This window comes from Tengunoibacter tsumagoiensis (assembly GCF_003967535.1).
GTDB lineage: Bacteria > Chloroflexota > Ktedonobacteria > Ktedonobacterales > Ktedonobacteraceae > Tengunoibacter > Tengunoibacter tsumagoiensis.
Genome location: NZ_BIFR01000001.1, coordinates 1,038,090 through 1,420,000, shown reverse-complemented (window position 1 = coordinate 1,420,000; position 381,911 = coordinate 1,038,090). Strand labels below are relative to the sequence as shown.

General features: G+C 49.2%; 309 protein-coding genes, 5 tRNA genes and 2 pseudogenes (2 of these 316 cut by a window edge). 148 read left to right on the top strand and 168 right to left on the bottom strand.

The genetic code is table 11. The annotated features are described in order from the left end of the window. From EL628_RS05625 to aroC, 6 genes are all read right to left on the bottom strand, one after another. Positions 1-327 carry the start of a hypothetical protein gene (locus EL628_RS05625; RefSeq protein WP_161975294.1) on the bottom strand. Its footprint begins 915 nt before the window's first position, so only the first 327 of its 1,242 coding nucleotides appear in the window; its start codon is at positions 325-327; the stop codon falls past the left edge of the window. A gap of 251 nt (positions 328-578) precedes the next feature. Beyond that, on the bottom strand, positions 579-1,988 hold the full coding sequence (gene mnmE / locus EL628_RS05620) for a tRNA uridine-5-carboxymethylaminomethyl(34) synthesis GTPase MnmE (RefSeq protein WP_126578997.1): 1,410 nt from the start codon (positions 1,986-1,988) through the stop codon (positions 579-581). 46 nt (positions 1,989-2,034) lie between these two features. Then, complete coding sequence (fdhD, locus tag EL628_RS05615; RefSeq protein WP_218028875.1) at positions 2,035-2,880, bottom strand: formate dehydrogenase accessory sulfurtransferase FdhD; 846 nt, start codon at positions 2,878-2,880, stop codon at positions 2,035-2,037. A gap of 162 nt (positions 2,881-3,042) precedes the next feature. Then, positions 3,043-4,635, bottom strand: a complete 1,593-nt coding sequence (locus EL628_RS05610; RefSeq protein WP_245993995.1) for a penicillin-binding transpeptidase domain-containing protein — start codon at positions 4,633-4,635, stop codon at positions 3,043-3,045. A 271-nt stretch (positions 4,636-4,906) separates the two neighbouring features. Further along, on the bottom strand, positions 4,907-6,589 hold the full coding sequence (locus EL628_RS05605; RefSeq protein WP_126578995.1) for a penicillin-binding transpeptidase domain-containing protein: 1,683 nt from the start codon (positions 6,587-6,589) through the stop codon (positions 4,907-4,909). Between the two features lie 169 nt (positions 6,590-6,758). Further along, entirely contained in the window at positions 6,759-7,919 is a 1,161-nt protein-coding gene (gene aroC, locus EL628_RS05600; protein ID WP_126578994.1) for a chorismate synthase, read from the bottom strand. Between the two features lie 810 nt (positions 7,920-8,729). Between aroC and EL628_RS05595 the strand changes: the two genes are divergently transcribed. Beyond that, complete coding sequence (locus EL628_RS05595) at positions 8,730-10,079, top strand: helix-turn-helix domain-containing protein (protein ID WP_126578993.1); 1,350 nt, start codon at positions 8,730-8,732, stop codon at positions 10,077-10,079. A 756-nt stretch (positions 10,080-10,835) separates the two neighbouring features. Then, positions 10,836-11,369: a cyclic pyranopterin monophosphate synthase MoaC gene (moaC, locus tag EL628_RS05590; RefSeq protein WP_126578992.1), complete on the top strand. Its 534-nt coding sequence runs from the start codon at positions 10,836-10,838 to the stop codon at positions 11,367-11,369. Here the strand turns inward: moaC and EL628_RS05585 are convergent. The 3 genes from EL628_RS05585 to EL628_RS05575 form a co-directional block, all read right to left on the bottom strand. Then, positions 11,366-12,403, bottom strand: a complete 1,038-nt coding sequence (locus EL628_RS05585) for a hypothetical protein (protein WP_126578991.1) — start codon at positions 12,401-12,403, stop codon at positions 11,366-11,368. The two genes, moaC and EL628_RS05585, sit on opposite strands and share 4 nt — an antisense overlap. Before the next feature lie 26 nt (positions 12,404-12,429). Further along, positions 12,430-13,329: an RNA polymerase sigma factor gene (locus tag EL628_RS05580; RefSeq protein WP_126578990.1), complete on the bottom strand. Its 900-nt coding sequence runs from the start codon at positions 13,327-13,329 to the stop codon at positions 12,430-12,432. A gap of 457 nt (positions 13,330-13,786) precedes the next feature. Continuing rightward, on the bottom strand, positions 13,787-15,169 hold the full coding sequence (locus tag EL628_RS05575; RefSeq protein ID WP_126578989.1) for a helix-turn-helix domain-containing protein: 1,383 nt from the start codon (positions 15,167-15,169) through the stop codon (positions 13,787-13,789). Between the two features lie 755 nt (positions 15,170-15,924). Between EL628_RS05575 and EL628_RS05570 the strand changes: the two genes are divergently transcribed. Then, positions 15,925-17,487, top strand: a complete 1,563-nt coding sequence (locus tag EL628_RS05570; protein WP_126578988.1) for an AMP-dependent synthetase/ligase — start codon at positions 15,925-15,927, stop codon at positions 17,485-17,487. A 24-nt stretch (positions 17,488-17,511) separates the two neighbouring features. Then, a complete protein-coding gene (rsmI, locus tag EL628_RS05565; protein WP_126578987.1) occupies positions 17,512-18,252 on the top strand; it encodes a 16S rRNA (cytidine(1402)-2'-O)-methyltransferase in 741 nt (246 codons plus the stop codon). Between the two features lie 57 nt (positions 18,253-18,309). On the opposite strand, the gene mdh is transcribed toward rsmI, so the two are convergent. Next, complete coding sequence (gene mdh, locus EL628_RS05560; RefSeq protein WP_126578986.1) at positions 18,310-19,242, bottom strand: malate dehydrogenase; 933 nt, start codon at positions 19,240-19,242, stop codon at positions 18,310-18,312. A gap of 367 nt (positions 19,243-19,609) precedes the next feature. On the opposite strand from mdh, the gene EL628_RS05555 reads away from it, so the two are divergent. The 11 genes from EL628_RS05555 (at position 19,610) to EL628_RS05505 (ending at position 33,247) form a co-directional block, all read left to right on the top strand. Continuing rightward, positions 19,610-19,680: transfer RNA gene (locus tag EL628_RS05555), tRNA-Gln, on the top strand. Between the two features lie 85 nt (positions 19,681-19,765). After that, positions 19,766-19,839, top strand: a tRNA-Gln gene (locus tag EL628_RS05550). A gap of 169 nt (positions 19,840-20,008) precedes the next feature. Beyond that, entirely contained in the window at positions 20,009-20,779 is a 771-nt protein-coding gene (locus EL628_RS05545) for a hypothetical protein (protein WP_126578985.1), read from the top strand. A gap of 299 nt (positions 20,780-21,078) precedes the next feature. Continuing rightward, positions 21,079-21,798 (top strand): RNA polymerase sigma factor, encoded by a 720-nt coding sequence (locus EL628_RS05540; protein WP_126578984.1) that lies wholly within the window; start codon positions 21,079-21,081, stop codon positions 21,796-21,798. A gap of 620 nt (positions 21,799-22,418) precedes the next feature. Next, the gene (locus EL628_RS05535) at positions 22,419-23,744 is read left to right on the top strand and encodes a lipopolysaccharide biosynthesis protein (protein ID WP_126578983.1); all 1,326 of its coding nucleotides are present in this window, start codon (positions 22,419-22,421) and stop codon (positions 23,742-23,744) included. Continuing rightward, on the top strand, positions 23,741-25,882 hold the full coding sequence (locus EL628_RS05530; RefSeq protein ID WP_161975293.1) for a glycosyltransferase: 2,142 nt from the start codon (positions 23,741-23,743) through the stop codon (positions 25,880-25,882). Before EL628_RS05535 ends, EL628_RS05530 begins: the two co-directional genes overlap by 4 nt. 162 nt (positions 25,883-26,044) lie before the next feature. Beyond that, a complete protein-coding gene (lepB, locus tag EL628_RS05525; protein ID WP_126578981.1) occupies positions 26,045-26,596 on the top strand; it encodes a signal peptidase I in 552 nt (183 codons plus the stop codon). A gap of 20 nt (positions 26,597-26,616) precedes the next feature. Continuing rightward, positions 26,617-27,225: a hypothetical protein gene (locus EL628_RS05520; RefSeq protein WP_126578980.1), complete on the top strand. Its 609-nt coding sequence runs from the start codon at positions 26,617-26,619 to the stop codon at positions 27,223-27,225. A 350-nt stretch (positions 27,226-27,575) separates the two neighbouring features. Further along, the gene (locus EL628_RS05515) at positions 27,576-28,172 is read left to right on the top strand and encodes an RNA polymerase sigma factor (protein ID WP_126578978.1); all 597 of its coding nucleotides are present in this window, start codon (positions 27,576-27,578) and stop codon (positions 28,170-28,172) included. Positions 28,173-28,178: 6 nt separating this feature from the next. After that, entirely contained in the window at positions 28,179-30,239 is a 2,061-nt protein-coding gene (locus EL628_RS05510; protein ID WP_126578976.1) for a HEAT repeat domain-containing protein, read from the top strand. Positions 30,240-30,247: 8 nt separating this feature from the next. Continuing rightward, positions 30,248-33,247, top strand: a complete 3,000-nt coding sequence (locus EL628_RS05505) for an ABC transporter permease family protein (protein WP_126578974.1) — start codon at positions 30,248-30,250, stop codon at positions 33,245-33,247. 140 nt (positions 33,248-33,387) lie between these two features. Here the strand turns inward: EL628_RS05505 and EL628_RS05500 are convergent, their stop codons facing one another. The 7 genes from EL628_RS05500 to EL628_RS05470 all read right to left on the bottom strand — a co-directional run bounded on the left by EL628_RS05500 (position 33,388) and on the right by EL628_RS05470 (position 42,596). Then, complete coding sequence (locus EL628_RS05500) at positions 33,388-33,843, bottom strand: ester cyclase (protein ID WP_126578972.1); 456 nt, start codon at positions 33,841-33,843, stop codon at positions 33,388-33,390. Positions 33,844-33,966: 123 nt separating this feature from the next. After that, positions 33,967-34,665 (bottom strand): ABC transporter ATP-binding protein, encoded by a 699-nt coding sequence (locus EL628_RS05495; protein WP_126578970.1) that lies wholly within the window; start codon positions 34,663-34,665, stop codon positions 33,967-33,969. Then, positions 34,658-35,803, bottom strand: a complete 1,146-nt coding sequence (locus EL628_RS05490; protein ID WP_126578968.1) for an ABC transporter ATP-binding protein — start codon at positions 35,801-35,803, stop codon at positions 34,658-34,660. Before EL628_RS05490 ends, EL628_RS05495 begins: the two co-directional genes overlap by 8 nt. A gap of 20 nt (positions 35,804-35,823) precedes the next feature. Beyond that, entirely contained in the window at positions 35,824-38,892 is a 3,069-nt protein-coding gene (locus EL628_RS05485; protein WP_126578966.1) for an ABC transporter permease, read from the bottom strand. Between the two features lie 167 nt (positions 38,893-39,059). Continuing rightward, on the bottom strand, positions 39,060-40,178 hold the full coding sequence (locus EL628_RS05480; protein WP_126578964.1) for a YCF48-related protein: 1,119 nt from the start codon (positions 40,176-40,178) through the stop codon (positions 39,060-39,062). A gap of 23 nt (positions 40,179-40,201) precedes the next feature. Then, on the bottom strand, positions 40,202-40,858 hold the full coding sequence (locus tag EL628_RS05475) for a response regulator (RefSeq protein ID WP_126578962.1): 657 nt from the start codon (positions 40,856-40,858) through the stop codon (positions 40,202-40,204). After that, on the bottom strand, positions 40,851-42,596 hold the full coding sequence (locus EL628_RS05470) for a sensor histidine kinase (protein WP_126578960.1): 1,746 nt from the start codon (positions 42,594-42,596) through the stop codon (positions 40,851-40,853). The genes EL628_RS05475 and EL628_RS05470 overlap by 8 nt, the downstream gene beginning before the upstream one ends. Positions 42,597-42,884: 288 nt before the next feature. On the opposite strand from EL628_RS05470, the gene EL628_RS05465 reads away from it, so the two are divergent. Beyond that, a complete protein-coding gene (locus EL628_RS05465; RefSeq protein ID WP_126578958.1) occupies positions 42,885-43,850 on the top strand; it encodes an RpnC/YadD family protein in 966 nt (321 codons plus the stop codon). Between the two features lie 126 nt (positions 43,851-43,976). Here the strand turns inward: EL628_RS05465 and EL628_RS05460 are convergent, their stop codons facing one another. The 3 genes from EL628_RS05460 to EL628_RS30485 all read right to left on the bottom strand — a co-directional run bounded on the left by EL628_RS05460 (position 43,977) and on the right by EL628_RS30485 (position 46,686). Continuing rightward, on the bottom strand, positions 43,977-44,831 hold the full coding sequence (locus EL628_RS05460; RefSeq protein ID WP_126578956.1) for a hypothetical protein: 855 nt from the start codon (positions 44,829-44,831) through the stop codon (positions 43,977-43,979). A 221-nt stretch (positions 44,832-45,052) separates the two neighbouring features. Next, entirely contained in the window at positions 45,053-45,565 is a 513-nt protein-coding gene (locus EL628_RS05455) for a peptidylprolyl isomerase (protein ID WP_126578954.1), read from the bottom strand. Positions 45,566-45,750: 185 nt separating this feature from the next. Beyond that, the gene (locus tag EL628_RS30485) at positions 45,751-46,686 is read right to left on the bottom strand and encodes a peptidylprolyl isomerase (RefSeq protein WP_126578953.1); all 936 of its coding nucleotides are present in this window, start codon (positions 46,684-46,686) and stop codon (positions 45,751-45,753) included. 891 nt (positions 46,687-47,577) lie between these two features. Here EL628_RS30485 and dnaB point away from each other — a divergent pair. The 9 genes from dnaB (at position 47,578) to ftsH (ending at position 59,443) form a co-directional block, all read left to right on the top strand. Then, positions 47,578-48,918, top strand: a complete 1,341-nt coding sequence (gene dnaB, locus EL628_RS05445; RefSeq protein ID WP_126578951.1) for a replicative DNA helicase — start codon at positions 47,578-47,580, stop codon at positions 48,916-48,918. Positions 48,919-48,930: 12 nt separating this feature from the next. Continuing rightward, on the top strand, positions 48,931-49,680 hold the full coding sequence (locus tag EL628_RS05440) for a DnaD domain-containing protein (protein WP_126578949.1): 750 nt from the start codon (positions 48,931-48,933) through the stop codon (positions 49,678-49,680). Next, positions 49,668-51,416, top strand: a complete 1,749-nt coding sequence (locus EL628_RS30300; RefSeq protein ID WP_218028874.1) for an ATP-binding protein — start codon at positions 49,668-49,670, stop codon at positions 51,414-51,416. Before EL628_RS05440 ends, EL628_RS30300 begins: the two co-directional genes overlap by 13 nt. Positions 51,417-51,692: 276 nt before the next feature. After that, the gene (locus EL628_RS05430) at positions 51,693-52,346 is read left to right on the top strand and encodes an ATP-dependent Clp protease proteolytic subunit (protein ID WP_126578947.1); all 654 of its coding nucleotides are present in this window, start codon (positions 51,693-51,695) and stop codon (positions 52,344-52,346) included. A 223-nt stretch (positions 52,347-52,569) separates the two neighbouring features. Next, positions 52,570-53,463, top strand: a complete 894-nt coding sequence (locus tag EL628_RS05425; protein WP_126578945.1) for an HAD family hydrolase — start codon at positions 52,570-52,572, stop codon at positions 53,461-53,463. Then, complete coding sequence (locus tag EL628_RS05420; protein ID WP_126578943.1) at positions 53,460-54,230, top strand: class I SAM-dependent methyltransferase; 771 nt, start codon at positions 53,460-53,462, stop codon at positions 54,228-54,230. Before EL628_RS05425 ends, EL628_RS05420 begins: the two co-directional genes overlap by 4 nt. Before the next feature lie 61 nt (positions 54,231-54,291). Then, positions 54,292-56,010 carry a hypothetical protein gene (locus tag EL628_RS05415; RefSeq protein ID WP_126578940.1) on the top strand — a complete coding sequence of 573 codons (1,719 nt, stop codon included), beginning with the start codon at positions 54,292-54,294 and terminating at the stop codon, positions 56,008-56,010. A 162-nt stretch (positions 56,011-56,172) separates the two neighbouring features. Then, complete coding sequence (locus EL628_RS05410) at positions 56,173-57,030, top strand: SDR family oxidoreductase (RefSeq protein ID WP_126578938.1); 858 nt, start codon at positions 56,173-56,175, stop codon at positions 57,028-57,030. 388 nt (positions 57,031-57,418) lie between these two features. Further along, the gene (gene ftsH, locus EL628_RS05405) at positions 57,419-59,443 is read left to right on the top strand and encodes an ATP-dependent zinc metalloprotease FtsH (RefSeq protein WP_126578936.1); all 2,025 of its coding nucleotides are present in this window, start codon (positions 57,419-57,421) and stop codon (positions 59,441-59,443) included. Between the two features lie 90 nt (positions 59,444-59,533). On the opposite strand, the gene EL628_RS05400 is transcribed toward ftsH, so the two are convergent. Next, positions 59,534-60,658: a GntR family transcriptional regulator gene (locus EL628_RS05400; RefSeq protein ID WP_218028873.1), complete on the bottom strand. Its 1,125-nt coding sequence runs from the start codon at positions 60,656-60,658 to the stop codon at positions 59,534-59,536. A gap of 658 nt (positions 60,659-61,316) precedes the next feature. Between EL628_RS05400 and EL628_RS05395 the strand changes: the two genes are divergently transcribed. The 3 genes from EL628_RS05395 (at position 61,317) to EL628_RS05385 (ending at position 66,837) form a co-directional block, all read left to right on the top strand. Beyond that, positions 61,317-64,493 (top strand): CBM96 family carbohydrate-binding protein, encoded by a 3,177-nt coding sequence (locus EL628_RS05395; RefSeq protein WP_126578934.1) that lies wholly within the window; start codon positions 61,317-61,319, stop codon positions 64,491-64,493. A gap of 309 nt (positions 64,494-64,802) precedes the next feature. Beyond that, positions 64,803-65,684, top strand: coding sequence for a DUF3592 domain-containing protein (locus tag EL628_RS05390; RefSeq protein ID WP_126578932.1), 882 nt, complete (start codon positions 64,803-64,805; stop codon positions 65,682-65,684). A gap of 271 nt (positions 65,685-65,955) precedes the next feature. Continuing rightward, positions 65,956-66,837, top strand: a complete 882-nt coding sequence (locus EL628_RS05385; protein ID WP_161975292.1) for a DUF3592 domain-containing protein — start codon at positions 65,956-65,958, stop codon at positions 66,835-66,837. Positions 66,838-67,024: 187 nt separating this feature from the next. Here the strand turns inward: EL628_RS05385 and EL628_RS05380 are convergent, their stop codons facing one another. Next, complete coding sequence (locus EL628_RS05380; RefSeq protein WP_161975291.1) at positions 67,025-67,498, bottom strand: PaaI family thioesterase; 474 nt, start codon at positions 67,496-67,498, stop codon at positions 67,025-67,027. A gap of 352 nt (positions 67,499-67,850) precedes the next feature. Here EL628_RS05380 and EL628_RS05375 point away from each other — a divergent pair, with 352 nt between their 5' ends. Then, on the top strand, positions 67,851-68,648 hold the full coding sequence (locus tag EL628_RS05375) for a hypothetical protein (protein WP_126578926.1): 798 nt from the start codon (positions 67,851-67,853) through the stop codon (positions 68,646-68,648). Positions 68,649-68,736: 88 nt separating this feature from the next. Here the strand turns inward: EL628_RS05375 and EL628_RS05370 are convergent, their stop codons facing one another. Beyond that, on the bottom strand, positions 68,737-69,570 hold the full coding sequence (locus EL628_RS05370; RefSeq protein WP_161975290.1) for a phosphatase PAP2 family protein: 834 nt from the start codon (positions 69,568-69,570) through the stop codon (positions 68,737-68,739). A gap of 194 nt (positions 69,571-69,764) precedes the next feature. On the opposite strand from EL628_RS05370, the gene EL628_RS05365 reads away from it, so the two are divergent. Then, positions 69,765-70,649 carry a GNAT family N-acetyltransferase gene (locus tag EL628_RS05365; RefSeq protein WP_126578922.1) on the top strand — a complete coding sequence of 295 codons (885 nt, stop codon included), beginning with the start codon at positions 69,765-69,767 and terminating at the stop codon, positions 70,647-70,649. 115 nt (positions 70,650-70,764) lie between these two features. Here EL628_RS05365 and EL628_RS05360 read toward each other — a convergent pair whose 3' ends face one another. Then, positions 70,765-72,012, bottom strand: coding sequence for a 3-oxoacyl-ACP synthase III family protein (locus EL628_RS05360; RefSeq protein ID WP_126578920.1), 1,248 nt, complete (start codon positions 72,010-72,012; stop codon positions 70,765-70,767). 375 nt (positions 72,013-72,387) lie between these two features. Next, positions 72,388-72,675, bottom strand: a pseudogene (locus EL628_RS05355) (zinc-ribbon domain containing protein); the annotation flags it as partial. A 234-nt stretch (positions 72,676-72,909) separates the two neighbouring features. On the opposite strand from EL628_RS05355, the gene EL628_RS05350 reads away from it, so the two are divergent. Next, positions 72,910-73,674 carry an MBL fold metallo-hydrolase gene (locus EL628_RS05350; protein WP_161975289.1) on the top strand — a complete coding sequence of 255 codons (765 nt, stop codon included), beginning with the start codon at positions 72,910-72,912 and terminating at the stop codon, positions 73,672-73,674. Positions 73,675-73,752: 78 nt separating this feature from the next. Here EL628_RS05350 and EL628_RS05345 read toward each other — a convergent pair whose 3' ends face one another. After that, positions 73,753-74,982 (bottom strand): FHA domain-containing protein, encoded by a 1,230-nt coding sequence (locus EL628_RS05345; protein ID WP_126578917.1) that lies wholly within the window; start codon positions 74,980-74,982, stop codon positions 73,753-73,755. 442 nt (positions 74,983-75,424) lie between these two features. Here EL628_RS05345 and EL628_RS05340 point away from each other — a divergent pair, with 442 nt between their 5' ends. The 3 genes from EL628_RS05340 (at position 75,425) to EL628_RS05330 (ending at position 77,284) form a co-directional block, all read left to right on the top strand. Continuing rightward, the gene (locus tag EL628_RS05340; protein ID WP_126578916.1) at positions 75,425-75,667 is read left to right on the top strand and encodes a PLDc N-terminal domain-containing protein; all 243 of its coding nucleotides are present in this window, start codon (positions 75,425-75,427) and stop codon (positions 75,665-75,667) included. A 69-nt stretch (positions 75,668-75,736) separates the two neighbouring features. Next, complete coding sequence (locus EL628_RS05335) at positions 75,737-76,498, top strand: hypothetical protein (protein ID WP_126578915.1); 762 nt, start codon at positions 75,737-75,739, stop codon at positions 76,496-76,498. A 144-nt stretch (positions 76,499-76,642) separates the two neighbouring features. Further along, positions 76,643-77,284, top strand: a complete 642-nt coding sequence (locus tag EL628_RS05330; protein WP_126578914.1) for a PadR family transcriptional regulator — start codon at positions 76,643-76,645, stop codon at positions 77,282-77,284. 14 nt (positions 77,285-77,298) lie between these two features. Here EL628_RS05330 and EL628_RS05325 read toward each other — a convergent pair whose 3' ends face one another. Further along, complete coding sequence (locus EL628_RS05325) at positions 77,299-78,096, bottom strand: MmyB family transcriptional regulator (protein ID WP_126578913.1); 798 nt, start codon at positions 78,094-78,096, stop codon at positions 77,299-77,301. A gap of 192 nt (positions 78,097-78,288) precedes the next feature. Here EL628_RS05325 and EL628_RS05320 point away from each other — a divergent pair, with 192 nt between their 5' ends. The 5 genes from EL628_RS05320 to EL628_RS29725 all read left to right on the top strand — a co-directional run bounded on the left by EL628_RS05320 (position 78,289) and on the right by EL628_RS29725 (position 86,845). Beyond that, positions 78,289-80,064, top strand: a complete 1,776-nt coding sequence (locus EL628_RS05320; protein ID WP_126578912.1) for a long-chain-fatty-acid--CoA ligase — start codon at positions 78,289-78,291, stop codon at positions 80,062-80,064. 137 nt (positions 80,065-80,201) lie between these two features. Continuing rightward, positions 80,202-81,989, top strand: coding sequence for an acyl-CoA dehydrogenase FadE (locus tag EL628_RS05315; RefSeq protein WP_126578910.1), 1,788 nt, complete (start codon positions 80,202-80,204; stop codon positions 81,987-81,989). Positions 81,990-82,066: 77 nt separating this feature from the next. Then, positions 82,067-83,254, top strand: a complete 1,188-nt coding sequence (locus EL628_RS05310) for a thiolase family protein (protein ID WP_126578908.1) — start codon at positions 82,067-82,069, stop codon at positions 83,252-83,254. A 2-nt stretch (positions 83,255-83,256) separates the two neighbouring features. Continuing rightward, entirely contained in the window at positions 83,257-85,644 is a 2,388-nt protein-coding gene (locus tag EL628_RS05305) for a 3-hydroxyacyl-CoA dehydrogenase/enoyl-CoA hydratase family protein (protein WP_126578906.1), read from the top strand. Between the two features lie 145 nt (positions 85,645-85,789). After that, positions 85,790-86,845, top strand: a complete 1,056-nt coding sequence (locus EL628_RS29725; RefSeq protein ID WP_161975288.1) for a hypothetical protein — start codon at positions 85,790-85,792, stop codon at positions 86,843-86,845. A gap of 150 nt (positions 86,846-86,995) precedes the next feature. On the opposite strand, the gene EL628_RS05300 is transcribed toward EL628_RS29725, so the two are convergent. After that, a complete protein-coding gene (locus EL628_RS05300; protein WP_126578904.1) occupies positions 86,996-88,105 on the bottom strand; it encodes an ABC transporter ATP-binding protein in 1,110 nt (369 codons plus the stop codon). 585 nt (positions 88,106-88,690) lie between these two features. On the opposite strand from EL628_RS05300, the gene EL628_RS05295 reads away from it, so the two are divergent. Next, complete coding sequence (locus EL628_RS05295) at positions 88,691-88,918, top strand: hypothetical protein (RefSeq protein WP_245993993.1); 228 nt, start codon at positions 88,691-88,693, stop codon at positions 88,916-88,918. A gap of 416 nt (positions 88,919-89,334) precedes the next feature. On the opposite strand, the gene EL628_RS05290 is transcribed toward EL628_RS05295, so the two are convergent. Beyond that, positions 89,335-90,255: a methyltransferase domain-containing protein gene (locus EL628_RS05290; protein ID WP_126578901.1), complete on the bottom strand. Its 921-nt coding sequence runs from the start codon at positions 90,253-90,255 to the stop codon at positions 89,335-89,337. A 462-nt stretch (positions 90,256-90,717) separates the two neighbouring features. Between EL628_RS05290 and EL628_RS05285 the strand changes: the two genes are divergently transcribed. Then, on the top strand, positions 90,718-91,902 hold the full coding sequence (locus EL628_RS05285) for a hypothetical protein (RefSeq protein ID WP_126578899.1): 1,185 nt from the start codon (positions 90,718-90,720) through the stop codon (positions 91,900-91,902). A gap of 119 nt (positions 91,903-92,021) precedes the next feature. Next, entirely contained in the window at positions 92,022-92,894 is an 873-nt protein-coding gene (locus EL628_RS05280; RefSeq protein WP_126578897.1) for a hypothetical protein, read from the top strand. A 165-nt stretch (positions 92,895-93,059) separates the two neighbouring features. On the opposite strand, the gene EL628_RS05275 is transcribed toward EL628_RS05280, so the two are convergent. From EL628_RS05275 to EL628_RS05265, 3 genes are all read right to left on the bottom strand, one after another. Then, positions 93,060-93,275 (bottom strand): helix-turn-helix domain-containing protein, encoded by a 216-nt coding sequence (locus tag EL628_RS05275; RefSeq protein WP_218028871.1) that lies wholly within the window; start codon positions 93,273-93,275, stop codon positions 93,060-93,062. A gap of 337 nt (positions 93,276-93,612) precedes the next feature. Next, positions 93,613-94,551: a GspE/PulE/PilB domain-containing protein gene (locus EL628_RS05270; protein ID WP_126578895.1), complete on the bottom strand. Its 939-nt coding sequence runs from the start codon at positions 94,549-94,551 to the stop codon at positions 93,613-93,615. 364 nt (positions 94,552-94,915) lie between these two features. Further along, a complete protein-coding gene (locus tag EL628_RS05265) occupies positions 94,916-95,605 on the bottom strand; it encodes a response regulator transcription factor (protein WP_245994207.1) in 690 nt (229 codons plus the stop codon). A gap of 321 nt (positions 95,606-95,926) precedes the next feature. On the opposite strand from EL628_RS05265, the gene EL628_RS05260 reads away from it, so the two are divergent. The 5 genes from EL628_RS05260 (at position 95,927) to EL628_RS05245 (ending at position 99,261) form a co-directional block, all read left to right on the top strand. Continuing rightward, positions 95,927-96,325 (top strand): cytidine deaminase, encoded by a 399-nt coding sequence (locus EL628_RS05260; protein ID WP_126578891.1) that lies wholly within the window; start codon positions 95,927-95,929, stop codon positions 96,323-96,325. Between the two features lie 125 nt (positions 96,326-96,450). Continuing rightward, positions 96,451-96,618, top strand: a complete 168-nt coding sequence (locus EL628_RS29720) for a hypothetical protein (RefSeq protein ID WP_161975287.1) — start codon at positions 96,451-96,453, stop codon at positions 96,616-96,618. 17 nt (positions 96,619-96,635) lie between these two features. Beyond that, positions 96,636-97,760: a carboxylate-amine ligase gene (locus EL628_RS05255; protein ID WP_126578889.1), complete on the top strand. Its 1,125-nt coding sequence runs from the start codon at positions 96,636-96,638 to the stop codon at positions 97,758-97,760. A gap of 160 nt (positions 97,761-97,920) precedes the next feature. Beyond that, entirely contained in the window at positions 97,921-98,328 is a 408-nt protein-coding gene (locus EL628_RS05250) for a sigma factor-like helix-turn-helix DNA-binding protein (protein WP_126578887.1), read from the top strand. A 276-nt stretch (positions 98,329-98,604) separates the two neighbouring features. Next, on the top strand, positions 98,605-99,261 hold the full coding sequence (locus tag EL628_RS05245) for a VC0807 family protein (RefSeq protein WP_126578885.1): 657 nt from the start codon (positions 98,605-98,607) through the stop codon (positions 99,259-99,261). Between the two features lie 3 nt (positions 99,262-99,264). Here the strand turns inward: EL628_RS05245 and EL628_RS05240 are convergent, their stop codons facing one another. Further along, on the bottom strand, positions 99,265-100,857 hold the full coding sequence (locus EL628_RS05240; RefSeq protein WP_161975286.1) for a serine/threonine-protein kinase: 1,593 nt from the start codon (positions 100,855-100,857) through the stop codon (positions 99,265-99,267). A gap of 229 nt (positions 100,858-101,086) precedes the next feature. Here EL628_RS05240 and EL628_RS05235 point away from each other — a divergent pair, with 229 nt between their 5' ends. Together EL628_RS05235 and EL628_RS05230 are read left to right on the top strand one after the other, a co-directional pair. Continuing rightward, positions 101,087-101,377 carry an antibiotic biosynthesis monooxygenase family protein gene (locus EL628_RS05235; RefSeq protein ID WP_126578881.1) on the top strand — a complete coding sequence of 97 codons (291 nt, stop codon included), beginning with the start codon at positions 101,087-101,089 and terminating at the stop codon, positions 101,375-101,377. A gap of 268 nt (positions 101,378-101,645) precedes the next feature. Then, the gene (locus EL628_RS05230) at positions 101,646-102,080 is read left to right on the top strand and encodes an NUDIX domain-containing protein (RefSeq protein WP_126578879.1); all 435 of its coding nucleotides are present in this window, start codon (positions 101,646-101,648) and stop codon (positions 102,078-102,080) included. Between the two features lie 107 nt (positions 102,081-102,187). Here EL628_RS05230 and EL628_RS05225 read toward each other — a convergent pair whose 3' ends face one another. Next, positions 102,188-102,622 (bottom strand): zinc ribbon domain-containing protein, encoded by a 435-nt coding sequence (locus EL628_RS05225; protein WP_126578877.1) that lies wholly within the window; start codon positions 102,620-102,622, stop codon positions 102,188-102,190. Between the two features lie 1,121 nt (positions 102,623-103,743). On the opposite strand from EL628_RS05225, the gene EL628_RS05220 reads away from it, so the two are divergent. The 7 genes from EL628_RS05220 to EL628_RS05190 all read left to right on the top strand — a co-directional run bounded on the left by EL628_RS05220 (position 103,744) and on the right by EL628_RS05190 (position 110,900). Next, positions 103,744-105,369: a DHA2 family efflux MFS transporter permease subunit gene (locus tag EL628_RS05220; protein ID WP_126578875.1), complete on the top strand. Its 1,626-nt coding sequence runs from the start codon at positions 103,744-103,746 to the stop codon at positions 105,367-105,369. A gap of 65 nt (positions 105,370-105,434) precedes the next feature. Then, positions 105,435-106,079, top strand: a complete 645-nt coding sequence (locus EL628_RS05215; RefSeq protein WP_126578873.1) for an HlyD family secretion protein — start codon at positions 105,435-105,437, stop codon at positions 106,077-106,079. Between the two features lie 155 nt (positions 106,080-106,234). Then, entirely contained in the window at positions 106,235-106,783 is a 549-nt protein-coding gene (locus EL628_RS05210; RefSeq protein ID WP_126578871.1) for a hypothetical protein, read from the top strand. Between the two features lie 344 nt (positions 106,784-107,127). Continuing rightward, positions 107,128-107,787, top strand: coding sequence for a TetR/AcrR family transcriptional regulator (locus EL628_RS05205; protein WP_126578869.1), 660 nt, complete (start codon positions 107,128-107,130; stop codon positions 107,785-107,787). 171 nt (positions 107,788-107,958) lie between these two features. Then, positions 107,959-109,587, top strand: coding sequence for a DHA2 family efflux MFS transporter permease subunit (locus EL628_RS05200; protein ID WP_126578867.1), 1,629 nt, complete (start codon positions 107,959-107,961; stop codon positions 109,585-109,587). Positions 109,588-109,741: 154 nt separating this feature from the next. Continuing rightward, on the top strand, positions 109,742-110,395 hold the full coding sequence (locus EL628_RS05195) for an HlyD family secretion protein (RefSeq protein ID WP_126578865.1): 654 nt from the start codon (positions 109,742-109,744) through the stop codon (positions 110,393-110,395). A gap of 115 nt (positions 110,396-110,510) precedes the next feature. Continuing rightward, a complete protein-coding gene (locus EL628_RS05190; protein WP_126578863.1) occupies positions 110,511-110,900 on the top strand; it encodes a hypothetical protein in 390 nt (129 codons plus the stop codon). Positions 110,901-111,016: 116 nt separating this feature from the next. Here the strand turns inward: EL628_RS05190 and rfbB are convergent, their stop codons facing one another. From rfbB to EL628_RS05175, 3 genes are all read right to left on the bottom strand, one after another. Then, positions 111,017-112,039, bottom strand: a complete 1,023-nt coding sequence (rfbB, locus tag EL628_RS05185) for a dTDP-glucose 4,6-dehydratase (protein WP_126578861.1) — start codon at positions 112,037-112,039, stop codon at positions 111,017-111,019. Positions 112,040-112,271: 232 nt separating this feature from the next. Next, complete coding sequence (locus tag EL628_RS05180; RefSeq protein ID WP_126578859.1) at positions 112,272-112,820, bottom strand: GNAT family N-acetyltransferase; 549 nt, start codon at positions 112,818-112,820, stop codon at positions 112,272-112,274. 357 nt (positions 112,821-113,177) lie between these two features. Further along, entirely contained in the window at positions 113,178-113,687 is a 510-nt protein-coding gene (locus EL628_RS05175) for an NUDIX hydrolase (protein ID WP_126578857.1), read from the bottom strand. A gap of 745 nt (positions 113,688-114,432) precedes the next feature. Here EL628_RS05175 and EL628_RS05170 point away from each other — a divergent pair. Both EL628_RS05170 and EL628_RS05165 read left to right on the top strand, forming a co-directional pair. After that, positions 114,433-117,579, top strand: coding sequence for a winged helix-turn-helix domain-containing protein (locus tag EL628_RS05170; RefSeq protein WP_126578855.1), 3,147 nt, complete (start codon positions 114,433-114,435; stop codon positions 117,577-117,579). 196 nt (positions 117,580-117,775) lie between these two features. Then, on the top strand, positions 117,776-118,672 hold the full coding sequence (locus EL628_RS05165) for a haloalkane dehalogenase (RefSeq protein ID WP_126578853.1): 897 nt from the start codon (positions 117,776-117,778) through the stop codon (positions 118,670-118,672). Between the two features lie 74 nt (positions 118,673-118,746). On the opposite strand, the gene EL628_RS05160 is transcribed toward EL628_RS05165, so the two are convergent. Then, the gene (locus EL628_RS05160) at positions 118,747-121,482 is read right to left on the bottom strand and encodes a valine--tRNA ligase (RefSeq protein ID WP_126578852.1); all 2,736 of its coding nucleotides are present in this window, start codon (positions 121,480-121,482) and stop codon (positions 118,747-118,749) included. 1,140 nt (positions 121,483-122,622) lie between these two features. Between EL628_RS05160 and EL628_RS30740 the strand changes: the two are divergent. The 3 genes and pseudogenes from EL628_RS30740 to EL628_RS05150 all read left to right on the top strand — a co-directional run. After that, positions 122,623-122,778 (top strand): annotated as a pseudogene (locus EL628_RS30740) (IS66 family transposase); the annotation flags it as partial. Positions 122,779-122,793: 15 nt separating this feature from the next. Continuing rightward, a complete protein-coding gene (locus EL628_RS30475; RefSeq protein WP_371859665.1) occupies positions 122,794-123,111 on the top strand; it encodes an IS66 family transposase in 318 nt (105 codons plus the stop codon). 226 nt (positions 123,112-123,337) lie between these two features. Further along, a complete protein-coding gene (locus EL628_RS05150; RefSeq protein ID WP_126578848.1) occupies positions 123,338-123,724 on the top strand; it encodes a VOC family protein in 387 nt (128 codons plus the stop codon). Between the two features lie 629 nt (positions 123,725-124,353). Here the strand turns inward: EL628_RS05150 and EL628_RS05145 are convergent. The 3 genes from EL628_RS05145 to EL628_RS05135 all read right to left on the bottom strand — a co-directional run bounded on the left by EL628_RS05145 (position 124,354) and on the right by EL628_RS05135 (position 128,134). Then, on the bottom strand, positions 124,354-125,982 hold the full coding sequence (locus EL628_RS05145) for a double zinc ribbon and FHA domain-containing protein (RefSeq protein ID WP_126578846.1): 1,629 nt from the start codon (positions 125,980-125,982) through the stop codon (positions 124,354-124,356). A 349-nt stretch (positions 125,983-126,331) separates the two neighbouring features. Beyond that, positions 126,332-126,766, bottom strand: a complete 435-nt coding sequence (locus EL628_RS05140) for a hypothetical protein (RefSeq protein ID WP_126578844.1) — start codon at positions 126,764-126,766, stop codon at positions 126,332-126,334. A 189-nt stretch (positions 126,767-126,955) separates the two neighbouring features. Next, positions 126,956-128,134 carry a GntR family transcriptional regulator gene (locus EL628_RS05135; protein ID WP_126578842.1) on the bottom strand — a complete coding sequence of 393 codons (1,179 nt, stop codon included), beginning with the start codon at positions 128,132-128,134 and terminating at the stop codon, positions 126,956-126,958. Between the two features lie 595 nt (positions 128,135-128,729). On the opposite strand from EL628_RS05135, the gene EL628_RS05130 reads away from it, so the two are divergent. Then, positions 128,730-131,306, top strand: a complete 2,577-nt coding sequence (locus EL628_RS05130) for an Ig-like domain-containing protein (RefSeq protein WP_126578840.1) — start codon at positions 128,730-128,732, stop codon at positions 131,304-131,306. Positions 131,307-131,377: 71 nt separating this feature from the next. Here the strand turns inward: EL628_RS05130 and EL628_RS05125 are convergent, their stop codons facing one another. The 4 genes from EL628_RS05125 to EL628_RS30735 all read right to left on the bottom strand — a co-directional run bounded on the left by EL628_RS05125 (position 131,378) and on the right by EL628_RS30735 (position 136,663). Then, on the bottom strand, positions 131,378-132,571 hold the full coding sequence (locus EL628_RS05125; RefSeq protein WP_126578838.1) for a WD40/YVTN/BNR-like repeat-containing protein: 1,194 nt from the start codon (positions 132,569-132,571) through the stop codon (positions 131,378-131,380). Positions 132,572-132,796: 225 nt separating this feature from the next. Beyond that, complete coding sequence (locus tag EL628_RS05120; RefSeq protein WP_126578836.1) at positions 132,797-133,900, bottom strand: hypothetical protein; 1,104 nt, start codon at positions 133,898-133,900, stop codon at positions 132,797-132,799. A 3-nt stretch (positions 133,901-133,903) separates the two neighbouring features. Continuing rightward, positions 133,904-134,467, bottom strand: a complete 564-nt coding sequence (locus EL628_RS05115) for an RNA polymerase sigma factor (protein ID WP_126578834.1) — start codon at positions 134,465-134,467, stop codon at positions 133,904-133,906. A gap of 201 nt (positions 134,468-134,668) precedes the next feature. Further along, positions 134,669-136,663 (bottom strand): ABC transporter ATP-binding protein, encoded by a 1,995-nt coding sequence (locus tag EL628_RS30735; protein WP_126578832.1) that lies wholly within the window; start codon positions 136,661-136,663, stop codon positions 134,669-134,671. 400 nt (positions 136,664-137,063) lie between these two features. Between EL628_RS30735 and EL628_RS29715 the strand changes: the two genes are divergently transcribed. After that, complete coding sequence (locus EL628_RS29715) at positions 137,064-137,204, top strand: hypothetical protein (RefSeq protein ID WP_161975285.1); 141 nt, start codon at positions 137,064-137,066, stop codon at positions 137,202-137,204. Positions 137,205-137,364: 160 nt separating this feature from the next. Further along, entirely contained in the window at positions 137,365-139,233 is a 1,869-nt protein-coding gene (glmS, locus tag EL628_RS05105) for a glutamine--fructose-6-phosphate transaminase (isomerizing) (RefSeq protein ID WP_126578830.1), read from the top strand. A 374-nt stretch (positions 139,234-139,607) separates the two neighbouring features. Here glmS and EL628_RS05100 read toward each other — a convergent pair whose 3' ends face one another. After that, complete coding sequence (locus EL628_RS05100) at positions 139,608-140,624, bottom strand: restriction endonuclease (protein WP_126578828.1); 1,017 nt, start codon at positions 140,622-140,624, stop codon at positions 139,608-139,610. Between the two features lie 302 nt (positions 140,625-140,926). Here EL628_RS05100 and EL628_RS05095 point away from each other — a divergent pair, with 302 nt between their 5' ends. Continuing rightward, positions 140,927-144,304 (top strand): toll/interleukin-1 receptor domain-containing protein, encoded by a 3,378-nt coding sequence (locus tag EL628_RS05095; protein ID WP_161975284.1) that lies wholly within the window; start codon positions 140,927-140,929, stop codon positions 144,302-144,304. A gap of 66 nt (positions 144,305-144,370) precedes the next feature. On the opposite strand, the gene EL628_RS05090 is transcribed toward EL628_RS05095, so the two are convergent. The 3 genes from EL628_RS05090 to EL628_RS05080 form a co-directional block, all read right to left on the bottom strand. After that, positions 144,371-144,604 carry a hypothetical protein gene (locus tag EL628_RS05090; protein WP_126578825.1) on the bottom strand — a complete coding sequence of 78 codons (234 nt, stop codon included), beginning with the start codon at positions 144,602-144,604 and terminating at the stop codon, positions 144,371-144,373. A gap of 73 nt (positions 144,605-144,677) precedes the next feature. Beyond that, a complete protein-coding gene (locus tag EL628_RS05085; protein ID WP_126578823.1) occupies positions 144,678-145,712 on the bottom strand; it encodes a cytochrome d ubiquinol oxidase subunit II in 1,035 nt (344 codons plus the stop codon). A gap of 12 nt (positions 145,713-145,724) precedes the next feature. Next, complete coding sequence (locus tag EL628_RS05080; RefSeq protein ID WP_126578821.1) at positions 145,725-147,101, bottom strand: cytochrome ubiquinol oxidase subunit I; 1,377 nt, start codon at positions 147,099-147,101, stop codon at positions 145,725-145,727. Between the two features lie 303 nt (positions 147,102-147,404). On the opposite strand from EL628_RS05080, the gene EL628_RS05075 reads away from it, so the two are divergent. Further along, a complete protein-coding gene (locus tag EL628_RS05075; RefSeq protein ID WP_126578819.1) occupies positions 147,405-148,439 on the top strand; it encodes an SIS domain-containing protein in 1,035 nt (344 codons plus the stop codon). A 43-nt stretch (positions 148,440-148,482) separates the two neighbouring features. Here the strand turns inward: EL628_RS05075 and EL628_RS05070 are convergent, their stop codons facing one another. The 4 genes from EL628_RS05070 to EL628_RS05055 form a co-directional block, all read right to left on the bottom strand. After that, positions 148,483-149,133 carry a hypothetical protein gene (locus EL628_RS05070; protein ID WP_126578817.1) on the bottom strand — a complete coding sequence of 217 codons (651 nt, stop codon included), beginning with the start codon at positions 149,131-149,133 and terminating at the stop codon, positions 148,483-148,485. 21 nt (positions 149,134-149,154) lie between these two features. After that, entirely contained in the window at positions 149,155-149,520 is a 366-nt protein-coding gene (locus EL628_RS05065) for a hypothetical protein (RefSeq protein ID WP_126578815.1), read from the bottom strand. An 809-nt stretch (positions 149,521-150,329) separates the two neighbouring features. Continuing rightward, positions 150,330-151,316 carry an NAD-dependent epimerase/dehydratase family protein gene (locus EL628_RS05060; RefSeq protein ID WP_126578813.1) on the bottom strand — a complete coding sequence of 329 codons (987 nt, stop codon included), beginning with the start codon at positions 151,314-151,316 and terminating at the stop codon, positions 150,330-150,332. A 1-nt stretch (position 151,317) separates the two neighbouring features. Then, complete coding sequence (locus EL628_RS05055; RefSeq protein ID WP_126578811.1) at positions 151,318-151,989, bottom strand: TetR/AcrR family transcriptional regulator; 672 nt, start codon at positions 151,987-151,989, stop codon at positions 151,318-151,320. Positions 151,990-152,213: 224 nt separating this feature from the next. On the opposite strand from EL628_RS05055, the gene EL628_RS05050 reads away from it, so the two are divergent. Beyond that, complete coding sequence (locus EL628_RS05050; RefSeq protein WP_126578809.1) at positions 152,214-153,200, top strand: NAD-dependent epimerase/dehydratase family protein; 987 nt, start codon at positions 152,214-152,216, stop codon at positions 153,198-153,200. 104 nt (positions 153,201-153,304) lie between these two features. Here the strand turns inward: EL628_RS05050 and EL628_RS05045 are convergent, their stop codons facing one another. From EL628_RS05045 to EL628_RS05030, 4 genes are all read right to left on the bottom strand, one after another. After that, complete coding sequence (locus EL628_RS05045; RefSeq protein ID WP_126578807.1) at positions 153,305-154,336, bottom strand: alpha/beta hydrolase; 1,032 nt, start codon at positions 154,334-154,336, stop codon at positions 153,305-153,307. Positions 154,337-154,488: 152 nt separating this feature from the next. Next, on the bottom strand, positions 154,489-155,763 hold the full coding sequence (larA, locus tag EL628_RS05040; protein WP_126578805.1) for a nickel-dependent lactate racemase: 1,275 nt from the start codon (positions 155,761-155,763) through the stop codon (positions 154,489-154,491). Positions 155,764-155,898: 135 nt separating this feature from the next. Next, complete coding sequence (locus EL628_RS05035; RefSeq protein ID WP_161975283.1) at positions 155,899-156,792, bottom strand: SMP-30/gluconolactonase/LRE family protein; 894 nt, start codon at positions 156,790-156,792, stop codon at positions 155,899-155,901. A gap of 124 nt (positions 156,793-156,916) precedes the next feature. Continuing rightward, positions 156,917-156,988 (bottom strand) — tRNA-Asn (locus tag EL628_RS05030). Between the two features lie 226 nt (positions 156,989-157,214). Here EL628_RS05030 and EL628_RS05025 point away from each other — a divergent pair. Both EL628_RS05025 and EL628_RS05020 read left to right on the top strand, forming a co-directional pair. Next, the gene (locus EL628_RS05025; RefSeq protein ID WP_126578801.1) at positions 157,215-158,003 is read left to right on the top strand and encodes a hypothetical protein; all 789 of its coding nucleotides are present in this window, start codon (positions 157,215-157,217) and stop codon (positions 158,001-158,003) included. 24 nt (positions 158,004-158,027) lie between these two features. Beyond that, positions 158,028-158,279 carry a hypothetical protein gene (locus tag EL628_RS05020; RefSeq protein WP_126578799.1) on the top strand — a complete coding sequence of 84 codons (252 nt, stop codon included), beginning with the start codon at positions 158,028-158,030 and terminating at the stop codon, positions 158,277-158,279. Positions 158,280-158,347: 68 nt separating this feature from the next. On the opposite strand, the gene EL628_RS05015 is transcribed toward EL628_RS05020, so the two are convergent. The 7 genes from EL628_RS05015 to EL628_RS04985 form a co-directional block, all read right to left on the bottom strand. Then, complete coding sequence (locus EL628_RS05015; protein WP_126578797.1) at positions 158,348-159,970, bottom strand: DUF4129 domain-containing protein; 1,623 nt, start codon at positions 159,968-159,970, stop codon at positions 158,348-158,350. Beyond that, complete coding sequence (locus EL628_RS05010; protein ID WP_126578795.1) at positions 159,894-161,309, bottom strand: DUF58 domain-containing protein; 1,416 nt, start codon at positions 161,307-161,309, stop codon at positions 159,894-159,896. The genes EL628_RS05015 and EL628_RS05010 overlap by 77 nt, the downstream gene beginning before the upstream one ends. A gap of 7 nt (positions 161,310-161,316) precedes the next feature. Continuing rightward, on the bottom strand, positions 161,317-162,309 hold the full coding sequence (locus EL628_RS05005; RefSeq protein WP_126578793.1) for an AAA family ATPase: 993 nt from the start codon (positions 162,307-162,309) through the stop codon (positions 161,317-161,319). Positions 162,310-162,626: 317 nt separating this feature from the next. Then, positions 162,627-163,505, bottom strand: a complete 879-nt coding sequence (locus tag EL628_RS05000) for an alpha/beta fold hydrolase (RefSeq protein ID WP_126578792.1) — start codon at positions 163,503-163,505, stop codon at positions 162,627-162,629. 457 nt (positions 163,506-163,962) lie between these two features. Further along, a complete protein-coding gene (gene eno, locus EL628_RS04995) occupies positions 163,963-165,273 on the bottom strand; it encodes a phosphopyruvate hydratase (RefSeq protein ID WP_126581875.1) in 1,311 nt (436 codons plus the stop codon). 418 nt (positions 165,274-165,691) lie between these two features. Further along, positions 165,692-166,807: a histidinol-phosphate transaminase gene (gene hisC, locus EL628_RS04990; protein ID WP_126578790.1), complete on the bottom strand. Its 1,116-nt coding sequence runs from the start codon at positions 166,805-166,807 to the stop codon at positions 165,692-165,694. A gap of 8 nt (positions 166,808-166,815) precedes the next feature. Next, a complete protein-coding gene (locus EL628_RS04985; RefSeq protein ID WP_126578788.1) occupies positions 166,816-167,946 on the bottom strand; it encodes a hypothetical protein in 1,131 nt (376 codons plus the stop codon). A 653-nt stretch (positions 167,947-168,599) separates the two neighbouring features. On the opposite strand from EL628_RS04985, the gene EL628_RS04980 reads away from it, so the two are divergent. Then, entirely contained in the window at positions 168,600-170,222 is a 1,623-nt protein-coding gene (locus EL628_RS04980) for an alpha,alpha-trehalose-phosphate synthase (UDP-forming) (protein WP_161975282.1), read from the top strand. A gap of 125 nt (positions 170,223-170,347) precedes the next feature. Here EL628_RS04980 and otsB read toward each other — a convergent pair whose 3' ends face one another. From otsB to EL628_RS04965, 3 genes are all read right to left on the bottom strand, one after another. Continuing rightward, positions 170,348-171,157, bottom strand: coding sequence for a trehalose-phosphatase (otsB, locus tag EL628_RS04975; RefSeq protein ID WP_126578784.1), 810 nt, complete (start codon positions 171,155-171,157; stop codon positions 170,348-170,350). Positions 171,158-171,492: 335 nt separating this feature from the next. Continuing rightward, a complete protein-coding gene (locus tag EL628_RS04970; RefSeq protein WP_126578782.1) occupies positions 171,493-173,658 on the bottom strand; it encodes an amylo-alpha-1,6-glucosidase in 2,166 nt (721 codons plus the stop codon). 992 nt (positions 173,659-174,650) lie between these two features. Continuing rightward, the gene (locus tag EL628_RS04965) at positions 174,651-175,640 is read right to left on the bottom strand and encodes an aldo/keto reductase (RefSeq protein ID WP_126578780.1); all 990 of its coding nucleotides are present in this window, start codon (positions 175,638-175,640) and stop codon (positions 174,651-174,653) included. A 399-nt stretch (positions 175,641-176,039) separates the two neighbouring features. On the opposite strand from EL628_RS04965, the gene EL628_RS04960 reads away from it, so the two are divergent. The 4 genes from EL628_RS04960 (at position 176,040) to EL628_RS04945 (ending at position 180,091) form a co-directional block, all read left to right on the top strand. Further along, on the top strand, positions 176,040-177,029 hold the full coding sequence (locus tag EL628_RS04960) for a lytic transglycosylase domain-containing protein (protein ID WP_218028870.1): 990 nt from the start codon (positions 176,040-176,042) through the stop codon (positions 177,027-177,029). Positions 177,030-177,138: 109 nt separating this feature from the next. Next, positions 177,139-177,915 (top strand): HipA family kinase, encoded by a 777-nt coding sequence (locus EL628_RS04955; RefSeq protein ID WP_126578778.1) that lies wholly within the window; start codon positions 177,139-177,141, stop codon positions 177,913-177,915. Then, positions 177,896-178,300, top strand: a complete 405-nt coding sequence (locus tag EL628_RS04950) for a DUF3037 domain-containing protein (protein ID WP_126578776.1) — start codon at positions 177,896-177,898, stop codon at positions 178,298-178,300. Before EL628_RS04955 ends, EL628_RS04950 begins: the two co-directional genes overlap by 20 nt. A 975-nt stretch (positions 178,301-179,275) precedes the next feature. Continuing rightward, positions 179,276-180,091 carry an XdhC family protein gene (locus EL628_RS04945; protein WP_161975281.1) on the top strand — a complete coding sequence of 272 codons (816 nt, stop codon included), beginning with the start codon at positions 179,276-179,278 and terminating at the stop codon, positions 180,089-180,091. Between the two features lie 12 nt (positions 180,092-180,103). Here EL628_RS04945 and EL628_RS04940 read toward each other — a convergent pair whose 3' ends face one another. After that, a complete protein-coding gene (locus EL628_RS04940) occupies positions 180,104-181,603 on the bottom strand; it encodes an MFS transporter (RefSeq protein WP_126578772.1) in 1,500 nt (499 codons plus the stop codon). 448 nt (positions 181,604-182,051) lie between these two features. Here EL628_RS04940 and lgt point away from each other — a divergent pair, with 448 nt between their 5' ends. After that, positions 182,052-183,050 carry a prolipoprotein diacylglyceryl transferase gene (lgt, locus tag EL628_RS04935; protein WP_245993990.1) on the top strand — a complete coding sequence of 333 codons (999 nt, stop codon included), beginning with the start codon at positions 182,052-182,054 and terminating at the stop codon, positions 183,048-183,050. 84 nt (positions 183,051-183,134) lie between these two features. Here the strand turns inward: lgt and EL628_RS04930 are convergent, their stop codons facing one another. From EL628_RS04930 to EL628_RS04925, 3 genes are all read right to left on the bottom strand, one after another. Further along, positions 183,135-185,045: a baseplate J/gp47 family protein gene (locus tag EL628_RS04930; RefSeq protein WP_126578770.1), complete on the bottom strand. Its 1,911-nt coding sequence runs from the start codon at positions 185,043-185,045 to the stop codon at positions 183,135-183,137. A gap of 53 nt (positions 185,046-185,098) precedes the next feature. Beyond that, complete coding sequence (locus EL628_RS29710) at positions 185,099-185,248, bottom strand: hypothetical protein (protein ID WP_161975280.1); 150 nt, start codon at positions 185,246-185,248, stop codon at positions 185,099-185,101. A gap of 237 nt (positions 185,249-185,485) precedes the next feature. Next, entirely contained in the window at positions 185,486-186,748 is a 1,263-nt protein-coding gene (locus EL628_RS04925) for a hypothetical protein (protein WP_126578768.1), read from the bottom strand. Between the two features lie 503 nt (positions 186,749-187,251). Here EL628_RS04925 and EL628_RS04920 point away from each other — a divergent pair. Genes EL628_RS04920 through dtd form a run of 4 tightly spaced genes read left to right on the top strand, consistent with a single transcriptional unit; the run spans position 187,252 to position 190,314 of the window. Further along, positions 187,252-187,917 carry an MBL fold metallo-hydrolase gene (locus EL628_RS04920; RefSeq protein ID WP_218028869.1) on the top strand — a complete coding sequence of 222 codons (666 nt, stop codon included), beginning with the start codon at positions 187,252-187,254 and terminating at the stop codon, positions 187,915-187,917. Positions 187,918-187,921: 4 nt separating this feature from the next. After that, entirely contained in the window at positions 187,922-189,325 is a 1,404-nt protein-coding gene (locus EL628_RS04915; protein WP_126578766.1) for a UDP-glucose dehydrogenase family protein, read from the top strand. Further along, positions 189,325-189,864 carry a holo-ACP synthase gene (acpS, locus tag EL628_RS04910; RefSeq protein WP_126578764.1) on the top strand — a complete coding sequence of 180 codons (540 nt, stop codon included), beginning with the start codon at positions 189,325-189,327 and terminating at the stop codon, positions 189,862-189,864. The genes EL628_RS04915 and acpS overlap by 1 nt, the downstream gene beginning before the upstream one ends. Beyond that, on the top strand, positions 189,865-190,314 hold the full coding sequence (gene dtd, locus EL628_RS04905) for a D-aminoacyl-tRNA deacylase (RefSeq protein ID WP_126578762.1): 450 nt from the start codon (positions 189,865-189,867) through the stop codon (positions 190,312-190,314). Between the two features lie 72 nt (positions 190,315-190,386). Here dtd and EL628_RS04900 read toward each other — a convergent pair whose 3' ends face one another. Further along, a complete protein-coding gene (locus EL628_RS04900) occupies positions 190,387-191,304 on the bottom strand; it encodes a heme-dependent oxidative N-demethylase family protein (RefSeq protein ID WP_126578760.1) in 918 nt (305 codons plus the stop codon). A 196-nt stretch (positions 191,305-191,500) separates the two neighbouring features. On the opposite strand from EL628_RS04900, the gene EL628_RS04895 reads away from it, so the two are divergent. Beyond that, a complete protein-coding gene (locus EL628_RS04895) occupies positions 191,501-192,214 on the top strand; it encodes a YIP1 family protein (RefSeq protein WP_126578758.1) in 714 nt (237 codons plus the stop codon). 234 nt (positions 192,215-192,448) lie between these two features. On the opposite strand, the gene EL628_RS30100 is transcribed toward EL628_RS04895, so the two are convergent. Next, positions 192,449-192,820, bottom strand: a complete 372-nt coding sequence (locus EL628_RS30100) for a hypothetical protein (RefSeq protein WP_126578756.1) — start codon at positions 192,818-192,820, stop codon at positions 192,449-192,451. A 183-nt stretch (positions 192,821-193,003) separates the two neighbouring features. Continuing rightward, positions 193,004-193,303, bottom strand: coding sequence for a GlsB/YeaQ/YmgE family stress response membrane protein (locus EL628_RS04885; protein WP_126578754.1), 300 nt, complete (start codon positions 193,301-193,303; stop codon positions 193,004-193,006). A 310-nt stretch (positions 193,304-193,613) separates the two neighbouring features. Here EL628_RS04885 and EL628_RS04880 point away from each other — a divergent pair, with 310 nt between their 5' ends. From EL628_RS04880 to EL628_RS04855, 6 genes are all read left to right on the top strand, one after another. After that, complete coding sequence (locus tag EL628_RS04880) at positions 193,614-194,621, top strand: ROK family protein (protein ID WP_161975279.1); 1,008 nt, start codon at positions 193,614-193,616, stop codon at positions 194,619-194,621. 33 nt (positions 194,622-194,654) lie between these two features. Further along, on the top strand, positions 194,655-195,482 hold the full coding sequence (locus tag EL628_RS04875) for a TlyA family RNA methyltransferase (RefSeq protein ID WP_126578751.1): 828 nt from the start codon (positions 194,655-194,657) through the stop codon (positions 195,480-195,482). A gap of 6 nt (positions 195,483-195,488) precedes the next feature. Then, complete coding sequence (locus EL628_RS04870) at positions 195,489-196,064, top strand: NUDIX hydrolase (protein ID WP_126578749.1); 576 nt, start codon at positions 195,489-195,491, stop codon at positions 196,062-196,064. 120 nt (positions 196,065-196,184) lie between these two features. Beyond that, on the top strand, positions 196,185-196,931 hold the full coding sequence (locus tag EL628_RS04865; RefSeq protein ID WP_174719952.1) for a response regulator: 747 nt from the start codon (positions 196,185-196,187) through the stop codon (positions 196,929-196,931). A 25-nt stretch (positions 196,932-196,956) separates the two neighbouring features. Next, positions 196,957-198,456, top strand: coding sequence for a sensor histidine kinase (locus tag EL628_RS04860; protein ID WP_161975278.1), 1,500 nt, complete (start codon positions 196,957-196,959; stop codon positions 198,454-198,456). Positions 198,457-198,556: 100 nt separating this feature from the next. After that, positions 198,557-198,628: transfer RNA gene (locus EL628_RS04855), tRNA-Lys, on the top strand. A 91-nt stretch (positions 198,629-198,719) separates the two neighbouring features. Here the strand turns inward: EL628_RS04855 and EL628_RS04850 are convergent. After that, a complete protein-coding gene (locus EL628_RS04850; protein ID WP_126578744.1) occupies positions 198,720-199,685 on the bottom strand; it encodes a helix-turn-helix transcriptional regulator in 966 nt (321 codons plus the stop codon). Positions 199,686-199,886: 201 nt separating this feature from the next. Between EL628_RS04850 and EL628_RS04845 the strand changes: the two genes are divergently transcribed. The 4 genes from EL628_RS04845 to EL628_RS04830 all read left to right on the top strand — a co-directional run bounded on the left by EL628_RS04845 (position 199,887) and on the right by EL628_RS04830 (position 206,992). After that, positions 199,887-200,504: a GyrI-like domain-containing protein gene (locus tag EL628_RS04845; protein WP_126578742.1), complete on the top strand. Its 618-nt coding sequence runs from the start codon at positions 199,887-199,889 to the stop codon at positions 200,502-200,504. A gap of 1,759 nt (positions 200,505-202,263) precedes the next feature. Then, positions 202,264-203,073: a PHP-associated domain-containing protein gene (locus tag EL628_RS04840; protein WP_126578740.1), complete on the top strand. Its 810-nt coding sequence runs from the start codon at positions 202,264-202,266 to the stop codon at positions 203,071-203,073. Between the two features lie 251 nt (positions 203,074-203,324). After that, positions 203,325-204,092, top strand: a complete 768-nt coding sequence (locus EL628_RS04835) for a CDP-alcohol phosphatidyltransferase family protein (RefSeq protein WP_126578738.1) — start codon at positions 203,325-203,327, stop codon at positions 204,090-204,092. Between the two features lie 281 nt (positions 204,093-204,373). Next, entirely contained in the window at positions 204,374-206,992 is a 2,619-nt protein-coding gene (locus EL628_RS04830; protein WP_126578736.1) for an NYN domain-containing protein, read from the top strand. A gap of 72 nt (positions 206,993-207,064) precedes the next feature. On the opposite strand, the gene EL628_RS04825 is transcribed toward EL628_RS04830, so the two are convergent. The 3 genes from EL628_RS04825 to EL628_RS04815 all read right to left on the bottom strand — a co-directional run bounded on the left by EL628_RS04825 (position 207,065) and on the right by EL628_RS04815 (position 211,083). Continuing rightward, positions 207,065-208,288, bottom strand: coding sequence for a M20 family metallopeptidase (locus EL628_RS04825; protein WP_126578734.1), 1,224 nt, complete (start codon positions 208,286-208,288; stop codon positions 207,065-207,067). A gap of 861 nt (positions 208,289-209,149) precedes the next feature. Beyond that, positions 209,150-209,629, bottom strand: a complete 480-nt coding sequence (locus tag EL628_RS04820) for an FtsB family cell division protein (protein ID WP_126578732.1) — start codon at positions 209,627-209,629, stop codon at positions 209,150-209,152. Between the two features lie 1,034 nt (positions 209,630-210,663). Next, positions 210,664-211,083 (bottom strand): hypothetical protein, encoded by a 420-nt coding sequence (locus tag EL628_RS04815; RefSeq protein WP_126578730.1) that lies wholly within the window; start codon positions 211,081-211,083, stop codon positions 210,664-210,666. Between the two features lie 531 nt (positions 211,084-211,614). On the opposite strand from EL628_RS04815, the gene EL628_RS04810 reads away from it, so the two are divergent. From EL628_RS04810 to EL628_RS04800, 3 genes are all read left to right on the top strand, one after another. After that, positions 211,615-212,130, top strand: a complete 516-nt coding sequence (locus EL628_RS04810; protein WP_126578728.1) for a hypothetical protein — start codon at positions 211,615-211,617, stop codon at positions 212,128-212,130. Positions 212,131-212,436: 306 nt separating this feature from the next. After that, positions 212,437-213,708 carry a transcription termination factor Rho gene (rho, locus tag EL628_RS04805; protein WP_218028868.1) on the top strand — a complete coding sequence of 424 codons (1,272 nt, stop codon included), beginning with the start codon at positions 212,437-212,439 and terminating at the stop codon, positions 213,706-213,708. A gap of 262 nt (positions 213,709-213,970) precedes the next feature. After that, a complete protein-coding gene (locus EL628_RS04800) occupies positions 213,971-214,465 on the top strand; it encodes a hypothetical protein (RefSeq protein ID WP_126578725.1) in 495 nt (164 codons plus the stop codon). Positions 214,466-214,641: 176 nt separating this feature from the next. On the opposite strand, the gene EL628_RS04795 is transcribed toward EL628_RS04800, so the two are convergent. Further along, a complete protein-coding gene (locus tag EL628_RS04795; protein ID WP_161975277.1) occupies positions 214,642-215,772 on the bottom strand; it encodes an ABC transporter ATP-binding protein in 1,131 nt (376 codons plus the stop codon). Between the two features lie 205 nt (positions 215,773-215,977). Here EL628_RS04795 and EL628_RS04790 point away from each other — a divergent pair, with 205 nt between their 5' ends. Both EL628_RS04790 and EL628_RS04785 read left to right on the top strand, forming a co-directional pair. Further along, positions 215,978-216,352, top strand: a complete 375-nt coding sequence (locus EL628_RS04790; RefSeq protein ID WP_126578721.1) for a winged helix-turn-helix transcriptional regulator — start codon at positions 215,978-215,980, stop codon at positions 216,350-216,352. 33 nt (positions 216,353-216,385) lie between these two features. Continuing rightward, positions 216,386-216,892: an HIT family protein gene (locus tag EL628_RS04785; RefSeq protein WP_126578719.1), complete on the top strand. Its 507-nt coding sequence runs from the start codon at positions 216,386-216,388 to the stop codon at positions 216,890-216,892. Positions 216,893-216,899: 7 nt separating this feature from the next. Here EL628_RS04785 and EL628_RS04780 read toward each other — a convergent pair whose 3' ends face one another. The 10 genes from EL628_RS04780 to EL628_RS04735 form a co-directional block, all read right to left on the bottom strand. After that, positions 216,900-217,637, bottom strand: coding sequence for a response regulator (locus EL628_RS04780; protein ID WP_126578717.1), 738 nt, complete (start codon positions 217,635-217,637; stop codon positions 216,900-216,902). Between the two features lie 24 nt (positions 217,638-217,661). Beyond that, positions 217,662-218,453 (bottom strand): phosphate ABC transporter ATP-binding protein PstB, encoded by a 792-nt coding sequence (gene pstB / locus EL628_RS04775; protein ID WP_126581871.1) that lies wholly within the window; start codon positions 218,451-218,453, stop codon positions 217,662-217,664. A 154-nt stretch (positions 218,454-218,607) separates the two neighbouring features. Next, complete coding sequence (locus tag EL628_RS04770; RefSeq protein ID WP_126578715.1) at positions 218,608-218,829, bottom strand: hypothetical protein; 222 nt, start codon at positions 218,827-218,829, stop codon at positions 218,608-218,610. Positions 218,830-218,901: 72 nt separating this feature from the next. Then, a complete protein-coding gene (gene pstA, locus EL628_RS04765; RefSeq protein ID WP_126578713.1) occupies positions 218,902-219,837 on the bottom strand; it encodes a phosphate ABC transporter permease PstA in 936 nt (311 codons plus the stop codon). Continuing rightward, complete coding sequence (pstC, locus tag EL628_RS04760; protein WP_126578711.1) at positions 219,834-220,829, bottom strand: phosphate ABC transporter permease subunit PstC; 996 nt, start codon at positions 220,827-220,829, stop codon at positions 219,834-219,836. The genes pstA and pstC overlap by 4 nt, the downstream gene beginning before the upstream one ends. A 153-nt stretch (positions 220,830-220,982) precedes the next feature. Next, on the bottom strand, positions 220,983-221,903 hold the full coding sequence (locus EL628_RS04755; protein WP_126578709.1) for a phosphate ABC transporter substrate-binding protein: 921 nt from the start codon (positions 221,901-221,903) through the stop codon (positions 220,983-220,985). Positions 221,904-222,327: 424 nt separating this feature from the next. Continuing rightward, entirely contained in the window at positions 222,328-222,756 is a 429-nt protein-coding gene (locus EL628_RS04750) for a hypothetical protein (protein WP_126578707.1), read from the bottom strand. A 232-nt stretch (positions 222,757-222,988) separates the two neighbouring features. Next, positions 222,989-223,873, bottom strand: a complete 885-nt coding sequence (locus EL628_RS04745) for a WD40 repeat domain-containing protein (protein ID WP_126578705.1) — start codon at positions 223,871-223,873, stop codon at positions 222,989-222,991. A gap of 20 nt (positions 223,874-223,893) precedes the next feature. Then, on the bottom strand, positions 223,894-224,379 hold the full coding sequence (locus EL628_RS04740) for a MogA/MoaB family molybdenum cofactor biosynthesis protein (protein ID WP_126578703.1): 486 nt from the start codon (positions 224,377-224,379) through the stop codon (positions 223,894-223,896). A gap of 4 nt (positions 224,380-224,383) precedes the next feature. Continuing rightward, complete coding sequence (locus EL628_RS04735; protein WP_161975276.1) at positions 224,384-225,040, bottom strand: CpXC domain-containing protein; 657 nt, start codon at positions 225,038-225,040, stop codon at positions 224,384-224,386. 473 nt (positions 225,041-225,513) lie between these two features. On the opposite strand from EL628_RS04735, the gene EL628_RS04730 reads away from it, so the two are divergent. Continuing rightward, positions 225,514-225,969 (top strand): GNAT family N-acetyltransferase, encoded by a 456-nt coding sequence (locus tag EL628_RS04730; RefSeq protein WP_218028867.1) that lies wholly within the window; start codon positions 225,514-225,516, stop codon positions 225,967-225,969. A gap of 49 nt (positions 225,970-226,018) precedes the next feature. Here EL628_RS04730 and EL628_RS04725 read toward each other — a convergent pair whose 3' ends face one another. Continuing rightward, the gene (locus tag EL628_RS04725; protein ID WP_126578700.1) at positions 226,019-226,891 is read right to left on the bottom strand and encodes a MurR/RpiR family transcriptional regulator; all 873 of its coding nucleotides are present in this window, start codon (positions 226,889-226,891) and stop codon (positions 226,019-226,021) included. A gap of 79 nt (positions 226,892-226,970) precedes the next feature. Beyond that, entirely contained in the window at positions 226,971-227,777 is an 807-nt protein-coding gene (locus tag EL628_RS04720; RefSeq protein WP_126578698.1) for a metallophosphoesterase family protein, read from the bottom strand. Between the two features lie 270 nt (positions 227,778-228,047). Here EL628_RS04720 and EL628_RS04715 point away from each other — a divergent pair, with 270 nt between their 5' ends. Beyond that, entirely contained in the window at positions 228,048-228,908 is an 861-nt protein-coding gene (locus EL628_RS04715) for an EamA family transporter (protein ID WP_161975275.1), read from the top strand. 228 nt (positions 228,909-229,136) lie between these two features. On the opposite strand, the gene EL628_RS04710 is transcribed toward EL628_RS04715, so the two are convergent. Continuing rightward, positions 229,137-230,036, bottom strand: a complete 900-nt coding sequence (locus EL628_RS04710) for a helix-turn-helix transcriptional regulator (RefSeq protein ID WP_126578694.1) — start codon at positions 230,034-230,036, stop codon at positions 229,137-229,139. 186 nt (positions 230,037-230,222) lie between these two features. Between EL628_RS04710 and EL628_RS04705 the strand changes: the two genes are divergently transcribed. Then, on the top strand, positions 230,223-231,164 hold the full coding sequence (locus tag EL628_RS04705; RefSeq protein WP_126578692.1) for an LLM class F420-dependent oxidoreductase: 942 nt from the start codon (positions 230,223-230,225) through the stop codon (positions 231,162-231,164). Positions 231,165-231,507: 343 nt separating this feature from the next. On the opposite strand, the gene EL628_RS04700 is transcribed toward EL628_RS04705, so the two are convergent. Next, on the bottom strand, positions 231,508-232,776 hold the full coding sequence (locus tag EL628_RS04700; protein ID WP_126578690.1) for a DNA double-strand break repair nuclease NurA: 1,269 nt from the start codon (positions 232,774-232,776) through the stop codon (positions 231,508-231,510). 13 nt (positions 232,777-232,789) lie between these two features. Further along, positions 232,790-235,936 carry an AAA family ATPase gene (locus EL628_RS04695; RefSeq protein WP_161975274.1) on the bottom strand — a complete coding sequence of 1,049 codons (3,147 nt, stop codon included), beginning with the start codon at positions 235,934-235,936 and terminating at the stop codon, positions 232,790-232,792. A 247-nt stretch (positions 235,937-236,183) separates the two neighbouring features. Between EL628_RS04695 and EL628_RS04690 the strand changes: the two genes are divergently transcribed. Further along, positions 236,184-237,599 carry a hypothetical protein gene (locus EL628_RS04690; RefSeq protein WP_126578686.1) on the top strand — a complete coding sequence of 472 codons (1,416 nt, stop codon included), beginning with the start codon at positions 236,184-236,186 and terminating at the stop codon, positions 237,597-237,599. A 17-nt stretch (positions 237,600-237,616) separates the two neighbouring features. Here the strand turns inward: EL628_RS04690 and EL628_RS04685 are convergent, their stop codons facing one another. Next, positions 237,617-238,240 carry an NADPH-dependent F420 reductase gene (locus EL628_RS04685; RefSeq protein ID WP_126578684.1) on the bottom strand — a complete coding sequence of 208 codons (624 nt, stop codon included), beginning with the start codon at positions 238,238-238,240 and terminating at the stop codon, positions 237,617-237,619. Between the two features lie 472 nt (positions 238,241-238,712). Between EL628_RS04685 and EL628_RS04680 the strand changes: the two genes are divergently transcribed. After that, positions 238,713-239,078, top strand: a complete 366-nt coding sequence (locus EL628_RS04680) for a hypothetical protein (protein ID WP_126578682.1) — start codon at positions 238,713-238,715, stop codon at positions 239,076-239,078. 18 nt (positions 239,079-239,096) lie between these two features. Here the strand turns inward: EL628_RS04680 and EL628_RS04675 are convergent, their stop codons facing one another. Next, complete coding sequence (locus EL628_RS04675) at positions 239,097-239,984, bottom strand: serine/threonine protein kinase (RefSeq protein ID WP_126578680.1); 888 nt, start codon at positions 239,982-239,984, stop codon at positions 239,097-239,099. Positions 239,985-240,418: 434 nt separating this feature from the next. Here EL628_RS04675 and EL628_RS04670 point away from each other — a divergent pair, with 434 nt between their 5' ends. The 5 genes from EL628_RS04670 (at position 240,419) to EL628_RS04650 (ending at position 246,270) form a co-directional block, all read left to right on the top strand. Continuing rightward, on the top strand, positions 240,419-243,139 hold the full coding sequence (locus EL628_RS04670; protein WP_126578679.1) for a winged helix-turn-helix domain-containing protein: 2,721 nt from the start codon (positions 240,419-240,421) through the stop codon (positions 243,137-243,139). A 188-nt stretch (positions 243,140-243,327) separates the two neighbouring features. Beyond that, complete coding sequence (locus EL628_RS04665) at positions 243,328-243,942, top strand: RNA polymerase sigma factor (RefSeq protein ID WP_170211132.1); 615 nt, start codon at positions 243,328-243,330, stop codon at positions 243,940-243,942. A gap of 130 nt (positions 243,943-244,072) precedes the next feature. After that, a complete protein-coding gene (locus EL628_RS04660; RefSeq protein WP_126578677.1) occupies positions 244,073-244,300 on the top strand; it encodes a hypothetical protein in 228 nt (75 codons plus the stop codon). A gap of 158 nt (positions 244,301-244,458) precedes the next feature. Further along, entirely contained in the window at positions 244,459-245,145 is a 687-nt protein-coding gene (locus EL628_RS04655) for a pentapeptide repeat-containing protein (RefSeq protein ID WP_126578675.1), read from the top strand. 879 nt (positions 245,146-246,024) lie between these two features. Continuing rightward, positions 246,025-246,270 carry a helix-turn-helix domain-containing protein gene (locus EL628_RS04650; protein ID WP_126578673.1) on the top strand — a complete coding sequence of 82 codons (246 nt, stop codon included), beginning with the start codon at positions 246,025-246,027 and terminating at the stop codon, positions 246,268-246,270. 369 nt (positions 246,271-246,639) lie between these two features. Here the strand turns inward: EL628_RS04650 and EL628_RS04645 are convergent, their stop codons facing one another. Then, the gene (locus EL628_RS04645; RefSeq protein WP_126578671.1) at positions 246,640-247,248 is read right to left on the bottom strand and encodes an RNA polymerase sigma factor; all 609 of its coding nucleotides are present in this window, start codon (positions 247,246-247,248) and stop codon (positions 246,640-246,642) included. A gap of 697 nt (positions 247,249-247,945) precedes the next feature. Here EL628_RS04645 and EL628_RS04640 point away from each other — a divergent pair. Then, positions 247,946-248,137 carry a helix-turn-helix domain-containing protein gene (locus EL628_RS04640; protein ID WP_126578669.1) on the top strand — a complete coding sequence of 64 codons (192 nt, stop codon included), beginning with the start codon at positions 247,946-247,948 and terminating at the stop codon, positions 248,135-248,137. Positions 248,138-248,667: 530 nt separating this feature from the next. Beyond that, positions 248,668-249,036 (top strand): hypothetical protein, encoded by a 369-nt coding sequence (locus tag EL628_RS04635; RefSeq protein WP_126578667.1) that lies wholly within the window; start codon positions 248,668-248,670, stop codon positions 249,034-249,036. Positions 249,037-249,172: 136 nt separating this feature from the next. Here the strand turns inward: EL628_RS04635 and def are convergent, their stop codons facing one another. Next, a complete protein-coding gene (gene def, locus EL628_RS04630; protein ID WP_126578665.1) occupies positions 249,173-249,718 on the bottom strand; it encodes a peptide deformylase in 546 nt (181 codons plus the stop codon). Positions 249,719-249,941: 223 nt separating this feature from the next. On the opposite strand from def, the gene tilS reads away from it, so the two are divergent. Then, positions 249,942-251,444: a tRNA lysidine(34) synthetase TilS gene (tilS, locus tag EL628_RS04625; protein WP_126578663.1), complete on the top strand. Its 1,503-nt coding sequence runs from the start codon at positions 249,942-249,944 to the stop codon at positions 251,442-251,444. 12 nt (positions 251,445-251,456) lie between these two features. Next, complete coding sequence (gene hpt / locus EL628_RS04620; protein ID WP_126578661.1) at positions 251,457-252,032, top strand: hypoxanthine phosphoribosyltransferase; 576 nt, start codon at positions 251,457-251,459, stop codon at positions 252,030-252,032. A gap of 242 nt (positions 252,033-252,274) precedes the next feature. Here the strand turns inward: hpt and EL628_RS04615 are convergent, their stop codons facing one another. Together EL628_RS04615 and EL628_RS04610 are read right to left on the bottom strand one after the other, a co-directional pair. Beyond that, complete coding sequence (locus tag EL628_RS04615; RefSeq protein ID WP_126578659.1) at positions 252,275-253,102, bottom strand: hypothetical protein; 828 nt, start codon at positions 253,100-253,102, stop codon at positions 252,275-252,277. 396 nt (positions 253,103-253,498) lie between these two features. Further along, positions 253,499-254,494, bottom strand: a complete 996-nt coding sequence (locus tag EL628_RS04610) for a quinone oxidoreductase family protein (protein ID WP_126578657.1) — start codon at positions 254,492-254,494, stop codon at positions 253,499-253,501. A gap of 166 nt (positions 254,495-254,660) precedes the next feature. On the opposite strand from EL628_RS04610, the gene EL628_RS04605 reads away from it, so the two are divergent. Beyond that, on the top strand, positions 254,661-255,092 hold the full coding sequence (locus EL628_RS04605; protein ID WP_126578656.1) for a winged helix-turn-helix transcriptional regulator: 432 nt from the start codon (positions 254,661-254,663) through the stop codon (positions 255,090-255,092). A gap of 28 nt (positions 255,093-255,120) precedes the next feature. Here EL628_RS04605 and EL628_RS29705 read toward each other — a convergent pair whose 3' ends face one another. The 4 genes from EL628_RS29705 to EL628_RS04590 form a co-directional block, all read right to left on the bottom strand. Beyond that, the gene (locus EL628_RS29705; RefSeq protein ID WP_161975273.1) at positions 255,121-255,297 is read right to left on the bottom strand and encodes a hypothetical protein; all 177 of its coding nucleotides are present in this window, start codon (positions 255,295-255,297) and stop codon (positions 255,121-255,123) included. A gap of 22 nt (positions 255,298-255,319) precedes the next feature. Then, on the bottom strand, positions 255,320-256,072 hold the full coding sequence (locus EL628_RS04600; RefSeq protein ID WP_161975272.1) for an SDR family NAD(P)-dependent oxidoreductase: 753 nt from the start codon (positions 256,070-256,072) through the stop codon (positions 255,320-255,322). A 129-nt stretch (positions 256,073-256,201) separates the two neighbouring features. Continuing rightward, the gene (locus EL628_RS04595; protein WP_126578652.1) at positions 256,202-256,741 is read right to left on the bottom strand and encodes a COG4315 family predicted lipoprotein; all 540 of its coding nucleotides are present in this window, start codon (positions 256,739-256,741) and stop codon (positions 256,202-256,204) included. 101 nt (positions 256,742-256,842) lie between these two features. After that, the gene (locus tag EL628_RS04590) at positions 256,843-259,011 is read right to left on the bottom strand and encodes a hypothetical protein (protein ID WP_126578650.1); all 2,169 of its coding nucleotides are present in this window, start codon (positions 259,009-259,011) and stop codon (positions 256,843-256,845) included. A gap of 468 nt (positions 259,012-259,479) precedes the next feature. On the opposite strand from EL628_RS04590, the gene EL628_RS04585 reads away from it, so the two are divergent. Next, positions 259,480-260,517 carry an NAD(P)H-dependent glycerol-3-phosphate dehydrogenase gene (locus EL628_RS04585; protein ID WP_161975271.1) on the top strand — a complete coding sequence of 346 codons (1,038 nt, stop codon included), beginning with the start codon at positions 259,480-259,482 and terminating at the stop codon, positions 260,515-260,517. Positions 260,518-260,865: 348 nt separating this feature from the next. After that, entirely contained in the window at positions 260,866-261,171 is a 306-nt protein-coding gene (locus EL628_RS04580) for a hypothetical protein (RefSeq protein WP_126578646.1), read from the top strand. Positions 261,172-261,453: 282 nt separating this feature from the next. Here the strand turns inward: EL628_RS04580 and EL628_RS04575 are convergent, their stop codons facing one another. From EL628_RS04575 to EL628_RS04555, 5 genes are all read right to left on the bottom strand, one after another. Continuing rightward, positions 261,454-262,629 carry a cytochrome P450 gene (locus tag EL628_RS04575; protein WP_126578644.1) on the bottom strand — a complete coding sequence of 392 codons (1,176 nt, stop codon included), beginning with the start codon at positions 262,627-262,629 and terminating at the stop codon, positions 261,454-261,456. Between the two features lie 259 nt (positions 262,630-262,888). Next, a complete protein-coding gene (locus EL628_RS04570; protein ID WP_126578642.1) occupies positions 262,889-263,656 on the bottom strand; it encodes an ABC transporter permease in 768 nt (255 codons plus the stop codon). Position 263,657: 1 nt separating this feature from the next. Then, positions 263,658-264,419 carry an ABC transporter ATP-binding protein gene (locus EL628_RS04565; RefSeq protein WP_126578640.1) on the bottom strand — a complete coding sequence of 254 codons (762 nt, stop codon included), beginning with the start codon at positions 264,417-264,419 and terminating at the stop codon, positions 263,658-263,660. 10 nt (positions 264,420-264,429) lie between these two features. Further along, complete coding sequence (locus tag EL628_RS04560) at positions 264,430-265,293, bottom strand: pentapeptide repeat-containing protein (RefSeq protein ID WP_126578638.1); 864 nt, start codon at positions 265,291-265,293, stop codon at positions 264,430-264,432. Between the two features lie 28 nt (positions 265,294-265,321). Then, a complete protein-coding gene (locus EL628_RS04555; RefSeq protein ID WP_126578636.1) occupies positions 265,322-265,651 on the bottom strand; it encodes a PadR family transcriptional regulator in 330 nt (109 codons plus the stop codon). A 1,003-nt stretch (positions 265,652-266,654) separates the two neighbouring features. Between EL628_RS04555 and EL628_RS04550 the strand changes: the two genes are divergently transcribed. Next, positions 266,655-267,626, top strand: a complete 972-nt coding sequence (locus tag EL628_RS04550; RefSeq protein ID WP_126578634.1) for a GNAT family N-acetyltransferase — start codon at positions 266,655-266,657, stop codon at positions 267,624-267,626. Between the two features lie 181 nt (positions 267,627-267,807). On the opposite strand, the gene gcvPB is transcribed toward EL628_RS04550, so the two are convergent. The 10 genes from gcvPB to EL628_RS30730 all read right to left on the bottom strand — a co-directional run bounded on the left by gcvPB (position 267,808) and on the right by EL628_RS30730 (position 277,279). After that, positions 267,808-269,295 carry an aminomethyl-transferring glycine dehydrogenase subunit GcvPB gene (gcvPB, locus tag EL628_RS04545; RefSeq protein WP_126578632.1) on the bottom strand — a complete coding sequence of 496 codons (1,488 nt, stop codon included), beginning with the start codon at positions 269,293-269,295 and terminating at the stop codon, positions 267,808-267,810. Further along, positions 269,292-270,644, bottom strand: a complete 1,353-nt coding sequence (gene gcvPA, locus EL628_RS04540) for an aminomethyl-transferring glycine dehydrogenase subunit GcvPA (protein WP_126578630.1) — start codon at positions 270,642-270,644, stop codon at positions 269,292-269,294. The genes gcvPB and gcvPA overlap by 4 nt, the downstream gene beginning before the upstream one ends. Before the next feature lie 535 nt (positions 270,645-271,179). Next, positions 271,180-271,575: a glycine cleavage system protein GcvH gene (gene gcvH, locus EL628_RS04535; protein ID WP_126578628.1), complete on the bottom strand. Its 396-nt coding sequence runs from the start codon at positions 271,573-271,575 to the stop codon at positions 271,180-271,182. A gap of 18 nt (positions 271,576-271,593) precedes the next feature. Next, positions 271,594-272,703 (bottom strand): glycine cleavage system aminomethyltransferase GcvT, encoded by a 1,110-nt coding sequence (gene gcvT, locus EL628_RS04530; protein WP_126578626.1) that lies wholly within the window; start codon positions 272,701-272,703, stop codon positions 271,594-271,596. A gap of 181 nt (positions 272,704-272,884) precedes the next feature. Continuing rightward, positions 272,885-273,925, bottom strand: coding sequence for a leucine-rich repeat domain-containing protein (locus EL628_RS04525; protein WP_126578624.1), 1,041 nt, complete (start codon positions 273,923-273,925; stop codon positions 272,885-272,887). 80 nt (positions 273,926-274,005) lie between these two features. Continuing rightward, entirely contained in the window at positions 274,006-274,821 is an 816-nt protein-coding gene (locus EL628_RS04520; protein WP_126578623.1) for a YwqG family protein, read from the bottom strand. Positions 274,822-274,945: 124 nt separating this feature from the next. Further along, entirely contained in the window at positions 274,946-275,647 is a 702-nt protein-coding gene (gene imm40, locus EL628_RS04515; protein WP_126578621.1) for an Imm40 family immunity protein, read from the bottom strand. Positions 275,648-275,741: 94 nt separating this feature from the next. Further along, the gene (locus EL628_RS04510; protein ID WP_126578619.1) at positions 275,742-276,224 is read right to left on the bottom strand and encodes a hypothetical protein; all 483 of its coding nucleotides are present in this window, start codon (positions 276,222-276,224) and stop codon (positions 275,742-275,744) included. Positions 276,225-276,264: 40 nt separating this feature from the next. Beyond that, positions 276,265-277,173 (bottom strand): ATP-grasp domain-containing protein, encoded by a 909-nt coding sequence (locus EL628_RS04505; protein WP_245993988.1) that lies wholly within the window; start codon positions 277,171-277,173, stop codon positions 276,265-276,267. Next, on the bottom strand, positions 277,148-277,279 hold the full coding sequence (locus EL628_RS30730; protein ID WP_281276522.1) for a hypothetical protein: 132 nt from the start codon (positions 277,277-277,279) through the stop codon (positions 277,148-277,150). The genes EL628_RS04505 and EL628_RS30730 overlap by 26 nt, the downstream gene beginning before the upstream one ends. A 207-nt stretch (positions 277,280-277,486) precedes the next feature. Between EL628_RS30730 and EL628_RS04500 the strand changes: the two genes are divergently transcribed. Both EL628_RS04500 and EL628_RS04495 read left to right on the top strand, forming a co-directional pair. After that, on the top strand, positions 277,487-277,948 hold the full coding sequence (locus EL628_RS04500) for a VOC family protein (protein WP_126578617.1): 462 nt from the start codon (positions 277,487-277,489) through the stop codon (positions 277,946-277,948). Between the two features lie 25 nt (positions 277,949-277,973). Continuing rightward, positions 277,974-278,744, top strand: coding sequence for an SDR family oxidoreductase (locus tag EL628_RS04495; protein ID WP_126578615.1), 771 nt, complete (start codon positions 277,974-277,976; stop codon positions 278,742-278,744). 201 nt (positions 278,745-278,945) lie between these two features. Here EL628_RS04495 and EL628_RS04490 read toward each other — a convergent pair whose 3' ends face one another. The 17 genes from EL628_RS04490 to EL628_RS04405 all read right to left on the bottom strand — a co-directional run bounded on the left by EL628_RS04490 (position 278,946) and on the right by EL628_RS04405 (position 299,732). After that, complete coding sequence (locus EL628_RS04490) at positions 278,946-280,850, bottom strand: hypothetical protein (protein WP_126578613.1); 1,905 nt, start codon at positions 280,848-280,850, stop codon at positions 278,946-278,948. Between the two features lie 328 nt (positions 280,851-281,178). Then, complete coding sequence (locus EL628_RS04485; RefSeq protein ID WP_126578611.1) at positions 281,179-282,051, bottom strand: PfkB family carbohydrate kinase; 873 nt, start codon at positions 282,049-282,051, stop codon at positions 281,179-281,181. Between the two features lie 79 nt (positions 282,052-282,130). Continuing rightward, entirely contained in the window at positions 282,131-283,081 is a 951-nt protein-coding gene (jag, locus tag EL628_RS29700; protein ID WP_161975270.1) for an RNA-binding cell elongation regulator Jag/EloR, read from the bottom strand. A 92-nt stretch (positions 283,082-283,173) separates the two neighbouring features. Further along, positions 283,174-284,220, bottom strand: coding sequence for a YidC/Oxa1 family membrane protein insertase (locus EL628_RS04470; RefSeq protein ID WP_126578607.1), 1,047 nt, complete (start codon positions 284,218-284,220; stop codon positions 283,174-283,176). Positions 284,221-284,244: 24 nt separating this feature from the next. Next, positions 284,245-284,472: a membrane protein insertion efficiency factor YidD gene (gene yidD / locus EL628_RS04465; protein WP_126578605.1), complete on the bottom strand. Its 228-nt coding sequence runs from the start codon at positions 284,470-284,472 to the stop codon at positions 284,245-284,247. A gap of 30 nt (positions 284,473-284,502) precedes the next feature. After that, entirely contained in the window at positions 284,503-284,880 is a 378-nt protein-coding gene (gene rnpA / locus EL628_RS04460; protein ID WP_126578603.1) for a ribonuclease P protein component, read from the bottom strand. A 25-nt stretch (positions 284,881-284,905) separates the two neighbouring features. Next, the gene (gene rpmH, locus EL628_RS04455; protein WP_126578601.1) at positions 284,906-285,040 is read right to left on the bottom strand and encodes a 50S ribosomal protein L34; all 135 of its coding nucleotides are present in this window, start codon (positions 285,038-285,040) and stop codon (positions 284,906-284,908) included. 318 nt (positions 285,041-285,358) lie between these two features. After that, a complete protein-coding gene (locus EL628_RS04450; RefSeq protein WP_126578599.1) occupies positions 285,359-285,985 on the bottom strand; it encodes a double zinc ribbon and FHA domain-containing protein in 627 nt (208 codons plus the stop codon). A 179-nt stretch (positions 285,986-286,164) separates the two neighbouring features. After that, positions 286,165-287,403, bottom strand: a complete 1,239-nt coding sequence (locus EL628_RS04445) for a vWA domain-containing protein (RefSeq protein ID WP_161975269.1) — start codon at positions 287,401-287,403, stop codon at positions 286,165-286,167. Between the two features lie 44 nt (positions 287,404-287,447). After that, positions 287,448-289,208, bottom strand: coding sequence for a PP2C family protein-serine/threonine phosphatase (locus EL628_RS04440; RefSeq protein ID WP_126578596.1), 1,761 nt, complete (start codon positions 289,206-289,208; stop codon positions 287,448-287,450). Between the two features lie 12 nt (positions 289,209-289,220). Continuing rightward, positions 289,221-291,320 carry a serine/threonine-protein kinase gene (locus EL628_RS04435; protein WP_126578594.1) on the bottom strand — a complete coding sequence of 700 codons (2,100 nt, stop codon included), beginning with the start codon at positions 291,318-291,320 and terminating at the stop codon, positions 289,221-289,223. Positions 291,321-291,410: 90 nt separating this feature from the next. Continuing rightward, a complete protein-coding gene (locus EL628_RS04430; RefSeq protein ID WP_126578592.1) occupies positions 291,411-292,307 on the bottom strand; it encodes a PP2C family protein-serine/threonine phosphatase in 897 nt (298 codons plus the stop codon). Positions 292,308-293,238: 931 nt separating this feature from the next. Beyond that, positions 293,239-294,666 (bottom strand): ribosome biogenesis GTPase Der, encoded by a 1,428-nt coding sequence (gene der / locus EL628_RS04425; RefSeq protein ID WP_126578590.1) that lies wholly within the window; start codon positions 294,664-294,666, stop codon positions 293,239-293,241. A gap of 395 nt (positions 294,667-295,061) precedes the next feature. Then, positions 295,062-296,000, bottom strand: coding sequence for a ribose-phosphate diphosphokinase (locus EL628_RS04420; protein ID WP_126578588.1), 939 nt, complete (start codon positions 295,998-296,000; stop codon positions 295,062-295,064). A 681-nt stretch (positions 296,001-296,681) separates the two neighbouring features. After that, positions 296,682-297,182: a YggT family protein gene (locus EL628_RS04415; protein WP_126578586.1), complete on the bottom strand. Its 501-nt coding sequence runs from the start codon at positions 297,180-297,182 to the stop codon at positions 296,682-296,684. A gap of 146 nt (positions 297,183-297,328) precedes the next feature. Next, the gene (locus EL628_RS04410) at positions 297,329-299,056 is read right to left on the bottom strand and encodes a DUF2079 domain-containing protein (RefSeq protein WP_126578584.1); all 1,728 of its coding nucleotides are present in this window, start codon (positions 299,054-299,056) and stop codon (positions 297,329-297,331) included. Positions 299,057-299,132: 76 nt separating this feature from the next. Then, positions 299,133-299,732 (bottom strand): metal-dependent hydrolase, encoded by a 600-nt coding sequence (locus EL628_RS04405; RefSeq protein ID WP_126578582.1) that lies wholly within the window; start codon positions 299,730-299,732, stop codon positions 299,133-299,135. A 691-nt stretch (positions 299,733-300,423) separates the two neighbouring features. On the opposite strand from EL628_RS04405, the gene EL628_RS04400 reads away from it, so the two are divergent. Both EL628_RS04400 and EL628_RS04395 read left to right on the top strand, forming a co-directional pair. Further along, positions 300,424-300,885: an RNHCP domain-containing protein gene (locus tag EL628_RS04400; RefSeq protein ID WP_126578581.1), complete on the top strand. Its 462-nt coding sequence runs from the start codon at positions 300,424-300,426 to the stop codon at positions 300,883-300,885. A 307-nt stretch (positions 300,886-301,192) separates the two neighbouring features. Next, positions 301,193-301,645 carry a YiiD C-terminal domain-containing protein gene (locus EL628_RS04395; protein WP_161975268.1) on the top strand — a complete coding sequence of 151 codons (453 nt, stop codon included), beginning with the start codon at positions 301,193-301,195 and terminating at the stop codon, positions 301,643-301,645. 297 nt (positions 301,646-301,942) lie between these two features. Here the strand turns inward: EL628_RS04395 and EL628_RS04390 are convergent, their stop codons facing one another. The 9 genes from EL628_RS04390 to EL628_RS04350 form a co-directional block, all read right to left on the bottom strand. Further along, positions 301,943-302,446 carry a GNAT family N-acetyltransferase gene (locus EL628_RS04390; RefSeq protein WP_126578577.1) on the bottom strand — a complete coding sequence of 168 codons (504 nt, stop codon included), beginning with the start codon at positions 302,444-302,446 and terminating at the stop codon, positions 301,943-301,945. Positions 302,447-302,611: 165 nt separating this feature from the next. Further along, positions 302,612-302,932 (bottom strand): Rieske (2Fe-2S) protein, encoded by a 321-nt coding sequence (locus EL628_RS04385; protein ID WP_126578575.1) that lies wholly within the window; start codon positions 302,930-302,932, stop codon positions 302,612-302,614. A 27-nt stretch (positions 302,933-302,959) separates the two neighbouring features. Next, positions 302,960-304,258 (bottom strand): RNA-guided endonuclease IscB, encoded by a 1,299-nt coding sequence (gene iscB / locus EL628_RS04380; protein ID WP_126578573.1) that lies wholly within the window; start codon positions 304,256-304,258, stop codon positions 302,960-302,962. Positions 304,259-304,521: 263 nt separating this feature from the next. Then, positions 304,522-304,926 (bottom strand): iron-sulfur cluster assembly scaffold protein, encoded by a 405-nt coding sequence (locus EL628_RS04375; RefSeq protein ID WP_126578571.1) that lies wholly within the window; start codon positions 304,924-304,926, stop codon positions 304,522-304,524. Between the two features lie 78 nt (positions 304,927-305,004). Further along, positions 305,005-306,282 carry a cysteine desulfurase gene (locus EL628_RS04370; RefSeq protein WP_126578569.1) on the bottom strand — a complete coding sequence of 426 codons (1,278 nt, stop codon included), beginning with the start codon at positions 306,280-306,282 and terminating at the stop codon, positions 305,005-305,007. Between the two features lie 96 nt (positions 306,283-306,378). Continuing rightward, complete coding sequence (gene sufD / locus EL628_RS04365; protein WP_126578567.1) at positions 306,379-307,833, bottom strand: Fe-S cluster assembly protein SufD; 1,455 nt, start codon at positions 307,831-307,833, stop codon at positions 306,379-306,381. After that, positions 307,826-308,650 (bottom strand): Fe-S cluster assembly ATPase SufC, encoded by an 825-nt coding sequence (gene sufC, locus EL628_RS04360; RefSeq protein WP_126578566.1) that lies wholly within the window; start codon positions 308,648-308,650, stop codon positions 307,826-307,828. Before sufC ends, sufD begins: the two co-directional genes overlap by 8 nt. Before the next feature lie 59 nt (positions 308,651-308,709). Then, a complete protein-coding gene (locus EL628_RS04355; protein ID WP_126578564.1) occupies positions 308,710-309,225 on the bottom strand; it encodes an RrF2 family transcriptional regulator in 516 nt (171 codons plus the stop codon). 142 nt (positions 309,226-309,367) lie between these two features. Further along, positions 309,368-310,171: a class I SAM-dependent methyltransferase gene (locus tag EL628_RS04350; RefSeq protein WP_126578562.1), complete on the bottom strand. Its 804-nt coding sequence runs from the start codon at positions 310,169-310,171 to the stop codon at positions 309,368-309,370. A 494-nt stretch (positions 310,172-310,665) separates the two neighbouring features. Here EL628_RS04350 and EL628_RS04345 point away from each other — a divergent pair, with 494 nt between their 5' ends. After that, entirely contained in the window at positions 310,666-311,079 is a 414-nt protein-coding gene (locus tag EL628_RS04345) for a Rossmann-fold NAD(P)-binding domain-containing protein (RefSeq protein ID WP_126578560.1), read from the top strand. A 192-nt stretch (positions 311,080-311,271) separates the two neighbouring features. Here EL628_RS04345 and EL628_RS04340 read toward each other — a convergent pair whose 3' ends face one another. Beyond that, positions 311,272-312,609 carry an IS4 family transposase gene (locus tag EL628_RS04340; RefSeq protein WP_126578558.1) on the bottom strand — a complete coding sequence of 446 codons (1,338 nt, stop codon included), beginning with the start codon at positions 312,607-312,609 and terminating at the stop codon, positions 311,272-311,274. A 931-nt stretch (positions 312,610-313,540) separates the two neighbouring features. Between EL628_RS04340 and EL628_RS04335 the strand changes: the two genes are divergently transcribed. Both EL628_RS04335 and EL628_RS04330 read left to right on the top strand, forming a co-directional pair. Next, entirely contained in the window at positions 313,541-314,425 is an 885-nt protein-coding gene (locus tag EL628_RS04335) for a 4-hydroxy-3-methylbut-2-enyl diphosphate reductase (RefSeq protein WP_126581868.1), read from the top strand. Positions 314,426-314,437: 12 nt separating this feature from the next. Continuing rightward, on the top strand, positions 314,438-315,814 hold the full coding sequence (locus tag EL628_RS04330) for a helicase-associated domain-containing protein (protein ID WP_126578555.1): 1,377 nt from the start codon (positions 314,438-314,440) through the stop codon (positions 315,812-315,814). On the opposite strand, the gene EL628_RS04325 is transcribed toward EL628_RS04330, so the two are convergent. Continuing rightward, positions 315,811-316,083 (bottom strand): hypothetical protein, encoded by a 273-nt coding sequence (locus EL628_RS04325; protein WP_126578553.1) that lies wholly within the window; start codon positions 316,081-316,083, stop codon positions 315,811-315,813. The two genes, EL628_RS04330 and EL628_RS04325, sit on opposite strands and share 4 nt — an antisense overlap. Before the next feature lie 420 nt (positions 316,084-316,503). Here EL628_RS04325 and EL628_RS04320 point away from each other — a divergent pair, with 420 nt between their 5' ends. From EL628_RS04320 to EL628_RS04305, 4 genes are all read left to right on the top strand, one after another. Continuing rightward, entirely contained in the window at positions 316,504-316,998 is a 495-nt protein-coding gene (locus EL628_RS04320; RefSeq protein WP_126578551.1) for a YajQ family cyclic di-GMP-binding protein, read from the top strand. 267 nt (positions 316,999-317,265) lie between these two features. Further along, positions 317,266-321,225 carry a tetratricopeptide repeat protein gene (locus EL628_RS04315; protein WP_126578549.1) on the top strand — a complete coding sequence of 1,320 codons (3,960 nt, stop codon included), beginning with the start codon at positions 317,266-317,268 and terminating at the stop codon, positions 321,223-321,225. Between the two features lie 586 nt (positions 321,226-321,811). Then, the gene (locus EL628_RS04310; RefSeq protein WP_126578547.1) at positions 321,812-323,368 is read left to right on the top strand and encodes an alpha-glucosidase/alpha-galactosidase; all 1,557 of its coding nucleotides are present in this window, start codon (positions 321,812-321,814) and stop codon (positions 323,366-323,368) included. A gap of 87 nt (positions 323,369-323,455) precedes the next feature. Further along, the gene (locus EL628_RS04305; RefSeq protein ID WP_161975267.1) at positions 323,456-323,917 is read left to right on the top strand and encodes an SRPBCC family protein; all 462 of its coding nucleotides are present in this window, start codon (positions 323,456-323,458) and stop codon (positions 323,915-323,917) included. Positions 323,918-324,043: 126 nt separating this feature from the next. Here EL628_RS04305 and EL628_RS04300 read toward each other — a convergent pair whose 3' ends face one another. From EL628_RS04300 to EL628_RS04285, 4 genes are all read right to left on the bottom strand, one after another. Next, the gene (locus EL628_RS04300) at positions 324,044-325,120 is read right to left on the bottom strand and encodes a lipid II:glycine glycyltransferase FemX (protein ID WP_126578545.1); all 1,077 of its coding nucleotides are present in this window, start codon (positions 325,118-325,120) and stop codon (positions 324,044-324,046) included. 18 nt (positions 325,121-325,138) lie between these two features. Next, a complete protein-coding gene (locus EL628_RS04295; RefSeq protein ID WP_126578544.1) occupies positions 325,139-326,278 on the bottom strand; it encodes a lipid II:glycine glycyltransferase FemX in 1,140 nt (379 codons plus the stop codon). Positions 326,279-326,281: 3 nt separating this feature from the next. Beyond that, the gene (locus EL628_RS04290; RefSeq protein WP_126578543.1) at positions 326,282-326,875 is read right to left on the bottom strand and encodes a GNAT family N-acetyltransferase; all 594 of its coding nucleotides are present in this window, start codon (positions 326,873-326,875) and stop codon (positions 326,282-326,284) included. A gap of 171 nt (positions 326,876-327,046) precedes the next feature. Continuing rightward, positions 327,047-327,502, bottom strand: coding sequence for a hypothetical protein (locus EL628_RS04285; RefSeq protein WP_126578542.1), 456 nt, complete (start codon positions 327,500-327,502; stop codon positions 327,047-327,049). Between the two features lie 523 nt (positions 327,503-328,025). Between EL628_RS04285 and EL628_RS04280 the strand changes: the two genes are divergently transcribed. Next, a complete protein-coding gene (locus EL628_RS04280; RefSeq protein WP_126578541.1) occupies positions 328,026-328,814 on the top strand; it encodes a phosphate/phosphite/phosphonate ABC transporter substrate-binding protein in 789 nt (262 codons plus the stop codon). 142 nt (positions 328,815-328,956) lie between these two features. Here EL628_RS04280 and EL628_RS04275 read toward each other — a convergent pair whose 3' ends face one another. Together EL628_RS04275 and EL628_RS04270 are read right to left on the bottom strand one after the other, a co-directional pair. Continuing rightward, entirely contained in the window at positions 328,957-329,928 is a 972-nt protein-coding gene (locus EL628_RS04275) for an LLM class flavin-dependent oxidoreductase (protein WP_218028866.1), read from the bottom strand. A 393-nt stretch (positions 329,929-330,321) separates the two neighbouring features. After that, positions 330,322-331,470, bottom strand: coding sequence for a hypothetical protein (locus EL628_RS04270; RefSeq protein ID WP_126578540.1), 1,149 nt, complete (start codon positions 331,468-331,470; stop codon positions 330,322-330,324). A gap of 482 nt (positions 331,471-331,952) precedes the next feature. Between EL628_RS04270 and EL628_RS04265 the strand changes: the two genes are divergently transcribed. Beyond that, the gene (locus EL628_RS04265) at positions 331,953-332,918 is read left to right on the top strand and encodes a DUF4388 domain-containing protein (protein WP_126578539.1); all 966 of its coding nucleotides are present in this window, start codon (positions 331,953-331,955) and stop codon (positions 332,916-332,918) included. A gap of 108 nt (positions 332,919-333,026) precedes the next feature. Continuing rightward, a complete protein-coding gene (locus tag EL628_RS04260) occupies positions 333,027-334,499 on the top strand; it encodes a vanadium-dependent haloperoxidase (protein ID WP_126578538.1) in 1,473 nt (490 codons plus the stop codon). A 98-nt stretch (positions 334,500-334,597) separates the two neighbouring features. Here the strand turns inward: EL628_RS04260 and EL628_RS04255 are convergent, their stop codons facing one another. Then, the gene (locus tag EL628_RS04255) at positions 334,598-335,599 is read right to left on the bottom strand and encodes a glycosyltransferase family 2 protein (protein ID WP_126578537.1); all 1,002 of its coding nucleotides are present in this window, start codon (positions 335,597-335,599) and stop codon (positions 334,598-334,600) included. Positions 335,600-335,883: 284 nt separating this feature from the next. Continuing rightward, positions 335,884-338,184, bottom strand: a complete 2,301-nt coding sequence (locus EL628_RS04250) for an ArnT family glycosyltransferase (RefSeq protein ID WP_126578536.1) — start codon at positions 338,182-338,184, stop codon at positions 335,884-335,886. A gap of 265 nt (positions 338,185-338,449) precedes the next feature. Between EL628_RS04250 and EL628_RS04245 the strand changes: the two genes are divergently transcribed. The 10 genes from EL628_RS04245 to EL628_RS04200 all read left to right on the top strand — a co-directional run bounded on the left by EL628_RS04245 (position 338,450) and on the right by EL628_RS04200 (position 353,811). After that, positions 338,450-340,957, top strand: a complete 2,508-nt coding sequence (locus EL628_RS04245) for a sensor histidine kinase (protein ID WP_126578535.1) — start codon at positions 338,450-338,452, stop codon at positions 340,955-340,957. A gap of 30 nt (positions 340,958-340,987) precedes the next feature. Beyond that, positions 340,988-341,635 (top strand): response regulator, encoded by a 648-nt coding sequence (locus EL628_RS04240; protein ID WP_126578534.1) that lies wholly within the window; start codon positions 340,988-340,990, stop codon positions 341,633-341,635. 147 nt (positions 341,636-341,782) lie between these two features. Continuing rightward, entirely contained in the window at positions 341,783-342,073 is a 291-nt protein-coding gene (locus EL628_RS04235; protein ID WP_126578533.1) for a hypothetical protein, read from the top strand. A gap of 15 nt (positions 342,074-342,088) precedes the next feature. After that, on the top strand, positions 342,089-342,577 hold the full coding sequence (locus tag EL628_RS04230) for an aminoacyl-tRNA deacylase (RefSeq protein WP_126578532.1): 489 nt from the start codon (positions 342,089-342,091) through the stop codon (positions 342,575-342,577). A gap of 581 nt (positions 342,578-343,158) precedes the next feature. Next, the gene (locus EL628_RS04225; RefSeq protein ID WP_126578531.1) at positions 343,159-344,544 is read left to right on the top strand and encodes a cytochrome ubiquinol oxidase subunit I; all 1,386 of its coding nucleotides are present in this window, start codon (positions 343,159-343,161) and stop codon (positions 344,542-344,544) included. Positions 344,545-344,563: 19 nt separating this feature from the next. Next, positions 344,564-345,592: a cytochrome d ubiquinol oxidase subunit II gene (gene cydB, locus EL628_RS04220; protein ID WP_126578530.1), complete on the top strand. Its 1,029-nt coding sequence runs from the start codon at positions 344,564-344,566 to the stop codon at positions 345,590-345,592. Positions 345,593-345,880: 288 nt separating this feature from the next. Next, positions 345,881-347,632: a thiol reductant ABC exporter subunit CydD gene (cydD, locus tag EL628_RS04215; protein ID WP_126578529.1), complete on the top strand. Its 1,752-nt coding sequence runs from the start codon at positions 345,881-345,883 to the stop codon at positions 347,630-347,632. A gap of 51 nt (positions 347,633-347,683) precedes the next feature. After that, on the top strand, positions 347,684-349,522 hold the full coding sequence (cydC, locus tag EL628_RS04210; protein ID WP_245993986.1) for a thiol reductant ABC exporter subunit CydC: 1,839 nt from the start codon (positions 347,684-347,686) through the stop codon (positions 349,520-349,522). A 225-nt stretch (positions 349,523-349,747) separates the two neighbouring features. Further along, positions 349,748-351,472 (top strand): ArnT family glycosyltransferase, encoded by a 1,725-nt coding sequence (locus EL628_RS04205; RefSeq protein WP_126578528.1) that lies wholly within the window; start codon positions 349,748-349,750, stop codon positions 351,470-351,472. 203 nt (positions 351,473-351,675) lie between these two features. Next, positions 351,676-353,811: an ADP-ribosylglycohydrolase family protein gene (locus EL628_RS04200; RefSeq protein WP_245993984.1), complete on the top strand. Its 2,136-nt coding sequence runs from the start codon at positions 351,676-351,678 to the stop codon at positions 353,809-353,811. Between the two features lie 144 nt (positions 353,812-353,955). On the opposite strand, the gene EL628_RS04195 is transcribed toward EL628_RS04200, so the two are convergent. From EL628_RS04195 to EL628_RS04185, 3 genes are all read right to left on the bottom strand, one after another. Then, positions 353,956-354,231 (bottom strand): hypothetical protein, encoded by a 276-nt coding sequence (locus tag EL628_RS04195; RefSeq protein WP_126578526.1) that lies wholly within the window; start codon positions 354,229-354,231, stop codon positions 353,956-353,958. Positions 354,232-354,407: 176 nt separating this feature from the next. Next, positions 354,408-355,631, bottom strand: coding sequence for a TolB-like translocation protein (locus EL628_RS04190; RefSeq protein ID WP_126578525.1), 1,224 nt, complete (start codon positions 355,629-355,631; stop codon positions 354,408-354,410). A gap of 61 nt (positions 355,632-355,692) precedes the next feature. Then, positions 355,693-356,403, bottom strand: a complete 711-nt coding sequence (locus EL628_RS04185; protein WP_161975266.1) for an RNA polymerase sigma factor — start codon at positions 356,401-356,403, stop codon at positions 355,693-355,695. Between the two features lie 382 nt (positions 356,404-356,785). Between EL628_RS04185 and EL628_RS04180 the strand changes: the two genes are divergently transcribed. From EL628_RS04180 to kynU, 3 genes are all read left to right on the top strand, one after another. After that, complete coding sequence (locus tag EL628_RS04180) at positions 356,786-357,442, top strand: class F sortase (RefSeq protein ID WP_126578523.1); 657 nt, start codon at positions 356,786-356,788, stop codon at positions 357,440-357,442. A 377-nt stretch (positions 357,443-357,819) separates the two neighbouring features. Then, positions 357,820-358,659 carry a DUF4397 domain-containing protein gene (locus tag EL628_RS04175; protein WP_161975265.1) on the top strand — a complete coding sequence of 280 codons (840 nt, stop codon included), beginning with the start codon at positions 357,820-357,822 and terminating at the stop codon, positions 358,657-358,659. 1,042 nt (positions 358,660-359,701) lie between these two features. Continuing rightward, positions 359,702-360,970 (top strand): kynureninase, encoded by a 1,269-nt coding sequence (gene kynU / locus EL628_RS04170; protein ID WP_126578521.1) that lies wholly within the window; start codon positions 359,702-359,704, stop codon positions 360,968-360,970. Positions 360,971-360,998: 28 nt separating this feature from the next. On the opposite strand, the gene EL628_RS04165 is transcribed toward kynU, so the two are convergent. Next, positions 360,999-361,070 (bottom strand) — tRNA-Thr (locus EL628_RS04165). A gap of 254 nt (positions 361,071-361,324) precedes the next feature. Here EL628_RS04165 and EL628_RS04160 point away from each other — a divergent pair. Both EL628_RS04160 and EL628_RS04155 read left to right on the top strand, forming a co-directional pair. Continuing rightward, the gene (locus EL628_RS04160) at positions 361,325-361,735 is read left to right on the top strand and encodes a response regulator (protein WP_126578520.1); all 411 of its coding nucleotides are present in this window, start codon (positions 361,325-361,327) and stop codon (positions 361,733-361,735) included. 231 nt (positions 361,736-361,966) lie between these two features. Next, positions 361,967-363,148, top strand: a complete 1,182-nt coding sequence (locus EL628_RS04155; protein WP_126578519.1) for a potassium channel family protein — start codon at positions 361,967-361,969, stop codon at positions 363,146-363,148. A gap of 9 nt (positions 363,149-363,157) precedes the next feature. On the opposite strand, the gene EL628_RS04150 is transcribed toward EL628_RS04155, so the two are convergent. The 7 genes from EL628_RS04150 to EL628_RS04120 all read right to left on the bottom strand — a co-directional run bounded on the left by EL628_RS04150 (position 363,158) and on the right by EL628_RS04120 (position 370,837). Next, a complete protein-coding gene (locus tag EL628_RS04150) occupies positions 363,158-364,021 on the bottom strand; it encodes a DUF2785 domain-containing protein (RefSeq protein ID WP_161975264.1) in 864 nt (287 codons plus the stop codon). Between the two features lie 75 nt (positions 364,022-364,096). Next, positions 364,097-365,530, bottom strand: a complete 1,434-nt coding sequence (locus EL628_RS04145) for an amidase (protein ID WP_126578517.1) — start codon at positions 365,528-365,530, stop codon at positions 364,097-364,099. Between the two features lie 238 nt (positions 365,531-365,768). Further along, positions 365,769-366,056 (bottom strand): helix-turn-helix transcriptional regulator, encoded by a 288-nt coding sequence (locus EL628_RS04140; protein ID WP_218028865.1) that lies wholly within the window; start codon positions 366,054-366,056, stop codon positions 365,769-365,771. 19 nt (positions 366,057-366,075) lie between these two features. Next, the gene (locus tag EL628_RS04135; protein WP_218028864.1) at positions 366,076-366,804 is read right to left on the bottom strand and encodes a pentapeptide repeat-containing protein; all 729 of its coding nucleotides are present in this window, start codon (positions 366,802-366,804) and stop codon (positions 366,076-366,078) included. Positions 366,805-367,057: 253 nt separating this feature from the next. Continuing rightward, the gene (locus tag EL628_RS04130) at positions 367,058-368,347 is read right to left on the bottom strand and encodes an MFS transporter (protein ID WP_126578516.1); all 1,290 of its coding nucleotides are present in this window, start codon (positions 368,345-368,347) and stop codon (positions 367,058-367,060) included. A gap of 362 nt (positions 368,348-368,709) precedes the next feature. Further along, on the bottom strand, positions 368,710-370,299 hold the full coding sequence (locus EL628_RS04125) for an outer membrane protein assembly factor BamB family protein (RefSeq protein ID WP_126578515.1): 1,590 nt from the start codon (positions 370,297-370,299) through the stop codon (positions 368,710-368,712). 13 nt (positions 370,300-370,312) lie between these two features. After that, the gene (locus EL628_RS04120; RefSeq protein ID WP_126578514.1) at positions 370,313-370,837 is read right to left on the bottom strand and encodes an RNA polymerase sigma factor; all 525 of its coding nucleotides are present in this window, start codon (positions 370,835-370,837) and stop codon (positions 370,313-370,315) included. Positions 370,838-371,061: 224 nt separating this feature from the next. On the opposite strand from EL628_RS04120, the gene EL628_RS04115 reads away from it, so the two are divergent. After that, entirely contained in the window at positions 371,062-371,739 is a 678-nt protein-coding gene (locus tag EL628_RS04115; protein WP_126578513.1) for an SOS response-associated peptidase, read from the top strand. A gap of 183 nt (positions 371,740-371,922) precedes the next feature. Further along, positions 371,923-372,528: a biotin transporter BioY gene (locus EL628_RS04110; protein WP_126578512.1), complete on the top strand. Its 606-nt coding sequence runs from the start codon at positions 371,923-371,925 to the stop codon at positions 372,526-372,528. 70 nt (positions 372,529-372,598) lie between these two features. Here EL628_RS04110 and EL628_RS04105 read toward each other — a convergent pair whose 3' ends face one another. Both EL628_RS04105 and EL628_RS04100 read right to left on the bottom strand, forming a co-directional pair. Next, entirely contained in the window at positions 372,599-374,017 is a 1,419-nt protein-coding gene (locus EL628_RS04105) for a DUF512 domain-containing protein (RefSeq protein ID WP_126578511.1), read from the bottom strand. Positions 374,018-374,199: 182 nt separating this feature from the next. Beyond that, a complete protein-coding gene (locus tag EL628_RS04100) occupies positions 374,200-374,559 on the bottom strand; it encodes a hypothetical protein (RefSeq protein WP_126578510.1) in 360 nt (119 codons plus the stop codon). A gap of 999 nt (positions 374,560-375,558) precedes the next feature. Between EL628_RS04100 and EL628_RS04095 the strand changes: the two genes are divergently transcribed. The 4 genes from EL628_RS04095 to EL628_RS04080 all read left to right on the top strand — a co-directional run. Continuing rightward, a complete protein-coding gene (locus EL628_RS04095; protein ID WP_126578509.1) occupies positions 375,559-377,346 on the top strand; it encodes an ABC transporter ATP-binding protein in 1,788 nt (595 codons plus the stop codon). A 12-nt stretch (positions 377,347-377,358) separates the two neighbouring features. Then, complete coding sequence (locus EL628_RS04090) at positions 377,359-379,179, top strand: ABC transporter ATP-binding protein (RefSeq protein ID WP_126578508.1); 1,821 nt, start codon at positions 377,359-377,361, stop codon at positions 379,177-379,179. Between the two features lie 273 nt (positions 379,180-379,452). Continuing rightward, entirely contained in the window at positions 379,453-381,096 is a 1,644-nt protein-coding gene (locus EL628_RS04085; RefSeq protein WP_126578507.1) for a molybdopterin-dependent oxidoreductase, read from the top strand. Positions 381,097-381,375: 279 nt separating this feature from the next. Beyond that, positions 381,376-381,911: the 5' portion of an RNA polymerase sigma factor gene (locus EL628_RS04080; RefSeq protein ID WP_126578506.1), read on the top strand. Its footprint extends 91 nt past the window's final position; 536 of the gene's 627 nt are visible here — the first part of the coding sequence; it begins with the start codon at positions 381,376-381,378; the stop codon falls past the right edge of the window.

Genomic DNA, 381,911 nt, shown 5'->3' with positions numbered 1-381,911 from the left:
GCCGCATGTTGGATAGCCCATACGCAACCAGGAGATACCGTTATAGACCATCGTTCCATCGACACCCTGAATCTGAGCTGGGTCCTGGGTTGGTAAGATGATTGGAGTTGGCGTAGGAACCTGCGTTGCCGTGGGCACCAGTGTGGGAGTCGGCGTAGGAGTTGGTTTTCTAACCACCTTTGGCGTTGGTGCAGGGGCATGTCCTGATGATTGAATAACAAATTTATACGATAGGCTCGTAGCTACCAGCACTACTATGATTACTACAGCAGTGATAATCCCAGCTGGCCGCTTTAAAAAATTTAACGCATTCTGTAGTGTATTCACTTCTTCGATTACCTCTAATAGCTTCCTCAGCTTTTCTGTTGAGAAAGATTTCAATCAACGTACATTCTACCACGAACGAGAAATGCATAAAAAATGTTTTTCTCATAGATCTCTCTTGAGAAGGTCTCCCTACACTAATACGATGAGAAGAAAAAAATGAGAGACAACTGCGGAAATGAAGGGGAGTGTCTTATGCAGGCCCTTCTCATACGGCGACATTTGTGCATACATAGACCTGCATAAAACGGAAACTATTTTCCAATACAAAATTCGTGAAATATTTTATCTAGCAGATCATCACTTGCTGTCTCGCCGGTGACTTCACCCAACACGTCGTATCCAGCCCTTAAGTCGATGGACACAAAATCAAGCGGAAGGTTCTTCTGCAATGAAGCGATGGCGGCATCTATATGCTCTGCTGCTCGTCTCAGTGCATCTTGATGACGAGCGCTGGTCACCAGAACGTTCTCATTACTCTGTAACTTTCCTGACAGTGCCAGTTCGACAATAGCTTCTTCTAGATCTGCTAGTCCTTGCCCCGAGAGTGTTGAAGTAGCAACTAGCGGTGCATCAGGCCAGATTTCTTGCAGTTCACCAGTCTCGACTCTCTGCTGACAATCGGCTTTGTTAAGCACAAGCACGACCGAACGCGACGAGGACTTTTCACGGGCGCCAAATCCTAACGCTTGTAGCTCGTCCATAATCTGACGATCCTGAACAGTCAGGGGAGTAGCGCCATCAAAGACCAGCAGAATGACATCCGCGCTTTCAGCTGCCGCACGACTTCTTTGAATCCCAATCTGTTCGACAGGATCATCGGTTGGTGTGATTCCTGCGGTGTCAATAAGATGAAGGGGGATGCCACGCAGGTTGGCAACTTCTTCAACTGTATCGCGCGTGGTACCTGCTACTGAGGTGACGATGGCACGTTCGGTACGAAGCAACGCATTGAGCAGGCTAGATTTGCCAACATTGGGACGGCCAATAATCGCTGTACGTAGCCCCTGGCGATAGAGCCGGCCCTGTTCCGATCCCGCTAATAGCTGAGCAATCTGTCTCTGGGCCAGAGAAACGATGGGCACCAGTTCGGCAACTGTTGGAGTAGGAACATCATCTTCAGGGAAATCAATACTCGCTTCAATGCGGGCAACCACGCCCAAAATGGTGTGTCGCGCCTCTTGCAATTGCGATGACAGTTGACCCTGCAACTGTTGCACTGCCAGGCGCCGCCCTACCTCTGTCTGCGATTCGATGAGGTCCATGACTGACTCAGCCTGGGCTAAATCAAGACGCCCGTTTAAAAAAGCACGTAAGGTAAACTCTCCTGGATTAGCCATCCGGGCTCCCTGAGCCAATACTGCTCGAAGGAGGCGCTTTAAGACAAGAGGTCCTCCATGCCCCTGAATCTCAACGACATCTTCTCGGGTGTATGTATGAGGCGCACGCATAAAGGCAACCAGGACTTCATCCAGCAATTCCTGGCTCTGTGGATCTATGATATGCCCATATGTGAGTTGGTGAGAAGGTGGAATCTGGTCATTGGCCCTGCGGCGAAAGAGTGGGCTGACCAACGCAAAAGCGTCAGACCCACTGACACGGATGACTCCAATCCCTCCAACACCTTGAGGCGTGGCAATGGCGGCAATAGTATCGTTTTGCATGGCTAAATTATAGCGTATCCCTCTATAAGTCACAAGAATAGCTCAATTAAATCAGGCGTTCAGGATGGGTATAAACGTTGAGTGAGCGCTCACGTAAAAAGCCAAGCAGGGTAATACCGCTCTTCTCTGCCAGCTCGATTGCGAGGCTAGAGGGGGCAGAGATCGCTACCACACAGGGGATGCGAGCCAGCAAGGCTTTCTGGAGAATCTCAAAAGAGGTGCGTCCACTAACCAGCAGAATGTGCTCTCGATAAGGTTGAATGTGCTGCAATAGGCCATAGCCTACCAGCTTATCGACTGCATTATGACGGCCAATATCCTCACGCACAAGCTGCAGCTCTCCATTCAATCCAAAGAGACCAGCTGCATGAAGCCCGCCTGTTGCTGTAAAGACCGTCTGTTGCTCTCGTAAGCGATCTGCAAGAGTATAAAAAAGGGCAATTGGAAGCTGCAATGCATCTGGCTCTAAAGGCGAGGTAGCAAGGAGAAGATCGCTAATACTCTGCTTCCCACAAAGTCCACAACTTGAAGAGACTGCAAAATGGCGCTCAAAGCCTGGATGACCATTAGATGATAGCTGTGACAATTGTATGTTCAGTACATTTACCAGTGGTAACCCATCTTCATCCAGAGCATTCTCAATGCGTAAAACTTGAGCAGCATCGTGAATGACACCTTCTGAGAAGAGAAAACCCATCGCCAATTCTGCATCATGCCCGGGAGTGCGCATCACAATAGCCAGACTCTGACCATTGATCCTGATCTCTAAAGGCTCTTCTACGGTTACCAGCTCTGTCCGATGGTGCTGGTCATTGCCTTGCCAATGGCTGATATCGATCTGCATGACCCGTTCAGGGTCCTGTGCTGCACGCCAGAAGTGAGAGAGAGTCATCCTCTTCCTTTCTCTTTGGTAGAACCAATTTACTCTGCATAAGCAATGATCTGCCAATCTCACTATATCATACATCTTAAAGGGCAGTGCCTGGCCGATCTTCCTTACAGCCAGGCACTGCCCTCTTAATTACCTCTCGCTAGAGAATGCCGTGTCTATTAACTAGCAACCAATCTGTAGAAGCTTTGCACTACAACAATAGGTTGGAGCCGCTGGCCCTGGAGCTTTCAGGCCTTTATAGGTATCGATCTTTGTAAAGATATCGTTATACATTGCCGTTAGCATTGGGCCATTCTGAGCACCACCCTCACCACCATTCTCTTTCATGGCGACAATCGTTAAAGCAGGCAACTGTGAGGGATTATTCACCGAATAGGGAGCCTGCGTAATTAACCAGCTTTGAGCCGGAATACTCTCATTATCACTTACCTGAGCGGTTCCTGTTTTGCTGATGATGCCCCAGGGTGAGCCATTAATTCTGACACGCTCAATCGAGCCAGAGCCACAGTAGGTTACTCCATACATAGCTTTCCGTGTATCGGTGGCAGCCTTCTCACTCAATGGGGCACTTAATTGCTCGGGGGTAAAGGTCTGGAGTGCGCTTCCATCATGATTGGTGATCTTTGCAACCAGCATCGGGTGCATGAGCTTTCCATTGGCCGCCGCTGCATTATCAAAAAGAGACATCTGAAAAGGCGTGATGCTATTGTATCCCTGACCAAAGGCATTCGCAGCCAGCTGATTATCTGCCAACGTCTGAGTTCCTGCTGGCAAAACCGTACTGGGTGTCACTGGTAGGTCAAAGGGAATCTGCTCGCCAATATAAAACTTCTTATTGAACGCCAGCCACTTATCACTGCCAGTATTCACACCAATCTGTGCAAAAATGACGTTATCTGAATGAGTAAAACCATATTCGGTAGTAACGGGGAATTTGGATGTATAGCCACCGATGTTATTACCAACAGGCCCGATCTGCTGCCCATTGTAGAAAATTGGCCCCAGTGCATGCTGCTGATCAAACGACTGATCTAATGTTGTCTTTCCTTCGTTTAAGCCAGCCATCAACGTGACGGTTTTATACACAGAACCAGGAGCATACGTCTCTTGCGTAGGCCTCCAGCGCAATGGCTTCCCAATTGGATCATTCGCCAGTTGATTATAGTAAGACAGGTTGCCTTTAACTAGCGTCTGAACCATTCGATTAGGATCATAGCCGGGTCGGCTCAGCATCGCCAGGATCTCGCCGGTCTGAGGATTTGTGACAATTACGGAGCCTCGATCAGTCTTAAATGTTGAATTGTCCACAATCTGCACAGGATCATCAAAATGCTGATTCACAATTCGTTGAATACGCACGTCAATCGTTAAGTAGAGATCATTGCCAACTGGAGATTGATGAAGGAGATGGTTCATCTGATTCTCTAACTCTGTGGCTCCGACCTGACCCGTCAGATAGGCATCGAACTGGTGCTCAAGCCCGGTACTGGGATAGTTTGGACCAGCATAATAGCCAATCAGACCAGCCAACGAAGGCTCATAATAGTGACGCATATACCCACAGCGCGCATCTTGATTGGGCTGCGAATCCGCTAACAGGACTCCATTTCGATCAAATATGCGTCCCCGCAAAGGCGCGTTCTCATATAAACAGGCGCGATTATTATGTGGATTACTGGCTACCTGCTTTGAAACAATAACTTGCCAGTAGACCAGCCCTCCACTCAAAGCCAGAAACAACACAATGAAGAGCAAAGTGAGCTTCCTTATATTTGCACCAATATTCATAATACACCTTTTATTACATTAAAATAGAATATCTTCTGTATATAATACTCTATAAAGTGTACCATTGAGATATAATCATTGCAAGAGTGAGTAGATCAGGTGGCAAGATCTACCCCAAAGAGGAGCCCGAGCACCTGAGAGGAAAGCTTCTTTGCTCAAGAGAGCCCATAAGCAAAAAAAGAGGTCCAGCCACCTTTCGGTAGCGCCAGACCTCTTGAAAGAATTGAAACGGAGAGAGTTAGCAGCCAGGACCTCTTTGGAGAAGCTGGGCCTTACAGCAGTACGTAGGTGCCGCCACACCTGGTGCCTTCAAATTTTTATAGGTATCCACGTTCGTGAAGATATCGTTATACATCGCGGTAATCATTGGGCCATCCTGGCTACCACCTTCACCACCATTCTCTTTCATGGCGACAATCGTCAGAGCTGGCAATGCAGATGGATTATTCACTGAATAGGGAGCCTGGGTAAAGAGCCATGAATGAGCCGGTGTTTTCAGGTCATTGCTCACCTGAGCGGTTCCTGTTTTTGCAATAATGCCCCAGGGCGAAGCGCCAAATTGAGCGCCCTCAACCAGACCCGAACCACAAAATGTAACCCCATACATAGCCTGTCGTACATCAGTCGCTGTTTGTGCGCTGACTGGCGAGCTTAGAGATGTAGGAGAATTGGTCTGTAAGGCATTCTTATCATGATCTGTGATTGCCATCACCAGAGTGGGGCGCATCAGGTTACCATTATTGGCTACAGCATTATCAAACAACGTCATCTGAAACGGCGTTACAAGGTCTAATCCCTGACCAAAGGCATCATTCGCCAGATCATAATCGCTCAATGGCTGATCGCCAGTCTGTACCTTACTCTTCTCTACTGGTAGATCAAAAGGAATCGTCTGATCGACATAAAACTGCTTATTTAAGTCCAACCACTTCTGTGCTCCTGTTTTTACTCCGATCGTGCCATAAATGACATTGTCCGAGTGAGCAAATCCATACGCAGTTGAGACAGGAAGATGTAACGTATACGCATTTTGTGTAAAGTCTCGATTTTGATCACCAACCCACTGAAGGTTATTACCCGAGGGGCCGACATTACTGGGGACGCCATCACTCTTTTTAAAAGCCACTGGCCCAATCGCATGCGTCTGATCAAATTGCTCATTCAGGGTAGTGCTCCCAGAGTTCAAACCTGCCAACAATGTTACCGTTTTATAGATCGAACCAGGAGGGTAGACAGACTGTAATGGACGCTCAAGGAGGTTCTGATTTACAGGATCAGACATCTGATTATAATAATCCAGATGATCTGCCTTTCCTGAGGAGAGGGTCTGCACCATCTTATTTGGATCATAGCCAGGACGGCTCACCATCGCCAGAACTTCTCCTGTATGAGGATCTGAGACAATCACTGAACCGCGATCAGTCTTATACACAGCATGATTATCAACATTAACGGGATCATCAAAGTGCTGATCTACAATCTTCTGAATACGATCATCGATCGTAAGATAGAGATCATTGCCCACAGGCGATTGATGGAGCACTTTATTCACGGTATTAGAGAGGACGGTCGAACCTACACGGCCACTGAGATAATCATCATATTGTTTCTCAATACCACGTACCTCATAGCCAGGTACATAATAACCAATCAAACCAGCTAGTGAGGGATCATAGTAATGGCGTGTATAGCCACAACCAGAGGTGCTATCAGGCTTGGAATCAGCCAGTAAGATGCCGTTCCGATCAAAAATGCGGCCACGAATAGCGGCGTTCTGAAAGAGACATTTTCGGTTGTTATGAGGGTTGGAGCTTACTGAATCAGCTACAACAACTTGCCAGTAGACTAATCCTCCACTGAGCGCAAGGAAAAGCACAATAAAGAGTTGAGTCAGCTTGCGTATGCTTACACTAATATCCATCAAAAAGCATCCTTTGCTTTAAACCTGCTACTTGACCTGGACGACACCGTTAGGAAGAGTCCCTGGGAGGGAGTGTATCATTAAAGCTCAATAATGGCAACTTCTCCCCCTTGCTCTACCCAGGTTGTCTCATCTTGTCTGGCATACAGAAGAGATCTACTTAAGAGATCTATTTACGACCACTATGATAGTTACGCATAGTCTCTGTCAGACTATCGCCTGCGTATTTATCCAGGAGCGCCTCTGTTAGCACAATCGCCATCATGGCCTCACCAACAACGCCAGCAGCAGGAACGACGCAGACATCACTACGCTCATAGCGGCTCTGATCAATGTTTTCGCCCGTAGAAAGATCAACAGAAGGCAGAGGATGGGCTAATGATGGGATTGGCTTCACACCAACACGCGCAACAATTGGCTCTCCATTTGTGATTCCGCCTTCAATACCACCCGCATTATTGCTAAGATGGTACCAGCTCCCATCTTCGGCATGGCGCAGAACATCATGAACATGCGAGCCAGTCACACGCGTTGCGCCAAATCCAGCCCCAATCTCCATTGCCTTCACGGAGGGAATACTCATTAAGGCCTGACCCAGGCGAGCACTCAAACGACGATCCCATTGACTGAAGCTTCCCAATCCAATTGGAACGCCAAAGGCAACCACTTCAAACACGCCACCACAGGTATCGCCATTGCGTTTGGCCTCCAGGATGCGAGCAATCATCTTTTCGGTTAGCTCAGCATCTGCACACCGCATAGGCGATTCCTCAACCGCATTCCACAAGGAATCGTTATACGCATCCTGTGTCATACCTCGCTCGGTTGTATATCCAATATCAGCAACCGAAAGCACATGACTACGAACAGTAATCCCAAATTGTGACAGGAATTGACGACAGAGGCCACCCACCGCCACACGAGATGCCGTCTCACGTGAGCTTGAACGCTCAATAACGTTGCGCACATCATCATGCCCATATTTAATTGATCCGGTAAAGTCTGCATGTCCAGGCCGAACACGTGTTACCTCCTCAACCTCTGCCTCAATCGGGGCCGCACTCATGCGCTCTTCCCAGTTAGGCCAGTCAAGATTCTCAATCTGCATGGTAATGGGTGAACCCAACGTTTTTCCGTGACGAACCCCAGCCAGAAAACGGATTGCGTCCTTCTCAATCTTCATGCGCCCGCCACGTCCATAGCCACCCTGTCTCCTGCGTAGATCAACATCAACAATTGTCTTCTCCACTGGTAGACCAGCTGGCAAACCCTCTACGATCATTGTGAGGCAAGGGCCATGCGATTCCCCTGCAGTCAGAAAACGAAACATACTATGAGCTCCTCAAAATATTTCAAACTCTAAGCTATGCAAAGAGAGGTCTCTGGCCATGAAACAACGTTTGTCTCACCTTATTTACACATTCGCTCTATCTCACAAAGTATACTAAGGATAGAGCCTGAACAGAATAGACAGAGTATACAGAGTCTCAATTATAGTCTTTCATAATCCTCTAAATTATACAACAGATTGTCTCCCCTTTATGGCTCCCACCGGCTTCACACCACAAATTCACTCCTCCTCTTCGTTTAAAAGAGAAAAGGAGCGGTGCAAGCAGAAATAGTCCTTATACAAGGTGGGTTATCAAGTGGATTATAAGGTGGATGAAAACCCCTCTCTTCCAGGGTCTATCCTTTCTCCAGCAGGTGAGCTTCTATACAATCGATCGAAAGTCAAACAAGATCGTTAACGAGAGCGCAACAAACATAGAAGGGATGAACTATTTATTATACAAGCCACCTATATGAGAGAAGTACCATAACTCAAACGTATAGTTACACAACAGTAGACCTTTCCATCTGAACAATACTTGCCTGGCTGATAGCTTTAATTGAGAGAACTCTCTTTTTTCTGTTGCTATCAATTTCCGGATCAATCGAGCATACTCTATTTTTTGGTATTTGGAGTTAGTACTTCTACGACTGAATTTCTACACAAGAAAGATTTATCAAGCACCAATTCAATAGATTATTGAATTGTCTATTGACATTGAACAGAAGCGTACTTTACAATACATTTGACCAATATATTGTGTATTTATCAACTTCCTAACGTAAAATAGATGACAAACAGGAGGTACAAATGTCCCCCGAACAACCATCTAGCAAGATTGGAAAATCAGTTGGGGAAAAATTACGGGCAGCACGTGTAGCACAACATTATACGCAGAGCCAACTTGCTGCCCCTGACTTCTCCGTAAGCTATATCTCTGCCATTGAACGCGGTCAGATCCATCCTTCTTTACGTGCTCTTGAAATCCTTGCCGGGCGTTTAGGGCTCACGTCAACGCAGCTCTTACCTGCACGCACGCAAGCAGACGAACGGTTTGGTACAACGACCAATCTTGCAGAGCGCGATGATGATGAGATTCAACTGGCACTTCTAGAGCTCTCTCTCCTCATTCAACAAGGAGAGCCTCAACAGGCCATTCATCAATTAGAAGGGATCTCTGTCAAACGCCTGAAGCATCCTTACCTCTTACAGCATCATTATCTTCTAGGATGCGCTTACTATAAGGTCCAACGCCATCAAGAAAGCGAAAACTTGCTCACAGCCGGACTCCAGCAGATCAAAGAAGGCGAAGATGTCTATCTATCCAGGCGCTTTCTTTATCAGCTCGCTCTCACTTATACAGCTATGCGTAACTATGCTCAAGCGTTACAAGCCTATCAGCGCACATTAGATCTGCTTGAAAAGAGCGAGCCCCATGATCCTTTTTTTATTATTCAGCTCTACATTCAACTTGGTCAACATTACACTCGCACTGAAAACTTTGATCAGGCCATTGCCATGTTTCATCAAGCCCTATCGCTAACTGAAGGCCTGGGGAGCACGCACGATATCCAGGCCATTTATGCACAGATCAGCTCTTATTATGCTGAAAGCAAACAATCAGTTCTGGCAACGCTGTATGCATATAAATGTGAACAGATTCACCATCAGCAGACCATTAAAAATTTGCGCAGTGAATTGCATCATTTTCTTGGTCATGCCATCCTCCAAGGTGATCCAGCCAGAGCGCGCGAATACCTGGATGAGGCTTTACAGTCGCCTACTGTCCTGCAAGATGCTTTGACGCTGGCCAGCATTTATACGCGCAATGCCGAATGGTATTTTGATCAGAAGGATTGGGCAGTGAGCAAACAAAACGCTCAACATGCCAATGCACTGGCACAAACCTTTGGAGACTGTGTCATTGGGGCGGAAGCATTGATTATGCTAGGGCGAATCAATTATGCACAACAATTGCCAGAGGCAGGCTCTCAATACTTTGTTGAGGGGCTCGATATGCTGGAACGCATAGGAGCACATCAGGAACTGGCCGATGAGTCAGTACGCTATGCAGAACTACTAGAAAGCCTCGGTCAGGAGCGCGAAGCCTTTACCCATTTTCGCCGCGCTTTCCAGAGCAAACAGAAGCTCGGCCAATAAGGTTCTATCATGTATCTCATCAAACTCTTTGCATTCTTTATAAGAGAGACAGAATAAGAGAGGCTGACTAAAAGAGAGACGGAAACAGACAGCCCGATGAGAAGAGAGGCTGAACATTGACAACCAGGCAGGCACCCGAAGGTGGTAAGATGAGGAAACGCCGACGAGCGCCGTGTACAGAGACAAAAGATGCATATCGATCTCGACACAGTTTTGAGAAGAGCTATTTGATGTTTACCTGGTTGTCAGTGTTTAACCCAGTGTACCCCCTATATACATGTGCTATCTATTTAATATAAAGCCATGCCAGAGGAACATACCATTTTTTGCTTGATAGGCGGCAATAGAATGCCAGGTCGCGTCCACATTTTGAGCCCGCGTAATCCAGAAAGTTCTTCCTGTCACATTGCAGGCTGAGGGCTGATGAAGATCAGGCTATTACCCTTCTCAGCCGCAAATCTTTGTCATTCTACAAATTAGAAACATCTCTCGATCATCCTCACTACCATTAACGATTAAGAACAAAAAGGCAGAACTTTCCTTCTTCATTTTGAATACATAGTACTATAGTGATATAGTGATCTAGAAATACATGAAAAATGAGTTGATATCCAGGGTCGCGTAACAGTCGTACGCTGATTCAAAAACAGCCATCAAAAAGGATGCAAAATAATTACTATCTCTATTAGATCATTCTGATAATTGAAGCCAACGATTAATGATCTACTGAGGACAGGAAAGGCAGGAACATAGGCAATGACGAACCAGAACGAGGAAGCTCTCCCAGGAGAAAACAATCTACAATTAACCCATCTTGATGAGAGTGGCTCTATCCATATGGTTGATGTTACGGAGCGCCCTGAAACTTCACGTGGAGCTATTGCTAAAGCTCGCGTGCGCATGGCCCCCTCGACACTTCATCTCATTGAAACAAATCAGGTTGCTAAAGGGAGCGTGCTGGAGGTGGCCAAGATTGCCGGGATTATGGCGGCTAAACAGACCCCCCAACTTATACCACTCTGCCACCCTCTGCCTATGACCCATATCGATCTGCGCTTTACACTAGAAAGTGAGCAGGGTCTCCTCTGGATTGAAGGACAGACCCGCACCCATTACAAGACTGGTGTAGATGTCGAGGCTCTTACTGCTGTGACGGTGGCTGCACTTACTATCTATGATATGTGCAAAGGAATTGATACCACGATTACAATCGAACAGGCCTATATTGCACAGAAAAGTGGCGGCAAAAGTGGTACCGTTACGTTTGAACCGGCTGAACGCTCGCATTAGGCGATAGCTCTTACCTCTACTTGGGAGAAAAGTCCTTCCAGGAGATTACGCTCTTCAGGCCTGGATAATTGTAGCGTGGTCGTCCCCAATGGCATAACAAGCGCACCAGTTGCATCAACTGAGCTTGCGCTCCGAATCGCTCGGGGATCTCCCCCCTGCCAATGCACAAGCTCGGTTATTCCACCCAGAGGCAGGCTAATCTCCAGCCTCTGCCCATGTACCTCTTCAGCCAGACCCTGGATATGGAGCTCTAATTGCTCACCCTGCTGTTGAATGGTCGCTTCTAACTGGCGGGCCTGTAAATGAATCACAGGTTGCTCATTTTGGGAAGATCGGGAAAGTGTCTCATTCAAACGCGTTCCTGTTCCGCGCCGTACACCAGTTCCAACCAGGCCAGGTGTATACGTTTGAATAGCTGGAGGTATGCTACCTGGCGCATCCGGACCCTTAAAGAGGTTGGCCACGGGGACAAGATTCTGTAAGGCCTGCCGACGTACTGTGCTTTGTGTAATATGAGCGCTTACTTGCAAGGCAAGCTGTAATAACGAACGTGCAGCTTCATCTTGATCCCGATGCTCATGACGCGCCTGCTTCAGAAGTGCTTCGGCCTGGGTAATGAGAGATTGACAGAGATGGGCCAGCATCCGAGAAGGGGTAGCGGCTAATGTACGAGTACCCTGACCAAGCTGTTGACGGGCCGGAACAGAACCCAATGCATACCGAAGTGCATCATACAGCTCTACATAGGCAGTATGGCACGAACGACAACCAGCCAGATGATAAAGAAGAGGGGCATACAGAACGGTCGCTTCCGTTCCACGAGTCAGCAGTTCTTTAATAAAGTCTGGAAGCTGCTGATAAAAATGGGGATGGTACTCGTTAGAAAGCAACAAAGCGACTTCATGCTCTGTCTCTTGTAGCTCGTCGGTGCTCGCTACCTGGGAAGTGGGTGATTGCATAACGTGGGAGATCCATTGAGCAAGCCTGCCAGAGGAATCCTGGCTCTGGCCCTGTAAAAATGAGGAACGATCCATACTTAACTCCTTCAGAATAACAAACCTTATTCATCTTTATAGAAGCGCAGTAAGCGCTTTAACTGTGCTGAAGTGAGCCGTACGATAGACTCGCCTTGCCAGTCCAACAGCCCTTCCGCAACCAGGCCCCTCAATCCTTGCCTGACATTCTCCTCGCTCAAATCCTGCTGAGCAAGGGTCTGTAACTCCACTACATACTCAGAAGGTGTAGCAGAAACCTTCGTATACATAGTCAAACGTAAGGCAATAAGAACCGTCAAATTGGAGCTCTGTTGTTGGAGGCAGTTGCGGAGCTTTTTATGGGCATGATCTTTATGCTGGCTCACGTGAGGGTTGGTCTCAGTTGGCAGGTTGAGCTTTAGTTCCTCAAGTACATTTTGGAAGAGATCGTCAGCGCCAAATTCTTGTAACTCTTGAAGAACAGCCTGAAGCTGATTAGGGGCTGCACTAAGATGGAGGATACAATGTTTAAGGAGTGAACGTAGCTGATACTGCGAGGCCAGTTGTAATGTTAATTCTTCGGGTGTCGCAAATGGTGCAGTTCCCCAGAGCGAAAGGGTGGCCTCATTGAGCGGATTGTTCTCACCATCATCTTCATTGAAGAGATCATGATCTGAGATAATAGTTGTCTGTGCACTACGCTTTCGCAACCGATCAATGGCCTTATTGCGAACGCTTCGACTTAAAAAAGCATAAAACTGAGCATCATTAAGAGAATCAAGCGCCGTCAGTGGTGTGCGATCGCCTCCACCAAGAAGGCCCAGACGCACGAGCTGCTCTACAACATGTCCAATCACTGTATCGACTTCAAAAGCATCGTATTTTAATGCTCCTAAAAAACGTTGGGCAGTACGATGTAAATAAGCATATAGCAAAGGATAGCTCTGTTCAGTTTTATACCGTAAGTCTTGAGCAGTGAATGGCATGCAGGAAAGCCCTCCAAAGTTCCCCTACCATTCGCACTGCACATCTCTCATTGCTCTGTTAACCAGGATAAGCGTCATAGCGATGCCCACAGTAGGGTAAAGTCATCATATTCAACTACATTGTATATTGAAGCAGCTTTGGGCGCAATAAAAAAAGCTTCGGACCTGGTTTTCTCTTCACAATAACCACCCTCTAAAATCCTATGACGCTTTCCTGTGACTCTTTATAAAGCGAATAGATAGAGCGACGCATTGAGGGATCCCCTCTGGTCAGAGAAGTGGAACAGGACGGAGAGGGCTCCAGTGGCCCGCGTTTCTCGACCGCCACCGGAGCCCTCTCCGTCCTGTTGCTCCCACACGACCACTATGGGACATTTGAACGCTTTCAGAGATGTAAGAGGCGCTTCCTTATATACTGGAATTGACACTGGAATTGACGACACACTATCCGTTCGGTCTATTCGATGTCGCCGCGCTTTCCAAGGCGCTGATGCTCATATGCTTTTTTAATAGTTGTGAGGCTACGCTGAACCTCTCCCCTCTCTTCAAGCAGGTTGGCGAAACGGAAGTAGGCACTTGCAGCAATCTCATGGGAGTTGGCTTCCTCCAGAAGCTCAAGAGCTTGAGTAAAGTAGCTATCAGCTGAGGTGAAATCACCTGCCTGATGACGAATCTGTGCCAGAGCCATCAAAGCCTGTCCCTGCGTCTGTGCATCATTTCCTGCGCGGGCGTACTTTAACGCCTCCTCCGCTTCTCTCTCCGCTTCTTCGGTCTGACCTCGCTTCAACAGCAGCTCTGCCAGACCTGTATGGCAGATAGAGGCTGAAACTTCATCATTGAGATCACGCTCGATAATAATCGCCTGACGATACTCTTGTTCGGCACCATCGAGATTGTTCTGCTTCTCCAGCGCTTTCCCCAGACGCTGATGGGTAAGCCCTACCAGGCGCTGCTCATCGCGCATCTCATATACGGCAAGGCTTTGAGCCGCATATTCACGGGCCATGTTTAATTTACCAACTGATTTATAATGCTGGCTGATCTCCATATACTTCTGGGCAAAGCTCTTGCTATCACGATTCATCTCGTTCAGCATTGAAAGCGCTTTATGATAAAAAGAGATGGATTTCTCTAAATCCCCCAGCCGGAAATAATCATTCGCGAGATTACTAAAGACTTCCAACGCAAACACAGGATCGGTAATCTGGCCACTTTCAATGGCAACATGACAACGTTGATGGTGTTCTACTGCCAGAGTATAGTTATAAAGGAGGAAATATGCCCTGCCCAACAAGTTGCGTGCACGCTCGATAAACTCACTATCGTTTAATGCCTCACCCTGCGAGACCGCCGAACGCAGGTCCACCACCGCCTCTTGATACTCGTTCGACCCTAAATGGATCTGGCCATGTAACAGATATAATCGATAAACTTGATCAGTAGTAATACGATCTGGGAGAATTGGCTCTAGCAAAACTTCCGCTTCAAGATATGCTCCCTGCTGCACGAGCACGCTAGCCTGCAAGAGGTCGATATCAACTCGCTGATCTGGACCAGAGTCTGCAGGTGAATAACCAACTGCACGAGCTTCTGCGGCCCCAGAGGGAGAACCTTCCAGCAAAAAGGTCAGAGGAACATCCAGACGACGAGCTAAAATGGAGAGGGCCTTTAATGAGGGGCGAATCTTGCCTCGCTCAATGGCTGAGATATAGGAGATAGAAAATTCAGGGGCCGCCAGTTGCGCTTGAGTCATGCCTAACTTTGTACGGACTTCACGAATATTCGTACCAACTCTCGCTGCAACCGCCTTCCCAACATTGGCAGTCTCAAGGGATGGCATAATAACAATTTCCTTTCAGAAAATATATAATCAACGTCCTGTTCTGCAGCTTCAGGATACTCAATGGAAACTAGCGAACTTTTTTTTACAGAACCCGCATTCATCCTAGCTAGCGTCCTACTTACATATCTACAGAGCAGCTCAGAGTATCATCGATAGTACAAAGAAGAAGAATAGCAAGATATTACTTGATATTTCGTAGTCTAGCATAGACTACGATTCTAGTCAACCCATATTGTACTTTTCTCCTCGTCTCTTTGTGTAATCTCGCTCATCAATGTATTCGGTAGGAATACAATATTGTTTGAATACAAAACATCGAAGTTTTACATTCATATTCTTTTTTCTCTCCGGTTGGCTGTAAGTTCTCTAGCACTACATGAAAAAATTTCGATCTAGATTGCAATTGTATAAGCGAAATCATTCAGTACAATGCTTTATATATAAGCGTATATATATATACTATTACCACTGGTCTCTGTTGCACCGGGGTCGAATTGGTTTACACCGTAACGGATTTAACGGGATTCTTCGGATAAAAGGCAAGATCTCCTGCTTTTTATCTGGGAAAATGGTGAGCTCACCAGGCAGGGCTCTAGCAAATTCTCTCTCTCTCTACTATAATGCAAGCATTATTGGGTCTTTTTTTTGAAGTTCTGCAACAATCTATTGCTTGACGCGAAAGGCCGCACGCCCTCTTTCTCAGTAGAACTTCTCTTCCTTCAGTCTCTTTTAACGCAGAAAGGGCCAGGACCATGAGTAGCATACCAGGGATGTTTGCACAGGTTTCACAGCGGTTTGGCACACGTCCAGCAGTCATCGAACCAGTCGCCAATCAACAGCTTTCGACTCTTACTTATTCCGGGTTACAGACACGGATCGAACAGTTCGCTGGCTATCTCCAACAGCTCTCTGTGCCCAAAGGCGAGCGGATTATGATCTGGTCCCCCAGTTCTAGCGATTGGTTAGTGGCTTATTTTGGGGCCTTACTTGTTGGATTAGTAGTCGTACCACTAGATGTGAATACGAAGGAGGATTTCCTTGCCCGCTTAGTTGATTCAACTGAGGCTCACTATCTCATTGCAACCCAGAAACTTTTTCATTCGCTCAAGCATTCTTCTTTAACATGGATCGATATTGAATCGCTTCCAGGTGGAAATCTTAATCGATTAACGCTTCCAGTCATCCATGAGGATGATCTGGCTGAGCTTGTTTTTACCTCGGGTACGACTGGACAACCCAAGGGGGTTATGCTCAGCCATAAAAATATTTTGTCTAATGCTCATGCTTCGGTTGAGGCTGTACAGATTAATGAGCATGATCGCGCGCTCTCGATTCTTCCTCTATCGCATATGTTTGAGATGACTATCGATATGGCTCTGCTGAGTACGGGCGCCAGTATTGTCTATGCACGCTCTCTCAATCCTGATGTTCTTTTCAATCTCCTTGAAACTCAACACATCACCTGTATGGTTCTGGTTCCACAGGCTCTCCAATTATTTATGAATGGGATTGAGCGCGAGATCCGTCGCAAAAATATGCAGAAACAGTGGGAGCTCCTACATCGCGTTGCTCGCTATACGCCTTTCTCTCTCCGCCGCTATATCTTTCGCGCCATTCATAAACGCTTTGGCGGCCATTTCCGTCTCTTTGTCAGTGGGGGCGCATATCTTCCTCCAAAATTAGGGCTCTGGTGGGAAAATATGGGGTTCCGCGTCCTCCAGGGCTATGGGGCAACTGAATGCTCGCCCGTTATTTCTGTCAATCCTCCCCATGACCATAATCTGGCTTCGGTTGGGAAACCGATCCCTGGGGTTGAGATCCGCCTGGATGCAGATCAAGAAGTCCTGGTAAAGGGGCCCAATGTCGCTCTTGGCTACTGGCAGAATCCAGAGGCCACTGCTGCGGCTTTTCAAAATGGCTGGTATCGTACTGGCGATCTTGGCTATCTTGACGAGCAGCATACGCTATACCTCAAGGGACGTAAGAAAAATCTGATTGTGCTGGGCAATGGCATGAATGTCTATCCCGAAGATCTGGAGAATATCTTACAGATACAGGAAGGGGTGAAAGATGCGATCGTGCTGGGCAAATTGGATGAAGAGAAAGGGCCTGAGGTTCATGCTGTCCTCTTGATGGAGGATACAGCTAAAGCTAAGCAGGCTATTCAAAGTACGAATAAACTGGTCGCTTCCCATCAACAGATCCGTGGCTTCACAATCTGGCCCAATGAAGATTTTCCACGCACAAATACGCTCAAGGTGAAACGCCAGGATGTCTATGCAGTCCTACAAACGATGCCTCAGGGCATTAACTAAGCGGAACAAAAAAGAAAGGTCTCCATGCTCTATTTAGTTGCTACTCCCATCGGCAATCTGGGAGATATGACGCTGCGCGCTCTGGAAATTCTTCGCTCGGTAGATCTTATCGCCAGCGAAGATACACGCAAAACTGGCTTGATGCTCAAACACTTTGAGATTCAGAAGCCATTGATGGCTTTCCATGAACACAATGAGCAGCGAGCAGGACAGCGCATTGAGGAGCTGTTACGACAGGGTCAGTCGGTGGCTGTGGTAACCGATGCAGGCACACCCGGGATCTCTGATCCTGGCTTTACGCTTGTCAGACGCGCTATCAATGCGGATCTTCCTGTGACGATGATTCCTGGTGCTACGGCTTTTGTGATGGCTCTGGTTCTCTCGGGCCTGCCTGTCCATAGCTTTACCTTCCGCGGTTTCCCTCCTCGCAAGACGGTTGGACGCCAGAAATTCATTGCTCAAGATAAAGAGGCTCCTCACACTTTGATCTTTTATGAAAGTCCCTATCGCCTCGTAGATTTCTTACGCGATGCACGCGAGGTGCTCGGAGATCGACAGGCAGCGGTTGCGAATGATCTGACAAAGATGTTCGAAAAGATTGAACGTGGCAGTCTCTCTCAGTTGATTGCAACCTTTGAACCAATAAGCAAACTCAAAGGCGAGTATATTGTGGTCATTGCAGGGGCCAGCAAAGATGAGAAAGAGCACCGCACTTTCTCTCTTGAAGATATGGATGAGGAAGTAGATACCGACGAACAGGAATAAGAGAGGAGAAGATCCCACAGTGGCTGTTGGGATCTTCTCTTCTTTCAGATGTCTGTTCTAGTTATGAATTCCAAGTACGTCTACCAGTTCCTGAACTGCGGACGCCGATTTTTGGAGAGCTGCACGCTCACTGTCGGTGAGCTCAATCTCAATAATCTTTTCAATGCCCTTTGAACCTAATTGCGCTGGCACTCCAACAAACAGATGATTGAGGCCATATTCGCCCTCAAGGTGCACTGCACAGGGTACGATCTGTTTCTTATCAAGCAGGATAGAGTCAATCATTTGGAGAACTGAAGCGGAAGGAGCAAAATAAGCGCTACCATTCCCCAGAAGTTTCACAATCTCTGCTCCACCATCTCTCGTTCTCTGCACAATCTCTTCAATACGTTCGGCTGCTATCAATTGTGAGATTGGAAGGCCTGCCACGGTACAGAGGCGAGACAATGGCACCATGGTATCTCCATGCCCACCCAGCACATACGCCTGAACATCACGGACGGAGGCTCCCACTTCTTGCGCAATAAAGGTGCGGAAACGAGCTGTGTCCAGCACACCGGCCATTCCAATCACACGCTCACGTGGAAAACCACTGACATGCAATGCCACATGGGCCATCGCATCAAGTGGATTGGTGACGACGATAATGATGGTGTTGGGCGAATAGCGTACAATCTGCTCGGTAACTTGAGAGACAATCTCTTGATTCTTTTTGAGCAGGTCGTCTCGGCTCATCCCGGGTTTGCGTGGAAAACCTGAGGTGATGACGACGATATCAGAGTCAGCAGTATCGGCATAATCGTTCGTACCTGTAACCAGGCTATCATAGCCTAGCACAGGACCAGCCTGTAACAGATCTAATGCTTTTCCCTGAGGCATATTCGGCACAATATCATACATGACGATATCAGCATAATCGCGTTCCGCCAGGCGCTGCACAAGGGTACTGCCGACAAAACCAGCTCCGACTACGGTGATCTTACTCCGCATTACGGTATCCCTTTCATAAAAAGCCTGCGGACATCCCTTCTTAACAATAAAAAAAGATGTGAGCAGGAGATGATCGACCAGTGTTCTACAGCTATTGTATGACCTGCAAAGCGATATTGGCAATTCAAGATCATCGAAGCTTTGTTCTAATCCTTCCGTTATATGGATCTCGCCCATCCTGACTTCTATTCTGAACATGGAGGTTTCAAGGCTGGATGGTGGATCCTCAGGGCCGTCTGGACCACAAGCAGATCTCTCCCATAATTTTTGACCAACCGAAAATTTGTCGTAAGAAGTGCTTGACAATCCGTCGAAGCTGATGTAATATACACACACGAACAAGACAGTTCGGACGGTTACATGCTATTGGGGTATCGTTCAACGGTAGGACGGCTGACTCTGGATCAGTTAATTGGGGTTCGAATCCCTGTACCCCAGCCGCTCAAGAGAGGTAGCAATACCTCTCTTTTTGCTGAGAACGGGCATGTTTAACTCTGCACATTGCTCCTGGTTTCTTTCATATTGGGGTATCGTTCAACGGTAGGACGGCTGATTCTGGATCAGTTAATTGGGGTTCGAATCCCTGTACCCCAGCCACTTACAACGATCTCATTCGTTGATACGCTCTCACAAAGAGCTACAAGGCAGCTGCCTCACAATCACTCTCTGGTGGTCAAAAGGTACGCTGCCTTTTATTCTGTCACTTTGTAGCTGCCCACTGCACTATGTGCATCATCTATGGATGCAAGATAGGATGCTACGGATCATGACATCTTCTTCAATCGAAAGAGACCCTTGCGCCAACTGCGGCAAAGTACCTCCAGAGGGTGAACAATACTATTGGGTCGTGGCTCCATTTCCCAGGCTAGATTATTATTTTGTCTGTAAGGAATGTTCACCACATTTCGAAAAAATTACATTCATCGATGAAATATTAGGCGGTCCCACATCTATACGCGAATCCCAACCTATCGGTACATACATCCGGTGGAATCATGACCAACCAGTCATATACTACTCTAAGTTCCCCATTACCTTTGGTGAACGTACCTTTATCCAGAAGCCAGAGAATAGTGAGCGCGCTAGCCTGGATTTTGTCCAACAACGAATTGCTGATAGCGTTATCGATCTCCAACAGCTCCCCCCTTTAGCAGACTTCCCTTTCATTGAAGATTTTGAGATTATCCTCATACGAAGCAAAGTAAGCAACTTACCTGATAGCCAATTTGGTCAGTACAAGCTGAGATTTCGTAGCCGTTCGCATGGCACACTTGCTTGCTTGCTATACTCGCCGATCAAATCAAGTTATAGTAGCCATTTTGAAGGAGCATATGGGACATTAGAGCTCCCTTACTTTGATTTTGATCAAGGCTATAAGTTCTTGCTCTTTGAAGATGATACGTTTGTCTATGTGCTACAAGGTGGCGATTATAATAATGATGAATTTGATATATGGTTTAAAGTGGACAGGCAACATTATTATGCATGCTGGAAACACATTTTAGCCCTGGCAAAAGATGTACCAATCGACTATTGATCATCTCGCCAGACCAATCAGATTACGTCGATAAGGGGGAGTGCCTGTCCTGCCGCTGTGACCCACTCCACCCCACCCTCCTCTGACCATCATAGAGCCCCTACATGGCTGAGGTCTCTCCACCGATCAAAATAGCTGAGGTCTCGTTTTGCCTCTTTTCTTTGTCCCCCGGAGAACAAACTATAAACAAACTATGCACATGATAAAATTCATGTGCAGACTCACCTTGCCCCTTTGCATATCCTATGTTATATTTCTGTATAGAGTTTGCATAACAAACAGAGGCAGGAGGATATCTCATGGTCACATGTTCAGCCCAGGAGACCATTGCTATTTCCCATCCGGAAGGTGAGATGCCTATTAATGAGCTTTCACAGGAACAACCGGAACTTGAAGATAATCAGGATCGACCTGAACAGATAGAACAAGAGCTCCTTGTAATGAGAGCATTACAAGGCGACCAGAAAGCGTTTAGCGAGATTGTTGATCTCTACAGTACGCTGATGCTACGTACCGCTTCGATGATTGTTGGTGATCGCGATATCGCCGAAGATGTGGTGCAGGATGCATTAATTCAGGCCTGGCACCATCTTGGCGATCTGCGGAAAGCCGGGGCTCTCCGCCCATGGCTGATGAGAATTGTGGTCAATCAATGCATTAGCTTTAAACGTCGGCTCGCCCGCACCACAGCATTTATGCGCCAGGCACTTTCAGAACAGGAGACTGACCTGATCGCTCAGGCTGCCGATGACCACAAAGGTCGCATGGAGCGCGATTGGGATCTGGCACGAGCTATTGAAAGCCTGCCAATTAAACAGAGGGTTGTCATTGTTCTTCACTATTACAACAGTATGACGCTTCCAGAGATGGCTCAGGCACTCAATACATCTGAGAATACCCTCAAGAAACGTATCCAGGCTGCCCTGACCAATCTGCGAAGGATGCTCCGCACATCTTCAGAAGAGGAAGGGATGATGAATACAAGCTTTGCAACACTCCTCCCCTCAGTTGCATATTAGCTCTCTGTTCAACATAGCCTCCAGTACGCCCCACAGATTTTCACAAGAATTCTGTGGGGCTCTTCTGTCACCACTGAATCGTATACATCTTCATCGATGCCATAACTTCTTTTCTTATTTTAGATCCCTTTTCGTGCTTGGTGCCGCTTGAAATATTTCTTTAGCAGGAGCATACTATACAACAGTCAAGAGAAATTTGTTCTTTTAATGTCTATGTGGAAGTGGAACGAAGGGTGGAATAGACAATGCCATATACAGCACAAGATACCAGCCAGTATGCCATGCAATGGGCTCCATATCTCGCTTCTGATCCTCTCATGGTGCCTGATGCCGAGATATTTCTGCACATAACATTCTCTTCTCCTCTCTACTCTTTGCTGGCAAACCTCACGACAACACAGGGCCTCCTCTTACAGTATCCAGACTCAAACTTCGAACGGCTAATGATACCCCCTCAGATAACTGGCTCTTCCCAATCATTGAATAGAGTCGGCTCTCACCTGCGATCATGTCACGCCAAAAAACGAAGCATTCGACGAAGCAAAGTTGCGCGTCGGGACTAAGGTTAAGTATCAGGACACAATAATCCTCAGGTAAAGTGGTAGGGGTGGAAGGGATACATGTATATACGACAATCCTGGCAAGGACTCAAAAAACTTTCTTTCTCCAGGCTCAATCTGCCTGGCTTCTGGTCGAAAGGTCTGAACGGTTGCGCGTTGCTGGTCAATCTAGCAACGTTTCTCTTTCTCGCTCACGTGTTGGGCAGCGTCTCATTTGCCATGTACCTTTTTCTACAATGGTTGGCCGGCGTAAGTATTCCCATTCTTGGCCTGGGAATGTCTGCACTCAATAGTCGAGCAGTTGCAGAGATGCAGAGCCGTGAATCGCCTCCAATGATTGCAGGGATCTTTTATTTTCTCTGGTCGCGTCAACATCGCCACATTCTGCTCTATAGTCTGATCTATCTTATAGGTGCCTTTCCGTTAAGCTGGCTCTGGCAGGCTTTCTCTTCTGAACAGATCCTCTTAGCAAGCCTGGGCACGCTGCCATTACTTTTAAGCAATGTCGCGGGCACTACACTTCGCAGCCTGCGACGGGCCGATCTACTCGCTCTCTTACAACTCTTTGGAGCGCTGGTGACGTTGCTATTGATGATCTTTGCCTCACAGATCAATGGTCAGCCATTAGAAGGTTTTTTACTGGCGTTCGCACTTGCTCAGACGCTCACTCTCATGCTGGCCGTCTTCTGCGTGATCCGTCTCTTGCCCTTAAAACAGGCTCTTCAACCTGGCCTTTTCTTAAAAGAGCGTCTGATGCTCACGCTTAAACAAAAGTGGTCTCCTTTTATGTTAGATGCCATTATCTGGCAACGTGGCGAACTATTACTCCTTGCTAGCTTCTGCCCACCTGTTGAGGTGGGCCTCTATGCGCTTAGTGCACAGTGCTGTACGCTTTTGATTACCTGGATTCCGGCGCTCTTTGTGCACTGGCTACAACCTCTGCTCTTCCGCTATGAGGTCTATCGCTATCGCAGCCACTATGATGCTTTTGTCAAAATCTCTTGCATGATTATTTTTATGTCTGTCTTTCTCTGTGTTCTCTTGAGCCTGTTCTGTCCTGCTCTGATCGCTTATTGCCTGGGAGCAGACTACCTCCCGATGGTTAAGATGCTTCGTATTCTCTTGCTGGCTAGCGTCTTTGGAAGCCTGGGCACTGTAAGCCTGACGTACCTGGCCCAACGCCAACCGCTCCCTTTGCTTCATCAAGCTACTCTGGTCATTGCTATCGGGAAGGTCGTGTTAACGCTCCCACTTATTCTGCTCTGGGGCGCAACCGGAGCCGCTTTCGCCAGTATGCTGGCCCAATGCATCTCAGCACTTTTTGCCACAATACTCTGTCATCAGGTTCTGCGACAGAGCGAGCAGACAAAGGGGGTGCTACGATGATACGAACTCGCTCTCAGCCGCTCTCTTCCCATACCGCCGCGCTTCCCCCTGCTTCTCCCTATTTTAGTGTGATTCTCTGCACTTATAATCGCAGAGCCCTTGTTTTAGCCACTCTCGCCTGCCTGCGCAGACAGACGCTTCCTTATGAGCTCTTCGAAGTTGTAGTGGTTGATAATGCGTCATCTGATGGAACTTTTCATGCACTTCAAGCCTATCTGGCTGCTGATGCATTCCCACGTCGACAGCCTGGGACCTTCTGGCGGGTACGATGTCTACAAGAAACCAGAAATGGATTAAGCTATGCACGCCGGGCAGGGCTTCAGGCTGCGACAGGTCAGATTGCGGTCTTTCTTGATGACGATACCTTTGTTGACCCCACATTTTTAGAGAAGCTTATGGAGACCTATCAAAGAACTGGGGCGGATGCGGTAAGTGGTCGCGTCGATCTCCGCTGGGAAGCACCTCGCCCCTACTGGCTTAGCGACGATATGCTTGATCTACTTGGATTCTTTCGTCCATTTGCAACGGCCTGTCTATTACCTGAGGAGATAAGTCTTAGTAGTAGTAGTTTCTCTGTGAGCATTGCAGCCTTACAACATGCGGGTGGCTTCACACCTTTTTTAGGAAAACGCTCAAAGGCACCTATGAATATGGAGGTCAGTGATCTCAGTCAACGTCTGAGGCGTGCGGGCTATACGCTCTGGTATAATCCTGCGGTCGTTACGATCCACCGCGTTTCTGCTCCCAGGCTGACACAGGCCTTTCTTCTGGGCCGAGCCTATTGGCGGGGGCGATCTGAAATACTCGCCAGCTATACTGATCTTGAGGCGTATCCTCAGAGCGCTCAACGCTCCCCGGCGACAATGCTCTCGACTCTCTGGCCCGAATTAACGACGTTTCTTAAGCTCGCATTGCTTCATCGCACGCTCATCTGGCTGGCACGCCGCTCTCGCAACGAACATGTTCAGGTTGCCTTAGCCCTGGCTTATAGCTGGGGGCGCTTTCAACAACAGTTTCAACTTCTTCAGCATGTTCCTGCTCTACCAGATATTCCAACCATTCTCCTGGTTCATGGGCGCGATAAGGAGGCTTTATTTCTCTACAAGGCGCTCTTAAGGCAGGGGTTACACTGCTCCAGCGCTGGCACTACGATCCCCCTCCACTGGCTCTGGCGGCACCGTTCGTCTCATGGTCAACCAATTGGGATCATCCATTGTTATCAACCAGGGGCTTTTCAGTTAACAGCCAGTCAGCGCCGCGATCTCCGTTTTAAACTCTGGCTGGCGCATCGATTGGGGCTCTGTATTGTCTCTACTGATGGGGGCGGCTGGTGGCATAACGTGCGTAACCATCGCTTTACGCCGCAACGCGTCTTTGAGCGAAAGGTGCTACTCAATAGTCATCTAGTGCTGGCCTATGCTCAACAACCCGAGCAACTTTATCAAGAGGGAAAGCTGCGCAGTCGAGTGCATCCTCTCCCCCACCCTGCCCTGCGAGGGGCGCTGGCCCAGCCCATCGAACGAGCCGAAGCCTATCAACAACTGGGGCTTTCTTCTACACAGGGCTTTATTTATCTCTGTCTTGCTTACTTGCATTCTGAACAAGAACTGCTCCATCTTATCGAAGCGTTTACCGAGATGCAGTCCAGCCTATGGGAAGAAACGCAACAGACACAGTTATTGTTAATTGGCCGTCCACGCGACAAGCATGAGAGCCTGGCTATTCTCAAACGGGCAGCACTTAATCCTTCGCTGCATCTCTGCATGGATCTGGCAGAAGACGATCTTCCATTGGCACTTGAGGCCTCTCATGCTCTGGTCATGCCTCACTTTGATCTCCAGAATGCAGGAATCTCTGTCATTGCCATGCTCTTCTACTCGTACGAACGGCTCGTCATCGCGCCCAGGCTGCCACGTCTGGTTGGCTTACTACCTGACCATGCCAGTATTCTCTATGCTCCTGGCAATAAAACTGCTCTGGCACGAGCCTTGCATAGTGCTCAACATCAATGCTATCACCATAGCGATCAGGAACATCTCTCTTTAGATGTAGATCAGAGCTGGCAAGAGTCAGTCCAGCGGCTCCTTCAACTGTATCGGGCCGTCCTGAAGCAGTGGCAAAAACAGCCAGCACGCTAGCCCTATCGCCTATAGGTAATCAAAAGATGAAAAGCGCAGGCTTGATCAGTTATAATGTGGCAGGACGCCACCGTCCTGCTCTCGAATCTAGATGCTTGATCAACACATATTCATACATAGACGCTACAAAGCATCAAGACACTGAAATAAGCGAGGTTTGAATTGAAACGTTCCCATTTGATACGTGATATCATTGAGATAGTGGCAATCACTGTACTTGTCTTCATCGTGCTTCACTTTACTATTCAAAGCTATAATGGCGATGGCATCACGATGCAACCCGGGCTTGCAAAAAATGAATATGTAATGGTAAACAAAGTTGCGTATAAGTTTAAGGCCCCCGAGCGTGGCGATGTGATTGTTTTTAATAATCCACATGACACGACAAAGGTCTTTATTAAGCGCATCATTGGACTCCCTGGCGATACGGTCACGTTGGATAATACACATGTCTCGGTCAATGGTACGCAGTTAACCGAATCATATGTGAAGACTCCGTTCAATCCCGAAGGCAAGTCGGTTAAGGTTCCTGCTAATCAGTATTTTGTGGTGGACGATAATCGGCAGACCACTGATGATTCGCGCATTTATAATTGGGGCTATGTGCCGAAGGACTTTATTATTGGGAAAGCAGTCCTCTCGTTCTGGCCTCTCAATCATGTGCATTTCATCAATACATACCCGGACGTCTACGCACATATTAAAACAAAGTAGTTGCAAAGGGAATAAACTTTATGCAAGATTCGGAGCAACGCTATCCACGCCGCGATTCCGCGCACAACAGTGACCAACAGAACCTCAATGATGGTACTTTCGTCGAGACTGACATTCCTGCCTCTGGCTGGCCCATGACTCTTATTATCGCCATCGGTGGAGGTTTATTGGCCGTTGTTATCTCTATCATTTTGACCTATGCTAATGCCTCTACGTATCAAGAGGCTGCACGCCTGGGCGGAAACATGCCATATAACACAGCAGTGGTGCTGCTATGGCTGGCTGTAATCGGCTATGTGCTGGAGCTGCTGTTCAGTTTCTTTGCAGGTTTCTTTGTTGGCAAGATGGTGGTTCGCCGCCGCTTTGGCTTCTATGCTGGTCTTATTGTGGGAGCAATCTCTTATCTTGGCTATATCCTGGCCCATCAGATTCCTGGCTATCCAGATTCTCTAGGTTTTACAGCACCCGCAGGCAGTAGCAGTGCGATTACGGGCGCATTACTGTATCTTCTCGTGGTCTTTCTGATTCGAGCCCTTATTGCGGGCCTCGTTGGCCTCTGGGGCTCCTGGTCCGCCACACGAAAACATCCCTATTATCGCCGCCGCACGATTATTGAGGAAGAAGTCTAATTCTTTTCTCGTATCATTAGAAAGGCCAGCACTGCATATGTCAGCGCTGGCCTTTTTTGATCGAATGCTGCTCTATTCAAGCGGTCATTATACAGCAGAAGAATGCTTATAATGACCGTGTGATCCAGATTCCTGGACAACGAAACGAGCAGATCATTCCACCATCGTTTGTATCCGGATCTTACCTATTTCTAGGAATTATCTTCTTCAAACTATATACTACACAAGAGAAACAATCCATGGTATACTAGTCCAGAGAACTCATCATTTTACCGTATTTATACAACCATCTTCTCCGTTCTTGTGTTCTATTTACGAAGAAGTTAACAGAAACATCCGAAAGGGCAGTCATGGAGCCGGGTGACAAAAACCTTCCGCTTCTCCTGGCAACCGATCTGGACGAGAACTTCTCATTACTCGTTGCAGAGTATGGACCGCAGTTGTATGCATTTGCGTTACGTATGACTATGTGTGTTTCCGACGCCGAAGACATTGTGCAGATTGCCCTGGAAAGGGCATATTTAGCCTTGCAGGATTACCCAGAACAACGCATTCATACCTTAAAACTCCGGCCCTGGTTGTACAAAATCACTTTAAATGTCGCACGAAACTATATCAGTAGATCGAAATTACAAGCTTTATCGCTTGATCTCTCGCTAGAAGAGGGCGTTCTCGATATAGAAGATGAAAGTGCCAGTCCCTATAAACAGCCAGAAATTGCTGTTGAATATGCTGAACGCCGCCGCGAATTAGAGATTCTGGTGGGTGCCCTCGCTCCCTGCTATCGTGAGGCCATTAATCTCTGTTTTTTTGGCGAGCTCAGTTATCAGGAGACGGCGCTAAAACTAAATAAATCTGTTGGCACGGTCAAGTTCTATGTTCATCGTGGGATCGCACTTTTACGTTCTAAAGTTGAACATCAGGAACATCAACTCCACGAGGTTTGATAACACATGCAAGCGCCAGGCAACGCAGAGGATAATCTTCCACAGGGAGATGCTCAGCAGCCGTTACCACCGCCCAGACATGAGCGTGTGGAGATTGAGCTACTTCCAATCATCGAGACACCAGATCTCCTCTATGTGCCACCCGATACCGGTACAATGCCTCCTGGCTTGCTAAAACGCCTTCAGAGCAGACGTTTTACCCAACCGCAAGAGCTCACCGAAGAAGCGCTGGTTGCTTCTCTGGCTAGCTCCGATTGGCAAGAACGCTCTGCCGCTATCCAACAATTGGGCAAATTGGGCGAACAAGCACCCATCAGTGTTCTTGTTCGCGCACTTCAGGATGACCATGAGTCTGTTCGCGCTATGGCTGCTCGTACACTTGGTAAGCTGCCAGATCAGGCTCCTCTGGGACAATTATTACAAACCCTTCACGATGAACATTGGAAGGTTCGAGCAGCCACCGCGCAGGTTCTAGGTAAGCTCGGGAAACGCGTCCCCCTGGCTCCGTTGATTGAGGCTTTACAAGATCCCGATGAGTCGGTCAGGGCTGCGGTTGTTGGGGCGCTCGGCCGTCTTCACAATACTTTGGCGATTGATCCACTCCTGGGTATGCTCAAAGATCCAGACTGGCATGTGCGTGAGATGGCGGTCTTCTCACTCGTCTCTTTTGATGATGCTCGTATCGTCACACCACTTGCACATGCGCTTCATGATTCAGATCCACATGTTCGCGAGGCTGTAGAAAGTTTACAGGAACATAATACTGCCCTGTTTTCGGCTGTCATTGCTGCCCGCAATGAGTTTGCCAGCATTGAAGATGATGTTGGTCGCCTGTTAGCACCAGCGGTCCAGAATGAGACGTTCTGGTCGCCAGAACGGATCGAGCAGCAGAAAGGTCGCTGGATTACGCCAGTCGCTCGGAAAATACGATCATCTTCTCTTCCTCTCCAGCCTGATAAGCCATTTCGTCGTCCTAATCCTAAGCTTACGCGCCGCGTAGCGCTGGGGGGTCTGGCAGCGGCAGTCATTGTCGGCAATGGTCTAATCTGGGCCAATCTTCTTAAACAACAGGGCAAACATCCAGAGAGTGCAGCCTCCAATACGCTGGATATTCTTCCTTTGGGGACGACTCTACGCAGCTATCATGCTCATAATGGCGGAGCCCTGACAATTGGTTGGTCTCCTGATAGTAGCCAGCTGGTCTCTGGTGGAACGGACACGACCGTACAGATTCATGATGTGTCATCGGGCCAATTACTACGTACTTATACGGGGCATTCTAAAGTGGTCTTCTGCGTCGCCTGGTCACCTGATGGTCGCACTATTGCCTCTGCTGGTAGTGATGCCAGTGTCCATATCTGGCAGGCCGATACCGGCAAAACAATCATGGTCTATCATGGGCATACCTTGAGCGTCCTTGACCTCTCATGGTCGCCAGATAGCAAGTATATCGTTTCAAGTAGCGAAGATGGGACAGTAGACACATGGGAGACGGCAACAGGAAGACTGATCCAGCGCTATACAGGACGACTTAAGGATGTTGCAAGCGTTGCCTGGTCCCCCGATGGGCAGAAGATTCTGGCCGTTGGTCAGAATAATCAGCTCTGGATACGCGATGCCTTCAGCGGGATGTTGGAACATCAAGAGAGCGCTGCCCTTAATTCTAATATGCTTTACAATATTCTAGGCAATAGCGTCTGCTGGTCTCCCAATGGACAGCAATATGCCTTTAGCAATCGTGCAGGAAAAGTAAAGGTCTTTAATACGGCCACGGGCTATCCTGGCGCAACCTATGATTACATCTATAATGAGAATCCTAATGCAGCGATTCCAGGTGCACTCTATGCCGCAGCAGGTAGTGTTGTCTATTCTCCCGATGGAAAATATCTGGCAACTACGAATGAGAATAAAACTGTTCAGGTATGGGATTCTACTTCTGGACGCCAGCTCTTTACTTGCCATGGTACGTCTTACTATATTTTTAGTATCGCCTGGTCACCGGATGGAAAATATCTTGCCTCCGCCTGCTGGGATGATCCCGCTCTGGTCCTCTGGAAGGCAGGCTAAACGAAGGCATGACGACAACGAAATCTATCATCCGCTTCTTACGCTCTCTTATTCCTGACTTTACGCTGATATACTGGCAATTGCGGCAGAGTTGGCAACTTCTGATACTCACTGGCCTGGGGACGTTGGCCGCTCTCATTGTTGTCTGCACAATTCCTCTCTATTCTCGTATCACTCTAACGGCAGGACTTCATTCGATTCTTGAAGCTACGCCCAATAATACGGTGCTCGCGATCCATGGCCCCAATCTACAATTTCAACCAGATCATCCAACCTCACAATTTATTATTTCAACAACACGCAGTTATAATCAAACGTTGCAGCGGGAAGTTCCGGGATATCTTCATTATCCTCTACAGCCAGATGTTATCTTACAAACACCACCTTACGTTATTATGCAACAGGATCAATATTATGATCCTCCTCCTGTCAGCAATCAATTGTCGCTCCAGGGCTACGATTTACAGCAGGTGAAGCAACATATTCATCTTGTGGCAGGCTCTTGGCCGGAAGAGGAACAGGGCCAGGTGTTGGAGATTCTGGTTCCACGTGAAACAGCCGATGGACTTGGCTTGCATCCAGGTTCTCACATGAAGATCGAGCTAGCCGCCAATCCCAGTGGAGTACAAGAGCCTACTGATAATCTTTCAATGGTGGTTGCTGGCGTTTTTGCCTCTAATTCCAGCACTGATCTGTTCTGGCATGACAATGATTTCCGGCCCTCTCAACTCAATGGCCCCAATACTGCTCAGCGTTATGCATTTCAAGCACTTGCAGCGCGCGATACAATGCTGCGTATCGTTTCTACACACTCGTCACAGACCTCCAGTACGACCCTGGCGGCCCTCTCACTCTGGACGTTTAACTGGTATTATCAGTTGGATACTCGGCAAATGAATGCTCAGCAGATTGATTCGTTGATGCAGGGTCTGAGCAGGGTGGATGATCAGATCCAGCTCACATACAGTCCCTTTGATCTTCTAAAGACATATAAAAATCGAACTCTGGTTGTACAGCTACCAACTGAGGTGCTACTGGCCTTAATCACAGGTATGGTACTGCTGTTTGTGGGACTGACAAGTAGTCTTCTCGTCTATAGTCAACTGCCGCATATTGCTCTGTTAACAAGCCGTGGAGCGGAACGGCGTCAGATTATGAGTATCTTTCTTCTTCAACAAGCAGGCATGATTCTAGCAACAGCTTGCCTGGGGCCAGTCTTAGCAGTGCAGACAACCCGGATTCTGGCCCATTTCCTTCTCTCTGCCAGCGATCAGGGCATTGCTACCCAGTTTCTGAGCGAGCCACTTCAGCTCCTACCAGAGATACTGGGGTTTGTACTCATTACGGCTGCGACCGCCATCGCGACGACGGTTCTTGCCATTTATCAAGCGACGAGAATCGATGTGTTGCTGCTCCGTCGTCGTCAGGCACGTCAACTCTGGCAACCATTCTGGCAGCGCTACTATCTTGATCTCTTTGCTGCTCTAGGCGCGCTTAGCAGTTATAGTCTGGCTCTCTATGAGATGAATACAGGTGCCTTGAGTGAGGAAAATCAGGCACAGCTGCTTGCGCCACTAATACTGGTGGCAGCAATTCTGACTATTTTTGCGTTGCTTCTCTTACTTTTAAGAACATTCCCATTTCTGCTGACACGACTGTCAATCTTAGCTGCTCGTAGCCGTAGCGCCACTCCAACATTGGCAATTACTCAGTTGGCACGTGCACCACAACAGGCGTTGAGCACGACTATTCTGCTCTCCCTTACGACGGCTTTTGCTCTGTTTACCCTCGTCTTTATGGCTACGCAGACGCAGCGGGCAGCTGATATCGCGACCTATATTGTAGGGGCAGACTTCAGTGGGACGATTATTAATACTCAGGATACACCTGCTCAACAGACTACTGCTTATCGCAATCTGCATGGGGTTATCTCTGCAACGGTTGGTTATTCGAATATCATTTATTCTGCACAAAATACGGTTGTCGGCCTGAAGGCTGTGGATACGACAACATTTGCGAGATCAGTCATCTGGTCCCCACAAAACTCTACACAATCTCTCGATACGCTGATGGATGAATTATCATCTCACAGAACGGTGGGGATTGCTAATCTAGCAGTTCCTGCCATTATTGATGCTCAGACCTGGAATATGTTGGGGCTCCATACGGGAGACTCTTTTACGCTCTTCCAACCAACTGGTCAGGGCAGGCTTCCCATTACCTATATTGCACTGGTAAAGATTCAACATATTCCTACTTTTAGCTATGGGCTGGACAATGGGGCTGCTGGCAGCGAAGGTTTGATGGTGGATTATCAGACGTATAGCCAGGTAACTGCTATTGCGGCAACTCAGGCTCAAGCATTTCTACGAGATCCCATCTTACCAAATTATTTCTGGCTCCATACCCGCAGTGATCCGACTTCATTGAAAGCTATTCGAGGGGCCCTGAATAAACAACAGAAACTCACGGGCGCAATCTTTTATGATCGCTATCTATTGCTGAATAATCTTTATCATGATCCACTCTATCTGAATCTGATGGGAATTCTGCTGCTCGGGGCCTGTGTGCCATTGGCCCTGAGTCTCCCTTGCTGTCTGATTGCGACCTGGAGTCTTCTGCGGATCCGGCTCGCCCAATTAGTTGTGCTGCGGGCAATGGGGGCACCCCCCTTACAGATCCTGGCTGTCCTGGGGTGGGAGCAGATCCCTCTCTATCTTGTCTTGATTATCATGGGGGTGGTTGCTGGCTGGATGCTATCGGCGATGACGCTTCCTGCTCTGGTTGTCTCCAGTCTGACGACGAAAACTCTCTTTATGCTCAGTAATGTCAGTACGACGAATTTTACATCTGAGGTTCAGCTTCCTTCTGTTCAGATGGCGATTCCAAATTACGTTGGCTTGCTGCTGGGGGCTCTGATTCTCATCTGCCTTCTGGCTCTGGGCCTGCTTATGCGAATGGTCCTACGAATCTCTTTCCATAAATCCCTACGCCTCGACAATGATTAGTCTGGTGCCAATCTTCATGTCCACTATGGCATGCTCCTGTTCAGTCAATGATGGACATATTCTTCCTTCTCCTCATTGCGACCGCAGGGAGATCAAGGCAACTTTTTCAATGACGTAATGATGGCGCTTCAACTGTAGCGTTATGGTTCATGACCTATACGAGGAAGCTCAGAACCGATCTGTTGCAGCAGACCCGAGATACCTCCGCCTGCAATGGCATCAACAACCATCTCGACAACTTGTTCGTCATGGACACGATAAGAGACAGAGGTCTGCGGCAAGGTAACGACTATATCCGTGGCACGAATGGTTGGTAGACCAAACATTGGCAATGAGAGCTCACCAGTATGGGTTCCTGTAATGCCTACAAAGGCGCCAACACCTTCTCCATCTGCCCGAATCTCACGAATATTATACGCAAAATCTGGCATTGCCCGCAAAAGTTCACTCTGCAAGGCCAGCGCTTCGCCTCTGTTTAATGGGCGGGGCGCAAAACCACTCAATGTAAATGTATCACTCAAATGTTTAGCCGCTAGCTCAAGGTCTCCAGATTGTAAGGAGACCATGAGCGTCTTAACGGTCTCTATCGCTCTCATTCGCATCTTCTCCTTCTGTAGAGCACACATATCATCTCGGGGCTGATTGATATTCTCTACCCTTTTACACGTTTGGCAGTGCTGGAAGGATATAGATGGATTCCAATGAAAGCGACTTCTGATCTAGCTATACAACAGATGGCCATCTTGAATGGTAATGACACGATCAGCCTGATTGTAGACTGCTGCGTCATGGGTTGCGATCAATAGAGCTATGTTGGTCTGCTGGACGACCATTCGAAAGAGTTGCATGATCTTCAGGGAGGTCTGGGAGTCAAGATTGCCTGTTGGCTCATCAGCTAATAAGATGCGAGGACGATGAACCAGGGCACGAGCCAGCGCCACACGCTGCTGCTCTCCACCTGATAGCTCTAAGCTTCGATGCTCGGCTCGCTCTGACAGACCAACAAGGTGCAACACTTCCTTGCTTCTTTCTTCGCGCTCTTTACTATTCAGGTGCTGCAGACGCAACGGAATCTCAATATTCTCACGTGCCGTGAGACTGGGAAAGAGATGCGCATTCTGAAAGAGCAGGCCGATCTGCTCACGCCGCAGAGCAGCTCTGGCCCGATCGCCCAGGCTCTCCAATGGCTGGCCCACAACACTCACCCGTCCCTCAGTAGGATCATCCAATCCTCCTAATATATTTAAGAGCGTCGTTTTCCCTGAACCCGATCGACCACGCAAGGCGACAAATTCACCGGGACGGAGGCTCAGGTTCACTTGATGTAGAATCGGAAGCGGTCCTCGAGGTGTCCGAAAGATTCGACTCACATTGAGAGCCTCTAAGATGGCGGTTGCGGTTGCGAGTTGATTACTCATGAAGTGGCTCCTTTCTCTCCAGACTGACCCCAGCATTGGCAATCGAAAGGGGCCAGAGATCAACGTGATAATTTGAAACGCGCACCTCCGCACGTCCAGCAAAGGGGATCCGTTCAATAGCTTCTTTAGGCAGTTGGAGCCGTCCAACGCGATCAATCAAGATAGTCTCGCGATGAGTACGTGCCGAGAGTCCAATCACAGCGCTTGATCCCTGCGCTACTGAGCCCATGAGATCGCTCAGCAGCCCCGCCGGCCAGAGCTCCAGATGATCATCCATAATGCAGACCTCGGTCCGGCCTCGCAAAGGAACCTGCTCCATCGCATAAGCTGGAAGCTGTAACAGGCCAACCCGATCAATATAAATGGTCTCCTGGTGCGTCTCCGCTGGCAGACCTATGATTGCACTGCCTGGATTATTCGGCTGATTCTGCGGCAGCTGGCGACGGATGGTCTCAGTACTGGTGCGGCCATCGCGAATAGCTATTGTCCGATCAACGACGGAAGCTACGGCGACGTCGTGGGTAACGAGAATAATGGTGGTACCAAACGCGCGATTGATCTGACGCAGGAAGGCGATGATCTCCTGTGAAGTGACCGAATCCAGTTCGCCCGTCGGTTCATCGGCCAATAAGAGCGTTGGCTGGTTCGCCAGCGCAACCGCAATGGCGACGCGCTGCTGCTCGCCACCTGAAAGTTGCTCAGGCCGCTTCTGTGCCATAGAGGAGAGCCCAACGATCTCTAATAACTCACGGGTTCTCTTCCGATATCTGGCCCGGCTGACACTATTAAACATCTGTGGCAGGTTGATATTATCGGCTGCTGTCAGATCTGGCAACAGGTTGCGCCCACTCTGCTGCCAGATATGTCCAATCATGAGATTGCGATAACGCGTCCGCTTCTCGTCGTTGAGGCGAGCCAGATCATAGCCCGCAACCAGAGATTTTCCTGCACTGGGCTCATCCAGTCCGCCGAGAATGTTCAGGAGGGTTGATTTTCCTGAACCAGAGGCTCCCACAATGGCGATCATCTCTCCACGAGCAACCTCAAGGTCCAGTCCCTGTAAAGCTACAACTTCGAGATCAGCCTGCTTGTAGATCTTGATGAGATTATGACAATTCACCAGAAGTTCTTGTTGCATATCCTTCTCCTTTCTCCAGACTAATCTTCGTTTAGACGCAGGGCCTGCGCTAATTTAGGATGTGAGACAATTCGCGCCATCAAGAGTAAGGCGACGATTGAGAGGAGGATCACGATCCCTAACAGCATTCCGAGCTGCTGCCATGGCATCACAGGTAACACTGCCAGGCTTCTCGCTGGCCAGCCTGAGTCTATGAAGAGGAATCTATTCATCAGTCCAACAATCGGTGAGGCAAAGATGGTCATAAGGTAGCCTAGCCCTGTACCGGCGATAAGAGCAAAGCAGTAGATCAAGCTCTGCTCACAGAAGAGCACCATGCTCACCTGCCGCTTATCCATGCCCAATGCTCGCATAATTGAAAAACTGGCCAGACGATTGCGTGCACTTAACCAGGACGAGAAGATGGTTCCCAGGAGCGCCAGCAAGACCGAAAGAACTATCCCTACGAAGAAGACTACCTGTATATCCGCTTGCAGAGGTCCATTCTGATGGAGACGGACCTGATCTTGTCGATCAAGCAGATCTGGAAATTGTGTGTGAAGCCGTTCACGAGTGGTCTCAGAACCGTCTGTGCGCAACCAGAGATGATCGGGCTGGATTGTCTGACCCCTGTTAACAAGCCAGGAGGCATAGCTCTGATAATCCACCAGCACTTGCTGACAGAATTCATCCGTTCCTCCATCCAGGGTGCTACACCCCGGGAGATGATCTGCAATGGCCAGCACTGATACAGTGATATCTTCATTCATTCCAGGTAAACCAACTTTAAATGTAGAGCCTGGCGACACTCCCCAGCTATCTGCAATGCTCCTGTTCACCACTCCATAAAGCCTATCTTTATTCGAGCGATGCACGACCATCTGTTGAGTGAGATCAGCCAGCGACTGCTTCGAGTATTGGGGTAGCCAGTAGGCTGTCTGTGCATAGGTATCAGCATCGACGGCATTAATCTGGAAACTTGTGGTAGGACCACCAATTGGATTGGCCTTCGTTTCTATATATCCCAGTGTTGCAGAAGTGACTCCTGGTATATGACTATAGGTCTTCTGAAGGCTACTCAAGGTCTGATCGTGGTCTGGTGTAATCGATCCACCAAAATCTCCTATGGCCAGAAAGGTACCAGTATCTTTCGCATTCTGCTGCTCAGTGGCTATCATGGTCAAAAAGAAGCTGGATAACGAGATGGACAATGTTAATAACAGAATCATGCGCGATGCCACCCTGGGAGCTCGCTCCATCTGAGCCAGTGAGAGCAGACCCGTAGCGCCTCGGCGACGTGCCACCAATTTTGTACTCAGACGTAATAGCCACGGGAAGATCCGCAAGAAGAGCAGTAAGACAGCAAAGACAAGCACGAAGAGCGTTATCATGGCAAATGCTTCAGCAGATGTGCCCGGAGGCTCATTCAGATTGGCATAGATGTGCAGGACATAAAGATAGGCACCGAAGATCAAGAGGAGGAGCAATGCCAGAATCAGATCCAGGTAGAACTTTTTCCAGAAGGGAACGTGCTGCGAACGGGCCGACTCCCGACGCATGGTCAATATATTCAGATTGGTAGCTCGATAAACTGCGATAAGCATGACAAACAGCGTAACAAAGACCATGACCAGGGCAAACCAGCCCACGTTCTGAATCGCATACACTGGACGATCAGTAATCACGTTCAGAGCATTTCGATATTCAGGGGCAAGCAGAAACTGTGCGAACCAGGTCACCAGGCCAATCGTCAAGAAAGCCCCCACAATCAGCGCCAACAACCAGCTTCCTATAAGCTGCGGCACAAAGATTCCAAAGACATGGCGGCGCGTTGCACCCCTGCTTCTCATGACTGCGATTGAAGCAGCCTGTTGCTCAACTAAAAGGTGCGAGAACATATTCACCAGGAAGAGGGCCAGTCCAAAGAGCAAGAAGAGCAGAAAATGCTGTGTAATCTCTAACGCAATAACAGTACTATCAGTGAAGCTTTCAATCGCCAAAAAACCGCCATAAACGCTTGCATATTGAATATCGCTGATCTCCTGTGGAAGATCAGTATAAATGCCACTGGAAAACTTTTGAATATTTTTCTCTAAAGCACCTACTGTATCAACATCAATCTGTGAATAGTTAACAGCATAATGATACTGTATCTGAAAGGCTTCTATTCCACCTGAATATTTTTGTACTGGAATACGCTGACTTAAGGCACTTTGAGTTCGAGTGGTTGCTACTGTAGAGTGTAGAGGAGCGACAGTCGTCCCCCTGACGCTGGCATGCGCTAAAGAGGCAGTTGTTTCTTGATGGGGACTATCTGCAAGAGACAGTACCTGCTGAGTGGGAGAGATCGCTCCCACCTGCTTCTGCACGGAGGTAAAGGTCATTGTGTTTGCTTTGGCAATGAGGGCTGGCAAGGAGACTAGCCCTATATTATTACCTGAACCTGACAAGATGGAGGAAGATCCCTGGACAGTCTGAGGCTTTGGATCAGCAATACCAACGACCGAGAGCCGCCAATTTTTAAAACTTGCATTCTCTGGCAGACTCACTTCAAACACCGAACCGGGCCTGAGATTGAATGCTCTGGCCGCACTAGAGGTAAAAGCTACCTCTAGCTCTGTTGCACTCGCAGAGGGAAAACGTCCCTGTACAACATGCCACTGGCTGGCAGCAGTTGTAGAATCTAACGCCTGTAGGTTCACAACCTGCCTGTTTATTGCTGGATCATCTGAGACAGGCTGCAGTCCTGGTGAACTTATCTGTACCGTTGGCCCGGGCTTGATATATGAAGAGAGCGTTGTACCCATATGCTGGGCAATAAACTGCTCGGCATTCTGAATCTGGCGATCCGAGATATGCGTACTACCCAATGATATTTGTAGATCGCTATCCTGTCGCACTGTCTGAGCATATGAACGTATACTTGCGGTAATCGCAACGCGGGAGAATAATGGAATGGCACAGACCAGCATGACACTGACCAGAAGGCTGAGCCAGACCATCACTAAGAGAAACCAGGTTCGCTTGAAGCGCCAGCCTGTCAATCTCACAATCGAAGGGATCATACGCCAGAGTCCCTGACGACGTAACCGGGGAATGCCAGCAGACATAAGGTAACTCCATTCTATTCAACTGTCATCTTATACATACATATGGAAGCGACAAGCCTGGCTCTATTTCGTGCGCTTCTGCCTGTCTTATCAGAAGTATAGAAGGAGAATGGTAGAGAATAAACACCCGAGCAGGCGATTAGAGCTCCCCCAGATGGGGGAGCTTACTACTGCACCATATCCCACTTTCCATGATGATAATGGCCCACAAACGCCCCTCCATAGGAAACACCAACGGCCCAGCCCTCATCTCCCGATGATAAACTCATACTATAAAAGCGCGCTAGCGAGATCCAGGGGAGTTTACTGGCAAAGTCTGTCCAGACCTCGTTTTGATAGGTAAGAAGCGTCTGTTCCTCACCGATGATCCATCCCTGGCGAATGTCTGGCATAGCAATCGTTAATAGGTTGACATAGGATGAGTGAAACGTTATCTCACTTTTCACCAATTGCCAGCTCCCATCACGATAGTGGAGAATCGTCCCTTGCTCGCCTACTGCCCAACCTTCGTTCGCTGATGAGAGGGTGACTGCATTCAAGGTTGCGGATGAAGAATTCACTACTTCTTGCCAGCTCCCTGACTGATAGTGCAAGATCATTCCCTCTTCTCCAACCGCCCAACCTTCGTCATCTGACCACATCGCAATACTATGGAGCACCTTTGTCGTCCCACTCGCTACTTGCTGCCAGTTCTGCCCATCATAATGCAGCAAGACTCCATCTGTACCAGCCGCCCAACCTGATCCATCTGGCAACATCGCAACGCTATAGAGGGTCGCAGTGGTTGGACTCTGTATGCTCTGCCACTTCTGATTGCTATAGTGCATCAACGTACCATGACAGCCGACGGCCCAACCATCCTGTGGTGAAGAGAACGAGAGAGCAAAGAGAGGCAGGGGGGCGCTATCGCTATCGTGCCAACTATTATTGCTGTATTGAAGAATATTTCCACTCTCTGGATCAAGATGGACGAGATCCTTATCACCAGGATCATCCCTTCGCGCAAAGATCCCGCCGACCGCCCACCCATTATCAGCCGAAAACATCTTTACGCCATAGAGGCTGGAGAGTGGCGGAGAGACATTGCCATATGGGGGATTAGAAAGAAGCGATGACGGCAAGAGGACACATTGACTGGGGCTGTAATGCTTGTTAGATTGCTGATTAAAGACATACCCTGAATGAACATTTACGGTTACTAAAAAGAAGCGCGTCCAGAGAATAGTACAGGCCAGCAGAGCAAAGCAGAGATATTTAAACAACCCTGAAGTAAAGAAAGTTTTCATCAACTTCTATCCTTGCTCAGTAGCTATAATTCAATCTCATCCATAGAGATGATGCCATGTTTAAGCGCATAGACAACTGCCTGAGTGCGATGAGAGAGGTGCAGTTTGGCCAGAATATTACCCACGTGGGTTTTGATGGTCTCAGGGCTCACGACCATCTTTTCAGCAATCTGCTTGTTCGTATGGCCCAGCGCTAGCTCACGCAGGACTGCCTGCTCACGTACGGACAGGCTGGCTTCATGCTTCTCTCCTCGGCCAAGCTCCTGCATGACGGCTCCAGCAATCGCAGGATCAAGCAGTGACTGACCACGAGCAGCGGCTCGCACTGCCGCCAGCAGCACATCAGGAGCTGCATCTTTTCGCACATACCCGATCGCGCCCGCCCTCAGGACTGCAATCACACGGGCATCATCCGTATAGCTGGTGAGGGCAATGATCTGCGTGTGAGGGGTAAGCTGTCGGACGCGTCGAATAGCCTCAACACCATCGATTCCACCTGGCATTAACAGATCCATGACCACGACATCTGGTAGCCAGAGCTCAATACGACGCAGCACCTCTTCCCCACTGGAAGCTTCACCCACAATCTTGAGATCTGGATAGGATTCCAGATAGGTGCGCAGTCCCTGTCGAACTACGCGATGATCATCCACCAGCACTACACGTGTTGGCTCACTCATATTCCAGATCCTCCTTTTGTTCTAGAATGCGCTCTCCCCGAACCAGATGCACACCTCGATTAATCAAGCCAATCAGCCAGAGACAGACAAGGCCCAGGCTTAACCAGCGCCCTCCTTCTTCACCAGGCAAAAAGAACAGCTCACTCCTCACCCAGAACACAATCGTAAGGCCTGCCATACAGAGCCAGGCCAATCCATCTATGCTCAGTCGATGACGAACTCCCTGCAATCGCTCTTCCAGAACCTCTATCTTCAAACCTCTATAGTACAGCTCTTGTTGTCGATAGGCACGCCAATAGAGCCAGAGCAGCAGCCCAATAAGAAAGATAGTGACTACGACCCAACCAGTCATCAACCACTGCAAATTGTAACCGAGCTTCGAATAATTATGATCTGCTATCCAGGCTTCAATCCAGAGCAATGTGAGCAGCACGCAGCCAGCCCACAGCCGCGTCTCGGTAAAACGTGGGATTAATCGATATAACTGTCTGGCTCGATACTGTAAATCGAGCGGCAGGCGTAAAGCATGAGCTCTTAAGGCCACGAGCAATGCCAGGATCAGCGCTCCGACCAGAAAGATAACCGTCACATTGGGAGTCAAACACAAGAGAATCAGGGCCGACCCAGCCTCAACTATCCATTGTCCAACGCTTAGCCAGCGCTCCCTCGCCTTAACAAGGCGCTGCATCTTATCATCTGCCACTATATCTTCCAGATCAGAGACCTCGACAGACTTACTCAAAGGGAGGGAGAGATGTACCGTTGTTCCTTGCTGTGGCTGACTCCAGAATGAGACGCTGCCACCCAGAAAGAGCGTTCGATCTCTTATATTTGAGAGACCCATACCCCCATGCTTCTCACCCTCTTGCTGTTCAGCCAGGGAGAAGCCCTGCCCATCGTCCCCGATCTCAAGAAGAAGGTGCTGATCCTGTTGCAACAAGCTCAGCCAGACATGTTCAGCGCGGGCATGGCGTGCAATATTCGCAAAGCACTCTTGCACAATACGAAAAATCATCTCTTGAGCTCCCAGGGGCAAAAGATCACCTGCTGGTAATATGCCCAGTTCATAGCTGACCTCAGCACCTGTTCGATAACCAAGCGCCTGACACTGGATCCGGAGCGATTCGATCAGGCCAACATTCTCCAATGCAGCCGGGCGGAGCTGCTGTAAGAGCGCCTGCATCTCCACCTGAGCTTCAAGAGCGGTCCGTTCAATATCCTCTACCGTCCGACGAGCCCCTACTGGATCATGTTCCCAGCGAGCTCTGATCGCCGCTGCACTCACAACAATGCTAAAGATCTGTTGCTTGATTGTATCGTGGAGATCACGAGCGAGCCGGTTCCGCTCTTCCTGTGCCGCCGTCTTGCCTACCTGTTCGATAAGTTGATCTCGATATTGCGTCGTCTGACGCGCAACAGGAGTTGGGAGATTACTCTGCTGAACCAGACTATTCAGCAGCACAAATAATCGGTGTAGCGGCCAGCGATAGCGCGTTGATAACGGCTCCAGTGGAAGATTCTGGCTTAAGCGCTCAAGACCCAGTTCGAGAATCGAAACCTGATACGGGAGCGTAAAAGTAATAAGAAGACCAGCAGCATAGGCGAGTGCCACCCCGGTATAAAAATGACTACGACCAATAAAGATCGCAATTAGATAGATGACTCCAAAACTCAGCAGAAGTTGAAGCAGAATCTGTACCTGAGTCGTAATCCCTCTCAATCTGCGTCTCTGCACCATACTGGCTTCCTTTACTTATCTCATCAAAATGGCAATGACGCCTGCCTATCACAGAGCGCCCATTAAGGATAAGTATAAAGGTTCAGCAAGCCCTGACAACACCCATTGAGACGAATGGATATCCCCCAGATGGGGGATATTGTAAACACACGCCCATTTGATGATAACTTAAGAAGCCGAGGTTTTGCTGATTTAGTACATTTTTGCTAATACATTGCCATAATAACAGGCAATTATGTATTATTGTTGTGGGTGGTTACATTGATGAAGAGGAGAGGAACAGAACGCATGTCCAAACAGAACCAGCATACAGACCCATCGAAGAACCCATTACCTTATGATAGCTCGCTTAAAGCCTTATTCAAAGAAGACGCAGCCGAGATTATCCCTCACCTTCTGCCAGGTGCAGAACTTGTTGCAGTTCTCGATACAGAAGTCCTCCGCCCTCCTATGCGAGGAGATCGCGCCTACCAGATTCTCCGCCACGGCGAAGCACAGATTCTCCATCTCGAGTTTCAAAGCATTGAAGATCCTGAGATTGCCTATCGAACCCTCATCTATCACGTTAGCCTTTTTGTGGAGTATAAACTTCCAGTCCACTCGATGATTCTCTACCTATTCACCGCAAACGTTGTTGAAACCCCTCTCATCGAACGTAATCGAGATCAGACCTTCTTATTGTTTGATTTTGAAGTCTTACCACTTCCCAGATTGGATGCACAGGCCTATGTCCAGCATCATATAATAAGCATGTACCCATTGTTACCAGCAATGCAAAATGCCACCGCAGAGGTGCTCTTACAAGCAATCGATGAGCTGGCAATACATTACCAGGGACGAGACAACGATCTTTCTCAGCGTCTCCTCTGGCTCAAAATTATACTGAACCGCACGACCACTGTAGAGATTAGCATTAAAAGAAAAGTAGGTGCCAGAATGGACGTTTTTGAACAACTACTTGAAGAAGACGAATATATTCAACAATTACGTTCACAGGCCATCTCCAAAGGCATGGCTGAAGGTATGGCTCAGGGTATGGCTCAGGGCATGGCTCAAGGGGAACTGGAAGAAGCCAGGAAAGGGATCATTCTCGTCGTCAAAATGCGCTTTCCTGAGCTTGTTACGCTGGCCCAATACAGAGTTGCTCAACTGACAGAGATCGAAACAATCCATCATTTAATGGAACAGATTGTTTCAGTTCCCGATCAGCAAGAAGCTCGACGTTGTTTAACAGAGTCTGAACCCGCCTCTTAGAGCCTGGAAGTCCCAAAAAGCGTCCGAGAGGCATCAACCCTGGAGGGCTCAAGCTTCATCCCAGGCCAACAAAGCAAACAGAAGGGGTTTCACTGGAGAGCAGAAGACCCCAACTGGGGGCCTTCCCTAAGAGGAGCTGTCTTCTCGGCGTTTTATTCTATCGCTCACCTTCTTAGGAGAATTTACCTGATTGCGCAGATCATACAATGGAAGGTGTGTTCTGGCCGCTATAATCTGTAAGAGCTGCTGCATATTCTCGTTATATTCCAGGTGCGAACCTTTGATACGAGCGAAAAAAAAGCTTTTCTTGTTTGGTTGCCAATCCCAATGAACAATCTTATGAGAAGATGACAATTCATAGATCACATGAGGCACCGTGAATAGAGGCCCATAAGGCTTAGCATAGCCACTATGAACGGCAAATAAATGAGCTTCGTTCCAGAGCACCGTCCTCTCGCCATACCATGTACGGAGCGTCAGCCCCTGTTCATCTGCTTCAATCCATTGCGTTGACGCATAATATCTGACTATTAACCAGATAACAACACCAAGAAAACATAAGAAGAAAGCAATCAGCACGAAATCTACCCCAAAGTCTTTTCTCTGCCATAAGACCAGCCCCAATAGTAAGAAAATAAAACATATTATGCCATCCAGAATAAGAAGAGGAGCAAGGATCACCAGCGAGCCATGCAACAGTGCTCGATACCGAAACTTGAGCGGAAGCATAGCCTCAGCATCGACAGGTAAAAGTTCTATCACTGGAGGCTGTAGCTCTTTTCGCACAATTGCCTCACGCTGCTGATCAAGCCCAAAACGATAAAATGTCTCAAAAACACCAATTCCTAATACTACAATCATCTCACCTAACCGCAACAGAAAATTATGCCAATCCCTGGCTACACTAGTGGAGATACATGAATAGAGTAATACCATAGACCAGACATACCACCAGCTCCATTTAGACTCCTTCTTTATCATGGCTTCCTTTCCTTTTTCAATTGTTCTTTCGAGAGCAGCAGCTCTCTCAATGAACACATATAAAAAATGGTCAATAGATATCTATTTTTTGTATGTATAAACAGAATAAAAAGATTCAGAGGGCAGACATGCAAAGGATACATAGCAGAACAGCATAAAGAAAGAAGGCGCCCCTTCCATGTATTGGAGGGAACACCTTCTCGCTTGTAAGAGACAGAGAGTTAGCTCTCGACAATCTCGATGAAGTGAATGGTATCGCCAGGATTGCGATCGCGACCGGGATCGCGCTCGCGGATGCTCTTCAAGACATCTAATCCCTGAGAGACTTTCCCAAACACGCCATGTTTGCCATTCAAGTGAGGGGTAGGACCATACGTAATGAAGAACTGGCTTCCATTCGTATTGGGGCCAGCATTCGCCATCGACAAGATACCTGCACCATCATGCTTCAGATTCAACGCACCGCGCTCGTCGTTGAATTTATACCCTGGACCACCCATACCTGTCCCGGTAGGATCGCCACCCTGAGCCATAAAGCCACCAATGACACGATGGAATGTCGTGTTATTGTAGAAACCTTCGCGAGCCAGGAAGACAAAGTTATTGACCGTGATTGGTGCCTCAGCGGCAAACAGGTCAACCGTGATATCACCCTTATCGGTGTGGAAGATCGCCTTGTACTTCTTCGCTGGATCAAGCTGCAATGCAGGTGCTGAGCTATATTGTTTTGCCATAAAAGGTTCTCCTTCTCAATATGAGAGGGCGACCAGTAACGGTCGCCCCTGTTGATTAAGAGCGTCTAGATGTCTTACGACCTTCAGATATGACGCGCTTCAATAATTGCATGCATTCTCTGTTCGCGCCTCCGCTGAAGATGCTGACACTCTATTGTAGCATATCAACAGAACCTGAGGGCCTATTAAGAGGCAGGAACGACCACAACATGTCCAATAGTTGTGTTGGCCTTCGTGTTTTTATCGTTTTCGTTCGGCCCTTCAACCTTCTTTACCACATCCATTCCCTGCACAACACGACCAAAGAGATTGTAGCTCTTCGGCAATGTCTTGTTGTCTGTGACGTTGATAAAGAACTGGCTCCCGTTGGTATTCGCCCCAGAGTTCGCCATTGCTAGCGAGCCTGCAACATACTCGCCCTTCACTGGCTCATCGTTAAACTTGTAGCCTGGACCCCCCTGACCAAGTTTGTCTGGCTGATTCACATACTGAGCATCACCCCCCTGGATGATGTGCAGTTGTCCAGCATTTGCAGGAGTATCCTGGATCACACGATGGAAGATGGTACCATCATAATACTGATGATTTGCCAGGAAGACAAAATTATTGACTGTCTCAGGAGCGATCTTTGGATCAAGCTCCACCACAATGAGTCCCTGGTTGGTATTCAGACCCGCACAGTACAGCTTGTTTTTATCAATGCTCATCGCTGGTGCCTGAGGATAAGAATGGGTCGTCTTATTGAACTCATCTGTCGTAGGTGCATTCCCACTGGCTGTGATCTTGCTTAAAATAGCTGAGTCCGTACAGGGCGAAGCACCAGTGCGCAGCGTAGCACTGTTTGTGGTCGCAGGCTTCGTGCTTGTCACCGTCGAATGGTTAAGATAGGTAAAAGGCCAGAGGTGATTGAGGAACAAGAGCAGTACCCCCAATGCAATCAGAGCCACGATAATCCCGGTGGCCCAGGGGTAGCGTGCTATCCCACGAGCAGGGGGCTTGTAGCCCGGTGAGCGCCGACGTGCAGTAGGATCTTTGACCTCCGGTCTTTGATAATCGCTGGCATGCGCTCTGGCAACGCGTGCTGCACGCTTCGTTGCTGCGCGTTTTGTTGTCTTTGGCATTATCTTTTAATCGATGCTCCTTTTTCTTACACGATTGACTCAAGCTCGTGTAGTTATTGGTTTATAATAAACCTCTTACCTCTTATGGTCAAGTCCTAAATCTAACAGCCAGGCAACTCAGCCATAAGAGCCTGTCTTCCCGCCAAAAGACCCTGAATAGCCCATGATTCCCCCCCTCTTTTCCTGATTATGAGCAATTTTTGGCTTGATACATTTAAGTACAGTGGATAAGTCTGGGGATAACTTTGTGGATAAATGGGGATAACTCAGCATATACGGTGGATAAGTCTCCCATATTTGGGGATAAGTCGCTTTTTTCCTCCCTTCTCCCCCCCTGATAGCTCTCTCTATCCACAAAGCAAGCGGCGAAAAGGATTTGCGTTCGAGCCCCCTCTTCGTGTACACTTTGTAAACACGAGATCGTACCAGACCATCTTTAATCATCCCAAGAGACGCATGCCCTGACCATCTGGCCCAGACAGGTGCCTCCAATTTCTATTTTACAGGAACCTGTTGCGCATTTTTGGGACTGAGTAGGATATCATCAGGAGTATTGGCGCAGAAAAAAAGTAGTTCACGATGCTTCTATGCAGGCTTGCGAAGGGCTAGATTATCGAACGTATGTGCAAGTTTATGCTATAATGCTTCTTGTTAGCATACAAATCCAGAGCCGGTGGAACAGTTCGCTCTGTTCTCCCTTGCTTTCTTATTTTCTTCTACCGGCTGCCTTTGACAAGCTCTTTACTGATTTGTGATGCTCTCTTTTTTTGCTTGACCAGAAGTCATTTTTTCTTGATTGCGCTCGGAAACCAGGAAGACTAGCAAGGCCTTTTAGAGGCATGAGGCACGAGGCACACAGCTACCAAGCGTGTAGGTGCTGGAGTAGAAGACGTGGAAAAACTATTACCGCAAAATATAGAGGCCGAATGTGGGGTGTTGGGTAGCATCATTATTGATCCAGAAGCAATTATGCAGGTGGCTGACTTTTTGGTGCCCGAGGACTTCTATCGTGATGCCCATCGCAGTATCTATGAAACGATCCTCTTGCTCTATGAACAGCATGAGCCTGCTGACTTTATTACGATCTGCGATGAATTAGAGCAGAAAAACAAGCTGGAAGAGGTGGGGGGCGCTAGCTATATCACGTCTCTGATCAATCAGGTACCGACCAGTGGCAACGTGGAATATTATGGGCGTATCGTTGAACGGACAGCGATTCTACGCCGTTTGATTCACGCAGCCGGTCAGATTGCAGCAGTGGCCTATGAAGAGGGGGATGCTGAGGTGGCTCTGGATAAGGCAGAGAAGCTCATCTTCAATATCACGCAGCGCCATGCTCGAGCCGATTTCTCGAACCTTGGTGAGCTTCTGGGTGACTATATGGCCAAGCTGGACCAGCTTCATGAGAAACGCGGGGCCATCGTTGGCGTTCCAACCGGCTTCACTGATCTCGATCGCATGACAGGTGGCCTCCAGCGCTCCGATCTTATTATTCTGGCCGCCAGACCCGCCGTTGGTAAAACGTCGTTTGCTCTGAGCCTGGCCCATAATTCAGCTATCAAGCATAAACAGTCAATCGCGGTCTTTAGTCTGGAAATGAGTAAAGAGCAGCTGGTTCAACGTTTACTCTCTATGGATGCAGGGATAGATCAGCAGCGGCTCCGTACAGGCTGGATTGAGGATGAGGAGTGGGAACGTATTGTCTATGCTATGGGCACGCTCTCCGAAGCCAATATCTGGATCGATGATACGGCTGGCATCTCAACGATGGAGATGCGCAGTAAAGCCCGTCGTCTGCAAACCGAACACGGAGTCGATCTTATTATCGTTGACTACCTTCAGCTTATGCAGTCGTCAGCCGGCGGCAAACGCAATGAGAACCGCGTCCAGGAGATCTCAGAGATCAGCCGTAACCTGAAAGGGCTGGCCCGTGAGCTCAATGTCCCGGTCATTGCTCTGGCACAGCTTTCTCGCGCTGTAGAGAGCCGTACATCTAAAGTTCCACAGCTCTCAGATCTTCGTGAAAGCGGTTCTATCGAGCAGGATGCCGATATCGTCATGTTTATTTATCGCGACGAAGTCTATAATCCCGATACTGAGCGCAAAGGTATCGCCGATATCATTGTTGCTAAGCACCGCAATGGTCCCGTTGGCGAGGTCAGTCTCTTTTTCCAGGCCAGTCAGACACGCTTCTGCGATCTGGAGGTCTCGCCACCTGCAGAAGAAGAATAGAGGTGTACCTGTATGACAGCCTTTACCGGATTTCCAACCGGCAAAAATCCATTTGTCCCGATTCCTGAGGTCTTTTTTACGCAAGTTTTACCTGATATTGAAGATTATGCCGAACTAAAAGTCACTCTTCATATCTTCTGGGCCCTGGCGAATAAACAGGGGAACCCCCGCTGCATCAGTGATCGAGAGCTGATCAGTGACCAGATTCTCTTGCGAAGCCTCAAACGTCGCGGCGATCCTAGCCCAATTGCTGAACGCTTGCGCCAGGGATTGGAACAGGCCGTGGTGCGGGGGACGCTCCTTCGCATCCATCTCAAACATTTTCAAGAACCAGATAGCGATCCTTCAGTGGTCTATTGGTACTTCTTTAATACCGCTCGCAGTCGCAAAGTCGTTACAGAACTAGAAGGCGGAGAGATGATTCCAGTTCGCTTACTGACACCCGAGCCCGCAACAGTAGCTGTAGAGAGCGAGCAGGCCGTTGTAGCAGGGGTGTATGCTAAATCTATACCTTATGAGCCTGCACCAACTGTCCAGGTTGAACGAGAACGACCCAATATCTTTGTGCTATACGAACAGAATATCGGTTTATTATCACCACTTATTGCAGATGATCTTCGCGATGCCGCTGATCATTATCCAGCGGATTGGATTGAGGCGGCCTTTCGAGAGGCCATCCAGCAGAATAAACGCAAATGGAGTTATATTAGCGCTATTTTACGGCGCTGGGAAACGGAAGGTCGGCAATCATGGAACGCCTGAATGATATTATGGGGAGGCAGCCCCAACGTCGCCCACCTGAGCAGCGACCATCCCAGAGCACGTCGAATCTGGGTCCACGGGCTCCTCAATCCCAACAACCTATTACCCGCAGAATGCTGAATGAGCAGCGAGCACATCTGGATCAGCCCGGCTATACCCCTATGCGCAAATATCCAACTCAGCCTCTCTCTCCTGCACAGAATCAGCCTGGACGCCAGACAGATCCACGTCCAACCTATGGCCCAACCGCTCGCACTACTGAGAGTGGAGCCAATCACACAACGTATAGACCAACCGCTCGCACTACTGAGAGTGGAGCCAATCACACAACGTATAGACCAACCGCTCGCACTACTGAGAGTGGAGCCAATCACCCTACCTACCCACGTCACCAGCAGGCCTATCGCTCGCCTTCTGCCGATCCCTACCAGCATTCACGTTTACCACAGGATGCTATAGTACCACTTCAACCTCGCACAGCTCCTGAGCGTCAGAATGATTATCCTACGCCTGATTATCAGACAAATTATGCGAATACTTCATACTATACAACGAATAATTCCACTCATACTTCTGCCGACGATTATACTATTGCAATTTCGAGTGCCAACAGGGCCTCTCATGCGCCTCATGCTGATGCGATTGAAGAATGGGATGAGGAGGAGGATGACAATATTGGCATGGGCTATGGCGACTGGGAGCAAGAAGATAAAGATGTGATTGTCTATAAGCGTGCCGAGGTTCGTTTGGATATGAATGTCGTTGCCGAGGCTCGTTCATCTTATCAAGTTCCTGCTGAAGTGGAACGTCCAATGATCCGTCCCACTCATAATCCGCGCGATCTGAGTGCCTATCGGGTGACGACGACTTCACCTCATATGACACCACCATCGCTACTCCCACCAGTGCAACCACAAACGCCGGATCTCCAGCGCTATTCCCAGCGCGTAACCCAACCGCTGAATCCACGAGCCCTGACTGAGGCAGCTCGCGAGCGCCATATGGATCAGCCTGTGCTGGAGCCTCCGCTGGCCGCTCCAGCCGCACGCCCGGGCTGCCCCCAATGTCGGGGAGCTGGCTATCTGCGCGTCAATGTTGCATATGGTCATCCCAACTTTGGCAAACCCATCCCTTGCGTCTGTAAAGAGACGGAGCGCAAAGAGAAGCGCCGCCAACAGTTGCGCGATATGTCGAATCTGGATGCCTTCCATCATCAGAGCTTTGAGACGTTCAATGCCTCTATCCCAGGGGTGCGGGAAGCATTTCATGCAGCCATCGATTTTGCAGAAAATCCCGATGGCTGGCTCATGCTGGTCGGACCCAATGGCTGTGGCAAGACGCATCTTGCAGCTGCAATCGCTAATCAAAGCCTGGACGATGGGGCCGTCGTGCTCTTTGAAGCCGTCCCCGATCTCCTGGATCACTTACGAGCCGCTTTTGCTCCCACTGCCAATGAGGTCTATGATCAGCTCTTCGCTAAGATGCGTGAGGCCGAGCTTCTGGTGCTTGATGATCTCGGCGCACAACAGAGCTCTCCCTGGGCCAACGAGAAGCTCTTCCAGCTCCTCAACTATCGCTATAATATGAGTATGCCAACTGTCATTACTGCTAATCCACGCGGTATACAAGGAGTGGACGAACGGATTCGCTCCCGCTTAAGCGATACCAGCCTGGTTGTAAGCATTGCAATGAATCAGGCTCATGATTTTCGCCCAAGGCAGCCGCGCCGCCGGTAATCTCAGGCCACAGGCGCACAACTATCTACTATATCCGTTACAAAACAATACATGAAAACCGATCATTCCAGATGGGTATCAGCGCATCTGAAATGATCGGTCTCATCTTCAACAACGCAATAACTGGCGCTTTCTTGCACTCGCATCTTCCAAGTGCTATCATGTCTATAAACGTCCCCCATTTGTGGGTTTCTTCTGCACATTCATTTTTTGCTGACGGTTTATCTCCTTAGACAAGGATTAGGAGTAGATCACGATAGATAAGAAGGAGCAAACATGAGCATTTACAATCCGCGCGATCCAAAATGGATTAAGGAATCCCGCGAGTTTCTGGAGCCACGCGGAATTATTCCGAATGTCGTCGAGACCACACCTCGCGGTACCGTCGGTTGGGACCTCTTCTCGCGCCTGTTAAAAGATCGCATCATTTTCATTGGGACTCCCATTGATGATATGGTTGCGAATAGTGTTGTTGGTCAGTTGCTTTATCTGCAAAGTGAAGACGCAACCAAAGATATCAGCATGTACATTAATAGCCCCGGCGGTGTTATCTACTCTGGTCTGGCTATCTACGACACAATGCAGTATCTCCGTCCAGATGTTTCAACCGTTTGTATGGGTATGGCGATGAGTATGGGGGCTGTCATTCTGGCCGCTGGTCAGGCTGGCAAACGCTATGCACTTCCCAATGCGACTGTTCTGATTCACCAGCCTCTGGGTGGCGCTGAGGGCCAGGCCGCCGATATCGAGATTACCGCTCGTGAGATTCTGCGCTTGCGCCGTAGCCTCTATGAGATTCTCTCGAAACATACCGGTCAGACGACTGAGCGCATCCTCCAGGATTCGGACCGCAATTACTACTTGACCGCCCAACAGGCCGTTGAGTATGGTCTGGTCGATGAGGTCTTGACCTCAGGCGATGAGAAATAACTACGGGCATGTCGCCTGGATGACAGGGAGTATCTCGCGCGCTACAGCCAGCCTTGCTCGTTCTACGTCGTTCAGCCGTTCAGGTCTGGCTGTCAGATTTTCTTGTTACACCAGGGAGAAGGTCGTGTTCATTCTTTGTGAAGAAAGATGAACGCGGCCCTCTCCCTGGTCTCTTTGTCTCTCTCTTACGAGAGTACGAGATCAGTAAAAGGAGAAAATTCCTTTGCCAGCACATATTCTCCGGGCCCCTACGGGCCGCAAGCTTCGTTGTCTCCTGTTCGACTGCGGCGAAACGCTCTGGAGCTCGACAACGCAGGAGATGCTGTTACCCTTAGAGCAGATAGCCCACCAGCGCGCCCTGGCTCTGTTGCGCGAACGGGTTCCGCCTGCACAGCTTGAGCAAGTGGATCAGGTCAAGCTAAGTCTTCATCTACGCACGATGATTTTGAAACATGTTCGTATTCTGGCACAGACTGCTCAGGAACGTGAGCCTGATCTTGCCTATGGCACAAATCTCGCCTTACAAGAACTGGGCCTTCCTGAACAGCCCCGCCCGCTGGCAGAGGAGCTGTTTGAGGCTTTTCGCATTCCTATCGCTGCCTCTCGTGTCCTCTTTGAGGATGTTCACTCTACGCTTACAGTTCTACAGGAGCGCAACTTTCTCCTTGGAATCGTGACAAATCGCCACTGGGGAGGGCAACCCTTTATCGATGGAATGAAACAGATGGGGCTCCTCACCTATTTTGCGCCAGAGAAGATGGCTATCTCCGCCGATCTCTGTCTACGCAAACCACATCCTGGGATCTTTGAGTATGCCCTACAAGCGCTTGAGGTCGCCCCCGAAGAGGCTGTCATGATTGGAGATTCGCTAAGAGCCGATATTGCTGGTGCACAACGCCTGAATATCTATAGTGTCTGGAAGCCATCTCCCAGACTTTATGCAGAGCTACGCGCTGACTCTGGTCAACAAGCCATTCCACCTGAACAACTACTTGCAAGCAACAAACAGGTGGAAGAGCACAAATATGGCCTGCCCCATCCTCATCCACTTCAGCCTGATGTGATTATTGAGCATTTGAGCGAGCTGCTTGAGCTCTTTCCAAAGGTAGAGATATGATGACTCCCCATCTTCGCAAGCTCTTATTTGAGACACTCTACAGAAATCGTTACCTCTATCGCTTTGCCAGCACTGTCCCTTTCGCCGGACAATGGCGCGTCTGGCAACGATTAGTGCTCAGCCGACTCGCTGGACAGGATATTCTGGAGTTGGGATGTGGTCTGGGCGATCTGCTGGCCGATATGCTTGCAGCGGGCTATCATTGTCAGGCCGTAGAACGCTCGCCACAGATGGTTGAGGCAGCCCGTTTAACGCTAAAAAAACGCCATCTGATCGGACCCGAATGCATTATTCAGGGGTCAGCCCAGCAGCTTCCTTTCTCCGACCAAACATTCGATACCGTTGTCAGCACATTTCCCTCTGAATACATCTATGATCCAGCAACAATTGCTGAGATCGAACGAGTGCTTCGGCCCGGTGGGCGCGTAATTATTATTGAGGGTGCAAATCTTTTACCTGTTGGCTATCTCCAACCTTTTCTGGTCCTGATTCAGCTTGTTGTTTATGGCTCACGCGCACTTTATGGTCCTCGCAAAGAACAATCTCTCCGTGAAGAGGTTCAACGCAGCCGTCAGGGGCCCGCCGCAGAAGAACAGATCTTAACCAGCAGGCAGGAAGAGAAAGAAGGAATTATCGTGGAAGAGTTACCCGCTGCATGGTTTGGACGCCTCATACCAATAGAGCAGAATGGTCTGGTCCGCCGCTCGGAACGGGTGCGCAGCCGGCGCTGGGAGGTCTATCTCACTATTGGCGAAAAATCTCGCTGATAACCATATCTGTATCTCAATCATGATACTATTTGTCAAAGAATTGAAAGATTTATCGCATATGCAGACAGATATTGAGCAGGTTGCCGAACAGTATCCTCACCTGGCCCATGCCTTTGACCTCATTCCTCAAGGTGAGCTTCATCTTCAACGTTTGCAAGATCTCAACCGCAGTTGGCAGAATATGCCAGGGGCACAGCGCCAGTATGCAGAGGTGGTTGTCAATGAGGAGCGACCGGCTGTGGATACCTCCAGAACCTTTGATATTATTTATGCTGGTGGAGGCCTTAATCTCCTCAATGCTGCTGTAATGACGCTTCGTTATGGTCTCCGCGTGCTGGTCTTTGATCGCTTTACCGTTGGAGCCGTTCATCGAGAGTGGAATATCTCACGCGAAGAGCTACAAGAATTGCTCGATGTTGGACTGTTAACAGAACAAGAGTTGGAAAGCATTATTCAGCGCGAATATAGTTCTGGATTAGTGCGCTTTGCTCCTCAAAATATTCGCGTTCCTGCTGCTGAACTCTATCTTACCGATGTACTGAATATCGCCGTCGATGCAGAGAAGCTTACTGCACTCTGCCTCCAAAAAATCCAGTCTCATGCTCCAGAGAATGGACAGCCTAATCTGATCCTGCATCAAACAACGTTTATGCGCTGTGCCGTGGAACCCAGAATGAGGGTAACGGTTGATGTTCAGGACAATGGTGGCGAAGTTCAAAGCTATCAAGCTCGCCTCCTCATCGATGGGATGGGCGCGACTTCCCCCATTGCCTGCCAGCTTAATTGTGGACGCCCATTTTCTCTTGTCTGCCCAACGGTTGGAACAGTTGCCCGCGGTTATCGTCAAGGAACTGGATCATTAGAGATTGATCCAACGCTGGGTGAGGTGCTGGTCTCCACTGAGGATGCCAATAAAGGTCGCCAATTAATCTGGGAGGCCTTTCCAGGGCGTGAAGATCAGGTCGCAATCTATCTCTTTTATTATGCTGAAGCAGGTCAACGTGTAGATCTTCTTGAGCTTTTTGATGATTTCTTTGCCCTGCTCCCAACATATAAAGATACCAGCGACGTTGAGGTTCTTAAACCAGTCTATGGCTTCATTCCTGCGGGCTACAACATAAAGCTTCCCTGGGAGCCTGAACAAAAGGTGCTGGCGTATGATCGCGTTCTCTCACTGGGAGATGCTGCGGCCTTCCAATCTCCGCTTACCTTCTGCGGCTTTGGCTCATATGTGCGCAACCTTCGGCGCATTACGACGCTGCTTCAGATTGCCCTTCAGAGCAACTGCCTCAGCGCTCAGGAGCTTAATCGTATTCGCGCCTCCGAGGCCGTTCCTGCTGTTGCTCGCGCTTTCAGCAAATTCATGATCGCGAAACCAGCCTCACAAGAACCAGCCTGGCAGGTAAACGAGACACTCAATGTTTTTTGTCGCGTCTTGAACGATCTTGGAGAGCCTATCACCAATGCGTTCTTTAAAGATCGTGTTGGCTGGTTGAATTATAGTCGGATTGTCCTGGCAACTCCTGGCTATTACCGCAAAATCTATACGCTGGCCCTTCAGACGCTCTCATTTGCTGAGATTCTGGGCTGGATCACTGCCTGGCTCCAATTGGGCAGACAATCCTTCATGTATCACTTTTATCTGTTTGCACGCCCCGGCCTGCGCTCCTCGGTAGGGAAAAGAATCATGAGATCGCTCAAACCCTCTTTGGGTCTGCACCTCGTTGGCTGGATAGAGGGTATGGAACAGATTAGACGAGGCTCCAGCAAGCAGTGATGGTGTTTGCTTCTTGAAGAAGACTGACGGAGAGATGAAGATAAGAGAAGATCACAATACTATCACAGTGATGGCGATTGCCAGGACTTTGCAAGTAAATCATGCTACTATAAAACTAGCATACACTGAATTTGTAGTTTTCACTCTCAAGAGGTACATAATATGTCATCAATACTACTTACTGGAGCAAGCGGCAATGTTGGACGCGAAGTTGCTGCTTATTTACAAGAACACAATGTCGCATTTCGTGTCACAACTCATCGGCCTGCCGACGCAGGAGCACACAAGGTCTACTTCGATTTTGAAAAACCGGAAACCTTTCTTCCAGCCTTTACAGGCATCACCAAACTCTTTCTGATTCGTCCACCGCAGATAGCCGATGCAAAAAAGGTTTTCCTGCCATTGCTCGAGGCAGCCAAAGAGGCTGGCATTCAACATATTGTCTTTCTATCATTGATGGGAGTCGAGAAGAATAAAGTCGTTCCACATGCCAAAATTGAAGAATATATCATCGCCTCGGGCATCCCTTATACAATGCTGCGTCCCAGTTTCTTTATGCAAAATCTTTTTACTCAACATGCAAAAGAGCTCTATCAAGAACATTGCATTTACGTACCTGCTGGCAAAGGCAAGACAAGCTTCATTGATGTCCGCGATATTGGAGCCGTTGGTGCCATCAGCCTTATGGATGATCGTCATCAGAATAAAGCCTATACACTGACCGGTAGCGAGGCCCTCGATTACTATCAAGTTGCCAGAATCTTTACCGAAGAGCTTGGCTACCCCATAGCCTATGCCCATCCCTCAACCATCCAGTTCTTTCTCCATGAGCGAAAGAAAGGGACACCATTGCCCTTTATTCTTGTCATGTCAGGCATCTACTTAACCGCCATGTTGGGTCTGGCCGCTGGCATCACGCCAACTGTCGCAGAACTCCTGGGCCGACCTCCCCTGACAGTCAAAGATTTTGCCCATCATTATCGCGCTCAACTTATGGGAACAACCGGCGCTACACTATAAGTACATTCTTACAAAGACATTCTTGACAACTATGAGCTGTGAGGGGCCTGGATATTTGTCTGAGAAAGAAACCCAACCCTACCATTTAACGTATAGTGAACAAAGCGGTTCCACATTCATTGAAATTGAATCCAGATCCAGGACCATCACATGATCGGAAAACAACATGCAGCGGCAATTCACACGGCTAGAGCCCGCCAGCAGAGAGTGATGAAGTGCGTCTCATTCCCCCTGCAAAAAAAGGGCAAAAGCTATACCTGTGTGGTGCATTTCAGCCATCTGTGATATATAATATGGGATGTTACCATAAGATGGCCCATGTACTCCCCTTTGCATTCGTGTTTGACTGCTGATGCATGTTGGAGGCCGAGAAAGCAGGTAGTTAACAATGGACAGACAGCCGGGTAATCAGTACTGGCTACAAAATAACAACGATAGGCAGCCAACGCGCCCAGGACCTACAGGTCGGCCCAATGGGCAAGCGCCTCAACAACGGCCATCGAATAATCTCAATAAGATCTTACTACTGATCGTTGGGATTATGGTCGTCGTCTACATCTATCAATACGTCAATTCGAGCATCACCAATAACACAGCGTCACCAAAGAAAGAGCTTTACTATAACCAGCTCTACGATCAGATCAACGCCAAAAACATTCAGTCTGCAACAATCATTGGGACCACTGATATTGAAGGCCAGTTGGTGAACCCGATCGATGGAAAAAAACAATTCCATACCTACCAACTACCGGCTGGGGATGATAAATTAGCCTCTGCATTGGTGAGTGGTGGCGCCAAGGTCAATTATCAGACACCGCCAGATAACACCATCTGGTGGACGCTCCTCATCAACATTGTGCCCATCCTCCTTCTGGTTGGTCTCTTTATCTTCTTTAGCCGTCGGGCAACCCAGGGACAACAGGGCATCTTTAGCTTTGGTAAAAGTCGTGCCAAGCTGATTCTTGAGGATCGCCCAAGCACAACTTTTGCCGATGTTGCCGGTGTGGATGAGTCCAAATACGAGCTTCAGGAGGTTGTTGAATTCCTGAAGACTCCACAGAAGTTCCAGCGCCTGGGCGGCAAAATCCCTCGCGGTGTGCTGCTGGTGGGCCCTCCAGGAACTGGTAAGACGCTGCTGGCACGCGCGGTTGCTGGTGAGGCAGGAGTCCCGTTCTTCTCAATGTCTGGTTCAGAGTTTGTTGAAGTTCTGGTGGGCGTCGGCGCGAGCCGTGTGCGTGACCTCTTCGAACAGGCAAAAAAGGCTTCCCCTAGCATCATCTTTATCGATGAGATTGATGCTGTAGGCCGCCAGCGTGGCTCAAGTATCAATACGAATGATGAGCGAGAGCAGACCCTCAATCAGTTGCTGGTTGAGATGGATGGCTTCGATGCTCGTCAGGCAGTGGTTGTGATCGCTGCGACAAACCGTCCAGATGGATTAGATCAGGCTCTCTTACGACCAGGCCGCTTCGACCGTCGTGTGACTGTTGATCGCCCTGACTGGAATGGTCGCCTGGCGATTCTGAAGATCCATTCAGCCAAAGTCCCTCTTGATCCCGATGTCAATATGACCGCTGTTGCTCGTGCAACCACTGGTATGGTTGGCGCAGATCTTGCTAATCTAGTCAATGAAGCAGCCCTTCTGGCGGCACGACGCAATCTAGATGCAGTTAATCAGCGCTGCTTTGAAGAGGCCCTGGATAAGATTATTCTCGGTGCTGAGCGGCCTCTGGTCTTGAGCGATGAAGATCTTGATGTAACTGCTTATCATGAAGGCGGCCATGCACTCACAGGTCTGCTCCTGGAGGATAGTGATCCCGTCACTAAGGTGACGATCGTTCCTCGTGGACAGGCACTGGGCGTCACTATGTACACGCCCATCGATGATCGCTATAACTACTCGAAAGAGTATCTGTTGACCCGTCTGGTTACAGCGCTTGGTGGTCGCGCGGCAGAAAAAGTGGTCTTTAATCAGATCACGACGGGGGCAGAGAACGATCTCCAACGCGTCACTCAGATCGCACGTCAGATGGTGATGCGCTGGGGCATGAGCGAGCGCCTGGGCACAATCTCCTTCAGCAATCGTGAAAATCCTTTTGCTGGCGGCGGTGATACAGGAACTCCAACCGATTATAGTGAAGAGACTGCTCAGCTCATTGATGAAGAGGTAGATCGCATCGTCCGCTCTTGCTATGATAATGCAGTCAATCTGCTCACGACCTATCGCCCAACGCTAGATCGTATTGCGCAAGAACTCCGTCGTCATGAGACGATCGATATCCGCCAGCTCCATGCTATCATGGAATCGACTGGTGCTCCTCTGGCCGAGTCACAACAGGCGGTTGCTCAGGTAGGCGTGGCTATTGCACCACCACCACCATCCGAGCCACCAGTTCCACCTACCATACAATAGTTAGCTCCAACGAGCACTGGAGAGCCCAGAGAAGAGCCGCAGCGTTTATATATGTATAGATTGCTGCGGCTCTTCTCTGGGCTCAACGTATTATTGTGCGTAGCGTGGCAGGAGATTTATCACGCGTGTTGTTGGCTTCTGTCCACTCATCAACATATCTAAGAGCGAGAACATTGTCTGTACCAACTCTAATGGGTCAAACTCAAAGACCAGCATCCTGGCCGTATGCCCAAATAGAATAGGAGAGTACATATTAGCATGGGTCGCAATCTTTATATCTCTCTCTGGCTCAATCCCCATCTGCTGCATTGCAACAAGCGCCCCATCCGTCAACATTTCATCACAAATGATCAAGCCATCCGGTCGCTCTTCTGGAGGACGACTAAAAACGTCCTTAGCAAGCTGGTATCCCTGCTCCTGAAAGGTCATCGCTTTATGAGGATTATTGGTTGCAAGAGGAAGCTGGAGAATACGTGCAAATTGCGGATAAAGATGCATATTTTTCTCTTCTAATACCTCTTTCATTCCTTGAAATGTCTCATAGGTAGTAATATCTTCATAAATTATTCGCTGGAGATTTTGTTGCCAGATGCCGATACGACGACAACCTTGCTCTACGAGAGCTTGTGTGGCCTGCCTTGTCAACGCGGCCATGTCCAACTTTACAATCCAATGTCCGCCTGCGGCAAAGGAGATACACGGCAGGGCTTGCTTCAATAACCACTCACTCGATGGGGTTCCCAGACCAACAGCAAGAACTCCATGCACACGCTGCTCTAAAAACATTTGAATGATTGGCTCAGGCAAAGAATGAAAAAAGTCAGCCGTAGGCATGATATGATGAAAACTACAGGTCTCTTCCTTAAATTGCTGACGACGCAATGCCTCTTGTGTAAATAAAACCCACAAACTACTCCAGAAAGGCGAAAGACCTCGCATTGTAAAAATAGAGGCATCGAATAAAACCGCAATTGATTTATGACGAATGCGTGGTGAGACGAAGATACCTTCACGCGCCTTACTATATAGAATCTGTTCAGTGAAGAGGAGCGCTAATGCCTCACGCAATGTCACACGCGAAGTGGAAAAAAGCTCACACATCTCACGTACAGGGGGTAAACGTGCCTCCGGCCCCAACTCCTGTGCCATCTGGCGGAGACTTCTCCGCAACTCTTCAATCTTTGTCGAAGGGGGTTTTTGATTTCTATCTATCACATCAGTCCTTCTGTTCTGAAAAATACTATCTGGGATATCCCAGTCATTTAGGAACACAATGGATTCATCAAGTATAAAAAGGCTTTTCTATTTTGTCAAATCGACCATTTCCACTATCCTCTCGCTCTATTATAGCGCATGTGAAACGAAATCCGGAGCCAGCCAGATCTTAATTGGAGCACATTGGGAACTATGCAAGTAAAAATATTCTGAACCTCCACTATATCCTGGTCGTTTTTAGCTCCCCAATCAAAATATCTCGTTTATACAAGGCAGCGAAAACTTTTTCACACCATTTGGCATAGGTAGAACAGGTGTGATTGACAAAAGCAATCCAATGATTCTATACTTTCATTGGGATATCCCAGAAGATACTCCTCTAGCCGACCATACAGTGTTGTATAGAAAAGGTCAGTCAAGGCTTCTCCTCTCCTATACTACACCAACAGTCTCTAGCTTTTCTGTCTTCATCTGACCGTTGTAAGCAGTGGGAGACCCTTTTACCTGTTAGCAGGACAACATTATGAACATACAAGGAGGTTAATGCCCACGCACGTTAACAGTGAAGTTATAGAGTGGTACCAGACTTTTCATCCTAACAGAATAAGCACAAGAGTGATTTAGCAACAATGATGTTTATCTAGAAAAGGAGTTCACAATGCATGCTGGTTGTATGCCCTGGAAACGCTATGGTGCGTTTTCGCTTAGCATTATTAGCCTTCTTGTCTTAGGTACTCTAGCCTTTGTTAGCCCGGCACAAAAGGCAAAGGCAGATGATCTATCAAGTACTTATACATGGAAACAGCTCAAGACCGGTGGTGGTGGCTTTATTACAGGTCTGGTCGAGCATCCTACAACCGCCAATCTGATCTATGCTCGAGCTGATGTCGGTGGTGCCTATCGTTGGAACGCTTCAACCCAACAATGGACCCAACTCCTGATCGCCAATAATGTTCCTGATCCCAGCCCGAGCGATTACAATGTAGAAAGTATTGCAGTTAGCAAGACCAATGATCAGGTTGTCTACATTGCCGTTGGTTCGGACTACAGTGGAAGCACCGCTGAGACTGGACGCATTCTCAAGAGCACCAACCAGGGAGCAACCTGGAGTGATCTCAGCGGACAGCGCTGGTTCATCTCTGGCAATGAGAATGACCGTACTGGCACCGAGCGGCTGGAAGTCGATCCTAACAACGATAATATTGTCTACTTCGGTTCACGCAGAGATGGACTCTGGGTGAGCACCAACGGAGGAAGCAACTGGAGTCAGGTCTCAACCAGTCAGGTTCCCACTGGTAGCAATAGTGGCGATCCAATTGGTGTAAAATTTGTGGCCTTTGATCCAAATAGTGGCACGACGAATGGCAAGACCAGCCGCATCTATGCTGGTGTCACTGGCAGTGGCATCTATTCCTCCAGTGATGGTGGTCAGAGTTGGAGCAATATCCTTTCAACTGGTGGTACACCCTATAGTGGGAGTGTTGCCAGCGATAATACCTTCTATACGGTCATCGCTGGCGGTAACAATACCCTTCAGAAGTATAATCCCGGCTCAAATAGCTGGGCTAATGTCACGCCTAATGGAGGAGCGCTCTATGTCGCGACCGATCCCTTTAATTCTCAGCGGCTCTTTGTAACTCCAGGCGGGGTTGGCAATGGCAACATCTGGCGTTCAACGGATGGTGGATCACACTGGGATAGCCTTAACATCTCTATCTCCTCTGCGGATATCCCCTGGATTACGAATACAGATGAAACCAACTATATGAGCAGTGGTCAGATCTCGTTCGATCCCCAAAACCAGAATAAGCTCTGGTTCCCCGAAGGGACGGGCGTCTGGAACGCCACAAACCTGAGCGATGCAACTATTAACTGGAACTTTGTCAGCGACGGCATTGAAGAGTTTGTCGCAACCAACGTTATTGCGCCTGCGGGTGGGAAACCAGTCACAGGTGTTGAGGACCGCAATGGTTTCTACCACAACAATGTCGATGCCTATCCTACTCAGACGATCCTCACCAATAAGTTTTCGGCAGGTATGAGTCTGGATTATAGTGGTGGACATCCTAACTTTATTGTGGCCGAGTCGACCGATACCCGTGGCATTAATCCAGATCAGAGTGGTTACTCAAACGATGGTGGACAGAACTGGACGCAATTTAGTGGGAGCCACAACTATAGCGATCTCTACGGCGGCAATATTGCGGTCTCAGCCACTGATACTAACAATATCGTCTGGCTACCCACAAATAATAAGAAACCATACTATACCAATGATCAAGGCGCATCCTGGACTCAAGGTGCTTCTGGCTTAGATAACGCAGGGAATCTCCATCAACAGATCTGGTGGCCAGCCAAACGAGCCCTGGATGGTGATAAGGTATCAGGAGGAACGTTCTACCTCTACAGCACCTCTAACAATGGCTTGTTCTATCGCTCAACCGATGGGGGGCAGACCTGGAGCCAGATGGGGGGCAGCAATGTTCCGAGCAGTTCCGGGAACGATTCACATGTGTATGGACAGGTCCATGCCGTTCCTGGTTACGCAGGCCATGTCTGGGTCAGTACAGCACAGGGCGGACTTGCCTATACGACCAATGGTGGTAGCGACTGGACGAAACTAAGCGCAGTCCAATATGCCTCGGCCTTTGGCTTTGGGCAGACCATCAATGGCTCTTCCTATCCCACAGTTTATATGTATGGCGAAGTCAACAATCAGTATGGCATCTGGCGCTCGACCGATCAAGGAGTTAATTGGGATCTCGCTTCACAATACCCATTGGGGATCTATGACCATGTGAATGCCGTCAGTGGCGATATGAATATCGCTGGCCGCGTCTATGTGGGCTTTACAGGCAATGGTTTTGTGTATGGCGATTCCAATGCCTCTGGCACTGGCGGGAATGGCGGGAATGGGGGAAATGGGGGTACAGGGACTACGACAACGCTTAATCCCAGTGCCGACCGTGATAGCTGGTCCGCCAATTCTGGTTCGTCTGCCTACCTCGATGCCAGTCAGTGGACCACTCCCTACATGAAGTTTGACCTCTCTTCCATTACTGGGTCCATCTCGTCCGCCAAACTACGCGTCTATCGCACAGACGTCAATCAAGGGAATCTCAACATTACAGCATATCAGGTCAATAGTGATTCCTGGTCGGAGTCCGATGCCAGTACCTTGCCAGCTATCGGGAGCTCGATCAGCACTGTTCCCTCAAATGCCGTTGGCTATGTTGAATTCGATGTCACCAGCTTTGTCAAAAATAGATTCTCTAATGGGCAGGTAAGCCTGGCCTTTCAGACCTCAGTTGGAGCCTGGAGCGTCTTTACCTCGCGCGAGAATAGCGCGAACAAGCCTCAACTGGTCATAACTACTGCAAGTACCAGTAACACGGCCTCTCTTTCTGCTATTGCCGATCGAGATAGCTGGTCGTCCGCTTCTGGTTCTGATCTCCATCTCAATGCCAGCCAATGGAATACGGCATATGTCAAGTTTGATCTGTCTTCACTGTCTGGCTCAGTGTCGGCTGCTAAATTCCGGATTTATCGCTCTGACGTTGGTCAGGGAAATCTGAACATCACGACGTTTCAGGTCAATAGTGATTCCTGGTCGGAGTCCGATGCCAGTACCTTGCCAGCTATCGGGAGCTCGATCAGCACTGTCCCTTCAAATGCAATTGGCTATGTCGAGTTTGATGTGACCAACTTTGTCAAAAGCAGGCTCTCTGGTGGAAAGGTCACTCTTGCCTTCCAGACCTCCGTTGGAGCCTGGAGCGGCTTCCTCTCTCGAGAGAATAGCTCAAACCAGCCTCAACTTGTTGTAACAACCAGCTAGAGCACCTCGCATTGAGGATCTTTGATGAGCACTTCATCAAAGATCCTTTTCCTATCCAGTACCTGGTAAACTAGACAGGCAAAGAAGCACAACAAGCAGTTGCCCAGGTAAGAGTGGCTATTGCACCATCACGACCATCCGAGCCACCAGCCCCACCTGTTATACATATGAGCATCCACCAACACATCACCTCTTAGCTCGTTTTTGGATACAATACAACACCTTTCGTTTAATATTGTAGTGGTTACAAAAATAATCGATTGATCCAGCGCGACCAGGATAAGGGCGGGCTGGAAAGGTGTAAAGCGCATGTATTCTCATCAAACGGATAGTTCGGAAGAGGTTTACACAGGCTGGCCCGTGCAGCCTCGCACCAGGCATTTGCTGAAGCTGGCCGAAATGCTGGTTTTACTCATTGCAGTACTCATCCCATCCTGCGGTGGCTTTTATCGAGCTAATTATTATAGCCGCTTTGTTCAGGGGACCTGTACCATCACAGATGGATATACAAAGAGCGAGCTGCACTTTGTTAAAAATGGCCTGGATTATACGACCTATGCTCCCTACCTGCACTATACCGTCTCGATACCTGGAACTTCTGAAATAGCTAGTTCGGGCTATGATGGGCCTGACCATGTTTCCTTTCACGAGGAGGATGAGGCACAAGCTATTGTGAACCAGTATGCTGTTGGTACAACAACAACGTGCTCGTATAATCCTGTCAATCCCCAGGAGGCCTTCCTCGTCTTTCAAGGCTATTCGCAGGAACGCGCCTGGAACGTCTTCTGGGGATCGTTCATCTTATCCGGGCTGGCTCAGCTAATCACGTTGCTGGTCTGGCATCTCTGGGTGCGCAAGTTCATGATCTTACACGAGCGCGGAAAGTTGACACGTGGGCGTGTGGTCAGGAACGAGAGCCGTCGCAACCAAAACGGTCCTTATACCGTCTCGATCATTGCGTATACTGGGATCTCTATCTCGAACAGCCCGATCCGAGGAGAACTGACAATAAGCGGGCATAACGCTCTCAACAGTCGGTTCCCAGTCTGCTATGATCCCTATCGTCCAACCCGAGCCAGATGTGGCAACCGTCCCACACGGACAGAGATCATTGGCGCGGTCATTGCAACGCTCCTCTTGCTGATTGCAATAAGCGGTTTTTCCTGTATGCTCACATTTTTGTTGACGTAATCATCGATCCTGCTGTATAGATTCTTTCTTTATAGCATCTTTAATCAAGGTCTTTTTTTTCAGCAAAGGGAAAATAGGTATAATTAAACCATACGTAAGCTTTTTTTGATTCGTCATGCTCAACCGGAGGTCACGGCAGGCATCCCTGCACGGTTGTGGCCTCTTGCACCAGAGGGCCGAGAAGGTGCCCAACGACTGGCCAGCGCATATCTGCCGATCTCCAGTCCACGCGGCTGTTTGCAAGTCCAGAACCCGGAAAGGTGTAAAGCGCATGTATTCTCATAAAACGAATAGTTCGGAAGAAGCTTACACAGGCTGGCCCCTACGGCCTCGCGCCAGACCTTTGCTGACGCTGGCCGAAATGCTGATTTTGCTCATTGCAGTACTCATCCCGTCCTGCCGCGGCTTTTATCGAGCTCACTATTATAGTCGCTTTGTTCGGGGGACCTGTACCATCACAGATGGATATACGATGAGCAATAAGCACTTTGATCAAAATGGCTTGGATTATATCACCTATGTTCCCGACCTGCACTATACCATCTCTACATCTGGAACTTCTAAAATAGCTAGTTCGGGCTATGAGGGGCCTGACCAGGCTTCCTTTTATGAAGCGGTTGACGCACAAGCTATCGTGAACCGGTATCCTGTTGGGACGACAACAACGTGCTCGTATAATCCAGTCAATCCCCAGGAGGCCTTCCTTGTCTTTCATGGTTATTCGCAGGAGCGCGCCTGGAAGGTCTTCTGGGCATCGTTCATCGTATACGGGCTGGCTCAGATAATCACGTTGCTGGTCTGGTATCTCTGGATGCGCAAGTTCATAATCTTATACGAGCGTGGACAGTTGACACGTGGGCGTGTGGTCAGGCACGAGAACCGTCGCGACATAGTCGGTCATTATGACATATCGATCATTGAGTATACTGGGATCTCTATCTCGAACAACCCGATCCGAGGAGAATTTATAGTATACGGGCATCGCTCTCTCAACAGTTCGTTCCCAGTCTGTTATGATCCCTATCGCCCAACCAGAGCCAGACAAGGCAACCGTCCCACACGGACAGATATCATTGCCGCGATCATTACAACGCTCCTATTACTGATTGCAATAAGCGGTTTTATCTATATATTCAATTTTCCTTTGACGTAATCATCGATCCTGCTGTCATGATGAGCAGCGATAGCTCCTGCCCATCATGGGATGACTATCACAACGCGATCAATAACAAGTTCTCGAGAGAATATCCTCACCTGGTTGTAACAACCAGCTAGAGTACCTTTCATTGAGGATCTTTGATGAGCACTTTCATCAAAGATCCTTTCCTCTTCAGCTCCGATCAAGACTCGAGTGCTGCACGCATGCCAGGAAATTCTTTCATGACCTGATCTATGGTCTCCTGAGAGAGCGTCATAAAGGTTCCAGAAGCCTCTGCAAAGACGACGCTCTCGTCTTCGGCCAGAGTCAATTTCCCCGTTGCAGTAACCATGCGCCCTCGACTGCTTCCCAGCACAGCCCGGACGCGCAATAAGGGTCCATAGGGGACGTAACGTCGATAACGAACCTCTAAGCGCCCTGTCATCGACCAGGCTGGGCGTTCAGTCAACATAGAGGTGCGATTCAGGGCCTCATCCATCACAGTAGCAATAATTCCACCATGAACAACCCCAGGAAAACCCTGATGCTCCTCTCGCGGACGAAAATCAGAGACCACAGTCCCTGCTTCTAACTGAAAGACCATCTGCAAACCATACGGATTCTTTGTACCACAGGCAAAACATAATTGATAATCTGTCGTATCATTTAATTCCATAATGCTAATCCATCGCTCCTCGGCAAACTTTTTACTAAAGTCTATCATATTGCTTATAGAACCGGCGCGGGAAAACCCCTGCATTTATTCGGGGGAGGATGTCAAAAGCAACCAATCCCAATCCCTGACCAGCGCCTTACGCTCTACTACACCTATCCTATACACAGCTCACTTAAATTATGATATAGTAAAAACAACTCCGTATATATCTCAGCACTATAATCACACCGATTTCACCTACCATATTAGATATGTTGAGGCCCACATTCTTCTTATGACGTGTCACTAGTATATATTTTCTTCACTCATTGACGGGTAGACCGCAAAGATGGGGAAACAGAGGGGGTACCTGATGGCTAAGACAAAACAGAATAAAGCCGCTGCATCTATACAGAATGTAGATAAAAAGAAACAAAAAAAGTTAACACGGATTGAAACAAAATTACAGAGCCGCATTGCAGAGACCCGCAAAAAGGTTAAAAAAGCTCAGAAGAGATTAGCTCGTACTCAGGCTGATCTGCTCAGTGGTCAAGAACGTCTAAACCAGCTCGAACAGAAGCTTCATAAGATCCATCCTGTTTCAGCTACAGAGAATGACGCCAATCAACCAGCATACTCTCCAGATCCAGAACAACCAACCTTTGGTGATGACGAAGAGGTAGAGCATATTATCAGTGCCGATACACTTATCTCGATTGAAATATCTGAGGACTATCCAGGGTCCAGCGATGAGGGCGCCGATCTCGCTTCGACCAGCCCTGAGAACGTAAGCCAGGAAGTCAGTCCAACTCAGGAAGAGCTCGTATCAGAATTTGATCTCGCCTCCCCCCCGCCCGCTGAGGGAACAGACGAGCTGCCACACGAACCATTTACCGGGACCCCTTCTCATACAGACTTTCAGCCAACGATAGCTGGTGCGGAGATCCCCTCAGAAGAGGCTCCTAGCATTCCACACGAGGATGATGCAATCGCAGAAGCCGATCATACATCCCTGGCACCTGCCGAAGGCAATGGGGCCAGCGAGAATCCAGGTGCAGACAGAGTGTCCACACCAGAAAATGAGCCACTCTCATCCTCAGACCAGAGCTCCTCTACGCCCAAACGCCCAACCACACGGCGACGCACACGCAATACCACGCCCAAATTATAAATTGGTTGGGGACGCTATCATACAATCACGCAGCTTTTCTATTCATAGCTGCGTGATTGTGTTTTGATCGAAATTTATCTATGCATAATTAGTGCGTTGTATGAACTGGATGAGGTTCTACGAGATGTTCGCCAGGCTTCTGAATCCTGGGAGTAAGAATGCCACGCTCTTTAAGAAGTAAGTAAAGCCAGAGTGCCAACCCTAATAACAATCCTCCAAAGAGATATCCTCCAATCACATCGCTAGCCCAATGATCTCCCAAATAGATACGGGATGGCCCAACGAGAACCACAAAAAGTGCAGGAATAACAAGCAACGCATAGTGCCACCAGCGATTCCGCCTAAAAAGAATCAGCCCGAACGAGAAGAGTAATCCAAAGAATGACACATAGCTCATCACATGCCCACTGGGAAAACTTTGCCCCGTTGCATGTTGAAAGATCTCAACAAGATTTGCCGTTGGCCGAGGCCGATTAACAATGAGCTTCAATAGACCATTCAGCAATGAACTAATAATGGAGAGTCCGACAATGAATAGAGCCTCAAGTCGCAAGCGAACAAACCAGAAGACAAGGGCTGTGAGAAGAATAAGCGGAACATAAACATAGATAGCGTTTCCCAGATAGCTTACCCAGACCATAAAGGTATGAAGCCAGGGCATCTGACTCTCCTGAAATTCCTGGGTAATAAGAATATCTACAGGAATAATCGGGTGTATCCGTACAAAGACTGCCAATAAAGTAAACAAAACAAACTCTACCAGATATACAATACTTAATATACGACCACGTCGAGAGACACGATACCAGGGTTCGCGGCTCTGTACCACTTCCTGCTGCGCCTGCTCAACGACATTCTGTACATTCGCTTCAACCTTTTTGACAGGTTCCTCCATCTTTTTGATGGGTTCTTGTTGCTTCACAACCATCACCTCGAATATTTCATACTAATTTCATCAAACATTTGTTGTGTTTCGTAGGGATATTATCAATACGTCTTTCTGTAAAAAATCGTTTCTTATCCTATGGAGGTCTCCCTATCCGAACGACATGATTGACGAGTGGATAGCTTTCTCGCTATAGTGGAGTCAGAGATCGAGGAGGTTTTATCATTACTATGTCAGACATCAACATTCGTACGGCGCAGATTGAAGATCGGGAGGCGGTCCTGGCCTTCTGTGCCAACACCTGGGAGTGGGGCGATTATATCGAAAACGTATGGGATGAGTGGTTTACCAATCCTCATGGGCAACTCTTTACTGCAACTGCTGCTGGCGTGCCAGTTGGCATTCTTCATATTGAAATGCTTACCCCTACTGATGGCTGGCTGCAAGGGCTGGGTGTGAATGCAGACTATCGGAGACGCGGCATAGCCCGAGCTCTCTATGATGCAGCTCTAACAGAAGCAATGAGACGAGGAGCCAGTCATGCTCGTCTGGTTGTTCATCATGAGAATGTGGCTTCGATCAAGTTATCTGAAGCTATCCATATGCGCAAAGTCGGGGCCTTCTCCAATTATCTGGCCGGGCCAGTTCCAACTAATGTTCGCCATGCGCCCAATGAACGTACACAATTGGCAACAAGTGCAGATATCGATGAGATTATTGATTATCTCAATGTCTCTAATATTCTCCCTATTACGGGAGGATTATATTATGCAGGCTTTAAAGCAGTTCCCATCAGTGGCGAGATGCTCGAAAGACATCTTGAGAAGCATCAGATCTATCTGTTGCGCCGCTGGGATCGACTGGATGGGCTCGCCATTGCTCAGATTCGAGAGGAAAATAAGGAGAAGCGTCTCTCGGTTGGCTATATCGATGGGACGGCGATCGAGGCCATCAGTCTCATTGCCTATGATCTACGCCGCCGACTGAACGAGCTTCAGGTCGAGCGCGTCCGCATCTATGGTCCTGATACTATTCTGATTCGAGATGCTTTCGATGGCGCTGAATATGAGACCAGTGGCGATATCTTCTATACCTATGAGCGTGGCCTCTATTAAGTTTTACTTCGGTCATAGACAAGCTGTTCAACTATAGCCAGTAGCAGGCTACATCATCATTTCTTTTTATCAGAAATGATGATGTAGCCTGCTACTATTGCTAGCAGCCTATGTTCTATTGTTGGTCACGTATTACTTCGATGTTCTTAAATTGATGATAGCGCACTAACCAGCAGCCATAATTCAAGCCACCACCCACAGCGGCCAGGGCCAGCCATTGACCATCTTTTAGCTTATCCTGGCGAATGAGCTCGACAATGGCAGTCGCAACGCTCGCATTGGAGAGGTTTCCATAATAGCGGAAATTATCGGCAAGCTTGTCCATCGTTGATTCTGGCCAGCCATAGTCATGTATCAATAGATCGCCCAGCCGATGAGTAATGCGTGAATTTGCCTGATGGGGCACAATATGCGCAATATTATCATAGCTAAGACCAGAATGACGTAGCAGCGCATCGATACTTTCAGCCATTGCGCGGGGAGCCTCGCGGTACACGTCTTTACCGTTCATCTTGGTATACCCAACCATGTACTGCGCGAGCAACTTATTCAATGCCTCACCCTGACCTGCCTGGTAGAGACGCTGAATCTGAGTGTCAACCTCGGCCATCTCAATACTATCTTTACGCAATGGGGTCTGATACAGCAGCGATGCCGCCTGACGGGCATCTGAGCCATTGATCACAAAAGAATCATCTTCACCCCGTTCAAGCAGAAAGGCAGCCGCCCCTTCGCCAAAGAGCGAGCTAGACTTCCAGTCCAGTACATTTAAAATATTTGGAAGTAGGCCTTCAGTGATCACCAGTAAGACCAATTTTGCAGAACCTGCTGCAAGGATCTCTGCGCAGACCTGGAAACCTTCAGTCTGGCAAGCACAGGCTCCCTTTAACATGGTTGCACGAACCCGCTCTAAGCCAAGCCTCAGGCCAACCCAACCAGCCACTGTTGGAAACCCATCATTATCGGAAGAAGAGGCACCAATAATCGTATCAATCTCTGAGGCATCCCGTCCTGCGCTGGCCAGAGCACGCTGGGCAGCAATCACAGCCATATCCACCAGAGATTCCTCACGAGGAGCAGTTGGGTCATCGATCAGACCTGGGGCGTCAGAACCTGCCATCCGGCGACAGAGCTCAAGCGTACTGGCGCGTACGTGGCGCGTCTCAAGTCCAGTTACTCGCTCCAGATCCTCTGCCTTACGAGGGCTCCCCAGACGCGTTGAAATATAAGCGAAGAAATCATTGGTAATCACGCCTTTGGGAGCATAATTGCCAAGTCCGAGGATACGCACCTTAGATCTCGTATAAATATCAGGCAGAACATACGTGTACTGTGGCCATTGGCCTTCTTCGGAGAGTGTCATCGAATGAAAAACCTCCAATATTGAGGATAATAGTGCCGCGAATCGCCACTCCAGTATAACATAGAGTTGCTAACCATGCCCCCCCTCACAACACAAAATAGGGGTGCTCTCCAATGGCAACCATCATCTCAATTGCGGCTCCAACGAAGTCCATCATCATGGCACCTGCTTCTTAAAGATAATTACCAGTAAGAAAGCACCTACCATGACGACGGCCACGATAGGTGCCTTGTTTAATGCAATCCCTTACCAGCGGTCACTGCGCCCAGAATCACGGCCACCTCGGCGCCCACCGCCGTTACCATAGCTGTTACCATAGCCACTACCTGAATGACTGCTATAGCTACGCGTGTCGTCTCGACGAGGCCGCGATGAACGCTGAGATTGAAAACAATCACTACAATAGACAGGACGATCTTCACGAGGGACAAAAGGCACCGTTGTGCGCCGCCCGCATGAGGCACAGACCGCCTCATGTTGTTCGCGTGGTGCACGATTCATAGATTGGCCACCTCGCCGAGCAGAGCGACAGCTCGGACATCGACCGGGAGTATTCGTTAAGCCTCTTGAGGCATAAAACTCTTGCTCACCAGTAGTAAATGTAAACTCATTTCCACAATCACGACAAACAAGAATACGGTCCCGATTGGCCTCATTAAACATCATGGGCGAAATTTCCCCTCTTCAAAAATACTCTCGCTCCGCTTACAAAGCACTATACTCGCTCAAATTCCCATTTTGCGCTAGATTGGTTAGCTTCAATGTAAAATAGACACTATGGCTCTTTTTTGTTACCACGATTCTATTGTAACATATCGGGCAGCAAAAATGCAGTCTTTGCTTGACTTCAATGCTAGGATAAAAGAGCATCTCTGTACTGATTGCTGGAGGTTGAAGTTGAATAGTACGCCATCAAACCAATCACCGCAGAAGCAGCAGGCGGCCTCACCCCGCCACTCGCCGCGCAGCGTTCATACGATTACCGATCGCTTCTCAATGGATAATACGTATCTTATTGAGGATGAGAGGCTCATTGTTGTTGATCCAGGTTCCGAACGCAATGTGCGGATGTTGCAAGATTATCTTCTCCATTTTCTCCATCGACCTGTGAGTGATATCGATCTCATTGTTCTGACGCATCTACACTCCGACCATACAGCTGGTGTGGCGTATCTCCAAACGTTTTGCTCTGCTCCTGTGGCCGCTTCAGCCATTGTTCGTCAGCTAGCCGAGCGAGGAAAGTATGCGGATACAGCGCTTTTACCTGGCATGGCACATATCACTGAGCATCTCTTTGGAGGCACTATGCATCACCTCGATCTCTTTCGACCAGATTATGCACAACGCGTGAAAATGGTTGGGCTCTGGTTGGAAGATGTTATGGGGTTACCTGGCCATCCCGACTGGCGCGTTATCGCCAGCCCTGGGCACACGCCTGATAGCCTCTGTCTCTATAATCCATTTAGCCGTGAATTACTTTGTGGGGATACGGTCATTACCATTGAGGGAGGAGCTCCTCTTCTCCATGGAGGAACCAATCGGCGACAATTACATGAGACACTTCAGACGCTCCGCCATCTCCCAATTCACTATCTTTATCCTGGACATGGAAGAGCGATTATTGCGCAATCACCTCTTACAACGGTGAAGGTGGAGTGGTAAGAACAGAACTTCAAGGTCTGATCAGACTATCTTCACGAAGGTGGCGCGATCAGACCTCTGTTCTTTAAGAGTGATTCCCTAAGAGTGATTCTCTTTTTGTCGACTGGGCAGTCTGAGCAACATTGGACCGCTGGTTGTGGGGAGACGCTGAGAGGTTGATAGACCGGGCAATGGTGTGATAGATGCAATTGGCTCATACGTATAGCGCAAATGATAGGGGCCCAATTGTATGACATCACCCGTCTTAAGCCAGCGCGCTCCAACTAAAGGCTGCTCATTAACGAATATACGCCCGTTTCCTGACAGATCTTCTACGACATCTCCACCTTCGCGACGCAAAAATTGCAGATGCTGTCGCGCAACTGCCTGATCTTGCAGCATAAGGTCGCATTCAGGAGCACTGCCAACGGTCATAAATGGTCCCTGTAAGGGGAAACTGCGACCGGCAAGCTCTCCATCATACAAGAAGATTTTCCCACAGTATGGAACCTGTTGCTGTGGTTGGATAGTGGCATAGTCCCAGGCAGGCGTGATGGGCCCACTATGCTGGGACGCAATGGGAGCGCTTAAAGGTCTGGCTGCTGGCAAAACATTGCTTTGCAAGTCCAGCGTTGAGCGCCAGGTATGTTTCAGAAGCGGATCATACTGCTCAGAAAGCTCTTCCTTTGGTTCGGCCAGCAGAAACTGAAAATGATACGCTCCAATCTGAATAGAATCATTTGTGTTGACTAGAGAGCGCTCATGTACCCGTTTGCCATTCAACAGAACGCCATTTAAGCTATTACAATCGATCAGTGAGACCGTCCCTTCTTCCCAGATCAGTTCGGCGTGGAAGCGCGAGGCCATGTCATCGTCTAGCCAGATATCGCACTCCTCATCCCGCCCCATCGTGGCGACTTTGCGTTTCAATGCCAGACGCTGACCCTGAAAATTGCCGCTTTTATACTCAAGCCATCCCCAGGGGGTCTCATTATTAAACACAAATGGCGGCTGCACTCCAGGCTGATAATGGGAGACATGCCCCAGGCTAATCGGGCCTGACCCTTTGCTGCGTGGCCGCGCCATAAGCATAAAGAAAAGTGTTGCCGCAATTGGCAGCAGCCAACCACACAAAAGAATATAACCAAAGACCGCGATCTGTTCTCCAATTAAAAGGACATGCTGTTTGGGGAGAAAACGAAATGAATACCAGATAATAGCAGGCAGCATTAACACCGCCGAGAGAAGACAGACCACAAGTGTCAGCACGAGATTACGCGTCGTTCCTCGACGGCGTAAAAAGGCATAGCAGGTATTCGCCACCATCATCAACAGACAGCAGGCGAGCCCACCATAGCACCCTGGAGGGAACCAGGTCAGGAAATGAAAAGTGCTCGTTGTCGTTACCCTGCTTTCTTATAACTTATCAGACAGTATCTAGAACCCTGATGGACATGCGATGATACAGCTACCATCTATAACAATTCTACGGACGAGAACGTTAGTACCGATGAGTAAATCAAGCTCACCCAGGCTTTGTCCACCCTGATATACAAAATCTCCATTAAAAAGGGATTATTTTGCTCTTATGATATCATTTTGTGTCAAAACGAGCAAATATTCAGGACTTGTGGTGGAAACACCACTCACTCTCTCTTTCTTACTCGCTCTATAAATTCAGGTACATTGAAAAAAATGGGGGGGACTACGTCATTAATAGAAGAGGTTGAATCTTATCAACTCATTCATTTCAACTAAGGAGAGGATACTTATGTCAACTATTGGTATTGGTATTCACTTTACCCCCCTTTTGTTTGCATGCGTCTTTTTTCTCATTGTTATCGGCGGAACTGTTTTCTGGATCTGGGCGATGGTAGATTGTGTTACCAATGAGTCAAGCAATTCAAATGATAAGATTGTCTGGCTGCTCATCATCATCTTCACGCACCTTATCGGGGCATTTATCTACCTGCTGATACGCCGACCCGAGCGTATACGCCAATTCGGTCGCTAATTCCTTTCCCTATACGTATACTACTATAGGGAACATAAAAAAAAAGAAGCACAAAGGGAATAGCTGACGATGACAACACCAGAACAAGCAGTCGTAATCGGAGTGTTTGAGGATCGCAAAGCGGTCGTGAGAGCCATTGATGCCCTGATTAAAGCTGGCTTTCACGAAGAACAGCTTGGCTTTGCAGCGCTTGATCATAACGCCCAACAGGATAATGAAGTAATTTCACAGTATGGGCCCATTCGAAGAGGGATCTTAGGCGGGCTCCTGGGAGCTGCTGATATGCTCCTGGTGCCCATTACGGGACCGACAGATGCAGCCACACTACTACGAACGGCTCTTCCAGTGACAGAAGAAGCACTGGATAATCTCCCTTATCCCGGTTCACCTGCTCAAGAAGAGATGGTTCATCCTGATGATGCTATGCGTCAACCACTACCTCCAGACGATGAAGCGCCCATAGTTATGCCACCGCAGAAAAAAGCGCCTCCGACAAGCATGAAAGATAGCTCTGAAACCGCCAGCGTCATTACTGGTGGTGTGGTTGGAGGGGTAATCGGAGCCGCTGCTGCCCTCCTTATTCCAGGCGTTGGGCCAGCTATCGCAGGCGGCATTCTGGTAGGGGCATTGGGTGGAGGAGCAATCGGCAGTGTTGCAGGGGGCTTTCTGGGGGCATTTACCAATATGGGCGTCCCTAAGGCAAAGGCACAATACTATGAGCACGAGGTAAAAAAAGGTCGAACCCTTCTTACCGTCCATACAAGCGATCGGCAGGAAGAAATTATTGCGCTCCTTCGCCATTATGGAGCCCACGACGTTGAGGCACATTAAACCGTCTGTCAGCCCTGTTTATACTTCTCATGGAAGGCTCATTTCTCTCCTATCCTCAATGTTCTGGCAAGCTTATGAGCATTGCAGAGGATGATATAATGATAGGCAACTATCCAGGGTCATCCATATGAGAGAAATGAGCCTATGCAGAAACATATTGAACCACTTACAGACAGTGATGATAGCGCAGAACTTGCCTCACGCAATACGCTACGCTATCTTATTTTAGGCCTCTTGTGGACGCGCCCCATGAGTGGCTATGATATTAAACAGACTTTTGATCGCGCAATCGCTAGTTATTGGAATGCTGGAAACAGCCAGATCTATACGACCCTCAAAAATCTAAATAAGGCTGGCCTTGTCGATGCCGAAATCATCGTTCAGACGACCCGACCAAACCGCAAGGTCTATCAGCTTACTGAAACGGGTCAGGCCGAACTCGAACACTGGCTACAAGAGGGGGTTCCTGAGCGCTTTACGAAAGACGAATTTCTTACCAAGCTCTTCTTTTGTGGCGTCACTTCTGACCAGACAGCCTTAGAGCATCTCTATGCCCACCGCGAAAGTCTTGAAAAACAACTGGCTCATATGGAATGGGCTCGACAAGAATATGCAAATCGTCAGACGCGCCGTCCGCGCCTGCTGGAATATCAAATGCTGGTACGGGAATTTAAAGAGGCAGAATTAAGCGCTGGCCTTGAGGTAACCAGACGTGCCATTGCACGCCTGGAAGAGCGCCTCCAGACTGAACATCCTGAACCTGAAGCGACGCAGCCGTCATCATAAACGGCTGCTTGATTCTAACCGTTTGGTTGCCAACCATGTTGCCGATAAATTGCCAGGGTCTGCTGATCTCCAGGCACATAAGTAACCATTGAATAGCTCGATAGTCCGGTGAAAACGGTCGTAGCGGTGCGTAAAGTCAAACGGCCCAGATGACTATTCTGCACTTGAAAGACAAATGATGGCTCTGGCTTTCCACGCGGATAAACAGTAGAGGAGATGCGCCGAAATTCAGGCAGTTCACGCAGACTCCGCCACAATATTTTAAACTCTGGTAGATGGGTCATTGTACGCGTATTGTACTGGAAATCACTCACCAATCTGCGAGCAAGGTTCTCCCAGCCGTGAAAACGCCGACGCAACTGCGGGTCAAAGACCAGTTCAAGCAAATGCAGCCGCTCTCCCTTATCGATAGCTTCCTTTACTTCAAATAAACTGATCGAAGCCTCGTTCCACGAGTGCAAATACCATAGTTTATCGAGCGAGTGCGCTGGGTAGGATGTATTACTCACAAGCAAACTTGCTAACTCTCCCATATCTAAGAGCGTCCCCTCAACCAGTTCATAATCAACCATCTGGCCTGTCAGAGCACTATAGGCCTCATATAATTGCTGGCGCTCTTCGCCTGGAAGGTCCAACGCACGTACAATATTCTGTACCACATGTAAAGAAGGATTCGTACGCTGACCTGTCTCTAGATGATAGACGTATGTGCGCGAAAGCCGCGTCGCATGAGCAAGCTGGCCCTGGGAGAGCCCTCGCTTCTGGCGCAACTGGCTCACAAGTTGTGCAAAATCCGTTGATATATCTGGCATTCTCTAGCCCCTCTACAAACGTTGTGTTAGCTACACTCCAATTATGACGCAAAAGTTGTTAGCTGGCAACATGTTCTTCTTCTATTTGAGAGCATATACTTAGAACAGTGGTTATAGTTGCTTGTAGTGGCGACGTTGTTGTCGTCAGGTTTCCTGTTAGGGACGCCCCCTATGGAGAGGAGCTATTACCGAATGTCAGACCAATCACAATCGCTCATACATCACCAGCACATCGATGAGTCTCAAGCAACCACACCAGAAGTTGTTAGCCCTCCCTATCCATGGATTCGCCATTATCAAGAGGGGGTTCCTGCACACCTGCTTATTCCTGATCGTCCACTAACCTGGTTGCTCGACTCTGCTGCACGCCGTTTTCCCAATCGGCCAGCATTCATCTATTATGGGACGCAGATCTCCTATGCCCAATTCTCACATCTCGCCAATCGCTTTGCGATTGCATTGCAACGCCTGGGAATACAGAAGGGCGATCGCGTAGCGATTGCCTTGCCTAATATTCCGCAATTTGGCATAGCTTTCTATGGTGCGTTACGCGCTGGCGCTGTGGTAGTGCCAACCAATCCACTCTATACTGAGCGCGAGATGCAGCACCAACTTACGGATTCCGGCGCCAAAGTCCTGGTACTACTTGATATGTACTATCCGGTGGTACGCACAATCCGCTCACAGACTCACCTGAAACACGTTATTGTGACCAGCGTCACCGACTTTTTTCCGGTTCTACAACGCACACTCTATCCACTAACCCAGCTTCATGCCAAAAAGCTGGAACCGGTTCTGACAACCAGAGAGATCAATGCTGATCCTTCGCTTTCTACGATGCAATCCTTGCTCAAATCTGGTACACGTGGCGGCGTTGAGCTGTTTCATCTTCCCGTTCCACAGGATACCAATGATCTGGCTGTGCTTCAGTATACAGGAGGCACTACTGGTCTCTCCAAAGGTGCGATGCTAACCCATCGTAATCTGCTGGCAAATGCCATGCAAACTTTCTACTGGATGCCTCATGCACGACCTGGCCAGGAGATTGCTCTGTGTATTGCACCATTCTTTCATGCCTATGGCTTAACAGTAGGGATGAATCTCTCTATCTTAGGTGGGGCTGCAATGGTTCTTTTACCTCGTTTTCAGGGCAAAGAGGCTCTAGCAGCCATTCATCATTATCAACCGACGCTCTTTCCAGGTATTCCAACGCTCTATGTTGCAATCTTGCGTGAAGCAGCCCATCATCCTGAATACCTGGGCTCAATTAAATATTGCATCAGTGGGGCCTCGCCTCTCCCAAGTAAAGTCCAGCAGGACTTTGAAGGGGTCACCCATGGGAAATTAGTGGAGGGCTATGGCCTCAGCGAAGCATCGCCCGTCACTCATTGTAATCCTCTCTCCGATGAGAACCGACCTGGCAGTATTGGTCTTCCTCTCCCCAACATTGAAGCGAAAGTGCTCAATCGCGAGACAGGCGAAGAACAACCTGTCGGCGAATTGGGTGAGCTGGTCGTTAAGGGGCCCAATATCATGCTGGGCTATTGGGAGCGGGAGCAAGAAACACAGGCAATCTTCCAGGATGGCTGGATGCGCACTGGCGATATCGCTCGTGTAGACGAAGATGGCTACTTCTACATTGTAGAACGCGTCAAAGATATGATTATCGCCAGCGGCTTTAATGTCTATCCACGCGAGGTTGAGGACGTTCTGTTCCACCATCCAGCCGTTCAGGATATAGCTGTCGTTGGGGTTCCTGATGCCTACCGGGGCGAGACCGTAGCGGCTTTTGTCGTACTCAAACCAGAGTATACTGCTGGTGAGGAGATCAAACAGGAGCTCATTACCTATTGTAAACAGAATATGGCTGCCTATAAGGTCCCCAAAGTCCTGCACTTCCTTCCCAAATTGCCACGTTCGACTGTTGGCAAGGTCCTTCGACGCGAATTACGTATCCAGAATATCTAACTATTGTTCAAAGTATGCTACATTCATTGCTTCTGTCTATCGCTCCAATGACGGTGGATGGGCACTACTCTCTCTCTAGCTCTCACACAAATAGCTAGAGAGAGTACTTAGAGAGTACTTAAGGAGAAAGCAAAGTTATGGCAACGACGATCGAACCAACCGAAAAAGGCACTGCATTTCTCACCACGTCCGTTGGCGAGAACGCAGCAAAGATATTCACATTGGAGGAACGGGATGAAGAGCAACGCTGGATTCAGGAGTCCAGCGCAACCTTTGTCACACGAGAGGTCTTGCCCAGGGCTGAGGCCATTGATCGACAGGAGCCCGGTGTTCTATCTGGATTGCTAAAACAGGCGGGTGAGCAAGGTCTCCTCATGATTGATGTTCCCGAGCAGTATGGCGGCGCTGAACTGGGGCTCTTAACCAGCGCCCTGGTGGCATCTGAACTACGGGAAGCTTCGTTTAGCGTAGCCTTTGGGGCCCATACAACTATCGGAACCTTGCCTATTGTGTACTATGGCACAGAAGAACAGAAACAGAGCTATCTACCCAGGCTCGCCACAGGTGAATGGATCTCTGCCTACGCGCTCACAGAGCCAGGAGTGGGCTCCGATGCCATGGGAATTACGACACGAGCAGAGCTTTCCGAGGATGGACAGCACTATATCATTAACGGCACCAAGCAATGGATCTCCAATGCAGGCTTTGCCGATCTATTCATTGTCTTTGCACGAATTGGCAACGAACGCCCTTCTGCCTTTATCGTAGAAGCAACCTGGGAGGGCGTCTCAACGGGCCCAGAAGAGCATAAGATGGGTATTAAAGGCTCCTCTACCCGCCAGGTCTACTTTGAAGATGTGAAGGTTCCCGTCGCTAATCTCCTGGGCGAGCTGAACAAAGGCTACAAGATTGCTTTTAATATCCTCAATATTGGCCGCTTGAAGCTGGGAGCAGGCTCAGTGGGAGGCGCTCGCTCAGCTCTGGGTCTGGCCGCAACCTACACGACTGAGCGCAAGGCCTTTGGCAAGTTCCTTCACGAATTTGGCATGATCAAAAAGAAACTTGCCCGGATGGCCGCCGAGACCTATGCTGCTGAAAGTGAGGTCTTCCGCACTGCTGGCAATATCGCTCAGGCCCAGAAAAGTGCAGGAGCCAATACCGAAGCCGTCTTTAAGTCCATCGAGGAGTATGCTATCGAGGCCTCTTTAGCCAAGGTTCATGGCAGCGAAGTCCTGGCCCAGGTCGTCGATGAAGGCGTTCAGATCTTTGGTGGGTATGGCTTTATGCAAGAGTATCCCATCGAAAAAGCCTATCGCGACGCTCGCATTCAGCGCATCTTTGAAGGAACGAATGAGATTAACCGCATGGTTGCAACAGGCACGCTCTTCAAACGAGCTCTGGCTGGAAAAGTCGAATTGATGACAAAGTATCCGGCAATTGAGGCCAGATTAAAATCTGGCGAGCCAACAAGTGATCTGGTAGATGAAAACATTCCTGAAGAACTGCGCAGCGCCGTTGCTGTATTAGAGCGTGCCAAGGAGGCTACTATCTATGCCTCAATGCAGATTGCACTGAAACATATGCAGGCACTGGAAAACGAGCAGGAATTTATTGAATATCAGGCCAATCTGCTCATCGATCTCTATGCTATTGATAGCGCTCTGGCACGAGCCATTAAAGCTGTACGAAGTGGCGTTGAGAATAGTGCTATACATATCAAACTGGCACAGCTCGCTAGCTGGCTCGCTTTTACCCGTATACGAAGCAATCTGGACCAGATGATCATTGCCTACACTGACCCTGAGCGGGTGGAAAAAGTGCTCAGCCGTACACGCAGCTATGTTGGTGATTATCTGCTCAATGGTGTCGCTCTCCAGCGCGAAATTGCCCAACTGGTCGTTGAAAAACAGGGGTATCCGCTTTAAAGTTAAAAATAAGGGTAACCAGTCTACTACACGGACATACAGATAGTGTCAGATAGAGCCTGAAGGAGAGAAATGTCATGACAGAGGTTGTCATTGTCAGTGCCGTACGTACACCGATTGGACGAGCCAACAAGGGCACACTCAAAGATGTGCGTGCCGATGATCTAGCCGCCCTGGCCGTCAAGGCCGCGGTCGAACGCGTGCCTCAACTTGATCGCTCCCTGATTGAGGATGTTATTCTAGGCTGTGCCTTCCCTGAAGGGGAACAGGGGATGAATCTGGCCCGTATCGTCGGTGCGCTGGCTGGTCTACCCGAGACGGCTGGCGGCGTAACGGTCAATCGCTTCTGCGCCTCCAGTCTTCAAGCTGTGAATATGGCGGCACAGAGTATTATGCTCGGACTGGGCGAGGTGATCATCGCTGGTGGCGTTGAAAGCATGTCACGCGTCCCAATGGGAGGCTTTAACCCTAGCTATAATCCTCGCCTGATCAAGGGGCAACAAGATAGCTCAGTCTATCCTCCCTGTGAGCTCGAATACGGCTACTCCAGTTATCTGCCAATGGGCATGACGGCTGAGAATCTCGCTCGCGATTATTCCATTAGCCGCGAAGAGCAGGATGCCTTTGCCCTCCGTAGCCATCAGCGCGCACTGGCAGCCATCGATAATGGAATCTTCAAACGTGAGATCGTCCCTGTTCCTCTCCCCAATGGGAACCTGTTAGAGACTGATGAGGGTCCTCGCCGTGATACTTCGCTGGCAAGATTAGCACAGCTTGAGCCAGCCTTTCTCAAAGGTGGCTCGGTTACGGCAGGAAACTCCAGCCCGCTTAATGATGGTGCCGCTGCTGTTGTGTTGATGTCGTCCGAACGTGCACAGGAATTGGGGATTCAGCCACTGGCTCGAATTCGCACAATGGCCGTGTCCGGAGTCAACCCATCGATAATGGGGATCGGCCCAGTGCCCGCAATCCGCAAATTGCTCCAACGCGCAAATCTACAGCTTAACGATATCGACATTATCGAGCTGAATGAGGCATTCGCCGCTCAATCGCTCTCGGTCGTGAAAGCATTGGAGATTGATCAAACAAAACTGAACCCCCATGGTGGCGCGATTGCTCTTGGCCATCCCCTCGGCTGTAGCGGTGCTCGTCTGATTACAACGCTGCTCAATGATCTCCAGACACTGGATAAGACGCTAGGAATTGCTACTCTCTGCGTGGGTGGAGGCCAGGGCGTTGCAACATTGATTGAGAGGTTGGTCTGATTATGACATACGCTATCCGTAAAGTTGGAGTTGTGGGGGCTGGCGTGATGGGGGCAGCAATTGCTGCTCATCTCGCCAATGTTGGCATTCCTAGCCTGCTGGTAGATATTGTGCCTTCTGGTGAGACGACCGACCGCAATCGAATCGCACGCACTGGTCTGGAGAAGACACTGAAGGCCAGGCCCGCCTCATTCTATAGCCAGCGCTCAGCTCAATTAATTACCATCGGAAATATCGAAGATGATCTGGATAAGCTCGCCGATGTCGATTGGATCATCGAGGCCGTAGTTGAACGCCTGGACATTAAGCACGCTCTCTATGAGAAGATTGAGAGCGTACTCTCGCCCACAACTATTATCAGCTCGAACACATCTGGCCTTCCTGCCCATCAGTTAACCGAGGGCCGATCAGAGCGCTTCCGTAACCACTTCTTAATCACGCACTTCTTTAATCCAGTCCGCTATATGCGGCTCCTCGAATTAGTGCCTACCGCCCAGACAGATCCGGAATTACTCCACTTCATGCAACAATTTGGGAGTGAAGTCCTTGGCAAAGGGGTTGTCATCTGTAAGGATACCCCCAATTTTATTGCCAATCGCCTGGGTGTCTATGGCTTTATGTCCACGATGCACCATGCGCTGGCGGAGGGGTATACTGTCAGCGAAGTAGATATGATTCTGGGCCCGAATATGGGCCGCCCTAAATCGGCGGTCTTTCGCACCTCAGATCTGTCAGGACTGGATACCCTTCAGCACGTTGGCGATAATCTCTATCAGAACGCCCCTGACGACGAACAACGCGCAACCTTTCTGATGCCAGAGATAGTCCGTGAGATCATTAAAAAGGGCTGGCTCGGCGAGAAGAGCGGGCAGGGCTTCTATAAACGCATCAAAGGCCCAACTGGCGAATCAATTATTCTTGAGCTCAATCTTCAATCGCTGGAGTATGAACCACAGCCCAAACATCGCTTTGACTCCATTGGAGCTGCTCGCAAACAAGATAGTATCGAACAGCGCATTGTGACGCTCCTGAATGGTAATGATCGTGCCAGTCAGCTAGCTCGCGAAACAACGGCTGATGCTCTCATCTATGCCGCTAAACGTGTACCAGAGATCGCCGACGATATCGTCTCAATCGATAACGCCATGCGCTGGGGCTTTAACTTTGAGCTGGGGAGCTTTGAGCTCTGGGATATTCTGCTCACTCACCCTGAAACGCTTCAGAAAGTGTTGGCAGGCCGTGAGCTTCCTCCATTAGTAAAAGAGGTGCAGACACAGGGTCAGGGCACTTTCTATCGCGAGATCGAGGGAAAAAAGCACTACTTTGATCTCAGCAGCAAGAGCTATCAACCTCTATCTGGCATGAAACAAACTATCTCGCTTACCACAGTAAAAAAGAAGGCAACCAATGTTGTACGAGATAATGGTTCAGCGGCTCTGGTTGATCTAGGTGATGGGATCGGCTGTCTGGAGTTCCATACAAAGATGAACTCGATTGATGAAGGCATTATCGAGCTTCTCCATTACGCTGTTCAGGAAGGTTCCAGGCAATTCCGAGCACTCGTCATCGGCAATGAAGCACCAGACTATTCAGCAGGAGCGAATCTCCTCCTTGTACTCATGGGAGCACGTCAGGGAGCCTGGGAGATGCTAAACGGAGCAATCAACGGGCTCCAACAGGCCCACCAGCTCCTCAAATATAGTCCAATTCCTGTCGTAGCAGCCCCGGCTGGCCGCGCTCTGGGTGGTGGCTGCGAACTGATTATGCACTGCAATCACACACGTGCTCTGGCCGAATCCTATATTGGGCTGGTTGAGACTGGTGTAGGGCTGGTCCCGGCTGGTGGAGGCTGTAAGGAGCTTCTGCTGCGCCAGGGAGCCAGCGCTGAGAAAGCAGCGAAGAAGGGTGGACCGTTCACACCTGCTCGTAAAGCTTTCGAGATTATCGCTGTAGCCACAGTCTCCAGCAGCGCAGTTGAAGCTCAAGAGCTACGCTTCCTGCGTAAGACAGATGCGATAACGCTTAATCGCGACCTGCTCTTATACGATGCAAAGGACGACGCACTCAAGCTGGCTGAAGCCAGGGAGGCCGGAAAATGGCAGCCTCCTCAACCAGAGCTCCTCCTGCTACCAGGCAGTGGCGCGCGGCTCGTCCTGGAGCAACAGGTCGAAGGGATGCTCTTAACCGGTAAGGTGAGCGAACATGATGCAGTGATCGGCAAGCATCTGGCCCATGTGCTCACTGGAGGCAATTGCTCACCTATTACTCCAGTGAGCGAACAATACGTTCTTGACCTGGAACGCGAAGCCTTCCTGAGCCTTTGCGGCATGGAGAAGACACAGCAGCGCATCGAAGCCCTCCTGAACACTGGTAAACCGTTACGCAATTAGCACACTCTGTATCGTAAAAGGGGAAAAGGAAATTTTTCCCCTTTTACCTGTTAGTACATTTTTACTAATCCATTGCCATCGCTTCCGGTATTCTGGTATTCTTTGATCGGGATAGATATGTAGAAGAGGAGGAGGAAAGCAAAGAATGCCCAAAAAAAACCATCATAGAGATCCCTCACAGAATCCACAGCCTTATGACAGCTCGCTCAAAGCTCTTTTCAAAGAAGATGCTGCTGAGATTATTCCTACTTTATTGCCAGGGGCCGAACTTGTCGCCGTACTGGATACAGAAGTCCTGCGAGCCCCCATGCATGGGGACCGAGCCTACAAAATTATGCGTTATGACGAGCCTCAGATTCTCCATCTGGAATTTCAAAGCATCGAAGACCCTGATATGGCTTATCGGACGCTCATCTACCATGTCAACCTTTTTGCCGAGCACAAACTCCCCGTTCATTCAATGATTCTCTATCTTTTCACTGAGAAGGTTGTTGAATCACCCCTGATTGAACGGGATAGAAAACAGACTTTTCTACAGTTTGATTTTGAAGTATTGTCGCTGCCAAAACTGGATGCACAATACTATGTCCAGCATCATATAATAAGTATGTACCCTTTGCTGCCAGCGATGCAACATGCCACTGCAGAGGTGCTTTTGCAAGCCATTGACGAGCTTGCAATGCATTATCAATGGCGAGAGGATGATCTCTCTCAAAGACTACTCTGGCTCAAAATAATGTTAAACCGAACCACCACAGTAGAGCTTAACGAAAAAAAGAAAGTGAGAGCGCGAATGGACGTTTTTGAACAACTGCTCGAAGAAGATGAATATATTCAACAATTACGTTCACAAGCTATTGCTAAAGGCCTGGCTCAGGGCATCGCTGAAGGCAAGGCCGAGGGCAAAGCTGAGGGTAAAGCCGAGGGCAAGGCCGAAGGTAAAGCTGAGGGCAAAGCTGAGGGCAAAGCCGAGGGTAAAGCTGAGGGTAAAGCTGAAGGCAAATTAAATGAAGCCAAAAGCGCTTTTTGCCTCGTCACCCGAACGCGTTTTCCTCATCTAGCCTCACTGGCTCAACAGAAAGCAGCTCAAGTAGCTGATGTTGAGACGCTTCATCATCTCATGGAAAAGATGATTATAGCAGGCAACGAACAAGAAGCGCTTCTGACGTTAAGCCTGGAAGAGCCTGAACTGGCCAATTAAAGTCTCCGTACATCTAAGAGAAAGACTTCCTGGTTCTCTTACCTCATTGTATACAAAAAGGACAGGCACCTTCACTTCTGGTAAAAGTTGCCTGTCCCTTAGCAAGAAGTAATGATTGCTCATTACCACTCATTTCCGGGTTTTTTGTGTTTAGAAGATAGCTTCGCCGCTATCGGTATCGAAGAGGTGAATCTGATCGCTATCGACATACAGGCGAACTTTATCGCCTGAGGAGACACGAGAGCGAGGATCGAGGGTAGCTATCATGTTATGGCCACCAGCAGTCAGATAGACCTGCAACTCGTTACCCAGGTTCTCGACCACATCCACAGCTGCATCGATAGAAGATTGTTCGATGCCATCTTTACCAATAATATTCGCATCTTCCAGATGAGTAGGGCGTACACCAAAGGTCAGATTCTTACCAGCAGCGGCTTTTGCACGTTCAACATAGAGTTGTGGCACACGGATGCGACCCAGACCCTCCAGGATAATCGTTGCAGAATTGCTCTCACTAACAACCTTAGCGTTAGGCACAAAGTTCATCGAAGGAGAACCAATAAAACCGGCCACAAAGAGGTTAGCTGGATGATCATAAAGCTCTTGAGGAGCGCCCAGCTGCTGAATAATACCACCATTCAGAACCGCAATACGATCACCCATCGTCATCGCCTCAACCTGATCATGGGTGACATAGATCACAGTCTTCTGAATATTCTGATGCAATTTGATGATATTGGCGCGCGTCTCAACACGAAGCTTGGCGTCCAGATTCGAGAGAGGCTCGTCCATCAAGAAGACCTGAGCTTCACGAACAATGGCGCGGCCCAGTGCCACACGCTGTCTCTGACCACCAGAAAGCTCTTTGGGCTTACGCTTCAGCAGGTTCTCCAGACCAAGGGTAGCTGCGGTATCTTCAACCCGCTTTTTAATATCTGCTTTGGGGAAGTGACGCAGTTTGAGACCAAAGGCCATGTTGTCGAATACTGTCATGTGGGGGTAGAGAGCGTAGTTCTGGAAAACCATCGCGATATCGCGGTCTTTAGGATCAACACCATTGACAATACGATCGCCAATATAGATATCACCTTCGGTTGGCTCTTCCAGGCCTGCAACCATACGCAAGCAAGTACTTTTACCACAACCTGAAGGCCCAACCAGAACCAGGAACTCTTTGTCCTGGATATCCAGGCTGATATCATGAACGACTTCGGTTTTGTTAAAACGTTTGTAAACGTGATCAAATTGGACACGTGCCATGACGGACGACTCCTTTTCGCTTCTCGTAGCAGGTCCATTCCTGCTACTTCTCAACATTCAATGAAGCTTTCGCTTAGTGCTAACGTTGCCACTGATAACGTATCAATGGGGAGTCAACGTAGCTTCTTAACGCATTCTGATCTGTCATCCTTCATATGTATGAAGTGATCAGTACCAAGGAAGCGTTAATCAGAAGTATACCATATGTCTTTCGTAAAAAGGAAGAGGCTAAATTTCATTATAGCTCTCTCTTGTCTCGCATGATCTTGTGCAGCAAGAATATTTAGCTATTCTCTTGAACAAAAGTGCTCATTATTTGTAGTGGATGCTAAATATCATTCCATTTGTTTATTAAAATCATATACATATATCACATGATGTAATAGTAATGTAAAGATTTTGTAAAAATATTTATTTCATAAGATTTTATAGTACAGGACCACTAGACAAGCAACTACATCTTCGTGCATACTAAGGTCATAGTTTGTAAAGGTTGTTATAACAAATGATAAACATTGTTTTAACATCGCTTCATCTGGTCGCTATTATCAAACATTTCTTAGGGGTAGGAAGGAAGAGGAGATCATGCTTGGAGCCCATGAACAACGCAGTGAGGTTGCTAGACTATTGGCACAGATCAGCGCAGAGTATGAAGCAGCCCAACGTGGCCTGACTGGCTTATCCTATGGAACATCGCAACATGATTTTATTACAGCCAGGATGGAGAAAATGGGTCAGCTTCATAACCAGCTGCAATCGCTGGTTGGAGATGTCGCGATAGCGATGATTGCAGGTGAACTACCACTGAACTGAAGACACAGCGGCTTCTTCGGAGGCTAACGTGTCCTGGGTTGAGTGCTTCTTCGGAAGCTTGAGTTCACCAGACTGGTTTCCCGAAATGGAAACACCATTCGATTGGTCATGACACCTGCGGTTAGGGAGGCTTGAGGAAAGGGCCGGTGCTCTCAGCACAACAAGCCTTTTGAACACTGTCGAGGTGAAGTCGAATTCTCTGTGTGGTTACAGCGCGGAGATACGCACCATCCGGCGCTTGCCGGAGTTTTTTGAGTCCATGGGGATGCTGGTTTCTTTTGAGGGACCTGCACTCCCGGCGATTCATCCACGAAGCCGATGACTTCGCGGTTTTCTCGCCTTTCCAGAACAAGAATAGAGGCACCATCATCTGGTGCCTCTATTCTTGTTCTGGAAAGGCTACTGTCCTCTTGACCTTAGCTATCAAGGTGATTTAACCGAGCATTGTCGATATGCATATCACTATAATAACGAGGACGCGATACATCCCAATGCCCAATCACTACATACTCTGTCTCCTCGCTCATAAAGTCTTCCTGATCCATAACATTGCATGTTCCAGACTGGAAACAGTGGAGCCAGGCATTCATGTCTTCGCGAGAAAGATAGGGCGCACCCTCACAGACAAACCACTCCGCTATTCCTTGCAAGTAAAAACGGAAGTTTGGCACAAGAGGGAAGCGGCGCTCTATACGGTACGTCTTCTCCTCCACATCTTTAAAACCAGCTGCACGCAGATAACCAGCTAACTTTGAACCCACCCAACTATCTTCATAAGCATAGCCTTGCTGAATACGATCCCATTCCCAGCGCTCACGGGCCTGAAAGACGCGAGCCTGCAATCCAGCATCAATACCATGAAAATGCATTTCTCCAAAATCAATATCTTTAATAGCTATACGCCCACCCTGTTTTAAATAGGGGGCCATACTAGCAAACGTTGCAACTGGATCAGGGAGATACTGGCTTACATTAGCACTAAAAATCAGATCCGCTTCTCCATAGTCAATTGGCAGACGTTCAAGCGCAGCTCGCTTATATTGAACATAGTGGCTATACCAGGTGTCAGAACTACGCCTTTGTGCAGTTACCAGCGCTTCCGTGGAGATATCAATACCTAAAATATTTCCATTAGCACCAATCGCCTGTGCCAATAAAGGCGTCCACAAACCAGGTCCACACCCCGCATCCACCACAAAGCTTCCTTGCTTCAACTGCAAATCTCGAATCATTTGCCCGCGTTCCTGAGCTTTACTCTGATGATGTTTTACAAGCCATTCTATTGCATTGAGTGGTAAACCACATTCATTCACATGTACCACATTATTTACTGCCATATTTCCGCCTTATCCTTCCAGCCATCCTTTATTAAAGAGAACTTTGTGTGCTCTTTATATTAGTAATTAATATACATGCGAAAAAATTAAAAAGCAATAGATGTTTTACATTGTGGGACTATAGTTTAAACATTGTAATCAGCATCTTCATACTTGATTAGTTTCTAAAACCAGATTTTCTTAATAAATGGTTGTGTAACATACGTACCAGTTTCTTGTACATAACTGGTATAAGCTGAAGCAGGACAACCTTAGTGACATAGTGATAAAAAAGGCTGTGAGCCTTCTTCAACTAGAAAATAATTATCAGATACCATATTTACAAAGCAAATCAAAAAACACACTCCCTGTTAACAATTGCCCCGTAGATATGTAACCTTCTGGGGATATTCTGTGTTATAATAGCGATACTGTGTCTTGTAGATGTTGCATAATCTTCAATAGATGTTAAGGAAGTGCAAAATGAGCGAAGGATTTGCTGCAGATACACAATCTCAATCAAAAAGAAAACGCCCGGCTGGTACCTCATCGATACGGACAAAACGTGTACGCACTTCTTCCACAATCTCAAAAATATCTCCCTATCCCACACCTTCTATGGAGAATGAAGATTGTCGCACACTAGCACGACAAGAAGAGGGCCTACAAGGAGAAGAAGGGCAATCGAGCAGAAAGAACAGGCGTGATGCCACTCCCTTTAGTAATACGCTCAATACTATTTTGCATCGCGATCGAGCAGAATTAAAACGCGTTGCTCGCGCCTTAGAAGTGACAGAGAACACTATCTACCGTTGGATGAATGGGAGCTCCGATCATCCGCGCCAGATCCATCTTAAACGCTTACCAGAGGTACTTCAGGATCATAGCCAACAGCTCATCCTGGCTATTCAACAAACCTTTGGCAATGTGGTTGAGGAATCTCAACCACAACCAGGCGAAGTTCACCGTGAGCTCTATCAAGAGATTCTTAAACTTTTTATAGCCAATGATGATCAGCATAATCGTTTCTGGCAGATCGCTCAGACGCTCTGTGGACAGGCTCTGGATCTCCTTGATCCCGAACAGAAAGGGCTGGCCATCACCTATGCGCGGCTCTCACCTCCGCATGAAGATGGCATTCATTCTTTACGTGAGGTCGTCACCTATGGTCGCCATCCCTGGCAAGATAAGCAAGAGAGTAAGGCATATCTTGGTAGTACTAGTCTGGCTGGAACAGCCGCTTCCTTGCAACGTTTACAAACCTGGAATAGTATAGAGAGTAATCAACGAGTTCTGGTAGAAGTCGATACCTATGAGAAGAGTGCATGTGCTGTTCCACTCTGCCGAGGGAATACGATTGCGGGAGTGTTCATTGTTTCAAGTACTCAACCAGACTTCTTTCATCAACCACTGATTTGTAATACAGTGGCTGAACTCGCAATCTTGCTCAATGTAGCCTTGAGCAGCAGCGATTTCTATGCTTTCTCACTGTTGAATCTCAGACCGATGCCAGGATTACATTGGCAAAGGAGGCAACTTGCTCAATCCTACAATGAGCGTATCGTTGCATATGCAAGTAAATATGCAACTTCGCGCCGGCAGGCTGAGCTCTGTGTGCAAAAAGAGATTGAGCTATCATTTGAGCAAGAGGCATCTCGGATGAGCTAACCAATCTGGATAACGATACACCTGTTTGAGCTTTGCTCACCAGATCAGCGCTAGATATCGTTAAGAACAATAGTAACAAAACGTTCTCATTTATTCATACCTGGATAGAGTTGAAGATTATGCATACGCCCGATTCATCATCAGAGGAAGAGCAGTCTCAAACACAGGCTATTAACGCCCATCCTGAACTGCCAACCAGCGCAAATCCAACCGACGATACGGATCTGCCTGCACAACCTGCTTCCACATCTGCCCTCACCTCTTCAGAAGAAGTGGGTGAAGCTGATCAACAAGAGGAGCCAATCAATTCCACGGCAATTCTCCAGGGATTGGTCTACCCACCACCACCTGATTTTTATCTTCAAACACAACAGGTGACTCAAGAGACACCTGTTGACCACCCATCAAGACCACCTCAAGCAGAACTTCCACCGGCACCATATAGACCCAATCCGTCTGATCCACAGCCAGGACTGCGGCAGACCCAACCGATCAATCCACGCCCACAGCAGTCCATAGCGACAAAAAAAATGCCCCGAGGCTGGATCCCCATCATCATCCTGGCATTTGTCATTGGCCTCTGTGCCAGTGGCAGTCTCTGTGGCTGGGCACTGAATGCAGCAGTAGGCAATCCAATTGGCCTGGCACTAAATGTTGTAACAGATGGACTTCCAACTGTTACAAACTACTATGATGCGCTACAAAATAAAAACTATGCTCAAGCCTATTCATGGCTAGCAAAACCTGCACTTACACAAGACCAGTTTATAGAGCAGGAGAAAGCTCAGGATGATCAGTTTGGTCCCGTTTACCGTTATACCATCGGCCAGCCCACGCCGGTTACACCAGATACAGCAGATGGCTCTACTCCAGTAATCAAAGAATTCCGTTTAAAGGTTGATGTCTCGCGCGGACATAAAAACTATTCTGAAACTGTAACGATCAGTAAAATAAGTGGTCAATGGAAAATCATTTCTATAAGTGAGGGCTAAGAGTCTTTATCCAATGAAAAAAGAGAGGAACGGTCCAATTGGTGACCGTTCCTCTCTTTTCATTAATTGAGCATCCCTGCCAAAGGTTGCGCCAGAAGCTCAAAATAGACGTATAGACAATGTAATGATGTCCAGCACTAAAGATGAAAACGGAGAGAAAGATAATTAATTGACAGCAGAACCAGTAGCAGCCATGGGAATCTCACGCCCAACACAGGCTCGCAGATCCTCACGGTAGAAACGCCAGGTGCTTCCTACTTTATGACCAGTCAGTTGGCCGGACCACATCAAGCGATACAGGGTCGAACGGCTGACACGCAGATAGCTCATTGCTTCTTTAAAAGTTAGCAGGACATCCTCCTGAAGCATCTGTACGACCATAGAAATTCTCTCCTTAAAAACTAGTAGAAATAAGTACAATTGACACTAACAATGTAGTGATAAAGACAATTAGAAAATGAAAATGATTGTCTCATTGCATGTTATAGTAACCAATGTTGATGCGCTTTCGTGTTAAGGAATAGTTGCGATCTGGTTAATTTTAATGATAGGCTACTTCGATATTCACTACCAACTTGAGCAGAGAGCAAAAAAGAATCGCTTTTTTCCATAGAGAGTAGTCTGGACCCATCTCGATCCATACTAGTTCATCTTGCATATACACTCTAGCGTCTCCATAAATGGTCTCTCTGCGATTCATTAAAGGCTGCTGGAATCTTTACCAACCAGTAGATAATAACACGTTAAGATCCTCTTCGTCACAGGAAACAGGAAAGATAGCCATTCCGGTGATTTTTTGCAAATAATGTACTTTCTCCTGATCCATAGGATCTGCCATTGCGACGGTCAGGCGCTGCTGATCTCTCCCTACGGGCGCACACCGCAGTTTACAGGCAATTCGATGAGGAATCAGGCTCATCAGACGGCGTGGGCACTGTTTAGGCAACTGCATAAAAGGAACACGCTTGATCGCTCTATGCTCAGAATAGGCTGAAGATGGTTCGTGGAGAGGGCAACAGAAAGTGCAAGATTCGTCTATTGGTGCCCAGGACGCGCTACTGATGGCTGGCTGAAGCGTCAGCTGCTTCTTAGCGGCAGCTTCAACATGCCGAAAAAGGTCCTCTATCCGCAAAGGCGCTGCATAGGTCTGAATCCCCAATTCGATAGTTGTTTCCTTACTCAACGGGGGCAGCATTGTCTGAGCCTGTAATAGATTAACACTACTATAGACACGTTCGAGAATAGCATGAGCTCCTCTATACGTCACCTCTGGAAAGAGAAGAATAGCACCAGCCGAACCATACACAGCCATCTGGTCATTCCTTCGCAGAACATGATTGACCCTGGCTATCACCTGCTGAAAATGTTTCTCTGAAGCATGCTGGAAAGGTGGGGGGAAAGTGGCTGCAATTGCCGATACCTCTCGCTGTATCATATGTATCACAAGCAAGGTCAGGGCATGGGTCACCGACCCTATCTGCTCTATCTCTTGTAACAAGCAGGGAACAAGTTCAGGCGCGATAGGAATAGATCTCTCATCAAGCTCTTCCATTATATCAGTACGCGGATATGGAAGTGCTACACACTCACAACGCTCCCCTCCCCCTTTTTTAGACACGAACAGCGCGCGCTCCACATTTCTCTTCCGATCGATCATGCGCTTGTCTCTCCTTGAAACCACTCTCTGGCTTATCGGCTGGCTGGCTCATCGCCACTCTCTGGACCCCTACAGAGGCTACACATACGTATTTATAATAGTACTCATAAGTATAGGCGAACAGGGCAGAGGCTGGACCTGATACTTTGTGATGATCTGGTTGAGATGCACAATTATTGGTAAAGATTTTTAGGGGTGGTCCACAATACATGAGGTTAATTTTGCAAACGCTACTATAAATAAGATTATTGCTCTTTTCATAAGCATAACCGCAAAAAGATGCTTCTTAACCAGAACGTGTCCAAGCTATCGCTGCCAGGGATAGTTTGAGCACGCTCTGCCAGTTTTGATCGACAGAATTGCCTTAGAGGTCGTTGGAAAAGGGAGCCGTGAAGGTATAGCCTACTCCAGGAACAGTCATGATATACTGGGGACTGTTGGGATCTGGCTCGACCTTCTGCCGTAGATGGCGAATATGCGTTTTTACCAGTCCTGAATCGCCTGCTTCATCATAGCCCCAGACGCGTTCAATGATCATATCTGTTGTCAGCACCTGGCCCGTATGGGTGATCAAGAGATGAAGCAAACGGCTCTCTGTTGGCGTGAGACGTACTTTGATACCATCTCGTACGACTTCATGGCGCATCGCATCAAGTGTGACTGGTCCAACCGTTACCGCTGAAGTACCACTTGCTCCTCGAACGTTTGAGGAACGCCTCATGACAGCTTTGATCCGGGCAAGCAATTGCCGTGGACTAAATGGCTTGCGTAGATAGTCATCCGCTCCCATCTCTAAACCACGCACCTCATCATCCTCGCGATCCCGTGCCGTCAGGATCATAACCATGGAGTTGGTCTCCATTCTCATCTGTCGGCAGACCTCAAAACCATCCAGTTTTGGCATCTGAATATCTAGAATTACCAGATCTGGCAATGTTTCACGCCAACGCTTAATCGCCTGCTCACCATCGAATGCCCGTATTACATCGTAGCCATGTCCCTTAAGCCAATAGCTCAACAGGTCTACCATGTCGCGGTCGTCATCCGCCACCATGATTTTCACTTATGGTCCTCCTACCTGGCCTACATTACAATACAAGGATGTACCGATATGCAAAAAATAATTGCTTGTTCTCTCTAGTAAACGGCAGGGCATTGGAGCAGTAACACCATGGCATAAAATGGGCTATAACAAGGCAATACGCTCCGCTCTGAATCTTCCTTCTATGATCTTTTCGCTCCTTAGCCTTTTGTTCAATGGTGATCTTTGCTCTTTCAGGCTGCTTGACAGTTTTCAGATTACCGGGCATACTGCGCTGTACAGAAAGGTAGCTATTCTGACAATCATTATCCTCAAGCAGATAGACAGGAGAGGGTGATTATGGAACGAGAGCAGTTGCTCATGCTGGCACGAGAGGCCGCTAAAGGGGCTCACTGTCCCTATTCTCATTTTCATGTTGGGGCTGCGCTCCTGGCCGGTGGACAGGTCTTTACGGGCGTTAATATTGAGATTTCTACGTATGGCCTTACGCTCTGTGCAGAACGATCTGCGATGGCTGCGGCTCTTTCTGCTCAAGCAGGGCCAATTACGCAGATCGCTGTGGCATGCATCGATGCTCCTCTCGATGCTCCTCTCGAACAACGTACTCCTTGTGGTGCCTGCCGTCAGTGGCTCATTGATCTCGCTCCAGATGCAGATGTCTTTCTCGATGGCTGCGAACGGACGTTTACTGTCCGCGAACTTCTCCCCTACGCTTTTACACTTACGCAATAAACTATTTTCATAGAATTACCCTTGACTTCTGTGGTGTACTTGTGTACGCTATAAGTCCAAGAAAGATTAATACTGTAGCGTCTCACCCCTAGTGCTATTCTTTGTCACTATATAGAGGTGCTTGCATGCTGGTCTTACGCTGGCATACCCATCACGGTCAGCCAGGGAGTCCGGTGGGTCTTTCCACCGGCCATACTGCTCATTCTTTCCTCATTCATCGCTCTGTTCGTGCTCGTACTCCTTTAGCATCCTCCCAGATAGAGAGTTATCTCATTATGCAGATCTATCCATAACGAGAAAGGGGAATGCTATGCTTTCACGCTTTACTCTTGGTATTGAAGAAGAATTTCAGATGGTCGATAAGCAGACTGGTCAACTTGCGTCTCAAGTCCATACGATTATTGAGCAGGGGCTCCCTTTCTTTGGTGAGCAGATTAAGCCTGAGATGCTTCAATCTATGGTTGAGATTATTACGAATGTCTGCCCAAATATAACTGCACTCCGGCTCGATCTTCAGCAAAAAACACAGAAATTAGCACAATTAGTGGATGCTCAGGGCCTGGCTCTGATTAGCGCCGGAACACACCCACTCGCTCACTGGCGCGATCAGAAACGTTCGCGTCATATTCGCTATGAGGAGTTGGATGAGGAGTTTCAGGATGTTGGACGCTCGATTCTTATCTGCGGCTTACATGTCCATGTCGGTATCGATCGCCATGAACTGGCCGTTCCACTTATGAATCAACTCCGTACCTGGCTCCCACATCTTCTGGCTCTCTCCAGCAATTCTCCCTTTTGGATTGGACATCATACTGGCATTAAATCCTATCGAGCAGTTGTCTGGAAGCGCTTTCCACGCTCGGGCATTCCTAATCCTTTCTCCTCTACACTTGAATATGATCGCTATGTGCAGAATCTGGTACAGACTGGCTGTATCGATAATGCTAAGAAGATCTGGTGGGATATTCGGCCTCATCCCTTCTACAATACCATTGAGTTTCGTGTCTGCGATATGCCCGCTACTATTGAAGATGCTATCGCGATTGCTGCTCTCTGCCAGGCTCTCGTGGCCAAATTAACCTGGTTATATGAGAAAAACATAACGACCTACGTTCTCTCCGATCATTACATCGAAGAAAATAAATGGAGAGCCGCTCGCTATGGCCTGGATGCAGAGGTGGTCGATTTTATCCAGGGCCGCCGCTTAAGTATGCGTGATGCGATCCATGAGGTGCTAGATTTTGTGGAGGATGTTGTAGATGAGCTCAATATTCGACGCGAGATGAGTTATCTTCGTGCGCTGCTCGTGAGTTCACAGGGGACTGGTGCAGATCGGCAATTGGCAATTTATCAGGAGACGCAAGATCTCTCGGCAGTGATTACCTATCTTACACATCGTACGATGGAGGGGCTTCTCTTCGAGCAAGCCAGCTAAACAGCTCTGTGCCAGCTTCTTTTAGCCATCCCCATTCTTTTCACATGAAAAGAATGGGGATTCCTGTTATTTATGAGCGGTGCGAGCAGCCATTTTTCCATTGTTACCCACTATGTGATATATTTAACCTGTCATGCCTAATGCATAAAAGGAGTGTTTGATGGACATCGAGTTATCGCGTTTAGCCTATGACTATCTGCAAAATTTTCCAGTAGATGATGAGGTACGCGAAGAGGCTTTACAACAAACTGTTGAATATTGTGTTGATCGTTTTCCAACTCTTCCACGCGATGAGATCACTATGATGGTGGTTCGAGCATGGAATTGGCATGTGGATCGCCATAATGCACAGAAAGATGTCGATTTAAGCCGCCGCGCTCTGCTCCGCAAACTTCTCAGTCACCTGACTCAACGCGAACGGCAGGTCATTGAGCTTCGTTATGGTCTGGTCAGCAATCAGATTCAAACGCTGGAAGAGATCAGTAAGGTCTTGAATGTTTCCCGTGAGTATGTACGTATGATTGAAGAACGCGCTCTGCGCAAACTGAAACCGTTCCTTGATGAATAAGCTGAATAATTGATCGAAAACGAGCATTGAGCTCGCAAAAAAAAGCTACATACGCTATTCGTCCATTTGACGCCAGCATCAATCCTGATGCTCAGGAAACTATTGAGTTCAGGATTGGAAGCCCCAGGGCGTCTTCTTTCTGTTCTACAGGCGCTTAAGGCTCCTGATGATCTCTCACTGATGCCATAATCTGACTGTCATGTCATGCTATACTAACATACACCCACTGCTATCGGGTAACTGCAGGTGAGGAAACTATAGAAATTGCGAGGTTGTATGCGTAAAGAGGACCATTCACTTAGACGTTTTGATCTGTCGGGCGTGATTCCTGGTAGTATCTTACAGAGCTGTGTGCTCTACGCTGCCTGCCCTTATATGCTCTATCAAATACTCAGTAGCCGCATCTCACCTCTAGTGGCCTTACTTCTGGCCGCTCTCTTTCCTCTCGCTGGTCTGGGAGCGGCTCTGGCTCGCCGCCGCCTGTTGGATCTCATTGCCCTTGCATCGCTGCTGACGATCCTCTTCACCTTTGCTGGCTTCTGGTTGGATCGTATGCCACAGGCTCTCTTGCTTCAGTTGCTGCTTCCCGTTGGTCTGGTAAGCCTGCTTATCCTGGTCTCACAGTCACTGTCAAAACCTTTCTTCTTCTACGTTGATCGCTACTTTGTCACAAGGCATCAGTTATCTGAGCTAGAGAGCTATCGCGAACAATGGGAGACTTTGCCCACTTATCGGGCTATGATCTATCGTCTGAACCTTGTCTGGGGAATCGCACTTTTGATTGCGACCCTGCTTCTACCAGGACTGTATTTTTTTATTGGCTCCGAGCAGACGGCCCCTCTACTCCCCTATGGACTTTATGCCCTCGTTCTCTTGCTTACAGTCTGGACAATACATAAGAAAAGCCCAGCTCCAGATGAAGAACCCCTATAAGGATTATTTAACGACTTGAATAAATCCTGTAATCATTTTTAAGCTACCATTCTCCATACCTACGGTATACGTTCCTCGATAGGTGGTTACGACTGTTCCATTATCTTTCTGCTCAGTAGCTTGAATGGTAACATTGACGATATATTGCCCGTTGGCCTGCGGCGTTACATTGCCAAAAGAGATATCGTCATGCTGGGTCTGGGCATATCCCTGAGCAAAGGTCGCATAGGGATTTTTGCTCTGATAATCTGCTCCCCACAATTGATAGGCGCTCTTGTAATCTGAATGGTTCACATCATCGTAAAAGGCTTGAATGACGTCGATGGCCTGCTGAGATGGATCAGCAGTTGGCGATGGCGATGGTGTCGCGGTGGCCATCTCATGACCATGATTGGCATTGGTCTGCTGCGTCTGCACGATCTGGCGAATTGTTGGCCACCCGGTCCAGACACCTATCCCGATCACGAGAAGAAGTATCAAGCAGCCAATAAACCAGAAAGACCCCTGCTTGCGCCCTTCTCGCTGAACGTGCGGGATGAGAGGTGAAGGGATCTGGCCTGGCTGCGTGCTCTCCAACTGAGGATGGAGAGGAGATGCAGAGGTTGCTTCATGGTTAGCTGGACTGCTACTGAGAACGGAAACCTCTGTCTGAAAAGGGGTATAGAGCGATCCATTTAACTCTCTTGATGGGGGCACGTTTCGTGGTGGATTTTGCGAAGGTGGATTCAACGAAAGGAGAACGGCTGTCCGGAAGGCCTGAGCAAAATCTTTTACTGAGCTGTAGCGATCTTCTGGACGTTTTGCAAGCGCTTTCTGTACAACGGCATTCATTGGTTGAGTGATAAGTGCGTTCACTGATAGCAGCGAAGGGGGGAAGGCATCTACTTGCTGCGCAGCTACGACCAGAGGCGTCTGGCCCTGAAATGGAACCTTACCACTGAGCATCTGGTACAGAACAATGCCTAGCTCATAGATGTCTGCTCGCGCATCGATGCGACCTCCACGCACCATCTCAGGGGCCATATATTCAACCGATCCAAGCAGGTGCTCTGGTCCCGTTAATGTGGGCTCACCTGGTTGACCAGGATCATGCACAATCCGTGCAATGCCAAAATCAACCAGCACCAGTCGACCATCGGAGTGAAAGAGCATATTGGCTGGCTTGATGTCGCGATGCACAATCTTATGCTCATGGGCATATTGCAGACCAGCAGCGGCTTGCTCAAGGTAGCTGAGCGCCTCCTGGGGAGAGAGCGAACCTTTCCTGGCTAACAGATCCTTTAAGCTCCCCCCTGAAAGATAAGGCATGACTAAGTAGGCTGATCCGTCCTGCTCACCATATTCATAGACTGGAAGAATATTGATCTGATCCAACTGAGCAACCACGTTGGCTTCGCGACGAAAACGGGTGAGAAATTCTGCGTATTGCTCCGAATGTATGCTCACCGGTGGACGCAAAACTTTGACCGCGACATCACGAACTGGCAAGGATTGACGGGCCAGAAAGACCATGCCCATACCTCCAGAACCAATAAGTTGCTTAAGAATACAGGTCCCCAATTGGGTTCCAATGAGACTCTGCCCCTTCTTATCCATACAGATACTCATTTCTGCGTATATCAGTACATTTTTTTATCAGGAACTACCAAAGGAAACGTTCTTTGAAACCATTTCTTGAGCCTTGATGACACTTTTTTTGCCCTGTCGTATCCCTCTTACACGAAAAGAAAACTTGACTCCATGTCTCGACCATTCTACAATACAGAGGATTGTAAAAACAACCAACGACTCTACGTGTGTCTATAGATAGAGGAGAAAAGCACCAATGTTTATTGCGATGAATAAAGTTGCCGTCCCTGCTGAACAGCATGAGCGGGTAATTGCAGGTTTTGAGCATGCAGCTCCCCACATGAAGATGTTCAAGGGCTTCCTTGGCCTTGAGCTCTGGACCGATGAGAAGCAGGTGATCTGGGCAATCTCACGCTGGGAGTCCCAGGAAGATCTGAAAGAATACACCAATCATCCAATGTTTAAGCAGCACCACGCCGGTACAGATAGCAGCAATCAGAGCGGTGAGAATCTCGTCACCTATTTCTCTGGCAAAGTCATCAGTTAGACGCTTCTCTTTCCAACCCGGAACAAACAGCGCCAGATCTCTTCTTGTAAGCAAGATGTAAAAAGAGATCTGGCGCTGTTTGTTCCGACTTTTCTTTGTTATACTGATTGAGAGAATGAAGGCAGGTCATGCAGGAGACCCATCTTCGGACTGACCTGCTGAAAACAGTACAAGAAGCTGAGCATGGAAGCGTTCTCACTGTTCATATGATACTTTTCTGCACTATACAACATGTCAAAAAGCCAGAAAGCATCTAAGGAGACTATTTATGTCTACACGACAACCTCATCGACGTTTAGCCACTATTCTCGTCTTCAATCAGCACCATGAATTATTAATGCAGCATCGTGATGATAAAGCGCCAGTCGCTCCTAATAAGTGGTGTATCCCAGGAGGCAGTCTGGAAGGAGATGAATCACCTGAGGAAGGAGCACGCCGCGAACTATGGGAGGAGTCAGGATTGGAGTTTGCTCATCCTATTACCCTGGTCTGGCAAGGACTGCTCCCTTCGGAATCAACTCCTGGACGGCACAGCGAATGGCATGTCTACAGTACAACAACGGTGGCACAACAGGAAGATGTCATCCTGGGCGAAGGACAGGCCATGATCTTTCTGCCATTAGAGAAGGTCCATTCCCTGGACCTGACAGAAAGCACCAGATTCATGCTCAAATTCTGGCAAGAACAACAGACACAAAAGTAACTGTCTCCTTGAGACAATTCACTGAGGAAAGACTGAGATGATCTATCGTCTCCACTCCCTCTCAGCCTTCCTTCAGTGAATTACTACTAATGCACATTAGTTGAAATCTATCCACGCCTCGTGTTCTTCCATTGCATCTGGGCTTGCTGAAGACCGAGCAGTTGTTGTTCCAGGGATATAATCTCCTGTTGCAGGCGCTGCTTCTGCTGCTGAGGGCCTAAGAGGCGAATATCCTCAATCCATTTATAGCCACGACGCAACAACCCATGTGGTACAAACGCCGATGTCTGATAATATTGTGAACGCGTCGTAGACATGCCCGTGTTAATCTGTTTAAGATCCAGTTTTAGCTGTTTGATCTGGAGACGGAGTTGGGCAATCTGATCTTTATAAGGATCGGCAATTTCATTGCGCTGACGCGTCCCTCGGGTCGCTTTATAGTCATAAGGCGTTACAGCTCCTGGTACTTGCAGTTGTGCACCACAACTTTCGCAGAACTGAGCACCATCTCGAATCGGTTGTCCACAAGTTGCACAATACATAAATCAGGGCTCCTCCTTTAGTAACAGTATGCATGTGGTAATACGAATTATATCAAACAGTGGATGCAACCCACTATCTGTTGCTGAAACTGACATCACTCTCTCTATACCATTAAACGTAGCAGAGAGCCTGATTGCAAAATTTCTGTCGTTCAGGCACTGCCACTAGCACAGCCTCAAGAAACAACTCCACATAATAAGGGGGAAGAAGTTCACCCGGCACTGTTGTTTTTGTTACACAAATCACTTATTTTCATAATTTAGCATATTCCTATCACTTGAAAATGTTAATACAAATTTAATGATGAAAAACTGATTTATCCTGCTTGAGCATGTTATAATCTCAGAGGGACAGGGGAAGGCGCAATTGCCACTTTTCACTACTTGTTCGAACCATCGTCTCCATTGCGCTATACCTCCCTCCCAATTATCTCTTTGGATAGAACGGTGTTGTAAGGAGAGGCAAGAGGTGAGATTCTGGTGCACCAGAGGAACGGAATGTTCAATTCATCCTCATAGCTTCTCTTATTCAGTTGCTCATCTGGATTCCATAGTTCACCTTGCTAATCGCTTCCTTTCAATCGCTCAATCGCATTGAAAATGCTTTGGGATCAAGCATTCGTGGCGATGACACAGGGTCCGGTACTATCAGAACGAACAACCGGTCACTACTACAGCTCACTTCTGCTTTTTGGAAGCTGAAGAATAGTGAGATGACCACACCGCCTGTAGATAGCTGGACACATCGAGCAATCAGTACGCTCGATGGAGTCCAGCAGCTAACCCCTCCCTCTCACTAGTATCTTCTCCCTTCTCTCTCCTATAAAACGAGACTCCTATGACCAATGGCTAAAAGCTCTTGACACCAGGGTGACTTCGTGGTAAATTCATGACTACAAAGTCAAACATAATTCGAGTGGTCATAAAATAATAGTTTTGGTCACACAGTAACTTCGTGGTCAGAACCATCTTTTGAAGAATACCAGTCAAATTCGAATAGAGGCGTTTTTGTGCCCAACAGGGCAGGAAAATGACGACTATAGAGCTCCTAAAAAATGTTGCCACCCGTTGCTGACTTTCTATCTGTTCTCTATCTGTTATTGTGAAGGAGTTTTTCTATTATGCAAATTCCTGCACCTGCTACACGGCAAAGGGAAGGAGTTTCGTACAAGTGGATTGTCGCCATTGTGGTCGTCTTTGGACTGTTTATGACAGTGCTCGATGGCACAATTGTCAATGTGGCAATTCCCCGCTTGCAAAACGCCTTTGGTGCCGATCTTAATAGTGTCCAATGGGTGCTCACTGGCTACACGCTGGCACAGGGGGTGGCAACTCCGCTAACGGCCTTTCTTGCAAATCGCTTTGGCAATAAACGCTTTTACCTGCTGGCTCTGGCTGGCTTTACCCTGGGATCAGCGCTCTGTGGTCTGGCATGGAACCTCCAGATCTTAATTATCTTTCGTATTCTGCAGGGTCTTACAGGTGCTTTCCTCTCTCCTCTTTCAATTACCATGCTCTATCAAGAGTTTCCTCCTGAGGAACGGGGAACGGCAATGGGCTTTCTGGGTATCCCTATTCTGCTGGCTCCTGCCTTCGGTCCTACGCTTGGTGGCTATATTGTGACCTTTGCGAGCTGGCCTTTGATCTTCTTTATTAATGTTCCCATTGGCATTGCCGGGGTGTTGATGGGCTTCTTCTTTCTACGCAATAACCATGATGAGGCTCGCGTCAATTTCGATCTACCTGGCTTTCTGCTCTCATCAAGTGGCCTTGCGCTCTTACTGTATGGGCTCTCCAGCGCCAGTAGCGATGGCTGGGGCTCGAGTACGGTGATGGGCTGCATGATCAGTGGAATAATTTTACTGGCGATCTTTATTGCTGTGGAGCTGATGATTGCAAAACAGGGCAAACAGCCACTGCTGGATCTGCGCGTCTTTGCAACCCGTTCTTTTACGACCAGTAATATTGCAAGTGTCCTGGTGACGTTTGCGATGTATGGTGGTCTGTTTCTGGTCCCCGTCTATCTGCAAAATCTCCGTGGCTTGAGTGCCTATCAGTCTGGCTTACTTCTTTTGCCTCAGGCTTTTGCTTCGATGGTGGCTGTTCTGATTGGCGGTCGCCTGGTGGATAAACTGGGGGTAAGGGCGGTGGTCATTCCTGGTTTAGCGCTACTTGGCCTTACGCTCTGGCTGCTGACCTCTGTCAATCTTTCGACACCTTATAACTATTTCCAGATCCTGCTGGTGATTCGCGGCTTTGCCATCGGTCTCTGTATGCAGCCTCTCACTGTCTCGTCTCTGGGTGATATCAAACCTCGGATGCTCTCTCAGGCATCTTCGGTGAATACAACGCTACGCTTTGTGATGAGCTCGCTGGCGGTCTCGATCATTGCTACGCTGGTACAGAGTCAGACAAAACAACACTATGGACATCTGGCTGAGCAGGTGACGCCAGCTTCTAGCTTTGGACATCTGGCTATGGGTATGCAGCAGCTCCTGATCTCTCGTGGCCTCTCGCCTGTGGCAGCTACGGCTGGAGCAATGAAGATGATTGCTGGAAAGCTACAGGTTCAATCATATATGCTGGCCATCCAGGATGCTTTCTGGCTGAGCGTGATCCTGACGGTAGTTGCCATTCTTGCAGCGTTCTTTGTCGGCTCTGGCAAAAAATCATCGAAAGAGCCTATGAGCGCTCATGAACAGGAAGAGGCGGCAAAGGCTCGTGAGGAAGCTTTATTAGGGGGGTAAGCACTCCACATTTTCTTATTCTATTTCTGCATCCGTTTTCATTTTTTCTAAGGGAGATACGTGCTATGCGTCGCATGATTCTTATTACAGTCCTGGTTGTGGTGGCTTTTCTCGCTATTCTTGGGGGAGCTGGCTACTGGTTCTATAACTCTTATTCTTTCTATACAACCGATGATGCCAAAATCGATGGTCAGATCGTCAGTGTTACCAGTCCTCAGAATGGGCAACTGAAAACGCTGGCCGTCAAATTAGGCGATACAGTGACTGCTGGTCAGGTGATTGGAACGATTGTGGGTGCCACTCCAGCTCCAGTCGAAGTTACCAGTCCTATTGCAGGAACGATCGTTCAGGTCTCTGGTATCGTTGGTACCAGTGTGAGTCCCGCTGCCTCCATTGTTCAGATTGCTAATCTGGATAATATTCATGTCATGGCCTATATTGATGAGAATAAGATTAATGACATTAAGACTGGCCAGGATGTCGATATCCACGTGGATGCTTATAGTGGGACAACCTATAGCGGTCATGTACAGCAGATCGTTCAAGTTACGGCTGGCTCGTTTGCTCTGCTTCCTTCTTCTGATAATGCTAGCGGCAACTTTACAAAAGTCGGGCAGCGTATTCCAGTCGTGATTACGCTGGATGGCGGACGCGGCGGCAATGCGGTTATGCCTGGCATGAGCGCCGAAGTGACCATTCACCTCCACTAAGTCAGATTATGCTGGACTCTAGAGATCTCTTTGCCCGCAAGAGATCTTGATCCCGGATGAGCATTTTCATTGTGAAAGTACCATCTCAACTGAAGAGGGGGCAGGGTCTATTGATACTCCTTCTCTTCAGGGGGTCCGCTGAAAGGAAAAGAGCTATGCTGTTATCAGGTGGATTGATTGTAGTGGGGATTCTCGCTCTGCTAGGAGCCTTTTTCGTCCTGCGCACTGGCAAAAAATCACAGACTTCTCCTTCTGCACAGGTAGAGAATCTCTCTACTCAGACGCTCATCACTCAACAACCGGCACGTCCTCCAGAAGAGGTCCCTCAACTGGAGTTTGCTCGACCTCTCCATGAGGACGTCCCTCAACTGGAGTTCGCTGGCGCTGACCATGCTTCGGCTGTGACTGAAGCAACTCATCAGGATCAAGAGCAGGAGACGTTCTTAGAGCAGATTCCTCAGACTTCTCCCGTTATCTCTGATGATTATGCCAATCATCAGAACCTGACGTACGTTGCTGATGAACAGGTGCATGAGCTTGTTGAACAGCTCTATCATCTGAAGCAACAGGCCAATGAGATTGAAGGGCGACTACAACGCGTTTCTCATCTTATTGAACTGATTGAGGCGAGCGATATGACGCAGGCTCTGCCTGTTGTTCTCCGCACTCCTCATCCCTCCAATGAAATTGGCGCAATACACTAAGTCTATCTCGCGCATATCTGCACAATGGTCAGATCAAGAGAGTTTCTCAAGTGAATCTCTCTTGATCTGACCATTCTCTATCTCTACAAAAAGAACCTGCATTCTCGATATCCTTCTTCTTTCTATATCATTCTGTATCTTCCTGCCATGCGGACTCCTAAAGACCGAAATAGTCCCGAGCCTATTTAGTACTATTTGCATCTTGAATGAAGAATTTGCTTGACTTTCATGTGACCTTCTGGTAATCTAATGACTATAAAGTCATTAATCAACTGGGCAAGTCAAAAGACAGCAGAAAAGTCATACGTCAACTGTTTAGTCACTTGCTTTTGGGGAGGGAATCCATGCATGAGACGAGTGCTCCTCGCTCGCTCAAAGAGAAACAGCGCTTAGAGCGAGAAGGCTTAATCCTACAGACGGCAGAGGAAGTCCTGCTGGAAAAGGGCTACCATGAGATGTCAATGGATGAGATTGCTGCACGTGTGGGCATTGCCAAAGGAACGCTCTATCTGCATTTTGCCAAAAAAGAAGATCTGGTGCTGGCCCTCTTAGAGAGGGAACTGGCCACGATCCTCCGTCTGCTTGAACAGGCTCAACGCACCGATTCCGCCAACCATTCTGCCACTCAACGCCTTGAATCGGTCTTGGAGACAATTCATCGCGGCCTGCTTATCAAACGGGGACGGTTGCTCTATCTGATCTTTAATACCGTTGATCTCCGCCCCGTCATGCGCGAGAAACAGGGCGCTCTGATGCATAATCTGGAGCAGTTATTACAAAGCTTACTTGAAGAAGGAAAAGCCACGGGTGAGTTCGATCCGTCTCTCCCAACGGCTTTAATGCAAAGCATGTTCTTTGGGACGCTCTTTGCCGTGAAGAACTACCGTCGCCTCATTGAGCAGGGAGAATCTGAGCCCGAACAGCTCATAGATTGTGTTAAACGTATGTATTTTCGCAGCATTCTAGCTCCTTCCACAGGAGTTCATAAGACAGAGGAATCATAACCACCAATACATCTTCCTTTCTTTCATATATGAATACTATAGAACATCTCATGGTAGAGAGAATAACGCTGCTCTCTTCTGGGGAGTCTGGATTGTCGCCTGTACCATGGGGTTTTACTGGCTATGCCTTCAACGTTTCTGGTTCTGCATTTATAAAAGGAGTTGCATTCTATGCAAATATCCGCACCTGCCGAACGGTCTGGAGGAGGATTCGCTTATAAGTGGGTTGTCGCTACGGTCGTTATCTTTGGAATCTTTATGAGTATTCTGGATAGTACGATTGTGAATGTGGCTATTCCTCGCTTACAAAGCGCCTTTGGATCGGACCTCAATAGTGTGCAATGGGTTCTGACAGCCTATACGCTGGCACAAGGGGTGGCGACGCCATTAACTGCCTTCTTATCCAATCGGCTTGGCATTAAACGTTTTTATCTTCTTTCGCTTATCTGCTTTACGGCAGGATCGGCTCTCTGTGGTCTGGCCTGGAGCCTGCCCTCGCTGATCGTCTTCCGCATTATGCAGGGTGCTTCGGGAGCTTTTCTAACGCCTGTGGCCATTACTCTGCTTTACCGCGAGTTTCCTCCTGAGGAACGTGGTACGGCGATGGGCTTTCTGGGTATCCCTATTCTGCTGGCTCCAGCCTTTGGGCCTACGCTCGGTGGCTATATTGTGACCTATGCGAGCTGGCAGCTCATCTTCTACATCAATCTTCCTATTGGAATCATTGGTGTGCTTATGGGGTTCTTCTTCCTGAAGCAGAGCCTGGATGAGCATCGTGTGAGCTTTGACCTGCCAGGGTTCTTGCTCTCTGCATTTGGCCTGGGTACTCTTCTCTATGGCTTGTCTGATGCCAGTACCGATGGCTGGAGCTCTGTTAAGGTGCTTGGCTTCTTGCTCATTGGTTTCCTGCTCTTAATCGCATTTGTATGGGTCGAACTGGATCTGATCCGCAGAGAGAAACAACCTCTTCTGGATCTACGGGTCTTCTCAAATTTTCTTTTCTCTATTAGTAATGCGGCCAGCGTGCTGGTCACGTTTGCTCTCTATGGTGGTCTCTTCCTTGTTCCTGTCTATCTCCAGAGCCTTCGTGGCTTAAGTGCTTACCAATCGGGTTTGACGCTTCTACCACAGGCCTTTGCGTCGATGGCTGCGGTTCTGATTGGTGGTCGACTGGTAGATAAACTGGGGGTACGTGCGGTGGTAGTTCCTGGTCTGGTGATTCTGGGAATTGCTCTCTGGTTGCTCTCGTCGCTCAATCTGTATATCCCTTATACTAATTTCCAATTTATTCTGATTCTTCGCGGCTTTGGTATTGGCCTTTGTATGCAGCCGTTGATGGTCTCATCACTGGCTGAGATCAGTCCTCGCCGTTTAAGTGAGGCGTCGGCTGTTAATACAACGCTGCGCTTTGTGATGAGCTCGTTGGCTGTGGCCGTGATTGCCACGCTGGTTCAATCGCAAACGAAATTGCACTATGCGCATCTGGCCGAGCGTGTAACGGCTAGCTCACCAATGGGGCATCTTGTCAGTATCATTCAGGCCGGGCTGATGGGTAAGGGCTATCCAGTTAATTCTGCCTATGCTATCGCTCTAAAGCAGGTAGGGGGGCTCTTACAGCGTCAATCCTATATGCTGGCAATGCAGGATGCCTTCTGGGTTAGCACGATCCTGACGGTAGTTGCGATTGTGGCTTCTCTGTTCGTCACAAGCCGCAAAAAGAAAGTGGATGAGACTCAGATGACTGCCGAAGAGCGCGAGGAGCTGCAAAAGGCTCGTGAAGAAGCGATGATCGGCGGCTAACATTTTTCTTACCTGTTTCATGGTTTTGCTTGTTATAAATGGACATTTTCACCAGACCTGGTGCATTTTTTCTCGCCGTGTTGGGGTTTATATTCTCACACGCTATCGCCGGGTTTACTTATACATTAGCTCTTATTCATGAAAGGAGCGCATCATGCGCCGTTTAATTCTTATTCCTACGCTTGTCGTAGTGGCTTTATTCGCAATTGCTGCGGGTGTCTTCTATTGGATCTATAATAGTTATACATTCTATAGCACCGATGATGCTCAGGTTACAGGTCAGATTCTTTCGGTGAGCAGTCCACAGGCTGGAACGTTGTCTGCTGTTGATGTGAAGTTGGGCGATACTGTAACCGCTGGTCAGGCTATTGCTTCTATCAGCACCGTTGCAGCGAATGGCGAGAAGACCACGCTGACTATTACGTCTCCAATCGCTGGAACCATTATTCAAGAAAATGGTATCCAGGGTCAGAGCGTTACTCCAGGTCTGGCACTGGCTCAAGTGACTGATCTCAACAATCTGTATGTCACGGCCTACGTTGATGAGAACCAGATTGCGAATGTGAAACAGAATCAGGATGTCGATGTGAATGTCGATGCTTTCAGCGGCACAACCTATAAAGGTCACATCAAGCAGATCGTTCAGGCTACGGCTGGCTCATTCTCTCTGCTCCCTTCTTCAGATATGACCAGCGGTAACTATACGAAGGTTGGTCAGCGCGTGCCTGTGATCATTAGTGTTGATGGCTTCGGCGGCAATGATATTGTCCCTGGCATGAGCACGAAGGTCACTATCCATCTGCACTAAGTTGTCTATGAGCCACGCACGATTGATGGCGTGACCAGTTCCGCTGAGGAAGCTCTCTCATCAGGTGAGGGCTTCCTCATGATTGTACGACATGATTGTACGAAAGGAATGTGCAATGCTGATTACTGGAGGTTTGCTTGTCGTGGCTTTGCTGGCGATAGTAGGGGTGTTCTTGCTGGCCCGCGATGGCTCAGATGCTCCTCAGCCTCAATCACCCTCTATCGCACAGACAATTGAGGAGGTGAGTGAGGTCCCTACTTCGCTTGAAACGCTCCAACAGGCTCTTTTACCATCTGCGGAAGAGTCCGACAGCTCACTTGCAGAGCTTACGCATGTACAGAAGGTGCAAGAGCAGATCACGGCTCTTACTATGGAGATGCAGTCTCTCCAGATGCAGTCCCGTCAACTCGAGGAGAGCCTGAATCGTATTGAGGTCACGCTCAAACAGCTCCGTTCCCAGGAGGCTTTTGATCTCTCTCTTCCGCAATTCTCTCCACATAGCTAGCGGAAAAAGTCGTCCGTACCTAAAAAGGGAAGAGAGGGCCCACATTCACAGTTGTGCTTCATGATGTGGCCCTCTCTCTTTCAAAGGTGACAGATTTTCACCATGCCTTTGACCAGTCAGGACACCGAATTAGCCAGATTGAGCGCATGGTGCAAAAAGGCATTATGCCGCGCTTTAATCTCTTCTAGCCAGCCGAGCTGCTCTTGATACCAGCAGATGGTCTGGCGAATTCCTTCGCTAAATGTTACCGTTGGTTGCCAGTTAAGGGTCTGTTGCAATTTACTGGCATTGACGGCATGACGCCGTACATGCCCCGAACGATCAGGTACATAGCGCAAGAGTGACAGGGGCTTCTGTGTCAGCTCCAGAATGGTGCAGGCATTCTGGACCGTTGTTCTCTCTTCTGTTGCCCCAATATTGAAGATCGCTCCATTAACGTCTTCATGCTGCAAAATACACAGTAAAGCTGCGATATGATCCTGCACATAGATCCAATCACGTGAGTGCTGACCATCTCCATAAATTGGGAGCGGTCGATCTTCAAGCGCGTTGAGGATAAAGAGAGGGAGCTGTTTTTCTGGGTATTGGTAGGGGCCATAGTTGTTGCTACAGCGTGTAATCGTGACCGGGAGACCATAGGTGGCCCAATATGAGTACGCCAGATTATCAGCTCCGGCCTTACTGGCTGCATAGGGCGAGAGGGGCAAAAAAGGATCGCTCTCTACCGAAGGACGGCTTACTCCGGCGGGTGAAAGCGCATTCCCATAGACCTCATCGGTTGAGATCTGGAGAAAACGCTGTACTTTCTGCTTCCGCGCGGCCTCCAATAACGTGTATGTTCCATAAATATTGGTGGTCAAAAAATCCTGTGCATCCAATAACGAACGATCCACATGCGTCTCTGCAGCAAAATGCACAACAGCATCACAGCCTGCCATTGCGTCAGCTACTATCTGCGGATCGCAAATATCACCCTGGATAAAGGTAAGTCTGGACGAGACTGGGGCCAGATTAGCCAGGTTCCCTGCATAGGTCAATTTATCCAGGACGACTATATCATGATGAGGGGAGTCCATCATGATCGTTCGTACAAATGCACTGCCAATAAAACCCGCTCCACCCGTCACCAGGATACGCATAAGCACCAGCTCCTTATAGCATCTCTCTTAAATGATCTCTACAAGAGAATATGATCTATGGTATCACAAAAGTTTCTCAAGCCAGGCAAGATTCTCTTTCTTTACCACTTTCTGCCTATCGTATTGGAATACGTTGATAACCCACGTTACAGGGAACGACTATTCACCGAACGCTGTATTGTGTGGCAGGCATGAACGGGCCAGTTCTCATGAAGAACTGAGCCCGTCTGTGTTAGAATGCATGTTCTGCCCATTCGGAAGCGAGGATGGCATAGAGCTGGCTATCGCGCCAGGTCCCATCTTCATGAGGAGCGTTCTCTTTTAAGAGTCCCTCCAGCCGCAATCCTACCTTCTCTAGTACACGCCTGGCAGCCTGGTTCTCTGGCGCACACTGCGCGTAAATGCGATGCAGATAAAGGGTCTGAAAACTAAAGGCGATTAAGGCTTGAACAGCCTCAGTCATATATCCTTGCTTCCAATAGAAACGGCTAAGCCGATACCAGAGCTCAGCCTCTCCCAGGTCAGGATTGACGATGCTGAGGCCAACGACTCCGATCATCTGATCATCTTCTTTACGAATTAAGGCCAGCGCATAGACTGGCCGTGGATCGGATGCCTGCCATATAAGCGCATGGTGTAAGAAGGCGCGAGTGTCATTTTCGCTCGCTACTCCCCCTCCACAGTAACGCCTTAGCTCAGGGTCTGCATCAAAAGCATGGATTGCAGTAAAATCGTTGTCAGTAAAATCGCGCAATAATAGCTTTGCTGTATGAATATACATTTACTTTGCCCTACCATTTAGAATACATACCAGAGGCTTGATTCCATTTTACCTGATTTTTTAGCTCTGAGCAAATTTCATTCTATTTGGGGGATGATTGAAAGTTTACAGATGGTAAAGAAAAAGAATCATCGATAACGTCTGAGATAATACAACAGAGAAGACCTTTCTTCTAGAAAAGTTGCCTGGCCCTTCTCAGAGCACTGACGGCAAGACATGGCTATTCTCAAAGAGGATTGAGACTATCAGCAACAAAGCAGTTCGCTGAGCTCACCCGACTCTCTACCAGGGACTGGATGTCAAAAAGGCCAACGATGATCGCCGGGTGAGCTATTAATCAATGTTTAGCCCGTAGGATCAGGAGACGCTCCAGATGGGACCTTCAGACCAGGCTTGGCCCTGTTCCTGTGTAATCTGACGATAGCGATGATAATCGGCCAGGAGTTGTAACGATGATTTATCCATCCGTCGCTGGAGTTCTTCTTCCTTCAGCCACAATGGCTGGCCCTCTACACTCTTGCGGAGTCTCCCTCCAACTATACGCGCATGGTACACAAAACTGATTGTACTCATATTAAAAAGACTTGTATTCGCCCGTGAGTAACAGCCAATAAGATGATCAGCCTGCAACTGAAGGCCAGTCTCCTCAAGGCCCTCACGCATCGCTGCTTCTCGTGGGTGTTCGCGCCAATTCATAAATCCACCTGGAAAGACTATGCGCCCTCTGGGCAAAAGTATGACGAGATACTGCTCATCTTGCTCAACAATGACTGCTGCGGTCCCAAAGGGTGGCAGACGTCCACCGAGCAGCAGGTTGATACAATTAAAAAAAAGACTGACACAGTACTTTAAAAGATCATAAAGCATATACTCTCCCTCTCTTCAACCATATCCTCACTACCAACAGCTTCTGATACGAGCTTTCTACCAATTATACGCTTGAACATCCATCCGCATAGACCTCCCTCAGAATTTGTTCGCTCTTATCTCCTTCTCAAGGGCTATCTCTATCGCGTATGGGACTGTTCAATCATGACCCTCTATCTCAGGTAAGGTAAAAGTCCTATTGTTGATTTAATGGGTCAATTTAGTCAAGAAAAACCTTGACAGCACTCATAGCTATCAGTTATGCTCTCTATAAGAGAAAAAGGTGCGTGCATTAGTAAAGAATTTTCTTCTTTTCTTCTTTTCTAACAAACGCAAGAGGGAACCACCTGCACGCATCTTTTCGACATATCTCACTATTTCTTGCATCCATAAATGGATCTTCAATAAAGAAGATAGATAACAAAAAATCAAATAAAACAGATATTTGCTCGCGGGCTATGAGCTCAAAGAAGAGCTATCTGGTCCATTCGCAAAGCTTGCTTATTAATGATGGGAACCCATTAATAAGCAAGCTTTTTTTTGGCAAACTTTTTGGTAGAGAATGGCCTATCAATTTGACCTGAACATCGCATTAGTAAGGATAATGACTGCTGTCTTTCATCAGTGCTCTGGATCTTCATTTGTTTTTGTTGCCTAACAGATCATACGATGCTATACTTGTTGGGTTACATCTGTTAGGCAACATCCTATTATGCCTATTCTTATCCTCAGATAAGGAACACGTATGCCCAGGTATACCCCCGCTCAGCTTCGGTGGTCCGAGCAAGCACAGAACTATGTCTTCTCTATGGATGACCAGACCAGTACCCAGACACTCACCAATGATTGGCTTGAGCACATTACCTCTTTTTCTTTTCACAGTCGTTGGGGCATGCACTATACGGTACGGAAGCAACGGGTGCAACGCGGGAGTAGCTATTGGTATGCATATCGACGCCTGCATGGGCGCGTTGCCAAGCGCTATCTCGGCAAATCGACAGATCTCACGCTTGTTCGCTTAGAGGAGATTGCTCGCCTGCTGGAAAACGTGCCCGACTCGTATCCACTTGCTTTCCAGTCAATGCAAGAAACTGGCCTGCCTCAACCTGCGCGTGAGATAGTCTATGCGCAGGATGCCCGACAGCACCTTTCTTCTGTTGAAGCACTCCCGCTCCTCGTTACCAAACTGTCTCCTCCACGGCTACCGAGCTTTCTCCTGGACCGCTCACGCTTATTCACGCTGCTCGATGCCGGACGAGAGGGCCCTCTCACGCTCCTCTCAGCACCTGCCGGATTCGGCAAGACAACTCTGGTCCGCCAGTGGATGGCTACTCGATGTGCAAGCCCCAATTTTCCGCCCGTTGCCTGGGTCTCCCTGGAAACAGAGGACAATGATCCACTGCGTTTCTGGCGTTATCTTATTGCAGCTTGTCAGACATTTCAGGTTGATCTTACGCAGGTTCATAGTACGTTGACAGCCACGACTCCACAACCGCCTTTTCTGCCCTCAGATCTGTCAACTGTGCTAACCACGTTGCTCAATGCCCTGGCCCAGAGTCCAATAGGAGGCATCCTGGTTCTGGAAGATTGCCATGTCATTACTGAGCATGCGATCTATGAAACGATCTCTTTTTTTCTCAATCATCTCCCAGCTCCGTTTCATCTGATAATGATCACCCGCAGTGATCCTCCCTTTTCCCTGGCACGATTTCGCACGCGTTCTGCTCTCTGCGAAGTACGTGCTGCTGACCTTCGTTTCTCGCAAGAAGAAACCACCATCCTTCTTCATCACTCGCTCCCTTTCCTATTGGAAACTGCGACTATTCAGCGCCTCCATGATCAGCTAGAAGGCTGGGGAACTGGTCTGCACCTGGTAAAGCTCGCCCTACAAAGAACCACAACGCCCGCAGAGGAAGAGCAGACATTGGCGCTCTTCTCACGAAACAATGCCTCCTTGCAGGAATATTTTGTCGCAGAAGTGCTTCATCTACAACCAGAGCCGGTGCAACGATTTTTACTCCAGACCAGTATTCTCACTCGCCTGACAGCTTCCCTCTGTGATGCAGTGACCGAGCAACAAAACAGCCAGGATATGCTCACACTCCTGGAACATCTCCAGATATTCCTCGAAGCGCTTGACGCGGACGTGCTTCATCTCCCCGAAGCCTCACAGCAATGGTATCGGTATCATGCGCTCTTTTCCGAAGCCATGCGTAACGAAGCTCGTCGTCGCTTCAGTGAAGACGACTTGCATCGCCTCTTTACGCGCGCCTCATCCTGGTATGAAGTGCATGGATCACTCGAAGAAGCGATAGCTACAGCTCTGGCCGCCCAGGACCACACGCGAGCAGCGATCTTGATCGAACGGTCAATCGAGAAGCAGACCTTTCCCGGTGAACTACATGAGCCGCACACATTGCAGCGCTGGTTAGAGCACATTCCAGAAACTCTGCTGGAGCAGAGGCCAGTCCTCTGCCTGAGCTATGCAACTGCGCTGTTGTTTCAAAACACTTCCTGGCAACCTGATGCACCAACCCTGCCTTTGTTGGAGAAGCTCTTGCAGAGGGCAGAAGATAGCTTCCGGGTTGAGGATAATCTGCCAAAGCTTGGAGAGCTGTTTGCCTTTCGCTCATTACTTGCCCTCAGGCAGGGCAATATGCAGACTGTAAACAGGTATGCAACACAGGCGCTGGACTGGCTTGAACAGACACAATATATCTGGCGTGGTATCGCGCTATCTATTGTGGCAGAAGAATTGATACAAAAGGGCGACTTCCAACAGGCTCGCGCAGCTTTACTTGAGGCCCGAACTCTTTGTGAAATTGCAAAGAATCACTATTTCCAGCAGGTTGCCAGGACCAAACTGGCACAGGTCTTCTTCGAGTTGGGGGAGATCCAGCAAGCCACCGCTTTGTATCGCCAGGTACTCGTGGGAGCAAACGAAGGAGGGCCCCTTTACGTACGCTGTTATGCTCTGGTTGGTCTGGCTGAACTCTGCTATGAAGCCAACGACCTGGAAAGTGCATCTCGACATGCGCAGGAGGCTATACACGTCAGCCAGACTCATCACCTCGTGTACTATGAGGTGCGCGCGATGCTTATCCTCGCTCGTGTGCAACAGGCGCAGGGCCAGGCTGTTGTTGCCCAACGACAACTCACAGCCCTCCTTGACAGGATTCCTGCCTCCTTGCCTTACCTCGCTCAGGAGATCCAGACGGCTCTGGCATGCTTAGCGCTCTCCGTCGGCAATCAGATGATCATACAGCGTTGGGCAACTGGCCGTTCGCCTCATCCCAATTTCTCACGGAAAATCGAGGAAGAACTGCTTGTAAGCCGCTGGTTCCGAAGCCAGGATAAACTGGAGGAAGCATTGAGCCTGCTTGAGCCTTTACTGATTGCCACCCGGGAGGTGGGACATACCCGTCTCATGCTGGAAGTTCTGGTGGAGATGATTCTGGTCAAAGCCTCCATAAAACGCAAGACAGAGGCGCTGCAATTGTTACGGGATATGCTCGCGCAGGCTTTTGACAGGAACGCTACGCGCCTGTTCCTCGATGCTGGAGAACAGATGGAGATCCTTTTGCGCTCCCTTCTTCCTCAACTGCACGACCAACCATTGTTGGCCTATCTCCGCACCCTGCTGAGTGCCTTTCCTGTTCAGCAACACAATGGCGCACATGCTCAGGCTACTTCTCTGATCGAACCGCTCACTCCTCAGGAAATGCGCGTCCTCCGCCTGCTTGTCGAGCATCGTTCAAATGCAGAAATTGCGAAGGCTCTGGTTGTCTCGATCAATACGGTCCGGACACAGGTGCAGAGCATCTATAGCAAACTGGGCGTCCATAAACGCAGTGCCGCTAGCGAAGTTGCACGTGAGCTCCATCTGCTCTGATCAGCCTCTCTTTGTGACTGGAACAAAATCATGCGTGCAATCACCACAACGGATGAAGTCCATTCGGCCACATACACGCTATACTTCTGACATTGAACAAACAACATATGCGTTGCAGAGCGGAAAGATCCGCTGGCTCTAAAAAACGCACAATACATTATCGAATGGTTTCAGAGAGAAAGAAAGAGCACACAGTATGATAAGCACAATATTTCCCTATCAAAAAAAGCGGAAGTCAGTTCTCGGATTAGAGATGGCGTATGTAGACGAGGGCCATGGCGATCCGATTGTCTTTCTGCATGGCAATCCAACCTCTTCTTATGCCTGGCGCAATATTCTGCCCTATGTACAAGATTTTGGCCGCATTATTGCCCCCGATCTCATCGGTATGGGCGATTCGCAGAAACTTCCTGAGAGCGGTCCCGGCTCCTATACCTTCGTCGAGCATCGCCGTTACCTCGATGCGCTACTCGAAACACTAGGGGTACGTGAACGGGTCATTCTCGTGGGACATGATTGGGGAGCGGCCCTGGCTTTTGATTGGGCACGTCGCCATCCAGAGGCCATACGAGGCATTACCTATATGGAAGCAGTCATGGGAACCTCCTCATGGAGCGAGATGTCAGAGATAGCCCGCTCGCGCTTTCAAGCCCTGCGTTCCGCACAAGGGGAGCAGTTGGTGCTGGAACAAAACTCCTTCATTGAGTTCAACCTGCCCAATACGATTCTGCGCACGTTGACGGAGGAAGAGATGAACGAATATCGACGTCCATTTGCGGTGCCGGGTGAAGCGCGACGCCCTAATCTCTCCTGGGCTCGTCAATTGCCGATTGAGGGTGAACCAGCTGATGTCACTGAGATTGTCACCGCCTCTGGCCAGTGGCTTTCCCAGAGTCTCGTTCCCAAATTGTTCATCCAGGCCGTTCCAGGCACACAGGATCCGCAGAAGGTCGCGTTCAATCGCACGTGGCCAATGCAGACCGAGGTGAGCGTGCGCGGTCACCATACACCCCAGGAGGACTCTCCCGATGAGATAGGGCAGGCCATTGCACACTGGGTGCAACAGCTGCCAGAGACGACGCAAAAGCGCTGAAGACATATTTGAAGATAGAGAAAGAGTATGATCCGGGGCCATGATTGACCCTGGATCATGCTCTTCTAAAGGCCCTATTTTATCTGAGCCAGTTCATCGTGACGAGCTTTGAGCTTACTGCTGCGCTCTTCCTGGGCGGCCAGCTTCTCGCGCTCTTTCTCAACAACGTCAGGTTTAGCACGAGCTACGAAGTTCTCATTAGACAGCTTGCTCTGTAAACGTTCAAGCTCTTGAGCAGATTGGAGAATCTCTTTGTCCAGGCGTTCAAGTTCTTTACCAATATCAAGCAGGCCAGCTAACGGCAGGTACACTTCAACAGATTCGGCCAGCAGACTCATCGCCTGCTCGGGCTTCTGCTCCAGGGTTGTGTGAAGCTGGGGCTTCTCAGTACGGGCTAAGAATTCGATCAAAGGTGTCTGAGCCTCAAACATCGTCAGACCTTCACCTACAACCATGATAGCTGAGATGCGGCGCGAAGGCTCAACGTTCATCTGATTACGAGCATCACGGATGCGTGTAATGACCTGCTGAACCAGACTGAACTGCTGTTCAGCCTCTTCATCGATGAAGGCTTCATTATACTGTGGCCAGGACGCAATGATGAGCGCTGACGCAGGCCACTGCTCAGGATCAGGAACGCTGGTGCGATAGAGATGCTGCCAGACCTCTTCTGTCACAAAAGGCATGAAAGGATGCAACAGTCTCATGCTCTGATCAAGCACTGCACGAAGAATGCCCACTGTACTGCGCTGTGCGGCCTCGTCCCCCTGCATCTGAACTTTCGCAATCTCAACGTACCAGTCACAATAATCCGACCAGAAAAACTCATTGATCTGGCGACCTGCTTCACCAAACTGGAACTCTTCAATCAATCGTGTGACCGATTTTGTCAGGAGTTCAAACCGATGCAGTAGCCAGCGATCAGCCAACGTCTGCGGCGTAAGTTCGTCGATGGCAGGGACTCCACCATCGAACTCAGCGGTGGTCATTAACACAAAGCGCGAGGCATTCCAGATCTTGTTGGCAAAATTACGATTGCCAATAATGCGCTCTTCGACTAACTTGCTATCATTGCCTGGTGTGCTGCTGGTCGTCAGGGTGAAGCGCAGAGCATCCGTCCCATATTTGTCCATAATGATCAGTGGATCGACCACATTATTCTTAGACTTGCTCATCTTCTCACCTTTTGCATCTCGCACCAGTCCATGCAGGTAGACCGTTGAGAAGGGCACAGTTCCCAGAAAATGAATGCCTGTCATAACCATGCGCGAGACCCAGAAAAAGATGATATCATAGCCGGTCTCCATCACGGAGTTCGGATAGTAGCGCAAAACATCCGGAGTAACTTCCGGCCAGCCCAGGGTGCTAAAAGGCCAGAGCGCCGAGCTAAACCAGGTGTCGAGCACATCTTCATCCTGATGAATCTGCTCGCTGCCACAATGCGAGCAGGCTGTTGCATCTTCCCGGCTTACGGTCATAGAGCCACAGGTATCGCAATACCAGACGGGAATCCGATGGCCCCACCAGAGCTGACGCGAGATACACCAGTCGTGAATATTCTCCAACCACTCGGTATAGGTCTTATTAAAGCGCTCAGGCACGATCTTGAGCTGTCCATATTTCACAGCGGCCAGTGCGGGCGTAGCCAGCGGCGTCATCTTCACAAACCACTGCTTGGAGATAAGCGGCTCAATCGGAGTATTCGAGCGATCGCAGATTCCCAGCGGAACGACATAATCCTCGCTTTTGATAATCAGGCCAAGCTTCTCAAGATCGGCAATAAGGTTCTTACGCGCCTCATAGCGATCCTGGCCTGCATAAGGGCCAGCCTGGTCAGTCATTTTAGCATCAAAGCCAATCACCTGAATCTGTGGCAATTGATGGCGCTGACCAATCTCAAAGTCAACTGGATCATGGAAAGGCGTGACCTTTACCGCACCTGTCCCAAAGGAGGCATCAACAGCCTCATCACCAATAATGGGGATCTCACGACCAACCATTGGCAGAATTGCATGGCGTCCAATAATGTTGGCATAACGTGGATCATGAGGATTGACGGCCACACCTGTATCGCCCAGAATCGTTTCAGGCCGTGTCGTCGCAACGCTAATATATTCGGTCTCGCCCTCAGACTGACCTGGCAGCGGCTTCAACGGATAGCGCACATAGGTGAGTTTTCCAGGGGTGTCAATATGATTTACCTCAAGATCCGAGAGCGCGCTCATACAGAAGGGACACCAGTTGATGATGCGTTCACCACGATAGAGCAGACCTTCGTCATACAAGCGCACAAAGACCTCGCGCACTGCTTTGGAGAGCCCCTCGTCGAGGGTGAAACGCTCACGCGACCAGTCGCAAGATGCGCCAATCCGCCGATGCTGATTCTGGATCCGATCTTTATATTCATGAACCCACTGCCAGATGCGCTCCACAAAGGCTTCGCGCCCAAGCTGATGCCGATCAGTCCCCTCTTTAGCCAGGGTACGCTCAACCACTGTCTGCGTGGCGATACCAGCATGATCAGAGCCTGGAATCCAGAGCGTCTCATCGCCCTGCATGCGATGATAGCGAACCATAATATCCTCAGTTGTCGCAGTCACCACATGCCCCAGGTGCAAGACACCAGTTACATTAGGAGGAGGCATGCTGATCACAAAAGGTTTGCGGGAAAGATTGGGGCGCGGCTTAAAGTAGCCTCCCTCCTCCCAGAAACGATACCATTTCGCCTCAACCGCCTGCGGCTCATAGGCCTTAGGCAGTGCAGCCGCAGCCTCAGCCGCTGTTGTACCCTGCTTATCCTGTTCAATCATAGAACCACTCCTAATCCGTCTTAACCACACTCTACGAACACTCTCTCCTCAGTCCGTGACCAGATGAATGCCAGAGCATTTGCAGTGTTTTTTCAGCCCATAAAAAAAACCCTTCTCGCCAAGGACGAGAAAGGATATCACGTGGTACCACCTTGTTTTGAGCAACCTATCTTTACTTCGCATGCAATGCCATAGTAGAGAGAGAAGGACTGCTCCTCATAACGTGCGCTATCGGGCACGATCCGTGGACATTACTCACAACAACCAGCCAGTTGCTTGCGTTCACGTCCAGACTCCCAGGCGACCTTCAGCGCGTTCCTACCGAGGAAGACTTGCAGCCGGTGATCTTCCATCTCTCGCGGAGTGTACGCACTTACTCCTCCTGATCCGCATCAGTATAAGTTTGTGTTAGTTTTAGTCTATCGAATCAACACCCAAATGTCAAGGTATAGAGAATGGAAGGGCTCTCTTTCTTTTGTTCCCACTCCGCTCTATGAGCCACTCCATGGCTCAATGGGAACAGAAGCTATGGAGGGGCTGGCATAGCGGAACGAGAAATTTAGGAAGGAGACAAGCAACCTTCCCTACTGCTTTTGCTGGCTCGCACATGAAAAAACATATTATGAATGTAAAGTAGGGAAAGTCGCTTGTCTCTTTCCTCAGTTCCCCCTCCGCTCTGTGAGCCCCTCCATGGTTCAATGGGAACAGAAGCTATGGAGGGGCTGGCATCGTGGAGTTGCACGTTTTGGAAGGAGACAAGCTACCTTCCCTACTGCTTTTGCTGTCTTTCACATGAAAACGCATATTATGCAATGTAAAGTAGGGAAAGTCGCTTGTCTCTTTCCCCTGCTCCCACTCCGCTGTGTGAGCCCCTCCATGGTTCAATAGGAAACGACGCAATGCATGGTTATCTACTAAAGAGCAAGATATTCATCCATAAGGGAAGAAAATCAACAAGATATTATTCTCTTGACAAAGAAATCTCAATAACATACATTTTTAACATAGAATGTAACTACTCAGGTCCGCTAGAACCCTTGTCAAAAAACAAGAAAACCGTTACAGTAGAACGATGACGATAGAAGAAGAACTTCTCCATCTTCGCCAAGAAAACCGCCTTCTTCGAGCTATGATCGCACCTGTGAACTGTTGCAAGATCTCTTTGGTCACTCCATGAGTTCTGGTACGCTCAGCACCCTTCTTCTGCGATGTGCGACCAATCTGGAACCCGTCGATTTCCTGCTTCAAGAAGCCCTGTGTACTCAAGATGTCATTCATCAAGACGAAACGGGATGCCATGCCAACAAAACCGTGCCCAAAGTGAGACGCCCAAAACAACATGTGGCGCTCAATCTGTTAGATCGGCTCTGCCAACAAGAAGAAGCGGTTCTCGCCTTCTTGTCTGATTTTGCCGTGCCTTTTGATAACAGTCAGGCCGAGCGAGATGTTCGTATGATCAAGGTTCAGCAAAAAGTGTCTGGGTGTTTTCGCTCGATTGCTGGAGCGCACGCGTTTTTCCGTGTTCGAAGCTATCTTTCGACCATGCGCAAGCAAGGCCAGTCACTTTTTGCTGCCTTAGAATCCACTTTTCATGGTGAACTCCTTCTTCCTCTTTTCTCGTCGACCTGAGTAGTTACCATAGAATTATATTTCAGCTCAAATTTTAAAGAACAATGCTGTACAAGCGATATAGCAAGAAGATTTTTCATGCCTTTTTGGTAAGCTGGAAAAGATGGGAAAGACCTATACAGCAGCAGTTCTTAGCAATATAGAAGTAGAGAATGTGGAGATAATTATATAAAATACTAATTATCTTAGTCTGGTCTTATTAGAAAAGAAGAAAGTGATTACAGCAATGCAGATACATGCACGATTTGGCTCGTATTTTTTACAAGTACCTGCTATGGGAGCAGCCCTGTACTTTTTCCGCGATCAACTAGGCTTAAAATTACGGCACGAGTTGTGCAATTGTGGCAAGACAGATCCAACTGATGAAGAGTTAGCTTCCCACCTCTGGCTAGAACTAGATGCAGGTATCACTATTTTTCTGCAAAAAGTTGACCAGATAGAACCACGCGATCTGGGAATTGGCCTGGAAGTAGAGAATGCACAAATTGCCTATGAACAGTTACAAAAGGCTGGGGTTTATGTTTTAGAACAACCAAAACAGATTACACCTGAAGTAAAAGGATTTGAAATACATGATCCATTTAAAAATAGTATTTTCATCTATGGCTCGTAACAAAAATAAATCAACTGTCCTGGAAGAGATAATAGAGAATGCTCATAGAAATCCCAGAATTTCAGCCGCTAGATGCTGAAAATTTCGGATTGTGGTTAACTCCACAATTTTTGCAGATATCTATTCTATGGAAAGAAGAACTCAAGCAAAGTAGGGTTCAGCAAGAAGAGCTGCTCATCCTCTTGCATTCACCTGGATATTTACCAGAATCAAACATTCTATCTTATCCCGAATTTTACACAAGACTACACATATCAAAAAGAACCATACAATTTATTAAAACTTTATCTCCTACAGCTCATAAATGGTTTTTTTCCTATGTCGTACTTTATATTTGGTATAGTTATACAGATAACAGTAAAAAAGTCTATGCTCGCTCTCAATTAAAGACACTACTATGTAGTTCCTGTTACATTGGATATCCTAAAAAACGAGGTCGAAGGTATAGCTGACGCACCACTTACTATTGGGCCACTCCGTGGATAGAAACGAGAATAAAGAGTATTCGCTAATCCATGAGGCACTAAGACTGGTCCTATGCAACAAATACACATACTAATATATAAAAGAAAGATGTTTCCCTATCTCCTTCATAACGAAAGGAGATAGGGAAACATCTTTCTTTTGTTCTACGCTTTATGAAAAGTGCAGACGATCTTCCCAAACTGCAAAGTATCTCCATCAGTGATGGGAGTAGCCTTCTCAGGCTCCAGACGCTTCCCATTGAGGCGCGTTGCGTTGGTGCTATTGAGATCTGTGAGCGTATAGCTACTGCCATTGCGCTCAAGGACTGCATGCATACGCGAGATGGTATCTGATCCCTGCGTATTGCTGAAATCTACCTGCGGCTTCACATCCGGTACATCATGATCATAACGCCCCACAAGTACGGCATCCTCATCTAGCTTGATCTCTTGCCCATCACTCAGGGTTAGTTTACCCCATGTGCCCACCGCTGGTACAGATTGCGTCGTTGGACGTACAGCCTGTGCCTGCGGGAGCGTCGGAGCTGAGCTATCTTCGGTCGCCTGCTGAGGGAGGGTCTGATCATTCGCAGCCGGATTAGACGGAATATAGTATTGCTTCTGTGGGCGCGGCTTCGGCGGAGCTGGCGGCTCTTGCTTTGGTGCCTGAGGCACAATCGTAACCTTTGGCTGCGGCTGGCTCGGAGGAGTCTGCGTCGCTGGCGGCGTATAATAGGTCTCTGCTGGCTTCTGAGGAGCAGACGAGACCGTTGGAGCCGAAGCATCAGCGCTGGACTGCTGAGTCGAAGGCACATAATAGACCGTTGGCTGAGGCTGAACCGGTGGATTCTGCGTTACCGGTGGCGTATATGTTGGCTGCACAGGTGGAGCTGGTGGCGGCGTATAGGCTGGCGTCACCAGCTTTGGTGGAGCTGGTGGCGGTGTATATGTTGGCTGCGCAGGTTGATACGTCGGCTGCGGAGCCGGAGCTGGTCCAGGCTTAGGAAGATTGGCCGCCCCTGCCTGCGACTGAAAGGTCGAAGCTCCACACTTGGGACAGAAAGCCACGCCTTGCTTCACCTCAGTATTACAATTTGAGCAATACAGCTTAGCAGCAGTCAAAGGTCGTCCACAACCAGAGCAGAAGGTATCGCCCGCCTCATAGGGGGTATTACAATGCTGACAACGCAACTGATTGGACACAGGAGTAGACGATGCATTCACAACCTGTGCCGAAGGAACGTAGGCTGGCGATTGTGGCACTGGTGGCACATATGGGGCCTGTTGATTGGATGGCACATAATATGGTGTCTGTGGACCTGGAGGCAACGCCTGTTGTGGTGCCCACTGCTGCTGAATCTGCGGCACAATCTGCACTGGCACCGGTCCAATCTGCACTCCTGGACGCTGCTGACGCACAAGTCCATCCACCATATTGAGGGCTTGATTCCCCAGACTCGCCTGACGCCAGGCCCCCACACCAGCAGTCACCGTTAAAGGCCACAGGACCGCAAAAGCAACAATACCTACCGCCCCAACAGCCGCTTTATCGACCCAGCGCTGCTTTCCAATCATCGCCAGGACGCCGCCCGCGGTCCGTTGCAGCGTCAGTGAGAGCGCCGCCTGCATGCCAATCATGGCCTCAAAATCGCCGCCCTTCTTAATCTGAACAAGCTGCTGGTCCTTATCTCCAATCTGTTGCGCTTGATACCCTTGCGCAAGATAGACATTGACCAGATCTGCACCCAAACGCTCAAGATCTATATCATCTGAATTATAAAAGCGGGCATCCATCCGTTATCCTCCAACGTCGCTTTTTCATCTATTGTTCCGGTCAGGTTCGCGGAAAAGGTTCTCATCCACGCAACTCTGAGCTTCCATCTATCGTGCTGTTGGCAGTCTCACTGCCTCCTCCCTTATCTACGTATGGAGAGGATGAGAGTTGGAAGGTTATATTGCCTATTCTCAATTGAGTATAACATATTATCGGCAGAGAATTTCTTATGGTAAAGCACTTTTAGCGGCTATTTGCTTCTTTTCTCGTGATTGGTCAGAGTGCATGAGGTTACTATTCTGGAGTTGCAGCATCCATGTTTTCCCAGCTTTAGCACATGGATGCCAACTTTCCTGGAAGAGCACATCCTTAGAAATGAGGAACGGCATTGGGGTTGATCTGCACATCAGGGTACTGTTGTCGCACAAAAGTATCAAGCAACGCAAAGATCTGTTTCGCTAACCCCGACTGACGGATAGCACCAAGACCAGCTGTAATTGCTAACGGCCAGAGAGCTGGAATAATAAAACTGACCGCTCCCACAGCTGCCTTGTCGATCCATTTCTGCTGCCCAACCGTCACCAGCACGCCACGACCGTTGCGCTGCATAGTCAACGACAGAGCTGCCTGTAATCCAATCAATGCTTCAAGATCGCTTCCCTTTTTAAACTGGATCAGCAACTGGTCACCATTGCCAAGAAATTGCGCTTGATAGCCCTGGGAGTAATAAGCATCCACAAGATCTTTCGCCAGGCGCTCAATGTCAATGGTAGTCTCAGCCGTTTGATAGAAACGAGCATCCATACAAAGTCCTCCTCTATCGCTACAATGAAATGTTTGGCTTCTCCTTGTTATGCAGGACCCGTGAACAATTTCACATGAAAATAAGACAGGCATAATATCTATTCACACTGCTAACAATGCAACTTCTTTAGTATGTACGCGATTGAAGGAAGAAAGTTGTACTACACGCATGAACAAAAAAGAGCTTCGTTAATCTTGCAAGCGTAAACGAGCTGGAAGCTGAATAACCTGATCCGTCGGTTTATATCCTCCTGACATAGCTTGATCTAAAAATGAGAAGAGCGCACGCACCCAATCAGAGGTATCGTCTTCAATTAAGGATATCTGCTTCGTACGACCAAATAAGATAGGTGAGCCAACATTCGCCTGCGAAACAACTTTAAAATCAGAACCAACCGCTAAGCCTAACTCTTCCCAAGCAATTAAGGCACCAGAGGTCAACATGTCATCAAGAATATAAATACCATCTGGCCATCTGGATCTCTCTGCACCAAAGACTTCTTTGACCAGTAAATAACCCTGCTCTTGCTTAGAAATACCCTGTTTCTGCATATAAATAGGAGTGGTCGCTTGCTTAAAACTAAAAGTATGGAGAGGAATCTTCATTTCTTGCAGTTTTTCGAGCATCACTCGCCCTTCTACGGTCTCTTCTAAGTCAACTTTCTGGTCGGTTGGGAAACCTAAAGGGAACCAGCAGGCTAGCTTCTGACAGCCCTGCTGCTGTAAAGCCTGGATAGCTATCTGAAATGCTTCACCAAAATTTCCTTGTATAACAATATCACCTCCACCTGCAATCGCGACATGAGGAATTTCGAGAAGCCGCTTGTGGTTAGCTGTTCGTGCATTCATTCCTATCAGTATGCAGCCCCTGACATTGGGTGCATGCAGTAATGGCAAGTAGGCATCTGGTATCGGCCGACCAAAAGGCTGAAAAAGAAAGTGGAATTGATACTGTTCCTGCTTGAAGCTTGCACGCCGCTCAAATTCTTGTAAGATCTGACTCCATAGCATGGTCCAGAAGGGCGAGGCGTTTGTATCAGCCAGGGCATTAATGTTAAAGAGAACATGAATCGTGCCTTCATGAATCTTTTCTGAGACAAAGATCCCTTGCCGCTCTTTCCGATACAGGACACGCTCAGTCTCAAGCAGATCAAGCGCTGCCGTAAGGGTTACACTTGAGGTATTCAAAAGTGTACATAGTTCTCGAATGGTTGGAAGCTGGCTCCCCGGCCCCTTCTCGACCGCCAGGGCATGAAGACGATCACGAATCTCCTCAAATTTTGCATTTGTGCGCCTGGTCGCAGCCTGACGCCGCTGTTTGGGGGTCACAAGATAATTAGTGTCTGCACTCTGTCCAAGATCTTTCATGATTCCACTCCTCTTATTGAGAGCGTTCTCTGTATTAAAACAATGATAATGGGCTCTTCTTTTCCTGTCAAGGGATCAAGCTGTTATAAGCGCCATTTCCGTATTTTATGGATGAATTTGGCTTATAAGGGGGCCTGCAAAGGGATCAATTAAAATTTCTTACAAAAAGACTTGACAAAATTACTGTCTATAGATTATCCTCTGTTTTAGGACAACACTAAGGATGTGTCGTGAAACGACTAGCAAAAAGATGTTTCCTGACACGATGCGATCTCCTTGTTGTCCTTCTTCTCTTGTATATAGTGCAGTGATCACCTGATAGAGGGTCTGATCAGCCCAATTTATACGCTTCTATGGGTATAAACATAACATACTTTTCACAAGGAGGTCGAAAAGTCTTGAGCACATCAGGTCCACATACGGTTCTTCCGCTCTACACGACATATCCCTGACGCTTTTCCGACAAATGAATAAGCCGAGCATTCTCCCTATTAACCATATCATAACTGGTAACTCTTTTTTAAGGTTACCCGAGATGGCTTTGTCTAAAAACAGGGGCGTTAAGACGCATATTCCTGTATAGACAAACGTTCATGTGGTCATTCTTTTCACTGATTACGCTTATGCCTATTTCCATCTGGGCGATAAAGCTGGCGATAATGCTCAAAGCCATGGCATGGATTGGATTCCTTACTATCTTCAACAGATGCAAGCCTATCAGCAGAGCCATGGTACGCGGCTACTTGATTACCTGGATGTCCATGCCTATGGAGCTCAGAGCAATAGCAATGATGATCCCAGCAGCAATGCGAGCCGATTGGATTCGACACGGGCTCTGTGGGACCCCACCTACAACGGCTCAACGGCTATTGGTCAATACTTTAACCCTCCTCAGCAGATCGGGCTCATTCCTGCACTGAAGGCCTGGACAAACAAATATTATCCTGGCACCAAAACCTCTATCAGTGAGTACAGTTATGGGGATGAAACAAATAATGGCGCTCTGACTCAGGCCGATGTACTGGGTATCTATGGTCGCGAGGGCCTGGATATGGCCGAGTACTGGGGCAACATCAATCCAACTGATCCGATCGCTTCTGCCTTCCGAGCCTATCTGAACTTTGATGGTCATGGGGCACAATATGGCGATACCTCTGTTCATGGTACGAGCGCTGATCAGGGCAAGCTCTCCATTTACAGCGCTCAGCGCAGTCGCGACAATGCGTTAACCTTACAGGTGATTAATAAGACTGGCGGCGACCTCACAAGTACTCTGGCCCTCTCCCATTTCGCTGCCGATAGCACCGCTCATGTCTACTCTTATAGCAGCAGTAATCTGGCTGGTATTGTACAACAACCGGATCTGGCTATGATTGCAAGCGGCTTTACTGCTACCTATCCAGCCAATTCAATCACGACCATTGTTATTCCTCAGCAAGGTTCTCCCTATGTGGGTGGTGCAGCCGCTAATGCCGCTCCTTCTACGCTTAATACGCTGCAAGCGGATGCAAGCTCTTACGCTCTGTTCGCTGGTCAGACCTATCAGACGGTCGCAACCACTATTGATAGCAACGGAGTTGGCACGATTGTGACGAACTCAGTTGCCTATACATCCGATAACACGGCTGTAGCTACGGTCAATAGCAGTGGACTGGTCACGGCGACTGGTGCAGGAACGGTGCATATTACAGGCAGCTATCAAGGAAAATCGTTTACGGTGACTGTAACTGGTGTGGCGCTTCAATCTATTAAGCTTGATGCAGCCTATACGTTGCCACAGGGTGCACAGCATCAGACAATTGTAACGGCTGTAAACTCCGATGGCAGTACAGTGCCTGTGCCAATAACGAGTGCCACCTATACTTCCAGTAATAGCTCTATAGCGACAATAAGTAGTACAGGCGTGGTTACGGCATTGGCCGCAGGGACTGTGAAGATAACTGCTGTTTATCAGGGGCACTCTAACTCAACTACGGTTACGGTTCCCAAATCTCAGCCGCTTCCCTCTAGCTGGTTACATCTGGATATTGGCGCAGTTGCGGCCAGCGGAACTGTGTCCTACAACAGTGGCACATTTAATGTAAGCGGTTCGGGTGCAGATGTGTGGCAGGCTCAGGATCAAGAGCAGTTTGTCTATCAGCCTCTCTCAAGCAATGGAACGATCATTGCGCGCATGACTTCAACCAGCCCTGTCAATACGTATGCAAAGGGTGGCTTGATGTTACGCGATGGCCTTACAGCCGGGAGCAATCTGGTTTATCTGGCGATGTTCCCCACTGGTGGTGTGCAGTTGGGAGCTGGGAGTGGAGCCAATGCGAGTATCCAGGGCTATTGGAGCCAGGATGCGGGAACCGCTACTTTCCCCTACTGGCTCAGACTTGATCGCAATAATGATGTGGTAACGGCTTCGGTCTCTACTGATGGCACGACCTGGACCCAGTCACCTCAACAGATTGCATTCCCAACCGGACAGGCATATGTTGGTCTGTTCTCAACGGATCATGGCGCTCCGTTGCTCAATACGAGTATCTTCGATCACGTCACGGTGAAAAAAGGCTCTTCCGCTGTTCCACTTCCTACTGGCGCATTACCCTCTGGCTGGAAGGCTGTCGATCTTGGGCCTGTGGGCGGACCCGGTCACGTGGGCTATCAGAATAAGACCTTTACGCTGCTGGCAACGGGTCAGAATATCATTGGTGGCTCTGATTCCGGCTACTTTGTCTATCATACGCTGTCTGGCGATGGCTCAATTACTGCTCGCGTAGCAACTCAAGCCAATGCTTCAAATCCCTATGCAGAGGCGGGCGTTATGCTGCGCGATGGCTTACAGTATGGAGCCAATGTGGCCTTCCTTGGTATCTCTCCCGGTGCCTATACCCGCATGAATGTTGGTAGCGCGACAGCGACGAATGGTATTGCCAATGTCTGGCAGTGCGGTTGTGCTTATACTGCTCCGTACTGGCTGCGGATTGTTCGTGCAGGGACTACTCTGACGGCCTTTACTTCGCCCGATGGCCTGACCTGGACGCAACAGACACAGCAGACCTTCGTTGCTGGTCCTATCCTGATCGGGCTGGCGGAGGATGCTGCGAGTAATGTCGTCTTTAATCCCGCTACGTTCGATAATGTTACGTTGACTGCGACGATCTTTGGTGCACGACCGCAACATTAGGATCGTCTAAAAGTTCTGTACTAAAAGGCTCCCAGAGAGAGATTCTCTGGGAGCTCTTGTCTGTCTGGATATTATGCTGCCTGGGGATCAAGCTTTGTCCAGGATTTACCACCATCGCTGGTCTGGAAGAGAGAACTGGTATCTGCACCAGTAGTTGCAATGGCCCAGCCAGCAGTGGCTGTGACAAAATCAAGCTGTGTAATACCCGATACTGATGGGTCCAGCTGTGCTGCGAGCTGGCTCCAATTCTGACCACCATCGCTGGTCGTCCACAGGCTGCTCCCGTTATACATATACGTCCAGCCCTGGGTGGCCGAAACAAAGGAGACATCTACGGCCAGATCAGAGATTGGAGTAGTCCCCTGCCAGGTCTTGCCACTATCGCTCGATCGATAGATCTCTAATTGACTTCCGCCTGGACGATGAAGCTGCACTGGTAGAATGGCGTTCTTCTCTCCAAAGAAGATTGCTGGCTGAATCGCAACTTTAGCATCTCCATATGGCAGGGTTAATGACTGCCTGGACCAATCAGAACCACCATCTGAACTGGTATAGAACCATGCCTCGTTAGTATTGGCAGAAGCTCCCGAGAGCCAGCCAGCGCTCGCATCGCTAAATGTTAGACCGCTCTTTATGCCATCCTGCGGCAAGGGTCCCTGTAACTTTCCAGCATCAGTACTGGTCGTAGATACTTTGAGCCAGCTATCCCCACCATCTAAAGATTGAAAAACATCAATATCATCTTTGTTATCTTTGGCACCTTTGCTAAAGATCAGCCAGCCATTTTTGTGATCAATAAACGAGATCTGCCGAACTGTGCCACCATCGTCCAGCACAGGGGTCTCAGACCAGATGGCTCCTCCATTGAATGTATGGAAGACTGAAGAGAAGGTTTTGTCTTGCACAACAACCCACCCTTCTTGAGCATCAAGAAAGTCGGCTGTGCCCAGTTTGAATTGATTATAGCCAGTTGCCGGTGTGACGTCGCGCCAATGTGCCGCTCCATCAGTGGTATGTAACACATGCTGGCTATCACTGGTCATAGACCAGCCATTCTTCGCATCAATCATATGGATGGACTGTATAGTGACGGGATGCTCAGGGCCAACCGTTGGAGTTGCAATAGGGGCCGTTGACAGATCATCATTCTGACTTGCGGGAAGACCTGGCAGAGTGCAGCCAGACAATAATAGGAGGCAACTCATAATCACGAGAGCCAGAGTGAGCGTTATCCTGGCTCGCCGCTGAGAGGGCAGCATATGCATAAAAACTCAATTCCTTTTAAAGCAGTTCACATAGTTTTAAACGTTGGGAGATTTGGTTTATTCACCTATTTTAAGGGACTTTCGACAGAATTACAACGCAGAAGCCCTCCTGAACGCTCTCTATCATTTTTTAAGGGACTTTCGACAGAATTACAACGCAGAAGCCCTCATGAACTTCTGCGTTACGCTGCTTGTTCGCCAGGGTCTACATCACCTCACCAGAACTTATCGAGATGACTTACCAGTATCCATACATGATTGGCTGTTACAGATCGCGATAAGGACAAACCAATGTGCATCTGCATTCGCTGTAATTCTCGCCGCGCTAAGTTTATAAGGCCCACCCGAATTGTCCATATGTACCACATGGGTCACACCCGCTTGCCCATCTTCGCATGATGGTGAGGGTAAGGTCATGCCTACAAATGGCTTGCTGGTGTCTCCATTCACACCAGTTGTATCAAACACCTGGACGCTAAAGGCTCCAGGACCATAGCATTTATATTGCAGCTCCCAGGTACTTCCCTGAGGGAGTTCTCCGCCAGCCAGAGCTTCATATGCACTGCCAACGCCTGAAAAGTTAGAACTCGCATCAGCCAGCTTCCAACCAGGCTCAACTACTAAAGGTTGGTAATATGTCCCTTTCAGTAGATAGATATTCCAGGAGGTGGTGCTCGATGCAGTAATTGTAAGGTATGTAATATATTGTATTACATCTTCTTTCTGCGCTGATTGGCTGGATTGTGGCTCGAGAGTACCAGCCTGCAATGTGGGACATGGTCCAACAGCGCTAATGATATCGCTATGTACATCTATAGCGCTATTTTTATTACAACTTACATACATGCCAATAACTGGGCCAAAATCAAGGGCTAAATCTGTAAACTTTGCGTTCCCATGGCCACTGAACGTTTTGACCGGCGTCCAACCATATCTCCAATGAGGGGTTGGAGGGTGTGACTCGCTATTCCGCTGCAGGTGTGTAAAAACCAGCGCAAGCGATCCAACCAGGACGGCAACGATCAGGATAACAGCTACCATACTGAGACGGCGCTGCCAGGGGCGCTGCTGTGAGATAAGGTGCAGCATCTGTGGGACTCCTTTCCCCGAACTCTGTATGTATGCTCCATCTGTACTCATTAACGTGGCAACAGGTAAGGCATTGGCGCTTCTTGCCAGTAGACGTTCGCGAATACGCGCCTGAGATTCCCTGTCTTTCTCTTCACTATCCAGTCCACTATAAACGTGTGTTGTATACAGATGGCAGAGATCTTCAATCAATTGGGGCTCAGACTGTTCCAGAGGTAGCAGATCTTCAGGCTCAAACATGGTCTACCTCCTTTCCTGCATGGATAGATCGGACTGCTGATATAATTGACGTAGCGTTATTAAGGTGCGCGAAAGGAGTTTACGCAGCGCCTCCTCGCGCTTATTGAGGAGTATCGCTATTTCGGCGAAGCGTAGCCCATCACCATAGCGCAAACGCAAAAGCTGTTGCTGTAATTCTGAAAGCTGCTGAACTTTCTGATGCAGTTGAATGTAACTTTCACGACGAACAGCAGATTGCTCCGGCGATTCTTTATCATCAACAAGCATCTTCTCAATAATCTCATCAAGCACTATGGTGGGACGACGTGTGGCCCGCCGATACGCATCAATCAAGCGATTATGGGCGACCCTTCTGAGCCAGGCTAAACGTTCCTCGGGTCGAAAGGCTGCAAGGTTATCCTGTTCCAGTGCACTGGTAAAGACATCCAATGTGAGATCTTCAGCATCTTCACGTGAAGGAGTATGCAGGCGGATATAGGCGAAGATGACCGCCCCGTACTGATCATAAAGGGCTGCATCTTCAAAACTTTCTATTGGAGCTTCAGTACCAAAAGATTGTGGCTGCATACAACTCCTTTCCGGTTTTTTACCCTGTTTTGTGGGAGCATCTTGCACTCCACAAACAATAACGCTAATGAACAAAAAATGTGACAAAGATTGCAATTGAGGTGACACTCCAGCTGTGGCACTGGCGTGCACATAAAGAAAGAGGCTCTCTGTCACTCCGAAGGACAGAGAGCCTCAAACGTGCCTTGATCTATAGTCTGTTTATACGCTTGGCTCTAGAAGAGGAGTATGACTAAACTGCTCGTTATAGAGGCGAGAATAGAGGCCGCCCAGAGCTATTAGCTCGGTATGGGTCCCTCTTTCAACAATCCTGCCTTTGTCAACGACAAGAATAATGTCGGCTGCCAGGATGGTTGAGAGACGGTGCGCAATCGCCAGGGTGGTGCGATCCTTCATCAGGGGCTCCAATGCAGCCTGAATCAGGCGCTCAGAATGGGTGTCCAGGGCGCTTGTAGCCTCGTCTAGAATGAGGATGCGCGGGTTCTTCAGAATGACGCGAGCAATGGCGATACGCTGCTTCTCTCCACCTGAAAGCTTGTAGCCGCGCTCACCTACGATGGTATCATAGCCCTGATCCAGTGCCATGATCCGTTCATGAATGGCTGCTGCTTTGGCCGCCTCGATCATCTCTTCCTCAGTGGCATTTTCACGGGCATACAGCAGATTCTCGCGGACAGAAGCATGAAAGAGATAGGTCTCCTGGGTGACGACACCAACTAGCTCACCCAGCGATTCCAGTTTGAGATCTTTCACATTATGTCCATCAATCTCAACTGATCCACTGTCAACATCGTACAGACGTGGCACCATATAGGTCATGGTGGTCTTACCGGCTCCACTGGGGCCGACCAGGGCCGCCAGTTGGCCCGGCTGAATCTCAAATGAGACATGATCGAGCGTTGGTCCGATTATTTTCTCATCATTAGCAGCAGATGCAGACTCTTCTATAACTGCTGAACTCGCTCCATTCTTCTTAAAGGGCCACTTAATGCCCTTGCGCTCCTCTTTTATGGCCTCGAGGGATTGTGGGGTAGAAGGGGTAAAGAGTCCGTAATCGTCACGACGATAGGTGAAGGAGACATCTTTAAAGGCGACCTGCCCCTGAACTTCATGGGGATTTAAACGTTGAGCATGGGGTGCATCTTGAATATCAATGGGGAGGTCCAGATACTCGAAGATTCGATCAAAAAGGGCCAGAGCCCCCTGAATCTCTACCTGTAGCGACATAAGCTGGCCGACAGGGAAGAAGAGCCGGCTCTGCAACGTAGTAAAGGCCACAATCTTACCAACGGTCATAAAGGGATCCGAATGATTGATGACCTGTAAACCAGCCACCAGATACACGATGGGAGGGGTGATAGAAAAGAAAACGTTAATAAACATAAAGAACCAGCGGCCAATAAGCTGTTGATGTACCTCTAGATTGGTCAGGTTCTGATTCTCTTTTTCGAATAGCTCCTGAGCATATTGCTGACGACCAAAAGTCTTCATGAGCAAAATGCCACTTACAGAAAGGGTCTCCTGCATCATGGCGGTCAGAGAGGCCAGGCTCTTCTGAGTCTCTTTGCTGGTTGAGCGCCGCACATTACCGACCTTTGTGGTAATCCAGACAAAGATGGGGAGCAGCCCGAGCGAGATGACCGTCAGCAAGGGGCTGATGATAGCCATAGCGATAATGGTGCTCACAACTGTTGAGATATTAGAGACAATACTGGTGGCCGTATTTGTGACAACACCTTGAACGCCATTCACATCATTGGAGAGACGCGACTGAATCTCTCCTGTCCGCGTGCCTGTAAAGAAACGCAGCGACATGGCTTGTAGATGGGTATAGAGCTTATTGCGGAAGTCGCGCATGACGTTCTGGCCAATGACATTATTCAGGTAGGATTGACCCACACCAATAAAGCCGGTAACAACAGGTGTGACGATCATAATGGAGACGTAGATGACTAAAAGTTTGAGGTTGCGGCCCGTTATCCCATCGTCGAGAACACGAACGATCAATAGGGGATTGATTAAACCTAACACTGTGGTAAGAAGAATGGCGAATAGTACCAATAAAACTTGCAGACGATAGGGACGGAATGATTCCATGACGCGTCCCAGGGTGCGGGCATCTGTTTTGCGGCCCCGCTTCTTCTGCTCTTCTAAATAGGCGGACATCCCTCCTCCGCCGTGACCGTGAAATCCCATTCTGTTCGGCTCCTACTTCCTCGGTATCGACATACAGCGCTCAACTTTTTGTATGGGCGAGGATTATAACGATATATCTTTATCTCTTTTCCAAAGTATACCAGAAAAACTCAGACGATGTACAGGCGATTCTGTCGGATTTTTCCCTGTCAATATCAACAGGTTCACTTAGATTGACGAAATACTGCCTGATGATGGGGAAGTCTCCCATTCAAACGTTCTTTTGACTGGGAAGATGGGAGAAATGTGGAAGCAAGAATATGGAGCGCATCGCGTCCCAGAGGAGTGAACTTTCTCTCACGAGGAAGAATAAGTAACCAATCTTTCCTATTCCTGGGGATATTCGCAGGCGTGCAACAGAATCTTCAGAAACGGCGTGTTATAATCAAGACAGCGAAATATGGTCCAAAAAAATCGTCTTTCGTCGACTATCGTTGAATTGAGTAGCGCATGGGCCGGGCAGTCGGAGGGTGCCACGGTTGACGAGGTGGAGGCCGTTCGGAGCGGTGTTGGCAATAAAGATCTTATTCGCCAGCATTAGCAGGTCAGCGGGGAGCCTCCAGGGGTGATCACGCTCCTGAGAAGGATATGTCCAATGCCTATCGGTAACGAGCAGGACAAAGCATATTCGGTGATGACGTGGGCGTAGTGTGTCTTCTTTTAACCACACCATCCACACTATAAGAAAGGTACCCGACCACATGTGCGGTATCATCGGCTACGTCGGTTCTACAGGGACCGATGTTACTTCCATCTTGCTTGAAGGCCTCTCCCGACTTGAGTATCGCGGCTACGATTCGGCTGGCATCGCGGTTCTCACGACAACTGGCGTGATGGCTCTCCATCGACGCGCAGGTAAGATCTCCAATCTGGCAAATGCAGTCTCCAATGGATCACGTCCTGATGCTGGCACTGTTGGCATCGGTCATACGCGCTGGGCCACTCATGGCCGCCCAAACGATATCAATGCCCATCCCCATCCCGATTGTACTGGTACGCTAACCGTTGTTCATAATGGGATTATCGAAAACTATGTGGAGCTACGTCAGGAGCTCAAAGCCGCCGGGCACATCTTCAAATCCGAGACCGATTCCGAGGTTCTGGCGCATCTCATTGAACAGACCTACTTTGGTGAGGCTGCTCATGATCTTACTGCTGCGGTTCAACTGGCCATTCAACGTGTGAAAGGGTCATATTCCATTGCCGTCATCAGTCAGGAGCATCCAGACGTTCTGGTTGGAGCTCGCTGCGCTGGCCCATTGATCGTTGGCCTGGGTGAACATGAACAGTACCTGGCCTCCGATATTCCTGCCATTCTCAAACATACCCGCAATATCATTATTCTTGAGGAAGGCGATATCGTCACGCTACGACCAGAAGGTATCTCAATTACTGATCTGCAAGGTCATCCACTCGATCGTCAGCCCCATCTGATTGAATGGGATGCCGAGGCCGCTGAGAAGGGTGGCTATCCACACTTCGTGATTAAAGAGATCAATGAGCAGCCCGATGCACTACGCCGCGCTCTGCTGGGCCGTATCCACAATGGACAGCTCAATCTCAGTGAGATGGAGCATATGCAGAAGGCTGGTCTCCTGGAGAATATTCAGCGCATCATCGTTGTGGCCTGTGGCACTTCTTTTCATGCAGGATTGATCGCGAAATATGTCATCGAGCGCTGGGCTCGCATTCCCGTTGAGACTATTACCGCCGCCGAATTCCGTTACTGCGATCCCATTGTTGGACCCGAGACCCTCTGCATAGCTGTCACTCAATCAGGCGAGACAGCAGATACACTGGTAGGAATCCGCCAGGCGCGCGAACACGGGGCTCCAGTCATTGCCGTCACCAACGTTGTCTCAAGCGCCATTACCCGGCTTGCAGATGCCGTTCTCTACCTGCAAGCCGGGCCAGAGATCGGAGTGGTCGCGACAAAAACCTTTGTCAGCTCGGTTTCTGCTCTCTACCTGCTGGGACTCTACCTGGGTCAACAGCGCGGCCATCTGACAGCCGAACAGATCAGCACCTACACTCAGGCACTGGATATGCTCCCAGAGCAGATTCAACGCATTCTAGATCAGGCATCGAGCGCTAACGACAGCATCGAACCTCTGGCGAAAAAGATGTCTCAGCTTTCCAGCATTATGTTCATTGGTCGTGGCGTCGGCTATCCTACGGCTCTGGAGGGAGCGCTCAAGCTCAAAGAGATCTCCTACATCCATGCCGAGGGCTTTCCCGCAGGCGAGCTCAAACACGGTTCGATTGCCCTATTGGACAATCTCACGCCGCTGGTCGCCATCGCCACACAATCTCATGTCTATGAGAAAGTTGTCAGCAACATGCAAGAGGTCCGCGCCCGAGACGCCCACATCATCGCCGTCGCAACCGAAGGCGATGAGGGCATCAAAGAGCACGCCGACGACATCATGTATGTTCCCGCCACCCTGGAAGAGCTCAGTCCTCTACTGGCAAGCGTCCCCTTACAGTTGTTCGCCTACCATGTAGCCGTAGCCCGAGGATGTAACGTAGATCAACCACGAAACCTGGCAAAATCGGTGACAGTGGAATAAGAAGTAGAGTAGAAACAGCAGAGCCTGTAGAGCTAAAATAAAGTCTTACACTGAAAACAAAGTTGTACACCGGTGGAGTAAGCTTACAGGCAGTTACTGATAAAATAAATCAGTGGCTGCCTGTGCTATTTGCTGAAAGCAATTATTTGATCAATGGCTTCGTTGAAGTGTTATGCAGACTTAATCCGTACGCCATGCAATCAATACCCACCTATACTTTCACTGATAAACGCTCCTGACTATTTCTACCACCAAATACAGTAATTGATAAACAAATGATTCCTTGTTTCTAATATCATCGATAGTTTTCATTTGTCCTTTGCCAGGGATTAGTATTGAATTCATTTTGCATGCCCCTTTCTAGAGCTTGTTCCTCATGCCTTTTGAACGGGCTCCGGCACATACACCTTCTTCAATGGCAATAGTCCCTGATAGCGTGGATCAAACTGCTCATAATGAACAAGGATTAAGTCAACTAATTCTTCTCCGTCAATCAAATGCAAATTGCTCTTCCCTTTTTCAAAATTACGAGCAGCCTTTGTATAGGAGCCAAGAGTAACAAAAAGTCCAGACTCTCCATTTCCCACGTTCCCATAAAGCTGAGCAACAAGATCGTTTCCGATATTATCGCTGGTACTTTTCACCTGCACTTTTATAAATGGAGGTTCAAAACCCAACTCATCCTTATGCGCAATAATGTCGATTCCTCCATCAGGTCCTTCTGGAGATACATGAGTGCGATATCCCATAGTGCTCAACAAATGAGCTACAAAATCGGCAAAAGGGTGCCCTTTCAACTTCTGAGCAAGCGTTTTGAGAATAAAATCATGGGTTGTCTGTTCTATATCCGCTGCAAGAGAAGCAACAGTTTCGTCGCTGTCAGCAGGCAACTCTGGGATCTGGCCCTCGAGAGCCACACGAAACTCCTCAGCATAGTTTTTGACTTGAAAAAAACTCATAGCAGAGCCTATCTCATACAATGCGCCTTGCGAAAACTGCGTTCGTGGCAAAGCTTTTAGCCATTGAACAGGGCGGCGTTGAAAATAATGGCCAAACCCATCCTTTTGGTAAACGTACTTACCTGTTATTTTACCGATATGGATTAACTTATCGCGCTTAGATGGGTAAATAATAAAATCATCAATCTGCATTTCATGCACAAAACGGAAAAGCTGGCCTGCGCTGTTTCGAATAGCACCAGGCTTATCGCCAGGATATTGTTTTGCTACTTCAGCTTTGAAGGCATCCCGATCAGGAGGAAGCTTAGTAAGATCGCCTATGCTGAGATCCCATCCCAGACCTATCATATTTTGTTTGAGAAACAGGATATCAGCATCGCCAGTCTGGCCTCCATGAATTCCCCACATGGTTTGCTCTTTTGAGTTTGGCATTACAAGCTCCTAAAATAATGAGTAGATAAATGCACATAAATCATTTTTGTCAAGCTTTACAGTATAGTATCTAAAATCTTTTTCTGAGTCAAGCAGACTTAATTGCCTCTGGAAAAATCTCCGTTGGGGAACGCGTTTTTACGCGCAAACATCCTGATCAGTTCGCAACTATCGTTGATGGGGAGACTATGGAAAGCCCTTCTTCAAGAACTATCCACTCGTCTTTCTGCATCCAACCTGCTATAATAGCACAACCGACCAGTGCACGATTGCACTTTACCTTTCTTTGTGGGAGCTTATGTATGACGCAGAGGCCAGCAGACTCGCCCCATCTCTTATTTTATTCTTATTCGCATAAGGATGAGTTGCTCCGTGAGCAGTTGGAGACTCATCTGCGCTTACTGAGTCGACAGGGACTGATTGCGGAATGGCATGATCGCAAGCTTCTTCCTGGTACCTCCCGCGCTTATGAGATTAATTCCTATCTGGAGGCGGCCTCTCTAGTGCTGGTACTGGTCAGTCCTGATTTTCTGGCCTCCGACTATTGCTATGAAGTCGAGATGCAACGTGCTCTCGAGCGCCATCAGCGTGGTGAGACGCATGTGATTCCGATTATTCTACGTCCCTGCGATTGGAAAGAGTCCCCTCTGGCTGCCCTGGAATGCCTTCCTCGCAATGGCAAGCCCATTACACAATGGGATGATCAGGATGAGGCCTTTCTAGCAATTGCGAAAGGGCTCCGTCAAGTTATCGAACATGTCCCTCTTACCGCTCATCCGCTCCCACCACTGCAACAGGAGAATCGAACACGCTTGATGAAACGCGTGCGCGCAACCTGGATTGATGGTCTGCTCAATCAATCGCTTCAGCAGGCGACATGGCTCGAGCTGGGATTGCAGGAACAGCCCGATGCGGTCGAAAATCCCTGGGATCTACTCGTGCAAGAACTGGATGAGGGCACACGTTCTCTTCCAGCCGGGACTTCAATCAGTCAGGTCTATGATCAGGCTGAGGGGCGCTTACTGATCCTGGGAGCACCGGGAGCCGGTAAGACAACCCTGCTCTTACAGCTCGCCAAAACATTGCTGGAACGCGCCGAACGTGATGCCCTCCATCCTGTTCCTGTGGTCTTTGTACTTTCATCATGGGCACAGAAACGACTTCCTCTACAAGAATGGTTGATAGAAGAGCTCAAGGTTCGCTATCAGATCCCTCAGAAGATCGCACAGCACTGGCTTCGTGAGCAGCGCATTCTTCCCTTATTGGATGGATTGGATGAAGTATCTTCAACGGTCCGTCTGACCTGTATCAAAGCTATCAATAGTTATCTAGAACAATTGACGGATCATAGTCCTCTGATTCTGACGAGCCGCAGCGCAGAATATGGGCAACTCTCAACGCTGGTAAATCTACGGAAGGCCGTGAGTGTGCAGCCACTCTCACAAGAGCAGATTGAGTACTATCTTCGGCCCGGAGGAGAACGTGTGGCAGGGATTCGCCATGCCTTTCGCGAAGATTCTACACTGGCCGAGATGGCGAAAACCCCGCTCCTCCTGAGTATCTTTGTTCTGGCATATCTTGATGCTCCCAGAGAGGCTCTTCCAGTTGGACATTCACATGAAGAGACCTTACATTTGCTCTTTGCTGCCTATACCAGACGAATGCTGCGCCGTCGCGGAAAACTCCGCTCTGGTTCAATCCATCTGATTCTCGAATGGCTGACATTCATTGCCAGGCAGATGCATTATTATCAACAGACCATTTTCTCTCTCGAGACGCTCCAGGCTGAAGGCCTGCCTCAACGCAATCAGTTTCTGTACCGGCTCACCTATCCCCTCAAAGGTGCGCTCATTTTTGGGCTCATCATAGCTGGCTTCGATAGCCTGGGACTCTGGCTGATTCAATGGCAAGAGTATCAGACAGAGCATATGCCCGATCCTTTAGGGTTCAGCTTTCATCATGCTCTTAACGATTTTATTGGTATTGGCATGGTCGCAAGCTTGATCGGTGCAATCATTATCTTGCCACTCAAGCCGCATCAAACATCGAAAAATATCATGGCCATGATTACCCATGGCACATCAGCAAGTTCCAATCGCAAAACTCCATCGCTTGATATCCAACCATCAGAGATTGTGCATTGGAACTGGTCATGGAAAGATCTCCTGATCGGGATGGGATGGGGTCTGGGAATTGGAGGCTTTATCGGCCTCCTGATAGCACCTGGTGGTTTTCTCATCTACCTCGCTGCTATCCTCCTCTTCAGTACGTTGATCAAGATCCTCAATCTGAACCTGACCGGTCGTCTATGGCAACGCCCACTCAAACGCCAATCATTTAAGGTGCAGCTATTCATAAGTCTGCTCGCTCTCAGCGGTGTGATCTGTCTGCTTCGCCTGGTCACTTCACTAACTAGCCTCGGCGTTGCCCTCATCATTGGACTCCCCATCTGGTTGATTGTCAGCATCTATCGCATGGCCTCAGGGCAACAGGTATTACAGAGAGCGCAGTTTCGCCCCAACGAAGGCATCCGACGATCCGGCAAAAACGGTCTTCTTCTGGGCATTAGCTTAACTATCGGCCTGAATCTTATTCTGGACCTGGTGAGCTGGCTCTTTATGCCTATCTGGTTTGGGTATAGAACAAATACTGGCATGTTTCTCTGGGGTAGTCTATTAGGTACCTGCGTTGGACTTGCGCTCAGCCTCTATTTTGGTCTCAACGCTTTTACTCAGCACTATATCTTACGTCTCTGGCTCTGGCTGTTTGATTATCTTCCGCTAAAGCTAGCCTCTTTTCTGGATGAGATGTCTGAGCGTATTCTCCTCCGGCGCATCGGTGGTAGCTATATCTTTATCCATCGCTTCCTCCTGGACTATTTCGCGACGATGACTCCCGATGAACAGAAGCAACTGGCTGCTACGTCACAGACACAACACAAGCAGGTAGCACTGCACTCCTCATTGACGCTCAAGCGCAGTATAGCTCTGCTTATCCTGGTATTTGTGATTATTATCAGCCTGATAGGCACAGTTAATCTCTACCAGATTGGAACTCAGACCAGGATCGCTGGCACAGCCACTGCGATTGCTCTCTTTAAAGGTCCTCTGGCCTGGCACTATCCTAAAACATATCCCGGGTCCGGTTCTATTGCTCTCTTTAGCAGCCTGAAACAGCGTGATCTTATGCTTCCTGATGTAGAAGACACAGGCTGTCAGAGTCAGGCAGAAGGCTATCATGTCTCTCAAGAGGAGACAAAAAAAATGACGCTGTGTGGCTACAGCACCAATTTTCAGAATCTTGCGGTCCAGGTTCAGATGACCATTGTACATGGCAATTGTGGCGGTCTTCTCGCTGGTCAACATGGTCCCAACACAGGATATGTTTTCTCTGTCTGTCAGGATGGCACGTATCGACTCTCAAAGATTCTGCCTCAAGGAGACCCGATTGATCTTATCCCCACTACAAAATTGCCACCAGATCTGAGCTTACCACGCCAGATAACGCTGGCAGTAGTAGCGCGAGATAAGATCATTCTACTCTATGTCCAGGGGAAGCAGATTGATCATTTTCAAGATAGTGACTATATGCAGGGAACGCTCGCGCTGATAGCGTTAGCGCAAAAGGATTCCACCGAGATTCAGTATAACAATCTGCGTGTCTGGACCATTACATCTTAACCATTCTGCACCACTGAGCCAGAGGAGGGCAGCATAAACAATTCTCTCCCCACTGTCTTCAGGGAGCTACTTCTTTTTGATAAACCAGGTTAGCATGCAGAAACCTGCGAACAGGGCAGCAATAACCCCATAGGCCAGCGTCGTCTCTTTCTGTGCCGGGCTTCTCTGTCGCGGATGCTCACCCTGTACTGGTAGCTCTGGCGGAGACACATAGGTCTGCTTTAAAAAGATCAGTCCCATAAACAGGACGACCACCACAAAAAAGACAAGAACCAGTCCATAGACAATTATGGCTTCCATGCAAACGCCTCCTTTCCTTCATAGGGCCTCTTTTCACCCGTCCAGAGGGCCCCACAGAAGATCATCTTTGCCGCTATTCGGGTGCTTTCTCCAATAATCCCATGCTATTCTTCAGCTTGAGGATATAAAAGAGAAAGTAGATCGAAGGCAAGACAATGGCCATCCCAATAATAATGCCAATGAGCATTAAGAGCAGATTATCCGATGATGAGGCCCCGGCATCGACGGTAATGTCAGGTGGGATGAGATACGGAATCTGCGAGACACCCCAGGAGCCCAGCAGGAAGGCCGTCTCGCCCACAATAAAGATGCGAGCCAGACGATAATAGCGGAGATAGAGTGTCACCGCAGTGATGACACCAATAATCATCGTAGCGATGACAAGAGGGAGCGTATGATCCAGCATCCCATGCCAGAGAAGAGGGGCATAGATACTGGAGAGCCCCAGTCCAATCGCACCCAGAACGGCTGTGATCGCTCCGGCAACTAAGCCACGCCATCGATACAGTTCGGCCAGTTCGGTCTGCTTCTCATTTGTCGCTTCCACTGTCAGGTAGATGGCTGCCAGGGTCGCGCACAATCCCAACGCCATACATCCAATTGCCAGTGCAAAGGGCGTCAACCAGAGCGGGCCCAGATCCGTCATAGGCTCACCTTTGACATGAATCTGCCCACCTGCAACCGCTGCCGCACATAATCCAAGGAAGAATGGCGTCAAGACGCTGGAGATGCTAAAGATACGGGTCCACGTATTCATCACTGGCCTGGACTTCAGGCCGTGGGTGCGAAAAACAAACGCCGAACCACGTAACACAGTTCCCAACAACGCCAGCGTCAGTGGAATAAACAGCACCACTGCAATAATCGAAAAAGGAACAGGAAAGCAGGAGAAGAGTCCCACCACCAGAAAGACCAGCCAGACATGGTTGGTCTCCCAGACCGGTCCCAGCGCATGATCAATCAGGTCATGCTGTTCCCTGGCCAGAGGACCTGTAGCCAGCAGATTCCAGATGCCAGCCCCAAAATCTGCTCCTCCAAAGGCTGCATAAGCGATCAAAGCAAACCAGATCACCGCCAGCAGGATATATGGCAAGGTTGGTAGATGCATGTGCTCACCTCCCTATAAGCTCAGTTTAAGCTCTTCTTCTTCTGATCTCGGCGTTGCCTGCCGACCAGCAGCCACATTGGACCAGACCATCTCAGGAAACGGCTTCCGACCCAGACGCAATAAAAGCGTCGTCATTGTGATTGCCAGCACGACATAGATGCAGGAGAAGATCAGAAAACTAATATTTAAAAATGGAGCAGTTGTGACCGCCTGACTGGTACGAAGATAGTTATAAATGGTCCACGGCTGCCGACCCCATTCAGTTACCATCCAGCCCAGTTCTACAGCAACAAAGCTTAAGAAGCCAGCCAGCGCAATGCCCACCAGCATCCATTTCTGCTCCGGGATGACTCGTTTGCGCCGATAATAGAGGAACCAGAATAAGATGGCGATAAACAGAGCAAAGAAGCCACTCCCAACCATACCATCAAACGAGAGATGCACCGGCAATGGATTGGGCCGATCCTCAGGGGGAAACGAATCCAGTCCACGAATCTCACCATCTGGATTATAATCCACCATTAAGCTCAGACCATCAGGAATAGGGATCGAGTAATAGACTTTCTCAGTCTTCGGATCAGCCAGACCACCAATATTCAACGGCACATGGCGACCAGTGAGAAATACCCCTTCCATCGCAGCTAACTTTGCAGGCTGCGCAGTCGAGAGGTAGCGGGCGTTAAAATCGCCACTGATAATCTGCAAAGGAATGGCAACCGAGGCCATGACCAGACCCAGAAGCAGCGCTTTGCGGTGATAGTCATCGCGCTTCCCCCGCAAGAGAGCTATCGCATACACGGCTGCCACACCAAAGCCACAGGCAGCATAACAGGCCAGGGCCATATGCACTGTCTGATACGGTGTGCTCGGATTGGCAATTGCAGCCAGCGAATCAATCCCGGTAAGTTTACCATTGGTATACTCAAAACCAGTTGGCGTGTTCATCCAGGCATTCGCCGTCACAATGAACCAGGTCGAGGCCAGGCCACCAATCCAGATCGGAAATGAACAGAGCCAGTGCGTTCGAGGGGAGAGATAATCCCAGGCATAAAGATAGATGCCAAAGAAAATTGCTTCCAGGAAAAAGGCAAAGCCTTCAAAAGCAAACAGTGGACCAATCACAGCTCCAATGAATTGAATATAGGTTGGCCAGAGCAGACCCAATTCAAATTCAACGATAGTCCCCGAAACCGCGCCAATCGCAAAGATAATCACCGCAGCCTTGGCCCAGCGCCTCGCCAGAGTCATCAAGACGGCATCTTTCCGATATAACGCTAACCCTTCAGCGATACAAAGCAACAATGGCAGACCAACACCCAGGACAGAGAAGACGATGTGAAACGCCAGCGACGTCCCCATCTGCGCACGGGCGGCAAGTAGGGTAGGCATGAAAAACGTACTCCTTGTACTACGCTTGAATACTCTCTTGAATTATCTCATCATTGACGCCTTTCTTGTATTGATGAGATTGATAAAGTTCTCTCCATCATATAGTAGCACTCTATTGCTACGAAATTTTAGAGCGAAAAGTGTCAGGATTCCCTCATTTCACCCGGAGAGCCCGATAGTAATCAATACACCTACCTTTCTTGCTTTCCGTTATTTGTCAAGTCATCTAGACCACTAGACCAATACATGGTATAGTATGGAGAGAAGTTCTCGCTTTTGCTTACTACCATGCTGGAGGGATAGATGCATTCATTATTGGAACAAGAGATCATGAGTCAACCTGAGGTTCTGGCTCGCCTGCTGGAACGAGAGGCTGGACATATTCAACAGATTGTGGCCCGGTTGCCTGCATTTGATTATGTCTTGATGGCGGCGCGTGGCTCCTCGGATCATGCCGCTACCTACGCCAAATATGCCTGGGCCACAATGGGTGGCTATCCTGTCGCGCTAGCAGCTCCATCGCTTCAGACGCTGTATCAGACTCCGCCACGTATGAACAATGCCCTTGTCGTTGGGGTCTCACAGTCTGGTCAATCGCCCGATATTGTGACTGTGCTTGAAGAGGGACGACGGCAGGGCCGACCAACGCTGGCTATTACGAATGATGGCAATTCGCCGCTGGCCAATGCAGCAGATTATGTGGTTGAACTACACGCGGGTCAGGAGAAAAGTGTGGCAGCCACCAAGACCTATACCGCTCAACTGGCCGTTATGATGCTCTTTGCCGCCGTTCTGAGCGGAGATTCAGCCCGGCTCACGGAGCTCCAGCAGATGCCTCAGATCATGGCGACAACACTTCAACAGGCCCCGGAGATTGCACGTCTGGCTGAGCGCTATCGCTATATGAGCTCGTGTGTCGTAGTAGGTCGCGGCTACAACTATGCGACCTCCTTTGAGCTCGCCCTCAAACTTAAAGAGCTGACCTATATGATGGCAACAGCGTATTCTTCCGCCGATTTTCGCCATGGTCCTATCGCAACCATCGAGGAAGGGCTTCCAACCATCTTAATTATGCCCGGCGGGGCCACCATGAACGATATGCTCAATCTCACAACGGAGCTCAAACAGCGTCAGGCTGAGCTGCTCATTATTTCAGATTCGCAACAGGCCCTCACACAGGCAAAAACACCACTTGTGCTCCCAACGGGGATTCCTGAATGGCTCAGCCCACTCGTCGCCATCCTCCCAGGCCAGCTCCTCGGTCTTTCGCTCACCCTTGCCAAAGGGCTCAATCCAGATGTGCCACGCGGGCTCAACAAGGTCACACTGACTCTTTAAAGGTTACGACACAGTCTGGGCCTGGCAGGCCCAGACTGACGGCTCAGGATTTATCCTGAAGCTCTTTATCTCTACGCATTCTTTCTTCGGCAATACCGGCCTCCCAGGATTTCCTCATCATCGTACGTGAAAAAAAGATGAACGTTAAAATCAGGGTAATAATCAGAAGCTCAACACCAACTTCAATATAAAAAAGTTGTCGATCTCTATCATTCTCCTGGCGCTGAATAATAGAGACAACTGAGTTCATTGCGATAATAAAGGGCCGATCATGAACCAGAATAATTCCTAACTGCAATTGAAAGACGGAGGGAATAGGCTGTTTCAAGATGGCTTTGATGGCAGCATCTAAGGCGAGGTAATCACCTCTCATTTGTTGAACCTGCAACATCATCTGTGAATCACTATTGCCTTCCAGTATCACTTCCTCATTTTCAAACAGAGGAAGTATTGATTGCAGATCACTGATTGCCCCCGACCATTCGCTCTGGGGACGATAGACCAGGATCAACGCATCTCTTGCAAACAATTCGGCGCGGGTTCGCTGCCGATCCGCTAGAATCAAGTCATCCGTATTATGGCTAGAAAAAACAGGGATGCATTCAAAAGCAATAACCATAATAAACAATAATATTGCAGCAACTCGTAGAGTATCGGCAATTGCAAGTGTACTTTTCATACCATATTGTGGCATTATCCTTACCCCCACTCCCACTCAGTGAAAAAAATGTGTCACATATCCAACGAGGACGCTGGTTAGAATGCCAATAATAAGTGAGAGCGCTCCCCACAAGACTCTTATCTGTAGTGCGGCCTGATTCTCTCGCAGCTCTGCCTCTCGCTTCTGCGCTTCAGACTCCTGGAGTGACAGCTTATTATTGAGCTCACTTAATTGCCCTCTAGCATCGTTCACATCTTTCCCGATTCTATCGACGATATCACGGATGTTTTTAATCTGTAACTCGTTCTCGCGCGTGGGGACATAAAAGCTAAGCTGTTTTTTTAGTTCGGTTACATCCTGTTCCAGGGTAGCCAATCTAAAAACAAATGTCGTTGCTGGATCTGGTGTCTGCGCCCCCATCGTTTTCCCCTTAGATCATGTCTATGCATTGTTCGCTCATCCATAAATTCTGTATATCCACAAAATTCGTATAAAAAATACATCTACAATATCATCGACGGAACACCTTCACGCTACCAGCATGTGTATTATCTTTCACTACAATATCATTATGAGTAATCTTTTTCTTTTTATAGATCACTAAAATGGAAAACATCCTGTATTGTAGTATAGAATCAAATTATATTAAAATCAATCGAGTCATATAATTGACAATTGTGTATACATCTCTATTAGCAACCATTGTTCATGATGAGCTCTGTTCCCTCATACAATACATTACACCTCATAAGCGATTTATCGCATAATCTTGTAAGGCCCATCATTCATGATGGCCGTGGTGACACCCTTCGCCTGGTTCCACCCTCATGTACGCCAAAGCCGAAATGGTCCGCGGCCATCATGAATGATGGGCCCTCCCTTCTCGTGCAATAAATTGCATCTTTTAATGAGCGATTTATCGCATAATCGTGTGGGGCCCATCATTCATGATGGCCGTGGTGACACGCTCCCCTTGTTCTACCCTCATGATGGCCATGGTGACACGCTCCACCTTGCTTTCCATCATGTGCGCCAAAGCCGAAATGGTCCGCGGCCATCATGAATGATGGGCCCTCCCTTCTCGTGCAATAAATTGCATCTTATAATAAGCGATTTATCGCATAAACGCGTAAGGCCCATCATTCATGATGGCCGTGGTGACACGCTCCCCTTGTTCCACCCTCATGATGAGCCCCTCTCATGTTACTTGGAGACCCATCACGCTTATGCTAAACAGACATCCCTAACAGCTTCATCTCATAGGCCAGAGTTTCGCTCAGACCTGCTTCCAATGAACGCGGCTGATAGCCTAACTCACGCTCGGCTTTGGCGTAGCTGCCAATATATGTGGTCCCTGCGGTTATACGTAGGTACTCAGAGCTATAGTCCTGTGGAACAGGTGCAATTTTTTCAAGCAGTCCCATCGCTACCGATAAGCCTTTCATAACTCCTGGGGCTACATGGGTACGTGGGGCCGGTATACCGGTAATTTTTTCGGCGATCTGCATGGCTTCAACAATAGTATGGGTCGGTCCGGTTAAAAGATAGCTCTCGCCGATCCGTCCCTTTTGCATCGCGGCTATATGTCCACGCGCGACATCCTCGACATGAGCCCAGGATTGAGCTGAGCGGTCCGGTACCATGGGCAGTTTTCTCTGCAAGTATTTTATAAAGGTTGGTCGTACACTACTCGTATCTCCAGGACCATAGATCAGGCCTGGCTGGACGATGATCAGTGGCAATCCCTGCGCAATCATGGCTACCGCAATCTCGTTATGTGCGATTCCTTTGGTGCGATCATATTCACTTAAAGGTTTACCAGTAAAATGATAGCTCTCGTCCACTAATTTTCCATGGGTATCTGAGTTCAGTGCAATGGTGCTGGTGTAGACCCCTCTGGGAATCTCTAACTCTTTCATAAGCTCAAGGACATTGCGCGTGCCCTGAATATTGACGAGTTCGCCCAGGCTTTTGTCGCGCGTCCCCACTTTATACCAGCCAGCAATATGAAAGACTCCATCAACTCCTTGCATTGGAGCTCGCATGCTCTCTTTCTCAGTGACATCTCCCGGTACCAGGGTTACTCCCAGGGCGGCCAGGGCTCCGGCCTGCTCGGGCTTTCTGACAACGGCAATAACCTGATGCCCCTCTTCAATTAAGAGACGAACGACATGGCTGCCCACAAATCCGGTCGCACCGGTCACGAAATATTTCATTCTATACCTCCTTTTTAAGATGAGCCTCGTGCTCTAATCCATACAATAAGCTTTGCATTGCCAAAGGAAATTCTCTCGCAAAGTCCAATGCAAACATCTGAAATTCTTCTTCTTGCAGTACCCGTCTTACAATCGGGGCTGCATCGGTCAGATGCCAGAAACCAATGACAAGGGCATAACATTGCAAGAGGCAATGCGCTCCCTGCCCGAGCCCTAGAAAAGGCAGGCTTTTCTCTAACCAGTTCCCAGTCTGAAGAAAATGTTCTTTGAGCATGCGCTTGAATTGCCGCGCAGCGCTCTCATCAATGTTCTGCTCTAATAAGGTGTGCAGAATGGCAAGTAAACGTGTTAAAGCTGGACGTTTCCCCAATGAGTCGTTAAAGAGGGCTGCAATCTGTGGGATCGTTGCTCGACCAGCCAGACTCTCTAATACTCCATTGACTTCAAAAAACCAGGACTCCAATTGCTGCTCTACGACCACAAGGAACAGAGCCTCTTTGGTCTTGAAATAGAGAAAGATGGTTCCTTTTGCCAACCCGGTTGCCTGGGCGACATCAGCTATGGTTAAGGTCTCATAAGAGTGTTGCTGATAAAGCTGCCAGGCTGTATCTAAGATCGTTTGTCGCCGCACCTCTTTCTGCTCATCATCAATCGCTCGCCTCCCTTTTTCCATGCAATCCTCCTCGACTCTCCTATTACTTACTCATTTTCAATTAACTGACCATGGGTCAATTATAATTGACCCATGGTCAGTTGTCAAGGGTGGGGGAAGTGGAAGGTTTCAGACCAGGATCTGCAAGCTACCTATGCTGCTAGCATAGTATAAGGCTAGCCTTTTCTGTCTCTACCAGATACGATGAATGCAGAAGATTATTAGCAGTAAGAGGGGATAACGATATGAAATTTTTAGTACTTGGTGGCACAAAATTTTTGGGACGCCATCTGGTTGAGGCTGCGCTCGCTCGTGGGCATGAGGTGACGCTCTTTCATCGTGGGAAGACGAATCCACAGCTGTTTCCTCAGGTTGAGAGTATTTATGGGGATCGTACAACTGATCTCGATCGATTGGCTGGCCGAAGCTGGGATGCTGTCCTGGATACAAGCGGCTATGTCCCTCGCATCGTTGCTGCGACTGCTCATGCACTCGCCAATGCAGCACAACACTACACGTTTATCTCTAGCGTGAATGCCTTTGCGGAGGATGGGCTACACAATTTTGATGAGAGTTTCCCTCCTGCTACAATGGAGGACCCCACCATTGAAGAGGTCAATGGGGCTACATATGGGCCGCTCAAGGCTCTATGCGAACAGGCTGTCGAACGGGCTTTTCCGGGTCGCGCATTGATTATTCGACCTGGCTTAATTGTGGGACCAGCCGATCCAACGAACCGTTTTTCTTACTGGCCCCGGCGTATGGCTCGAGGCGGACAGGTTCTGGTTCCCAATTATAAGGAGCAGCCAATCCAGTTTATTGATGTGCGCGATCTCGCTGAATGGAATATTCGCCTCGTTGAAAAGCAGGTGACTGGACTCTTTATCGGTGTGGGCCCCGACTATCCTCTGACACTTGGTTCTGTCCTTGAACAGTGCCAGCAAGTGGTCAATCCACAGGCTGAGCTGATCTGGGTGGAAGAGAGCTTTCTTGAGGACGAAAAGGTCGAGCCCTGGTCTGAACTTCCGCTCTGGCTCCCTCGCTCCCTTGGGCTGGATCTCAGTAGCGCTCGCATCGATAAAGCTCTCGCGTCGGGCCTGACGTTCCGCCCTCTGGCCGCTACGTTGCGCGATACGCTGGCCTGGGAACAGTTGTATCCTTCCGATCAGGGTGAGCACGCAAGCCTCAAACCTGCTCGTGAGGCCGAGCTGCTCGCCAGATGGCAGGCCTGACGCCTGATATCATCTGAAGGCTTATTGACACGTGGGCTCGCCACTATTTGACAATACTGGATCAAATAGTGGCGAGCCCACGTGTCCCACGATCGCGAGATACTCTATGTTGTTGGACTTAATCGCTCAGCCAGATACTTAAGACTGAGAGGATAGCGATATTCGATCCCTGAATGGGTGCCGTCAAAGAGTTCAAAGAACAGGTCGGTAACGCCAATCTTTTCCAGGGCAGCCCGGAAAGCGTTGGCTCCCACATCCAGGAAATACTGATCTCGCCGTCCGGCGTCAATATAAATGGCCTTCATATTTCTCAGGATCTCAGCATGCTGAGGCACCATACGTACAGGGTCCCAGGCCAGCCAGCGCTCCCACACTTCGGGAATAAGGACGCCTGTACGTGGATCATAGGGGAGCCGTACAGTCCCATCAGGATCAGCTGAGTAGCAGGCGGCCATACACCAATCGTTGAGAAGGGTCTCATCACCACTTTTGGTGAAGGCTGGCCGCGTCTTAAACTCCTGCCAGAAGTTTTCAAATGAACCGCTATAGCGATCTCTGAGTGTGCGAATTGAACTGGGAAAATCCAGCAGATAACACATCTCAAACAGGGCATCCCCTGCATGAGTTGCCAGCCCTCCCCACAGATCCGGGCGCAGCATGGGCGTGATCATCGCCCCATAGCCGCCACTCGATTTGCCAGCGATGCCACGATGAGCAGCCGCTGGTACAGTCCGATAATGGGCATCAATCCATGGCACAATCTCATCACAGAGATAGGTATGGTAGCGACCAGTTCCAGGCGAGTCTACAAACTGGCTCCCCCCATAACTTGTCCAGCAGTCAACCCAGACCATAATACAGGGCGGGGCTTCTTTTCTGGCAAAGAGCTCATCGGCCAGTTCTGGGAAATTTCTGCGGAAGGCCGAACGATTGCGCCACATATCTAACTGACCTGTCAGGCCCTGAATCATATAGATGCTTGCATAACGACGCTCTGGCTCATCATCATAGCCGGGTGGCAGATAGACCCAGAGCGGACGCTGATAGGGATCACTGAGCGCATTCCCTTTCAAGACTTCGCTTTCAAATACATGTTCTTCAAAGCGCCCCTGCAACGGACTTGACCATGGCAACATACACGAGATCTCCTCAAGCACAAACTTTCAACAGCCAACAGGCATTAGCAGTAATCAGGCCATATGTTCCAGTGTAACACGTAGCGTAGCATCTTTGAAAAGCTCTTACGAGCATTAGCCTGAAAACCCCATGATGAAGAAGGTGCCTGCTCTTACACTGGCAAAGCCTTCAAGAGATAAGGTACCATAACCGGGCCTTCTGGCAGTACTGCAATACGCGCATGAGGTCCATATTTCTGGAATAATTGCTCAAGTGTGGCTGAGAGGTCCGTAGCTGGCAATAATTGTGCCGCTCTTACTACGTCATCAGTGAGGCTTGAGTGAAGGTATACATCGGCTTGCAGCTGGACCAGAGCCTGCTTCTGCACCTGCCATTGATCGTTCATCCGAAAAGCTGGAGCTGTAATCATCTCAAGGAGTGCGGCTGGTGTCGGACGCATCTGAAGGAGGGCCTTAAAATTACCATGTTCGGGCAGACCATCTCGACATTCAGCGACTGCCACAATCGCTCCACCCGGGCGAACAATCTGAGCCGCCGCCGTCATTCCCTTCACCGTCTGATAGAGGTTCTGATCCAGTGGATAGCCGTTGTTGCTTGTAATCACAATATCAAAGGGAGCTTCAACTGCCCGGGTGGACAATTTTGCCACTGCTTCACATCCTCGCGCATGCGCCGCCAGATAGTCGCCTGCAAAAATATTCGTGATATGGCGCTCCTGATCCAGAGTGACATTGACCAAAAAATCTGGCGGACAAAGGCTAACTGCCTCCCGGATATTCTGCTGCACTGGATTATTCTCCAGAAGCGCCCAGGTAGCATGACTATCTCCGATCAGGGCCGCACTATGCAATGCCTGAATGGTCTCAATCCCAGCCAACCCCGGTAAGATCCCTTTGGGGCCACCTGAAAAGCCTGCAAAGAAATGCGGCTCAATAAAACCAGTTACGATCGTAAAATCAGACTCAACATAACGACGATTCACCCATACAGGTACACCCGCCGGTGTCTGGCCCTGATAGCTAAGCGTCTGTCTGGCAAAGGCATCATGATTGACAATCTCAACTGTATCAACAATCTCTTCACCCAACATCTGGATCAGTTCTGCCCGTGTATTGGCTCGATGGGAACCCGTTCCATTGAGAATAACGATCTGTGAACGTGGTACATGAGCAAGCTCCTCCAATAGCCAGGGCACGATACGCTCGTTTGGGGTTGGGCGTGTAATATCTGAAATAACGATGGCAACTCGATCCTGTGCTCGCACACGTGAAGCCAGCGCCGCACTCGCAATCGGTTCACGCAATGCCAGCTGAAATGCATGCCGCTCATCTGCCAGTGGAGGCACTGGCTGCGAATGGAAAACGACTGCATCCTCAGGGACAGAAATCACTCGTGTTGTGCTTCCATAAGGAATAGATACCAGCATTGTCAGGCTCCTTCCATGCTCATTGAGAGGAATCAAGAGTAGACGTTCATGAAAGGGTTTCACCACCCAGTATGAAACCTGTATTTTCAGAAGAGTTCGCTACATAGAACACTATACCCTGAATGTACGTCCCCATTAAGCTCCAAATTTATATGCAGGCAGGCCGCGAATACCAGTTTTAAGACGGAAAAGATCTCCAGAGAGAGGAAAATTACGACGATCCTGATCCTCAGTCTGCGCTGAAGTAATATAAAGCTCATCCAGGTTGCGCCCGCCAAATACACAACTGGTCGGACGGAGAACAGGCATGGTAATCACCCGCTCAATCCCTCCGTTGGGAGCATAACGAGTAATACGAGAGCCATCCCAGCGAGCGCTCCAGATATATCCCTGGCTATCAACAGCTAAGCCATCAGGGACCCCATCCTCAGATGTGGAGTCGACAAAGACACGTTGATGCGAGATAGACCCGGTCTCAGCATCAAAATCAAAGGCAAAAATCTTTTTTAAAGGTGTATCCGTAAAATACATGATTGTATTATCCGGGCTCCAGCCAATGCCATTGGCAATCGAAACACCATGCAGCATCTCGTGTAGCGAGCCATCAGGATCGAGGCGATAGAGAATCCCTACAGGCCCATTCCCCATCGAACCAGCCCAGAAGCGGCCCTTACAATCAACAGCACCATCATTGAAGCGCATGGTTGGATCATCACCCAGTGGCCGCGCCAGGTAATCCAACTTCTTCTGGGCCTTATCCCAATACGCAAAGCCCTCTTTCGTTGCCATAATCAGACCACCCGCTTGACGAAAAGCCATCACTCCAATCGCAATCCCAACCTTAGTAGTGTCTTGCTTATCCGAAATAGGATCAAAACGGCTGTAGGTGTGATTAAGGATGTCAACCCAATAGAGGGCCTGCTCATCTTCACTCCAGATCGGGCCTTCTCCTAATTTATTGCGGCATGGCAACACATGTTCAACCTCGCTCACAATCGTCTCCTTCGCAATGCACAATCGCAACGCCATTCCTGGCAACACCTCAGCCTGGATACCAACCAGCCTGATAGTGAAAACCAGCATCAACCAGGGCCTGACAGCAAGAGCTACCCGTAAAAAAAGAGGACCGCCTTTGCTGGTGGTCCTCTAAGGGCTCCTCGAACAGGATTCGAACCTGTAACCAATCGGTTAACAGCCGATTGCTCTACCGTTGAGCTATCGAGGAAGGTTTTTGCTCATCATTGAATAAACTATACCTGATTCAAGCCAAAAAGTCAATCCTTTTTTCGTCTTGTCTTGTGCCACATACCTGGAGCCACCTCTCTCAACAACCAGACTTCCCATTTTTAAGCAACCAAAAAGAATAGAAGTATGTACCTGCCTTGACAGTTGAGAGCACTCGTTCTATAATACGAGAACAGATTTAGAACAAATTTTCGAAGGAGCAGACGATGGTCGAACAGAATACTGCACAGGATCGTGAGGAGTCATACACTCGTTCATTCAATCCTAATGAGCACCTTGTCCAATTGAAGAGTCGTGAGGGTTCCAAAGATTATCTGCCAGTTCAGTGGCGACTCGTTTGGTTCCGCGAACAATGTCCCGAGGGGACAATCGATACAGAGGAAGTGGTCGTCGATCTAGACCGAGAGGTAGAAGAAGAGACCTTTGTCTGGAATGCTGAGAAGCGCCGCAGCGAGAAGGTTATTAAACACGCCAGAGGGTACGCTCGCTTCCGCGCTATCGTTACCGATGGCAAGGGTGGCCGCGCAACAGGCACAAAATCAGAGAATGCTGCCAGCTTCGGCGACTATGTTGAAAAAGCTGAGACTGGAGCTATTGGGCGCGCCCTGGCAGCACTTGGCTATGGCACACAGTTTGCACCAGAGATGAACGAGGCCCATCGCATCGTTGATGCCCCTGTGGAACGTCAGTCAGCTATGAACAATCGAAATAGCCAGAGCCATGAAACCTTTGTGGCAGCGCGTCCAACTGCATCGGTCCAGGACAATACACATAGTTCCGCGCCTCATTCATCGAAGCAACCTTCATCCGCGGATAGCGAGGCCGAAGGGAGTATTCTTGAGCAGCAGCTCTCGAGTATTCGTAAATTATCCGACTATCTGAACAAACCTGAGCCTGAAAATCTGCCAAAGCTCAGCTTTGTGGCAGCCAAGAAGGTCATCCAGCAGTTAACAGCTGAGTATAAGGAAGCCAAACAGAACAGTAAAGCTTCTTAGATCAGTCTAAGGATGAAGAATGCTATGACTACCAATGAGCTTGCATCCGCTGCACAGCGGATGCAGCAGAAATGGTCCGATCTGATCAAAGCAGAGCAACAGGGGGCAACTCTCCTCCAATTAGAGCGCTTGTACTCCTCATATATGCTTGCCGTTGAGGAGTATAATCGCTGCTCCGCTCATAAACATACCGATCAGGATCTCCCAGAAGAGACCAATGTACCAGCCGCGTTTGGTAAAACGTCTTCGATCAGACGAAAGAAAAAAGCCTCGTAGCGCCTCGCTGTATGCCGTGTAACCTCTCACTCCATAGCTGATCTGAGCTGTCTGATCTCTATGCTCTCCTAATAATCTTCCCAGCCCGAACGGCGTGTAGGCCGCGCTGGAGCCTTTCCCGTTGTATGGGCTATACTTTGACCTGGTGTACCAGGTGTATCCTGACCTGGAAGCGTGACCGACCTCACGGTCTCCATGAGATGCCTCATCAACTGTGGCAACCATGTAGTCAGGTAATGCTGGCGCTCATTGTCCAGGTACTTTCCGCCATAGCGCTCTCGAGCATAGGCTTCGGTTAGCTCACTCAAGATCTCTGCATCAGAAGGAGATGTTCCGTCCTTTGCTCTTGAAGAGCTATGGGCTAGCGTCAGGATACGTTTCTGGTATTCGGTCGGGGTTTCATGCTCTTGTCGCACAAGGTCACTCCCTTTGCTCGCCATTGAAAGCAGAAAATCTCTGTATCTCGCACGAGCTGAACCAGGCGTTAGAGCCACTAACTCCAGACTATCATTATTTCCTTGCTTCTGTTCCTGACGGCGCTGACGTAGAATTGCCGCTCGATCTAATTGCTCACGTACTTCCTCTTCCTCAGACTCCACAACGACCGAGTCCTTGCGTAAACGCTTCTTGAGAGTCATTGCGATGAGTACAACCGCGAGCACAATCAGAATAGCAACGATAATCTGCCAGAGGAGAAGTGGTTGATGACCATTTGAGGACTGCGCTAATTTGGTAAGATCCAGCTTTGTCTCTACCACTCCCTCTTGTTTTGTCTGTGTACTGGACGAGCCAGGAAAGAAAAAGGTATAGATGGTCGATCCTAGCAGAAGGAAGATACCAATTCCATACAATGCACCATTAATCAAAAAACCAAGCACATAGAGCAGGCCAATTGCCAGTTGCCCCAGAGCCCACCAGACGGGTTGCAACAGAGCCGCTGTTGAATCTAAGGGAATCGCCTCCAACCCTATTGCAGCCAGCACAACCGCAACCCACACCAGGGTCATACCAGTAACCCAGCTTCCAGTAACGTCCTGACGCTTCCCTCCTTCAACCATATGCTGCGCCTGCTCTTTCTGGATCTTACCGATTGTAGTAAATGAAAGAGCAATCAAACCAGACAGGAAGAAGAGAGGGAGGGCCCTCGCCAGAGCTATCTCGAGGGCATTATCCCAGATCTGCAATAGCGCAAACCCCATTACCAGCAAGAGCACACAGAAGCCGATCTTAAAGACCATAATCAGTGGTTCCGAAGATAACCCTTCACGCACCCGATCCTCGCTACGCTTCCAGGACCAGATGAGCAGACCGATAAAGAGAAACAGTAACGGGGTATTGTCTAAATGCCATACATGGGTCAAAGCTATGATCACAGCTGCGAGAAATAGACCAGACAGCGATGAAACTAATCCATTGCGCTTTAAAGGGCCTCTCCGCTGGCGCAGGGCCTGTACTCCCATCTGCCACCAATGGAGCCCAAGCAGCAGGAGAATAACACTGCCTGCATCTGGCACAAGACTGTCAGGGCCAAACAGATGAGGAACCAGCAACTGCATTGCCAGGAGAATGGGCTGAGCCTCCATAATAGCGGAGGCCACAGGGACTGCCAGGATCTCAATCCAATTGGAGGCGAGTAGAGCTCGTACCGATGTTCTCTCCTTTTCCTGCCCCAACGGTGTTGACGAGTTCATGCCATTTCTCCTTTCCGCCAACGTGATAAAGGCGTATAGTCTGCGTCTCTGGCTCTTGATAGTCTTCAGGGAGATCACCAACAGTGACAATGGCAATCGTATTTCCCCGTATCCGTCGCTCCCAGAGACGAGCTAAGGTCGCTTCATTTAGCGTCTCAACAGGGCTAACTACAACAACCGTCGTCCCGGATGGGAACATCTCATCCTCTAATTCAATCATGCGTTCAATCGGAGTGATATGAGAAGGGATCAAACGAGCTAATGTAGTGAGAATATGCTCATACTGACCATGGTCTAACGAAAAAGGGATGGTAATACCTGCTGGTGAGATAGTGAGGCCATTTGACTTCAAGATCTGTTCCTGGTTCTGTAAGATATCTGTTGTTGCCTCACTAGAAAGTTCGTGAGTGGTTGTCACCATTCCACTATTAGCAAGCATTCCAACCGCATACCCCTCCTCAAGCCCCCATACTGCCAATGAGGCCGCCACCGAGATGCAAAACTCCTGAACCTCTAGATCGACTCCTTTCTGGAGCCCCGTATATGCCCAGGTATCTAACACAACCAGGAGCCGACGCATCGTCGTTGATTCAAAGATCTTACTGCGTAGCTCACCAGTACGGGCGGTCGCCTTCCAATCGATTCGCCGTGGATCATCGCCCAATTGATAATCTCGTATGCCAGCAAACCAGAGTGGGTCCTCTAATAACTGGCGCTGCCCCACACGCTCTCCAATCGTGCGTACAGGAGGAAGGTTTAATGCCTCCAGAGGAGCAATCAAAGGATAGACCAGTAGCGTCTCATTGGCTGCAAGATAACGTTCGCTCTCGATCCAACCAAACGGATCGCTACAATTGAGTCTCGTCGGCCCAAAGACATGAAAACCCCGATCCTGACAGGTCATCCGATAACGTCGCGTTACCCGCTGATATGGCCACAATAACCAGGTGCTAATTAATGTATCTCGTTGAGAGAGGGTTTTCCGCTGGCCAACGACAGTAAGAGGAGGAGTGATTGGATTCTCAATTTGTAACCAGGGCAACGGCAACATTTTACGATTCTCTACCACGACTGAGAGAACCACTTCCTCACCAAAGAAAAGATGCTGATGATTCACCCGCTGGCGCACCAATAAATGCTTCAGGGCCAGCCGCAGCCAGAGTTCTGGAATCAGGGCCACGAGCAACGTCAGAATAGCCGCTAAGAGCATCAGAGGCATCTTGAAGACAATACTCAGAATAAAGAGGAGCAGCGCCAGGTAATACCAGGGGCGACGCTTTTTGAGAAGCGCACGCTCTTCAAGCGTCGATAGCGAGCCTCTTTTTTCAACAGCGCTCATGCGTTCATCACCTTTTTGTAGGAGGTGACGCTAACGTCTCAACAGGCACAGGAATACCCTGGATGATCTCCTGGATAATCTCTACCGTCTGTTTCCCACGCATACGATTACGGCTGGTTGTCTGCAAACGATGGGCAAGCACTGCTGGAGCCAGCAATTTAATGTCATCAGGCTGCACAAAATCGCGGCCCTGGATAGCCGCATAGGCCTCACAAGCTCGATAAAGAGCCAATGCGCCACGAGGGCTGACGCCCAGCTGAATAGCAGAATGGGTGCGTGTGGAGCGAATAATCGCTAACAGATACTGCTCTACCTCTGGCTGCCATTGCACCTGACGCACGAGACGCTGCAAAGCCACAATCTCTTCTGCCGTAATCACCGGCTGCAACTCTTCGAGAGGCTCATTATTTTTAAAACGGCGCAGAATAGCCTGCTCTTCCTCCTCAGAGGGATAACCTATCTGTAAACGCATCAAAAAACGATCCAACTGGGCTTCTGGAAGAGGGAAGGTTCCTTCTAGCTCAATCGGATTCTGGGTCGCAATCACGAGAAATGGGCGTGGCAACTGTTTGCTCTCACGCTCAACTGTTACCTGGCCCTCAGCCATTGCCTCTAACAGAGCAGACTGCGTGCGAGGTGTGGTACGGTTCACTTCATCCACTAGCAGTAATTGTGAAAAGAGTGGTCCCTGGCGAAATACAAATTCATTCTGCTTCTGGTCGAAATAGCTCACACCAATAATATCGGTAGGCAGGAGGTCAGGCGTGCCTTGAACACGCTGAAACTCGGCTCCTAGCGAGCGCGCCAATGCCTTCGCTAACACAGTCTTCCCCATACCGGGAACATCTTCGATGAGTACATGTCCATCACTCAACAAGGCTACCAGCAGAAGGTCGATAATATCAAGTTTACCGATAATTACGCGAGCAACATTACTGCGTATCGCTTCTGCTATATGTTGAACCGTGCTGAGAGAAGGAGCCACCGCTTCATTTGCCATCAGTGTGAATCTCCAATCTTTCATGTTACGCTAAAAAAGCTTCTCGTACCCAGGGGGAGGAGACGGAAGCCTTGGCCAAAAATGGGATGTGAAAGGTATGCATCATTGATGAAACACGAGATATCACGTAATGGTTTGAGTATAACACGCTCATAGTACTATTGTCCAGTTACAATCTCAAATTATTAGCAAATACGATAAAACATCGAATGAACCTCTTTCTATTCATCGCAATATTTTCGACAATAAAAAGACCTACGATCTGACAGTCTTGTAATTAAAACTACTATCAGATCGTAGGGCCACACAAAAAATAGTTAGAGCCCTTTAACGAAGGTGGTTAAAGCATTGGCGACGGCGTCGGCGGCATCAAACAGAACCAGATGGCCAGCATCTGGCACAATGACCAGTTCGGAACCAGGGATCTCGCGATGCAGACGCTGAGCAAATTTAACTGGCACCTGCTCGTCCTTCTCACCCCAGACAAGCAAGACAGGCTTATTGAGAACAGCCAGATCAGAGGAGACGGAATTGGTATAAAAAGGCACAAGGAGACGTACATGCTGGAAGAGAACCTCTTTCCCCAGTTCGCTCTCCCAGGGCTGCACATACGTATCGAGGACGTCGTTGAAACCTTGAGTATTGACGACCGCATGCGGGAGGGTAGCTCGCAGCTCTTTGATCAGATCTTCTAACGTGATCTGCTTCGGAGCATCAAAATCAGCCTTCTTCTCCATCTCGGGCAACGGCCAATTTTCTGCAAACGAATGCGAATAGGCAATAGAGTCTACCAGCACAAGGGCAGCTGTCTGCTCACGATACAGACGCGTGGCAAGGATCTGGGCCACACCACCACCAAGACCATGTCCAACCAGGACAATATTCGTTAGATTGAGCTCTTTAAAGAGATAAGATAATACATCTGCATGGCCCCAGACAGAGGTGTCGGCGGGCCAGGGATGATCCGAGTGACCATAACCCAGCATATCAAAGGCATAGACTGCTCGATTGAGTCCTGCCAGTTGCGGAAGCAGGCCCTCCCAGGCAAAAGCACCGGCGACGATATCATGCAGCAGGACAATGGCACCATCGGTTCCATATTCCGCACCCTGTACGGTATAGCTAATTGTATAATGAACAGAACGTGCCGTACGCCGCTCAAGAGCGCCAGCAACGTTTGGGGTTTTACTTGCCATATTCCCTCTCTTCTTCCTTTTTTTAGACAGTTATAACGACCACTAACAGCCACAAACGGGCGAGGACAGGCTCTGGTCTATCTTATGAGTGCCGTCTGAGTGCCGCCAGCTTAAAGCGCCCTTTCCCAACGTGCCCTCGTCCACCTGTGATCGTCAACACTCCCATTTGTACTATTCTCATCGTATACTATAACGCGTAGGAAGCGGCTTGCACAAGGAGATTTCCTAAGGGTACTACTTTATAGCAACCAAACAGCAACCAAACAGCAACCAGGAGTAACCCGACGTAAATGGTTGCTGTTTGGTTGCTGTTGAAGACTCCTTTTGATCGTCTGAACTGCACCATATCACGAGAGCCACCAGGAGATATGACATGGGGAAGGTTCGTATGCATTATCTCCTGATGTGTTCACATTCTGCAGCAACTCACTGTCTAGTGGCGTTTTGATCCCACCAACTAGAGCTCAGCTTTAGCGTAGAGCCCGGGCACATTATAGAAGGCGCTAAAACCAGCATAGCGAGCAGTCTCAGCTCCGAGCTCATCCTCGATGACAAGCAAGCGATTGTACTTAGCCACACGCTCACTACGTGAGGGGGCCCCGGTCTTAATCTGTCCAGCATTGGTTGCAACCGCCAGATCAGCAATGGTAGTATCCTCTGTCTCACCCGAGCGATGAGAGATCACCGCAGTGAATTGTGCGCGTTTGGCCATCTCAATGGCATCCATTGTCTCGGTCAGCGACCCGATCTGATTAAGTTTCACGAGAATGGAATTGGCCGACTGCTCTTTGATGCCACGGATTAAGCGCTGTGTATTGGTCACAAATAAATCATCGCCGACCAGTTGGATGCGACTGCCAACGCGCTGGCGGAACAGAGACCAGCCCTCCCAGTCATCCTCAGCCAGGCCATCTTCGATCGAGATCAAGGGATAGTCATTAATCCACCCCTCATACAGATCGATCATCTCTTTGGAGGTCAGTGTACGCCCCTCGCGAGCCAGGCTATACTTGCCATTCTCAAACAGCTCAGTTGCAGCGGCATCCATACCCAGGAAAATATCAACCCCGGGTCTGTATCCAGCAGTCTCAATCGCGGCCACCAGTACATCCAGAGCCTCACGATTCGTCTTCAGCGAAGGGGCAAAACCGCCTTCGTCGCCAACATTCGTATTCAGCTTCTTATCATGGAGCACCTTCTTCAGAGCCTGATAGACCTCAGCTCCCATCCGTAGAGCCTCACGGAATGATGAAGCCCCCGCAGGCAGGACCATATATTCCTGAAAATCGGTTGAATTATCTGCGTGTTTTCCGCCATTCAGAATATTCATCATCGGCACAGGCAGGGTACGTGCCGAGACCCCACCCAGATAGCGATAAAGTGGCTGATACTGAGCCGCCGCCGCCGCCTTTGCGACAGCTAGAGAGACGCCCAAAATAGCATTTGCGCCAAGCTTCCCCTTATTAGGAGTACCATCCAGAGCAATCATCACCTCATCCAGAGTTGCCTGATCAGTTGCATCAAGCCCAACAATGGCGTCGCTAATAATATCCTGTACATTAGCCACGGCCTTGAGCACACCCTTGCCACCATAGCGCTTCTTATCTCCATCGCGCAGTTCAACGGCTTCATGAGCACCAGTTGAAGCACCCGAAGGAACCGCGGCGCTCCCATGAGCACCTCCCATTAACAGGACTTCTACCTCTACCGTAGGATTACCACGAGAATCGAGGATCTCACGAGCAGTAACAGCCTCGATAGTTGTGATATCGTTTGTATTTATTGCCATCTCTTTTGTTCGCGTAATGCGGGTACCCCCAGGTGAACCAGGGGAAGGAGCATCACGCATTCCTTTCTCTGCCGTAATCGTACCCGTCTGCTCGGTGGAGACGGTGCATGTACTTCGGGTGAACATCCTTCTTGCCAGGGACGCAAACCGGGGCGATGCCGGATCGCAATTCGCCCATGAAGGGTTCCTGACGCATAAGCATGATGCATAACTGCCCAACAGTTACTACAGTCTGGATTGGATTGCCCGCGCGAGACTTCCTTGCGCGGCTATTGTACATCCTGAAGTGGGACTTGGGCAAGGGTTGCGTTTCTCCATAGAGATCGGTCAGCACGACACAGTTTTTTTTGCGAAAGTGTGTCGTGCTGACCGGATGCGCAGCTCGTATTACATGCCCTTATTTATATTCTTCTAACTGCAATAATGCCTGATGAATCAGATCAGTATGTTCAGGCAGACCAACTGTTAGACGAACATAATTGCTCAAGTAGGGATGATGGAAATAGCGCAGCAAAATACCCGACCGTTCGACAGCCTGCTTCACATGCTCAATCTTCATTTCATCCTCATCAACACGGGTCAGAATAAAGTTGCCTTGTGAGGGGAGGGGGTCCAGATAGCGATGGCTCTGGAGAATTGAGAAGAGGCGCTCACGCTCCTCGACGATACGCTGAACCTTATCTAGCGTATAATCCAGATGATTGAGCGTCTCGATAGCTGCAATGTGACCTGCGAGATTTACCTCAAATGGACACTGAGCCCGACGCATATAGGAGACAATCCAGTCGGGAAAAATGCCATAACCAATGCGCAAACCAGCCAGGCCAGCCCACTTACTAAAGGTTCGCATCACAATCAGATTGCGATACTGAGGCACCAGATGAGCAAAGCCTTTGGGGTTATGCGAAAACTCCACATAGGCCTCATCAACCATCACAATCCTGCCTGTATCCAACAACGTCAATACATCCTCTTCGCTGACAGGATTTCCGGTGGGATTATTGGGGGAGCAGAGCACAATAATCTTTGTTTCAGGAGTGAGAGCCTTAATAATGGCCTCGACATCAATCTCATAATCATCTGCGCGTGGCACTTCCAACACATAAGCGCCACAAAACGTTGTAATAAACGTATAGAGCGTAAACGTTGGTGGACACGAGAGAATGTTATCTCCCACAGTCAGAAAGATATGATACAACAGATTAATTAACTCATTACTGCCATGGCTAATAACAATGTGTCGGCTATCAACCCCTGTATAAGCAGAGAGAGCCTGTTTTAGTGCTCGTGATTCCGTATCAGGGTAGTTATTATAGGAGAGATGATTCCCTAAAGCTTCAATCACCTGGGGTGCAGGTCCATAGGGGCTCTCATTGCCATTTAACTTAATGAGCTTCTCAACGGGAATACCTGTTCGTGCGCTAAAGGATTCCAGTGACTCTCCGGGTATATATTCAGCCATTCGGTCCAATTCAGGGCGCACATGAACGGGACGTGGGGAATAACTATACATGGTCTGTCCTATTTTTCAGAGTCGGCGTCCACAAAAATTTGTGCAGGGCGACGAATGAGCGAACTGCGTGGAGCCGCGCCAGGTGTTCCATTGAAGAGATTGCCACTCGTATTCCCTCCAAAACGCTTCGTCAATGATGGTTGCACGACTGGTTGTGAGTGTGGTGTCTCAGTTCCATTATCGGCAGGTTGCTGGATCATATCCAGTCCTCGACGCAACGTCATCATATCGCGCATAAAGCAAGCCACTGCTGAAGCGGCGGAGCCTTTATCTTTAGAGGTATCAAAGCGACGAGCAGTGGCTTCTCCAGCTGATTGGGCTGCCTGTGCCATTGGATCGGAGGTTTTCGCGGCGTAGACATCCTGGAAGATATCATCCCACCCACCCCAACGACCACGCAGAGGTTTCCAACCTAATTGACTATCGCTGACGGCACGCCATTTCTCTTCAGTGAACTGAATCCAGTCATCCATCAGGCGAGTAATCGCCTCAACCTGCTGGTAGAGCCGCTCCTCCTCCTGGGAAGGACGCTGATTAAAGCCCTGTTGGGGGAAGCCATCGGTGCTCTGTTGACTCACATATTCGTTGCCGCCTACCTGGGAATAGTTCATGGTAGACTGACCTGCAAAACCGTTCGCAGAGAAAGCTGTAGAGCCGGGGAAGAAGCCATTCCCATTGATGGCCCCCTGGCCGCCCGGAAGCCCCAGAACTGGAAGCTCGGTCCCCGCCGGGAGCTCACCGATAATGTGAATACCGCTCGCACCCAACATAGGCGTCATGATCGTTGTTCCATCCTGCAACATGATGCTCTCATTAATAGAGGGCATCCCACCAATCACTATCTCTTCATGGCCGACTGCATCCAGGATGCGCCAGGCCAGATTGGGGTGTTTCATTGCCCACCAGAGCCGTCTTCCCAAAAAGGTCGCTGCAAAGGCAAAATTTACAATCAACCAGACAACACCGCGAACAGCCAACCAGTTGACGAGCGCAATGACAATAATCCAATACCACGTGTCATGCTGTCCAGCCTCTTCTATAAAGGTCAGAACGGCGGCCACCGTCAGGCTTGGATCGCGAAGTGGATTGATAAAATCCAGAATGCGCCAGAGCCATTTCCTGCCAGTTCTCTCTTCCAATGTGCGCTCCTTCTTGAAGTTGTGCTGCCGCTGGGTCGGCAAAACATATGCATCTCTGCTTCTAGCAGGGCAATTCTAGCATGTGCCCTGCATATCCGCAAGTTTCGTTCTTAGATAGTAGTTATGGGTTATCTCTACTGCCCCTATCACAGGACTATAGGCCTCAATAGATGAGAAAAAATATCTTCTCTCACTCTAATCTGAACGAGTTTACCTCACAAATACAAAAAAAGCGGTACTATAGTACCGATTTGTGCTATGATACATCAAGGTGTTGCACTTCGAACGCTTCTTAAAGAGGATGATGGCTCGCGCTAAGCCCTATCCATCAAGCAGGCTATTTTGAGTCTTTCCATACCCAGCTATACGTGTCATCAAATGAGCAGTCTCTGACGTATTGTCAGAGAACCTTGTGCTGTTTCAGAACTGGAGAACGAACAGGGGGGTACTGGCGATGCTCAGAAAAGTCTAGGAATTATGTTTCCTTATATGGTAACATTATGCTTGGGGACTTGCATAGCTTCGTCATGCATGCATTGGTTCGTTTGTAGGTCAAACTGTTTCGGGCCCTCTCTCTTCCGCTTTTGGGGGGATTGGTTAGAGGATCAGGCCACAAACAAGAACAGTACGCACCTGTTAGAAAGGATATGCCCATGCCAACGCGGAAAACGACAAAGGTCCCTCCTCCGCAGTTAAAGCATGCTCGCCGTCTGATTATTGCTTCTAATCGCGGTCCGGTTGAGTTTCAACTTAGCCAGGATAAGTCTTTAAAAGCAAGACGAGGAGCTGGCGGTATGGTTACCGCTCTGATCGATGCGGGGAACCGAATGGAGGTCACCTGGGTCGCAATGACTATGACTGAGGGCGACCGACTGGCTGCAAAACAGGCTCAGGAACGAGGGGAGGCCCTTCAATCTCCACTCCCAGGCCAGAATATGCACCTTCACTATGTTTCCGTGACAAAGGATGCATATCGCAAATACTATGAGAAGATCAGCAATGAGTTGCTCTGGTTTTTGCAACATTATATGTATGATCCTACCCAGGATTCTGCATCAGCTAGCCAATTACAAGATGCCTGGACTAATGGCTACACCATCGCCAATCAAGCACTCGCAGATGCGGTAAACGCTGAGATCGAACGCGAGGAGGGCGTTCCAGTTGTGATGTTGCAAGACTATCATCTCTATCTGGTCCCCGCTATGATTCGCAAAAAACATCCCACGATTATTATGCAGCAGTTTATCCATATTCCCTGGCCGGATGTACGCTGCTGGCATTTCTTGCCAAGCAATATCGCTCAGGCAATCTATAGTGGCCTGGTTGGCAACGATATCATTGGCTTCCAGACTGAGCGCGATGCTCGCAATTTCTTAGAGGGGGCACGCACGCTGCTCGATGGGGCTGTGGTCGACTTCGAGGAAGGGGCCGTCTGGTGGCAGGGCCACCGTACGCAGGCACGAGCGTATCCTATCTCCATCTCTGTCATTGAGGAGCGTAAGGCGATCAATAGTGCTGCCGGTAAGCGCTCTGCCGCTCTGTTGAAACCTCTGTTTCGCGAACATACTATCGTTCGCGTCGATCGGGTAGAGCCTACGAAGAATATTATTCGTGGTTTTCAGGCCTATGAGATGGTGCTCGAGGAGCATCCTGATCTCCATGGCAAGGTTGTGTTTCTTGCGTTTCTTGTTCCTTCTCGTCAGACGCTTCCTATGTATCGCCGCTTTGATATGGATGTACGTGCCATCATTGAGGATATTAACAATAAGTATGGGACCGATGATTGGGTCCCCATTCAGGCTTTCTTTGGCAATGATCGCTTACGCGCGCTCGCTGCTATGCAGTCCTGTGATGTGTTGTTGGTAAATCCTATCATCGATGGGATGAATCTGGTCGCGAAAGAAGGGCCAGTTGTAAATCAGAAGGATGGCGTGCTGGTTCTATCTCGTACGGCTGGCGCTTTCCAACAATTAGCGAAGGGCTCGATCCCTACGTCTCCTACGGACGTTGTGGAGACCTCTCAGGCATTGTATACGGCTCTGACTCTTTCTCCTGAAGAGCGCAAACAGAAGGCTACCTTTGCTCGCCAGGCTGTCGAGCGCAGCGATCTTAACACATGGATGGTGAAACAGATTCAGGATATTAATGAGTTGTTAGAGCGATCGTTTGCCGCTTCTAGTTCAACGGCTGGCTCTGCTACGCCCCCTCAATCTGAGAATAATCGGGTTACCCCTGACTCTGATTCCGGTATCGCTATCGCGGCTAAACCAGCTTAACACAAGGATGTTTTGAAGGCTCTTAAGGCAATTTCCTGTTTTATTTCTCTGGATGAGATGCGTTTTTATGCCGTGTAACACAAGAGTAGAGGTACCTATCGGTACCCCTACATGTGTACAAACAGCTAAGCTTTTTCCTGCTGGTGCAGGCCAGCAACGATTCTCTCGAATAGCTGGACCATTCCTTCTACTTCTTGCACAATGATGTCACCATGTTCTAAAAGGGCCGGTAACGTGTCTTGATGCTGCACAACAATCGAGAGGGCAGTGTAGCCCTCCTGACGCAGTGTTTCAATTTCGAGAATGGCGTCAAGATCGGTCCGATCATCACCGGCAAAGAGGACGCTTCGTAAGCCAAAATGATTGACATACCGACGTAATGCATGCCCTTTATTGATCTTCAGTGGCGCAAGTACCTCTACTACCCGCTTCCCTTCTCCCAATCGCATCTGAAGCCTCTGCGCTGGCTCTCTGAGAAGTGCCAGCAGTCTCTCTCTGGTCTGCTCGGGCTCGGGCGCGAGACGATAGTGGATCGATCCTCCAACGTTTTTCCGCTGCACAATCACACCTGGAAATTCGGTGAGATGGCTCTCGACCAGGTCCAGTAGTTCCTTGCCCGGCTCTACATAGGGCAACGCTTCTGGTAGTAATTGGATCGGATGTGTCTCCGGAAGGCCATCACTCCACTCCAGGCCGTGAGTCCCAATATAGGTTAGTCCGTCGACATCAACCAGGCGAGCTCCATCTTTGACGGCTCTCCCCGTAATAATGCCTACATGAGCGTACGCGCTCGCCTGGCGTAACAGTTTCTCCACGCCTGTATATAATCGCGCTTCGTCTGGAGTAGGAGCTATGGGGCTGAGTGTCCCATCAATATCGAACAACAGACCCAGTGGTGATTGCATCAGAAGTGGCTGAATTTTCTCGGTCATCATAACAAATATTTCTCCAGGCTTTCCTTCAGGTTGAAATTAAGGATAGCTACCATATGTAGAATGTCTGATTACCGTCGAGGTCGTCAACCTGAACCTTTTTTGACTCTCGGTCCTTCGCATCAACAAAGAATGATAGCAACATTTTACGCCATCATAAATAATGGACCCTCCACTCTCATACAATGATCACCCATTATGAGCGATTTATCACATAAACACGTAGGGCCCATCATTCATGATGGCCGTGGTAACCCACTCCTCCCTGTCCCACCCTCATGATCGCCTCGCGAACACACTCCCCATCTCCCACCCTTTATACCAACCACCACTCTTCCTTACAGGACGCGAATATCTACTTCATTCTCTTTACCCAGAACGACCTCTGTATGTTCCCCCATCCGAATAAAGCGGAGGTGAACGCGGCGGCCACCCACAAACAGACCATTAATCTCTAATGTATGTAACCACTCTGGTAGCGTTGGCTGATGGAGCGTTAAGCGGTGAGCCTCTGCATTGGGATGCAGCCCTAGTAAGGCGCTAATCAGGATAAACGGTGCCCCGGCAGCCCAGGCCTGTGGCGAACAGGAGACAGGATAGCGCGTTGGCCCATAGCCTGGACGACGCACAAAACCACAATAGAGCTCTGGAAGACGGCTATCTTCATAATACTGACTGGCCGCATAGAGACTTTTCAAAACCTTACCAGCCTCATCCTTGCCACCTTGTAGCGCAAATCCAGCCCCAATCAGCGCCGTATCATGAGGCCAGATCGAACCATTGTGATAGCTCATCGGATTGTAACGCTTCTCACGAGTAGACAGGGTGCGAATCCCCCAACCGCTGAACATATCTTCCTGCATCAGGCGTTTGATAAGCAAGCGTGCTTTCTCGTTGGGAACAATCCCGGTCCAGAGGCATTGACCAGCATTGGATGAGACGACATCACAAAGTTCTTTATTCTCGGCCAGTGCTTGATAAAAAACATGCTCGTCTTCCCACCAGAATGTCTGTAAGAAACGCTCTTGCAAGGCCTCGGCCCGCTCTTCCCACTGCTGAACTGCCTGCATCTTACCAAGCTTACGAGCAAGTGTTGCCATACTCTGATAGGCGGCATAGACATAGCCCTGCACCTCACAGAGAGCCTTAGGAGCGCGTGCAACACGTCCATCGCCATGGACAATCGCATCCCAGGCATCTTTCCAGCCTTGATTGCTCAGGCCCTTTTCAGAGGCGGTATGGTACTCAATAAAACCATCTCCATCGCGATCCCCATACTCAACGATCCATTGTGCAGCCGCCTCAGCATTGGGCCATATTTTGTCCAGAAAGGCGAAATCATTGGTCCAACGTATATACGCCTCAAGCACAATCAGGAAAAGTGGAGTAGCATCTACTGTTCCATAATAGGGGATATAGGGAATTTCACGAAGATTAGCCATCTCGCCGGTGCGGAACTCATGTAAGATTCTCCCCGGCTCTTCGTCGGTAAAGGGCTCAACTTTCGTGCCTTGATAAGCAGCGAGAAATGCCAGGGTCCCCTGAGCAACCTGAGGAAACCAGGGCAAAAATTCAAGCGCTGTCAGCAGTCCATCTCGTCCAAATGGGCAGCTAAACCAGGGAATACCCGCAAATGGATAGAAGCCATGAGGTGTCATGGTGCTAAGCATCATCAGGTCGTTCATGCCTCGCTGCAACAGTTGATTAAAGAGGGGATCATTTGTGCTGATCGTTGGAAGTTGCTGTTCACGCCAAAGGGTGGTCGCGGGCGTGGTCAATATCGTCTCTGCATTCCCATCATGCGTATTGATGGTTAAACGAATGGTAACAGGCTCGCTTCTCGGCAAAGACAGCACCCAATCAATCCGCTCAGCACTCACCAGAGAAGTTGCTGGCTCAAAGGCAATATGGGTGCTCCGCTCAACAGTATCAAGACCACAATAGCTGAGGACGATCCGATCACGCTGGACTTTAGGGGCCTGGAGCGTTCCTCGTAGAGGACGTTGCATCCCTCTGACTTCAAAGAGATCACAGAAATCAGCACCAATTTTAAGACTAAGACGAAGTTGCAGCGGCTCGGTTGCAAAATTGGTCACGGTAAAGGTCTGCGTCTGATAGTCCTGTTCCAACTCAATGTAACGGTTGACATGAACAACTCCGGCTTCGACTAACTCCCCACCAGAACTGGTAAAAGCTGTGTTGGTCAGGTCAATGTGAGCGCTATCACCAATATCTGCTACCTGATGAGAGAGCATCGTTAAAGGCAGTCCCTCTAAAAACAGGTTACATGTACGCAAAAATCGCGTCCCATGCCGAAAGAGCCCCATCTCCTGACGAGCTGCTAATAGATCTCCGCAGGCGTCCGCAAGCAGAAAGGTATCGCCACATTTCAATGTGAGTGTAGAGGTACTGACTTGTTCTCTACCTTCTATCAGTGCAAAGCTGTTGATAATTTCTTCCTGCTCTAATGCAGGTAACAGCTTCATTTCAATCTGATCTGTCATGACATCCTCATAATTATGAATAGTTTGTGACCAATTCTAGCACTTTGATGGGTTTGTTTCTGATCAATCCTGACATAAAATTGGTGGTGACTTTATGAGTACTAGTTATGAGGACTGGAAACGTAGCAGGGAGTAATGTAGAAAACATGCCAGAGGATGGTTGATTATGCTGCTAGCTATTTCTCTATCGCCTATAGCGACTCTCTAGATAATAGTTAGATACTAGCTGTCCCCTCAGGCGGCTTTGCCTACCAGCGCTCCACCGCCCAGATGGACGGGGTGGCGTGTACCTCTACTACTATGTTTCAGTACTCTCTGAGTTATAAAGCGTATAGATCTTTTGAGCTGCAATGCCTTGTTAAGATCCAGCACGAGTCAGTGTCATTGGATCAGGAGGCGCGCCAGACGCTGCTCTCGTATGAATCGATCACCGCCTATGACACTATTCTACTGAGAAGGCCCTCAGATAGTCCATTGACGATGACGTTTGTCTCTCTGCTCTCTAACAAAATGTACTACCAGGTCTTGCTTTACAGATCTTCATCGACCAATATTCCCTCCTCCTTATCAATGAGCAACCAATCTCCACCGCACCTATTGATGAATAGTATAGCATTTGCGATCTTCATCGGCCATATAGAAACCCTAACAATCTCATCACATATAACGGTCAGGCTGCATTCATATGCTTCTGCTTCTTAATAGTAGCATAAAAAATTTATACTTGTGTATCCGTATAATTACGTATTTTCAATCAAGTATTTCCGCTCGCGTATTGTTAGTGATCTGCAAATAATGAAATGTTCCAGCAGAAAAAAATCAGGTGATAGGACAACAGGAAGCATAATAGCCATACCTATGCTTTTATGGCCAGTGGCCTCTTTTATTGATAGCACCCCATAGCCTCTGGTCGCTATGCGATGCCATCAGGTCGCTATGCGATGCCATCAAGTCGCTATGCGATGCCATCAATGAGTGGAGGTTAAGCTGCCTTACCAGCGCTGATGAACCTGTGCTTTGATTCGCGTCTCATAGAGCTCTTGAATGCGATGCATGGTCTGGTCACTAAGAGCTGCCAGAGCACTTGCCTGGACATTATCACTCGCTTGTTGCTCATTCTTAGCCCCAGCAATCACTGTTGTGACTTCGGGGAACATGAGAATCCAACGCAAAGCCAGTTGTGTCATGGTTGCGCCCTCAGGCACCAGGTCACGCAGTTCTTCAACGGCTGCCAGGCCAGTTGCATAATCAACGCCTGAGAAGGTCTCTCCTTGATCAAAAGCCTCTCCATGTCGATTATAGTTGCGATGATCGTTGGAGGCGAACTGTGATTGGGCCGTGAATTTTCCAGTTAAGAGGCCGCTCGCTAATGGCACGCGAACAATGATGCCTACCTGATGCTGACGGGCGGCTGCAAAAAATGCTTCGGCTGGTTTCAAACGGAACATGTTAAAGATAATCTGTACACTCTGGACATTTGGATAAGTAATGGCTTGCAAAGCTTCTTCGACTTTCTCGACGCTCACCCCATAGGATCTGATTTTCCCCTGTTTGATGAGGTCATCCAGAATGCCAAATACTTCTGGCATCGCATATGCCTCGCTCGGCGGACAATGAAGCTGGACAAGATCCAGGGCTTCAACCTCTAGATTTCTCAGGCTACGCTCAATAAAGCTGGTCATTTTCTGCCTGTCCGCATAACCAGCCGCAGTATGGGGATCAAGGCGACGACCAGCTTTCGTGGCAATGATAAGGCGCTCTTGATGCTCTTTACGCACCTGAGCAATCAACTGCTCCGAATGTCCATCGCCATAGACATCGGCTGTGTCAATAAAATTAACCCCCAGCTCAATCTCTTTATGGAGCGCGGCTAAGGCCGCTGTATCGTCTTTCTGGCCCCAGGCATCTCCTCCAATTCCCCAGGCACCAAAGCCAATCTCAGAAACATCCCAGCCAGTTCGTCCTAATGTTCGATATTTCATACACATCTCTTTCTTTCAACTTTGCGCTGGAGCTATTCTCCTGCTCTCTGTACTCACTATCCTATCACTCAACTTCAGACTCTGGCAGGCTCAATGCCTTGCATGACTTCTTTCCCTCTTTTCTGCTATAGATTGACATGCTTCACCTCAACCCGATAAAATTTAAATGCGATAAACTATAACTGTTTAGTGAATGGTAGTTTTTTAAATTTTGCTTTCTATGGCTTTATTTTATATACGCTCTATTCCTGGTACCCAGACGATGCCTGGACTGTCTGTATGCTAAGCTGAATAATCTCTTTCTCTAAATCCTGGCACTATTTTGGCTGTCTGTATTCTAAGATTAGCAATCTGTTGAACGTTGACTATTCTATTTACATAGTATTAAGGGGTAGCTTCATGCCACGATTTCCCTCTCTACGGTCATTCAAACATATGGAGACCGAGATATCGGGAGGACCGGCGTTTGGCAGCGATCCAGATCACTCATCTCTTGCTGGCCTTCAAGAACTGGCTGGGACTCCTGAGCCAGTTCTTCAATCTTCGATCCAGCCGATGCAGGATGTGGCTGGTGCTCATCAGCTTTCTTTCGCACAAGAACTTTCTGCTTCATCCTCGGTACAAACTCTGGTCCAGCCGGCTCTAGAGACGAACCAGGAGCAGAAGGCTGCGGCTCCTCTACGTGCACGAGTAGTGATTCATGGCAACCGGCATGCCCTTCGTCCTGCCAGGATTGTCGTCCCACAACCACCTCTGCCACGCCGGTTGCGCTCTGGCTTAATCCTGGGCTCTACATTCATCGTCGCAGGTCTGATTCTCTTTTCATTGACTCCATTAGGTGCTGGATCAGCTGGCTTCTCTTTCTTCCAGGGGAGCATTAAGTTGGCTGAGGCTGCACATAATCTGACGGGGATAGATGTTCAGGGACAGCATGCCATCACACCAACTCCATCGGATCCTATGGTCAATGCCCCCATTGGCCCCAGCCCTATGACGCTCTCAAAAAGTCAATATGTCGATGTTGCGCGTCAGGCTGCAGCGGCGGCAGGCATTCCAGCCGACGCATTTGTCCGCCAGATTCAAGCGGAGAGTGGCTTCAATCCCAATGCGGTCTCTCCCGGCGGTGCAGTTGGGATCGCGCAGTTTATGCCCAGTACAGCCGCCGGATTGGGGATCAATCCCTACGATCCTGTCTCCGCTCTCAATGGGGCTGCTCGCTATATGGCCAATCTCTCTGCATCCTTTGGAGGGGATTATGCCAAAGGGTTAGCTGCTTATAATGCCGGAAGTGGTGCGGTCCAGCGTGCTATTAATGCTGGAGGAGCCGATTGGCTGGCCTATATGAATGGCACGACTCAGAACTATGTTCATACCATTATGGGATACTAAATGATCAGGCTCTTGCAGAATGGAGGCCTGGTACTCTGCTCTCTGGCTCTGTTCAGAGGGAGGTTCAAAACCCCGTTCATCAACGGAATAGGTATGTTACAATAAGGATATGCTGAGAAAACTTACTGCAACACGCTATGTGATACCTTTGCGTGAGGGCGGATCGCTCCCTGCTATCGTAGAGGCCGATGACGATGGGCTCTATGTGCTCAAATTTCGTGGCGCGGGCCAGGGCCCCAGGGCGCTGATTGCGGAACTGGTGGCTGGGGAGATTGGACGCGCATTAGAATTGCCTGTACCAGAGATTGTCTTTGTTGAGCTCGATGCCAATCTCGGTCGCTCCGAGCCCGATTTTGAGATTCAAGCCCTCATTAAGGCCAGCGTGGGCTTGAATCTGGCGCTGGACTATCTGCCTGGATCAACAACTTTTGATGCTCTGGATGTCCGCTCGATGGACCCTCTGCTGGCTTCTTCGATTGTCTGGTTCGATGCCTACATTACTAACGTCGATCGCACACCACGCAATACCAATCTGCTCTTCTGGCACCGCCGCTTGATGCTCATTGACCATGGCGCGGCTCTCTATTTTCATCATATCGATTCCAATTATTTAGAGCGCAGCCGCAGTCCCTTTACATCGATTAAGGGTCATGTGCTTCTGCCAGCCGCCAGCAAGTTGTTAGAGGCAGACCGCCTTCTCAAAGCACGACTTACACCCGCTCTGATCCAGGATATCGTTAATCTTATTCCTGCCGCCTGGCTGGAGAATCCAGATTTTACCGATGTAGAGGCACATCGCTCTGCCTATGTCGCTTATCTGTTGGATCGCCTGGCATGTTCAGAAGTTTTTGTAGAGGAGGCGTTACGTGCCCGCGACCAGCTATGATTACGCGATTGTTCGCGTTGTACCTCGCGTCGAACGAGGCGAGTGCATTAATATTGGTGTGCTTCTTTTCTGTCGCACACGTCGCTTTCTAGGTATGCGCGTTCATCTAGATATGAAGCGGCTCCAGGCGCTGGCTCCTGATTTAGAGCTCACGCTGTTTCAACAGCAGGTTGCACATCTGGAATGTGTCTGCCAGGGCAATGCCGATAGTGGTCCTATTGGGCAGCTTTCGCAATCCGAGCGCTTCCATTGGCTTGTCTCTCCGCGCAGCACCATTGTCCAATGCTCACCCGTACACTCTGGTCTCTGTACCGATCCTGAAGCGGCCCTGGACAATCTGCTCAAGAAGCTCGTTCTGCCTTTACAGGGTGCTTATGATCTCTAGCAGGACGTCTCCTTTCCTCTCGTCCCACTCCGCTCTGTGAGCCCATCCATAGCTTATTTGAAACTTTTAAACTTTGAAATGATGCTATGGAGGGGCTACCATGGTGGAGCTTCGAGATGCGGAAGGAGACGCCCTACTTGTCTTATCATGTATTGCTCTATTCTGGAGATAAAATACTGTAAAGTAGGGAAAGTTGCTTGTCTCTTTCCACTTGTCCCACTCCGCTCTGTGAGCTCCTCCATAGCTCAATTGGGGAACGGGAAATGAGGAAAGGGAGCTATGGAGGGGCTACCATAGTGGAGCTTCGAGATGCGGAAGGAGACAAGCAACCTTCCCTACTGCTCTTGCTATCTTACACATGATATACACATTATGCAATTTCAAGTAGGGAAAGCGCTTGTCTCTTTCCACTGTTCCCACTCCGCTCTGTGAGCCCATCCATAGTTCAATTGGGGAACGGGAAAGTGGGAACGGATGCTATGGTGGGGCTACCATGGTGGAGCTTCGAGATGCGGAAGGAGACGCCCTACTTGTCTTATCATGTATTGCTCTATTCTGGAGATAAAATACTGTAAAGTAGGGAAAGTTGCTTGTCTCTTTCCACTTGTCCCACTCCGCTCTGTGAGCCCCTCCATAGCTTTATTTGAAACTTTTAAACTTTGAAATGATGCTATGGAGGGGCTACCATAGTGGAGCTTCACGATTGCGGAAGGAGACGCCCTACTTGTCTTATCATATATTGCTCTATTCTGGAGATAAAATACTGTCAAGTAGGGAAAGTTGCTTGTCTCTTTCCACTGCTCCCACTCCGCTCTGTGAGCCCCTCCATGGCTTATTCGAAACTTCAAAACTTTGAAATAATGCTATGGAGGGGCTGGCATGGTGCAATCCCAGGAATAGAATGACACTTTCTTACCGTTCTAGTATCTAGAATACAAATTGCTTATGCTTAGAGTAATCAAGATTGGTACTGTTATGCATACTATCTATTCCGACATTCAGGCCGCTCTGCAAAAAGGTGAGCGCGTGGCAATCGCAACCGTAGTTAAGACGGCGGGAGCTGCTCCCTGTGGAGTAGGAAGCAAGCTGCTTATTCGGGCAGATAGCTCGCTGGTAGGAAGTCTGGCCGGACCAGTCACCGATGCGAGAATCGCTACCGAAGGTCTCAATGCTCTCACGGAAGGACGTAGTTATCTCTGGCAGATTCATCTTGACGCCGACCAGGGTGAGGCGGTTGGAAGCTGTGGCGCAACCCTCCAGATCTTTTTTGAGATCCTACGGCCAGAGCCACGCCTTATCATCGCTGGTGCAGGCTATGTAGCCCAATCCTTAGCTCGCCTGGCGACTCAATTGGGCTTTCGCGTCATTGTTGTGGATGAACGCCGTGATCTGGCCGATCCAAAATCCTTTACGAGCAATGTTCAACTGCTCTTTGGCTCCATTCCAGAGACAATTCATAATCTTAAGGCCGATGAATCGAGCTGGATTGTGATTGTAACACGGGGTCATCAGCTTGATAAAGAGAGTCTGCAAGCCGCTCTCGCATCTCATGCCACGTATATTGGGATGATTGGCAGCCCCGGCAAGGTCAAACGTATTTTCAAAGAGCTCTCAGAGGCTGGCATCCCCACCGAAAGATTAGCTCAGGTGCATGCTCCAATTGGTCTGGATCTTGGTGCAGAGACTCCCGATGAGATCGCGTTAAGTATTGCAGCCGAGATTGTGATGCTACGCCATCAGGCAAGTGGAGCCCCACTATATACTCGCCACGCTCTTCTGGCAGATAAGTAGCAGGGCCTTCTTCTAGCGCACGCTATTGCCACGAATATAACGCACTGTAATTGTCCCGATCAGACAATAGACAACTGACATACCAAAAAGAATCTGGTAGCCCAGAATAGTCTGACCACTATGGGTAAAAGAATCAATCAAAGGCCCACCAAGAACGGGAGCGATGATCTGTGGGAGAGCCAGAGAGATACTCCAGACGCCCATATCTCGCGCATAGTTTTGTTGCGATGGCAAGACATCGGCCACCAGCGCCCAGTCAACGCTCTGATAGGCTCCATAGCTAAAACCAAAGAGCGCACCAGCAATCAGGATAAAAATCAGCGAATGCGTGATCACAAAGGTCAGACCAACCAGCCCCATGACAAAGCCTGAAATATAGACCATGATCTTGCGACCATAACGATCCGATAACCAGCCGACAACAAAGACACTGAGAATGCTGCTGAGTGAGACAACAATGGAAAAGTTTCGCGTGTCTATTTCAGGATGCGCCGATCCAACAACATCACGCACATAATACTGGAAAAATGCTTGAATGGTATAGATTCCTAGCATCATTACCAGTCGCGTTGCAAACACCCAGCCAAAAGCTGGATTACGCCGCGGGTTAAAGCCAAACAGCCTCAATAAGCCAACCGAGGCCAATAATTCAAGGACAACCTGCTGCACATCTCCACTCACATGAACGCTTGTAAAGTTCAGGTAATTCCAGAGAGCAAGCAGGCTCCACGCCAGTACGATAGCCAGCAGTGTTCCCCCAATGGTAAACAGACGGGAACGTGTCAACCATGAAGGTCGCACCGAATGCTCCTCTACCGAACTTTCAGGCAGGACAGGACGCTCTCGCACACTGAGAATGGTCACAAGCATAAAGACAAGCATAACGCCAATAATCACGCCATAGATCAGCCAGAGCCCATGCTGATAGGCTGGTGAGGGAAGCGAGGCATCCACAAACATGCCCGCCAGAAGAACCCCACCAATATTGCCACCAATCGTCAGCAGACCCATAACTCCTGAGGCCATTCCTCTCTGCTCGGGCGGCACAATATCTGGCAACAGAGCATGAAAGGGGGCCTGGGCTGCATTGCTCGAGAGCTGCACAAAAATGTATGCTACCATCAAAGAGACGATATTCGGAGCCAGCGCCATCCAGACCAGGGCAGCAACATTTACCAACGTTCCAATAAGAATATATGGCCTCCGCCGCCCCCACTTTGCAAAACGACCCCTCATCTGATCGCTTAAGAGCCCAAACAGAGGATTTACCAGTAGAGCTACAAAAGCTCCCGGGACCAGCACAAAGGCCAATGCCTCGCCCTCATGCAGCTTCCCTACTAGCTTAAACACCTGACTGGGCAGAATAATCACTCCCAATGCCGTCCAGTGAAAATTTAATGCAAACCAGAAAAGACTAATTGCTAATAATTGCGTCCAATGAAGCCTGGGAAGTTTACTGACAGATGTGGAGGAAGAGAGTACTTCTGCACCTCCCTGTTCGGCAGCCGCCATTCCGTCCCTGTCCTTTCTACACTCGTATAAGACATACAAGCATGCATATGTACATACGCCTCAAATTATAAAAAATAAAGGAAGCATTTCCATGAATACATCTATACACAACTATAGACAAACGCCGCATCATTTGTATCATGTTTCTCTTGACTTGTATAGGCTTCCATCCTATTGTGACACTACCTTCTCAAACAACACAGACGGATTACCAGGCAAAAAGCGGTAAACACTCTCATATACGTAGAAAGAAGGTCAGGCGCCTCGCTTTCCGGTTTAGCTTTCCCTTAGTAAACGCTGCCACGGCTAAAAACTTCCAGCAGGCACCAGATCATCCTCTTGCGTAGAAAGGCAATGCATACTATCATACAGGATAGGTACGAGAGAAGAAGTGCTTACTCGAAAATACTCTGCCCTCTGGCAGAGGTATGCATAATTGGAGCGATTGATGAATCTCCCGCTTGCTTATTTGATTGATTGGGGCTTCCTGAAGATTGGTCCCCCCTACATTTATCTTAATATAGACCCGGTACTCCTGCCTCTGGGTCCGCTGGCAATACGCTGGTATGGCTTGATGTATGTCGTTGCCATTGTCATTGGCTTATTTGTGATTAGAGGATATACCGCTCGTAAAGGCATCAACGAGGAGAAGGTCTATCGCATTGTCTGGTGGTGTATCGCCGCAGGCTTGATTGGCGGACGGCTCTATTTCGTGGTGCAACAGCCTGACCTGGTTGAACATTATCTTCAGCAACCCCAACGTATTCTCGCCACCTGGGAGGGCGGTATGGCCTTCTTTGGCGCGATCTTCCTGGTTATTCCAACGTTGATCTGGCGAGCCAGAGTTGAACGCCTCAACGCATTAGTGCTGATCGATGCTGCGGTTCTCTTTGGAGCCGCCGGGCAGATCTTTGGTCGCATTGGTAATATCATCAACGGCGACATTATTGGCTATCCCAGTACTCTTCCCTGGTCAACTGTCTACCAGAATCCTCACAGTTGGGCCTGCTTTAATCCTGATACGTGCAATGTTCCAGTTCAGCCAGCCGCCGGTTATGAGTTGCTCTGTAATCTGGTCCTGCTGGGCATTATGCTCTATCTGGCACGACGCGTGACACATCCCGGTATCCTGATGCTCGTCTATCTCTTCAGCTATTGTATCTCACAGTTCTTCCTGTTCTTTACCCGCGATAATCTCATTGTCGATTTTCTAGGACTCCATTGGGGCCTGAAGCAGGCACAATGGACCTCTCTAATCCTCTTTATTGTTCTGCTACCAGTTACGTACTGGGTCATTCGTCATTCCAAACCGATCCCTGAAGGGGAGGTGGCTGCAACCTATGGCATTCCTCAACAAGAGGTGGCTGCCCCTGAAGCCGATGTGGATGATGTTGAGACGAGTGACGAGGATGTGGAGGCCATTCCGACCAAACATTCGCCTGCATAATGTGCGCATAGCACCATTGTGATGGTGCCGATAATGGAGCCTGCGTACCGACCCTTTGGTACGCAGGCTCCATTATTTTTACGCTCAATTGCCCATATGCAGCCCGGTGACTGGAGAGAGCACTAATTTGATGTTATCCAGATTCTGTGGAATGGCGGTGGTTAAACCTCCACCCGTGGTGATTGAGACTCCTTTAATCTCTTTGCGACCTTTGAGCAGATCAACAGCCTGATCATGCGATCTTCCAGCAATCAGACTTTTCAGATCATTCTGCTCCTTCTTAGTGAGATAAAGGGCCGCTAAAACGCCTTTGGCATGAATCGTGAATGAGGTTGGATCAGAGCTGCTCTGGGTCGCCGGGTCGGTCACAACATCACCGACGACATTATAAAGCTTGCCCCATTTCTGCTTCCCATCGTTCTGGAAATCGCGGACTGCCACATCCCGTATGGCCTTATCGGTATAGACCAATCCATTACAGCTCACTTTAGCTGAGACGGTCACATTCCCAGCCTCATCATTGGCCTGATGATCAGCTGTGGCCTGAGGTTTGGCACAATCAGGATCTTTGATAAAATGCTCTTCAGGCTGGGCCTGTTTCTTTACCATATCGGTCGCTTCAGCCGTTCCCTGGCCGATGACGGTATTGGTGGCCTGATCAATGTCTGACTGTTGCACAAATGTGTAGTCTCGGGGCTCAGCTCCACCAGTAAAAGAATCTGGATTGGTGATATGACCAGTTCCGACATGGACCTGCGTTAAATTATCGATGATCTCAATATCTTCATTAATGGTGTTTGCGCCAATATTTCCGCCGCTCCCCGCATCCGTTGCATGAGCAGGGATGGTAATTGTCGCTCCTTCTGAAAGGGGGACTGTGTTATCAGTCGTCACAGAGACTCCATTATAGTTGGTCACAGAGGATGGCTCTAGCACTTGATTCGGAGCAGTGCTGTCCAGATGGACCTGCGATAAGATAATATTCCCTTTGGCACGCGTTGCCGGGTGCGTGGCATGGCCGGTCGCATTTACGGTCACTGTATGCTGCTGCGAATCAGCATCTAAGGCCCTTCCAGCTACGGATAACGGATCAGCTGTAGAAAATGCAGGTGCTACGGTCAGGGTATAGTCCCGCTCCCAATTAATCTGGACGGAGGTCAGGTTTACTGTCGCATTTCCCGCTGGTATAAATGTGTAGGCAGCCCAGCCACTACCAAGCAGAATCAGGAGCAGCAGGACGATCAGTACCGCTTTCTGCCATGATGTCGGTTTCCAGCCTCGTTTGACAGGAGGCGTTACAAATCCTGTCCCACTCGCACGATTGCTCTGCGGCTCAAATGGAGCTCTGACATTTGAGCCTTCAGAAGAGGGAGATGCAAACGGAGCTGGCACAAACGGAGCCTGCCAGGCAGCAACCGTTGGCTCGCTCGCCTGTGCCTCTGCTGGCCGTACAATCTGAGTTGGTGCATCAAATCCCTGCGAGGTTGACTCATCTGCCAACGCTGGTGCTACTCTTGTTGGCTCGTCTGCCAACGCTGGCGCTACCCTTGTTGGCTCGTCCGCCAATGCTGGTGCTACTCTTGTTGGCTCGTCCGTTCCATTGGGAACGATCGACTGCAACCAGACAGGAAAAAGGGCTGCATGCTCTGCCAGTTCTGGCCGTTGCGTCTGAGCATTAAACGTTTGAAGATAACCCAGGAGAAATTTTTGCCCGCTTTCGCTACAATCGAATACTAAGTAAGGGATGTTCCCTTGTAGATGAGCATCTCGAATCAGTAGTGACTGCCCATTATGAATAAGCAAGCCACCACGAGCTCTTTGGAGATAGCTGGCTCGCTCTTCATCGCTGGAGAGAGAAAGATCAGATAAGAACAGCAAGAATGAGTATTGGGAACTATCTTCCAGATAATCAACAAGATAGAGAGCCCCGGCAGGAAGAGATGAAATTACATTAAGTACGCGGTATTTTCCGAAATTTTCGCCATTTAACACCATGACGCCTCCATACGTTTTAAAAGATGATGGCTAATAAAATGAATTAAAGACAATTATGAATCCTGATAAACGAGCCGACGATGCATAATAGAGATAAGAGTATCCTGTGTATTATAAAAACGAATGGTGCGGCTGGGCACGTTTGCTAAATATGCAAGGTCATCGATCCGCAATGATTGTGGTTGAACATCACTTTGCACCACAGTAACAGTATTCCTCGTACCAATAGATCGCTCTTTGCGTGAAAGAGGTCTGTACAGCGCTTCATGCAGTCCCATCCTCTCTACCTTACACCGGCGTGAAAACATTCTATCGTCTATTATACTATCTGTAAATAGAAATTTATAGATAAAAAACAGGAAAAGGAGAGGTAGCTTGTTTTCACATGCCTCTCCCCTCACTGATTGATCCTGACACTGGCTGTTCGGGCTATTTTCGGGCTACTTAGGAGTTGTTTTTGTAGGTGCCGTTGGTGTCGCTGCGGGCGTTGGAGTAGGATTATTTAATTTTGCCTTCTCATCCTCAATTTTATGTTGGAGAGCTCGCAGATAAGCCTGTGCACCATCCAGGTCAGTCTGGGTAATAGCATCCAGCTGCTTGGGCATCTTTGTCACCTGATCAACCCAGGAGCTCAATACTTTTTCAATTGCTTCTAAGGTTGCATTATCCTGGCCAATATTGACCAGCCAATGGCGTCCTGTCTGGAAAGCTTTGAGCAGTCCTGTAAGCACATCGCCTGTTACTGTCGCTCCAAAATTAATGACTGGAGAGACAAAGACATCATAGGCGACGCGAGTCAGCCGGGCAGCATCCTGAGCTGCCGTCAAACTAAAGCCCTCTAGATTATCCAACGAGGTGATAAACTCTCGGCGAGCCTGATCAGCTCCTTGCGACAGCCCCTTTTTAAAGGCTTCATCCACCTGATGCCCAATAGTAGACCCCACATTGCTCAGGGTCTGTGGCAGTCTGGGGGCCAGCTCATATGCAGCAATCCCTACGCCACCAACTGCAACGGCCCCTGCCCCCAATAACAGCCCACGCCGTGAGATCTTCTTCTTGCGACGCTTCAAACGGCCAACTGGTTGATCAGAACTATATTTAAATTCACCAGCTAGCTCACTATCGTCAAGGTACCCATCATCAATCTGACGCGCTGGCTGCACACGCGCACTCTTGAAAGCAGGTGGCTCAGGAGCATAACCTAAACGGAGATCCAGCGGGTCCGGGTCGGAGAAATCGCTCTCTCCAGGGTCGAGCTCGCTACTTTGCAGATCAGACCAGGCATGCAGATTCTCCTCTTCACCGATCTCTATCAATCTACGAGACCCCACTGGACGGGAAACATAGCGTCGCGCTGGCTGATGCGCACGCTCAAAAGCATCTTCAGAAGAGAGTGGCTGATAACGCGTGCGCGGCTCCTCTGGATATTCTTCAAAGCCCTCGCCAGCCTCAAGCTCTTCTTCAAGGGTGCGGGTCTTACTCGCAATGATACTTTTGCGCAATAACTGTCGCGTCCTCCTGGGGTCCGGTCGAGGAGCAGATAGCGTCCCCGAATGACCTGGAGACACCTCGTACTCAGAACCTTGGGCAGCATTGCTACTCAGATTCTGCCCATTCTGGCTGCGCAAGGGGTCATAGTCATAGCCATATTGACGACCAGGGCTTTTGCGATATGTTTTTCGTTCGATATGATCCTTTGGCATGCTCTCCTCTGCTCCTCCTGGGCTTGCATTCTGTCAACCGATCTCCGATCAACAGGATATAGGAAAATACGGCAAGTCACTTATTGTACTCATTTTACACCACTTTGGTCATTTTCGTCCACCAGAAAGGCACATTTCTCTGCCCATCAAGTCGATTCACATAGGAAATAACTCCTAAATGAAAATTTTGCTCATCTCACTACTTTTCTTTTTTTTGGCAAGTAGAGAAACTATCTACACGAAATAACATCTGCTTGAAAGATAGCCACAAACGCAAGCAACTCATCGTTCTGCATTTCCTTAAAGTATGGTTCAAGCTCGTCTATCATTTCTATTACCGGTGAAGATAGGAATTTCAGATACTACAAATAGGGTGCACGCTCTTTCTGTACTGGCCTTGTTTAGAGCTTGCAGGGCCTGGATCTCGGCTCTTCCAACGAAGAGATTATGCTATAATAGGTAACAGTTATCATTTCGCCTCTGGGCAAGAAGGAGCATTCAGTATGGTTGATGAAATAGCAGATGCAGGCGCTATGCCGATTGTCGCCTGTGTGACAGTGGGGGATTTTGAAGAGAATTGTTATCTCTATGCCTGCCCCCATACACGTGAAGCAGCCATTATTGACCCGGGCGATGAACCAGAACGTATACTAGCGACCATTCAGGAATTACAGCTCATCCCAAAATATATTATCAATACCCACGGACACATCGATCATATCTGTGCTATAGATGCCGTGAGCGCAGTCTATCCCGTTCCTCTTGCAATCCATCCTGCCGATGTCCCTCTCTATAATGATGAGGAGACCGCACAAGCATATGGTCACGCTCTACCATTCGTTAAACGTTCGCCAGATATTCTTTTAAACGCTGGAGATACGATTACATTCGGGACAATTACCCTCGCTGTTCTTCATACGCCCGGTCATACTCCAGGTGGCATCTGTCTGGTCCATGAACCCTATTGTGTGTTTAGTGGCGATACCCTCTTCTATCGGAGCATTGGTCGCACCGATTTTCCAGGAGGGGACTATAAACAGATTGAGCATTCCATCCGACATACATTGTATACGCTCGATGATGAACTTGTCGTCTTTCCAGGTCACGGACAGCCGACGACTATTATAGAAGAAAAGTATGAAAATCCATTTGTGAGTGCAGAGGAGTAAAGCTGTGTCAGTTATCTGTGTAATTGGAACAGGCTATGTTGGTCTGGTCACAGGAACCTGCCTGGCAGATATGGGCAATACTGTTACCTGTATTGATATCGTTCAGGAAAAAATTGATCGTCTAAAACAAGGTATCCTTCCCATCTATGAACCTGGCCTCGAGGAAATGGTTGAACGCAATGTTCATGCCGGTCGCTTAAACTTTACGACAAGTTATTCAGAGGCACTCAAAGATTGCGAGTTCATCTTTATTGCGGTGAATACCCCTACCGGCGATAAACAGGGTGGGGCCGATATGCGCTTTGTGGAGAGCGCTGCCCGCAGTATCGCTCAGGAGCTCGATCACTATGCAATTGTGATTAATAAAAGTACTGTTCCTGTTGGCAGTGGCGACCTGGTGACGCGCGTGATTCGCGAGAATCTGGCGAACCGCAAGGTCTCTTTCTCGGTGGTCTCTAATCCTGAGTTTTTACGCGAGGGCTCGGCTCTGCTCGATTTCCAGAATCCTGATCGCATCGTTCTTGGTTCTTCAGAGCCCGAAGCCGCTCACAAGGTGGCTCGCCTCTACCTGTCTCTCCGCGCTCCCATTGTGGCGACTGATCTCTATACGGCTGAGATGATTAAATATGCCTCGAATGCTTTCCTGGCGACGAAGATCTCTTTTATCAATGAGATTGCTCAGATCTGCGAACGCCTGGGAGCCGATGTGAAAGAGGTCGCGGTTGGGATGGGCTACGATAAACGTATCGGGCGCGCTTTCTTAGATGCTGGTCTGGGTTATGGCGGAAGCTGCTTCCCAAAAGATGTACGCGCTCTGGCTCATATGGCCGATGAGGCCGGTCTCCATCCTCAGTTGCTCCACGCTGTGATGGATATCAATCATGATCAACGCCGCCTGGTGATTACGAAGCTGACCTCTATTCTGGAGACACTGCAAGGCAAGACGATTGGGGTCCTCGGTCTGGCCTTTAAGCCCAATACCGATGATATGCGCGAGGCTCCTGCTATCGATATTATTCGCTGGGCGACTCAGCAGGGGGCTACGGTCCGCAGCTACGATCCTATCGCTCGCGAGACTGGACGTGTGGCCCTTGAGCGCGAGGGGGTCGATATGACGAAGGTGACGTTCTGTGACGATGCCTATGCAGTGGCTGAACAGGCCGATGCTCTGGTTGTGGTGACAGAATGGAACGAGTTCAAGTCGCTGAATATGAAACGCATCCGTGAGGTGATGCGCGAGCCCGTTCTGATCGATGGCCGCAATCTCTATGAACAGTCGGAGATCCGCCGCCATGGCTTTGTCTATCGTGGCATTGGCCGGGGCGCAACCCCTTCTCCTTCCATCTTACCACCCGAAGAGGCTGAGATGACTCTGGAGGAGACGCTCATTATCGGAGGCGAAAAATAATGCAGAATGATCAGCCACTCTTGTTTACTCCTCTCGTCGGTCAGGTGGGCAAGACTCCTCCCGACTGGCTCTTTGGATCTGGGGGAGTGACTGGTCTTCCTACTCCTCTCCATCTTCCACAGGGGACCAATGTTGCGGTCGGCATCGATATTATCGAGGTCGATCGCGTCCGTAAGGTCTTTGAGAAACATGGCGATCGCTTCCTTCAACGCGTCTTTACTCCCCTGGAGATTCAACAGTGTCGGGGTAAGGTGACGCGCCTGGCCGGACGCTTCGCGGCTAAGGAGGCCATTAGTAAGGCTCTTGGCACTGGTCTTCATGGTGTGGCCTGGCGCGAGATGGAAGTGGTGAACCTTCGTAGCGGTCGGCCATCTGTCCGCCTCCATGGCCGCGCCAGACAGCGCGCTCTGGATCTAGGATTGACTGCATTCGATGTAAGTACCTCCGATCTGGCACAGATGGCGATTGCGATTGCTGTGGCTATTCAGACCGACTATCCCAATAACGATATTCCTCTTCTTTCTGATCGAGAAGTGTAAATGAGAGCTCTTCTTCAACGCGTCAGTTCGGCTCGCGTAACAGTCGATGAGCAGGTCGTTGGTCAGATTGGACCAGGGCTGCTGGTCTTTCTTGGCGTCAGTCACGAGGATGGCGCAGAACAGGTCCAACAGCTGGTTGCTAAGATTGTTCATCTCAGGATCTTTGAAGATACTGAAGGGAAGATGAATCGCTCTCTGCTCGATCTAAATGGTGAGCTTCTCGCTGTCTCTCAGTTTACGCTTTACGCTAATATGCGCCGGGGCCGTCGTCCCAGCTTCACTGAGGCCGCTCCTCCTTCGTTGGCCGAACCTTTATTTGAGCTCTTCAAGCAGCTCACCGCTGGCTATGGTCTCTCCGTTGCCAGCGGTATCTTTGGGGCCACGATGCAGATCGATCTCTGCAATGAAGGGCCTGTGACGATCTGGCTCGATACGGATGATCTCTCGTAAGATGTTCTCGAGGTTCTCATACCCCCTCCAGCTATCATGATGGCTGCCGATGATCTCTGCCTTCATCACTCATCATTGCATGTCTAAGTATTTCAATATCTGGTCATAAAATGGATCAATACCTTTATATGTTATGACTTCTGCGGGTAGAGTCTGTAAAACTCCGCGCAACAGGTGCATCCGTTCAGGATTAGCTATAAGCTCTTGCACTTTTGTCTGATAGGTATGAATAAGAAAGAGGATCTGGCCTGTCCTGGGAAGCCGGACCAGCACCTGACGCTCAACGCGGAAGAAGATCCGCTCTCCAGCATTCTCGCTCGTGAGCCCTTCGTAGGATGCTGGTAGCTCATAATAAAATTGCGGCAGCAAATTCAGGCGCGGTAGCGATTTCAAGGCCCAGTTGAGACGCCAGACGGGCCGTTCTGGCTTGAGTCGTTCTAAGAGTAACTGTGAGGAACGCCCAAGCTTCTCGGCAAAAAGAGGAACGGTCTCATGAATGGTGAGAAATGGTTGCCCCACCTTCTCGGCTAAAGACCAGCCATTCGGAAAACAGAGCTGTCCTCCTAACAGAGGAAGCCCATTCTCTACTATGCCACTTACAAGCAAGAGATCCTCTTGCACCTGCCGCCCCAACCAATCTAACGGAGCTAACTCCAGGTCCCTTCCAGCTCCCAGACAAAAGCTCCATTCTTGCTGCTGAAGATGATTCCTCCAATGCCAGTCCGTACCCGCTCGCTCCAACTGGAAGTGCTGGGGATAGCGCTCCGCCAGGATCGGCAAGAGGATCTCTACTACTTCCCACTGGCTCTCTTCCATCTCTGGCTGCTCGTAAAAATAGTGAGCTGGCTCCTCTGTGAGTAGAAGATTTTTTAGGGCTAGCTCCGACTGATACTGCTCCTCATCGATCTCAATGAGCAGACGCGGATCTAATGCCTGAACGCCCATCGTCATCTGATAGCTCTTGTGCTGAAATGGAAAATACGGCAGCATTCCAGTGATCTCCTCACATTTTCTCTCTATCTTACCATAGCTGAGATTTCTCGTAATACTTCACTTTTACAGATAGGGATTCAACTGTATATACTGGCGAGACAATCTATTATCTCTGTAGGCAAGCCCATCGATAGTGGAAGTTGTGATCGTTGTCATTGCTTTTAGCATGGAGTGATGCAGAAGGGAACACGTGATGAGCTCTAATTCAGAACAATTACGGTCAGGAAAGATCCATTCGCCTCATACCCCTCATGATCGGGATCATCTGGGGCGACTGCCAGCATTCTATGCTGAAGCTATCTTTCGACCAACCGCTCGCACCTTTGCGCATATAGCAGAGTATGCCCGCTGGCGGCCAATCTGGATTCAATTAGCGATCCTGGTAGCTGTGCCGGTCTTGCTGGGATTATTCCGAGGCATTTTTCACGATACCTCGCGCGGTGTTGATACCAATACCAATGTCTTTTTTGGTTTTCTCAGTATTCTTACAGTTGGAGCAACCATTGGGGCATTTGTACTAAAGATTGTGATTGTCCCCATTCTTTTCTTCCTGGGAGTCTCGCTGCAATTCGCCTTCGCCCGACTCTTTAAGGGTCAGGGGAGCTATCGCCAGCAGGCTTTTTCTCAGCTCACCTATCAGGTTCCACTGGCGATTATAGGTGGTGTGATTATCACTGTTATCTCATTTCTCCACATCTCAACGCTCTACTTCTCTCCGCTCATTAGCCTGGCCTTCTTCGTATATGGCGTCTTCTTGAATGTTACGATGCTGATGGGTGTCCATCACCTTGCCCGTGACAAGGCGTTTGCGTCTGTCGTGCTTCCTTATGCGATTGGCATCCTTGCTATCTGTGGCCTGCTGGTGGCTCTGTCGCGCTTTATGGCCGAGGCTGCTCATCTGATCTAATGGGGATGATGGCGTGTGTGTAAAGAAGGCCGTTGAGAGCTCCCATGATGGGCAAAAGGGGAAAACAAAGCCGAGGGGCTCGCTACGGCCATCATGATGATGGCCGTGGGAACCCACTCCTCCCCTGTTCCACCCTCATGACCAGACCGGAGCTACCCTCTCTGATCTTGCCTCGTTTTCGCGGAAAGGGAGAAAGGTGGAACAGGCATGGATCATTCTATATGATCCTATAAATTAATATGGTCTCTGGGGAGGATAGGGCGGTGGTACTTGCTGTGAATAAGGCTGCTGCGGAGGATACTGCGGATTACTGGGGTTACTATAACCTGGTCCACGCATGGCTTGCTGCTGACGAAGGAGATTAAGCTCACGCTGGACAGGCCATTCGCTAAAAGCCAGCACAAGCAATAAAATAAACGCACCAAAAGGGATGAATAAGAAGACCAGGCTCAATGCGCCACTATAACCAGTCTTGGAAAAAATACGCCACCAGATAATAATTCCAAGCACAATACTGGCAAGCACTACCAGGGCAATAATAAGTACGACTGCACTCGAAAGCGCAGGAAAGGTCGAGCTCCCTGAAGAATAGGTATCATTCGGCATGCTTCTCTCCTCTATGACAACACATGAATAGTCTTTATCTATAAGAAATGTACCCTATCATAGAGTTAAATACAATGCTTTAATTCATCCCTTTTCTGTGATGGCCCTCACAAATTTTTATAAAAAAAGAACTGACTATCTATAAGTCAGCTCTTTTTTTATTTATATGGATCAATACGCTGGTTAGACAGCGCGGCGACCACCAGTTACAGCGCGGAACAGAGCAATAAAGATGCAGGCTCCGATAAAGGCAACTACGATCGTCCAGATCCAACCAAGGCTAGCATCAGGGAGAAGCAGATTGGTCAAGAAACCACCAACCAATGCACCCACCAGACCCACAATGATATCACCCAGAATGCCGTAGCCACTACCCTTCATGAACTGACCAGCCAGGAAACCTGCAATCAGACCAACTACGATCCAACCAATCAGACCACCGGGGGCAAAAGCAGCGCCAAGAACAAATGGTGAAGCAATCATGTCTTTTTCTCCTCTAGAATGTAGTATTTTATTAATAGCTGGCAGCTGGTTTAGTGCACTTCTATAATAATTTCAGTGCTTTTAATCCGTTGTTTCTATCTGCCACCTATTACACGATTCACTTTTGCAAATAGATGCAAGAAGACTCCGATTTTAGACAGGGGCTCTCTGTTCATAAATGATGATCTTGTTAGGACTCAACAAATGCAGTATCATCTCAACAGGCTGATTCTTTTTGCTAGGTTTATATAACTATATGAAAGCTGAGAATAAAGTGCGTACACATAATCTTCCAGAGGAAGCTCCTCTTGTGATAGGTATTGACCTCGGTGGCACACAGATCAGGACTGCGGTCCTCCGAGGCGCTACTCTGCTATCCCGCGTCAATCTACTTACTGGCGAAAATCCATCGCCAGAGCGGGTGATTCCACGTATGTTTGAATCTGTTGAGGAGGCTCTGCTCAAGGCCAATATTTCACTGTCTCAGATTGCAGGTATAGGTATTGGAGCTCCAGGTCCTTTAAATGGTCGCACAGGGATCGTGTATTCTCCTCCTAATCTCCCAGGCTGGACCAATTTTCCTTTGCGCAATGCCTTTGCTGAACGCTTCCAGATCCCAATCTTTGTTGAGAATGATGCCAATGCCGCTGCTCTGGGGGAACATATGTTTGGAGCAGGTAAAGGCAGTAATGAGATGGTCTATGTGACTGTAAGCACAGGCGTTGGTGGAGGCGTGATTAGCCAGGGGCAGCTGCTTCAGGGCATCACTGGCTCAGCCGCCGAACTGGGACATATGACGATTGATTGGCATGGTCCACGCTGCAATTGTGGCAACTATGGCTGCCTTGAAAGCTTCTCTTCTGGCACAGCTATTGCTCGTCAGGCCAATGAGCTGATCTCGCTAGGAAAGGCCGATGACCTCCTCTCGTATGCTCTGGCCCACCAACCTGCTCATGCCAGCGCAAATACGCCAGCCGATAATAGCACTCTGGCTGTGACTACACCTCTGCATGTCAATGCTCGCATGGTGGCTGAGGCTGCACTGGCAGGGATACCTGTGGCGCAACAGATTATTACCCTCGCGGGAGAAGCGCTCGGGGTTGGCTTAGTCAATATTCTGCATATTTTTAATCCGGAACTGATCATTCTCGGTGGCGGCGTCTCCCAGATTGGCGCTCCCCTTCTGGACCCCGCCCGACGTATAATGAGAGAGCGAGCTATGACAGTACCTTGCCAATCAGCCACTATCGTGATGGCTCAGTTGGGCTCAGATGTGGGTCTGGTCGGGGCAGGCTCGCTTGTGTATTATCATCAGTAATAGTATCAGTCAACGACACGATCGAAGGGAAACATGGCAACCAATAAAGAGCGGTTAGATGTGGCTCTGGTAAGGCTGGGCTTAGCACCCAGTCGCGAACGAGCTCGGGCAATTATTATGTCTGGTCAAGTTTTTGTGGGTGATCGGAGGGTGGATAAACCCGGAACACTGGTCCCGCTCGATGCGCCCTGTCGTGTCGCTGAAACTTCACCTGAACTGAAGTATGTGAGTCGCGGGGGCCTGAAGCTGGAGAAGGCTCTGGATACGTTTCAGCTTGATCCTGCTGGCCTCGTGGCCATCGATGTTGGCTCTTCAACTGGTGGCTTTACGGAATGCCTGCTCACACGCGGCGCCAGTCAGGTCTATGCGATTGATGTCGGCCATGGTCAGTTAGATTGGAAGTTGCGCAACGATCCACGGGTGGTGGTGATGGAACGGACGAATATCCGCCATCTCACAAGCCTTCCAGTCCCGATGCAGTGCGCTGTGATTGATGTCTCGTTTATCTCTCTCCGTCTGGTTCTACCTGCACTTGAACCTCTACTGGTAAAGAGTCCTGAGACCTGGATCGTTTCGTTGGTAAAACCTCAGTTTGAGGCGGGGAAGGCTGATGTAGACCGTGGCGCGGGGGTGATTAGTGATCCGCTGGTTCATGAGCGTGTTTTGCAAGAGCTCAGAACCTGGATTCCTGCTCATACGGCTCTTGCGGTAATGGGTGAGATCGCTTCTCCTATTCTGGGCCGCGATGGCAATCGAGAGTTCCTATTTTTACTGAAATTTCGATCCGCTGCGAGCTCAACTACGCTTCAATCTGAACCGACTGACTCAACTATCGTTCAATCTGAAACCGCAGAAGGATAGAGATCTATGGCACAAGAACGCCCATGGGAGGTCCTCGCTACACGTCAGGTGCTGGATACCCCTTATTTGAAGATTCGTAGTGAACATCTCTCTCTTCCCGATGGATCAGTGCTCTCGGACTACTATATTATTGAGAATCGCGGCTGGGTGGGCGTTGTCCCGATTACAGAGGATGGCCGCTTCCTCATCAATCGACAATATAAACATGGGATCGGCCTGGAGGTGGTAGAGTTTCCCGCTGGCGGCATCGATGAGCATGAGGCCGATCCGCTACTGGCTGCCAATCGTGAACTGATGGAGGAGACTGGATATAGCGCTGAACCAACAAAGATTGAGTTTCTCGCTCACATGCTGGCCAATCCGACCAGCGCGGAGACACGCATCTGGTGGTATCTGGCCCGCGATGTACGCAAAACGGGCGAGAAGAAGATTGATCCCGCTGAAGTGATTGATAATATGCTGGTCACTCCTGCTGAACTGCTCCAACTCATTCATAGCGGAGAGTTCTCTGTTCAGGGGCAGATTGCCGCAGCCTATATGGCCCTGGAAAAATTAGGCTACCTGAAAGCTCATCTCTCGTAATCAGTAGCTCTGTATCTTCATCTTCAAAGACCCTGTGGTTCCCGGTAGAGCTGAGTGATATGAGAAAAACTTTACAATTTCCTCGTATATTTTTGATAACAGAGAGGTAGACTGATAGGTATGAAGATCCTCATTATCGAAGATGAAGCTAATATCACTCAGATTCTCCGCCTCTATCTAGAGCAGGCGAGCTTTACAGTAGTGAGTGCCAGCGATGGTATCGCTGGCCTTGAGCTCCATGCCCGTGAACACCCCGATCTGGTGATCCTGGATCTGATGCTACCACTTCTAGATGGGATGGAGGTCTGCCGCCGGATTCGGAATTGGGCCAATACACCTATTCTCATGCTCACTGCTCGCCAGGGAGAAGAGGATCGTATCAGCGGCCTCGAATCAGGGGCCGATGACTATCTGGTCAAACCATTTAGCCCTCGCGAACTGGTCAGCCGCGTCAAAGCTATCCTGCGCCGCTCAGGACAGAATAATGAGAAGACTGAGAGCACAACCTCCGATGGCCAACCTTCCAGCCCTTCAACCAGGAAAGGTGAAGAGATCATCTTTGGCGGCCTGGTTATCAATATTCCCTCCCGCCGCGTCAATGCCCATGGTGTCCCAATTGCTCTCACCGTGAAAGAATTTGATCTTCTGGTCACGCTGGCCTCAGCTCCCGATCGCGTCTTTACACGTGAAGCTCTGCTTAATCAGATCTGGGGCTATAGCTATCTGGGCGATGGCCGTACGGTCGATGTCCATATCGGCACCTTGCGCAAGAAGATTGAAGCAGTGCCAGAAGCGCCACACTATATCCAGACCGTCTGGGGTGTTGGCTATAAGTTTGTCCCAGTCCCAACCACCTCACGCACCTGATGAAGCACAGGAAAGAGAGCCCGTCATGAAACAGTTTACTAAAACTACAGCTTATAGCTTGAGAACCCGTCTGGCCTTTAGCTACCTGCTGGTCATCCTGGGAACGATCCTCGTGCTCAGTATCACAATCTCAGTTGTTGTGCAAAACTACTATGCTCAGCTCCAGAGCGAACGTCTCACCGCTCTAGCAGAAGATGTACAGCAGTACGCACATTCCCTCTATAGTCAGGGTGAGCCCCTGAATGCAAGCATCTTACGCGCCTTCCCCAACGACTTGCTGCTGATGACTGATACTACAAATACGCCATTCTGCTCGTATCGCTACATATCACCCGATAACTGCAATAATCCAACCGTCCTCCAGGTCCTTCATCAGGCGCTTGGCGGCAATTTCTCACAGCAAAATACGATCAATATTACTACGAGGAAAGATCAGGTTATACCTTCTCAATATATCTGTCAGAGCATTGAGGTCAATGGAAAAGTTATTGGGGCATTCTTTCTCTCAGAGCCACAGATTAGCCCCGATACGAATATCATGAGCCTGATCAATCGCTCAATCCTGATCACTGGTCTGATCGTGGCGGCCGTTGCAGCTATTATTAGCTACCTGGTCGCTCGCGGGCTTACACGTCCTCTCGACCGCTTGATTACCGCAGCCACAAAAATGAAGCAGGGGGAATATGCACAGCGCGTGGAGCTTCCCACTTCTCTGGATGAGATAGGTCGCCTGGGCCAGACGTTTAATGAGATGGCGGGAACGATTGAGGCCGATATTAACGAGCTCCGGCGACAGGATCAGATGCGCCGCGAATTGATCGCCAATATCGCCCATGATCTGGCTACGCCGCTGACAGCCATTCAGGGCTATAGCGAGGCTATTGCCGATGATGTTATTACCGAACCAACAGCGCGGCATGAGACGGCTCAACTCATCGGACGTGAGGTTCAGCGCCTGCGCCGTCTGGTTGGTGATGTGCGGCAGATGACCTCAATGGAGGCTGGTCAGACCAAGCTCGATCTGGCCCCTCTCGACATGCACGCACTTGTAGATGAGACTGCTGCTGTGATCGAGCCTGAATGTGCAGAGTCTGAGATATCGCTGTATAACGAGATCAGTCCAAAGATTGCTCCTATTCTCGCTGATAGCGATCGCATCACCCAGGTCTTGCTCAATCTGCTGGATAATGCTCGCCGTCATACTCCTCGCGGCGGCAAGATTACAGTGGGAGCACAGGCAGAGAAAACGATGCTCCATCTCTGGATCAGCGATACTGGCAGTGGCATCGATCCCGCTGACCTGCCCCATATCTTTGAACGCTTCTATCGCGCCGATCGCTCGCGTACGACTACGACTGGGGGGAGCGGCCTGGGTCTCTCAATTGTTAAGGCCATCATTACTGCTCACGGTGGCAAAGTCTGGGCCGAAAGCACCATTGGCAAAGGGACCCGCATCCACTTCACTCTTCCGCTGGTCAATCAGCCAGCCACGCTTACACCCGCGCCGATCGCGACACCGCGCTAAGAATGGTGTGATAGGTAAAGAGATTTAGAGTGCTGCAAAAATTGGGGGGCAAGACTACTTGACGAGATTGGCATGCTATGGTATTATCATTTTGCCCAACGGGTGACTAGCTCAATGGTAGAGCAAACGACTCTTAATCGTTAGGTTCAGGGTTCGAGTCCCTGGTCACCCACTCTCAAAGAGCATCCTCTCGTGGAAGAGGATGCTCTTCTGTTTTTATAGCTGGCGACAAACTACCAGATAGTCTGGTGTAAAAAATCATTTTATTCATATAGGGCAACAATCTGCTGAGCCTGCGTACGAATGGCTCCACGGAGCTCCAATGGCTCTACCACTTCCAGAAGATTACCAACACCCATAGCAACTGTACGCGCATGGAGAAGAGAGCTAAAGGTCATCGAAACGAGACTCCATCCCTGATCATCGCTAAGCGGTTCTTCTCTCAGCGAGCTTCTCGCGGTTTCATCTGCTATCTCGAAGAGTCTCTGCATTCCCCCTGGTGCAAGGCGAAGACGGACAATATAAGGCGTATAGTTCGTTGCAAAGGTGCGATTCCACGTTTCCCAGTACACTCGCACGTCAAAATCTTGCGGGCGCTGGCTGGTTTCTGCCAGGAGCCGGGCCGCACCCACGCGCGAAACACGGAACATGCGAATCTGGCCATCAACCGCTCCAATCAAGTACCAGACTGTAGATTTTGCCACAAACCCATATGGATCAACCACACGCTGGCGAATCTGACCATCGTGGCGATGATAGTCGATTGCCACTTTCTGGCCCAGCCAGAGCGCCTCATGTAACAGTGGCAGAAACGGCACCGGCTCTTTTGCCCACAGCCAGCCTGTGGAATCCAGGTAAATTGACCGTTTAACCGTGTCTATATCTCCATGCCAATGGGGCGAGAGGACGACCTCAAGTTTGAGGAATGCTGCCTCCAAAGCCGGTCCCAGGCCCAGATCGTGAAGCGGCCCGAATGATTGCGATGGGGCCAGTGCACGCACTTCGGACTTCGTAAATCCTGTCAAACGTGTTTGATACTGTTCAATGAGTGAGTATCCTCCTCCTATCCCCGATTCAGCATAGACTGGAATACCTGCCAGGCTAAGCGCTTGAAGATCTCGATAGATAGTCCGCTCCGAAACCTCCAGATGCCCGGCCAGTTCCTGGGCTGTCATACGTCCTCGCGCCTGCAATAGCAACAAAATGGTCAGTAAACGATCAGCTCTCATCTCTATTTCGCCTCTGGTCCATCCGAATTTTCTACTCAGTTTACCATCTTCCACACTCCCTGACAAAAGATGTCAGGGAGCAGCAGGTATTCTATGAGACAGGGACAATGTGTTGAGCTAGCAGGATTTCAAGCCCTGACAGATCAGTACATCCACCAGAGCTTTTTTTAAACAAAAAGGGCATACAGAAAGTAGGACTCTATGAGTAGAAGCATTGAACCAACCAGACTGAATCTCAAAACAGATTTGAAGCATTTCTATACCCCTCCTGTTGGAAAAGTTGTGGTCGTAGATATTCCCGCACTAAATTTTCTGATGCTAGACGGAAAAGGTGATCCCAATACAGCGCAGGAATATAAAGATGCAATTGAAGCAATCTACGCGACTGCCTATACCACAAAGTTTCTGCTCAAGAAAGAACTGGGCATCGACTATCCTGTGATGCCTCTTGAGGGGCTCTGGTGGGCTGATGGCAACCGAGACGCTCCACGAGAGAACTGGCAATGGACGATGATGATTATGCAGCCAGAGTGTGTGACTGATGTATGGTTTGCTGAGGCATGCAGACAGGCACAGCGGAAGAAACATCGGCCCGCGCTGGAGAACATACGCCTGGAGCGTTTCTACGAAGGGAAGGTTGCCCAGACCATGCATGTTGGCCCATTTGCAGACGAAGGGCCAACGCTTGAGAAGCTGGGCTGTTTTCTGGAAGAACATAACTATACATTTCGCGGAAAACATCATGAAATCTATCTAAACGATATGCGGAGAACCGCCCCAGAAAAAATGCATACGGTACTCCGCCATCCTTTTGCATAAGACAGACATCGGTAGCGCTCCATTATCTGGTGAATTGCACAGATAAGTGCTCAACATTGAGCTCAAACAATGGGTCTTTCACCATTTAATGGAGCCCTGCCATTGTGACCCTGATTGATTATGCCAAAAATATTGGCTCATTCGCTACTGCGTCTCCTCACTGTGCTTCTGACATAGTTCCGGAATAGTTCCTTTTTACATCCCGACATTTTATAAGGGAAAACAGTATCTATTCCTTGTGAAGATGAAGCAAATACGATCTATACAAGAGCAAGGAAGCTAAACAAAATGTGGCTAACATTATTATCGATAAAAATATTTTCAGAAAAGTATTATCTTGATGGGGGAAAATATACCATGAGATAAAGAACAATATCGCACATAGCAAGCTCAGAGCGGTGCACGAATAAACGTTCTTAAGCAGTTCCGCTATCTTTATAATTCTTGAACCATGGATGGCTGCCAATTCTTTGATGCCGCGCCACATAAAATATATCGCTACCATCAAAGCAAATAGACAAGCAAAGAAAAAAGCACCATCAAATAGGGAATTAAAGCTAAAAAACAACATAGAAATTATGACTTCCTTTCTTCTTGCTCTTGTAACCTCTTTAGAGTCATAAAATCATAAAAAAACATAAAAATTCTTTTGAATGTTTACTAATTTTTCTCATTTTTATATCACCTTTTGACTAATTTTTCATTTATGCATTGGTATCCAATGCATAAATGAAAAGTATTTCAGACTACACTACAAGGTCGCTATGAAAAATGACATCTATCCTTAAGTTAAATCAAAGCTACCACTTCTAGATTAGAAACGTTTACGAAGTAAGTCAACATCTTTGTATATCTCTAATCAATCAACATTTTTAGCTGCCAGGATAAACAAGAATGTATAGAAGCCGCTTCCTAGAAGGGCAAAACACCCAACACTGAGTACAAAAAAATAAAGAAAAGTGTTCGGCGGAAAACGAAAAAATGTAAAAAAACAGAGAATACTAATGCACAAATTAGTCAAGGCTAGCAAGAAAAAGTCTCGTTTACCCTGATTTCTCTTATTCATAAATTTATTTTCTCTCCTCTTACTACTCATGCTAGTTTATGGAGAAAGATTACGTAACCTCTTTAGCTGTAGAGACCTTAAAAAATAATTAGCACTTAGAGATTTTAATTTTACAACATCTCTTTTTGCATCTATAACCTCAGGTAGTATAACTGGAAACTTTCCATAATTTCAAGCACTTGCAACTGTTATTAGAATATTCTAATCTTCTTATCGTTCTCCAAGGTTTAGATAAGTAAGCACAACCTTATTCTCTTTCTGCATCATCCGGTGCTCTGTTTTACTATATTCGTCGGCAAATGGCTTTCTTTTAGGAGAAAGGTCCTGATCTAATCAGGAACAGATTGACGCTTACTGAAGTATTCATGTATTATGAAGCATAATGATAGACAATTTTGCTGGCTCGTATAAGCACTGGCACTCCTCTCTCAGGCTGGCCTATCGTTTGTTCAGCTCCTATTGCCTCTGACCTCCCTTGCTCTTTCGACGCTGGCTGATATCGCTATACATTGTTTTAACACTACTTTACATAGCGTTAATTCTGATTTTTAACCAGACTATGGTAGTGTTAGAAGGAACGATATATCCCAATCTGACCATATAACACGGATTGGGAACGATTGAAATCTGGCCGCTGGAAGGAGACAAGCGACCTTCCTGATAAGACAAAGGCAGAAAAGGAACTCGATACGCATGAGCAAAGACTATACCGCAACCAGAGGAATGGCATCTATTGGCACCGCTATGCTGAAGAAGCGCAGTAAGATGACTGTGAAACAGGCCCATGCGCTGGGAAAGCAGGGCAAGGCTGATCTGCATATGCATAGCACCTATAGTGATGGTTGCGCGACAATCGATGAACTGCTCGCACATGTCCAAGTAAATACTGATCTGGATGTTATTGCGTTAACCGATCATGATGTCATTGATGGTGCACTACGAGCCCGCGATCTATGGGCTAAGGGCAACTATCGGTTCGATTTTATTGTTGGTGAAGAGGTTACAACTACCGAGGGCCATCTGCTAGGTCTGTTCATTGAAAAACGTATTCAGCCTGGACTGAGCATGGAGCGCAGCATCGATCTGATCCACGAGCAGGGCGGGCTGGCTGTGGTAGCTCATCCTCTGCATCGCTTCTTTCGCCATAGCTGCCAGCTCGCGGTCATGGATCGCATCCATGCAGCCAGAGATGTCTGGTTCGATGGAGTAGAGACCTGGAACGCCAGCTTCTGTGGGCTCTATGCCAACTATATCGCTATGGGCACAACGCGTGAGCGCTATGGGCTCCCTGAATTAGGAAATAGCGATGCTCATACCCTGAGCGGCATCGGGAGCGCCTATAGCTGGTTCCCCGGCAAGACCGCTCAAGAGATGCGTGCGGCTATCGAAGGTGGCCTCAGCGCTCCCGGCGGCACCTTCTGGGAGATCAGCTCCTACTACGACTGGGTCCGCTATGTTCTCAATAAAGAAGAGCGCGAGGCCCGCCGACCCGCACTGGCCTAGTCTGTTTTTATACCAATAGACACATCCCTTTACGGAGCTCCTCAACCTTCATCAGGTTAGAGAGCTCCATAATACTATTTGAACCAATCAGAAATGAAGAAGAGAAAAATACTGTCTCAGGTCATTTATCTGAGCTTGCTTACCTCACTCCCCCTTCCTGGCTTATGGCCTCTTCTGTGAGAAATGGAAAGCCCTGATCTTTAACAGGAAAGAGCTAGTCCTGTAAGGTGAAAGTATGGTACAATAGGATTATGTTTAGCAGACGTATACAGCAGCAAGCCAGATACCTGGTTACCTTGCTTATCAAACCAGTAGCACGACTGGGGATCACTCCCAATATGTTGACATGTGTTGGACTGCTCTTAAGCGTAGTTACAGCCATCGTCATCGCCCAGGGATACTTGTTTTTGGGAGGCTTGTTGGTACTGTTTGCAGGCATCTTTGATATGTTTGACGGGGCGATGGCTCGCGCTACAAACGCTGCCACAACCTTTGGCGCTTTTCTAGATTCAACGCTTGACCGCTTTTCTGAAAGTATCATCCTGTTTGGGCTGCTCTTTTATACGTTGCAGCATCCAGGCCCACAAGACTCACTCTGGCCTGCTCTTAGCGAGCAAACGTGGATGGTCCTCTTCATCTTTGTGGCTATGTCTGGCTCATTGATGGTCAGCTATACCAAAGCTCGCGCTGAAGGCTTAGGGATTGAGTGCAAAACTGGTCTCCTGGCCCGCCCGGAACGTGTCATTTTACTGGCCATTGGACTCTTATTAAACGCTGGTATCTGGGTCCTGGCTTTGTTGGCTGTCTTCACATATGTGACCGCCTTGGAGCGTATACTCGCGGTGTGGCGTTCTTCCAATCGCCAATCAGCTGAGATGACGAACTCCTCCTATCGCCAACAACAAGATACCAGAGATCGAACTTTGCCTACGGTAGGGATTAACGAGTCAATCGAACCCGACGTTCGCCCAGTACCCACCAGTATACCGCCGTTGGGTGGTGGCGTACATCCAGAGTAATCACAACGGCACAAACAAACAAACAATCAATCTAGACAATCAAGACAGAACCGGGATGTGTAGAAGTGCGCAGCGTGAAGACAGCCGAGGATAATGGTGGGGCGGATCTGCCAATTTACTTAAAGCAAGCACATAGGCTTGTTTTCCGCCCATCAGCAGCGCAATGCAGTAGACAGATGGAAAAGGATATAACGCATGTTCGCCCCAACTATCTTCAGTCGCACATTCCCTACGGTAGTTGACTGCGCCCCGGTTCGTAGCGACTGAAACTGGAGATCTTAGTGACAACGCATAATACTCATTCCGAGCATAACGACGTCGATACCTCCGTCGTGAGGCATCCGTCTGCCCCCGATTCAGTGGCTGACTCCTCTACTCCTTCAACAGAGGCTTCTTCTGCTTCTTCTGAAGGGTCGACAATTCCCTCCACTAATGAGGGTCTGGAGACAGCTCAGGCTGAGGTCCAACAATCTACTCCTTCTTCTGATGAGGCCGACTCACAACATACTGCTGAGGAGACAACTCAGGAAACGCATATACATCCAGTGGCATCAACTACGGAAACTTCCGATCAGTCAGAAAGTAAGGTTCAGGAAGATGACACTGCCAATCCTGAGGTGCTGCCAACTAATGAGGTAGAAACCCCTCTTGCTCTGCTGACAGCTGAGTCTACAAACTCTTCGCCAGCAACGACTACTGAAGAGGTTCCAGCCGGACAGACGCCCACTACTGCTGACGAGCTACCAACCAGTACATCTGAGAGCTCACCCGAAAGTGCTCAACCTGCAACACCTGTGGCTCAGGAGAGCGCTCCTGAGGTGGTGACTCCAGAACTGCTTGCTCACGCTGAAGAGGCTGCCAGCACCGAAACACCGGAAAAGGCCGCCGAAGATGCTCCTCTGATCACAAATAAAGCAGAGGAGATTCGCCCCTTTACCGATTTCATTGAGGAATTTCGACAGGCCGAAGCAGCTCGTCTCCAGGCAACGCTGCAAGATACTGCGGTCGAAGCCTTTACATTGCTTACTCCTACCGGCACAGATGAAAGTAGTGTCGAACTGGAAGTAGCAGCAAGTTCTGTTGAGGAGAATATACTGAATATCCAGGCGAGCGAAACTGTACAGACTGACGATACGCAGGATGTAGCTGCTCCTTCGCAGGCAGAGGAGGCCGTCTTGAAAGCAACCACTGAGAATCAGCAAGCTGACAATGCTCAAGAGCAGGCCCCACTGGAGATGCCACGCCCTGCGCCTGTTGAGCGTGCAGTTTCACCACTGTTACGTCCAGCTTCACGTTTGCGTATTCCACGTCATGGAGTCCGCCATATCCGAGAGGATGCGATTGCTGAGACCGCCCAGACTTCACAGCCCGAGCAGCCGACCATTCCAACGCCAACCGAAACTGCTGCCCAGGAGACTCCACGTCCTGCGCGTCGTTATCGCTTTGATCGTCCAAGCAAAACGACGCTCCATACGCCAGCGTCTCCAGTGGCACCAACGCCTGCTCCGTCTGTAGTCGCTCCAACACCACAGCGTGAACGTACTGAAGAGGTACGCCAGGTCCGTAACGAGAACATTGCGAATCCACCTGTAGCAGCAGCTTCAACAACAAGCACAACACCACCAGTCGAAGTTGTTAGCCCGGTCAACCGCAAGCAAGCCAACACAACTGAACAGGCGGAAGCCCATCCTACGCCCGCTCCTACGGAGACCGGACGTAAACGCCACAGCCATAAAGAACAGTCTGCCGCACCTGCTCCTCAGACGGCCCCAACTCCTGAACCAGTTGTTGAGCCCGTTAAAGCTGAGGAGATTGCACCCGAGGATCTGCCACCATTGGAATACTCTGAATTACAAAAAGCAAGCACACGCCGACGCAGACGGCATCGCACAAGCACCAGTTCTGCCGCCGCTGCTCTCGTTGGGAATGCAGCCAATCATGCACGTCCTGCTGCGCCTGCTGCCAGCACTACGCCAGCCATCCCAACACCACCATTGATAGCACCACTGTTAGCGGCTCCTGCACCAGTTCCAACACCACCAATGGTGCCACAGCAAGTTCCAAATGGAAGTAGTGCCTATACGATTGTATCTGGCTATACCGTAAACCAGATGAACCAGGGCAATGATATGACGGGACCTTTTATGGGGCCTGAGCCTTCACCGGCACGTGGCAGCGTCTTCACACGCGATGGGCGTACCAGCGTTCGTGCCGAGGCCCAACGCTCAACCAGTACGACTGGCTCACACTATGCAGCACGTTCGAACGAGAACGGGCTCTCTACCGCCTCTATGACACAGTTTGCAAATATCGTTTCACAGTCGATCCAGACGCAGACTGATCGTATGGTAGCTGAACTACGTCGCGCCAATCAGTCACCAACAAATGTATCGGTGACGTTACCGCCTTTCCCTTCAACTGAGCGCGTCGGCGTCTTCGTTGATGTTGCCAATCTGCTCTATTCGGCTCGTACTCTCCGTATGACGGTAGACTTTGGCAAGCTGCTCGATTTCTTACGCGGCAACCGTCGCCTGATTCGCGCCCATGCCTATTGTCCCACCAGCCCACAGGCTGGCGATGAGCAGATGTTCCTGCAAGCGGTTAAAGGTCTGGGGTATCGCATCACTACGAAGAACTATAAAACTTTCTCCAGTGGTGCCAAAAAGGCCGATCTGGATCTGGATCTCTGTATGGATGTTGTTCGCCTGGTTGATGGTGGCGCTGTAGACTGCATCGTGCTGGTCAGTGGCGATAGCGATTTTATGCCTATGCTCGACTATTGTTCAGACCACGGTGTGCGCGTTGAGGTGGCCGCTTTCGATGAAGCGATGTCTGCTACCCTCCGCCAGAGCTGCGATCTCTTTGTTAATCTCTCACTTCTGGAAGAGATTCGCGGCTAGCATCTTTGCTACGAAACGGCCCCCTGCCAGCCTGGCAGGGGGCCGTTTCGTGGCAGAAACCTCTTCCTTATCTTATAGATCTGGTGATGGAATAATCTCCAGCTCTGGTTCGATCGAACAGAGGAGACCAGCTAATAGGGCCGTTCGCGGTGCAATACTATTTAATTCGATATATTCATTGGGGCTATGATCCAATCCTCCAACAGGTCCCAGACCATCCAGGGTTGGACAACCATAACCAGAAGCATAGTTGGCATCTGAGATACCACCTGTAGCTGCATGATTCACTTCAAAACCAATATGGCGAGCAATCTCCTGAGCCGTCTGAGCCAGACGCAAACTTTGAGGCGTACAGACCATCGCCTCGCGATTATCTGGATCTGTCTCTAATTCAAGGGTCACTCCAGCAACCTGCGTCTGCTCCATCATCTCTTTCCAGCGCCTCTCGACCTCAGCGCGATCATCGTTTGTCTGAAAACGGAGATCAATGGTGACTTCGGCACTATCGGGCACAACATTGGTGGCGATACCACCTGCAATGCGCCCAACATTAATCGTCACACCCTCTCGAAGACCATGCAAGCTCTGGAATTTGACAATCTGATGCGCTAATTCTAGAATCGCATTGCTTCCCTTCTCAGGCTCAACTCCTGCATGAGCGGCATGCCCGCTGGCTTTTAGCTTATACCAGGCCCCCCCCTTACGTGCACTCACCAGATCGCCGTTGGCGCGTGCCCCCTCTAAGACCAATACACGATTGGCCCCCTGACAGAGCTGCCAGATGAGTTCTTTGCTATGCCGATCACCAATCTCTTCATCTGAGACGCACAGAAAACGAATCTCGCCAAAAGGCCTCTCCCCATTTGTCACCAGTGCCTCAATTGCATAGATAGCCGCAAGCACGCAGCCCTTCATATCGTAGACACCTGGACCATACACCATGTCACCCTCAACCCGCACCGGTCGACTTGCCGCTGTCCCAACGGGATAGACAGTATCCATATGCCCCAATAACAATACCTTCTCTTGCCCACTTCCCTTAATAACCCCTAAAACATCGCTTCCCCATTGCTCATATTCAAACACAGTCACATCCATCCCTAACCCACGCATACGTCCAGCTAGATAAAGGGCAACCTCATTTACACCCGATCGATGATATGTTCCTGAATCGATGGCACAAAGATCAGTGAGTTCTTGTAAATATTTTTGGAGATTGGCTTGCACATAGGCTTCAACTTCTTGCTCTCGATAGATTTTTTGCGTCTGCTGTGATATGGATATCCGTGTGCTCATTTCAACACCTACATTCCTTCTGCTGGGCCAGAGCGGCTCATGTATTTGTCTGGCTATTCTCTCGTGCGATCCATCGCAATTCGTTTCCCTTTTGAAGCTGCCAAACACTTACCAGTCTCACCAGTTCTCTCTATGACGAGAGAAAGTTGTGCTCCGGTTGAAGTTTTGGTAGCTTCTGACGATGCTCTATTTAGTACATACATACGGCATGTTTCCTGCATCCAGCAGGTTCTCTTTTTGACTGGCGCATCTGGATCAACGTTGAACCAACAGAAGAAATGTATTCAACCAGGCATAAGAATGGAGACACCGATGAGAGATGATGATAATGAGTCCTGGGTCCAACATTCTTTTACTATAGACCATTTACAACGACTTGTTTAAAAATGCTAGCATGCCTGCATGTACGCAAGTCCGCTTGTTCCCATTTGCCTTGCGCTTTCCTCTGTACTGTGTCTATCTGTCATTTGTATACTGGCTTCATTGCTCAAATTGACCCTTTGTATTCCTTCTCTTCCTTTCTAAAAAAAGTACCTATCTTAAAAAGTACCTATCTAAAAAAAAGTACATACGCGAAAATAAGAAAACAGCGGAACGCTGGATCTGCGTTCCGCTGTAGGTAAAAACCAGCTACCTTACGAAACGCGTCTGTCGAAGGAAATACTCAGCTAGCCCCAGCCAATGCTGGAGCTGCATAATGAGCATGGATCGCACATTTTCGACGCGTTGTGTATACATTTAATATTCCCGTGCAATAATCAGGTATGAACTGTCTATAAACTTTATACTTTTATGATACCTGTGCTGTCAAGAAAACTGTCCTATGGCTGACTTTCTTCCCCCTCTTCTGGCTCTACAGGATCAATGTCCAAAGAAGAGTTGCCACCAGTCTGCCCAATACCCCTGCTTATGCTGATCCGCAGACACAGGGGATTTAGCAGCCGTTTGTGGGGCCTCTGCTGGCACGATGATGACGGCTTTCTCTCCTGGTCTGACGTAGCCTAATCGCTGTCGCGCCTCACTCTCAATCACCTGTGGATCTTTATAGTGTTCGGTTCCGGTCTGGAGCTGGCTGTGTTGACTCTGCTTCTGCTGCAAATCGCTCTGCGCATCTTGCACTTTTTGGAGTAGTGCACTGTTTGACCAGGCCTGCACAAACGTTGCCAATAATAGGGCAAGACAGACAAGGGCTGTGAGACCCAATACTGTGCGGGTGAACAAAAAATGGCTCCGCGCTTTTCGACGCCCTATTGTCTCTTCCATTCCAATGGCTGCTGTTACATTGGCATTTGCACGCGCTGGTCGTAAAGGTTTCCTTCGATGTTCGGGATTATTCTGCACATAAACTCCTTCCTCTTAATTATACGAATGAGACGAACAATATGAAACAATTACTAGAATATAGCTAGAAAATAAGATGCAACGATGTTCACACATGACGATATGTTCAGAGCATATCTTCTATTTTATGCTCAAGCAAACTATCTCCATGCATATGTCTCTCTCCACTAGGACAAATGGTATACACAAGATTCTATCTCCTTCCGAATCCCAAAGCTCCACCATGCCAGCACCCCCATAGCATCCTTTCCCATTGTCCATTGTCCACTCGAGCTATGGAGAGGCTCACACAGCGGAACAGGAACACAGGAAAGAGACAAGCTACTTTCCCTACTTTACAATGCATGATATATGTTTTCGTTCCAAATATGATAAGACAAGTAGGGAAGGTCGCTTGTCTCCTTCCACATCTCGAAGCTCCACCATGCCAGCCCCTCCATAACCTCTGTTCCCATTGTCCATTGGCCACTCGAGCTATGGAGGGCTCACAGAGCGGAGTGGGAACAGAGGAAAGAGACAAGCTACTTTCCCTACTTTACATTATATGATATGTTTTTTTATTCCTGATATGACAAAACAAGTAGGGAAGGTCGCTTGTCTCCTTCCAAAATTTCCCATTCCACCATGCCAGCACCCCCATAACCTCTGTTCCCATTGGCCATGGAGGGGCTCACATAGTAGAACCGGAACAGAGGAAAGAGACAAGCGACTTTCCCTACTTAAAATTATTTTATATGTGAAATAGAATGTAATACGACAAAAAAAGCAGGGAAGGTCGCTTGTCTCCTTCCACATCTCGAAGCTCTACCATGCCAACACCCCCATAACCTCTGTTCCCATTGGCCATGGAAGGGCTCACAGAGCGGAGGAGAAACAGAGGAAAGAGACAAGCTACTTTCCTTACTTGAGAGTGGTTTATATCTGAGAGAGGCATGAGGCCCCTACCTGGTAGCTTATCAGGAGAGTATCCTTGTTGAGGTAAGAGGATGCCCAGAAGAAATCATCATTTAGAACAAAATAAGGGGCAGACTTTTCTAGTGCATGTGTAAGATCAACAGGCCCATCAGGTCAAAACCAAAGAAGGTACAGCTCATTGCCAGGCAGCCATACATGAGGGTCTGCTGTGCCTTGCCCGTCAAAAAGGTTCGTGGCCTGTGCGAGGGAAGAGAGGCATGAACATCAATCGTCTGGATAAGAGGTTCAGTCCGATGCTGACGTTCAATTGCTAACACTTCAGGATCGCTCAAACGGCTCAAACGTCCATGTAAGGCCAGCGTGCGCTCACTAATAGCCTCTTCAAATGACGTATGGAGCTCTTCTTCATTGGAGGTCTGAAATAACGGAGCAACCACGGCCATTGGGGCGGTTGCAAACTGATCCTCAGCCTGAGTTGCACTATAGGCCTCCAGAGCTAGATCAGTTGTATTCCTTGTTCGACAAAGAGTTGCATTCATGACTTTTACCTCCTTTACTCATCTCTCTGTACTCTATACGGTCCAGGATACCAGATTTAGGACAGAATAAGATGGGGCATATGCCCCACTTTGAGCTCAATATGGCTGAGATTAAGAAAACTCTAATCTTTTTACAAGCATGATCTAATGCGATCACCTTCTATGAGCTCGTACTCATTGTGAAAACACAGCATTCTCTCAGCTTTATTCCTCCCACTTTGCTCACTAACCTCTTAAGAGGAGGCAGGGAGACGCGTTGCCGTTCACAAATCTGTTCCTGGATCTATGACTCGCTCGATAGTTAACTCCTACGTTGTATCATCGGCCTACCCCTGACGAACTTGAGCTTTTAGCTGGATGTTCATTCTTTTTTGCAATGGCATATGCGCACAAAAGCATGCTAGAGGCACTGGTATACTGGATTCACAAGGCTCTTTTGATCCATCCAATACAGGCTGATTGCACTCAATGAAAGAGAGCGCTCGCGAAAGCCTGGACAAAATATATCTGTTAAACTAAGGAGTACCCAGCATGCTCTCATCGCTGACTGAGCTCACTCTAACTGCACCGCCAGCGGTGAGCCGAACGAATCTTACCTGGTATCTCAATCAGATCTGGCAACTCTATTTCTCTGATGTCCCACGTGTCAATGAGGTCTACATCGATTATTGCTACCCATGGAAAAGCCGGCTGGGTCTGATTCGACTGTCGGTTGATAATTCGTTGACGTTTATTGGCATCAATACACTGCTCCAATTACCGCAGGTTCCTGACTATGTGCTCACTACGACCATTGCACATGAACTGGTTCACTACACACATGGTTTTGGCTCCCCTCTCCCACGTCGCTGGAAACATCCTCACGCCAATCATGTCGTTGATCGAGAGCTTGAACACCGCTCATTAGGAGAGTCGCTCGCCTGGTGTAATGAGTGGATCGATCAGTGCTGGTACCCATTCTATGATCTACAGCGGGCATCAGGCTGGTCTACTATTAACAATCTGAGCGGGGCACGTGCTGTATCGCATCCTCAAACTCAGCCATAAACAGAGATACGCTCTTGACATCTTACTGTGCCTGTGGTATAGTCTTGCTAGCTCCAAAGAAATGTACTACACCACCCATGAGGTTCTTACTTTCCCACTTGGATTAGTCGTGCTGTACACGCTCTTTGGTTTATTGGCTGGCACCTCTTAATACTTTCATCCAGAAAGCCACTTGTTACTCACAGTCTTTCAAAACCAGGTCTTTTTCAGACCCCGGATGTCAGATTTTCCCACCTTTACTTTCAGGCTCAACGCAGAAAGGAGAAAGGGCGTATCCCTCAAGTATCTGCATCGCCCTTACACAACGTGAACATAGCAGAGTTAGAAACCAAAACAATTACGGAGCTCCGCGAAATCGCTCGCGACCTCGAACTCTCCGGTTACAGCACCCTCAAGAAACAAGACCTCGTCTTCCGACTTCTTCAAGCCAATACCGAACAGCAAGGCAATATCTTTAGTGCTGGCGTGTTGGAGATCGTCGAGGACGGCTTTGGCTTCCTCCGTCAGGAGCGCTTCTTACCTGGTAATATGGATGTCTATGTCTCTCAGTCACAGATTCGCCGCTTTGGCTTGCGCACTGGTGATATGGTCTCTGGTCAGGTCCGCCCTCCCAAAGATAATGAGAAATATTATGGCCTTCTGCGTGTAGAAGCTATTAATGGTATCGATCCGGAAATTGCGAAACGTCGGCCCCATTTCGATATGTTGACACCAATTTTTCCTCGCGAAATGTTCAATCTCGAAACTGGCCCCTCGAACATTTCGGGACGCTTAATTAATCTGGTCTCCCCTATCGGTCGCGGTCAACGTGGTCTCATCGTCTCTCCTCCTAAAGCTGGTAAAACCCTCCTCCTGAAGTCTATCGCAAACTCTATCACCGAGAATTATAACGACGTGCACCTGATGATTGCCTTGATCGGTGAGCGCCCTGAAGAGGTGACGGATATGAAGCGATCGGTAAAGGCTGAGGTGATTAGCTCGACCTTCGATGAGCTCACTGAGGCCCATACACGCGTGGCCGAAATGGTGCTGGAGCGCGCTAAACGCCTCGTGGAGAGTGGTCGCGATGTGGTGATCCTGCTAGATAGCATTACCCGTCTGAGCCGCGCCTATAATCTGGCCGTTCAGCCCAGCGGTCGCACGCTCTCTGGTGGTCTTGATCCCAGCGCTCTGATTCCACCCAAGCGCTTCTTCGGCGCTGCCCGTAAGATTGAAGAGGGTGGAAGCCTGACGATTATTGCTACTGCTCTGGTCGATACAGGTAGCCGCATGGATGATGTCATCTATGAGGAGTTCAAAGGCACCGGCAATATGGAGCTCGTGCTCGATCGCAAGCTGGCAGAACGCCGCACGTTCCCTGCCATCGATATCGCTCGCTCCAGTACGCGCCGTGAGGAGCTGCTCCTCGACGATAAGACGCTCCGCGCTGTGGTGGTTATGCGCCGTATGTTCTCAACGCTGGCCGATCAGCAAAGTGGGAAAGGAAGCCAGGAAGCGACCGAGGCTCTCTTACAGCATATGGCTAAGACGAGCAACAACCTGGAGTTTATGGCTACCCTCAATAAGAATATTATGTAGTAGCTCTGTAGCGCTTGCGTTCCATCGATACAGCAGGGGTTTCTTTGCTGCTTCTATGGAGCGCAAGCGCTACTATTTGTCTTCGGGATGTTCTAGTTCTGCATCGGTCCTCTAGAGGCAGGTGGATTTCTGACAGCAGGAAGCGATGTCTGGAACAGAATGGGTATTCCTGCATGGTCCTTATCTTCATTGCACTCTCAGCCGCCTCTTGTTACAATAGGCAGGTGAATAACGAGTTCATTTTTTACGGAGTAGATTACGTATGGCATCATCAGTCGCCCCTGAACAGGTCTTTATTGGACCTGGTCTGAGCCCCTTTAAACGCATTATGACAGTCATTGGAGTGATCGCGGTCACTGCTCTCGTCTTCTGGATTGCTCTTCACCAGGGGGCTTCGGCGGTGGGTAGCACGATCGTTGCTGTGCTTTTTATTGCTGGCTTTGTATACTATTTAACCCTGGTGGCTCCTGTCCCTTTTACAATTACGCTCTCTCCCATAGCGTTGGTCAAGCGCAGCAAAAAAGGTGAGTCCATTGAACTTCCCTGGCAGTCGCTTACCCGCGTCAAAGAAGAGTTCTTTCCCAATGGCAAGCGCATTAGCATTACGGTCTATCGTCAAGTCAGCGAACCGGGTCAGAAGCCAAAAGCCTGGGCCGTCTATCGCGATGATGTAACCGACCTCGATGGTCTCGCCAATGCCCTCAAACTAAGCATCCCCGAGACCTGCCAATGGCAAAGCGAGACCGTCCACGAATAATTGATACCCCCTACACTCTATGCAACAAATCACACCTCATAAGCGATTTATCGCATAAACGTGTAGGGCCCATCATTCATGATGGCCGTGGTGACACATTCCACCCTCTTACCACCACGGTCCGATGCCAAATGTCCGTCGTGACCCAATCCATCCCTGTTGCACTCTCTGACTATTTAGACATACGCACTCGCTTCGGTGGCCTTAAAGGTTGCGTAGATCCTCTGACCCTCTTGCAGACCCAGTCTCTGAGCGGAGGCTTCGGTAATCTCTGCGGTCAGAGGAATCTTACTCTGCTCCAGGGCTAATCCAACACGAACACTCCCATTCTCCAGAGATCCTCCTCCGAGATGGAGGAGCTGCACAATCTCACCGGCAAAGATATTGCGAGCTGAGCTCTCAGGAGCTTGCCGATAGAGCGTGATACTGCGCGGATCAATCACAATGTACATCACAATAGACATCTCGGCCCCAGGATGAAGGCGTTGCACACCCTCTCTGAGCGTGGCAATGATCTCTAAAGATTGCATACCTGCTAGCTGAACACGACAGAGGGTGGAACCTTCGTAGCTTAAAAGTCTCCCCATAAACAGGTTGACACCCACTAACTCAGCCACATAGCTTGAACGCGGAGACTCACGCAGCTTTTGCTGATCCCCCTGCTGCAAGATACGGCCCTGCTCTAAGACGAGGATCTGTTGCCCGAAGAGCAGTGCCTCAATATATTGATGAGTGACCATGACAGTAGTAATGTGAGCCTGCTGAAGGATCTGTCGTAGCTCCTGTCTTACTTCCCGCCGTGTCTGCACATCTAGCGCCGCGAGCGGCTCATCCAGGAGCAAGAGCTGTGGTTGTAGGACAAGGGCTCGGGCAATAGCGACACGCTGCTGCTGACCGCCTGAGAGCTGTCCAGGGCGTCTGGTCTCATAATTGGAAAGATGGACTTGCTCTAACGCTTCCCTCACACGCCGTCGGATCTCTACCTGCGGAATATGCTGTGCCCGCAAACCAAACGCCACATTTTCAAAGACAGTAAGATGCGGGAAAAGCACGTACTCTTGAAATACATAGCCAAAGGGACGCTCTTGTGGAGGTACATAGACTCTACGCTGGCTATCCAGATAGATCCGGCCATTATAGACGATCCGCCCCTGCTCAGGCTGTAATAGGCCCACCAGCGCACGTAGCACAGTACTCTTTCCGGCCCCACTCTCCCCCAATAGAACCAGTGTCTCACCCTCTCTGACAGAGAAATCTACCGCCAGATGAAATGATTTCAACCGTGTATCAAGCATCACTTCAAGCATTTTCCCCTGCTCTCTCACCTTCCAGACGTATGATGGGCACCATTGCATTCGAAAACATGCTTACTTTTTATGCGTACCCTTACTTGCCTTAGAACAAAGTTACATGGTATACTAGCTCATACTAGTTAACTGTATTCCCGTATAGTCGCCTCCTCCACATGCATCAAGGCACTGTTGGAGAACAAGAAATGGTAGGCATTACATCATGGCGACGAAGCCAAGCGAACACATCATATCATCTAATCCTCTCGCCCAGAATTGTCCTCGCTATGAACATGCTATTCAGGTGCTTGGAAAACGCTGGACGGGCCTGCTCCTGAATGCGCTGCTACAAGGACCATGCCGCTTCTGCGAGCTTACAGCACTGGTAGAGGGGCTATCTGACCGCGTCTTAAGCGATCGCTTACGCGAGTTGGAGATTGAAGGCGTTATCAAACGGGTGGTCTATCCACAGATCCCTGTCCGTGTCGAATATCAATTAACTGAGAAGGGGCATGCCCTGCGACCGGTGATTGAAGCAATCCATACGTGGGCCGAACAATGGGTCGAGCTCCCCGCATCGGATGAGGCCGCACTCTAATCCCCCACCACTCAGCAAAAGGTTCTAATTTCTATGGAAAATCTTTGGGCTCCCTGGCGCATGGCTTTTATTGAACCAAAGACACCCACTGCACCAGGCTGCATTTTTTGTACTCAGCCAGCCGCCAATGAGGACGAGAAGTACCATATTCTCTATCGCGGCGAACGCTGCTTTATGATGCTCAATCTGTACCCTTACAACAATGGGCATCTCATGATTGCACCCTACGAACATTGTGGTGCCCTCCAGGAGCTTCCTCTGGAGACGCTTACAGAGTTGATGGCACAGTCTCAGTGGGCTATCAAGGCCATCAAACACGCAATGAACCCCGATGGCTTCAATATGGGTTTTAATCAGGGGAAGGTGGCTGGAGCAGGCTTTGCAGAACATATTCACTTCCATATTGTGCCACGCTGGAACGGCGATACCAATTTTATGCCTGTTCTGGCTGATATAAAAGTGATGCCAGAGCATCTGGATACGGTCTATCAGAAGCTCCTGGCCGCACTGGAAGCAACAAAGACAGCGCCAGGTCACTAAAGTTGACTCACCAGCGAAAGACATACCCGACGCCGCGGACGGTCTGAATGAGCTTGGGGTTAGCGGGATCTTCTTCAAGCTTCTCGCGAAGCCAGCGTACATGCACATCGACCGTTCGTGTATCACCTGCATAATCATAGCCCCAGACGTTATGCAGAAGCTGATCACGTGTCAGCACTGTTCCTCGATTGCGTACAAGATATGTCAACAGATCGAACTGCTTGGGCTGTAATTCCAGCGTCTGTCCACGCAGGATAACCCGCCGACCCGCCAGGTCAATGCGCAGTGGACCCGCCAGGATATCCCGATTGACTGGTCGCACCTCTTGATACCCATTATCCACGGGCTGCACGTTCTCATCGGCGGTTGGATTGTTGGTGCGGCGCAGCAGGGCTCGCACACGTGCGAGCAGCTCGCGCCGCCCAAATGGTTTGGTCACATAATCGTCGGCTCCAACCTCCAGGCCCACCACTTTGTCGATCTCATCGCCCTTAGCAGTCAGCATGATGATTGGGACCGTGGCCGTGTTTCCCTCTCGCCTCAGTTGACGACAGATCTCCAGACCATCCATACCCGGTAACATAATATCTAGAATGATCAGCTCAGGAGTTTCTCTGCGCGCAATCTCCAAAGCACTTACTCCATCCCCCGCTGTGATGACCTGATACCCCGCCTGCTCAAGATTATATGCAATCATCTCTACCAGGACGACTTCGTCATCAACCACTAATATTTTGCGTGCCACAGTAGCCTCCTGCTTCGCTAACGATCAACCGAAACGTCCGCTGATATAGTCTTCCGTCTCTTTTCGACGTGGACGCTCAAACAGGTCGACCGTTGGCGAGACTTCGATCAGTTTCCCGCTCAGGAAGAAGCCTGTGAAGTGGGAGACGCGCGAGGCCTGCTGCATATTGTGAGTGACGATGACGATGGTGTAGTCCTTCACCAGATCAGTGATGAGCTCCTCAATCTTGAGCGTGGCAATGGGGTCAAGCGCCGAACAGGGCTCGTCCATGAGCAGAACCTCTGGCTGGACGGCCAGGGCGCGAGCAATACAGAGTCTCTGCTGCTGTCCACCCGAGAGGCCAAGAGCCGAGGCGTTCAAACGATCCTTGACTTCATCCCAGAGTGCCGCTCCGCGCAGGCTATATTCAACACGCTCTTTGATCTCTTTCGCTGGACGTCCCTGTACTTTGAGTCCATACGCTACATTCTCAAAGATAGATTTTGGAAATGGATTGGGACGCTGGAAAACCATGCCAATACGCTGGCGCAGCAGAACAACGTCTGTCTTTTTATCATAGATGTTGATCCCATCGAATAAAGCCTCGCCCTCGATGCGCGTTCCAGGGATTAGATCATTCATTCGGTTCAGGGTGCGCAAGAAGGTTGATTTACCACAACCAGATGGTCCAATCAGCGCCGTGACCTGCCGCTCACGAACCGGGAGCGAGACATCATACAACGCCTGCTTTGCACCATAAAAGAAATTGGCATTGCGCACATCGATAATCGAACCTGCACGTGCATTTAATGTTTTTGTGGGGTCGAACTCCCCCATATGAGCTGCTTCCGCCGACACATTCTGGCTCGACGACGACTCTGGCTGAGTGGTCGGAACCTTCGTCTGCGACTGAGAAGTAACCTGTGGATTCTTAATCCGTGGCTCCATTAGGCCTCCTTATACGATCGCCTTACTACTTCCTGTCACCATTTTATACAAGTGTATACTCTTTATGCAATGGAATCGACGCATCGACGATCAAGCGATCTGCCAGGACAATCAGGCGGATATAGCGCCCGGCGAGGGCCTTACTAATAAAGTAGGGACGTCCCTCGTAAGAGATGTGGCCACTACGGGCGACTTTGCGAGAGTAAATGTTGGCACCCTCAGGCACAGTCATTGTCTCAATTGAGCCATTCAATGCAACATTCATAACAGTACCAACCTCGTTTCTTCAGGTCTCATCATACTATTTGCGAAGAACACCGCTACAATTCTTTAATTACTATGCAGACGTCACACGACGTTGAATAATACGACCCACCAGACGGGCAAGAAGGTTAATCACCAGTAACAGAACAATCAATAGTGCTGAAGAACCAGCTGAGATAGCGTTTTGTACATTGTATGGCAGGCCGCCGCCAGATGTTTTCAGGTACCAGATATGCACAGTTAAGGTGTCGCTGGAGATCAAGGGATTCAGCGTAAACGAATTTAAGGGGTTGGTAGAACCCATGGTGAAGACCAGTGCCGCTGACTCGCCAATGATCTTACCAGCCGTCAATACGATGCCGGTGACGATCCCAGGAAGAGCCGATGGCAGGACAACTGTGCGAATCGTATGCCATTTTGTGGAACCAAGGGCCAGTCCACCCTCGCGCATCTCGCGTGAGACGGAGGTTAGGGCGTCCTCAAACAGACGCAGGGCAATCGGAAAGTTTAGACAGAGCAGGGTCAAAGCACCTGCAAGGCGGCTAATGTTAAAGCCAAATGTATGTCCTAAGTAGACGGCAAAGAAGGCAAAGCCAAACAGACCCAGCACAATGGATGGCACACCATTCAATGTATCCGCTGCAAAATGGATCGCTTGCACAAGCTTTCCCTGAGGAGCATACTCAATCAGGTAGATCGCCGCTGCAAGTGAGATGGGGATCAGGAGGATCTCCGCGAAGACAAGAATGTAGAGGGTGTTAAAGATCTGCGCTCCAACAGCACCTACACCCTGACCAACGAGAAAGTCCGGGTTGATCAGATAAGGCAGACCATCCAACAGCAGTTTCACGATGATAGAGATAAAACCCAGCACGACCAGGCCTGTAACGATCGATAGGATGGTCACAGCTATACTGTTACTTGTATGTAAACGCTTGACAAGCCTCTCAAGTCCAGCTATTCGTTGCTGCTTATCAGCTGCTTGTGATTGTGTAGCCTGCTGCATCATTTGTATACACTCCTACTGGCCAGATAGCGGCTGATACATACGAAGAGGAACGAAATGACCAGCAACAGGAAACCCACCATAAAGTAGGCATCGCGCTCTGCACCAGATGCATCTGGAAAGTTCAGCACAATCGGAAGGGTCATGTTAATGTTGGGCTGAAAGAAGGCAGAGAGGCTAAACAGGTTCTTTGGTAAATCCGCGTTCCCTTTCAGGACCATGCTCACCGCCAGCGCCTCACCAATCGCACGCGTCATCCCCAGCACCACAGCTGTGGCCAGGCCCGTCGAGGCCGCAGGAAGCACTGCATTGCGCATCATCTGCCAGCGGCTTGAGCCTAGAGCCAGACTGGCTTCTCGTACACTGCTCGGGACCGCTCGTAGCGCGTCAATGGAGACGCTAATGATGGTTGGTAAGATCATGATGATAAGAACAATAACTGCGGCTGCCCAGCCATAGCCACCAATCGCAGGAATGGGTGAGTTCTTACCAAAGGCATCCCTGAGAATCGGGGTTATGGAGACCAGCGCCAGAAAACCAATGATAACCGAGGGCATACCTGTAAAAATCTCTAACAATGGGCGGAGAATATTCTCCAACCATTTGGGCGTTACCTCTGTCATAAACAGGGCCATGCCAAAGGCCAGTGGAGTAGAGATGATGACGGCTAAGGCTGTTGTCACGACCGAGCCCAGAATAAAGCCAAGCATACCATAGCTGGTAGGGCCCTTATTCCCTTGTGGATCCCAGACTGCACTGGTTAAGAAATTTTTGGAATGTGGGTCCAGATTAAACATCTGAAAACCATTGATGCCGACAAAAATAAAAACGGCCAGAATGATAACAACGATCAAAATGGCACAGATTAAGAAGATATTATTCGCAATTCGATCAGCCAGACGTGTCCGTCTGACATAACTCGATTGTTTGGAGAGCCCTGCTCCCCATCGCTGTCTCTCTTCCTGGAGATCCGCACGCGTTGTGCTATCTGCCATGGAACACTCCTTCCTACCCTGGTCTCTACCTCTTCTCACATACAGTCCTCGATGGACCCCTTAAGAGGGTCGCATCGAGGCCCGTATGCAGTTTCATGCGAAGTCTATATAGTAATCTCTGTCTGCTAATCTCTGTCTGCCTGAATGACTGGACTAGGCAGCAGGGGTCTTTGCAGTTACAGCAGCAGGGGTCAGATCCGCAACGTTCACAAAGTGGCGGGTTTTGCGGAAGCTGTCTGCACCGGTGCTTGAGATATAGTCGATGTAGCTCTTAACCAGACCAGTGGCCTCGCCTTTGGTGTACATGTGCTCGAAGCCCCAGAACTTGTATTTGTCGGTTTTAACGTTCGCATCGCTGTTCTCTGCACCGTCGATTTTAATCGTGGTCAGACTGTTGTTGATGGCGAAGTCAGTGGTGTCGTAAGCAATTGCGCCGTCTGTCTGTTTTACAGCGTTAGCAACATCACCAGAGCTGGCAGCAGTAATACCAGCAGTATTGTTCTCTTTGGTCTGAATGATGAACTTCTCAAATGTCTGACGGGTGCCAGAGCTGGCAGAGCGGCTGACAGCAACGATCTTCAGATCAGGTCCGCCAACCTCTTTCCAGTTGGTGATGGTTCCGGTGTAGATGCCCTTCAACTGATCAGAGGTCAGGTTGGTTACGCCGGTAACTTTGTCGTTGATCAGAATAGCGAAGACCACAACGGCGACTTTATGATCGACCAGGCCAGGATATTTGGTTGCATCAGCAAAGACGTCTGAGTCACCAATCTGGGCGCTACCATTAGAGGCATTTGCCAGACCGGTGCTGCTACCACCACCGTTGACGGTGATGCTGGTGCCAGCGCACTGCTTCTGATACTCGGTGGCAACATCCTGAGCCAGTGGCTGCAGAGCAGTTGAACCAGCGGCCAGAACCGGGGCGCCAGTTGTACAAACAGCCTTAGCAGGGGCTGGGGTTGGGGTTGGGGTTGCGGTCGTGTCAGCACCAGTGCTCGCACCACAAGCAGTTGCAAATACGCTGAGCGCAGCGAAGGCAGCACAAACGAAGCCAATGCGCCATTTGTTTAACATATGGTCTCCTAACTCTCCTGTATATGGATCTCAAAAATATTATTTCGATAGATGCCAGAAGTGATATTGGTCTATTTGTTCTCCGCATCTATTTGCGTCGCACTCATAAGATAGCACTGCCAAATTAACTATGCTTTATGGATATGTTAACTGGACGTTAAACTTTCCCTGGGGATAGGTGCCCTCTGTTAAATGTTGTTAATCTGAACTTAACAAGCCCGCTTGTGAAGCCGCTCACTTCTCTCCTTTTATCCCAATTGCTGGTACACAATGTGTTTAGACAGATCAGAAAGACATATGCTGATAATGGTACGCTCTTGTTAAACAAGAATGGGATCTTTAATAATATCAGAACATCTTCCAGGAGATGCTCTTTTACATGCTCTTAGAAGATGTTCTGGTGTTCTCTCTATGATTGTTCGACTTAGCTTTCCTGTTGAGATAAAGCTGCCGGATCTTGCTGCTGTGCCTGCATGTCTGCCGCCGAATCTTGCTGCTGTGTCTGCATAGCTGCCGGCATTGAGGGCTGAGACTGGATGTTGCTTCCCTCAAGCTCTGCTGCCCCCTGGCTATCCAGGATCTCGCGTGCTTCGCGCTCACGACCATCGGGTCGGACGGAGACGACGACGTGACCAGCTTTATACTCTTCATCAAAGTGATCGGCACGATCTTCAGCGACACCCAGGTTCACCAGGTCCTGCTGCAAATTATGCAGTTCCTGATTCTCTGTTCGCATTGCAACACCCACCTGATCATATTTAAAGCCTGCACTACGCAAGGCATCTACTGCATTCTTAGCGGTTTGCGTATCGGGAAAGACACCGACTACGAGAGGTATCTGATATGTTGTCATATGTTTCTCCTTTCGAGTTCGCTCTCGATATTCATGCTATTTCTCTATCTTCCGCCTCTTTCCACCAGCCCTCTCCACATGTTCCACCTGGTATTCATCGACACCACCTATCCCACTGGCTAACACTCCCTTTACACGATTCGCTTCCCCAAATAGATGCAATCGATAAGCGTCCTTCGCTATTGCAAGAAGGATAAAACATATGGTCGTAAAGGTTACCTGTCTGTTTATGCTACTGAGAGGGATTGGGCCAGATATGTACGACTTTGTCGCTGGCGGAGGCGATCCATTTTCCATCGGGGGACCAGGCTACTGCTCTGACCCAGGTATGGTGATCTCGATAGGTTGCCACAAGCTGACCCGTCTGAGCTGACCAGATCTGGATGGTCCGATCATTTCCGGCGGAGGCTATCGACGCTCCATCTGGGGAGCAGGCCAGAGTTTTAATCACATCGCTATGGCCATGGTAGATGAAGTGGGTCTCGCCGATCTCAGCGGACCAGATATGGACGGTCTTATCATGTCCGGCTGAGACGAGCAAACGACTCTGAGGAAGCCAGGCAACAGCATATACCGGGCCACTATGCCCTCGATAGGTGGTATAGAGCTCTCCACTCAAGGGGTTCCAGATCTGAACGGTGGTATCAAAGCTACCAGATGCTATGAGGTTACTGGTTGGCGACCAGGGGGCGGCAAAGATACGGTATTGGCTACGATGTATTGTCTGCATTTCACCAGTGGTGCTCTGCCAGATCTGGACGGTACTATCTCCATATTCACCACCGGATGCCACATAATCTCCCATTGGAGACCAGCTAACGCTGCGAATAAAACGGACATGATGGGGAAAGGTGAGGAGCTTATGGCCTGTCATAGGCTGCCAGATATGAACGATACCACCTGTACAACCTGAGGCGATCCGCTGACCATCGGGAGACCAGGCCAGAGAGAGGAGATAGCGGGGATGTTCCGCAAATACTATGAGGGTCTCGCCGCTGCTGGGGTCCCAGATCCGTACGGTCCGATCACGGCTCCCCGAAGCAACGGTTCGCCCATCTGGCGACCAGGCCAGGGCAAAAATATGATCGCTATGGCCGTGATACCGAGTAATGACCATGTAACATCATCCTGCACTCGCTAATGCTCTCTGGGGCCCTCGATCAATAAATTAATGCCATGGGGCAGAACCTCTAGCAGGTACTCCAGATATTCACGCACAGCTTTCGGGCTACCAGGCATGTTGATAATCAGGGTGCGCCCTCGCACGCCAGCCACTCCTCGTGAGAGCATCGCCATCTTTGTGTAGTGCAGGCTCATCGAGCGCAGCGCCTCTGCAATACCAGGAGCCTCACGCTCCAGAACGGACTTCGTAGCCTCAGGGGTGACATCTCGCGGAGCCAGTCCTGTACCGCCAGTGGTAAGAATGAGATGTAATTTCTGCTGATCGCTCCACTGACGTAGCACTGCGGCTATCTCCTCTTGCTCGTCGGGCACGATCTTGCTGATCGTAATCTCTGCATCGGGCAACTGAATGGCCAGCTCTCGCATGACCTGACCACTCAGGTCCTCTCGCTGGCCCCAGAAAGCTCCATCGCTGATTGTCAGGATGCCGACTCTTATCATTTTTTTACCCTTTAGGGGCCAGCTCTCGCATAAAGGCACTGATCTGGCGGCGCGATCCATACAACCAGACAGTATATTCGTCTGGCAGATCCTCGACTTCGATACAACAGTCCATCTCACTGGCAAGTTTACGCAGGATATCGTGGAACTGGCCCCGTTCGGCCTCATTACGGCTCTGAGTGTTCAGAGCGATCCGTCCCAATTTCTCATCCTGGGTGAGGATGCCGTTGATCAGTTCATTGAGCTGATCCAATCCAAACACAACCTGTAAGGGAGGAAGCTCGCGTGCCTGGGCTGGCGTGATATCTACCTGCCTGCCCCCATTCTCCTCATCGCTCTCCTCGTCCTGCATCATACGCACAGTGGCAGCATCTTTATACACTTCGCGCAGTTTCTCGAGGATCAGCAGGCGAGCATCTTCGGGAGCATCAGAACGAGGATGGACGTACGCCAGCAGATTGTGATCGGGATCGGAGTAGATGAAGGGCGTGGCGATGGCCGCTCGCCGCCCGCAGTTGGGGCAGACCGAGACATTAATCAGGCCAGCCAGAACAACATAACGCAACCGTGGTTCCTGCGCGATGTTGATATATTCATAAGTTTTACAGCTAAACACCTCTCCACAGGGACAGGTGAAGGTATGTGTGGTCGAACGAGACATAGACAAATTCTTTGTTGAACTTTCCGCTTTCACTAATTGACGCTGTTCATTTGTAATCAGTTGCTTGATCATTGAGGTTATTGGCCGAGCCCACCTCGACCAGATGATCTTTTATGAGCTACCCTGTCTATCAGTATACCATATTGAAGGCCAATCTTTGCAGTCTTTAGCTGCAATCATGCAGAACATTTCAGTTCTTGAACAAAAGGCAATGAGCAAAACAGGCACTGCGTCTACGTGAGCTACAGCCACTTATACACGCGCTCTGTGAGAAACTGGCTAGCTATGGGCTTCCCAAGACACTTGAACACGGCGTTCCCCTCAACCTTAAAGTGCTCCTAGACCGCCTGAGCGAAGCTGAATAGGAAGAACCTTGCCTATAGAGAGTGTTCTCAGTATCTACGGCACGCAGTAGTGAGTAACCCTGTATAGTTATACAAAAAACATTCTTTGCCTCAAGGAGTAAACCCCATATGATTATAAGCAAAATACAACTTCAAGACGTGTTCCAGTCAAAGCTCTTGCTAGAGGTACAGCAAGCAGCTTACCAGGTCGAGGCAGCGTTGATCGGCTCAACAGCTATTCCAGCTCTGAAGGAAGATTTGGAGACGCTGCAAAACTGTGGTGAGACCTTTTATGGCTACTGGATAGAGGATAGTCTGGCAGGAGCTATCTCTTATAAAAGAGAAGGCGAAGTGCTAGATATTTACCGCCTGGTCGTCCATCCCTACTATTTTCGACGCGGGATTGGTAAAGCGCTGGTCCGCTTCATTGAAGAGGCAGAGGACCACATCAAAAAGATTATTGTATCGACAGGCACAAAGAATTTGCCCGCGAAAAAACTTTACGAAGTCCTGGGCTTTCGTGAGACTGGCGAGAGAGAGGTCATGCCAGGTCTATGGATCACGCTTTTTGAGAAATGGCGCTGAGTCTATGCAAGCACGGACCCGGCAATGGTGGTCTCAGAGCCAGCAATAACTATAAAAGATGCTCGTCTATGGCCTCAGAGAAACGTTCGATGGCAATGAGTGAGGCATCCGAGCGACGCATTGCCACAGCAACATAGAGCGCATCGATCACGCTGAGGTGCGCAATACGACTGGTCAGAGCTGCTGTACGAAAGGCGGTTTCGCGGGAGGCAGTGATAAGGGAAACATCCGCAAATTCGCTAATAGGCGTGTGAACATGGCTGCTCAACAATATACAGAACGCGCCCGCCGCACGCGCCGAACGCAAGGCATTCAGCGTCTCACGCGTCCGGCCAGAGTGTGAGATAGCGAAGGCAACAGAGCCAGGTGGTAGATGCGTGGCGGAAACTGCCTGCATCACAGCATCATTCGTTACAGTCACTGGCAGACCGATGCGCAGGAAACGATAATAGGCATCCAGGGCAACTGGTAGTGAGGGACCAATGCCATAAAACTCAATGCGTGTAGCCTTCAGCAAAGCCTCAGCCACGCACTCTAATAGTGTTTCATCAAGTACAGCCAGGGTATCGGCGATGGCCTGGATATCGGATTGCAACACTTTACGTGCCACCACACCTACACCATCATCTGGCAGGATATCTTCATGGATCTGATGGAGAGGAGTCATACTCTCAGCCGCCAGAGCCAGCTTGAGATCACGCAATCCCTGGTAGCCTAGCGAGCGGCAACAACGCACAATGGTTGCCTCGCTGACCTGAATGCGCTGGGCCAGAGCCTGGACCGAGAGATGAACGGCCTCCTCAGGATGCTGCTCAATAAACTGCGCTACGCGCCCCTCAGCCTCCGTCAGATTGCGAGAAGCGGCACGGAGCCGTGCCTGGACTCCTTCTGAAATAAGAGGGCGCTCCTGTGGTTGTGACATGAGTATGTAACCTTCCTCTCCATCACGTCTGCTATGCTAGCAAAGTATATCCCGCTTTTGCACGCATGGCAATCCTCCCTTATAGCGGCACTTCAAAAATGCGCGTCGTCAAAAGACCATCTTGAATCGTCACCAGGCGATAATGCAATGGTTGAAGACAAAAGAATGGCTCATCCAAAAATACTGGCTGGGGAGCCGTCGAGCGCAAACCAAAGACGGGAATGCCTCGCTTCACCTTCTCATAGGTTGTATGCACATGCCCACTAAGCACACCCAGTACCTGGACTTGATATTGGGTTACAATATTCCAGAATATTTCACTCTTCTCTTTATCCAGAAAATAATCATCCTGCCAACGGTTACCCATAGGAACCATGTGATGATGCGTCAAAATCACTGATGGTAATCCAGCTTGCAATGAACGCTCAAGATAGTCCAGAGTTTCAGGATAAGCAACAGCATCATCGCCTGCACCAAAATCCAGGCAGATAAACTGCACCCCTTTGTGCTGAAAGCTGACATTCATCAGGGGCATGGCTGGCGTATCGACAAAGAGATGACGGAAAAACTGGTCGCGATCATCGTGATTGCCAGGCAAAAAATACATCGGAAAAGTCTGCAACCCCTCTAATGTAATCAGAGCTGGCCCCGGCGCGACAGAGGTCACCTGCAACTGAAACATATCACAGAAATTTCGATAAGACACCGCTGATGGATCATTGACCAGGTCACCAGTCGAGATCAAGAAATCGATGCGCTTACCAACATTTTTCGCAATATGACGCATAACCTGGCGCACAGCATAGGCAGTGGAGTATCCACGCATCAATTGAGACTCAGTCTCTCCCAGGTGATGGTCGCTGATCTGGACAAAAGAGAAATTCATTGCCCTTTCCCTCCTGTTACAAATGAAACTTTATTTCTTTGAGTGTATCGAGAAATTTTATTTCTGTCAAGAGGAATGAGCTTTACGCCGCCTACGGGGGCAAGGAAGGAAGGTCAACGAGAGATTGATGACCCTCTGTGCTCCCCGCCTGGCATTTCCAAATGGGCTTTAACGCAGTATTTCATCATTCTTCAGTGTTGACAAAAATGAAATTTTATTTTACTCTCGAATAGAGAAATAATATTTCATCAAAAAGAAAGCAGGATGCTTATGAGTCCTTTTGTGTTTATGCTGGTATTAGTGGCGGCATTTTTGCATGCAAGTTGGAATTTTCTAGCGAAGAAGGCGGGGAATAGCAAGGGGTTTGTCTGGTTATTTAATGTGCTGTCAAGCATTATCTATGCGCCAATACTTTTTTATATGCTTTTCTCAGGTCATGTAACCCTTACCTGGATACAGGCTGGCTTCGCTCTGGGGAGCGCTTGCCTACACTTGGCTTATTTTCTTTTCTTACAGCGAGGTTATGAAACTGGAGATCTCTCACTTTCGTATCCGCTGGCGCGAGGCACAGGTCCATTGCTCTCCACATTTTTCGCCATTGTGATCTTTGGCGAACGGCCAGCCATAGGTGCTATCGTAGGTATAGTGCTTCTCATTGTGGGTATTGTCTTCCTGGTTGGTAATCCCCTAAGCATCTTTATAGAGGGAAAGCGCGGCGCCATTCTCTATGCCCTTCTCACAGGGATATTCATCGCTGGCTATACGCTCTGGGATAAAGAGGCTGTCAGTACGCTTCAGACCTCGCCACTGTTGATGCTCGAATCTGCAAGTATTGTGATGGCAACCCTACTTTTACCCACATCATTAAGACACTGGGATCAGGTCAAAGCAACCTGGAGGGCACATCGCCTGGAAGCGCTAGGGGTCGCGATTCTCTCACCCATGGCCTACCTACTCATTCTCTTCGTCTTAATCTCCAATCCAGTCAGCCAGGTTGCTCCACTACGCGAGAGCAGCGTTTTAATTGGCACACTCATGGGGACACGCCTCCTGGCGGAGAAACAGGGAGTACGTCGTGTATTTTCCGCCGCTCTTATCCTGCTAGGTATTATACTTTTGGCAATAGGCTAACATACATGTCATGCATGGTAACACGCTATGAGAGCACAACCATGCATCGCATTGAGAGGAGTCACCAGAGGTCCAATTGGGAATTCCAGCCAGGCAACATGCAGAGTAAGATACCAGGAATGCGTTGTAAACGACCACGCCTCTTTCCTGGGACTACGAGATCCTGGCTTGCTTCGATCAACAAGGATTGGCTTCCCAGGCCTCTCCGTGAATTAGTTGGAGTCAGTGCTATCTCTCTGCTTCCTGGTGAGATTTCCGATCTGAGGCACTCCTACCTGCCTCGTCGCAATCGTCCATTGCTTCCAGAAATCGTTGAAGTCTTGCTCGTGTCTCGGCATGAGGGGTATAGATCATGATCTTAATGTCTGGGTTCGTGAGTACTTGCAAGGTGAAATGCTCAAATTCCAGAGATCCTAGCGTCGGATGTTCGATGACTTTGTGACCATCGAGAGCGCGGCGCACATCGTGGTGGGGCCACCACTGGCAAAATTCAGGGCTCACCTGCTTTAAATCTTCAACCAGCTCCTCAAACCAGGGATCAGCGGGATAGCGAGCACTGGCTGTGCGGAATTCCGCAAGCGTCGCCCGCGCAACCATTTCCCAATTGGGGCGCGACCGCGTCGTCGGGTTGGTGAAGAGTCGCCAAACCATGTTACACGCGTAGGGAGACGAGGCATCCGAATGCAGGTCCGAAATGGCGAAGAGACCATCGGCAGCTTTATTCCATGCCAAATAATCATAGCGTCGTCCAAGCATATACGCGGGACTAGGATTGAGGTCATCTAGCATCTGTTGGAGCGCTGGACTGACGTTCTCCGATGCAGGGGAAACAGCAGGAGGAAGTGGTTGTCCGGCAAGCAGAAATAAATGTCGACGTTCATTGGGCGTCAGTCTGAGCGCCTGCGCCAGACTCTCCAGCACTTGCGCCGAGGGATGCACATCCCGTCCTTGCTCCAGCCACACGTACCAGGAGGTGCCAATATTGGCGAGTTGCGCAACCTCTTCACGGCGTAATCCTGGCGTTCGACGTCGAAATCCTGGTGGCAAATCTACCGAACCCGGAGACAGGCTTGCCCGGCGTTGGCGTAAAAAATCAGCAAGGGCCTGGCGACGTCCGTTCTGCTGCATCTCTCTTTGCTCCTTAACATGGTAGTCAGAGACCTATGATCAACAAACACTGGTCCTGGGATCACCAGGAGAGCATACTCAAGGAGAGCCCCCTGCGTCAAGAGGTCACTTGTACCTGGCGTGAGGATTGCTCCCCATCAGGAGGAAGAACGTTCCTCCATTCTATGCAGAAGCGAGGAGGTAGGTATGTCTCTACAATTTGGTATATCTCTGCCGCAAGGCTGGAACATGGAACTGGCAGGTATCAAGAACCCCATTGAAGCCTACGAAGTGATGACACGCGTGGCTCAGACTGCCGACGAAGTTGGTTTCACATCCGCCTGGCTGGTCGATCACTTTCATACGACTCCACGGCCATCGCAAGAACTCACGTTTGAGTGCTGGAGTACGACCGCTGCCCTGGCGCGTGATACCAGGCGCATCCGTATTGGCCAGACGGTCACTTGCACTGGCTATCGCAATCCCGCCCTGCTCGCCAAAATGGCCAGCACGGTCGATGTTCTCTCACACGGGCGACTCAACTTCGGCATTGGGGCTGGCTGGCACGAGCACGAGTATCGCGGGTACGGCTACGACTATCCTGACACTGCTGAGCGCCTGCGTCGTCTCGGCGAAGCGGTTCAGGTCATCCTGGCCATGTGGACGCAGGAAGAAGCAGTCTTCGAGGGCAAGTATTACCAGATACATGGTGCGATTAACCAGCCGAAAGGAGTCCAGCACCCACATATCCCGATCCTGATTGGTGGTGGCGGCGAAAAAGTGACGCTCAAACTGGTGGCGCAATATGGCGATGCCTGTAACGTGTTTGGCAACCCGGAGACGATCAAACACAAATTCTCTGTCCTCAAAGCTCACTGTGAAGCGCTTGGACGGGATTATGAGAGCATCCATCGCACAGCAGGCGCTCTCTGCTTTATCGGCGAGACCGATGAGCAGGCACAAGCCAAATTTCCCGCCGCTCTCCAGGGTCGCCCAATAGCTGCTGGCGCGCTGATCGGCAGTCCAGAAACCATCCGTCAGCGCATAACCGAGTTGGAGGAGGCGGGAGTTCAGGAATTGATCCTCGGATTTCCCGATGCCGTGCAACTGGATACGTTGCGCTTCTTTGCGCACGAGTTCCTTACCTAAACAGGAGCACCGGAGGCGACGGTCACAACGAGAGCATATTTGTTCAGGCTTCACCTTAGCCATCACATCATGGCACACGGGAGGCTCTAAACTGAATATGCTCTCGTTTGTGGTAGCAAACGGATCTTCTCTGAAGCTCCCTTTCCTATTGGGCCATTGTCCACTCGAGCTATGGAGGGGCTCACACAGCGGAGTGGGAGCACAGGAAAGAGACAAGCTACTTTCCCTACTTTACAGTGTTTTATATGTGAAATCGAGCATGATATGACAAGCTACTTTCCCTACTTAACATTCATAATGTGTGATTTTACTCGTGAGATAGCAAAACCAGGAGGTATCTTCTTTAACGACGACGCGACTTACTGGTAGATTTGGTCGAGAAGGTAAACTTGACTCCTTGCCGCTCCATAAAACCCTGGAAATGATTGTAGAATTCGCTCCGATCCTGCATGGTGATGACAGAGACGGCATCCGCAGTCTCAATCGCATATGGATAACCATTTCCAGCAATAACTTCGGCCCGAATAACGTCTATCACTGGATCTAAAATACCGTCATCAAGCATCCAGCGCGGAAATTCCAGACGCGTGGGTGGTCGATTGGCAGTTGTCTGTAGATAACAGAAGGCGATCTTGTTGCGATAGGCTCCGTAGCTCTGCAAAATATCGTCACGAGCACAGAGCATGGCCGGCGTACGATCACCCCAGTGGAGGTGGCCCTGCCAGAGTAAGGCATCATGGATCTTCTTAGTATCACGCAGCACTGGATGGGCCTGAGCAGAATCCAGACGGCGCAGCATCCCGATCATATCACGCGCATAGCTGGTATCAATATACCCGATGAGAGGGATACGGAGCTCTTCCGAGGTCTTTAATAGCGAGATGGCTGAAGCAATATAACGCTCTCGATAGGGACTGGGCATGGTAAGCGCAAAGGAAACGACGAGAGAGCCATCAAAGAAGACAACTGGACTGTAAACCGGGTCCTCATCTCGCCGATCATTTGCCAGCCGCTCCATCTGCTGACAGAGCGTCTCGATCTCTAACATATAACGCCGCATGGTTACTTGCATCTCGGAATAGGGATAGCTATCTGGATCGCTGGCTTCAGATCTGGAGGCCTCCATGATCTCATCGGGGGAAAGAACCTCCATATGGACATCTTTGACGTAGGGCCGACCTGCCGAGTGAGGATTGACAAAAAAACCAACCTGAACCAGCGCAACGGGGATAGAAGCATCACGCCATGGGAGGAGCTGGCTCCCATCGACAGCAACGGTTGTGACACCTTCGATGCATTCCGCCCATTGGCGCGCCTGCTCATGATTGGCAAAATCTCGTCCAAATGGAATATGCGGCGCATGATAGTCGCTCTGCTCAGCATTCACCAGCCAGCGATCAAACTCAATGCTTGGTCGCGCTCCAGCCGGAGGCATACCTGCCTCATCTGGGGGCAAGATATGCTCTACTTCGGCACTGGAGGAGTAGCGCTGGTACAATGTCTCCAGGGCATATTGATACATCGCCAGTTGCTCGCCAAATGAGCCGTCGTATAATGAGAATTGTCCACGCTTGGTGTTAAGGGCCGCCAGCAATTTTCCTTTATGTAGCATGTATCCTGCCTCCCTACACTGATGCTTGATCGTAAGCACTCATCGATGGGGCTAAGACAGCCTCCTGGAAATCGCCACGCTGTTGGAGATTCTCTTCATAGAGATGGGTCTCACCATTGACTTTGTTGAGGCGCACCAGGCTATCCAGTCCCTGCTCAAAGGTATCATCATGGCTGATCACCAACAATTGATCAAAGCCTCGCACGCGCCGGATCTGTTCCGCCAGATTCATACGTCGCGTCTCGTCCATATTCTGTGTCGGTTCATCAAAGAAGGCTACATTCAGCGTTGAGAGCTTCTTAAGCAGAGCTAAGCGGACCGACAGCGCGGCGCTCATCTGCTCGCCTCCACTGAGCTGGGCAAAGCTGCGATCAACTCCCTGCCGCCGTAATACGATCTCATAATCGTTGCGCCAGGAGAGCTGCGCTGTCTTGTCGCCAATCACTTCGCCAAAAATACGATTGGACTCCGCCGAGATATCTGCCAGCATGGCCTTCAACACATGGGGGGCTGCCTCTTTAATGAGCTTACGAAACTGTTCAGTCATCTGATAGAGATCTTCCAGCGTCTGATATTCTTTCTGTGCTGCTTCAAGCTCTATCAACAGTGCTTCGGCCTTCTCAATCTGACTCTCCAGGACTGTCATTAACTCTTGATGATGTTGCATCCGTACGCGTAATGCTGTCAGATCGCTACGCAATCGCTCTAGCTCGCTATGAATACGCTCCAGCTCCAGACGATCAAAGATGGCCTGGGCACTGATGTATTCTCTCTCAATCATTTTGAGTTGCTCGTGAGCCTGTTCAGTTAACTGAATCTGTTGCTGCTGAGCATGAAGATACTCAGGAAGGCGCAGGGCCTCGCGCTCATTCTGGAGGTAGCGCAGATGACCGGCCTGACTCTGCTGAGACGCGCTTTCGTTCTGCGCAATCTGCTCATCGAGCTGTTGATAGACTGCTAGCTGCTCCTCGAGCTGCTGAATATCTCGTATGACGATCTGTTGTCTCTGCTGCTCGCTATCGAGCTGCTGCTGACGCTCGTTCTCCTGCGCAACAATGGCCTGTTGAGCCTTGCTATGAGAACGTGGATCATTTAAGGCTTGCAGTTCAGTCTGAATCTGATTACGCTGCGCCTCGCTCTCGCGCAGTGGCTCTGCCTCTGCTCGCCGCTGCTGCTGATCGCTCTCCAGTTGCTGCGCCTGCTCTCGGAGCTGCTGAAGCTGCTTCTTAAAAGAGGCCAGTTCTCTGACGCTGGTATCAGCCTTCTTGCTTTCGTTATAAGCCTGCTCTGCGATGCTGATCTGCTGCTCAATCTGTTTGACCGCTTCAAGCTCCTGGGTGAAAGCTATAACTTCGCGCTCTAAACGCGCAATCTCGACCGCATTCCGCTGGAGCTGCTCCGCCAGCATGTCGCGCTTCTCAATATATTGTCCAAGCTTTCCCAATGCGTCGGCATATTTTTTGATCTGAGCAATCTGGCTCTGAATAGCCGCCTGCTGCTGCTGAACATGAGCTAGCTGGCTTTGCTCATCCTGCAACAGGCCATCAAAATATGATTCCAGGCTCACAAGGCCACGTTGTTTAATGTTGAGGCAGGTCTCGTGGAGGAGGGGACACTGTCCGCCAGCCGATTGAGCACGAGAGTCAGTATAGGCTTCGATATTTCCTTCGAGGCGATGTTGCTGACCTGCCAGCGACTCCAATTCGAGCTGGAGTCGGGGCATCTCTTCAGCCTCTTGCCGATGCTCTTCGATGAGCTCAACGTTTTTTTCAGCTCTGCGTAACTTATCCGCCGTCTGATCCCGATCCATCTGACGCTCTCGCAACAGCTCGCGTTTCTCCTGCAACTGCCGCTGGAGATTCTGCTTCTCGCCAGCCTTGACACGCAGGTGCGTCAGCAGTTCATTACGCTCCTGAAGCAGCTCTGCCAGGGGGACAAGTGGCTCAATAGCAGTGATTCGCTGCTCATATTGCTGCTGATCCAGGAGAACCTTTTGAAGCTGGCTCTTGATACGCTGGCCTTCATCCAGAAGGGCTTTATAACGAGCCAGTCGGGCTCCGGCCTCTTCGCGCTGTCTCTCTAGCTCCGCCTGCTTTTCGACATAAGGCGCTAGCTCGACGATAGTAGTGCGGGCTTGCACAACCTCTTCAACACGCGATTGGGCATTGTTCAATTTCTCCTCGCCGCGCGCCTGCTCATTTTTATAGTGAGCCATCTTCTGACGCAGCTTATCGCGCTGCATAGCCTCCTGACGCAGCCCTTTTAATGCTACTTGCGCCTGCTCATAGAGCTGGTGATCTGGCAGACTCTCCTGAGTAATCTGTTCGGCAGACTGCGCCTGCTTCAGTTGCTCCTCACGCTCAAACAGGAGCCGCTGGGCATGTTCATAATCTCGCTTGCGATGAGCATGCTCTTGCTCCAATCTGGTCAAGCGGAACAACTGCTCATTGAGGACTGAGAGGCGAGCTTCGTGCTGAGTGAAGAGCTCGCTCCATTCAACATGCTGCAATCGCTGCTGCGTATCAGCCAGGCGGGCATCTTTTAATTGGGTACGCCAGTCTTCTAGCTCAGCAGTAGCATAGCTGAGACGTTGAATCTCTTCGCGCTGACCCTGCATCTGCGTCTGGTAATATTTTTGTGTCTCTAACAGTTTCTCTGCTGCCTGCTTATAATCTTCGATCTGCAAGAGAGCGTCAAAGGTAGCCTTCCGCTTACTGGCTGGCTCCAGGAAAATAGAGGTGAAGGTCCCCTGAGGCACACCCAGAGCATCCCGAAATAAGGAGTCAAGCGGACGCTCACGATCAATGCCAAAGAGATCGTGAAGCTTATCCTGAACATCTGCACGCTGCTCTAAACGGAGGTCCGCCTCTTCATCATAGATCATCCAGCGTGAGCCAGAGCCGCAACGCCTCTCAACCGTGTATGGTCGATCATCGCTGCCAATGATGTGCACAGTGACCTTCCCGTGTTTCTCTCCCTCACGCACAAACTGGTCCTGGCTGTATGGCAGAGAGCCAAAGAGCGCAAAGCCAATCGCCTCTACCAGCGTGGTCTTGCCAGCTCCGTTGGCTCCGCTAATCGCGGTCGTCCCGCGGCGAAAATCTACTGCAACTTGACGATAACTCTTGATATTTTCTAACTCAATACGCTTGATGAGCATAGTACGCAGCCAACCTTCCCAGCAAACACAAATAATAAAGATGGACCTTAATGGGCAATTCTGCATCGTGCTGATGAAAACGGAAATGCTCAGGCGCATTATAACATGTTAGAGAAGCTACTGAGCTCCAAAGTTTCCATCAGGTGCTTGCGGTCATTCGATTTGGTATCCCTTTCTATACTAAAGCTAATGAACAAACAGAGCATATGGAGAGAGAATACCATAAGTAGAGAGGGGAGCAGAAACAATGCAGCAATGGCCAGAAGCAAATGATGATGATCAGATTGAGTCCTCCAAACGTGTCGTTGTGGTGACAGCCCAGAAGGTTCAGACATTCGATACACCAGAGTGTTTAAAGATTGATTCAGGCCTGTTACGTTATCAGCAGATCTTACAATCTCTCTGGGACTGTCGGCTGATCTGTCTGGGGGTCGCCTTTTATCTTCTGCTGTATCTATCTGCTGCAAAGACGCACTGGTTCGATTATTTTTATAGTGGAGGAGCTCTCCATTCTTGCTGCCGGGGTATGGATTTCTATCAGATTCCCAATGGCTACTGGGCCTATACCCATGGCGGAAGCCTCAATGGCGTCCTTCCGCAGGGAGTCCACCCTTATTGGGGTGGCTATACCAATATCAATGTCTATCATCCACTCTTTACGCTACTCATGGGGAGCTTTTTGATTCTCTTTGAGCCTGATGCTTCATTTTATGTCTGGATGTTCTTGAAGATTGCAGTGAATCTGCTCCTCTTGTTCTATTTCTTTCGACGGTTTCGCACTCATCCTGCGATCTATTTCGCTGTCTTTACAGCCCTCATCAATTTTACGCAGTATCTGGAGATGGAGATTGCGCAGTTTCAGTATGTCCTCAATCTCTCGACGTTCCTCCTTTTGATGACGCTCGCACAAAGCAATCGGCAAGTGACAGGTAGCCTGTATTATGCCATCGGGCTCCTTACAAAACCAATTGGCTTCTTATGGCTTCCTGTCTTTTTCTTCAAGAAGCAGTATAAACTCCTTGTGCTTGGCATGCTTATGTTTGTCATCTCAACCGCCTTCTTCTGGTTTAATCAGAGTGGGCTCTATTATACAGATAATCTCATGCACCACTTTTTTAGCGCTGATCCAGGGGGCCCGACGCAGATTATGACTCTGGCGGCTCTGCTGCACTATACCTTGCTCCTCTCACCCGGTGCCATTGCAGGTCTGCGCCTGCTCTGCCTGCTGGCAGTGCTCTTTCTCTGTTCGCTAAAGCGGATTAATCTCTTCAAAGGGATGTTTATCAGTACGGTCTACTACCTGTTATTCTATGATCTGGTCTATGAATATCAGTACACGATTCTTATCCCTTTGATTGCTATCTGCCTGCTAACCTGTCCTGAGTTCCAGAAACTGAGTGCAAAGATCTATATTATCTGGATCTGCCTCCCCAATGTATTTTTTCTCATGCACCTGTTCAGGGTGGCTTACGACGATAATCCTTTCTTTGGCCCTAATCCCACCGACTGGGGCTGGCAGTTGATTGTCATCAGTCGCATTGCTCCATTGATTGGATTAACCATCTGTGTGCTCAAGCCAGATATCAAACCAGCCGCCAGTGGACTGAAACGCTTTGCCTTCCTGATTGGAAAAATCAATAAAAAACTAGAGGTGTTTGGCTAAGGCTCTGACCAGCCAGCTTAGATGCCCAGCACCTTTAGCGCCAGGTGCCGACCCTTTTGTTGCTTGAGGGCCAGCGTAAACCAGATTGTCGTTAGCGCATCGAGCAGGCCAACCTGCTCGATACCACCAAGATAGATCGGGCGTAAGCCTACCTCAGCGATAAGTTGCTCGATCTGCGATCGTGTCTCCGCTGCCTCTCCACAATAGAAAAGATCTGCCTGAACGCCATTAAATTCTGGGTCAGCAAAGTTCTCCCAGCCAAGAGTGTTAAAAGCACGATAGAGGCGAGCCTGAGGAGCCAATCGCTGCAATGAGCTCAGATTATGCATGGAATCTTCCCCAACACGATTGGTTGCATCAATAATCATAAGCCCATCAAGTTGCTGAGCATGTTGCTGAACAATCTCTTCGACTGCTCCCCCGGGCAGGGCCAGCACTACGATCTGAGGCTTCTCTCCCAATACTTGCTCAATTGTCCCAATTGCAGCGCTCGACCCCAGTTCAGCCCGGACAGCCTGAGCATTCTTACCTGCGGGGTCGCTAACGCCGAAACTGACTTGATGGCCACTGGCACTCCACTTGGCCCCAAGAGCTCTACCAACATTCCCTGCACCGAGTATTACAATTTTTTGCGTTGCCATGTATATGTCCTTATCACTTACTTGAAATACACAATCAATTCCTTCTGCTTTGAATGCAGAATGGTATTCTCTCTACAAGAACATTCTTTGTGCGATAAAACATTCCTTTTCCTTAGCTCTATTTCTATCTTTTGTTACGCTTCTGCATAAGTCGATCGGTGCCCATCCGCAGTGGTAGAGAAAACTTCTCACATAGGAAGCAAACATATGTTTTACCACAAGATGAGTAATACACAAGATTCGGCGTAGCAGCACTGAATGATTACAATATGGTTATAATATGACGAAAATATAGAATTTTGCACACTTAAATGTCATAATGGATAAAGCAGCGAGAAACATTCGTAGCCTGTTGTAACGCTTCCATGGATATGAGGAGCACCAGTGCAAAAGACTGAACAGCCAGACACATCATATTGAAAGCTTTATACATAGAGAGAAATAAGCAGTAACTGGAGAGAGAGACCTTACGATGGACGAGTCGTTCGAAACGCTAGACCTGGAAAAATTTCCAATGACTGCTGAAGAAGCAGCCAGTGTTGAGGTACCGAAACGCTTTATCAGACAGATGAAAACCCCTCTGTTTAAGCCCGCATATGAAGAACGAGTGAAGGCTATTCTGCATCATCACAATTGTTATCTTGAGGTTCGAGATGAATACTGCATCATTACGTTTCCGCCAGGGACTACCACCGAACAATTGTGGGGCAATGCCACGTGCGATCGTAACAAGATTGTGCTGCCTGATGGGTATGATCTCTTAGAGATGGCGATTCCCAATAGCGATTTAAGCAATCCGGGCTTCCCACCTGAAGATTTTGCCGATATTCACGCCTGAGATCCGTGAGCTCGCAGGTCAAAGCCCGGGTCCAACAGGTTCTTCCCGGGCAAGCGGCTGCGTACATGCCTGTTTAAGCGCGTTCGCAAAATCTAGCACGTGCGCAAAACGTTGATAGGGGTCTTTTGAGAGCGCTCTCAGGACAACCTGCTCAACCGCTGGTGCAAGCTGGGGCAGATGCTTGCTTAAAGAGGGAGGCTCGTTGTAGAGATGTTGTTGACATAATTGTACCAGTGAGCCGCTAAAAGGAGGCTGCCCGCATAACCAGGTATAGACCAGTACAGCCAGTGCATATTGATCGCTGGCCGTGACGGGCTTCCCACTAATCTGTTCAGGGGCCGCATAGAGTGCGGTCCCAATGGAATCTTGCATGTGCTGTGGATGCCAGGGCTGCATCGCAACGGTGATGCCAAAATCACTTAACCAGATCTGATTTTCTGGCCCTATCAGGAGATTCGATGGTTTGACATCGCGATGTACCAGGTTACGCTCGTGCAGGTACTGTAGAGCACTGGCAATCTGCATCACTAATGGGAGGAGGGTAGACAGGGGAAGCTTGCTTCCAGTCACATAATAGTCTTGCAACGTCCCATGGGGGGCATAGTCCATGACAAAAAATGGTAGCTTCCCTTTGACACCACAATCCAGTACTCTGACAATGTGTGGGTGTCGCATGCTGGCATGTAAACGAGCCTCAGCCCAAAATTTATGCGTTACTTCTTCGCTGGCGAGCCAGCTATTGAGGACTTTTACCGCTACTGGATGCTGTAAGTGAATATGTTCTCCCTGATAAATTGTACTGCTCCCTCCGCTCTTCACCACATGATACAGCTTATAGTTTCCGTGTTGAAGCTCAAAACAATGCTTTTCGGTTAGCCTCTGGCTCATATCACAGTCCAATAGCATAACTACCTCTCCCTCCACTTGCTACTACCTATCTATTTCTCTCCGTCAATTAGCCATCAGGGTACAAAAAATGCCTCCGGCTGTCATCATCCAGAAGCATGATTTATCTTGATCGCTCTCCCATGGCTTTCGTCCAAAGGTTGGAAATCTCAACTACGTTCGCTGCAAGAGATTATCATAAGCTGCCGATGGTTACTCATAGCACTATTGACAGACGTCTATAATTGAATCATCACCGCTTGCTAGCTATAGATGGGGTTGAGCATCTGTGGAGGTCTGGCACCATTGCAAGAGGGGATCTTTTTAGTGCGACTAAGTCGCGTAGATCGACGGCAGAAGCAGCGAGGGGCCTGGCTCCAAACGAGCTCTATACGCATGAGACACGATTGTTGATTAAGCTGGATCACTGTACTGTAGGGAAGAGGCAAAAGTAGATGGAGCAGAGAACAGGTTCATATCCATTGCTGGCAACGAAGCTGGCTATTCCGCCCGCGTATGCCAGAAACACGCTCGCTCGGGTCCGTTTATATCATCGTCTGGATGAAGGTGCACAACGTTTGCTGACCCTGGTAATGGCGCCTGCCGGTTTTGGCAAAACAACGCTTCTAAGTGATTGGCTCAGGCAGCGCTCTGCCCTGGCAGCCTGGGTCTCTTTAGATCAACTGGATAATAATCTGGAGCGTTTCTGGCGCTATATTTTTAAGGCATTCAATACGCTTGCGCCTCAAGCCAGTGATCTGCTGGCAGAACCAGTAGCCTCTATCACGGAAGAGACGATCGAGCTATTGCTAACCAATCTCATCAATCATCTCGCCACCCTGGACCAGGAATATCTCCTCATACTCGATGACTATCAGACAATTCAGCGCACTGAGATTCATCAGTCGCTCTTCTTTCTCCTTGAGCATCTGCCTCCACAGATTCATGTACTTATCTCGACTCGTAGTACTCCTCCACTTCCTCTGGCTCGCTTACGGGTGCAGGGTAAGCTAGCTGAGGTACATGCGGCGGATCTCCGCTTTACCTATGAGGAGACATGCGAGGTGCTTACCCACAGTCTGGGGCTTTCCCTCACTGCCGATGAACTCCAGTTACTGCACAAACGCTGTGAAGGCTGGATTGCTGGCCTCCAATTAGCAGCCCTTAGCCTGCATGAGCCGGACAAAACAACTGCTAGCTCGATTCAAAACTTTACCGGCTGCCAGCATATGCTTTTAAACTATTTTACGGATGAGGTTCTTCAGCCGCTCTTACCTGCTCAACAGGACTTTTTATTGCAGACCGCTCTCCTTCCACGCCTGAATGCCTCGCTGTGCAACGCTGCAACGGGCTCTCAGATGGGGCTGGAGATGCTGGAATGGCTGGAACAGACCGAGCTTTTTCTGCATCCCATCCCGGGCGAAGAGGGCTGGTTTCGTTATCATCCTTTATTTGCTGAGGCTCTTACTTATCGCTTAAAACAAAAAAAACCTGCCCTCATTACACAGATACATCTACGCGCAAGCATCTGGCTGGAGGAGCACCAGTATCTATCCGAAGCCATCGAGCAGGCTCTTATAGGTCTGGATTACCAGCGAGCTGCTGATCTCATTGAGAGCCTGACTCCGGTGCTCCCACAAGAGCCCGCAATCGCCTCTCTCTCTCGCTGGCTGACACTGCTCCCTGAGGAGTACCTGCTTCGTCCACAGCTCACGTTTCTTAAGGCCTGGACGCTCCTTTTTCAAGGGGCGCAGCAGGATTATGAGCAGGCCCTGCTCTTTGCTGAACAGCAATGGGATGGACAACAGCAGTTGAGCCTTTGTTATGAGCTCCGAGCCTTTGCTGCTCAGCTTTGCCAACATGGTGCTGAGGCTACACGCTATGGCCAGCAGCTTCTCTCTCTACTCGCTCTTGATGATAGAAAGCAGCGCAGTAGTGCTCTGATTGCCTCTGGCGCTGGAGCATTCTATGCTGGATCGTTGGAACAGGCTCACGTACTTTTGATTGAAGCATCCCTTCTTAGCCAGCAGACGCTACAACACACAACCTTCTATTTTCAGGAGATCGCGCTCTCGCGTGGTGAGCTGCAAATGGTGGGGCAGGCGCTGCGCCAACAGATCACTCATTCAGAGCTCTGGTTCCAGTTTTACGCACATGTTCGGCTGGCACAGCTTGAATATGAGTGGAATACGCTCCCCAGTGCCCTGGAACACTGGCGTCAGGCCATGCGGCTCGCTGAACAGCTTTCTTTTACGGCTTTCCCATTGACTGATCTCTATCTCCTGGCCGCCAGGCTCGCTCTGTACCAGGGAGAGACCGAGCGGGTGCTCTCCTGGTTAGATCAAGCGGAGCTGCATTCACAGCGGTTTGGGACTAATAAGCTGGCACTGGCGCAGATAAGTTCGTTGCGCATTCAATTTCTGCTCACTCAGAATCATCTGTCCTCTGCCCGTCGCTGGTATGAACACTATCGACCTCAAGAGATTGACCCATCAGCTGTATATGAGCATGAACTCTGGCAGCAGACCCTGGCCCGCCTCTACATTGCTGAGGATCGACCAGAGGCCGCCATTCCTCTCTTAGAGGAGCTACTGGCACTGAGCCAGGTACAGGGCAGGCTTGCAAGCGAGATAGCGGCTCTCGTGCTGCTCACATTAGCCTATCATGCGAATGGCATTACGCTTCAGACGCTACAAACCTTAGAACGCGCTCTTCTTCTGGCCGAGCCCCATGGCTATCTACGCATCTTCATCGATGAAGGGCCAATTATGAGCGCTCTACTGACAGAGCTCTATAGCCGACAGCAGCGCCGCAGTGGAGATCTTCACGAGGTGCCTGCCCACTATATGCATAGCCTCCTGACTGCTGCTGGCCAGGATCTCCAACCTCCTGGCTGGATGATGCCCCATGAGAGCGAAGAGCTCTTACTAGATAAATTGAGTGAACGTGAACATACTGTACTGAGCCTGATTGCTGCGGGCCTCTCGAATCAAGAGATTGCACAGAAGCTGGTCGTTACCGTCAGTACAATTAAGACACATCTTAATAATATCTATGCCAAACTTCACGTTCATACCCGCCTTCAGGCCGTTACCAGAGCCTATGATCTGGGTCTGCTACGCCACAATGAGCTCGATACAGAGCCACTCTCTCCTCCCAGACACGAGAAAGTTTAGGAGAAGCTTAGAAACTCCTAAGGTTTGTCTAAGCTTCTGTTCATATCGTTAACTTCTGCTTAGAGACGCTTATAGTAGAGCTTATCGAGCTCATTTTTGCTTGTATTTTCTCGGTGGAGAAGCTATGCTGTTGATGTCAAATGAATGTGCAGGGTTGAATGCTTATGAATATGAAGGAGCGATGAATAATGAAAACAACTGTAAGTCCTGAAATTACTGATGGGATGCTTGTTAAGAGTACGCTGGCTGGCGATCAGCAGGCCTTTGAAATGCTGGTACAGCGCTATAATACACCTCTCTTTAATTTTATTTGCCATTGCTTAGGCGATTATGATCTGGCCTGCGATGTCTCTCAACAGGTTTTCTTGCAGCTGTATATTTCAATGCCAACGCTTCGCACTGGCGAGCCACTGAAGGCCTGGCTCTTCCAGGTTGCACGCAATCGCTGTCTCGATGAGTTGCGCCGTAAACGCGCAGTCCATTTCTCAGACTTAGAAGCTTCTAATGACGATGATGATCTCTCACCTCTCGCCATTATGCCCGATACACGACCACTGCCTGATGAGATGGCTGAGCGAAATGATCTCCAGCAAGCTCTACGCGCAGCAATCGATGCTCTGCCACCAAAATTCCGTTCGGTTGTGATGCTGCGCTACACTTCACAGATGAGCTTCTCAGAAATTGGCAAAACGTTAAATATGCCAGAAGCTACTGCAAAGACCTATTTCCAGCGTGCTCGTCCTCTGCTTCGTGCGGCTATGAGCTCTCACTGGAAACCTGAGCTGCAAGAGGTCACTGCCTGAGACAATCTTAGCAGATTTTAAGCTCTTTCTAAACTTTCATAAGAAACCTTGGAAATTCCTGAAACTGTTCCCTTATGTTATCCGTGATACTACCAGATAGTAGATTAGAATAACATAAGAGGAGCAGTCCATGAACCCACAAAGCTTTTTACTGGATGATATGATGGTAGATGATCTGGCAGATGCAGAACTCGATGAACTCTTCGGTCAGTTGACACAGTTCGAGGCTCCAGTGACGCTTGTTAATACGATCATGGACACGGTTTCACACCTCCCCCGCTATAATCAGAAACCCGCTTTCTACCTGGAAGACTATCAGCAACTACCAACCAGTATGGATCTGTCTTCTCTCTGCTAGCTCCCTTTGTGAGTGGAAGGTGCAAGCGCAAGTGACTCTTCTGCGACAATTGAAACAGCCTGCTGGCTGATTATTTAGCCCTTCCAGCGCAAGACTGCATGAGATATAATAAATAAAGTGACAGAAGAAAGCTACGAGCAAAAAAAGAGGTTATTAGCATGCGTCGGCAGACCACAAAAACAACAAAGGTGGCTTATGGGCTGAAAGCCCCTGATCTTCCTGCTGAGTTTGTTCAACAGCAGTTGAGCACGCTCGTTGATTGCGAATACTATGCCCGGTATGCGCTCTCTCAATCGTCTTTTAGTGGTCAGAAAGCACGAAATATCTCTTTTGAACAATCCTTGTTTAAGCACGTAGATTTCACAACAACGAACTTCCCCAAAATTCATTTAGTCGATTGCCGCTGCCAGGGCTGTGACCTTGCCAATGCCGAATGGATGGAGGCCAATTTTCATCGCGTCGAGCTTCGAGACTGCCATCTTACCGGTCTACGCACTATCGAGGCACAATTTCAAGATACAATCTTCCATGGCTGTAGTGCCGCCTTTGCCCAGATGGCCCAGATTACATGTAAACAGGTGCGCTTTGAAGAATGCGATCTGAGTGAGGCCAATTTCTACGAAGCCGATCTCTCAGGAGTCTTATTTGTCAACTGCAATCTTACAAATGCTGATCTTACAAAAGCCAGATTAACTGGTGCTGATCTCCGTGGCTGCAAAATTGATGGCATGCGCATAGGGCCAACTGAACTCAAAGGAGCTACCATCGATATGACACAGGCCCTGGCCTTTGTGCGTAGCCTTGGCATTCAGGTAGCAACGACGGATACCACACCCTTCGAATAACACCTGCCCCCACACTCAAACCCACCACCATCATCTGCTCCAGTTGAAGCCTGCTGCGACTAGCAACAATCTCTCCATACGCTACTCTATCGCCAAAGCCACTGAAACCACAGCGTAAAGCCACAAAAATATTCTCTCTATTTTCATTTATGCTCTCATTCAGAGATATATAACAGAATGATCATTTACACTTAACAAAACAGGATGCGTATTCTTTAATAGAATTTTTATCTTTATACACTACATGAAAGCTGCATCGTCATCTTCATAGGTACAGATCCATACATATCAGAATCCGCGTTAAAAAAACGTGATTGAGGCAGTAACAATTTTTTCATGGTGTTATTATAATAACAATACAGGATCTAATCAAAGAAACATGAGAGAAGAGCCAATCCAGTTATTTTGGTAACCCACCAGGAAGGCTCTGTTATAACTGGTGCTGAGGGGCTGCCGGAAGCCCTATCTGAGAAGATACTGTCGATGATGTTGAGAGGACAAACTTTATACTGTGCCATGCAGTTGTTACAAAGTCTTGATCAGAACTACGTACGGCGAAGTGGACCAGCATACTTGTCCCAATCCAAACATTTATCCACCTAACGGTGGAACACTCTTTATAACACTCTCACTATACTAATGCTGTAACCACCGCGCGCGCAAATTGAAACAGAGAAGGAAAACTATTTACGTATGACACTGGATATGTCAGGTAAGGTCACTCAAAGGTACATCCCATGTCTACACAGCACTCATACGACAAAAAAATGACCACTCTTTTCATCTCGAAACAGTTGCGCGGGAGGGTACAGAGACGAGTTGCTAAGTGCAACCATTTTTTCAGTAGACCACAGATCATTCTATAGGAGGTTTTTTCTCATGGTAAAACATGAAACGACGGTCGCCAAGGCTGATAGCACCAAAGAACAGGGCGGCCCCGAAGAGTTATTAACCGTACGAGAGGTAGCTCGCCGTCTCCGCGTTGATGATACAACAGTAAGACGCTGGATTAAACATGGGACACTGGAAGCTGTATCACTCCCTCACACTGGTAAGCGGCAGGCCTATCGTGTTCGCCGCAGCACCATTGATTCGCTCTTGAGTCAGCCTGCCCTACCTGCTTAAATACCCACGGTAGCAGCCTGCATTCAGAGTTCCTGTGGACCGTCATCTGCGGTCATTATGGTTTTCAAGACAGGTGGGCCGTACGTGCTTTGACGATGTATCACCAAAGCACGTACGGCCCACCTGTCTTGAAAACCTATAACACACCAGACAACCCTCACCAGGTTGTTAGAGCCGAACGTAGTCGTAGGCAGGCTCTATAGCTTACAGCTACCAAGTTGTTAGAGCCGAACGTAGTCGTAGACAGGCTCTATAGCTTACAGCTACCAGGTTGTCAGAGCCGAACGTAGCCGTAGGCAGGCTCTATAGCTTACAGCTACCAGGTTGTCAGAGCCGAACGTAGCCGTAGGCAGGCTCTATAGCTTACAGCTACCAGGTTGTCAGAGCAGAACGTAGCCGTAGGCAGGCTCTATAATAGTACGTCTTCGCAGTAGTCATAGGCATCTCCAACGTTTGCCCAATCTCTGAAAAACTACATTGGTACATATAGCGGAGCAGAACAACGGAGCGAAATTTGACAGGCAGCGCTTGAATAGCCTTCAGCAGCGCCGTGTTCATCTCATTATCCTCAGCGATCTCATCGGGCAAAGGACGGGTATCAGGAATCGAGACCAGCGGGGACATCTCATCCTCGTCTGCCTGCCACTCCAGCGTAGAGAAAAGCGTCACACGCCGACGCCGACGCTTTCTTAACTCATCACGACAGCAGTTCTGCGCAACGCGGAATAGCCAGGGCTTCAGCATCTCACCATTTGGCAATGTTGGAAGTGCGATAAACAGCTTGAGAAATACCTGCTGGATCACATCACAGGCCTGATCATACTCCCCTAAATGCTGATAAATAAAACGGTAGAGCATGGGATGATAGCGATCCATCAACGCTTCAAACGCTGATTGATCTCCGGCTAGAACGTGCTGTACAAGGACTCCATCCGAATAGTCTAGCCAATGGGCAGGCAGAGATTCAGTTTTTTTCATGGCTATGCGCCCTTCCTACATATAAATAACCTTCGTTCGCCGTGACCTGATGAGCTATCAACCAGAGAACCAACACTCCCGACAAGAACCAGGATCAGGTAGGATCGTGCCACTTCTCCTATCTTCACCAGGACCATCAACGATCCTACCTGAGTTCCTATCCTCACCAATCACTCACCATTTCTGCACAGTCTGAAGTGTAGCGCGTTGCTGAGGAAACTGTCATCCTCCAAAAGGACGATTCCTCAAAAAGAAGAAGGACAATAGTCCTATCCACCGAGTAGTTGAGCGTCTTCTATTGGAAGAAAAAAAATACTTTCGCAATTTTCTTAAAAATAGCCCATTTTGCGGTAAGTTCATCTCCAAAAGAAGGTAGGTTGCCCCGTTAAATAACTACATATGCACAAATTTATTAACAATTGAGACAAATCTCTGTCTTATAAATAAGGGGAATGTGCAGTCTCTTTTTTTGCTATCTCAGTAGAAGGTAGGGGATGATCGCAAATTTTTCAGGTTCACGTCAGTTTCCAATAAATTTCCTGCCTATTGTTCTTTACAAGCGTTTGATAATATTATACAATATTTACATGGTGTTTCTTTGTTAAGATTATCATACATCTTTTTACGTATACGTATACTGTATAGCAAGGAAAGTAACACCTTAAAAACAACGCCTAAAGGTAGGAGGAGGCAATTAATGGGTAACCTTTTAACCGTATCTGAAGTCGCACGTATACTTCGTGTGGATGATGCAACCGTCCGTCGTTGGGTGAAGCAGGGGGTTCTGGAGGCGGTTGTCCTCCCCCACGTGAACAGCCGACAGGTCTATCGCATTAAGCGCGAGACCCTTAACCGCGTGTTAGGGGAGAATGCTTTACAGGAACAATAGGTCGGGTACAAGCCTATTCCTGGTATTCGCTCATGCAAATGCAAGGCTCCAGCTCTCTTTGAATGAGGAAGATCTTCGTGTGTGTGACATTCGCGTCAATCCGTTACTCCGCATGCTTCAAAGCTCGACCCTTCGCTTAGCTCTCAATCGTGCGAAGGGTCAATATTGACACATTTCTACATGCAAATGAATCTCGCTCTTGCGATGAAGTTGGAACTGAGCTTGCTTCAGGCCTGCCTACATATGCTTATGTCTGCTCGCCACCTATGCTTGCGTTTGCATCTTTCTCGCGCTTGATCTGTCAAATTTTCTCTGTCTATGCTTTGATTGTTCTTTACTATTCTTCTCTTTTGTCTCTTAATGGTGGTAGTTGGCATCGATTAGTAGATATCACGAGCATCTTTTTTCGATCTATCTTTTATGGTTCCTTTACTCTACTAAAAGAATATGTATGCTGCTTGCTTTAGCTATCTCTTGAAGGTATAATAAAGGGATGCGTTATCCCTTCGTTTCTGTGGGAGATTTTTGCTTTGAGCAATCAATATACACAAGATTCTGATAGTGGGGCTATCAATAATGGGAGTTCTGTCGCTCACCGACGCGAGGCTCGTGCCAATCATATGACTGGCGCTCTACCACCGTTAAGCTCTTTCGCTGTTGAACGTAGCTATCCCGGGGCCTTTGACTTTGATGAGATGATTCTCTCGTTACGCGCTCAGTTTGAGCAGGATCGTCAGATCGCCAGTCAACCCAATACGACCCGCTGTGGTATCTGTTATCTACACTTTACGGTCGGCGAACTTCATTATCAGGATGAGGGCTTTTATACCTGTCCCGCTTGTGAACAATCGCTTGGCCAACAACGCTTGAATATGCTTCGTAAACAACAAAAATTGTAAATGTGTTTTGTTTTTATGACTTTTCAATACGAGAAGGAGGTTCACGGCGTCAGCATACTGGCGCTGTGAACCTCCTTCTCGTATCTTGCAAGCTCGGGTTCGATTTAAATAGTTGCTTGAAGAAGATTATTTCTTACTAATCTGCCAGGGCGGGCTCCTCGGTGGAATCTTCCCCTTCAATGTCTGTCAGCTCTTCATCCTCTTCGAAATCTTCTTTGCCAGCCTCTCTCAGATCTTCTCGCCGATCAAGCCGATCAATAAAGAGGATGCCGTCTAGATGGTCGATCTCGTGCTGCATAATGCGGGCAAACCATCCTTCTCCTGTCACGCGAATGTTTTTTCCGCGCACGTCCTGGCCTTTAACGACAACTTTAGCTGCGCGCCGAATGTTCTCACCAATATACCCTGGAATGCTCAGGCATCCCTCTGGCCCGATCTCTTCTCCCTCAGCCTTGATGATCTCCGGATTAAAGATAGCAACTTTCCGATCCTCATATTCGGCGACAAAGACACGAATAGATAGGGCAATCTGAGGGGCTGCCAGACCAACGCCATGAGCCTCATGCATTGTCTCAAACATGTCCTCGACCAGTTTGGGGAGCGAGGAATCAAAATGATGGACTTTCTTGGCTTTCTGACGCAGTATCGGATTTTCAGTTGTTATGATGTTTCGAATTGCCATGTTTGCTTCTTACCCCTACACATGCATTGGAACAGACTCTCATCACACAGTCATGAGGGCTTATAAAATTGATTCTCATCGTATCATATCGAGGGCCCAATGCGCAAATTCTCTCTCTCACAGTTCGCTCTCAACTATCAGGATTGGCAAGTGGATGATATAATTGGGCTACTTTTATGCTATGCTCTAAGCATTCTTTAACGGATGAGGACAGAAAGAGAACATGCTAGCTGAGATTGTGCGAACGATGCTTGAGGATTATCACCTCCTACCTGCCAGCGGAAAGGTGGTGGTGGCTGTCTCTGGTGGGGCGGATTCTCTCTGCCTCTTACATGTTCTCCATCAGCTCTGTGGCCCTCATAAGCGTTATCCATCTATTCAGCTCCACGTGGCTCATCTCAACCATCAGTTGCGCGGTGAGGCCAGCTTACGCGATGCTTCTGAGGTGGCCCGCCTGGCCGCTTCATGGGATCTGCCGGTGTCGATTGGCTCGACGGATGTCTCTGCTCTGGCTCAAGAGGAGCATTGCTCTCTTGAAGAGGCGGCTCGGACTGCTCGCTATCGTTTTCTGCGTCAGGTGGCTCAGGGCCAGCCTATTGCGGTGGCCCATCATAAGGATGATCAGGCAGAGACGCTTGTACTCCACTGGCTGCGCGGCGGCGGGCTGGCCAGTATGGTTGGACTTCAGCCGCGCCAGCAGGATATTCTGCGTCCTTTGTTGGGAGTTACTCATGAGGAGACTGTGGCCTATTGCGCCGAACACGGTCTGGTTCCCCTGGAAGATGCCAGCAATTCGGATCTTCGCTTCTTACGTAATCGCATCCGGCACGAGATCTTGCCACTCTTGAGCGAGGTTAATCCTGGACTTCGTGAGACGCTGGTCCGCAATGCTGAGGTGATGCAGGTAGACCTTGCATGGCTGGAAGAGCAGGTATCCCAACACTGGCCAACGGTGGTCAGACATGAGGAGCCTGAGATGTGTGAGCTGTCAATTTCAGCCTTTCAGATGCTGCCCCTGAGTCTCCAGCGCCATCTCCTCCGTCGCACAACTGCAGCACTCTGTTCCGGGCAATCGCCACTTGAGCTCCGCCACTATCGGCTCCTGGAGGAGCTGCTTCAACGCCCCCACAGTTGGGAGACGGTGACGCTCCATCTGCCTCACCAGCTTCGAGCCGTTCGCCAGGCAGAGATGCTCCGCCTGGAGCGGATTCAGGCCAGCGAGACGTTTATCGTCCCTCAGACGGATGAGATTCATCTCCATATGGGAGATGAAAAACGTCTCCCCGGCACTCCATGGCTGGTAAGTGCTCGCTATCTCGAAGATGAGCTGGCACAGGAGGTTCGTCAGGCTCTCCAGCAGAATGATTGGTCACAGGTGTGGCGTCTGTTGCCCTCAACACGTCATACTGTCTTTATTGATATCTCAGCTGATATCTCATCCGATAGTTCAACCGATGTCTCAGAGCTTCCCTCTCAGGCCGCATTGCTTGTCAGGACATGGCAGGCTGGTGATCGTATGCAACCTCTTGGTATGCTGCATACCAAAAAAATTCAGGATATTCTTGTGGATACCCATGTCCCTCGCTCGGAGCGGACACAGATCCCGCTCTTTTTTTTCGCTCATCAGTGTATCTGGTTAGCGGGGGTGCAGATCGCTGAGACTGTTCGGCTGCGCCCTTATACACAACAGATTATCTGCCTCTCGATCCGGAAGGTAGAACCATAAAAGAAGGTATATATGCATCAAGATATTGAAGAGATCCTTATTTCGGAAGCCGAGATTCAACAGAAGACGCTTGAACTGGGCAAACAGATTAGCGTTGATTATGCTGGCAAATCCCTGCTCCTATTGGGAACACTCAAGGGTGCAGTCCCATTTATTGCTGATCTTGCTCGCGCGATCGATCTCCCCTTAGAGCTGGATTATATGGCTGTAAGTAGTTATGGAGCAAGCACTCAGTCCAGTGGAATTGTGCGAATTATCAAAGATCTGGAAGGTCCCATCGATCATAAGCATATCCTCATTATTGAGGATATTATCGATAGTGGACTCACGCTCCACTATTTAGTGGATCTGATCCAGAGACGTAATCCGCTCAGTCTGCGGCTCTGTTCTCTGCTGGTCAAGGATCGCCCTCGCCTCAAGGATGTGCCCATTGATTATTATGGCTTCCGGATTCCCGATAAGTTTGTGGTTGGCTATGGCCTGGACTATGCCCAGTATTATCGCAATCTACCCTACATTGGTATTCTCAAGCCTTCCGTCTACGAAGGCACAAAGCCCGAGACCGAACATCAGAGCCCCGCAGAATAAAAGCAATGACTGGAAAAGAAGGTGTATAGATGGTTTTTGTGCACTAAAATCATAGGCACCTTCTATTCCATTTCCTCTGCTACACGTAGCAGCAGCTTTCCTATCGTCTCCCTGGACTCCAGGCGACGATGGGCCTCTTATGTCAAAGAAGAAGTGCATAATAGTTCTAGTGAAGGTTTTCAATACCTTATGCGACTTTATCAGTAGCCAGAGCGGATACATGCTTACGCCAATGGTAAAGATCATATCGAACTTCCAGACAATGTGCGGGGAACGAAGATATCGCCGTCAGTGCCACATTGCATAAAATGGAGCCCATCAGCACGCCACTCCAGGCTGGCGCACATTGCCGTATGTGATCCAGACAGGTAGACAACGCCGCAGTGATTGTCAATCATAAAATCCTTTTCCACTTTAGTCCCATTTTCCTGAGTATCATACAGCATTGCATCATCCAGGCAATGTGTATATGCGGTAAAGAAACACGACTCCACCCGCTGCGGATCGTTGGGATGCACGCCCCCTATTCTTCCACAGATATAAGATTCATAAGTCCAGATGGTGAAGCGTGTAAGAGTAATACGGCGCGGAGTCAGCGCAAAATCAGCAACACCATCGCAGTCAGAAAGCTGAAGCGTATCTCCCTCCTGGCTGAGTTTGTTGCAGATAAAGGTGGTGTTAGTAGTCCTGGTGTTCACCACAATCTCTTCCTGACCATAGATGGCGCAGTGGTCATTCCGTTGTTCAATCGTTACGGTGGATGTGCTTCCAGCATCAGTGTCTGCATTTGTCTGGCTCATTGTCGCAGCCTGACAGGATTGATAGGCATGCCAGAAGCACGTCAGGACCTGTACAGTAGCGTCAGCTCGCATGTTTTGCGCTGGGGACGAATAGCCGTGAATAGTACTGCCACAGTTCTGGCCGGTTGAGGGTGGCAGTCCGAAGCGGATGTCGTTGACAATCCAAGGCAGTTGGAATCCTATGCCAATAAGCAATACAATCAGTAGAACCGCAGACTGTAATCGGTGATGCCAGATCCAGTCCCTGAGTCGCGATATCCCTTTATTCATGGCATCGCCTTCCACTATACTTAAGCACTGCCCAGCAAAGATTTCTCCCTTACTATACGCTAGCTCATGCAAAAATCTCTCATGAGTTCCCAACATTTCCTCCAGACTGTCGCCGCTTAGCCAGGCTAAGTAGTTGCTTCAACGAGCCCCCCCAGATCTAGAGGTCTACCACTCTCCTTTTTAGGAGGAATATCCCTGAAAAAGCATCCCCACAACTTCTAAGCAGGGATGCTGTATGAGAGTCACCGGCCCTTTTCTTAAAAGCGCCAGTTCTTTTGGGAGATTATGCGGCTCTCCCAATTTTGCATGAAAACTCGAATCTATATGAGCAGCCTACGTTTCTAATGTGACTTCGCAGCCTGGTCACCACTTTTCGACACCGTCTTTTTCAGGCTCCTACGACACTCGTAGCAGCAGCTTTCCTATCGTCTCCCTGGACTCCAGGCGACGGTGGGCCTCACTGGCCTGCGCCAGCGGCAGAATAGCGGTAATATCGATCTTGACCTCTGATCGCGCCACCAGATCGAGTGCCTGACGTGCTGTCGCGGCCAGTAGATCTGGTGCTGATTGGCTCAGGGTACCAATGCTATAGCCCATAATGGCCTTATTCTCGCTTAAAAAAGCCCCTGGCTCCAATGGTATATCCTGTACTTTGCCGATACTATCGTTGGCATTGCCAAAAATGACAAGTCTCCCAAATGGCGCGAGAGTTGCAAGGCTCTGGCTGCGGATCGGCTCTCCAACTGCTTCCAGCACGATATCAATCCCGCGTCCATTGGTAAGTTCGTGGACACTTTGCGCAAAATCCTCGTAGAGGACAACCTTGTCGTAGCCAAATGAGCTCGCATAGGCGGCTTTTCTGAGACTGCTTACCGTACCTATCACCAGACCAGCTCCCAGATACCGGGCAATCTGTCCAGCGATGATACCAACGCCACCCGCAGCAGCGTGGATCAGTACTCCTTCGCCCTGTTGTAGGCGAGCAACTCGCACGAGAAGATCATAGGCTGTCGGTACGATCGTCGGAAACCCGGCTGCCGTTGGCAGATCAATGGTGCCTCCCGACCAGTCCAATGGAAAGGTGCAAATGGCCTGGGCCAGCGCAACCTCTGCATAGCCTCCACTTATGGTCAATGCGGCAACCGGCTGGCCCACTTGTAAGCCCTCAACACCCGGGCCAAGAGCAAGAATATGGCCCGACACCTCAAGGCCGGGAACAAACGGAAGCAGACCTTTATGGAGTCCTCCTCGACGTGCCATTGTCTCTGCATAGTTTACTCCCGCGTAAGCAACCTGAATGGCCACCTGCTCCGGCCCGGGTACAGGTGTGGGTACTTCACGCAGACTCAGCACTTCAGGGCCACCAAATTCAGTAACAATGCTAGCTAGCATCTCTTTCTCCTCCCCCAGGGATCGCAATACGCAATGATAACACGTATTTTCTCCTCTATTTGCTGCTTTTTTGCTCCCGTGAGAGCAATACAACTCTGATACCACAAAGTATAGAGAAGATACTTTCTTATTGTAAGGAGGAACCAGAAAGTGGTATAGTTACCATATGGTAACCAAAAAGAAGCTTGAAGAACCAATCATTCGGCCTGATTGCCGCACACGGCGTGGACTCGAATTAATCGCCGACCAGTGGACAATGCTGGTCATTGTGGCCCTGAGAGAGGATACGAAACGGTTCAGTCAGTTGTGTGCTCATATCGAAGGGATTTCAAAGAAGATGCTGACGCAGACGTTGCGTAGATTGGAACGCAACGGTCTGGTCAAACGGGTAATCTATCCAGTGATTCCGCCAATGGTGGAGTACTCTCTCACTCCATTAGGCCAGACGCTTATCGAGCCGATCTGGGCGCTACGAGATTGGTCAGAGCAACACATCGAAGAGGTCGAACAAGTGCGTGCCGAGTACGATCAGAAGGGCAAAACTGCTCTTCAGGAGGAGATCGTGGCTCTCGTCCGGCAACGCGCAGATCTTCTATGAGTAAACGCCAGCCAGACAAGAGAGCTGGCTAGACGTGACTTGTCACTAACGCTTCTCTGGCGGTGGCAACCTCAACGAGCAGGCGCGTCCCGGGGGAGATCGTCTCGGCACTCTTATAGGCCAGCCCGATCTCCAGGGTACACGGCGGGTCGAGCGGTAGAACCACTACTCCATCCAGTTGGGCGGGCAGGGTCTGATGAGGCATAATAGCCGAAAGCCTGATGGCCTTATTTCACCTGTGGAGTCACCCCTTTTTCATCCAATTTAAGGACCAGTTCTAAGGTCTGACCACTGCGGATACTGCTCTGACCCATGACAACTTTCAGGATCTCCTGGGCCACATACTCTGGTTTTAAGAGCTTATTAGAGTCCGCATCACCAAATAGACTGTGATAGAGTGAGGTGTCCACACCGTGAGGACAGATTGTATAGACCTGCACACCCGCCCGTCTCACCTCTTTCGCCAGTGCCTCACTAAAGGCAATCACAGCCGCTTTGGTGGCGCTATAGATAGCAAGATTGGGATAACCATTCCGACCCACTGCCGCTGCCATATTCACAATGACTCCTGAATGACGCTCTTGCATGCCAGGCAAGAACGCCTGAATCAGACGCAGACCGGCAAACAGGTTCACATCCATCATCCGATTCCACTCAGCCGACGTGATCTCTGAGACGGGCTTCATAATCGCAATAGCGGCATTGTTAATCAGAATATCTACAGACCCATAATTCTCCTGTACCTCATGCTGTAGCTGCTGGATCGCAGTTGGATCGGTAATATCGGCAGGGACAGACATCACGTCCGCTCCAAATCCCGTCAGTTCAGTCTCAAGCATCTCCAGGGCCGCAACCTGTTGCGCCACCAGCACTACTTTCGCTCCATGGCGCGCAAACATTTCAGCCGTTATGCGACCAATGCCGCCGGTCGCACCCGTTAAGACAACAACCTTCCCCTCGATTCCTTTACTCTCCTGCATCTCTTCCAATCTCCACATAACTAGGCACTATCCTACAAAAAAAATTCTCGACCATAGAGCCAGTCAACCGACTCTATGACGAGATGAGGATGGAACATGGGTAGAAGAACTGCAAACACAGGCATGAGCCTAGAGATTGATATCGACGACAAACCAGACTTTATCAACCCCTTCACCACGAACATCGCCTGGCTTCTGATCGCCTGTATAGGTATACAGAGGATGACCATCGTAGGTAACTTGCTGGCCATTGGCATTGAGCACTGTACTCAATACGCCTGGTAGAGGAACAGTACTGGTAGGATAGCCAGAATTCACCAGCGGAACCCAGATGTTGCTACAGAGACCTGTACAGATAGAGGTAGCGCTATCGGTCGTATGGTAATACAACACATACCCGACAGCGGTCGTCAAAACTGTCTTTGTAGACTTGCCAATCAGTACCTTCGCCACATGAATAAGCGTGTTCCCATCATCGACAGGACTGGCCGTAGCCTGTACACTGGGCGTTGGCGGCGCGGTCGGAGTGCTATTCAGAGGAGTTGGCTTCACGTGCCACGTTCCAGCATCCGGCTGGTTCGCTCCTGCATAAACGATATCAACTGCCACCACTCCTCCACTAATGACACACAGAACCACCAGGAACCAGAAAAACCGTTTGATCGTCATTAAAAAATCCCCTTAGAGATGCGCAACTGATGATTTCTGACCAGTTGCGCATCTAAGCCGCACATCCCAAATTGATGGCTATCTAAAAAGCTCTAGACCAGCTAGGCAGTAATTGCAATCCGATCCAACGAGACGCGCATCCCTTTACTCTTTACTGCCTTCTGCCCAATCACCGTTAAGACGACTGTATGTTTTTGCTTCGCCAACCATGGACTACTCCAGACTGGCTGATCACCCACAACATGGTTCGCATAAAAGTCGATCTTTACAGGCGGCGAACCATCCAGGCTAATGGTCGCCAGACCATTCTTGGGTCCCAATAATCCATACAGCGTCATCTGCATTCCAACAAATGTACAAGAGAAGCTCGCTCCTTTGCTGACGCTCGTACTATAGCTATTGTTATAAAGGCCCAGCTCGGACGCAGCATTTTTGACCATGACCCATTGCCCGCTATAATGCACTGGCTGCTTCTCACTCTGCATGTCTGTACTCGTCATTACACCGGAAGAGGTTGGTGCATTAAAAAGTCCAAAGATTGTCAGGGCTCCACGTGTCCCCACAAAGACCTCTCCATTGGCTACCGTTGGCACACTAAATTTGGTATAGCTATCAAGCAGGTCGCGCTTGCCATTCTCGCCGCTGTTATAGAGTTCATGCGTCAGATCTGTCGCATCGTAGGCTCTCAGTGTGCCCGGTCCCTTGGGCAGACAGCCGGGATAGCCACAAACAGAAGGGCTGATCACCCAGACGATCCCCGTTCCAGGGCGGCTGCCATTACTGGTAATGGTTGGTGTCTCGCCTGAAAAATTGGCTTTTGCGCCAGTAATCGTGCTATTTTTGGCATCAAGCAAGCCATTTTTGAGAGGGAAAGCCTTCAGTGGGCCATTAAAGCTCCCAACATAGAGAATAGGGCCGCTCTTAGCTGTTCCTTGCCAATATCCTGCCGTTCCATAAACGCTCTCAGTCGTTCCAGGTGGTAACTCCTGTACAACATGATCGATATCTACGCGTGTCTCTTCATCGGTGTTGCAAGCCAGATGAGGATCAACGGCAAAGCCTCCCATATGATCGCGATTAATCAGATAGAGCCGACCCTCCTTAGCTGCTCCAAACAGGAGATGCGGATTTTTTCCGCTCTGATCGGGCAGAAGGAGCACACCTCCCGAGCCAAGGTCGCCATCTCTCCCATCCATGCAGCTCTGATTAAAAGGTGCAAAATAATCTGCCCGCTTCAGACCATTCTGCGTGCTCAATTTGACAAAACTATCCCCTGTATCTGGCCCTTTTTTATCAATATCAAAGCTTCCATTGCCGGTTGTGAAGTAGATATTCCCTTGCTTATCGGCGGCGGGGCCCGAGCCACTCATCCAGATACCGGCTTCCTGACCATTCGCTGTATCGCTATAGACACCAGCTTTGACCTGCCGAAAACCTCGCCCGTTATAGGTGTAGCCCATCACCCAGCCATGATACGGATCGGTATCACCAAAAGCGCCCCAACTGATATAGATGACGCCATTCACAAACAAGAGCGCTGGCCGCTGATTCGCAGTCTTGGGATTAAAACTAATCATTCCATCGACGCTATCATAGCCAGTCCCTGGCACCTTCGCCTGAATCAATAGCGGGCTACCAGACTTGTCGCGACCAGTGGTAATATCCAGGGCATGCAGATGCTGCTCATAATGACCAGCATGCACTGTCATTGCCACAACGTACAGCGTTCCCGTATGCAGATCAATGACGGGAGTCCCTGTGATACCTACCTGTGGAAAGAGATCTTTATAGGGATATTTGAAGTAGAGATTATTTGAGATAGCCGTTGTACGCAGTGGAAGACTAATAAAACTGGTATGCCATAAAGGGGCTGTAGCCCGCGCCTGATCTGCATCAAAAGCATAGACGCTATCATTTTCGGTCGCTACATACACGACATTATACAGATTTCCATTGATGGTTACATCAGGCACGAACAGAGGCTGTGCTGTCACTACTCCATCGACTGGATAGCTTACCCGTTGCCCAAAAAGTTGCTTATTTACATTGCTTGTATTTAGAATGGTCTCGTTGAGATTCTGACCTGTCCGCATTATATCGTTATGATATGTTGTCACAGCTGTATTCGCTGGCGTTGTATTTCGCAGGACAACATGAGCCGAAGCCGGAAGTGCATGGCTCAAGGCTGGCCCTACTACTATCGCTACTGCTGTAATAAGAACGCCAGCCGCTAATAGGGCTGACAATTTTTCTGTCCACTTTGCTTGCATGTAGAGCTTTACTTCCCTTTCTTTGAGATCCAGCACGGTCAAATTGAAAATTGTAGGATTTTATAGTCAATCGCCCGAAATTCTCTATTTCATCCTTCTATAAGCATGGTAGTACCTTCAATAAACCAAATATTTGTATGCACACATACAACTATCTCAAATCTGCAAAAAGAGCAGCTACATATAGCGGATTGACTACGCTATTTTAAGAAGGGTATTGCAAGCAGAGCTAAGGTATCTCGCTCTATTCACTGAGTAAAAATGCAGTCTCTTACACAAAAAATGGTTAGAAAGAAGAGCATCAAAAGTCCCACAGCGATGAATACATTGAAACAGAGCCATCATCGTGGCTCTACAGACGCGGGCGTTAACGGGCTCCCAGCTTTTATGCTACAATGACCTTGTTCTGGTAGAGAATAGGAATTGCCTGAGTAGATCAATTACAGACAGTACGAGTAGGAGATTTGAGTGATGAATACAATGGGAGTCATTGGAAGTGGAGCCTGGGGCACAACCTTAGCTTTGCTGCTCGCAAAAAAAGGGTATGCAACTACCCTGTGGGAACATCATGCTGATCGGGCGCTAGAAACTCAACGACGACGAGAGAATACTGAGTTTCTCCCTGGTATACACTTTCCTCTTACCTTACAGGTGACTTCCTCTCTGGAGCAGGCGGTGGCGGGCAAGACGATGATTTTGATGGTCACTCCCTCCCAGAAGATGCGCGAAAATCTCCGTTCTCTGCTTCCATTTCTCGCTCCTGAGACGCTGGTGGTGAATGCCAGCAAAGGCATTGAGCTCGATACGCTGAAGCGGATGACCGAGGTGCTGGAGGAGGAGATCCCCAATGCTCGTGCCCGAATTGCTACTCTTAGTGGCCCAAATCTGTCATCTGAGGTCGCTCAGGAGAAACCTACGGGTGCTGTAGTGGCTGCACTGGTTCCAGAGGTTGCGATACAGATCCGCACCTTGCTCACTACTCACTATTTTCGTGTCTATACCTCTACCGATGTACCTGGCGTTGAGCTAGGTGGTGCACTCAAAAATATTATTGCCATTGGCGCTGGTATTATCGATGGCCTCGAATTTGGCGAGAATGCCAAGGCGGCCTTTATTACACGCGGTCTGGCAGAGATCTCGCGGTTGGGAATCGCCGCTGGCGCCAACCCTCTGACTTTTCTCGGTATGGCGGGCATTGGCGATCTGGTTGCAACCTGCGCCAGCCCTCTCAGCCGCAATCAACAATTAGGTCGGCGGCTGGCTAGAGGCGAGAAGCTTACCGAGATTCTCCAATCAACTCATAGTATTGCAGAGGGGGTCACGACGACACGAGCCGCCCTCCAGCTGGCTGCACGCTATCAGGTGGAGATGCCCATTGCTGAACTGCTCGGCCAGATCTTTTTTGATGAACTCGATCCCCTCAAAGCTGTACCTGAGCTCATGCTGCGCGATCCGAAAGGCGAGCTTGAAGGAATCATGTCTGCCTGGGTAGGTGGAAAAGGGTAAGCATTTTTAGAGGAGGATGAAGATGACTCAATTAGTCCAGATACAAACATATGCCACCTGCAATCAAGAGAATTTTTCGGCGGTGCTCCAACGGTATGGAGCAGTACTTGAGAAGCTTGGCTGCATGGACCCGGAGGTGGTGCAGTGGATCAATGCACTGAACTGGCCCGGTAATGAGGATGACAGCTTGGCGATATCTATGCCTCACCCATCCTGTTTGCACCAAAGGGTGTCGAACCACTCGAATGTTCAAGCCTCGATGTCTCGATCTATACGAATCTGGCGATCCCTACGCTGGAAGATCCACCGATCTGGATTGGTTTCAATATCGTCTTTGAGCGCGATCTCTTGCAAGAAGAGGAGATTGCTCCCTATTCGACTGAGGTAGGGAAGACGCTCTGGCATTTTCTGACGACGCTAGGCAAAGAGCTGTTCGAACTGGGTGTCTACCTTACCAACGAATGGCAGGATAACCAGTCCTGGCGCTCGCTGGTTGAGGAGGTTGGCGATCCCTGGAACTTTGAGATGGCGATCTTCCCCCGCAAATTAGCTCCGTTCTTCCAGAATGTTCCCGCTGGCTTCCAGGGAACCGTTGTTGAGGGAGGCTTCGGCTTCGCCCAGGCTAATCGCTTTATAACGCTTCCCTGGACATAAGCAACTGTTACCATGACGTGGGAAGCGTTCTATGCCCTGCTTCACGACTGTATTCACCGCCGTATAGCTGATGAAGCAGCCACAGAAGATCTCTTGCAAGAGGTCTTTCTCAACATTCATTAATATGGGGAGAGGCTGAAAAACTGGATCTACTAGAGCTTCAAAACACGTGCCACAAAGGGCATTGACAGAACCAAACAACGGCGGCCACACACCCTCCGATGACTGGGAGAAGCGCCTATGAGGGCTCCTCCCAGTCATCGGAGGGTGGTCTTACGTTATTTATTTCGCCCATGTCAGAGGCAACTGCTTCACCCCAAAAGTGGACATGTTCTTGATCGGAGACAATGGCGCATCGGGCACATGCCAGGAGCCAGGGAGACGATCGAGCAGCGTATTCAGTGCAATCTTTGCCTCTAACCGCGCCAGGGGAGCTCCCAGACAGAAATGGACACCACGCCCGAAGCCCAGGTGCCGATTCGGCTCACGCTCGATCTTGAATTGATCGGCATCGAGGAACTGGGCCTCATCACGATTCGCCGAGATGATGTGGGCAAACACTAACTGACCAGCTTCTATGCGCTGATCGCCAATCGTCGTCTCGGTTACGGCCCAGCGCGGCTGAAGTCTGATCGGCGAGTAATAGCGTAGCGCCTCTTCAAGCGCTTTGGGCACCAGATCGCGATTGGCACGCAGACGTTCTACCTCTCCAGGATTCTCGTCCAGGCACAGGATGGTATTGCCAATGAGATTGGTCGTGGTCTCGTTGCCCGCAACAAGGAGCAGCACACAGAACCCGATCAATTCCTCGTTGCTCAGGTGCTCCCCATCCACTTCCGCCAGCAGGAGTGCACTCATCAGGTCATTCTGAGGATATGCACGCCGCTCCTCAAAGAGCTGAGTAAAGTAGCTGACCATGCTGTTCATTGCCTGTATGCTCGCCTGCCTATCCTCTTCCGTCGCCTCTCCGTCTCCCGAGACGAAAGCATCGGACCACTGCTTAAACTCTGCATGCCGTTCAATGGGGACCCCCAATAATTCCGCAATGATCGTGATAGGGAGCGGATAGGCCAGATCCCTGATCACATCCATCTCGCCTTTTGCCACTACCTGATCGAGCAAGTTGCTAGTGATCTCCTGGATGCGTGACTCCATGTGTGCCACCCTGCGCGGCGTGAAGGCTTGCGACACGAGTTGACGCAACTGGTGATGGCGCGGCGGGTCCATGCGCACAATGCTGGAACTGATCGGGCTAGAATCGCGGTACTCGGCTGGGATGAAGCGGTTCTGATCGGAAGAAAACGTCGCGTGATCACTCAACACACGTGCCACATCGTCGTAGCGGAAGAGGTTCCATCCCTGGAAATTCGGGTCGAAGGAAACGGGCTGTGTCTCACGCATCTGACGATACCCGTCATATAAGGCTATAAGTTGTTCTCTATTCGATTTTGTTTGCATAATTCTTCTTCTTTTTTTGTATCTTCTACCCGATTGGCAATCGTACAGGCTCTCTTAGAGCCTGCTCGTGCCCATAGGTCGCTAACCAACTTATCAGTGTATTTCTGACCGAAATGATCTTAACTGTACATCCATGCACTATCTCTGTGCTTCGCGGATTGCCGTACATCCTGTCAGCTTTATGTTGTAAGGACGTGCTGAGAGCGTCGATCAAGAGTAACAATTGTGCCCTCTCCATTCCACCGACGCTACTCATCTGTTATACGCGCTTTTTATAAGCTCTCATTGCAAAGATGTAGGCCACAAGCAGAACACCGACGCACCATGCAAGAGCAACCCAGATGTTGTTAGACACTGGCTGGTTCGACAGTAACGCGCGGATACTCTCCACTATTGCAGTCACTGGCTGGTTTTCGGCAAAGACCCTGACGACCAGCGGCATCGATTTCGTTGGCACAAACGCTGAGCTGATAAAGGGTAGGAAGATGATTGGATAGGAAAAGGCCGTGGCCCCATCTATCGATTTGGCGGTCAGTCCAGGAATCACCGCCACCCAGGTTAGCGCCAGTGTAAACAATGCAAGGATGCCAATGACGGTCAACCATGGCAGGATACCCGCCGACGAACGAAAGCCCATTATCAATGCGACGAGAATAATGACGACCACCGAGATGGCATTGGAGACCAGCGAGGTCAGAACGTGGCCCCACAGCAGAGTGGAGGGGGAAATCGGCATGGAGCGAAAGCGCTCGATGATCCCCCGTTGCACATCGGTAAACAGACGGTATGCGGTATAGGATATCCCACTGGAAATCGCAATCAATAAGATCCCGGGCAATAAGTAATTCACATAATTATCTGTCCCGGTCTGAATGGCACCACCGAACACATACACGAATAGCAACATAAACGCAATCGGCATGATCGTGACCGTGATGATAGTGTCCATACTGCGGAAAATGTGGCGCATGGAGCGACCAAGCATTACGCTCATATCGCTGAAAAAGTGTTTCTGTGTCGTTTCCATTTTACTGGTTCTCCTTTTTGCCAATGATGGCTAGAAATATCTCCTCTAACGTCAGTTGTTTTTCTACATACTCCACCTTAGCAGGCGGAAACAGCTTTTTGAGCTCCTGGAGCGTGCCGCTGGCAATAATCTTGCCCTCATGGAGAATGGCAATGTGATCGGCAAGCTGTTCCGCCTCGTCCAGGTACTGTGTGGTCAAGAAGACGGTGATACCACTGTTCGCCAGCTCTTTCACGACTTTCCACACCTCGATACGTGCCTCGGGATCAAGCCCGGTGGTTGGCTCGTCAAGGAACAGAATCGGTGGTGTTCCCACCAGGCTCATGGCGAGGTCAAGCCGGCGGCGCATACCGCCTGAATACGTCGAGGCCCTGCGTCTGGCAGCCTCGGTTAAACCAAAGCGTGTCAGCAGATCGTCGGCAACCTGGCGTGGATTTTTAAGGTGCCGAAGCCTGGCAATCATGATTAGATTTTCTTGACCGGTCAACATCTCGTCCACCGCAGCAAATTGTCCGGTCAGGCTGAGTGATTGCCGCACGTGGTCTGGCTTTAATGCTACATCAAATCCGTTGACGGTGGCTGTTCCACTATCATGCTTGAGCAGTGTGGTCAGGATCTTGACCACTGTGGTCTTGCCTGCGCCATTGGAGCCGAGCAGGGCAAAAATGCTGCCCCGTTCCACGCTAAAGTTTACACCTTTTAGAACATTGAGATCTTTATAGGATTTTTTTAGATCTTGAACCTGAATTGAAATGTTTGGCATAATCATCTCCTTAGGATAGAACAGTAACCTTTGATACATTAACTCCCAGGCCCTTGAGGGATGCATACGTGACTTTATCCATCTTCGCACCATCAAAGTTCAAGGATTGGATAGTACGCTTGAGAGACCAGATCCCCCCCTGGCGGAATGCCACATTTTTGAGGGTCGCGCCCTGAAACGAGACTCCCTTAAGACCCGGCAGGTCAAACGTGACGCCGATAAAGGTCTGTCCGTCAAAGCGCTGCCCGCTCAGGTCGGAATAGTGGAAGTCAACGCCGATAAAGGTACAGCGTTCAAAGATCGTTTTTCGCAGGTCGGTCTTCGCAAAGTTGACGTCGGTCAGCTTAACTCCGATAAATTTTGTCCCAACCAGTCCTGACATGCTGAAGTTGGTGCGAACAAGAATCGCTTCACGGAAGTTTGCATCCGCAAGGTCCAGAATGGAGAAGTCGCAATCGGTCAGATTCGCGCCAGCAAAAGTGGCTTCACGCACGTCGCTGCTCCGAAATGAACTCCCTGTGAGGTCTGCACCCGTAAAGTCAGAGCCACGCAGCATGCTCGCTTGAAACGTTCCTTTATGGACGGTAACGCCTGCAAAGTCGCTCTGTTCTAGATTGCTTGCATTCAGATTTGTGTGTACCTGCCGCTCCAGCGAATGGGTGAGGTTGGCGACCTCCTGGACGGTCTGCTCGATGTCTCCAATGCTCTCAATGGTCAGATCAAAGGCAGTCTCATCATCTTTGCCTTCGGCTTTGAGCTCCTGGAAGCGCTCCAACAGATCGGAGAGCAGATCGGCCTTTAATTCGGTCACACTTTTGACTCCATCGTATGGAGCAAACACGCCGTTGACATAGCTGGTCAATTTCTCGTTCATAACAATGCCTTTCCTTTACAAGAGGGTATTACAAGAGGTTATCCAGTACGCGCTTTGCGTACTCCCAGTTGCGTTTATTGCGATCGTACGTTGTTTTCCCTTTTTCAGTAATCCTGAAATATTTTCGTCTTCCGCCCTGAGATTCATCGCCCCAATACCATTCGATATCACCGTCCACCTCAAGACGCCGGACACTGGAGTACATCGTAGCTTCCTTTAATTCATATTCTCCACCCGAGCGCTCGGCAAGCAACTTGACAATCTCGTAGCCGTAACGGTCAGCTTCCGATAAGAGTCGCAAAATCATCGTATCGGTATGTCCGCGCAGCAGGTCGGAGGTAAGTTTGTTTTCACTCATCTCTTCACCTCATATTCGGATTATACGCCATATTACTATGATTGTCAAGGTAGTATCTCTACTAAAATACTTTGTCTGGTACGCTCTCTTCGGTCCGAACGCCCTTGACAATCTCTTCATGTCGTAATCGGATTATAACATCACAGTACTGTGATTGTCAAGGTAGTATTTTGAATAAGATACTTTGCTTGATAAAATGGTGCCTGGCTCTTTCGCTGACCATCCTGCTGTTCATGACAGGCTTCCATGCCATCGTCTGGTCAATCTCAGGACGTTCAGGATGGTTGAAGTATAAAGCCTCAGTGGGTGAGTTGTGATCGCCCAATGAGGTGGTTCTAGAAGGGTGATTATCGTGCAGGCTCCTTGCCCACAACACAGAACGTTCCAACTCCCCAACATGGATGAGCATAGAACGCCTCTTGAAGCAGTTCCACTGCCAATCAGATCCATAAGCGAGGAAGAAGCAATGAGTGCGGAAGAGCGAGAGAGGGAGTTGCGTCGGTGAAAGCGGTATCCCGTATCCTATTTGACTTTGACGCTTACCCCAACCGTATGGTACTGTAAGTCCATGAACACTATCTACTTGAGGGCGGAGATGCCTCCCCCTGGATGGATGATCCATCGGAACTGTAACCGCAAAACGAGCACCTCTGCCGCATAAGTCCCAGCACAAGATTGGCTTATGCGGCAGAAAAGGGTGCCATGTTTCCTCATGACCTCAGTTGAGCTCTCAACTGGGTATGGTTTGTTGGGCACACTTTTCTCCCTCCCGTCTCTTTCTCTCCTTGTCGCTGGGTGGCATACCATCTCTTTGCTCGCTCACCTGGCATGATGCCCCTACTTTTGCCAACGTTACCGCAATGAGGCTATCTGTACACTTTTTTCCAGGTGAAACGATGTATTGCTAGCAAATGCGGCAAAACCCCAATCGGGAGAAATCCCTCCGATCAGGCACAGGAAGCATTCAATAACACAGCAATCAGAAAAATAAGGAGACAGACACATGAACACAGCACAGAAGCTTGCGCATCCTGGCGGACCAGCTCTTGTAGAAGCCATGAAATTTATCACCATCTGTCGAACGCTGGACCCACAGAACGATTATCCGCACATTGGCGACCTCCAATGGTGGTGCCGAGATGGCTCGCTTGATGATCAGCAGAACTGGCGTTTTTGGTATCAAAAAAATGGTGAGGCGCTTGCTCTCGGGATCATTGCCGGGGATGAGATCATCTGCTTGCTTCATCCCGAATTCCGTACGCACGAGCGCTATCGTATGGTACGCCAGTGGGCAGTGCAACGGATAAAAGAGCGTGCTGGGCAGCAGGGCAAGAACCAGTATGAGATATGGGAGCAAACCTGGAGTTTAGCCTCCGGCGACGATCTGGAGATGGTAAGTTTTCTTGAACGTGAAGGATATGAGCGCCAGGAAATGTACTATCATTGCTACCGCCGACCGCTGATCGAGCCTGTGCCAGCCCCCATTTTGCCCACAGGATTCACGCTTCGCCCGATTGCTGGAGAGGCTGAGGCAGAGATGCGAGCTGCGCTGCAACGTGATGCTTTTTCCCCAAAGGGGAGCAAGACCTACGAGGAGGGAACTTTGCGACAATTGGCAGTGATGCAGATGCCCCAATACGATCCTCAGCTCGATCTGATGATCATGGCCCCTGATGGCACGCCAGCAGCGGGTTGCATCTGCTGGGTGGACCCGGTAAATCGCGTGGGCCTGTTTGAACCGGTGGGAACGCGCCCGCAATTTCGTCGTCAAGGATTGGCAACGGCGCTGATGCTTGGCGGGTTACAGCGCTTACACGAACGGGGGATGCAGGCGGCACTGGTGACAGGCGCTCATCCAGGGAAGGAGGAGAAGAGTACGGAGTTTACTTCCTCGCGTTTCGTTTATGAAGCTGTTGGCTTTCAATTGCTGTGTCGGACTTTCCTGTATCACAAGGTTTTTGCCACGACCATCTAAACATCTTTCCATACCCTGTTTTGCAGAAAAAGGGATGGAAGAGAGCCTGCCAGCTCCTCTTCCATCCCTCGGCCAAATCTGGAGATATTCTCATGACACAGGATTACCCAACTCTATTTCTCAACCGAAGCGCTAGCGCTAGATCACGTCGAGCTTCTTCCTTGTCAGGACTATCGCTTAATCAGGCGTGCGTGAGTTCCTGGCCTGGCTGCCAGCGTAGATTGGGCTTACGTGCTGCAAGCGCCTGATCCAATCGGCCAATAACTGTTGTATGAGGAGCCGTCTTCACAACCTCAGGTTCTGTGCGAGCCTCTTCCGCAATCTGACGCATCACTTTGACAAACTCATCCAGAGTCTCTCGTGTCTCGGTCTCTGTTGGCTCGATCATCAACGCCTCATGAACGATCAATGGGAAGTAGGTAGTGGGAGCATACATGCCAAAGTCCAGCAGACGCTTGGCGATATCCAATGCCGTCACACCGCTCTGATCCTTCTGCCACTGGGCTGTTGCCACAAACTCGTGCTGACAGATGTAAGGATAGGCAATCTCATAATCCTTGCTTAACTCATGTTTGAGGTAGTTGGCATTGAGAATTGCGCTCTCGGAGACGTGTTTTAACCCATCCGGACCATTGGAACGAATATAGGTGTAGGCGCGTACTAACACGCCAAAGTTGCCCAGATTGGCTCGTACTTTCCCGATTGATTGCGGACCCGCATCCTGCCAATAATATCCATCGTCGTTCTTCGCGGGCAAGGGCCCTGGTAAGAAGGGGACGAGATGCGCTTTGACCCCAATTGGACCCGCGCCTGGACCACCACCACCATGCGGGGTGCTACAGGTCTTGTGGAGGTTGAAGTGCACGACATCAAAGCTCATATCACCCGGACGCGTAATACCCAGTACGGCGTTCGCATTGGCACCATCATAATACAGTTGTCCACCAACCTCATGAACCAGGCGACCAATCTCTGCAATATTGCTGTCAAAGAGCCCTAATGTATTGGGATTGGTCAACATAATGGCTGCAACATTGGTTCCGTGGGCTGCCAGGACGGTGCGCAGATGCTCCATATCGATCCCACCGGTCTTGTCGTCACTTTTAATCTCAACAGCTTTATAATCCGCTAGCGTAGCGCTGGCAGGATTGGTGCCGTGAGCATTGTCTGGAATAAGAACCAGATTACGGTGACCTTCACCACGGCTCTGATGATAGGCCTTGATCAACATCAGGCCCGTGAGTTCGCCATGCGCACCTGCTGAAGGCTGCAAGGTCACACGTGCCATACCCGAGATCTCAGCCAGGTATTGCTCCAATTCGTAGATCAACTGGATCGCTCCCTGCACTGTATTGGCTGGCTGCAAGGGATGAATCCTGGCAAAGCCTGGCAGGCCTGCCATATCTTCATTGATCTTGGGATTGTATTTCATGGTGCAGGAGCCCAGTGGATAAAAGCCCGAATCAACACCAAAGTTGCGCTGCGAGAGATGGGTGTAATGGCGCACAACTTCAATCTCACTTACCTCTGGCAACGTAGCCGCTTCCTGACGGATCAGGCTGGCTGGAATCAGTTCATCAAGCGACTCGGTCGGTACATCCATCGCAGGCAGCCTGACCGCACGCCGTCCAGGCGCTCCCTTTTCAAAAATTAATGACTCAACGCTCATGCCTGCACCTCTTTCAATACTTTTACCAGGAGATCGATGTCTTCTTTTGTGCGCGTCTCTGTCACGCAGAACAGGATCGCATTATCCATACCTGGATAGCTCTCGCTCAGATCATATCCTCCAATCAGGCCTGCCTGCTCCAATTGCTTCTCGACTTTACTGGCCGACACAGGCGCTTTGATCACAAATTCATCAAAGAAGGGGGCGGTAAACGCTGGCTCAAAACCAGGAATAGCGGTGATCTGCTTAAATGCGTAATGCGCCTTTTGTAGACACAATTCTGCCAGTTCGCGGAAACCTTGCTTGCCCAGCGCTGCCATATAGATTGTGGCACCCACGGCCAGCAAAGATTGATTGGTACAGATATTAGAGGTGGCACGCTCACGACGGATATGCTGCTCACGCGTCTGTAAGGTCAATACATATCCCGTCTGCTTCTTTCCCCCTTCTTCTACGGTCTGACCAACCAGACGACCAGGAAGGAGGCGCATAAATTTCTGTTTGGAGGCGATAAAGCCCAGGGCAGGCGCTCCATAGCTCATGGAGTTACCAAAGCTCATCAGTTCGCCAACGGCGATATCTACGTTGTAGCTACCAGGAGGAGCGATCAGGCCCAATGAAGCTGGCTCGGTGATCGCTGTAATAAACAATGTTTTGCCCTGATGCGCAACAGGCTCAATCGCATGGACATCTTCAATATTCCCAAAGAAGTTTGGCTGCTGAATGACGACTGCGGTCGTCTGAGGACCAACGATCGACTTCAATTCACTTAATGAGGTCAGGCCGTTCTCGATGCCCACTTCTTTGATCGCAAAGCCACGCGCAAAGGCATAGGTCTGTAAAACACGCCGATACTGAGGATCAACGGCTGCGGAGATGACAATCTCGCCGCGTCCACCAGGTCCAAGAGCCATGAGTACTGCCTCTACGAGAGCTGTTGAGCCATCATAGAGTGAGGCGTTGGCGACATCCATTCCAGTAATCTGACAGACCATGGTCTGAAATTCGTAGGTCGCCTGCAACATTCCCTGGCTTACTTCGGGCTGGTAGGGGGTGTATGAGGTGACAAATTCTGAGCGGCGCTGCAAATGTGTTACAACGCTGGGTATGGCATGGTCATAGCTTCCCGCGCCCAGAAAAGAGATGGTGCTCTCGGTGTGCTTATTTTTTGCAGCCATCGCGCCCATCAGGCGCTTCAGATCGGGCTCAGATAGAGCCGCTGGCAGATCCAATGGACGCCGCAATCGCACCTCTTCTGGCACTGGCGTGAGCAGGTCTTCTAATGAAGAGAAACCAAGGTGCGCAAGCATCGCCTCTTGTTCTTCTTGTGTATTTGGCACATAGCTCATGGTCAGAACTCTCCCTTATGGGTGTAGAAGGCTATTAGCCAAACATGCTTCCAGAAATGAAAACCACACCCACTCGTTTTTTTTGATATGTGTATGAATCAGTATGAAAATACTCTGCCCTCAACAATGGAGAAAGGATAGGGATGCCTCGACAGAGTTCTCCGCAAGCAGAGCGGATGAGGTGCTGACACGCGGCGACAGTTGAGAGATCTTTCTCTCGGTAGGATACCGCTAAAGGACCACTAACCTGCCCATTCCACCAGTGTATGAGATCATGCACATCGGTTCTTAAAAAGAATCGTTTAAAGAATCGTTTAAGGATCGCTACCATTATAGCGCGTCCCTGCGTTAGATAATCAAGAGTGTAGCCTCGTGCGTATTCATAATTCCCTCCGGGCTCTCATGTGTCCGCAGAGAGAGTTGAAGCGGTTCGCCTTCAAACCACTTCAACTCTCTGCGAAATACCAACCATCAGGCCTTCTGGAAGGGAACGTTCAATGGGCACACTTAGCATTCACGGAAGATCAGCGTTATCTTAACGTCCCTGAATATAGTTCAGGTATTGCTCTACGTCCAGCAGATCATCCAGTTCAGATGGATTCGCCAGTTTTACCTGCAACATCCAGCCCTGGTCATAGGGATAATCATTGATCAATTCAGGATGTTCTTTGAGCTCTTCATTGGCTTTAATAACGGCCCCACTCAATGGCGAGAGCAGTTCTGAGGTGGCCTTAACGGACTCAATATCGCCAAACTTATCTTCATGGGCCAGATCCTGACCTGGTTCCCAGGGGAGCTCAATATAGACGATATCGCCCAACTGGTCCTGCGCATAATCGGTGATGCCAATATATGCCAGGTCGCCCTCTACGCGCACCCATTCATCAGTCTTGCTATACTTTAAATTACCAGGATGATTTAGACTAGCCATTGTAGTCTCCCTTCTTTTTTACGAGCGCTTATAAAAAGGCAGCGCAACAATCTGGGCCGCCAGGCGCTTGCCTCGAATCTCTACCTGAATCGGCTGGCCAACGATGGCATACGAAGTCTCAACATATCCCATGCCAATATTCTTCTGCACGCTCGGTCCAGGTGCGCCGCTGGTCAGGCTCCCAACGAGTGCATCGCCGGCATACAGGGCATAGCCACTGCGTGGGACCCCGCGCTCCAGTAGTTCAACACCAACCAAGAGCCGATTCGGACCTTGCTCTTTTACGGTTAGCAGAGTATCGCGTCCAATAAAATCGCCCTTGTTGAATTTTGTGGTCCAACTCAGGCGTGCTTCTAAAGGATTGGTCTGCTCATCTAATTCATGTCCATACAGACAATAGCCCGCTTCAAGGCGAAGCGTATCACGAGCGCCGAGGCCCGCTGGCTGTAGTCCAAGGGGTTTGCCTGCTACAAGCAGATCATTCCAGAGCTGGACAACATCTGCGGCTGAACAGTACAGCTCAAAGCCATCTTCTCCAGTGTAACCAGTGCGTGAGATAAGACAATGAAGGCCATCCACCAGACCAGGGGCCGAATGATAATACCGAATCCCCTTGAGATCTATGTCGGTCAATGGCTGAAGAATCTCCAATGCAGCCGGTCCCTGAAGCGCTAAGAGTGCTGTGGTCTCAGACTGATTGCTGACCGTAACTGAAGGAAACTTCTGAGCCTGTTCCTGGACCCATGCAAGATCTTTGTCGATATTGCCTGCATTCACAACCAGTAAATAATGCTGCTCCGCAATAAAGTAGATCAATAGATCATCAATGACGTTGCCAGAGGGCAGGCAGAGCTGTGTATAGAGCGCCTGTTGAAGGGCGAGCCGCGAGACGTCGTTGGGGACAAGATACTGTAGGAAGGCCAGTGCTTCAGCCCCTTCGACTTTGAATTCGCCCATATGACTGACATCAAACAGGCCAGCATGTGTACGCACCGCCTGATGTTCATCTAAAATACTGCTGTATTGGACGGGCATCTCCCAGCCGCCAAACTCAACGAGACGGGCCCCTAAGGCGCGATGCTGCTCGTACAGAGGGGTGCGTTTTAAGTGAGCTGTGGGTGTTGTCATGCCAAAATACTCCAGTTTCGCTTCAAAGGATAGTTGCCTCCCATCCCTATGACTGGGCCATGTTGGCAAGAGAGGAAAAGCAATTTCTACGCTTCTCACTATAGCAGATTTTGCCCCCAATCACAATGTGCTCACGCTCCATCCCAGAGCATTCCAGTTCCGGGTTACTCCTCTCTAACACCTATGATCGTTCCTTCAGGCTCCGCTGGTACTTTTCCTGGAGATAGCGTATATTCGTTGGCCATCTTTTCCGGACAATGGATGGAGGGGGATCTTTCAATGGATTCCCATCGAGAATGAAAACTTCGAGCTCAACCAGTTTGCCGATCTCCAGGGGAAACTCCTCAAGTTCATTGTTCTCAAGGTCGAGCTCGCTGAGAATGGGCAAGTTGCCAATCTCCCTGGGCAACGAACGAAGCTTATTGTCCGCAAGATAGAGGACTTCTAACTTTTGAAGGGAGCCGATCTCTGCTGGAAGGCTCTGGAGCTGATTCCCTTCCAGACTCAGGACTTCGAGGGCTTGAAGATTCCCAATCTCTGCTGGCACTTCCAGGAGTCGATTAAAACTCAATGAAAGGCTGGCGAGGCGAGTCAGCTTCCAAAATTCAGGAGGAAGGCTCGAAAGTGCATTATGTGCGAGATTTATTTCATCGAGGAAAGCAAGGGCACCGATCTCTGGCGGGAGGACTTCCAGGGAAGTTTTCATACTATTGAAGCTCGTCAGTTTCCGTAACGACCCAATTTCTGGTGGGAGCCTGTGCAAGGGATTGTTGTTAATATAGAAGGTGACCAGTTCTTTGAGGAGACGAAGAGAAGGAGGAAGAGACCGCAAATGATTATTGCCGATATCGATGTTTTCCAGGCGAGGGAGCGTACATAAGACTTCTGGAAATTCTTCAAAGTGGTTTTTCTGTAAATAGACGTCTTGTAACTGTTCCAGGAGATTGAATGCCTTTGGGAGTGAACAAAGCTCATTTTGTGAAAGGTTCAGTATTTGCAACTGAGATAAGCCTCCGATCCAGGAAGGAACTTCTTGCAGCTTCTGCCCCGAAAAGGAGAGTAATTGCAAGGATCGAAGGTATCCTATTTCCCTGGGAATCTGCCCCAAAGAACCGTAATCGCATCTGAACGAGATAATCTCGCCCTGCTTATTCCATTCGACCGTGGGAATTTTTTGTCCTACTTTTTGGATGATGGTCTGTAACATTTCTCGATCGCTCATGATATCACTCCATGACCTAAGGAAAGTTATGTTTCTCCCCCATTCAACTCGTGGGAGAGCCCCATGAGTTGAGTGGGGAGTTAGCAGTCTAAAATCATCTGTACCTGACTCAGGTCTCCTGCTGCCAGATCACTTTTCTGACACCAAAAATATAGGCGCCCTGTATCTGCCCACTGTGTCTCTGGTTCTCCATCCGAGTCCATCTGAAGTAACAGCACCCAATCAGAGGGGGTGCCTCCGAGATCAGGAAACGGATCATGTTGTAGTTCATCGGGGTTCCCAAGGCAACGGTGAATGGCGATGTGATAGGGACTGTTTCCCAGTCCTGCCAGATCATTTTGGAGCGTATAATACGCTTTCTCCTCATCCGGAGGAAGATCATGGGAGATATTGAGTCGTTGGAGCCTGGTAGGACTATAGGGCTCATAACCAGGAAGGGTCCATTCGAAAGAAGGGGTAATAGTACACGCATCGTATCGACGTCTCTTTGAAACCGTCGTGGGAATGGCGTGCCGTGTGACCAATGAAAGAGGCGTTGTGTCATAACAGACTTTCCAGGTAGAGCTACGAGGCTCTCCATCACCATCATAGTAGGCATCAACATCGAAGAAAAAAGAGAGTCTTCCGGTCCTGGGTAAGACATGATGCATATCATACGGGATGAGAGCTGCCAGATCCAGTTGGGCGAGAAATGGGAGTGGCTTCCCTTGTCGTTCAGGCCACTCTTGCCCGGCAGCAAGATCTGGGCCCCCTCCAAACTTTGTTGCCCCACATGGGATCACCGCATCATCACTCCTTTGTGCCTTCAAACGAATCGAGGGTAAAGCCACACATTGCAGATTCTGACTGACACGAGCCAGTCCTCTTTCCTGAAACAATGTTGAGAGATTGTCCATGTGTATCCTCCGCGTAAATTCGCTATGAAATAAAAGGTTAATTTCGATTTCATGTACATAGATACGACTTCTGCTTAATGAAACAAACAGTATTTCTAAAAAATCTTATATCCCTTAACATGCGCTATCTTCTGACAGTTAGAGTATAAATATATGAATCACCATGCAACTTATAATAATTTTCTATATAGCTGAATGTATAACTGTATCCTTTCTCAAAAAGATCATTTTTAAAAGAATCTGTGGACCAACTATCATACGTATGAAAAATATCTCTATTACTATATCTATAAACATCCCCACCTAAAACCTTATATTTTTCCTGTTGGTAGATTGATAAAACCTCAAAAATATCCTTATAGAGCCACCCGACTTCGGAAAAGCCTCTATCATTTAACGAAAATCCTTCCAGGTAAAGGTTGTCAGTAAAAATGGGAGGGACAAAATGTCGTATTTGGGCCTCAACTTCATCAATTGGATACACGCTATAATAACTATCTTTATATACACCCTCATTTCCTTGAATAAACCTCATGGTGTCATTATATGTTTTTTCAACATATTTACCCCACTCATTAAAGCTTTCATAGCCTATAACACCGATTGTATGTCTATCAACTTCAAAAGGTTTGCCTGTTTCTTCTATTACATAAAAAACAATTGATATTATGGCATAACTTCTACATATAAGTTCATTTAGTAAGGGGCGAATATCGTCATATCTAAATGCAAACGTAGCAGGAAACGATTTATCAATACATATAGCACGACTCATAAAAGAGGCGGCAAAACTTTCATGAGCCCAGAACGTCGGCTTATAGCTCATAAATACTCCTTCCAGGAAGGCTTAATCAAAACCGTAGCGTTTCGGCTGATCCTTAATTATTAATAAACTACTATTTCGATTCATTCATGATTGATTATTCATAACTTGTCTGGTAAAAAGTAATTACCATCCCTTCCTCACCAGCAATGTTGTTTCCTGTCTCTATATAAAACTTTTTTGTTGGAAAGAGCGATTGCAAACGTAAGGACCAGAAGAATTTCAGGGTCTCCTCATAGGCTTTGAAAAGTGTTACGTCATCTAGTACCTCTATACTCTCCCCATAAAACATTTGACCCAATGAGCAGGCATTCATAAGCCTTTCTATGTGTTGTTTTTCCTCAACGCTCAAGTGGGAATACTTTGGTTCAACTTTGAATCTTGTCTCTGTATATTGGAACTGATAATCTAAGAAGACTAAACCATCAATCTCGATGATTCGAGGCCATAGCACACTGACAACCGAAAGCGTTTCTGGTAATCCTACAAAATGCCCTGCGTATCCTGTTAAGAAACGCGGCCCTTTTTTCGGGAACTCTGCAAGCAATTCGTCGCCTACAATACTTTCAAAAACTTCCATGGGAACATTACTCCTAAGGTTTTAATAAGTTCAACTTTCCTCAAAGACCGGTGAACGCCTGATAAAACGCTTGCATATCAGCTCTTACAGGTAGCCCTGCGACCTGACCATCGCCCAGTTCAACAATATTCCATGTCCCATCTCTTTTCCTTGCAACATCCATCGTGAAAAATCTGCTCTGAATGTTTTGCACTATATGACCAAAGGTATCAATGGGAGGGAAACCATCCTTGTCATCGCCATAATCACCCTCTTCCCAATATGGTGTCGAGCAGATGATCCGGCCATCAAGAACAAAGAGCCGAAACTCCTTAATCAGAGGCATACCACTCTTCGAATGATAGGCCAATGGCTCAAACTCGATAAATTCACGGAAGATAAGGCCTTCATTCAGGTCCTCTCCCTGGAGTTGTAAGAAGCGTCTCACCACTCGTTCAACAGCGTGTCTATCAGATGCGCAAGGGATGTAACACGCTTCGTTCCATTCATGTTTCCTCGATTTGACAAAATCCTTGACGATCACCGGCTTATCTCCAAACACATGGAGGGCTTTCATCACCTCATCGATGGAAACATCAAATCCTGTCCTGATCCAGGTTGATCGGGGCGTAAAGCCCTCGAGCAGAGGATAGGACTGTGGCAAATAATGGCAATGCAGATATGCTGCGGGCGTATTGATCAGCAAGAGTCCCCTCTCAGCTAAAGCTGCAGAGAGCTGCTCGTATATCTGAGGTTTGAGCATCCATCCACGATAGATCGCTAGCTCTTCGGTGCTCGCTGGCTCTACCTTACGTACCGCACGCAGCGCATTCTTTTGCTCAACCAATGCTTCGATATTGATCAGCGAATAGTTGAGATGTAATCCCTCGACAACGTTGACCTCAGTTTCATAGGCATTGTCAACAGAGAGGGGATTCCAATAATCAGCACAGAAAATAATGCGCATCATCACTCCTTTGTGCCTTCAAACGAATCGATGGTAAAGCCACACCTTGCAGACTCTGACTGACACGAGCCAGTCCTCTTTCCTGAAACAATACTGAGAGATTGTCCATGCGTATCCTATCCTCCGCGCAAATTCGCTATGAGTAGCCTATCAATAATTATAACCTGAAGTATACCTTTTTTTACAATATGTAAGCTAAAGAGCCAGACCAACCGAACACAGGTGGTCAGCGTTGAGCTTGCGTCTCATCATACAATGCACTCAGTCAGTGAGAGCGAAAGAGATAATCTGTAGCACACTCAAAGGGGGCTCAGTAATGAATCTTACGTTCGAAGCCGTTGTTATCCCTGTCTCAGACGTGGATCGTGCAAAGGAGTTCTATGAAAAGACCATGGGTTTCAGAGTAGATATCGACTATAGTTCTACAACCTATGAAAAAGCTCTCGGATTTAGATATCCTGGCGCAGCGAACTATCGCATTGTCCAATTGACACCACCAGGATCGAAATGCTCAATCCAGATCGGTACTGGGATTACTAAAACAACTCCAGGGACATACCAGGGATTATACCTGGTGACATCCAACATTGAGGATACACGAGCTGAACTCGTTGCTCGTGGAGTAAATGTAAGTGAACCCTTCCACTTTAGCTCAAAGGGACAGACACCAGGAATCGCTCCTGATCGGGCCGATTATAACAGTTTTATGACCTTTAGCGATCCAGATGGCAATGGTTGGCTGATCCAGGAGATCCAGAAGCGTGCTCCAGGACGGTAATCGCCACAGACTCAAGGAGACTGAGATGAGATTAGAACACAAAACAGCTCTGATTACTGGAGGAAGCAGCGGCATTGGCCTGGCTACTGCACGCGTGTTCGTTGCCGAAGGGGCTCAGGTGGTGATCACTGGCAGGGATCAGCAGAAGCTTGTCTCTGCCACACAAGAACTGGGCTCAAACGTCATCGGTGTCCAGGCCGATACCTCTGACATTGAGGCGATGGAGGCAGCCTTAGTTCCAACTCTTAAGAAGATAGGCCATCTCGACATTCTCTTTGTTAACGCGGGCATCAGTGGGAATACCCCCATTGGGAAAACCACACTGGCAGACTTTGAAAAGATCCTGCACACAAATCTGACCGGGGCCTTTTTCACTGTTCAGAGTTGCCTCCCTTACCTGAGCGACGGTGCGTCGATCATATTCAACGGCTCAATCAGAAGCATATCCGGTTCGCCTGGAAGCTCCGCTTATGCTGCGAGCAAAGCTGGCTTACGCTCCATTACTCGGGTGTTAGCTGCTGAACTCTCGCCAAGAAAAATCAGAGTGAATATTGTGATGCCCGGGGGCACTGAGACGCCGATCTGGGAGAAAGCGGCTCCTACGGATGAAGCATACGCTGAACTCGAAAAAAAGTATTCTCAACAAGTTCTACTGGAACGTTTTGGATTGCCAGAAGAGATTGCAAAGACTGTGTTGTTCCTCGCCTCCGATGATGCCTCCTATGTTCAAGCAACTGAAATCGTCGTCGATGGTGGCCAGACCGGATCGACTGAAGGGGCCCCGATCTATCAGTAGAAGCAGGAATAAAGTAGTAAGAGACGAGCTTCAACTATCTATTAGAGCTCATTGAGAAAGAGATCGCCGACAGGAACCACTTTTCTCACAAGACAAAAAGCGAGCATTTCTCCACTTCTGGTAGAGAAATGCTCGCTCCTTTCACAATCTCATCCCACAGTTCAGGGACGAGACCGCTTCCTTTTGGGCTCACACTATTCGTTAGTCGTCATAGCCAACGCGAATGTTGGTGATATAAGTTCCCCAGTTAGCCAGGGTGGTACGAGGGCCCGAAGGAATGTACTCGCTAGCAGTCCAGATGCTTCCATCAGGAGTTGCAACAGCGGCTGAGTAGTCACCCCAGCGAGCAACGCCATCAGTGGCATAAGGATAATAACCAGTAAAGCCATCATCAGATCCGGTACCAGCTCCAGTGATATGAACGTTACCAGAGACACCATCTTCACCGATGTTGATATAGGCTGAGCTTGGATAGTAATCTGGTCCCACCAGCGTAAAGACGATGACGCCCTTCCCAGAGGCATTCAAGCCAATAGAGGGGAAGAACACATTATTACCATCGACAGCTACATATCCCTGGGTATCCAGGTGAGCATCAAGCTCTCCCGAACGTGTCCAGGATGGGCGAACGCTAAAGTAAGCAATACCTGTACGAGTTCCATCGCCGAGGATAGTATTTACCGCACCCCAGAGATGATTCTGAACAAATACCACCTGATTCATACGGTCATCATTGGTGTTCAGCGTCTCCAATGGATAAGCAACCGTTGGATAAGCCGCCGCCAGAGCATTGCGCAGAGGAGTAGGACCACCCTCTTTCTGCGTTGCAGGATTGGGCTGGCCATAGGTCTCAGAACCAATAACCTTCAAATGCAGGCTCAGATCAGGAGTGGCCGAATTGCTATCCAATGCAGCAGTATTGGTCAGGCCCCAGACCGCAATACGGTTATCCAATGTCTGATAAGGAGGAGCACCAAACTGCAATGCACTCAAGAAGTACTCAACACCATGCAGGCGGAACTGGTTAGCCAGATCCTCGCCGTTGAAGGCAAAGGCAGGGCTGGTCGCTGGCTGCAAGGAATAAGACAGGCCACCATAAGGAGCCAGGGCCTGAGAGGCATCAATGGCTGCTACAACAACTGAACTACTGGTATGATTGGCAGCAGCTACCAGCTTCCACTTTGAGAGCGCATAGACCTGGGCACCATGGAAGGCACCAACACTGTCATTAGTAAATTCGTTGGTGGTGATATAAAAACCATGGCTATCAGTACCAATTAAGGGCTGATCTCCGAAACATGGGCAACCTGCATGATTAGGTGTGCCATTGCTACCATCATCGGTAGTATCAACGCTGAAGACAGTCCAGGCCTTTGTTGGATCGCTGGTCTGAGTTACAGCAATCAAGACATGGGAAGGACCGGCAGGCGCTCCATTGGTAGGATCAGTATCATACTCTAGTTCGGTAAAGAACCAGCGATTCGACTGCGTATCGTAGATACATTTGGGATCACTGATAAATTGGCCATAGGTCAGGGTTGTGCGATCAATCTCAGGCAACAGACCATAAAACTGGCTGAGTGCCTCAACGCCAGAGATTAATTTGCCATCTTTGCTGTAAACAGCGATAGCATTATTGACGCCTTCGACCACATAGCCATTGCCTGCACAGAGCCCCTGATCCGGGGGCTCCAGGCTAAACTGGGTGTTAGCATACTTGCCAGTGCCAGCGGTACGCTGATCGTACTGTGAGATTCCGTTAAAGCCAGTGGCTTTTGGATTCGTGCTGGTCGTCGCAATTCCTTTGGGATCTGGTGCATTGGTAGGAGGGGGTGGAAGGCCGGGGTTGCTGCCAGAAGCGTTGGCTAGTTTGGGGCTACCTTCTCCATGCTCTACCTGTGCCTGCTCACCCGCAGTACTTCCAGTTAAGCTGGTCGTAATCTGAGTTGACCCCAGAACCGCAACTTTGCCATACGTAATTGGATTGCTTCCAGCTGCCTTCACGGTGCTTCCCTGGAATGAGAGCCCACCGACCAGGGCCCCAGCCAGTGCAAGACTGGCTATGCCCATATGAACATAGCGCTGGACAATAGGAAACCTAGTCATTAAATAGTATCCTCCCTGAAACAAAAGTTATAGTCCTTTTTTATAAGAAAAGATTGCTATAACAGATAGAAGATTGGGAATCCTATTATTAAGTATAGATAAAAAAGGTTATTTTTGTAACGATTGCTGCACATTTGTTTTTAGACTAGTACTAATGTCTTTCATGGGACTATTCCTGATTAGAGCTATGTGGATAAGAGAAAGTATGCACCTCTCTCCTATTACGATTTTTTAGAAGCAAACAGGCAAAGTTTATCTGAGGCTATTCTTCTCAAGCAGAGAAGCTACTGGAAGAAGCATGCGCTTTCCTCGATAGGTTACAGGGGGTTCATGACTGCATGCGCGCCAGAACTTGCGCCAGCGTGGGGATGCCCAGCATACCAGGCTGCTCGATGGAACAGGCAGCAGCGCAGTTCGCGAAGTTGACGGCCTGAGCCGGATCTTGATGCCAGAAGAGGTGCGTCAGAAAAGCCGCTGCAAACACATCCCCTGCTCCAGTGGGATCAATCTCTTGTACTGGATAGGCTGCAAATTTCTGGGGCTGACCCGCTTGATAGAGCGTTGCACCATAACGGCCATCAGTTGCCACCAGTAATGGTATGAATTGGCTCCAGCGAGCGAGAAGTGCATCGGCCTCCGTACGATCTCCGTCTGCAAAGGGCAGGAGGTCGTCATGACTGAGGATGAGAACATCGAGCAGAGGCAATATCTGCTCAGCATCTTGCCAGGGGGTCGGCCAGACGCGTCCATCAGACTCCCAACGTCTGAGCCAGCCTTGAGGGGTTGCCGCCAATAATTGACCTGGTCGTCGTGGTATATGCTTCACAAAGTCAACATCAAGCTCCTGCGCCAGCGGCCCTAATAAGACAATCTCTGCCTCCAACCAGGCTGGCGGAACAGAGGATAGTTCGAGCGAATCTGCACGGCTATACAGATATTGTGTCCGAAACCCTTCTTGATAACGATTAGCAAAGGTTGTTGACTGGATAGAAGGCTGAACTGTAAGCTGAATCCCTGGCAACAATGAGGGTAATTGGGTAGTGAGCTCCGCATCCGCACACGTGACAATTCCAGCCTCCAGCCCCAGACGCGAGGCAGTTAGCGCTGCGAAAGCAACCGTTCCACCCAGAGTAAATGAGCCATCCAACTGAATATCACGGGTTACATGGCCTAAAGCCAGAAATGTAGGTGAATTGGACATACACAAAAACAACCTTTAGCAGATAACAAAAGGCGGCGGGAGACCCGCCGCCCGACTTATAGTAAAACTATGGCTCAAACTATGAACGATTCGCGCGTTTGAGGGAGATCACAACCCGTCTCTCCTCGCCCTCACCGATACTCTCTGTACTAATGTCCTTGCTATCAGATAAGGCAATGTGTACAATACGTCGTTCGTAAGGTGGCATCGCCTCCAGAGCTATCGAACGGCGATAATTGCGAACCTGCTGCGCAACCCGTAAAGCCAGCGAACGCAGATTCTCTTCACGACGCTCACGATAATTCTCAGCATCCACAATAATCCGCATACGATGCTTGGTACGATGACTGACAATTAAGCTGACCAGCAACTGAAGTGCAGAGAGCGTCTCGCCACGTCGACCAATCAGCAGACCCAGGTTCTCATTAATCCCCTGAATATTCAGCGTCAATGGATTGGTAGAGCGGACATGGACTGCTGCATGAATCTTCATGTAGCGTAAAATATGCTGCAAGACATCCACCGTAATCTCTACATCTTCGCGGGATGGCTGCTCTACATCCTGTAATTCAGCTGGCTCCTGTTCCGTCTCAGCCTGTGTCAGTAACGTCTGCAAAATCGGGGCATTGGATGAGATAAATGGGAGGGGCTCTTCGTCCTCCAACTCCTCCTCTTCATCTTCCAATTCGTCGTCCTCTAGCTCCTCTTCATCCTCGTACTCTTCCTCATCCTCATACTCGCCTTCCTCATCCTCTTCCTCCTCATACACCACTTCTTCTTCAGGGATGGGCACTTCCAGGTCACCCAGGCCAAGGAGAGCATCTGCCATTTCGGGCGTAATGACAGCACCCTTGATAGTGGGGCGAACCGTCACGCGGACACGAGCATCTTTACTACCCAGGCCAAAAGTTCCGCGTGCGGGCTCTTGTAACACTGTTACATCCACATCCTCGCGGCGTTTTCCCAGGCGTCCGAGGGCCTGTATGATGGCCTCTTCAACACTTTTGCCATTAGCCTCTATGCTATCCACTATTTCCTAGCCTCCCTGTGCAAACTATCGTTAAACTGGTCTGCCCTCTTTACATGAAGAAAGCAGACCAGTCAAATGGAGCTCAATAATGCCTAGCGCCGGCCACTACGACGGCGAGCCGAAGCACTACCGCCTCTTGGGCGACGGTTATACGATGACTGTCCATTCCCATTGGTGGATGGCAGTGGAGTTGGGCGCAGATTCTTTGCGATCGGACCTTCGTCCTCATCCTCGTCCTCAACCACTTGAGCAGTACGAACATCATTCTTGACAACGGCAGTGCTTTCAACAACCTTCGAGCTTGTCTTTTGCTCAGGCTTCACTTTAGGCGTCACCAGCAGCGAGCCCCATCCAGTCACAAAGTACTGTTGTGATGCCTGGAAGATCGAAGAGACCGTCCAGTACAGCGCCAGGCCAGCAGGGAACGTCCAACCAATGAAGACAGTGAAGAGCGGCATAATAAACTGCATCGTCTTCATCGTCTGAGCAGTTGGATCACTGGCAGCATTCGCAGGTGCTGGAGCCGTCTGCTTTGGCTGCGACATGCGCAACTGGATAAACGTTGCCAGACCAGCAATAACTGGCAGGATATGGGTTGGATCGGGACTTCCCAGCGAGATCGCCCACGCCCAATGTTGGTGCAGGAGAGGGTTCATGATTGGCGCAAGCCAGGAAAACCAGTCCAGGTCAATATTGGGGAACGTGGTGAAATGAGGAACAAATGGATAAAGAACATCGTTGAGCGCGTGCACGCCTTTACTGCTATGATCAGTCGCTCGCACAATCTGGTTAAAGGCAAAGTACAGACCATACAGAACAGGCATCTGAATCAGCAATGGTAAACAACCAGCTGCGGGGTTGATGCCTGCCTCTTTGTAGAGCGTCTGCATCGCCAGCATCTGTGCCTGCTGATCATTGGCGTATTTCTTCTTGATCTCCTGCATCTTCGGCTGAATGGCCTGATTAGCTTTCATTGATTTAAGCTGCTGAATCGTCAGAGGGAAGAGGATCAGCTTAATGATCAATGTCAAAACCACAATCGAGAGCCCGAAGTCGCCAAAGAGATGGAATAGCAACACAAGGCCGTTGAAAATGGGGAATGTAAAGATTAGATTGAATAAATAACCTATCTCACCCACAAGAGCATTCCTGCCTTCCTTGACCTAGCTTCCCCATTGTTGGGGCACCGGGTCATAGAGGTCTCCGTGATAGAAGGGGTGACAGCGTCCAATGCGCTTTGCAGTCAGCCACCCGCCACGGAAAAAGCCAAAACGTTGAATTGCCTCATATCCATAGTGTGAACACGAGGGTGTAAATCGACACGATGAAGGCAGGACAACCGACAGCGTGCGTTGATATAAACGGATTAAGCCGAGTGCAATATACTTCACTTAAAAAATCCTTGCTTTGCCTCAGGCAAACTACTCAGTCCGTTCCGGTGCTACCGGTGTAGCTGCTTCAAGTAGCCGAGCTCGACGCAACAGAAATGCTACATCCTGCATGAGGACGGTTAAGTTGACATGCACTACTGGATTTTTCGCACTAAAGACCAGATCCCACCCCGCTGGAATCTCTCCCAACAGAGGCCGAATTGCCTCAGAGAGTAATCTCTTTATATAATTTCGCGTCACAGCCTGTTTTGAGATTCGCTTGCTCACTACAAATCCTAGACGCGTTGTTGACGATGAATTTGGTGCGTACGCGAGGATAAGCAGCCGAGATGCTGTATTGCGTCCCTGCTGCCTTACTCGCTGAAAATCACTGTTTTTACGTAAGCGTAACGCACGTTGAAGTGCCATACTTTTGTCACGGCTAGCACAAAGTCTAGACCGTTAAACTCCAGCGCCCTTTTTCGCGGCGAGCTTTGAGCACGCGCCGTCCATTACGGGTAGCCATACGTTTCATAAAACCGTGTTCGCGTTTGCGCGGAATGCGCTTTGGTTGCCAGGTACGTTTCATAAGAGCCTTTCTTAGCCTCCACTAAAGATATCCCGTAGATTATAACGAGTCCTGCACAGACTGTCAAATCTCAATCCACTATCAGGCCTGGGGCCACACTTTTATCTCTACCCGTTGTAGCGCTCTCGTCTGGAATAGCCGGGCCTCTTGTCTTCTATCTTTACTCTCGCTTTTTTTGATGCCTCAGATCATGCTCATAAGCTGCTCTGGTGTCGCTGAACAGGTCCAGTTCACTCACTGGAGCTGATCTCGTCTGTTTCACCAGAGCGATGTTGACCACTACAAAAGCGGCGACAAGAGGCCACAGGATCGCTTCAGTTACGGGCGTTTAAAACGGAGAAGCACACGCCCAAAGCGTACTTCGTCGTTATCGCTGAGCAACGTTGGCGTCTTGGCTGCCAGACGTTGACGGTTGACAAACGTAAAGTTGGTGCTGTTTTCGTCTTCCAGAAAGTACTGATCGTTCTGTACAAAGATACGCGCATGAATGCGCGAAACACCACCTTCGTCTCCTCCATGAGGAGTGAGGTCAACATCAGGATAGATATTGCTGACCGGGTCTTCACGACCAATCACAATATTGTCTTTTCCTGCCAGATCGAACTCCTGATTGTCAGCCTCGACGATGAGACGTGCCTGCAAGGAGGCTGGAGCCGCTGCTGGGGCCGCTGGCTGCACTGGAGCCGGTGCCGGTGCTACTGCGACGGGGGCCGGTGCTCCCAATAAGCTCACACCACAATTGGAACAGAAGGCCTCTCCCGCAGGATTGACTGCTCCACATGAGGGGCAGGTCTGTGTTCCATTCCCGGCAACTGGGGCCGCCGCTGCTGCTGGCTGAGCAGGAGCTACTGCTGCTGGCTCGGCTGCGGTCAGGGGCTCGCCACATTCATCACAAAAGGCTGATCCGTCTGGATTCTCATGACCTAAAGAACATCGTACTGACATAAATCTATCCTTCCTCTGCCTTTATTTTTTACTTTGTAAGCATATCTGGACTTTTTCAAACGCTCTTGCGCTATCTTTTCTGATAAGTCCTATTGCTGGCTTTCTTAGCCTTCACTATTCTATAGAAAGATGATAATCAACCGCCTGCTTTTAAGGCGGTTGCAAGCCCATAAAACCACTTATGGAAGCAGATCGTCCAGACGCTGGGTCAATTTACGCGTCTTGTTTCCAATAGATTTGACCTGCTCCTGCGAGATCTGCTGACCCTGGTTGATCTGCTCAATAGCTGAGATGGTCTCTGGATCAAGCACACGCGTGACATTTGGCGCCAGTTTCGTGGTAGCTTTACCTGTACGCTTGTACTCATCCAGAATACGCGTGACCAGGCGCTGCGCGTTGGATTTCTCGGCGAAGTTCATCACAAGCGCGTTGACCTGTGAGGTCTGATTCTGGTCAGAGCTAAAGGTCACTTTGATATCCTCACGCAGTTTCTCGTTGACCAGGCCAACCATCGGAACATCATAGGTTAATTCGGCCTGTGCAATACGGAAAAGTCCTGCGGGACGGGGATCAATCATCAATTCTACGAGAACTGACTGCGCTGTGTCCTTCTCCAGGTCTCCCAATGGGATCACAACCTGACGGTCCGAAAGCGCCGATGCATCAACATCACGAATGATCGGAAGAACCTTCACCGCTTTGCGAGGAGTCACACCCGCGGGCAGCCGGAGGGTGAGGGTGGCATTCCGAACAGCCACGGCGACAGCACTCTGGATCTGCTGCTCAAAGATGGTCATTGCATCGGCTGGCGATTTGATAAACTCAGCTGGCATACCACCGCTTAATTGTCCAATATCGTCTAATAAGCTCTCATCCCAGTCTGAACCAATCCCCAGTGGATAGATGGAGACACCAGCAGCCGCTGCATCTCGCGCGAGTTGACGGCAACGATCAGTGTCGCCATAGGTGACACCATCGGTCAACAGGATCATACGATTCACTGCATTGGGGATATTCCAGCGTCTCAGTTCACCCAGACCATGGGTCATTCCCAATGACATCGTGGTCCCGCCCGCATCCTGAATACGGTCAATGGCCGCTTTCATACCAGGCTTGTCATTCGCAGGCATCGAAGGAATGATCACCTGCGCCGAATCGTCGAAAATGACAACCGAGATGTAGTCGGTCGGCTCAAGACGGTCGATGACCATCTTTACTGCCTCGCGCACATTTCTTAGCTTGGCTCCCTTCATTGAACCAGAATGGTCAATTACGAGAGCAAAATTCAAAGGCATGCGGACCTGTGCCATAATCTCTGTTGGCTTGGCTTCTAATAATACATATGCAAGCTGGCTTCCACCAGTAACTGGCATAAAATCTTTTCCTAGTTGTTGTGCCAGTGTTACCTCTCCAGGCATATTACATCGGCTCCTTTCGCATTCGGCTGCCATAGTATATCATATCAGCGCACAAAAACGACTACGGCGCTTACGTTATCTTCTCCACCATTCGTATTGGCGGCTTCGATTAACTGTGCACTCGCCGTTTGTGGGTCTTGTGCATTATTGAGAATCTCAGTAATTTGCGGATCGCGCACCATCTCCCATAACCCATCCGAACAACTCAAAAGTATATCACCCGGGTGCACTTGCTGCTTGAATATATCAATTTGCACATTTAATTTATCGCCAATACTGCGATAGATCTGGCTACGCTGTGGGTGGGTATACACATCGTCAGGGGTGATTAAGCCACCGGCCACCAGCTGACCAACCAGTGAATGATCGTTTGTCAATTGATATAACTTGTGATCTCGTAGCATATACGTACGACTATCGCCAACGTTGAAGATATATGCATGATCGCCCACAAGCAGAAAGCCTGTCAGGGTCGAGCCCATATCGCTCTTCTCACGCTGGTTGAGCTGACAAAGAGCTGCGTTTGCGTCTTCAACTGCTCCATGGACCAGCGCTAAGAGCTCTTCTTCATCCAGCTTCTTGCTCTCTTCTCCCGCTTTTTCAGCGCTGATCGGTGGCAGCAGCAGTTCACGAACGACACGCTCGGCGATAACGGCTGTGGTCAGACGGCTAGCCCCTTGCCCGTTATCATGCCCACCCATGCCATCCGCAACAAGGAAAATTCCCGCTGGCGTGGCGATAGACTCATGCACACGCTCGGAGAGCAGGACGAGAGTGCTATCTTCATTGGGATCGCTGCGGCGTAGATCGCCCGCATCTGAATCACAGGCAGCCAGTAAACGTACTCCCGTTGGAAAAGAGGATTGGACCTCCTGCGGCTGCTCAATCACGTACGTCAGCCCCTGATCAACCAGGGTGTTGACGATGACGCCTCCATGAAGCACGCTCGCTTCATCCTGGCTGCCTGCTGGAGGATAGGCATGCATAATATACGAATAGTTTTGTAGCTCGGCTCCACAATCGTTACAGAATTCATCGCCTTCGGCATTCTCTTCTGAACCACAATTCCAACAGTGCAGATACCCTTTGCGATCGGTTACTTCGTAGAGATGCTCTTCGGGGGCGTCACTTAAAACCTGGGTGATGCTGTAGCGATCTCCTACGATTGTGCCTACGGTCAGGATAGGAAAGTCTGTTGCTTGCTCTTCAACAGGTGTGGACTCTTTATCTGATGCCACAGAGACCTCCTCTTCGGTTGTTGCAGGATGAGACTCAGGTTGCTCAGTGCTTTCAACTTGCTCAACGGGCTCCGGGGCTGTCGAGCTCTCATCTTCCTCACTCTCTAAAACTGGAGGAACAGCACTTACTTCACTGGCATCCTCGTGATTCTCAGCAGGTGGAACAAGTATGGTGGGCATGTCGGCAATATCAAGCTCCTGCTTCTGCTCCGCTTCATGCTCATGCTGCCACTTGCGCACATGAAATTCATGCATCTGCGCTGGCGTCAGAATCTGCGTTGGTGCAAAACGGGGATCCTCTTCCTCGCTGACCGTCGCAGACTCGACAGGTTCAACTGGTTCAGTGCTCTCGACAGTATGCCCGGGCTCGCTGGGCACGCCTGCCTCACCACTAGAAGCCAGTACTGGTTGTACAGAAGCAGCAGTTGACTCGGGAGCAGTCGGCTCGGGAGCTACTGTTTCTGCCGCAGGATCTGACGCCACTACTTCAGTGGCTAACAGCCGCCCACAACCTTTACAGAATTTGGCATTGTCACGATTAGGTGTATTACATAACGGACAGAGCATTCCTGCACTCCTTTAGAGTTGTTTTTGGATACGAAGCGCCTCGGCATGTTTGGGGTCACGTTGCAATGACTCCTTTACCATCTGTCGAGCTTCTACTTTTCTATTTAATTTGAGATAACAGTTCGCCATGGCACTGTAGATCTCTGCAACATTGTTATTTATCTGACGGGCTCGCTCCAATGCGCTCAGAGCGTACTTCCATTCTTTCTGACGCATATGCGCTCGCGCCAGTTCAAACCAGGCCTCCCACAGAGCCGGATCGCTCTGCGTCGCCTTCAACAGGGCATTGATCGCTACTGGCATCTGCCTTGTCTCTATAAACAAACGTCCCAAAGCCACCAGGATCAAAGCATGATCAGGCTGAATGCGCAGACCCTCTTTTAAAAGCGCCTCCGCCTCACGATAAGCCCCCTGTTCTATCGCGACCAGTCCCTGCTGGTAATAAACGGCTGTGTCCTTTGGATTCAAGGCCTGAGCCTTTTTAAAGGCCTCCGCAGCCTGAGGAAGCAGGCTCAGATCACGATAACAGAGCCCCAGTTGAAATTGGGCATCCAGAGCATCTGCTTTCAGTCGCAGGGCTTCGGAAAAATATTCCGTCGCTTGCCTCATCTGTTCGTTGAAAAGTCGTGGATCTTGCTCACGTACCGACTGAGCCGACTGCCGATAGGCACGTCCAAGATTATACAGAATATCGTAGGAACCACCTCCATGCGTATGCGCTAGCTTAAACTGGTTAATTGCTTCTGCATAATTCTTCTGGCTCAGATGCTGAAGCCCGGCACGATAGGCTGCATTTACATCCACTGGCGTTCCGTTTGAGATCGGGCGTGCTTGAATAGGCTGAGCAGGCCGCGTCTGACCGTTCGCAGGGGATTGAACTGGCCGCGCCCGAATCGGTTGCGATGGACGCGATGGTGGTGCCCCCGCTGGCGGATGCTGCACTGGCCTCGCTTGAATAGAGTTGCCTGACCCCACTGGTCGCGCCTGGATAGGGGCTCTTGCCTGTGGTGGTACGGCAACCCCTGCCACTAAGGGTTGACCATCGCGCTTACAAAACTTTGCTCCTGGACGATTGGCAAAACCACATTTGGGGCAGATGATCCCTCCCAGCGTTGATGACCCATTTGCACCTGCTGTGGAGACAATGATGGTGGAATTAGGCGAGATCGCAGGAATCTGGACGGTCGTTCCGGGCAGGACCGCAGGCTGATTTGGCAGACACTGCTGCAAGGCGACGCGCATTGCTTCTGCACTTTGAAAACGCTGGGCCGGTTCCTGCTGCATCGCCTTGATGATCACTTGCTCTACAGGACAGACGGTTGTATTCCCAATCTTGACTGTGCGCAAGCGAGGATTTTTGGCCAGGATGCTCCCGACCGCTGGCGTCTGAATAGGATCAGGCTCGTAATTTGTGAGGAGATGATACATGGTCGCGCCCAGCGAATAGATATCCGAGCGAGCATCCGTCTGCACTAACTTACCAGGGTTCTGAGCCGAACGGCGCTGACCTGGCATCGTGATTGAGCCCAGGTGCTCCGGCGAGGCATACGAGATCGTGCCCAGGTTCTCGGTGTTTGTTCGTTTGTTCGGATCAAAGCGTCGGGCAATGCCAAAATCGATCAGTTGTACCTCGTCGTCGTTCGTGATCATGACGTTCCCAGGCTTGAGATCACGCAAGATAATCGGAGGATTGCGCGTATGAATATACGTTAACGCCTCGCAGACCTGCGTCATCCAGCGAATGACTTGCTCCTCGGGCAACGGAGCGTTTGTCTGCTCAAGAATTTTTTCCAGGCTACGGCCAGGCACAAACTCCATTGCAAAGTACGAGTTGCCTCGCTCTTGAAAGGGAAACATTAAAGCTGCAATGCGCGGATGCTTAAGCCCGTGTAACAGAGCAATCTCTTTATTAAAGCGTTCAATAGCAGATTTGCGATCTTCTTCACTGGTATTAGGACTGATGAGTAGCTCTTTGACGGCATAATAGTAAGGTGACGAGCCAGGCGGTGTGCCCAACTGCTCTACTTTGTAGACAGTCCCCATGCCACCTTCACCTAAAATCTGCACTATCTTAAATTTTCCGTCAAGAATCGTACCTACCGGGAGAGCCATACAACCATTTTCTCCAAATTATCCCCAAAATATCCCTTACAGTATCTATGTAGTATGCCCATGGTGTTCCATCGTATGCCTTATAAGGCGCTATAAGGCGCTCACGTGGATCACTATGGCTGTGATGTTATCTTCTCCACCGTTCTCATTCGCCTGATTAATCAGTTTATTGCAAATATCCTGTGGGCTGGCCGCTTCGCTGAGGGTCGCAATCAGATCCTGCTGGCGCACCATCTCCCATAGGCCATCAGAGCAGAGAAGCAGCCGGTCCCCTGGCTGCAAGGTCTCATGAAAGATATCAATCTCGATATTTTTATGACCTGCACCCAGCGAACGGTAGATCAGGTTGCGCTGTGGATGAGTATAGACATCCTCTGGCGCGATCTGTTTGGATTCTACCAGCCTTGCGACCAGTGAGTGATCTCTGGTCAGGGGGGCCAGGCTCTGTCCCCGTAATAGATACGTACGACTATCCCCAACGTTGGCTATATATGCCTGGTCATTCTGGACCAGCACTGACGTGACTGTACTGCCCAGACCTCGCGCTGCCGACTGCTGCTCGCCGTGGCGCACAATGGCTCTGTTCGCCTGCTGAATTGCAGCAATAAATTGATTTTCAATTGCAGAGGCCAGTGAGCTCTCGGCCAGCTTCTTTGTCTTCTGTTTAGAACTTTCGGCCAGGGGCGCCATTTTTATCGTTTCATTCGGGTCCAGGGGCTCTTTTTTGGTAATACTGGCTACATCCAACTTAATTGTTGGTTGATCATGTAAAGGCTTAAAAAAGCTATCCAGTGCCTTGCTAATATTTTCTACTGCCAGTTTGCTGGCAACCTCTCCTGCTTTGTAACCGCCCATACCATCGGCTACAATAAAGAGACCTCGGTCTCCATCGTCAGAAGATTCGACTCTTTTATAAACGCTATCTTCATTCTGTTCGCGTTGCTTACCCACATCAGTCTTGTCTGCCGCTGTAAGTTTTAGATGCATATATTACCTCACCAAAGCAGGAGTTTGCTACGTCCGTTTTATAAGATCTCAACTATGGCTCCCTCTTGCCATTCAACAGAAGGGAGGTGACAGGTACGCCCAGAGGCGGTGCGTTTGCGTGGGAACGCACAAACCCCACCACTTCTACTATCATACCTTCATACAATTAGCCCGGAAACTAACCAGCCAGGCCCTGGCTTCGCTGTGTAATCCCTGACGCCATCTCTGACTATAATAGAAAGCCTATTTCAGACATTTGCACTATCTCTTAATACCTGGATATACAAGTATAGCACGTTTATGCTGCTTGCTGCTTTGGCATACACCATGTATACGTTCCACTGTCTTCTCTAGTTGTGAATTTTGCCCTTCTCATCCGCTGTCAAGCCCTCAGGCAGCAAACAGGCAATGAATGGCTCGATGGTCGTATGGCAAAGCCAGAAAGGGGGGCGTGAAAAGGGGATCGCGATAATATGTGGCATATCATGGTTGGTGTTCGCAACTTCATTATGGGGTGGGCAATGTGGGATGAGCGATAGGGGGTGGGAGATGTGGGGATTGGTGAAAGGGTCCGCGGCCATCATGAATGATGGCCCCTACCTTCTCGTGCAATAAATTGCATCTTTTGAACGATTTTGGTGCATGAATGATAAGGAGCCCATCATTTATGAATGGTGAAATGGTCCGCGGCCATCATGAATGATGGGCCCTACCTTCTCGTGCAATAAATTGCACCTTTATATGCGATTTATCGCTCATAAACGTAGGGCCCATCATTCATGATGACCGCGGGGACCCACTCCGCCCTGTGCGCACTCTCATATGATGGGCCGTGGGTGACCCACTCTGCCCTGTGCGCACTCTCATATGATGGGCCGTGGGGGCCCACCCCGCCCTGTGCGCACCCTCATATGATGGCCGCGGTGAATGGCTAGTCTGCTTTCTTGCCTCGGGTCTCATCTTTTGAGCGTGGGCGGAACTGGATCAGGATAGCAGTTCCTCTAAAGCTAAAAGCTTCGCGCAGACGGTTCTCTAGATACCGCTCATATGAGAAATGAACCCCTTCTGTATCATTGACAAAGAAGATGAAGGTTGGAGGATTGACACGAGCCTGGGTAGCATAGTAGATCTTTAAAGGCTTATGCCGCATGGTGGTAGGATCGTGGCGTCGCGTAGCCTCTTGTACGACCTCGTTCAAACGAGCTGTAGGGACGCGCAGGAAGCGCATATCGGCTACTTTAAGGGCAGCCTCCAACAGTGGTTTGATATGGTAGCCGGTCTTGGCTGAGGTAAAGATGATCGGTGCATAGGGGATAAATTTTAAGCCCTCAGCAATAATGGCCCGATACTCATCCGCACTCTGGATCTCATCATCAGGATGGGGGAAGACTCCCTCGCGCTCAGCACGCCGCTGCTCCTGAGCCAGATCCCATTTATTGACAACTACAACCACGCCCTTGGCCTGTTTGTGAATCTCACCGGCAATATGCGTATCCTGCGCTGCCAGACCCTCGCTCGCATCGATGAGCAGAATGGCAACATCCGCACGCTCAATCGCACGCTCTGAACGCAGTACGCTATACTTTTCGACACCCACCCCCACACGGCCACGACGACGAATTCCGGCAGTATCAATCAAGCGAATACGGCGATCCTCAAATGTAATCTCTGTATCGATAGCGTCGCGGGTAGTGCCTGGCATAGCACTTACAATCGAGCGCTCTGTCCCCAGAATCGCATTTAAGAGTGAGGATTTGCCAACGTTTGGCCGGCCAACCAGCGCAATACGTGGGAGCTCTTCATCCTCTTCCTCTTCCATTTCAGAAAGAGGGGGAAGCTCTTCAACGATACGATCCAATAGATCGCCAGTCCCCACGCCCTGAATTGATGAGATAACAATGGGCTCACCCAGACCAAAGCTATAAAACTCAACTGCATCCATGCGGCGAGCGGCGTTATCTGCTTTATTAGCCGCAACGATCACTGGCTTTTTAGTACGCCGCAGCAGGTCCGCTACCTCTTCGTCAGAGGCCGTAATACCCGAACGCGCATCAACCATGAACACGATAACATCGGCCTCTTCAATCGCCAGATGAGCCTGCGACATCACATGTTCCATCAGATCGCCAGGCTGCCCCGTTAGACCAACCTGTCCCACTGGAATACCCGAACCCAGTTCCAGTCCACCAGTATCGATTAATGTAAAAACGCGTCCGTTCCAATCAGTATCCCCATACAAGCGATCGCGGGTGGTTCCCGGCATATCCTCAACAATGGCGAGCCTCTCGCCTATCATACGATTAAAAAATGTGGATTTTCCGACGTTTGGTCGGCCCACGACAGCTACTAACGGCTTCATGTATGCCCCTCCACCCTTTCCAGGTGCTCAAAAACGATTCTCGTTTGCTCAAAGTTTCTTACATGTACAAATGACGGTGGTTATTATAACATAGCAGCTCGCCGAGCAGGCCAAAATAGCCCATGATCCCATGCTGAGACGTGCATTCTATGACTCGCATGTTCTGGGAACGCTCTCTTCTGAGCCACTCTACCTGTTTGCCTTCGGCATGAGGCAGTTGTGGTAGTGTTCGCTGACTTCTAGTCGGAGTGCGGGGCACGCAAACTGGAACTGATCGATGATGCAATCGTCTGATCACATGCCGATAGACCTCAATCAAAATGCTTTGGGAGTCAACGAGTCAATTTTACAGTCTGATGATATCATATTTCTCTTCTTCTGTCTTGTTGATAGATTTACCAGAAGAGTTCTGAGACAGAGCGCCCATCGTGAATCCGGCTAATGATACCAGCGAATAGCTCTGCTACCGAGAGGACTGTCAGGTTAGGGAGCCGGCTCCGTTCGGGCGCCGGAATGGAATCTGTCACAATAATCTCTTTAATCGGAGCATTATTCAGCCGCTCAATCGCTGAGCCGGAGAGAATCGCATGGCTGGCACAGCAATAAATATCCAGTGCTCCCTGCTCATGCACAACACGAACAGCCTGCGTCAGTGAACCGGCTGTGTCAATCTCATCATCAACGATCAGTGCATTCTTTCCCTGGACATTTCCAATGATGCCCATGGCCTCGGTGACGCCGTTGTTTCCTAAGCGACGTTTCTCGACAATTGCCAGCGGTGCATTGAGCCTGTCCGCTAGTTTTCGCGCCTTCTTGGCAAAGCCTTCGTCCGCTGAGACGACGACAAAATTATCCAGACCTTTATCGGAAAAATAACGAGCCTGGATCACTTGAGCGGTTAACTCATCTACCGGAATGTTGAAGAAGCCTTGAATCTGTCCCGCATGCATATCCATCGTCAGGACACGGTCCGCCCCCGCAACGGTAATACAGTCAGCTATCAAACGAGCCGTAATAGGGACGCGTGGCTGATCCTTCTTATCGGTACGGCCATATGCATAGTAGGGGATGACGGCTGTAATACGCGCAGCAGATGCGCGTTTCAATGCATCAATGATAATCAAAAGTTCCATGATCGAACGATTAACGGGCGAGCTAAAGGGCTGCACCACAAAGACATCCTGACCACGAACGTTCTCATTAATTTTGACAAAAATATTTTCGTTACTAAACTGAAAAACATCGGCATCGCCGAGTGGAATACGTAAATGTCGACAAATGGCTGCTGCCAGCGGACGGTTGGCATTCCCACTAAAGATTCTCAAGTCGTCCAATTTGCACCTCCTGGCTCCGAAAAGTATATCACATTGCTCAGTTCCATGGTAGGTTTATAACTATCAGACGACGCTCAATCCTCTTTTTTAAATGCTCTGCACGCGCTCTGCCTCGTTTTTCCCAGGGATTTTATGCAACAGGATCATGTAGACAATCGACCAGATAATCGATGGAAGCAACAAAGATACATATCTCGAGGAGTTACAGGGGAGAGTGGGTCAACACGGTATCATATGAGGGTGCACACAGGGCGGATTGGGTCCCCACGGCCATCATAAATGATAGGCCCTACATCATATATGCGATAAATCGCTTACAAGGTGCAATTTATTGCACGAGAGGGTAGGGCCTATCATTTATGATGGCCGCGCACCATGTCGGCCATCACCAATGAAAACCCCTCCACCATTCACGCACCAAAATCACTCCAAAGGTGCAATTTATTGCACGAGAAGGTAAGGCCCATCATTCATGATGGCCGCGGACCATTTCACCACTCACAATGGCCGCACACCATGTCTGTCGGCCATTACCAATTACCTCGAAGAACGGAGCTCCTGTTTTTGTGCACAACCTGCCTCTCTCAATAAGCACACGCTATAACGCGGGCAGCAGGAGAAGGGGCATTATCTCTGTATCCTTGACAACGACCGCGGAATGAGCACAAAAACATGCTAACGCTAATTTGCAGGTTCTTCAGGAGTTGTAATGAGAATACGCAAGAAACGACGAATGGCCCAGAAGACCAGCCAGTAGATCGCCATGGCAATCAAGGTCTGCCATTCAAAGACCTGATTAGGTAGATGAATCGGCGTTGAGGCCACAATATTTTTAAATGGGAAGAGCACGATATCGGTCAACGCATAGAGAAACCCTGCAAACAGATTCGAGGGGTCCGCACCAATGAGCATCAAAAGAAAGCGAACCGTTAATGTGACTTCCATGACGACCACAAACCACTGCAAGAAATCATTCAACTTGCCGATAGCATAACGAACTGTGCGAGCCTCCTCTTGACGATTCTCTGCACTATCCGCATCGGAAATATTCTCTGTTATCTGGGGCGCTGGCACTGACTGCTGTACCACGCGTGGTGGTAAATCCTCCATACGCTCACGCTGCAAGACTGCATCCATGGACTGTGCTCGGGCTGGCTCTTCTGGATAAGGATTAGTGCGCATCCTGCCTCCCTCTCAATACAACTACGCTCGTATTCATCAACGTAGTTGATGATCATCAGTTGCATTTTAATAAATTATACCATTGTTGCTATCTACTCTGCTATGTTCTTCCGCGATCCGTTGGACTCTCGCTCCCCCTTGACTTCTCAGGAGGCCTTCTTCAAAAGAATGACTCCATCTGCCTGCGCCACCAGTTTATATTGATGAGAGCGCTGTAACTGGTTTAACACGTCCACAAAATTAGCTGAACGGTTAGTATCTTCAGGTGAGAGGGTATCGAGATCAACAATAACATACTCAACAGTATTGCTCACTCCTGGCTCGGAAGTCAAGAAGGTGATCTCCGGAAATACAGTTATATAACGACGGTCAGTGAGATGTGGATTTAAATTCCCCCCGGCAGAGACGGAGGCATCGGCTGGTATCATGGTCAGTAGCTGCTCAATCTGCTGCTCGTGAAGGCCTGGACTATGAGTGGCCCAGAATATATTTAATCGGGGCGTCAAGATTGAATAATTTAACATGGTCATTCCAACGATCCAGACAATGAGTACCACGTACATTATGGAGAGCGAACAATAACGCGCCAATTCTGCAAAGCGCAATCTCATGCTCTGCCGCCTCTCCCGCCAGAAAGGCCCTGACTCACTCAGGCGCGAAACACGCCACAATCTTTTACCAGTTCCAACCAGAACCAGCCATCCCTGCCGCCCCAACTGGACAATGATCTGAACGCCAGGAAGATGAGCTGTCTCTTTCAGCGGTTTCTGTATAGCTGGTGGACCCTCTAACGTCTCTTCTCGCCAGCCTGCCCATAGCTGTAAGAACCGACGTAATCCATGAATCGATGCAATCACAACGAATGGGACAATGGCGGCATTATAGTGATAAACACCACTATTGTAAGCAAAACCGTCTGCAAGAATATTGACCGCAAGGCTCGGCAGAATCGGCAGCAACCACTCTGGAGCCAGAAGCGCCAGAAAACCACTGCTTCTCAGCAGGCTAAAGAGATAATAGATGCGATCAAGCGTCAAAAAGATCGTAAATGGCAACCAGGGATGCAACAGAACATTGACAATCGCTGCCGAAGGTGAGCTACCAAGCGCTTCATAACGATACCAGTAGTTGCTATGCTGTGCGCCAGGGAAAAAGCGTGGAATCACAACGGTAAAGGCAATAGCAGTCCACAACAGGCCAATCAACGCCAGAATACTCCCGGTCCAGCGCATACGAAACTTCCAGATCGCTAGTATGGCCAGCAACGCTACCGCAAGCGGAATATCTTCTTTACAGGCACAGGCCAGCAGACAGGTTATGATAAACCAGACATGCTTGCGTTGCTCCATCGCCCAGACTGCATATAACAATAAGGGAGCAGCCATACTTACAGGGTGAAAGTCAAAAATGTTCAGACCCAGCAAAGCTGGAGCAAATAAATATGAGGCCGCCATCACCGGAGCCAATAATGGAAAGCTCGGCAGGTGCTTACGCGTCAGCATAAAGACGGGGAGGGCTCCCGCCATTAATGCCAGGGTCTGAAAAACAAGGAGGATCCTGGCATCACCATGAAAGATATAGAGAAGCGAAAGAGGCAGGATAATTGGCTCAACATGCGTTGCCAGACGCGTGGGCGGGCCATAATTGTCTGAGCCCTGGTTGGTAAATTGAAAAGGACGACCATGAATAGTATTCCAGAAAGCTTGATCCATATTGCCCAGGTCAAAAGCATCCGCTCGGAAGGTTGTATAACGCAGGAGAGCCTGATCGCTCATCCAGATGCTATAGACAACCATAATCGTCAGTAAGAGAAGCCAGGCAAGAAGTTGCTGAGTACGCAATGAGAGAGAGAGACGGAGGTGAAAACGTTTCATGATAGTTATGTTTCAATTCTGCATAGCGCCACTATCATCCCGTCATATTCGGATGCTGAATAGCCTGGGATGCACCTTATACAACAAGTACTGCGAGCCAGATACCAATTCCAACCACAATCATAAAGGACCAGACGATTACTCCTTCTGGCCACGTCCCTGTGCGAAAACGCATATGTGGATTTGGTGGAAAACCATAGCGCTTATGGCTCGGCCAAAAGAGGGGAACACCACCCAGCGTTAGCGAATCTGCAAAGATATGCATAATACAACCAAATAAGATGCCAAAGAAAACCAGATGTGAGCCCGCTACAAATAACGCAGGAAATTCTAACCCTCGTAGATCCATGAGATAGATTACCACCTGTTCAAGCCCTATGGCAAGCAGTGATCCAATCGCTAAACCCAGTAGACTATGGAAAAGCGTCCGGTGCCCCGCTAGATGCTGAATCTCTTTGCTGATCTTCCCAAACTTATGTCCCATCGTACTGCGAGCATTGTCAATATCGGGCAGTAATGAGCCAAAACCAACCGACCAATAATAGACGGCTTTATGAATCAGAAGGGCCAGAGGAACCGTTTTGGCCATCGTCAGCGGATCGCCAGTGAGATGAATTGCGCTATCAAGCACAATTCCTGCTGTCAAACCTACCAGGAGATGCGACTTACCTTGCATGGAATCCCTTTCCTTACAACTTACTCTCTTCTTCGGTCATGGAGAAGGCAAAAGCCATTCTCTTTGTTAATAAAACGCAATTGTCGGTTGCTGATCAAAACAGATGCGATTATCCTGCAACCATACTCTCACCTTCATGACTCATCTGCAAGCCAGGGTATTATGATCGTATGGGACCAGTCATCACCCCTCTTGACTTCTTACTACTCTGTCAGTTAAACTGATCAGGTATTGTACGTCATCTATTATATCACTAGAAGGGACTTTTTTTTGATGAACACTCCTGCAGTACGCCGCGTAGAGGTTTGTGGTCAGGCTGCTTTTTAACTTTCATTAATCGGTACTACGATCCTGTACTTACAGTGATCAGATAACGACCTCCAGATCAGACTCTTTCTGATACTGGCTTATTCTTTCTGCCAGCCTCCACCACGAACCTTCTACGCATCCCCAACTCTCTTTTCACCTAACTTTTTTGCGCCTTAAGACAACATGACCTGATTGCTTGTTTATGCTCAGGTGCCTGTCTGTCTCTTATGCTATAAGCTAGAAGGAATCCGTGTTATGGCTAAATTACCAATACGTTCGATCCTCTCCTTTGAGCCCCTGATTGACCTTCGGTCCACCCGGTTGGCCGAAGGCTCTTCAACCCCTATCAATCAACTTGCTATGAAAAAGAAGAGGATCCCCCTTGAGCAGATCACGCCATTCATTATCGCAACAGACTACTTGCGCCAGCCAGGAACGCTATCGCCGTACCCGCACCCGCCAGCACGTACATTCACGCTCGACCGAAGAGGTCTTTAAATGTAAGCAGTGCCGCCGCTTTATTGGTCCGCTGCCCGCAGGTGGCTATCATCGGAACCATTGTCCATTCTGCCTCTACTCACGGCATGTGGACCTCAGCACAGGCGACCGAGCCAGTACCTGCGGCGCAAAAATGGAGCCAATCGGCTATTTCTTGCGTCCAAAAGGCGAGTATGTCCTGATCCATCACTGCCTGGGCTGTGGCTTTGAACGCTTTAATCGCATCGCAGCCGATGATAACTTTGAGCTGGTCCAGGCGCTCCCAGAGCTCTCGGCTCGCTCCAGCCAGGAGGTCAAACTTCAACGCTGGCAACAGGCTATTGAGCAAACGGAACCAAACGATTGAATGGAGCAATTAACACAAGAGCTAGAGAAATTTCTCTAGCTCGCTTCATTTCCTATCCGTCCATTGCATCCATTATTGCCTGGAAGAAAATATACCGTAATTTCTTACCAAATTATACATTCTCTTACGTAAATATTCTCAATAGTCACTTAAACACTTCCGTAAAGGGATTCAAATGTGCTAGACTCCAGAGTGAGGCTCTTAAACAAACCCTGTCAGGGTCAATGACGGGGGCTTGTTTCGGCAAGCCTGCACCTGACCAGACTCAGTTCAGTTCGTCTGAACTCCGTTCAAAATGGAGAATATCATGCAAGAGAGCTTACACGAGTTGCAGGCCATTATATATAGGACAATTCCCATTACACGCCACATGCAATTTACGGCAGCCGACTATGGGGAAAGAGGACTCCGCCTGGCTGCCCCATTGCAAGAGAATAAAAATCTCTTTGGAACGGCTTTTGCAGGGAGCTTAAATACGCTGGTGACACTCTCTGGTTGGGGTCTACTCTGGTTTATTTTGCGCGAGTTAGGGGTCGAGGGCGATATTGTCATTCAAGATAGTCGCTGCCAATATCTGGTACCTGTATGCGAGGATTTTTCCGCTTTCTGCTCCAGACCCGGGGCGGCTCAGATTGCACGCTTTTCACAGACACTGCAACAGCGCGGCAGGGCCAGACTGGAAGTCTTTTCCGAAATACGCCAGCATGATAGTGTGGCGGTCGCTTTTCAGGGTCGCTATGTGGTGCAAACGCGCTCTTAATTTCGGGCTGAAGGGTGGGCCCATGATGGTGGCATATGTTCATTGAAGGAAGCAATCCGATATCCCCCAGGGTGCTCAGGAGGATGGAACTAGACGGATTGGCTCACCTCGGCCATCATGAATGACCACCGGGCAAGAGACCTTGAGGGAAAAGGGAAGAGAGGCATTCTTCGTTCGATGGAAAGGATGCGTCACAACGTACACCAATGGCGGGCCAGGAATGAGCAACCATCCCAACACTGCAAAGGAAAAGAGCATGATGGCTGGCCAGGTGAGCAGAAGGATCCTCTTGTCTTGTTAGTGGAACCGCATGATCATCACAAATGATTCGCTTCCTACCCGGTTGCGAGCGGTATCCACCATTTCAAAACCCATCCGCTCGTAGAGGTTTCGGGCGGGATTATTTGTCCGAACGCTTAATATCACCGCTGGATAGACCTTGCTGGCCTCTTCCAGAAGATGCTTGAGCAACTGCGTGCCTATTCCCTGTCCCAGCAGGTCTGGCAAAACAGCTATCGCGAGTTCTGGGATACCATGAGGAATCAAGGGAGACATCTTCTTTTCCTCGACAAGCAGGCGAATCCAGGCAGCCCCTAGCGGGCGCTGGTCGTGTGGGTGCAACGCAAGGACTCCCATATCGGTCTCGCGTCCCCATCCCTGAACATATTTCTGTAACCCAGGACTGGTCTTCGCTGCACCAGAGGAGGTCTCGCCATCTTCTTGCATATGAGCAGCATAATAAAGCATTTGCCAGAGAAATGGCTCGTCGTCTTGTCTCAATGGTCGAATAAGGACAGGCATATCTTTTCTCCGTCGCACGTTATTTTGTGCCTTATTCTACTTCATCTCCCTCTTCGTGGACAAGCACCTCTACTCTGAGATCACGTAAAATGTGAGGTACAAGACACTGGTTTCGTTGCATCAAGTACTACACGGATTGGCTCACCACCGCCATCATACTAGCCTTCACTCTTCCGGTGGCAGGCTGATATAGATCGACCCATTCGCAACCTTAACGGGATAGGTCATCAGATCCTGTCGTGCTGGTCCACGCAACACTTTACCGGTGCGCACATCAAACTGGGCGCGATGCCAGGGACAGGTAATCGCGCAACCTTCTAACCCACCCTCGTTAAGAGGGCCACTGATATGGGTACAGTTATCTGTAAAAGCATAGATCTGCCCCTCATAACGTGCGAGACAGATCAACTCTCCCTCAACAACTAAGGGCAAAAGCTTTCCCTCAGCGACATCCTCTTCTTGCGCAACCTGAATAAAATCTTCCATGATAATGCGGCAAAGGTACCCACCCGTTCAGGGGTGGGAGGAATTGCCGTCTCCTTTCTGTGCGTAGCGAAAACCGTCAGCACGATGAATGCAACGCAGGTACTGTGGATGCACATCAAAGGTGCCAAGGCGAAAACTGGGACGATGCCGAATGATGATGCGCCCCTCATAGGTTCCTCGATACTTCCCCTTGGGAATGATGGCTTTGACGATATCGCCTGTTTGGTAGCCGAAAGAATGCTTACAACGGGCCTTGTGCTGTTTGGGAAAACCGGTGGCATCCGTCACACACATTTGGCGACTGCCATGCCCCATCGCCTGGATGAATAACGGACGAACGTGTGTTGTGCCCAGGAGTTTAGGGGTGCTCATACCCACACAGCAGGAATCCAACCAGTGGGTTTTCTCCAAACCCCGTTGGGTCCGGTTGTACTTCGTCAGTCCGCCTGATCCACATTCGATGGGCAATCCTGTTGCTTTTAGGCGTTGATAGAGGTGCCATCTCGTCGCGTTGACGGCTGCCGCATCCTTCAAGGGGGCTTTGGCCTGAGCCTGGATCTTTTTGAGCAGGTCGGGTTTCTTTGCCAGAAAGACCGCCAGATCCTGTGTCCCCTTCGCTTTATTGCAGGCATCACACGCGAGGCACACATTACTGGCTCGGTTTGTGCCACCTTTGGCTCGCGGCACAATATGTTCCACCTGCAAAGGCACGTTCTCTTGTTGGCAGTAACTACAGCGCCGTTGCCATTTTTGCAGCAGATATTCCCTCAACTCATAGCCGTAAAGGGTGCCTTGCTGGTATTCTCTGCCTGTGATTTCCGGATGCTCCATCTTTTGCAGGTCAAACTTCACCAGTTCTTGACTGATGGCCCCAATGGGACACCACCGACGAATGCGATTCACCCAGGTTATCACGTTATGGATGCGACTCTCAATGGAGGGAGCCAGCCAGCCCTCTTTCTTCCGTCGATTGGCCCATCGCGCCGGTCTATATCGCGTTTTGCGTTGGCGACGAGAACGACGAACGCCTCGACGATCATCCAGACGCTTTTTGATGACCTGTCCACGATGGTGGACTTCCGCAGCAAACACCACCTGACCCGTTGTATCATTCACGACGGCGATCCCAGTGGTCTTTGACCCAGGATCGATTTTCAGGCGCAAGAGCTGCCCTGGTTCGTCCGTGTGTTCCGTTTTCAGGAGAATGGTGAACGGATAACGGCGCAGGATTGCTGCCTTTTTCTGTTTGAGCAACCACCGCGCCCGACCAGGATGGACCGGATCAAGCGGTGTGCGGTTGGCATCGACGACAAACACACATGACATGGGATCTCCTAACTCCTTTCGGAGCCTCGCATTGCTGCGGTCAGGTGTGCCTCGACAAAGCTCAAGAGGGTTTCTGATGACCTGGGCACCGACGATACCCGACCGTCTTTTAACCCAGATCCGTAGAGCGTGGGGCTGGCACGACGCACCCCACGGTACCTATGTGCATTCCTCCTGAGCGGAGCCTCGAAAGACTCAGTCTGGTCACTGTCAGGCTTGCTCAGCACAAGCCTCCGCGTTTACGCGGGGGTCAGTGACTGAGGCTACTCTTCTTCTTCTTCCTCAGATGCAGGATGTTCATGGCCCGCCATAGCTAACGCCCGATGTAAGACACGCAGCGAGAGAAACGCGCACTTCGTTCGCGCAGGACTGATCGGAATCCCCAGTACCTCTAACACATCATTCTTGCCCAGCGCGATCACATCTTTAATCGGTCTCCCCTCAATCATTTCAGAGAGCATTGAAGCTGTTGCCTGGCTGATAGCACAACCGCGACCCTGAAAACGAACTTGCGAGACCTGATCACCCTCAAATTCAAGATCAATAGCCAGCTGGTCCCCACAGAGAGGATTGGAATCCTCACAGTGCACATCGGGATGCTCGAGCTTGCCAAAATTACGGGGATCTCGATAATGATCCAGAATATATTCGCGATAATCCATTGACATAAAACGGCCTCACATTGATAGCACCTTCAATCAGCCAGTTTACCTCTGATTGGAGATACAGGCTATTGAAAAGTCCTCTTAAAGGCGGAAAATCTCCTGCGCCTTTAACAATCCTTGAATCAGTATATCAATCTCTTCTTTTAAAGTATAGACATAGAAGCTTGCACGAGCCGTCGCAGGCAGATCATAGCGATCCATCAAAGGCTGTGCACAATGATGACCGGCACGAATGGCCACGCCTACCTGTTGATCCAGAATCGAGGCAAGATCATGAGGATGAATCTCAGCCATAGTGAATGAGATGACCCCACCACGCAATGCGGCCTCAGGTCCATAGACCTTCAGGCCAGGCACCTCTTGCAGACGCTCCAATGCATAACGGGTAATCTCTTCTTCATACTGATGCACATGGTCCATTCCCAGAGTGTTGAGATAGTCGACAGCCGCACCAAAACCAATAGCCTCGGCAATGGCAGGCGTCCCGGCTTCAAACTTCCAGGGGAGATCATTCCAGGTCGACTCACGTAACTTGACGCTGCGAATCATATCGCCACCACCCATAAATGGAGGCATGGCCTCTAACAGCGTCCGTCTGCCATAGAGAGCTCCGATCCCGGTTGGTCCCAGCATCTTATGCGCACTGAAGCAGAGAAAATCAACATCCAATGCCTGAACATCTATGGGCAGATGGGGCACACTCTGGGCAGCATCCAATACGACAACGGCCCCTACAGCATGCGCCTGAGCGATCATCTCCTGTGCGGGATTAATCGTTCCCAACACATTCGACATCTGCGTAAACGCCACTAACCGGGGCTGACGCTGCAAAAGCTGCTCATAGATATCCAATTGCAACAGTCCATCATCAGTTACAGGAATAAATTCTAATTGAGCACCTGTACGCTGCGCTAAAAGCTGCCAGGGCACAAGATTACTATGGTGCTCCATCTCCGTAAGAATAATCAGATCACCCGCCTTGATGTTTGCCTGGCCCCAGGTATAGGCCACGAGATTAATACTCTCTGACGTATTCCGTGTAAAGATAACCTGTTTACTCTGACGAGCATTGATAAAACGGGCCAGTTTAAGGCGTGCCTTCTCCATGGCGGCGGTGGCCTCTTCACTGATACTATAGACGCCACGATGCACATTGGCATGGTAGTTTTGATAGTAGAAGCTCATGGCATCAATCACAGAGGAGGGCTTCTGCGAACTGGCGGTGCTATCGAGGTAGACGAGCGGTTTCCCATGAACGGTGGCTGTAAGAATGGGGAAGTCTGCGCGCACATCCTGAATGGATTGTCCATTCAGATATGTTGTAAATGGAGCTGGGGTAACTTCTTTAGATGTAACCATGTGTATCCCCGATCGCTAGTCTGTCGGAGGGCTCTTCCTCCCCCCGACAACATAAAGGAGACCCTTATGGATAGTCCTCGGAGTCTCCCCTCTGTATTAGTACTCCGACAGTTGAATCTCTTCATCCTTGAGATTACCATCGAGATGAATCGCCCCTTCATCAACGCCTTCGATCTCCCAGCGCTCCTGAGCATCCACCCAGGTGTCGGCCTCGGTCTCGTAAGCGCCACTCATCCGACGGACGATGCTTCGACGCAGGCGAATACGCAGGTTCTCTAATGGAATGCGCTGAAGAACCGGCTCAAAGAAGCCCTGTACAATGATCCGTTCGGCCTCTGGGCGAGAAATACCACGAACCATCAGATAGAAGAGCTGATCTTCGTCAATCTGACCACTGGTCGCGCCATGGCTCGCACTCACTTCATTGGCTGCAATCTCCAGGCCTGGAATAAACTCACCGCGAGCTGTCCTGCTCAAGAGCAATCCATGAGCCGAGAGGAACGATGCCGTCTGCTGAGCCTTGGGATGGATACGGATCATGCCATCAAACTCTACCCGCGATGTGTCGGTCAAAACGCCCTTCACCAGCGTTTCGGCGTTGGTTGAAACAGCGTCATGATCCGAGAGCGAGCTGATGGAGAAGCGCTGATCCTGATCGGTAAAGAAGACGCCAACCAATTCGGCAGCACTTCCATTCCCTTTAATACCAGCACCAATCGTCTCCAGGGTCACATGCGATCCCAGATCTGCCATGACAAACGTGACGCTCGCATCCTTGTCGTAGAGAGCATTCTTATCAGTGATATTCCAGACATTACGGCCCAGATCCTGTAGATTGCTAAACTCAACGCGAGCCTCGCGCTTCGCAAAGATCTCTACAATATCGCTTAAGAGCGCAACCTCTTCGTGGGTAGCCGCTGAATTATATTCCTGCACCAGACGAACGCTGCTCTGCTCTTCCGCAATCACCAGTGTATGAGAGAATGAAGCGGCATGGCCTTTATCCAGCCAGACCTGCAAGAGGATCGGTGCCTCAATCTCAATACCTTTGGGAACATAGAGGAAGAAGCCACCTGTCCAGAATGCGGCATGTAAGGCGGTATATTTGCTTGTTGCAGTTGGAATACACTTCGTCATAAAGTATTGCTGCACCAGCTCAGGATGCTCGCGAACAGCGGTCTCCAGATCAGTGAGCACGACCCCCTGCGCCACCAGCTCAGGATGCAGCTCGGTATGCACAACAGTCGAGTTCAACTGTACAATCAGGCCCGAGCGCTCATCAACCAGCGACTCCTGCAACGACTGCTCCACAGCCTCAGGTAAGCTCTCACCCTGAGTAGCAGGAGTAAAGGGAGTCAATTCCTGAAACTTAAAGTTCGAGACCGTCCGCCGCGTACCCAGATCACCACGGCGTCCAAGAGGGGCCGGCGTCTGCTCATAGGTCTCCCACGCTTGCAAGCGCAACTGGAGCATCCACTCAGGCTCGCCCTTCTGACGCGACAGTTCTTCTACCGCGGCACGTGTAAAACCGGGGGCTAAAGCCTTAAGCATCTGCGGTCACCTCGTTTTCTGCATCGGAGGGTTTGAGCCACTCATAGCCCTTCTCTTCAAGCTCAAGGGCCAGTTCTTTTCCACCAGATTTGATGATACGACCATTGAACATTACATGCACATAGTCTGGTGTGATGTAGTTCAACATACGCTGATAGTGGGTGATCAGCAGAATGCCCAGGTTCGGGCCACTCAACGCATTGACGCTCTCAGAGACGATACGGAGGGCATCAATATCCAGACCTGAGTCGGTCTCGTCCATTAAAGCAATCTCTGGCTCTAACAGGGCCATCTGGAGAATCTCTGCGCGCTTCTTCTCACCACCAGAGAAACCATCGTTAATCGAACGGTTGATGAAGCTGTTATCAACTTTCAGCAACTGCATCTTTGCCTGAAGCAGCTTGCGGAACTCGCCAGGAGGAACCGTTTTGCGCTTGCCAATCTTACCAGTAGGGTTCTCACCCTCTTCTAGAGGCTTGTTGCCTTCGCGAACGGCCTCAAGAGAACGGCGCAAGAAATTGGCTACGCTCACACCAGGGATCGACATTGGATACTGGAAGGCCAGGAAGAGGCGCATGCGAGCGCGCCGATCGGGCGAATATTCCAGAATGTTCTCACCCTTAAACCAGATCTCACCATCGGTGACTTCATACTTTGGATTCCCCATCACGACGTTTGCAAGCGTGCTCTTACCAGAGCCATTGGGGCCCATCAACGCATGCACTTCGCCCTGGTTCACCACAAGATCAACACCGCGCAAAATTGGCTTACCTTCAATATTCGCATGAAGGTTCTTAATTACTAATTGAGATGTCATAAACCCAAAAACACCTTCCTTTTATGGTCAGAGACGACAGATCAGCAGGAGAGACGAGCTTATTCGTGATTCTCCATCAGACAGTAGTCTCTGGCGTTCGTCCCAATTTGAATGTCTGAGAGCGCAATAAACTGTGGAGCGATGCTCTGTCCAACGGAAACGGCTGTCAGTTCAGCCAGCGTCATAGCATCGAGCGTCTGCGCAACTGCATCACGGACCTTAGCCCATAAATACTTGGTCTTGCAGGAGTCCAGAAAATTACAGACCTGAGTCATCTCGCCTTCGGTAGCACAGATCATAGGAGCAATTGGCCCTTCAAGGACGCGCACAATCTCTCCCATAGTGATCTCCTCTGGCTTACGGCTCAATTTATACCCCCCATGAGCCCCCCGAGTACTGGCGACAAGCGGCGGATCACACTCACGCAACAACTTGACCAGCTGCTCCAGATAGGCCAGTGGCAGGGTCTCGGCCTGAGAAATATCAGTGAGCGAGCGGGGTCGGCCACCATAATGACGCGCTAGATCCACCATTATACGTACACCATACTCGCCTTTTGTGGATACTCGTAACATCGCGGCCTCTCCCTTTTCTTTCAATATCCGGTGCTCTCTGTTATCGCAGCGGTTCGCTATTTATTCCGACCTATTCACTAGGATATATTCTAGCATCAGACATAGGAGAGCGTCAACTCCATACACTCTGGCCCGGCTGGCTTTATTTTTTACGGCCAATGACGATCTGGCGTGTCCCTTTGCCCAGAGGTTTCCAATCATAACTGCCATAAATGGCATCAATCTGTAGACCCGCTGATAAGAAGAGGATCTGTAGCTCGCGTGGAAAAAAGACGTGCATGTCCAGCCGCGTCAGGTAGCGCTCGTTATCACCATTTTCAAAAAATTTCTCGTGCGTCCAGGTGATATGCTGTAATTGTTCAATCGGGTCGAATTTCCTGGTGGTGTACATTAACATGGTGAAATCTTCAGATGCAATCTCATCTTCTAAATAAACAGTTGATGGTCGGTTGAGAGCGTTACTGAGATAATCGATATCGGGCAGGAAGGTATCAACTACAAAGGTACCACCTGAAGCGAGATGATCATAGACGCAACGGAAGGCTCCAAACTGCTGCTCTAACTCGTACAGGTGGGCGATAGAGTTAAATGGGAGAAAGATGAGATCAAATTGGCCTTTGCGGGGCAGATGAAAATCGGTCATATCTCCTTCATGGAGAGAGACGCGTTGCTGAATAGCTGGCTCCAACGCTTCAACTCGCCGACAGTAGGCCTTTAACATATCTGGTTCAATATCCAGCCCATCCATAGTAAATGTTTGCTCACCAGGCATTTTCAGGAGATCCAGGCCAATGCGACCACTCCCACAAGCCAGCTCTAAAATATGCTCTGGCGCAAAACGCTGCACCAGTTCACGCCAGAAAGGCAGGTCTAGCTCCGACTGACTCTGATACTCTAGATCATAGTCGCTGACCCGCTCGTAATATTCACCCATCGCATAGGGCATGATTTGATAACCTCTTTACATCAAATGCTAACGACATTAGCATGCAAACTACCATTCTTCACTTGTGGAATCTACTCGTACATATTACTAGCTGATGAAGGCGATGAACCAGTCTAAGGGGACAAACGCATGATCAGATGTGAAGTTGAATAGAGCAGAACCTGGAAGAAAAAAGCACAATACAGGATACAGCATAACAGCGGGAATGATTTAGCCAACTCAAACGTTATAATTATCAATTGGCATGAGACAGTACAGCATTTCCACTACAGCAGTAGCGTAGCATAAAGGCTGAGCTTCCTGCAAGAGAGTGGTGCCGGAGACCTATCGTCTGATTGAGATACCACCTGAGAGGAATACAACCCTCTCGCGATGAATGCGTAGAAAAAAATAAGGCGTGCACCTGATGACAGCTTAGAGACATTGCTATAGTATGTAGAGAGTGACAGTAGGAGCAGACATGGTTGTATTGCAAAGGCAGAGGAGACAGGTCAATGTATGAGATAGCGCCTGAGGTAGTAGCAATTGCAGAGGCTTGCCTTGGTGGATTACAGGGTCGTTCTGCCCTTTTGTTAGGGCCTGCTGAACAATTTACTGCGTATACACAACTTTTACACCGGGCCAGGATGAAATATATCTACCAGGAAGCCAGTACTGAGCGTCTCCCACATCTGCTACCAAACGTTCAATTGGTGCTTAGCAGGCCCGATTACAATGGTCAGACACCACTTTTGACCGCAGCGACGATTGCTAAAGGCTGCGAAGGTCGTCATTCGCCCCTACTGATCTTTGATCTGGCTCCTACCACCTCAGTGGAAGAGCTGGCAGGTCTGTTGCCAACGGTGTGTCTCTATACACCCGAAGATCTACGCTCAATTCTGACCAAGGTCGCGCAAAAAGCATCGTAAATAGAGCTTAAAACAGCTTCATATCTGAAGATTTGAAGATTTGTAACATCATAGTCGCCTGTCTCCCTCATGAATCGTCCCATTTCGCCATGCCAGCCCCTCCATAACATCATTGCGAATTGGGCTATAGAGGGGCTCACACAGCGGAGGGGGACCTGAGGAAAGAGACAAGCGGCACTGACTCCAACTAATTCAAGACTCTTGTTTCTTTTTGCGGGGAAAATTGCCAGCAGCCTTATGGGCATAGCGCGATTTGCGTTCCCGTGGAAGATCGTCGGGAGGATCACACAGCTCTTCCACGGGAACGTGAAAGAGCTCACGGCGGCTGCGCGTGCTTGGACGAATCATCTTCATGGCGCGACCCTGGGACAGGATGACTTCAATGGGATCGTACCCCTCTGCAAGCCATCGTGGAACATGACGAACCAGGAGTTCAAGCGACACATCAAACACATCAATATCCGCTTTGTCCGCAATATGCATCTGATATGCGTGAAAGAATTGCGCCAGGAGGGCCGTGGCCCAGATTTGAACCTGGATCACCTCCCATTTCGCGCTCCAGAGCCATTTGAGCCCCAAATAGTCTTTGAGCAGACGAAAGGCACATTCGATGTCCCAGCGGCGATCGTAGAGCCTGGCAATCTGTGCAACAGAGAGTTGACGAGCATCAGTGACATTGGTGAGATACTCATACCATTGACCTCGATACCAATAGCGCACCAATCGAGCGGTGTATCTTGCTTGATCTGCACGAAAGGCTCCGACCTGAACGAGGGCATCGACGATGCCATTGCGATCAGAGATGACGTGCAGAACCTTGTAACTCATGTTTTTCTTGACTCGTCCAATCCACCAGAGGCGGCGGGTCGTCAATTCATCAAACCACTCAAATCCATTGTAGCCCCGATCGAAGAGGATGAGGGCTCCTGCGGGAATGCCACTGATGAGATCAAAAGCGGCACGTCGGCAATCGGCCACGGTATTGAACACATCGATTCGTTTCCATTGCTGCCGACGGACATCGAAGAGCGCCCCAATGCGGCCAGCTAGCAAGCGCCGGTCGCCGATGGGGACCTGTCGCAACTCCGCAATCCAGCGTTTTCTGGGATCCAGGGTACTTTCATCGAGGGCAAAGACGTCCGTGGCAAACGGAGCCAGGCTGAGATCGGTGCGAAGGTTCATCCGTTCACACAGCCAGGCACTCATCTGCTCAAAAAAGGCGCGAAAATGTGCATGGGTGTTCTGCGCCAACCGTTTGTAGATCGCCTGGTCGGAGACGCGGACCGGGGGCAAAGTTCCCACGCCGGAAAAGCTGAGGAGTCGCCAGAGGTCCAATTGGGAATTCCAGCCACGTAGCATGCAGATCAAGATACCAAGGAAGAGAAAGCAGGAAGAAAGGCGTTGTGGACGACCACGCCTCTTTCCCGGCACCACGAGATCTCGACTCGCCTCGATCAACAAGGTTTCCAGGGCCTGGGTGGGCTCTGACGACTTGACAAGCTCACGACCAGATGGGGTATCATAGATCATAAGAAGGATGTCCTTTTGATGTGAAATGTTTATTCGGATTGTCCTTCTTTTTTTCGTTTTTGGCAACGGCTCTAGGACACATGGGCAGCTTCCTCTGACCCGTGATCACGCACGAAGGATTGGCTTCCCAGGCCTCTCCGTGAATTAGTTGGAGTCAGTGAGACAAGCGGCTTTCCCTACTTGACATTGTTTAATGTGCGGAATAATGTATTTTTGACAAAAATATACAAGCCAAGTAGGGAGGGTCGCTTGTCTCCCTCCTAAATTTCCCATTTCGCCATGCCAGCCCCACCATAGCCTCTGTTCCCGTTGAACCATGGAGGGGCTCACACAGCGGAGTGGGAGCCGAGGAAAGAGACAAGCAGCTTTCCCTACTTGACATTCATGACAAATGTTTTCGTGTGTAACAACACAGTAGGGAGGGTCGCTTGTCTCCCTCCTAAATTTCCCATTCCGCCATGCCAGCCCCTACATAACATCATTGCAAGTTGAGCTATAGAGGGGCTCACACAGCGGAGTGGGAGCCGAGGAAAGAGACAAGCAGCTTTCCCTACTTGACATTCATGACAAATGTTTTCGTGTGTAACAACACAGTAGGGAGGGTCGCTTGTCTCCCTCCTAAATTTCCCATTCCGCCATGCCAGCCCCTACATAACATCATTGCAAGTTGAGCTATAGAGGGGCTCACACAGCGGAGGGGGAACCGAGGAAAGAGACAAGCAGCTTTCCCTACTTGACATTCATAATATGCTTTTTTCATGTAAAGTTGGCAAAAGCAGCGGAGCATCTCCCTCCTCATCGTGGGCCGTGGGACTACCGCCAGATTTGAACCCATCTTGCCCAACGTTGTATACTCTTTAATATGAGCACGTAAAAGTCATTTGACCAGAGCCTGAACCAGGAATAGTTCGAACATCCGAAAAGGGAAATGATGGAAGTCATAAAAATATCGCCTCGTGGCTATTGCTATGGTGTTGTTGACGCCTTAACAATTGCCCGCAATGCGGCCAAAGATGCAACTCTACCGCGCCCTATCTACATTATTGGCCAGATCATCCATAATCGCCACGCCATCGATGAGCTCAGTGAGAAAGGCGTCATCACACTTGATGGACCCAATCGTGCAGAGATTCTGGCTCAAGTTGAGGCTGGCACCGTTATTTTTACAGCCCACGGCGTCTCTCCTGAAGTCAAGAAACAGGCGCAAGAACGTGGTCTCCATTGCATCGATGCCACATGCCCTGATGTCACAAAAACGCATGATCTCGTCATTGACCTGGTGGAAAAGGGCTACTATATTATTTATGTGGGCAAAAAAGGTCATCCTGAGCCTGAAGGCGTCATGGGTGAGATCCCTGGACATGTAAGCCTGGTTGAGACCGAGGCCGATGTGGATGCCCTGATGCTCACCCCCGAACAAGAGCAGAAGATCGCCGTCTCTACCCAGACCACCCTCTCCCAATGGGATACACGCCGGGTAATCGTTTATATTAAAGAACGCTATCCTCAGGCAGAGGTTCATATTGATATCTGTGCAGCTACACAGACACGCCAGGAGGCCGTCGCCGAACAGGCACGCGGCGCTGATCTGACCGTCGTCGTGGGTGATCCTCGCAGTAATAATACCAATCGATTAGTACAGGTCTCAGAAGAGAAGGCTGGCGTGCCCGCCGTCCGAATCGAAGACCTCTCCCAATTACAGACTGAATGGCTCAAAGGCAAACGAAAAATAGCTGTTACCGCCGGTGCATCAACTCCCAGTCAATTGACCCGTGAGGTAATTCGCTATTTAGAGAACTATACACCTGAGGAGTAGAGGAAAGTGGGGATGATTGCACCACAGGTACAGCTACCACTACAGATAGCTCCAAATGAGCAGGCGATGATCTTCGATGTCGCGTTTATCATCAATGCCGTCTATCAACAGACGATTGAGCCTACTCAAGCTGGACGTGTGCCCAAGCGCATTGCGAACAAACTTCGTTCGCGGCTCAAAGGGATTGCGCGCTTTGATTATACGGGCAATGATGATTATCTCGACATGATCTGTGCGGTTATGGATGATCTCAAACTCATCCAACTGGTGCAGCCCCCCTTTGAAGGTATGAAGGCTCATGTTGCGCCCAGCTCGTTTATACCAACCTGGAGCGCTATGGATGTCATACAACAGACCCAGCTCCTGCTCAAAGAGTGGCTCAGCAGTCATCATTGGATCGATGTCGTTGGTTTCAACTATAAACACGGAGAGACGTGGAATTACACAAATGCTGAGACACGCTTTCTGTATTTTAATCTCGATTATCGCCTTGGCCGCCAGACGCTGCTTAAGCAGATCAAACAGTGCCAGCCAGAACAATGGTATAGCATTCCTGAGCTCATCAAAAAGATCTGGCAAGAGGCTCCCCTGGGTCTGCGCCATGCTTACTCTACGAAAATGAGCAGCAAAGAGCCAGTTGATTTTGGAACCTGGGTACAGATTGATGGTGAGTGCTATACTGGAATGATAGCCTCCACTTTATTTGATCTGGGCATTGTACTCCTGGGCTTTGATGCAGAGCCTTCGCTGGGCAATAATCCTTCGGCGTTTCAGCTCACTTCCCTGGGGGCCTCTGTACTGGCTATCGAAGAGAATCAGAGCCTGAATACCGCGTTCACAGCAGACGAGAAGGAACAACCCCCATCATTGATTGTTCAACCTAACTTTGAAATTCTCCTCTTACAGCTTGACCTCCCGACGATCTATCGTCTCCTCCCTTTCACACAGATCAATCACCTTGGCATGGCCAGTAGCTTCAAACTAACGGGGGAAGCCCTCTTACGTGGTATGCGCTCGCAACTAACATTGAAGCAGATTCTAGAGACGCTTCAGGAGCTAAGCGCCAGAGAGCTGCCTCAAAATGTCGTTTACACCCTCCAGGATTGGGCTAAACAATATAAAGAGGCTCGTTTAAGCCAGGTTCTACTGATCGAGGTTCCCACTGAAACGATTGCGCAACAACTCTGCACAAACGAGAAACTTCTCCAATACGGAATACGCCAGATTACCCCTTGCCAGCTCGCAGTTTCCGCTGATGCAGACCTTAATGATCTAAAAAAAATCATCGAGAAGTGCAATATCAACATCCACTTCACTGGCAATGTCCAGACAACGCGCGAGAACAATAGCTATAACCAGCTGATAGCGAAAAGGCCCGACTACCGCTAACAGGGCCGAAGAGCACAATGATCTGTCTGGAATAGTTGGTGGGCCTGCTCGCTCAGACCCAGAGTACGCAGGCTTACATACTGCTGAAAAATCGCATTTCGCAGCAGAACACGCTCAAATTCTCTCTCTTGCGAGCCATCCTGAAGCTCCAATTTGCGCAACTTCAATAGAAAGAAAGCCATGCGTACTAATTCAAAGCGGCCAATCTGCTCCTGAGTAACACAATGGGCCACCCACGGTAGCACAGAGATCATCAGTAACTCTTGCATAATCACTCCAGACCATCTGTTGATAAAGGTTCAGCACCTCTCTTTATCGACCTGCATCACCGCCCCAGAATAGAGACCAAAGTCTCACAATCCCTCCTGCTAAGTCAGGCCTCTACAGAATGCTTAACAAAGGTGCTATCATAAAGAGAGGTCTAGCTGGAGGCTCTGTAAACAGGCCACACAACTGTCTTGAATGATGCTTTTCAGTGGAGAGAAAGATCGGACGCGCTAAAAATAACCGTACTACCATTTATTACTATCTAGCGCGTGTTGTTTATGCCACTTGGGGGATAGAGTGGAAACGAATAGAGAAATGCGCTACAATGCCTGATGAGGCATAGAGCGAAAACAACACTGAACAAGTAGAGCATTCCTCTGCTAGCCAATTTGTACCAATCTACGAGTAAAGGGAGGATCTTTATGGCAGGAGATTGTTCATTTGATATAGTATCGCAGTTTGATGAACAAGAACTGGTCAATACTATCGATCAAACAAGGCGCGAAGTTCAGACACGCTATGATCTCAAAGATACAAAAACTGAGATTGTGTTAAGCAAAGAGTCGATTACCATTGTGACTGATAGCACCCTATCGCTGAAAAGCGTACGCGATATCCTGGAGGGCAAGGCGATCCGTCGCAAATTATCACTGAAGATTTTTAAACCTGGAAAAGAGGAAGATGCCGCTGGTGGACGCGTTCGCCAGGTGATTGAATTACAACAGGGCATCAATCAGGATCAAGCAAAAGAGATCAGTAAGATCATTCGCGAAAACTATCCCAAGGTACGTCCTCAGATTCAGGGCGATGCCGTTCGCGTAACAGCAAAGAGCCGTGATGACCTCCAGGCCGTTATCGCTCTCTTACGGCAGAAAGATTATCCGCTACCCCTGGATTATATCAACTACCGTGGATAGTTTCCTCCAGAGAGACTGCGAAGGCAGCTCTCTGGCTTGCTCACCGGCAGGCTTCACCTGGACACTATAGGACACAAAAGTACAGCATAATGTAATACAACACAGTATGTATGCTCAGTACTTTAGTACCAAAAGGACAGTCCAGGCTCTGAATTGTAGTACCCTAGACTTGATTCGATTAAACCTACTTGCACGATTGGCAGGAACACATACAGAGGTGCGGTAGTGTTGCTCCTGAGTGCACTCATTTGAGAAAGTGAACCTTTCATGCCTGGGAACAGACAAGCCTTTAGTGCAGCAATGACGGCAGCCGACCGCTACCGCTGGGAGAGCCAATGGGCGCTGGCGCTGCAAGAGTATCAGCAGGCACTCGCCGAGTTCCCGGACGATACGACCGCCCGTAGCGGTCTGGGCTTCTGCAATATGCAGTTGAAAAATTGGTCTCAGGCGCTCAAAGAGTATGAAACGGTGCTGCAAAGCGAGGCAAGCAATGTCATCGCTCTCAGCAAAATTGCCGAAATCTACGGGATTTTGAACCGGCGCCCAGAAGCTTATCAAGCGTATATGCATCTGGCTGAGCTCTATTCTCAAGCCGGGCAGAGCGCTCGTGCCGAAGCTACCTGGCAGAGGGCCGTTCAGTTGTCCCCTGGACAACCAGAGCCCCATGAAAGGCTCGCCAGCTATTATTTTGAGAAGAAAGACATCTCCCAGATGTTACAACAGCGCCTGGCTGCTGCTCAGGGCTATCTTCAAAGAAATGAGCCTGGTGCCGCACGTGCTCAATGTGAAGAGGTACTGCGGGCAGATAGTACAAACCAACAAGCATTACAATTACTCTCCTACATTCAAGGTGGGGGCTTCCCCACTGGTTCAGGAGAGCCATTTTCAGCAGGTCGTCCAGATAGCGGTGCAGGGTCTCATGTGAATAATACAGCAGGAATACCACCCACTTTTTCCACACACAATCCTGCTGCCGAGACAGTAACATCGGGAAATACAAGCGGAGGGAATACTGGCATCATGGGTAACATGGGTAGCGCGGGCAATTTTGGCGGAGGGCACAATCCAGGCCCGTCCCTGGCTACAGCTGGGAACGGCGGAGGGATGAACGCGGCCCCTCGCAATCGGATTTCAGCCAACCAGGTCACAGGTGTATTGCAACAGGCCCAGACATTGCAGACCCAGGGTCGTTTTGATGATGCTATCGACCTCTGTGAGCAGATTCTAGAAAGTGGCTTCGATCGGCCCGATGCCCGCTACTTTCTTGGATGGCTCTATCAGGAACAGCAGCGTTGGGATGACGCAATTCAACAATTTCAACATCTTCTCAATGACGCAGATTATGCTCTGTCCTGCTACTATGCGTTGGGACAGTGTTATCGCGCTCGCGGGGATCTCAGGACTGCTACCATCCACTTTGATGAGGCGGTCGATCGCGTAAACCTGGATGCATTGACGGCTGAGGAGTCCGATCAGCTCGTCCAGCTCTGTCAGGAGGCCGCTGAGGCTCACAGGCTCCTGGGCGAACAAGAGCAGGCAATGACGGTCTATAATGCTCTGCTCGGTTTCTTACGCAGTCGAGGATGGAATGAGAAGGTGGCTCAGGTGGAGTTTATGTTGCAGCAGGCCAATAGCGCGCCCGCTCCTCGACCCACCCAGGCTCCTCCACAGTCGGCTATGACACAGCCACCTCCTCCTGTCTCACAGCCTCTGAGCCCTCCCAATGCGCTCCCTGAGGCTCCAACGATGGCCTTTAATGCCGCCAGCATGAATCCTGCCGCTCAACAGCAGCAGCCTCCTGCGGGCGCTTCCAACTCGGGTGAGCTACCCGATTGGCTCACGGGCATTCTGAGCGATGCAGATAAACCACAAGCTCCCAGTCAGCCCGCTCCTGTGGCTCAGCCCGCTCCAGCACCAGCTCCGGCTCCGGTTGCTCCCAGCGAGCCCGTTTCACAGCCAGCGGTCCCTTCCTGGCTCATGGATGATGCTAAGCCAAATGCAACCCGGGTCTTGCCACCAGAGCAACAGACTCCGCCACCAGTCGTAGCCCAGCCTGCTCCTGTTCAACAGGCTCCTGTGCCTCAGGCCCCTGTACCTCAGGCTCCTGCTCCTGCTCCTGCTCCGGCACCAGCGCCTCAGCAGCCAGTTGTGCCAGCACCGGTGCCTCAACAGTCACCAGCAGCAGCGGCGTATCTCCCTGACACGGCGATTCCACCTGCTCCTGCTCCTGCTCAGAGAACACCTTCTCAATATCTGGCGGAGCCGATCCTGGCTGAAGCATCACAGATGGTTATTCCAGCCCCTTCACAACGCGCACAGCAGCAGAATGGCTTTGAGGATATCTTATCTCAGGTGGCAGGCACAAAAGAGGTGGGCCTCAAACAGGTGGCTGAAGCTGTGCTGGTCAGCACTTCTTATCTCCCTGAGAATGTCCGCCTTCAGGTTGTCCGCTCAATGCAGGATATTCAGAAATATATCAGTCATGGTTTATTAACTTCGGCTACTGAAGAGTGTCTACGCGTCATCGATATCGCTCCTCAGTATCTGGATGTCCATCAGGTGCTCTGTGAAATCTATGTCCGGCAGGGCAAGATTGAACAGGCAATTACTAAATATGCGATTCTTGTCGATACATATATCGTCAATGGACGCGTGGATGACGCAGTAGCAACCTATCGCCGAATTTTACAATTGGAGCCCAATAATCTGACCTATCGCATACGGCTGATCAATCTGCTCTCCTCACAGGGCAATAAGGAAGATCTGCTGCGCGAACGCACGATGGCCGCCGAGTCCTATCTGCGCCTGGGCTATATGGATCGAGCAATGACAGAGCTGGAACAGGCCCTGCAAGAGAGCCCCACCAGCGTTCCTACACGCCTGAATTATGCTCTGGCCTTGCAGAAGCTGGGACGCACTCAGCAGGCTGTGGCCGAATATCAGCGCGTCCTGCAGATTGATCCACGCAATATTACTGCTCTTATCCGCTGGCATATTGCGATGATTACCAGTCTGGGGACTGCCCGGGGGACGGCTCTGGAGGTCCTATCCCGTATCCGCTGGCAGTTGCGCGGCGAGGGTCAGAAGATGGCCGATGCTGTGATCCGTGAATATAACCAGACGGTCGATATCTATCCTAATAACGCCGATGTGCACTTTGCTCTTGGTCAGATCTATCATCAGTGCGGTCAGTTCGATAAAGCGTTGGATGCTTATACGTTAGCAACACGCGATAGCGCGGTCGAGGTGATGGCTCGCGTTAGCTCTGCTCAGATCCTTCTGGCTCAGGGGAAGCCGGAGAACGCCATTCAGCATCTGGAGCAGGCCCTTCATCAGGTTCGCCGGGCACCCAATGCGATTGATCCCACTACCTGGGCCGCTCGCCCTCGCGAAGATGGGGAAGAGCATCAGGCTCCTGAGGCAGAGATTGCTAAACAACTGGCTAAAGCCTATGGCCGTACCGGTCGCCAGGAGCAGATGCAGGCGATTCTACGCCAGCTCAAACAGAATCAACCAACTCAGGACGATGTGGCTTCTTCAAACATGATTGATCTCTCGGTCCGCCATGGAGATATCGACGGTGCGCTCCAGGAATATCTGGAGATGGTTCGCCATTATCGCAATAGTCGTCAGTTGGATAATGCTCTGAATGTTCTGAATGAGATGGTGCGGCTGGCACCACAGGACCCACGAGCTCATAGTGAGATGGCTGATATCTATGTGACTCGCGGTCTATTGGATGAGGGTATCGCTGAATTGCGCGTGCTGGCCGATATCCACCTTCGCCGTGGACATCTGGATGAGGCTGGCGAGGCCATTCAACGCGTAGGCAATATCTACGCTGAGATGGGCAATACTGAAGAGGCCCTCTCGAATCTCTTCCGCGCCGCTGAGCTCAGCCCCACTTCGATGGATCTCCAACGCGAGGTGGTTGGCTTCTGCCTTCAGTTAGGCCGTAGCCAGGATGCCGCTCGCTTCCAGGGCAATATCGCTCGCCACTACTTTGAGACTCAACAGATCAAAGAGGCGGTGGCGGCCCTCCAGCAGCTCATTACGATCGATCGAATGAACTACGATGCCTACGATATGCTTGGTCAGACCTATCAATCCGTCGGCGAATATGAGCAGGCCAGCCGCGTCTATCGCAATCTGGCAAAGGTAAATCCCGGCAGCACGATCGCTCGTGATCGTCTGGCAACACTGCAAGGACTACGCTCCTCGCGCTAAAGAGCGAGACCCTAACCGTTGAGATCCCTTACGGTGATCATCAAGGTGATCATAAAGGGTGCAACTTAGGCGGAGCGGGTCACCACGGCCATCATGAATGATGGGCCCTACGTGTTTTTGCGATAAATCGCTCGTAAAAAAGGGCAATTTATTGCATGAGGGAGGAGGGCCCATCATTTATGATGGCCGCGGACCCTTTCGGTCATCATTCATGATGGCCGCGGACCTTCTCCATCTTCATTTATGATGGCCACGGACCCTTTCGGTCTTCATGAATGATGGCCACGGACCTTTTCCATCTTCATAAATAATAGCAACAAACGCGCCTCCTTAATTACACACAAATTACGCATACACCATCATCACAACCACCATTTTTTGCGCGATTAAGCAATTATGCGCGCACTTATTGCTCAGTCGCGCAAAAAATCCTCGGATTTTGCCCAGAAGGGGCAATTTACCCTTGCATATCTCATGTTTACAAGGTACAGTTAGGCTAATAGGACTGGATCAACAATCAGTATAGCTCTCTCTACTATTGTGGATACAATGTTGTCCTCCATAAAGAAACAAGGAAAGGACCTTTATGACAATCAAAATCGCAATGATTGGAGCTGGTTCCATTGGCTTTACGCGTACACTGGTGCGTGATATTTTAGCCGTTCCTGAATTAGCTGATACGACTTTCGCTCTGACTGATATTTCTGAACATAATCTGGAGATGGTTGCCGAGCTCTGCCGACGTGAGATTACAGCGAATAATTTGCCCGCCAGAATTGAGACAACGACCGATCGCCGGGCAGCCATCGCGGATAGCGATTATGTACTCAGTACGATTCGTCAGGGAGGTCTCGAGGCCTTTCAGACTGATATCGAGATTCCACTCAAATATGGCATTGATCAGTGTGTGGGGGATACGCTCTGTGCTGGTGGCATTATGTATGCACAGCGCACTATTCCAGCCCTATTAGATTTCTGTCGTGATATTCGCGAACTGGCAAAACCTGATGCTCTCTTCTTAAATTATTCTAATCCCATGGCAATGAATACCTGGGCCTGTAATAAATATGGTGGCGTGAAAACAATTGGACTCTGCCATGGCGTTCAAGGTGCTCATTGGCAGATCGCATCCTGCATTGAACGCTGGGCTCGCCGTGAGGGTCTGCTCGCAGAAAATGAATCACTGCATCGCCGCGACGTCGACGTGATCGCCGCCGGCATCAATCATCAGACCTGGTTTGTGAAAGCTGAATGGCGCGGAATCGATATGCTACCCAAACTGCTTGAGCTCTTTGAGGAGCATCCATACTATGCTCAGACGGAAAAGGTTCGGATCGATGTGCTGCGCCGCTTTGGTTACTACAGTACCGAGTCCAACGGCCACCTCAGCGAGTACCTTCCCTGGTATCGCAAACGCGTGGAAGAGATTCCACAGTGGATCGATCTCTCAAACTGGATTAATGGCGAGACTGGCGGCTATCTCCGCGTCTGCACCGAAGGGCGAAACTGGTTTGAGACGGATTATCCCAACTGGCTAACAGAAGAGCCCGTCGTCATCTCTCCCGCCAAACGTAGCGAAGAACATGGCTCCTATATTATTGAGGCCCTGGAAACGGGCCGAATCTATCGCGGACACTTTAATGTCGTAAATCAAAACCAGATTACCAATCTTCCCAATGGCTGCGTGATTGAAATTCCTGGCTATGTCGATCGCACCGGTATTCACATGCCCGTAGTAGGAGATCTCCCCCTCGCCTGCGCCGCCACGTGCTCCGCCAGTGTCCGTGTTCAAGAGATGGGCATGGAGGCCGCCGTTCATGGCGATGTCATGCTGCTCAAACAGGCTCTATTACATGATCCTCTGGTGGGCGCAGTCTGTAATCCTGAAGAGGTCTGGCAGATGGCCGATGAGATGCTTGTCGCTCAGGCACGCTGGCTGCCACAGTATGCCTCGGCAATTCCACAGGCTCAGGCACGCCTGGAACAGGCTGAAAAGAATGGCACCCGCGTACACACTGTTCAGACTGAAGGGGCCGCACGCCTGCATACAAAAAGCGTGGAAGAGATGCTCAAAACAGCGGAAGAGTCGCGCGCCAATGCCGGGGCCGCAGACAAAGGCAAAATGACAAAAACTGGCGTATAATGAGGAGCAAGTAGAGGAATAATAGAAGAGAAGATAGCAAAGATTGTACTTTTGATGTCTTCTCTTGCTAAAGAAGGATAACAGATAGTGGGAACTATTTATATTGAAGCATCCGAACTCATACCGGCCAGTGTTGAAAAGGTCTATGCCTTTATGATTGATTACCAGGCAGGCCATCCTACTATTTTGCCCAGGCAATTTGGGCCCATCGTCATTGAAAAAGGTGGAATAGGAGCTGGAACGATCTTTCGTAGCAGCTTTAAAACCTTTGGGCGCGAGCTTCCCATACATATGGAAGTCAGTGAACCAGAACCCGGGCGCGTCTTCATCGAAAAGAGTCTTGATGCAACCAGTAGCTTGCAGACGTTTTTTATCTTTGAACCAGCCAGCAAAGGGAACGCTACTCAACTTACAATCTCGACCGAACAGGAAGGCCATGCTGGCCCTCTGGGCTGGCTAGAAAAAAAAGTCATTCCTCCCCTGCTCAAAAGGGTTTATCAACAAGAGCTCAAGTTGATCGTTGATACATTCAAAGCTCAGCAGTTATAACCATTAAGTTATAACCATTATAGGTGGAAAGACAGGGCCATTTCGCGCATTAACATTTAAAAGCGGACCCTCCCCCATGCTGCAAGAGATTGTAACATGGGGGAGGGTCCGCTTTTATGTCCGCACTTACACCTTAGCCGGATTGAGCGCTCGTTCAGCCGCTTTTTTGTAGCGGCGCTCATCGCGCCAGCGTTTCACTTCCAGCAGACGCTTATAGGCTTCATAAATAACAGGTTGATAGACCAGATCATGGGTTTCAAGGAAACGCAAGGGATAGCCGCCGAAACCACGCTTAAAAAGGTAGACACCCCAGAGCTCCTGACCTTCTTCCAGAATATCGGGAATGCCACGAAAATTATAATAATGGCAACCCTTAGATTTTGCCCACTGCATGCTGGTCCACTGCAACAGATGATTGGGCATCCGCTCGCGATGGTCGTTGGAAGAGGCACCAAACATATACCAGCTCCAGAGTCCCATGGTCAGGATAATCGTTCCTGCCACGGCCTTCCCCTCATACTCTGCAAGAAACAGAGCCACTCGATCCCCCTCATGGAAAAGGCGTAGAATATCCTGATAATGAGTCTTATTATGAATAAAAAATTGATCTCGCTCGCTGGTCGTCTCATAGATACTATAGAACGTATCGAGATCAGCCAGCGTCTCGCCGCGACGCACAGTAATCCCTTTACGGGCAGCCAGGCGAATATTATAGCGCCACTTCTCTTTCATCCCGCCCAGAATAGTCTTCTCATCAGGGCTGATATCCAGAACCCATTCGTGCCGAATATGGGTCGCATAAGGATTGGGACGGAACCCACGTCGCTTAAGAGCCAGCAGCCAGTGAGTATCGCCATCGAGGACGCTTGGCTCAACCTTCAGCATAAACGCGTGGCGCTTATGCGCCTCTGCTTTCACAAAGTTGAGCAAGACAGTCATCGCGGGTGAATCCGGATCATTGATGATGGGACCGCGTGGCGCATAAAAATAGGGCTGACGCAACAGAGGAGCGCGAGTGATTAAGATCAGGATGCCTGCACACAGATGACCTGCCTCATCCACCACGCCAATGCGCAGAGCCTCCTCGCTTCCCAGATGGGATGCCAACTCGCCCCACTCATATGATTGAGTGACGTTACAACAGACAGAGGAAGCGACATACTCGTCCCACTGTTGCTGATCGGTAATGATCCGAGCTTCCATACAACCTCTTTACTCTTATTATGCTTTGATGGTAGCAGTAGTTTCAGCCTGTCCATCCGCTGACTTCTCTTGTTTTCCCCTTGCAGCACGCTCCAGTTCAATCTTCTGTCGCTCTTTATGACGCTGCTCCCGACGAATCTCAACCAGTTTGCGCCAGGCTTTATAGATCAACGGGCGATAGATGTAATCCTGGGTGGGCATATTAAGACGAGAGAAACCGCCATAGCCCTTTTTATATTCATAGACCCCCCACATCTCCTCTCCCGGCTCCAGAACCTCTGGGATCGTCCGAAAATCAAAATAAGAACAACCACGCGACTTCGCCCACTGAAAACAGCGATACTGCAAGAGGTAGGCGGGCTTCAGGTTGCGCTTATGATTGGAGGTCGCCCCAAACATATCCCAACACCAATCGCCAAAACGAATTAACATCTTCGCAGCGATTGCCTCGCCTTCATGCTCGGCAATATAGAGAACCGCATCGCCTTTACTGCCAAAGTGGCGAAGAATCTCTTGATGGTAATCCTTACCATGGATAAAAAAATCATCTCGCTCACTGGTCAGCTTCAGCAGCTCGTAGTAGGCATCAAAATCAGCCTCGCTGCTTACTTCACGGATCGTCACACCTTTTCGCTCGGCAGAACGGACGTTCTGTCGCCAGGTCATCTTAAAGTCGGCAAGCAGTGTCTCTGCGGCAGGTTGAATATCCAGAACCCAGCTCCGCCGCCCATGCACCGAGATCGGGTTAGAACGAAAACCAACTCTATGGTAAGCAGCCAACCAGTTATCCATACAGGGATCATCATCGGCAATGTTGGGTTCAACGCGTAGCACAACTGCACGTTCCTTGCGTGCAATCGTATGAGCATATTCGATGAGCGCTCCCAGAGCGGGAGAGTCAGGACGTTCAACGGTTGGGCCTCGCGAGCTATATAACCATGTCAGATGGAGCCCCGGAATGGGTACAGGGGCCACGGTTAATAGCATCACGCCGACCAGACGTTCTCCTTCAAGAGCCGCCAGGCGATAGATCTTCCCTCCAAGGTATTTGTTCAGCTCACCCCACTCGTAAGATTGGAGCAGATGGCCGCGTGGCTGGCTGGTTAAAAAGCCATTCCACTGCTCCTGATCATTGATCTCCTGGATGGTAATCTTCATAAACTAACCCTGAAAACTCTCCAAATATTCGCTACGCAACATACTGTAGACTTTTACATTGTGGAACTTGCCAAAACGAGGCATTACTTCACGCAGGGTGCCTTCGTATTTAAAACCGGCCTTCTCATCGGCTCGCCAGCCGCCGATGTTCTCTTCCATATCCTGCGTCTGGATACGATTGAGATTCAGCTCAAGAAAACCATAGCGCAACATTAACTTAGTCGCTTCTGTCCCATACCCCTTCCCCCAGGCCGACCGATCACCAATGATGACATAGAACTCGGCGCTCTGATTCAGCACATTGATATCTTTTAAACCAACCAGACCCATCAGGCGGTTATCTTCTTTGTTGGCAATACCAAAGAGAATATGGCGGAAATCTTTGTACATATTATCCAGCCGCTCTTTGCCTCGCGTGTCGCTAGTGGGATAGACAGAGAAATATCGGCGAATCTCCTCATCGTTGAGCCATGTGGAATACAGGTGATTATCCTGACCAGGCTCCAATGGGCGCAAATACAGGCGCTCACCAACAATAAATGGGTTCTGCATATGGGATGTATCTTCAACTGCCTTCGGAAATGTATCTTTGGTCATGGCGGAGTCTCCCTTCTGACAATACCAATTCTTCAACCAACTCAACGACTTCGGGGCTAGTATAGCATAGCAAGCTGTGAGAGGCAATTTGAAGCGTGTTCCGTAGGTCTTTTGTTTTAAAGGAAAAACGGTTCTTCCAGAGGACTGGAAGTCCCTGTAAGCTGTTCTTCTCTATAACTGGCGTTGCCTGCGAGGAAACTGTCGAGATGGCCGCGACGTACGCAATTTCACGTATTTATGCGCTAAAAAAGCAATACCTGGCACACTTGCTGGTCTATCTAAAGCAATCATCCCAACCATAAACAGGGCAAAGATAAACGAGGCAAAGATCAATAAGAGGTCAAAGAGGGCGATACTACTCAATACCTCCGCATTGTGCAAAAATATGGCTCCTAAAATGACAGAGATAATGACACAAATAAAAAAACAGACGCAACTAAGAAACGCCTGTAAATAATGGTAGAGAGGCTTGGGACGCCTCGGTCCATAGACAAAAGCAAATAAGAGAAAGAGGGGGTACACAAACCAGAGTATTGGGAGGAAGATCAAGGTAATTACCGGAGCCAGGTAATACACAATGATCCAGATCAGATCGCCCATGGAAAGTCCAGGTGGATCGTACGTCATTCGTTTATCCTTAAGCAGTAGACAGCCCCACGTTGTGGCTGAATCATCACACTATATCATACTCCTTCGTCCTTGCACATCTTTGTCCTTCTTCTCCTGAAAAAGGGCTTGACAAACTAGAAATAATCAGTACAATAATAAATATGATTTAGTTGATCAATTTAGTCAATAATATACTACGCCTGCTAAGGGTTTTTACGGTAGTAGCAAACAGCATCTGAAAAGAGAAAGGAGAGAAAGATGGGACAGTCTTCTCTCAAGCAGATTACAGTAGCAAATTTTTTATCTTTGCGACCAGATTACTCGACTCGTTTCATGTGCTGTTGCTGTTAAACCCTTCCTCAACCTTCTCCACAAGACGCTTGAAGCTCTCCTCCATACCTATGTAACATCTTTTCCATTTAGACGCTAAAAAGCATATACTGTGGATGGGTTCTTCTTACGTCTAAGTTTATGATAGCTAAAGATAGTAGTAGTGGAAAATTTGGGTAATGTGTCCATGGCAGCTACAAGGGAGAGTTAGATGGCAGGTACAACGCTTATTTTTGATACGTTTCTTGCCCCCGCCTGGTACAAAACATATATGTATATCGTCGAGTACATTGAACGTACGCTTGGTATACCCACCTTTTTAATCAATGGAGAAACGCTAGAGGATTTCTCTCTGGCTTATGCAGACGCGGGCTTTGTCAGTACCCTTTCGATGCTCCGTCTCCTACAACAGCAACCATGCATGGTAGATGTCATTGCTGCACCCGCTTTCAAAGGGGTGGATGAAACAGCCTTTTTTGATGTCGTGGTCAGAAGAGAGAGCTCGCTCCAGACGTTACAGGATCTTGAGCGCTGCACCTGGGCCGATCATACAGGACAGTATCGACCTGCTCTTGGGACGGCTCTAATCGATTGCCAGGAGATTGCAATTACCAGTTCGCAGGCCCAATCGCTACGCCTGCTCCTGGATGGGAAAGTCGATGCAACGACTCTTCATTCACAGATGCTCGAAGTTGTATTGAATAATAGTCCGCACATTGCTGAACAGATGCGCAGCATTGGCTCTTATCGCTATACGACAGGCCCTCTGGTGGTAGTGGGCAGACATGTTCCCGCTGCTATAAGACAGGGGATTCAAATGGCTCTGGTCAATCTAACGCAAGATGCTTTTTTTGCTGAACGTCTGAAAGAAGGGCAATTAGAGGGCTTTGTTCCTGTTACTAACGCCTATTTTCAGCCCCGACACCGGCTTACGACAAAGCTCTCTGCCTTTGAGCTCTTTGAAACTGAAGAGCGGCTTTCCTTGCTGAATCGCCGTTAAGGTGCCGGTTGCATCCAGGCCCCGGGCCGGGCCTGTAAAGACTTTTTGTTGGTTACATAGGATACTTTTTTGTCGTTCTGCGGCCATTATGATGGCCGCAGCGGGGATGGTGCTACCTTCTTTATAAAGCGGATACCATTCTTTATGAACTTTGTCTGGCTGAATTTTTTCTGGCAAACTCGCCCAGCAGGTTCATAATGGCCAGTTCTTCACGCAGAGGATCTTGAGCCGGATAAGCTGCAACCTGCACCTCATCGATTCCAGCCTCATATATTGCACCCAGACGATGAAGAATTGTTGCGTCATCACCATAGATAAACATCTCTTTAATAAGCTCATCTGATGGCCTTAGATCTGGCAGGAGTGGAAAGCCAGCATCGGCAAAAAGCTTCTGATATACAGGCATATACACATAACGACCCAATGCCTGATAGGCCACCTGCCGCACCTGCGTAAAGTCTGTACTATAAATAACAGGGGCGCTGGCAATTACTCCAGGCACTGGACGGCCAGCCAGGGCCGCTCCTTCCTGAAGCGCCGGTAACGCTACGGTCTTCATATACGAGAGCAGTCCCCAGGAGACCATCGCTCCATCAGCAATCTCACCCGCTAATCTGAACATATTCTTCTGAACCGCAGCTAGAATAAGCGGAGTACGTGGTGGAACGCTGGTAGCAGGCAGTTGAACATCAACTGAAAAATGTTTTCCCTGCTGTTTGACCTCGCCATTCCAGAGCAGGCCCCGCAAGATTCCTACATACTCACGGAGATACTCCATTGGCTTCTGAAAAGGTAGACCATACATACGCTCTACCACAAAGGGATGGCTCACACCAATGCCAAGCCGAAAGCGCTCAGGCGCAACCTCAGCAATTGCTAATGCCTGATTGGCCAGTGTAACCGGATGCCGTGAATAGGTCACAGCAATACCACTCCCTAGCTGAATCTTCCTGGTCCGGGCTGCGACAATTGCCAGGGCGGTGAGGCTATCTGGCCCAACTGGCTCGCTAGGTACCCAGACCATCGGAATACCCGCCTCTTCAGCCTGCTCGACAGACTGAAGCAGCGACTGAACAGTTGGACGAAATAGCGTGATACCAAGAGCTACCGACATACAAGATACCCCTTCTGACTACTCTTCGAATAATCTTATAAATACATACTGGATGCACCTATCCATTAGCAGTAGATCACAACTCATCTGAATTAAAGTAAAGCTTCTGAACAGCTCTACAACACAAAAAAACCGGTTTTTCATTTGACTTGAACTTTATACATCCTGACAAGTTGTGCAAAAGAAAAAAGAGATGCAGCATTCCTGATACCTGGGGAGAAGACATCTCTATCTCTACTAGATCATATCATAGTCTTCTCCCCAGCGACTTGATCAGAGCACGCTCTCTCGCAATGTCATCCATGAACCAGTGGGCTCGCTACGTATTTTGGAGCACAGGATTCCATGCATGAGAAAACGACTGGCTCAAGCGAGCTCAAGAGATACAATACATTAGTAATACATCTCTACTATAGTCTGTAAGGGTGCATTGTAAGTTGTCTGATAGGAGCCAACCGCCACCAGTTGACCGCTATCTGGAATGAGAGAGATGGCATTAAGTGCAACCATTACGCCAGGGCGAGGCCCACTCATCCGCCGCCAGCCAGCTCCATTCCAGTGCTCTATCAACGGAACGACAGCGCCTGGATGCCTGAACAGGCTGGCATTTGTCCCTACGGCCCAGGCATCGTTCTCACCTGGAGCTACGATACCCATCAAAGCTGAGACGCCACTCGTTGGTGAGGGAATAGGCTGAGTATTCCATTGCGCACCATTCCATAGCTGCGCATAAACGCGATCATTATAGCCAGAGTTTGGACCATAGGTTCCAACAACTATCGCTTTACCAGAAGGGAAGGTCGTGACAGCGTTGAGAACCGGGGAACCATTCTGCTGGTTATCAGAGACAGTATTCCAGCTGACTCCATCCCAATGCTCGACTAATGTATACTCTAGATGATCTTCTTTCACATCTTCACCAACTGCCCAGATATCAGATGCAGAATGAGCAGCTATGCCAAACAAGTAACTGCCAACGCTCCCTGGAGAAGGACTGGCAACGCGGCTCCAATTCGTACCATCCCAGTGGATGATCAGTGTCGCAAAGTCATCATCCCGTCCCACTGCCCAGATGTCATTCCAGGCCAGCGCCGTTATGGCAAATAGATTCCCAGTAAAAGAGACCCTGGATTGCTTCCAACTTGTCCCATCCCAATGAGCTAGTAAGGCAACACTCCCACCGCCGTCTCTCCCTACGGCCCATACATTAGCAGGATCAATCGCTGCAACAGCGGCCAGTGAACCATACGTCCATAAATCAGATGCGGGCACAATTGTCCAGCTAGAACCATCCCAATGCTCGATTAATGGCTGGTTATTTGCATTCCCAACAGCCCAGATGTCATTTGTAGCAATGGCTGATACGCCCAAAAGCTGATCATTACCTGCACCATTGGCGCTTGAGACTATATGCCAGCCTGGATTGATGACCCCCGCTGCACTGGCAGGCTGAATCAGAAAGAGCACCTGCGCCATCACAAGCAGACCAGGTATACGCAAAAGTTTCTTCCATGCTTTATAGCTATTATTCATATTTGTCATCGTCCTCATTCTCCTCCACCATTCTGTAAGAGCGGTCCGTCTGGTTTTGCACTCTTTAAGCAGTACCCCTGCCTCCCAACGATGAATAAACGCAAGAGATTCGATAGTCAGATAAGATAGAAACTTTAAGGCTGTAATATTCCTATCATTTATTATACATTTTAATAAAAATATATATTATTTTCATAGAACAGTTTCTAGAATAGTTAAAATAACATGAGATGACTGAGATGCCCTGGGGCTAAAATCTGGTATGAGATAGGATATAAGAATAACCTTTTATAGAGAATACTTGACATTAGAATAAATTTACTTTATCATTTTTATCATCTCTATGGCGCTCTATTTAAATATATGATAAACTTCTTGCACTTGTCACAAAGCCGTGGCTACATAACACGCTAATGGAAGAATTTTCTAGTAAAGGAAGCTTTTCAACTTTTCTTTCTTGATAAGAAGATCTACAAAGAGGAGATCTACCAATGCCAGAACAGCGAGAAATAACTACAGACAGATTGGCAGATGTATTACAAATTACGCTATTAAGCCATCAGACCGGTATTTTGACGGTAAAACGTCGCAATGGGAACCAGCATGAAGAAGGTATTGTTGCTTTTAATGATGGTGAGATGATTGAGATCCGTACTGGTTATCTTTCAGGAGTCCAGGCCCTTCAGGCACTGAAAAGCTGGGGGCTTTGTCGTTATCTCTTTCGTCATCAGACTGTAGCTGAGATACAGACGTTTCTCCGCACACTCTCTGCCCCTAGCACGCCTACTCCAGCCTTGCCACCTCCATCTCTCCCTCAAATGCAGACACTCAATAGTCCAATCACACCAGCCTTTCCACAACCGGCTCTCCCAACATCTCCATGGCATCAAGCCTCCTCTCCAAACTGGAACCAGCCCAATACTGACCAGCATCACTATCTTCAAGATACGGAACCTATAGCGCCCTTCTCTCAAACGCAACATCCCGAATATAGCCCACGTCTGACACCACAGCAATATAGTCCACGGGCAAGTAGCCCTCAGCATCCTGAATATAACCCACGGGCCAGTAGCCCTCAGCATCCTGAATACAATTCACGGGCAAGTAGCCCTCAGCATCCTGAATACAATTCACGGGCAAGTAGCCCTCAACATCCTGAATACCATCCAGTTAAGCAGGCTCAATATATTGCAGTCCCTAATCCCAGGGCTTCAAAGCCGCAGCCTGATCGCATGACGCCCCTATCTGGTATACCAACGCCTATTCGTAATGAAAGGCTGGGAGATGTTGTATCTCAGTTAGATCAAGCGGGTCTCACACGCGCTCATCGCCAACTCTATCTGCTGATTAATGGAGAGCGCAACCTACTTGATCTTTCTGCAATCTCTAAACGTTCTCCTGAAGAAGTACAACGTCTCCTCAACGATCTTGTCCATACCGGTTTCATTCATTTCTAGAATACAATTCTGGAGGACGATCCATATTTGTTTCACCTCTATAATAGTTATGTAGAGAATTTATAGGAGTCCAATGTATAATCTGGATGAGTGGTAAGGGATGTGTGTATGGAAGAAAAAAAGATTGACCGTAGACGGTTGCTCCAGCTTGGTGCAACCTGTTTTGGTACTGCCTGGATAATACAGCCAGATCTGGATGCGTTTGCAGCGGAGCCGTCCTTGAGCCCCAGCGTGCTTCTCGCCTGGAATAATATGTTGCTCGCTGCCATTCGCACGACCAGACCTGGAGTGACTATTGTGGCTCGCGCTTTAGCCATTCTCCATACATGTATCTATGATGCCTGGGCCGCCTATGATCGCGTTGCCATAAGCACACAGTATGGAGGAGCACTGCGCCGACCTTCCAATGAATGGACACTCGCTCACAAAGAGATGGCCATTAGTTTTGCAGCCTATCGAGCTCTGGTAGATCTCTTTCCTGACCTGCTTCCACAGTTTCAAGCTCTGATGAGTGCTCTTGGCTATGATTACCAGGATACTTCGCTTGATAGTACGACACCCCAGGGTATTGGTAATCTCTCTGCACAGACCCTGTTGACCAGACAGCATCATGATGGTTCTAATCAGCTCGGGGATCTTCATCCAGGTGCATATAGCGATTGTACGGGCTATACGCCAGCAAATACGGCTGATCAGATCACGAATCCAAATGCCTGGCAACCACTAAGAATCCCCACAGGGAAAGGGACGTCTCTAGTACAACGATGCGTGACTCCCCAGTGGTGCCTGGTAAAGCCCTTTGCATTAACTCATCCAGCACAATTTCGACCCTCCAATCCACCTGCAACCTATCCTTCCAGAGGCTATATAACTCAGGCTAACGATCTACTCTTTATGAGTGCTTCCCTCACCGATGAACAGAAGGTTATCGCCGAATATTGGGAAGATGGCCCGGGCTCGGAACAGCCTCCTGGTCACTGGTGCCTCTTTGCTCAATTTATCGTTCAGCGCGACCAGCACACGCTGGATCAGGCCGTTCAACTGTTCTTCCTACTTACCAATGCACTTTTTGATGCCAGCATCGCTTGCTGGGACGTCAAGATGACCTATAATTCCGAGCGACCTATCACGGCTATTCGTTATCTCTTCCAGGGTCAACAGGTTCGTGCCTGGGCCGGTCCCTATCAGGGCACACGCTGGATCGATGGAAAAGACTGGAAGCCCTATCAACCAGCTACCTTTGTGACGCCTGCTTTCCCCGAATATTGCTCTGGTCATAGCACCTTTAGCGCCGCCAGTGCTGAGATCCTCAGACGCTTCACCGGGAGCGACCTTTTTTACTATTCTTATACTAAACGAGCTGGCAGTTCGGTAATTGAGCCTGGCGTAGTCCCTTTTCAAGATGTAATGCTCTACTGGCACACGTTTACAGAGGCAGCCGCTCAGGCCGGGACTTCAAGGCGATTGGGGGGGATTCATTTTGAACAGGGAGATCTCCAGGGTCGCGCATTAGGGCAGGCAGTTGGAGAAGTGGTCTGGCGCAAAGCGTCTGCTTATATCGCTGGCACTCAACCGGTTTAAAAGGGATATCATGCATATCCCTTCAAGATCATGGCAATACCCGCTCCTCAAAAGATGAAGCGTTGCTAATGCAATTTCAAGCACCTGATAGCTTACACTTATTTCAGAACCTGTCTATGAGAAGGCTCTGGCGAAGAAAAACCAAGCGTGTGATGGACCACGTAGAGTGGACGGGCGCGAACCTCGTCATAAATACGGCCTAGATATTCACCAATAATGCCCAGGAAGATCAATTGAACTCCCCCTAAAAATAAGACCAGAATTAATGTTGAGGCCTGGCCAACAATGGCGTCGGTAAAGATGCGCAAAATAATCGCTATAATAATGCCAACGAGACTGATACCCGCCAGCACAAAGCCAAAGGTAGTTGCCAACTGCAAAGGAAGGTGGCTGAAGCTTGTAATGGCATCCATTGAAAAACGAATCATCTTTTTTAATGGATATTTCGTGGTGCCTGCAAAGCGCTCCTGTCGATCATATTGGACAGCCTCTTGCCGGAAACCAACCCAGACCGAGAGACCACGCATAAAACGATGGTGCTCGCGCATCTTTACCAATGTATCAACCACGTTACGATCCATCAAACGAAAGTCTCCCACATTCTGAGGGATGTTAATCGATGTGATCCGATCGATCAAGTTATAAAATGCTGCGGCTGTCACTAACTTGAATCTGGTCTCGCCTGCTCGGGTCGCACGCTGTGCATAGACCACTTCGGCTCCCTGCTTCCAACACGCAATCAGCGCTGGAATAACTTCAGGAGGATCTTGCAGGTCCGAGTCAATAACCACAACCGCTTTCCCTCGCGCATAGTCTAATCCTGCGGAAATGGCTATCTGATGACCAAAATTTCGCGAAAAGTCAATGACACATACACGTGGATCACGAGTATGAAGCTCTTGCATGACCTTCAATGAGCCATCCCGACTTCCATCATTGACTAAAACAAGCTCAAAGGGCTCACCTAACTGTTCCATGACAGCTATCATACGGCTATAGAAGTGGGGAAGTGTCTCTTCTTCATTAAATACTGGAGCAACTATTGAATATGTAATCTGGGCAATGGCCGCTGTAGCCGCTTCCTCTTGTGGGGCAATCATCAGATTAATCCCTCCTCGTGATGTTCCTTCTCGTTCCCAACGAAATGAATGATAAGTGCAATCCCAATTTCTATAGTATGCACTTTCTATTACGTAATCGCAACCGCACAACACCTTTTAGCTACATCGAAAGATGAAACTATTTAAGGCTACGATGTCGAATCTCTACAAGGCTGATACATACGCACCTTTTCGATCTTTTATAGGTAAAATTTAATCAAATTTTACTACTCTTGATGAAGTCTGAATAACAAGTTTTCCTGCTATTCAGACTCTTTCTTCCCCTAAACAGATGAACAGTCGAATAGCTGTTGTCCCATCATTCCTGCTCCAAAACCACTTCCAGGGAACCCTCCCTGGCTAGAGCCCGGTAACCCTCCCGGGGGTAAACTCCCACCTGGTAATCCTCCTGGAGGTAAGCTCCCGCCTGGCAACCCTCCTGGAGGTAAGCTCCCGCCTGGCAACCCTCCCGGGGGCAGGCTTCCTCCTGGCAACCCTGCTCCGACGCCAGGAATGCTTTCGGGAGTGCTTCCAGTTGTATTCTCCGTAGTCGCTTGCCAGAGAGCATTGTCGACTACCTTACAGCTACTATTAACCCATTGTGTCAACTGGCTACCTCCAAATGGTCCGCCTCCGCCTTGCTCTAACATCTCTCGAATCTGTTCGGGCAAGTTGGCTGGTAGGTTTTGTAGATTAAAAGATGGCAGTAAGAAGAAGCGGACCTCATTTCTTTTGATGAGGGCTTTCAGTTGATCGAGGGTCAGGATCGGATCGCTACCCAGAAAACCACCCATCGCCATTACTGGCTGGCCAGTTTCAATAATATATGGCGCTGCGGAAGTCGCATTCTGTGTTGCAAATAAAAATGTTGTTGTGCCTTGATTCTCTTCAAGATACTTCAACAGTTTTGGGTTGGTCTTCTCATCTAAGAAGTTGTTGGCTTGACGCGAGGCATTCTGTGTTGCGCTCCCTCTATCACCCATTGCTCGAAAGAGACCATTCATTCCCGATTGTGCTAATGCTGGACCGCCTGTTGGAAGGACAGCATTTGATGGCTGTTGAATGGAGAGGATCGACCAGACCAGAGGCGTCAATAATACGGCGATCGCGGCCAATTGCAGAGCTGGCAGGCTCCAGCGTCCAGACTGCCATTGTGCAGTAAAAGGTAGCTGAGCCAGCACCAGGATCAGGGCGGAAATGGCACACAGAAGCAGAACCACAACCCATAGAACTGTGTAATCCTCATAGCTCGCAATCAGATAGACCTGTTCGGCCGCCGTCGCAATCAGGGCAACTGGCAAGGCCCAGCGACGCCAATCGGTCCGCTCGCGATAATCATGCCAGAGCAGCACGAACGCTCCAGCAGCCAGAGCCGCAATAGCCGGGGCAATAATGGTCAGATAATAGCTGTGGAAGAAGCTTGCAATACTAAAGAAGATACCCATTGTCAGCAGCCAGACTCCCCATAACGGAAGGGCCTGCTGCTTGCGTGTTAATGGTAGACGCCAGCGCGCTCGTGTCTGCCAGGCAGCAGCCAGGAGCCCAAAGAGTGCCATTGGCAGTAGCCAGCTCACCTGACCCCCCAGGTCCACTTTAAACATTCTTAACGGGCTGGGCGGACCCCCTTCGTTCAGTGGACTGCCAGCAGGCATAGCGACAGTCTGGCTTTGCGCTTGAGATCCAGATCCGCTATTTTGCGCTCTACCCCGCCCCATATTCATGCCCGTTAGACGCTGGATGCCATTATATCCCAACGCCAGTTCCAGCTCCGAGTTGGTCTGGCTCGAACCAACATAAGGACGTTGGCTGACAGGCGTGAGATCGACCGTGATCAACCAGGCAAAAGAGACTACGAGCATCACGGCTATCGCAAGGCTCAAGTGGATAAGCCGTTTCCTCCAACTGATCGACGTACAGAGCAGATAGAACAGTCCAAACGCAGGCACAAATAGATAGGCCTCAAGAGTCTTGATGTTAAAACCAAGTCCAATGAACACGGCACACAGCAACAGCCAGCGGAGTCGGCCTGTCTCTACGGCCAGACAGACGGCCCAGGTCGCCAGTAACATCGTGAAGACGAGTAATGTGTCCAGGTTATTATCCCGGCTCATGACTACGCTAATCGGAGTAATTGCGAGGGCGAGAGCCGCCAGCAATCCCCCTATCGGGCCAAAGAAACGACGCACCAGCACAAATAGAAGCGCCACGGAGATCGTTCCAGCCAGAGCCTGTGGCACTAACAGGCTGATGCTTGAAAAGCCAGACCCACACAATTGAAATAACCAGGCACTACACGCCTGGATCCACAAACCCAGCGGCGGTTTATCTACCGTCACAAAACCACCCGGATCAAAGGAAACAAAAAAGAAATTATGCCAGTTAAGCAACATGCTTCTAACAGCCGCAGCATAGTAACTATTTCCATAGCCGTTCTGCTGAATCTGCACAAAATTTAGTACTGCTGATAAAGCTACTATAATACCTAAAGCTATCTGATGCCAGCGCTTCATGGAATGATCTGCTCGTACCGGAATACGACTATCTGGCAGGCTGGCAGGTAGAGCAGGGAGATTCTCTATTTGCATTGAATAGCTACTTCTTCTCCTTATCTATCGCATCTCTCGTTTTCAATAGAACTAGAAGTAGTGTACCCATTTCCGGTTACCGCTGTCTTCGGGGAAATCCCTGATGTCCATGAAAGGGATTTGCAGTAGACTGCAAACAATGAAGAAAAGAATGGACAGACTCTCTCAAGAAAAAGATGACACACAGATGTCAATCATGATACTCTACTCATAAGAATAATGGTAGAGTCAGGGTAGACCATTCAAGCAGTAGAGCAGGCAAAACATGAGCAGATCCACCTTTATACATGTTATACAGAACTTCAATCATCGTGTAGTGATTGTCTTACTCGGGTTAATCTTTCAGGTGGGCGTGATTCTTCTATTAACGCTAGTTGCATTGCAGCCCCAATTAAGTCTGACACAATTGGATGCAGTCGCGGGCCAGCCCGGCCTGTGTCGAGTAGTCAGAATCCCACCACTTACAGATGCCTGGATGCAGAATCTCCAACCTGGTACACTTATTCGCGTATTGCCAGATCCTCTCAGCCAGAAGGTGCCCTCCTGTCATCAAAATACTCATGCTATTCAGGGCATAACGATAAATACTGCCATCCCCAATGAAATCATCATTGATAACACAGCCCTGACTTTTAATTCAATTGATATCGCGCTCACCAGTTTTCTAACAATCATCTTTACCGTTGCTGGTGCAGCAATTTTCCTACGTGCTCAGGATCGTCCAACGGCCCATGTGGCTTACGCACTCTTTTGCTCAGTTGCACTGATGTGCTCGCTCTTCAATTTTCATGGCCTCCATAGTATCTGGGTTGGATTATTGAGCTTTATCGTTTTGATGATGACTTCTGGTCTTTCAACGACGTTTGTCTGTCTCTTTCCCCATCCTCAGAGCCAACGCCTGCGCACCAGGAGCCGTTCGTTTCTCCCTTATCTACCACTCCTGGTTGGGATTGCAATCTCACTCATGGGACTGCTCACATTCATAGTTCTGCCCTCGATCCGCCGCGAACTGTTTTTTGCAACCTTGCTTTATAATTTTAGCTGTATTATTGTCGTTGTCTGGGTATTATTCTGGGGCATTCGTGCGCTCACACATAACGAGCAGCAGATCGCTCGCATGGTGATGATTGGAGTGACCTTTCTTCTGATCATTACCGTCTTAAGTCTGGGGTTTACTCCGCCCGATCCACGAACATCGCATGGCTTTTTCCCGGCTGATCCCTTTACACATCAAAGTATCCTGCCTCTGCTGCCATTTCCCCTGGTGGTCTTACCAATTATCTGCGATTATGCGCTCTTTCGGCATCAGTTGCTTGGCGTAACCAGTCTGTTGAGCCGACAGGCCATGCGCGTGCTCCTCTGGATTCTGCTGGCTAGCGTCTTTATTATTCCAACAACTATTCTCCTCCATTCATCAGGCTCAAACGGTTTTCGGCTCACACAAGATCTCTACGATTACCTGTTTGCAGGTCTGATGGCTATGAGTCTCTGGCTCTTTCCGCTGGTCTGGAATAAGGTTCGAGATGTTGGCGATCATGTCTTTTATCATGATTTCTATCAGTATAACCGCTCCCTGAGTGAGATGAGCACTGAACTCACCAATCTACAAGGATTGGAAGCCATCAGTTCCTTCTTACTTCCACGCCTGGCTCAGTTACTTAATACATCCGATGTTGTGCTCTTTATTCGGGCCATCTCTCAAAATGAGATGCGTTATCGCCATGAGGATGAGAGCGAGACAACTCATTCATGGCATATCTATCGTATAGATGGCCACGAAGGTCTCTCTGCATCGCAATTAGTGAGCATTGCAGATCAGGCACTCAATGTCTGTACGGAACGTTCCAATGAGCCGCTGCTCATAGAGGATACCCTCCTGGTGGCACTCTATGCTGAGTCAACGATTAGCGGCTTTCTCTGCCTGAGCCCTAAGAAAAATCTGGAGCCCTATGATCGTCAAGATAAAAGTTTTCTGACCACTCTGGCAGCTCAACTCTCGGTTCTGGAGGCCAATAATCGCTATCTTGTTCAGGCTCAGGAACAGGCTCAGCAGATGACGGCTTTAAGCCATCGCGTGGTCTTTGCGCAAGAAGCTGAACGCCGCCATCTTGCGCTGGATCTCCACGACGATGTCTTACAGGAGGCAATGCTTCTTGTTCGGCAACTCTCCGATGCCAGTACGATGAGCGATGTCGCTGATGTTATGCCGCTTGCACGCTCTGTCGTGACGAATCTACGGAGAACCTGCCTGGCCCTGCGTCCTTCACTCCTGGATGAACTGGGCCTTGCCGAAGCTCTACGCTGGCTTGCCAATCAGACAATGCAGATGAGTGGAAGGAAGTTTCAGATCGAGTTGCGTTACCTGGGATCGATCACACAACGCTTTCCCGTTCCAGTCGAACTGGCGCTCTATCGCGTCGCACAGGAAGCGCTTAATAACATCGTCAAACATGCTCAAGCCACACATGTCATTCTATGTCTGCGTTTCACACAGCAGGGCCGCATCACTCTCACGATCCTGGATAATGGCCAAGGTTTTAAACCTGGCAGGTTGCCTATAGAGAGTCTCGGTCTTGTAGGGATGCATGAACGTATGGGAGCCGTTGGAGGCCATATTCATCTGCGAACAAGTCCAGGGCGAGGCGTTATTATTCGTGCCACCTACCAATCAAACGAAACATCCACTCACCTGGTCCCTACGATGACCATGCTCGACCTGGTCAATGTTGACCATGAAGCTCCACTGGCAGGTCTACAGCAGAAGAGAGCGTAGCAGCTACAAAGCTGTAAGGAGAAAGAGCACATGCATACTGCAAAAACGGTTACGATCTTACTGGCCGATGATCATACAATGATGCGTGAAGGCACACGTCGTCTACTGGAAGAAGATCCAGCGCTTGAGGTCATTGGGGAAGCTCAAAATGGTGAGGAGGTGTTGGCCTTCTGTAACCAGAAACGGCCTGATGTTGTGGTGCTGGATATCTCAATGAGGGGCTTAAACGGCTTCGGGGTTGCACAGGCTCTCTGCAATCACTATCCTCATCCACCTGCCATTCTGGTGTTGACGGCCTACGATCAGATTGCCTATGTTCAGACTATGCTCAAAATAGGGGTCAAGGGCTATTGGCTCAAGAGTGCTCGTGGAAGCGATATTCGCCAGGCTATCCATGAAGTTGCCGCTGGCCATAAAAGCCTGGCTCCTGATGTTCGTAGACTGCTTTCAGAAGAGGAGGAGAATCCTCTCCCTACTATGCAGCCTCTGACCAGCCGCGAGCTGGAGGTACTGCGCCTTGTGGTACAGGGTCTGCGCAACAGTGAGATTAGCCAGCGCTTGAGCGTCACAGTCAAAACCGTTGAGACTCACCTTACCAGCCTTTATGGAAAGCTGGGCGTCCAATCTCGCGCCGAAGCCATCGCCCTTGCACAGCGTCAAGAACTTCTGCTCGAATAAGTACACACATTTTTGATTGCTTAATCCTTATATACAGTGCATCTGCCAATAAGTATGATTATTTCATTAAAATATTGCCTGATGTATTAAAAACTCATATAATTTCAGAAGGGAAAAAGACCATAATTTTGGAAGGGCAAGATACATATGATCAGGGATATGGAAGTGAAAGTTCAGCTCAATGAGATGTATCATACACTCAAAGATGTTGCAGAGCTTGCAAGCGACCTCAAATCGCGAGCGATTCTGCATGAGATAACCAATCTTCAATACGAGGAATTAAGCGATCTGGCATATGAAGGCATCTCGTTTATCGAACCTTTAAAGGCCGGGGATATTTTTACACCTGAATGGATCTCGATGCGAGATAATTATCTGTCTCGTATACGACGTTTTATCCTCGATGCACCCAACTTTCCAGACAATCAACAGGCCTAAAAAGGAGGATTTTTGGTGGCCAAAAAAATTCGGACTCAGGCTATGCGTGCCCTCGATGCACAGAAGATACCTTATGCGATTCACCTGTTTCCTGAGACTATTCGCGATGCCGTTCAGGTAGCGGCTGAGATTGGACTGGCTCCTGAACAGGTCTTTAAGACGCTTGTCGTACTCCGCGAAGATCAATTGAATGCTCATCCTCTCCTGATCATGATCCCGGCTAATCGTGAGCTGAATCTACGCCAGTTTGCTCATGAGATCTCTGTTAAAGCCGTCAAGATGGCCAGCCATGAACAGGCTGAAAAACTCACTGGCCTTAAAGTTGGTGGGATCTCAGCGCTGGCCCTCCTTAACCGCCCCTTTGCTATCTATCTGGATGAGAGCGCGCAATCCTTTGAGCAGATTGCAGTGAGTGGTGGTCAGCGTGGCGTCGATCTCCAGCTCAATGTCAGTGACCTCATCAAGCTTACTCAAGCTACGCTGGTGCAGGCAACCCAATCCTGAGAGCCCCTGTGTGGATGTTGTACTTAGAGGTTGTGTCAACAATAAGGCAAGATGGGCATTCTTTGCATGCCCAGCTTGCCTCTTTTAGAGCACAAGCATTCACCATGCGATACTGGAGAGCCTCTTTTGCTTACGACAACAATAGTGCTATTTCTATGTATCCAGATGGGCTCAATTGTGAGAGATATGGTAGATAATACACTAAGGTGTTACAGATCTGTCGTCTGGCCCGGTGCCTCGCTTTCCAATGACTGTTTTATAGTTATATACCAGTAAAAGTCAATTTTATCATCAAATATGGCCTTACATTCTCCTCACAGGCTCAGGTAAGCACCTGACTCGAAGCTCTCGACCCCATGAGAACATCCCGCAAATGCCCATAAAAGCATGATCTACAATCAGGTTGCTAATCGGGTGAAGTACCGATGTGTTCGGCCCACGAAAATGGCATACTCTGGATGACAGAGAAGAAAGAAAAAAAGACACGACGACGTGGCGTAAAGATAAAGACAATAACATACCCCAGTTTGAGATAAACAACCAGCAGCTCGGCGTCGATGAGCTATTAAAGGAGCGCATCTGTGGATGCATTAACACTTTCGCGATTACAATTTGGCTCAACTATCATTTACCATTTTCTATTCGTGCCCCTGACGATGGGATTGGTACTCTTAGTGGCCGTCATGGAGACTCTCTACGTACGTAGCGGGAATACAACCTACAAGCGCATGGCCCAGTTCTGGGGCAAACTCTTTCTGATCAACTTCGCGTTAGGGGTAGTGACAGGTATCGTACAAGAGTTTCAGTTTGGGATGAATTGGTCAGCCTACTCTCGCTTTATTGGCGATGTCTTTGGAGCTCCTCTTGCGATTGAAGCGCTTCTGGCCTTCTTTATGGAGTCAACGTTTCTGGGCATCTGGATCTTCGGATGGGATCAACTCCCAAAGAAGCTCCATCTAGCGATGATCTGGATGGTTGTACTGGGCTCGCATCTGTCGGCCTTCTGGATTCTCGTAGCAAACTCATTTATGCAGGAGCCAGTTGGTTACGCCATTCATAATGGTCGCGCAGAGATGACTAACTTCTTCGCCCTCTTAAGCAACCCTAATCTCTGGTTCCAATTTCCACACGTGGCGGCGGGTGGAGCTGTAACGGGCGCATTCTTTGTAGTAGGCATCAGTGCCTATCAGCTATTGAGAAATAAAAGCGATCAGGATCTCTTCCAGCGCTCGCTGAAGATTGGCATGATTGCGGCTCTGATTGCAAGCATTACAGTCGCTACGATTGGACACTTCCAGGGTCAATATGTCGTACAGCATCAGCCAATGAAGATGGCCGCTGCAGAAGCTCTATGGGATAGTGAGAGCCCTGCTTCGTTCTCGCTGATCACGATCGGCAATGAGAAACTGCGCACTGATGTGTTTGCGATTAAGGTTCCTTACCTGCTCAGCTTCCTTTCCTATAATAACTTTACTGGTGAAGTACAGGGTATTAATCAGCTCCAGGCTCAGTATGTCAAACAGTATGGCCCTGGCAATTATGTGCCACCTGTGGCCGTCACCTATTGGGGCTTCCGCGCCATGTTTATTATGGGGACGTTGATGGCCCTGCTGGCAACAGTCGGAACCTTCCTGATGTATAAGAGATGGCTGAACAGACCTCAGTTCCGCTGGTTCCTGTGGGTCATGGTTGGCGCGATTGCTCTCCCTTATATCGCCAATACCGGCGGCTGGATCTTGACTGAGATTGGTCGTCAGCCCTGGCTGGTCAATGGGGTACTGCGCACACAGGATGGCGTCTCGCCTTCGGTCGGCGCTGGCTCAATCCTCTTTACCTTAATCACCTTTATCCTTCTCTATGGAGTGCTTGCAGTCGTTGATGCCTTCCTGCTGACGAAGTATGCCCGTAAGGGTGTTGAGCCCGTTCAGGAAAAAGTAGAGACGGAAGAACTTGTAGTGACGTACTAATCAGGAAAAGGAGTCCAATATGCACATTCTAGATCTCCATCTCCTCTGGTTTGGCTTGATTGCCATCCTCTTTACGGGCTTCTTTGTCCTGGAAGGCTTTGACTATGGCGTAGGGATTCTTCTTCCCTGGCTGGGCAAAAATGATACTGAACGCCGCATGATTCTCAACTCGATTGGTCCATTCTGGGATGGTAACGAAGTCTGGTTGATCACTGCCGGGGGCGCAACCTTTGCTGCGTTCCCCGGCTGGTACGCGACGATGTTCAGTACCTTCTACCTGGAGATGTTTGCCATTCTTCTGGCACTCATCCTGCGTGGAGCAGCCATCGAATTTCGTAGCCTGCACGATAATCCACGCTGGCGCAATGGCTGGGACTGGGCTTTCTTTACAGGTAGCCTGCTCCCGGGCTTCTTCTGGGGTGTGATCCTGGCAAATGCAATCCAGGGATTACCCATTGATGCCAATATGAATTATGCTGGCACCATCTGGCAGATCTTCAACCCTCTTGCCCTGCTCTGTGGTATAACATTAGTAGTCGTCTTTACGCTTCATGGCGCGATTTTCTTGAGCTTACGCGTCAATAACCATCTGATTCAGCGTGCACAACGAACAGCAAAGCGGATGTGTATCCCTGCTCTGCTGCTCTTCCTGCTCATCGTGGGTGTGGGCTTCCAGACGACTGAGGTCTTCCATCGCTTAATCCTCGATCCGAGGATGGTGCCATTTGGCTATCTGACACTGGCAACTCTGGTTTTTACTCCCTGGTTGTTAGCACGAGGACGCAGCGGTTGGGCCTTTACCATGACGATTGGCACAATTATCCTGTTGGCGGTCACAGTGGGCATAGGGATCTTCCCACACTTTATGATCTCTAGCCTGAATCCAGCCTGGAGCCTGACTATCGACAATACAGCTTCCAGCCCCTATACGCTGACAGTGATGAGTTGGATTGCCTTGACCTGTATCCCTTTTGTCCTGGCTTATCAGGCCTGGAATTATTGGGTGTTTCGTAAAAGGATTTCACCAAAAGCTATTGGGCACTACTAATCCAGTGCTCTTTTACCGCATCCACGTGCACCTGTTGTCGTGAATGTGAAGAATGGCTGATCTCGATGCTGGTAGTAAATGGCTCTTTGTAGACTGAGGCCTTGCTCCCACTACCTTTCAGTGAATGATGAGAAGAGGTCTCTCTACAGTGGCCAATGTCCTACCAGAGTTGGTCACTGTGGATGAGCCTCTTCTATCATTGCTTTGTTGACTGGCAGAAGGCTCCTATTTTCAGGGGCTAAGGGGTCACAGGTGGATGTTACGATCTGAAATGGCCGGTTTTTGCGTATGAACATTAATAAGCGCTTGCTTCAATATGTACGAACAATGCGCCCCTATATGGCGATTGTCATTGCACTGAGCCTGGTGACGGGGCTCTGCATTGTTCTACAGGCCCACTATATCGCACAGATTATTAATCAGACGTTCCTCGCTCAACAGACCCTCCCTCTTTTGTTCACAACCCTTTTGCTGCTGTTACTCATCTTCCTGTTGCGGGCTGGCCTGATCTGGTTCGGCGAGGTGGTGACAAATTATGCCTCTTGCCTGGTGAAAAAGGATCTACGCCAACGGCTCTTTGCTCACCTCCTCAAGCTCGGCCCTATGTATGTCAAAGGGGAGCGCAGTGGGGAGATCGTCAATACAGCGACGGAAGGAGTAGAGGCGCTCGATTCGTACTTTGCGCTCTTCTTTCCTCAGCTCTGTTCGACGATGATTATCCCGGTGATGATTCTCATTGTGGTCTTTGCTACCGATCTCCTCTCCGGCATTATTCTTCTGGTTACTCTCCCCGTCTTGCCCTTCTTTATGATTCTGATTGGCAAACAGGCAAATGCGATGACAGAGAAGCGCTGGCATATGCTGAGCCAGATGAGCGCTCATTTTCTCGATGTGTTGCAGGGTCTGACCACGCTTAAGCTATTCGGTCGCAATAAGCGTCAGGAGACAACGATCCGCCAGATCAGTGATCGCTTTGGTGATACGACGTTAAAGGTACTCAGTGTGGCCTTTCTGTCCTCGCTCGTGATGGAGATGGGAGCAACAATTAGCAATGCTCTGATCGCTGTGGAGATTGGTCTGCGTCTGCTTTATGGCAATATCCCATTTGAGCAGGCCTTCTTTGTTCTGCTACTGACTCCTGAATTCTATCTCCCCCTGCGCTCGCTAGGAACTCAATTTCATGCCAGTATGAATAGTTCCGCCAGTGCTGGCCGCATCTTTGATATTCTAGAGACTCCTCTATCAGATCAATCATCTGGACGCGAAGCATCTCAGACCCCTGTACTGCAAGATACGCTCAGCTTTGAAGGGCTACACTATAGCTATCCTACGACTGAGGATCAGAAACAAGAGGCGCTGAAAGGGATCTCATTTCAGATTCAGCGTGGTCAGACCGTTGCAGTGGTCGGCCCCAGTGGCTCTGGCAAGTCAACGTTAGCGAGCCTGCTCCTGCGCTTTATTGAGCCTGACCAGGGGCAGATCTGCATTGACGGTAATCCAATCCAGCAATATAGTGCGCAGGAATGGCGTAAATTGGTAGCCTGGCAACCTCAGCGGCCCTATCTCTTTAATGCCAGCGTTGCCGAAAATATTCGCCTGGGCCGCCCCACGGCCAGTATGGATGAGGTTATTCAGGCCGCCAAACAGGCGCAGATCCATACATTTATTCAATCGCTCTCACAGGGATATAACACAGTGATTGGTGAGCGAGGTGCTCGCCTGAGCGGTGGACAGGCCCAACGCTTAAGCCTGGCCCGCGCCTTTTTGAAGGATGCTCCTATTCTGCTGCTGGATGAGGCAACCTCTACTCTGGATACTGAGAGTGAGGCTGAGGTGCTCCAGACGCTGGCACAGTTCTCTCACAACAGGTGTGTCCTCATTATTGCTCATCGCCTGAATACCATTCGCACCGCGGATACGATTCTTGTGCTGCAAGCAGGCAAAATTGTCGCTCAAGGAAGCCACGAAAAGCTGTTGGAGACTTCAGAAACCTATCAAACAATGATCCATGCTTATACCGATGAGGAGGTGGTGGCATGACTATGAATAGGTACGCTCACACGACTCTTAAGGCCCGATGGTGGGATAACTATGAATAGTACGCTTACACAACTCTTAAGACCTGGTGGTGGGATAACTATGAATAATACGCTTATACGACTCTTGAAGCTCGCCGCGCCAATTCGTGGTTGGATGGCACTGGCCGCGCTCGTAGGAAGCCTGACCGTTGCCAGTGGCATTGGACTGATGGCAACGTCGGCCTATCTTATCTCCGCAGCAGCACTGCATCCTTCAGTTGCAGCCCTGCAAGTTGCAATCGTTGGCGTACGCTTCTTTGGAATCGCCCGTGGAGTCTTCCGTTATCTTGAACGGATGGTCTCGCATCGCGCCACATTCCGCCTGCTCTCTAATCTCCGCGTCTGGTTCTATACTGCGCTTGAACCTTTAATGCCCGCTCGTTTACTGACAGACAAGGATGGTCGGGTCGAAGGACTGAGGAGTGGAGACCTTCTGCGCCGTGTGGTGGCTGATATTGATGTCTTGCAAAATTTCTATATCCGTATCGTCGCCCCTCCAGTTGTCGCAGTGATTATTGGCCTGGGAATGTGGGCTCTCCTGGGAGCCTTTGGCGGCATCTTTGCGCTTATCTATTGTATCTGCTTCTTGCTTGCCAGCATTGCTGTGCCTCTCCTGACCCATCTGCTCAGCAAGAGATTGGGGCAAGAGCTCGTCGAGACCCGGGCGGAACTTCACACACAACTTGTGGATCGTATTCAGGGACTGGCGGACCTGGTCGCCTTTGGCCAAGAAGAGCAACAGGCACAAGAGCTAGCCATGCTCAATACCAGGCTCAATCGGATGCAGATGGCCATGGCGCAGATCAGTGGGCTTCAGGGCTCGCTGAGCAATTTCTTGATGAACCTGACTGCCTGGGCGATGCTCCTTGCGGCCATACCTATCATCAGTACAGGTCACCTGAATGGTGTCTTTCTGGCAGTGATTGTACTCTCAACGCTAGCAAGCTTTGAGATTCTCCTGCCCTTGCCAGGAGCCTTTCAACAACTGGGTGGCAGCCTGACAGCAGCACAGAGACTCTTCACGATTGTTGATGCACCACCAGCGATCCAGGACCCTATCACTCCGTCACCACAACCAACCGGACATACATTTGAGATCAAACAACTTGGCTTCCGTTATGAGGCCACTGAGCCTGAAGTGCTCAAAAATATTACATTGACGTTGCCAGAGGGTCAGTGTCTGGCGATCATTGGACCCAGTGGCTCGGGCAAATCGACACTGACACGACTTCTCTTACGGTTCTGGGATTACCAGGAGGGGCAGATTCTCTTAGGCGGTCATGAGCTCAAAGCCTATCAACAAGAGGACCTCTATCGGATGATTAGCGTGGTTGAACAGGATACTCATCTGTTCAATACAACCATTCGCGAAAATCTGCTTATTGCTCGCTCGGATGCAACGGAAGAGGAGCTAATCCTTGCCTGTCAGCAAGCACAACTTCACGATTTTGTGCAGACATTACCCTCTGGCTATCATACTCAGGTTGGGGAACAGGGGCTGCGTCTCAGTGGTGGCGAACGTCAGCGTGTTGCAATTGCGCGAGCCTTTTTGAAGAATGCCCCCATCTTATTCCTTGATGAACCAACCGTGAATCTCGATGCAGTCACTGAACGAGCAATTCTTCAAGCACTACGTGTACTCTGTCAGGGGCGAACGACGTTGATGATCGCTCATCGGTTAACTGAACTGGATATGGCCGATGAGATCGTCGTTCTTCAGAATGGGCAGATTATAGAGCGAGGGAAGCAGGAGCAGCTATTAAACGCCCATGGGCTCTACTGGCAGATGCATCAACAACAATACACAACATTAAGAAAATTAGATGATTCTACGAACAAGAAAGTAAGCTAAACTTCAGTTTCTATGGTATTATACCCTAAGCAGATCTTTTGGTCTGCGCTATATAGCTAGTTATGGTACAGAATATCGACAAACACGCGTCCAAGGTGCCCATGTGCAATTAGGTATCTGAGTATCTCTATCCAAGTCTTTGTCAATTGAATAATAAACACCATTATCTGTACTCTTGCTTATACTTTAGATCACAATTTAGATCATACTCTCTGGAAGGACTCAATGAGAAAGAGCCACTGGAAGCGTCCGTTTCCACTTTATCCATTACTTGCTGGATTGATTATCGTCATTGCAATGCTTGTTCGACTTTTCCTTACCTATCAAGGTTGGCCGCAGACCAATAGTGATGAAAGCACGATGGGGCTCATTGCACGCCATATTGCGTTCAATGGTGAACACCCACTGGTCTTTTATGGCCAGGATTATATGGGAATTGGTGAAGCGTATGTTGGAGCTCTCTTTTTTCAGTTTTTGGGTTCGACGATCTTTGCGCTGCGGCTAGGGCTGATAGTGATCTTTGTCGTTTTTCTCATCGGCATGTATATCCTCACCACAACTCTCTATAATCGACCCCTGGCGGTACTGACCGTTTTGCTGCTAAGCGTAGGACCTTATGAGGTAATTTTTCGCCAACTTATGGCTACTGGTGGATATCCTGAAGGTCTGGTCTTCGCCATTATTCTCCTGCTCTTTGCCTACTGGCTGGCCCGTCAGAGGTTATTGCAGACAAATGCCCATGCGGAGAAATGGCGCTATGGCTATTATCTGCTGTGGGGCGTTGTGGCTGGTCTCTCTGTCTGGAGTGATCTGCTAATGATCCCCTTTGTTCTGACGATTGGCCTCTTTCTGGTGATATTCTGCCAACGCACAAAACAAGACTGGTCTCGCATCCCTCTTGTGCTTTTGTTAAGCTTTGTGATTGGCTTCTCTCCCTGTATCATCAATAAAGTCTTTGCCCCTCCTATTCCCTCTGGCCTCCAGGTTATCCCGATTGGTCAGCAGCAGCAGAATATCAATAAACCTAAATACACCAATGATTTGGGGAAAGCTGTAAAGCCACCCACAATAGTAGAACAGATTGAAGGCACGATTCTGGTCAGCCTGCCAGTCTCTACAGGTGCCAATGCCTTTTGTCATTTGACCGCTGATCAGGCCTGGCCGCTCTCTCAACAGATGAGCCCATATGCTGTACGCTGTACTGCAGAACATGGTATCTGGGGTCTCGTTCTGATCGTGCTCTGGTGTGTAGCTTGCCTTCTTACGCTTCGTCGCTTAATGCGGCTCTGGGTGCAGCCTCGCTCGCAAGAAGAAGGTCTGGCAGCTCTCAGGCATAGCATGCTCCTCACAATTCTAATCTGTACAGGGGGGACCTTTTTATTATATATGTTTTCGGCCTCTCCTGCCGTCGTTCCCTGGTCCAGTACGCGCTATCTAACCGGGCTTTTTATCGCCACGCCTGTCGTTCTGTCCCCTCTCTGGTATGCCTATTACCCCTTTAAGTACTTGAAACGCTGGCTCAATCCGATAGTCTTTGGCATCAAATATGTGGTCTTGCTGTTTGCTTTACTGGTCTTGCTACAAGGGACCGTGAACACCTTTAAACAGATTCCAGGAGCTCAGGGTGGAGAACGCCAACAACAGGGCTTTATGACTCACCTGTTGCAAAAAAATATTGTACACATCTATTCAGACTATTGGACATGCAATCGTACTATTTTTGAAAGTAATGAGCAGATCATCTGTAGCGTGCTGGATGATCAGCTTCAGCCTGGCCTTAATCGCTATACCCCCTATGCCAAAACGGTAGCCAGTGATAAGGGAGCTTCGTATGCGTTCCATGTGGCTTCGACTCCTGCAAAGGTCTTTGAATCACATGTGAATACGAGACGGTATCAGCGATACATCATTAACGGGTATGTGGTCTACCAACCACGTTTATCCAGGTAGCTATATGTCCTGGTTCGGGCCATCTCTCAAAACGATTTCAAATTGAGCGTGTTACATCAGTAGAGGTATTCATGGTATCAAGACAAACCTTTACCTGGTGTAGACATCTTTGATACTTTGATATATTGATGTTTTGATGCTTTGTATGATAGAGAGCAAGATGCATTCATTTTGACGACTCATTGATGAGGAGGAATACGCTCTTGATCGAAACGAAAGATTACGTAGAGCGCGTTTATGCTGGTGTATTAGGTAAGATTATTGGAGTCTATCTGGGCCGCCCTTTTGAAGGCTGGAGCTATGAAAGGATTATGGAGCAGCTCGGCGAAATTACGACGTATGTCCATGATCGGCTCAATCTGCCTTTAATTGTCACAGATGACGATATCAGTGGCACCTTTACTTTTATTCGTGCCCTGGCTGATTATGATTACTCGCCCGAGCTGACTGCTGAACAGATTGGTCAATCATGGCTCAATTATATTATTGAGAAGCGCACCATTTTATGGTGGGGCGGGATTGGTCTCTCAACAGAGCATACTGCCTATCTGCGACTAAAAAAAGGCATACCTGCTCCCTACAGTGGCTCAGCGGCACTCAATACACAGGTAGTAGCAGAACAGATCGGAGCTCAGATATTTATTGATGGCTGGGGAATGATCGCACCAGGAGAGCCCGAACTGGCTGCTGCTCTAGCGGCCAAAGCGGGCAGTGTCAGCCATGATGGTGAGGCCATCTATGCCGCTCAGGTTATTGCGGCGATGGAAGCTGCCGCATTCAAAGAGCAGAATATCCAGAAGCTTCTCGATATTGGACTCTCGGTGATTCCACAAGATGCTCTCATCGCTCACATGATTCAGGATATTCGTCATTGGTATACGATCGATCAGGATTGGCGAAAAACTCGTGAACGTATTGTCGAAACATATGGCTACACTAAATATGGTGGTGGTTGCCACGTTATCCCCAACCACGCGATCATTATTCTCGCTCTCTTGTATGGTGAGAATGACTTTAGCCGCTCATTGACCATTGCCAATACCAGCGGTTGGGATACCGATTGCAATTCAGGAAACGTAGGTTGTCTACTTGGAATTATCAATGGACTCCCTGGTATCGATAGCAGCAGCTACGATTGGCGAGGACCTGTAGCCGATCGAATGTATCTACCAACCGCTGATGGAGGGCGAACCATCACAGATGCAGTTCAGGAGACCCTGGCCCTGGTCAATACGGCACGAGCTCTGAAAGGGAATGCCGCTTTACATTATAAAGGCGGTGCACGCTTCCACTTTGAACTGCCAGGCTCACTTCAGGGCTTTCAACTGGCAGGAAATAGCAACAATGCCCATTTAGAGAATACGGTCGGCCACAGCCAGTCCGGAGAGCGCAGCCTGGCCATCCATTACACCAACCCGTCTGCGATCAATGATACAGAGCTGTCTTCTACATCACCACTGGAGGTAATAACAGCGACCTTTATCCAACCAGGCAACACTCAGATGTCAATCTATGAATTGATGGCTTCCCCAACACTCTATGCAGGTCAGACTGTGCGTCTCGCAATCAGCGCGGATGAACAGAATGATGCTCCTGTCGCTGTGCAACTATTTATTCAGCATTATCAGAAAGATAATACGCTGGCTACGATGGCTGGACCAGTGGTAACGTTGCAGGCGGGACAGTATGAGCAGCTCTCCTGGAAAATCCCTTCCACTCATGGCACTCCCATCGCCGTCGTTGGTCTGAACATTCACGATACGCAGACAGCTAAAGGGACCCTCTATCTGGATTATTTAACCTGGGATGGGACACCTGATCTGGAGCTATCGCGTTCAGGAGAAGTCAATAGCATGTGGGAGCAGGCCTGGGTCAATGCAGTAGATATTTTTGAGAGATGGATTCCACACCACTATTGCATCATACAGAACGAAGGGCGTGGCCTGCTCATACAAGGAACACGTGAGTGGAATAGTTATCGTGTCAATGCAACGGTCTCACCACATCTGATAGTAAAAACTGGCTTAGCTGCTCATGTTCAGGGTCTGCGCCGCTACTATGCACTTCTACTGACAGACGAAAATAGTGTACAACTTGTCAAAGTCTTAGATGGGGAACAGATTCTTGGTGAAGTGCCTTTCCAGGTAGAAACAGATCATGCGTATGAGCTCAGTATGGAGATTATCGGCAATCGAATTCGCGCCTGGATCAATGGCCAGCTTCAGTTTGATCTCTACGATACCCAACGCCCTCTCACCAGCGGTGCCATTGCGCTCATCATTGAAGAAGGGCGGGCTAATTTTAACAACATTAGCATCAAGCCAGGTGAGACGCATTAAAAACGTATACATCTCTACGGTCAAACGATCTTACCAACGGCCAGCACTACGATAGATGAGGTCGCAACAAACGAACAGGCCAGGATCGGGGACAGGGGAGAGACATCCCCGGTCCTGGCAGTCACTCAGTGAACCACTAGCTTTTTACGGGCGTGCATTGGGAGCATCGAGCAATAAGTGGCGAGCTCGATTCAATAAATCATCACGCTTTTCAATCCATTCATCCGAAACCACCTCCCCGCTCTGCACCTGCCCAAGAAAATCCATACCTTCATAGGCCAGAGTTACCAGTTGATCATAGAGGTTCTCAGTATAGGATTGAAGTTCTGCCTGAGTTACAATCTCTACCGAAAGCTCAGTGATAGGAATCAACTGACGTTGAATATCTAGCAAGATGTCTTTGATAGGCTTTTCATCCACGAGCTACCTCCAAAATAGTCCCTCGAGACTTAAATAAATATATACATATTATAAACTTTATCCATTCAGCAGACAACATATAGGCACTATCGGGCGAGAGCGAAAAAGCGACCGGACCAATGTCTTCGACGAAAACAGTGGTCTGGCCGCTCTCTCGACCGGCAATCAACATCTTTTTACCGCTGAGGAACAAGATAGAAGAGGCTCTCCTGACCATTGAGTACCTGCATACAGAGGATACGCCCATCTTTGAGCCAGAAAGGTGAGATCAAAGCCCCATCAGTCTTTGGCAATTGGATGGCAGCCCCCTGCAAGACATGGCTATACAACACGCCAGCATCGCTATAGATCAGAGCATGGCTATCGGGCGACCAGCTCCATCCCTGTAGTAGTCCCTTTGGCACAATACTAAAGTGGTCATGTGGCTGGGCCAGTTCATTGACCTGAATGATCATCTGTTCGCCCTTGATCTGCTCATAGCTTACATAGTGATTATCGGGCGAGAGCGAGACCACGCCTAATGTGAAAGCACCTGGCGCAACAAGCTCTTGTAAAACGTTTGTCTGAAGATTGAAACTATAAAGCGCACGCGCAGGCTGATCAAGCGCACTCGTCTCCCCTACTGTGAGCAACAACGTCTGCCCATCTTTCGTCCAGAGCATATGTTGCACCGCCAACGCTTGAGGAATCGTCGTCAGAAGCTGCTTTTCGCTTCCATCTAACGTTGTACTCCAGATCTGAGTCGTCTGCTCAGACTGAATGGCATAGGTAATAAGCTGACTCTGCTTTGGCGACCAGCTGGCAGCGAGAGCCGTTGGCCCCACAGGATGCATATAGTGACCTTCAGGCACAACCGCCAACAATGGAACGGTAGCATTCGCTGGCGCAACCGTCGCCACTAATGCAGAGCCATCAGGAGCCCAGGCGGCATCACGAGCATAGTTCATTGCCAATAGATTGCTCTCGACCGGCTTCGCCAGATCCAACATATACATCACACCAGCCTGATTAGCAGGTTGATAAACGAGATGCTGCTCTGTTGGATCTAATGCAACAACCGCGCCGCCATGCGCCAGCTCATTGGGAGCCGTCACCGAAGTCCCGATATGATAGGCAATGGAGCGAGGAAGCAGGCTTTGAGACACATAGGCAATGGTGGCAATTACCAGCACCAGGGCCAACGCAAGTCCATAGGCTGCCCCTTTCCAGGTCCGTGATAAAAAGGGCTTTGGTTTGATTTGACTCAAAACCCGGGACTGAAGTTCAGGCGTAAAATGGACTTGTTGCGCTCTTTCATAGAGAACTTGCGATATATTACGCTCCAGACCATCGTCAATATGTAACGCGGAACCAGCAAAAGTCCGTTGAGCAGAGCGTCTATCAGCTTCTTTGTTTGTCATTATGCGCCTCCAGATAATAAATTGAGGGTCGGGTAAAAATTGCGAATAAACAGGTTTGCATTCACAAACCCTCTCCATGTATGCGTATCCGCGAATGGAGAGCCTCGGCGCTTAGTGGCCCATCCTGGAAACTCTGCTCTTCCAGGAAGACACGACGTATTTTTTCTAGCGCTGATTGTAGACGTTTGCGCAAGGTGTTTTCTGCAACATTCAGTAACTCTGAGATCTCAGGCATTGTCATTTTGTGGTAATAGTAGAGAGTAAGAACCACGCGCTGATTGATTGGCAAACGACGAATGGCACTGGCCAGATCAAGAGAATCTTCAATACTGCCGCGCTGAGTATCAGACTCGCGGATTACACTATCAATGGTATGTTGCATCAACTGTTCCCGTAACAAAGCGGCCCGGCGAGCAAATTGCCTCTTAAAACTTACCGATTGGTTAACGGTAATCTTTAAGAGCCAGGCGCGTAAATAGTGTGGCTCGCGCAACGTGCGCATATTCTTCCAGGCCAGAATAAGCGCCTCCTGGACAATATCCTTAGCCGTATCTTCATCATGCACAATTAAAAAAGCTGTCCGCAACAAGAGGTTCCCATAACAGTCGGTAAGCAGTGCAAACGCATATTCGTCTCCCGCCAGACAGCGAGCAACTATGTTAGCCTGCCACACTCCATCATGTGGATCTTCTCGTTCAGTCCCGGATACGGTATAGGATCTCAGCAATGTTTCAGAAAGGTCTACAGCGTCTGTCGATACATGTTCTTGCACTCCTTGCCCCCTTTTACACATGGTAGTATATTTGCACATCGGGCTAGATGAATAAGAGGTCACTCTGATAGTACCTCTTTATGTAGAGATACATCTCTTCCAAAAAGGGTAGCACTACAACCAGATTTTCTAATAAGACAGCCTTCTTATCCATCCTTAAACATACTACAATCATACTCTTTTGACGAGTTTTTGGGCAGTACCAAAAAAAGGTTACATAATTTTACCAATCTGGAGAATATGCTTACGTCTATAGTGCGTAATCGTTCTGCTAGCGATGAGAGATAGACACGCAAACGTTAAGCAGTCATCTCTCTCTTGCTCAGTAGCGCATATATATTAGACAGAAAGCAGTATCTACGTTAAGAAGGATCGTACAAAGATGAGCATAAGCCGTTTCTTGCAGCAGGCCCGCTGGCCAACATTCTTGCTCCTTTTGCTTCTGCTCTCTAGCTGTGGCTCAAGTAATCAAGGGGCTCAGGTCAAGGTTCAGGCACAGCCAAAAGTTGTGACGACGCCGACGCCAACGCCAGCGCCTGTCTCTGTTCCACTGCCAGCAGCGACGCCCACTGCGACGCCAGCACAAAAGCCAGTGAAGCTGATCATCCCATCCATTGATATCAATGCAGATATTGAAGAGGTCGGGCTGGATGCCAATGGCAATCTAGATACGCCAAAAGTCCGGTATCTCGATAACGTTGGCTGGTATAATCTCGGGCCAGTTCCTGGTGATAGTGGGAGCGCTGTGATAGACGGACATCTCGATCGTCCAGGTGGATCACCGGCTGTATTCTGGAATCTGCGCAACATTCAAGTTGGAGCAAAGGTGATGGTTGTTGACGCTGCCGGGAGCACCCGGACTTTTCAGGTCACGCGCGTGGCAACGTATCCTCCTAACCAGGCACCAGTTCAAGATATCTTTGCTGGATCTGGTGGCTCTTTCTTAAATCTGATCACTTGCACAGGAACCTGGATTCCCGCAGAACATCAGACAACGTTGCGCTTTGTTGCCTACACAACTCTGGTTCCAAATAATTAGGATGGAGATGCAGCTCTGCCGGTGCTCAGGATAAAGTAGTACAGAGATCTCAAATGAATTTTTCGAGATTCATAAAAAAGGTTACATAAATGTACTGCTTTCACCATTTCGATCACGTCTATAGTATGTAATCGTTCTGTTAGACACTTACAATTCTTTCCTATACGAATTGCGAGTGAGGTGTTCCAGGTCAATCGTTTGATGCCAATCAAATAGCTAGAACTTACTTTCTCTTTCCCGGCTCCTTATGAGCCCGAGACACTAGTGTTCATGAGCATAACGTCCTATTGCCAGCTCGTTATGCCGAACGGACAACCGAATCAATTTATGAATGTTTTCTGTGTTTACCTATGACAAACAAAAAGGAGTTTCAAACAATGAAACAGCACTTGAATCGTTTCTTCCAGCGCACTGCCCTGGCCCTGGGCGCATTCTTGCTCATGGCTCTCTTCTCGACTGCTGCTCTGGCGGCACCTGCTGACAATAATGCTATGGTTCGTGTTGTCCATGCCTCTCCCGTAGCTGGAACCGTTGATGTCTTCGTTGATGGAACCGCTCTGTTGCCCAATTTCCAGTTTGGTACTGTTACTGATTATGTTCCTCTGGCTGCTGGCTCGCATAAGATTCAGGTTGCACCTGCTGGCAAAGGCGCTGGTGCAGCGGTTATTACTCAGGACGTCACTGTTCAGGCTGGAATGCTCTACACGGTTGCTGCTGTGGGTAATGGTAGCTCGGATCTGGGCTTACAGGCCTTTGTCGATAACAATACTGTCACCAATACGATGGCCAAGGTTCGTGTCTATCACCTCTCTCCCAATGCTGGTCCCGTCAATATTGCCGCTGGCGACAAGACCGTCATCACTGGTCTGACCTATAAAACGGCTAGCGACTATCTGACTGTTCCTGCTGGCGCTTATACCTTCAATGTCACTGCAACGACGGTCAATGCTACTGTTCCAGTTCCTGCTACTCTCAGCGCCAATATGGTCTATAGTGTCTTCGCTGTTGGCCTCTACAATGGTGATCCTGCTCTGAAATTTGTTGTGGGAACTGCCAAAGGTAGCGTTGTTGCAGGTATGCCTAACACCGGCAATGATCCTTCGATCCACACCAGCAACAACGAGACTCTGCCCTGGATTGCTGGATCAGTCGCTGCTATTCTACTCATCTCAGCCGCTGCTGCCAGCCGCTACGCTTACACTCGCCGCAGCAACTAAGTTCGATTAAGGAACCCTGCAACGGTCATGGGAACTGGTAGATCCTCCAGATCCATTACCAACAGAAAAAAGGATCATTCCTCCGGCATCTGCTTCATAACAGGGAGCAGGCCGTGACCGGAGCCATCCCCGGTGGTAGTCATGAGGGGTGGATCAGGTTACAGCGGCCATCATAAATAATGGGCCTTACACGATTATGCGATAGATCGCTCGATAAGAGAGACGATCCATTACATGAGAGGGTAGGGCCCATTATTATTGTGGGGATTTCGAGAGAACCACGTCGGTTCTCAATGGGGACGGGAGCATTTCCGGTGGTGCTCTGGGGAGGGCAAACAGGGTGGGGGGCTCACAGCGGCCATCATGAATGATGGGCCCTACATGTTTATGCGACAAATCGATCCTGGGAGGGCTTTTTATCGTAGGATGGCGATCGAATGAGAGGTAGATCCTGCACTATCGCTTCTGATCTAATCTCGTCAATGCTGGATAAATATGCGATAATCAGAGCGTCAATGCTACTGCCTGATTCAAGCGAAGAGAAAGGTGCTTGCAACTATCGTGAACTACCGCTGAGCTGAAGACTCAGCGGCTTCTTCGGAAGCCGTTGGATCGACGGTTTGGTCGCTTCTTCGGAAGCTCAAGTTCACCAGACTCAGCCCCAGAAATGGGAGCTCCGTTCAATTGGTCATGACACCTGCGGTTGACGCATCAGACCGCTGCTCTGTCGTTTGGAGTTAAGAAGATTTGAGGAAAGGATCGGTGCTCCAAGCACAACAAGCCTTTTGAACCTTGTCGAGATGAGGTCGGATTCTCCTGGTGGTCACAGCCAGTAGATACGCATCACCCGGCTCTGCCGGAGTTTTTTGAGTCCATGGGTGTGCTGGTTTCTTTTGAAGGGTCCTGCACATCCGGCGATTCATCCACGAAGCTGAAGACTTCGTGGTTTTCTCGCCAAAGGCCATTATAAAACCTTTTTTCCCCGATCTGTAGACGATTCGTGCTCAATGCTAACTTCTATTTTATGAAAGGCACCTGCCCTATGACGACTCCTGCCACTCTCTCATATGCTATCGAGCTCGATAGACAGGATACTCTGGCCCATTTCCGCGAACGCTTTGTTATTGATGATCCTGACCTGATCTATATGGATGGGAACTCACTTGGACGCTTGCCTAGAGCAACTGAACAGCTTGCCACAGAACTGGTACGCCAACAGTGGGGAGCGCGTCTGATTCGAGGCTGGGGAGAAAGCTGGTTTTCAGCGCCAGAGCGAATTGGTGCAAAAATTGCACAGTTGATTGGGGCCGAGCCAGATGAGGTCATTATGACTGATTCAACTTCAGTCGCTCTCTTCAAATTAATCGTTGCGGCCTTACGTGCTCAACAAGGTCGAAACCGCATCCTCAGCGATGATATGAATTTTCCCTCGGACCTCTATATTATTCAGGGAATTATAGAGCTTCTGGATAAAGGACATCGGTTAGAGGTTGTGCCTTCTCCGGATGGGATTCACGGCCCGGCTGCCGAGATTCGAGCTCATCTGGACGAACAGACGGCGCTGCTGACGCTCTCCCATGCTGCCTTTAAAAGTGGCTATGTCTATGCTATGAAGGAGATGACAGAGGCGGCCCATGCGGTGGGAGCATTGGTGCTATGGGATCTCAGTCATGCGGTGGGAGCAATGCCAATTCAGGTTAGGGAGGCCAATGTAGATCTGGCGGTGGGCTGTACTTATAAATATCTCAACGGTGGTCCTGGTTCCCCTGCATTTCTCTATATCAGGAGAGACCTGCAAGAGCGTCTAAACAATCCTATTACTGGCTGGATGGGGCAGCGCAATCTCTTTGACTTCTCACTTGATTATCAGCCAGCAGAAGGAATTCGGCACTTTATAACTTCATCGCCACCAATCATCTCACTCTCACTAGTGGAGCCTGGCGTCGATCTATTATTAGAGGCCGGGATGGAGAAGCTTAGAGCAAAATCGCTTCAGCAAAGCGCCTATCTCCTCGAATTATGGCGACAGGAGCTTGAGCCACTGGGATTTAGCCTTAAATCTCCGCTGGATGAAAAGTATCGTGGTTCGCATATCTCCCTTGGGCATCCAGAGGCTTTGCGTATTGACCAGGCTCTGATCCACGAGTTCAACGTGATTCCAGATTTTCGTGCGCCCGACAATATTCGTCTAGGCCTTACGCCACTTTACACGTCCTTCAGGGATATCTATCATACTGTAATGAGGCTCAAACAGATCGTCGTAGAGAAAGTCTATGAGAATTATTCACTGGAGGCACCCATCATCACATAATGTCAGGAGGGGAAAATGGGCAAAAAAAAGCCGGCGAGGAGGATCGAACTCCTGACCGATAGTTTACAAAACTATTGCTCTACCGCTGAGCTACACCGGCTGGCTTTTTTTGTAAGATCATTACTGATCTACAGGCAATAGTCTACCAGAACAAACCTGGATTGTCAAGAGATTTTTTCCTTACTTTTCCCATTTACTGAAAATTTTTAAGCCCTTCTTAAGTTACCTCAACCATTTGCTCAGAAGATTTTAATCAAATTCATCCACTTTTACGAAACCAGGTTGTTTCCTGGCCCGTGTACGTTACAGACAGGGTGCCAGGGGCCGCTGTACTTTAGAGAGGGGGGATGATTAATGCAACAAATACCTACATTATCCCATAATAATCAGTCATTCGCACCAGAAACGGATGAGAAATGTATACTGGTGGTCGAGGATGACGATAGCATTGGAGCTTTACTGGTTGAAGCTTTAACACAAGAGACGCCTTATAAAGCATTGTTAGTCACGGATGCCATCCAGGCCATGGAAACCATCGGTAAGATAAAGCCCTGCCTCTTTATCACCGACTATCGCCTGCCTTTTATGGATGGAATTGAACTATACGACCGTTTAAAGGCAGAGCATGCCTTAGATCATACACCTGTGATTATCATGAGTGCACACCTGCCTGAAGAAGAAGTAAAAAAGCGGCAGATGGTTAGCCTCCATAAGCCGTTTGAATTAGATGATCTTTTAAATACAGTCGAGAGGCTCTTAAAATAATCAAAACTCTACAATAGTCTACAATAGAAGGAGAGAGACAGCACACATGTCAATGCCCTCTTCCAGAGATTATTCATAAGCCAGGGTGTTTCTAAAGAACACCCTGGCTGTTTCATTACTGGCTTTTGTGCTTCTTAGAAGCCACCTGAGCTCGTAATAGAGTGCCGTCAGGTGCTATGCTATAGTCACAAGGCAATTTGTTCATTCCGGTCTTACCAAAAAGGGAAGTTCATGGTAGTAAATATTCTTCTCACAGTGCTGGCTTTACTTCTTATTTTCGTAACTCTGCTCGATGGCTTTGAAACTATTGTTCTGCCTCGCCGCGTAGATCGCAAGTTACGAATGGCGCGTCTCTTTTACCGCACGACCTGGCAGGTCTGTCGCGGTATGGCACGTAAAATTAAAAGCAGTCGTCGACGCGAATATATTTTAAGTATTTATGGACCATTCTCGCTCATCCTGCTACTCGCCCTCTGGGCCTGCCTACTCATACTGGCCTTTGCACTATTACAATATTCGATGGGCTCGACTCTTAGTGCCCCTGAACACGATGTAACGTTTGCAACTGATCTCTATCTCAGTGGGACGACCTTTTTTACCCTGGGGCTGGGCGATGTCTATCCACGTACCGGTCTACCTCGTTTCTGTACTGTCTGCGAGGCAGGCATGGGAATCGCCTTTCTAGCGCTGATTATTGGCTACGTACCAGTTATCTACCAAGCTTTTTCGCGCCGTGAGTCTCAGATCTCACTGCTGGATGCTCGCGCCGGATCGCCTCCCAGCGCAGCAGAATTTCTTCGCCGTCACCTGGAGGGGAAGAACGATCCAGCCGAACTTCTAGATCACCTCAGGAGCTGGGAGCGTTGGAGCGCCGATATTCTGGAGAGCCATCTCTCTTATCCTGTCTTAACCTACTATCGCTCTCAGCACGAACGACAATCGTGGCTCTCTGCCTTAACGACCATTCTTGATGTCAGTGCGCTTCTCATGATTGAACTGGATGGTATTCCAGCTCAAGTTGGACGCTTTACATTTGCCATCGCACGCCATACAGCGGTCGACCTGGTTCAGGCCTTTGGTATTCGCCCAATCCCACCTGAGACAGACCGGCTCTCCACTGAACAGTTTAAACAGCTCTGCACCTATCTCCATGAAGCCGGGCTCCCCATTCAGCAGATAGAGATGGCTGAAGATAGGGTCGCAGAGCTCCGCGCTATGTATGAACCTTTCGTCAATGCACTGGCACGTTTTCTCTTGCTCCCCTTGCCAGAATGGCTACTCGAAAACGTCAGCGCCGATGATTGGCAGACAAGCGCCTGGGATCACTTCTCTCTGGTCAAACAGCGTCCTCTTAATCGCTTAAAAGCAACGGAAAAAACTGGAGAGGACACAAGAGAACACAGCCATATTTGAGCACTCAGACTATTCTACAATCTGTTTGCCAACGTAGAGCACCTCATGCTGTTTCAATAGATTGAGAATCTGGATAGCTCGCACAGAGGCAATGTTATCCCAATATAAGAAAAAGTAGAGGCTACGCAGAAAATTTCGCATATTAGTTGACGACAACAGATAATCAGGATGTTGCCTCTGAGCAAGGCTTTCAGCACAGGCATCAATCCAGGAGCTCAGGTACTCATCTTCAACCTGTTTTCCAAGGATGATACGATAGGCAACATTGGCAAGGCGCGAATCTTCTTCATGCTCCAATGGTTCCTTGATGCTCACCAGTTGTTTGACAACGTTGAGGATCTCCTTGCGATCCTCAACCCCCATAAAATGGTTCTGCGCACACTCATCAAGTGTATCCGCAAGGTGAGCCATCGCATGAGCCCAGCCCTTGCCTTTTACATATCCTCGCCAATCACGCTCTTCCTGAGCATAGCGCAACAGTTCTTCTTTGACACGCCGTACCTTTGCTTCGGTAAAAGTGGGCTGGTGGGCATCATTATAGAGAAGAGCGGCAATGATGAGATTTGAGAAACTGCGCATAAAGACTGTATCTGTCTCGCTCTCTCCTATACCCTGGAACAGATGCCACTCATCCAGAGCCATATCCAGAAGATATTCGAGCTGCGTCTCCTGCAATTTCTGGCCCCCAATAATGCCGCTGGCCAGAATCATATAACTGAGCTCATCGCGTAGCTCCTGATCTGTTGAACCTAGATTCTGCATTAAAGCCTGGGCCAGACCAAACTGATCTAACTCTGCTGGCACTACATAATTATTCTCTGCGAGCGGACGCAGAAATTGCTTATCCTTTGCTTGCTCAATTATATCTGACATTGGCGAAATCCTTCTCTTCATTCGGTGCTCTTAACTAGCTACGATCACAATTCAGAGTCAATTCGCAGGACAGCTTCACTGCTGACTCACCTCAACATATTCTCGGCGATGCCAATCAGTCAACTGCTGATAGGCATGAGCGATACGCAGAATCGTTGCCTCTTCAAAGGGTTTCCCGGCTACCTGTAATCCAATCGGTAGACCATCTGAACTGAAACCACAGGGGAATGAGATCGCTGGCAGGCCCGTTAAGTTAAAGGGCATCGTTAAACGGAGATAGGCTGTAGTCGCGTTCTCGCGCACACCATCGATCTCAATCTCGGTTCCAGCTAGCTCACTCTCAATCGCAGGAACAGGAATGGTGGGAAGCACAAAGGCATCGACACGCTGCATAATTGACCGCAGGCTACTTGCGAGCTGGCGACGCTCATGCTGAGCCTGAAGGTAATCTACCGCTGGAATCTGTTGGCCTTCGATAAGGCGAGTGCGCACCAGTTCGCTGTATGCATCACTCCGCGCAGGGTACCAGTCATTCTGCATGTGAGCCAGCGAGGCCTCGGGCTTCTGAATAGTACGATAAAGCTGCATCGTTGGACGAGGCAAGATAACCGGGACGATCTGTGCACCCTCTTCCTCTAAAACGCGTAAGGAGGCACGCCAGGCTGCTCGCACTTCAGGGTGGATGGGATCAACAAAATCATCCTGTGGCACTCCTAGCGTTAAACCTTGCAGTGAGAGCGGACCTCGCCCCTCTGTTCCTGCCAGCAGTGAGGTTGTGCCACGATTGGTGGGAGATGAGGGACCAGAGACGCTATTAGGATCGCGGGGATCATATCTGGCAATAGCATCAAACAGAATGGCGCAATCTTCAGCGCTCCGTCCAAGTGGACCCACATGATCTAGCGACCAGCTCAAAGGGATCACACCATAGCAGCTCACACGACCATAGGTTGGTTTCAGTCCCGTCACACCACAGCAGGCGGCTGGGATACGAATAGAGCCCCCTGTATCAGTGCCAATAGCCCCCAAACAGAACTGAGCTGCCACAGCGGCGGCTGAGCCCCCACTGGAACCGCCTGTTGTATGCGTCTGCTTCCAGGGATTACGCGTAGGAGGCGAGTAAGGCCCATAGGCGAACTCGAACGTATTGGTCTTGCCAATAAGAATGGCACCATGCTTGCGCAATAGTTCAATCACCATCGCGTCCTCAGTTGCACTATGCTCAGCCAGTACCTGCGAACCAGCAGTCAGTCGCGCTCCTTTAACGGCGATCAGATCTTTGACCGCAATTGGCACACCATGTAACTGACCGCGATAGAGTCCTGTGCGCAGCTCACGTTCCGCTAACTCGGCCTCACGTAACGCCTGCTCATGCATCACGGTCACAAAGGCTTGAATCTCACCATCTCGCTCTTGAATAGACTCCAGAGTCTCTTGCACCAGCTCAGTCGGCGTAACAATACCCGCACGCAGCTCCTCAGCCACAGCACTAATTGATGTATAAGGCATATTCCCTGCTCTCTCTTCACTTCGTGGCTCTATTCATCCCAACAAGAAGAGGCTTCTCTTCTCGCTCGCTCATCTGCTCTTCCATACTGACTTATTCCCACCCATCAACAGCTCTATTGTATCAGGTTCCGATAGTTCCATGAAAGAAAGAAAGAAGCATGCGTAAAAAGTAATCCTGGCTTCATGAATTCAGCAAAATCTCTACTTCTGGTTAAGAATAGGTTTCCAATACTCTTTTTTAGAGCAATTTGAAGGTTCTCTCATGCTCTGGAGAGGGGAAAGGTTGCAGTCCAAAAAGCTGCTCCATGGGCACCATCAGATAGGCGCTCAAGCGCAAAGCGAGCTCCAGAGAAGGCACTATCCGCTTATGTTCAATATACCCCAGTTGTTGTGGGCTTATCCCTACAGCATCGGCAACTGTAGAGCGCTCCAGACCTCGCTCAGCACGTATAGCCGCAATTCGATTATAAACACTTCCCTCAAGGGTATAGTCCATCTCTAACACTCGCTTTCTTTTTGTCCTCACATCATGACACTCTCTTTTCTTACGAATGAAGCGAGCCGTTTGGCATCGTAGCACCTGCAAGAGATTTCGCTCTGGCTAACTGACTATCGTTCAAGCCCTGGACATCTTTTAAGTTGGCTCCTTGCAGATTCGCTCCTGTGAGGTCCACATTATGCATGTCTGCTGAATGCAGGTCGGCTCCCTGTAGATTGGCTCCCTGGAAATTGACAAAGATCAGGGTCGCATTGCTCAGATTGGCGCCCTGTAGATCAGCTCCTTTAAGCAAACAACCAGTCAAAGCAGTATCGCTGAGGTCAATATGGGCCAGGGAGGCTTTTTGAGCATCGACATCGGTCAGGGCAACGATATGATAGTCATTGTTGATTAAGCGGGTCTCATTGAGGAAACGGAGCACCGTGGCCTTACGAGCGGGATCAAGGGTCCGAAAGATCTCATAGGTTCGTGCCTGCGCCACAGTCCTTGCCGCATCGCCATTCGGGGCCTGGAGAAGTTTATCATGGGCCATGAGGTCTGAGATTGTCTGAAGATAATTCTGGAGGGCCGTCTCATGCTGCTGATCAAGGGCAACCAATTGCGCTGCCTGCTGTTGCTGCTGGTTGATGGTAAGATTCTGTACCTCCTGCTGCCACTGCGACCAGATGAACACAGCAATAATACCAAGAGCAAAGATCGGCCACTGCCATACCTGCCAGAGGGACAAGAGTTTTTGTCGAGAAGCCTTGTTACGCTGCTCTACATCTGTCAACATACAATGACCTTTCATCTCATGATTTTTGAACAATGTTATGCACTTATAGTATAGTATTTTTGTCTAAAATGAGACAAGCTTTAGCATGGTGAAAGATGTTGCAGGAAAATCGAAGACGGGTTTCGCTAGCTATCTGGAAAAGAGATGCTTACGATGTTTCTCTCTCTTTTCCAGATAGCTAGCGTGAATTCATAGACAGAGGGAAAAGACTATTCCTCCCCCTGACGAACGCCCCTGGATCTCATCTGGTCCGCTACCTCTCCGGGTATTTTTGGTGGATCTTTTCGCTCTTCCGCAGGCCAGAATCGTCATGACCTGTAAGCACTATCCATGCAAGACCACTTCCCAGGAGGTACAGAGCCCCGTCGAACATCATGAGCCACAGCAGGCCGATGTGGGCAAAAGTAGCACTGGCGATGCCCATACCTCCTACCTGTGCCAGGGCCTGAGCGGCAGTGTAGGTTGCCAGTGTACGGCCAAGGAAGCGATTGGCAACACGCTGTTGGAGCAAGGTGAGGAGTTGAAGAGTTACCGCAGCCGTCATTGCACCAAAGATCAGGTTCAACAGCAGACTGGAAAACAGCGTGTGGATGGAGACAATGAGCATGAGTACGAATCCTCCAACAGCAAGACCTCCTGAGACAATGCCGATTCCTGCGAATCGCCCACGCCGTGGAGGTATTCGCCCCAGGAGGAGACTCATTGCACCTTCACCAATCGCCTGTGCGGTCAGTATCCACCCAAAGGCCAATGGTCCTGCAGAGAGCATTGTCCGCACAAAGACCGGAAAGAGAATAGAGAGGGTGCCTGCTGTGTATGCAACGATTGATCCAAGCATGAGCAGTCCACGAACATGATGATTGGCATTGCCGGTCATCTGTGTCCTCTGCTCTCTCTTTGCGGGAACATCAACGATCTGAGACGGTCGTGGAATATCCTCTGATGAAGATGCTACTTCAATATCCTGTAGAGGAATAGAGGTCAGCAGACAGATACTTCCCACTGAGATGAGAAAGGTTGTTGCATCAATAGTGACAACGCCTGGAGGTCCGAAGTTCAGCAGGATGAATGCACTCAGGGATGGAGCAATGACACGCACAGCGCCATCGCTCACCATATACAACGCATTGGCAACCAGGAGCGAGGGCGGTTCAATCATCTGGGGAAGCAGCGCACCCCGCGCTGACCAGAAGAAGGTGGCGAGTGCCGACTGGAGAAACCCGACGACGTAGATGGGCCAGAGTGTGTGCGGCTGCACGAAGATGGTACCGAGCAGTGCCAGAAAGAGTACGGCGCGAGCGCTCTCGACGGCAAGCATAATACTTCGGCGCTCCCACCGATCGACGAGAACGCCCGCAAGAGGAGCGAAAAGAATGCCGGGAACCGTCGAGACGATGAGCACAGCTGCTGTAGCAGATGCGGAGCCAGTTTGTTCATAGACCCAGAACGTAATGGCAATGAAGAACACATAGTCACCGAGAATAGAGAGGGTATGTGCGACCCACAGGAGACAAAAGTTTCGCTGGGAAAGTAAGGCAAACACGAGCTACTCCTTCACCAAGTCCACTACAATGTGTAACAGAACATGGTCCTCGCACTCAAGGGGAAAATCGAGCGAGCTACCAGGAGGGGGGATATGCAAGAAAACTGGTGGACTCATTGGAGTAATCCGACTACCTCGTCTATTATAGCAAACGAAGTCAAGAGCGGCATGGCTAGCTGGCCATACCACTTCTGGGATAATTTAGTTTTCGAGAGTCCTTCAGTGTCAAACCCTTCTCTCATGGAGAACTTATCAACCTGTAAGGCCGTTTTAAGCGGTCTCACAGGTTGATAAGTTTTTGCATTTATTTTTGTCTATTTTAACTACGTTTGTAGCTACTTTTACATTTACTTTTACATCTACTAAGGAATAACAACGATCTCAGGGGCAGAGCCAACGTGATTATTCAGTTTATCCAGGAGATCAGCGCCCACCTGAATAGTCCAGTTCATTGAACCATCGCTTGCGTTAAAGGTTGCCAGGGTACGAGGAAAGTCACTACTATAGATAATGCCATCCTGCACAGCTTCTGGAGTAGATCCTGTCTGTTGCTTCCAGATCAACGCACCATCCTCGGCCTTCAGGGCAAACACTTCGCTGGGAGCCGTATTTTGCTTGCCAGGAGTGGCATTCCCTTCCGCCTGAACATAGACCACGCCATTATCGACAATGGGTGAGGCAAACACTTCACCACCAAGAGGATAGTTCCATATATCCTTACCAGTAGCGGCATCCAGAGCCGTTACGGTAAAGCCATAGCTACCATAGTAGACACGGCCATTCGCTACTACAGGATCGCTCAGAATCCAGCTATCGGCTGCATGGGTCCAACGTTTTTGCCCATCTTGAGCCCCGAAAGCATAGACATAGCCAGTCAACTTCTGACCACCAACATGCTTACTCGCTGAGGCAGAGGCGAGATAGACCATCTTATTGTCCACAACTGGCGAGGTGACGATCTGATCGCTCTCAACCTCCTGGCGCCAAAGCTGCTTGCCACTTTTGGCATCAACGGCAAACAGCAAGTTGAGAACACCACTATACACAACCCCATTGACAACTGAGACCGAGGCTGGATCATAGATCGTTCCATCATAAAATGCTATCTTCTGAGCATCATAACTCCAATTTATCTGTCCAGTCTGAGCATCGAGCGAGAAAAGCTTGCCGGAGCGCTGCTGCACATAGACGCTTCCTCCAGCTTCTGCTGGTCGGGTCAGAAAGCCCAGAGGCTCGGAGAAAGAGCCCGGAAGACCCACATTCAACGAACCCAGTTGAACATGCCAGCGTTCACTACCATCTTTCACATTTAAAGCAAAGACATACGCGTTTGTCTGATCATATCCACTGACATACACAGCATCGGAGGTAACGGTTAGCTTCGAATTGATACTGCCAACCAGATGTTTCCAGATGATGGCATGGGTCGTTTTGTCGAGGCGGCTGACAGCAAATTGATTAGCCGTTTCTTCTGACGTAATATAGATACCAGAAGGCTGTTCTACTTGTGGGGGTCTCGTTGAGGCAGAGGGGCTGCCTGTTGAGGCGGAGGGGCTGCCAGCGGTGCTTGTAGAATTGTGCTGAGTAATATGAGATCTTTTGTGAGAGGAAAGATTAAGCACAATCGCCAGGCTCCCAACAATGATCCCTATCAAGGCCACGGCGATGAGCTGGCTTACTGGCCGCTGCCAGCGGCTGCGATCTTTCTTTTGCTGAACTCGTGACTGCATAGAGATAATCCTTTCCGTATGCATTTCTTCTTGTAAATTATTTTTGGTCGTGCGAGAGAACTGCCGCTGCTGGATACGTTGCCAGGCAGCCTCTAAAGACTCTCGATTCTGGTCGGCATATGATTGATAATAGAGCGAGAGCGATTGAAACAGTTGGCGCTCTTCAGGAAGACTGTGAGGGCCAGAGTCTATCTCTTGATACTGATCATCATTATTGTCCATCACAAATCCTCTTTTACTTACGAGTATAAATTGATCGTAGAACCTTTAATGTTCGCGAGAGAAGCATGCGAACCGATCCTTCGCTTCGCTGTTGTATCTGGGCAATTTCACCACAGGTAAGTCCATGGCCAAAACGTAAAAGTAAGAGCTCCTGCTGCCGGAGCGGAAGTTTCTGGAGATGCTGGCGCAGCACGCCAAACTCTTCTTGTTGCAGATACATCTGCTCTGGAGCTTCGTTATCATCAGTGTAGGTATTCTCCTCTATCTTCATCAGGGGAAGCTGTGGGCGACGACGCTGCCTACGGTAATAATCGACCGCTTTGTTACGCGCTACCCGCCACAGCCAGGCCTGCTGCTCTGGTTCGCTCAGTTGAAAAAACTGTGGACGCTCGAGTGCTGCGAGAAACACTTCGACAAGAAGGTCCTCGGCATCCTCACGCACAGAAATCTGACGCAAGAGATAAGCAAAGATAGGTGAGGAGAAACGTTGATAAAGCCATGCTCCAGAAGTATCTTTGATCGTTGTATTCTGATACATCAGCTCCTCTTTGTCTGTTTGAGATCTCACTTGCATAATCGCTGAAGTTAAAAAAACATCACATCCTTCTCTTGAACAGGATAAAAGTTTTATAGGATCTCCATTCGCAGCAGACTGTCTGGGGCGAGATGACCGTCTCGGGCAGGGCAAAAAAGAATAGCAATGATGCAGATGGTATATTCATAGAATGAGTCTAAGAATAATCATTCATAAGGAGGATGGCTATGTGTGGCCGTTTTACTCTTTCCCATGATGCTCAGACAATCGCTCAAACTATTCTTAATCCACGAATGGTGAAGGTCCCTGCATCCTTTAAGCTCTCAGCGCACTACAATATTGCGCCCACGCAGGATATTGTGGCAATCCTCAACCAGGAAGAGCCACAATTAGATTTTCTCAGATGGGGCCTGATCCCTTCCTGGGCAAAAGAAGAGAGCATTGGCTCAAAAATGATCAATGCGCGAGCAGAGACACTGGCCGAGAAACCTAGCTTTAAACGCTTACTTCATTCTAAACGCTGCTTAATTGTTGCCGATGGCTTTTATGAGTGGTCTCAAGAGGCGGGCTCAAAGCATAAGACTCCCATGTATATCACATTAGAAGATCAGGAGCCGTTTGCCTTCGCAGGACTGTGGGATGTATGGAAGGATTCAACTGGGCAGGCGGTACGTACCTGCACAATTATTACGACGGAGCCAAATGAACTGATGCAATCCATTCATAATCGCATGCCAGTTCTGCTCCCACGAGAGGCGAGAGATGCCTGGATTGACCCCAGAATGCATGATGAGCAGGCTTTGCTTCATTTGCTCAAGCCCTATCCCTCGTCTGCTATGGTCGCTCGACCTGTCTCTCGCCTGGTGAATGATCCACGCAATGATAGTGTCGAAGTCCTGGCATGATATCGCCGCAGGAGCTTCTCAATCCAACAATTGGGCGGTTCCTGCGCGTCTGACGTTGTCGGCGCACAGGTCAATCTCTCACTATCTCTGGATTCCACTTTTAATACGTGGCAAAAACGATGTATAATAACTCTTACATTATTCTAGCAATGCAGTCATATGCAATTATAGGAGTTATTATTCATGGCTATCTCACGTTCTTCAACTATTATTGATCAGCTGGTTCCTGCACGCCCTTCTCGCACAAGCAATCTGGTAAAGGATGCGGCCCTGGTGATCGGCACCAGCCTGCTTCTGGCCTTATCCGCTCACCTGAGCTTGCCGCTGCCTTTTACACCCATCTTGCTAACGCTACAGACGCTGGTTGTGCTCCTTGCGGCGGCGGCGCTGGGCAGCAAGCGCGCCAGTCTGGCATTTTTGCTGTATCTTGCAGAGGGGGCCGTGGGGCTGCCTGTCTTCTCAATGGGCGGTGGTGTGCACTATCTATTTGTTGCAGCCAGTGCGGGCTATCTCTGGGGTATGCTTGTAGCTAGCTTTGTGGTTGGACTGCTCTGTGAGCGAGGATTGGATCGGAGCATTCTGACATCGGTTCTGGCTATGTTGCCTGGATCGGTCATTATCTACGCCTTTGGCATGTCCTGGTTTGCGCTGGTTGCCCATGTGACCTTCAATCAAGCCTTCACTATGGCCGTTCTCCCTTTCATTCCGGGTGATCTGATCAAAGTTGCAATTGCAGCTATTCTGCTTCCCACTGCCTGGAGTCTGGCTCGCGTGCGTAAGCAGAAGTAAATCAGGCATCTATAACCAGGGTTGATCGAGTATGATTGGGCCAGCTAAGCGGCCCAATCATACTCTTTGCTTAAAGGCGCGATTGTACCCGCACCAGTTTACGTTCGCGGCCAGTGGAGATACCAGCCAGAGCTCGCACTGCATCGATAGTCTCTTGCGCGTTCCGCACAAACTCTACGCGGGCTGGCAAAAACTTCTCTTTGAACTCCTCTACTGTAATATCATCAAGGAAACGCGTCCCCTCATTGTCTAACATTACACGCGGAAGAAGAATCAGGTCAGCACGCTGCTCCTGCGCCATCAAGGCATCAATGACGTCCTGTCCACAGAGCAGACCCGCAACCGTGGTCTCAGACCCAAAGAACTTATTCACGATTGGCAGCACCTGTACATCCAGGTCAACAATCTGACGCAGATCTTTGCCTATTTGCTCGATCACTGGCGCGGCCATGGTACTGGTACCAATCACCACGCGTTTCGGCTCGGGCATCGCTGAAGGCAGGCGGCGACGTGTGCGGGCCCATTGATCGATCAAGAAGCGTGTCATACCAACGCCATTTTCAATCTGAGCATAATTGCCATAATGGCGGGCAGAGGGAAACTCACGACCGGTGATAAAGTACCATTCATCCGAGAGGAAAACGAATGGATAGCCATCGGGATTCTCGGCTTCAAAGCGCCGCTGATAGACCTCGACCTGATCAATGACGGCATTGGCCTCTTCTGCGGTATAGTGGCGCAGATTGGGAAGCTCACCCACTTTAATCATGTTATTGTATTTGGTGAGCCCAACGGGGACCGCTGAGATTGATTCCACAATTGGTCGTCTCTCAATGAGATCACGAATGCTGCGGTCAAGCTCTTCACCATCATTGATGCCAGGCAAGAGGACTAACTGGGTATGACAGGTGATACCCATGGTTCCCAGGCGCTCAATATGCTCTAAAATCTCGCCAGCACGTGGTCCATCCACTGTCTTGCGGCGCAGCTCTGGATTCGTCGTGTGCACAGAGACATAGAGAGGCGTTAGCTTCTGCTCATCCAACCGCTGCCAATCCAACTCTTTCAAATTTGTGAGCGTGACGAAATTACCAAACAGGAACGAATAGCGGTAATCATCATCTTTAATATAGAGCGATGAACGCATGCCATGAGGAAGGCCGGGTTGAGAGGAATGGCGCTGAGGAAGGCCATCGATAAAGCAAAAAACACACTTATTCGCGCACTGACGAATAAAAGGAGCGGGCTCTTCACCAAATAAAACACCAAGGTTCTCGTCAATATCTTTGGTAATGCGAACCTCGTGCTGCTCCTGCTGACGATCATAACCAATCAGCAGATCTTCTTCGGCAATATAGAAGCGATAATCGACAAGATCACGAATCAGATGACCATTCAAGGTACGAATGAGGTCACCGGGTTGTAGGCCAGCACGATCGGCGGGACTTTCGGGCACTACTTCACGCACCCATCCATACAGTTTTGGCATTGTACTTATTTCCTTAAAGATTTATGCAGGGGGACAGAAGCAGGCGTGGTCTCCCGAAAAAAAATGATAGCTATCCGAGTGATTATAAACTCTATACCTACAAACGTCAAATTTTATACAAAAAGCTCAGAGCATTTCATTTCACCGTTCGCTGACACACACTTAAAGCCCACAATCCCTGGCTACTCCAGCCCTCCTCTACCAACCTCAAGGAGAAATACCACCCAGAGGAGCTCCAGGCTAAGTGGAATACACGACACCAGCAAAGCTACTATTGCCAGCCAGATCTGAACACGTGATTTCCCTTTGCTTGCTAATATCAATGCAATAATGCTAAGTATAAACGCAAGTGGCGAAAAAATTAAAAAAAGAATCCCCATTCTATTATATAATTCCACATCAAATTTTAAATTAAATAATGTTCCTGGAACTGATGTATATATTCTGAGGATTAATAAAGCAATCAAGGAAAATATGATACTAATAACTGAGAATGCTGTATTAAAGATGGTTATTCTAACGCTACTTTTCAGAAAAGGCATTCCTTTTTCACTTCCTCTAAAAATCTCTGATACGTACTTCCTTGTGAAGTGATATATGAAAAGATTTTTTTGTAATCTCTACAATTAGAGTATAAAGATAATAGTAATGCCTGTCAATATATTAGCACACGAAGAGCGCGATTCATTTTTTTGTGCTATCCCTTTTCATTGAAATAGACAAGCAAATATGAGTAATTATTTCAATGAGAGATCTCTTTTTGCCCTCTGCTCCCATAATCACCCCTCCATGGCTCAATGGGAAATTATGTTATGGAGGGGCTCGCATTGTAGAGCTTCACGATTGAGGAAGGAGACAAGCTACCTTCCCTACTGCTTTTATCTATTTTTTATCGAAAATACATGTTAATAAATTTATAACATGTCAAGTAGGGAAAGTTGCTTGTCTCTTTCCACTGTTCCTGCTCCACTATGATCACCCCTCCATGGCTCAATGGGTAAGGATGCTATGGAGGGGCTCACATGGCGGAACTTCACGATCAGGAAGGAGACAAGCTGGTTTTGTCTATTTTTATCGAAAATATACAATTAATACCATTTTCGCATGCCAAGTAGGGAAAATTGCTTGTCTCCTTCTTCATATTTTTATAGACAATGTCTCTGTCTGTGCAGGCGCACTTGATCCCTCCACTCAAACGTGGAAAGACTTCCTGCTCTCATGTTAAAGCTTGACATAGAACATTTATTCGATTACTATCTACCATGGTAGATAAATTGGACAACACCACCCTATTCTCAATCTTAAAATTTGAACCAGAAATCCCGCTTATTCATGACAGAAGGTGTCACCCTTTTGGTGTATACTAGAGATTGTAGAGAAAAGTATGTGACGCAAACAAACGATCAAGGCTCCTGGCCTTCACTCCTCAGAAAAGGTTCTATTTACTATGTAGTAGCAAGCATGCAATAATACAGAGAATTTTCTTATGTTCGTTCATTCGATCCTCTTAACTGTGACCCCCCAATGGATGGAGGTATCCTTTGCTATCCAAAAGAGAATTTACCGTTGCCAATGAGTACGTCTATCGCCAATCCAATCCGGCTCGTTGGATTCTTTCACATTTATTACGGTATAAATACGTTGTGATCCGTTATATTATATTATGTATTGTTACAGAAAGTCTGTTTATCAGTCTTGCGGCCTTTACTGGAAATGCATTTACGGCTGTGACGCAAGGTCAGAGCGCGCTTCTATTGCAAATTGCTCTGATTATGCTTGGCATTATCCTGATATTATTCGCAGCCGATCTTGGTGCGAGGCTCTCCATTGAAGTACTCAGCAAACGTTTTGCACGCGATGCTCGTGAGGAGCTCTATATTAGCCTGCTGGGAAAAAGCCAGACGTTCCACAATCGGCAACGCGTTGGGGATGTGATGGCCCGGGCCTCTAACGATATGGGGCAGCTAAGCGATATGGTCTCCCCAGGCTTCGATACGATCATTAGTTCCTCCATCAATATGTCGGTCACCTTCATTTTTATTGCGTTGGTGAACCCACAATTGTTGCTGGTCCCTGTACTCTTTCTCGTTGGCTTCCTGTTCACTATCAGGCACTATGCGCGTACCCTCGCCCCTATCTCTGACCAGATGCGAGCGCAGTTTGGCCGCACCAATGCCATTCTGAATGAGGCCATTACGGGTGTTGAGGTCATCAAAGGATCAGCTCAAGAGGAGCAGGAGAATCAAAAGTTTAGCCAGAGTGCTGAGCTCTATCGCGATTTCTATGTCAAAAACGGGCAGGCGCAAGGTCGCTACCTGCCAACACTCCTGTTGAGCTTTGCGCTGGCGTTGAGCTTCCTGCATGCCCTCTATCTCTTATCCACACACACCATCTCATTTGGCGCTCTGATTACTTTTATGGGAGTAGTAGTTAATCTACGCTTTATCACCGCTGTCTCCATCTGGAGCGTTAGCCAGATACAGTTAGGCATTGCAGGCTCTGCTCGTATCCTATCGCTTCTGAGAGAAGAGACAGAGATGGATCAGAACAAAGCTGGCTGTCAGCAAGAGATTCAAGGCGAGATTACCTTTGACCATGTGACCTTTAGCTATGATGAGACTCCCATCTTAAAGGATATCTCATTCACAGCCAGACCAGGTCAGACGGTTGCTATTGTAGGGCAGACAGGTGCAGGTAAAAGTACGCTCACAAAGCTGGTGAACCGCATCTATGATATCCAGTCAGGTCGCGTCCTGATCGATGGTGTCGATGTACGTGAATGGAATCTGGACACCCTCCGCTCTCAGATCTCGACCATTGAACAGGATATCTTTCTCTTCTCACGCACAATTGCCGAAAATATTGGCTACGGTCTGGGACAAAAAGCTGATCAGCAGGCCATTGAACAGGCCGCGCGTGATGCTCAGGCCCATGAATTTATTACCCGCTTCCCTCAGGGTTATGAGACAGAGATCGGTGAGCGCGGGGTTACGCTTTCAGGTGGGCAGCGTCAGCGCCTGGCAATCGCCAGGGCCCTGTTGACGGACCCACGCATTCTCATTCTGGATGACTCAACCAGTGCGATTGATAGCGAGACAGAGGATGAGATCCAGAAGGCTATCCATCGCGTTCTCGAAGGTCGAACGACACTTTTGATCACGCATCGGCTCTCACAGATTCGTTGGGCTGATCATATTCTGGTCTTGAAGCGTGGTGAACTCATCGATCAAGGCAATCATGAAGAGCTCCTGGTGCGCTGCGAAACTTACCGCCGCATCTTCTCACACTATGATGCTCCAGTTCCGACAGCAGTGGCACACCACAAATAATAGGAGGTACACATGGGATTCTTCATGGATGGTCTGGATGCAGAAGCATACGACCGTAGTTATAAAGATAGCCAGCTCATCCGTCGCATAGGCGGGTATTTTAAGCCCCATTGGCCTCTTATGGTGGGAATCACAGTACTGGTCGTGCTCAATTCAGGCTTAGACTCAGCCTTCCCGATCCTGGTCTCACGCAGCCTTGATTCACTGAGCGGCAGCCAGATGCTCCAGCAAGCTGGTACGCTTGTGCTCTTTATTCTCTTAGCCGGTGTCCTCTCATGGACCTGCAATCTCTTTAGACAATGGTTTACCGCTCGTACAGTCGGTACCGTCGTTTTAAAACTACGCCAGGATGCCTTCCGCGCCGTCATCTCGCGTGACATGTCCTTCTTTGACGAATTTTCGTCGGGCAAGATCGTCAGTCGCGTCACATCGGACACGGATAACTTTGCCGCAGTCGTGACCTTAACGCTGAACCTTCTGAGCCAGGTGCTGCTGTTTTTGATTATTGTAGGAGTCCTTCTCTTCAAAAATGTGCAGCTTACTCTCCTCACCTTGACGATCATGCCCATCATTATCCTGGTTGCTCTGGGCTTTCGCCGCATTGCTCGTCGTCTGACGCGCAATACCCAGCGCTCCCTGGCTCGCGTAAACTCAAACGTACAGGAGATCATCAGTGGCATTACAATTGCCAAAAACTTTCGGCAAGAACAGAACATGTACGACGAGTTTACAAAGGTCAACAAACAATCCTATCACGTCCATTTACGGACTGGCTTTCTTTACAATGGGATCTTCCCAATATTGATTCTGATCACCAATATTGGCACCACCATCGTTGTGTATTTCGGTGGGCATAGCGTGCTTGATCGGAACATCTCAGCCGGTGATTGGTTTCTTTTTGTGCAAAGCTTAATGCTCCTCTGGCTCCCTTTAACAAGTATTGCTTCATTCTGGAGTCAGTTTCAACAGGGCCTTTCCGCAAGCGAACGCGTATTTGCCCTGCTGGATGCTGAAGCACACGTCAAACAGGTTGACCAGCAGAAAGTTCCTCAGCTTAAAGGAGAGATTGAGTTTAAGGATATGATCTTTAGCTATGACCAGCGACAGACCGTCCTCTCTAAATTCAATGTAAAGATCAAAGCTGGAGAAACGGTTGCATTTGTTGGTCACACAGGAGCTGGCAAATCCAGTATTGCCAAACTCATCGCCCGCTTTTATGAATTTCAGGGTGGACAACTCCTCATCGATGGGCAGGATATTCGCACATTTGATCTGCATGAATATCATCGCTCTCTAGGAATCGTGCCACAGATCCCATTTCTCTTCTCTGGTACAGTCGCCGATAATATTCGCTATGCTCGGCCTGAAGCAACCGATGAAGAGGTCCGGCGCGTTGCCGAACATATCGGTGGCGGCGATTGGTTAGAAGCACTGCCAGAAGGCTTACAGACGCTTGTAGGAGAGACGGGGCGTTCACTCTCAATGGGACAACGGCAACTGGTAGCTCTGGCCCGCGTCTTACTACAAGATCCAGCCATCATCATCATGGATGAAGCCACCGCCAGCATTGATCCGCTTACAGAGGCGCAGATTCAAGAAGGCCTGGACGTCATCCTGAAAAATCGGACAGCTATCGTCATTGCCCATCGGCTTTCAACAATTCGTCACGCTGACCGTATTATTGTCATCGAACAAGGTCGCTCCGTCGAAGAAGGTGATCATGAAGAGCTCATGAGGCGAGGAGGGCATTATGCTCAACTCTATAACACCTATTTCCGGCATCAATCGCCTGATTATAAACCAGGAGGGGGTTTCGTCTCAGTCGTGAGGTGAGTGCAGGAGCAAAGGCGTTTCACGGATAATACAGCGGCAAGAGGGTGAGCCTTCATTGCCCTCTTGCCAATACAAGATCTTTCCATCCTCTCGCAAGAGAAAAGATCACGATACTAGATTATTGATATATTTCATGCATAAAATGGTATAGTGCAAAAATGTTCGTCTTCGTAGAACATCTTGTTAAGGCCAGTAAAAATAGTCATCAGCGAGCGTGTAATACTAGTGGGAGATACTTCTTAAACTTTTTTGTCTTCCATCAAAGGTGGCAGTATGAACATAACACCCTATACCAGAAGAGATCACTTTCGGCTCGGATTTCAAGCCGGATTAGGCGCGGGCATCTGTGCCACAATATTAATGCTTGTACTTAGTCAGACACTGGGTAGTATCTCGCTCGCCGAGGCACTGGGCTCAACAATAGCACAGTCAATGCCTCTGTCATTATTTGAATATCTCCACCGTACTATTGGAGGCGATGCCAAACACTACCTGTTCTATATTATCCTTGTTGGACAATGTCTGGTCTTTGCACTATTTGGAGGACTCTGTACTCTTCTCGTGCAATCAATCAATCTTCCTAAAGCTCAGGATCAGCGAGGAAGATTAACAATTCTTACGGGTCTACTCCTGGCAGCACTCCTCTGGTTACTGACCGGTCTGGTCTTCTTACCTCTGACACAGGCTGGCATCTTCGGTTCAGAGCTGACAATTGGTGCAAACAATACTATGATAAGTCTGGCTGTAGTGGGCATAGTCTTCGGGCTCATCTATATCTTCTTGCAAAACTGGTTGATCGAACACGAAGCCCCCAATAAGCCAGATCCCCAGGCGGCTCAGACAGCCAGTAGACGTGCACTTCTACGCAATGGATTGATCGTAATAGGAGTAGGAGTAGTAGGAGTGGCGGCCTGGCGCTTCATAACTGGTGGTACCGGCTCATTCTTTTCATCAAGTAAACTGGTTCAAAACTATAAAAATAAGATCAGCCCGGTTCCACAACCAGATTATACAGATTTTACATCAGTCCCTAATCTCTCTTCTGAAGTTACCAGTAACGGAGAGTTCTATACCGTCTCAAAAAATCTCTTCTCCGATCCAACTGTCGATGGCAATAGCTGGCAGCTTACCGTAGATGGAGCCGTAAGCTCTCCCTACACCCTCAATTATAGTCAATTGATGGCGCTTCCAATGAAACAGCAGCCTGAAACGCTTATGTGCATCAGTAACGATGTAGGCGGCCAATATATGGGCAACGCTGTCTGGGATGGAATCGTCCTGGAAGATCTCCTCAAAAAAGCAGGAACACTCAAACCTGGCGCAACCAAGGTTGTACTCCATGCCGCTGATAACTACACTGACAGCATTCATCTCAGCAAAGCGCTGGAGCCAACAACAGTTGTAGCGGTCAAAATGAATAGGAAGACCTTGCCTCAGAATCATGGCTATCCAGCACGGCTACTTGTTCCTGGTATCTATGGAATGAAGCACGTCAAATGGATCACTCGTATTGAGGTTGTAGACACGGATTATAAAGGCTATTGGCAGCAGAATGGATGGAGCGATCCAGCACCAATTCGCATGACCTCGCGCATCGATACCCCGGGCTCGGGTATATCCATCAAGGCCGACAAGCCAACCTATGTTGCAGGGGTCGCCTTCTCAGGGAACAAAGGCATCAGCGAGGTAGATGTAAGCTTTGACCAGGGCTCAACATGGCAGCCAGCAATGCTCAAAAAGCCACTCTCCGAGCTCACATGGGTCTTGTGGGAACTCCCCTGGCAGCCCAAAGCTGGTACATACACTATTATCGTGAGAGCCATTGATAAAGAAGGGAATGTCCAGGATCCTCAGGAAGCGCCACCACAGCCAGATGGCTCATCAGGCTATCACAGCGTCTCTGTTACAGTAGCCTGAAGTTATCGATAATACTAAGCTTTTCATAATAGGCAGCAGAATAATTTTGTGATATAATGGCCTCTCGTTAACAGCGCGAGGCATTATATCATTCAGAACCGACAGTACTCTCACAGGTATTTTTCTTCTCAAGAGCAGTATTTGCTCATAATTTTGGTAAAAATAGAAAGAAGAACGATAGAAATCTGTCCGTTTTCCACCTTCACATTGATTATAATAAATAGGGGGAAAATAAAACGACGGCTCGGTCGTCTATGTATGACCACGAGATAAGGCCAGATGGAGATGGATGTTCAGGTGGTAGAGGTAGCACGCCTACAGGCGAAGGATGCACAGGCCTTTCGTTCGTTGATCGAAAGACTACAACAGCCAATTACAGGATACTTATATCGTCTTGTCAGGGACTATGAAGTTGCCCTGGATCTCTCCCAGGATACATTTTTACAAGTTTATAAAGAGATTGAGAAGACGTCAGTTGATCTTGCACTAGACGCCTGGATCTATCGTATTGCCACTAATTATGGGCTCCAATATCTCAACCGCAAACGCCTCCGACAGATAGTACATTTCTCAGCAAACCCTACCTCTTCTCTTGAGGATGGTATCGCTACTATGCAGATTGAACATGAGGATGCAAATATTCTCCAATTGATAGCTCTGGGCCCTTCAGTTGAAGAACAGGCAGAGACGCGCATCCTCGTTGAGCAAACATTAGCATTATTGAGGCCAAAGGATGCCGCATGCCTGCAACTTCACTTTGCCAATGGTTTAACATATGAACAGATTGGAAAGTTAATTGCTATCACACCAGAGGC

Bases quoted from the DNA above. Each gene is read 5' to 3' on its own strand.
- mnmE (WP_126578997.1), bottom strand. From the start codon at position 1,988: ATGCAAAACGATACTATTGCCGCCATTGCCACGCCTCAAGGTGTTGGA.
- fdhD (WP_218028875.1), bottom strand. From the start codon at position 2,880: ATGACTCTCTCTCACTTCTGGCGTGCAGCACAGGACCCTGAACGGGTC.
- EL628_RS05605 (WP_126578995.1), bottom strand. From the start codon at position 6,589: ATGGATATTAGTGTAAGCATACGCAAGCTGACTCAACTCTTTATTGTG.
- aroC (WP_126578994.1), bottom strand. From the start codon at position 7,919: ATGTTTCGTTTTCTGACTGCAGGGGAATCGCATGGCCCTTGCCTCACA.
- EL628_RS05595 (WP_126578993.1), top strand. From the start codon at position 8,730: ATGTCCCCCGAACAACCATCTAGCAAGATTGGAAAATCAGTTGGGGAA.
- moaC (WP_126578992.1), top strand. From the start codon at position 10,836: ATGACGAACCAGAACGAGGAAGCTCTCCCAGGAGAAAACAATCTACAA.
- EL628_RS05585 (WP_126578991.1), bottom strand. From the start codon at position 12,403: ATGGATCGTTCCTCATTTTTACAGGGCCAGAGCCAGGATTCCTCTGGC.
- EL628_RS05580 (WP_126578990.1), bottom strand. From the start codon at position 13,329: ATGCCATTCACTGCTCAAGACTTACGGTATAAAACTGAACAGAGCTAT.
- EL628_RS05575 (WP_126578989.1), bottom strand. From the start codon at position 15,169: ATGCCATCCCTTGAGACTGCCAATGTTGGGAAGGCGGTTGCAGCGAGA.
- EL628_RS05570 (WP_126578988.1), top strand. From the start codon at position 15,925: ATGAGTAGCATACCAGGGATGTTTGCACAGGTTTCACAGCGGTTTGGC.
- rsmI (WP_126578987.1), top strand. From the start codon at position 17,512: ATGCTCTATTTAGTTGCTACTCCCATCGGCAATCTGGGAGATATGACG.
- mdh (WP_126578986.1), bottom strand. From the start codon at position 19,242: ATGCGGAGTAAGATCACCGTAGTCGGAGCTGGTTTTGTCGGCAGTACC.
- EL628_RS05545 (WP_126578985.1), top strand. From the start codon at position 20,009: ATGACATCTTCTTCAATCGAAAGAGACCCTTGCGCCAACTGCGGCAAA.
- EL628_RS05540 (WP_126578984.1), top strand. From the start codon at position 21,079: ATGGTCACATGTTCAGCCCAGGAGACCATTGCTATTTCCCATCCGGAA.
- EL628_RS05535 (WP_126578983.1), top strand. From the start codon at position 22,419: ATGTATATACGACAATCCTGGCAAGGACTCAAAAAACTTTCTTTCTCC.
- EL628_RS05530 (WP_161975293.1), top strand. From the start codon at position 23,741: ATGATACGAACTCGCTCTCAGCCGCTCTCTTCCCATACCGCCGCGCTT.
- EL628_RS05520 (WP_126578980.1), top strand. From the start codon at position 26,617: ATGCAAGATTCGGAGCAACGCTATCCACGCCGCGATTCCGCGCACAAC.
- EL628_RS05515 (WP_126578978.1), top strand. From the start codon at position 27,576: ATGGAGCCGGGTGACAAAAACCTTCCGCTTCTCCTGGCAACCGATCTG.
- EL628_RS05510 (WP_126578976.1), top strand. From the start codon at position 28,179: ATGCAAGCGCCAGGCAACGCAGAGGATAATCTTCCACAGGGAGATGCT.
- EL628_RS05505 (WP_126578974.1), top strand. From the start codon at position 30,248: ATGACGACAACGAAATCTATCATCCGCTTCTTACGCTCTCTTATTCCT.
- EL628_RS05500 (WP_126578972.1), bottom strand. From the start codon at position 33,843: ATGAGAGCGATAGAGACCGTTAAGACGCTCATGGTCTCCTTACAATCT.
- EL628_RS05495 (WP_126578970.1), bottom strand. From the start codon at position 34,665: ATGAGTAATCAACTCGCAACCGCAACCGCCATCTTAGAGGCTCTCAAT.
- EL628_RS05490 (WP_126578968.1), bottom strand. From the start codon at position 35,803: ATGCAACAAGAACTTCTGGTGAATTGTCATAATCTCATCAAGATCTAC.
- EL628_RS05485 (WP_126578966.1), bottom strand. From the start codon at position 38,892: ATGTCTGCTGGCATTCCCCGGTTACGTCGTCAGGGACTCTGGCGTATG.
- EL628_RS05480 (WP_126578964.1), bottom strand. From the start codon at position 40,178: ATGAAAACTTTCTTTACTTCAGGGTTGTTTAAATATCTCTGCTTTGCT.
- EL628_RS05475 (WP_126578962.1), bottom strand. From the start codon at position 40,858: ATGAGTGAGCCAACACGTGTAGTGCTGGTGGATGATCATCGCGTAGTT.
- EL628_RS05470 (WP_126578960.1), bottom strand. From the start codon at position 42,596: ATGGTGCAGAGACGCAGATTGAGAGGGATTACGACTCAGGTACAGATT.
- EL628_RS05465 (WP_126578958.1), top strand. From the start codon at position 42,885: ATGTCCAAACAGAACCAGCATACAGACCCATCGAAGAACCCATTACCT.
- EL628_RS05460 (WP_126578956.1), bottom strand. From the start codon at position 44,831: ATGATAAAGAAGGAGTCTAAATGGAGCTGGTGGTATGTCTGGTCTATG.
- EL628_RS05455 (WP_126578954.1), bottom strand. From the start codon at position 45,565: ATGGCAAAACAATATAGCTCAGCACCTGCATTGCAGCTTGATCCAGCG.
- EL628_RS30485 (WP_126578953.1), bottom strand. From the start codon at position 46,686: ATGCCAAAGACAACAAAACGCGCAGCAACGAAGCGTGCAGCACGCGTT.
- EL628_RS05440 (WP_126578949.1), top strand. From the start codon at position 48,931: ATGACAGCCTTTACCGGATTTCCAACCGGCAAAAATCCATTTGTCCCG.
- EL628_RS30300 (WP_218028874.1), top strand. From the start codon at position 49,668: ATGGAACGCCTGAATGATATTATGGGGAGGCAGCCCCAACGTCGCCCA.
- EL628_RS05430 (WP_126578947.1), top strand. From the start codon at position 51,693: ATGAGCATTTACAATCCGCGCGATCCAAAATGGATTAAGGAATCCCGC.
- EL628_RS05420 (WP_126578943.1), top strand. From the start codon at position 53,460: ATGATGACTCCCCATCTTCGCAAGCTCTTATTTGAGACACTCTACAGA.
- EL628_RS05415 (WP_126578940.1), top strand. From the start codon at position 54,292: ATGCAGACAGATATTGAGCAGGTTGCCGAACAGTATCCTCACCTGGCC.
- EL628_RS05410 (WP_126578938.1), top strand. From the start codon at position 56,173: ATGTCATCAATACTACTTACTGGAGCAAGCGGCAATGTTGGACGCGAA.
- ftsH (WP_126578936.1), top strand. From the start codon at position 57,419: ATGGACAGACAGCCGGGTAATCAGTACTGGCTACAAAATAACAACGAT.
- EL628_RS05395 (WP_126578934.1), top strand. From the start codon at position 61,317: ATGCATGCTGGTTGTATGCCCTGGAAACGCTATGGTGCGTTTTCGCTT.
- EL628_RS05390 (WP_126578932.1), top strand. From the start codon at position 64,803: ATGTATTCTCATCAAACGGATAGTTCGGAAGAGGTTTACACAGGCTGG.
- EL628_RS05385 (WP_161975292.1), top strand. From the start codon at position 65,956: ATGTATTCTCATAAAACGAATAGTTCGGAAGAAGCTTACACAGGCTGG.
- EL628_RS05380 (WP_161975291.1), bottom strand. From the start codon at position 67,498: ATGGAATTAAATGATACGACAGATTATCAATTATGTTTTGCCTGTGGT.
- EL628_RS05375 (WP_126578926.1), top strand. From the start codon at position 67,851: ATGGCTAAGACAAAACAGAATAAAGCCGCTGCATCTATACAGAATGTA.
- EL628_RS05365 (WP_126578922.1), top strand. From the start codon at position 69,765: ATGTCAGACATCAACATTCGTACGGCGCAGATTGAAGATCGGGAGGCG.
- EL628_RS05360 (WP_126578920.1), bottom strand. From the start codon at position 72,012: ATGACACTCTCCGAAGAAGGCCAATGGCCACAGTACACGTATGTTCTG.
- EL628_RS05345 (WP_126578917.1), bottom strand. From the start codon at position 74,982: ATGATGGTGGCGAATACCTGCTATGCCTTTTTACGCCGTCGAGGAACG.
- EL628_RS05340 (WP_126578916.1), top strand. From the start codon at position 75,425: ATGTCAACTATTGGTATTGGTATTCACTTTACCCCCCTTTTGTTTGCA.
- EL628_RS05335 (WP_126578915.1), top strand. From the start codon at position 75,737: ATGACAACACCAGAACAAGCAGTCGTAATCGGAGTGTTTGAGGATCGC.
- EL628_RS05330 (WP_126578914.1), top strand. From the start codon at position 76,643: ATGCAGAAACATATTGAACCACTTACAGACAGTGATGATAGCGCAGAA.
- EL628_RS05325 (WP_126578913.1), bottom strand. From the start codon at position 78,096: ATGCCAGATATATCAACGGATTTTGCACAACTTGTGAGCCAGTTGCGC.
- EL628_RS05320 (WP_126578912.1), top strand. From the start codon at position 78,289: ATGTCAGACCAATCACAATCGCTCATACATCACCAGCACATCGATGAG.
- EL628_RS05315 (WP_126578910.1), top strand. From the start codon at position 80,202: ATGGCAACGACGATCGAACCAACCGAAAAAGGCACTGCATTTCTCACC.
- EL628_RS05310 (WP_126578908.1), top strand. From the start codon at position 82,067: ATGACAGAGGTTGTCATTGTCAGTGCCGTACGTACACCGATTGGACGA.
- EL628_RS05305 (WP_126578906.1), top strand. From the start codon at position 83,257: ATGACATACGCTATCCGTAAAGTTGGAGTTGTGGGGGCTGGCGTGATG.
- EL628_RS29725 (WP_161975288.1), top strand. From the start codon at position 85,790: ATGCCCAAAAAAAACCATCATAGAGATCCCTCACAGAATCCACAGCCT.
- EL628_RS05300 (WP_126578904.1), bottom strand. From the start codon at position 88,105: ATGGCACGTGTCCAATTTGATCACGTTTACAAACGTTTTAACAAAACC.
- EL628_RS05295 (WP_245993993.1), top strand. From the start codon at position 88,691: ATGCTTGGAGCCCATGAACAACGCAGTGAGGTTGCTAGACTATTGGCA.
- EL628_RS05290 (WP_126578901.1), bottom strand. From the start codon at position 90,255: ATGGCAGTAAATAATGTGGTACATGTGAATGAATGTGGTTTACCACTC.
- EL628_RS05285 (WP_126578899.1), top strand. From the start codon at position 90,718: ATGAGCGAAGGATTTGCTGCAGATACACAATCTCAATCAAAAAGAAAA.
- EL628_RS05280 (WP_126578897.1), top strand. From the start codon at position 92,022: ATGCATACGCCCGATTCATCATCAGAGGAAGAGCAGTCTCAAACACAG.
- EL628_RS05275 (WP_218028871.1), bottom strand. From the start codon at position 93,275: ATGGTCGTACAGATGCTTCAGGAGGATGTCCTGCTAACTTTTAAAGAA.
- EL628_RS05270 (WP_126578895.1), bottom strand. From the start codon at position 94,551: ATGATCGATCGGAAGAGAAATGTGGAGCGCGCGCTGTTCGTGTCTAAA.
- EL628_RS05265 (WP_245994207.1), bottom strand. From the start codon at position 95,605: ATGGTGGCGGATGACGACCGCGACATGGTAGACCTGTTGAGCTATTGG.
- EL628_RS29720 (WP_161975287.1), top strand. From the start codon at position 96,451: ATGCTGGTCTTACGCTGGCATACCCATCACGGTCAGCCAGGGAGTCCG.
- EL628_RS05255 (WP_126578889.1), top strand. From the start codon at position 96,636: ATGCTTTCACGCTTTACTCTTGGTATTGAAGAAGAATTTCAGATGGTC.
- EL628_RS05250 (WP_126578887.1), top strand. From the start codon at position 97,921: ATGGACATCGAGTTATCGCGTTTAGCCTATGACTATCTGCAAAATTTT.
- EL628_RS05245 (WP_126578885.1), top strand. From the start codon at position 98,605: ATGCGTAAAGAGGACCATTCACTTAGACGTTTTGATCTGTCGGGCGTG.
- EL628_RS05240 (WP_161975286.1), bottom strand. From the start codon at position 100,857: ATGGATAAGAAGGGGCAGAGTCTCATTGGAACCCAATTGGGGACCTGT.
- EL628_RS05235 (WP_126578881.1), top strand. From the start codon at position 101,087: ATGTTTATTGCGATGAATAAAGTTGCCGTCCCTGCTGAACAGCATGAG.
- EL628_RS05230 (WP_126578879.1), top strand. From the start codon at position 101,646: ATGTCTACACGACAACCTCATCGACGTTTAGCCACTATTCTCGTCTTC.
- EL628_RS05225 (WP_126578877.1), bottom strand. From the start codon at position 102,622: ATGTATTGTGCAACTTGTGGACAACCGATTCGAGATGGTGCTCAGTTC.
- EL628_RS05220 (WP_126578875.1), top strand. From the start codon at position 103,744: ATGCAAATTCCTGCACCTGCTACACGGCAAAGGGAAGGAGTTTCGTAC.
- EL628_RS05215 (WP_126578873.1), top strand. From the start codon at position 105,435: ATGCGTCGCATGATTCTTATTACAGTCCTGGTTGTGGTGGCTTTTCTC.
- EL628_RS05210 (WP_126578871.1), top strand. From the start codon at position 106,235: ATGCTGTTATCAGGTGGATTGATTGTAGTGGGGATTCTCGCTCTGCTA.
- EL628_RS05205 (WP_126578869.1), top strand. From the start codon at position 107,128: ATGCATGAGACGAGTGCTCCTCGCTCGCTCAAAGAGAAACAGCGCTTA.
- EL628_RS05200 (WP_126578867.1), top strand. From the start codon at position 107,959: ATGCAAATATCCGCACCTGCCGAACGGTCTGGAGGAGGATTCGCTTAT.
- EL628_RS05195 (WP_126578865.1), top strand. From the start codon at position 109,742: ATGCGCCGTTTAATTCTTATTCCTACGCTTGTCGTAGTGGCTTTATTC.
- EL628_RS05190 (WP_126578863.1), top strand. From the start codon at position 110,511: ATGCTGATTACTGGAGGTTTGCTTGTCGTGGCTTTGCTGGCGATAGTA.
- rfbB (WP_126578861.1), bottom strand. From the start codon at position 112,039: ATGCGTATCCTGGTGACGGGTGGAGCGGGTTTTATTGGCAGTGCATTT.
- EL628_RS05180 (WP_126578859.1), bottom strand. From the start codon at position 112,820: ATGTATATTCATACAGCAAAGCTATTATTGCGCGATTTTACTGACAAC.
- EL628_RS05175 (WP_126578857.1), bottom strand. From the start codon at position 113,687: ATGCTTTATGATCTTTTAAAGTACTGTGTCAGTCTTTTTTTTAATTGT.
- EL628_RS05170 (WP_126578855.1), top strand. From the start codon at position 114,433: ATGCCCAGGTATACCCCCGCTCAGCTTCGGTGGTCCGAGCAAGCACAG.
- EL628_RS05165 (WP_126578853.1), top strand. From the start codon at position 117,776: ATGATAAGCACAATATTTCCCTATCAAAAAAAGCGGAAGTCAGTTCTC.
- EL628_RS05160 (WP_126578852.1), bottom strand. From the start codon at position 121,482: ATGATTGAACAGGATAAGCAGGGTACAACAGCGGCTGAGGCTGCGGCT.
- EL628_RS05150 (WP_126578848.1), top strand. From the start codon at position 123,338: ATGCAGATACATGCACGATTTGGCTCGTATTTTTTACAAGTACCTGCT.
- EL628_RS05145 (WP_126578846.1), bottom strand. From the start codon at position 125,982: ATGGATGCCCGCTTTTATAATTCAGATGATATAGATCTTGAGCGTTTG.
- EL628_RS05140 (WP_126578844.1), bottom strand. From the start codon at position 126,766: ATGGATGCTCGTTTCTATCAAACGGCTGAGACTACCATTGACATTGAG.
- EL628_RS05135 (WP_126578842.1), bottom strand. From the start codon at position 128,134: ATGAAAGATCTTGGACAGAGTGCAGACACTAATTATCTTGTGACCCCC.
- EL628_RS05125 (WP_126578838.1), bottom strand. From the start codon at position 132,571: ATGCATATGCTGCCCTCTCAGCGGCGAGCCAGGATAACGCTCACTCTG.
- EL628_RS05120 (WP_126578836.1), bottom strand. From the start codon at position 133,900: ATGTTTGAGCCTGAAGATCTGCTACCTCTGGAACAGTCTGAGCCCCAA.
- EL628_RS05115 (WP_126578834.1), bottom strand. From the start codon at position 134,467: ATGCAGCCACAATCTTTTGGTACTGAAGCTCCAATAGAAAGTTTTGAA.
- EL628_RS30735 (WP_126578832.1), bottom strand. From the start codon at position 136,663: ATGGGATTTCACGGTCACGGCGGAGGAGGGATGTCCGCCTATTTAGAA.
- EL628_RS29715 (WP_161975285.1), top strand. From the start codon at position 137,064: ATGGTCCAAAAAAATCGTCTTTCGTCGACTATCGTTGAATTGAGTAGC.
- glmS (WP_126578830.1), top strand. From the start codon at position 137,365: ATGTGCGGTATCATCGGCTACGTCGGTTCTACAGGGACCGATGTTACT.
- EL628_RS05100 (WP_126578828.1), bottom strand. From the start codon at position 140,624: ATGCCAAACTCAAAAGAGCAAACCATGTGGGGAATTCATGGAGGCCAG.
- EL628_RS05095 (WP_161975284.1), top strand. From the start codon at position 140,927: ATGACGCAGAGGCCAGCAGACTCGCCCCATCTCTTATTTTATTCTTAT.
- EL628_RS05090 (WP_126578825.1), bottom strand. From the start codon at position 144,604: ATGGAAGCCATAATTGTCTATGGACTGGTTCTTGTCTTTTTTGTGGTG.
- EL628_RS05085 (WP_126578823.1), bottom strand. From the start codon at position 145,712: ATGCATCTACCAACCTTGCCATATATCCTGCTGGCGGTGATCTGGTTT.
- EL628_RS05080 (WP_126578821.1), bottom strand. From the start codon at position 147,101: ATGCCTACCCTACTTGCCGCCCGTGCGCAGATGGGGACGTCGCTGGCG.
- EL628_RS05075 (WP_126578819.1), top strand. From the start codon at position 147,405: ATGCATTCATTATTGGAACAAGAGATCATGAGTCAACCTGAGGTTCTG.
- EL628_RS05070 (WP_126578817.1), bottom strand. From the start codon at position 149,133: ATGCCACAATATGGTATGAAAAGTACACTTGCAATTGCCGATACTCTA.
- EL628_RS05065 (WP_126578815.1), bottom strand. From the start codon at position 149,520: ATGGGGGCGCAGACACCAGATCCAGCAACGACATTTGTTTTTAGATTG.
- EL628_RS05060 (WP_126578813.1), bottom strand. From the start codon at position 151,316: ATGAAATATTTCGTGACCGGTGCGACCGGATTTGTGGGCAGCCATGTC.
- EL628_RS05055 (WP_126578811.1), bottom strand. From the start codon at position 151,989: ATGGAAAAAGGGAGGCGAGCGATTGATGATGAGCAGAAAGAGGTGCGG.
- EL628_RS05050 (WP_126578809.1), top strand. From the start codon at position 152,214: ATGAAATTTTTAGTACTTGGTGGCACAAAATTTTTGGGACGCCATCTG.
- EL628_RS05045 (WP_126578807.1), bottom strand. From the start codon at position 154,336: ATGTTGCCATGGTCAAGTCCGTTGCAGGGGCGCTTTGAAGAACATGTA.
- larA (WP_126578805.1), bottom strand. From the start codon at position 155,763: ATGCTGGTATCTATTCCTTATGGAAGCACAACACGAGTGATTTCTGTC.
- EL628_RS05035 (WP_161975283.1), bottom strand. From the start codon at position 156,792: ATGGCGTTGCGATTGTGCATTGCGAAGGAGACGATTGTGAGCGAGGTT.
- EL628_RS05025 (WP_126578801.1), top strand. From the start codon at position 157,215: ATGGTCGAACAGAATACTGCACAGGATCGTGAGGAGTCATACACTCGT.
- EL628_RS05020 (WP_126578799.1), top strand. From the start codon at position 158,028: ATGACTACCAATGAGCTTGCATCCGCTGCACAGCGGATGCAGCAGAAA.
- EL628_RS05015 (WP_126578797.1), bottom strand. From the start codon at position 159,970: ATGAACTCGTCAACACCGTTGGGGCAGGAAAAGGAGAGAACATCGGTA.
- EL628_RS05010 (WP_126578795.1), bottom strand. From the start codon at position 161,309: ATGAGCGCTGTTGAAAAAAGAGGCTCGCTATCGACGCTTGAAGAGCGT.
- EL628_RS05005 (WP_126578793.1), bottom strand. From the start codon at position 162,309: ATGGCAAATGAAGCGGTGGCTCCTTCTCTCAGCACGGTTCAACATATA.
- EL628_RS05000 (WP_126578792.1), bottom strand. From the start codon at position 163,505: ATGGCAAGTAAAACCCCAAACGTTGCTGGCGCTCTTGAGCGGCGTACG.
- hisC (WP_126578790.1), bottom strand. From the start codon at position 166,807: ATGTATAGTTATTCCCCACGTCCCGTTCATGTGCGCCCTGAATTGGAC.
- EL628_RS04980 (WP_161975282.1), top strand. From the start codon at position 168,600: ATGCCAACGCGGAAAACGACAAAGGTCCCTCCTCCGCAGTTAAAGCAT.
- otsB (WP_126578784.1), bottom strand. From the start codon at position 171,157: ATGATGACCGAGAAAATTCAGCCACTTCTGATGCAATCACCACTGGGT.
- EL628_RS04970 (WP_126578782.1), bottom strand. From the start codon at position 173,658: ATGACAGATCAGATTGAAATGAAGCTGTTACCTGCATTAGAGCAGGAA.
- EL628_RS04965 (WP_126578780.1), bottom strand. From the start codon at position 175,640: ATGAAATATCGAACATTAGGACGAACTGGCTGGGATGTTTCTGAGATT.
- EL628_RS04960 (WP_218028870.1), top strand. From the start codon at position 176,040: ATGCCACGATTTCCCTCTCTACGGTCATTCAAACATATGGAGACCGAG.
- EL628_RS04955 (WP_126578778.1), top strand. From the start codon at position 177,139: ATGCTGAGAAAACTTACTGCAACACGCTATGTGATACCTTTGCGTGAG.
- EL628_RS04945 (WP_161975281.1), top strand. From the start codon at position 179,276: ATGCATACTATCTATTCCGACATTCAGGCCGCTCTGCAAAAAGGTGAG.
- EL628_RS04940 (WP_126578772.1), bottom strand. From the start codon at position 181,603: ATGGCGGCTGCCGAACAGGGAGGTGCAGAAGTACTCTCTTCCTCCACA.
- lgt (WP_245993990.1), top strand. From the start codon at position 182,052: ATGAATCTCCCGCTTGCTTATTTGATTGATTGGGGCTTCCTGAAGATT.
- EL628_RS04930 (WP_126578770.1), bottom strand. From the start codon at position 185,045: ATGGTGTTAAATGGCGAAAATTTCGGAAAATACCGCGTACTTAATGTA.
- EL628_RS04925 (WP_126578768.1), bottom strand. From the start codon at position 186,748: ATGCCAAAGGATCATATCGAACGAAAAACATATCGCAAAAGCCCTGGT.
- EL628_RS04920 (WP_218028869.1), top strand. From the start codon at position 187,252: ATGGTTGATGAAATAGCAGATGCAGGCGCTATGCCGATTGTCGCCTGT.
- acpS (WP_126578764.1), top strand. From the start codon at position 189,325: ATGCAGAATGATCAGCCACTCTTGTTTACTCCTCTCGTCGGTCAGGTG.
- dtd (WP_126578762.1), top strand. From the start codon at position 189,865: ATGAGAGCTCTTCTTCAACGCGTCAGTTCGGCTCGCGTAACAGTCGAT.
- EL628_RS04900 (WP_126578760.1), bottom strand. From the start codon at position 191,304: ATGCTGCCGTATTTTCCATTTCAGCACAAGAGCTATCAGATGACGATG.
- EL628_RS04895 (WP_126578758.1), top strand. From the start codon at position 191,501: ATGAGCTCTAATTCAGAACAATTACGGTCAGGAAAGATCCATTCGCCT.
- EL628_RS30100 (WP_126578756.1), bottom strand. From the start codon at position 192,820: ATGCCGAATGATACCTATTCTTCAGGGAGCTCGACCTTTCCTGCGCTT.
- EL628_RS04885 (WP_126578754.1), bottom strand. From the start codon at position 193,303: ATGATTGCTTCACCATTTGTTCTTGGCGCTGCTTTTGCCCCCGGTGGT.
- EL628_RS04875 (WP_126578751.1), top strand. From the start codon at position 194,655: ATGGCAACCAATAAAGAGCGGTTAGATGTGGCTCTGGTAAGGCTGGGC.
- EL628_RS04870 (WP_126578749.1), top strand. From the start codon at position 195,489: ATGGCACAAGAACGCCCATGGGAGGTCCTCGCTACACGTCAGGTGCTG.
- EL628_RS04865 (WP_174719952.1), top strand. From the start codon at position 196,185: ATGAAGATCCTCATTATCGAAGATGAAGCTAATATCACTCAGATTCTC.
- EL628_RS04860 (WP_161975278.1), top strand. From the start codon at position 196,957: ATGAAACAGTTTACTAAAACTACAGCTTATAGCTTGAGAACCCGTCTG.
- EL628_RS04850 (WP_126578744.1), bottom strand. From the start codon at position 199,685: ATGAGAGCTGATCGTTTACTGACCATTTTGTTGCTATTGCAGGCGCGA.
- EL628_RS04845 (WP_126578742.1), top strand. From the start codon at position 199,887: ATGAGTAGAAGCATTGAACCAACCAGACTGAATCTCAAAACAGATTTG.
- EL628_RS04840 (WP_126578740.1), top strand. From the start codon at position 202,264: ATGAGCAAAGACTATACCGCAACCAGAGGAATGGCATCTATTGGCACC.
- EL628_RS04835 (WP_126578738.1), top strand. From the start codon at position 203,325: ATGTTTAGCAGACGTATACAGCAGCAAGCCAGATACCTGGTTACCTTG.
- EL628_RS04825 (WP_126578734.1), bottom strand. From the start codon at position 208,288: ATGAGCACACGGATATCCATATCACAGCAGACGCAAAAAATCTATCGA.
- EL628_RS04815 (WP_126578730.1), bottom strand. From the start codon at position 211,083: ATGAATGCAACTCTTTGTCGAACAAGGAATACAACTGATCTAGCTCTG.
- EL628_RS04810 (WP_126578728.1), top strand. From the start codon at position 211,615: ATGCTCTCATCGCTGACTGAGCTCACTCTAACTGCACCGCCAGCGGTG.
- EL628_RS04800 (WP_126578725.1), top strand. From the start codon at position 213,971: ATGGCATCATCAGTCGCCCCTGAACAGGTCTTTATTGGACCTGGTCTG.
- EL628_RS04795 (WP_161975277.1), bottom strand. From the start codon at position 215,772: ATGCTTGAAGTGATGCTTGATACACGGTTGAAATCATTTCATCTGGCG.
- EL628_RS04790 (WP_126578721.1), top strand. From the start codon at position 215,978: ATGGCGACGAAGCCAAGCGAACACATCATATCATCTAATCCTCTCGCC.
- EL628_RS04785 (WP_126578719.1), top strand. From the start codon at position 216,386: ATGGAAAATCTTTGGGCTCCCTGGCGCATGGCTTTTATTGAACCAAAG.
- pstB (WP_126581871.1), bottom strand. From the start codon at position 218,453: ATGGGGGAGTTCGACCCCACAAAAACATTAAATGCACGTGCAGGTTCG.
- EL628_RS04770 (WP_126578715.1), bottom strand. From the start codon at position 218,829: ATGAATGTTGCATTGAATGGCTCAATTGAGACAATGACTGTGCCTGAG.
- pstA (WP_126578713.1), bottom strand. From the start codon at position 219,837: ATGATGCAGCAGGCTACACAATCACAAGCAGCTGATAAGCAGCAACGA.
- pstC (WP_126578711.1), bottom strand. From the start codon at position 220,829: ATGGCAGATAGCACAACGCGTGCGGATCTCCAGGAAGAGAGACAGCGA.
- EL628_RS04755 (WP_126578709.1), bottom strand. From the start codon at position 221,903: ATGTTAAACAAATGGCGCATTGGCTTCGTTTGTGCTGCCTTCGCTGCG.
- EL628_RS04750 (WP_126578707.1), bottom strand. From the start codon at position 222,756: ATGACAACATATCAGATACCTCTCGTAGTCGGTGTCTTTCCCGATACG.
- EL628_RS04745 (WP_126578705.1), bottom strand. From the start codon at position 223,873: ATGGTCATTACTCGGTATCACGGCCATAGCGATCATATTTTTGCCCTG.
- EL628_RS04740 (WP_126578703.1), bottom strand. From the start codon at position 224,379: ATGATAAGAGTCGGCATCCTGACAATCAGCGATGGAGCTTTCTGGGGC.
- EL628_RS04735 (WP_161975276.1), bottom strand. From the start codon at position 225,040: ATGTCTCGTTCGACCACACATACCTTCACCTGTCCCTGTGGAGAGGTG.
- EL628_RS04730 (WP_218028867.1), top strand. From the start codon at position 225,514: ATGATTATAAGCAAAATACAACTTCAAGACGTGTTCCAGTCAAAGCTC.
- EL628_RS04725 (WP_126578700.1), bottom strand. From the start codon at position 226,891: ATGTCACAACCACAGGAGCGCCCTCTTATTTCAGAAGGAGTCCAGGCA.
- EL628_RS04720 (WP_126578698.1), bottom strand. From the start codon at position 227,777: ATGAATTTCTCTTTTGTCCAGATCAGCGACCATCACCTGGGAGAGACT.
- EL628_RS04715 (WP_161975275.1), top strand. From the start codon at position 228,048: ATGAGTCCTTTTGTGTTTATGCTGGTATTAGTGGCGGCATTTTTGCAT.
- EL628_RS04710 (WP_126578694.1), bottom strand. From the start codon at position 230,036: ATGCAGCAGAACGGACGTCGCCAGGCCCTTGCTGATTTTTTACGCCAA.
- EL628_RS04705 (WP_126578692.1), top strand. From the start codon at position 230,223: ATGTCTCTACAATTTGGTATATCTCTGCCGCAAGGCTGGAACATGGAA.
- EL628_RS04700 (WP_126578690.1), bottom strand. From the start codon at position 232,776: ATGCTACATAAAGGAAAATTGCTGGCGGCCCTTAACACCAAGCGTGGA.
- EL628_RS04695 (WP_161975274.1), bottom strand. From the start codon at position 235,936: ATGCTCATCAAGCGTATTGAGTTAGAAAATATCAAGAGTTATCGTCAA.
- EL628_RS04690 (WP_126578686.1), top strand. From the start codon at position 236,184: ATGCAGCAATGGCCAGAAGCAAATGATGATGATCAGATTGAGTCCTCC.
- EL628_RS04685 (WP_126578684.1), bottom strand. From the start codon at position 238,240: ATGGCAACGCAAAAAATTGTAATACTCGGTGCAGGGAATGTTGGTAGA.
- EL628_RS04680 (WP_126578682.1), top strand. From the start codon at position 238,713: ATGGACGAGTCGTTCGAAACGCTAGACCTGGAAAAATTTCCAATGACT.
- EL628_RS04675 (WP_126578680.1), bottom strand. From the start codon at position 239,984: ATGCTATTGGACTGTGATATGAGCCAGAGGCTAACCGAAAAGCATTGT.
- EL628_RS04670 (WP_126578679.1), top strand. From the start codon at position 240,419: ATGGAGCAGAGAACAGGTTCATATCCATTGCTGGCAACGAAGCTGGCT.
- EL628_RS04665 (WP_170211132.1), top strand. From the start codon at position 243,328: ATGAAAACAACTGTAAGTCCTGAAATTACTGATGGGATGCTTGTTAAG.
- EL628_RS04660 (WP_126578677.1), top strand. From the start codon at position 244,073: ATGAACCCACAAAGCTTTTTACTGGATGATATGATGGTAGATGATCTG.
- EL628_RS04655 (WP_126578675.1), top strand. From the start codon at position 244,459: ATGCGTCGGCAGACCACAAAAACAACAAAGGTGGCTTATGGGCTGAAA.
- EL628_RS04650 (WP_126578673.1), top strand. From the start codon at position 246,025: ATGGTAAAACATGAAACGACGGTCGCCAAGGCTGATAGCACCAAAGAA.
- EL628_RS04645 (WP_126578671.1), bottom strand. From the start codon at position 247,248: ATGAAAAAAACTGAATCTCTGCCTGCCCATTGGCTAGACTATTCGGAT.
- EL628_RS04640 (WP_126578669.1), top strand. From the start codon at position 247,946: ATGGGTAACCTTTTAACCGTATCTGAAGTCGCACGTATACTTCGTGTG.
- def (WP_126578665.1), bottom strand. From the start codon at position 249,718: ATGGCAATTCGAAACATCATAACAACTGAAAATCCGATACTGCGTCAG.
- tilS (WP_126578663.1), top strand. From the start codon at position 249,942: ATGCTAGCTGAGATTGTGCGAACGATGCTTGAGGATTATCACCTCCTA.
- hpt (WP_126578661.1), top strand. From the start codon at position 251,457: ATGCATCAAGATATTGAAGAGATCCTTATTTCGGAAGCCGAGATTCAA.
- EL628_RS04615 (WP_126578659.1), bottom strand. From the start codon at position 253,102: ATGAATAAAGGGATATCGCGACTCAGGGACTGGATCTGGCATCACCGA.
- EL628_RS04610 (WP_126578657.1), bottom strand. From the start codon at position 254,494: ATGCTAGCTAGCATTGTTACTGAATTTGGTGGCCCTGAAGTGCTGAGT.
- EL628_RS04605 (WP_126578656.1), top strand. From the start codon at position 254,661: ATGGTAACCAAAAAGAAGCTTGAAGAACCAATCATTCGGCCTGATTGC.
- EL628_RS29705 (WP_161975273.1), bottom strand. From the start codon at position 255,297: ATGCCTCATCAGACCCTGCCCGCCCAACTGGATGGAGTAGTGGTTCTA.
- EL628_RS04600 (WP_161975272.1), bottom strand. From the start codon at position 256,072: ATGCAGGAGAGTAAAGGAATCGAGGGGAAGGTTGTTGTCTTAACGGGT.
- EL628_RS04595 (WP_126578652.1), bottom strand. From the start codon at position 256,741: ATGACGATCAAACGGTTTTTCTGGTTCCTGGTGGTTCTGTGTGTCATT.
- EL628_RS04590 (WP_126578650.1), bottom strand. From the start codon at position 259,011: ATGCAAGCAAAGTGGACAGAAAAATTGTCAGCCCTATTAGCGGCTGGC.
- EL628_RS04575 (WP_126578644.1), bottom strand. From the start codon at position 262,629: ATGCAAACAAAATCGAATAGAGAACAACTTATAGCCTTATATGACGGG.
- EL628_RS04570 (WP_126578642.1), bottom strand. From the start codon at position 263,656: ATGGAAACGACACAGAAACACTTTTTCAGCGATATGAGCGTAATGCTT.
- EL628_RS04565 (WP_126578640.1), bottom strand. From the start codon at position 264,419: ATGCCAAACATTTCAATTCAGGTTCAAGATCTAAAAAAATCCTATAAA.
- EL628_RS04560 (WP_126578638.1), bottom strand. From the start codon at position 265,293: ATGAACGAGAAATTGACCAGCTATGTCAACGGCGTGTTTGCTCCATAC.
- EL628_RS04555 (WP_126578636.1), bottom strand. From the start codon at position 265,651: ATGAGTGAAAACAAACTTACCTCCGACCTGCTGCGCGGACATACCGAT.
- EL628_RS04550 (WP_126578634.1), top strand. From the start codon at position 266,655: ATGAACACAGCACAGAAGCTTGCGCATCCTGGCGGACCAGCTCTTGTA.
- gcvPB (WP_126578632.1), bottom strand. From the start codon at position 269,295: ATGAGCGTTGAGTCATTAATTTTTGAAAAGGGAGCGCCTGGACGGCGT.
- gcvPA (WP_126578630.1), bottom strand. From the start codon at position 270,644: ATGAGCTATGTGCCAAATACACAAGAAGAACAAGAGGCGATGCTTGCG.
- gcvH (WP_126578628.1), bottom strand. From the start codon at position 271,575: ATGGCTAGTCTAAATCATCCTGGTAATTTAAAGTATAGCAAGACTGAT.
- gcvT (WP_126578626.1), bottom strand. From the start codon at position 272,703: ATGACAACACCCACAGCTCACTTAAAACGCACCCCTCTGTACGAGCAG.
- EL628_RS04525 (WP_126578624.1), bottom strand. From the start codon at position 273,925: ATGAGCGATCGAGAAATGTTACAGACCATCATCCAAAAAGTAGGACAA.
- EL628_RS04520 (WP_126578623.1), bottom strand. From the start codon at position 274,821: ATGGACAATCTCTCAACATTGTTTCAGGAAAGAGGACTGGCTCGTGTC.
- imm40 (WP_126578621.1), bottom strand. From the start codon at position 275,647: ATGAGCTATAAGCCGACGTTCTGGGCTCATGAAAGTTTTGCCGCCTCT.
- EL628_RS04510 (WP_126578619.1), bottom strand. From the start codon at position 276,224: ATGGAAGTTTTTGAAAGTATTGTAGGCGACGAATTGCTTGCAGAGTTC.
- EL628_RS04505 (WP_245993988.1), bottom strand. From the start codon at position 277,173: ATGATGCGCATTATTTTCTGTGCTGATTATTGGAATCCCCTCTCTGTT.
- EL628_RS30730 (WP_281276522.1), bottom strand. From the start codon at position 277,279: ATGGACAATCTCTCAGTATTGTTTCAGGAAAGAGGACTGGCTCGTGTC.
- EL628_RS04500 (WP_126578617.1), top strand. From the start codon at position 277,487: ATGAATCTTACGTTCGAAGCCGTTGTTATCCCTGTCTCAGACGTGGAT.
- EL628_RS04495 (WP_126578615.1), top strand. From the start codon at position 277,974: ATGAGATTAGAACACAAAACAGCTCTGATTACTGGAGGAAGCAGCGGC.
- EL628_RS04490 (WP_126578613.1), bottom strand. From the start codon at position 280,850: ATGACTAGGTTTCCTATTGTCCAGCGCTATGTTCATATGGGCATAGCC.
- EL628_RS04485 (WP_126578611.1), bottom strand. From the start codon at position 282,051: ATGTCCAATTCACCTACATTTCTGGCTTTAGGCCATGTAACCCGTGAT.
- rnpA (WP_126578603.1), bottom strand. From the start codon at position 284,880: ATGGCACTTCAACGTGCGTTACGCTTACGTAAAAACAGTGATTTTCAG.
- rpmH (WP_126578601.1), bottom strand. From the start codon at position 285,040: ATGAAACGTACCTGGCAACCAAAGCGCATTCCGCGCAAACGCGAACAC.
- EL628_RS04450 (WP_126578599.1), bottom strand. From the start codon at position 285,985: ATGTCAGTACGATGTTCTTTAGGTCATGAGAATCCAGACGGATCAGCC.
- EL628_RS04445 (WP_161975269.1), bottom strand. From the start codon at position 287,403: ATGCCTGGAGAGGTAACACTGGCACAACAACTAGGAAAAGATTTTATG.
- EL628_RS04440 (WP_126578596.1), bottom strand. From the start codon at position 289,208: ATGCTCTGTCCGTTATGTAATACACCTAATCGTGACAATGCCAAATTC.
- EL628_RS04435 (WP_126578594.1), bottom strand. From the start codon at position 291,320: ATGGCTCTCCCGGTAGGTACGATTCTTGACGGAAAATTTAAGATAGTG.
- EL628_RS04430 (WP_126578592.1), bottom strand. From the start codon at position 292,307: ATGCATCTAAAACTTACAGCGGCAGACAAGACTGATGTGGGTAAGCAA.
- der (WP_126578590.1), bottom strand. From the start codon at position 294,666: ATGAAGCCGTTAGTAGCTGTCGTGGGCCGACCAAACGTCGGAAAATCC.
- EL628_RS04415 (WP_126578586.1), bottom strand. From the start codon at position 297,182: ATGCGCACTAATCCTTATCCAGAAGAGCCAGCCCGAGCACAGTCCATG.
- EL628_RS04410 (WP_126578584.1), bottom strand. From the start codon at position 299,056: ATGAAACGTTTTCACCTCCGTCTCTCTCTCTCATTGCGTACTCAGCAA.
- EL628_RS04405 (WP_126578582.1), bottom strand. From the start codon at position 299,732: ATGCAAGGTAAGTCGCATCTCCTGGTAGGTTTGACAGCAGGAATTGTG.
- EL628_RS04395 (WP_161975268.1), top strand. From the start codon at position 301,193: ATGCAAGAGAGCTTACACGAGTTGCAGGCCATTATATATAGGACAATT.
- EL628_RS04390 (WP_126578577.1), bottom strand. From the start codon at position 302,446: ATGCCTGTCCTTATTCGACCATTGAGACAAGACGACGAGCCATTTCTC.
- EL628_RS04385 (WP_126578575.1), bottom strand. From the start codon at position 302,932: ATGGAAGATTTTATTCAGGTTGCGCAAGAAGAGGATGTCGCTGAGGGA.
- iscB (WP_126578573.1), bottom strand. From the start codon at position 304,258: ATGTCATGTGTGTTTGTCGTCGATGCCAACCGCACACCGCTTGATCCG.
- EL628_RS04375 (WP_126578571.1), bottom strand. From the start codon at position 304,926: ATGTCAATGGATTATCGCGAATATATTCTGGATCATTATCGAGATCCC.
- EL628_RS04370 (WP_126578569.1), bottom strand. From the start codon at position 306,282: ATGGTTACATCTAAAGAAGTTACCCCAGCTCCATTTACAACATATCTG.
- sufD (WP_126578567.1), bottom strand. From the start codon at position 307,833: ATGCTTAAGGCTTTAGCCCCCGGTTTTACACGTGCCGCGGTAGAAGAA.
- sufC (WP_126578566.1), bottom strand. From the start codon at position 308,650: ATGACATCTCAATTAGTAATTAAGAACCTTCATGCGAATATTGAAGGT.
- EL628_RS04355 (WP_126578564.1), bottom strand. From the start codon at position 309,225: ATGTTACGAGTATCCACAAAAGGCGAGTATGGTGTACGTATAATGGTG.
- EL628_RS04350 (WP_126578562.1), bottom strand. From the start codon at position 310,171: ATGCCCTATGCGATGGGTGAATATTACGAGCGGGTCAGCGACTATGAT.
- EL628_RS04345 (WP_126578560.1), top strand. From the start codon at position 310,666: ATGTATGAGATAGCGCCTGAGGTAGTAGCAATTGCAGAGGCTTGCCTT.
- EL628_RS04340 (WP_126578558.1), bottom strand. From the start codon at position 312,609: ATGATCTATGATACCCCATCTGGTCGTGAGCTTGTCAAGTCGTCAGAG.
- EL628_RS04335 (WP_126581868.1), top strand. From the start codon at position 313,541: ATGGAAGTCATAAAAATATCGCCTCGTGGCTATTGCTATGGTGTTGTT.
- EL628_RS04330 (WP_126578555.1), top strand. From the start codon at position 314,438: ATGATTGCACCACAGGTACAGCTACCACTACAGATAGCTCCAAATGAG.
- EL628_RS04325 (WP_126578553.1), bottom strand. From the start codon at position 316,083: ATGCAAGAGTTACTGATGATCTCTGTGCTACCGTGGGTGGCCCATTGT.
- EL628_RS04320 (WP_126578551.1), top strand. From the start codon at position 316,504: ATGGCAGGAGATTGTTCATTTGATATAGTATCGCAGTTTGATGAACAA.
- EL628_RS04315 (WP_126578549.1), top strand. From the start codon at position 317,266: ATGCCTGGGAACAGACAAGCCTTTAGTGCAGCAATGACGGCAGCCGAC.
- EL628_RS04310 (WP_126578547.1), top strand. From the start codon at position 321,812: ATGACAATCAAAATCGCAATGATTGGAGCTGGTTCCATTGGCTTTACG.
- EL628_RS04300 (WP_126578545.1), bottom strand. From the start codon at position 325,120: ATGGAAGCTCGGATCATTACCGATCAGCAACAGTGGGACGAGTATGTC.
- EL628_RS04295 (WP_126578544.1), bottom strand. From the start codon at position 326,278: ATGAAGATTACCATCCAGGAGATCAATGATCAGGAGCAGTGGAATGGC.
- EL628_RS04290 (WP_126578543.1), bottom strand. From the start codon at position 326,875: ATGACCAAAGATACATTTCCGAAGGCAGTTGAAGATACATCCCATATG.
- EL628_RS04285 (WP_126578542.1), bottom strand. From the start codon at position 327,502: ATGACGTACGATCCACCTGGACTTTCCATGGGCGATCTGATCTGGATC.
- EL628_RS04280 (WP_126578541.1), top strand. From the start codon at position 328,026: ATGGCAGGTACAACGCTTATTTTTGATACGTTTCTTGCCCCCGCCTGG.
- EL628_RS04275 (WP_218028866.1), bottom strand. From the start codon at position 329,928: ATGTCGGTAGCTCTTGGTATCACGCTATTTCGTCCAACTGTTCAGTCG.
- EL628_RS04270 (WP_126578540.1), bottom strand. From the start codon at position 331,470: ATGACAAATATGAATAATAGCTATAAAGCATGGAAGAAACTTTTGCGT.
- EL628_RS04265 (WP_126578539.1), top strand. From the start codon at position 331,953: ATGCCAGAACAGCGAGAAATAACTACAGACAGATTGGCAGATGTATTA.
- EL628_RS04260 (WP_126578538.1), top strand. From the start codon at position 333,027: ATGGAAGAAAAAAAGATTGACCGTAGACGGTTGCTCCAGCTTGGTGCA.
- EL628_RS04255 (WP_126578537.1), bottom strand. From the start codon at position 335,599: ATGATTGCCCCACAAGAGGAAGCGGCTACAGCGGCCATTGCCCAGATT.
- EL628_RS04250 (WP_126578536.1), bottom strand. From the start codon at position 338,184: ATGCAAATAGAGAATCTCCCTGCTCTACCTGCCAGCCTGCCAGATAGT.
- EL628_RS04245 (WP_126578535.1), top strand. From the start codon at position 338,450: ATGAGCAGATCCACCTTTATACATGTTATACAGAACTTCAATCATCGT.
- EL628_RS04240 (WP_126578534.1), top strand. From the start codon at position 340,988: ATGCATACTGCAAAAACGGTTACGATCTTACTGGCCGATGATCATACA.
- EL628_RS04235 (WP_126578533.1), top strand. From the start codon at position 341,783: ATGATCAGGGATATGGAAGTGAAAGTTCAGCTCAATGAGATGTATCAT.
- cydB (WP_126578530.1), top strand. From the start codon at position 344,564: ATGCACATTCTAGATCTCCATCTCCTCTGGTTTGGCTTGATTGCCATC.
- cydD (WP_126578529.1), top strand. From the start codon at position 345,881: ATGAACATTAATAAGCGCTTGCTTCAATATGTACGAACAATGCGCCCC.
- cydC (WP_245993986.1), top strand. From the start codon at position 347,684: ATGAATAGTACGCTTACACAACTCTTAAGACCTGGTGGTGGGATAACT.
- EL628_RS04205 (WP_126578528.1), top strand. From the start codon at position 349,748: ATGAGAAAGAGCCACTGGAAGCGTCCGTTTCCACTTTATCCATTACTT.
- EL628_RS04190 (WP_126578525.1), bottom strand. From the start codon at position 355,631: ATGACAAACAAAGAAGCTGATAGACGCTCTGCTCAACGGACTTTTGCT.
- EL628_RS04180 (WP_126578523.1), top strand. From the start codon at position 356,786: ATGAGCATAAGCCGTTTCTTGCAGCAGGCCCGCTGGCCAACATTCTTG.
- EL628_RS04175 (WP_161975265.1), top strand. From the start codon at position 357,820: ATGAAACAGCACTTGAATCGTTTCTTCCAGCGCACTGCCCTGGCCCTG.
- kynU (WP_126578521.1), top strand. From the start codon at position 359,702: ATGACGACTCCTGCCACTCTCTCATATGCTATCGAGCTCGATAGACAG.
- EL628_RS04160 (WP_126578520.1), top strand. From the start codon at position 361,325: ATGCAACAAATACCTACATTATCCCATAATAATCAGTCATTCGCACCA.
- EL628_RS04155 (WP_126578519.1), top strand. From the start codon at position 361,967: ATGGTAGTAAATATTCTTCTCACAGTGCTGGCTTTACTTCTTATTTTC.
- EL628_RS04150 (WP_161975264.1), bottom strand. From the start codon at position 364,021: ATGTCAGATATAATTGAGCAAGCAAAGGATAAGCAATTTCTGCGTCCG.
- EL628_RS04145 (WP_126578517.1), bottom strand. From the start codon at position 365,530: ATGCCTTATACATCAATTAGTGCTGTGGCTGAGGAGCTGCGTGCGGGT.
- EL628_RS04135 (WP_218028864.1), bottom strand. From the start codon at position 366,804: ATGTTGACAGATGTAGAGCAGCGTAACAAGGCTTCTCGACAAAAACTC.
- EL628_RS04125 (WP_126578515.1), bottom strand. From the start codon at position 370,299: ATGGACAATAATGATGATCAGTATCAAGAGATAGACTCTGGCCCTCAC.
- EL628_RS04120 (WP_126578514.1), bottom strand. From the start codon at position 370,837: ATGTATCAGAATACAACGATCAAAGATACTTCTGGAGCATGGCTTTAT.
- EL628_RS04115 (WP_126578513.1), top strand. From the start codon at position 371,062: ATGTGTGGCCGTTTTACTCTTTCCCATGATGCTCAGACAATCGCTCAA.
- EL628_RS04110 (WP_126578512.1), top strand. From the start codon at position 371,923: ATGGCTATCTCACGTTCTTCAACTATTATTGATCAGCTGGTTCCTGCA.
- EL628_RS04105 (WP_126578511.1), bottom strand. From the start codon at position 374,017: ATGCCAAAACTGTATGGATGGGTGCGTGAAGTAGTGCCCGAAAGTCCC.
- EL628_RS04100 (WP_126578510.1), bottom strand. From the start codon at position 374,559: ATGCCTTTTCTGAAAAGTAGCGTTAGAATAACCATCTTTAATACAGCA.
- EL628_RS04090 (WP_126578508.1), top strand. From the start codon at position 377,359: ATGGGATTCTTCATGGATGGTCTGGATGCAGAAGCATACGACCGTAGT.
- EL628_RS04085 (WP_126578507.1), top strand. From the start codon at position 379,453: ATGAACATAACACCCTATACCAGAAGAGATCACTTTCGGCTCGGATTT.